At 67.5% G+C, this 461,373-nt stretch carries 434 protein-coding genes, 8 tRNA genes, 6 pseudogenes and 4 riboswitches (2 of these 452 only partly in view); of the genes and pseudogenes, 162 read left to right on the top strand and 286 right to left on the bottom strand.

Features of this window, described 5'->3' with window-relative positions; translation table 11 throughout:
- On the bottom strand, positions 1–437 hold the 5' portion of the coding sequence (locus DR843_RS05655) for a S1C family serine protease (protein WP_109684484.1). It extends 556 nt beyond the left edge of the window; only the first 437 of its 993 coding nucleotides appear in the window; the start codon lies at positions 435–437; its stop codon lies beyond the left edge, outside the window.
- A 55-nt stretch (positions 438–492) separates the two neighbouring features.
- The gene (locus DR843_RS05650; RefSeq protein ID WP_245934010.1) at positions 493–1,134 is read right to left on the bottom strand and encodes an SAM-dependent methyltransferase; all 642 of its coding nucleotides are present in this window, start codon (positions 1,132–1,134) and stop codon (positions 493–495) included.
- A 42-nt stretch (positions 1,135–1,176) separates the two neighbouring features.
- Here DR843_RS05650 and DR843_RS05645 point away from each other — a divergent pair, with 42 nt between their 5' ends.
- Positions 1,177–3,846, top strand: a complete 2,670-nt coding sequence (locus DR843_RS05645; RefSeq protein ID WP_109684482.1) for an excinuclease ABC subunit UvrA — start codon at positions 1,177–1,179, stop codon at positions 3,844–3,846.
- A 20-nt stretch (positions 3,847–3,866) separates the two neighbouring features.
- Here the strand turns inward: DR843_RS05645 and DR843_RS05640 are convergent, their stop codons facing one another.
- From DR843_RS05640 to pdhA, 12 genes are all read right to left on the bottom strand, one after another.
- Positions 3,867–4,199: a Dabb family protein gene (locus DR843_RS05640; protein ID WP_109684481.1), complete on the bottom strand. Its 333-nt coding sequence runs from the start codon at positions 4,197–4,199 to the stop codon at positions 3,867–3,869.
- 11 nt (positions 4,200–4,210) lie between these two features.
- Entirely contained in the window at positions 4,211–4,675 is a 465-nt protein-coding gene (locus DR843_RS05635) for a VOC family protein (RefSeq protein ID WP_109684480.1), read from the bottom strand.
- A complete protein-coding gene (locus DR843_RS05630; RefSeq protein WP_109684479.1) occupies positions 4,672–6,072 on the bottom strand; it encodes an FAD-binding oxidoreductase in 1,401 nt (466 codons plus the stop codon). Before DR843_RS05630 ends, DR843_RS05635 begins: the two co-directional genes overlap by 4 nt.
- The gene (locus DR843_RS05625; RefSeq protein WP_109684478.1) at positions 6,069–6,908 is read right to left on the bottom strand and encodes a fumarylacetoacetate hydrolase family protein; all 840 of its coding nucleotides are present in this window, start codon (positions 6,906–6,908) and stop codon (positions 6,069–6,071) included. The genes DR843_RS05630 and DR843_RS05625 overlap by 4 nt, the downstream gene beginning before the upstream one ends.
- Positions 6,905–7,708, bottom strand: a complete 804-nt coding sequence (locus DR843_RS05620) for an ABC transporter ATP-binding protein (RefSeq protein ID WP_109684477.1) — start codon at positions 7,706–7,708, stop codon at positions 6,905–6,907. The genes DR843_RS05625 and DR843_RS05620 overlap by 4 nt, the downstream gene beginning before the upstream one ends.
- Positions 7,705–8,490: an ABC transporter permease gene (locus DR843_RS05615; protein ID WP_109684476.1), complete on the bottom strand. Its 786-nt coding sequence runs from the start codon at positions 8,488–8,490 to the stop codon at positions 7,705–7,707. The genes DR843_RS05620 and DR843_RS05615 overlap by 4 nt, the downstream gene beginning before the upstream one ends.
- A complete protein-coding gene (locus DR843_RS05610; protein WP_109684475.1) occupies positions 8,490–9,317 on the bottom strand; it encodes an ABC transporter permease in 828 nt (275 codons plus the stop codon). The genes DR843_RS05615 and DR843_RS05610 overlap by 1 nt, the downstream gene beginning before the upstream one ends.
- Positions 9,314–10,309: an ABC transporter substrate-binding protein gene (locus DR843_RS05605; RefSeq protein WP_109684474.1), complete on the bottom strand. Its 996-nt coding sequence runs from the start codon at positions 10,307–10,309 to the stop codon at positions 9,314–9,316. The genes DR843_RS05610 and DR843_RS05605 overlap by 4 nt, the downstream gene beginning before the upstream one ends.
- A 73-nt stretch (positions 10,310–10,382) precedes the next feature.
- Positions 10,383–11,153, bottom strand: coding sequence for a FadR/GntR family transcriptional regulator (locus DR843_RS19995; RefSeq protein WP_170119755.1), 771 nt, complete (start codon positions 11,151–11,153; stop codon positions 10,383–10,385).
- 70 nt (positions 11,154–11,223) lie between these two features.
- On the bottom strand, positions 11,224–12,522 hold the full coding sequence (locus DR843_RS05595; protein WP_170119754.1) for a dihydrolipoamide acetyltransferase family protein: 1,299 nt from the start codon (positions 12,520–12,522) through the stop codon (positions 11,224–11,226).
- Positions 12,519–13,514: an alpha-ketoacid dehydrogenase subunit beta gene (locus DR843_RS05590; protein WP_109684472.1), complete on the bottom strand. Its 996-nt coding sequence runs from the start codon at positions 13,512–13,514 to the stop codon at positions 12,519–12,521. Before DR843_RS05590 ends, DR843_RS05595 begins: the two co-directional genes overlap by 4 nt.
- Entirely contained in the window at positions 13,511–14,608 is a 1,098-nt protein-coding gene (pdhA, locus tag DR843_RS05585; RefSeq protein WP_109684471.1) for a pyruvate dehydrogenase (acetyl-transferring) E1 component subunit alpha, read from the bottom strand. Before pdhA ends, DR843_RS05590 begins: the two co-directional genes overlap by 4 nt.
- Before the next feature lie 131 nt (positions 14,609–14,739).
- Here pdhA and DR843_RS05580 point away from each other — a divergent pair, with 131 nt between their 5' ends.
- A complete protein-coding gene (locus tag DR843_RS05580) occupies positions 14,740–15,198 on the top strand; it encodes an Lrp/AsnC family transcriptional regulator (protein ID WP_109684470.1) in 459 nt (152 codons plus the stop codon).
- Between the two features lie 217 nt (positions 15,199–15,415).
- Complete coding sequence (locus tag DR843_RS05575; protein ID WP_109684469.1) at positions 15,416–15,925, top strand: hypothetical protein; 510 nt, start codon at positions 15,416–15,418, stop codon at positions 15,923–15,925.
- A 48-nt stretch (positions 15,926–15,973) separates the two neighbouring features.
- On the opposite strand, the gene DR843_RS05570 is transcribed toward DR843_RS05575, so the two are convergent.
- On the bottom strand, positions 15,974–18,850 hold the full coding sequence (locus DR843_RS05570; RefSeq protein WP_109684468.1) for an AfsR/SARP family transcriptional regulator: 2,877 nt from the start codon (positions 18,848–18,850) through the stop codon (positions 15,974–15,976).
- A 429-nt stretch (positions 18,851–19,279) separates the two neighbouring features.
- Here DR843_RS05570 and DR843_RS05565 point away from each other — a divergent pair, with 429 nt between their 5' ends.
- Entirely contained in the window at positions 19,280–19,708 is a 429-nt protein-coding gene (locus DR843_RS05565; RefSeq protein WP_211310187.1) for a PNPOx family protein, read from the top strand.
- Here the strand turns inward: DR843_RS05565 and DR843_RS05560 are convergent.
- Positions 19,699–20,013, bottom strand: coding sequence for an EthD family reductase (locus DR843_RS05560; protein ID WP_109684466.1), 315 nt, complete (start codon positions 20,011–20,013; stop codon positions 19,699–19,701). The two genes, DR843_RS05565 and DR843_RS05560, sit on opposite strands and share 10 nt — an antisense overlap.
- 257 nt (positions 20,014–20,270) lie before the next feature.
- On the opposite strand from DR843_RS05560, the gene DR843_RS05555 reads away from it, so the two are divergent.
- Positions 20,271–21,026 carry a class I SAM-dependent methyltransferase gene (locus tag DR843_RS05555; protein ID WP_211310186.1) on the top strand — a complete coding sequence of 252 codons (756 nt, stop codon included), beginning with the start codon at positions 20,271–20,273 and terminating at the stop codon, positions 21,024–21,026.
- Positions 21,027–21,053: 27 nt separating this feature from the next.
- On the opposite strand, the gene DR843_RS05550 is transcribed toward DR843_RS05555, so the two are convergent.
- Entirely contained in the window at positions 21,054–21,569 is a 516-nt protein-coding gene (locus DR843_RS05550; RefSeq protein ID WP_109684465.1) for an ester cyclase, read from the bottom strand.
- Between the two features lie 34 nt (positions 21,570–21,603).
- Between DR843_RS05550 and DR843_RS05545 the strand changes: the two genes are divergently transcribed.
- Positions 21,604–22,230 (top strand): TetR/AcrR family transcriptional regulator, encoded by a 627-nt coding sequence (locus tag DR843_RS05545; RefSeq protein ID WP_170119753.1) that lies wholly within the window; start codon positions 21,604–21,606, stop codon positions 22,228–22,230.
- Positions 22,231–22,772: 542 nt separating this feature from the next.
- Here DR843_RS05545 and DR843_RS05540 read toward each other — a convergent pair.
- Positions 22,773–22,846 (bottom strand) — tRNA-Pro (locus DR843_RS05540).
- 95 nt (positions 22,847–22,941) lie between these two features.
- Between DR843_RS05540 and DR843_RS05535 the strand changes: the two genes are divergently transcribed.
- Positions 22,942–23,952 carry an FUSC family protein gene (locus tag DR843_RS05535; RefSeq protein ID WP_146202492.1) on the top strand — a complete coding sequence of 337 codons (1,011 nt, stop codon included), beginning with the start codon at positions 22,942–22,944 and terminating at the stop codon, positions 23,950–23,952.
- Here DR843_RS05535 and der read toward each other — a convergent pair.
- From der to xerD, 8 genes and pseudogenes are all read right to left on the bottom strand, one after another.
- Positions 23,949–25,405 (bottom strand): annotated as a pseudogene (gene der, locus DR843_RS05530) (ribosome biogenesis GTPase Der). The gene DR843_RS05535 and the pseudogene der overlap by 4 nt on opposite strands.
- Positions 25,406–25,445: 40 nt before the next feature.
- Positions 25,446–26,135 carry a (d)CMP kinase gene (gene cmk / locus DR843_RS05525; RefSeq protein WP_109684462.1) on the bottom strand — a complete coding sequence of 230 codons (690 nt, stop codon included), beginning with the start codon at positions 26,133–26,135 and terminating at the stop codon, positions 25,446–25,448.
- The gene (locus DR843_RS05520) at positions 26,128–27,204 is read right to left on the bottom strand and encodes a prephenate dehydrogenase (RefSeq protein ID WP_109684461.1); all 1,077 of its coding nucleotides are present in this window, start codon (positions 27,202–27,204) and stop codon (positions 26,128–26,130) included. The genes cmk and DR843_RS05520 overlap by 8 nt, the downstream gene beginning before the upstream one ends.
- Positions 27,201–28,070, bottom strand: coding sequence for a pseudouridine synthase (locus tag DR843_RS05515; RefSeq protein ID WP_109684460.1), 870 nt, complete (start codon positions 28,068–28,070; stop codon positions 27,201–27,203). The genes DR843_RS05520 and DR843_RS05515 overlap by 4 nt, the downstream gene beginning before the upstream one ends.
- Positions 28,067–28,669 carry an SMC-Scp complex subunit ScpB gene (scpB, locus tag DR843_RS05510; RefSeq protein WP_245934009.1) on the bottom strand — a complete coding sequence of 201 codons (603 nt, stop codon included), beginning with the start codon at positions 28,667–28,669 and terminating at the stop codon, positions 28,067–28,069. Before scpB ends, DR843_RS05515 begins: the two co-directional genes overlap by 4 nt.
- Positions 28,662–29,561: a segregation and condensation protein A gene (locus tag DR843_RS05505; RefSeq protein ID WP_211310185.1), complete on the bottom strand. Its 900-nt coding sequence runs from the start codon at positions 29,559–29,561 to the stop codon at positions 28,662–28,664. Before DR843_RS05505 ends, scpB begins: the two co-directional genes overlap by 8 nt.
- 11 nt (positions 29,562–29,572) lie before the next feature.
- A complete protein-coding gene (locus DR843_RS05500) occupies positions 29,573–30,466 on the bottom strand; it encodes a ParA family protein (RefSeq protein WP_281268890.1) in 894 nt (297 codons plus the stop codon).
- Between the two features lie 30 nt (positions 30,467–30,496).
- Positions 30,497–31,429, bottom strand: coding sequence for a site-specific tyrosine recombinase XerD (gene xerD, locus DR843_RS05495; RefSeq protein ID WP_109684457.1), 933 nt, complete (start codon positions 31,427–31,429; stop codon positions 30,497–30,499).
- Between the two features lie 78 nt (positions 31,430–31,507).
- Here xerD and DR843_RS05490 point away from each other — a divergent pair, with 78 nt between their 5' ends.
- Positions 31,508–32,131 carry a hypothetical protein gene (locus DR843_RS05490; protein ID WP_109684456.1) on the top strand — a complete coding sequence of 208 codons (624 nt, stop codon included), beginning with the start codon at positions 31,508–31,510 and terminating at the stop codon, positions 32,129–32,131.
- Here DR843_RS05490 and hisS read toward each other — a convergent pair.
- The 3 genes from hisS to DR843_RS05475 form a co-directional block, all read right to left on the bottom strand.
- Positions 32,120–33,463, bottom strand: a complete 1,344-nt coding sequence (gene hisS, locus DR843_RS05485) for a histidine--tRNA ligase (protein ID WP_109684455.1) — start codon at positions 33,461–33,463, stop codon at positions 32,120–32,122. The two genes, DR843_RS05490 and hisS, sit on opposite strands and share 12 nt — an antisense overlap.
- Positions 33,464–33,629: 166 nt before the next feature.
- Positions 33,630–34,187, bottom strand: coding sequence for a GrpB family protein (locus DR843_RS05480; protein ID WP_109684454.1), 558 nt, complete (start codon positions 34,185–34,187; stop codon positions 33,630–33,632).
- A 31-nt stretch (positions 34,188–34,218) separates the two neighbouring features.
- Entirely contained in the window at positions 34,219–34,911 is a 693-nt protein-coding gene (locus tag DR843_RS05475) for an MBL fold metallo-hydrolase (RefSeq protein ID WP_109684453.1), read from the bottom strand.
- Positions 34,912–35,032: 121 nt separating this feature from the next.
- On the opposite strand from DR843_RS05475, the gene DR843_RS05470 reads away from it, so the two are divergent.
- Both DR843_RS05470 and DR843_RS05465 read left to right on the top strand, forming a co-directional pair.
- On the top strand, positions 35,033–36,409 hold the full coding sequence (locus tag DR843_RS05470; RefSeq protein ID WP_245934008.1) for a DUF349 domain-containing protein: 1,377 nt from the start codon (positions 35,033–35,035) through the stop codon (positions 36,407–36,409).
- 2 nt (positions 36,410–36,411) lie between these two features.
- Complete coding sequence (locus DR843_RS05465) at positions 36,412–37,683, top strand: M18 family aminopeptidase (protein ID WP_109684451.1); 1,272 nt, start codon at positions 36,412–36,414, stop codon at positions 37,681–37,683.
- 10 nt (positions 37,684–37,693) lie between these two features.
- Here DR843_RS05465 and DR843_RS05460 read toward each other — a convergent pair whose 3' ends face one another.
- From DR843_RS05460 to nirB, 16 genes are all read right to left on the bottom strand, one after another.
- On the bottom strand, positions 37,694–37,915 hold the full coding sequence (locus tag DR843_RS05460) for a hypothetical protein (protein ID WP_146202490.1): 222 nt from the start codon (positions 37,913–37,915) through the stop codon (positions 37,694–37,696).
- Positions 37,916–37,929: 14 nt separating this feature from the next.
- Entirely contained in the window at positions 37,930–38,175 is a 246-nt protein-coding gene (locus tag DR843_RS05455) for a hypothetical protein (protein WP_146202489.1), read from the bottom strand.
- 80 nt (positions 38,176–38,255) lie between these two features.
- Positions 38,256–38,645 carry a hypothetical protein gene (locus DR843_RS05450; RefSeq protein WP_170119752.1) on the bottom strand — a complete coding sequence of 130 codons (390 nt, stop codon included), beginning with the start codon at positions 38,643–38,645 and terminating at the stop codon, positions 38,256–38,258.
- Positions 38,646–38,668: 23 nt separating this feature from the next.
- Positions 38,669–41,065: a RelA/SpoT family protein gene (locus DR843_RS05445; protein WP_109684447.1), complete on the bottom strand. Its 2,397-nt coding sequence runs from the start codon at positions 41,063–41,065 to the stop codon at positions 38,669–38,671.
- Positions 41,066–41,144: 79 nt separating this feature from the next.
- Positions 41,145–41,663 (bottom strand): adenine phosphoribosyltransferase, encoded by a 519-nt coding sequence (locus tag DR843_RS05440; protein ID WP_109684446.1) that lies wholly within the window; start codon positions 41,661–41,663, stop codon positions 41,145–41,147.
- A gap of 6 nt (positions 41,664–41,669) precedes the next feature.
- A complete protein-coding gene (gene secF, locus DR843_RS05435; RefSeq protein ID WP_109684445.1) occupies positions 41,670–42,821 on the bottom strand; it encodes a protein translocase subunit SecF in 1,152 nt (383 codons plus the stop codon).
- Complete coding sequence (gene secD, locus DR843_RS05430; RefSeq protein WP_245934007.1) at positions 42,821–44,809, bottom strand: protein translocase subunit SecD; 1,989 nt, start codon at positions 44,807–44,809, stop codon at positions 42,821–42,823. The genes secF and secD overlap by 1 nt, the downstream gene beginning before the upstream one ends.
- 3 nt (positions 44,810–44,812) lie before the next feature.
- Positions 44,813–45,268, bottom strand: coding sequence for a preprotein translocase subunit YajC (gene yajC, locus DR843_RS05425; RefSeq protein ID WP_109684444.1), 456 nt, complete (start codon positions 45,266–45,268; stop codon positions 44,813–44,815).
- A 132-nt stretch (positions 45,269–45,400) separates the two neighbouring features.
- Positions 45,401–46,501, bottom strand: a complete 1,101-nt coding sequence (gene ruvB / locus DR843_RS05420; RefSeq protein ID WP_109684443.1) for a Holliday junction branch migration DNA helicase RuvB — start codon at positions 46,499–46,501, stop codon at positions 45,401–45,403.
- Positions 46,502–46,509: 8 nt separating this feature from the next.
- Positions 46,510–47,106 (bottom strand): Holliday junction branch migration protein RuvA, encoded by a 597-nt coding sequence (gene ruvA, locus DR843_RS05415; RefSeq protein WP_109684442.1) that lies wholly within the window; start codon positions 47,104–47,106, stop codon positions 46,510–46,512.
- Positions 47,103–47,624, bottom strand: a complete 522-nt coding sequence (ruvC, locus tag DR843_RS05410; protein WP_109684441.1) for a crossover junction endodeoxyribonuclease RuvC — start codon at positions 47,622–47,624, stop codon at positions 47,103–47,105. Before ruvC ends, ruvA begins: the two co-directional genes overlap by 4 nt.
- A gap of 97 nt (positions 47,625–47,721) precedes the next feature.
- The gene (locus tag DR843_RS05405) at positions 47,722–48,477 is read right to left on the bottom strand and encodes a YebC/PmpR family DNA-binding transcriptional regulator (protein WP_109684440.1); all 756 of its coding nucleotides are present in this window, start codon (positions 48,475–48,477) and stop codon (positions 47,722–47,724) included.
- Positions 48,478–48,573: 96 nt separating this feature from the next.
- A complete protein-coding gene (locus DR843_RS05400; protein ID WP_109684439.1) occupies positions 48,574–52,398 on the bottom strand; it encodes a bifunctional nitrate reductase/sulfite reductase flavoprotein subunit alpha in 3,825 nt (1,274 codons plus the stop codon).
- Positions 52,395–53,516: a uroporphyrinogen-III synthase gene (locus DR843_RS05395; RefSeq protein ID WP_109684438.1), complete on the bottom strand. Its 1,122-nt coding sequence runs from the start codon at positions 53,514–53,516 to the stop codon at positions 52,395–52,397. The genes DR843_RS05400 and DR843_RS05395 overlap by 4 nt, the downstream gene beginning before the upstream one ends.
- Positions 53,513–53,884 (bottom strand): nitrite reductase small subunit NirD, encoded by a 372-nt coding sequence (gene nirD, locus DR843_RS05390; RefSeq protein ID WP_245934006.1) that lies wholly within the window; start codon positions 53,882–53,884, stop codon positions 53,513–53,515. The genes DR843_RS05395 and nirD overlap by 4 nt, the downstream gene beginning before the upstream one ends.
- Positions 53,881–56,535 carry a nitrite reductase large subunit NirB gene (gene nirB / locus DR843_RS05385; protein ID WP_109684437.1) on the bottom strand — a complete coding sequence of 885 codons (2,655 nt, stop codon included), beginning with the start codon at positions 56,533–56,535 and terminating at the stop codon, positions 53,881–53,883. Before nirB ends, nirD begins: the two co-directional genes overlap by 4 nt.
- Before the next feature lie 289 nt (positions 56,536–56,824).
- Here nirB and DR843_RS05380 point away from each other — a divergent pair, with 289 nt between their 5' ends.
- Complete coding sequence (locus DR843_RS05380) at positions 56,825–58,183, top strand: MFS transporter (RefSeq protein ID WP_109688606.1); 1,359 nt, start codon at positions 56,825–56,827, stop codon at positions 58,181–58,183.
- Here DR843_RS05380 and pdxT read toward each other — a convergent pair.
- The 3 genes and pseudogenes from pdxT to DR843_RS05365 form a co-directional block, all read right to left on the bottom strand.
- Positions 58,180–58,779, bottom strand: a complete 600-nt coding sequence (gene pdxT, locus DR843_RS05375; RefSeq protein ID WP_109684436.1) for a pyridoxal 5'-phosphate synthase glutaminase subunit PdxT — start codon at positions 58,777–58,779, stop codon at positions 58,180–58,182. The genes DR843_RS05380 and pdxT overlap by 4 nt on opposite strands.
- A gap of 74 nt (positions 58,780–58,853) precedes the next feature.
- Entirely contained in the window at positions 58,854–60,806 is a 1,953-nt protein-coding gene (locus tag DR843_RS05370; RefSeq protein WP_109684435.1) for a vWA domain-containing protein, read from the bottom strand.
- Positions 60,806–62,211: pseudogene (locus DR843_RS05365) on the bottom strand (sigma 54-interacting transcriptional regulator). The gene DR843_RS05370 and the pseudogene DR843_RS05365 overlap by 1 nt, the downstream one beginning before the upstream one ends.
- 80 nt (positions 62,212–62,291) lie before the next feature.
- Between DR843_RS05365 and DR843_RS05360 the strand changes: the two are divergent.
- On the top strand, positions 62,292–63,065 hold the full coding sequence (locus tag DR843_RS05360; protein ID WP_245934005.1) for a tyrosine-protein phosphatase: 774 nt from the start codon (positions 62,292–62,294) through the stop codon (positions 63,063–63,065).
- Positions 63,066–63,069: 4 nt separating this feature from the next.
- Here the strand turns inward: DR843_RS05360 and pdxS are convergent, their stop codons facing one another.
- The 6 genes from pdxS to DR843_RS05330 all read right to left on the bottom strand — a co-directional run bounded on the left by pdxS (position 63,070) and on the right by DR843_RS05330 (position 67,979).
- Positions 63,070–63,960, bottom strand: coding sequence for a pyridoxal 5'-phosphate synthase lyase subunit PdxS (gene pdxS, locus DR843_RS05355; RefSeq protein ID WP_109684434.1), 891 nt, complete (start codon positions 63,958–63,960; stop codon positions 63,070–63,072).
- A gap of 86 nt (positions 63,961–64,046) precedes the next feature.
- Entirely contained in the window at positions 64,047–64,640 is a 594-nt protein-coding gene (locus DR843_RS05350) for a hypothetical protein (RefSeq protein WP_109684433.1), read from the bottom strand.
- Positions 64,640–65,851, bottom strand: a complete 1,212-nt coding sequence (locus tag DR843_RS05345) for a glycosyltransferase family 4 protein (protein ID WP_109684432.1) — start codon at positions 65,849–65,851, stop codon at positions 64,640–64,642. Before DR843_RS05345 ends, DR843_RS05350 begins: the two co-directional genes overlap by 1 nt.
- On the bottom strand, positions 65,848–66,792 hold the full coding sequence (locus DR843_RS05340; RefSeq protein ID WP_245934004.1) for a phosphatidylinositol mannoside acyltransferase: 945 nt from the start codon (positions 66,790–66,792) through the stop codon (positions 65,848–65,850). The genes DR843_RS05345 and DR843_RS05340 overlap by 4 nt, the downstream gene beginning before the upstream one ends.
- Entirely contained in the window at positions 66,789–67,418 is a 630-nt protein-coding gene (gene pgsA / locus DR843_RS05335) for a phosphatidylinositol phosphate synthase (protein WP_109684431.1), read from the bottom strand. Before pgsA (DR843_RS05335) ends, DR843_RS05340 begins: the two co-directional genes overlap by 4 nt.
- A 21-nt stretch (positions 67,419–67,439) precedes the next feature.
- Positions 67,440–67,979: an HIT family protein gene (locus tag DR843_RS05330; RefSeq protein ID WP_109684430.1), complete on the bottom strand. Its 540-nt coding sequence runs from the start codon at positions 67,977–67,979 to the stop codon at positions 67,440–67,442.
- Between the two features lie 65 nt (positions 67,980–68,044).
- On the opposite strand from DR843_RS05330, the gene DR843_RS05325 reads away from it, so the two are divergent.
- On the top strand, positions 68,045–68,503 hold the full coding sequence (locus DR843_RS05325) for a nitroreductase family deazaflavin-dependent oxidoreductase (protein ID WP_109684429.1): 459 nt from the start codon (positions 68,045–68,047) through the stop codon (positions 68,501–68,503).
- Between the two features lie 22 nt (positions 68,504–68,525).
- Here DR843_RS05325 and DR843_RS05320 read toward each other — a convergent pair whose 3' ends face one another.
- Together DR843_RS05320 and thrS are read right to left on the bottom strand one after the other, a co-directional pair.
- A complete protein-coding gene (locus DR843_RS05320) occupies positions 68,526–68,984 on the bottom strand; it encodes a GNAT family N-acetyltransferase (protein ID WP_170119751.1) in 459 nt (152 codons plus the stop codon).
- A 40-nt stretch (positions 68,985–69,024) separates the two neighbouring features.
- Positions 69,025–71,007, bottom strand: coding sequence for a threonine--tRNA ligase (thrS, locus tag DR843_RS05315; RefSeq protein ID WP_109684427.1), 1,983 nt, complete (start codon positions 71,005–71,007; stop codon positions 69,025–69,027).
- Between the two features lie 235 nt (positions 71,008–71,242).
- Here thrS and DR843_RS05310 point away from each other — a divergent pair, with 235 nt between their 5' ends.
- The 3 genes from DR843_RS05310 (at position 71,243) to DR843_RS05300 (ending at position 73,440) form a co-directional block, all read left to right on the top strand.
- Positions 71,243–72,631, top strand: coding sequence for an esterase-like activity of phytase family protein (locus DR843_RS05310; protein ID WP_109684426.1), 1,389 nt, complete (start codon positions 71,243–71,245; stop codon positions 72,629–72,631).
- Positions 72,632–72,633: 2 nt separating this feature from the next.
- On the top strand, positions 72,634–72,882 hold the full coding sequence (locus tag DR843_RS05305) for a hypothetical protein (RefSeq protein ID WP_109684425.1): 249 nt from the start codon (positions 72,634–72,636) through the stop codon (positions 72,880–72,882).
- A 135-nt stretch (positions 72,883–73,017) separates the two neighbouring features.
- Positions 73,018–73,440: a DoxX family protein gene (locus tag DR843_RS05300; RefSeq protein WP_211310184.1), complete on the top strand. Its 423-nt coding sequence runs from the start codon at positions 73,018–73,020 to the stop codon at positions 73,438–73,440.
- Positions 73,441–73,447: 7 nt separating this feature from the next.
- Here DR843_RS05300 and DR843_RS05295 read toward each other — a convergent pair whose 3' ends face one another.
- Positions 73,448–73,777: a TfoX/Sxy family protein gene (locus tag DR843_RS05295; protein WP_109684424.1), complete on the bottom strand. Its 330-nt coding sequence runs from the start codon at positions 73,775–73,777 to the stop codon at positions 73,448–73,450.
- Between the two features lie 119 nt (positions 73,778–73,896).
- On the opposite strand from DR843_RS05295, the gene DR843_RS05290 reads away from it, so the two are divergent.
- Positions 73,897–73,973 (top strand) — tRNA-Val (locus DR843_RS05290).
- A 133-nt stretch (positions 73,974–74,106) separates the two neighbouring features.
- On the opposite strand, the gene DR843_RS05285 is transcribed toward DR843_RS05290, so the two are convergent.
- The gene (locus DR843_RS05285) at positions 74,107–75,096 is read right to left on the bottom strand and encodes an IS481 family transposase (RefSeq protein WP_109684423.1); all 990 of its coding nucleotides are present in this window, start codon (positions 75,094–75,096) and stop codon (positions 74,107–74,109) included.
- A gap of 411 nt (positions 75,097–75,507) precedes the next feature.
- Between DR843_RS05285 and istA the strand changes: the two genes are divergently transcribed.
- The 5 genes from istA (at position 75,508) to DR843_RS05260 (ending at position 81,498) form a co-directional block, all read left to right on the top strand.
- Positions 75,508–77,211: an IS21 family transposase gene (gene istA, locus DR843_RS05280; RefSeq protein WP_109684422.1), complete on the top strand. Its 1,704-nt coding sequence runs from the start codon at positions 75,508–75,510 to the stop codon at positions 77,209–77,211.
- Entirely contained in the window at positions 77,211–78,020 is an 810-nt protein-coding gene (gene istB, locus DR843_RS05275; RefSeq protein ID WP_109684421.1) for an IS21-like element helper ATPase IstB, read from the top strand. The genes istA and istB overlap by 1 nt, the downstream gene beginning before the upstream one ends.
- 57 nt (positions 78,021–78,077) lie before the next feature.
- On the top strand, positions 78,078–78,710 hold the full coding sequence (locus DR843_RS05270; protein ID WP_109684420.1) for a YdhK family protein: 633 nt from the start codon (positions 78,078–78,080) through the stop codon (positions 78,708–78,710).
- An 82-nt stretch (positions 78,711–78,792) separates the two neighbouring features.
- Entirely contained in the window at positions 78,793–79,944 is a 1,152-nt protein-coding gene (locus DR843_RS05265) for a permease (protein ID WP_109684419.1), read from the top strand.
- Positions 79,945–80,139: 195 nt separating this feature from the next.
- A complete protein-coding gene (locus DR843_RS05260; protein ID WP_109688598.1) occupies positions 80,140–81,498 on the top strand; it encodes an IS256 family transposase in 1,359 nt (452 codons plus the stop codon).
- Here the strand turns inward: DR843_RS05260 and DR843_RS05255 are convergent.
- Genes DR843_RS05255 through DR843_RS05240 form a run of 4 tightly spaced genes read right to left on the bottom strand, consistent with a single transcriptional unit; the run spans position 81,495 to position 84,511 of the window.
- Positions 81,495–82,184 carry a hypothetical protein gene (locus DR843_RS05255; RefSeq protein ID WP_109684418.1) on the bottom strand — a complete coding sequence of 230 codons (690 nt, stop codon included), beginning with the start codon at positions 82,182–82,184 and terminating at the stop codon, positions 81,495–81,497. The genes DR843_RS05260 and DR843_RS05255 overlap by 4 nt on opposite strands.
- The gene (locus DR843_RS05250) at positions 82,162–82,608 is read right to left on the bottom strand and encodes a TIGR02611 family protein (protein WP_109684417.1); all 447 of its coding nucleotides are present in this window, start codon (positions 82,606–82,608) and stop codon (positions 82,162–82,164) included. The genes DR843_RS05255 and DR843_RS05250 overlap by 23 nt, the downstream gene beginning before the upstream one ends.
- Entirely contained in the window at positions 82,605–83,447 is an 843-nt protein-coding gene (locus DR843_RS05245; protein ID WP_172461514.1) for an aminotransferase class IV, read from the bottom strand. Before DR843_RS05245 ends, DR843_RS05250 begins: the two co-directional genes overlap by 4 nt.
- 17 nt (positions 83,448–83,464) lie before the next feature.
- On the bottom strand, positions 83,465–84,511 hold the full coding sequence (locus tag DR843_RS05240) for a chorismate-binding protein (RefSeq protein WP_245934003.1): 1,047 nt from the start codon (positions 84,509–84,511) through the stop codon (positions 83,465–83,467).
- 290 nt (positions 84,512–84,801) lie between these two features.
- Between DR843_RS05240 and DR843_RS05235 the strand changes: the two genes are divergently transcribed.
- Positions 84,802–85,476, top strand: a complete 675-nt coding sequence (locus DR843_RS05235) for a hypothetical protein (RefSeq protein WP_109684414.1) — start codon at positions 84,802–84,804, stop codon at positions 85,474–85,476.
- Positions 85,477–85,555: 79 nt separating this feature from the next.
- On the opposite strand, the gene DR843_RS05230 is transcribed toward DR843_RS05235, so the two are convergent.
- The 3 genes from DR843_RS05230 to DR843_RS05220 are packed head-to-tail and all read right to left on the bottom strand — an operon-like array spanning position 85,556 to position 89,531.
- A complete protein-coding gene (locus DR843_RS05230) occupies positions 85,556–87,034 on the bottom strand; it encodes an APC family permease (RefSeq protein WP_109684413.1) in 1,479 nt (492 codons plus the stop codon).
- Positions 87,031–88,182, bottom strand: a complete 1,152-nt coding sequence (locus tag DR843_RS05225; RefSeq protein WP_109684412.1) for an amidohydrolase family protein — start codon at positions 88,180–88,182, stop codon at positions 87,031–87,033. The genes DR843_RS05230 and DR843_RS05225 overlap by 4 nt, the downstream gene beginning before the upstream one ends.
- Entirely contained in the window at positions 88,179–89,531 is a 1,353-nt protein-coding gene (locus DR843_RS05220) for a type I glutamate--ammonia ligase (RefSeq protein WP_109684411.1), read from the bottom strand. Before DR843_RS05220 ends, DR843_RS05225 begins: the two co-directional genes overlap by 4 nt.
- Before the next feature lie 100 nt (positions 89,532–89,631).
- Between DR843_RS05220 and DR843_RS05215 the strand changes: the two genes are divergently transcribed.
- From DR843_RS05215 to DR843_RS05195, 5 genes are all read left to right on the top strand, one after another.
- A complete protein-coding gene (locus tag DR843_RS05215; protein ID WP_170119750.1) occupies positions 89,632–90,438 on the top strand; it encodes a class II glutamine amidotransferase in 807 nt (268 codons plus the stop codon).
- Positions 90,435–91,280: a MurR/RpiR family transcriptional regulator gene (locus tag DR843_RS05210; protein ID WP_109684410.1), complete on the top strand. Its 846-nt coding sequence runs from the start codon at positions 90,435–90,437 to the stop codon at positions 91,278–91,280. The genes DR843_RS05215 and DR843_RS05210 overlap by 4 nt, the downstream gene beginning before the upstream one ends.
- Before the next feature lie 31 nt (positions 91,281–91,311).
- Positions 91,312–93,372 (top strand): alkaline phosphatase family protein, encoded by a 2,061-nt coding sequence (locus DR843_RS05205; protein WP_170119749.1) that lies wholly within the window; start codon positions 91,312–91,314, stop codon positions 93,370–93,372.
- Positions 93,369–94,139, top strand: a complete 771-nt coding sequence (locus tag DR843_RS05200; protein WP_245934002.1) for an MBL fold metallo-hydrolase — start codon at positions 93,369–93,371, stop codon at positions 94,137–94,139. The genes DR843_RS05205 and DR843_RS05200 overlap by 4 nt, the downstream gene beginning before the upstream one ends.
- 61 nt (positions 94,140–94,200) lie before the next feature.
- Positions 94,201–95,775 carry a fatty acyl-CoA synthetase gene (locus DR843_RS05195; RefSeq protein WP_109684408.1) on the top strand — a complete coding sequence of 525 codons (1,575 nt, stop codon included), beginning with the start codon at positions 94,201–94,203 and terminating at the stop codon, positions 95,773–95,775.
- A 4-nt stretch (positions 95,776–95,779) separates the two neighbouring features.
- Here DR843_RS05195 and DR843_RS05190 read toward each other — a convergent pair whose 3' ends face one another.
- The 7 genes from DR843_RS05190 to DR843_RS05160 all read right to left on the bottom strand — a co-directional run bounded on the left by DR843_RS05190 (position 95,780) and on the right by DR843_RS05160 (position 99,280).
- The gene (locus DR843_RS05190) at positions 95,780–96,499 is read right to left on the bottom strand and encodes an MgtC/SapB family protein (protein ID WP_109684407.1); all 720 of its coding nucleotides are present in this window, start codon (positions 96,497–96,499) and stop codon (positions 95,780–95,782) included.
- A 508-nt stretch (positions 96,500–97,007) separates the two neighbouring features.
- On the bottom strand, positions 97,008–97,493 hold the full coding sequence (locus tag DR843_RS05185; RefSeq protein ID WP_109688592.1) for a nucleoside deaminase: 486 nt from the start codon (positions 97,491–97,493) through the stop codon (positions 97,008–97,010).
- A 212-nt stretch (positions 97,494–97,705) separates the two neighbouring features.
- Positions 97,706–97,780: transfer RNA gene (locus tag DR843_RS05180), tRNA-Val, on the bottom strand.
- A 27-nt stretch (positions 97,781–97,807) separates the two neighbouring features.
- Positions 97,808–97,880, bottom strand: a tRNA-Gly gene (locus tag DR843_RS05175).
- A 79-nt stretch (positions 97,881–97,959) separates the two neighbouring features.
- A tRNA-Cys gene (locus DR843_RS05170) sits at positions 97,960–98,030 on the bottom strand.
- 23 nt (positions 98,031–98,053) lie between these two features.
- Positions 98,054–98,129 (bottom strand) — tRNA-Gly (locus DR843_RS05165).
- 41 nt (positions 98,130–98,170) lie between these two features.
- Entirely contained in the window at positions 98,171–99,280 is a 1,110-nt protein-coding gene (locus tag DR843_RS05160) for a YihY/virulence factor BrkB family protein (protein WP_245934001.1), read from the bottom strand.
- Between the two features lie 83 nt (positions 99,281–99,363).
- On the opposite strand from DR843_RS05160, the gene glgX reads away from it, so the two are divergent.
- Positions 99,364–101,553: a glycogen debranching protein GlgX gene (glgX, locus tag DR843_RS05155; protein ID WP_109684405.1), complete on the top strand. Its 2,190-nt coding sequence runs from the start codon at positions 99,364–99,366 to the stop codon at positions 101,551–101,553.
- On the opposite strand, the gene DR843_RS05150 is transcribed toward glgX, so the two are convergent.
- Positions 101,550–102,443, bottom strand: a complete 894-nt coding sequence (locus tag DR843_RS05150) for a PPK2 family polyphosphate kinase (protein ID WP_109684404.1) — start codon at positions 102,441–102,443, stop codon at positions 101,550–101,552. The genes glgX and DR843_RS05150 overlap by 4 nt on opposite strands.
- Positions 102,444–102,472: 29 nt before the next feature.
- Here DR843_RS05150 and DR843_RS05145 point away from each other — a divergent pair, with 29 nt between their 5' ends.
- Positions 102,473–103,132 (top strand): dihydrofolate reductase family protein, encoded by a 660-nt coding sequence (locus DR843_RS05145; protein ID WP_146202488.1) that lies wholly within the window; start codon positions 102,473–102,475, stop codon positions 103,130–103,132.
- Position 103,133: 1 nt separating this feature from the next.
- Here the strand turns inward: DR843_RS05145 and DR843_RS05140 are convergent, their stop codons facing one another.
- Genes DR843_RS05140 through DR843_RS05130 form a run of 3 tightly spaced genes read right to left on the bottom strand, consistent with a single transcriptional unit; the run spans position 103,134 to position 106,459 of the window.
- Positions 103,134–104,285 (bottom strand): alpha/beta hydrolase family protein, encoded by a 1,152-nt coding sequence (locus tag DR843_RS05140; RefSeq protein WP_109684402.1) that lies wholly within the window; start codon positions 104,283–104,285, stop codon positions 103,134–103,136.
- Positions 104,286–104,289: 4 nt separating this feature from the next.
- Complete coding sequence (locus DR843_RS05135) at positions 104,290–105,369, bottom strand: ATP-dependent DNA ligase (RefSeq protein WP_109684401.1); 1,080 nt, start codon at positions 105,367–105,369, stop codon at positions 104,290–104,292.
- A 4-nt stretch (positions 105,370–105,373) separates the two neighbouring features.
- A complete protein-coding gene (locus DR843_RS05130; RefSeq protein ID WP_109684400.1) occupies positions 105,374–106,459 on the bottom strand; it encodes a DNA polymerase domain-containing protein in 1,086 nt (361 codons plus the stop codon).
- Between the two features lie 179 nt (positions 106,460–106,638).
- Here DR843_RS05130 and DR843_RS05125 point away from each other — a divergent pair, with 179 nt between their 5' ends.
- Both DR843_RS05125 and msrB read left to right on the top strand, forming a co-directional pair.
- Positions 106,639–109,062, top strand: a complete 2,424-nt coding sequence (locus tag DR843_RS05125; protein WP_109684399.1) for a lamin tail domain-containing protein — start codon at positions 106,639–106,641, stop codon at positions 109,060–109,062.
- Between the two features lie 85 nt (positions 109,063–109,147).
- Positions 109,148–109,579 carry a peptide-methionine (R)-S-oxide reductase MsrB gene (gene msrB / locus DR843_RS05120; RefSeq protein WP_109684398.1) on the top strand — a complete coding sequence of 144 codons (432 nt, stop codon included), beginning with the start codon at positions 109,148–109,150 and terminating at the stop codon, positions 109,577–109,579.
- 81 nt (positions 109,580–109,660) lie between these two features.
- Here msrB and hemQ read toward each other — a convergent pair whose 3' ends face one another.
- The 4 genes from hemQ to hemE form a co-directional block, all read right to left on the bottom strand.
- Complete coding sequence (gene hemQ / locus DR843_RS05115; RefSeq protein WP_109684397.1) at positions 109,661–110,356, bottom strand: hydrogen peroxide-dependent heme synthase; 696 nt, start codon at positions 110,354–110,356, stop codon at positions 109,661–109,663.
- A 4-nt stretch (positions 110,357–110,360) separates the two neighbouring features.
- A complete protein-coding gene (gene hemG, locus DR843_RS05110; protein ID WP_109684396.1) occupies positions 110,361–111,746 on the bottom strand; it encodes a protoporphyrinogen oxidase in 1,386 nt (461 codons plus the stop codon).
- Between the two features lie 61 nt (positions 111,747–111,807).
- Positions 111,808–112,416, bottom strand: coding sequence for a C39 family peptidase (locus DR843_RS05105; protein WP_109684395.1), 609 nt, complete (start codon positions 112,414–112,416; stop codon positions 111,808–111,810).
- An 82-nt stretch (positions 112,417–112,498) separates the two neighbouring features.
- Positions 112,499–113,572: a uroporphyrinogen decarboxylase gene (gene hemE, locus DR843_RS05100; protein WP_109684394.1), complete on the bottom strand. Its 1,074-nt coding sequence runs from the start codon at positions 113,570–113,572 to the stop codon at positions 112,499–112,501.
- Between the two features lie 64 nt (positions 113,573–113,636).
- Here hemE and DR843_RS05095 point away from each other — a divergent pair, with 64 nt between their 5' ends.
- The 8 genes from DR843_RS05095 (at position 113,637) to DR843_RS05060 (ending at position 122,803) form a co-directional block, all read left to right on the top strand.
- Positions 113,637–114,227, top strand: a complete 591-nt coding sequence (locus DR843_RS05095) for a DUF3000 domain-containing protein (protein WP_245934000.1) — start codon at positions 113,637–113,639, stop codon at positions 114,225–114,227.
- Positions 114,227–115,498: an HRDC domain-containing protein gene (locus DR843_RS05090; protein WP_109684393.1), complete on the top strand. Its 1,272-nt coding sequence runs from the start codon at positions 114,227–114,229 to the stop codon at positions 115,496–115,498. Before DR843_RS05095 ends, DR843_RS05090 begins: the two co-directional genes overlap by 1 nt.
- A gap of 50 nt (positions 115,499–115,548) precedes the next feature.
- Positions 115,549–116,781 (top strand): thiolase family protein, encoded by a 1,233-nt coding sequence (locus tag DR843_RS05085; RefSeq protein WP_109684392.1) that lies wholly within the window; start codon positions 115,549–115,551, stop codon positions 116,779–116,781.
- Positions 116,781–118,892 (top strand): 3-hydroxyacyl-CoA dehydrogenase NAD-binding domain-containing protein, encoded by a 2,112-nt coding sequence (locus DR843_RS05080; RefSeq protein ID WP_109684391.1) that lies wholly within the window; start codon positions 116,781–116,783, stop codon positions 118,890–118,892. The genes DR843_RS05085 and DR843_RS05080 overlap by 1 nt, the downstream gene beginning before the upstream one ends.
- A 109-nt stretch (positions 118,893–119,001) precedes the next feature.
- Positions 119,002–120,567, top strand: coding sequence for a helix-turn-helix domain-containing protein (locus tag DR843_RS05075; RefSeq protein ID WP_109684390.1), 1,566 nt, complete (start codon positions 119,002–119,004; stop codon positions 120,565–120,567).
- Positions 120,568–120,747: 180 nt separating this feature from the next.
- Positions 120,748–121,098, top strand: a complete 351-nt coding sequence (locus DR843_RS05070) for a hypothetical protein (protein WP_109684389.1) — start codon at positions 120,748–120,750, stop codon at positions 121,096–121,098.
- 92 nt (positions 121,099–121,190) lie between these two features.
- Complete coding sequence (locus DR843_RS05065; protein ID WP_245933999.1) at positions 121,191–121,946, top strand: glycerophosphodiester phosphodiesterase family protein; 756 nt, start codon at positions 121,191–121,193, stop codon at positions 121,944–121,946.
- Positions 121,947–122,224: 278 nt separating this feature from the next.
- Entirely contained in the window at positions 122,225–122,803 is a 579-nt protein-coding gene (locus DR843_RS05060; protein ID WP_211310183.1) for a CPBP family intramembrane glutamic endopeptidase, read from the top strand.
- Here DR843_RS05060 and DR843_RS05055 read toward each other — a convergent pair.
- The 3 genes from DR843_RS05055 to DR843_RS05045 form a co-directional block, all read right to left on the bottom strand.
- On the bottom strand, positions 122,784–123,752 hold the full coding sequence (locus DR843_RS05055; RefSeq protein WP_109684388.1) for a phosphotransferase: 969 nt from the start codon (positions 123,750–123,752) through the stop codon (positions 122,784–122,786). The two genes, DR843_RS05060 and DR843_RS05055, sit on opposite strands and share 20 nt — an antisense overlap.
- A gap of 2 nt (positions 123,753–123,754) precedes the next feature.
- Positions 123,755–125,620, bottom strand: a complete 1,866-nt coding sequence (gene dxs / locus DR843_RS05050) for a 1-deoxy-D-xylulose-5-phosphate synthase (protein ID WP_109684387.1) — start codon at positions 125,618–125,620, stop codon at positions 123,755–123,757.
- Between the two features lie 92 nt (positions 125,621–125,712).
- Complete coding sequence (locus tag DR843_RS05045; RefSeq protein ID WP_109684386.1) at positions 125,713–126,930, bottom strand: oxygenase MpaB family protein; 1,218 nt, start codon at positions 126,928–126,930, stop codon at positions 125,713–125,715.
- Between the two features lie 44 nt (positions 126,931–126,974).
- On the opposite strand from DR843_RS05045, the gene DR843_RS05040 reads away from it, so the two are divergent.
- Positions 126,975–127,586 (top strand): TetR/AcrR family transcriptional regulator, encoded by a 612-nt coding sequence (locus DR843_RS05040; protein WP_109684385.1) that lies wholly within the window; start codon positions 126,975–126,977, stop codon positions 127,584–127,586.
- Between the two features lie 4 nt (positions 127,587–127,590).
- Here the strand turns inward: DR843_RS05040 and DR843_RS05035 are convergent, their stop codons facing one another.
- The 3 genes from DR843_RS05035 to DR843_RS05025 form a co-directional block, all read right to left on the bottom strand.
- Entirely contained in the window at positions 127,591–128,673 is a 1,083-nt protein-coding gene (locus DR843_RS05035; RefSeq protein WP_170119748.1) for a DUF1648 domain-containing protein, read from the bottom strand.
- Between the two features lies 1 nt (position 128,674).
- Entirely contained in the window at positions 128,675–129,067 is a 393-nt protein-coding gene (locus DR843_RS05030) for a GntR family transcriptional regulator (RefSeq protein WP_109684383.1), read from the bottom strand.
- 76 nt (positions 129,068–129,143) lie between these two features.
- Positions 129,144–130,487 carry a C39 family peptidase gene (locus DR843_RS05025; RefSeq protein ID WP_245933998.1) on the bottom strand — a complete coding sequence of 448 codons (1,344 nt, stop codon included), beginning with the start codon at positions 130,485–130,487 and terminating at the stop codon, positions 129,144–129,146.
- A gap of 138 nt (positions 130,488–130,625) precedes the next feature.
- Here DR843_RS05025 and DR843_RS05020 point away from each other — a divergent pair, with 138 nt between their 5' ends.
- Together DR843_RS05020 and DR843_RS05015 are read left to right on the top strand one after the other, a co-directional pair.
- Positions 130,626–131,213, top strand: a complete 588-nt coding sequence (locus DR843_RS05020; protein WP_211310182.1) for a GNAT family N-acetyltransferase — start codon at positions 130,626–130,628, stop codon at positions 131,211–131,213.
- Positions 131,214–131,253: 40 nt separating this feature from the next.
- Positions 131,254–131,454 carry a hypothetical protein gene (locus DR843_RS05015; RefSeq protein ID WP_109684382.1) on the top strand — a complete coding sequence of 67 codons (201 nt, stop codon included), beginning with the start codon at positions 131,254–131,256 and terminating at the stop codon, positions 131,452–131,454.
- A 206-nt stretch (positions 131,455–131,660) separates the two neighbouring features.
- On the opposite strand, the gene acnA is transcribed toward DR843_RS05015, so the two are convergent.
- Positions 131,661–134,324, bottom strand: a complete 2,664-nt coding sequence (gene acnA / locus DR843_RS05010) for an aconitate hydratase AcnA (RefSeq protein WP_146202486.1) — start codon at positions 134,322–134,324, stop codon at positions 131,661–131,663.
- Between the two features lie 167 nt (positions 134,325–134,491).
- Here acnA and DR843_RS05005 point away from each other — a divergent pair, with 167 nt between their 5' ends.
- Positions 134,492–135,310: an SDR family oxidoreductase gene (locus DR843_RS05005; RefSeq protein WP_109684380.1), complete on the top strand. Its 819-nt coding sequence runs from the start codon at positions 134,492–134,494 to the stop codon at positions 135,308–135,310.
- 35 nt (positions 135,311–135,345) lie between these two features.
- Here the strand turns inward: DR843_RS05005 and DR843_RS05000 are convergent, their stop codons facing one another.
- Together DR843_RS05000 and DR843_RS04995 are read right to left on the bottom strand one after the other, a co-directional pair.
- Complete coding sequence (locus DR843_RS05000) at positions 135,346–136,599, bottom strand: class I SAM-dependent RNA methyltransferase (RefSeq protein WP_109684379.1); 1,254 nt, start codon at positions 136,597–136,599, stop codon at positions 135,346–135,348.
- A gap of 1 nt (position 136,600) precedes the next feature.
- A complete protein-coding gene (locus tag DR843_RS04995; protein WP_245933997.1) occupies positions 136,601–138,607 on the bottom strand; it encodes an APC family permease in 2,007 nt (668 codons plus the stop codon).
- Between the two features lie 57 nt (positions 138,608–138,664).
- Here DR843_RS04995 and DR843_RS04990 point away from each other — a divergent pair, with 57 nt between their 5' ends.
- Positions 138,665–139,327, top strand: a complete 663-nt coding sequence (locus DR843_RS04990) for a potassium channel family protein (RefSeq protein WP_109684378.1) — start codon at positions 138,665–138,667, stop codon at positions 139,325–139,327.
- Between the two features lie 14 nt (positions 139,328–139,341).
- The gene (locus DR843_RS04985; RefSeq protein WP_109684377.1) at positions 139,342–140,034 is read left to right on the top strand and encodes a potassium channel family protein; all 693 of its coding nucleotides are present in this window, start codon (positions 139,342–139,344) and stop codon (positions 140,032–140,034) included.
- A gap of 14 nt (positions 140,035–140,048) precedes the next feature.
- On the opposite strand, the gene DR843_RS04980 is transcribed toward DR843_RS04985, so the two are convergent.
- From DR843_RS04980 to DR843_RS04955, 6 genes are all read right to left on the bottom strand, one after another.
- On the bottom strand, positions 140,049–140,420 hold the full coding sequence (locus tag DR843_RS04980; protein ID WP_109684376.1) for an OB-fold nucleic acid binding domain-containing protein: 372 nt from the start codon (positions 140,418–140,420) through the stop codon (positions 140,049–140,051).
- A gap of 1 nt (position 140,421) precedes the next feature.
- Positions 140,422–141,195, bottom strand: coding sequence for a DUF3710 domain-containing protein (locus DR843_RS04975; RefSeq protein WP_170119747.1), 774 nt, complete (start codon positions 141,193–141,195; stop codon positions 140,422–140,424).
- Between the two features lie 55 nt (positions 141,196–141,250).
- Positions 141,251–141,703 carry a dUTP diphosphatase gene (dut, locus tag DR843_RS04970; protein WP_109684374.1) on the bottom strand — a complete coding sequence of 151 codons (453 nt, stop codon included), beginning with the start codon at positions 141,701–141,703 and terminating at the stop codon, positions 141,251–141,253.
- Between the two features lie 10 nt (positions 141,704–141,713).
- Positions 141,714–142,013, bottom strand: coding sequence for a DUF4193 domain-containing protein (locus tag DR843_RS04965; RefSeq protein ID WP_109684373.1), 300 nt, complete (start codon positions 142,011–142,013; stop codon positions 141,714–141,716).
- Positions 142,014–142,287: 274 nt separating this feature from the next.
- Positions 142,288–143,124, bottom strand: coding sequence for an inositol monophosphatase family protein (locus DR843_RS04960; protein WP_109684372.1), 837 nt, complete (start codon positions 143,122–143,124; stop codon positions 142,288–142,290).
- A gap of 5 nt (positions 143,125–143,129) precedes the next feature.
- Positions 143,130–144,248: a ferrochelatase gene (locus DR843_RS04955; RefSeq protein WP_170119746.1), complete on the bottom strand. Its 1,119-nt coding sequence runs from the start codon at positions 144,246–144,248 to the stop codon at positions 143,130–143,132.
- 145 nt (positions 144,249–144,393) lie between these two features.
- Here DR843_RS04955 and sepH point away from each other — a divergent pair, with 145 nt between their 5' ends.
- Complete coding sequence (sepH, locus tag DR843_RS04950) at positions 144,394–145,656, top strand: septation protein SepH (protein ID WP_146202485.1); 1,263 nt, start codon at positions 144,394–144,396, stop codon at positions 145,654–145,656.
- On the opposite strand, the gene DR843_RS04945 is transcribed toward sepH, so the two are convergent.
- The 6 genes from DR843_RS04945 to DR843_RS04920 are packed head-to-tail and all read right to left on the bottom strand — an operon-like array spanning position 145,628 to position 153,716.
- Positions 145,628–147,208 (bottom strand): MFS transporter, encoded by a 1,581-nt coding sequence (locus DR843_RS04945; protein ID WP_245933996.1) that lies wholly within the window; start codon positions 147,206–147,208, stop codon positions 145,628–145,630. The genes sepH and DR843_RS04945 overlap by 29 nt on opposite strands.
- A complete protein-coding gene (locus DR843_RS04940; RefSeq protein ID WP_109684369.1) occupies positions 147,205–147,900 on the bottom strand; it encodes a thymidine kinase in 696 nt (231 codons plus the stop codon). The genes DR843_RS04945 and DR843_RS04940 overlap by 4 nt, the downstream gene beginning before the upstream one ends.
- Before the next feature lie 21 nt (positions 147,901–147,921).
- Entirely contained in the window at positions 147,922–149,067 is a 1,146-nt protein-coding gene (locus DR843_RS04935) for an alkaline phosphatase family protein (RefSeq protein ID WP_245933995.1), read from the bottom strand.
- Positions 149,064–149,669, bottom strand: coding sequence for a DUF5998 family protein (locus DR843_RS04930; protein ID WP_425451545.1), 606 nt, complete (start codon positions 149,667–149,669; stop codon positions 149,064–149,066). The genes DR843_RS04935 and DR843_RS04930 overlap by 4 nt, the downstream gene beginning before the upstream one ends.
- A gap of 40 nt (positions 149,670–149,709) precedes the next feature.
- Positions 149,710–152,364 (bottom strand): bifunctional acetate--CoA ligase family protein/GNAT family N-acetyltransferase, encoded by a 2,655-nt coding sequence (locus tag DR843_RS04925; protein WP_109684368.1) that lies wholly within the window; start codon positions 152,362–152,364, stop codon positions 149,710–149,712.
- Positions 152,361–153,716 carry a sialidase family protein gene (locus DR843_RS04920; RefSeq protein ID WP_109684367.1) on the bottom strand — a complete coding sequence of 452 codons (1,356 nt, stop codon included), beginning with the start codon at positions 153,714–153,716 and terminating at the stop codon, positions 152,361–152,363. The genes DR843_RS04925 and DR843_RS04920 overlap by 4 nt, the downstream gene beginning before the upstream one ends.
- Before the next feature lie 52 nt (positions 153,717–153,768).
- Here DR843_RS04920 and DR843_RS04915 point away from each other — a divergent pair, with 52 nt between their 5' ends.
- Positions 153,769–154,392, top strand: a complete 624-nt coding sequence (locus tag DR843_RS04915) for a nitroreductase family protein (RefSeq protein WP_109684366.1) — start codon at positions 153,769–153,771, stop codon at positions 154,390–154,392.
- Here DR843_RS04915 and DR843_RS04910 read toward each other — a convergent pair.
- Positions 154,373–155,434 carry an alpha-hydroxy acid oxidase gene (locus tag DR843_RS04910; RefSeq protein WP_109684365.1) on the bottom strand — a complete coding sequence of 354 codons (1,062 nt, stop codon included), beginning with the start codon at positions 155,432–155,434 and terminating at the stop codon, positions 154,373–154,375. The two genes, DR843_RS04915 and DR843_RS04910, sit on opposite strands and share 20 nt — an antisense overlap.
- 33 nt (positions 155,435–155,467) lie before the next feature.
- Between DR843_RS04910 and DR843_RS04905 the strand changes: the two genes are divergently transcribed.
- From DR843_RS04905 to DR843_RS04885, 5 genes are all read left to right on the top strand, one after another.
- Positions 155,468–156,250, top strand: a complete 783-nt coding sequence (locus DR843_RS04905; RefSeq protein WP_109684364.1) for an LLM class F420-dependent oxidoreductase — start codon at positions 155,468–155,470, stop codon at positions 156,248–156,250.
- A 116-nt stretch (positions 156,251–156,366) separates the two neighbouring features.
- Positions 156,367–156,594, top strand: a complete 228-nt coding sequence (locus DR843_RS04900; protein ID WP_109688575.1) for a FitA-like ribbon-helix-helix domain-containing protein — start codon at positions 156,367–156,369, stop codon at positions 156,592–156,594.
- Positions 156,591–157,022 carry a type II toxin-antitoxin system VapC family toxin gene (locus DR843_RS04895; RefSeq protein WP_109684363.1) on the top strand — a complete coding sequence of 144 codons (432 nt, stop codon included), beginning with the start codon at positions 156,591–156,593 and terminating at the stop codon, positions 157,020–157,022. The genes DR843_RS04900 and DR843_RS04895 overlap by 4 nt, the downstream gene beginning before the upstream one ends.
- Positions 157,023–157,215: 193 nt before the next feature.
- Positions 157,216–159,687: a DNA gyrase/topoisomerase IV subunit A gene (locus DR843_RS04890; protein WP_109684362.1), complete on the top strand. Its 2,472-nt coding sequence runs from the start codon at positions 157,216–157,218 to the stop codon at positions 159,685–159,687.
- Complete coding sequence (locus DR843_RS04885) at positions 159,684–160,613, top strand: ferredoxin family protein (RefSeq protein WP_170119745.1); 930 nt, start codon at positions 159,684–159,686, stop codon at positions 160,611–160,613. Before DR843_RS04890 ends, DR843_RS04885 begins: the two co-directional genes overlap by 4 nt.
- Here the strand turns inward: DR843_RS04885 and DR843_RS04880 are convergent.
- Entirely contained in the window at positions 160,599–161,129 is a 531-nt protein-coding gene (locus DR843_RS04880) for a DinB family protein (RefSeq protein WP_109684360.1), read from the bottom strand. The two genes, DR843_RS04885 and DR843_RS04880, sit on opposite strands and share 15 nt — an antisense overlap.
- Positions 161,130–161,133: 4 nt before the next feature.
- Positions 161,134–161,757, bottom strand: coding sequence for a polysaccharide deacetylase family protein (locus tag DR843_RS04875; protein WP_211310181.1), 624 nt, complete (start codon positions 161,755–161,757; stop codon positions 161,134–161,136).
- A 271-nt stretch (positions 161,758–162,028) separates the two neighbouring features.
- Here DR843_RS04875 and DR843_RS04870 point away from each other — a divergent pair, with 271 nt between their 5' ends.
- A complete protein-coding gene (locus tag DR843_RS04870) occupies positions 162,029–162,451 on the top strand; it encodes a VOC family protein (RefSeq protein ID WP_109684358.1) in 423 nt (140 codons plus the stop codon).
- A gap of 39 nt (positions 162,452–162,490) precedes the next feature.
- On the opposite strand, the gene DR843_RS04865 is transcribed toward DR843_RS04870, so the two are convergent.
- Together DR843_RS04865 and DR843_RS04860 are read right to left on the bottom strand one after the other, a co-directional pair.
- Positions 162,491–163,270, bottom strand: a complete 780-nt coding sequence (locus DR843_RS04865) for a S1 family peptidase (RefSeq protein ID WP_245933994.1) — start codon at positions 163,268–163,270, stop codon at positions 162,491–162,493.
- Between the two features lie 158 nt (positions 163,271–163,428).
- A complete protein-coding gene (locus tag DR843_RS04860; protein WP_109684357.1) occupies positions 163,429–163,992 on the bottom strand; it encodes an HhH-GPD-type base excision DNA repair protein in 564 nt (187 codons plus the stop codon).
- A 118-nt stretch (positions 163,993–164,110) separates the two neighbouring features.
- Between DR843_RS04860 and DR843_RS04855 the strand changes: the two genes are divergently transcribed.
- The 4 genes from DR843_RS04855 (at position 164,111) to DR843_RS04840 (ending at position 166,078) form a co-directional block, all read left to right on the top strand.
- Positions 164,111–164,335, top strand: a complete 225-nt coding sequence (locus DR843_RS04855; protein WP_211310180.1) for a FitA-like ribbon-helix-helix domain-containing protein — start codon at positions 164,111–164,113, stop codon at positions 164,333–164,335.
- Positions 164,332–164,715, top strand: a complete 384-nt coding sequence (locus tag DR843_RS04850; protein ID WP_109684356.1) for a type II toxin-antitoxin system VapC family toxin — start codon at positions 164,332–164,334, stop codon at positions 164,713–164,715. Before DR843_RS04855 ends, DR843_RS04850 begins: the two co-directional genes overlap by 4 nt.
- 125 nt (positions 164,716–164,840) lie before the next feature.
- Positions 164,841–165,380 (top strand): GNAT family N-acetyltransferase, encoded by a 540-nt coding sequence (locus tag DR843_RS04845; protein ID WP_109684355.1) that lies wholly within the window; start codon positions 164,841–164,843, stop codon positions 165,378–165,380.
- 74 nt (positions 165,381–165,454) lie between these two features.
- Positions 165,455–166,078 carry an alpha/beta fold hydrolase gene (locus DR843_RS04840; protein ID WP_109684354.1) on the top strand — a complete coding sequence of 208 codons (624 nt, stop codon included), beginning with the start codon at positions 165,455–165,457 and terminating at the stop codon, positions 166,076–166,078.
- Positions 166,079–166,115: 37 nt separating this feature from the next.
- Here the strand turns inward: DR843_RS04840 and DR843_RS04835 are convergent, their stop codons facing one another.
- A complete protein-coding gene (locus DR843_RS04835) occupies positions 166,116–166,484 on the bottom strand; it encodes an ATP-binding domain-containing protein (RefSeq protein ID WP_109684353.1) in 369 nt (122 codons plus the stop codon).
- A gap of 39 nt (positions 166,485–166,523) precedes the next feature.
- Between DR843_RS04835 and DR843_RS19990 the strand changes: the two genes are divergently transcribed.
- Positions 166,524–166,673 (top strand): hypothetical protein, encoded by a 150-nt coding sequence (locus DR843_RS19990; protein ID WP_170119744.1) that lies wholly within the window; start codon positions 166,524–166,526, stop codon positions 166,671–166,673.
- Here DR843_RS19990 and DR843_RS04830 read toward each other — a convergent pair.
- Positions 166,662–167,150: a MarR family winged helix-turn-helix transcriptional regulator gene (locus tag DR843_RS04830; RefSeq protein ID WP_109684352.1), complete on the bottom strand. Its 489-nt coding sequence runs from the start codon at positions 167,148–167,150 to the stop codon at positions 166,662–166,664. The genes DR843_RS19990 and DR843_RS04830 overlap by 12 nt on opposite strands.
- A 60-nt stretch (positions 167,151–167,210) precedes the next feature.
- On the opposite strand from DR843_RS04830, the gene DR843_RS04825 reads away from it, so the two are divergent.
- On the top strand, positions 167,211–167,843 hold the full coding sequence (locus DR843_RS04825; protein ID WP_109684351.1) for an NAD(P)-dependent oxidoreductase: 633 nt from the start codon (positions 167,211–167,213) through the stop codon (positions 167,841–167,843).
- Between the two features lie 76 nt (positions 167,844–167,919).
- Here the strand turns inward: DR843_RS04825 and DR843_RS04820 are convergent, their stop codons facing one another.
- Positions 167,920–168,114 (bottom strand): helix-turn-helix domain-containing transcriptional regulator, encoded by a 195-nt coding sequence (locus DR843_RS04820; protein WP_245933993.1) that lies wholly within the window; start codon positions 168,112–168,114, stop codon positions 167,920–167,922.
- 76 nt (positions 168,115–168,190) lie between these two features.
- Between DR843_RS04820 and DR843_RS04815 the strand changes: the two genes are divergently transcribed.
- A complete protein-coding gene (locus DR843_RS04815; protein WP_109684350.1) occupies positions 168,191–169,243 on the top strand; it encodes a zinc-dependent alcohol dehydrogenase family protein in 1,053 nt (350 codons plus the stop codon).
- Positions 169,244–169,264: 21 nt separating this feature from the next.
- On the opposite strand, the gene DR843_RS04810 is transcribed toward DR843_RS04815, so the two are convergent.
- The 4 genes from DR843_RS04810 to DR843_RS04795 form a co-directional block, all read right to left on the bottom strand.
- Entirely contained in the window at positions 169,265–169,942 is a 678-nt protein-coding gene (locus DR843_RS04810) for a DUF899 family protein (RefSeq protein WP_109684349.1), read from the bottom strand.
- A 148-nt stretch (positions 169,943–170,090) separates the two neighbouring features.
- Positions 170,091–171,140 carry a 2,3-butanediol dehydrogenase gene (locus DR843_RS04805; protein ID WP_109684348.1) on the bottom strand — a complete coding sequence of 350 codons (1,050 nt, stop codon included), beginning with the start codon at positions 171,138–171,140 and terminating at the stop codon, positions 170,091–170,093.
- Positions 171,141–171,184: 44 nt separating this feature from the next.
- On the bottom strand, positions 171,185–172,555 hold the full coding sequence (locus tag DR843_RS04800; RefSeq protein WP_109684347.1) for an NAD-dependent succinate-semialdehyde dehydrogenase: 1,371 nt from the start codon (positions 172,553–172,555) through the stop codon (positions 171,185–171,187).
- 81 nt (positions 172,556–172,636) lie between these two features.
- A complete protein-coding gene (locus DR843_RS04795) occupies positions 172,637–174,271 on the bottom strand; it encodes a flavin-containing monooxygenase (RefSeq protein ID WP_109684346.1) in 1,635 nt (544 codons plus the stop codon).
- A 236-nt stretch (positions 174,272–174,507) separates the two neighbouring features.
- On the opposite strand from DR843_RS04795, the gene DR843_RS04790 reads away from it, so the two are divergent.
- Positions 174,508–176,232 carry a sigma-54-dependent Fis family transcriptional regulator gene (locus tag DR843_RS04790; protein ID WP_170119743.1) on the top strand — a complete coding sequence of 575 codons (1,725 nt, stop codon included), beginning with the start codon at positions 174,508–174,510 and terminating at the stop codon, positions 176,230–176,232.
- Positions 176,233–176,241: 9 nt separating this feature from the next.
- Here DR843_RS04790 and DR843_RS04785 read toward each other — a convergent pair whose 3' ends face one another.
- Positions 176,242–177,141 carry a LysR substrate-binding domain-containing protein gene (locus tag DR843_RS04785; protein WP_109684344.1) on the bottom strand — a complete coding sequence of 300 codons (900 nt, stop codon included), beginning with the start codon at positions 177,139–177,141 and terminating at the stop codon, positions 176,242–176,244.
- Positions 177,142–177,229: 88 nt separating this feature from the next.
- Here DR843_RS04785 and DR843_RS04780 point away from each other — a divergent pair, with 88 nt between their 5' ends.
- Genes DR843_RS04780 through DR843_RS20775 form a run of 5 tightly spaced genes read left to right on the top strand, consistent with a single transcriptional unit; the run spans position 177,230 to position 182,046 of the window.
- On the top strand, positions 177,230–178,414 hold the full coding sequence (locus tag DR843_RS04780; RefSeq protein WP_109688567.1) for an acyl-CoA dehydrogenase family protein: 1,185 nt from the start codon (positions 177,230–177,232) through the stop codon (positions 178,412–178,414).
- Positions 178,411–179,628 carry a CaiB/BaiF CoA transferase family protein gene (locus tag DR843_RS04775; protein WP_109684343.1) on the top strand — a complete coding sequence of 406 codons (1,218 nt, stop codon included), beginning with the start codon at positions 178,411–178,413 and terminating at the stop codon, positions 179,626–179,628. Before DR843_RS04780 ends, DR843_RS04775 begins: the two co-directional genes overlap by 4 nt.
- Complete coding sequence (gene fabG, locus DR843_RS04770; protein WP_109684342.1) at positions 179,625–180,368, top strand: 3-oxoacyl-ACP reductase FabG; 744 nt, start codon at positions 179,625–179,627, stop codon at positions 180,366–180,368. Before DR843_RS04775 ends, fabG begins: the two co-directional genes overlap by 4 nt.
- Complete coding sequence (locus DR843_RS04765; protein WP_109684341.1) at positions 180,365–181,585, top strand: acetyl-CoA C-acetyltransferase; 1,221 nt, start codon at positions 180,365–180,367, stop codon at positions 181,583–181,585. The genes fabG and DR843_RS04765 overlap by 4 nt, the downstream gene beginning before the upstream one ends.
- On the top strand, positions 181,582–182,046 hold the full coding sequence (locus tag DR843_RS20775; protein ID WP_109684340.1) for a MaoC family dehydratase: 465 nt from the start codon (positions 181,582–181,584) through the stop codon (positions 182,044–182,046). The genes DR843_RS04765 and DR843_RS20775 overlap by 4 nt, the downstream gene beginning before the upstream one ends.
- 115 nt (positions 182,047–182,161) lie before the next feature.
- Here DR843_RS20775 and DR843_RS04755 read toward each other — a convergent pair whose 3' ends face one another.
- Positions 182,162–183,151 carry an IS481 family transposase gene (locus DR843_RS04755; protein WP_109684339.1) on the bottom strand — a complete coding sequence of 330 codons (990 nt, stop codon included), beginning with the start codon at positions 183,149–183,151 and terminating at the stop codon, positions 182,162–182,164.
- 125 nt (positions 183,152–183,276) lie between these two features.
- Positions 183,277–185,370, bottom strand: coding sequence for a DNA gyrase/topoisomerase IV subunit B (locus DR843_RS04750; RefSeq protein ID WP_109684338.1), 2,094 nt, complete (start codon positions 185,368–185,370; stop codon positions 183,277–183,279).
- A 209-nt stretch (positions 185,371–185,579) separates the two neighbouring features.
- Between DR843_RS04750 and DR843_RS04745 the strand changes: the two genes are divergently transcribed.
- Positions 185,580–185,786, top strand: a complete 207-nt coding sequence (locus DR843_RS04745; RefSeq protein WP_109684337.1) for a DUF7455 domain-containing protein — start codon at positions 185,580–185,582, stop codon at positions 185,784–185,786.
- A 76-nt stretch (positions 185,787–185,862) separates the two neighbouring features.
- Entirely contained in the window at positions 185,863–186,342 is a 480-nt protein-coding gene (locus DR843_RS04740) for a DUF456 domain-containing protein (protein WP_109688565.1), read from the top strand.
- A gap of 3 nt (positions 186,343–186,345) precedes the next feature.
- Here DR843_RS04740 and DR843_RS04735 read toward each other — a convergent pair whose 3' ends face one another.
- The 9 genes from DR843_RS04735 to DR843_RS04695 form a co-directional block, all read right to left on the bottom strand.
- Positions 186,346–187,560 carry a nitrate/nitrite transporter gene (locus DR843_RS04735; protein WP_109684336.1) on the bottom strand — a complete coding sequence of 405 codons (1,215 nt, stop codon included), beginning with the start codon at positions 187,558–187,560 and terminating at the stop codon, positions 186,346–186,348.
- Positions 187,561–187,594: 34 nt separating this feature from the next.
- Positions 187,595–188,344 carry a respiratory nitrate reductase subunit gamma gene (gene narI, locus DR843_RS04730; RefSeq protein ID WP_109684335.1) on the bottom strand — a complete coding sequence of 250 codons (750 nt, stop codon included), beginning with the start codon at positions 188,342–188,344 and terminating at the stop codon, positions 187,595–187,597.
- Positions 188,344–189,009 (bottom strand): nitrate reductase molybdenum cofactor assembly chaperone, encoded by a 666-nt coding sequence (gene narJ / locus DR843_RS04725; protein ID WP_109684334.1) that lies wholly within the window; start codon positions 189,007–189,009, stop codon positions 188,344–188,346. Before narJ ends, narI begins: the two co-directional genes overlap by 1 nt.
- Positions 189,006–190,685, bottom strand: coding sequence for a nitrate reductase subunit beta (gene narH / locus DR843_RS04720; protein WP_109684333.1), 1,680 nt, complete (start codon positions 190,683–190,685; stop codon positions 189,006–189,008). Before narH ends, narJ begins: the two co-directional genes overlap by 4 nt.
- Positions 190,685–194,401 (bottom strand): nitrate reductase subunit alpha, encoded by a 3,717-nt coding sequence (locus DR843_RS04715; protein ID WP_109684332.1) that lies wholly within the window; start codon positions 194,399–194,401, stop codon positions 190,685–190,687. The genes narH and DR843_RS04715 overlap by 1 nt, the downstream gene beginning before the upstream one ends.
- A 126-nt stretch (positions 194,402–194,527) precedes the next feature.
- Positions 194,528–195,316 (bottom strand): siderophore-interacting protein, encoded by a 789-nt coding sequence (locus DR843_RS04710; protein ID WP_245933992.1) that lies wholly within the window; start codon positions 195,314–195,316, stop codon positions 194,528–194,530.
- Between the two features lie 54 nt (positions 195,317–195,370).
- A complete protein-coding gene (locus tag DR843_RS04705; RefSeq protein WP_109684330.1) occupies positions 195,371–195,781 on the bottom strand; it encodes a DUF3040 domain-containing protein in 411 nt (136 codons plus the stop codon).
- A 130-nt stretch (positions 195,782–195,911) separates the two neighbouring features.
- Positions 195,912–196,379: an SAV_6107 family HEPN domain-containing protein gene (locus DR843_RS04700; protein ID WP_109684329.1), complete on the bottom strand. Its 468-nt coding sequence runs from the start codon at positions 196,377–196,379 to the stop codon at positions 195,912–195,914.
- A 121-nt stretch (positions 196,380–196,500) separates the two neighbouring features.
- Positions 196,501–197,424, bottom strand: coding sequence for a methylenetetrahydrofolate reductase (locus DR843_RS04695; RefSeq protein ID WP_109684328.1), 924 nt, complete (start codon positions 197,422–197,424; stop codon positions 196,501–196,503).
- An 82-nt stretch (positions 197,425–197,506) separates the two neighbouring features.
- On the opposite strand from DR843_RS04695, the gene DR843_RS04690 reads away from it, so the two are divergent.
- Positions 197,507–198,589, top strand: coding sequence for a polyprenyl synthetase family protein (locus DR843_RS04690; RefSeq protein WP_245933991.1), 1,083 nt, complete (start codon positions 197,507–197,509; stop codon positions 198,587–198,589).
- A gap of 26 nt (positions 198,590–198,615) precedes the next feature.
- Here DR843_RS04690 and DR843_RS04685 read toward each other — a convergent pair whose 3' ends face one another.
- Positions 198,616–198,975 carry an Rv2175c family DNA-binding protein gene (locus tag DR843_RS04685; RefSeq protein ID WP_109684326.1) on the bottom strand — a complete coding sequence of 120 codons (360 nt, stop codon included), beginning with the start codon at positions 198,973–198,975 and terminating at the stop codon, positions 198,616–198,618.
- A gap of 162 nt (positions 198,976–199,137) precedes the next feature.
- On the opposite strand from DR843_RS04685, the gene pknB reads away from it, so the two are divergent.
- The gene (gene pknB / locus DR843_RS04680; protein ID WP_245933990.1) at positions 199,138–201,027 is read left to right on the top strand and encodes a Stk1 family PASTA domain-containing Ser/Thr kinase; all 1,890 of its coding nucleotides are present in this window, start codon (positions 199,138–199,140) and stop codon (positions 201,025–201,027) included.
- Between the two features lie 3 nt (positions 201,028–201,030).
- On the opposite strand, the gene DR843_RS04675 is transcribed toward pknB, so the two are convergent.
- A complete protein-coding gene (locus tag DR843_RS04675; protein WP_109684325.1) occupies positions 201,031–202,401 on the bottom strand; it encodes a class II 3-deoxy-7-phosphoheptulonate synthase in 1,371 nt (456 codons plus the stop codon).
- Between the two features lie 112 nt (positions 202,402–202,513).
- The gene (locus tag DR843_RS04670; protein ID WP_109684324.1) at positions 202,514–203,383 is read right to left on the bottom strand and encodes a lysophospholipid acyltransferase family protein; all 870 of its coding nucleotides are present in this window, start codon (positions 203,381–203,383) and stop codon (positions 202,514–202,516) included.
- 113 nt (positions 203,384–203,496) lie between these two features.
- Here DR843_RS04670 and DR843_RS04665 point away from each other — a divergent pair, with 113 nt between their 5' ends.
- Positions 203,497–203,943 carry a hypothetical protein gene (locus DR843_RS04665; protein WP_109684323.1) on the top strand — a complete coding sequence of 149 codons (447 nt, stop codon included), beginning with the start codon at positions 203,497–203,499 and terminating at the stop codon, positions 203,941–203,943.
- Positions 203,944–203,949: 6 nt separating this feature from the next.
- On the opposite strand, the gene DR843_RS04660 is transcribed toward DR843_RS04665, so the two are convergent.
- Genes DR843_RS04660 through DR843_RS19985 form a run of 6 tightly spaced genes read right to left on the bottom strand, consistent with a single transcriptional unit; the run spans position 203,950 to position 208,153 of the window.
- Complete coding sequence (locus DR843_RS04660; protein WP_109684322.1) at positions 203,950–204,648, bottom strand: endonuclease/exonuclease/phosphatase family protein; 699 nt, start codon at positions 204,646–204,648, stop codon at positions 203,950–203,952.
- Complete coding sequence (locus tag DR843_RS04655) at positions 204,645–205,607, bottom strand: ROK family glucokinase (protein WP_109684321.1); 963 nt, start codon at positions 205,605–205,607, stop codon at positions 204,645–204,647. Before DR843_RS04655 ends, DR843_RS04660 begins: the two co-directional genes overlap by 4 nt.
- Positions 205,604–206,590 (bottom strand): ROK family glucokinase, encoded by a 987-nt coding sequence (locus DR843_RS04650; RefSeq protein WP_109684320.1) that lies wholly within the window; start codon positions 206,588–206,590, stop codon positions 205,604–205,606. Before DR843_RS04650 ends, DR843_RS04655 begins: the two co-directional genes overlap by 4 nt.
- A 36-nt stretch (positions 206,591–206,626) precedes the next feature.
- On the bottom strand, positions 206,627–207,073 hold the full coding sequence (locus tag DR843_RS04645) for an SRPBCC family protein (RefSeq protein WP_109684319.1): 447 nt from the start codon (positions 207,071–207,073) through the stop codon (positions 206,627–206,629).
- 10 nt (positions 207,074–207,083) lie between these two features.
- Positions 207,084–207,959 (bottom strand): hypothetical protein, encoded by an 876-nt coding sequence (locus tag DR843_RS04640; protein ID WP_109684318.1) that lies wholly within the window; start codon positions 207,957–207,959, stop codon positions 207,084–207,086.
- A gap of 38 nt (positions 207,960–207,997) precedes the next feature.
- Entirely contained in the window at positions 207,998–208,153 is a 156-nt protein-coding gene (locus tag DR843_RS19985) for a hypothetical protein (protein ID WP_170119742.1), read from the bottom strand.
- 190 nt (positions 208,154–208,343) lie between these two features.
- Between DR843_RS19985 and DR843_RS04635 the strand changes: the two genes are divergently transcribed.
- Both DR843_RS04635 and DR843_RS04630 read left to right on the top strand, forming a co-directional pair.
- Positions 208,344–210,044 (top strand): DEDD exonuclease domain-containing protein, encoded by a 1,701-nt coding sequence (locus DR843_RS04635; protein WP_109684317.1) that lies wholly within the window; start codon positions 208,344–208,346, stop codon positions 210,042–210,044.
- A 4-nt stretch (positions 210,045–210,048) separates the two neighbouring features.
- Entirely contained in the window at positions 210,049–210,342 is a 294-nt protein-coding gene (locus DR843_RS04630) for an Lrp/AsnC family transcriptional regulator (RefSeq protein ID WP_109684316.1), read from the top strand.
- An 11-nt stretch (positions 210,343–210,353) separates the two neighbouring features.
- Here the strand turns inward: DR843_RS04630 and trpD are convergent, their stop codons facing one another.
- The gene (gene trpD, locus DR843_RS04625) at positions 210,354–211,430 is read right to left on the bottom strand and encodes an anthranilate phosphoribosyltransferase (RefSeq protein ID WP_109684315.1); all 1,077 of its coding nucleotides are present in this window, start codon (positions 211,428–211,430) and stop codon (positions 210,354–210,356) included.
- Positions 211,427–211,891, bottom strand: a complete 465-nt coding sequence (locus tag DR843_RS04620; RefSeq protein WP_245933989.1) for a response regulator — start codon at positions 211,889–211,891, stop codon at positions 211,427–211,429. The genes trpD and DR843_RS04620 overlap by 4 nt, the downstream gene beginning before the upstream one ends.
- Positions 211,892–211,982: 91 nt before the next feature.
- On the opposite strand from DR843_RS04620, the gene ctaE reads away from it, so the two are divergent.
- From ctaE to DR843_RS04595, 5 genes are all read left to right on the top strand, one after another.
- Positions 211,983–212,633, top strand: coding sequence for an aa3-type cytochrome oxidase subunit III (gene ctaE, locus DR843_RS04615; RefSeq protein ID WP_245933988.1), 651 nt, complete (start codon positions 211,983–211,985; stop codon positions 212,631–212,633).
- A 70-nt stretch (positions 212,634–212,703) separates the two neighbouring features.
- Complete coding sequence (gene qcrC / locus DR843_RS04610) at positions 212,704–213,483, top strand: cytochrome bc1 complex diheme cytochrome c subunit (protein ID WP_109684313.1); 780 nt, start codon at positions 212,704–212,706, stop codon at positions 213,481–213,483.
- Positions 213,483–214,544: a cytochrome bc1 complex Rieske iron-sulfur subunit gene (qcrA, locus tag DR843_RS04605; protein WP_109684312.1), complete on the top strand. Its 1,062-nt coding sequence runs from the start codon at positions 213,483–213,485 to the stop codon at positions 214,542–214,544. The genes qcrC and qcrA overlap by 1 nt, the downstream gene beginning before the upstream one ends.
- Positions 214,541–216,394 carry a cytochrome bc1 complex cytochrome b subunit gene (gene qcrB / locus DR843_RS04600; protein ID WP_109684311.1) on the top strand — a complete coding sequence of 618 codons (1,854 nt, stop codon included), beginning with the start codon at positions 214,541–214,543 and terminating at the stop codon, positions 216,392–216,394. The genes qcrA and qcrB overlap by 4 nt, the downstream gene beginning before the upstream one ends.
- Complete coding sequence (locus tag DR843_RS04595) at positions 216,346–217,227, top strand: 2-phosphosulfolactate phosphatase (RefSeq protein WP_342767195.1); 882 nt, start codon at positions 216,346–216,348, stop codon at positions 217,225–217,227. Before qcrB ends, DR843_RS04595 begins: the two co-directional genes overlap by 49 nt.
- Here the strand turns inward: DR843_RS04595 and DR843_RS04590 are convergent.
- Positions 217,217–217,645, bottom strand: coding sequence for a DUF1810 domain-containing protein (locus DR843_RS04590; RefSeq protein WP_245933987.1), 429 nt, complete (start codon positions 217,643–217,645; stop codon positions 217,217–217,219). The two genes, DR843_RS04595 and DR843_RS04590, sit on opposite strands and share 11 nt — an antisense overlap.
- Positions 217,646–217,691: 46 nt before the next feature.
- Between DR843_RS04590 and DR843_RS04585 the strand changes: the two genes are divergently transcribed.
- A complete protein-coding gene (locus tag DR843_RS04585) occupies positions 217,692–218,087 on the top strand; it encodes a metallopeptidase family protein (protein ID WP_109688439.1) in 396 nt (131 codons plus the stop codon).
- A gap of 70 nt (positions 218,088–218,157) precedes the next feature.
- Here the strand turns inward: DR843_RS04585 and DR843_RS04580 are convergent, their stop codons facing one another.
- From DR843_RS04580 to DR843_RS04540, 9 genes are all read right to left on the bottom strand, one after another.
- Positions 218,158–218,559: a cytochrome c oxidase subunit 4 gene (locus DR843_RS04580; protein ID WP_109684308.1), complete on the bottom strand. Its 402-nt coding sequence runs from the start codon at positions 218,557–218,559 to the stop codon at positions 218,158–218,160.
- On the bottom strand, positions 218,556–220,313 hold the full coding sequence (gene ctaD, locus DR843_RS04575) for an aa3-type cytochrome oxidase subunit I (protein WP_109684307.1): 1,758 nt from the start codon (positions 220,311–220,313) through the stop codon (positions 218,556–218,558). The genes DR843_RS04580 and ctaD overlap by 4 nt, the downstream gene beginning before the upstream one ends.
- Positions 220,310–221,269, bottom strand: coding sequence for an aa3-type cytochrome oxidase subunit II (ctaC, locus tag DR843_RS04570; RefSeq protein WP_342767146.1), 960 nt, complete (start codon positions 221,267–221,269; stop codon positions 220,310–220,312). Before ctaC ends, ctaD begins: the two co-directional genes overlap by 4 nt.
- 57 nt (positions 221,270–221,326) lie before the next feature.
- Positions 221,327–222,046 carry a leucyl/phenylalanyl-tRNA--protein transferase gene (gene aat / locus DR843_RS04565; RefSeq protein ID WP_109684306.1) on the bottom strand — a complete coding sequence of 240 codons (720 nt, stop codon included), beginning with the start codon at positions 222,044–222,046 and terminating at the stop codon, positions 221,327–221,329.
- A gap of 8 nt (positions 222,047–222,054) precedes the next feature.
- On the bottom strand, positions 222,055–223,035 hold the full coding sequence (locus DR843_RS04560) for a carbohydrate kinase family protein (RefSeq protein ID WP_109684305.1): 981 nt from the start codon (positions 223,033–223,035) through the stop codon (positions 222,055–222,057).
- 66 nt (positions 223,036–223,101) lie between these two features.
- The gene (erpA, locus tag DR843_RS04555; RefSeq protein WP_109684304.1) at positions 223,102–223,470 is read right to left on the bottom strand and encodes an iron-sulfur cluster insertion protein ErpA; all 369 of its coding nucleotides are present in this window, start codon (positions 223,468–223,470) and stop codon (positions 223,102–223,104) included.
- 136 nt (positions 223,471–223,606) lie between these two features.
- The gene (locus DR843_RS04550; protein ID WP_170119741.1) at positions 223,607–224,749 is read right to left on the bottom strand and encodes a glycerate kinase; all 1,143 of its coding nucleotides are present in this window, start codon (positions 224,747–224,749) and stop codon (positions 223,607–223,609) included.
- On the bottom strand, positions 224,746–225,792 hold the full coding sequence (locus DR843_RS04545) for a glutathione S-transferase family protein (RefSeq protein WP_109684303.1): 1,047 nt from the start codon (positions 225,790–225,792) through the stop codon (positions 224,746–224,748). The genes DR843_RS04550 and DR843_RS04545 overlap by 4 nt, the downstream gene beginning before the upstream one ends.
- Complete coding sequence (locus tag DR843_RS04540) at positions 225,792–227,105, bottom strand: dipeptidase (RefSeq protein ID WP_245934211.1); 1,314 nt, start codon at positions 227,103–227,105, stop codon at positions 225,792–225,794. Before DR843_RS04540 ends, DR843_RS04545 begins: the two co-directional genes overlap by 1 nt.
- Before the next feature lie 157 nt (positions 227,106–227,262).
- Here DR843_RS04540 and DR843_RS04535 point away from each other — a divergent pair, with 157 nt between their 5' ends.
- Positions 227,263–227,805, top strand: a complete 543-nt coding sequence (locus DR843_RS04535; protein ID WP_245933986.1) for a DUF3043 domain-containing protein — start codon at positions 227,263–227,265, stop codon at positions 227,803–227,805.
- Positions 227,806–227,813: 8 nt separating this feature from the next.
- Here DR843_RS04535 and DR843_RS04530 read toward each other — a convergent pair whose 3' ends face one another.
- The gene (locus DR843_RS04530) at positions 227,814–228,029 is read right to left on the bottom strand and encodes a hypothetical protein (protein WP_109684302.1); all 216 of its coding nucleotides are present in this window, start codon (positions 228,027–228,029) and stop codon (positions 227,814–227,816) included.
- Between the two features lie 147 nt (positions 228,030–228,176).
- Between DR843_RS04530 and DR843_RS04525 the strand changes: the two genes are divergently transcribed.
- Positions 228,177–228,866, top strand: coding sequence for a DUF937 domain-containing protein (locus DR843_RS04525; RefSeq protein WP_109684301.1), 690 nt, complete (start codon positions 228,177–228,179; stop codon positions 228,864–228,866).
- 96 nt (positions 228,867–228,962) lie between these two features.
- Here the strand turns inward: DR843_RS04525 and DR843_RS04520 are convergent, their stop codons facing one another.
- The 4 genes from DR843_RS04520 to DR843_RS04505 all read right to left on the bottom strand — a co-directional run bounded on the left by DR843_RS04520 (position 228,963) and on the right by DR843_RS04505 (position 233,811).
- Complete coding sequence (locus DR843_RS04520; RefSeq protein WP_109684300.1) at positions 228,963–230,132, bottom strand: NAD(P)-dependent malic enzyme; 1,170 nt, start codon at positions 230,130–230,132, stop codon at positions 228,963–228,965.
- A gap of 162 nt (positions 230,133–230,294) precedes the next feature.
- Entirely contained in the window at positions 230,295–231,086 is a 792-nt protein-coding gene (locus tag DR843_RS04515; protein WP_109684299.1) for an ECF transporter S component, read from the bottom strand.
- The gene (locus DR843_RS04510) at positions 231,083–232,699 is read right to left on the bottom strand and encodes an ABC transporter ATP-binding protein (protein ID WP_245933985.1); all 1,617 of its coding nucleotides are present in this window, start codon (positions 232,697–232,699) and stop codon (positions 231,083–231,085) included. Before DR843_RS04510 ends, DR843_RS04515 begins: the two co-directional genes overlap by 4 nt.
- Positions 232,696–233,811 (bottom strand): CbiQ family ECF transporter T component, encoded by a 1,116-nt coding sequence (locus DR843_RS04505; RefSeq protein WP_109684298.1) that lies wholly within the window; start codon positions 233,809–233,811, stop codon positions 232,696–232,698. The genes DR843_RS04510 and DR843_RS04505 overlap by 4 nt, the downstream gene beginning before the upstream one ends.
- 38 nt (positions 233,812–233,849) lie before the next feature.
- Here DR843_RS04505 and DR843_RS04500 point away from each other — a divergent pair, with 38 nt between their 5' ends.
- On the top strand, positions 233,850–234,179 hold the full coding sequence (locus DR843_RS04500) for a hypothetical protein (RefSeq protein ID WP_146202482.1): 330 nt from the start codon (positions 233,850–233,852) through the stop codon (positions 234,177–234,179).
- 6 nt (positions 234,180–234,185) lie between these two features.
- Positions 234,186–234,416, top strand: coding sequence for a hypothetical protein (locus DR843_RS04495; RefSeq protein ID WP_109684296.1), 231 nt, complete (start codon positions 234,186–234,188; stop codon positions 234,414–234,416).
- Positions 234,417–234,804: 388 nt separating this feature from the next.
- Here the strand turns inward: DR843_RS04495 and DR843_RS04490 are convergent, their stop codons facing one another.
- Positions 234,805–236,130, bottom strand: a complete 1,326-nt coding sequence (locus tag DR843_RS04490) for a prenyltransferase/squalene oxidase repeat-containing protein (RefSeq protein WP_109684295.1) — start codon at positions 236,128–236,130, stop codon at positions 234,805–234,807.
- A 78-nt stretch (positions 236,131–236,208) separates the two neighbouring features.
- Positions 236,209–236,346: riboswitch (cobalamin riboswitch) on the bottom strand.
- A gap of 57 nt (positions 236,347–236,403) precedes the next feature.
- Between DR843_RS04490 and DR843_RS04485 the strand changes: the two genes are divergently transcribed.
- Positions 236,404–236,958, top strand: coding sequence for a bifunctional adenosylcobinamide kinase/adenosylcobinamide-phosphate guanylyltransferase (locus DR843_RS04485; RefSeq protein ID WP_170119740.1), 555 nt, complete (start codon positions 236,404–236,406; stop codon positions 236,956–236,958).
- Positions 236,959–236,984: 26 nt separating this feature from the next.
- On the opposite strand, the pseudogene gcvT reads toward DR843_RS04485, so the two are convergent.
- Positions 236,985–238,081 (bottom strand): annotated as a pseudogene (gene gcvT, locus DR843_RS04480) (glycine cleavage system aminomethyltransferase GcvT).
- Between the two features lie 97 nt (positions 238,082–238,178).
- On the opposite strand from gcvT, the gene DR843_RS04475 reads away from it, so the two are divergent.
- Entirely contained in the window at positions 238,179–239,675 is a 1,497-nt protein-coding gene (locus DR843_RS04475; protein WP_109684294.1) for a leucyl aminopeptidase, read from the top strand.
- On the opposite strand, the gene DR843_RS04470 is transcribed toward DR843_RS04475, so the two are convergent.
- Both DR843_RS04470 and DR843_RS20500 read right to left on the bottom strand, forming a co-directional pair.
- The gene (locus tag DR843_RS04470; protein ID WP_109684293.1) at positions 239,603–239,989 is read right to left on the bottom strand and encodes a DUF4031 domain-containing protein; all 387 of its coding nucleotides are present in this window, start codon (positions 239,987–239,989) and stop codon (positions 239,603–239,605) included. The two genes, DR843_RS04475 and DR843_RS04470, sit on opposite strands and share 73 nt — an antisense overlap.
- Positions 239,990–240,001: 12 nt before the next feature.
- Positions 240,002–240,235: a DUF5302 domain-containing protein gene (locus tag DR843_RS20500; protein ID WP_109688425.1), complete on the bottom strand. Its 234-nt coding sequence runs from the start codon at positions 240,233–240,235 to the stop codon at positions 240,002–240,004.
- A gap of 220 nt (positions 240,236–240,455) precedes the next feature.
- Here DR843_RS20500 and sucB point away from each other — a divergent pair, with 220 nt between their 5' ends.
- The 5 genes from sucB to DR843_RS04440 are packed head-to-tail and all read left to right on the top strand — an operon-like array spanning position 240,456 to position 245,748.
- Positions 240,456–242,249: a 2-oxoglutarate dehydrogenase, E2 component, dihydrolipoamide succinyltransferase gene (gene sucB / locus DR843_RS04460; protein ID WP_109684292.1), complete on the top strand. Its 1,794-nt coding sequence runs from the start codon at positions 240,456–240,458 to the stop codon at positions 242,247–242,249.
- Positions 242,250–242,267: 18 nt separating this feature from the next.
- The gene (locus tag DR843_RS04455) at positions 242,268–243,167 is read left to right on the top strand and encodes a TIGR01777 family oxidoreductase (protein WP_109684291.1); all 900 of its coding nucleotides are present in this window, start codon (positions 242,268–242,270) and stop codon (positions 243,165–243,167) included.
- 33 nt (positions 243,168–243,200) lie between these two features.
- Positions 243,201–244,136 carry an ABC transporter ATP-binding protein gene (locus tag DR843_RS04450; protein ID WP_109684290.1) on the top strand — a complete coding sequence of 312 codons (936 nt, stop codon included), beginning with the start codon at positions 243,201–243,203 and terminating at the stop codon, positions 244,134–244,136.
- 2 nt (positions 244,137–244,138) lie between these two features.
- The gene (locus DR843_RS04445) at positions 244,139–244,936 is read left to right on the top strand and encodes an ABC transporter permease (protein ID WP_109684289.1); all 798 of its coding nucleotides are present in this window, start codon (positions 244,139–244,141) and stop codon (positions 244,934–244,936) included.
- The gene (locus tag DR843_RS04440) at positions 244,936–245,748 is read left to right on the top strand and encodes an ABC transporter permease (RefSeq protein WP_109684288.1); all 813 of its coding nucleotides are present in this window, start codon (positions 244,936–244,938) and stop codon (positions 245,746–245,748) included. The genes DR843_RS04445 and DR843_RS04440 overlap by 1 nt, the downstream gene beginning before the upstream one ends.
- 3 nt (positions 245,749–245,751) lie before the next feature.
- Here DR843_RS04440 and DR843_RS04435 read toward each other — a convergent pair whose 3' ends face one another.
- Positions 245,752–247,329, bottom strand: coding sequence for a serine/threonine-protein kinase (locus DR843_RS04435; RefSeq protein ID WP_109684287.1), 1,578 nt, complete (start codon positions 247,327–247,329; stop codon positions 245,752–245,754).
- A gap of 73 nt (positions 247,330–247,402) precedes the next feature.
- Positions 247,403–248,080 (bottom strand): YczE/YyaS/YitT family protein, encoded by a 678-nt coding sequence (locus DR843_RS04430; protein ID WP_109684286.1) that lies wholly within the window; start codon positions 248,078–248,080, stop codon positions 247,403–247,405.
- Between the two features lie 36 nt (positions 248,081–248,116).
- Here DR843_RS04430 and lipB point away from each other — a divergent pair, with 36 nt between their 5' ends.
- The 4 genes from lipB (at position 248,117) to DR843_RS04410 (ending at position 252,791) form a co-directional block, all read left to right on the top strand.
- A complete protein-coding gene (gene lipB / locus DR843_RS04425) occupies positions 248,117–248,740 on the top strand; it encodes a lipoyl(octanoyl) transferase LipB (protein ID WP_109684285.1) in 624 nt (207 codons plus the stop codon).
- Between the two features lie 44 nt (positions 248,741–248,784).
- A complete protein-coding gene (gene lipA / locus DR843_RS04420; protein WP_109684284.1) occupies positions 248,785–249,804 on the top strand; it encodes a lipoyl synthase in 1,020 nt (339 codons plus the stop codon).
- 5 nt (positions 249,805–249,809) lie between these two features.
- Entirely contained in the window at positions 249,810–250,589 is a 780-nt protein-coding gene (locus DR843_RS04415) for a DUF4191 domain-containing protein (RefSeq protein WP_109684283.1), read from the top strand.
- A gap of 126 nt (positions 250,590–250,715) precedes the next feature.
- Positions 250,716–252,791, top strand: coding sequence for a glucose PTS transporter subunit IIA (locus tag DR843_RS04410; RefSeq protein WP_109684282.1), 2,076 nt, complete (start codon positions 250,716–250,718; stop codon positions 252,789–252,791).
- A gap of 36 nt (positions 252,792–252,827) precedes the next feature.
- On the opposite strand, the gene DR843_RS04405 is transcribed toward DR843_RS04410, so the two are convergent.
- On the bottom strand, positions 252,828–253,295 hold the full coding sequence (locus DR843_RS04405; RefSeq protein ID WP_342767145.1) for an RDD family protein: 468 nt from the start codon (positions 253,293–253,295) through the stop codon (positions 252,828–252,830).
- Positions 253,296–253,511: 216 nt separating this feature from the next.
- Between DR843_RS04405 and glnA the strand changes: the two genes are divergently transcribed.
- Both glnA and DR843_RS04395 read left to right on the top strand, forming a co-directional pair.
- Complete coding sequence (gene glnA, locus DR843_RS04400) at positions 253,512–254,936, top strand: type I glutamate--ammonia ligase (RefSeq protein ID WP_109684281.1); 1,425 nt, start codon at positions 253,512–253,514, stop codon at positions 254,934–254,936.
- A gap of 456 nt (positions 254,937–255,392) precedes the next feature.
- Positions 255,393–256,328: an SDR family oxidoreductase gene (locus DR843_RS04395; RefSeq protein WP_109684280.1), complete on the top strand. Its 936-nt coding sequence runs from the start codon at positions 255,393–255,395 to the stop codon at positions 256,326–256,328.
- A gap of 8 nt (positions 256,329–256,336) precedes the next feature.
- On the opposite strand, the gene DR843_RS04390 is transcribed toward DR843_RS04395, so the two are convergent.
- Positions 256,337–258,691 (bottom strand): glycoside hydrolase family 3 C-terminal domain-containing protein, encoded by a 2,355-nt coding sequence (locus DR843_RS04390; protein WP_109684279.1) that lies wholly within the window; start codon positions 258,689–258,691, stop codon positions 256,337–256,339.
- Positions 258,692–258,780: 89 nt separating this feature from the next.
- Between DR843_RS04390 and DR843_RS04385 the strand changes: the two genes are divergently transcribed.
- Complete coding sequence (locus tag DR843_RS04385; RefSeq protein WP_109684278.1) at positions 258,781–259,371, top strand: TetR/AcrR family transcriptional regulator; 591 nt, start codon at positions 258,781–258,783, stop codon at positions 259,369–259,371.
- A gap of 9 nt (positions 259,372–259,380) precedes the next feature.
- Here DR843_RS04385 and DR843_RS04380 read toward each other — a convergent pair whose 3' ends face one another.
- Together DR843_RS04380 and DR843_RS04375 are read right to left on the bottom strand one after the other, a co-directional pair.
- Positions 259,381–260,175 carry a DeoR/GlpR family DNA-binding transcription regulator gene (locus DR843_RS04380; protein ID WP_109684277.1) on the bottom strand — a complete coding sequence of 265 codons (795 nt, stop codon included), beginning with the start codon at positions 260,173–260,175 and terminating at the stop codon, positions 259,381–259,383.
- Between the two features lie 149 nt (positions 260,176–260,324).
- Positions 260,325–261,746 carry an aminotransferase class I/II-fold pyridoxal phosphate-dependent enzyme gene (locus DR843_RS04375; protein WP_109684276.1) on the bottom strand — a complete coding sequence of 474 codons (1,422 nt, stop codon included), beginning with the start codon at positions 261,744–261,746 and terminating at the stop codon, positions 260,325–260,327.
- Positions 261,747–261,812: 66 nt separating this feature from the next.
- On the opposite strand from DR843_RS04375, the gene DR843_RS04370 reads away from it, so the two are divergent.
- Positions 261,813–262,268 carry a globin domain-containing protein gene (locus DR843_RS04370; protein ID WP_109684275.1) on the top strand — a complete coding sequence of 152 codons (456 nt, stop codon included), beginning with the start codon at positions 261,813–261,815 and terminating at the stop codon, positions 262,266–262,268.
- Here DR843_RS04370 and DR843_RS04365 read toward each other — a convergent pair.
- Positions 262,222–262,935 carry a lysoplasmalogenase gene (locus DR843_RS04365; protein WP_109684274.1) on the bottom strand — a complete coding sequence of 238 codons (714 nt, stop codon included), beginning with the start codon at positions 262,933–262,935 and terminating at the stop codon, positions 262,222–262,224. The two genes, DR843_RS04370 and DR843_RS04365, sit on opposite strands and share 47 nt — an antisense overlap.
- 53 nt (positions 262,936–262,988) lie before the next feature.
- Between DR843_RS04365 and DR843_RS04360 the strand changes: the two genes are divergently transcribed.
- From DR843_RS04360 to DR843_RS04350, 3 genes are read left to right on the top strand one after another with little or no spacing between them, the layout of a single operon-like run.
- Entirely contained in the window at positions 262,989–263,459 is a 471-nt protein-coding gene (locus tag DR843_RS04360; RefSeq protein WP_109684273.1) for an SRPBCC family protein, read from the top strand.
- Positions 263,456–263,872: an HIT family protein gene (locus tag DR843_RS04355; protein ID WP_109688421.1), complete on the top strand. Its 417-nt coding sequence runs from the start codon at positions 263,456–263,458 to the stop codon at positions 263,870–263,872. Before DR843_RS04360 ends, DR843_RS04355 begins: the two co-directional genes overlap by 4 nt.
- 9 nt (positions 263,873–263,881) lie before the next feature.
- Positions 263,882–264,220, top strand: a complete 339-nt coding sequence (locus DR843_RS04350; RefSeq protein WP_109684272.1) for a DUF2200 domain-containing protein — start codon at positions 263,882–263,884, stop codon at positions 264,218–264,220.
- A 2-nt stretch (positions 264,221–264,222) separates the two neighbouring features.
- Here DR843_RS04350 and DR843_RS04345 read toward each other — a convergent pair whose 3' ends face one another.
- The 8 genes from DR843_RS04345 to DR843_RS20495 all read right to left on the bottom strand — a co-directional run bounded on the left by DR843_RS04345 (position 264,223) and on the right by DR843_RS20495 (position 275,181).
- Positions 264,223–266,322: a S9 family peptidase gene (locus tag DR843_RS04345; protein WP_109684271.1), complete on the bottom strand. Its 2,100-nt coding sequence runs from the start codon at positions 266,320–266,322 to the stop codon at positions 264,223–264,225.
- 15 nt (positions 266,323–266,337) lie between these two features.
- A complete protein-coding gene (locus DR843_RS04340) occupies positions 266,338–267,192 on the bottom strand; it encodes a carbohydrate ABC transporter permease (protein WP_109684270.1) in 855 nt (284 codons plus the stop codon).
- Positions 267,192–268,157: a carbohydrate ABC transporter permease gene (locus DR843_RS04335; protein ID WP_245933984.1), complete on the bottom strand. Its 966-nt coding sequence runs from the start codon at positions 268,155–268,157 to the stop codon at positions 267,192–267,194. The genes DR843_RS04340 and DR843_RS04335 overlap by 1 nt, the downstream gene beginning before the upstream one ends.
- A 10-nt stretch (positions 268,158–268,167) precedes the next feature.
- The gene (locus DR843_RS04330) at positions 268,168–269,454 is read right to left on the bottom strand and encodes an ABC transporter substrate-binding protein (protein WP_109684269.1); all 1,287 of its coding nucleotides are present in this window, start codon (positions 269,452–269,454) and stop codon (positions 268,168–268,170) included.
- A gap of 161 nt (positions 269,455–269,615) precedes the next feature.
- The gene (gene dnaE, locus DR843_RS04325; RefSeq protein WP_109684268.1) at positions 269,616–273,173 is read right to left on the bottom strand and encodes a DNA polymerase III subunit alpha; all 3,558 of its coding nucleotides are present in this window, start codon (positions 273,171–273,173) and stop codon (positions 269,616–269,618) included.
- Positions 273,174–273,266: 93 nt separating this feature from the next.
- Positions 273,267–274,202: an RluA family pseudouridine synthase gene (locus tag DR843_RS04320; RefSeq protein ID WP_109684267.1), complete on the bottom strand. Its 936-nt coding sequence runs from the start codon at positions 274,200–274,202 to the stop codon at positions 273,267–273,269.
- Positions 274,199–274,759: a signal peptidase II gene (gene lspA / locus DR843_RS04315; RefSeq protein ID WP_109684266.1), complete on the bottom strand. Its 561-nt coding sequence runs from the start codon at positions 274,757–274,759 to the stop codon at positions 274,199–274,201. The genes DR843_RS04320 and lspA overlap by 4 nt, the downstream gene beginning before the upstream one ends.
- Positions 274,732–275,181: a TraR/DksA family transcriptional regulator gene (locus DR843_RS20495; RefSeq protein WP_177647415.1), complete on the bottom strand. Its 450-nt coding sequence runs from the start codon at positions 275,179–275,181 to the stop codon at positions 274,732–274,734. The genes lspA and DR843_RS20495 overlap by 28 nt, the downstream gene beginning before the upstream one ends.
- On the opposite strand from DR843_RS20495, the gene DR843_RS20490 reads away from it, so the two are divergent.
- A complete protein-coding gene (locus tag DR843_RS20490) occupies positions 275,162–275,356 on the top strand; it encodes a hypothetical protein (protein ID WP_177647413.1) in 195 nt (64 codons plus the stop codon). The two genes, DR843_RS20495 and DR843_RS20490, sit on opposite strands and share 20 nt — an antisense overlap.
- A 57-nt stretch (positions 275,357–275,413) precedes the next feature.
- Positions 275,414–275,692 carry a hypothetical protein gene (locus DR843_RS20485; protein WP_177647411.1) on the top strand — a complete coding sequence of 93 codons (279 nt, stop codon included), beginning with the start codon at positions 275,414–275,416 and terminating at the stop codon, positions 275,690–275,692.
- A 63-nt stretch (positions 275,693–275,755) separates the two neighbouring features.
- Here the strand turns inward: DR843_RS20485 and DR843_RS04295 are convergent, their stop codons facing one another.
- The 7 genes from DR843_RS04295 to DR843_RS04265 all read right to left on the bottom strand — a co-directional run bounded on the left by DR843_RS04295 (position 275,756) and on the right by DR843_RS04265 (position 281,308).
- Positions 275,756–276,715, bottom strand: coding sequence for a DivIVA domain-containing protein (locus tag DR843_RS04295; protein WP_109684262.1), 960 nt, complete (start codon positions 276,713–276,715; stop codon positions 275,756–275,758).
- 160 nt (positions 276,716–276,875) lie between these two features.
- Entirely contained in the window at positions 276,876–277,154 is a 279-nt protein-coding gene (locus DR843_RS04290; RefSeq protein WP_109684261.1) for a YggT family protein, read from the bottom strand.
- 48 nt (positions 277,155–277,202) lie between these two features.
- Positions 277,203–277,721 (bottom strand): cell division protein SepF, encoded by a 519-nt coding sequence (locus DR843_RS04285; protein WP_109684260.1) that lies wholly within the window; start codon positions 277,719–277,721, stop codon positions 277,203–277,205.
- A gap of 42 nt (positions 277,722–277,763) precedes the next feature.
- The gene (locus tag DR843_RS04280) at positions 277,764–278,474 is read right to left on the bottom strand and encodes a YggS family pyridoxal phosphate-dependent enzyme (RefSeq protein ID WP_109684259.1); all 711 of its coding nucleotides are present in this window, start codon (positions 278,472–278,474) and stop codon (positions 277,764–277,766) included.
- On the bottom strand, positions 278,471–279,208 hold the full coding sequence (locus DR843_RS04275; RefSeq protein ID WP_245933983.1) for a purine nucleoside phosphorylase YfiH/LACC1 family protein: 738 nt from the start codon (positions 279,206–279,208) through the stop codon (positions 278,471–278,473). Before DR843_RS04275 ends, DR843_RS04280 begins: the two co-directional genes overlap by 4 nt.
- 28 nt (positions 279,209–279,236) lie before the next feature.
- Positions 279,237–280,406 (bottom strand): cell division protein FtsZ, encoded by a 1,170-nt coding sequence (ftsZ, locus tag DR843_RS04270; RefSeq protein ID WP_109684258.1) that lies wholly within the window; start codon positions 280,404–280,406, stop codon positions 279,237–279,239.
- A gap of 266 nt (positions 280,407–280,672) precedes the next feature.
- On the bottom strand, positions 280,673–281,308 hold the full coding sequence (locus DR843_RS04265; protein ID WP_146202480.1) for a helix-turn-helix domain-containing protein: 636 nt from the start codon (positions 281,306–281,308) through the stop codon (positions 280,673–280,675).
- A gap of 50 nt (positions 281,309–281,358) precedes the next feature.
- Here DR843_RS04265 and DR843_RS04260 point away from each other — a divergent pair, with 50 nt between their 5' ends.
- A complete protein-coding gene (locus tag DR843_RS04260; protein WP_109684256.1) occupies positions 281,359–282,039 on the top strand; it encodes a LuxR C-terminal-related transcriptional regulator in 681 nt (226 codons plus the stop codon).
- Positions 282,040–282,046: 7 nt separating this feature from the next.
- Here the strand turns inward: DR843_RS04260 and murC are convergent, their stop codons facing one another.
- The 10 genes from murC to mraZ all read right to left on the bottom strand — a co-directional run bounded on the left by murC (position 282,047) and on the right by mraZ (position 294,143).
- Positions 282,047–283,519, bottom strand: a complete 1,473-nt coding sequence (gene murC / locus DR843_RS04255; protein ID WP_109684255.1) for a UDP-N-acetylmuramate--L-alanine ligase — start codon at positions 283,517–283,519, stop codon at positions 282,047–282,049.
- Positions 283,506–284,618: a UDP-N-acetylglucosamine--N-acetylmuramyl-(pentapeptide) pyrophosphoryl-undecaprenol N-acetylglucosamine transferase gene (locus DR843_RS04250; RefSeq protein ID WP_109684254.1), complete on the bottom strand. Its 1,113-nt coding sequence runs from the start codon at positions 284,616–284,618 to the stop codon at positions 283,506–283,508. Before DR843_RS04250 ends, murC begins: the two co-directional genes overlap by 14 nt.
- Positions 284,615–285,868, bottom strand: a complete 1,254-nt coding sequence (gene ftsW, locus DR843_RS04245) for a putative lipid II flippase FtsW (protein WP_109684253.1) — start codon at positions 285,866–285,868, stop codon at positions 284,615–284,617. Before ftsW ends, DR843_RS04250 begins: the two co-directional genes overlap by 4 nt.
- Positions 285,865–287,385: a UDP-N-acetylmuramoyl-L-alanine--D-glutamate ligase gene (gene murD, locus DR843_RS04240; protein ID WP_109684252.1), complete on the bottom strand. Its 1,521-nt coding sequence runs from the start codon at positions 287,383–287,385 to the stop codon at positions 285,865–285,867. The genes ftsW and murD overlap by 4 nt, the downstream gene beginning before the upstream one ends.
- Positions 287,375–288,460 carry a phospho-N-acetylmuramoyl-pentapeptide-transferase gene (gene mraY, locus DR843_RS04235; protein ID WP_109684251.1) on the bottom strand — a complete coding sequence of 362 codons (1,086 nt, stop codon included), beginning with the start codon at positions 288,458–288,460 and terminating at the stop codon, positions 287,375–287,377. The genes murD and mraY overlap by 11 nt, the downstream gene beginning before the upstream one ends.
- Positions 288,457–289,854, bottom strand: coding sequence for a UDP-N-acetylmuramoyl-tripeptide--D-alanyl-D-alanine ligase (locus DR843_RS04230; RefSeq protein ID WP_109684250.1), 1,398 nt, complete (start codon positions 289,852–289,854; stop codon positions 288,457–288,459). Before DR843_RS04230 ends, mraY begins: the two co-directional genes overlap by 4 nt.
- 14 nt (positions 289,855–289,868) lie before the next feature.
- Positions 289,869–291,815 carry a peptidoglycan D,D-transpeptidase FtsI family protein gene (locus DR843_RS04225; protein ID WP_146202479.1) on the bottom strand — a complete coding sequence of 649 codons (1,947 nt, stop codon included), beginning with the start codon at positions 291,813–291,815 and terminating at the stop codon, positions 289,869–289,871.
- Between the two features lie 48 nt (positions 291,816–291,863).
- Positions 291,864–292,592 (bottom strand): cell division protein FtsL, encoded by a 729-nt coding sequence (ftsL, locus tag DR843_RS19750; protein ID WP_146202478.1) that lies wholly within the window; start codon positions 292,590–292,592, stop codon positions 291,864–291,866.
- Positions 292,589–293,563 (bottom strand): 16S rRNA (cytosine(1402)-N(4))-methyltransferase RsmH, encoded by a 975-nt coding sequence (gene rsmH / locus DR843_RS04215; RefSeq protein ID WP_245933982.1) that lies wholly within the window; start codon positions 293,561–293,563, stop codon positions 292,589–292,591. Before rsmH ends, ftsL begins: the two co-directional genes overlap by 4 nt.
- A 145-nt stretch (positions 293,564–293,708) precedes the next feature.
- The gene (gene mraZ / locus DR843_RS04210) at positions 293,709–294,143 is read right to left on the bottom strand and encodes a division/cell wall cluster transcriptional repressor MraZ (RefSeq protein ID WP_109684248.1); all 435 of its coding nucleotides are present in this window, start codon (positions 294,141–294,143) and stop codon (positions 293,709–293,711) included.
- A 329-nt stretch (positions 294,144–294,472) separates the two neighbouring features.
- Here mraZ and DR843_RS04205 point away from each other — a divergent pair, with 329 nt between their 5' ends.
- From DR843_RS04205 to DR843_RS04185, 6 genes are all read left to right on the top strand, one after another.
- Positions 294,473–295,504: an AAA family ATPase gene (locus DR843_RS04205; RefSeq protein ID WP_172461482.1), complete on the top strand. Its 1,032-nt coding sequence runs from the start codon at positions 294,473–294,475 to the stop codon at positions 295,502–295,504.
- Positions 295,505–295,507: 3 nt separating this feature from the next.
- Positions 295,508–296,746 carry a DUF58 domain-containing protein gene (locus tag DR843_RS04200; protein ID WP_109684247.1) on the top strand — a complete coding sequence of 413 codons (1,239 nt, stop codon included), beginning with the start codon at positions 295,508–295,510 and terminating at the stop codon, positions 296,744–296,746.
- On the top strand, positions 296,743–299,046 hold the full coding sequence (locus DR843_RS04195) for a transglutaminase TgpA family protein (RefSeq protein ID WP_146202477.1): 2,304 nt from the start codon (positions 296,743–296,745) through the stop codon (positions 299,044–299,046). The genes DR843_RS04200 and DR843_RS04195 overlap by 4 nt, the downstream gene beginning before the upstream one ends.
- A 409-nt stretch (positions 299,047–299,455) precedes the next feature.
- Positions 299,456–299,770 carry a hypothetical protein gene (locus DR843_RS04190; RefSeq protein ID WP_109684245.1) on the top strand — a complete coding sequence of 105 codons (315 nt, stop codon included), beginning with the start codon at positions 299,456–299,458 and terminating at the stop codon, positions 299,768–299,770.
- Positions 299,767–299,970 (top strand): hypothetical protein, encoded by a 204-nt coding sequence (locus DR843_RS19745; RefSeq protein WP_146202476.1) that lies wholly within the window; start codon positions 299,767–299,769, stop codon positions 299,968–299,970. Before DR843_RS04190 ends, DR843_RS19745 begins: the two co-directional genes overlap by 4 nt.
- Positions 299,963–300,259 carry a hypothetical protein gene (locus DR843_RS04185; protein ID WP_109684244.1) on the top strand — a complete coding sequence of 99 codons (297 nt, stop codon included), beginning with the start codon at positions 299,963–299,965 and terminating at the stop codon, positions 300,257–300,259. The genes DR843_RS19745 and DR843_RS04185 overlap by 8 nt, the downstream gene beginning before the upstream one ends.
- Positions 300,260–301,020: 761 nt before the next feature.
- Here DR843_RS04185 and DR843_RS04180 read toward each other — a convergent pair.
- The 17 genes from DR843_RS04180 to DR843_RS04095 all read right to left on the bottom strand — a co-directional run bounded on the left by DR843_RS04180 (position 301,021) and on the right by DR843_RS04095 (position 315,070).
- Positions 301,021–301,374, bottom strand: a complete 354-nt coding sequence (locus DR843_RS04180) for a hypothetical protein (RefSeq protein WP_109684243.1) — start codon at positions 301,372–301,374, stop codon at positions 301,021–301,023.
- Between the two features lie 406 nt (positions 301,375–301,780).
- Positions 301,781–302,626 (bottom strand): phage major capsid protein, encoded by an 846-nt coding sequence (locus tag DR843_RS04170; RefSeq protein WP_109684241.1) that lies wholly within the window; start codon positions 302,624–302,626, stop codon positions 301,781–301,783.
- A gap of 179 nt (positions 302,627–302,805) precedes the next feature.
- The gene (locus DR843_RS04165; protein WP_109684240.1) at positions 302,806–303,279 is read right to left on the bottom strand and encodes a hypothetical protein; all 474 of its coding nucleotides are present in this window, start codon (positions 303,277–303,279) and stop codon (positions 302,806–302,808) included.
- On the bottom strand, positions 303,276–303,488 hold the full coding sequence (locus DR843_RS04160) for a hypothetical protein (RefSeq protein ID WP_109684239.1): 213 nt from the start codon (positions 303,486–303,488) through the stop codon (positions 303,276–303,278). The genes DR843_RS04165 and DR843_RS04160 overlap by 4 nt, the downstream gene beginning before the upstream one ends.
- Before the next feature lie 211 nt (positions 303,489–303,699).
- Positions 303,700–303,966: a WhiB family transcriptional regulator gene (locus DR843_RS04155; RefSeq protein ID WP_109684238.1), complete on the bottom strand. Its 267-nt coding sequence runs from the start codon at positions 303,964–303,966 to the stop codon at positions 303,700–303,702.
- Entirely contained in the window at positions 303,963–305,318 is a 1,356-nt protein-coding gene (locus DR843_RS04150; protein ID WP_109684237.1) for a DUF3631 domain-containing protein, read from the bottom strand. Before DR843_RS04150 ends, DR843_RS04155 begins: the two co-directional genes overlap by 4 nt.
- Entirely contained in the window at positions 305,315–305,548 is a 234-nt protein-coding gene (locus DR843_RS04145; RefSeq protein WP_109684236.1) for a hypothetical protein, read from the bottom strand. Before DR843_RS04145 ends, DR843_RS04150 begins: the two co-directional genes overlap by 4 nt.
- The gene (locus DR843_RS04140) at positions 305,545–305,904 is read right to left on the bottom strand and encodes a hypothetical protein (RefSeq protein ID WP_146202475.1); all 360 of its coding nucleotides are present in this window, start codon (positions 305,902–305,904) and stop codon (positions 305,545–305,547) included. Before DR843_RS04140 ends, DR843_RS04145 begins: the two co-directional genes overlap by 4 nt.
- The gene (locus DR843_RS04135; protein WP_170119738.1) at positions 305,901–306,167 is read right to left on the bottom strand and encodes a hypothetical protein; all 267 of its coding nucleotides are present in this window, start codon (positions 306,165–306,167) and stop codon (positions 305,901–305,903) included. Before DR843_RS04135 ends, DR843_RS04140 begins: the two co-directional genes overlap by 4 nt.
- 123 nt (positions 306,168–306,290) lie before the next feature.
- Positions 306,291–306,944 carry a hypothetical protein gene (locus DR843_RS04130; protein WP_146202474.1) on the bottom strand — a complete coding sequence of 218 codons (654 nt, stop codon included), beginning with the start codon at positions 306,942–306,944 and terminating at the stop codon, positions 306,291–306,293.
- Complete coding sequence (locus tag DR843_RS04125) at positions 306,941–307,873, bottom strand: tyrosine-type recombinase/integrase (protein WP_109684232.1); 933 nt, start codon at positions 307,871–307,873, stop codon at positions 306,941–306,943. The genes DR843_RS04130 and DR843_RS04125 overlap by 4 nt, the downstream gene beginning before the upstream one ends.
- Before the next feature lie 106 nt (positions 307,874–307,979).
- Positions 307,980–309,392: an RNA polymerase sigma factor gene (locus tag DR843_RS04120; protein ID WP_109684231.1), complete on the bottom strand. Its 1,413-nt coding sequence runs from the start codon at positions 309,390–309,392 to the stop codon at positions 307,980–307,982.
- A gap of 235 nt (positions 309,393–309,627) precedes the next feature.
- Positions 309,628–310,023: a universal stress protein gene (locus tag DR843_RS04115; RefSeq protein WP_109684230.1), complete on the bottom strand. Its 396-nt coding sequence runs from the start codon at positions 310,021–310,023 to the stop codon at positions 309,628–309,630.
- Positions 310,024–310,073: 50 nt separating this feature from the next.
- Positions 310,074–311,249, bottom strand: a complete 1,176-nt coding sequence (gene metX / locus DR843_RS04110; protein ID WP_109684229.1) for a homoserine O-acetyltransferase MetX — start codon at positions 311,247–311,249, stop codon at positions 310,074–310,076.
- Between the two features lie 32 nt (positions 311,250–311,281).
- A riboswitch (SAM riboswitch) is annotated at positions 311,282–311,390 on the bottom strand.
- 72 nt (positions 311,391–311,462) lie between these two features.
- The gene (locus DR843_RS04105) at positions 311,463–313,205 is read right to left on the bottom strand and encodes an NAD-binding protein (protein ID WP_109684228.1); all 1,743 of its coding nucleotides are present in this window, start codon (positions 313,203–313,205) and stop codon (positions 311,463–311,465) included.
- Between the two features lie 59 nt (positions 313,206–313,264).
- Positions 313,265–314,248 carry a DUF4192 family protein gene (locus DR843_RS04100; protein ID WP_109684227.1) on the bottom strand — a complete coding sequence of 328 codons (984 nt, stop codon included), beginning with the start codon at positions 314,246–314,248 and terminating at the stop codon, positions 313,265–313,267.
- Between the two features lie 108 nt (positions 314,249–314,356).
- A complete protein-coding gene (locus DR843_RS04095; protein ID WP_109684226.1) occupies positions 314,357–315,070 on the bottom strand; it encodes an EcsC family protein in 714 nt (237 codons plus the stop codon).
- 43 nt (positions 315,071–315,113) lie between these two features.
- Between DR843_RS04095 and DR843_RS04090 the strand changes: the two genes are divergently transcribed.
- Positions 315,114–315,560 carry a SufE family protein gene (locus DR843_RS04090; protein WP_109684225.1) on the top strand — a complete coding sequence of 149 codons (447 nt, stop codon included), beginning with the start codon at positions 315,114–315,116 and terminating at the stop codon, positions 315,558–315,560.
- Position 315,561: 1 nt separating this feature from the next.
- Here the strand turns inward: DR843_RS04090 and DR843_RS04085 are convergent, their stop codons facing one another.
- Together DR843_RS04085 and DR843_RS04080 are read right to left on the bottom strand one after the other, a co-directional pair.
- Positions 315,562–316,470 carry a PAC2 family protein gene (locus tag DR843_RS04085; RefSeq protein WP_109684224.1) on the bottom strand — a complete coding sequence of 303 codons (909 nt, stop codon included), beginning with the start codon at positions 316,468–316,470 and terminating at the stop codon, positions 315,562–315,564.
- 92 nt (positions 316,471–316,562) lie between these two features.
- A complete protein-coding gene (locus DR843_RS04080) occupies positions 316,563–316,997 on the bottom strand; it encodes an HIT family protein (RefSeq protein WP_109684223.1) in 435 nt (144 codons plus the stop codon).
- Between the two features lie 83 nt (positions 316,998–317,080).
- Here DR843_RS04080 and DR843_RS04075 point away from each other — a divergent pair, with 83 nt between their 5' ends.
- Positions 317,081–319,342: a DUF2254 domain-containing protein gene (locus DR843_RS04075; protein WP_172461481.1), complete on the top strand. Its 2,262-nt coding sequence runs from the start codon at positions 317,081–317,083 to the stop codon at positions 319,340–319,342.
- Here DR843_RS04075 and hrpA read toward each other — a convergent pair.
- From hrpA to DR843_RS19975, 9 genes are all read right to left on the bottom strand, one after another.
- Positions 319,326–323,156, bottom strand: a complete 3,831-nt coding sequence (hrpA, locus tag DR843_RS04070) for an ATP-dependent RNA helicase HrpA (protein ID WP_425451542.1) — start codon at positions 323,154–323,156, stop codon at positions 319,326–319,328. The genes DR843_RS04075 and hrpA overlap by 17 nt on opposite strands.
- 39 nt (positions 323,157–323,195) lie before the next feature.
- On the bottom strand, positions 323,196–324,515 hold the full coding sequence (locus tag DR843_RS04065) for a D-arabinono-1,4-lactone oxidase (protein ID WP_245933981.1): 1,320 nt from the start codon (positions 324,513–324,515) through the stop codon (positions 323,196–323,198).
- Positions 324,512–325,726, bottom strand: a complete 1,215-nt coding sequence (locus tag DR843_RS04060; protein ID WP_109684220.1) for an alanine racemase — start codon at positions 325,724–325,726, stop codon at positions 324,512–324,514. The genes DR843_RS04065 and DR843_RS04060 overlap by 4 nt, the downstream gene beginning before the upstream one ends.
- Positions 325,723–326,997 (bottom strand): MFS transporter, encoded by a 1,275-nt coding sequence (locus DR843_RS04055; RefSeq protein WP_109684219.1) that lies wholly within the window; start codon positions 326,995–326,997, stop codon positions 325,723–325,725. The genes DR843_RS04060 and DR843_RS04055 overlap by 4 nt, the downstream gene beginning before the upstream one ends.
- Positions 326,994–327,620 carry a TetR/AcrR family transcriptional regulator gene (locus DR843_RS04050; protein ID WP_211310176.1) on the bottom strand — a complete coding sequence of 209 codons (627 nt, stop codon included), beginning with the start codon at positions 327,618–327,620 and terminating at the stop codon, positions 326,994–326,996. Before DR843_RS04050 ends, DR843_RS04055 begins: the two co-directional genes overlap by 4 nt.
- 211 nt (positions 327,621–327,831) lie before the next feature.
- Positions 327,832–328,707, bottom strand: coding sequence for a serine protein kinase RIO (locus tag DR843_RS04045; RefSeq protein ID WP_109688407.1), 876 nt, complete (start codon positions 328,705–328,707; stop codon positions 327,832–327,834).
- A gap of 115 nt (positions 328,708–328,822) precedes the next feature.
- On the bottom strand, positions 328,823–330,142 hold the full coding sequence (locus DR843_RS04040) for a bifunctional o-acetylhomoserine/o-acetylserine sulfhydrylase (protein WP_109684218.1): 1,320 nt from the start codon (positions 330,140–330,142) through the stop codon (positions 328,823–328,825).
- A 53-nt stretch (positions 330,143–330,195) separates the two neighbouring features.
- A riboswitch (SAM riboswitch) is annotated at positions 330,196–330,320 on the bottom strand.
- 71 nt (positions 330,321–330,391) lie between these two features.
- Complete coding sequence (locus DR843_RS04035) at positions 330,392–331,669, bottom strand: DUF445 domain-containing protein (protein ID WP_245933980.1); 1,278 nt, start codon at positions 331,667–331,669, stop codon at positions 330,392–330,394.
- A gap of 7 nt (positions 331,670–331,676) precedes the next feature.
- On the bottom strand, positions 331,677–332,201 hold the full coding sequence (locus DR843_RS19975; RefSeq protein WP_170119737.1) for a hypothetical protein: 525 nt from the start codon (positions 332,199–332,201) through the stop codon (positions 331,677–331,679).
- Between the two features lie 100 nt (positions 332,202–332,301).
- Between DR843_RS19975 and DR843_RS04025 the strand changes: the two genes are divergently transcribed.
- Positions 332,302–333,858, top strand: coding sequence for a cytochrome P450 (locus tag DR843_RS04025; protein WP_245933979.1), 1,557 nt, complete (start codon positions 332,302–332,304; stop codon positions 333,856–333,858).
- Here DR843_RS04025 and serA read toward each other — a convergent pair.
- Positions 333,762–334,958, bottom strand: coding sequence for a phosphoglycerate dehydrogenase (gene serA / locus DR843_RS04020; RefSeq protein WP_109684216.1), 1,197 nt, complete (start codon positions 334,956–334,958; stop codon positions 333,762–333,764). The genes DR843_RS04025 and serA overlap by 97 nt on opposite strands.
- Before the next feature lie 67 nt (positions 334,959–335,025).
- Between serA and DR843_RS04015 the strand changes: the two genes are divergently transcribed.
- On the top strand, positions 335,026–335,784 hold the full coding sequence (locus DR843_RS04015; RefSeq protein WP_109684215.1) for an SDR family oxidoreductase: 759 nt from the start codon (positions 335,026–335,028) through the stop codon (positions 335,782–335,784).
- Between the two features lie 20 nt (positions 335,785–335,804).
- Positions 335,805–336,776, top strand: a complete 972-nt coding sequence (locus DR843_RS04010; protein WP_109684214.1) for an NADPH:quinone oxidoreductase family protein — start codon at positions 335,805–335,807, stop codon at positions 336,774–336,776.
- A gap of 21 nt (positions 336,777–336,797) precedes the next feature.
- On the opposite strand, the gene DR843_RS04005 is transcribed toward DR843_RS04010, so the two are convergent.
- From DR843_RS04005 to DR843_RS03995, 3 genes and pseudogenes are all read right to left on the bottom strand, one after another.
- Positions 336,798–337,121: a DUF3349 domain-containing protein gene (locus tag DR843_RS04005; protein WP_109684213.1), complete on the bottom strand. Its 324-nt coding sequence runs from the start codon at positions 337,119–337,121 to the stop codon at positions 336,798–336,800.
- 38 nt (positions 337,122–337,159) lie between these two features.
- Positions 337,160–337,444 carry a hypothetical protein gene (locus tag DR843_RS04000; protein WP_109684212.1) on the bottom strand — a complete coding sequence of 95 codons (285 nt, stop codon included), beginning with the start codon at positions 337,442–337,444 and terminating at the stop codon, positions 337,160–337,162.
- A 22-nt stretch (positions 337,445–337,466) separates the two neighbouring features.
- Positions 337,467–338,668, bottom strand: a pseudogene (locus DR843_RS03995) (anion permease).
- A gap of 210 nt (positions 338,669–338,878) precedes the next feature.
- On the opposite strand from DR843_RS03995, the gene DR843_RS03990 reads away from it, so the two are divergent.
- Entirely contained in the window at positions 338,879–339,517 is a 639-nt protein-coding gene (locus DR843_RS03990; RefSeq protein WP_109684211.1) for a CPBP family intramembrane glutamic endopeptidase, read from the top strand.
- On the top strand, positions 339,514–340,497 hold the full coding sequence (locus tag DR843_RS03985; RefSeq protein WP_109684210.1) for an NAD(P)H-binding protein: 984 nt from the start codon (positions 339,514–339,516) through the stop codon (positions 340,495–340,497). The genes DR843_RS03990 and DR843_RS03985 overlap by 4 nt, the downstream gene beginning before the upstream one ends.
- A gap of 80 nt (positions 340,498–340,577) precedes the next feature.
- Here DR843_RS03985 and DR843_RS03980 read toward each other — a convergent pair whose 3' ends face one another.
- Positions 340,578–343,505 (bottom strand): vitamin B12-dependent ribonucleotide reductase, encoded by a 2,928-nt coding sequence (locus tag DR843_RS03980; RefSeq protein WP_109684209.1) that lies wholly within the window; start codon positions 343,503–343,505, stop codon positions 340,578–340,580.
- Between the two features lie 71 nt (positions 343,506–343,576).
- Positions 343,577–344,131 (bottom strand): transcriptional regulator NrdR, encoded by a 555-nt coding sequence (nrdR, locus tag DR843_RS03975; RefSeq protein WP_109684208.1) that lies wholly within the window; start codon positions 344,129–344,131, stop codon positions 343,577–343,579.
- A gap of 385 nt (positions 344,132–344,516) precedes the next feature.
- Here nrdR and DR843_RS03970 point away from each other — a divergent pair, with 385 nt between their 5' ends.
- Positions 344,517–346,679 (top strand): malate synthase G, encoded by a 2,163-nt coding sequence (locus tag DR843_RS03970; RefSeq protein ID WP_109684207.1) that lies wholly within the window; start codon positions 344,517–344,519, stop codon positions 346,677–346,679.
- Between the two features lie 17 nt (positions 346,680–346,696).
- Here the strand turns inward: DR843_RS03970 and DR843_RS03965 are convergent, their stop codons facing one another.
- The gene (locus DR843_RS03965) at positions 346,697–347,080 is read right to left on the bottom strand and encodes a peptidoglycan-binding protein (protein WP_109684206.1); all 384 of its coding nucleotides are present in this window, start codon (positions 347,078–347,080) and stop codon (positions 346,697–346,699) included.
- A gap of 320 nt (positions 347,081–347,400) precedes the next feature.
- Between DR843_RS03965 and lexA the strand changes: the two genes are divergently transcribed.
- Complete coding sequence (lexA, locus tag DR843_RS03960; RefSeq protein WP_109684205.1) at positions 347,401–348,141, top strand: transcriptional repressor LexA; 741 nt, start codon at positions 347,401–347,403, stop codon at positions 348,139–348,141.
- 3 nt (positions 348,142–348,144) lie between these two features.
- On the opposite strand, the gene DR843_RS03955 is transcribed toward lexA, so the two are convergent.
- Positions 348,145–348,993: an NAD-dependent protein deacetylase gene (locus tag DR843_RS03955; RefSeq protein ID WP_245933978.1), complete on the bottom strand. Its 849-nt coding sequence runs from the start codon at positions 348,991–348,993 to the stop codon at positions 348,145–348,147.
- A 119-nt stretch (positions 348,994–349,112) separates the two neighbouring features.
- Here DR843_RS03955 and DR843_RS03950 point away from each other — a divergent pair, with 119 nt between their 5' ends.
- The 6 genes from DR843_RS03950 to DR843_RS03925 all read left to right on the top strand — a co-directional run bounded on the left by DR843_RS03950 (position 349,113) and on the right by DR843_RS03925 (position 355,535).
- Entirely contained in the window at positions 349,113–350,042 is a 930-nt protein-coding gene (locus DR843_RS03950) for a LysR family transcriptional regulator (RefSeq protein ID WP_109684203.1), read from the top strand.
- 264 nt (positions 350,043–350,306) lie between these two features.
- Entirely contained in the window at positions 350,307–351,851 is a 1,545-nt protein-coding gene (locus DR843_RS03945; RefSeq protein WP_170119736.1) for an ABC transporter substrate-binding protein, read from the top strand.
- Positions 351,852–351,996: 145 nt separating this feature from the next.
- The gene (locus DR843_RS03940) at positions 351,997–352,983 is read left to right on the top strand and encodes an ABC transporter permease (RefSeq protein WP_245933977.1); all 987 of its coding nucleotides are present in this window, start codon (positions 351,997–351,999) and stop codon (positions 352,981–352,983) included.
- A complete protein-coding gene (locus DR843_RS03935; protein ID WP_109684201.1) occupies positions 352,980–353,909 on the top strand; it encodes an ABC transporter permease in 930 nt (309 codons plus the stop codon). Before DR843_RS03940 ends, DR843_RS03935 begins: the two co-directional genes overlap by 4 nt.
- A complete protein-coding gene (locus DR843_RS03930) occupies positions 353,906–354,730 on the top strand; it encodes an ABC transporter ATP-binding protein (RefSeq protein ID WP_109684200.1) in 825 nt (274 codons plus the stop codon). The genes DR843_RS03935 and DR843_RS03930 overlap by 4 nt, the downstream gene beginning before the upstream one ends.
- A 4-nt stretch (positions 354,731–354,734) precedes the next feature.
- Positions 354,735–355,535 carry an ABC transporter ATP-binding protein gene (locus DR843_RS03925; protein ID WP_245933976.1) on the top strand — a complete coding sequence of 267 codons (801 nt, stop codon included), beginning with the start codon at positions 354,735–354,737 and terminating at the stop codon, positions 355,533–355,535.
- A 12-nt stretch (positions 355,536–355,547) separates the two neighbouring features.
- Here DR843_RS03925 and DR843_RS03920 read toward each other — a convergent pair whose 3' ends face one another.
- The 10 genes from DR843_RS03920 to DR843_RS03875 all read right to left on the bottom strand — a co-directional run bounded on the left by DR843_RS03920 (position 355,548) and on the right by DR843_RS03875 (position 366,636).
- Positions 355,548–357,962, bottom strand: a complete 2,415-nt coding sequence (locus tag DR843_RS03920) for a ComEC/Rec2 family competence protein (RefSeq protein ID WP_109684199.1) — start codon at positions 357,960–357,962, stop codon at positions 355,548–355,550.
- The gene (locus DR843_RS20480) at positions 357,959–358,942 is read right to left on the bottom strand and encodes a ComEA family DNA-binding protein (RefSeq protein ID WP_245933975.1); all 984 of its coding nucleotides are present in this window, start codon (positions 358,940–358,942) and stop codon (positions 357,959–357,961) included. The genes DR843_RS03920 and DR843_RS20480 overlap by 4 nt, the downstream gene beginning before the upstream one ends.
- Before the next feature lie 104 nt (positions 358,943–359,046).
- The gene (gene dhaM, locus DR843_RS03910; RefSeq protein ID WP_109684198.1) at positions 359,047–359,748 is read right to left on the bottom strand and encodes a dihydroxyacetone kinase phosphoryl donor subunit DhaM; all 702 of its coding nucleotides are present in this window, start codon (positions 359,746–359,748) and stop codon (positions 359,047–359,049) included.
- Positions 359,745–360,377 carry a dihydroxyacetone kinase subunit DhaL gene (gene dhaL / locus DR843_RS03905; protein WP_109684197.1) on the bottom strand — a complete coding sequence of 211 codons (633 nt, stop codon included), beginning with the start codon at positions 360,375–360,377 and terminating at the stop codon, positions 359,745–359,747. The genes dhaM and dhaL overlap by 4 nt, the downstream gene beginning before the upstream one ends.
- Before the next feature lie 3 nt (positions 360,378–360,380).
- Positions 360,381–361,379, bottom strand: a complete 999-nt coding sequence (dhaK, locus tag DR843_RS03900) for a dihydroxyacetone kinase subunit DhaK (RefSeq protein WP_109684196.1) — start codon at positions 361,377–361,379, stop codon at positions 360,381–360,383.
- A 126-nt stretch (positions 361,380–361,505) separates the two neighbouring features.
- On the bottom strand, positions 361,506–362,390 hold the full coding sequence (locus DR843_RS03895) for a DegV family protein (RefSeq protein ID WP_109684195.1): 885 nt from the start codon (positions 362,388–362,390) through the stop codon (positions 361,506–361,508).
- A 10-nt stretch (positions 362,391–362,400) separates the two neighbouring features.
- Positions 362,401–365,286, bottom strand: coding sequence for a leucine--tRNA ligase (leuS, locus tag DR843_RS03890; protein WP_109684194.1), 2,886 nt, complete (start codon positions 365,284–365,286; stop codon positions 362,401–362,403).
- Between the two features lie 205 nt (positions 365,287–365,491).
- On the bottom strand, positions 365,492–365,752 hold the full coding sequence (gene rpsT, locus DR843_RS03885; protein WP_109684193.1) for a 30S ribosomal protein S20: 261 nt from the start codon (positions 365,750–365,752) through the stop codon (positions 365,492–365,494).
- A 205-nt stretch (positions 365,753–365,957) separates the two neighbouring features.
- Positions 365,958–366,317: a nuclear transport factor 2 family protein gene (locus DR843_RS03880; RefSeq protein ID WP_109684192.1), complete on the bottom strand. Its 360-nt coding sequence runs from the start codon at positions 366,315–366,317 to the stop codon at positions 365,958–365,960.
- A 28-nt stretch (positions 366,318–366,345) separates the two neighbouring features.
- Positions 366,346–366,636 (bottom strand): carboxymuconolactone decarboxylase family protein, encoded by a 291-nt coding sequence (locus DR843_RS03875; protein WP_342767144.1) that lies wholly within the window; start codon positions 366,634–366,636, stop codon positions 366,346–366,348.
- 293 nt (positions 366,637–366,929) lie between these two features.
- Here DR843_RS03875 and DR843_RS03870 point away from each other — a divergent pair, with 293 nt between their 5' ends.
- The gene (locus DR843_RS03870; RefSeq protein ID WP_109684191.1) at positions 366,930–367,799 is read left to right on the top strand and encodes a LysR family transcriptional regulator; all 870 of its coding nucleotides are present in this window, start codon (positions 366,930–366,932) and stop codon (positions 367,797–367,799) included.
- Here DR843_RS03870 and holA read toward each other — a convergent pair.
- Positions 367,785–368,756 (bottom strand): DNA polymerase III subunit delta, encoded by a 972-nt coding sequence (holA, locus tag DR843_RS03865; protein WP_109684190.1) that lies wholly within the window; start codon positions 368,754–368,756, stop codon positions 367,785–367,787. The genes DR843_RS03870 and holA overlap by 15 nt on opposite strands.
- Before the next feature lie 81 nt (positions 368,757–368,837).
- Here holA and DR843_RS03860 point away from each other — a divergent pair, with 81 nt between their 5' ends.
- Positions 368,838–369,494: a dihydrofolate reductase family protein gene (locus DR843_RS03860; protein ID WP_109684189.1), complete on the top strand. Its 657-nt coding sequence runs from the start codon at positions 368,838–368,840 to the stop codon at positions 369,492–369,494.
- On the opposite strand, the gene DR843_RS03855 is transcribed toward DR843_RS03860, so the two are convergent.
- Positions 369,485–371,425: an ATP-dependent DNA helicase gene (locus DR843_RS03855; protein WP_245933974.1), complete on the bottom strand. Its 1,941-nt coding sequence runs from the start codon at positions 371,423–371,425 to the stop codon at positions 369,485–369,487. The genes DR843_RS03860 and DR843_RS03855 overlap by 10 nt on opposite strands.
- Positions 371,426–371,545: 120 nt before the next feature.
- On the opposite strand from DR843_RS03855, the gene DR843_RS03850 reads away from it, so the two are divergent.
- On the top strand, positions 371,546–372,991 hold the full coding sequence (locus tag DR843_RS03850; RefSeq protein ID WP_109684187.1) for a protein adenylyltransferase SelO: 1,446 nt from the start codon (positions 371,546–371,548) through the stop codon (positions 372,989–372,991).
- Here DR843_RS03850 and hflX read toward each other — a convergent pair whose 3' ends face one another.
- The 4 genes from hflX to miaA are packed head-to-tail and all read right to left on the bottom strand — an operon-like array spanning position 372,992 to position 376,937.
- Complete coding sequence (hflX, locus tag DR843_RS03845) at positions 372,992–374,461, bottom strand: GTPase HflX (protein WP_109688397.1); 1,470 nt, start codon at positions 374,459–374,461, stop codon at positions 372,992–372,994.
- Between the two features lie 43 nt (positions 374,462–374,504).
- On the bottom strand, positions 374,505–375,104 hold the full coding sequence (locus DR843_RS03840; protein ID WP_109684186.1) for a class I SAM-dependent methyltransferase: 600 nt from the start codon (positions 375,102–375,104) through the stop codon (positions 374,505–374,507).
- Positions 375,104–375,967 (bottom strand): diaminopimelate epimerase, encoded by an 864-nt coding sequence (gene dapF / locus DR843_RS03835; protein ID WP_109684185.1) that lies wholly within the window; start codon positions 375,965–375,967, stop codon positions 375,104–375,106. Before dapF ends, DR843_RS03840 begins: the two co-directional genes overlap by 1 nt.
- Positions 375,968–375,971: 4 nt before the next feature.
- Positions 375,972–376,937: a tRNA (adenosine(37)-N6)-dimethylallyltransferase MiaA gene (miaA, locus tag DR843_RS03830; protein ID WP_109684184.1), complete on the bottom strand. Its 966-nt coding sequence runs from the start codon at positions 376,935–376,937 to the stop codon at positions 375,972–375,974.
- Between the two features lie 101 nt (positions 376,938–377,038).
- Between miaA and DR843_RS03825 the strand changes: the two genes are divergently transcribed.
- Genes DR843_RS03825 through DR843_RS20770 form a run of 5 tightly spaced genes read left to right on the top strand, consistent with a single transcriptional unit; the run spans position 377,039 to position 381,727 of the window.
- Complete coding sequence (locus DR843_RS03825) at positions 377,039–378,292, top strand: NAD(P)/FAD-dependent oxidoreductase (protein ID WP_109684183.1); 1,254 nt, start codon at positions 377,039–377,041, stop codon at positions 378,290–378,292.
- Positions 378,286–379,008, top strand: a complete 723-nt coding sequence (locus DR843_RS03820; protein WP_245933973.1) for a DUF1365 domain-containing protein — start codon at positions 378,286–378,288, stop codon at positions 379,006–379,008. Before DR843_RS03825 ends, DR843_RS03820 begins: the two co-directional genes overlap by 7 nt.
- Positions 379,005–380,273 carry an SAM-dependent methyltransferase gene (locus tag DR843_RS03815; RefSeq protein ID WP_109684182.1) on the top strand — a complete coding sequence of 423 codons (1,269 nt, stop codon included), beginning with the start codon at positions 379,005–379,007 and terminating at the stop codon, positions 380,271–380,273. Before DR843_RS03820 ends, DR843_RS03815 begins: the two co-directional genes overlap by 4 nt.
- Complete coding sequence (locus DR843_RS03810) at positions 380,270–381,550, top strand: SAM-dependent methyltransferase (protein WP_109684181.1); 1,281 nt, start codon at positions 380,270–380,272, stop codon at positions 381,548–381,550. Before DR843_RS03815 ends, DR843_RS03810 begins: the two co-directional genes overlap by 4 nt.
- Before the next feature lie 42 nt (positions 381,551–381,592).
- Positions 381,593–381,727: a hypothetical protein gene (locus tag DR843_RS20770; protein ID WP_281268783.1), complete on the top strand. Its 135-nt coding sequence runs from the start codon at positions 381,593–381,595 to the stop codon at positions 381,725–381,727.
- Between the two features lie 27 nt (positions 381,728–381,754).
- Here the strand turns inward: DR843_RS20770 and miaB are convergent, their stop codons facing one another.
- Complete coding sequence (miaB, locus tag DR843_RS03805) at positions 381,755–383,284, bottom strand: tRNA (N6-isopentenyl adenosine(37)-C2)-methylthiotransferase MiaB (protein WP_109684180.1); 1,530 nt, start codon at positions 383,282–383,284, stop codon at positions 381,755–381,757.
- A 65-nt stretch (positions 383,285–383,349) separates the two neighbouring features.
- Here miaB and DR843_RS03800 point away from each other — a divergent pair, with 65 nt between their 5' ends.
- Entirely contained in the window at positions 383,350–384,222 is an 873-nt protein-coding gene (locus DR843_RS03800; protein WP_109684179.1) for a diacylglycerol/lipid kinase family protein, read from the top strand.
- Here the strand turns inward: DR843_RS03800 and DR843_RS03795 are convergent.
- The 7 genes and pseudogenes from DR843_RS03795 to DR843_RS03775 all read right to left on the bottom strand — a co-directional run bounded on the left by DR843_RS03795 (position 384,205) and on the right by DR843_RS03775 (position 388,501).
- On the bottom strand, positions 384,205–384,519 hold the full coding sequence (locus DR843_RS03795; RefSeq protein WP_109684178.1) for an Rdx family protein: 315 nt from the start codon (positions 384,517–384,519) through the stop codon (positions 384,205–384,207). The two genes, DR843_RS03800 and DR843_RS03795, sit on opposite strands and share 18 nt — an antisense overlap.
- On the bottom strand, positions 384,512–385,063 hold the full coding sequence (locus DR843_RS03790; protein ID WP_109684177.1) for a regulatory protein RecX: 552 nt from the start codon (positions 385,061–385,063) through the stop codon (positions 384,512–384,514). Before DR843_RS03790 ends, DR843_RS03795 begins: the two co-directional genes overlap by 8 nt.
- Positions 385,063–386,283: a hypothetical protein gene (locus tag DR843_RS20915; RefSeq protein ID WP_425451577.1), complete on the bottom strand. Its 1,221-nt coding sequence runs from the start codon at positions 386,281–386,283 to the stop codon at positions 385,063–385,065. The genes DR843_RS03790 and DR843_RS20915 overlap by 1 nt, the downstream gene beginning before the upstream one ends.
- A 60-nt stretch (positions 386,284–386,343) precedes the next feature.
- A pseudogene (locus DR843_RS20910) lies at positions 386,344–386,589 on the bottom strand (intein-containing recombinase RecA); the annotation flags it as partial.
- Positions 386,581–387,201 (bottom strand): annotated as a pseudogene (gene recA / locus DR843_RS20755) (recombinase RecA); the annotation flags it as partial. The pseudogenes DR843_RS20910 and recA, both read right to left, overlap by 9 nt.
- Before the next feature lie 265 nt (positions 387,202–387,466).
- Positions 387,467–388,270 carry a transglutaminase-like domain-containing protein gene (locus tag DR843_RS03780; protein WP_109684175.1) on the bottom strand — a complete coding sequence of 268 codons (804 nt, stop codon included), beginning with the start codon at positions 388,268–388,270 and terminating at the stop codon, positions 387,467–387,469.
- Positions 388,271–388,501 (bottom strand): DUF3046 domain-containing protein, encoded by a 231-nt coding sequence (locus tag DR843_RS03775; RefSeq protein WP_109684174.1) that lies wholly within the window; start codon positions 388,499–388,501, stop codon positions 388,271–388,273.
- Between the two features lie 66 nt (positions 388,502–388,567).
- Here DR843_RS03775 and DR843_RS03770 point away from each other — a divergent pair, with 66 nt between their 5' ends.
- From DR843_RS03770 to DR843_RS03755, 4 genes are all read left to right on the top strand, one after another.
- Positions 388,568–389,527 carry a nitrilase-related carbon-nitrogen hydrolase gene (locus tag DR843_RS03770; RefSeq protein WP_109684173.1) on the top strand — a complete coding sequence of 320 codons (960 nt, stop codon included), beginning with the start codon at positions 388,568–388,570 and terminating at the stop codon, positions 389,525–389,527.
- Positions 389,527–390,549: an agmatine deiminase family protein gene (locus tag DR843_RS03765; RefSeq protein WP_281268782.1), complete on the top strand. Its 1,023-nt coding sequence runs from the start codon at positions 389,527–389,529 to the stop codon at positions 390,547–390,549. The genes DR843_RS03770 and DR843_RS03765 overlap by 1 nt, the downstream gene beginning before the upstream one ends.
- Before the next feature lie 69 nt (positions 390,550–390,618).
- A complete protein-coding gene (locus tag DR843_RS03760) occupies positions 390,619–395,289 on the top strand; it encodes an ATP-dependent helicase (protein WP_109684171.1) in 4,671 nt (1,556 codons plus the stop codon).
- Between the two features lie 4 nt (positions 395,290–395,293).
- Entirely contained in the window at positions 395,294–396,142 is an 849-nt protein-coding gene (locus DR843_RS03755; protein WP_109684170.1) for a DNA-formamidopyrimidine glycosylase family protein, read from the top strand.
- Between the two features lie 10 nt (positions 396,143–396,152).
- Here DR843_RS03755 and DR843_RS03750 read toward each other — a convergent pair whose 3' ends face one another.
- The 4 genes from DR843_RS03750 to rimO form a co-directional block, all read right to left on the bottom strand.
- Complete coding sequence (locus DR843_RS03750) at positions 396,153–396,440, bottom strand: helix-turn-helix domain-containing protein (RefSeq protein WP_109684169.1); 288 nt, start codon at positions 396,438–396,440, stop codon at positions 396,153–396,155.
- Positions 396,441–396,568: 128 nt separating this feature from the next.
- Positions 396,569–397,042, bottom strand: coding sequence for a CinA family protein (locus tag DR843_RS03745; RefSeq protein ID WP_109684168.1), 474 nt, complete (start codon positions 397,040–397,042; stop codon positions 396,569–396,571).
- Entirely contained in the window at positions 397,039–397,752 is a 714-nt protein-coding gene (gene pgsA, locus DR843_RS03740) for a CDP-diacylglycerol--glycerol-3-phosphate 3-phosphatidyltransferase (RefSeq protein WP_342767143.1), read from the bottom strand. The genes DR843_RS03745 and pgsA (DR843_RS03740) overlap by 4 nt, the downstream gene beginning before the upstream one ends.
- Positions 397,749–399,230: a 30S ribosomal protein S12 methylthiotransferase RimO gene (gene rimO / locus DR843_RS03735; RefSeq protein ID WP_245933971.1), complete on the bottom strand. Its 1,482-nt coding sequence runs from the start codon at positions 399,228–399,230 to the stop codon at positions 397,749–397,751. The genes pgsA (DR843_RS03740) and rimO overlap by 4 nt, the downstream gene beginning before the upstream one ends.
- Positions 399,231–399,306: 76 nt before the next feature.
- Here rimO and DR843_RS03730 point away from each other — a divergent pair, with 76 nt between their 5' ends.
- The gene (locus DR843_RS03730; protein WP_109684167.1) at positions 399,307–400,458 is read left to right on the top strand and encodes a dipeptidase; all 1,152 of its coding nucleotides are present in this window, start codon (positions 399,307–399,309) and stop codon (positions 400,456–400,458) included.
- Here the strand turns inward: DR843_RS03730 and DR843_RS03725 are convergent.
- From DR843_RS03725 to DR843_RS03715, 3 genes are all read right to left on the bottom strand, one after another.
- The gene (locus DR843_RS03725) at positions 400,446–400,940 is read right to left on the bottom strand and encodes a hypothetical protein (protein ID WP_109684166.1); all 495 of its coding nucleotides are present in this window, start codon (positions 400,938–400,940) and stop codon (positions 400,446–400,448) included. The genes DR843_RS03730 and DR843_RS03725 overlap by 13 nt on opposite strands.
- On the bottom strand, positions 400,937–403,417 hold the full coding sequence (locus DR843_RS03720) for an FtsK/SpoIIIE family DNA translocase (protein WP_109684165.1): 2,481 nt from the start codon (positions 403,415–403,417) through the stop codon (positions 400,937–400,939). The genes DR843_RS03725 and DR843_RS03720 overlap by 4 nt, the downstream gene beginning before the upstream one ends.
- A gap of 272 nt (positions 403,418–403,689) precedes the next feature.
- Positions 403,690–405,522 (bottom strand): NAD(P)/FAD-dependent oxidoreductase, encoded by a 1,833-nt coding sequence (locus DR843_RS03715; RefSeq protein WP_109684164.1) that lies wholly within the window; start codon positions 405,520–405,522, stop codon positions 403,690–403,692.
- Between the two features lie 106 nt (positions 405,523–405,628).
- Between DR843_RS03715 and DR843_RS03710 the strand changes: the two genes are divergently transcribed.
- From DR843_RS03710 to DR843_RS03690, 5 genes are all read left to right on the top strand, one after another.
- Positions 405,629–406,804, top strand: a complete 1,176-nt coding sequence (locus DR843_RS03710) for a GAF domain-containing protein (RefSeq protein ID WP_109684163.1) — start codon at positions 405,629–405,631, stop codon at positions 406,802–406,804.
- A 30-nt stretch (positions 406,805–406,834) separates the two neighbouring features.
- Positions 406,835–406,949: riboswitch (SAM riboswitch) on the top strand.
- A gap of 64 nt (positions 406,950–407,013) precedes the next feature.
- Positions 407,014–408,453, top strand: coding sequence for an aminotransferase class V-fold PLP-dependent enzyme (locus DR843_RS03705; protein ID WP_109684162.1), 1,440 nt, complete (start codon positions 407,014–407,016; stop codon positions 408,451–408,453).
- A gap of 165 nt (positions 408,454–408,618) precedes the next feature.
- The gene (locus tag DR843_RS03700; RefSeq protein ID WP_109684161.1) at positions 408,619–409,449 is read left to right on the top strand and encodes a DUF4097 family beta strand repeat-containing protein; all 831 of its coding nucleotides are present in this window, start codon (positions 408,619–408,621) and stop codon (positions 409,447–409,449) included.
- The gene (locus DR843_RS03695) at positions 409,446–410,069 is read left to right on the top strand and encodes a PadR family transcriptional regulator (RefSeq protein ID WP_109684160.1); all 624 of its coding nucleotides are present in this window, start codon (positions 409,446–409,448) and stop codon (positions 410,067–410,069) included. The genes DR843_RS03700 and DR843_RS03695 overlap by 4 nt, the downstream gene beginning before the upstream one ends.
- A 9-nt stretch (positions 410,070–410,078) precedes the next feature.
- The gene (locus DR843_RS03690) at positions 410,079–411,194 is read left to right on the top strand and encodes a citrate synthase (RefSeq protein ID WP_109684159.1); all 1,116 of its coding nucleotides are present in this window, start codon (positions 410,079–410,081) and stop codon (positions 411,192–411,194) included.
- Here the strand turns inward: DR843_RS03690 and DR843_RS03685 are convergent.
- Positions 411,152–412,312, bottom strand: coding sequence for a citrate/2-methylcitrate synthase (locus DR843_RS03685; protein ID WP_109688389.1), 1,161 nt, complete (start codon positions 412,310–412,312; stop codon positions 411,152–411,154). The two genes, DR843_RS03690 and DR843_RS03685, sit on opposite strands and share 43 nt — an antisense overlap.
- Before the next feature lie 53 nt (positions 412,313–412,365).
- The gene (locus tag DR843_RS03680) at positions 412,366–413,022 is read right to left on the bottom strand and encodes a SatD family protein (protein ID WP_109684158.1); all 657 of its coding nucleotides are present in this window, start codon (positions 413,020–413,022) and stop codon (positions 412,366–412,368) included.
- Positions 413,023–413,080: 58 nt separating this feature from the next.
- On the opposite strand from DR843_RS03680, the gene DR843_RS03675 reads away from it, so the two are divergent.
- Positions 413,081–414,064: an endonuclease/exonuclease/phosphatase family protein gene (locus DR843_RS03675; protein ID WP_109684157.1), complete on the top strand. Its 984-nt coding sequence runs from the start codon at positions 413,081–413,083 to the stop codon at positions 414,062–414,064.
- A complete protein-coding gene (locus DR843_RS03670) occupies positions 414,061–414,807 on the top strand; it encodes a hypothetical protein (protein ID WP_109684156.1) in 747 nt (248 codons plus the stop codon). Before DR843_RS03675 ends, DR843_RS03670 begins: the two co-directional genes overlap by 4 nt.
- 24 nt (positions 414,808–414,831) lie before the next feature.
- Here DR843_RS03670 and DR843_RS03665 read toward each other — a convergent pair whose 3' ends face one another.
- Together DR843_RS03665 and dapA are read right to left on the bottom strand one after the other, a co-directional pair.
- Positions 414,832–416,514 (bottom strand): ribonuclease J, encoded by a 1,683-nt coding sequence (locus DR843_RS03665; protein ID WP_109684155.1) that lies wholly within the window; start codon positions 416,512–416,514, stop codon positions 414,832–414,834.
- Positions 416,515–416,551: 37 nt separating this feature from the next.
- On the bottom strand, positions 416,552–417,439 hold the full coding sequence (gene dapA, locus DR843_RS03660) for a 4-hydroxy-tetrahydrodipicolinate synthase (RefSeq protein WP_109684154.1): 888 nt from the start codon (positions 417,437–417,439) through the stop codon (positions 416,552–416,554).
- 369 nt (positions 417,440–417,808) lie between these two features.
- On the opposite strand from dapA, the gene DR843_RS03655 reads away from it, so the two are divergent.
- The 3 genes from DR843_RS03655 to DR843_RS03645 are packed head-to-tail and all read left to right on the top strand — an operon-like array spanning position 417,809 to position 420,077.
- Positions 417,809–418,621, top strand: coding sequence for a thymidylate synthase (locus tag DR843_RS03655; RefSeq protein WP_109684153.1), 813 nt, complete (start codon positions 417,809–417,811; stop codon positions 418,619–418,621).
- A complete protein-coding gene (locus DR843_RS03650) occupies positions 418,621–419,553 on the top strand; it encodes a dihydrofolate reductase (RefSeq protein ID WP_109684152.1) in 933 nt (310 codons plus the stop codon). The genes DR843_RS03655 and DR843_RS03650 overlap by 1 nt, the downstream gene beginning before the upstream one ends.
- A complete protein-coding gene (locus tag DR843_RS03645; RefSeq protein WP_109684151.1) occupies positions 419,553–420,077 on the top strand; it encodes a GNAT family N-acetyltransferase in 525 nt (174 codons plus the stop codon). Before DR843_RS03650 ends, DR843_RS03645 begins: the two co-directional genes overlap by 1 nt.
- Positions 420,078–420,161: 84 nt before the next feature.
- On the opposite strand, the gene DR843_RS03640 is transcribed toward DR843_RS03645, so the two are convergent.
- Genes DR843_RS03640 through dapB form a run of 3 tightly spaced genes read right to left on the bottom strand, consistent with a single transcriptional unit; the run spans position 420,162 to position 421,996 of the window.
- Entirely contained in the window at positions 420,162–420,842 is a 681-nt protein-coding gene (locus DR843_RS03640) for a type 1 glutamine amidotransferase (RefSeq protein ID WP_109684150.1), read from the bottom strand.
- Positions 420,839–421,249 (bottom strand): MmcQ/YjbR family DNA-binding protein, encoded by a 411-nt coding sequence (locus DR843_RS03635; RefSeq protein ID WP_109684149.1) that lies wholly within the window; start codon positions 421,247–421,249, stop codon positions 420,839–420,841. The genes DR843_RS03640 and DR843_RS03635 overlap by 4 nt, the downstream gene beginning before the upstream one ends.
- Positions 421,250–421,252: 3 nt before the next feature.
- Entirely contained in the window at positions 421,253–421,996 is a 744-nt protein-coding gene (gene dapB / locus DR843_RS03630; protein WP_245933970.1) for a 4-hydroxy-tetrahydrodipicolinate reductase, read from the bottom strand.
- A 140-nt stretch (positions 421,997–422,136) separates the two neighbouring features.
- Here dapB and DR843_RS03625 point away from each other — a divergent pair, with 140 nt between their 5' ends.
- Together DR843_RS03625 and DR843_RS03620 are read left to right on the top strand one after the other, a co-directional pair.
- Complete coding sequence (locus DR843_RS03625) at positions 422,137–423,933, top strand: MFS transporter (protein WP_170119735.1); 1,797 nt, start codon at positions 422,137–422,139, stop codon at positions 423,931–423,933.
- Between the two features lie 11 nt (positions 423,934–423,944).
- The gene (locus DR843_RS03620) at positions 423,945–424,856 is read left to right on the top strand and encodes a cytochrome c oxidase assembly protein (RefSeq protein WP_146202473.1); all 912 of its coding nucleotides are present in this window, start codon (positions 423,945–423,947) and stop codon (positions 424,854–424,856) included.
- On the opposite strand, the gene DR843_RS03615 is transcribed toward DR843_RS03620, so the two are convergent.
- The 3 genes from DR843_RS03615 to DR843_RS03605 are packed head-to-tail and all read right to left on the bottom strand — an operon-like array spanning position 424,843 to position 427,195.
- Positions 424,843–425,574, bottom strand: a complete 732-nt coding sequence (locus DR843_RS03615) for a glutamine amidotransferase (RefSeq protein WP_109684146.1) — start codon at positions 425,572–425,574, stop codon at positions 424,843–424,845. The genes DR843_RS03620 and DR843_RS03615 overlap by 14 nt on opposite strands.
- The gene (locus DR843_RS03610; protein WP_109684145.1) at positions 425,571–426,248 is read right to left on the bottom strand and encodes a sirohydrochlorin chelatase; all 678 of its coding nucleotides are present in this window, start codon (positions 426,246–426,248) and stop codon (positions 425,571–425,573) included. The genes DR843_RS03615 and DR843_RS03610 overlap by 4 nt, the downstream gene beginning before the upstream one ends.
- Entirely contained in the window at positions 426,245–427,195 is a 951-nt protein-coding gene (locus DR843_RS03605) for a methyltransferase domain-containing protein (RefSeq protein WP_146202472.1), read from the bottom strand. Before DR843_RS03605 ends, DR843_RS03610 begins: the two co-directional genes overlap by 4 nt.
- A 36-nt stretch (positions 427,196–427,231) precedes the next feature.
- Between DR843_RS03605 and DR843_RS03600 the strand changes: the two genes are divergently transcribed.
- On the top strand, positions 427,232–428,269 hold the full coding sequence (locus DR843_RS03600; protein ID WP_109684143.1) for a VanZ family protein: 1,038 nt from the start codon (positions 427,232–427,234) through the stop codon (positions 428,267–428,269).
- 70 nt (positions 428,270–428,339) lie between these two features.
- Here the strand turns inward: DR843_RS03600 and DR843_RS03595 are convergent, their stop codons facing one another.
- The 9 genes from DR843_RS03595 to mreB form a co-directional block, all read right to left on the bottom strand.
- Positions 428,340–430,757 (bottom strand): polyribonucleotide nucleotidyltransferase, encoded by a 2,418-nt coding sequence (locus DR843_RS03595; protein WP_109684142.1) that lies wholly within the window; start codon positions 430,755–430,757, stop codon positions 428,340–428,342.
- Between the two features lie 123 nt (positions 430,758–430,880).
- Positions 430,881–431,150 carry a 30S ribosomal protein S15 gene (gene rpsO, locus DR843_RS03590; protein WP_109684141.1) on the bottom strand — a complete coding sequence of 90 codons (270 nt, stop codon included), beginning with the start codon at positions 431,148–431,150 and terminating at the stop codon, positions 430,881–430,883.
- 210 nt (positions 431,151–431,360) lie between these two features.
- Positions 431,361–431,774, bottom strand: a complete 414-nt coding sequence (locus tag DR843_RS03585) for a type II toxin-antitoxin system VapC family toxin (protein WP_170119734.1) — start codon at positions 431,772–431,774, stop codon at positions 431,361–431,363.
- Positions 431,771–432,061: a type II toxin-antitoxin system Phd/YefM family antitoxin gene (locus DR843_RS03580; RefSeq protein ID WP_170119733.1), complete on the bottom strand. Its 291-nt coding sequence runs from the start codon at positions 432,059–432,061 to the stop codon at positions 431,771–431,773. The genes DR843_RS03585 and DR843_RS03580 overlap by 4 nt, the downstream gene beginning before the upstream one ends.
- Before the next feature lie 43 nt (positions 432,062–432,104).
- Complete coding sequence (locus DR843_RS03575; protein ID WP_109684138.1) at positions 432,105–434,468, bottom strand: phosphoketolase family protein; 2,364 nt, start codon at positions 434,466–434,468, stop codon at positions 432,105–432,107.
- A 127-nt stretch (positions 434,469–434,595) separates the two neighbouring features.
- Positions 434,596–436,599 (bottom strand): penicillin-binding transpeptidase domain-containing protein, encoded by a 2,004-nt coding sequence (locus DR843_RS03570; protein ID WP_109684137.1) that lies wholly within the window; start codon positions 436,597–436,599, stop codon positions 434,596–434,598.
- Positions 436,563–437,057, bottom strand: coding sequence for a rod shape-determining protein MreD (mreD, locus tag DR843_RS03565; protein ID WP_109684136.1), 495 nt, complete (start codon positions 437,055–437,057; stop codon positions 436,563–436,565). Before mreD ends, DR843_RS03570 begins: the two co-directional genes overlap by 37 nt.
- Positions 437,054–437,836 (bottom strand): rod shape-determining protein MreC, encoded by a 783-nt coding sequence (gene mreC / locus DR843_RS03560; protein WP_109684135.1) that lies wholly within the window; start codon positions 437,834–437,836, stop codon positions 437,054–437,056. Before mreC ends, mreD begins: the two co-directional genes overlap by 4 nt.
- A 3-nt stretch (positions 437,837–437,839) precedes the next feature.
- Complete coding sequence (mreB, locus tag DR843_RS03555; RefSeq protein WP_109684134.1) at positions 437,840–438,862, bottom strand: rod shape-determining protein; 1,023 nt, start codon at positions 438,860–438,862, stop codon at positions 437,840–437,842.
- A gap of 57 nt (positions 438,863–438,919) precedes the next feature.
- On the opposite strand from mreB, the gene DR843_RS03550 reads away from it, so the two are divergent.
- On the top strand, positions 438,920–439,444 hold the full coding sequence (locus tag DR843_RS03550) for a MarR family winged helix-turn-helix transcriptional regulator (protein WP_109684133.1): 525 nt from the start codon (positions 438,920–438,922) through the stop codon (positions 439,442–439,444).
- Between the two features lie 36 nt (positions 439,445–439,480).
- Here the strand turns inward: DR843_RS03550 and ndk are convergent, their stop codons facing one another.
- The 6 genes from ndk to DR843_RS03520 form a co-directional block, all read right to left on the bottom strand.
- Positions 439,481–439,897: a nucleoside-diphosphate kinase gene (ndk, locus tag DR843_RS03545; RefSeq protein ID WP_109684132.1), complete on the bottom strand. Its 417-nt coding sequence runs from the start codon at positions 439,895–439,897 to the stop codon at positions 439,481–439,483.
- 18 nt (positions 439,898–439,915) lie between these two features.
- Positions 439,916–440,740: an undecaprenyl-diphosphate phosphatase gene (locus DR843_RS03540; RefSeq protein WP_109684131.1), complete on the bottom strand. Its 825-nt coding sequence runs from the start codon at positions 440,738–440,740 to the stop codon at positions 439,916–439,918.
- Between the two features lie 12 nt (positions 440,741–440,752).
- Entirely contained in the window at positions 440,753–441,154 is a 402-nt protein-coding gene (locus tag DR843_RS03535; RefSeq protein WP_245933969.1) for a DUF4233 domain-containing protein, read from the bottom strand.
- 71 nt (positions 441,155–441,225) lie between these two features.
- A complete protein-coding gene (locus DR843_RS03530; protein WP_109684129.1) occupies positions 441,226–442,620 on the bottom strand; it encodes a bifunctional folylpolyglutamate synthase/dihydrofolate synthase in 1,395 nt (464 codons plus the stop codon).
- Complete coding sequence (gene ileS / locus DR843_RS03525; protein WP_109684128.1) at positions 442,620–445,874, bottom strand: isoleucine--tRNA ligase; 3,255 nt, start codon at positions 445,872–445,874, stop codon at positions 442,620–442,622. The genes DR843_RS03530 and ileS overlap by 1 nt, the downstream gene beginning before the upstream one ends.
- 332 nt (positions 445,875–446,206) lie before the next feature.
- Positions 446,207–446,800: a GAD-like domain-containing protein gene (locus DR843_RS03520; protein ID WP_109684127.1), complete on the bottom strand. Its 594-nt coding sequence runs from the start codon at positions 446,798–446,800 to the stop codon at positions 446,207–446,209.
- A gap of 82 nt (positions 446,801–446,882) precedes the next feature.
- On the opposite strand from DR843_RS03520, the gene valS reads away from it, so the two are divergent.
- From valS to DR843_RS03490, 6 genes are read left to right on the top strand one after another with little or no spacing between them, the layout of a single operon-like run.
- On the top strand, positions 446,883–449,591 hold the full coding sequence (gene valS, locus DR843_RS03515) for a valine--tRNA ligase (protein WP_109684126.1): 2,709 nt from the start codon (positions 446,883–446,885) through the stop codon (positions 449,589–449,591).
- An 8-nt stretch (positions 449,592–449,599) separates the two neighbouring features.
- Positions 449,600–451,075: a cobyric acid synthase gene (locus DR843_RS03510; RefSeq protein WP_109684125.1), complete on the top strand. Its 1,476-nt coding sequence runs from the start codon at positions 449,600–449,602 to the stop codon at positions 451,073–451,075.
- Positions 451,076–451,124: 49 nt separating this feature from the next.
- Positions 451,125–451,817, top strand: a complete 693-nt coding sequence (locus tag DR843_RS03505; protein WP_109684124.1) for a DUF4129 domain-containing protein — start codon at positions 451,125–451,127, stop codon at positions 451,815–451,817.
- A complete protein-coding gene (locus tag DR843_RS03500; protein WP_109684123.1) occupies positions 451,814–452,239 on the top strand; it encodes a hypothetical protein in 426 nt (141 codons plus the stop codon). Before DR843_RS03505 ends, DR843_RS03500 begins: the two co-directional genes overlap by 4 nt.
- Complete coding sequence (locus tag DR843_RS03495) at positions 452,236–453,228, top strand: AAA family ATPase (RefSeq protein WP_109684122.1); 993 nt, start codon at positions 452,236–452,238, stop codon at positions 453,226–453,228. Before DR843_RS03500 ends, DR843_RS03495 begins: the two co-directional genes overlap by 4 nt.
- A 4-nt stretch (positions 453,229–453,232) precedes the next feature.
- Complete coding sequence (locus DR843_RS03490) at positions 453,233–454,471, top strand: DUF58 domain-containing protein (protein WP_170119732.1); 1,239 nt, start codon at positions 453,233–453,235, stop codon at positions 454,469–454,471.
- 535 nt (positions 454,472–455,006) lie between these two features.
- On the opposite strand, the gene clpX is transcribed toward DR843_RS03490, so the two are convergent.
- The 5 genes from clpX to DR843_RS03465 form a co-directional block, all read right to left on the bottom strand.
- Entirely contained in the window at positions 455,007–456,284 is a 1,278-nt protein-coding gene (gene clpX, locus DR843_RS03485) for an ATP-dependent Clp protease ATP-binding subunit ClpX (protein WP_109684120.1), read from the bottom strand.
- Positions 456,285–456,433: 149 nt separating this feature from the next.
- Positions 456,434–457,063 (bottom strand): ATP-dependent Clp protease proteolytic subunit, encoded by a 630-nt coding sequence (locus DR843_RS03480; protein WP_109684119.1) that lies wholly within the window; start codon positions 457,061–457,063, stop codon positions 456,434–456,436.
- A 56-nt stretch (positions 457,064–457,119) separates the two neighbouring features.
- A complete protein-coding gene (locus DR843_RS03475) occupies positions 457,120–457,734 on the bottom strand; it encodes an ATP-dependent Clp protease proteolytic subunit (RefSeq protein ID WP_109688385.1) in 615 nt (204 codons plus the stop codon).
- A gap of 218 nt (positions 457,735–457,952) precedes the next feature.
- Positions 457,953–459,371 (bottom strand): trigger factor, encoded by a 1,419-nt coding sequence (gene tig, locus DR843_RS03470; RefSeq protein ID WP_109688383.1) that lies wholly within the window; start codon positions 459,369–459,371, stop codon positions 457,953–457,955.
- 103 nt (positions 459,372–459,474) lie between these two features.
- Positions 459,475–459,549 (bottom strand) — tRNA-Pro (locus DR843_RS03465).
- 114 nt (positions 459,550–459,663) lie between these two features.
- Here DR843_RS03465 and DR843_RS03460 point away from each other — a divergent pair.
- Both DR843_RS03460 and DR843_RS03455 read left to right on the top strand, forming a co-directional pair.
- A tRNA-Gly gene (locus DR843_RS03460) sits at positions 459,664–459,737 on the top strand.
- Between the two features lie 141 nt (positions 459,738–459,878).
- Positions 459,879–460,091 (top strand): antitoxin, encoded by a 213-nt coding sequence (locus DR843_RS03455; protein ID WP_109684118.1) that lies wholly within the window; start codon positions 459,879–459,881, stop codon positions 460,089–460,091.
- Positions 460,092–460,157: 66 nt separating this feature from the next.
- Here the strand turns inward: DR843_RS03455 and DR843_RS03450 are convergent, their stop codons facing one another.
- Together DR843_RS03450 and DR843_RS03445 are read right to left on the bottom strand one after the other, a co-directional pair.
- On the bottom strand, positions 460,158–461,255 hold the full coding sequence (locus DR843_RS03450) for a PP2C family protein-serine/threonine phosphatase (RefSeq protein WP_109684117.1): 1,098 nt from the start codon (positions 461,253–461,255) through the stop codon (positions 460,158–460,160).
- 96 nt (positions 461,256–461,351) lie between these two features.
- A protein-coding gene (locus DR843_RS03445; protein WP_109684116.1) for a ribose-5-phosphate isomerase crosses the window boundary here: on the bottom strand, positions 461,352–461,373 show its 3' portion. 446 nt of this gene lie beyond the right edge of the window; only the last 22 of its 468 coding nucleotides appear in the window; the start codon falls outside the window, past its right edge — the gene reads right to left on this strand; its stop codon occupies positions 461,352–461,354.

Here is a 461,373-nt window from a genome sequence, read left to right as displayed (position 1 = left end):
GCAGCGACCGCGTTCTGATCGGCCAGCTGCGCTTCGACGACGACCACACCAGCGGATTGTTTGCTCGTCGCGGCGGTGGTTTGCCCTTCCGAGAGCGTGTCCTGGGACTGGCCCGGCCACTGCTGGCTGCCGCCGAACTGGCCGCCGAACTGATCATCGCCCCAGCCGTTCTGATCGCTGCTGTCCCCCTGGCTGCTGCCGTCGTCGCCCGGTTGGCTCTGAGCGGAGTCGGACTGGGACTGCTCGGTGGTGCTGTTGGCCTGCAGTTGCTCAGTGATCGCCTGTTGCAACCCGGTGAACCCGCCCCCGGCCGATCCGCGCACCACGGCGCCACCTACGGCACCCACCGCCACCAACAACACCGCGGCGAAGAACGCGACCAGCCACGCGCCGGGTCTGGATCCACGGCGCTGCGGCCGATGGGAAGGAGTTGCCATGCAGGCATCTGATGCTCCTAGACCTGCTGCCCGCTGCCAAGAACCTTTGCGGCCGCTATGAACCGGCGCTCGCTCGCCGTAAGAGAACCACCGAATCGTCGATCGTCGCCGGTTGGCCATCGGGGTCGGTCACGGCCCGCTGCCGCAGGTCGGCCACCTCGACTGACCAGGCCGCCGGGTCGAGGTCGAGCTGCTCGACCTCCTCGTGCGGACCGACGAGATGCGCTGCGTGCTGGTGCATTTCGGGGCTGGCCCACGGCGGTGGGGTCGCGTGCCCGAGGACGAAGAGATGACCACCGGGCTGCACCGCGCCGGCGAACCGGCGAAGTATCTCGATGCGCGGAATCTGCACCGTGGAGTGCAAGAAGCTGGCAGTGACCAGGTCGACGGTTCCGTCGATCGGCGCGTTGGCGAGGTCACCGACCACCGTCGCGATCCGATCGGAGACACCGCGCTCGGCCGCGGCCTGTTCCAGCCGCGAGAGGGCTGTGGTCGATATGTCGTACGCCGTGACCCGCCACCCGCGCTCAGCCAGCCACAGCGCGTCGCCGCCCTCCCCCGCGCCCAGGTCGATCGCCGTACCTGCAGGCAGATGTTCCAGCACGCTCACCAAGGACGCGTTCGGGGCACCGGACCAGATCCGGTCCTGCTGCCCGTAGCGGGCTTCCCAATGCTCGGCCAGTTCGTTCTCGCTCATAGGACTCATTGTCCGTCCCGTGCGCGCACTAGCCTCGACGGCATGCCCGCCGAAGGATCACCCGACCGGTCCGAGCCCGCGTACGTGCAACCGGACGTACGCGTTCGCGGCGCCCGCGAGCACAACCTGAAGGACGTGGACCTGACGGTGCCGCGCGATGCGACGGTGATCTTCACGGGTGTGTCCGGATCCGGAAAATCGTCGCTGGCGTTTGGCACGTTGTACGCCGAGTCGCAGCGTCGCTACCTGGAGTCGGTCGCGCCGTACGCCCGACGGCTGATCGACCAAGCCGGCACACCGGACGTCGATTCGATCACCGGGATGCCACCGGCGGTCGCCCTGCAGCAGCAGCGCGGCGGTCGCAGCACCCGGTCCTCGGTCGGCAGCATCACCACGCTGTCCTCATTGGTGAGGATGCTCTACTCCCGGACCGGCGACTACCCGGCCGACCAGCCGATGCTCTACGCGGAAGACTTCTCGCCCAACACAGTTCAGGGGGCGTGCCCGCAATGTCACGGCATTGGAAGGGTATTCGAGGTCCCGGAGCGCAAGATGGTGCCGGATCCCTCGCTGACCATCCGGGAGCGCGCGATCGCCTCGTGGCCGACGGCCTGGCACGGCCATCAGTTACGTGACGTGCTGGTCGCACTCGGCTACGACGTCGATGTCCCCTGGAAGGACCTGCCGAAGAAGGATCGCAACTGGATCCTCTACACCGAGGAGACGCCGTTCGTCCCGGTGCATTCCCGGCTCAGCCTCGCCGAGGCACGCGCCGCCATCAAGGCCGGTGAGGAGCCCACCTATCAGGGCACCTACGTGGGCGCACGCAAGTACGTGCTCGACACCTTCGCGAACACCAAGAGCGCCTCGATGAAGCACCGCGTGGCCCAGTTCCTCGACGTGGCGACCTGCCCGGCCTGCCATGGCAAACGACTCAACCCCGAACCGTTGACCGTGACCTTCGAAGGTCTCGACATCGCCGAGTTCTCGCAGTTGCCGCTGCGGGAGATGCGGGAATTGCTGGAAGGCGTTGTGGACGGGGCCGCTGACGGTCCCGCTGCACGAAAGTCCGGCACGGGACTGGACGCCGCCGTGCGGCGGGACGCCACCAAGCGCCGAGTGGCTGCCGGCGGGTCCGCGCACACGGCCGCCCCCGACGTACGCCGGACCCCGAACCAGTCGGCGGAAAAACAGGCTGCGGCGGCACGGCTGGCGGCCGAGCTCATCGACCGGTTGCGACCGATCATCGACCTTGGGCTGGGTTACCTGTCCCTCGGTCGGACTACCCCCACGCTGTCCGGAGGTGAGCTTCAGCGACTACGCCTGGCTACCCAACTGACCTCGGAACTGTTCGGTGTCGTCTACGTGCTCGACGAGCCGTCGGCGGGGCTGCACCCGCAGGATGTCACCGCGCTGCTGGGGATTCTCGATGGGCTCAAGCGCCGTGGCAATTCGTTGTTCGTGGTCGAGCACTCGGTTGAGGTGATGCGGCACGCGGACTGGTTGGTCGACATCGGCCCGGGCGCAGGTGAGCACGGCGGCCGCATCCTCTATAGCGGACCCACCGCCGGTCTCGCCCAGGTCGAGGAGTCCGTCACCCGCGGATACCTTTTCGGCGCCTCCGGACTGCCCGCGCACACTCCGCGCGACCCGAGCGGCTGGCTCCAACTCACCGGCGTCACCCGCAACAACCTGCGCGACCTGTCGGTGTCGATCCCGATGGGTGTCTTCACGATCGTGACCGGGGTGTCCGGGTCAGGCAAGTCCAGCCTGGTCAGCCAGGTGCTGCCCGCGCTGCTCAGCGAGCGGCTGGGAAGCACTGCGCCCGTTGACGATTCACCGGAAGACAACGAGGCGCTCCTGGCCGACTCCCCCGACCGACTCGAGGGAGATCTCGAGGGCGACCTGACCGGCGTACGCCGCGTCGTCAGTATCGACCAGAAGCCCATCGGCCGGACCCCGCGGTCGAACGTCGCGACGTACACGGGACTGTTCGATCACGTGCGCAAGCGCTTCGCGCAAACCCCCGAAGCGAAAGCCCGTGGCTATCAGGCCGGCCGGTTCTCCTTCAACGTCAAGGGTGGTCGCTGCCCGACGTGCGAGGGCGAGGGGTCCGTGATGGTCGAACTGTTGTTCCTGCCGTCGGTGTATACCGAATGCCCCGACTGCCACGGCACCCGCTACAAGGACAGCACCCTGCAGATCACCTGGCGCGAGAAGAACATCGCCGAGATCCTCGCGATGAGCGTGGAGGAAGCACACCCGTTCTTCGACGGCGAGCAGGAGGTCCAGCGGTCGCTCTCGGCGCTCATCGATGTCGGACTGGACTACCTGCGTCTGGGGCAGCCGGCCACCGAACTGTCCGGTGGTGAAGCACAGCGCGTGAAACTGGCCAGCGAACTCCAACGGGCCCAGCGCGGCGACACCCTCTACGTGCTCGACGAGCCGACCTCCGGTCTGCACTGCGCTGACGCGGACCGTCTCGTGGCCCACTTGCAGAGTCTCGTCGACGCTGGAAACACCGTCGTAGCAGTCGAACTCGACATGCGCGTCGCCTCCGCCGCCGATTACCTGATCGACCTCGGGCCGGGCGCGGGCGACGCCGGCGGCACGGTCGTCGCATCCGGCACACCACAGCAGGTGGCCGATGCAGAAGTCGGTGCCTCAGCGCCGTACCTGGCGGATGCCCTCCTGGACCAGCACCGCACCTAGTGCGCTACGCGGCACGCCGTTCAACGCTTGGGATGCGTGACGGCGGCGGCAGTCGACTCGAACTGGGCGTTGGCCAACAGCCTCAACCGGTCCCCGGAGTACTGCTCCTGAAACAGCCGATGGGCCGGGTGCTGCAGATACTCCTGGAGGCCGCCTTCATCCAGGACGGCCACCAGCGCGAGTTCGCCACCGGTGGCGGACCGCGCCGGCCCGGTCCACAGCTGGCGAAGCACCTCGATCTGCTGCGGCAACACCTCCGCAGCGGCCACGAACTGAGCCTGTTCCTCGTCCGTCGGAGGCGAGTTCCAGGCGAAGACCGCCAGGTGCATCGTCACCCGCCCCTGCTGTGACACGGCGGATCTCGTCACAGGCGATCACGCTCCAGTGAGGCGACCCAGGGATTGTGCACATCGGCACCCTCGACGTCCCAGTCGTGCGTTTCGTTCGTGTACAGCCGTAACGAGTTGCCATCCGGCTCCCGGGCGACCAGCAGCCAGCCGAGGAACCCCCGCAGAACTCCGGAGTTGTCGATCCCGACGTCAGCCAGGTGCTTGGCCCAACCCTCGAGATCCTCCCTCGTCTCGACGGCGAACACGATCGAGTCGAAGCCGGCGACCAGCGCCGATCCAGGGGCGAGGCGCAGTTCCACCGGCGCATCGACACCTGGCACCAGCAGCATGTAGGCGAACAATCGTCCGTCGGGGAAGGTGTGGTCCCAATGGGGTTGCCGCTGGCCGCCGAAGGCGCGCTCCCACCAGTCGAGACTGACGTCCAGGTCCGACACGGCGAACTTGAGATGGTGGATTCCCGCCAGGGAGGGTCGGTTCACAGCAGGGCCCCTTTCGGTTCGGAGTCGGCAGCCGGTGCACCGTGCACCGCCGCCGGCTCGATGTGGATCGCAGGACGAAAGACGTCCTGCGGGTCGTACGTCGCCTTCACCTCGCGCAACCTGGACAAGGTTTCCTCTCCGAAGACCGCTGCCAGGTCGGGCCGATCGCTTCCGGCGAAGTTCGCGTAGGCACCCGTTCCGCCGGGGACGACGCTCGCGTGCGCCGCCCGGGCCCAGCCGACCAGCTGCTCGTCGTCGGAGCGATCCTCCCAGCCGGCCTGCACGTTGATGGCCATCACGGCATCGCGACCGGGGAAAGCGGTTTGCTCGGTGGGCACGTCACAGATGGCGCCGCCCAACTGCAGGATCTCCAGCTGCGCATCCCCTGGCGGCGCCGACCGGGCTGCCTCGATCAGCGATGCGGCGCTCGCAGGGCCGAAATCGCGCAGATAGCCCGGCTTCATGTAGTAGCGCCGTCCGTGACCGAACCGATGATCCTGTTGGGCCTGGACGCTGGTGAACCGGCGCACCGATACCGTCTCACGGTCGGTCCGCGGCAAGAGGTTCCGCACCTGCTCAGCGGGCGTTCCGTCCCAGAGCCATTCGATCGTCAGCACCATCGGACTGCGGGGATCAGGCTCCACGTCATGCCCCACGAAGCGCTGCAACCGGACCAGGACCTGCAACTCACGCGGCCAGTGCTCCCGGGTGTCCTCCAGGTGGGCCAGGACGGTGGCGGCGTCGCGGAGGTCATGCACCTGCATCCCATAGGTGACCAGGCCAAGGGGTGCCGTGTCGAACTCGAAGCCGGTGACGACACCGAAGTTGCCACCCCCACCGCGCACCGCCCAGAACAGGTCCGGATGATCGGACTCGCTCGCGGTCACGACCTCACCGAGGTGATCAACCATCGTCACCCTCGTCAGCGAGTCACACGTGAGTCCCCTTGAGCGACAGAGCCATCCGATCCCGCCACCGAGGGTCAACCCGGCGACTCCGGTGTGCGAAACCATCCCGGCTGGTACGGCGACCCCGTTGCGCGCACACTCCCGGTCGAGATCGCCAAGCAGCGCCCCTCCCCCGACGACGACTCTGCCCGTCGCCGGGCGGTAACTGCACGTGCGCATCCCGGACAGGTCGATGACCAGAGCGTCGTCCGCAACGGCAGCGCCCGAGATCTGGTGGCCGCCGCCGCGGACCGACAAGGGCACGCCCTGATCGCGGGCCACCCGGATGGCAATCGACACGTCCGTCACAGACGCGCAGCGCACCACGGCCGCGGGATGCTTCTCGAACATGCCGTTCCATACAGCGGCACTCGAGCGGTAGTCCGCATCCTCGGCGGTCACCACGCGACCTTCGAACCTGCTCTGCAGAAGTGTGGCCAGTGCGTTCATGCCGACACCTGCCACAGCCCGGAGCCGATGGTGGTCGTCGCCGGCCGGATCCCGGTCGCCGCGACGGTCACGACGTCACCCGGGGTGAGGTAGCCGAGTCCAGGGCGCCCGACCAGGGAGCCGCCTGGGGTACCCGTCGTCACCACATCGCCCGGAGTCAACGTGACGTACTGGGACAGGAACGCCAGCAGGCGCGGTACCGAGGTGATCATCTCCGCGACGCCAGCCTCCTGACGTCGCTGCCCGTTCACATCGCAGGTAACCACGGTGGTGTCGAGATCGATCTCATCTGCGGTGACGATCTCCTCACTCACCGGGAGGAACCCGTCCGCGCTCTTGCAGAGCATGATCTGCAGCGGTTCCCTGCGCATCACCTCACGGGCACTGACATCGTTCACGACCGTGTAGCCGAAGACGTAGTCCAGCGCCTCGGCGGCGCTGACCCGGTGCATCGTGCGGCCGATCACGACGGCAAGTTCGACCTCGTAGTCCAGTTCCGACTCCGGCCGCGGCGGCTCGAGCACCGAGTCCGGATCCAGCACCGCCGACCACAGCTTGGGGAAGAACACCGGCTCTTGGGGCGCCAGACCGACCTCTGCCAGATGGCTCTGGTAGTTGCCTCCGGTGGAGACGATCTGGCAGCGATCGGCGAGCGGCGCCAGCAGGCGGTCGGCCATGACAGCGGGACCCTCGAGGCTGCGGCGCAGGATTCCCAGCGGGTCAGCGGCGGCGAGCAACTCGCGCAGGTCGCGGTAACCGGTGGGGTGGATGCCACCGGAACCATCTCTGACCGCGACGCCGACGTCGTCTCCGCGACGGAAGCGAACGATTTTCACTGCGACTCTCCCCACTGTGGTTCCACGGTCCGTCGGGCGACAAGACCGTGCACTTCGGTACGCAAGCGCACGAATTCGGGATCCGCGCGAGTGCTCGACTGGTGACGCTCGCGGGCCAGGGGCACCGGAAGGTCGGCGATCAGGGTCGCCGGGCTGCCGCCCAGCACCAGGACCCGATCGCCCAAGTAGACGGCCTCGTCGATGTCGTGGGTGATCACCACGATGGTCTGGCCGGTATGCGAGCGCACCCGCAGCGTGAGGTCCTCCAGCTCGGCCCGCGTCTGCGCATCCACCGAGGCGAATGGTTCGTCCATGAGCAGTACGGCGGGTTGGGAGACCAGCGCGCGGGCGATGGCCGCACGCTGCTGCATACCCCCGGACAACTGCCATGGTCGCTGCGACTCGTGACCGGACAGACCGACCTCGGCCAAACCCGCTTCGGCACGCTCGTGGCGTACCTGTTTGGAGGTCTTACCGCGCAACGGCAGGGCGACGTTCTCCAGGATGCTCGCCCATGGCATCAACGACTGCGCATAGTCCTGGAAGACGACCGCTGCACCCTGGGCCGCGGCGTCGTGCGGGATGGCCACCGCACCCGCCGAGGGGGTCTGCAATCCGGCCAAACACCTCAGCAGCGAGGACTTCCCGACTCCGGACGGTCCGACGATGCAGATGATCTCGCCGCGGTGGGTCTGGAAGCTGACGTCCCTGAGGATCGTGCGCGGCGAACCGTCGCTGAGATAGGTGACGCCCAGATCGATGACGTCCAGGGTCAGGTCGGTTGTGGTTTGCGTGGTCATGATCGGCCCTTCTGTCCGGCGTGGCCGGGGTGGCTGATGGGATGGAACCTCAGGAGCCTTCGCTCGACGAGGGAGAAGACAGCGTTCAGCAGGTAGCCGAGCAGACCGAGCAGCAGCATGGCCGACCACATCTGGGTGATGGCGAAGTTGCGCTGCGCCAGGAGCAGATAACTACCGACTCCGTGGGTGGCACCCTGCATTTCACTCACGACGATGAGGACCACTGCGATCGCGAGACTGACCCTGGCTCCGGCCACGATGCGCGGCAGCGCACCCGGCAGGCGCACGCAGAGCAGGCGGACTCGCGACGGCACCCGGAAGACCCGCTCGATGTCCGACAGCTGCGCCTCGGTCTCCGCCACGCCCGCGATCGTGCTCAGCAGAACGGGCCACACCGCGCCGGCGGCGATGATCGCGATGCGCATGACATCGGTGAGACCAAGCACGATCACCGCCGCCGGCAGCAGCGCGACCGCCGGGATGGCCCGGGCAAACTCCAGCTCGGGCATGATCGCTTGCTGCACGCGCGGCACACTGCCGATGGCCAGGCCGGCGGTGACCCCGATCAGCACCGCCAACAGGTAGCCGATGAGCAGGTTCTGCAGACTGGGCAAGAGGTCCTGCGTGAAGCCTTCACCCAGCCACCACTGGCGGAACTGCTCGAGGATCTCGCGCAGGGGTGGGAAGAACAGCGAGGACGAGTTCAGGCTCAGCTGCCACCAGAGCGTGACCAGCGCTACCGGGAGCCAGAGCTGGAGGAGTACGCGGCGCGCGATTCGCATCACGCCTCCCCCCGGGACCGGATGCCAATCACCGATGTGGTGAGGCGATGGGTCGCGAGGTTCAGAGCCACACCGATCAGCGCGGCCGTCACGATGTAGGCGTAACTGAGTGGGAGGTCGTTCGCGACCTGGGCCTGCACCAGGGCGTTGCCCACCCCTGGCGCTCCACCGACCACCTCGCACGCCACCGAGATGAGCAACGCGACGGTGACGACGATGCGCAGGCCCAGCGCGCAGCCCGGCAGGATGCTGGGTAGGTAGATGTGCAACCAACGCACCCGTCGCGGTACGTCGAACACCGTGGCCACATCGCGATGTGACTGGCGGATGTCCCGCACGCTGTAACAGGCGTGTAGAACCATCGGCCACACGGCGCCGAGCACAATGACCAACACCTTCATGGCCAACGAGGGGCCATAGAGCAGCAAACCCAGCGGGATGACCGCGACCGGCGGGATGGTGCGCATGAACTCCACCAGCAGTCCGGTGCTGCCCCGCACGTAGGCGTTCGCACCGATGAGGATGCCCAACGGGACCCCGATCGCGACACAGACCAGAACACCCAGGGCCGTGGACACCAGTGTCTGCACGACCGCCGCCCAGAACTGCGACGTGCCGACCAGACCGCCCAGTTCCCGGGCGACGGTGAGCGGTGCCGGCACCGTGTCACTTCCGACGACTGCGCTGGCGGCTGCCCACAGCAGCACCGCGGCAATGGCGGCGACCAGCTTGTCGACCCCAGCGGTCGAGGCCGCGCCGTGTGCGCCGGGGCGACTCCTCGCACCGAGCGGTTTGCGGGCTCGCCGTTCCGGGGTGGCGATGGTCATGATCCGACGGGGGCGAGGATCTGGCTCAGGTCGGGATCCTGTTTCAGCAGGCCGTATTTGACCATCAGCGGCCCAATGCCCTTGATCGGCTCCAGGTCGCCGGCGTCCTGGGGGTAGGTGGGCAGCCGCGTCTTCTCCACCTTCGCCAACGGCTGTTTCGTCCACGCGGCCGCAGCGGCGTAGGCGCCGGTCTTGTTGCTCGTCAGGAATCCGGAGGCGTCGTTCAGCGCCGCGACGAAGTCGGTCAGTTCACTCTTCTTGGCTGCGACTTCCTGGGCGGAGGCGACGAAGAGATTGGAGGCGAGACCCGGGATGCCGGCGGCCTGCGGGCGCAGCACTGTCGTCAGGCCCGCGGCCTGACCGGCAGCCACGAAGGGCTCCACCAGCACGGCGGCATCCACTCGGTCGGCCTGGACGGCCTGAACCATCTGTGGGAAGGCGAGTTCGACGACCTTGACCTTCGATGAGTCACCGCCCGCCTTGTCGATCGCGGCCTTGGCGAAGAGTTCAGCCGAGCCACCCGCCTGGTTCACCGCGATGGTCCTGCCACTCAGGTCCGCCGCCGTCGTGATGCCGGGCTTGGCCATGATGGCTGAGAAGTCCTTGGCGGGATCTGACGGAGCCACTGTCGCGACCGCGAAAGCTCGCAGCGCGACGCCGTTGCTCGCGGCGTTGAACGTCCCGACCGTGTCGCCCAGGGATACGTCCAAGTCGCCCTTCAGCAGTTGCGGGATGGCTTCGGCGCCGGACTGCACGGTCTTCAGTTGCACGTTCAAGCCGTGCTTCTTGAACATCCCCTGCTGTTGCGCGACGCCAACCGACAGCGCCGCAGTGGACGGGGAGACTCCGACGACGAGAGTGCGCAATTGCCCCGAATCGGAGCCGGCTCCCTGGGCCGTCGGCGAGCCTGCGGCTCCGCCGCCGCACGCGGCGAGCATCGAACTGAGACCGACGATGGTGGCGGCGATGGCGCCTCGCTGAACTGTGGTCATGCGTCCTCCTTAGTGACGCAGACCACACTAAAGCAAAGTCACCAAGTGTCAAGGTGACTTTCTGTCGGACCGCCTATTTGACCTTCGTTCGTGCGGACAGCAGGTCCGATTCATCGGCCAGCATTCGGCCCGCCTCGCGGTGATAGGCCCGCACGGCCGCGCCGGCGCGGCCCGGATCGTGCGCCCGGACAGCACTGACGATCTCCGCCCGGTGGGCCGCGAGCGCGCCCGTCCACTCCTGCCAGAAGGCGCTGTCCACCGGGAACGTGCGCTCCTCCAGATCCGCCAGGGTGTCGACGAGGAAGGTGCTGATGATCTGGATGAGGGGCCGATGCGCAGCCCGGGCAAGGGCGCGGTGGAAGTCGGTGACCGAGGTCAGGATGGAACTGGGCTGCTCAGCGTTGACGATCCCGGCAGAAGCGGCGGCGAGCGCATCGACTTCCTGCTCGGTGGCTGCCTCGCAGGCGGCTTCCGCGGCATGCACATTCAGGACAGCCAACAGGTCGATGATCTCCGAGACGGTGACGTCGGACATGTGCGCGGCGATGGTCAACGCCGAGCTGACGAACACCTCCGGGTCGGCAGTCACGTAGGTGCCGCTGCCGTGGCGTGCCTCGACCAGTCCCATCGCCGACAGGGCCCGGATAGCCTCCCGTGCGGTGGGCCCGCTCACGCCGTAGTGTCGGGCGAACTCACGCTCGCTCGGCAACCGTTGGCCGCGCGCCAGGGTGCCGTCGGCGATGGCCGCGACGACCTGTTCGATGATGTTTTCTGCGGTGCCCTGCCGACCGGCCCCACCCTGGACGGGCGGAAGTTCAACGGTGGGCAAACGAGTGGAAGTCACCCAGTGACTTTAGAAGGTCGTCAGTAGGCCGCCAACGGGAAACCGCGGATCAACCCCCGACGAGCGGCGCTCAGAGTCCCGCGATCGCTGCCAGGGGATCCTCGATCGCATCGGCCACGCAGCGCATGAACCCGGCCGCCGTCCCCCCGTCGCACACCCGGTGGTCGAAGGCGAACGACAACTGGGTGATGCGCCGCGGCACGATGCTGCCGTCGACCACCCAGGGCCGTTCCAGGATCCTGCCGAAGCCGAGGATCGCCACCTGTGGGTGGTTGATGATCGCGGCGCTGCCGTCCACGCGGAAGCTGCCGTAGTTATTCAGGGTGAAGGTGCCGGCCGTCAGGACCTCGTGACTACAACGCCCCACGCGAGCGTCCGCGGTGACCGAGCGGATCTGTTCGTCCAGTTGTGTCGTGGTGAGGCCGTCCGCTCCCAGTACCGCGGGCACGACCAGACCTCGCTCACCCTGGACGGCGATGCCCAGGTTGATCCGGTCCAGTTGCACGATCTCCTCGCGGACGGTGTCGACACGCGCGTTCAACACCGGATACTGCTTCAGTGCCGCGACCGTGAATCGCGCCAGATAGGCCAACAGCCCGGGAGAGTCGGGATTGGCCTGCTTGGTCGATTCCCGCAACTGCCACAACGCGGTGGCGTCGACATCCACCCACACGGTCGCCTCGGGGATCTCCGATCGGCTGCGCGTCAGTGCTTCGGACACAGCTTTCCTGAAGCCGGACAACGGGATTCGGGTTGCTCCCGGGTCTGCAGACAATGCCGGCTGCGCAGCCGGGGCGGACTCTGCCGTCTCGAGGAAGCGCACGATGTCGGCTTTGGTGATCAGTCCGCGTGGACCGCTGCCGGGCACCGCGGTCAGGTCCACGTCGTTCTCCGCGGCCAATCGACGTACTAACGGGGAGACCACCCGCGGCGCGGCGCGCGATTCCGCCGCGACCTCGATGCCGCTGTCGTCCTTGGCGGGCGGCCGGGCCCGGCGCCGGCGGCCGGTTGTCGCATGACCCGAAGTCCCGTACCCGATCAGAACGTTGCCCGAGCCCGCCTGCTCCTCCTCGCGGTACGCCTGCGCGGCAGGTGGTTCGGCCGGCTCACCCCCGCCACGGGCCACACTCAGCAGCGGACTGCCGACCTGGACGGTCTCGCCCTCGCGTCCGTGCCGGGTCCGGATCCGCCCGGCGTACGGCGACGGCACCTCGACGATCGACTTCGCGGTCTCGACCTCGGCGATCGGCTGATCGACGACGATGTCGTCACCCTCCTGCACCAGCCAGCGCACGATCTCGGCCTCGGTCAAACCCTCGCCGAGGTCCGGAAGCAGGAAGGTTTGTTCGGTGTCATCCATCGTTGTCATTGCTCCTCCCACTGGAGTTGATCGACCGCGTCGAGGATCCGGTCGACGTCCGGGAGCTGGAAATGCTCGAGTTTGGGTGGTGGGAACGGGATGTCGAACCCGACGACCCGCCGGATCGGCGCCGCGAGGTGATGGAAGCAGCGCTCAGTCACCCGCGCGACGATCTCGGAGGAGACGCTGGCGAACCCAGCCGCCTCGGCGACCACGACGGCTCGCCCGGTCCGCCGTACAGCGGCGCACACCGTCTCGTCATCGAACGGGACGATGGAGCGGACGTCGACCACCTGCAGGCTTCTGCCTTCCCCGGCGGCAACCTCGGCCGCTTGCAGCGCCGTCGTCACAGACGGTCCGTACGCGATCAGGGTGGCGTCCGTGCCGTCACGGACCACCCGGGCAGTCCCGATGCCCGGCCGCGGCTGCCCGAGATCGACCTCCGCCTTGCTCCAATAGAGCTTCTTCGGCTCCAGGAACACCACCGGGTCGGGCGAGGAGATCGCCTCCCGCAGAAGGAAATAGGCGTCGGCGACATCCGCCGGTGCCACCACCTGCAGCCCGGGGGTGTGCGCGTAGTAGGACTCCGAGGAATCACAGTGATGTTCGACGCCACCGATGCCCCCGCCGTACGGGATCCGGATCACCATGGGCACACTCAGGGCGCCGCGGGTCCGGTTGCGCAGCTTGGCGACGTGACTGACAACCTGCTCGAACGCCGGGTAGGCGAACGCATCGAACTGCATCTCGACCACGGGTCGCATCCCGTTCATGGCCAGGCCGATCGCGAACCCCATGATCCCGGACTCGGCGAGCGGGGTGTCGAAGCACCGTTGCTCACCGAACTCGGCGGTCAACCCGTCGGTGATCCGGAAGACCCCGCCCAGCGGGCCGGTGTCCTCGCCGAAGACCAGGACCGAGTCGTCCTGCGCCATAGCGTCCCGCAGCGCCCGGTTGAGCGCTCCCGCCATGGTCAGCTGCTCCAGGGCGGTGGCGGTCATCGGGCGACCTCGACAGTCCGGGCGAGTTCGTCGGCCACCACGGACTCCTGTTCGGCCAACTGCGGCGTACGGCGCGCGTAGACGTGGTCGAAGAGGTCCCGATGATCGGGCTGGACGTCCGCGTTGAGCCCCTCCCTGATCCGGGTGGCCAGGTCCTCGGCGTCCCCCGCGATCTCGGCCGCCAGGGATTCGTCCAGCAGCCGGTGATCTTGCAGATACGTCTGCACGCGACGCAGCGGGTCACGCTCGACCCATCCGGCCACCTCATCGTCCTGCCGGTAACGAGTGGCGTCGTCGGCGTTGGTGTGTGCCTGCATCCGGTAGGTGTGGGCTTCGATCAACTGCGGCCCCTGCCCCGACCGGGCCTGGGCGACCGCACGGCGAAGAACGCTCAGCAGGGCGGCGAGATCGTTGCCGTCAACGCGCTCCCCCGGCACGCCGTACCCAATCCCCTTGTGCGCCAGGGAGGGAGCAGCAGTCTGACGGGCCAGCGGCACAGAGATCGCGTACTCGTTGTTCTGGACGAAGAACACCACGGGCACGTGGAAGACCGCAGCGAAGTTCAGCGCTTCGTGGAAGTCGCCCTCGCTGGTGGCGCCGTCTCCGCACAGTGCCATGGCCACGGTCGGCTCGCCGCGCAGGCGGGCGGCGTGGGCGACGCCGACGGCGTGCAGCAGTTGGGTGGCCAGCGGCGTGGTCTGGGGAGCCACACGGTGCGCGCGCGGGTCGTAGCCGCAGTGCCAGTCACCCTTGAGCAGGGTGAACACCTCGACGGGGTCGACGCCGCGAGCCACCACGGCAGCGGTGTCGCGGTACGTCGGAAACAGCCAGTCCCCGTCGTCGAGAGCCATCGCCGCGGCGACCTGGCACGCTTCCTGCCCATGCGAGGAGGGGTAGACCGCCAAACGCCCCTGCCGCACCAGCGCGTACGCCTGATCGTTCAACCGGCGCGCGGCGACCAGAGCGGCGTACCCCGCCTGCATCACCTCATCGTCCGGCACCTCGCGTTTGCCGAGCTCGGTGAGCCGGCCGGCGGCGTCGAGATACTGCACCGGGTCCACTGAGGGAAGGAGCTCTTCATCGGCATATGGCATGCGATGAGTGTTTCCCGGTGGCCAATTGATTGCTACACCCCGGAACAATCCGAGAATTAGTTCGACATACCCGGCGGTAGTGTGTCCACTTGTCCATACTTCCGCGAACAAACCAGCGATGGAGGAGATGAATGGCCCACGCTCTGGATGAGACGGATCTGCGGATCCTGCGGCTGCTGTTCGACGACGGACGAATGTCGATGCGCTCGCTGGCGGAAACGCTGCACATCTCGCGGGCGAACGCCTACGCCCGCACGGAGCGGTTACGGCAGGAGGGAGTGATCCGAGCGTTCCGCGCCGACATCGATCCCGTCGCGGCCAGCCTGGGCACGTCGGCGTACGTGACGCTGAACCTCAACCAGCCGGACTGGCGCCGCGTGCGACCGCGGTTGGAGCGACTGCCGGGTGTCGTGCACGTGGCACTCGTTGGCGGCGAGTTCGACGCCGTCCTGCTGGTGCGCGCCAAGGACAATGCGAGCCTGAGTCACCTCGTGCTGAACGAGATTCAGAGCATCCCCGGGGTCGTCAGCACCCGGACGTTGCTGATCTTCGACGAACTCGACGCCGGCGGGGCGTTGCCTGTCGAGTGAGGCAACCCCGTCGTAGACCGTGATGGGACCAGCGGACAGGCTCACCACGTGCTTACGCCTTGAGGCAGCCGCGGGTGGGCGTCAGCAAGGGGTGGGGATTCTGGTCCGAGGGCGCCGACACCGAGTGGTCGCGGGCGGTTTGTAAGCGATCTGTAAGCCGGCATAGACACGCTGATCCTGCAGCCATCAACCCGCCGTTCCCGAAAGGACCGATGCTATGAACCTCTCCACCCAGACGTCCCAGACCGCCGTACCTGCCCTGTGGCGCCGAACGCAAGCGCGGTTGCTCACCCTGCTCCTTGCGGTGCTCGTCGCCCTTGCCACAGTCATCTCAGGAGCGGCCCCCGCCGACGCCGCCGTCGTCGGCGGCCGGCTGGCCTGCGACGCGCAATCGGACACCGTGACCACCACAACGACCCTGTTTGCCAACGTCAGGAACGCAGGCAACGGGCAGTACGTGTCCATTCGAACCACCGCCATCGATATCTACCGCGGACGGATGGTGTACGGCCCGTGGAGTTCCACAAGCTGGGTTCCGGCTGCCGGCTACGGCACGGCCGCAACTTTCGTGCAATCGGTCCGCGGCGGATCTGACTGGAACAAGACCCTCGTCCAGACCCAGATCGCCTGGTGGGTATGGACCAGTTCGGGCTGGAAGTACACGATCACCACCCAGGACGCGATGTACGGGTCGGTATGCAACCTCGGCGGCTACGTCATCGGCTGAGCTACTCCGACGAAGAGCTGGGGAACCGCCAACCGAGGGTTCCCCAGCTCACATAGTTCCCAGTAGTCGGCGAACGGTCGCCTCGGGGTCAGTAGCGCCCAGGGCGCCGTACGTCGCATGCGAGCTTGCGAGGCGCTCCGCGCAGGAGGCCAGTTCGGCCCGCAGCGGCGCGGCGACCCGTTCCGGGCTCACATCGTTCTCGGCGTACCAGGTGGTAGCGGCAGCGGACGCTCGCGCAGCGCGCTGATCGTCACCGCGCATCGCCAAACAAGCCGCCAGGATGGTCAGGCCATCGGCGAGGGCGACCGGATCCCGGTTGGGATCGTCGATGCCAGCCAGCATCGCCAGGCAGGTGCCCTCAGCGGCGGCAGTGTCTCGCAGCAGCGCCTGCGCTTGGCCACGACCCAGCAGGCCTGCCGTTGCGAGCCGCGTCGCACCGGGTGGCATCACGACGAGAGCTTCATCGGCGAACGCCAGTCCCTCCGCGGGGCGGCCAAGCTGAGCAAGATCGTCCGCGGCGTTTACCAGAACCGCCGCCAGATCGTAGGCGGTCCCGCTTGTACGCAACTCCGCCAGACACTCCAGGCGCAGGTCAAGGGCAACCTGCGTGTCGCCGGACTTGCCACGAACGAACGCAGCCAAGTCCCTGGCCAGCGAGATCAGTTCCGGCGAACCGCTGAGCGCGGCCAACTCCCGCGCCTGATCGGCGGCACACAGCGCAGTCTCGATGGCCTCACTTTCAGCTGCCAGCGCGCTGTAAGTGCACCACGCATTGACGTGCACGCGGTCAGGTGGCAGTCGGAGATCCTGCGCGGTCTGCAGCGCACCGGCGAGTAACTCGAACGCCTCTGGCTGGTGGCGGTAGCCGGCAAATGTCCCCTGTAGCAACTGAAACCACGCCGACTTCGCACCGCTGGTCAGCTCGACACAGCGGGCCAGGGCACGTGAGGCCGGCACCAGCCGTCCGGTCATCAACCAGTACCGGTGCAATGAAGTGGTCAACCGAGTAACCGTCTTGGTGTCACCCAGCTCGAATGCGCGCTGCATCGCCACATCGAGGGCGGCGGAGTCGCCTTCCAGCCGTTCGATAGCGAGCCCGGCCGAGCTCGACTGCAATTGGTCGACAAGACTTTCTGCCAGCTGGGCGGTCGCCTCGGCGAGTGCCGAATCTGCGTCGTGGGAATGTCCAAGACCCCGTGCGAACTCGGCGACAGGACCGCTGAGTCGGAGCCTGCCGTCATCATCGTGCTGGCAGAGTCCGCGGTCCAGGAGCGTGCTCAACGACTCCTCCAACAGCAGGTCGCGACCCTCGGCGAGTCGTTCAAGAAGGTCGAGGGACAGGCCGCCGCTGCAGCTCGCGAGCAATTGGAGGACGACCTCACCGTGGGTCCCGAGGACAGGGGCGATCGCGTCCTCGACAACCCTTTTCAGATCCGCCGTGCCCGCCGCGGACACCCCGCCGCGACGCGCTCCGAGCACCGATGCCTCCCCCCGACGCAAGCGCTCAGCGAACTGGGTGGGTGACATCACGCGGGTGCGTGCACCGGCCAGTTCAATGCCCAGCGGGATTCCGTCGAGGCGGGCACAGATCTCTGCAATGGCGGCCCCGTCCCGGGCGGGGTCGAGCTCAGCACCGCGGCGCTGAGCTGAAGCGATGAACAGTTGCGCACTATCTTCAACCCGGCGCAACGGCTCAACCCTGATGGCGTACTCGGCCGGTATGGCGAGCGCCTCGCGGCTGGTTACCAGTAGCCGCAGATGCCCGGGCTGCCCGAGTGCGGCGCCGATCAGCGCCGCAATAATCGGGCCGGCCCGCACGCCGTCGAGAATGACCAGTCCGTCGAAGCTCGCCAGCGTAAGCGCCGGGTCGTTGTTCGCTGGGAGCCCAGCGCTCTGGCAAGCAACGAACAGCGCTGATCGGTCGTCGATCTCACTGGGGATCGTGCCGTACGCGACTCTGATGCCTTGCTCCGCCAGGCGACGGCCAACCGCGGCCGCCACGACACTCTTGCCCATCCCGCCCATCCCCACCAGCGTCACCAGCCGGGCACCGTCAGCGATGGTCCGCGCGACCCGCTCCACAAGAGCCTCCCGCCCCACGAACGGGTTAGGAAGTTCGGGCAGGGCGGCGCCCGCTTCGGAAGGACTCGATTGGTCCATCGGCTCCGGAAGGACCGGAGGCAACGAGTGGTTCAGGATGTCCTGCTCCAGACTGCGGATGGCGCGTCCCGGGTCGATTCCAAGTTCCTCAGACAGGATCCGGCGCAGGCGCCGGCAGCCCTCGAGTGCCTCAACCTGCCGTCCCTGGTGGTAGAGGGCCTGCAGATGGACCGACCACGCGGTTTCGTCATACGGGCGCTCCTGCAGGACAGCCGCAGCGCTCGCAGCGGCAGCTTCCGGTGACCCGTTGGCCAACTCGGCACTCGCCGAGCCCAACAGGGCGTCGACACGCCGTGCATCGAACTCGGCCACTGCAGCCGGCAGGAACGCGAAATGATCCTCCAGACCCGAGCACAACGCGCCACGGCACAGTTCGGTGGCCTCCCGGTACGCCGCTGCCGCCCGACCGGGCCGGCCGGCCTGGAATTCCGCTCGGCCACGCTCCAGCAGGGTGCGCACCCGAGCGGTGTCGATGACCACCTGGCCTCTGAGCGCATAGCCACCCGCGATGGTTTCGATCTCCAAACCGGTTGGCGCCAGCGACTTACGAAGCCCGTTGATCCGCACCTGGATCGCGTTGCGGGCGCTGCGCGGTGGCGAGCTCCCCCACAATCCGTCGATCAGCTGGCTCACGGTCAGGGCACGCGGGCTCGCGAGCGCGAGCATGGCGAGCAAACCCTGTTGCTGCGCACCGCCCAACGGCAGCTGCGACGGGGATCCCGGGCTGGTCAGGCGCACACCACCGAGCAGATAGAGCTCGTCCACAGGGGCAGTATGGCGACCAGCGAATGACTATCAGGCACGAATGGCAGCAAATGGTCCACCGGCCGGTCAGGCGGCGGCGCACCGTCCGGACCGACTGTTGACCGGTATTGCAAACCAAACCGGTGTGCCATGCGGCGGACTAGGTCCCCGGATACTCAGGTTGGTTGCGCATGACGATCGCTACCCGATCCCCCGGGGCCAGTTCCCACTGCTGATGCATTGCCGCAGACACCCCACCGACACGGGCAGCGACCTGCTCCCCGATGATGACACCTGCGAGCCGACCGCTGTCGCCGGACGATCTTTGAATCGCAGGCCATTGCGCCGGACCCAGCTGGGGAGGTCATACCGTCGATTTCCCGCCGTCGGATCGGCCGATCCAGACGCTGGCCGAGCCGTTGAGGAAAGCGTGATGATGACAGGGTGCGGATGGATGCAGACCAGGCCCGTCAACGGCTGGCGGCACACCGGCACGGCGTGCTCGCCACGATGCACGCCGTACGCGGGCCTGATCCCCAACCGGTGGTGTACGCGGTCGCGGGCGGAGTACTCGGCGTACCTGTTGATGCGGTGAAACCAAAGTCCACGACCCGTCTCGCGCGGGAGGCCAACCTGGCGGCGGACCCGCGTGCAGCGTTACTCGTGGAGCACTGGGACCCCGACGATTGGTCACGCTTGTGGTGGGTAAGGGCTCACCTTGTGCACGTTCTCAAGCCGACCACGGGCGCGGTGGAGGAACTTGCGGATCGACTCGCCCACACCTTCCCGCAGTACGCCGACCGACCGTTCCATCGCATCATCGTCCTTCGCGTGACGGACGTAACCGGTTGGGCCGCAACAGATTCCGTCTACGAGTAGACCGTGGTGGGTCCAGTCATCAACGCCACGCCCGCCCCGGCGAAGTTCGCGAGGTCGTCCACCGCCGCCTGACCCTCCGGCCCGGACAGCGCGGCGCTGAGCGCTGCGTCGTCGTCGAAGGTCAGCGCTGCGATGAAGTAGTACGCCGGCGGCGCACCGTCCGGACCCGCCGCCGGTTTGGTGCCCGTGAAGGCCCGCAGGCCGGGCAACGCCAGCCCCAGCTTGGAGTGCACCTGCTCGTAGTGGCGGTCGAACGCCTGCTCGTCCTCGGGCTGGCTGTAGCAGGCGTAGAGAGTGCTGGTCATCATCGAACCTTTCGCAGATGTCACATGGGAAGACCGGGTCAATCGACCACCGCATCCGCGCGGCGGCGCAGACAAGGCCGCCTGTGATGCGTATCACAGATCACCCTCTGGCTGCTAGGAACTCGCCCACGACGCATTTCCAACTGACGCCCCGTCGTTCGCTCACCGCCCGGCGACTCGGCGACCATGTGGCCGTTGATCCACACGTGTAGCTGCAGACCCACCCGCCGCTGCTGAATCCCGGTAGCTTCGCTGGAGTGAGTGCCTTCACTGGATCCGAGCAGATCTGGAGCTCCCGGTTGGGCAGTCTGCGCAATGTGGTGCGGCAGCACGTGATCGCTGAGCAACTCGCCGGGCACGTGCACGGTGTCGCCACCGTCCTGGACATCGGCTGTGGTCAGGGCACCCAAGCGATCCGGCTGGCGCAGCGGGGCTTGACCGTGACTGGCATTGACCCGGCGACGGATCTGCTCGACCAACTGCACGAAGCAGCAGCTACCGCGGGCGTGCGGGTACGGAGTCTCATGGGCGACCTCCACTCCCTGGCTGACACCCTGCGCGGCGAGTCCTTCGATCTGGTCTGCGCGCACGGTCTGCTGATGTACCTCCCCGACCCCGCCGCAGCGCTCAACGATCTCGTTGCTCGCGCCCAATCCGGAGGTCTGCTTTCTTTCACCGTCCGCAACGGCGACGCACTCGCCTATCGCCCAGGCATCCGAGGCGACTACTCCGGAGCACTGGCATCGTTCGACAACCTGGCGTACCGCAACGAACTTGGAGCGGACGCCCGTGCGCACACGCTCGAGCAGGTGGTCGGCTGGTGCGCCGACCTCGGCCTGAGCATCGAATCCTGGTACGGCGTTCGGGTACTGACCGACGGACTACCCGCCTCGGTCAGCCCGGAAGACGTCGACCTTGAGTCTTGCCTGGCCGCCGAGGTCGAAGCCGGTCGCCGCGACCCTTACCGCCGGTTCGGTTCGATGCTGCACTTCATCGCCCGAGCAACCGGCTGACAGCGCTCAGGAGTTATCCACGACGATCTAGGCGTACCGCCGCCGCGCACGGCTCGTCGCCCGCGAGCACTTCAACAGGTAGGCGGGGCTCGGCGGCACCCAGCCGAGTTGCAGCTGCATTCCCACGTCGTCGCGATTGGCCCAGTGCTCGATCATCTGGTTGTCCTGGAAACGCATCCAGTGGGTGTGGGTGACGGTGAAGGTGCGTCCCGTCGGCGCGAACGCCCGGGCCACCGACCCGTCGCGGGCGAACGTGACGAAGTCACCGGTGTGCCGACCCGACATGGTTCCGTGCCAGACCGCGGTATCCGCCTCTCGAACCACCAGATCCTGGACGAACACCAAGTCGCTGTACGCCGAGCGGAGCCATTGCGCCGACGCCCAGAAGGCTTCGGGCCCGTGGGTTCGGGCGGCCGGCGGCTCATCGACGGCCTCCCGGTTGGTCGCCTTGGGATGGATCAGCAGATCGAATTCCTCCCGCTGACCGTCCGCCATCACGGCTACTGCCCGGCTGACCAGCTCACGGTCGACTTCGACGATCATGACTGCCCCTTTCGTTACAGTTCGCTGTACTCAAATGAATACAGTAGGCTGCACCGACGTGGTGGTCAAGCGAGCCGATAGCGCGCGGCGTACCGAACTGGCGGTCATCGACGCGGCGCGGGCCCTGTTCCTGGACACCGGGTACGGCTCGACCACGATCAAACAGATCGCCCAGCGCGCGGGAGTCTCCCAGGAGACGGTGTACAAGCGGTTCGGAAGCAAGGCCGCCGTGCTGAAATGCGTCTACGACGTGACGCTCGCCGGCGACCTGGAGGACAAGCCGATGGCTGACCGGGGGTTGCGCGGTCTGGCTGAGGAGCCGGATGCCGCTGCCATGCTCGCGGGCTATGTGCGCTTCGCCCTCGACTTCCACGAGCGGGTGGGGCCGCTGGTCAGTCTCGCCAGGCAGGCTCAGGGAACCGAACCTGACCTCAAGGACTTTGTGCGCACCATCGACGGGGAGCGTCGCACCGGCGCTGGCTTCTTCGTACGGGCCTGTGCCAGCAAGGGATTCGTGTCGATCGATCCCGACCGCGCCGCCGATGAGGTGTGGCTGCTGACGTCATTCGCGCTGCTCGGCGACGCTCGCTCGCGGGGCTGGTCCGATGACGAGATCGTCGACTGGATCGTTGCGTCGCTGCGTGCCGAGGCATTCGCGTAGGGCCGTCTCAAGCGCCCATGTCGCACTCGTGGCGATCTCGTCACATATCGAGGTGCTTCGGCGCGGGGACGCAGCGATTCGTGGCGGTTTCGTCGATTGTTTAGGTTCACCACGCCGCAATGCCAACAGCGCAGGCTGTTCCCATCGCGCGAACGCGGCCAACAGGTCCAGCCGGTGCCTGATGGGCGTCGTCGCGGACCGATCGTCCGCTAGCGCAGCCCGTTCGCCGGCCTCGCACAGTTCTTCCATACGGGCCAGGCGGGCCGCCTCTCGTTCATCATCACGTCCGATGCGAACCACATCGGTACGACCCTGGCCCTGGAACGGCCTCGGACGGTGGCCCCTGGTGCCGGTGGTCGTGCGCTCGGCCCCGGGGTACTACCCACTTTCGTCATCGTTTCTGCGTTTTGGTCTCGATAAGCGTCGTACCCGAATGAGGGCGACGGTTTCAGCACTCACCTTGGGAAACCCCCTTGAGTTCATCTGCGAGACTTTGCGCCACAAGGGTCCGTTGTCGTCGATGTCCTGAGACATCACATTTGTCGGGCTGACAGGATTTGAACCTGCGACCCCCTGACCCCCAGTCAGGTGCGCTACCAAACTGCGCTACAGCCCGTTGCGCCGGTATCCCGGCACGAGCAGACACTCTACCTGCCCGCGGGCAGTGCTCCGGACACGGCCCGGTCAGTGGGCGCCGTACGATGGATCAACGTGACCCAACCCGGCCGTTTGCTGCGCGACGCAGCCCAGATCGCGCCCTCGGACGGAACCTGGCGCGCGGTCATCCGAGTCGCGGTGTCGGTGGGCGTGCCGCTGTTGGTGTGCTGGGCCACCGGGCACATCGAGCTGGGGCTCTACGCCACCTTCGGCGCCTTCACCTCGCTCTACGGCCGGTTCGAGGGGTACGTCGAGCGCATCGTCATGCAGATCCAGGCGGCGGTCACGCTGGTGGCAGCGATGCTCGCCGGTACGACGCTCAGCGTGCTGGGTGCCCCGATCTGGGTGCGCGTCGTGGCCATCGCCGTCATGGCGACCATCGGCGCCGCGCTGGCCGGGCGCCTGGGCTGGCACCCACCGGGCGCCTTGTTCGTGGTCTTCGCCGGTGGAGCCACCGCCAGCATTCCTTCGGGCGCAAGTGCCTACGCGCACCTGGCAATCGCCGGTGGCGGCGCGGCCCTGTTCAGCCTGCTGGTCACCACTGTTCTGGCTGCGCTGCGGGGCGGTCTGCGGGAGCGGTACCAACCAGCCGACCCGATGTCCGCCAAACGCGCCATCAACCAGGCGTGGCTCTCCGGTGCGACCGCTCTGGCCGGTGGCAGCCTGACCGCAGCGCTCGGCCACGGCCGCTGGTACTGGGGCGCCGTCGCGGGTGTCGCGGTCGCGGGCGGTTCACACGTCGAAATCCGACTGCGGCGGGGGCTGCAACGATTCGTCGGCACCCTCGGTGGCGTCGTCGTCGCGGCGTTCCTGCTCTGGCTGCATCCGTCGCCGCTGGTGGCGATCCTCATCGCGATCGCCTGCCAGGTCGGCGCTGAGCTCTTCGTGGCGCGCAACTACGCGATCGCGATGCTCTTCGTGACCCCGCTGGCGTTGCTGATGGTGGAGCTGGCCGCACCGACCGATCCGAGATCGTTGTTGACCGAGCGCGCCCTCGACACCGCGCTCGGCGTGCTCGCGGCGGCGGTGGTCGTCGTGATCTACGACCGCCGGCAACAGGCTTAGCGGCGACGCTTCTCGCGGACGCGCACCGACACCTCGATCGGGGTGCCCTCGAAGCCGAACTCCTCACGCAACCGGCGCTCCAGGAACCGCCGGTAGCCCGCCTCGATGAAACCGGAGGCAAACAGCACGAACCGCGGCGGCCGGGTCGAGGCCTGCGTCGCGAACAGGATCCGCGGCTGCTTCCCGCTGCGGACCGGATGTGGTTGCGCGGCAACGATTTCGCCGAGGAACGCATTGAGCCGACCGGTCGGCACCCGGGTGTCCCAAGAGTCCAGGGCCACTTCCAGCGCCGGGACCAGACGGTCGACGTGACGACCGGTCTTGGCCGACAGATTCACCCGCGGCGCCCAGGACAACTGCACCAGCTCGCGCTCGATCTCCCGCTCCAGGTAGTAGCGGCGCTCCTCGTCCATCAGGTCCCACTTGTTGTACCCGATGACCAGGGCTCGCCCCGCGTCGACGACCTGCTGCAGAACCCGGATGTCCTGCTCGGTGATCCGCTCCTCGACGTCGATCAGAACGACCGCCACCTCAGCCTTTTCGATGGCAGCCTGGGTGCGTAGCGAGGCGTAGAAGTCCGCACCACGGGTCTGATGGACCCGGCGGCGGATACCCGCGGTGTCGACGAATCGCCACTGTTTGCCGCCCAACTCGATCAACTCGTCAACCGGGTCACGCGTCGTACCGGCAACGTTGTCGACGACCACGCGGTCCTCCCCGCCAGCTTGTTCAGCAGGGAGGACTTGCCGACGTTGGGGCGCCCGACCAGGGCGACCCGCCGTGGGCCACCGCGCGGGTAGGCGTCGCTCACCGCGGACTTGTCCGGGAGTACGTCGAGCAGCGCGTCCAGCGCGTCGTTCATCCCGCGCCCGTGAATGGCCGAGATCGGGTAGGGCTGGCCCAGGCCGAGCGACCACAGCATCGCCGCGTCGGCTTCAGTGCGCTGGTCGTCGACCTTGTTGGCGAGCAGGATGACCGGCTTCTTGGCCCGACGCAGCAGCTTCACGACCGCTTCGTCGGTATCGGTCGCACCGACCGTGGCGTCGACCGCGAAGAGCACCGCGTCGGCGAGTTCGATCGCGACCTCGGCCTGCTCGGCGACCCGCAGGTGGATGCCCGAGGCGTCGACCTCCCAGCCGCCGGTGTCGACCAGGGTGAAGTCACGCCCGGACCAGTCCGCGTCGTACGCCACCCGGTCACGGGTGACGCCTGGCACGTCCTCGACCACTGCTTCGCGCCGGCCCAGGATCCGGTTGACGAGGGTGGACTTGCCGACGTTGGGGCGACCGATCACGGCCACCACAGGACGGGCGTAGCCGCCATCGTCGGAGGCGGGCGCCGCGCCGTCGGCATTGAGCAGCGCACGGTCCTCATCGGACAACTCGAAGTCGTCCAGGCCCACGCGCAGAGCGTTGCCAATGGCGTCTTCGTCGATCGGCGGCTGATCAGTCATACCGCCCATCCTCCCAGGCCCGGGGCAGGCCCCGAAATCGTCAGTGTCCGGCGATCGCCGAGGTACTCGCCTCGATAGCGCCGAGCACCGCGGCCACGGACTCCTCGAAGTCCAGGTCGCTGGTGTCGATGGTGATGACTCCGTCTGCCGCCGTGAGGAATTGGGCGACCGTCGAGTCTTTCGCGTCACGTTCGACGATCTGCGCCCGGGTGGCTTCGGCGTCGACGGCCAGTTCCTTGGACCGCCGGCCCATCCGGACCTCCTCGCTGGCCGTCATCAGGATCCGGGCGTCGGCGAACGGCGCCACGACGGTGGTGATGTCGCGCCCCTCGGCGACCACTCCCCCGGTCGCCTCGGCGATCTGGTTGATGAGTTGCCGCTGACGCTTCTTCATCGTGGAGCGCACCGCGAGGTTGGTGGCGACCGCCGAGACGACCTCGGAGATCTCGCTGGTGCGGATCTGCTGGTCGATCGGAATGTCGTCGACACTCACCCGCGGGTCGTCGGGATTGGTGCCCATGACCAACGGGATGGTCTCGGCGGCGTGCGCGACAGCGACCTGGTCGGTCAGGTCGATGCCCTGGTGCTGAGCCCACCACGCGACCGCGCGATACATCGCGCCCGTGTCCAGATAGCCGACGCCGAGCCGCCGCGCGACCTCTTTGGAAACGCTGGATTTGCCGGTGCCCGAAGGCCCGTCGATGGCAACAATCAGCCGGCCCTCAGTCATGGACCCGCCACCCCTTCTCTTCCAGTACGCCGCGGAGCCGGTCGGCAACCGTCGGCAGGACCATGACTTCCGCGAGCCCGATCTTGGCGCCCACGCCGTGCTCCAGGCGCAGGTCCTCCAGGTTGATGCCGGCGTCACCCATGTCGTTGAACAGCCTTGCGAGACTGCCGGGTTCGTCCGGAACGATGACCGTCAAGGCGGCGTACGCCGTAGGCGCGCTTCCGTGCTTGCCGGGAATCCGCGCCTGACCCAGTTGCCCGTCGGCGATGGCCCGGGCCAGTACGCCGCGCGCCCCAGTCCCGTCGTCATCGGCAAGGAGAGCGCGCAGCGCCTCCGCGACGCGGGACAGGTCGTCAGCCAGGTCGTCGATCACCGGCGCGATCGCTGCCGCGTTGCCCGACAGGATCTGGGTCCACAACAGCGGATCACTGGCCGCGATGCGGGTGACATCACGAATTCCCTGACCGGACAGGGCAATTGCACCGTCCGGCAGTTCTCGCAGGCGCGCCGCGACCAGGCTCGCGGCAAGTTGCGGCACGTGCGACACGGCAGCCACCGCGGCGTCGTGCTCTCCGGCCGGCATCTGCACGACCGCAGCACCCGTGGCCGCAGCCAGACGTGCGACGAGGTCGACCGCCGACGGCGCGGACTGCGTCGCCGGGCAGACCACCCAGGTACGCCCTTCGAAGAGGTCGGCCTGGGCCGCGACAGCGCCGGAGCGCTCCTTGCCAGCCATGGGGTGGGAGCCGACGTACCGCGAAAGGTCGGCCTCGCCGTACGCCACCAGGTCGGCCAGGATCGCGCCCTTGACCGACGCCACGTCGGTGACCACGGCGAGCGGCCAGGTGACCAGGGCGAGTTCGACGACCTTGGCCGTGACGTCCGGCGGCGCCGCCACCACGACCACGTCGGGATGTTCGGGACGGGCGACCGACCCGGCGCCCAGGTCCGCAGCCAGCGCGGCGGCCGTCGGCGAGGGGTCCTCGAGGGTCACTTCGTCGCCGACCCGGGTCAGGGCCAACGCGATGGAGGTGCCGATCAGACCGGTCCCGATGACGTGGACCTTCACAGACCCGCCGCCCGGTAGAGCGAGGCCACCTCGGCCTTCGTCAGCGGTCGCAGTTTGCCGGGGCGCAGTTCGCCGAGGCGGACTTCGCCGACCTGGGTGCGCACCAGCGATTCGACCGGGAAGCCGACCGACTCCAGCATCCGGCGCACGATGTGTTTGCGGCCTTCGTGCAGGATCACCTCGACCATGCTCCAGCCCGGCGTGGAGTCCACGACCCGGAAGGAGTCGACCTTCACCACACCGTCTTCGAGCTCGACCCCTTCGCGCAGCCGTTTACCCATGTCCCGGGGGGCCTGCCCGCGGAACGTCGCGACGTAGACCTTCGGCACGCCGTACGACGGGTGTTGCAGTCGGTTGGCCAGCTCACCGTCGTTGGTGAGCAGCAGCAGCCCCTCGGTGTCGGCGTCGAGCCGGCCCACGTGGAAGAGGCGCTCCTTGCGCTGGTCGACGAACTGGCCCACCGAGTCGCGACCCATGTCGTCGCTCATCGTGGAGACCACGCCGAGCGGTTTGTTGAAGGCCAGGTAGACCCGGGAGGCATCCAGTTGGACCCGGTCGCCGTCGACGTGCACGACCTGCTTGTCGGGGTCGACGCGCACGCCGAGCTCGGTGACGACCTGGTCATCGACCATGACCCGGCCGGCCACGATCAACTCCTCGCAGGCGCGCCGGCTACCGACACCAGCGGCGGCGAGCAGCTTCTGCAGCCGCACGCCGTCGGGGTCGTGCACATCCTTGGCGGGCTGCTTCGGTTTGGCGGGCTGCTGCGCCTTCTTCGCGGTGGGCTTGCCGCCGCGCTTGGGAGCAGACGACCGCCCGGCCGGTTTGCCCCGGCCGCTGGTTGCTTTCTTCTTCGGGGGCGTCATCCGTGTCCTTGTTCGATCAGTTCGTCGATCACATGGGCTGGCGGCAGGTAAGGCGCCAGCGGCGGGAGTTCGTCCAGCGAGGACAACCCCATGCGTTGCAGGAAGAAGGTGGTCGTGCCGTACAGCGTCGCGCCGCCCTCACCGTCCTCACCGACCTCGGTGATCAGGCCGCGGGTGAGCAGGGTGCGCACGACGCCGTCCACGTTGACGCCGCGGACCGCGCTGATCCGGGCCCGGGAGACCGGTTGCCGGTAGGCGATGACGGCAAGCGTCTCGAGCGAGGCCTGGGTGAGCTTGGCCTGCTGACCATCCAGCAGGAACTTCTCCACGACCGGCGCCAGGTCCCCGCGGCTGTAGATCCGCCAGCCGCCGTTGATGCTGCGCAACGCAAAACCGCGGTCCGCCTCGGCGTACTCGCTAGCGAGCGCTTCGAGATCCGCGGTCACGTCCGCGGGATCCAGCTCAAGGGCTTCGGCGAGTTCGGCGGCACTGATCGGCTGGTCGATGACCATGAGGACCGCTTCCAGTGCAGCGCGGCGGCCACCCGGCAGGGACGTCAGGTCCAGGACCGGGGTCTCCTCCTGCTCCACCTCACTCATGGCTGCCATTGTCCTGCGCCGGAGCCGGATCTGCCGAATCGTCGGTCTCGTCGAATTCCGCACTCACGGTGACCGCACCCTCGTGCCCGGTCCATCGCACGGTCAGCTCCCCCAGCGATTCCTCCTGGTCGAAGGCGATCGCGGCCTCCTTGAACAACTCCAGCAGCGCCAGGAACCGCGCCACGATGACCAGCGTGCTGTCCGCGTCACGCACCAGATCCCGGAAGGACGCCGTCCCCGCCGCGCGCAACCGGTCCACGACGATCGCGGCCTGCTCGCGCACGGACACCTGCGATGCGTGCAGGTGCTCCAACCCCACGACTGGCACCGGTTTGGGCGTGAGGGCGCGGGCGGCGATCTTGGCCAACTGCTCGGGGGTGATGGTGATGACCAGTTCCGGCAGCAAGGAGGCGAACTGCTCCTCCAAACCGGCCTGCCGGGCGGTCATCCGGCCGTGCACCAGCGAGCGTTCGTCCAGGAAGCTAGCGACCTCCTTGAACGCGCGGTATTGCAGCAGCCGCGCGAAGAGCAGGTCGCGCGCCTCGATCAGCGCCAGATCCTCATCGTCGAGGTCGCCGCTGGCGGGCAGCAACGACGCCGCCTTGATGTCCAGCAGCGTCGCGGCGATCAACAGGAACTCCGAGGCCTGGTCCAGGTCCCAGGCCGAGTCCTGCCGGCCGGCCCGGATGTGCGCGATGAACTCGTCGGTGACCTTGGAGATCGCGACTTCGGTGACGTCGAGTTTGTGTTTGGAGATCAGACCGAGCAGCAACTCGAACGGGCCGGAGAAGACGTCCAGGTGCACCTCGAACGGGGCCGCGCCGCGCCGGGTGATGACCCCGCCGGGTGTTTCCGCCGGGGCCGACTCCGACGTCACGTCGGTCTCGGCCACGCCGGTCTCGGTCACGCCGCCGCGCCGCGCGCGATCAGCTCGCGGGCCAACTGCCGGTAGGCCTCCGCTGAACCGTGCGAGGAGGCGTACGCGGTGATCGGCTGCGCGGCCAACGTGGCGTCGGGGAATTTCACCGTGCGCCCGATCACAGTGTGAAAGACCTTGTCCCCGAAGTGATCCACCACGGAGGCGAGCACGTCACGGCTGTGCAGGGTGCGCCCGTCGTACATCGTGGCCAGGATGCCGTCGATCTCCAGACGCGGGTTGAGACGGTCGGTGACCTTGTCGATGGTGTCGATCAGCAGCGCCACCCCGCGCATCGCGAAGAACTCGCACTCCAACGGGATCAGTACGCCATGCGCGGCGGTGAGGGCGTTGACCGTCAACAGACCGAGGGAGGGCTGGCAGTCGATCAGGATCACGTCGTACTCGTCGGCGACCGGTCGCAGCACCCGGGCCAGCACCATCTCCCGGGCGACCTCGTTGACCAGTTGCACCTCGGCCGCGGACAGGTCGATATTGGCCGGCAGCACGTCCAGGCCGGGGGTGTTCGTGGGCTGGATGACGTCGTGGATGTCGTGCCCACGCTCGACCAGCAGGTTGTAGACGGTGGTGTCCAGCTCGTGGGTCGGCACTCCGAGCCCGACCGACAGCGCACCCTGGGGGTCGAAGTCCACGAGCAGCACCTTGCGGCCGTATTCGGCCAGTGCGGCACCCAGGTTGATGGTGCTGGTGGTCTTGCCGACGCCGCCCTTCTGGTTGCACATCGCGATGATCCGCGCCGGACCGTGCTGCGCCAGCGGCCGCGGAATCGGGAAGGACGGTAGGGGGCGGCCGGTCGGGCCGAGCTTCTCCTTCTTGGACACCAACACTCCCGGGTCGTGATCGTTCGGCGTCGCGCCGATCGCCCCAACCCTAATGCAGGACTCGCCGGATCACCGGGCCCGGGGATGGGCCGCCGCGAACACTTCGCGCAGGTGGGTGGCACTGACCATCGTGTAGATCTGGGTGGTCGTGACCGAGGCGTGACCCAGGAGTTCCTGCACGACCCGCACGTCCGCGCCACCGTCGAGCAAGTGGGTCGCGAAGGAGTGCCGCAACGTGTGCGGGCTCAGGTGGGCGTCCAGATCGGCGCGCTGCCCGCAGGCCTGGATGATGTTCCACACCGACTGCCGCGACAACCGGCCGCCGCGTTGGTTCACAAACAACGCCGGCGTGCCCTTACCGCCCGCGACCAGGACCGGTCGCGCCCGCACCAGGTAGGCGATCAGCGCCTCTTTGGCATACTGCCCCAACGGAATGAGGCGTTCCTTGCCGCCCTTGCCGAAGACCCGCACCAGATCCTGCTCCAGGTCCACGTCGTCGACGTCCAGTCCGGTCGCCTCGCTGACCCGAGCGCCGACGCCGTAGAGCAACTCCAGCAACGCCCGGTCACGTAATGCGGCCGGGGTGTCACCGGTGCTGGCTACCGACAGCAACCGCTCGACCTCGTCGATGCTGATCGCCTTGGGCAACCGCGCCGGCGGACGAGGGGGCTGTACGGCGGCCGCGACGTTCTGCTGAGTGTCGCCTTCCAGCGCCAGGAATTTGTGGAAACCGCGGACCGCGACCAGGGTGCGGGCGGCGCTGCTGGCCGCCAGGGGCGGGTGGTCGGCGTCCCCTTCGCGCAGCGCCGCCAGGAAATCGCTGATGTCGCGTTCGGCGACGGCCGCGGGGTCGCTCACCCCACGACTGGTGAGGTACTCGGCGTACCGGCCCAGGTCGCGGCGGTAGGCCCGCAGGGTGTGGACCGACACGCCGCGCTCCACGCGCAGATGGTCCAACCAGCCGCCCGCTGCGCGTTCCAGAAGGGTCACCACGGTGCCCATTGTCCGCCGCGGGTACTGCGCTAGGTTCGCAGCACAACCGGTCCGGCGTGTCCGGTCCCTGTCCTCCCGGAGGTTGCCGTGACGCTGTACTCCAACACCCCCACCCGGCGCACGATCCAAATCGTCATCGACGTCCTGCTATTGGTGTGGAGCGTCGTGTTGTGCTGGCTGGCCTGGACCGTCGGGGCGCGCATGCGTGACCTCGCGGACGCGGGGCGGCAGATGCGGGACGGCGGGTCGACGTTCGATGAGCAGATGCGCACGTTGGCCCAGAAAGCGAGCGACATCCCGCTGGTGGGGTCCAGCCTGCAGGAGCCGTTCCAGTCCGCTGCCGGCGCAGGCATCAGCGTCCGGGACGCCGGGCAGACCTTCGCCGTCAACATCGACCGGCTCGGCTGGTTGCTGGCCGCGACGATCGCGCTCAGCTCGATCTTCGTGGCCGTGATGCTGTGGCTGGGGCTGCGGTTGCCGTGGGTGCGCCGCGCGTCGGTGGCGAAGCGGCGGATGCAGATGCCCGGCGGCGACACTCTCCTGGCGTGGGACGCCCTGGAGAGTTCCAAGCCGGCCTCGTTGCTCGCGGTGCATCCGGACCCCGTGGGCGCCTGGCAGCATGCCGACCCCACTGCCGTGCGCGGCCTGGCCGACCTCCGACTGGCGCAGTTGGGCTTACGCCGCGCGGTGCCAGGGGTGTCAGCCGACTGAGTCCGGGCTGACCAGCGTCGGTCGCAGGTCCTGCTGATCAGGCGACCAGGACCCCGGGTCGGCGTCGACCTGCTCACCGCTGCGGATGTCCTTGACCTGGTCCTGACCGGCCTCGCCCGCGCCCGGGAACCACACGAACGGGATCCCGCGCCGGTCGGCGAACTGGATCTGCTTACCGAACTTCGCGGCCTTCGGCGCCACCAAGGTGTTGATACCGCGGGTCCGCAACGCCGTGGCGATCCGCATCGAATCCGTCCGCTGCGCTTCGTCGTTCACCGCCACCAGCACCGCGACCGGGGTCTCCCGGGAAGCGGTCAGACCCTCCTCGCCGATCAGCAGACCCAGCAGCCGCGAGACCCCGATCGAGATCCCGACCCCCGGATAGGTGCGTTTGCCGTCCGAGGCCAGGGCGTCGTACCGGCCCCCGGAACAGATCGAGCCGTACTCCGGTTGGCGCAACAGCAACGTCTCGTAGACCGTGCCGGTGTAGTAGTCCAGACCACGGGCGATCTTCAGCTCCGCGCGCAGGACGCCGGGTGCCAGCTCACCGGCGACGGCCATGATCGCGGTGAGCTGCTCCAGTCCTTCGTCCAGCAGCGGGTGACTGACCCCGAGCGCGCGGACCTCGTCGGCGAAGGAGGTGTCGGTGCTGGAGATCTGCGCCAACGCCAGGCACTGCCGGATCTGCTCGGCGCTCAGCCCCTGCTCGCCCAGCACCTTGGTCACGCCGTCGGCGCCGATCTTGTCCAGCTTGTCGATGGTGCGCAGCGTCTGCACGACATCCTCGATGCCCAGGCCCCGGTAGAAGCCCTCGCAGATCTTGCGGTTGTTGACCAGGATCACGTACTCCCCGACCGGCAACCGGCTGAAGACGTCGGCGATGACCAGCGGCAGTTCGACCTCGTAGTGGAAGGGCAACTCGCCGGTGTCGACGATGTCGACGTCGGCCTGGATGAACTCGCGGTAGCGGCCGCGCTGCGGGCGCTCACCGCGCCAGGCGGGCTGGATCTGATAGCGGCGGAACGGGAAGGTCAGCTTCCCGGCGTTCTCCACGACGTACCGGCTGAACGGCACGGTCAGGTCGAAGTGCAGGCCCAGTTCGGTGGGCTCACCCGCTTCGGCGGCCAATCGACGTACGCCGTAGATCTCTTTGTCGGCGTCCTCGCCCTGGCCGGCGAGCCGGTCGACGGGCTCCACCGCACGGGTGTTGATCGAGGCGAAGCCGTGCAGTTCGAAAACCTCGCGGATGGTGTCGAGCACGTACTGCTCGGCGATGCGCTGGGCCGGCAACCATTCCTGGAAGCCGCTGATTGGCGTGACCTTGCTGGCCATGATGCGTCGGTGTCCTCATCCGTTGGTTCTGTGCTCGTGCTCCATGCTCGCCGCTGCGGGCCACGAAGAGCAAAACGGTCGGCCGCCGTAGCCGTCAGATACTCGGCAATCGGCACTAACTCGGAAATCACCGCCGCAAACGTCCGAGTAAGTGCAGATAACCGAACTACTGCAAGCGGCCCTCGCGCGCCCGCTGCTTGATCGCCGCGATGACCTCGGTCTTGGCATCGGCGTAGGCGTTCATGTCCTCCCAACTCCGAGCCAACAGGTCCCGTTTGACGCGCTCGTACAGCAGACGGTCGGCCTCATCGGTGCGAAGGTGGTCCCGCAGCAGCAGATAGTCGGCTGCAGCGGGGTCACCCACCTGCAAGATGTGCACGTGCGTGTCCAGGCTCGGCGTTCGCACTAACCGGTGCCCCGGCTCGCGGACGCGGACGACATATCCCGCGTTGACCAGTGGCGGCAGATAGTCCTCCTCCGCCGTGATGTCATGGACCAGCACGAGGATGTCGATGATCGGCTTGGCCGCGAGTCCCGGGACCGCCGTCGAGCCGATGTGCTCAACCGACACGGCTGTACTGCCCAGCGCAGTTCGGATGCGGTATTCGTGGATCTGGAAAATCCGCGGCCAGTCCGGATCCGGGTCGGCAAGGACAAGCTCTCGCTTCTCGATGCCACCGATCAGTTCCACGGTGGCAATGTCCGAACGGCGGGGAGGCGGCACCGCCCGAGCCTACTGGGGCTTTTCCAGGGGGCTACAGACCCTGTAGGTAGGGGTTGGTGGCGCGTTCGTTCGCCATGGTTGTTGCGCTGCCATGACCGGGCAGGACGAGTGTCGCGTCCGCCAGGGGAAGGACAACCGTGCGCAGCGACTCGAGCATCGCGGGGTGCGAGCCGCCCGGTAGGTCGGTGCGGCCGATGGATCCCGCGAACAGGACGTCTCCGGACAGGGCGGTGCGGGCCAGACCGGAGTCAGCGACCTGGTCGGGGACGACCCCCAGACCGAAGATCACGCTGCCTTCGGTGTGACCCGGCGCATGTCGTACGTCGAACGTGAGGCCCGCCAGTTCGAGAGTTTGCCCGTCACCGATTTCCCGTACGTCGTCTGGCTGCGCCCACGTGGCCCGCTGACCGAACTGCTGCTCCAGACCCATCAACAGCTGCGGACCGACTTCGGCCAGCGGATCGACCAACCGGTAGCGATCCTCAGAATGGATGTAGGCACCGATCGTGCCGCCGCACACCGGCGTCACGCTGTAGGTGTGGTCCAGGTGGCCGTGCGTCAGCAGGACGGCAGTCGGCTTGAGTTTCTGCTCGCGCAGCAGCTCCATCAGCGGCTCGTAGACCCCGATCCCGGGATCCACGACCACGCACTCCTGCCCGACACCGGTACCCAGCACGTAGCAGTTGGTCCCGAACACGGGAGCCGGGATGGCATAGAGCAGCACGATGATCGAGCGTAGCCGTACGCCCAACCCACGTGAGCGGGGCCACGCCCGGCCTAGACTGGCTGGCGGCGGGGAACTGACAACCCCGCAGGCGCTCTTTCACCGACACAAAGGTCATCTGATGTCTTCCGACGCTCCGAAGCCCACGCCACCTGCTCCTCGGCCCTCCCCGGCGAGTATCGCCCCGGTTGCCGCGGCAGGCCCGACCGTGACGGCCACGGCGGCGCCCACCAGCGATGCGGCATCGTTCGGCCGGGTGACCGACGAGGGTGTGGTGATGGTCCGCACCCCGGACGGTGAGCGTGAGGTCGGCACCTATCCGGATGCGACCCCGCAAGAGGCCATCGCGTTCTTCGCGCGCAAGTACGACGAGCTGGCCGGTTCGGCGCGATTGCTGCTGCAGCGGGTCACCCAGACCGACCTGTCGACCGCCAGCGGCCAGCAGCAACTCGCCGCCCTGCGCACACAGGTGGCCGAAGCGCACGTCGTGGGTGACCTGGCGGCCCTCGACGGCCTCGTGGAGCAGATTGCGACCGCGTTAGCCGTTAAAGGTCAGGTCGAGGGTGAGGCTCGTGCCGCGGCCAAGGCCCAGGCCGCCGAAGACCGCGAGAAGCTGGTCGTCGAGGCGGAAGCGCTCGCCGCCACCGCGCCCGAGCGGATGCAGTGGAAGTCCGCGACCAGCCGGATGCGCGAGCTGCTCGATGAGTGGAAGACCGCGCAGCGCAGCGGCGCCCGCCTGGACAAGGACGTGGAGAGCGCGCTGTGGACTCGGTTCAGCCACGCCCGCAACGGCTTCGACAAGACCCGGCGCAACTTCTTCGCCAAACTCGACCAGGAGCACGGTGAGGCCAAGGCGACCAAGACCAAACTGGTCGCTGAAGCTCAGCAACTGTCCACCTCGACGGACTGGAACGCCACCGCCGGCGCCTTCAAGCGGTTGATGGGTGAGTGGAAGAAGGCCGGTCGGGCTTCCCGCTCCGAGGATGACGCGTTGTGGGCGCAGTTCAAGGCCGCCCAGGACGCGTTCTTCAACGCCAAGGACGCCGTGGTCGCCGCCGAGAACGAGGAGTTCGAAGCGAACCTGAAGGTCAAGGAGGACCTGCTGGCCAAGGCACAGAAGATCGTGCCCGCAGACGGCAAGGTCAAGGACGTCGACGCCGCCAAGGCGGCCTTGCGACCGATCCAGGACGCCTGGGATGCCGCGGGCAAGGTGCCGCGCAAGGACATGGACCGTATCGAGCGCGGGATGCGCCGCATCGAGCAAGCCGTCCGGGACGCCGAGCAGAACAAGTGGAAGCGCACCGACCCGGAGATCACCGCCCGCGCCCGGTCGATGGTGGAGCAGTTGGAGAAGGGCCTGGCCGACGTGCAGAAGCAGTTGGACAAAGCGGTTGCCGCAGGCAACGACAAGAAGGTGAAGGAACTGCAGGAAGCCCTCGCAGCCCGCAGCGCCTGGTTGGAGCAGGTCCGGGCCAGCGCCGGCGACCTGGACGCCTGAGGATGTCGACGGACGGCCTGCTGGAGTACCTGCGGGAGTCACCCTCACCGTTCCACGCGGCGCGTTCCAGCGCCCGGTTGCTCGAAGCCGCCGGGTTCCAGGAACTCATGGAGATCGCCCCGTGGGAGCATCAGCGTGGGCGGTACTTCATCCGCCGCGGCGGCTCGTTGATCGCCTGGTCCACCGAGCAGGCGCAGTTACCCTCGGACGGCTTCCTGATCGTCGGGGCGCACACCGACTCCCCCAACCTGCGGATCAAGCCGCGCCCGGACTTCGCGCGCGCCGGTCACCAACTGCTGGGAGTCGAGGTCTACGGCGGCCCGATCATCAACAGCTGGTTGGATCGCGACCTGGGCCTGTCCGGGCGCGTCGTGGTCAACGACGGTTACCTCCAACGGCAGGAGCGGTTGTTCCAGGTCGACGACCCGATCCTGCGGGTGTCCCGTCTGGCGATCCACCTGGACCGCAGTGTCCGCGAGGGTGAGCAGTTCAACGCCCAGCAGCACCTGGCCGCGCACTGGGGGTTGGGTAGCGCGCCCGGTGACTTCGCGGCGTACCTCGCCTCATTGGTCGGCGTGGAGCCGGGCGATGTCCTGGCCTGGGACGCGATGACCCACGACGCCCAACCACCAGCCCTGATCGGGCGCAACCAGGAACTGTTGGCCAGTGGCCGGTTGGACAATCTGGCCACGTCGTACGCCGCGACCGAGGCGTTGATCGCGGCCGTCGACCAGCCGATCGGTCACCCGGGCACCCGCCTCATCGCGTTGTTCGATCACGAGGAGATCGGCTCGATGTCCGAGCGCGGCGCGTTCTCCAACCTGCTGATGACCGTGCTGGAGCGGATCGTGCTGACCCTCGGCGGCAACCGCGAGGATCTGCATGTGGCCCTGGCCGGTTCGATCGTCGCCTCGGGCGATATGGCGCACGCGACGCACCCGAACTACGCCGACCGGCACGAGCCGCAGCACCAGATCGCGATCGACGGTGGCCCGGTGCTGAAGATCAACACCAACCTGAGGTACGCCACCGACGCGGTGGGTGCCGCCGCGTTCAAGGACGCGTGCGCACGGGCGGGGGTCCCGTGCCAGGAGTTCGTGGTGCGTTCGGACCTGCCCTGCGGGTCGACCGTGGGCCCGATGACCGCTGCGCTGACCGGCGTGACCACCGTCGATTTCGGGGCCGCGATGTTATCGATGCACTCGGCGCGCGAGGTGACCGGAGTCGCCGACCAGAAGATGTACGCCGCCGCTCTTACGGCGTTCCTGAGTTGACCGCTGCGCGCTACGCGACCAGCGTGGTGGACGCGTCCGAGGTGAAATTGCTCCACGTTGTGTCGCCACCGTTGGTCAGCAACATGCTGCTGGAGCTGTCGATCGGTCCAGCCTCAGACCCGACAAAGTTCACCGACAAGCCGCCACCCTGCGCGCTGGGGCACTTGCGATAGGTGAACGTCGTGCTCGGCCCGTTGCCGTCCGGCGACACCTTGACCCAGTCGGCAGTCACCAGCATTTCCTGGGTCACCAGTTGGGTGACGAGATGGTCACCTCAAGGCAGGCGCCATCCGGCGGAGGCACGTACGGATCGGCCTGGTAACTGATCTGCGTGGAATAGTTGAAACGCAGATCCCCAGCGGCCGGTTCGAGGCGGGTGTAGGTGTCCTGCGACTCGGCGTCCCAGAAGTAGTTTGCGCTGGAGTTCGGTGCGGGCCCGGAGGACGCCGACGCTACCGGCGTTACGACTCCGACAAACAATACCGGTGCCACCCAGGCGGTATTGACTGCCAGAGTGCGGCGGCTGACAGGCACCGGCTCACGCCTCCTGGTCGTTGCTGGGTCATCGCACGCTAACAGACCAGCAGTCGACGGACGGCGGAGCGGGCGACCATCAACACCAGGATCAACCCGGTCACCGCGAAGAAGCCGCCGAGCTTCACGTGGCCGGCGAAGACCCATCCGATGATTTCGAGTACGACGAATTTGCTGCCAAACAGCAACGCCCACAGCGCAACTGCGGCAACGGTCTTGCCCGCAGGCGTCGTTGCCGCTTTGGATCTGGCCTTCACCCGATCCTTGAGGAAGACCACCCCTTCGAGGACCACCTTGAGCAGGACCGCCGTAAGCAACGACATCGTGAAGGACTCTGACACGACGCGCGGGAAGTACTCGATGGCGAGGTTGAGGACAACGACGTAGACGAAGACATCGACGACGTCGGCCGCGCTGACCCGCCCCAAGAGCCGTCGCGCGGTGTTGGCGATCAGCGGTCCACCGGTTCGCCGGCGACGGTCGGCTGCGTCGTCCCGTCGGCCGGCTGACCCGTCACGGCATCGACCGCGTCCTCGGTGGCGGGGCGTTGGGTACCACCGGTGATGCGATAGACGTCGAAGACGCCGTCGATCTTGCGCACAGCCTTGATCACATGGTCGAGGTGGCTGGGGTCACCCATCTCAAACGTGAAGCGGGACATGGCAACTCGGTTGCGGCTGGTCGCGACACTCGCCGACAGGATATTGACGTGTTGGTCCGACAGCACCCGCGTGACATCGGACAGGAGCCGGTTGCGGTCCAACGCCTCGACCTGCAGCTGGACCAGGAAGACACTCGCCGACGACGGGGCCCACTCCACCGGGATGATCCGGTCCGGCTGCTTGAGCAACTGCTGGGCGTTGACGCAGTCCCGGCGGTGCACCGACACGCCGTTACCGGTCGTGACGAAACCGATGATGTCGTCACCGGGCACCGGCGTGCAGCAGCGAGCCAGCTTCACCCACACATCGTCCGCGCCCACGACGGTGACCCCCGGGTCGGCGGAGCGAGTGCGCACCGAGCGCGAGGTGGTCGGGGTCGTCGCTTCGGCCAGGTCCTCGGTGGTCGCATCCTCTCCCCCGAGCGCTGCGACGAGTTGGCTGACCACGTGCTCGGCCGAGACGTGCCCGTCACCGACGGCGGCGTACAAGCCATCAATGTCGGCGTAGTGCAGTTGATCGGCGACCAAACGCATCGACTCCGGTGACATGAGCCGTTGGATGCCCAGACCCTGATTGCGCAGCGTCTTGGCCAGCGCGTCCTTGCCGCGCTCGATGGCTTCTTCGCGGCGCTCCTTGGAGAACCACTGCCGGATCTTGTTGCGGGCACGGGGACTGCGGACGAAGGACAACCAGTCCCTGCTGGGGCCGGCGTTGTCAGCTTTGGAGGTGAGGATCTCGACCGAGTCACCGATCTCCAGCGGCGACTCCAGCGGGACCAGTCGACCGTTGACGCGCGCCCCGATTGTGTGGTGCCCGACTTCGGTGTGCACGGCGTACGCGAAATCGACGGGAGTCGACCCGGCGGGCAAGCCGATGATCGCGCCCTTCGGCGTGAAGACGTAGACCTCGCGTGACCCCACGTCGAAGCGCAGCGAATCCAGGAACTCCCCCGGGTCAGCGGTCTCCCGTTGCCACTCCATCAGTTGCCGCAGCCAGGCCATCTCGTTCAGCGACCCGGACTTGCCGTCGCTGCCGTCGATACCGGCGGCCGCGTTGCGCGCATCGTCCTTGTACTTCCAGTGCGCGGCCACGCCGTACTCCGCGCGGCGGTGCATCTGATAGGTGCGGATCTGGATTTCGACCGGTTTGCCCTCAGGCCCCACAACCGTCGTGTGCAACGACTGGTACATGTTGAATTTCGGCATCGCGATGTAGTCCTTGAACCGCCCGGGCAGCGGACTCCACCGGGTGTGCAAGGTGCCCAGCACCGCGTAGCAATCGCGCACCGACTCCACCAGCACCCGCACCGCGACGAGGTCGTAGATCTCCTCGAAGTCACGGCCGCGCACGATCATCTTCTGGTACACGGAGTAGTAGTGCTTCGGTCGACCGGTCACCGTCGCTTTGATCTTCGCGGCCCGCAGATCCGCCGTCACCTGCTCCCGGACGCTGCTGAGGTACTCCTCGCGGGCGGGTGCCCGCTCAGCGACCAAGCGGGCGATCTCGTCGTACACCTTTGGGTAGAGCGTGGCGAAGGACAGGTCCTCCAACTCCCACTTGATGGTGTTCATACCCAGGCGGTGGGCTAGCGGGGCGTAGATCTCCAGGGTCTCGGTGGCCTTGCGCTGGGCGGAGGCCTGCGACACGTAACGCCAGGTGCGTGCGTTGTGCAGCCGGTCGGCCAGTTTGATGACCAGGACCCGGATGTCCTTGGCCATCGCGATGACCATCTTGCGGACCGTCTCGGCCTGCGCCGCGTCACCGTAGGTGACCTTGTCCAGCTTCGTGACGCCGTCGACCATCCCGGCGATCTCGTCGCCGAAGTCAGCGCGCAGGCGTTCGAGGGAGTACTCGGTGTCTTCGACCGTGTCGTGCAACAGCGCCGCCGCCAGGGTCGGCGGGGTCATGCCCAGTTCGGCCAGAATCGTGCAGACGGCCAGCGGATGGGTGATGTACGGATCGCCGCTCTTGCGCATCTGTCCGCGGTGCGCCCGCTCGGCGACCTCGTAGGCCCGCTCGATGACCGACAGGTCCTCTTTGGGGTGCGTCGCGCGCACCGTGCGCAGCAGCGGTTCGAGAACCCGGTTGGTGCTGGTGCGGGGCTGCCCCAGGCGCACCAGGCGGTTGCGCACCCGGGCGGCGGTCGGCGTGCCTTGCCCTCGATCGCCGCGTCCCGCATCCGTCATGACAGAAGTCTAGTTGCCCTCTCAACCAGCCCGTCGCCGAACAGCTGGCTAGTGCACTGTGCGCCACATCGTGTCGCGCTTAGACCAACACCAGGCAGTTCACGTCGTACTCGGCCAACTTGGCCCGGCCGTCGAGGAAGCCGAGCTCCATCAGCATCTCGATCGCGGCGACCTTCGCGCCGGTGCGCTGGATCAGGCTTGCCGCCGCAGCAGCCGTTCCGCCGGTCGCCAGGACGTCGTCCAGGAGCAGAACGCGTTGGCCGGCCCGCAACGAATCCGAGTGCACCTCGATCGTGGCGGTGCCGTACTCCAGCGAATACTCCTGGCGCAGGGTGGGTCCGGGCAGCTTGCCGGCCTTACGGACCGGCACGAACGGCAGGTCCATCGCCATTGCCACCGGAGCGGCCAGGATGAACCCACGCGCCTCGATGCCCACGACGACATCGACCGTGCCGCGGTAGCGCGAGCCGATGTCGCTCACGACCGAGCGGAACGCCTCCGGCGCCGCGAACAGCGGCGTGAGGTCCTTGAACTGCACCCCGGGCTCCGGAAAGTCCGCGACGTCCCGGGTGTGCTCCAGGATGAGTTCCTTGACCATCGCCGCCTAGTCCTCCCGCTTGGCCCGGGGGTGGATGTCTCGACGGGTGCGCGCCCGCGAGTGTGCGCTTGCCACCGCTTTCTCCTGCTCCGGCTCGATGACACCGGAGATGGATTCCGCGCTGCGGTGCTCCCCGCCCACCTCGTCCAGGGCCTTGGCCTGGGCGGCCTGGTAAGCCAGCGCCCGGCGGTCCTGCTCCTTGATCGCCGGCTCCCGGCTGCGCAAGGAGGCCAGCACCGGCGTCGCCACGAAGATCGATGAGTAGGTGCCGACCGCGATACCGATGAACAACGCCAACGACAGGTCCAACAGAGTGCCCGGGCCGATGAAGAAGTAGCCGATGATCAGCAACGCCGCGATGGGCAGCAGCGCCACCACAGAGGTGTTGATCGAGCGCACCAGCGTCTGGTTCACCGCGTAGTTGGCCGCCTGGGCGTAGGTGCGGCGCCCGGTCCGGGCGGCGTCCTGGGTGTTCTCGCGCACCTTGTCGAACACAACGACGGTGTCGTACATCGAGTAGCCCAGGATGGTCAGGAACCCGATCATCGTGGCCGGCGAGACCTCCAAGCCGGTCAGGGCGTAGATACCAACGGTGATGATCAGGTCGTGCAGCAGCGCGATGACGGCCGCTGCGGCCATCGTCCAGGTGCGGAAGTAAATCGCCAGCACCACCGACACCAACACCAGGAAGACGATCAACGCGATGATCGCCTTGCGGGTCACGGTCTCCCCCCACGAGGGGCCGATGAACTGTGTGGTCACCGCACTCTCGGGGACCTGGAACTGCTTGGCCAGCGCCACGCGCACCTGCTCGGTGGCTGCGGCGGAACCGTTGCCAAGCTTCTCGGACTGCACGCGCACGGTGTCGTCGCCGAGTTTGGTGATGATCAGGTTGTCATCGGAGCCGGTGGCCTGGCGCACGGTGTCCCGGGCGCGCTGGTCGTAGTCGGCCATCTGCGCCGAACTGACCGAGGCCACGCGGACTTCGGAACCCCCGGTGAACTCCAGCGAGAAGTTCAGCCCACGGCCGAAGATGCCGATCAGCGCCAGGACGATCAGCACCAGGCTGACCAGATACCAGCGGCGGCGTTTGCCGATGAAGTCGATCTGCCGGCGACCGGTGAACAGGTCGTTACCGAATTTGGCGAAGCTGGCCATCAGGCGTTCCCTCCTGCCGGAGCGACCGCATCCGCATCGCTGTCACTGCCCTTACGCTCGGCGGCCTTGCGGTCCGCGATAGTCACCCGGCCCCGACCGGCGTAGGTCACCGTGCGCGCACCCAGTCGCTCGGGGTCGAAGCCGCTCCACTTGTGCCCACCGCCGAAGAACTGCGTGCGGGATAGCAGCGTCAGCACCGGATGCGTGAACATCGTGACGACGATCAGGTCGATGATCGTGGTCAGCCCGAGAGTGAAGGCGAAGGCCTTCACGTTGCTCTCGGAAAGGATGTAAAGGACCGCTGCTGCCAGGAAGTTCACCGCGTCAGAAATGATGATCGTACGGCGCGCGCGGGCCCACCCGGTTTGCACCGCCGCCCGCAGGGGCCGGCCGATCCGCACTTCATCGCGGACTCGCTCGAAGTAGACGATGAAACTGTCCGCGGTGATACCGATCGCCACGATCAGACCCGTCACACCGGCCATCGTGAGGCGGAAGTTGTTCGCCCACCCCAGGAAGGTCACCGCGCCGTACGACAACAGGGCGGCAACACCGAGGGAGGCCACAGTGACCAGACCCAGCGCGCGGTACTGGAAGAGGGAGTAGATCACCACGAGCGCAAGACCAATGAGACCGGCGATCAAACCCCACTTGAGCTGATCCGAACCCAGCTGCGGACTGATCTGCTCGGAGGAGACCTGGTTGAAGGAGAACGGCAACGCGCCGAACTTCAACTGGTCGGCCAACGTCTTGGCGCTGTCCTCGGTGAACGAACCCGAGATCTGCGCCTGACCGTTGGTGATCGCGCTCTGCGACTGGGGCGCGGAGATCACGCCGCCGTCCACGACGATCGCGAACTGGTTCTGCGGGCTCTGCAGGCTCAGCAGTCGAGTGGAAACCTCGCCAAAGGCCTTGGCGCCCGCGCTGTTGAAGGACAGGTTGACGACGATCTCGCCGGTGGCCACACCGGCGGAGTTGGTCTTCTGTCCGTAGCTGGCGTCGGTGATCTGCGATCCGTTGACCTCGGAAGGGCCCATGAGGTACTTGTTCGCGGCGTCACAGCCCACGCTCGGCTGGTTCAGCGGCGCCGAAGCGGCCGCTTCCCGCCACTGGGTGGCCGTCGGGCCGACCGCCGGGTTGTTGTTGGTGCAGGAGAACGCCGTGTAGAGGTCGTTGTAGGTCTGACCCTTGGTGACATAGCCGGTGTCGATCCAGTACTGCGCGACCGGCTGACTCTGCCATGCGGTGTCACTGGCGTTCTTGGGCTTGGTGTCAGCAGCTGCGCCGGACGTCGCCGTACCCGATGCCGTGGGCGTCGCGGACGCGGTGGCTGCGGTGGTGCTCGCGGCGGCCGAGGTCGACGTCGGAGTCGGAGTGGGCGTCGCGGTGGTCGTCGCCGCCGGGAACGCTTGCGGCAGCGGCGCATTGGCCGCGGTGGGTGAGGCGCTCGCAGCGGATGTTGGGGTCGCCGAGGCAGTCGGGCTGGCCGAGGAGGTGGCCGATCCCGAGGCTGTCGAGGTGCTCGTCGGCGTGGGAGTGTACGGCGTGGGCAGGGTCGGGGTGATCTGCTCGTTGCTGATCTGCGTCGAGGCAATCACCGCCCGGAATGCCAACTGGGAGGACTGCGCCAACGAGTTGAGGATGTCCTCGGAGGGGTCACCCGGGATCGAGACGACGATGCTGTCCGACCCCAGAGTGGTCACTTCGGCTTCGGCGACGCCGGTGGCGTCGACCCGCTTGCGGATGATGTCAACCGCCTGCTGCATCTGCCCGGAGTTGACCGACTCCCCCTTGCCGACCTGCGGCTGCAGGATGATCTGCCGGCCACCTTCGAGGTCCAGGCCGAGCTTGGGGGTCCATTGACCTTGCGGGTTACCCCAGGCGACAGTGGCGCCAATCCCGAGGAAGAGTGCTGCCGCGATGGCGAGCAGGCTCAACAGAGCCCGTTTGGGGTGTCCCTGCAGTGAGCGCCGGGCGTTGTTTGCCACCGATCAGTCCTTGTCCTGCGACTGTCCCGGCTGCTCGGTCTGGTCGACCGCCTGACCGTACGTCGTGCCCTGCTCGGGCGTCTGCACCGGCGCCGTGGTCGCACCAGCCGGCAACTCGCCGTACCGGCCGGCCGGGATCGGCGGCACAACGCCAGCCCGGGTGCGCCCGCCCAGGGCAGCACGGGGCAGGATCGCGCGGCGATCGACGTTGAGGGTGAGCCCTGGTGCCACCTCCAGCGAGATGACCGGGTCCTGGACGGCGGTCACCGTGCCGTAGATGCCCGAGGTCGTGACGGCTTCGCTGCCGACGGTGATCTCAGCCTGCTGCTCCTGGGTGGCCCGTTGACGCTTGCGCTGGGTCCAGAAGAGGTAGCCCAGGAGCACCAGAGGGAGCAGCAGGATCAGGTAGCTGCCGTATCCGCCCCCTGAGGAGGATCCGGCGGTTGCCAAGAAAGGCATGAAGTCCAAGTCCTTACGTCGTGGTCGTGCCGGGCGCGACACCTTCGCCAACCGGGACGGCTGGTGCAGGGGCACCGACGCCCGAGTCTAGGTGAGCAACGTGACCCACCCAACTTCGGTTCCCGGACAGGGTCAGCCGAAGCGGCCCTCGTCGCTTCCGAACGGCAGAGTGGGGGTGCCCGCGGAGGTGGGAGCGGTGGGTTCGGGAGGGGCCAGACCCAGGTGCTCCCACGCCTTGTCGGATGCGGCCCGGCCACGCGGCGTACGGATCAAGTAGCCCTCGCGCACCAGGTAGGGCTCGACAACGGTCTCGACGGTGTCCGGCTCCTCACCGACCGCGATGGCCAGCGTGGTCAGCCCGACGGGACCACCGGCGAACCGCTTGCACAGCGCCTCCAGGACGCCGCGGTCCAGGCGGTCCAGCCCGCTGACGTCGACGTCGAACAGCGCCAGCGCCGTGCGGGCAGCGTCCAGGTCCACCACGCCGGTGCCGTGCACCTGCGCATAATCACGCACCCGGCGCAGCAGGCGGTTGGCGATCCGCGGCGTGCCGCGGGAGCGCGACGCGATCTCGCTGATGCCGTCCGGGGTCGACTCGACATCCAGCAGCGCGGCATTGCGGTGCAGGATCGTGGCCAGGTCCGCGCCCGAGTAGTAGTCCAGGTGCCCGGTGAAGCCGAACCGGTCGCGCAACGGTGCCGGCAGCAACCCGGCCCGGGTCGTCGCACCGACGACCGTGAACGGCGGCAGTTGCAACGGGATCGCAGTGGCGCCCGGTCCCTTGCCGACGATGATGTCGACCCGGAAGTCCTCCATGGCCAGATACAGCATTTCCTCGGCCGGGCGGGCCATCCGGTGGATCTCGTCGAGGAAGAGGACCTCACCCTCGGCGAGCGAGGACAGGATCGCCGCGAGATCACCGGCGTGCTGGATGGCCGGTCCGCTGGTGATCCGGATGGGTTGCTCCAATTCGGCCGCGATGATCATCGCCAGACTGGTCTTCCCCAGACCCGGCGGCCCGGAGAGCAGCACGTGGTCCGGCGGTGCGCCGCGACGGCGCGCGGCCTCCAGCACCAGCGCCAACTGGGAGCTCACCCGCGGTTGGCCGGGGAAATCGGCGAGCCGCTTGGGCCGCAGCGCGGCCTCGAAGCGGCGCTCGTCGTCGGTACCGCCGGGGTCCACCACGCGCGCGGTGGCGTCGATCGAGGAGTCCTCGTATGCGTCGTCGGTCATCGATCGCCCTACCGGCCCAGGCGGCGCAACGCCGCCCGCAAGGTCTCGGCCACATCCAGTCCGTCGACTTCGGCGGTGACCGCCAGCACGGCGTCACCGGCCTGCTTGGCGTTCCACCCCAGACCGACCAGCGCCTCGACCACCTGATCCTGATCCGTCGACAGCGACGGGGTGATGGACGGTACGGCGCCCGGCGCGCCCGCGGGGGCGCCGACTTTGTCTTTGAGTTCCAGGACGATCCGCTCAGCACCCTTCTTGCCGATACCCGGGACCTTCGTGAGTGCCGCCACGTCGCTGCCGGCGATCGCCGCGCGCAACGGGTCCGGCGCGTGCACAGCCAGCATGGCCAACGCCAAACGCGGCCCGACCCCTGACACGGTCTGCACCAGTTCGAACAGATCCCGCTCGGCCGCGGTGTCGAAGCCGAACAGGGTCAGGGAGTCTTCGCGGACCACCAGCGAGGTAGCCAACCGGCTGGCCGTGCCGGGACGAGTCGCGGATGCTGTCGCGGGCGTGGTGTGCACCAGCAGGCCGACTCCCCCGACCTCGATCACCAGGTGATCCAGCCCGACGGCGGCCACGGTGCCGGCCAGCGAGGCGATCATCGCGCGGCCCGCTGCAGGGCGACGGCTTGGGCAATGCGGTCCTGGGCGGCGCCGCGCCACAAGTGACAGATCGCCAGAGCGATGGCATCGGCCGCGTCCGCCGGTTTCGGCGCGACCTGCAGTCGCAGGATCCGGGTGACCATGGCCGTGACCTGGTTCTTGTCGGCCCGGCCGTTGCCCGTCACGGCCGCTTTGACCTCCGAGGGGGTGTGCATCGCCAACGGCAGACCGCGCCGGGCGGCGGCCAGCATCGGGACCGCCGAGGCCTGGGCGGTGCCCATGATCCCCTTGATGTTGGCTTTGGCGAAGACCCGTTCGACGGCGACCGCATCGGGGCGAAGCCGCTCCAACCAGTCGTCGATCTCGGTCTGCAGCGTGAGCAGCCGCAAGGCTGGCTCCTGGTCGATCGGCGTACGGACCACACCCACCTCGACCAACCGCAGCGGCGTCCCGAGCCCGCCCTCGACCACGCCCAGACCGCACCGGGTCAGACCCGGGTCGACCCCGAGAACTCGCACGCGCCACTCCCATCGATACGAACAGGTGTTCGCTTCACGCTACCCGCCGGTCACGGCCTCGACGGTGAGCGACGCGCCGCTCAGTCCTCCCGGCTCGTCAGTCCTCGTCGAGCTCGGCGAGCACCTCATCGGACACATCGCCGTTGGCGTAGACGTTCTGCACGTCGTCGCTGTCCTCCAGCGCCTCGATGATGCGGAACATCTTCTTGGCGCCGTCGGCATCCAGCTCGATCTCCATCGTCGGCAGCCAGGACGCCTCTGCGGAGTCGTAGTCCACGTCGGCGGCCTGCAACGCCTCGCGGACACCCACGAAATCGGTGGCCTCCGAGACGATCTCGAAAGACTCCCCCAAGTCGTTGACCTCCTCGGCACCGGCATCGAGGACGATCTCCAGGATGTCGTCCTCGCTCTTGCCCGCCTTGGGCACGATCACGACACCCTTGCGGTGGAAGAGGTAGGCGACCGAACCGCTGTCGGCCATCGAGCCGCCGTTCTTCTGCAGGGCGGTGCGCACCTCGGCCACGGCGCGGTTCTTGTTGTCGGTCAGGCACTCGATCAGCAACGCGACACCGCCGGGGGCGTAGCCCTCGTAGGTCAGCGCCAGGTACTCCGCGCCACCGGCCTCGGCGCCCGAGCCACGCTTGACCGCGCGGTCGATGTTGTCGTTGGGGACCGAAGACTTCTTGGCCTTCTGGATGGCGTCGTAGAGCGTGGGGTTACCCGCCGGGTCGCCACCGCCGGAGCGGGCCGCGACCTCGATGTTCTTGATCAGCTTGGCGAACAACTTGCCGCGCTTGGCGTCGATTGCCGCCTTCTTGTGCTTGGTTGTCGCCCACTTGGAGTGACCACTCATGTCCCTGTTACCGCTTCCTCGTGATCGCGCGCCGGCCGATCCGCGCCGGAGCGTGGATCAGTCTAAAGGGAGCGGCGACGGGGCCCGAGCCAGCACTCAGTAGACGTCGCGCGCGTACCGGCGCTGCGCGGACAGCTCGCGCAACCAGTCGTGTGCCTGTGCTTCGCCCATCCGACCGTGCGTGACCGCCACCGAGCGCAGCGCCGCCTCGACGTCCGGAGCCATCCGGGATTTGTCGCCGCAGATGTAGACGTGCGCGCCCTGCTCCAGCCATTGCCACATCGTTTCGCCGTGCTGACGGATCCGGTCCTGCACGTAGACCTTGCGATCGGTGTCGCGTGAGAACGCTGTGTCCAACCGGCTCAGCGTGCCGTCCGCGAGTAACTCGCGCCACTCGTCGCGGTAGTAGAAGTCGGTCGTTTCGTGCTGCTCCCCGAAGAGCAACCAGTTGCGCCCGTCATGGCCCGCGGCGCGACGTTCGCGCAGGAAACCGCGGAACGGTGCCACGCCGGTGCCCGGGCCGATCATGATCGCGGGCGCGGACCGATCGGACGGTGGTCGGAAGTGTCGTTGTCGCTGCACGAAGATGCTCACCGCCTCGCTGGCTCGATCCGCAAGGAACGTTGAGCAGACGCCGCCGCGTCGCGACCTGGCCGCCTGGAAGCGCACCACCGAGCAGGTGATCTCCACCCGCCGCGGATCCTCCTGGGCGCTGGAGGAGATCGAGTACTGCCGCGCGGTCAGTGCGTCGAGTACCGCCAGCCACTCCGCTCCGGTGGCGCGCACCGGATGTTCGTGCAAGAGGTCGACCAGTTGCCGACCCCATCGCCACCGCGTGAACGCGGCGCTGTCCAGCCGGCTCACGGCGGCCAGGTCCTCGTCGCCGCGCCGCTCGGCGACGAAGGCAACCACCTGCGGTGTGATCGAACAGATCTCCAGCCGCGAGGCCAGCGCGTCGCCCAGCAACAGTCCGGTGCCGCCGATCGTCACGTGCTCATCGCCGCTCAGACCGCAAACGGTCAGGAACTCCTCGACGTACGCCGGATCGTTGCGCGGCAGCACCGCCAGGGCGTCACCCGCCTCGTAGCTCAAGGTGCCGGCGGGCAGCTCGAAGGCCACCCGCCGTACCTCCTTGGCTGAACCCTCCTGTCCCAGAGTGTGATTGGCCAGCAGCGTGGTCGCCAGTGGGTTCTTTCTCCCGTACGCCGGCCGGCTGGCTCCCGCTTCGCTTGCCAGCTCGCGGGTGCTCACCGGCGCCCGGTGCGGCACGCGCCCGGTTGCTCGCAGCGCCGCCACGACCTCGCCCACCCAGGCCGCGGCGGTCGCGTCGAAGTCCGGCGGACACTCCCCTCGCACCCTCAACCGCGTCCCGCCGACCTCAGCCAGCCGGTCGTCGAGGGCGCGTCCGAAGCCGCAGAACGACCGGTAGGCAGGATCGCCGAAGGCCAACACGGCGTACTGCAAGGTCCCCAGCGCGTGCCGGTCGGCACCACGTAGGAACTCCACGAATTCCTTTGCGTCGTCGGGAGGTTCGCCATCACCGGTCGTACTGGTGACGAACAGCACGGTGCCGGCGAGGTGAGCGGTCGTCAACGCAGCCATGTTGACCGGCACTGCCCGGACCCCGCAATCGGCCAACTGCTGCACCAGGTCGGGCACATACTCCTCGACAGTGCCGGTCTGGGAGGCCCATGCGATCTGGACCGCGCCCTTGTCCACCGGTGCCGCGACTGCCGCCGGCGTCGCAGTGGCGATGGCACATGGGACCAGGGACGGTTCGAGCCGCACACTGCACACCTTGAACTCCGGCTGGAGCGACATCGGGTCCGTGGCGTCGTTGGTCAGTGCGTTCACGGCGAGCAACGGACCATATTCGTCGGCCCAATGCATCGGGACGAAGCAAGACCCTTCCCGGACCCGGTCGCTGCTCAACGCCGGGAGCACCGCCTCCCCACGCCGGGTCGTGAGGCGGACCGGTGATCCGTCGGCCAGCTGCAGCCGGGCGGCATCGCTGGGGTGGATCTCCACGAACGGCGCCGGGTTCAGCCGGTTGAGGGTCGAGACCCGGCCCGTCTTGGTCATCGTGTGCCATTGGTGGGCCAGGCGACCGGTGTTGAGCACCATCGGGAACTCGTCGTCGGGCAGTTCCGCCGGCGGCAGATGCGGGCGCGCCAGGAAGGCCGCCCGTCCGTCGGGACGCGGAAAGGCGATCGCTAAGACCGAGCCGTCCGCGCGACGCAGCACGCGCTGGCTGCGACCGTCGTTCAGGTAGCGGATCGGGTGCCGCGGCTCGGTGTCTTCGGGCGGGTTGGGCCACTGGACCGGTTGCTCGCGCAGGCGGTCGTAGGTGATACCTCGGATGTCGTATCCCGTTGCGGGATTGTGGAATTGCCGCAGTTCGTCAAATATCTCCTCAGCGCTGGAGAAGTCGAAACCGGGGTAGCCCATCCGCTGCGCCACCTGGGCGATCAGCCACCAGTCGGGGCGCGCGTCACCGGGAGCAACCGCGAACGGTTGGGCCAGATTGAGGGTGCGTTCGGAGTTGACCAGCACTCCCTCGGACTCAGCCCACAGCGACGCCGGCAGGGTGAGGTCGGCGTACGAAATCGTCTCGTTGCGCTCGTAGGCGTCTTGCACGATCACCAGCTCGCAGCGCTCCAACGCTTCGATCACCGTCGTGCGATTGGCGACCGAGTGGACCGGGTTCGTGCAGATCACCCAGGCCGCTTTGATCCTGCCGTCGGCCATGTCCCGGAACATCTCGATGGTGCCGCGACCGACGTCGCTGCGGAGGGCACCCGGCGCCAGTCCCCATTGCTGCTCGCAGTACTCCCGATCGGCCGCGTCCAGCACCGTGCGTTGCCCGGGCAAGCCTGGACCCATGTAGCCCATCTCCCGGCCGCCCATGGCGTTCGGCTGCCCGGTCAGGGAGAACGGCCCGCTACCGCGCCGCAGGATCGCCCCGGTCGCCAGATGCAGGTTGCAGATCAGGTTGGTGCTCCACGTGCCGTGCGTCGATTGGTTCAGGCCCATCGTCCAGCAGGTCATCCAGTCGGCGGATTCGGCGATCCAGCGGGCCGCGGTGCGCAGATCATCGGCCGCCAGACCGGTGAGTTCCGCGACCCTGTCGACCGAGAAGTCGCCCAGTAGGTCCAGCACTTCTGACCAACCGGTCGTGTGCTCGTCGATGAACCTCTGATCGATCGCGTCTGCATCCACCAGTAGGCGCAGCAGCCCGTTGAGCAGGGCCAGGTCGGTGCCCGGCTCGATCTGCAGGTGCAGGGTGGCTGCCTCAGCGGTGCGGGTACGTCGCGGGTCGACAACGATCAGCCGCGCACCCGCGGCGACGCGTTGCATCATCCGTAGGAAGAGGATCGGGTGGGCGTCGGCCATGTTGGAGCCGATGACCAGGAACAGATCGGCGTGGTCGAAGTCGTCGTAGGAACCAGGCGGGCCATCGGCGCCCAGCGACTGTTTGTAACCGGTGCCGGCGCTGGCCATGCACAACCGGGAGTTCGACTCCAGGTTGGTGGTCCGCATGAAGCCCTTGGCCAATTTCGTTGCAAGGTATTGGGATTCGAGAGACATCTGACCGGAGACATAGATTGCGACGGCGTCGGGGCCGTGCGCCTCGATCGCTGCTCGCAGACCCGTGGCGGCCGCGTCCAAGGCCTGCTCAAGGCCGACAGATTCTCGGTCAACGTCCCGCGTCAGCCGCTGCGTCGCCGTGGCCATCCGGCCGCCGCTGCTGAGCAGGTCCAGTGTCGTGGTGCCTTTGGTGCACAGACGTCCGGCGTTGGCGGGGTGATCGGGTCGGCCGGCCAAGGACCGCTTGCCGTCCTTCTGGCTCACGGTGAGTCCGCAGCCGACGCCGCAATAGCCGCAGACGCTGGGTATCGCGGTCCGGTCCGGCACGCTCATCCCGACTCCTGCACCACATCAAGGCGGTACCCACGCTTGACCACGGTTTTCACGACCCGCAAGTTGCCAAGGCTCTCCCGTAGCCGCGCGACGGCTACTTCAGCGGCGTGCGGATCGGCCGAGTCACCGGGCAACACCTCCAGCAGGTCTTCGCGGGCGACCACCGCGCCGGGCCGGGCGGCCAGCAGCCGCAGTACCTCCAACCCGCTGGGAGAGATGGGCAGGACGACGTGGTCGAGCGTGGCCGCCGACGCTCGCACGCGCAACTGACCATCGACCACCTCGGTGGCGTGGTCCTCATCGCTGTAGAAGAGGACCACAGCGCGGATCAGCGCCCCGAGGCGACCTCGATCCGGCACCAGCGGAGCGAGTTTCGCCGTCACCAACGGTGCCGCCGTGATCGGGCCGACCGTCGCGACCAGCAATCGGTCGGCCGCCACGAGGGCTTGGATGTCGTCCAGGACGTTGTTGGCCCGTGCTTCGGCGATCCACGCCGCCGCCGCCGGAGCCGAGGTGAAGGTAACGCAATCGAACTGTCCTGCAGCGGTTTCCAGGATCGAGCGACGCAGACCCTCCGGGTCCGGCGACGGACCCCAGCGGTAGATGACCAGGGTGGTCACCGTTGCGCCTGCTTCGGTGAGAGCAGCCGTGAGGCCGTCGTCGCCGGCGCCGTGCTGCTGGATGAAGATGCGTTGCTCATCGACACCCTCAGCGACCAGGAACTCCCCCAACTCCGCCGAGGTCTCGGATTCGGCTACCCAGTCCGGGGTCAGACCGGCAGCCTGGATAGCCCCTCGCGCCTTAGGACCGCGAGCCACGATCCGTGCCTTTCGTAACGACGCCTCAAGCCCCGGCAGCAGGCCCGCCGCCTCCGCCGTCTCCAACCAACTGGTGAAGCCCACGCCGGTGGTGACCACCACGATGTCCGCGGGGTTCTTGATCAATGTCCGGCTGCGCGCGATGAGAGAGGGCTCGTCGATGTGCGACTCGACTCCCAGCGCGGGCGCGACCTCGACCCGGGCACCCCGACGTTGTAACGCGCTGGCCAAGTCGGCTGAACGCCGTTGGGCCGTCACGAGAATCCGGGTGCCGGCGAGGACTGGCGGGTGGGCGTTCATCCGGCGCTGGAGGTGGCCAGCACCCAGACACGACCGTCCCGGATCTGCACCGGCCACACCCGAAGTGAGTTCGACGGATCGTCGAGGCATTCACCGGTGCGTAGATCGAATGTCTGTTTGTGCAGCGGGGAAGCCACGGTGGGTACCCCGCCCCTGCTGCCGACCAAACCGCGGGCCATCACGTTGGCCCCGGTGAACGGATCCCGGTGCCCGACCGCGTAGATTTCGCCGTCGCTACATCGGAACAACGCGATCTGCTGCGTCCCGACCAGTGCAGCCGATCCTCGGTCGATCCACAGATCGTCGACGGAGCACACCTGGGTCCAGATCGCGGTGTTGGATGCTGTCGGGGTTTCCAGTGCGGTCACGATCGCTCCTCCCGGTCACGTGCGAGAGTCGCGCCGTTGCGACGTGCTGATGTTGAGTCATTCTGCCCGGATTCGCGGCTCGGTGGGTCGCCCACGAACGGTTCGGATCGGCGTACCGGGATCGTCGGGTTCGCGATCAGCACCGGCTCCGCGGGGCGTCGCTGCCCCCGCTCGGGCACGTACGCCAGATCCGGGTCGGGCGTCTGAGGTGCATTGACGAACGAGGTGAAGCGGCTCAGCTTGGCCGGATCGGCCAGCGCCTGCGCCCATTCGTCGCGGTACGCAGCGACGTGGGTCGCCATGGCCGCGTCCAGATCCGCACCGATCCCCAAGGAGTCCCGTAGCACCACGTCCTGCACGTGCGCCAGTCCACCTTCGATGGATTCAATCCAGGGCGCGGTGCGCTGGAGGCGGTCCGCCGTGCGCACGTAGTACAACAGGAACCGGTCGATGGCTTGGATCAACTGGTCGTCGTCCAGGTCCTCGGCGAACAGTTGGGCGTGTCGTGGGGTGAAGCCGCCGTTGCCGCCGACGTAGAGGTTCCAGCCCTTCTCGGTGGCAATGACGCCGACATCCTTGCCCCGCGCCTCGGCGCATTCGCGAGCACAACCGGAGACGCCGAGCTTGATCTTGTGCGGCGAGCGCAGACCCCGGTAACGCAGTTCCAGCAGGATCGCCATGCTGACCGAGTCCTGGACGCCGTACCGGCACCACGACTGTCCCACACAGGATTTCACCGTTCGCAGACTTTTGCCGTAGGCGTGTCCGGACTCGAATCCGGCGTCGATCAGCCGCTGCCAGATCACCGGCAACTGCTCGATCCGGGCCCCGAAGAGATCGATCCGCTGGCCGCCGGTGATCTTGGTATAGAGGTCGAAGTCCTTGGCGATCTGGCCGATGACGATCAAACCCTCCGGGGTGATCTCTCCGCCCGGGATCCGTGGCACCACCGAATACGTGCCGTCCTTCTGCAGATTCGCCATCACGTGATCGTTGGTGTCCTGCAGCGCGGAGGTGGCCTCATCCAGGACGTGCGCACCGGGCCGACCGGCCAGGATCGAGGCCGCGACGGGTCGGCAGATGTCGCAGCCATTTCCTCGGCCGTGTCGGGCGAGCAACTCGCTGAACGTCGAGATACCACTGAGTTGGACGATCTCGAAGAGCTCGGCACGACTGACGTCGAAGTGCTCGCACAGGGCGTTACTGACCTGGACGCCGGCAGCGGTCAACTCGGCGTCCACCAGCTTCTTCACCAGCGGCACGCACGAGCCACAGCTGGTGCCTGCCTTGGTGCATCCCTTGACTGCGCCGAGGTCCGTGCAGCCACCCTCGGACACGGCGCACCGGATGGTCCCCGCCGACACGTTGTTGCACGAGCAGACGATCGCCTCGTCCGGCAGGGTGGCCGAGGGGGCCGGCGCGGCACCTTCGGGTAGCAGCCACGTCGAGGGGTCCGCGCCCAGTTCGGCGCCGACCATCGGGCGCAACGAGGTGTACGCCGTGGCGTCGCCGACCAGGATGCCGCCGAGCAGGGTGCGGGCGTCATCGCTCATGACCAATTTCTTGTAGACCCCGGCCACCGGATCGGCGTACGCCACCTCCAGGCTGCCACCGGTTGCGCCGAACGCGTCTCCGAAACTGGCGACGTCCACGCCCATCAGCTTCAACTTGGTCGACAGGTCCGCCCCGGTGAAGGTGGCGTGGCCGCCCAGGATGCGATCCGTGGTCACCTCGGCCATCGTGTAGCCGGGGCCGACCAGGCCCCACACGCGGTCGGCGATGCATGCGACCTCACCGATGGCGTAGATGTTCTCGTCACTGGTGCGACAGGCCTCGTCGGCCATGACGCCACCGCGGGGGTGCACTTCCAGGCCGCTCTCGCGGGCCAGTTCGTCTCGTGGTCGTACGCCGGTCGCGAAGACCACCACGTCGACTCCCAGCCGCTCGCCGTCGGCGAAGGTGACGCCGGAGACCTGGCCGTGCCGGTTCGCGGTGATCGCGCTCGACGCCGTGCCGGTGCGGACCTCGACACCGAGTTGCTCGATGAGCCGTCGCAGAGCAGCGCCGCCGGCCGCGTCGACCTGCAGCGGCATCAGCCGATCGGCGAACTCCACGACGGTGCATTCGGCGCCCAGTTCCCGCAGCGCCCCGGCGGCCTCCAGGCCCAGCAACCCGCCGCCCACGACCAACCCGCGTACGTCGCGGCGCAGCGACGTACCGCGTTCGCGGACGAACGCGCGCAACTCGGCAACGTCGTCCACGGTGCGGTAGACGAAGCAACCGGTCAGGTCGTTACCCGGGATGGGCGGTTTAGTGGCGTAGGAGCCGGTCGCCAGCACTAACGTGTCGTACGGGTGACGAACCCCGTTGGCCGTCACACACTTCCCTACCCGGTCGATCTGCGTGACCTGCAGATTGCGGCGCAGTCGCACGCCGGGCTGGGACCACAGGTCCTGGTCGCCCAGCAGCAGCGCGTCGGGGTCGTAGTGCGTGAAGAACGACGTCAGCGCTACGCGGTCATACGGCGGGCGGGACTCCTCACCGAAGACCTCGATGTCGAACTCATCGGTGGCGCCGCGTTCGACCAGTGCTTCCACGGCCCGGCGAGCAACCATCCCGGCGCCGACGACGATCAGCTTCTTGCGTTCCATGCCATCAACGGTGTCGTCGTCGTGTTTCGCCCTGATGCGCCTGCACGTAACGGTGATGAGAAGTTCGCCTCACAGCGCTGCCGGACCGGGTGTGAGGTTTCACAACGCCCGCTGAGCATCGGTGAGCAGAACGTTGCGCGCCGGTTACTGCGCGGGTCGGCCGGCGAAACCAGCGGCTTCTAGTTTCACCGTCATCAGCTTCCGAGCAACGTCGCCGGATCTTTGTATCACCCTGCGCTGCAACTACTTTCACCCCTTGCCCGCGCAGCCCATCTCAGGGAGGACCATGATGACCACCACATCGCCACCTGTGCAGGACACATCGGAAGACCCAGACCTCGCCGGACTGACCCTTCGTCCCGGTCGCTGGATCGACGGCTGGGACCCGGAGAACACCGCTCAATGGGAGTCGGTCGGCCGAGGCATCGCTCGCCGCAATCTGATCGGCTCGGTGTTCGCCGAGTTCCTCGGCTTTGTCACCCTCGGCATCTGGAGCATCGTCGTGCCCAAACTCGGTGCGGCTGGCTTCGACCTGACCAACAACCAGCTCTACTGGCTCATCGCGCTACCCGGTCTGCTGGGTGCTGCCCTGCGGATTCTCTACACCTTCATGCCGCCGATCTTCGGTGGCCGGAACTGGACCGTCATTTCCGCGTTGCTGCTCTTGATCCCGCTGAGCGCGCTGACCTGGGTCGTGCAGCACCCGGACACCCCCTATGGCGTCCTGCTCACGGTGGCCAGTCTGGCCGGACTGGGTGGCGGCAACTTCGCCTCCTCAATGGTCAACATCTCCTTCTTCTACCCACAACGCGAACGTGGTCGGGCGTTGGGCATCAACGCGGCGGGCGGCAACATCGGCTCGGGGATCGTGGTGCTCGTGGTGCCCTTTGTGATCGGTGCGGGCAGCGCCGCCACGGCCGGCATCGCCCTGTACCGGGCCGGATTGATCTGGATCCCGTTGGTCATCGTGGCAGCCGTCTTGGCCTACCTGACCATGAACAACCTCGCCAGCGCGCACGCGGACCTGGTCACCTTCGCGATGGCCGCCCGTTATCGGCACAACTGGATTCTGTCGTTGATCTACCTGGGCACCTTCGGCTCCTTCCTCGGACTGTCCTTCACCTTCCCCAAACTGACCTCCGACCTGTACCCGCACATCCCGTTGCAGATCGTCTTCATCGGTGCCGTGGTCGGCGCACTGGTCCGGCCCGTCGGCGGCATGCTCGCGGATCGCTTCGGTGGCCGCTGGATCACCATCGGCGCGTTCGCGGTGATGGCCGCGGGTTCGATCGCGCTTGTCGCCAGCCTGGGCAAGGTGCCCTTCGCGGTGTTCCTGCTGCTCTTCCTCGTGCTGTTCGCAGCGTCGGGGATCGGCAACGGCAGCGTCTACCGGATGATCCCGGCGGTCTATCACGTCGGCGAGCACGACGACGCCAGCCGGGATCGCGCCAGGCGCACGGCTGCAGGCACCATCGGCATCGCCGGAGCCGTGGGTGCGCTGGGGTCGTTCCTGATCCCCCGCAACTTCGCGATCTTCGGGGTGCACCAGGGTCTGATCAACCTGACCGTCGTCTATCTGCTTCTCATGGCGCTCACCTGGGTGGTCTACGCCCGGCGTGGGTCGGTCATGGCGCCCGAGCGGATCTAACCGGCCGCGCGCACCATCTCGGCGAACAACGCGTGCACCCGGTGGTCACCGGTGACCTCCGGGTGGAACGAGGTCGCCAGTGCGTTGCCTTGACGTACGGCGACCGGATGAGTCCCGCCGTCCGGTCCGGTCACGCTGGCCAGGACCTCGACGCCGTCGCCAACGGACTCCACCCACGGCGCTCGAATGAAGACGGCCCGAATCGGGTCACCATCGACCCCGGCCACCGCCAGGTCGGCTTCGAAGGAGTCGACCTGGCGGCCGAAGGCGTTGCGCCGGACCGTCATGTCGATCGCGGCCAGCGGTTCCTGGTCGGGGCGACCGTCCAGGATGGTGCTCGCCAGCAGGATCATCCCGGCACACGAGCCGTACACCGGCATCCCGTCGGCAAGTCTCTGCCGCAACGGTTCTCGCAGTTCGAAGGTTGTGATGAGTTTGTCGATGGTCGTCGACTCACCCCCGGGGATGACCAACCCGTCGAGAACCGCCAACTCCGCCGGTCGACGTACCGCAGGGGCTTGGGCGCCGGCGCCCTCGAGGGCACTCTGGTGCTCTCGCACGTCGCCCTGCAACGCGAGCACCCCGATGACGGTCATGCGCCGACAATAGGCCGGACGCGGCCCACGAAGCCTGCGGGTCCCGGCAAACGAGAAGCGATCCGACCGGACCGTCAGCGCCGTGCCCGGTTCGACAGGTAGCCGTCGACGACCGCGACACCCAGGTCGTCCAGTTCGGGCGCGACCACCGTGCCACCGACCCGGTCCGCGAGTTGGTTCAGGAAGCGCTCGAGGGACGGGTCCTCGCCGAGGCGGTAGATCGTCGTACGCGCACCAAGGCGGGTCACCGCGTCCAACTCCCGCACGCTGTAGGCGACGGTCAACGGGTGCGGCGGGTAGGCGAAGGCGACCTCACCATCGGGTTCGATGTGGGCGGTGGGCTCGCCGTCGGTGACGATCAGCAGGACCGGTTGGGCGGCCGGGTGCTTGCGGAAGAACTCCTGCGCCAGCAGCAGGGCGTGATGCAGATTGGTGCCCTTATCCCATTCCGGCGCAAGGGAAGTCAGGGTTTCGATCGGCATCCGCTCGGCCCGCCGGGCGAACGCGATCAGGTCCAGTTGATCACCGCGGAAGCGGGTCTGGATCAGGTGGTGCAGCGCGACCGCGGTGCGCTTCATCGGCAGCCAACGCCCATCCATCGCCATCGAGAACGACGTGTCGACCAGGAGCGCGACCGCTGCGTGGGTGCGTTCCTGGGTCTCCTGCACCTCGACGTCGTCCATCACCAGCACCGGGCCACCGTCCACGGCCCGCCGCAGCGCCGCATTGGTCATCGTGCGGGATACGTCCCAGGGCTCGGTGTCGCCGAAGGCCCACTGCTTGCTCGCCCCGGTCGCTTCTCCGGCCAGACCGGCGCGCATCGCCTGCCGCGACCCGTCCCGACCGGACAGAGATCGCGTGATGTCGCGCAGCAGCGTCTTACCCAGTTCGCGCATCGCGCGCGGGGACAATCGAAGGTCCCCGTCGGCGTCCTTGTGCAGCATGTCCCGCTGGCGCATCCCGGCGTCCAGGTCTTGCAGGTGCCGTGCGGCGTCGGCCGCTTCCGGCCCGAGCAACCGGGTCAACGCATCCAGGTCCAGGTCGGCCATCTGCGACCCGGCGTAGGACTGGGAGAGTTGCTCGGCCAGTTGGTCGAGCGCAGCGACTTCCTGCAGCACCCCCGTGCCGTCCCCCAGGCCCAGGCCCTGCTCGCCGTCCATCGCCTCCGAACCACCCCAGCCGGCGTCCGGACGAAGCTCCTGCAACAGCGAATCGAGTTGCGACAGTTGTGACATCAGCTGCGGCGAGCCGAACGCCGAGGCCGCCAACTCATCGAGTTCGGCGCGTTGCTCCGGGGTCAGCGAGTTGCGCAGCCGTTGGGCGGCCGCGGCGCGCTGGGCCAGCGAATCGAGCAGTTCCTCGATGTTGCGCGGCGCTTCGGGGAAGTGCTGGCCGTGTTTGGCCATGAATTCATCGAAGTCCGCCGGAGTGTCCGCACCGCGGGCGTGCTTATCGAGCAGGTCGTTGAGGTCGGAGAGCATCTCACTGACCTCTTGGCGGTCCTCATCGGTGGCATTCTGCAGGGCTTGCTTCATCCCGGCGAAGCGCTGGTCGAGCATCTCCCGGCCCAGCAGGTCCTTGATCTGCTCGAACTTCTCCCGCGCATCCGAACTGCGCCACTGGTAGTCGCCGAGTTCGGTCACGGCGGCCGCCGGTGACGGCGGAAGGTTCTCGATCCGCATCTCGGCGAACCGGGCGTCATCGTCAAGATCGCGCGCAAGTTGTTGCCGCTCGGCCAGCACCGCCTCATCCAGGAGCTGGCGGATCTGATCGAAGGTGCCCCCGAGGTTGCTGCGTTCCAGCAGGTCCTGGCGCCTGCGCATCGCCTGCGCCGCCAGATCGTCCAGGCCCCGGCGCCCCTGCGGACCCTGGCGCAGGAACTCGCGCAACGCCCGGTCCGCCGAGTACCCGGCCATGACGCTTTCGCTGACGGCATCGAGGGCCTCGGCCAGATCCACCGGCGGCGCCAACGGGTCCGGACCGCCGGAGTAGCGGTGGTAGCGGCTGTCGCCGCGAGAACTGCTCATCATCCGTACGTCGTGTGGCCGGTTTCGTCGGCGTCCTTGCCGATCCGTCGCGCCAGATAGAGGCCCTCGAGTGCGAACTCCATCGCATTGGCCCGCTCCCCCGGCGATGTCGCCTCGAAGCGCTGCTCGATCTGGTCGTAGAGATCCGACTCGCCGATCGCGGGTAGTTGGGCCAGCACCTCCTGCGCCGGTGTGCGCGGGCCGGTCTCGATCTGGGCGCCATCCTCGATCGCCGCGACCAGCATCGCGAGGTCCACTCCGGCCAGCGTGCCCCGGACGGTGTCCGCGATGCTGGTGCGCAGCAGGTGCTCCAGCACCGGTCGCTCCCGGCCTTCGTGACCGGATTCGAACTCGACCTTGCCGGTGAGCACATCCAGCACATCCGGTAGATCCACGACGCGCGCGACCGCCGCTGCCTCGCCACTGACCGTGGCTCGGTGCAACGCGCCGGCGGCCACCGTTTCGGCGGCGGCGATCGCGAATCGGGCTGAGACACCGGAGCGTTGATCGATGGCGGAGGATTCCCGCAAGGCCCGGGTGAAGCGGGCGATGACTTCGAGCACCGATGCGGGGACCTCGGCCACGACCGCACTTTCTTGCTCGATCACCGCGGCCTCACCGGCCAGGTCCAGTGGGTAATGGGTTCGCACCTGCGCCCCGAAGCGGTCCTTCAGCGGGGTGATGATGCGCCCACGGTTGGTGTAGTCCTCCGGGTTGGCGCTCGCGACGACGAGCACGTCCAACGGCAACCGGACCAGATAGCCGCGGATCTGGATGTCCTTCTCTTCCATCACGTTCAGCATCGCGACCTGGATCCGTTCCGCCAGATCCGGTAGCTCGTTGATCGCGACGATCCCGCGGTGCGCCCGTGGGATCAGGCCGAAGTGGATGGTTTCGGGGTCACCCAGGCTGCGGCCCTGGGCGACCTTCATCGGATCGACGTCACCCACCAGGTCGGCCACGGAGGTGTCAGGGGTAGCCAGCTTCTCCGCGTACCTCTCGGATCGGTGCCGCCACGCCACGGGTAGGTCGTCGCCGAGTTCGGCTGCGCGGCGCCGCGATTCGGTGGTGATGGGGTCGTAGGGGTGCTCCCCAGTTCGGCACCGTCGATCACCGGGGTCCACTCGTCCAGCAACAACGGCAGCGTCCGAAGGAGCCGGGTCTTTCCTTGCCCCCGCTCGCCGAGGAGGACGACGTCGTGGCCGGCGAGCAACGCGCGTTCGAGCTGCGGCAGCACGGTGTCGTCGAACCCCTGGATCCCGGGCCACGGGTCCTGGCCGGAGGCGAGTGCCGCCAGCAGATTCGCGCGCAGTTCCTCCCGCACCGTGCGGTGAACGTGGCCGCTGGCCCGCAACTGTCCGACCGTGGTGATGGCTGGCGGGTCGGTGCGCTCAGTGCTTGTCACGCGAGGAACGCTACGCCGTGCGGGGCTGTCGTGAACCACCCTTACCGGAAGCACCCTCCGCACGTGCCTACGATTCACAGGTGACACGACGATGGATCGATCTCGACGGCCTGGTCAACATGCGCGACGTCGGCGGGCTGCCGACGGCGAACGGCGGTCGCACCCAGTTCGGCCGGTTGATCCGGTCGGACAACCTGCAGGACCTCACCGCGCAAGACGTGCGACGCCTGGTCGACGACCTCGGCGTCACCGACATCGTGGACCTGCGCGCCGACCGCGAGCTGCACCTCGAGGGGCCCGGTCCGATGCGCGAGGTCAGCACGGTGACCCATCATCACCACTCGTTGCTGCGGGAGAAGGGCGACGAATCGACCGAGGACGTGGCGCAGCGAGCCCTGGGCACGACGCCGCGCCGGGTCCGCGACGCCGACTTCTGGGCACGCAACTACCTGGGTTATCTCGAACATCGACCGGACTCGGTCTCCGGGGCCCTGTCGGCCATTGCTGACGCCTCGGGAGCCACCGTGGTGCACTGTGCAGCCGGCAAGGACCGCACCGGCACCGTCGTGGCGATGGCGCTGGATGTTGCGGGAGTGCCGCACACCGAGATCGCCGCCGACTACGCTCTCACCCAGGAGCGGCTCGCCGCGATCGTGGCCCGGTTGTCCCAGCGCCCGTCGTACGGCGAGGCCCTCGCGACCCAGACCTTGGCCGACCAGACGCCGCACGCGGATTCGGCGTTGGCGATCCTCACCGCCCTGGCCGACGGTTGGGGTGGCGCGGCCGGTTGGTTACGCGACCAGGGTTGGTCCCAGGACGAGGTCGACCGGCTGCGCGACCGGCTCACCCGGTAACGCGTTACCAGCCGCGCTCGGCCAGGCGGTGCGGTTGCGGGATCTCCTCCACGTTGATGCCGACCATCGCCTCACCCAGGCCGCGGGAGACCTTGGCGATCACATCGGGGTCGTCGTAGAACGTCGTGGCCTTCACAATCGCCTCGGCGCGCTCGGCGGGGTTGCCGCTCTTGAAGATGCCGGACCCGACGAAGACACCCTCGGCGCCCAACTGCATCATCATCGCCGCGTCCGCGGGGGTCGCGATGCCGCCGGCGGTGAAGAGCACAACCGGAAGCGTCCCGAGGGATGCCACTTCCTTGACCAGTTCGTACGGCGCCTGCAGCTCCTTGGCGGCCACGAATAGCTCATCCTCGGGCAGCGAGGTCAACCGCCGGATCTCCTGACGGATCTGCCGCATGTGGGTGGTCGCGTTCGACACGTCCCCGGTGCCGGCCTCACCCTTGGAGCGGATCATCGCCGCACCCTCGGTGATCCGGCGCAGCGCCTCACCGAGATTGGTCGCACCGCACACGAAGGGGACGGTGAACTCCCACTTGTCGATGTGGTTGCTGTAGTCGGCCGGGGTCAGCACCTCGGACTCGTCGATGTAGTCGACCCCGAGGCTCTGCAAGACCTGTGCCTCGACGAAGTGACCGATGCGGGCCTTGGCCATTACCGGGATGGACACGGCGGAGATGATGCCGTCGATCATGTCCGGGTCGCTCATCCGTGAGACGCCGCCCTGGGCGCGGATGTCGGCGGGGACCCGCTCGAGCGCCATCACCGCGACAGCACCGGCGTCCTCGGCGATCTTCGCCTGGTCGGGCGTGACGACGTCCATGATGACGCCGCCCTTCAACATCTCGGCCATCCCGCGCTTGACCCGCGCGGTTCCCGTCGTCTCGTTCGTCATGCCATCAGGCTAGAGGCCGCTGCAGGCAGCTACGTGCCACCGACCAGCATTTGGCATGAAACGGACAGGAGGACCTCCTGCCGCGCTCAGGCCTCCGGCACCGGGATCGCGACCTGAGGGACGGTGTCGTCGAAGTCGAGCACCTGCGGCAGGTCGGTGTGCCCGGCCAGGCGGAACACCCGCACCAACGGCTGGGCGCGCATGTTCTGCACATCGGCGACGGCATCGTTGTAGAACCGGCGCGCCAACTGCACCCGCTGACAGGCCGCCTGGACCCGGTCGATCTGCTCCACCGCGTAGCCGTCCCGCGCCCGCATCGACTCCACCACCTCCGCACTGAGGACCGCGCCCAGGGTCTTGGTCAGGTTGGTCTCGACCTGGGCACGATGGGCATCGACGCCTTGCTCGGAGACTTCCGCACGCACCGCGGCCGCATCGGAGATGTCCAGGGACTCACTGGCCGCTTCGGCGAGTAACAGGGCACTGGCCGGATCGATCAAACCGGAGTTGGCCAGTTCGACCGATACCTCGGCGCGCCGCACCAGTTGGGCGTCCAGCGCCGACACCGATCCTTCGACCTTGGCGTGCAGCCGGTCGAGCCGGGCTGCGTTGTAGGACAAATACCAGGCGATCACGGCCATGATCGCGATCGCGAGTGCGATCCACCCCAGCGTCTGCATCAGTCGCCTCCTGTCAGTCTGCGCAGTTGCCGGACAGCCGACAACCGCATCCCCCGCCGCGTGGTACTCGGTGCGGCCTCTTCCATCATGGCCGGGCGAGGCTCTGCGGCGATGACGGTTTCGTACACATTGATGATCTCAGTGGCCACCCGCGACCAGTCGAACTCCCTCGCCCGCTGCAGACCAGCGGAGCGCAGCCGGGCGCGCAGGTCGCCGTCGCGCAGTACGCGCTCGATCTGGCCGGCCAGGGACGACGGGTCCTCGTTGGCGAACAGGGCGCCGCACAGCCCACCGCGCAGGACCGCATCGAAGGCTTCGATGTCGCTGGCGATGACCGGGGCGCCCGCGCTCATCGCCTCAATCAGGATGATGCCGAAACTCTCCCCGCCGGTGTTCGGCGCGATGTAGGCGTCCACCGAGTGCAGCATCGAAGCTTTCTGCTCATCGGTGACCGGACCGAGGAACTCACACGCCTGCTTGACCTGCTCCGGTTGCCCGGACATCACCTCCCGCGGATCACCCGGCCCGGCGATCAGCACCCGCAGGCCGGGATAGCTCAGCAGCACCTGCGGGAGGGCTTCGAGCAGCACCGCGATGCCCTTGCGAGGCTCCTCGATCCGTCCGAGGAAGGCGATGGTCGGCCGCTGCGGTGTCCCCCGCCAACCCGGGGTGACGTGTGCGCGGGCGAAGTCATCGACGTAGACGCCGTTGGGGATGACGGTGCAGTCCATGTCGACATGCGACAGCAGGAACCGGCGGGCGGCCTCGGACACGGCGATCCGGCCACGGATCTTTTCCAGGCCCGACTGCATCAACGGTTGCAACGTGCTCAAGGTTCGCGAGCGCGCGTTGCTGGTGTGGAACGTCGCCACTAGCGGCCCCTCACACGCCCACATCGCCAGCATGGACAGACTGGGGCTGATCGGTTCGTGCACGTGGACCACGTCGAATTCGCCGCGCTCGACCCATCGCGAGACCCGCGCCGCGGTGACCGGGCCGAACAGCAACCGAGCGACCGACCCGTTGTAGGGCACCGGCACCGCCTTGCCGGCGCTCTCGACGTACGGCGGCAGCGGAGTGTCCTCATCTGCGGGCGCCAGCACGCTGACGTGATGTCCTGCCGCCAGCAGGTATTCGGCCAGGTCGCGCACGTGGAACTGCACGCCACCGGGCACGTCCATCGCGTACGGGCAGACGATCCCGACCCTCACCGCGCGTCCCTCGTGCGCGCCGGATCCAGGTCGTCGAGGAAGACCCGTTGCATCATGTGCCAGTCCGCGGTGTGCAACCTGATCTGCTCACCCAGTACGTCGATACAGGCCTGGGTCATCAACCGCACCTTCTCGGTGTCGTCGACTCCGTCCGGCACCGGGACCCGGGGGCCGATGTGGGCGGTGATGCCCTGCATCGCGCGGCCGGGCAACGGTCGGTAGCGGATGGCGATGGTGTGCAGCGCGGCGCCGGTCTCCAGGGCGAGTCGGGCCGGTCCGGCGGCCACCTTGGCCCGATGCCCGCACAGCTGCACCTCGACCCCGTGCGAGGTCAGGTCACGATCAGCGAGCAACGGCACGAAGCCACCCTCGTTCAGCGCGTCGCGCATGGCAGCGTACGGCGCGCTGCCACCGGTGAGCGGGACGATCGTCATGCCCAGACTCTCCCGGAACTCCAGGAACTCCTCGAACAACTCCTCGGGCTTGAGCCGCTCGGCGATCGTCGTCACCTTCGCGAAGTGGTAGGTCGCCCACGCACCGGTCAGATCCCAGTTGCCCATGTGGCCGAGGAAGCCGACCAACGGTTTGCCGGCTCCCACCTGGGCCCGGATGTCGTCACCGTGATCCTCCAGTTCGACGATGCCGTCGAGGGATTCGCGGTTCTGCAACTGCAACCGGAACGCGTCGCAGAAGTACCGCAGATAGGAGCGCATCCCCTCCTTGACCAACGCCTCGAGCGCCGGCTCATCCAGTTCCGGACGGACCCGGGCGTAATTGGACCGCAGCCGTTGGACGCTCTTGCCGCCCCGCGCGTAGGCGCGGTCAGCGATCACCTGGAACGCGGCGTACGCCGATCGCTCGGGCAACCGCCGTACCAACCCCCACCCGGCGCGATAGCCCGCGACGGTCGCTGCCCCGGTCAGCTCGCTGCGGCGGCTCACGCCCCGGTCTCCGCCGCGAGCGCCTGCTGACGCACGGTGAGCATCCGTTGGATCACGGTGATCAGGCTGGCCACGGCCAACAGCGCGAGCACCACGCCGAGGACTGCGGTGGGCAGATGCAGGAACGGGATCCCGACCAGCCCGGTGGTCACCAGCACCGCGACGAGCCGGTCAGCGCGCTCGGCGATCCCGACGTTGGCGGTCATGCCCAGACCCTCGGCCCGGGCCTTGGCGTAGGACACGACGCTGCCCAGCACCAGGCAGGCCAGCGCGAGGGCGGTCATGACCATGTTGTCGCCCTTGCCGGCGTAGTACAGGATCAGGCCGCTGAAGATCGCGGCGTCACCGACCCGGTCCAGGGTGGAGTCCAGGTAGGCGCCCCACACGCTGGAGCGCCCGGACTGGCGGGCCATGTTGCCGTCGATCATGTCGGAGAACACGAAGCAGGTGATGAAGATCGTGCCCCAGAAGAACGAGCCGCGCGGGTAGAACGCGAGGGCGCCGACGCACACCCCGAGCGTCCCGACGATGGTGACGGCATCGGGACTGATGCCCAGCTTCAGAAGGAACCGGGCGATGGGGGCGAACAACGTCGTGAACAGGGCCCGGGCGAATCGGTTGAGCATGGTGCTGCTGAGCCTACGGGTTCAGGCCTGCGCTTCCGGCCAAGCGGCCATCAGGCGCTCGCGAGTGTCTTCCAACAGGACCGGCAACGCCTTGGTCTGGGCGACGATCGGCAGGAAGTTCGCGTCGCCGCCCCAGCGAGGGACGACGTGCTGATGCAGGTGCGCGGCGACCCCGGCCCCGGCGACGGCACCCTGGTTCATCCCCAGGTTGAACCCGTCGGGCGCCGAGGCTGTCGTGAGCGCTGCGATGGCGGCCTTGGTGAGGGCGGTGAACTCAGCCGTCTCCTCGTCGGTCAGGTCGACGTAGAGCGGAACGTGCCGGTAGGGGCAGATCAGCAGATGGCCGGGGTTGTACGGGAAAAGGTTGAGCACCACGAAGCACAGGTCGCCGCGGTGCACGATCAGCCCGTCGGCGTCACTGCGAGTCGGTGCGACACAGAACGGGCACGCGTCGGAGTCGTCGTTCTCCGGCTTCGGGGTGTCGATGTAGACCATCCGGTGCGGGGTCCACAGCCGCTCGAACCCATCGGGCACCCGGGCGAAGTCGTCGTCGCGCTCCATAGCTGGATCCTAGGCAGTGCGGGCCGGCGCGGAATGATCGCCGGGCGCACATGGTTGGCGGGAATATGACCTTCAAGAGTGCGTTGCCGGGCGAAATCGCCGAAGAGAAGACCGAGTGGGTCCGTGGCCAGCTGGAGACCATCGACAAGACCGGTACCACCGAGTCGGTCCAGGTGATGGACCGGCCGATCGTGGTCTACACCATCCGTGGGCGTAAATCCGGTCTGCTGCGCCGGGTGCCGCTGATGCGCGTAGAGCACGACGGCTCGTACGGCGTGGTGGCCTCCAAGGGCGGCGCGCCGGAGCACCCCGCGTGGTACCACAACCTGCAGGCTAACCCTGAGGTCGAGGTCCAGGACGGCACCACCCAACTGATCGGGATCGCCCGTGAGCTGTCCGGCCCGGAGCGCGAGCAGTGGTGGGATCGCGCCGTGGCTGCGTACCCGGAGTACGCGAACTACCAGACGAAGACCGACCGGCAGATCCCGGTGTTCGTGGTGGAGCCGGTCCGCACGGTCGGCTGATCCTGCAGCCCTCTCGGTTGAATCAGGGGCGCCACTCCATCAGCCGGTCCGCGGCCGGGGTGAAGCCGGCCCGCTCGTAGACGCTGCGGGCCTGCTGCCGGGCGTTGAGCTGGATGCGGTCGACCTGATGGCGACGAGCCCAGTCCTGCACGTCCGTCAGCATCCGCCCGGCGAGACCGTGCCCGCGGTGAGCGCGGACCACGAAGACCTGGCCAACGTGCAGCCAACTGACGACCGGCCTGCGCAACGACGGCAGCTTCGTGATGAGGGCCGCCTGCACCAGGCCGACCGCCTCACCCTCGGGACCGAAAGCCAGCCACGTCGGTCGGCGGGCGTAGTCGGCCAGCCAGGCATCGGCGTACTCGGTGATGAAACCGGGACGCGGCGTGGCGGCGTCGTCCTCCAGGTCCATCTGGAGGGCGAGCGCCGCCACGATCAGGCCCTCATCGCGAGTGGCGGGGATGATGCGGACGTCGCTCATGCCTCGCATCGAAGCACACCCGACCGGCGAACGGACCGCCTCAGACCTGGGCGCGGCGTTCGATCGCTGAGGTGATCTCGGCTACCGCGTCAGCCAGCGGTACGGCGTTCTTCTGCGAACCGTCGCGGTAGCGGAAGGACACAGCACCGGCCGATCGGTCCTCCTCCCCCGCGATCAGCACGAACGGCACCTTGGATTTGGATGCGTTGCGGATCTTCTTGGGGAACCGGTCGTCGGAGTCGTCGAGTTCGACCCGGACCCCTTGCGCTGCCAGCGTGTCCAGCACCCCGCCGAGGTAGTCGGCGAATTCCTCGGCGACCGGCACGCCGAGCACCTGCACCGGGGACAGCCACGGCGGGAAGGCGCCGGCGTAATGCTCGACGAGCACCCCGAAGAAGCGCTCCAGGGAGCCGAACTTGGCCGAGTGAATCATCACCGGCCGTTGCCGCGAACCGTCAGCCGCTTGGTACTCCAATTCGAAACCGCGCGGCTGGTTGAAGTCGTACTGGATCGTCGACATCTGCCACGAACGCCCGATCGCATCCCGTGCCTGTACCGAGATCTTCGGACCGTAGAACGCCGCGCCGCCCGGATCGGGCACCAGTTCCAGCCCGGACTCCTTCGCTACGTCCTCCAGGACCTTGGTCGCGATCTCCCACTCCTCATCGGAGCCGATGAACTTGTCCTTCTTGTCGCCCTCGGTGTCCCGCGTGGACAACTCGAGATAGAAGTCGTCCAAGCCGAAGTCACGCAGCACCGACAGCACGAAGTCCAGCAGATGCTTGACCTCGGCCGGCGCCTGTTCGGGGGTGCAGTAGGAGTGCGAATCGTCCTGCGTCAGACCCCGCACCCGCGTCAGACCGTGCACCACACCGGACTTTTCGTAGCGGTAGACCGAACCGAACTCGAAGTACCGGATCGGCAACTCGCGGTAGGACCGCCCGCGCGACCGATAGATCAGGTTGTGCATCGGGCAGTTCATGGCCTTGAGGTAGTACTTCGCGCCCTCGAGCTCCATCGGCGGGAACATCGTGTCGGCGTAGTACGGCAGGTGGCCGGAGGTGTGGAAGAGGCCCTCTTTGGTGATGTGCGGGCTGCCGACGTAGGAGAAGCCCTCCTCGATGTGCCGGCGCCGCACGAAGTCCTCCATCTCCCGCTTGATCACCCCACCCTTGGGATGGAAGACCGGCAGCCCGGAGCCCAGCTCGTCGGGGAAGGAGAACAGGTCCAACTCCGCGCCCAGCTTGCGGTGGTCGCGCTTCTCGGCCTCGGCGAGGCGGTCCAGGTAGGCCTTGAGTTCGTCCTTGCTGGGCCACGCCGTGCCGTAGACCCGCTGCAACTGCGGGTTCTTCTCGCTTCCGCGCCAGTACGCCGCGGCGGAGCGGGTCAGCTTGAACGCGTTGCCGATCAGCTTGGTCGAGGGCAGGTGCGGCCCGCGACACAGATCACCCCACGCCCGCGACCCGTCGCGACGCAGGTTGTCGTAGATCGTCAGCTCGCCTCCGCCGACCTCCGCGTCCGCCCCCTCGGCGGCCTCACCCGCGTTGCCCTTGAGCCCGATCAGCTCGAGCTTGTACGGCTCGTCGGCCAGTTCGGCGCGCGCTTCCTCATCGGAGACGACGCGCCGGGAGAACGTCTGCCCCTCGTTGATGATCTTCTGCATCGCCTTCTCGAGGGCCTTGAGGTCCTCAGGGACGAACGGCGTCGCGACATCGAAGTCGTAGTAGAAGCCGTCCGTGATCGGCGGTCCGATCCCCAGTTTGGCGTCCGGGTTGATCTGCTGCACGGCCTGGGCCAGCACGTGGGCGGCGGAGTGCCGCAGGATGTTCAGGCCGTCCGGCTCGTCGATGCGCACCGGCTCGACCTTCGCATCGGCGGGCAGCTCGCGGAAAAGGTCCTGCAACTGGCCGTTGACGCGCATCGCGACGATCGCTTTGTCGTCGCCGAAGAGCTCCGTGCCGGTAGTGCCCTGCAGCGCCGCTCGCTCGCTTCCGGCGATGGGGGCAGGGACCTGGGCAGACACGGGCGTTCTCCTCGCGTTCTCGGGTGACGCGCCACGGGCGCGGCGCTCGACCCAGGTTATCGGCCAACCGGCGCCAGGCTTGCATCGATTAATCCGCCACCGGCTGTTCACGCCGCGGCCACGGCGCCGACGTGTGCCCGTCACCGGCCGGCAGTTGCCTGACCTGCGGCGGCCCGGGTGATACGGGCCGCCACCACCATCTGGTTTCCCGTCACCCCCAAGGAGCGCGTACGCCGTGTCCCACCGTCGCCTGTTTGCCACCGCCACCGCTGCGCTCACCGCCTGCGCCTTTCTGACCAGTGTCCCCGCGCAAGCCCATCGGGCACCGTCGGCCAGAGACGCGGTCGAGGTCTACTCCCAGCACCTGCCCCCGTTGGCCACGATCGGCGGGGTGCGGATCGACGGCTCCGGCTGGGGGTCGTCGTGGGTTGCCAAGCCCGGCTCCGACGTCCTCTTCTACGGGCTGACCGACCGGGGACCGAACGTGGACGGACCGGACGGCAGCAAGATCGAGCCGTTGCCGAAGTTCACCCCGAGTATCGGTGAGTTCCTCCTGATCCACGGTCGGGCAATCCTGTTGCGCACCATCCCGTTACGAGCGGCGAACGGCACGCCGTACAACGGTCAGGTCAACTCGCAGGCCAGCACAGGAGAGACGATCACCGACCTCGACGGCAACGTCCTGCCCGCGAGTCCTTACGGCTACGACCCGGAGGGCCTGGTGGCGCTGCGGGACGGAACCTTCTGGGTCAGTGACGAATACGGCCCGTTCATCACTCATTTCGATCGGTGGGGTCGACAGATCGAGCGGCTCTCCCCCTACGACGGGACGCTGCCGGCGGAGTTGAAGAATCGTGAACCCAACCGCGGCATGGAGGGTCTGACCGTCACGCCCGACGGACGCACCCTGGTCGGCATCATGCAGTCCGGCCTGAACACCCCCGATGGCCCAAAAGCCAAGAAGGCCAGCGCTCTTCGGATCGTGACCGTAGATCTGCGCACCCGCGCAACCAAGGAGTTCGTCTACCTGCTGCACCACGGCAGTGAGGACGTCACGACCGCGGCCAGCGAGATCTCTGCGATCAGCAACACCCAGTTCCTGGTCGACGAGCGGGACGGCAACCTGGAGCCGGGCGCTAACAAGAAGCTGTTCAAGATCGACCTCACGGGCGCCACGGACGTGGGACCGAGCAGCAGGGTTGCCGGCTCGACGTACGTCGCAGGAGCTGGTGGCCTGCTCGTGAACGGTCAAACAGTGGAAGCGATCGCCGGCAAGAAGTCGACGGTCAACGCGTCAACTGCGTTGGAGCAGAACGGAATTACCCCGGTCACCAGTTCTCTGTTCCTCGACGTGGCCGGCCTGGTGACGGCCATCGACCCGACCGGCAAGTTCTACGGGCACGACAAAGTCGAGGGCGTGGCGGTGTTGCACGGCGGCCGCGAGGTCGTGATCGCCAACGACAGTGACTTCGGAATCGACGGCGTGACCAACGCTGCGGCGCCGTTCCAGCTGCACACCAAGACGCTGCCGGACGGGACCCAGGACACTTTGCAACTGCTCAAAGTCGACCTCGCCAAGGTGCCAGCGGCCTACCGCGGCTCGCCGCGATCGGCCTGGCGCTGATCTTGGGTATCGGCCTGCGGATCGCCGCAATTGCCAACGTCGCGCTGATGGCGATGATGTGGATGGCCGAATGGCCGCTGGACAAGGTCACCTCCACCGGTGACCCCAGCGGGTCGACCAACCCGATCGTCGACTACCACGTGGTCTACGCGTTGGCCGGGATCGTCTGTGCGGCATTCCTCGCTGGGCGAACCCTCGGGTTCGGATTGCTCTGGGAGAAAATCGTCGGCAAAGCCCGCTGGCTGGTCTGAGACCACCGATCGCGCCACGATGACCGCTCCTCGGGGGCGGTCATCGTGTTTCCAGAGCCGACCAGAAGGGTGAGGTGGCGGGTGGGTGCGACACACTGGGCTCGTCAATTCCGTTCCCCCACCTGGAGGTTGCCCGTGTCGCGTTCGCTCGGTTCGAAAGCCCGTATTGCCGGACAAGCAGCTCTCGGTGGCTTTCTCGCCTTCGCCGGGGTCGGCCACCTCACCTTCGCACGGCAGGAGTTCCAGGCGCAGGTGCCGGATTGGTTCCCCGCGAACACCGACTTCGTCGTACTGGCCTCCGGCGTCGTTGAGATCGCTTTGGGTACAGCGCTTCTGACCACCTGGAAGCAGCCAGCTCGAGCGTACGTGGGCGCCACCGCAGGCGCGTTCTTCGTGGCAGTGTTCCCCGGCAACATCGCCCAATTCACCGAGCACAAGGACGGATTCGGCCTCGACACTGACACCAAGCGGGCGATCCGGCTGGTCTTCCAACCGTTGCTGGTGGCTGGGGCGCTCGCCGCGACGGACGCCGTCCGGGTGCTGTGGAAGGATCGCTGAGCGGGTACTAGTGGCTCGCGTCCGGCGACCGCAACGCCAGATCGATCCACCACTGCAAGTCCACGTCCTCTTCGACCGCTGCGTCAGCGAGGAACACGTAGTTGCGCATGGTTCGGGCCTTCATGACGGCCGGTGAGGCTCCCTGCTTGGCCAACGCCGCGTCGTACTCGCTCGGGTCAACGCGGACCATCATCAGCCGATCGTCCTTCTGCCCCACCGCGAGCCGCAGCGTGCCGTTGACCATGAAGGCGATGCTGCCGAACATCCGCTTCTCCTGCACGTCACCGGCCGTCAGGAGACGCTCGCGGACTCGCGACAGCAGCTCGATCTGGTCCATACCTCGAGGCTGCCAGAAGTCGACGGCGACAAGGAAGGCCCAGGTGACCGGCCAATTTCGGATCTGGACGGTGGCTTAGTAGTCTTTCCCTTCGGCGCGGCTGGTTCCGCGACCGACCTGGACGTATAGCTCAGTTGGTTAGAGCGTTCGCTTCACACGCGAGAGGTCAGGGGTTCGAGTCCCTTTACGTCCACCATGTGATGAGTCGAGACACCGTTCATAGGTGAGTCGGGTCATCGTTCATAGTTTGGGCTTAGCGCTCGGCCATCGGCCGGGCGCTTTGTCGTTGTTGCGCCAGTAGGTGCGGGTGGGGTCGATGGTGTTGGTGGCTAGTTGTAGTGCCCCGCCAGGTTGGGTACGCGGTCTGCGGGTGAGCCACCTTTGAGCGCGGTGTGTGCGCGGTGGTGATTGTAGATGTGCAGGAAGTCCTCGTACGCGGCGGCGCGTTCGGTCTCGCTGGTGTAGGGGCGGGCGTAGGCCCACTCCTCGGTCAGGGTCCGGTTGAACCGCTCGACTTTCCCGTTGGTTTTCGGGGTGTAGGGGCGGGTGCGTTTATGGGTGATCCCATGGTCCTGCAGCATGTTCCGGAATAGGTGGGAGCGGTAACAGGACCCGTTGTCGGTCATCACCCGGTCCGTGGTGATCCCGACCTGCGCGAAGTGCGCCACCGCCCGTTGCATGAACGCGGTCGCGGTCTCCTTCTTCTCATCGGCCAGGATCTCTGAGTAGGCGTACCGGGAGTGGTCATCGACCGCGTGGTGCAGGTAGGCATACCCCCGCCCACTGCTGGAGGTAGCACGGGAGTTAGCTTTCCCCGCAGCGCGGCCATGGACCCGGTGTCCACCCCCATCGGGGATGCGGCCCAGCTTCTTGATGTCCACGTGGACCAAATCACCCGGGGCGTCGCGTTCGTAGCGCACCACCTTTCGACGACCGGCCCGTACCGGGGCACCAGTGGCCGGGTCCGTCCAGGACAACCGAAGACACCGGTACCGGGTCAGGATGCGGTGCACCGTGGCCGGATTCATCCCCAGGTGGTAGGCGATCCGGGCCGGCCCCCACCGCCGCGAAACCCGTAACCCCAGGACTCGCCGTTCCCGGCGCCTACTGGTGCGGTGCGGACATGACTGGGGCCGGCTGGGACGATCGCACATCCCCGCCGCACCATGCTGGCGGTACCGGGCCGCCCAGCGGTGCGCGGTGGTGACCGAGACCCCGAACCGGTCTGCGGCCCGCCGCAACGGCCACCCATCGTCCACCACGCACCGCGCCAGGCGCAGGCGACCAGTCGCAGAAAGCGGGGCATTAGCGTGGACCATGAGGACCTCCGGGTTTGGGGATGTGTTTGCTTCGTCGCTTCACACCTCACCCGGAGGTCTTCCTCAAGTCACGCCGACAGGCCGAGAACCGTTCCTAACGTCCCGGGGCAGTACAGCTAGTACGTGGCCGGTGCCTTGGTGGATGACGGTGACGGTGGTTTCGGTGACGATGATGACGACTGGTTTGCCGTGGTGTTCGGTGCCGATGCCGAGGTGGTGCATTTTGCCGGCGCGGCGTAGGGAGATTTTGCCGTTGGTGCCGACGTGGTGGTTGTGACAGGTTGGTTTGGCCCCACTGTGACGGTCTGATCTGGCCCCACTTGCGACTTGCCGGGGGCGGTTATGACGGTTTGATCTGGCCCCACCTGAGCCTTGGCTTCATCTACTGGTTCGACGGGATGGGGTTTGGGGATGGAGTCACGGGTGGAGTTGTTCGCGGCGATCCGCCGGGACGCACGGGTCGAGGAGCTCTCGATCCGGGAACTAGCGAAGCGGCATGGGGTGCATCGGCGCACGGTGCGGCAAGCGTTGGCGTCGGCGATGCCACCGGCACGGAAGACGCCGACGAGGTCCTCGCCAAGGTTGGACCCGTTCAAGGACGCGATCGACGACATGCTCCGTGCCGATCTGGATGCGCCCAGGAAGCAGCGGCATACCGCGACCAGGATCCTGGCCCGGTTGATCGACGAGCACGCCGCAACTGGCCTGTCGTACTCGACCGTGCGGGACTACGTGCGGGTCCGCCGGGCACAAATAGACCTCGAAGGCGGTCGCCGGGTCGAAGAGGCCGCCTTCGTCCCACAGATACACGAGCCGGGTGAGGAGGCGGAGGTCGATTTCGGCGAAGTCTGGGTCGTCATCAACGGCGTGAAGACCAAGTGCCAGATGTTCATCTACCGGCTCTCATACTCGGGGAAAGCAATCCACCGGGTGTACCCGACGTGCGCGCAGGAAGCGTTCCTGGAAGGCCACATCGACGCCTTCGAAACCCTCGGAGGCATCCCGACCCGGCATATCCGGTACGACAACCTGACCTCCGCAGTGCTGGCCGTGCTGCACGGCGGCGACCGCCGCCGGAAAGAGAACGACCGGTGGGTGCTGTTCAAATCGCATTACGGTTTCGACTCCTTCTACTGCCAGCCCGGCATCGCCGGCGCGCACGAAAAGGGCGGCGTCGAAGGTGAGGTCGGCTGGTTCCGCCGCAACCACCTGACCCCGATGCCCGAAGTCGAGTCGCTGGAGGAGCTGAACGAGAAGATCCGTGCCTGGGAGGCCGCCGACGACAGCCGGCGGATCACCGGGAAACTGAACACCATCGGCACCGACTACCAGGCGGAACAAAATATGTTGTCCCCGTTGCCGGTCGACAGGTTCGACCCCGGGCTGGTGCTGCACCCACGAGTGGACCGGTCAGCGATGATCACCGTGCGGATGATGAAGTACTCCGTCCCCGCGCACCTGATCGGCCGCACAGTCCGGGTCTCGTTGCGGGCCTCGCACCTGATCGTGTTCGAAGGCCACACCACCGTGGCCACCCACCCGCGGGTCGCCTCCCGCGGCGGCCACGTCGTCAACCTCGACCACTACCTCGAGGTGTTGAAACACAAGCCGGGCGCGCTACCCGGGTCGACCGCACTGGCAGCCGCCCGGGCCGCGGGAACGTTCACGGCGGCGCATGACGCGTTCTGGGCCGCCTCCCGGAAAGTCAACGGCGATGCCGAGGGCACCCGGGAACTCATCGACGTCCTGCTACTGCACCGGTCGTTGCCGGCCGAGGCGGTGGCCGCCGGGATCACCGCTGCACTTACGGTCGGCGCGGTCACCGCCGAGGTGGTCGCGGTCGAAGCACGCCGACACGCCGCAACCCTCGACTCCGCCGCTGCTGGCGAAGGTGGGGCCAGTTCTGACCGTCACCCCGCTGCTCAAGGTGACGTGGGTGAGCACCGTGTTGTCAGTCTCACCCAACGACGCCTGACCGACCCGGCCGCGGTCATCGCGGGCCTGCCGGCGGACACCCGGCCCTTGCCGTCCGTGGCCGCCTACGACGAACTCCTACCCCGCCGCGCCGCGGCAGCGACCTCGACAGCCGATCTGACGAAGGCGAGTACCAGCTGATGCCCAATGCACCCGCGAGCACGATCACCCCGACCCTGCGCCGACGGCGTGGTCTGACTGAGGAAGCAGCCCTGGCCGCGGTCGATCAGGCCTGCCGCCGGCTACGACTGCCGACGATCCGCGGCGTGCTCGATGAAGCGATCGGGGTGGCCAAGAAGGAGCAGCTGTCCTACCCGGGGTTCCTGGCCGAGCTGCTGCTGGCCGAAGTTGACGACCGCGACCGCCGCTCCTCAGTCCGCCGGGTCAAGGCCGCCCAGTTTCCACGGGCCAAATGGTTGGGCGACTTCGACTTCGAGGCCAACCCAGCGATCGAGGCCGCGACCATCCACCAGCTGTCCAAGGGCGACTGGATCCGCAAAGGCGAACCGCTGTGCCTGATCGGCGACTCCGGCACCGGCAAGAGCCACCTGCTCATCGGCCTCGGGACAGCGGCTGCCGAGCAAGGCTTCCGGGTCCGGTACACCCTGGCCACCCGGTTGGTGAACGAGCTGGTCGAAGCCGCCGACGACAAGCTCCTGGCCAAGACGATCGCCCGCTACGGCCGCGTCGACCTGCTCATCATTGATGAGCTGGGCTACATGGAACTAGACCGCCGCGGCGCGGAACTGCTCTTCCAGGTCCTCACCGAACGCGAAGAGAAGAACTCGATCGCGATCGCCAGCAACCAGAGCTTCTCCGGGTGGACCGACACCTTCACCGACCCTCGTCTGTGCGCCGCGATTGTGGACCGCCTCACTTACCACGGCACCATTATCGAAACCGGCACCACCAGCTACCGGCTCGCGCACGCGCGGCAATCGACCAGCTGAACGTCGACCGACAACCCCCACTCAACGTCCATACCCCCTAGGGGTATCATTCGGTGAATGATCACACCTTCGATCTCGAAACTGCCCCGACGAACCCTGCTCACTGTGGCCGCCAGCGCTACTGCTCTGGTGCTGGCCGCGTGCTCGGGTGGCTCCGGCAGCCAGGGCGCGACCACCGGTTCCAGTCAGGCCATGGACCACACGGCGATGAACTCGTCGATGAGTTCTTCGATGCCCTCCATGGCGTCATCGATGCCGATGCACCACGGCGACAGCGGTCCGGTACCGGCCGGGATGAAGCCGGCCGGCCATCCGAAGTACCCGGTCGGTAGCACGGTGATCTTGACCGCGAACCACATGCCCGGGATGGACGGTGCCCGGGCGACGGTCGTGGGCGCGTACTCGACCTTCACCTACGCAGTGAACTACACCCCGACCACCGGCGGGGCGATGGTCAAAGACCATAAGTGGGTCGTCCAACAGGAAATCAAGGATGCCGGCACCCGCCGGCTACCCGACGGCAAGAAGGTGACTCTGACCGCGGACCACATGCCCGGGATGAAGGGTGCGACCGCCACGATCACCAGTTCGACCGACCAAACCGTCTACGTCGTGGACTACACCGCCGGTGGCATGACCATGAAGAACCACAAGTGGGTCGTCCAGGACGAGATGAAGGCAGCCAAGTAGTAGCCGATCGCCCTAGCCGCTGCCCGTGCGTCACCTGACCCGCCCGGCGCGTACTGTCCGGCGCTGGAGGAGATGACCCGAAATGTTGAACTGGGTGCTCGATGCGTTACGGATGGCCGGGATGATGGCCTGGCAGATCTGCTGGTCGCTGATCCTGGGCTTCCTGCTCGCCTCCCTCGTGCAAGCGGTGGTGCGCCGCGAGCAGGTCTCCCGGCTGCTGGGTGACGACCGCCCGGCCACCCTGGCCAAGGCCACCGGGCTCGGCGTCGCCTCCTCGTCGTGCTCGTACGCCGCGGTCGCCTTGGCCCGGTCGCTGTTTCGCAAGGGTGCCAGCTTCACCGCGGCGATGGTCTTCGAGATCGCCTCCACCAACCTGGTCGTCGAGCTCGGCATCATCCTGGCGCTGCTGCTGGGCTGGCAGTTCACCCTGGCCGAGTTCGTCGGCGGCCCCATCATCATCATCCTGGTCGCCCTGGTGTTCCGGATCGTGCTGCGGGACAAACTGATCCGCGACGCCCGCACCCAAGCCGACAAAGGGATCGCCGGGTCCATGGAAGGCCACGCCGCGATGGACATGTCCATCACCGGCGAGGGTTCGCTCTGGTCCCGGCTCGCCTCTCCGCGCGGGATCACCGCCGTGAGTCACATTTTCGTGATGGAGTGGGCCGCAGTCATCCGCGACATCGTCATCGGGCTGCTGATCGCCGGCGCAGTCGCCGCCTGGGTACCGCAGAGCTTCTGGCAGCACCTGTTCCTGAACGGTCACCCGGTCTGGTCGGCGATCTGGGGGCCGATCATCGGCCCCGTCATCGCGATCGCCAGCTTCGTCTGCTCCATCGGCAACGTTCCGCTAGCGGCGGTCTTGTGGAACGGCGGCATCAGCTTCGGCGGCGTCGTGTCGTTCCTATTCGCCGACCTGCTGATCCTGCCCATCCTGGCCATCTACCGCAAGTACTACGGGTGGACCATGACCCTACGCATCACCGGCGTCTTCTACATCTGCATGGTGGCAGCCGGGTACGCCGTCGAGATCCTCTTCCAACTCGCCCACCTCGTCCCAGCCTCCGGGCACGCCTTCACCGGAGACGCCGGAATCAGCTGGAACTACACCGCCTGGCTCAACATCGCCTTCCTGACCCTCGCAGCCCTGCTGTGCGCGCGGTTCGTCCGCAGCGGCGGAACCAGCATGCTGCACACGATGGGCGGCGACCCCGACACACCCCCGCACCACTGAGGCCGCGCGGATCGCCACCATCGACGATCACGCGTCTCAACGCGCCCACAACTACCCGCCAAAAGCGGGGCCCAGTCAGGCCGTCATCCCGGGGCCAAATCCACTTGGGGACTATCGCAGTTTCGGTGTTTCTGGTCCGTGACACGCCCACGGCTGTGGGCGGGATCGGAGTAGGCACGCATGACACTGCAGGGCATGAATCAGGAGCAGATCGAGCCGGCCCGGGACGACACGGCTGGTCGCAAGCGGCCGCGGGATCGTCGACCGAAGCGCTCGGAGGCCGAACGGGCTGAGCAGGAGGCGATCGCTGCGTTGGTGCGTCAGGCCCGTGCCAACGGTGACCCGATCGCCGGGCCGCAAGGGTTGTTGAAGAAGCTGACCAAGATGGTGCTGGAGACCTCCCTGGAGGAGGAGATGACCGAGCACCTGGGTCATCCCAAGCACCACCCGTCGACCGATGAGGCGGGTGCGACCGTGCCGGTGGACCAGCAGCGCAATGTGCGCAATGGTTCGCGCACCAAGACGGTGATGACCGATTCGGCCGGCAAGGTCGAGATCACCGTCCCGCGGGATCGGGCGGGCACATTCGAGCCGGTGATCGTGCCCAAACATCACCGCAAGCTCGCCAGCCTGGACACCCTGGTGCTGTCGCTGACCGCCAAGGGGCTGACGACCGGGGAGATCAGTGCCCACTTGGAAGAGATCTACGGTGCGTCGGTGTCCAAGGACACCATCGCCCGGATCACCGAGCGGGTCAGCGAGGAGATGACCGAATGGTTAGCTCGCCCACTGGACGCGGTGTACGCGGCGATCTTCATCGACGCGATCGTGGTCAAGGTCCGCGACGGGCAAGTCGCCAACCGCCCGTTCTACGCGGCGATCGGGGTCAGCGTGGATGGGTGCAAGGACGTGCTGGGGTTGTGGGCCGGCACCCCCGGCGACGGCGAAGGCGCCAAGTACTGGCTGGCGGTGCTGACCGAGCTGAAGAACCGCGGCATCACTGACACGATGTTCGTGGTCTGTGACGGGCTCAAAGGGTTACCCGAGGTCGTGGAGTCCACCTGGCCCGACGCCATCGTGCAGACATGTGTCATCCATTTGCTGCGCAACAGCTTCCGGCTGACCTCGCGTAAGTACTGGGACCAGATCGCCCGGGAACTCAAACTGGTCTACACCGCCCCGACCGCGGCAGCGGCCCGGGACGAGTTCGAGAAGTTCGCCGCGGTATGGGGTGCGCGCTACCCCGGGCTGATCCGGTTGTGGGAGAACGCCTGGGAACAGTTCACCCCGTTCCTGGCGTATGAGGTCGAGATCCGCCGGATTCTGTTCAGCACCAACGCGATCGAGTCGCTGAACGCACGATACCGGCGGGCCGTGCGAGCCCGGGGACACTTCCCCAACGAGCACGCCGCACTGAAGTGCCTGTACCTGGTGACCCGGTCACTGGACCCCACCGGTAAGGGGCAGGCACGATGGACCATGCGATGGAAGCCAGCGCTGAACGTCTTCGCGACCGTCTTCGAAGGCCGCTGGCCCACCGCAGAGAAGTACTAACCATGAGGACCAGAAACACCGAATTTCGGATAGTCCCGGGTGCGGCCAACGGCTTCCCGCGGCGGCAACTTGCGGGGCGGGCGCTGCAGGATCCGGGCGGGTACGGCGACGAACGCGACGATCAACAGACCGAGCGTGCCCAGCAGCACCGCTTCGAAGACCCACCGCTTCCCGAACCGGGGCAGGACCAGCGCGGCGAAGGACAGCAGCACTCCACCCAGCAGACCGGCGATCAGGACCGGCCAGATCCGCCGCTGCGTGGCCTGGATGGCGGGTCGGATCGTGGGCGGGACGGCGTCGATCGCGAAGGCGAAGACCGTGTTGCACCAGAAGGAGGCCATCGTCGCGGCGATGATCAGCAGGCTTCCTGCGAGCAGCCAGCCTGGTGACAACGTGCGTAACTCGGCTCCGTGCAGCGCGTAGCGGCTCACCTCGTACATCCCCAGCCAGATGAGCATCGCCGGAACGAGCTGGATCAACGTCAAGCGCCAGTTGGTCAGGATCAGGGTGATCCCGCGCAGCATGAGGACCACGGATCCGGCCGCCCACGCCAGTGGGGCCAGGAAGAAGCGCCGTGAACCCATCTCGCGCATGATCCGGTCCACGGTGTCCGGATCCGTGTCAGCGACGGCAAGGACCAGCGCGCGGAATCGCTGGGCCCGCTCAGTGAAGGCCCGGGAGGCCACGAAGCCAATTCTCAATCGGGTCAGGCAAATACACCGGCACACCACTGATCGCGAACAGCGCGTAGAACAGCACAACGATCAGGATGAACAAACCCAGACCGAGCAGTGCGCGCACCCACAGCGACTGCTGCTTCTGCCACTCGTTCCACTTCTTGACCTGCTTGATCGCGTACGACCGCAGCTTGGCCGCCGGCTCGAACTCCGAGGCCAGCACGCCCAATCCCAGGAAGATCACCAGCCAACCCGGCCCGGGGAACGGCAACAGAATCACCCCGAGCACCACGATCGCCAGCCCGACGACGATCACGACGGTGCGGTAGATGATCAGCGTGGTCCAGTTGGACTTCAGCGCCCGTCGCCAGGCCCAGGGGTCCTCGTCAGCATCGACCCACCACTTGCTGTCCTTCGGTTTGCGCTGGCTCATACCGGCGCGAAGCGAGTGACGCCCATCTCGCGGGAGACCTCGGCGAAGGCCGCCTGCAGTTGCGTAGTGACCGGTCCGGGTGCTGCGATACGCCGCTCGCCCACCGCGTGCACCGGCTGGATGTCGCGGGTGGTGGAGGTGAGGAAGACCTCTTCACAGGTGTCGAGTACGTCGATCGGCAGGTCCCGCTCGGCGGTCGGGATCCCCGCGGCGGCCGCGGCCTCCAACGTCAGAGCCCGGGTGATCCCAGCCAGCGCCCCGGAGGTCAGCGGCGGGGTGACGGCGACCCCGTCGATGACCACGAAGATGTTGCTCCCGGTGCCTTCACACAGTTCGCCCCGGGTGTTGGCGAAGATCGCCTCGCTGCCGCCTTCGGCCTTGGCCCGGGCGAGCGCAAGCACGTTCTCGCCGTACGACGTGGACTTCACGCCCGCCAGAGCGCCCCGTTCGTTGCGGGTCCAGGGCACGACCACGACTTTGGCGGTCGGCGCGAACGGTTTTGCCTCGGCGGCGGCGACAACGTAGCTGAGTGGCGCGTCACCGCGATCCGAGCCCATCGGGCCGACGCCGGCAGTGACGGTGTAGCGCAACCGCCCGAACGTGATGGGCTCTTCCAGTACGGCGCCGATCGCCTCATCGAGAATCCCCCGGTCGGCGGCGGGCAGCCCCATCGCCGCCAACGAGCGGTCCAGCCGTTCGTGGTGGCGCTGCAACGCGAACACCCCCGAGTCGACGACCTTGCAGGTCTCGAACACCCCGTCGCCCACGGTGACCCCGTGGTCGAGCGCGTTCAAACTAGGTTCGTCGCCAACGATGCGCCCGTTGACCCACACCCGCATGCTCACTGTGTCTCCTCCTACGCCCGACTCGGGCTGTCTGCGATGACCGCGTCGGCCAGATCGACCAACCACCTGGCTTTCAGGTCAGTCTCCCACCACTCCCCCTGCGGGTCGGAGGCCCAGGTGATGCCGGCGCCGACCCCGAACCGCAGGGTGTGCCCTACCCGCCAGAACGTCCTGATCGCCACAGCGAGTTCCGCACAGGGCCGCAACGGATCTCGGTTGTCGACGTACCCCACTGCGCCGCAATAGATCTCGCGCTCCTGTGGCTCGATCGACGCGATCACCTGGAGAGCCGAATGCTTCGGCGCACCCGACACCGATCCCGGTGGGAAGGACGCGTGCAGGATCTGCTCCCATGGCGTGTCCGCCGCGAGTGTCCCGCCCACATGGGACACCAGGTGGACACTGCCGGGGTATTCCTCCGGTGTGCACAGCCCGTCGACGCGCACTGTCCCCGGGCGACACACCCGCTGCAGATCGTTGCGCACCAGATCCGTGATCATGACGTTCTCGGTGTAGTCCTTCTCCAGCATCGCCTCCAACGTGACCGCAGTCCCCTTGATCGGACCCGACGTCAGCTGCTCGCCGACCCGGCGCAGGTACAACTCCGGCGAGGCACACACGATGTCCAGGTCGGCGCCCGGCACGAAGACCCGCGTGCCGTACCGGCCCGAACTGCGCTGGCAGACAGCCGCATCCAGGGTGTCCAGGTCGAAAGCGACCGGCACCTCGCGCTCCAGGACCCGGCAGACGTTGACCTGGTAGACCGTCCCGTCGGCGATGGCGTCACGCACCGTCACCACCCCCTCGACGTACGCCGATCGGTCCAGCGAGGTGCGCCACGCACCAGGTCCGGGCCTGGCCAGCGGCGCGGTTGGTGCGGATACCTCGCGCGGTGTGGCCCGGCGTACGTCATCGAAGCGCACTGCGGTCAGGTGACCTTCGAAGCTGATGGCCACGACCCAGAAGCCCGGTTGGTCCAGCACGCGCGGATCGTGCTCGATGTGCACCGGCCCGTGGGCGGTCCACTCCCGGAATCGCGCGTGCGGTTCGACCTCCACCCCGGTCATTGTGCCGTCCCCGACGCGCCGACCCGGCAGACACCCAGGAACTGCAGCGGCCACCTCGTCCACGGTCGGTGATCCGCGACGGCAGGCGCATTTTGCATTGCTGACCAAATCTTTACGGAGTTTGCATCATCGCTGGTCAGGCCGTGGTTGGCTGCTGCCCGGACCCTACTGATCGGTAGCTTCAAGTTGAGAATGTGACGCCAGCCACCTAGCGTCGGACGACGTACCCATCAGCAGGCCCGGCGCCACCGCGCCGATCGCCCCGCCGCGAAGGAGTCGTCATGTTCCGCCCGATCCACCTGTCGTCAACCACTGCCCGTCGCAGCGCCCTGGTCGGTGCGGGCCTCACCGCCGTCGGCGTCGCCGCAGCGGTCGCGACGGCTCCCAGCGCGTCGGCCGCCGATCTTGCGCCGTGGGTGCTGCACCACAAGGGCACGATCACCACTCACCTGAAGACGCTGAACACCAATGTCACGTTTGCCGCCGCAGACACGACCACCGTGCCGTTGGGCAAGCTTCCGATTCCCGTGTCTTCTGCGATCACGACGCAGACCGGCCACGCGAGTCTGACCACCGGACCGAAGCTGGGCAATCTCAAGCTGGCGGCGTTCGAGGTTCGGATCCTTCCCCAGGGACCCGCGACGGGCACCTTCGACCCGACGAAGAACGATCTGGAGTTGACGCAGAACCTGCGTCTGCAGATCACCAAGGCCACCGCCCTCGGCCTGCCGATCAACCTGATCAGCGGCAGCTGCACGACGAGCACGACGACGCTGAAGCTGTCCGGAAACCTGTCGCGCCTGGACACCGGGCAGGTCAACCTGTTCGGCGCCATCAGCGCGAAGGGTCAGCTGACCATCCCCAAGTTCAGCAACTGCGGCATTCTCACCCCGCTGCTCAACACCATCGCGACCGGATCTGGCAACGCGGTCACCGTCGACCTGCAGCCGAACTGAGTCAGCGAGCTCATCGAAAGGCCGCGAGCACTGTTGCTCGCGGCCTTTCTCATGCGGCGGGGCGGCTGCCGCCCGGAGGTCACTGCGGTCTGGCAGCGGTCAAACCTTCTGAGGCAGTGAGCTTCTGGCCCGCCTCTTCGGTGGCCGATCGGCGTACGACGACCAACGCGAGCACCGCCAGCAGCCAGGCGATGGCCGGGGCCGGCCCCCACCAGCCGGCCCCCGAGGGGAACGGGTAGACGTTGCGGAACAAGGTGTAGGCCAGCACCAGGATGGCCAGGACCGGGATGACCAACTCCCAGCGGCGCACCTGCAGATCGCCGACACCCGGCCCCGATGTCGTGAAGCACAACTTGTAGGCGCCGACGGTCGCCAAGATGTACACGACGATCAGAATGAGCGTGCCGATCGTGCCGGAGTAGAGGAACACGTCAAATGACTGTGCTCGCAGGACAATCCAGGCCAGCAGCACGATCAGCGCGGCCGCACCGGCGACTACTCCCACGGCGCGGACAGGTACGCCGTGGCGCTCATCGACCGCACTGAGCGAGCGGATCCCGGCCCCGTCCCGGGACAACGCGAAAATCAGCCGCGACGCGCCGACCACGCACGCCAGAGCGCATCCGATGGCGCTGACTGTCGCACCGATCGTGATGACGTGACCGACCCAGCCCGCCAGGTAGTCCCCGGACAGGTCCGCGAGCAGCGACTCCGATGAAGTGAACGCAGCGACGCCCTTGTCGTCAGCACCGAAGCCCATCATCTCGATGGCCGTGATCACCACGAAGAACACGCCGCCGAAGATCGCGGTGCCCAGGATGGCGCGCGGAATGTCCTGGCGAGGGTTCTTGGCTTCCTCACCCAGCGTCGCCGAAGACTCGAACCCGGCGAACGAGAGCAGACCGAAGACGACACCGAGAAAGACGGTCGAGGCGCCCAGCCCCGGCGGTAGGGAGAAGACGGCCAGATCGAACTTCTGACCGCTCGGCCCGCCACCGCCGAGTAGTTTGCCCAGAACGACAACCGACACCAGGACGATGAGTGTCACCGTGACCGCCTCGATCGTCAGCAGGAGACGAGTGGAGTTGCGGGCTTCGCGGGTCGCGAGCAACACCACGATGGCCAACGCCAGGAGGGTGAAGATGAAGGAACTCCAGTCCGGGGCGTTCTTCCACACACCCCACGCGGACAGTTCCTCACTGATGAAACGTCCTGCGGCGGTTGACGTTACGACGGCGTAGAACAGGTAGGTCCCCACCAATGACCAGCCGGCGAAGATGCCAGCGCGAGGGCCGAGAGTCGCACCGACGAAGCCGTAGACCGAGCCGGCGTGGTGGAAGCGTTGGGTCAGACGCACGAACGTCCAGGAGATCAGCAGCACGCTGACCGTCGCCAGTGCGAACGCCAGCGGCACCGCGCGACCGACGCTACTGCTGATGCCCTGTGGGTTGATGTTGACGGCCATCGAGGGCGCCATGAGCGCGACGGAGACGCCGATCGCCTCCCACACCGACAGCGTGCGGCGCAGTCCGCGCGGGGTGGTTTCGTTGCTGGTCATACGGATTGCTCCTTGAGGCTCAGAGCTGGATAGGCCCGGCGAGCATTGCCGGAACCGATGAGGTGGGCGATGCGGACGGCGTCGTCCACGGACCATTCGTCGCTGGCGACGAATTGCGACAGTGCCTTGGTCAGGCCGCTGCGCCACAAACGGGCGCCGAGGTAATGCAACTCCGAAGGACCGTAGGCGTCGGAGGAGTAGAGGATCTTGCTGAACGGGGCCAGTTCCAGCGATCGGGCGATGACTGCCGCTGAGCGTGCCCCGAGATAGTTCACCGCCAGACCCACGTCGAGATAGACGTTGGAGAAGGCTTGGGCCAGATAGCCCGCTGCCCGCTCGTAGGGATAGCAGTGCAACAACAGCACGCTGGCCTGCTGCACCTGCGGATCCCGGAGGAAGTCGGTGAGAAGCAGCGGATCGGCGGCCCGCAGATCCAGATCGCGGTCGCCAAACCCCACGTGGATTTGCAGCGGCAATCCGGTGCGGGTGGCTTCGTGCATGCCGAAGGCGATGAGGAACGGGTCAGTCAGCCGTGAATCTCCTTGCTGCCACTGGCGATACGCGCTGGACACTGCCGCGTCGCTCGGTCGGCTCAAGTCGACGTCGAAGCCACATCGGTAGGCCAGGATCGTCTTGGTACCCACCGCGTCACGGGTGCGCGCGCTGAGTAGGTTCCGAAACGCGTCGGGGTAGTCGGCCGGCAGGGTTCCAGCGGCGTGCAATTCCTCGGCGAGGACTTCCAACCGGACGATCTCATCGGCGGGCTGGCCGGAGGCTTCGTGCATCTGCTCGGGGCTCAGAATCGTGTCGGTTGCGAATCCGGTGTCGACCACCCACCGTTGCACCCCGGCAGCGGCGAGGAACCGGCGGTTCACCTCCTGCTCGCCCAGCGTCGTACGCCGCTGCCAGTAGGTCTGCGGATCGACATGCCGAGGTAGCTCAAGGACAGGAGCACACCATGCGCGTACGGCGAACCCGAGTTGCGAGTCCAGCGGATCCAATTGCGGCGGGAAGGGTTGCGTATCGGCTTCGATGAAGCTGTTGGCCCACTCTTCGTGCGACGGCGTGTCGCGCAGCGCGCCGTGGACGTGGTGGTCGATCAGCGGCAACTGCTCGACGGTGTCTCGGAGGACCGCGTTGATACTCACACTGTCCACGCCAATCGCAGAGTCTCGCTGCGCGTGCTCGCCTCAACTTCGCCGTAGACGTCGTTCTCGTGTCGACGCACGGCCAGAAGGGCGGCGACGGATTGTGGTCCGAGGATTTCGCGCATCAGTTCCGATCCTTCGAAAGCGTCCAGAACCGTGCGGTGGTCGCTCGGCAACACCAGCAGGCCGGCAGCCGCGCGTTCTTCGTCGCTGAACCCACTGGGGTCCTCGGTGATCTCCGGCGGCAGCGTCGCACTGCTGGCAACGCCGCGGACCGCCAGGCCGAGGATGGCAGCGGATGCCAGGTAGGGGTTGGCCGACGGATCGATGATCTTGACTTCGACGTTCGCACCGTGCGGGTTGGCCGAACCCCCTTGCAGGAAACGGACACTCGCCTCCCTGTTCTCCGTACCCCAGCACGCCGTCGCGCCCGACCAGAAGCCTGGGGCCAACCGCGTTCCCGACAGCACCGACCCCGCGAAGACGGCTTGCGCTTCGGGCAACGCATGAAGAACCCCGGCGATCGCACTCTCCCCCTGCGGCGTCATCCCTCGCGCGCCGCTCCCGCCGGCGAAGATCGACTGATCCCCGCGAGAGAGCGAGAAGTGCTGATGGGCTCCGTTGCCGACGCCACCATCGATCGGCACGGGAGAGAAGCTGGGCAACATTCCGTGTTTGCGCGCCACCCGACCGATGACGGTCTTGGCCACCACGACGGTGTCCGCAGCAACGACCGGCTCCGCGGGCGGCAACGACACCTCGATCTGCATCGCGCCGTACTCGGCGTGAACCTGCTCGAAACTGACTCCGGCGACCGCGCCCTGGCTGATCAGGTCATCGACGAACCCCTGCAGTCCGATCACCGGACCGAGGCCGTACGGCGTCCACGACGGGACCTCGATCAGTGAGCCGTCCGGGTTGACCAGAGTGAACTCCAACTCATGCCCGATCAGTGGGGTGAACCCGGCGACGATCGCCTCGGCCACGACTCGTTCCAGGATGTTGCGCGGCGCGCACGGGTCGGCTGCGCCGTCCTGGTCCACTGCCCGCGTTGCCCCGATCGCGAGACCGTCCCCGAGAAGGCGCACCGTCTCGGGGACCAGACGCAACCGGAGGTCTCCGACCGCCCCGTAATAGGGAGTGAACTGAATACTCGCGTCCAGGCTGTACCCGTTGTAGACCGGGCTCATCCCGGCACCGGAGGTGACGAAGTCGGCAAAGCGCTCCAGCGGCATGGTCTTGGCGTGCACCAAGTTCGAGGCGTTGGTCGCCCAACCGGCAACGAATCGCACCCCGGCCGCGGCCAGTTCGGCTCGCTGGGCGGACAGAGCGCTTGAGTCACTCACCATGCGCTCATCCTGCCGCGAGAGAGTGTCACAATTCGTACAAACGCATGAATCAATTCCTGTGTGTAGTTTTTGTTACACCGCCTTAACAACCGGAGGCCCTGTGTGCCGACTCCTCGCCCACGCCACGCCGACCGCGCTCACGACCCGTCGGGTGCTCGGCGCACAGCTGGCCCGACGCTTCGAGCGGATGTCCCTGCTGCATGACGACGGGTGGGGATCTGCATGGGTCGACGCACCTGGCGGCTCGGTGCACCGGGTCCGGGATGCCTCTCCGGCGCACACGCAGGACCGATTGCGGCGTGTCCTGGAGTCCGATCCAGCGGCTGCGCGAATAGTCCACCTACGCCTGGCCACTGACTCGATGGCGGTCACTGCGATGAACGCCCACCCGTTCTCTGACGGGACTCTGGCGCTGGCCCACAACGGATCCATCGTGCCCACCGACTCGCTGCAACGACTACTGACCGATGACGAGCGTGCTGGCCTCACCGGTACGACGGACAGCGAGATGTACTTCACGTTGTTACGACGTCACCTGTCGGAGTCCGGCGACCTGAGGGACGCGGCGGCGCGGACCGTGCGAGCCCTTCGATCGGCGTACCCCGAAGCTAGTTTGAACGCCGTTGCCCTCACAGCAGATTCGCTGTGCGTCATCCACTCGAGCAGTCTGGCGCGGGTGCCGTGGGAGGACTTCATGGCAAGTGGCCTCAGCACCGAGGACATGCCGCTGGACCATTCCGAGGTGTACTTCCGGATGAGCTACCGAGCCGTCCCTGGCGGGGGCTGGGTATTCACCTCGACCGGGCTGGGCAGCGACTCCTGGACTGCCCTTCCGGAAGACTCCATCAGCACGGTGGACCTGGCCTCTCTGCAGTTGTCGATTGACTCCCAGGAGCTGGCTGCATGATCAACGACACGATCCGGGAGCACATGGGCGACCTGAGCCCCGCCGAACGCAAGGTCGGGCGGGCCCTGCTGTCCGATTACCCGCGCGCCGGCCTGGGGAGCACGGCGGCGTTGGCCAAGACGGCCGGGGTGAGCTCCCCCACCGTTGTCCGTTTCGCAACGTCCCTGGGCTACAACGGTTTCGCCGACCTTCAGTTGAGACTTCGCGACGAGATCGCCGCCGATGTCCTGGCCCGCACCCCCCGCGTGGAACGCAAGATCGACCGTGGCAACAGTCCGATCGCCGCAGCGGCCGAGGCACTCGCAGACTCGGTGATCGACACCGCGCGCGCCCAACACCCCTCGGAATGGGAGGCGGCGCTGACCGCGCTGTGCGATCTCAGCCGCGAAGTCCTCTGTGTCGGAGGCCGATTCACCGGGACGATTGCCGAACTCTTCGCTGCCGCGCTCAACACCGTCCGCCCGGGAGCGCACTTCCTTCGCGACCCGCTCGGTACTGACGCAAGCCTGCTGGTCGACCTCGACGCACGGTCAGTGCTGATGGCCTTCGACGTGGCGACCTACCAAACCTCGACCATCGACGTCGTGAGCTACGCGCGAACGCGCAAAGCGACCGTCATCCTGGTCACCGATCACAGCCTCTCCCCCGCGGCGACGGACGCCAGCGTCGTCCTCACGGTCCCTGATTGGTCGGCCTCCCCCTTTGGTGGGATCACCTCGACCGCGGTCATCGTGGAATTGCTCCTGCGAGACGCGGTGTCCCGCCTGGCGTACTCCGGCCGAGACCGGCTGCGACGGTTGGACCAACTGCGCGGCCAGGAAATGGTGACGCCCACGTCCTGACTGATGGCCGATGCCTTGGCAGGATGAGGGCGTGACGCCACTGCCACGCTCGGGTTGGGCCGACCAAGAAGCTGGCCGTTCGCGATCCCCTGCCCTGCCCCTCCTGCGGGACGTGGCCAGTGCGCTCTGGTCGGTGCTGGTGGCAGGTGTCGCCTTCAGCGCTGGGCTGGCGGTCGCCGGTATCGAGTCCGTGCGCAGCTTCCCGCTGCTCCTCCTGGCGCTGGCCGTGGGCTTCGCGCTGATGGAACTGGTCCTCAGCCCCATCCTGCGTCGCATCGCTGCGCGCGGCAGCGCCATCCTGGCCATGGTGCTCGGCCTGGGCGCGCAACTGGCTCTCTTCGGCGTCGTGGTGCTCGTCGCGGTCGGTGGCTCCGGGGTCGGCTGGTGGCAGGTGGGGCAGGCCCTGATCGTGGCGGCCGCGATTCTGGCGTTGGGCCGGTGGCTGGTGGGCTCGACCGACAGCGGCTACATCGTGGGGGCGGCGACCAGACGACGCACCACAGCGCGTACCGGGGGACGTGGTCTGTTGGTCGTGCAACTCGACGGTGTCTCCCCGCAGGTCCTGGACCGCGCCATCGAGGCAGGCCAGGCACCGAATCTGGCTCGTTGGTTGGGCAGCACGCATCGGATGGACACCTGGTGGAAGACCATCCCGTCGACCACTCCGGCGACCATGGCCGGCGTCCTCCACGGCGACGATGCTCAGGTGCCTGCATTCCGTTGGTGGGACAGGGAATCGGGACGCCTCCTGGCCGTGAGCCGCCCGTCGGATGCCCGGCTGATCGAGAACCGGTTCGTACCCGGGCGGGGTCTGCTGCGCGACGGCGGCACGGCCATCAGTACGACGTTCGGCGGCGAAGCGTCCCAGGCCTATCTGACCATCAGCCACGCAACGGGTAGTCGCGGCTTGGGGTCGGGCGCGACGTACGTCAACTTCTTCTCCCGCCCGTTCCTGCTGCCGGGTGCGCTCGTGCTCACCGTCGGCGAGATGATCAAGGAGCTCTACCAGGCGCGCCGCCAGAAGGTCCGCGGCGTGGAACCTCGGATTTCCCGCTCGGGCAGCTACGTCGCGCTGCGCGGACTCACCAACGTGCTACTGCGCAAACTGAATCTGTCCCTGATCGCCCAGGAGATGGCAGCGGGGCGGCCGATCATCTTCGTCGACTTCGTGGACTACGACGAGATCGCCCACCATGCCGGTCCGGAACGGCCTGAGTCGATGCGTGCTCTCGAAGGACTCGACGGTGCGCTCGCGTTGTTGCAACAGGTGGCGCACTCCAGCAATCGCGAATACGAGTTGGTGGTGATTTCCGATCACGGGCAGAGCCTGGGCGACACGTTCGCGCAACTGACCGGGACCGCTCTACCCGACCACGTGGCGTCGTTGATGACCGCGCAGTCCGATCACGTTTCGGTGCTTGCCCACACTGCTGGTGAAGAGTGGGGGCCGATCAACGCGCTGATCAATTCCCTGGTGTCCAAGGGCGACCGGATGCCTGACGGCCCGGTTCTTGGTCCCGACCGGGACAAGGACGACGCGCCCTCGGAGCTGCCCGAGGTCGCGGTGACCGGCGGGGGCAACCTGGGGATGGTCTGGTTTCCCAGACTTCCCCACCGACCGACGCTGGGCGAGGTCACCCAGCACTGGCCCCGGCTGATCCCCGGTCTGGTCGCGACGCCCGGTGTCGGCCTGGTGATGGTGACCAACGAAGACCACGAGCCGATCGTCTTCGGCCCCACCGGTGCTCGAGCACTCGTGACCGGTGCGGTCGACGGTGACGACCCCTTGGTGGGTTATCCCTCGCGTACGGCGCCCGACCTGATCCGCTTGCACGGCGTGTCCCGCTCGGGTGACCTCGTCATCATTTCCACCGTGGATGAGCGCGGCCGGATCCACGCCTTCGAGAATCAGGTCGGCTCGCACGGCGGAATCGGTGGGCCGCAGAACCATGCTTTGTTGGTGCACCCGGCGGCCTGGCCGCTCCACGCTGACCTGCTCACCGAGGTCGACGGGGCAGCCATCGCCGTTGGACCGGTGGCGCTGCACCAACAGTTCGATCGCTGGCGCGCTGCGCTGAACGGCGATACATGATCCGCATCCGGTGGCTCGGACACTCGACGGTCGTCATCGACCTCGACGGGGCGCGGTTGCTCACCGATCCGTTACTGCGCAACCACGTCGGCCTGTTGCGACGAGTCACTCCCCCGCCAGGGCGGGCGGACTGGGCCGACACCGACGCAATCTTGCTGTCCCATCTGCACCTGGATCATGCCGACGTCGCCTCGTTGCGCCAGTTGCCAACCACGCCCATCTTCGCGTCGGCTGCTGTGGCGGGGTGGCTATCGGAGCGCGGCCTGCGCACAACCGCTACGTCTGCGCAGTGGCAGTCGGTGTCCGACTCAACCTCGGCGCAGATCCGACTGGTCCCGGCCGAGCATCACGCGCGACCATTGCCAGGGCGCCCCTGCGATGCGAATGGCTTCCTGCTGCGCGCCGCGTCGGGCAGGGTGTGGTTTGCCGGGGACACCGCGGCCTACCCGGAGATGGCGGACCTGCCGGACTGGGCCGGCGGCCGGATCGACGTCGCATTGCTCCCCATTCACGGCTGGGGGCCACGGCTGTCCGCGGGGCATCTCGACGCGGCTGGCGCGGCAGAGGTGTGCGCGGTGGTGCGGCCACGGTTCGTGGTGCCGATCCACTACGGCACCTTGCACCCGTTCGGGCTGAACCTTCGCCGACTGGACTGGATGCACTCTCCCGCAGAGACGTTCGCACAGACCCTGGCGATGATCGCCCCGGACACGACACTCATCGAACTGGCTGCGATGGGGCCGACATGGCAGATGCCGACGGCGTGAGGTCTGTGCGTGCTCGACGGCAGAAGGTACGTTCGGAGACACCGAGGTCAAAGGAGATACCGTGCCCGATCAGCAGACTCCCGAGATTGCCCTGGCCCGCAGGCACAGCCTGGGCGACTTGCCGCGTCGCAGCGCTCAACGATTCCCCGACAAGCCGGCGATCATCGACGGGGACACCACACTCACGTTCGCCCAGTTCGAGGCGACCGTGGATCGCACCGCCGCCGCGATCGTGGCCGCTGGATTGGCCAAGGGCGAACGATTAGCGCTGTTGTCGCACAACTGCTGGCAGTACGCCGTGCTGGACTTCGCGGCGGCCCGGGCTGGCGTTGTCCTCGTGCCGATCAACTTCATGCTCACGGCCAGCGAGATCGCCTTCATCCTGCAGCATTCCGGCGCAGCGGGATTCGTGGTTGAGGATGCGCTGGTCCCGACCGCTGAGAAAGCCATCGCAGAGGCCGGACCCGTGGGGGTGCGGATGGCTATCGGCACCGCGCCGGACGGGTGGTCGGCACTGAGCCAGTGGACGTCGCACGACGGGGTGTGCCCGCAGATCGAGGTGGCCGACGACGATCCGGTGCGCATGATGTTCACTTCGGGTACCGAATCACGGCCGAAAGGTGCTCTGCTGTCGAGCCGTTCACTGATGTGGCACTACGTGTCGTGCGTCGTCGGTGGCGAGATGAGCGCCGACGACATCGAGCTGCACACGCTGCCGCTGTATCACTGCGCCCAGTTGGATTGCTTCCTCGGCGTGGATGTGTACCTGGGTGCGACGTCGATCATCCTGCCGGCACCCGAGCCGGCCGCGGTGTTGGCGGCGATCGAGAAGTACGGGGTGACCAAGTACTTCGCTCCCCCAACCGTGTGGATCGGGCTGCTGCGGTCACCGGCGTTCAACTCCGCTGACCTGTCGACCCTGGCGAAGGGCTACTACGGCGCGTCCCCGATGCCCGTGGCCATCCTGCAGGAAATGCAAGAACGCTTGCCGACGACCCGACTGTGGAATTTCTACGGACAGACCGAAATCGCTCCGTTGGGAACGCTTCTCGGCCCAGAAGACCAGGTGTCTCGAGCCGGGTCCGCGGGTCGCCCCGCCTTGAACGTCGAGACCCGGATCCTGGACGACGACAACAACGAGGTCCCGTCAGGAGAGATCGGCGAGATCTGCCATCGCACACCGCACGCGACACTCGGTTACTACAACCAGCCTGAGAAGACAGCGGCTGCGTTCAGCGGCGGCTGGTTCCACTCCGGCGACCTGGGGTATGTGGACGCCGATGGTTATCTCTACGTCGTCGACCGCAAGAAGGACATGATCAAGACCGGCGGCGAGAACGTCGCCACCCGCGAGGTCGAGGAGGCCATCTACACCCACCCGGCGGTCGCCGAGGTCGCGGTGTTCGCCGTACCGCACCCGCGCTGGGTGGAGGCCGTGACGGCGGTCGTCGTGCTCAAGGACGGCCAGCAGGCCACGCAGGATGATCTGATCGCGCACGCCCGTGGCCTGTTGGCCGGTTACAAGACGCCGAAGTACGTGGTCATCACCGACGCATTACCCAAGAATCCGTCGGGGAAGATCCTCAAGCGGCAACTGCGCCAGGAGCTTTCCACGCTGGCCGACTCCTCTGCGTGACGGCTCAGTCGACAGGCTCCAAGTCGTCGGCGGTCCACCGCACGCCCAGCACCTCGGGCGCGCGGATGACATCGGCGATCGCGTGCTCGAGCTGTTTGTCGTCACGTTGCTGACTGATGACGACCGCGGTGATGACCACGAGGTCTTCGGGCAGGTCCGAGGCGCCGATCGATTGCACGGTGAATTCCGGCCGCTGCACCGCCTCGAAAACGACTGCGCGGATGGGGATCTCGTTCTCCTGGGCACAGCGAACCTCGAAGGTGTACTCGACCTCGCTGTTGTTCTCCCGACCCCGTGAGCCGACGCGATCATCCAGGGCTCGGCCCACGGGTCTCAACAGGACGTTGGCGGCGATCACGACCGCTGTTCCGACGACAGCGACCCAAACCAAGCCGCCGCCCGCCAGCGCACCGACGGCTGCAGAAGCCCACAGCGTTGCGGCGGTGTTCAGTCCGGAGATCGAGGCACCCTGCTTCATGATCACGCCCGCGCCGAGGAAGCCGATGCCGGAGACGATCTGCGCGGCAACCCGGGTCGGGTCGGCGTCCGGGCCGTGGAAGCTGTATGCGCCCATGATCACGAAGAGTGTTGCGCCGAGACTGACCAGTGCGTTGGTCCGCACCCCGGCAGTGCGAGCGCGCCACTGCCGCTCGAACCCGATCAGCGCGCCGCAGCCGACGCCGGCGAAGATCCGGGTCAGAATCTCTGCCCAGTCGAGCACCATGGCGCCTCCAAACGGTCAGGGGAACGGGAACATGCAACGCGACGTACGCCGAGTGTGGACCATGGAGGTGAGCGAGAGGTGCTCACCCCCATGGATTGGGGGTTTACACCCAGACTTCGTACCGACGGATGAAGACTTTCTTCACCAGTTGGGTCAGTCCGCAGTACGCGGCCAGGGTGAGGATCACGTCGGTCAGAAGCGAATTCCCCCCCCGCCCCAAGCTCCCCGCGGAACGGCCGCGGGGATAGCAACCGCTCGACGTCATCCGGCTAGCGCAATCAGACGTCGAGGTCGTCCGTCGTTCCGCTCGCTCTCAGGATCCGCAGCTGCTCGTCGCTCTGCGCGGCGATCCTCTTGCCATTGCGAAGGAGCCACGCGACCCCAGCAACCATGGCCAGGACCGCGATCAGGGCTGGGACAGCCAGCCACCATGGCCACGGCCCGCTGTGGTGAGGGAGTGGTAGTACTCAGCCAAGGTCGTCACCCGCCCCAGTATCCCGTCGCCTGATCAACGCCAGAAGCCGGCGTGCGGAACGGCCGCCACATCCTCCAGGAACGGGCCTTCGACAACTGTGTTTCGCTGTCCCGCAGCGAAAACCGTCCGGCTGGGCAACGCCAGGGTGGGATTCTCCGGGTGCGCGCCGGTGACCTCGTAGAGAGTGGTCTCTGCCATAGCGAACACGACACGCCCGATCCCGCCCCAGTAGGCCGCGGCCGAGCACATAGCGCACGGTTCGCAACTGGTGAAGAGCGTCAACCGGGCAGCGTCGTTGTCGAGCAGACCCGATCGCGACGCGGCCCGGACCAGGTTGGTCTCGGCGTGACCGGTAACGTCGCGATCGGTGTTGACCGTGTTCTCTGCGGTCAACAGCACGTTTCCGGCACTGTCAGCGAGCAGTGCGCCGAACGGGTGGTTGCCGTGCCGCACCGCTGATGCAGACAGTTCGATCGCTTGGCGGAGCAAGTTCTCATCGATGGCCGTCAACGCGCTCATGGGCACCATCATCCGCCTCGAGTGACGTCGCAGGTGTTCCGTGATTGCTCCCACTCGGCGCAACTGGCACGCGTTTGCGTGACTTCGCCGAAATCCCAGCGATCGCGTGCCACTCGTCGCGGCCAACGGCAATCGTGTGCCACGTATGGGGCACGGCGGGCAACGGAAAAGCCCCTGACCTTGCATCGCTGCTGGTCAGGGGCCTAGAGAAGTGGTGGGCGATACTGGGATCGAACCAGTGACCTCTTCCGTGTCAGGGAAGCGCGCTACCGCTGCGCCAATCGCCCAAAGACGGCCGAATCAACGACCATCAGAGCGGACAACCGGGCTCGAACCGGCGACCTCAACCTTGGCAAGGTTGCGCTCTACCAACTGAGCTATGTCCGCCTGCTGTCCGCACCGTTACCGGCTGGACAACGTCGTGAACTCTATCCGAGTGCACTCCCCCGCACCAAAACGGGGTCCGAGGTGGAGACGGGATTTGAACCCGTGTAGACGGCTTTGCAGGCCGTTGCCTCGCCTCTCGGCCACTCCACCAGGCGCGGCCGACAAGCGACCACTGGAGCGGACAACCGGGCTCGAACCGGCGACCTCAACCTTGGCAAGGTTGCGCTCTACCAACTGAGCTATGTCCGCACTGCAACCCGCGCCGTTTCAGCGCTTCGTGCCGCCTGAGACTAACCGATCGCCCGAGGCGAATCCAAACGCGACACGTCCCCGTCGTCGGCTTCCGGGGGCTCCTCGGCCCGTCCCCGCGAGCGTGGCAACCGGACGGCCGCTCGACGCAACAGCACCGGCTCCGTGGGAGCCGTCGGATCGGCGAGCGCCCGCCGGCGCGCCACGGAGGTTTCGATGCGCTGCTGGACCCAGATGTGCACCGGATCACGAGTGTCCACGGGCCACTTCTGCATGGTGGCCGCATTGAACGCGGCCCCGATGAGCACCGCGATCCCCAGGAAGTACAGCCAGATGAGCACAACGATCGATGCGGCGAGCGGCCCATAGATCGACGTACTGGCTCCGGCGACCGAGTTGGCCAGCGTGTAGCGCAAGGCGACCGACGCGAGCAGCCAGATGATCAGGGTGAGTACGGCGCCCGGCACGTCCCGCTTCCAGGGCGTCCGGTGCGGGGTCGAGAGGTAGAACAACGTCGCGAACCCGGCCACCGTCAACCCGGCCACCAGCGGCCAGTAGAAGACCATCAGCCAGCGCAGCTCCCCCGGCAGCCAGTCCGAGAGCAGACCGGGGCCGATCACGATCAGCGGCACCACGATGGCCCCGATCAGGATGGCCATGAAGTACAGCGACAGCGACAGGATCCGGGTCCGGACGATCCCACGGCGCCCGCCCTGCCCGTACATGATCGACACGGTGTCCAGCAGGACGTTGAGGGCACGAGACCCGGACCACAGGGACACCAGGAAACCGACAGAAATGATGTCCGGTCTCGGCGTGTCGAGAGCCTTGGTCAGTGTGGGCATCAGCACATCACGCAGGCTCTGCTCGGTCAGGAAGCGTTCGGCGTACTCCCGGATGCTCTCCAGCACCAGGTTCATGGTGTTGTCACCCAGCCAGCCGCTCAGGTAACCGACTCCACCGAGCAGTCCGAACAGCAGCGGCGGCAGCGACAAGAGCGCGAAAAACCCTGCTTCTGCGGCCAATCCGGTGACCCGGTTGTCCATGCAGACTTTGATCGTCCGCAGCACGAGCTCCAGAACGGTCCGGCCGCCAGGGATGCGCCCGACCACTGCGAGCACACCCGCCCGCAGCCGCGTCGTCACCGACACCCGATCTCCTGTCCTCTTGTACCCGGCACCCCTTCCTACGGTAGCCGTGCGAGGCATCGATTCCCGTGCACCACAATGGGGCCATGCAGATTTGGCCAGGGCACCCCTATCCGCTCGGTGCTACCTACGACGGCAGTGGCGTCAACTTCGCGCTGTTCTCCGAAGTAGCCGAGCGCGTCGAGTTGTGCCTTATCGACGACCAAGGCGCCGAAGAGCGCCTTGACCTCACCGAGGTCGACGCGCACGTCTGGCACGGCTACATGTTGGGGCTGCAGCCGGGTCAGCGTTACGGCTTCCGGGTCCACGGACCCTACGACCCGGCCCAAGGGCTGCGCTGCAACCCCAGCAAGTTGCTGCTGGACCCCTACGCCAAGGCGATCGAGGGGCAGATCGACGGCGACGAGTCGCTCTTCAGCTACAAGTTCGATGACCCCGAGGCGTTCAACGACGCCGATTCGCTGGGCCACACGATGCTGTCGGTCGTGGTCAACCCGTTCTTCGACTGGGGTCACGACCGCCCGCCGAAGCACGAGTACCACGAGAGCGTGCTCTACGAAGCCCACGTCAAGGGGCTGAGCATGACCCACCCGGACGTGCCGGAGGAGATCCGTGGCACCTACGCGGGGATCGCGCACCCGGCGATCATCGAGCACCTCACCTCGCTCGGGGTCACCGCGATCGAGTTGCTGCCCGTGCACCAGTTCGTCCAGGACACGACCCTGATCGACAAGGGCCTGAGCAACTACTGGGGCTACAACACCATCGGTTTCCTCGCGCCGCACAACGCCTATTCGGCCGCCGGCCAGGACGGTCAGCAGGTCGCCGAGTTCAAGACCATGGTCAAGGCGCTGCACGAGGCGAACATCGAGGTCATCCTCGACGTGGTCTACAACCACACCGCAGAAGGCAACGAACTGGGCCCGACCATCGCCTTCCGCGGTATCGACAACCAGGCTTATTACCGGCTCGTTGACGGCGACCAGGGCCACTACTACGACACCACCGGCACGGGCAACAGCCTGCTGATGCGACACCCGCACGTCCTGCAACTGATCATGGACTCGTTGCGGTACTGGGTGACCGATATGCACGTGGACGGCTTCCGCTTCGACCTGGCCGCCACGTTGGCCCGCCAGTTCCACGAGGTCGACCGGCTGTCGGCGTTCTTCGACATCATCCAGCAGGACCCGGTGATCTCCCAGGTCAAGCTGATTGCCGAGCCGTGGGACCTCGGTGACGGCGGCTACCAGGTCGGCAACTTCCCGCCGTTGTGGTCGGAGTGGAACGGCCGCTACCGGGACACCGTGCGCAACTTCTGGCGGGGCGAACCCTCCACTCTGGGTGAATTCGCCTCTCGCATCACCGGATCCAGCGATCTGTATGCACACTCAGGCAGGCGGCCGATCGCGTCGGTCAACTTTGTCGTCGCCCACGACGGCTTCACGTTGCGTGACTTGGTCTCCTACAACGAGAAGCACAACGAAGCCAACGGTGAGGACAACAAGGACGGCTCAGATGACAACGAGTCGTGGAACTGTGGTGTCGAGGGACCGAGCGACGATCAGGAGATCAACGCGCTGCGCAACCGTCAGCAACGCAACTTCCTGGCCACGTTGATGCTGAGTCAGGGTGTGCCGATGCTGGCGCACGGTGACGAACTCGGCCGCACCCAGAACGGCAACAACAACGGGTATTGCCAAGACAACGACATCACCTGGATCGACTGGGACCTGACCGAGGAGAACGAGGATCTCCTGGACTTCACCAGCGCCCTTATTGCGCTGCGCCGCACCCACCCGACGTTCCACCGGCGCCGGTTCTTCCGCGGCGACGCACACGGTGGCGACACGGGCGACATCGCGTGGCTGAACCCAGCCGGCAACGTCATGACCGACGACGACTGGAACACCGGATTCGCCCGCAGCCTAGGGGTCTTCCTGAATGGTGACGCCATCGACGGCCCCGACCCGCGAGGACGTCGCGTCGTCGATGACAACTTCCTGCTGCTGTTCAACGCAGCGGACGAGGACGTCGAATTCATCCTGCCCAAGGGGGTCACCGAGGAGACGTGGAGCATCGCGCTGCACACCCACGACGACAACCCCACCGACGTGGCCGAAGACCTACCGGAGGGTTCGCGGCTCACGCTGCAGGCTCGCTCGATCGTGGTCCTGCAGTCACCGGTGCCGCAGGACCGTGAGCGCCTACCCGCCAATCCCGAGAAGGCCAAGGAGCGCCCTGCTACGGCTGCGGTCACACCGCCGAAGAACTAACCCTCCGCGAGACTGGCCGCGATCCGCTTCTTTTCGACCTTGGGGTCGAAATCGGCTGGCGGCCAGTCCAATTGGAGGGTGCGCAACTCCCGCAACAAGAGGTGATGTACGGCGAACCGGGCGTACCACTTGTTGTCCGCCGGCACGACGTACCAGGGTGCGACGTCGGTCGAGCATTTGGTCAGTGCCACCTGATACGCCTCTTGGTACGCCGGCCACAGGGCCCGTTCGTCGACGTCGCCGGGGTTGTACTTCCAGTACTTGTCGGGTCGGCTCACCCGCTCGGTCAGGCGCCTGGCCTGCTCGTCCGGGGAGATGTGCAGCATGACCTTGATGATGTGGATGCCGCGATCGGTGGTGGCCTGTTCGAAGGCGTTGATCTGGCTGTACCGACGTTTCCAGGTCGTCGGCGGGACCAGGTTGCGGACCCGTGCGATGAGGACGTCCTCATAGTGCGAGCGATCGAAAACGCCGATCATCCCGGACGCCGGCAGCGCGTTGCGGATCCGCCACAGGAACGGGTGCGACAGCTCCTCCTTCGTCGGCGCCTTGAAGGACGTCAGATGGATGCCCTGGGGATCGACCTGGCCCACAACATGGCGCATGATGCCACCCTTGCCGGAGGTGTCCATCCCCTGCACCACCAGCAGGATCGCCGGGCCAGTCCCCTTGTTGGCGTACATCCGTTCCTGCAGATCGGCTACCTCGTCGGAGGACTTCTCCTGCAGCTTGACGGCGTCCTTCTCCTTGCCGTCCAGTTGCGGGGTCGATGCCGGATCGACCTGACTCAGATCAAAACCTTCTGCCACGACCAGCGCCTCGGCGATCCGGTCGCACAACTCCCCTGGCTGCTTCTTCTTCTTGGACTTCTTCGATTTCCCTTTGGCCATGACCCATCGTGGCACGGTTCAATCGGAATGTGCGTGATCTTCTGAACGGGACCCCGGCCAGTGACCTATCCGATGAGGACTTGATCAGCCGATACGCCGATCTGCCAGCTGACCGCCCCTGGTTGCGTCTGAACATGGTTGCCACCGTGGATGGTTCGGCTGTTGGCGCCGATGGCTTGTCGGGGTCCATCAACACCGGTGCCGACCACCGGGTGTTCGCGCTGCTGCGCGCCTGGGCCGATGTGATCCTGGTCGGGGCGGGCACGGTCGCTGCCGAGGGCTACGGTGCTGCGCAGACCGAACCCCGGTGGTCGCGCCTGCGCACCGGCAGGCCCGCGCATCCCGCGATGGCCGTTGTCACCAGTCGTGGACTACCCGAGGGGTTAGCAACCAGCGACGGCGGCGAGGTGTTCGCCACGCCGGTTGGTGAAGATGGACTGCCTGACGTGATCGCGGGTCTGCACCGACGTGGCTATCGGCACATCCTGGCCGAAGGTGGCCCCACCCTGGCCGGCGAACTGCTCAGCCAGCGCCTGATCGACGAATTGTGCCTGACCACAAGCCCATTGGCGGTTGCCGGTGACGGCGGGCGGGTTCTTCATGGCGATGCGACAACGGTCCCGTTGCATCTCGCGGGACTGCTCGAGGAGGACGGCACACTCCTCGCGCGGTGGCGCCGCGAAAGCTGAGTCAGCTCGCGAACTCGCGCACGACGCTCTCCCACCGATCCGGCTCGGTGTTCCATTCCCGGCAGTGCAGCGCCACCCGCCAAGGCTCCAACCGCACCAGATCGGGGCGCGCCGTGGCCAACGCCGCCGACGGACCGTAGGGCACGAAGTCGTCGTCTTCCGAGTGGATGATCAGGGTTGGCGTGCGCAGCTCAGCGGCGCGACGGACCCAGTTGGTCGCCGGAAGGTCCAGCGGCTCAGACAATCCCGCGAAATGACCGTGCACGGCGGGACTGGCGACGGCCCGTTGGGCGAGGCGGTTCAGCGGCATCGGCACCCGGTTGAGGCGCGCGTGGAAATCGATCGTCTCCAGCCAATCCACCACGGGCGCGTCGAGCACCACCCGACTTATCCCCTCGGCGTACGTCGACAGGTCCAGCAGTTGCAGGCACACCGCCCCACCCATGGACCAGCCGGTCAGCATGACCTCGCTGGCGCCCTGCGCGTACGCGTAGGCGACCGCAGCTTCGACATCGCGCCACTCGGTCAGCCCCAACCCGTATCGTCCAGCCGGGTCGGCCGGTGCGTCCTGGTCGTTGCGGTAGCTGGGGCACAGACAGGTCCAGCCGACGTCGGTCAGCGGCCGCACCGCGCGCAGCGTCTCGGCGCGCGCAGCTGCCCGGCCGTGCACAAGCACCGCCCATCGGTTGGCGCCGCTCTGCGGCGCCCGCACGATCCACGCCGGGTACTCCCCCAGCGGGCCGTCGATCGACACGTCCTCGATCGGCAGCGGTAGCGTCGTGGCCGGCGGCCCTGCGTAGAAATAGCCGGTGAACCTGCCTGGGCCTTCGTGTAACTCACCGAAATCGACGCCGAGCAGTTCCCGTACGACGTGTCCACCCGCCCGCTCGAGAACCTCACCGAGCCGAGCGTGCGAGTCCCGCCCGTCCCAATACAGGCTGTACCGGCCCGGAGCCTCACTGGCCATCGTCCGGGTCAACGTCACGGTGCGATCGTCGTACCCCACGATCTCCACATCCGGCAACGGCGGCTTCGGTGAGAGCACCTGCCGGGCGAAATACGAGGCGATGCTGAGCCCGGCGGCCGTGCCCAGCACCCCGGTGCCCGCGACACTGGCGGCAACCGATCCGGCGATGACGCGGCGACGACTCATACTGCTATTGTCCCCGACCGTCCTGCAGGATGTCGGCCAGGCTGAAATCGACCGGCTGCTCGAGCTGTTCGTAGGTGCACGAGCGCGGATCACGGTCCGGACGCCACCGGCGGAACCGGGCCGTGTGCCGGAACCGGCTGCCCTGCATGTGCTCGTAGGCGACTTCGACGACCAGTTCTGGCCGTACCGGCACGAACGACAGGTCCTTGCCCTGGCTCCACCGGCTCTGGGTGCCCGGCACCCGGTCGGGGTTGGCGATCACCCACTCCTTCCACTCCAGCCACGGGTGGTCCTCGACGTCATGCGTTAGCGGCTCGAGCTCGTCGATGAGTTCGGCGCGCCGAGCGGCGGTGAAAGAGGCGGCAACCCCCACGTGCTGCAACCGGTCGCCGTCATAGAGCCCGAGCAGGAGCGAGCCGAGCAGTGGCTTGTCAGGGGTCGACGTCTTGTGCAGCCGGTAGCCCGCCACGACGCAGTCTGCGGTGCGTTCGTGCTTGATCTTGAACATCGTGCGTTTGTCGGGTTGATAGGTGCCGTCCAGGGGCTTTGCCACGACGCCGTCCAGGCCCGCGCCCTCGAACCGGGTGAACCAATTTTGCGCAACCGCAAGGTCGTTGGTCCTCGGTGTGAGGAAGATTGGGTCCGTAGCATCGGCTAGGGCCGTCTCCAGCAGGGCGCGACGCCGTTCGAACGCAGCCTCCATCAGGTCGTCGTCCCCCAGGGCGAGAAGGTCGAACGCGATGAATGACGCCGGCGTCTCCTGGGCGAGTTTGGCGATCCGGCTGGCCGCCGGATGGATCCGCTGCTGCAGCACCTCGAACTCGAGGCGGTCGCCGGCGATGACGACGATCTCGCCGTCGACGACACACCGCGGGGGCAGATTCGCCTTGAGCGCCTCGACCAACTCGGGGAAGTAGCGCGTCATCGGCTTCTCGTTACGACTGCCCAGTTCCACCTCGTCGCCGTCGCGGAAGACGATCGTACGGAAGCCGTCCCACTTCGGCTCGACGTGCCCGACGTCCGGGATCTCCTTGACCGACTTGGCCAGCATCGGCGAAACCGGCGGCATGACAGGCAGATCCATCGCCTCAGTCCTCGATCCGGTTGCCGTCGGCATCCCAGTGGTCCGCGCGTTTCTTCGACGGCTGCACTCGCGGTGGCTCGCCCGGCATCTTGGGATAGTCCGGCGGGAAGTTCAGCTCGCCACCGGGCAGCGTCTCCCACAACTCCAGCAACGGCTCCAGGGAGAAGGCTTCGTCGTCCATGGCTGACCACGCATCGCCGTGCTCGGCCACGAACGCCGGCACCGTGGTCAGATTGAAGTCCCGCGGATCCGTGACCGCCGCCAACTGCTCCCAGGTCATCGGCGTCGAGACGGGCGCACCGGGCCGGGCCCGCAGCGACCAAGCCGAGGCGATCGTGCGGTCCCGGTTGTTCTGGTTGAAGTCGATGAAGATCCGCTCGCCGCGCTCCTCCTTCCACCACGCCGTGGTCACGCCGTCGTCGCGCTGCGACAACAACCGGCCGAAACCGATCGCGGCATGACGCAGATCCTCGAAACTCCACCGCGGCTGGATCCGCACGTAGATGTGGATCCCGCGGTTCCCGCTGGTCTTACAAAAACCGCGAATACCCAGTTCCTCGAGGACCTTTCGCGCGAGGTCAGCGACCCGCTGCGCGTCTGCGAAGTCGGTGCCCGGTTGCGGATCCAGATCGAGGCGCAACTCGTCGGGGTGATCGACGTCGGGTCGTCGTACGGGCCAGGGGTGGAAGGTCAGCGCGCCCATCTGCGCGGCCCACACCAGCGCCGCGGGTTCGGTCGGACACAACTCATCGGCGGTGCGGCCGCTGGGGAAGCGGACCTGGACCGTCTCGACGTACGCCGGCGCCCCCTTGGGCAGCCGCTTCTGATAGAACCCGTCACCCTCACGATCCTGCGGGCCGGTTGCTAGTCGCATCCCCTCGCGCCACCCGTCCGGCCAACGCTCCATCGCGGTCGGACGCTGACCCAGCGCGGTCATCAGCTCGGCACCCACCGACGAGAAGTACTCACACACTTGGAGTTTCGTGATCGCAGGGGTGCGTGACGTGGCCTCGTAGACGACCCGGTCAGGTGAGGTGACCCGCACCTCGCGGTCGTCGACGGTGACGGTGGCGGCCGGTTTCGAAGCCATGCCCAGCAGCCTAATGCGGTGCATCAGAAATCGATCGGTGCGAGAGCCAGCCACCAACTGTTTACCGAACGCTCACCGACGCAAGACCCGATCGGGCGGTTCGACTACCTAGCGTTGCCGAGGGCCGGTCGAACGACTGCCCATCAGCACCTATTCCCACACCCCTGGAAGGTCCGCCCATGCCGCGCCGTCGCGCTCTCGCTCTGCTGTGCTCCATACCGATCGCCGGCCTGCCGGCGCTGGCTCTCGCCCCACACGCCCAAGCCGCCTCCTCCAGTGTCGTCATCGCGCAGGCGTTCGGCGGCGGCGGTAACTCCGGAGCGCCGTACGCCGCTGACTTCGTCGAGCTCTACAACCGCTCCGGTGCGACCGTTGACCTCACCGGCTGGAAGTTGCAGTACTGGTCGGCCACCGGCACGAGCGCCACGAGCACGGCGCTGTCCGGAAGCATCGACGCCGGACACCACTTCCTGATCAAGGAGGCCGACGGCTCCAACACCGCGGCCGCCGCGTTGCCGACCCCGGATGCGACCGGCGCCATCGCCATGTCGGCGACCGCCGGACGGGTCGCGATCGTCGACGCCAGCGGGACGACGGTCGACCTGCTGGGGTACGGCAGCACCGCGTCCGTCTCGGAGACCTCACCGGCGCCCGCACCGAGCAACACCCTCGCCGACATCCGCACCAGCGGCTGCGCCGACACCGACAACAACGCGACCGATTTCGTCACCGCCGCACCAGCCCCGAACAACTCGACCAGCGCCATCGGCCAGTGCGGCACGACCGGTGGTGGCGGCGGGACGACACCGCCACCGCCGCCCACCGGTCAGGACGCGACCATCGAGCAAGTCCAGGGTGCCGCCCACCGCTCTCCGTTGGAGGGCAAGGCGGTCAAGAACGTCGCCGGTGTGGTCACTGCCACCAGCACGACCGGCTACTGGATCCAGTCAACGACCCCGGACGATGATCCCGCGACCAGTGAGGGCTTGTTCGTCTTCACCAAGAGCGCCCCGAGCGCCAAGGTCGGCGACGCGGTGACCGCGGCCGGCACGGTCAGCGAATACCGCCCCGGCGGCAGCAGCGGCACCGCCAACCTGACGACCACTGAACTGACCAACCCGACCACGGCCATCGTCAGCAGTGGCGACCCGCTTCCGGCGCCGGTCGTGATCGGCAAGGACCGGATCGCGCCGCAGCAGACCGTGAAGGACGGCGACCCGGGTGACGTCGAGACCGCGGGCACGTTCGACCCCACCAAGAGCGCGATCGACTTCGATGAGTCCCTCGAGGGAATGCGGGTCGAACTGGACGACGCCGTCGCGGTGGGACCGACCAATCCCTCCTACGGCGAGACACCCGTCGTCCCCGGTCAGAACGTGACCGCCACCCGGTCCGCCCGTCGCGCGGTCGTGTACGGCGGGTACGACCAGCCGAACGCGATGCGGCTGATCCTGGACGACAGTCTGCTGCCAGCCGGGTCGGTGCCGACCGCCAACGTCGGTGACGTCTACGAGGGGTCGACGATCGGCGTACTCGACTACAGCTTCGGCAACTTCCACCTGCTGGCCACCAGCGCGGGAACTCTGAAATCCGCAGGGCTGCAACGGGAGACGACCGCTGCGGCCAGCAAGGGTCAGGTCGCTGTGGCGACCTTCAACGTCGAGAATCTCGCCCCGAGCGACCCGCAGACCAAGTTCGACCGGCTCGCGGGACAGATCGTCGGCAACCTCAAGGCTCCCGACATCGTCGCGCTGGAGGAGATCCAGGACAACAGCGGCGCCAAGGATGACGGCACGGTCGACTCGACCGACACCATCACCAAGCTGATCGCCGCGATCAAGGCGGCCGGTGGCCCGTCGTACCAGGCCCGGTGGATCAACCCGACCAACGACACCGACGGCGGTCAGCCGGGTGGCAACATCCGGCAGGTGTTCATCTTCCGCACCGATCGCGGTGTCAGCTTCACCGACATTCCTGGCGGGGACGCAACGACGTCGACCAGTGTCGTCGGTTCGTGGCTGGGCACGAGACTGTCCGCCTCGCCCGGTCGCATAGACCCGACCAACGGGGCGTGGACCGCATCACGCAAGCCGCTGGTCGGACAGTTCAGCTACAAGGGCCAGAAGCTGTTCGTCATCGCCAACCACTTCAACTCCAAGGGCGGCGACGACCCGTTGTTCGGCCGGTTCCAGCAGCCGCTGCGGTCCTCCGAGACCCAGCGCCACAACCAGGCGACGGCGGTGCGTGGTTTCGTCGACTCGTTGCTGAAGGCTGACCCGCTGGCCAAGGTGATCGTGCTGGGCGACCTGAACGACTTCGAGTTCAGCCAGACCGCGGACATCCTGGTCGGTAGCGGCCGAACGGCCCTGACCGACCTGCCGCGGACCCTGCCGGCCAACGAGCGCTACACCTACGACTACGAGGGCAACTCCCAGGTGCTCGATCACATTCTGATCAGCAAGGGTTTGCAGATCCCGTTGCCCTTCTCCGGCCCGGCGTACCGCTATGACGTGGTGCACACCAACGCCGAGTTCTCCGAACAGGATTCCGACCACGACCCGCAGGTGGTGCGCCTGCAGTTGTGGCCCTCCTGGCTGAGCTGACGCCGACCTCACCCGTAGGGAACGAACGCCCCGGTCACACTGTTGATCAGAGCGGACGTTCCCTACGAGTGAGAAGGAGTACGTCGTGAACGACCAGTTCCCGGCCACCACCAACTACCGCGTGCACAAGTCGGACAAGGAGTGGCGCGAGGAGTTGTCCCCCGCTGAGTACGCCGTGTTGCGGCAGGCGGGCACCGAGCGCGCCTTCACCGGTGAGTACACCGACACCGAGACCGAAGGCATCTACTCGTGTCGCGCCTGCGGCGTCGAGTTGTTCCGCAACACCCAGAAGTTCCACAGCCACTGCGGCTGGCCGTCGTTCTACGAGCCCAGCGAAGCCGACAACGTCGAGCTGATCGAGGACCGCTCGCACGGCATGGTCCGCACGGAGGTGCGCTGCAAGAACTGCGGTTCGCACCTGGGTCACGTGTTCGAGGGTGAGGGCTACCCCACCCCGACCGACCAGCGCTACTGCATCAACTCGATCAGCCTGCGCCTGACGCCGACCGAGGCCTGATTCCCCGGCACTTCCGTAGCGCAACTCACGCGACCCCGTGCGGTCGGCGTGAATTGCGCTTCAAAAGTCGGGAAGGGGGCGCTACCGCAGGCGGGCGGCGAACTCCGCGACGCTGGTCTGCGGGCCGGTGTAGAACGGGATCTCCTCGCGCACGTGCAACCGGGCCTGCGTGTTGCGCAGTTCGCGCATCAGGTCGACGATCCGGTGCAGTTCCTCGGCCTCGAAAGCCAGCAGCCACTCGTAGTCACCCAGGGCGAAGGACGCCACCGTGTTGGCCCGCACGTCCGCGTAATCCCTTGCCGCCAAACCGTGCTCGCGCAGCATCTGCTTGCGCTCCTCCTCCGGCAGGACGTACCAGTCGTAGGAGCGGACGAACGGGTAGACGCACAGATACTTCAACGCGGGCTCCCCCGCGAGGAACGCCGGCACGTGCGAGCGGTTGAACTCCGCCGGGCGGTGCAGACCCACATTGCTCCAGACCGGGTCCAGCGTCCGACCCAACGGGGTCGCCAGGAACCCGCGGTAGGCCGCCTGCAGTGCCTCGACGTCGTCGGCGTGCCACCAGATCATCAGGTCAGCATCCGCGCGCAGCCCGCCCACGTCGTACAGGCCACGGACCACGACGTCCTCGGTCGCCAACTTGTCGAAGAACGCACTGGTGTCCGCCACCAGCGCCTCCCGGTCGGTCGGCAGCTCGCGGCCTGCCTTGAAGACGGAGTACATGCAGTAGCGGATCGAGGCGTTGATGGTCTCGACGTCCGGGGTCTGATCAGACATATCTCTATTCTTCGCTTTCTTGCGTGGTCCCGGCGATCCGGGCGAGGAGTTCGTCGCTGGCGCGCTGGGCGGAGGCGATACAGGCGGGGATCCCGACACCGTCGTAGGCGCCGCCGGCAACCACCAGGCCATGGGGCAGGCCAGCGCGCACCGCAGCAACCCGCTCGAGGTGCCCCACGGCGTACTGCGGCAAGCCGCCGCCCCAACGTTGCACGCGGCTGTCGACCGGTGCGGGCAGGGAACGTCCAAGGGCCTGCGCCAGGTCAGCGAGGCCAGCGGCGGCCAGGTCTTCGTCGGTGCGTTGCAGCGTGCGCACCTCACCGGCGCGACCGAAGGAGACCCGCACCACGTCGTACGCCGGCAGCGCCTTACGCAGCCACGGCCACTTGGCGCTGGAGAAGGTGGAAGCCTTGATGTCTCGGCCCTCGACGGGCGGCACCAGGAAGCCGGACGTGTCATCGGGGATCGTGCCGCGCTCGAACGCGTAGCTGACCAGCACCATGGAGGCGTAGTCAATCTGGGCCAACGCTTGCGACGACGCGGGCGCAAGTTGCCCCAGCAATCGGGCGGTCGGCGCTGCTGGCGCGGCGAGCACCAGGGCGCGGGCCCGCACCGTGCGAGGTGACCGGGCCGATCCGACTGTCAGCTCGAAACCATCTGGTACGCAGCGCAGTTCGCGAACCATGGCGTCCGTCTCGATGGTGATGCCCTTCGCCGCCAGATGCTCGGCCACGGCGATCGGCAGGCCGCCGATGCCGCCGACGAGGCTGGCGAAGACCGGTGCGTCCGAGCGGGGCTCAGCGGCTGCGCGAGCCGCCAAGGCCGTCAGCGTCCCACCCGAAGCAACCGCGTCGTACGCCGCGGGCAGACACGCCTGCGCCGACAACTCCCGCGCGTCCCCGGCATATACCCCGCCGAGCAGCGGCTCGATCAACCGGTCGACGACCGCCGGGCCGAGGGCCTGCTCTACGAGGGAGCCAAGACTGAGGTCGCCGTCGATCTGCACCGGCTGCTCCACCCCGGCGCGGGCGACCTCCTGTGCGTCGAGCACCTCCGAGAGGCTGGCGGCATCCGCAGGGATGCCCATCAACGTGTCGTGCGGCATCGGTCGCAGCGCGCCGCGACTCCAGAGGCTCGCGCCCACCGCTGCTGGCGACTCACGGGTCAGACCCAGTGCATCGATCAAGCCGACCGCCTCTGGGCGACGGGCCAGCACGGCTTCTGCGCCGAGGTCGATCTGCTGCCCCGCGAGGTCACCAACATGGAGTTTGCCGCCGACGCGCGGGGATCCTTCCAGCACCAGGATGTCCGCGCCGGGCTCCTGCTGCAGAAGCCGCTCGGCCGCGGCCAGACCGGTGATCCCGGCTCCGACGACCACGATGTCCGCCATGCCTCTACCGTCTCACCGCCGGCGGTGGACGCGCATGGCAGGGTCGCCTATCCGACGTTGCTCAGGCGCTGTACCCCTTCGGCGGGATCAGCGAGGCCAACTGCTCGAAGCTGAGCCAGTAGTGGTTGTTGCCCGAGAAGTTCGCCGGGTCGGCGATGTACGCCTGCTTCAGATCGGGGTTGTACCCGATGATCGTGAAGTAGTGGTAAATCGTCTGGTCGGACGGGTAACCGGGCGGCTGATTGCCCGGTGGCGCAACGATATTCGCGACCAACGGGTATCCCCGGTCGATGTTGAAGGTGATGTCCTGCCACAGCAGATCCTTCTGCGCCTGCGTGGGCGGATCGTTGGGCATCTGCTTGGTCTCGAACCAGCCGACGTAGCTGCCCAGGACTGCGGTGACCTGGGTGATCGAGTCAGTGCCGTTGACGGTGGTGCCCAGTTGCGAGGCCAACGTGCTCTGAGCGACATAGATCCCGCGACAGGTGAGGGCGATGCGGGTAGCGGCCGGCCCGCACCAGTAACCGGCCTGCTGGGCCTGGTACTCGTGGTTGAGCACCTTCCAGTTGGCGGCCAGCGCCTCGGGGGCGGCAAGGCCGCCGAGCGCGGTCGCACCAGCGACTCCTGCGATACCGGTGATCAGCGTGCGACGAGTCAGTTGGGTCTGCATGAGCAACCTCCGCGAACGGAAAAGGAGTGACGGTCTGCTCAGTGTTACGGAAGTTCTTTACCCAAAGCGATGGACAGCGACACTAATTTACGGAGTTCTGACCGTTCGCTGAGCTGGCGTGTACTTCTTCGACCACCCGGGTCAAAACCTCCGGATCGGTGTCCGGCAGCACGCCGTGGCCGAGGTTGAAGATGTGCCCGGGGGCGGACTTGCCTCGCGTCAGGATGTCGGCGATCACCGGTTGCAGTGCCTCCCACGGCGCGAAGAGCAGCGCGGGGTCGAGGTTGCCCTGCACCGCGTAGGCATCACCGAGTCGCTCAGCGGCGACGTCGAGCGGCACCCGGAAGTCGACTCCGACGACGTCGGCGCCGGCCTGGCCCATCGCGGCCAGCAACTCCCCCGTGCCCACTCCGAAGTGGATCCGCGGGATGTCCAGGTCGGCGACCGCGGCCAGTGCGGCGGCGCTATGTGGCTGCACGTGTCGCAGATAGTCGGGCAACGACAGCGCACCGACCCAGGAGTCGAAGAGTTGCACCGCCGACGCACCCGCCGACGCCTGCACCCGCAGGAACGTCCCGGAGATGTCAGCAAGCTTGGCGCACAACGCGTTCCAGACTTCTGGTGCGCCGGCCATCAGCGCCTTGGTGTGCTCGTGATTCTTCGACGGTCCGCCCTCGATCAGGTAGCTGGCCAGGGTGAACGGCGCACCCGCGAACCCGATGAGCGGCACCCCGCCGAGCTCTGCCGTGATCTGCCGCACCGACGTCGCGATGTCCTCGACCGCATCGGGCTGCAACGACGGCAACGCGGCCACGTCAGCCGCGGTGCGAATCGGATTCGCCACGACCGGGCCGACGCCGGGCACGATCTGCACGTCGACACCTGCGGCCTGCAACGGCACCACGATGTCGCTGAAGAAGATCGCCGCATCCACGCCGTGCCGGCGCACCGGTTGCAGCGTGATCTCGGTGACCAGGTCCGGCGTCCGGCACGCCTGCAGCATCGAGGTGCCCTCTCGAATCGCGCGGTACTCCGGCAGCGAGCGGCCCGCCTGACGCATGAACCACACGGGCGTCCGGCGCACCGGCAGCCCGCGTGCGGCCCGGACCAGATCACTGTCTCGGGGATCACCGGTGGTCGGAAGTTCGAGGCTCACCCGGCGATCGTCGCACGGCGCGCCGTTGCCGCGTCCTACGGGCCGCGCGACCTACGCTGATCTGGTGCCGAGCAGAGACATCAGTTCGACTCCCGAGTCGACGTTCGACCAGGTCGTCCGCGACCTGGCGGGAGTGACCGTTCGCCCTGAAGTAGTGCTGACCGAGGTCCCGGCACCCAGTCGGGTCGCGCCGTACGCCATGGCCCTGACCGCCGACGTGCTGGCCACTGACAACCCTGACGACGAGCACGAGCTCGCCTCCGGCCGGTTCGTCGTCCTGCATGACCCAGCAGCGCCCGAGCCCTGGCAAGGCGCTTGGCGCGTCGTCACTTTCGCCCGGGCGAGCCTGGAACCCGAACTCGGCGAAGACCCACTCCTCAACGACGTCGGGTGGAGTTGGCTACAGGAAGCGCTCGGCGCGCATGACGCTGACTTCCACGCCCCCTCCGGCACCGTCACGCACGTGGTGTCCACTGGGTACGGCGGGCTGAGCGACAGCGGGACCAGCACCGAGATCGAGGTGCGCGCCTCGTGGTCGCCGAGTGGGCTCGACCTGCAGACACACCTGCACGCCTGGGTTGGCCTGCTGTGCACCCTCGCCGGACTGCCGCCGCTGCCGGAAGGCGTCATCGCGCTACCCCGGCCGCGTCGCTGATGGTGCCGCAGGACGCCGAGACCTACCCCGTCCTGGAAGCACCCCGCGACGGCCTGCCCCCGGTCACCGCGACCGAGCGGGACCTGTTGGTCGCTGCCGACGCGATCGCTGCCGGCACCGGTCCGATCGCGATCGACGCCGAGCGCGCCTCCGGCTACCGCTACGGCAACCGTGCCTACCTGGTGCAGTTACGCCGCACCGGCGCGGGCACTTTCCTGTTCGACCCCGCCGCGATCCCGGACCTGTCGCCGGTCCAGGACTCCATCGACGGCGCCGAGTGGGTCCTGCACGCGGCCACCCAGGACCTGGTCTGTCTGGCCGAGGTCGGGCTGCGACCGGCGAGCCTGTTCGACACCGAGGTCGGCGCGCGTCTGGCGGGATTGCCCCGGGTCGGCCTCGCAGCGGTCATCGAGCACTATCTGGGCGTGAGTCTGGCCAAGGAGCACTCCGCCGTCGACTGGTCGACCCGTCCGCTGCCCGAGCCCTGGTTGCGCTACGCCGCCCTGGACGTGGAGTTGCTGGTCGACGTCCGGGATGCGATGTACGCCGACCTGCAGTCCCAGGGCAAGCTCGACTGGGCGCTGCAGGACTTCGCGGCCCTTACCCACTTCAGCGGGCCACCGGTGCGCGAAGAACCCTGGCGCCGCACCTCCGGCCTGCACACCGTGCGCGATCGGCGCGTGATGGGCCGGGTGCGGGAGTTGTGGCAGACCCGTGACCGGATCGCCCAGGATCGTGACACCGCACCAGGACGTGTCGTCCCGGATGCCGTGTTGATCGAGATCGCCAAGCAAGGTCCGAAAACTGCCGCCGACCTGGCCGCGATCCGCACCGACGCCACCTCCCGGCGTGGCAAGGCCCGACCGGCCCACACCGGAGTGCCGCGCTACCAGCGGGACTGGCTGGACGCCGTACGCCGAGCCGATGCCCTGCCCGCCGCCGAACTACCCGGTCCGCCACCGCGCACCGATGCGCCCCCGCCGGCGCGGGCGTGGCCCGACCGGGACCCGGCCGCAGCCGCGCGGCTGGCGTCCGCGCGGGAGCAACTGGCCGTGATCAGCGAGGAGCGCACCGTCCCGGTCGAGAACATCCTGCAGCCGGACACGCTGCGCCGGATCCTGTGGCAGTTGCCGGATCCGCTGGACGACAATGCAATTCGCGGTTTCTTGACCGATCGCGGTGCCCGACCCTGGCAGGTGGACCTCACCCTGCCGGTGATCAAGGAAGCCGCCACCGCCACGCCTGCCCCGGACCCTGTTACTGACGAGTAACAAAAGCGTTAGAGTAGAGACGTTCCCGTCGTCTCACCGTTGGAGGCACCGTGCCCCGCACGCTCTCGGAAGTCGTCTTCGTCGATGGGGTTCGCACCCCGTTCGGCAAGGCCGGGGAGAAGGGCATCTTCGCCCAGACCCGCGCCGACGACCTCGTCATCAAATGCATTCGTGACCTGCTGCGCCGCAACCCGCAGCTGCCGGCCGAGAAGGTCGAAGAGGTCGCCATCGCCGCGACCACCCAGATCGGCGACCAGGGTCTGACCCTGGGCCGCACCGCCGCGTTGTTGTCCGGTCTGCCCAAGTCCACCCCCGGCTACTCGGTGGACCGGATGTGCGCCGGCGCCATGACCGCGGTCACTAACACCGCATCGTCGATCGCGTTCGGCGCCTACGACGTGGCCATCGCCGGTGGCGTCGAGCACATGGGCCGCCACCCGATGGGCGAGGGCGTCGACCCCAACCCGCGGATCGTGGCCGAGAAACTGGTCGACCCCTCCGCTCTGGTCATGGGCTCGACCGCTGAGAACCTGCACGACCGCTTCCCGGCCATTACCAAGGAACGCTGCGACGCGTTCGCCGTCGGCAGCCAGGAGAAGCTGGCCAAGGCCTACGCCAACGGCCAGATCCAGTCCGACCTGGTACCCGTGGCCACCCAGCACCAGGAGAAGGGCTGGGGCCTTGCGGTCCAGGACGAGCCCCCGCGTCCGGGTACGACGATGGAGTCCCTGGCCAGTCTGAAGACCCCCTTCCGCCCGCACGGCAACGTGACCGCAGGTAACGCCGCCGGCCTGAACGACGGTGCGACGGCGTGCGTCCTGGCCTCCGAAGAGGCCGCCACCGAGTTGGGCCTGCCGATCGGGATGCGACTGGTGTCGTACGCCTTCGTCGGTGTCGAACCCGAGGTCATGGGTGTCGGACCGGTTCCGGCAACCGAGAAGGCGCTGGAGAAGGCCGGTCTGCGCATCGAAGACATCGGTCTGTTCGAACTCAACGAGGCGTTCGCCGTGCAGGTGTTGGCGTTCCTTGACCACTTCGGCATCGACCAGGACGACGAGCGCGTGAACCCCTGGGGTGGCGCCATTGCGACCGGTCACCCGCTGGCCTCCTCCGGGGTGCGGCTGATGACCCAGTTGTCCCGCGAATTCGCCGAGCACCCGGAGGTCCGCTACGGCGTGACCGCGATGTGTATCGGTCTGGGCATGGGCGGCAGCGTCATCTGGGAGAACCCACACCACAAGGACTACGCCAGCAGCGTTGCGAAGAAGGAAGAGGTCGCCTGATGACTGCCACTACGACTCTGCCCACCGTCGACGAGGTCGTCACCCACGCGCACGTGCAGGACATCACCCTGCCCGGCGGTGAGGGCACCTTCGTGCTGATCACCCTCGACAACGGGTTCGATCACACCAAGCCCAACTCCATTGGCGCGCAGGGCCTCTCGGAGCTGTCCGCTGCCCTGGACACCATCGGTGAGCGCGCTGCGGCCAAGGAGATCGTCGGCGTCGGCGTCACCGGCAAGCCGTTCATCTTCGCCGTCGGCGCCGACCTGACCGCGGTTCCCGCCATCTCCGCCAAGGAGCAGGCACTGGAGATCGCCCGGATGGGTCACGAGACCTTCAGCAAGCTCGCGGACCTGCCGGTGCCGACCTTCGGCTTCATCAACGGCGCGTCGATGGGCGGCGGTGTCGAGTTGCCGCTCTACGCCGACTACCGCACCATCTCCTCCGGCGTCCCGGCCTACGCGACCCCGGAGTGCTTCCTGGGTCTGGTGCCCGGCTGGGGCGGGACCTACCTGCTGCCCCGGCTGATCGGCGTACAGAACGCGTTGACGCTGATCGTGTCCAACCCGCTGTCGAACAACCGCATGCTGAACGGCCCCTCGGCCTTCAAACTCGGGGTCGCGGACAAGATCTTCGAGCCGGTCACCTTCCTGGAGGACTCGCTGAAGTTCGCTGCCGACGTCATCGCCGGCCGCGAGCAGGTGCAGCGCCCGGAGGTCGACTTCAGCGAAGCGACCTGGGATGGCACGCTCGCCGAGGCGCGGGGGCAAGTTGACGCCCGCGTGGGCGGTGCCGCACCGGCGCCCTACCGCGCGTTGGACCTGGTGGCGCTGGCCCGTACGGCGACCCGCGAGGAAGCGTTCGAGGCCGAGAATCAGGCGCTGGGCGACCTGATCATGTCCGATGAGTTGCGCGCCGGCCTGTACTCCTTCGATCTGGTGCAGAAGCGCGCCAAGCGGCCCGCCGGCGCGCCCGACAAGGCGCTGGCGCGCAAGGTCACCAAGGTGGGCATCGTCGGGGCGGGCCTGATGGCCAGCCAGATGGCGCTGCTGTTCGCCCGGCGCTTGGGCGTTCCGGTCGTGCTGACCGACCTCGACCAGGATCGCGTCGACAAGGGTGTGGCCTACGTGCACGCCGAGGTCGACAAGTTGGCCGAGAAGGGCCGAGTCAACCCGGACAAGGCCAACTTCCTCAAGGGCATCGTGACCGGCTCGACGTCCAAGGCGGCGTTCGCCGACGCGGACTTCGTCATCGAGGCGGTCTTCGAGGAGATGTCGGTCAAGAAGACCGTCTTCGCCCAGTGCGAGGAAGTCATCTCCCCCGAGTGCATCCTGGCGACGAACACCTCCTCGCTGGACATCACCGAGATGGCGGCCGATCTGAAGCACCCGGAGCGGGTCGTCGGCTTCCACTTCTTCAACCCAGTGGCCGTGATGCCGCTGGTGGAGATCATCAAGAGCGAGCACACCGACGACGCCACTTTGGCGACGGCGTTCGCGACCGGCAAGGGTTTGGGCAAGACCTGCATCCTGGTCAAGAACTCCCCCTCGTTCGTCGTCAACCGCCTGCTGGGCCGGTTCATGGGCGAGGTCGGCAAGATCGTCGACGAGGGCACCCCGATCGAGGACGCGGACGCAGCGTTTGCCGGGATCGCCCCGATGCCGCCGTTCGTGTTGATCGGTCTGGTCGGTCCGGCGATCGCGTTGCACAACAACGAGACGCTGCACGCCGCCTTCCCGGACCGCTTCTACACCTCCCCGAACCTGGCGAAGGTGGTCGAAGCCAAGAAGCCGGGCTTCTACGGTCCGGATGGCAAGGTCGACCCGTCGGTGCTCGAACTGTTCGACGCGCCGGCAAACCCGGTCGTGCTGACCAGCGACCAGGTGCGCGAGCGCACGCTGGACGTTCTTGCCGAAGAGGTCGGCCTGATGCTCAAGGAAGGTGTCGTCGCGGCTCCCCAGGACATCGACCTGGCCATGATCACCGGCGCCGGCTTCCCGTTCTGGAACGGTGGCGTGACGCCGCTGCTGGACCGGCTCGGGGTCTCCGAGAAGGTCAACGGTCAGCGGTTCCTGCCGCCGGGCGTCGCCTCACTCCCGGCTGGCTCGTGATCTTCGTCATACCACCTGGGGCATATGACCCACTCTGAAGAGGCCGATCGCTCGACACACGCGTGTCGGGCGATCGGCTTTATCTCATATATGAGTTACATTGGTCCGCATGACCGACACCTTGACGACTACTGCATCCGAGACGACGGCGCAGACGCTGTCGCGCATCGGGGGTCTCGTCCGTGACGCGCGGATGCACAAGAAGCTGACGCAGGCGGAGCTGGCTGAGGCGCTGCAGACCTCCCAGAGCGCGATCGCGCGCATCGAGCAGGGTAAGCAGAACGTCAGCCTGGAGATGCTGACCCGGATCAGCGAGGCATTGGATACCGACGTGGTCGGTCTGCCCGATCCGAACCGGCCGATCAATCTGCGGATCACCGGTGGTCGTCAGCTGTCCGGCACGATCAATGTCCGCTCCAGCAAGAACGCCGGTGTCGCCTGCCTGTGCGCCGCGTTGCTGAACAAGGGCAAGACGACGCTGCGCAGCCTGGCCCGGATCGAAGAGGTCAACCGGATCACCGAGGTCCTCAACTCCATCGGAGTGAAGACCCGCTGGCTGCCGGATTCTTCCGATCTGGAGATCACTCCCCCGGCCCGGCTGGATCTGGACGCGATGGATGAAGCCGCGGCTCGGCGTACGCGCACCATCTTGATGTTCCTCGGCCCGCTGCTGCACGAGTTCGACGAGTTCAAGCTGCCGATGCAGGGCGGCTGCGACCTGGGTGAGCGCACCGTGGAGCCGCACCTGCACGCGTTGCGTTCGTTCGGTCTGAACGTGCACGCCACGTCCGGTTACTACAACGCGGAAGTGGACCGCGCGGTGCACCCGACCAAGCCGATCATCCTGATCGAGCGTGGTGACACGGTCACCGAGAACGCCCTGTTCGCCGCGGCGCGCTACCCGGGCACCACCATCATCCGCAACGCCAGCCCGAACTACATGGTCCAGGACCTGTGCTACTTCCTGCGTGAACTCGGCGTCGAGGTGGACGGCATCGGATCCACGACGCTGACCGTGCGCGGGGTCGAAGAGATCGACGTGGACATCGAATACAGCCCCTCGGAGGACCCGATCGAGGCGATGTCCCTGCTGACCGCCGCGATCGTCACCGACTCGGTGATCACCATCCGTCGGGTGCCGATCGAGTTCATGGAGATCGAGCTGACGATCCTGGCGGACATGGGTCTGAAGTACCAGATCAGCGAGGAGTACACCTCGGCCAACGGCGCGACGCGGCTGGTGGACCTGACCACAGTGCCCTCCACGCTGACCGCGCCGAAGGACAAGATCCACCCGATGCCGTTCCCGGGCGTCAACATCGACAACCTGCCGTTCTTCGCGGTGATCGCTGCGATGGCCGAGGGCGAGACGTTGATCCACGACTGGGTCTACGAGAACCGCGCGATCTACCTGACGGAGCTGAACACCCTGGGCGCCAGCGTGCGGTTGATGGACCCGCACAAGGTGCTGATCAACGGCCCGACACCGAAGTGGCGCTCCGCGGAGATCATGTGCCCGCCGGCGTTGCGTCCCGGTGTCGTGATCCTGCTGGCGATGCTGGCTGCGCCGGGTGAGTCGGTGCTGCGCAACATCTACGTGATCAACCGCGGTTACGAGGAGTTGTTCTCGCGGCTGAACGAGTTGGGTGCGGACATCCAGGCCTTCCGCGACTAAGGAAGAGCGAGCGCGGAGGTGTCGACGGAGCGAAGCGGAGTAGGCGCCGGAGCAGCGAGGTCGACGAGTCGCGGCATAAGCTCAGCGATTAGTCACGGTCTTCACCTCCGCTAAAAAGCGGAGGAATTTAAATCCGTTCGTACGACGTGACGTAGGTCACGTTTGCGGCACGCTGGTCCCATGGCAACCCTTCTGCGATCCGCCGAACTGACGGGGACGCTACAACTGCTTGACCTGACCGCGCCCGCCGCGGCCCGGTTGCTGGAGATCGACCTGCCGCGCCTTCACCGGATCCTGTCCGGTGACGAGCGCCTCCCCGACGACCTACACGAAGTCATCGAAGCCATCGGCCGATTCACCGACGCCGTGGTGGCCGGCATGGCCACACAGAAGCGGGTGCGGGTCTACACCGACGACCGCGCCTTCATCCGTGCGCTGCCGCGGTACGCGGGCTACACCGCGTCCTGGCACCGCACGGCAGCCGCGCGAGCCGCCGTGCGCAATCCGGACCTGGAGGTCACGTTCGGCTGAGCGGTCAGCACGCGTGTCGGGGCTGGTCGTGACCATTTCCCGATCATTGAGTGACACGCGTCGAGCGTATCCGGGCGCGACATAATCCCTGGGTGAGCGGTTTCCTGGACTGGCCCGCCCCGATCGCGATGGCGCATCGTGGCTTCTCCCGCGAGGGTTTGGAGAACTCCCGGGTCGCCTTCGCGGCGGCCGTGGAACTGGGCTACCGGTACGTCGAGACCGACGTGCACGCGACCGCCGACGGCGTTCTGGTCGCGTTCCATGACACCACTCTCGACCGGGTCAGCGACGGGTCAGGTGCGATCAACGCGTTGCCGTGGAGCGTCGTACGCCAAGCCCGGATCGGGGGAACCCAGCCGGTCCCCACGCTGGATGAGTTGTTCGAAACCTGGCCCGACGTGCGGGTGAACATCGACTGCAAGGCGAGTACGGCGATCGGCCCGTTGGCAGCGACCATCGAGAAGCACCGGGCGCACGACCGCGTCTGTGTCGCAGCCTTCTCCGACAGCCGGCGTCGCGCCGTGCTTGCCCGGCTGTCCCGACCGGTGGTGACGTCGGCCGGACAGTCCGTCATCGCGGGCGCGAAGTTGCTTCGCTGGACACCGTTGCGGCGCAGGCCATTCGGCGATGTGAACATCTTGCAGATCCCCGAGCAGCACGGTCGCCTGCGCATCCTGACGCCGTCACTGTTGGCCCGAGCACACGCCGCTGGCGTCAAGGTGCATGTGTGGACCGTCAACGATGCCGACGCGATGCACCGGCTGCTCGACGAGGGTGTCGACGGCATCCTGACCGATCGCGCGGACCTGTTGAAGCAGGTCCTGCAGGATCGAGGCCAATGGGCGTAGTCCTGACGGATGCGCCTTAGGGTTGGCAGCCGGGGACCACCCGCAACCTGGCGTCTTACGCTCTCCGCCATGACCGCCAGCGATCAGGTGCAAGCTCACCGCCGTCGGTTGTCGTACGTCGGTTTCGCGGCCATCGTGATCGGCTATCTGGCCGTGATCAAAGGTAGCGGCTTCGTGGTCAGCCGGATCTGGGATGTCCACACGACGTACGCGACCCGTGACGTGATCCTGGGCTGTGGCTCCCGCTGGGCGCCGCGCTGGTCTACACCTACGCCTGGGTGGCCTGGCTCGGCTGGCGACGCCCGGTCCTGCACGACGCTCACCCGACGCAGCGCTGGGTGTGGGCGGTCCCGGCCATCTTCCTGGTCTGCATCGCCCTGGCCATCGACTACCCCGCACTGTCCAAGACCTCGGTCAGTTATGTCCTCGCCCTCCTCGTAGCAACGCAGATCGTCGGCTGGGGCGAGGAGGGGATGTTCCGCGGCATCGGCGTAGTCACGTTGCGCGACCATCAACTCTCCGAAGGCAAAGTCGCGCTGTGGTCAAGCGTGGTGTTCGGTGCGGTCCACATCAGCAATGCGCTCACCGGCAATCTCAGCCAAGCCCTTCCGCAGGCCATCGTGGTCAGCTTCGCCGGATACTTCTTCTACCTGATCCGCCGGGTCAGCCGAGGCAATGTCCTCAACTCGGTCATCCACGGCCTGTTCGACTTCTCGGTGATCTCCGGCACGGGTGTGCTCGCCAACCAGCACGCCTATGTGGGTTCGGGCGCGGCCATCCTGGCCTACCTGGTGGTCGGAATCCTGCTCATCGTCCGCCGCCATCACATCGAACCGGCTAGTGTCCGCCGGGCGTAGCCGCGGCGATGTGCGCCCGGTCGATGGCCATCTGCAACCACCGACCAGGACGCTGGGCCCATTCGGTCTCGGCCGGATCCAGATCAACCAGAGCGCGTTCCCAGGAGAGCGCCCGCGACACGGGCACGACCAGTAGCGCATCGTTGACCAGGGTTCGCAAGGTCGCGTCATCGGCGTAGGCACGCCAGGGCAGCAGGTACGCCGTGAGCAGTTCCTCGTGTTCGGGGCCCACCGGCCAGGCGAGGTCATCGTCGAACTGGTCCAACCCCACCTGCGTCGAGGCGAACGGATGCCCGAAGTGGCTATCACCCCAGTCGTAGAACCGAGCCCCATCAACCGCTTCCGCGGTGTCCGCGGCCAGGAACACATTCCACGGGTGCAGATCGTCATGCTGGATCGACAGCGGTACCGGACCCGACGCGAGGCGGGCTGCCGCAGCGCGCACCACGTCGCGTGCGACGAGATCGTCTGTGCGCGAGTCGAATTCGTCGGCAACCAGCAACGGTGGGTAGGTGGGGGCCGGCAGGACGATACCTGTCTGCGCGACCGAGACTTGCAACTCGGCGTACCTGGTGAGCACGGCCGCCCACCGACGGCGGAGGTTCTGTGCGGCGACCACCTCCCCCAGCACCGGCCCGTAGTCGGGGCTGATGAACTCCCCCGCGTCGTTGGCCGCCCAGTGCGGCGCGACGCGATCATCGTCGTGCTCGGCCAGCGCACTGATCAGGTCGGCCTCAAACCGGTTGGGTGTCACGTTGGCTTTGTACCAACCAACGCCGTTGGATCGGCCGGAGTAGCAGAACCGCAGATTTGCCGACCACGGTTGCACCCGAATGGTTTCCAGCGGACCTGTCCGACGCAATCCGCGCGCCGCGAGCGTCTCATCGACGAACGCGGTCGCCTGGGCGTGCCAGGGCTCGGAGCGCCACAACGCGCTTCCGGCCGGCATGCTCAGAGCAGGTCGGCGATCAGCTTCGTGGCGATCACATCAGGGGTCAACCCGATGGCGTCGAGCACCTGACCGCGGGAGGCGTGCTGGAGGAATTCCTGTGGCACTCCGAAGGTGCGCAACGGCGTGCGCACGGTGGACTCACGAAGGGCGAAACTCAGCGCCTGCCCCACGCCATTGGTGACCAGACCGTCTTCGATCACCACGACCTGACCGGCGGTTCGTGCCTCATCGACCAGCGCAGAAGAGATGGGCAGCACCCACCGTGGATCCACAACGCGGGACGTAATGCCCTGTGCCGCAAGCTTTTCTGCCACACCCAGGGCCGTCGCACACATCGCGCCGACGCCCACCAACAGCACGTCCGGCGCGTCCGGGGTGTCGCGCAGGATGTCCAGACCGCCACGCTGTGCGACCGCGGTCAATGGCTCGGCGACGTCACCCTTGGGGAACCGCACCACCGTCGGCGCGTCGTCGACGTCCAGCGCCTCACGCACCTGGCGCACGACCTGCTCACCGTCACGGGGAGCGGCCAGGCGTAACCCCGGCACGATGGAGGCGATCGCCATATCCCACATGCCGTTGTGGGAGGGACCGTCCGAGCCGGTGATCCCGGCGCGGTCCAACACCAAGGTGATGCCCTGCTTGTGCAGCGCAGCCTCCATCAGCAACTGGTCGAACGCCCGGTTGAGGAAGGTCGAATAGATCGCGACGATCGGATGCATCCCGCCGAAGGACAGACCGGCGGCCATGGTGATCGCGTGCTGCTCGGCGATGCCGACATCGAAGACCCGCTCGGGGTAGGCGGCAGCAAACTTGTCCAACCCGACCGGGATCAGCATCGCGGCGGTGATCGCCACGACATCGGGGCGCTCCTTGCCGATCCGCACCATCTCGTCGGCGAATTCGTCGGTCCAGATGCGGCCCGATACCTCGAAGGGCAGGCCCGTCTCCGGGTTGATCTTGCCGATGCCGTGCATGTGATCGGCCAGGTCCTCCAGCGCTGGCTGGTAGCCGCGACCCTTCTGGGTGATGACGTGCACGAGCACCGGCCCACCAAAATCCCGCGCCCGGGTCAACGCCTGTTCGACGGCAGGGATGTCGTGTCCATCCACCGGCCCGACGTACTTCAGACCCAGATCCTCGAACATCCCCTGCGGGGCGACAATATCCTTCAGGCCTTTCTTGACCCCGTGCAGCGTCTCGAACATCGCCTGCCCGACCACGGGTGTGTGCTGCAAAGTGTCCTTGCCCCAGTCCAACATCCGCTCATACGTGCGCGTCGTCCGCAGCGCCGCCAGATGGTCGGCCAGTCCGCCGATGGTGGGAGCGTAGGAGCGTTCGTTGTCGTTGACGACGATGACCAACGGGAGGTCTTTGTCGACCGCGATGTTGTTCAGGGCCTCCCAGGCCATCCCCCCGGTGAGCGCGCCGTCGCCGATCACAGCGACCGTGTGCCGGTCACCCTGCCCCGACAACACCCGCGCCTTGGCGATGCCTTCCGCCCAGGACAGCGAGGTGGACGCGTGCGAGCTCTCGACGACATCGTGCACCGACTCCGCGCGACTGGGGTAGCCCGACAGACCGCCCTGCTTCTTGAGCTTGGAGAAGTCGCGGCGTCCGGTGAGCAGTTTATGGACGTAGGACTGGTGGCCGGTGTCCAACACGATCGCGTCCCGCGGGCTGTCGAACACCCGGTGCAGCGCGATGGTGAGTTCCACGACGCCGAGGTTGGGTCCGAGGTGCCCACCGGTGCGTGACACCGAGTCCACCAGGAACGCCCGGATCTCAGCAGCGAGATCGTCCAATCGCTCCGCCGGGATCGCCTTGACGTCGGCCGGGCCGTCGATGCCCTCCAGAAGTCCCACGGTCAGCGCACACCTTTCGTCGTGAGTCTCCTGAGTCTACGACGAGAGCCAGCCTGGACCGGTCAGCTGCCGATCGACGTACGCCGAGTGGTTCAGTTCGCGGGCAACGGGGCCACGCCGGCGGGCTCGGGGCCGTTGTAACGGCGCAGCACACGGCGCCGGTAGTCATTACCCCAGCGCTCCAGGCGGTCCTTGCCCGCCGCGCCGCGCCCCCGCACCCGGTACCGCCAGGTGTTGCCCGCCACCGCCATCGCGAACGCCCAGGGCACCCGCACGGGTAGACCCAGATCGCGCATGCTGGCCGGGCCCAGGAAGAGCGTCATCATGCTGAGCAACCGGCGCGGCGCATAGACGCGTTGCCAGGCGGGCCACCTCTCGAAGTCCAGGTCCGGCTGGATCGCCACGATGCTCTGGCTGAGTTGCCGCCCGGCGTCGGTCTGCCCGTTCTGGGCGAGCAACAGGTGATAGCTGAACGCGTACTGCTCCCGTTCGTCGGCGAACAGCCACTGCTCGTCCACGCCCATCAGCCACCCGACGTACCGCCACAAGTGCATGACCGCTGCGGCTTCGGCGTCGCTGAGTGGAACACCCAGGGCACGTACGCCGATCAGCACCGTCCCGCTGAACAGGCACAGGGTGGACGCCTGGTCGGACTGGTTGATCGGCTCGCCCCAGCGGGCCCTGTTCCACGCCGGATCATCGGCGAACCGGCGGTTGACCATCGCGTGCATCAGGCGCACATGCAGCGTCGAGCACCAGCCGGGCGCGCCCGGCCGCAGGGCGTCGTGCTCGGTGACCAGCATCGTCCAGTGCTGGGTCTCTGCCAGCCGGCGCCGGGTCATATCCCCCACCAGGCCGCCGGTCGCCACCAGCAGGTCCGTGGGTCCGCCGAAGCGATAACCGCCGATCAGCGACAGTTGCAGCAGCACGTCACCGGCGTTGCGACCCAGCCGCCGGTAGATCCGGGCTCCCTCGTTGACCGTGTCCCAGTCGAGCCAAGCCGGGGCAGGCGTGACCGCGGCCAGGAACTCCCGAATCGGCTCGGGCGTGTCGTCCTGCACACCGTCGCGCAGCACCGCCTCGAACTGCGCGTGCGTGATCCGCTCCGGGCCCCGCGTGGTCATCGCAGCGGCCAGCTGCGCACCGACCTGATCGATCCGGGTGAAGCCGGTGCCGATCTCGCGCATCAGGTCCTCGTCGACCTCCTGGACGGTCGCCAGGCGGGCCAGCACTTTGCCCAACCTGCGCCCGCGTTGCTCCTGCGCGCGATACCGGCGCGGGGCCAGGGTCGGCGTTGTGACGTCGGTCATACTGAGAACCGTGACACGAGCAATTACTCGCATACAAGTCGCGCATGGCGACCGCAGCTGACCGGATGCGGCGCCAGCCGCAGCAACCGCGCTCGCGGGCGATGGTCGACCGGATCGTCGAAGCGGCTCGCGATCTGCTCGTAGCCGACGGACTGGCCCGGCTGACCACCAACCGCATCGCCGAGCGCGCCGGGATCAGCCCCGGTTCGCTCTACCAGTACTTCCCGGACAAGGCGGCGATCGTCTCCGCGGTCGTCGACCGCTACTCCGCGCAGATCGGTGACGAGGTCGCCGCCGCCTACCTCGAGGCCATGCACCTACCGGTGCCCGAACTACTGCACGCGGCGTTCACCGCGTTGTTGGAAGTTCTGACGCGACACCGTGAGTACGTGCGGGTCGTCCGCCTCGAGTTGCCACAGTCGCAGGTCGCCGGACACGTGCAACTGGTCGAGCGCCGGATCGAAGACCTGGTCGCCGTCTACTTGACCGCGACCGGCGGCACGTCGGCCCGGCTGCCCGCGGCCAGCAGTGCGTGGCTGTTGGTGCGATTGGTGGAGCACCTCTGCGTGCAGTGGGTGCTCGAGCAACCCGCGATCGACCAGCAGACCTTCGTCGCGGAACTGACACTACTCACGCAGGCCCATCTCGACCGGTAACCCCTCAGCCGCCGCTCGCAACGATGGTGCCGACTGTGATCAGCAGGATGACGACCACGAAGGCGATAGAGATCGTCTTGCCCGCGGGACTGCCGAAGTTCACCGTGAACCCCACACCCGTGCGCTTGGGGACGAACGCCGCCGGGTCATCGCGGTTGACGTAGACCAGGCCGCCCTTCCAGTGCGCATCATCGTCCGGTGCGTCCGGCCCGCTGCCCGGCGCTGCGGGCTGCCGGCGCAATTTCTGCATTGCGACGATCACGCTGATCAGGACACCGAGCAGGACGACGGCGACCATCGCGAGGGTGACGGCGGCGACGGCCGCCGACGAACCGCCCAGATAGATCGTCACGCTGATGGCCGCAACCACGACAGCCACCAACACCGCGCTGACATTGAGCACCCATTGCGTGAGGTGGGTCAGCATCCGCGCCCGGTCGGCTCCCGCATCGGAAGTGCCGTCGGCGTATTGGCGAGTGCCGTGTCGAAGCGTAATCCACTGCAGGACAGCGAGTCCCGCTATCACGATGACCATGATGATCAGCGGACCGAAGACGCTCCACACGGTCTTGTCGGCATAGGAGTCAGCGTGTCCGTCGCCGCCGAAGTGGGTGGGGTACGGCGAGGGCAGCCGGTCCCAGCGCGTAGCGCCAATGACAGCGGTTACCGCCAGCACGACCCCGGCCACGGCATACCCCCACCACAGCTGCCGCACTTTCTGGGGTGTCGCTGGGGCCACCATGGCGACGGAAACGTCGTCGTACCAGCGCTGTTCCGCCTTCGCCCGCATGATCGATCGGCGGCATGCGGCCCAGGCCACCGCCGCGACCAGGAGCAGGAGCAGTGGCAGCAGCGATGCGATCACCACTGCGTGCGTGGAGAGGATCAGCGCGAGGGCCACGGCGACCGCGGTGGCGACGAGCACCATCGCTTCGAAGCGCCGCACGGCCCTGCGAACGACGGGATCGTCGCGGCGACCGCTGGGGACGTTCACGCCCAGCGGGACATCGGGCCGCGAGAGTCGGGGCACCAGCGCGATGCTGATACCGATGACGGCTGCGACGAGCGCATTGACCAACGACAACATCTCAGTTCCTCTCCAGGTCAGCCAGGACCTCGGCAACGATCCGACGGATCCGGTCGGCCGGCATCCCTCGCGCATAGGCACGGGCGATGACCGTCTCGAGGTCGGCACGCCAGCGCAGCTCGATCGCCGGATCGTCAATGTCCGCAGGGGTTTCCGGGTCCACGGCAATCACCGAGCCGGACTTTGCTGCAGTCCGCAGGTAGCCGTCGGCGCGCAGGTCGTCGTACGCCTTGACAACGGTCGCCGGACTGATCCCGAAACTGGCACTCAGTTGGCGCACCGACGCGAGCGCTTCGCCGGCGCGTAATCTGCGCCGAGCGATGGCCACGATGATCTGATCCCGGATCTGCACGTACATCGGGACGTCGCTCGTGGGGTCCAGAGTGATCAGCACGCACAAACCTCCTGTATCTGTACCTGTAATACTAGTACAGATACAGGAGGTTGTATAGGTCCAACCTATACAGATGTCACCGTCGCGGGCGCAGCCACGTCGGGTGAATGACGTACGCCGTTCCACCGCTGGCGGCGAGCCAGACCTTCTCGTACTGGTCGCGACGGTAGGTCGTGCGCACGGCGTCGTCGGACTTGATCAGATGGCTGGCCGGGTCGTTGACCACCACGTCGCCCGTGTCGGTGAATCCGGCCAGCACGATCAGGTGCCCGTCGGTGCTGTAACCGGCACCGTCCAACTCCCCCGGCTCGAACGCGACCGAGGTGATCAACGGAATGCCTGCCCGGATGAAGGGTTCGGCTTCGCGTAGGTTGCGCAGCCGGGTGACGTACCCCTCCAAGCCGTACCGGCCGGCGTACGCCGTGTTGAAGGGCCAGTTGCCGCATCCTTCGTACGCCGCGTCGTAGGTGTTGCGCGCGGCGTACGCCACCTGGGGGTCCACTTTGGGCTCCACCCAGGCAAGATCCTTAGCGCTCGGGCCCTTATGCCAATAAGCAACCACCATGGACGTCGAGGTCGGGGAACACCACGCCTCTCCCCCGTTGTCCCACTGCGGATACTGACCCTCGTGCAGCTCCTGGGAATAGGTCGGCACCGGCAGGGCAACGCCCCTACGCAGGCCGAACGAACTGGTGGCCGGTACGTCGTCCGGCAGGTTCGAGGCCACGGCGCCGAAGAAGCGGACGGTGGGGGTCAGGTGCGTTCCAGCCCTGCGCATCAACAGGATTCGCAACTGCACCTTGCCGAAGGTGTGGTCGTCGTACAGGTGCAGGGTGTCGGTCCACACGGTCGCGATGTCGGTGCCCTGCCCGTCAACGGACGTGCGGCTGATCGCACCACCATCGGCCAGGTCGTTGCTGCACCAGCGGCCGAGCACGAACCAATCGGACGTCGCGCCGGTCTCGTCGACGCCACGCACCTGCGACTCGATCCAGGTGCCGTTCGGGGTCTCGGCGTTCCACGAACTGATCAACTCGGTGAGCCCGAATCCCTGGCTGAGCCACGGCGAGGTCCAGGAACCGTAGTCGTAGGTGACAGTTTTGCTGCCTGCCGCCAGGTCGGCGTACTTGCGTTGCTTGGTGGGGTGCAACAGACGCAACCCGGCGGCCGAGGGCAGTACACCGTCGCGGCTGCCCCGCAGGAAGTCGAAGGGCGCCCGGAAGTGGTGGTTGGCAATCTTCTGATCCCTGCCGGTGACGGCCCGGGTCGTGGCGGATGCGGCGCTGGACGGCCCGGCGAGCAGCAGGCCGCCGGCAGCCATGGCACCACCGCCGATCACCAGCTGCCGGCGGCTGAGACGCGGAAGAGCTACCGGAGCAACGCTGCTGCGGACGGACTGACGGGACGATGAAGCAGGCACGATGGGACCTCCGGTCAGGAAATTGTTTCCAGTTATCTATGAGACACCGAAAGTTCTTACGATGGGGTCTTTCGGACCGAAAATTTCTGCCCCTTAACCAGTCGACACCTACCTGGTCCGGCCGTGATGATGAGCGCCATGTCGCAACCCTGGCCCAAGGACGTCGCTGGACTGACCTTGCGTTACCCCAGTGCAGCGGAAATCGAGGATCTGCTCGCGTTCCGCAACCTGGAGCCGGTGAACGAGTGGATGCTTCGCACTCACGTCGAGCCAACGGCCTTCCGCGGCGAATGGAGCGCAGTGGCCACCAGCGACACCGACTTCTCCTGTGCTGCAATCCTCGACGGCGAGGTGGTCGGGATGGGATTCCTCGAGTTGACCAATGGGATGGGCCAGCCCGGGTGGCCTCAAGCGACCGAGGCCAGCATCGGCTACATCGTGCGACCCGAGCGTGCGGGCCGGGGTGTCGCAACCGCGATCGCGCGCGGGCTGCTGGACGCCGCCTTCGTCGACCTGGGTCTGCGCCGGGTCACTGCCGGGTGTTTCGCCGACAACCTCGCATCTGTACGGGTCTTGGAAAAGGCCGGGATGCGTCGCGAGCAGCACGGCGTCCAGGATTCGTGGCACCACGCACTGGGTTGGATCGACGGATACACCTACGCTGCGCTGGCCACCGACCGCCCTGACTGGCGCGTCGCGCCCTCGCCGACGTCGGGTAGGCCATAGTTGAGCTCGCCGCAGTCCATCACGTATCAGGAGAGAAGCGATGACTCAACCGACTGACTCCCCGCAGCAACTTCAGACCGCCAACCGCGCCGGGGTGATCCTCAGCATCGTCGCCGGCATCGTCTGGGTCGTCTACGCCATGACCGGCGCGCACTCCGTGGTGCTCGTCGTCGCGATCGTGCTGTCGATTCTCGTCGGCGCCTACTGGGCGTTCGGCCGAGACTTCATCGCCAAGAGGTAGCCAGTAGCACGGAATTGCGGTCAGGCGTCGCGACTGGCACAGGATCGTGGTCATGTGCTGCTTCACCCCGCAATCGCATGCCCATCGTGCGAGCACATCGCAATCGCGTGCCAAACGGCCTGGGGAGCTCACTCGGGTACGACGAAGGGGAGCCCCCAACGGGACTCCCCTTCGCGCCGTACTGGCGAATGTCCTTCTAACGCAAGTCAGTTCACCAGCGAACGCAGCACGTACTGCAGGATGCCGTCGTTGCGGTAGTAGTCGGCCTCACCGGGGGTGTCGATCCGGACCACCGCGTCGAACTCGACCTTCGAGCCGTCGGTCTTGGTGGCGGTGACGTGCACGGTCTTGGGCGTCGTCCCTTCGTTCAGCGCGGTCACGCCGGTGATGTCGAAGGTCTCGGTGCCGTCCAGGCCGAGCGAGTCGGCGTTCTGACCGGCCGGGAACTGCAGCGGCAGCACACCCATCCCGATCAGGTTGGAGCGGTGGATGCGCTCGAACGACTCGGTGATGACCGCCTTCACACCCAGCAGCCGGGTGCCCTTGGCGGCCCAGTCACGCGAAGACCCGGAGCCGTACTCCTTGCCACCCAGCACGACCAGCGGGGTGCCGGCCTTGGCGTAGTTCTCCGCGGCGTCGTAGATGAACGCCTGCGGCGCGCCCTCGACGGTGAAGTCGCGGGTGTAGCCGCCCTCGACGTCGTCCAGCAGCTGGTTGCGCAGCCGGATGTTGGCGAAGGTGCCGCGCACCATGACCTCGTGGTTACCGCGCCGCGAGCCGTAGGAGTTGAAGTCCTTGCGCTCGACGCCGTGCTCGGTGAGGTACTTGCCGGCCGGGCTGTCGGCCTTGATCGAACCGGCCGGGCTGATGTGGTCGGTGGTCACCGAGTCACCCAGCTTGGCCAGCACGCGGGCACCCGAGATGTCGCTGACCGGGCTCGGCGTGTGCGCCATACCCTCGAAGTACGGGGGCTTACGCACGTACGTCGAGTCCTCAGCCCACTCGAAGGTGTTGCCTTCGGGGGTGGGCAGCGACTGCCAGCGCTCGTCACCGGCGAAGACGTCGGCGTAGTCCTTGATGAACATGTCGCGGTCCATGGACGCGGCGATGGTGGACTCGACCTGCGCCGGGTCCGGCCAGATGTCCTTCAGGAAGATGTCGTTGCCTGCGGCGTCCTGACCCAGCGGGTCGGTGTCGAAGTCGAAGTCCATCGTGCCCGCGAGCGCGTAGGCGATGACCAGCGGCGGCGAGGCCAGATAGTTCATCTTCACGTCGGGGTTGATGCGGCCCTCGAAGTTACGGTTACCGGACAGCACCGAGGTGACGGTCAGGTCGTTCTCGTTGATGGCCGCCGAGATCTCCTCGTTCAGCGGACCGGAGTTGCCGATACACGTCGTACAGCCATAACCGACCAGGTAGAAGCCGAGCTTCTCCAGGTAGGGCCACAGACCGGCCTTCTCGTAGTAACCGGTGACGACCTGCGAACCCGGCGCCATGGAGGTCTTCACCCACGGCTTGGAGGTCAGGCCCTTGTCGACGGCGTTCTTAGCCAGCAGCGCAGCGGCCATCATCACCGACGGGTTGGAGGTGTTGGTGCAGGAGGTGATCGAGGCGATCACGACCGCACCGTCCTTGAGCCCGAAGGAGTTTCCGCTGGCGTCGGTGACCGGCACCTCGCGGTAGTTGCCCTCGACCCCGTAGTTCTTCACGTCGAGCGCGAACTGCTGCTTGGACTCGGCCAGCACGATCCGGTCCTGCGGGCGCTTCGGGCCGGCGATCGACGGCACGACCGTCGACAGGTCCAGTTCCAGGTACTCAGAGAAGCGCGGCTCGTGCGACGGGTCGTGCCACAGGCCCTGTTCCTTGGTGTAGGCCTCAACGAGGGCGACCTGCTCCTCGGAGCGACCGGTCAGGCGCAGGTAGTCCAGCGTGACCTCGTCGATCGGGAAAATCGCACAGGTGGAACCGAATTCGGGGCTCATGTTGCCGATGGTGGCGCGGTTGGCCAGCGGCACCGAGGCGACGCCTTCGCCGTAGAACTCCACGAACTTGCCGACCACACCGTGCTGCCGCAGCATCTGGGTGATGGTGAGCACGACGTCGGTCGCGGTCACACCGGCGGGGATCTTGCCGCTCAGCTTGAAGCCGACCACGCGCGGGATGAGCATCGAGACCGGCTGGCCGAGCATCGCGGCCTCGGCCTCGATACCGCCGACGCCCCAGCCGAGGACGCCGATGCCGTTGACCATGGTGGTGTGGCTGTCGGTGCCGACGCAGGAGTCGGGGTAGGCCTTGCCGTCACGGGTCATGACCGTGCGGGCAAGGTGCTCGATGTTGACCTGGTGCACGATACCGGTGCCCGGGGGGACGACCTTGAAGTCGTCGAACGCGGTCTGGCCCCAGCGCAGGAACTGGTAGCGCTCGCGGTTGCGGCCGTACTCGATCTCGACGTTCTTCTCGAAGGCATCCGGGCGGCCGAACACATCGATGATGACGGAGTGGTCGATGACCATCTCGGCGGGAGCCAGCGGGTTGATCTTGGTGGCGTCACCGCCCAGGTCGACGACGGCCTCGCGCATGGTGGCCAGGTCCACGACACACGGCACACCGGTGAAGTCCTGCATGATCACGCGGGCCGGGGTGAACTGGATCTCGGTGTCGGGCTGGGCGTTCTCATCCCAGCTACCCAGGGCGCTGATCTGCTCCTTGGTGACGTTGGCGCCGTCCTCGGTCCGCAGCAGGTTCTCCAACAGCACCTTGAGGCTGAACGGCAGCGTCGCACTCCCCTCGACGGTGTTGATCCGGTAGATCTCGTAGGAGCTGTCCCCTACCTCGAGCGTGCCCTTGGCACCAAAGCTGTCGCTGCTCACGACGACTCCTTCGTCCGATCGATTTATCTTGACGTCAAGATAATGTTCTCACATCCGCCCGCGCCGTTTCAGCGAAGGCAGACCTAACCTGACGTTCGGTGTGGCCCGCTCCCGATCCTCCCACCGCTGGCGCCGTGGTGGCAGCCCTTCGGTCCTACGATCGACGGATGCGGGTGCTGATCGTCGGTGGGACCGGTCTGCTGGGTCAGGAGTTGCTCCTGCAGGCGATGGGGCAAGGCCATGAGGTCGTTGGCACCTTCGCCCGATGGCCCGGCGAATCCTGGGCCACCTGGCGGCATCTGGACCTGCGGTCGCAGCAGGACCTCACCGAGGTACTGGCTGACGTGCGGCCCGAGATCATCATCAACGCGGCGTACGCCGGGGCGGACTGGCAGGTCACCGCGCTGGGCGCGGCGCGGCTCGCCAGCCACTCTCACGCTGCGGGCGCCCGCCTGGTGCAGGTCAGCTCGGATGCGCTGTTCGCCGGGCGCCCCGCCCCCTACGTCGAGACCGACGATCCGTCTCCCATTACCCCGTACGGCGCGGCGAAGGCAGCCGCCGAAGTCGCCGTCGCGTCGATCGACCCCGGCGCGATCATCGCCCGCTCATCGTTGATCATCAGCTCCGACGGTTCATCGCAGCCGGAGCAGTTCGTGCACGAGCTGGCTTCTGGCAGCGCAGGATTCCTGTTCACCGACGAATTCCGCTGCCCGGTGCACGTGGCCGATCTGGCGTCCGCGTTGGTGGAACTGGCGGTCAGCGATCGCCGCGGCATCCATCACGTCGGTGGTGCTGATGCGGTGTCCCGGCTGGAACTGGGTCAGCTCATTGCGACTCGTGACGGGCTGGATCCCGCAGGTCTGCCGTCGCGGACCCAGGGCATGGAGCAGTGGCGACCACGCGACGTACGTCTGGACAGCACCGCCACCCAAGCGGTGCTCACCACCCGACTGCGGGGAGCGCGTGAGTTCCTGCGAACTCGCTAACCCGGGTAGATCCGCCGCCAAAAAGGGCGGAGGGGTCAGGCGGGTTCCAGGATCGCGATGCACTCCACGTGGTGGGTCATCGGGAACGCGTCGAACGCCCGCAGCGACGCCAACCGGTAGCCGTGTTCGGCCGCGTAGGCCAGGTCGCGGGCCAAAGCGGCCGGATCACACGCGACGTACGCCGCGCGCCGGGGTCGGCGGGCCAGCGCCGCTTGCATGACCGCCCGGCCCGCACCCGATCGCGGCGGATCCAACACCAGCAGGTCCACTGCCCCCAGCGTGCTTTCCACCTGCCCCGACTCGAAGAAGGCTTCGACGTCCGAGGCCACGACCGAGGCGTTCGCCGGGATGTTGTCCTGCGCGTCCTGCACCGCCCGCTGATCACCCTCGACACCGAGCACCTGCCCGGACGCACCGACAGCGGCCGCGAAGAAGGCGGTGAAAAGCCCTACGCCGCAGTACAAGTCGAGCACGTGGTCACCCGGCTGCGGCTCCAGCGCCTCCAGCACCACCGAGGTGAAGGTCGCGGCCGCACCCGGGTGCACCTGCCAGAAGCCGCGGGCCGAAACCTCGAAGGACCGGTCCAACACCTCTTGCCGCAGTGAGGGCACCGGGTCGTGGTTGGGCAGTTCAACGACCACCGTCTCGTCGGTGCCGACCGCGACATCGGCCCCACTGATGCCCTCGTCGAAGACCTCCGTGAAGATCCCGGTCGCAGCGACGTCCGGCACCGCGATCAAGCAGTCCTCGACCGGCAGCACCTCGTGCGAGCGGTTCTTGCGGATCCCGAGGCGAAGCCCTGCTCGCCCGGGCGCTGCCGCGGCCAGCTCCACCCGGGTGCGCCAACGCAACCCGTCCTGATCCCCCGGCACCGGTTCCACGGTGACCGGCACGTCCAGCTTCGCCAACCGGCGCAACTGCTCGGCCACGACCTGCGCCTTCAGGACCCGTCCGTGCGCCGCCGACGTGTGCTGCCAGTCGCATCCCCCGCACAGTCCCGGACCGGCGTACGGGCAAGGCGCAGAACGACGTTCGGGTGAGGCGACCACGATCTGGGTCGCGTCCGCCCGCAGGAAACGCGACTCGGTGTCCCCCTCGGTCACCGTCGCGACGACCTGCTCCCCCGGCAACGTGTGCCGGACGAAGACCACCCGGCCGTCCGCGCGGGCGACACAGAACCCGCCGTGCGCGACGTTGCCGACCTCGAGGGTCAGTTGGGTGCCGACCAGGGACGTGCCACGGGTCTGCCGCGAGCGCGGGCGGCGATGAGAGGAGCGGCGGCCGGGCACGTCAGCGACCCTGTCGTACGGCGCCCGGTGCCGGACCGTCGTACACCCGCTCCTCGTGCCCCTGGGCGGAGTCCAGCTGCCACGGCACACTGGCCACCATCACACCGGGGGTGAACAGCAACCGCGCTTTGAGTCGCAGCGCGGATTGGTTGTGCAGCAACTGTTCCCACCACTTACCCAGCACGTATTCCGGCAAGTAGACCATGACCACATCGCGCGGGCTGTCGCGCCGAATCGACTTGACGTACTGGATCACCGGGCGGCTGATCTCCCGGTACGGCGAGGCGACGATCTTCAGACGCACCGGAATCTGCCGCTTCTCCCATTCCGCCTGCAGGGCCTCGGTCTCGGCGTGATCGACGTTGACGGTGACGGCCTCCAGCACCGAGGGCCGGGTCGCCCGGGCATAGGCCAACGCTCGCATCGTCGGCTTGTGCAGCTTGGACACCAGCACGATCGCGTGCACGCGCGAGGGCAGCAGCTGCTCGTTGTCGTCCTCGGCCAGGGTCAACTCACGGCCCACCCGCTCGTAATGCCGGTTGATCGCGCTCATCAGGAAGAACAGCACCACCATCGCCGCCACGGCGTAGCCGGCGCCGTGTAGGAACTTGGTGAGCAGTACGACGATCAGCACCAGACCTGACATGACCGCGCCCACGCCGTTGATGACCCGCGAGCGCATCATCTGCCGACGTCGCACCGGGTCGGTCTCGGTGCGCAGGTGCCGATTCCAGTGCCGGATCATGCCGGACTGGCTGAGCGTGAAGGAAACGAAGACGCCGACGATGTACAGCTGGATCAGCCGGGTGGTCTCGGCGTCGTAGAGGACGATCAGCACGATGGCCATCCCGGCGAGGGCGATGATGCCGTTGGAGAAGGCCAACCGGTCGCCGCGGGTGTGCAACTGGCGCGGTAGCCAGCCATCCCGGGCCAGGATCGAGCCGAGCACCGGGAAGCCGTTGAAGGCGGTGTTGGCGGCGAGCATCAGGATGACGCCGGTGATGATCGCGATAAAGACCAAACCCGGGGTGAAACCGCTGAACACCGACTTGGCCAACTGCGCCAGGACGGTGTCCTCGTGGTAGTTCTCCACCGGTTTGCCGTTCAGGAGCAGGTTTCCGGGGTGATCCGGGTCCTGCATCTGGACGCCGGTCCAGTTGGCCAGGGTCACGATCGAGGCCAGCATGAAGATCGCGATGCCGCCCATCATCAGCAGCGTGGTCGCGGCGTTCTTGCTCTTGGGTTTGCGGAAGGCCGGCACACCGTTGGAGATCGCCTCGACACCGGTCAGGGCCGCACAGCCGGACGAGAACGCCCGTAAGAGCAAGAAGAGCATGGCGATCTGGCCAAGGGTGTCCATGCCTTGCTGTGGACCCAGGGTGAACTGGGCGCTTTCGGCCTGGGGCAGGTTGTCGCTGATCTTGCGGACGAAGCCGACGACGGCCAGCGTGAAGACCCCGAGCATGAACAGGTAGACCGGCACCGCGAAGATGGCGCCGGACTCACGGACGCCGCGCAGATTCATCGCCGTCAGGAGCACCACGACCAGGACCGCGAAAATCACTTCCTTGCCCCGCACGAAGGGCAATGCAGCCGAGGCGTTCTGGATACCGGAGGACACCGACACCGCCACCGTGAGGACGTAGTCGACCAGCAGTGCGGACGCCACGCCCAGACCGGCGCGCCGTCCCAGGTTGACGGTGGCGACCTCGTAGTCCCCACCCCCGGAGGGGTAGGCGTGCACGTTCTGCCGGTAGGACGCCACGACCACCGCCATGACGAAGATCACGCCGAGGGTAATCTGCCATGAGTGGGTGAAGGCGAAGGCGCCGCCGGCGCTACCCAACACGATGAGGACTTCGTCGGGTGCGTACGCGACCGATGACAGGGCATCGCTGGCGAAGATCGGCAGCGCTAACCGCTTGGGCAACAGCGTGTCCCCGAGCCGGTCGCTGCGCATGGCGCGGCCCACCACGACACGCTTGAGCGCCCGACTGGTTCCTGACACAAGGCGAGAGTATGCCGCCTGGCTAGGGCGTGCAGCGACTCCGGTACCGTTCCAGGCGTGTACTTCGTCATCATGGGATGTGGGCGGGTCGGCTCCACCCTCGCGCTCGCGTTGGAGCAGCGCGGTGAACAGGTCGCCGTCATCGACCAGGACGAGTCCGCGTTCCGCCGTCTTGGCCCGACGTTCGAGGGTCGGCGCGTCACCGGGGTGGGCTTCGACCGCGAGACGCTGGTCCGCGCCGGCATCCGGGACGCCTACGCGTTCGCTGCCGTGTCCTCGGGTGACAACTCCAACATTCTGGCCGCCCGCGTCGCCCGCGAAACCTTCGACGTGGACCACGTCGTGGCCCGGATCTACGACCCGGCCCGCGCCGAGATCTACCAGCGCCTGGGGATCCCGACCGTGGCAACCGTCAAATGGACCGCCGATCAGGTGCTGCGCCGCTTGGTGCCCCAGGGCGCCGTACAACTGCACACCGACCCCAGCGGCAGCATCACGCTCGCGGAGGTGCCACCGGACCGGTCGTGGATCGGGTCCCCGCTGCGCCTCATCGAGCGCGAGACCAGTGCCCGCGTCGCGTACCTCACCCGTCTCGGCGAGGCGATGCTGCCTGCCGCGGACACCGTCCTGCAAGAAGGCGACTTGCTGCAGTTGCTGGTCGAAACTGATCGTCTCGCCGAGGTGGAAGCTCAGTTGGCTGCCACCAAACCCGCTGACTGAGTAAGGGATTCGTGATGCGAGTCGTCATCGTCGGAGCCGGAAGCGTCGGACGCTCCATTGCCCGCGAATTGCTGCACAACGGCCACGAGGTGCTGCTAATAGACAAGTACGCCGATGAGCGGCGCACGCGGCAGGTCCCGGACGCGTCGTGGTTGCTGGGCGACGCCTGTGAGATCGCGACCCTCGTCGAGGCGTCAGCAGAAGACTCCGATGTGATGGTCTGCGCGACCGGTGACGACAAAGCGAACTTGGTCGTCTCCCTGCTCGCCAAGACCGAGTTCGGGGTTGGCCGCACCGTGGCGCGGGTGAACAACCCCAAGAACGAGTGGATGTTCGACGACGCGTGGGGTGTCGACGTGGCCGTGTCCACCCCACGGTTGATGACCGCTCTGGTCGAGGAAGCCGTCACCATCGGCGACCTGGTGCGGTTGTTCCAGTTCCAGCAGGGGCGCGCCACCATGGTGGAGATCACCGTCCCGGAGGACAGCCCGACGATCGGGCGCGCGGTCCGGGAGCTGAAACTCCCGGCCGACTCAGTCCTGGTCGGGATCATCCGCGACGAGCAACCGCTCGCGCCCAGTGACGACGACACCGTCGAGGCGCTGGATGAACTGCTCTTCCTGACCACCTCTGATGCCGAGTCAGAGCTGGGTGCGGTGCTGACCGGGCGCAGTCCGGAAACGATCCGGACGATCGAGTCGTTCTGACCGCCGCCGCGCGGTCAGCCCTTCTGCGCGATCGGCTTGATCTGGTAGGCCGGGTTGTACATGGTCGGGACGCCCTTCTTGAACAGCACCCGCCCCTTCACCTTCAAGAAGACACCGGGTTCGATCCCGGCGATGGTGCGCCGACCCAGCCACACCAGATTCATCGTGCGGTGCCCGTCGTCCAGGTCCACGACCAGCGCCGGCACGTCGTTCTGCCGGGGGCGCAGACTGATGGACCGGACGGTGCCGCAACATTCGGTGACGCACTTGTCCTCGACCTGATCGATCGGGGTACCGCCCAATTCATCGAGGGTTTCGCGTAGTTCGTCCTGCTCATGGGCCTCGGCGCTGCGGGCCAGCCGTTTGATGGTGTGCGACAGGCCCATCTCAACGCACCTCGGTGATCTCGGGGCCGCGTTCGAAGGGGTTCAGCGCCGTAGCCGCAGCAGCCGCTTCCTCTGGTGCCTGCGTGAGGGCCTCAGGCAACGTCAACTCCAGGAGTTCCCGCGGCGCGCGCGGCTCACTGCCCCGCACCACGACCACCGACCGGGCGAATGCCAGCAGCGGCTCGGCGGCCGCGTCGTCGACGGCGGCGTTGCCGGACAGGACGATGCGCAGGAACCAGCGCGGACCGTCCACCCCCACGAAACGTGCCGGCGCCAGCACGGTGCGGCCATCCGGGCCCTGGCTGGGCAACTTGGCGTGCAGCTCCGGCCCGAACGGGCCGTCCACGATGTCGGTGCTGCCGCCGCCGGCGATCAGGTTGTCGGCGATCTCCCCTCGGATCTCGCGCCACACCCCGCGGCTCTTGGGCGCCGCGAACGCCTGGATCTGACACGCGGATCCATCGACGATGGCCGTCACCCCGGTGTACTGCTGGGTGGTCTCGTCAGCATCCACCTGCAACTGCAGCTCCGGTGAGACCGCAAAACGCAACGAGCCGAAGTCCACCCGCTCGAGGTCGTCGTCGACCTCCGTGACATCGAACGGGCCTGCGGACCGGTCGACGACGGCGACGGTCTCCTCGACCTCCTCCGGCGAGTCGTCGCCAGCGACGTCCACCTCGGTTTGCTCGGATCCCTCCGGCGGGACCTCGATAACCTCATCCGGTTGGTCGCCGGTCGCGGCACCGTCCTTGGCCCGCTTCTTGAAGATGCCCACTGCCGTCCTTCGAATCGTCGATCGGCCGGTCCCTGCCAGCCGCCCTCTTCTGAGGTTACTTCTGCGAGAACCCTCCGGTCGAACCGTGCCCGTCGGCGCCGCGCACGCTGTCGGGCAGAACCTCCACCGGATCCCACTGCACGACCGTCACGGCCTGCACCACCAGTTGCGCGATGCGATCGCCGCGGGTGATCGTGAACGACTCCCGCGGGTCCAGATTGATCAGGTTCACGTGGATCTCACCGCGGTAGCCCGAGTCCACGGTGCCTGGAGAGTTGAGTGTCGTGATCCCGTGCCGGGCGGCCAGGCCCGAGCGCGGGTGGATGAACCCGGCGTACCCCTGCGGCAGCGCGATGGCGATTCCGGTGGGGATCAGCGCCCGGTGCCCCGGCGCCAAGGTAACGCCCACCCGGGCCAACAGGTCCATCCCTGCGTCGCCCGGGCGGGCGTAGGTCGGCAGCGGCAGATCGGGGTCGATCCGGCTGACCGGAAGGCGCAACGCGCTCACGGGTGGCGGCTCAGGCCGCGCACTCGCTGCAGACCGGCAGTCCGCCGACCTCCTTGGCCAGCTGGCTGCGGTGGTGCAACAGGAAACACCGCGAGCAGGTGAATTCGTCGGCCTGACGCGGGATCACCGTGACGGTGAACTCCTCACCGGACAGGTCAGCACCGGGCAGTTCGAAACCTTCCGCCTGCTCGGACTCATCGACGTCGACGCTGGCTGCGTTCTTGTCGACCCGTCGCGACTTCAACTCCTCGATCGAGTCGTGCTCGATGTCGTCGTCGGTCTTGCGCGGGGCGTCGTAATCAGTTGCCATCTCGAGGGTTACTCGCTTCTCTCGTTCTCTGGTTCGAAGATCTGTGCGGCGCGGTCACGCGATGTGCCGCGCCTTGTGCGCCGTTCAACGCTCGTCGTACGTGATATGTGCCCGTCCCGGCCCGGAATTCTGCCCTACCTCCAAGACAGTGCCCGCACCGGGCCCTCTGGTGGATCGTTCCCGCCGTCAGATCCAGGAGGCGGCAGCATACGTGCTCACATGGCCAAGGAACACCCTTACCGCCGAGTACATTCCATCGGGCGGACCACCCGGTTTACTGCGCCGCCGATCGCAGTACGTCGTGCAGCGCCTCCACCAGTACCGCCGGCCCGGCGAGGGTCAGGTCGCGCGACGGCTGTGGGCCGGCGCCGCGCACGACACCGCCCGCTTCGGTGACGATCAACTGTCCGGCCGCGCGATCCCAGGCGTTCAGCCCGGATTCGTAGTAGACGTCCAACCGGCCGGCCGCCACGGCGCACAGATCCAGCGCCGCACTGCCGGCCCGGCGGATGTCGCGCACCTGGGGTAGCACGTGGGTCAGGATCTGCGCCTGCTGCGCGCGTTTGTCCGCGTCGTACCCGAAGCCGGTCCCGGTCAACGCCTGACCCAGCTCCCGCTCACCACTGACGAACAACGCCGTTACCGAGGACTCGGCGCCGGTCGTCCGCAAGAACGCGCCACCGCCGCGGCGGGCGTGGAACAACTCACCGGTCACCGGGTTGAACACCGCACCGGCGACGCTTTCCCACTCCCCTGCGGGGTCACCGGTGCACGCAGCGACGGACACGGCGTACGCCGGGATGTCGTAGAGGTAGTTCACGGTCCCGTCGATGGGGTCCACGATCCAGGTGATGCCGCTGGCGGACTCGACCGATGCGCCCTCCTCGCCCAGGATCCCGTCCTGCGGGCGGCGCTGCCGCAGGTGCTCCTGCAACAGTTGTTCGCTGCGCCGGTCCATGACTGTGACCACGTCTGTCGCGCTGGATTTGGTGTCGGCGACGCCCAGGTGCGCCGGACGCTCGCGCACGATGAGTTCCCCGGCCAACACGGCCAGTTCCCGGCAGATCGTCTCGAGCGTTCCCAGCGCCGCCAGGCTCAGGTCCTCAGGCATGCCCCTCAGTCCATTCCGCAGGCGGCTGGGCGTGCCTCGCGCAGATTCGGGCAGCACCCGGGTCGGCACACCGGCGGCATCGCCTCGCCTGGCCAGGCGACCATCTCCACCGGCACGTTGCGCGCTTGTGCAGCGCGCTCGGTCATCAGATCGACCAGGCCGATCACGAACTCCGGGTCAACACCGACGGTAGGAACCCGCACCATGTTCAGACCCAGTTCGTCGGCGGTTTCGCGCGCCTCGACGTCCAGGTCGAATTTGACCTCCATGTGATCGGAGATGAAGCCGATCGGGGCGACGACGACATCGGTGATGCCGTCGGCGGCCAGCGAGCGCAGGTGGTCGTTGACGTCCGGCTCCAGCCACGGCTGGGTCGGCGGCCCGGAGCGCGAGCAGTAGACCAGTGCGCCGGTCAGTTCCCGGTCCAGGGTGAAGCCGGCTTCGTCGAGGATGACGTGCGCGATCTCATCGTGCTGGTGCTCATACAGATTGCCCTCACCGTCACCCGGTCCCGAGGTGTCATCCATCGCTTCCGGGATGGAGTGCGTGACGAAGACGATCCGGAGCTTGTCGTCGTCCGGTTGACCGATCTGCCGGACGGCGTCGGTGACCAGTCGGGCGTTGACCCGGGCGAAGCTGGGGTGGGTGGCGTACTGGCGGACCTTGTCGACGGTCAGTTCGCGGCCTTCGTCCTGCAGGGTCTGCAACGCGTCGGCGATGTTCTCGCGGTACTGCCGACAGGAGCTGTAGCAGGAGTAGGCACTGGTGGTGACGGCCAACACCCGGCGCGCGCCGGCGTCGTACGCATCCCGCAGGGTGTCGGTCAGGAACGGTTCGCTGTTGCGGTTGCCCCACAGCACGGGCACGTCGATGCCGCGCCGCCGCAGGTCCGCCTCCAGCGCCGCGCGCAACTCCCGGCACTGGTCGTTGATCGGGCTCTTGCCGCCGAAGCGGTCGTAGTGGTGGGCGACCTCCGCCAACCGCTCATCGGGGATGCCGCGCCCACCGGTGACCCGGCGCAGGAACGGCATGACCTCCTCCGGCCCCTCGGGTCCGCCGAACGAGACCAGGACGACTGCGTCGTAGGGTGCGACCGAGGCCGCCGCAGGCTGAGAAGTAGGCACATTCAAACCCTACGAGCACGAGCCGCCCGGCGTGCCACCGGCATTCCTTCTGGTGCGGCGTGGCATCGTTGGGCGGTGGGTCGGTGCAGCACCGACCCACACCGATCTGACACATCCGACGGGACATCCGACATGGGGCGGGACGATGAGTGAACTGCACTTCACGCGCGTGAGTGACGACGGCGGGCAGTTGGTGCTCTCCGACGCCGACGGGTCCGAGTACACCCTCGCACTCACCGATGAACTGCGTGCGACGTTGCGGCGCACCCCGCGCCCGGCCGCGCAACTGCCGGAGTTGGCTGCGCCGGCCACCGCCAAGGACGTGCAGTCGATGCTGCGAGCCGGCGGAACAGTGCACGAGGTCGCCGAACGCACCGGATGGGAGGCCCGGCGGGTCGAGCGCTACGAACCGCCGATCCGCGCCGAACGGCAGTACGTGTCCTCCCTGGTGCAGGGGTTGCCCACTCCGGAGGGCACCTTCGCTGAGCAGGTCGCCGAACGGCTCGCCGGCCGCGGAGTCGATGCCGAAGAGTTGGAGTGGGACGCCTTCCGCGACGTGACCACCAACGCGTGGACCGTGGTCTGTGCGTTCGAGGCGGGTGGGCGGGCCCGCCGCGCGGAGTGGGCGTTCGACCCGTCCGATCGCCGGGCCGTCCCGGTCGACGATGAGTCGCGCTGGCTCAGCGAGGACGACTCCCCCACCGGCTTGATTCCCGCTGCCCGGGTCACCGCGCCGTACGACGTGATCGCCGACGGCGGTCTCGAGCACGCGACGACGACCCCGCGACCGCGCCGGCAGAGCCGACCCGCCGGGCCGTTCTCCCGTACCGGCGAAGCCGTTCCCGAAGCCGCGGCCGCAGCACCGGAACCGACCGTTGTCCAGGATGAGGACACCGCCCCGCTGGCGGCGACTCCCGACCCCGAGCAGGGCGGCGCACCGGTTGACCTGGTGTCGGCGATCCGCCGCCGCGGCGCCAACCGGCGGGGCAAGCAGAGCCGTTCGCGGGCCGCTGCACCCAGCGAACCGCCGGCGCAGGAAGAGCCGCCCACCGATCAGGACGTCACGCAGGCTCCGGGCGACGAAGTGGATCCGGTGACCGGCACCGTGGACCTGTTCACCCAGGTCGACGACCCGACCCCGCCGGAGCAGGTCCTGACCGAGGCCCTCGCCCAGGACGACTTCGCCGATGCCGAGTTGTACGACGACGACACGCACGATGACGGCGACGCCGTGATCGACGAGGACGTGGACGTTGACCTGCAGCAGGCGCCCACGGTGTCCGGCGAGGTCATCGATCAGGACGACGAGGCACCGGTGGTCCCCGACCGACCGGCAGCAGCGCGGTCCGGGCGGCCCAGCGTCCCCAGCTGGGACGACATCATGTTCGGTCGTCGCGCCCGGGACTGACCGGCTGCTCCCCGCCAGCCCGCCGACGCGCCCGCCGAGGCACCGGCAGTCGGTGGCCGGTGTGCCAGGTGATCACGGCGGCGGTCCAGCCGACCACCAGCACCGCCGCGACGACCGTGCCGATCCGGGCGTTGAGCGGCACGAGTACGGCGACCAGGCCGCCCAACACCCAGGACAGCTGCAGCAGCGCCTCTGAACGACCGAAGACACTGGTGCGGCGCTTCTCCGGAACGGTGTCCTGGATCAGCGAATCCAGGGCGAGCTTGCCCAGTTGCTGCCCGATGCCGGCGACCAGACCGACCAGCACGGCCGTCACGATGCTGAATCGGGCCGCTGCGACCAGGATCACGACGGCATCCGCGAGCAGGGTGCCCAGGACGATCATCCGCGGGCTGGCGATCTTCAGCAGCGCCCCCATGACGGTGCCGAGCGCGTTGCCCACACCGGCCGCACCCAGCACCAACGCGAACAGCAGGGTCTGACGGTCCTCCCAGCCGGGGAACGGATGGGCGCGCACCAGGAACGCCAGGAAGATCGTCAGGAAGCCGGACAACCAGCGCAACCCGGCGTTCGCCCGCAGGGCCGTGACCACGTCCGGCCCGATCCCCAGTGCCGACATGCCCTGACCCCGCGCCAGATCGACCAGATCGGTGGGTTCCTCACCTTCGCTGGAATCGACCCGGGCCGGGAGCAGGATGGCCAGCACCGTGCCGATGACGAAGAGCAGGAACGCCACGCGCAGCGACCACGCGGGGCCGACCTTGGCGGCGACCCCGGCCAGCACACCGCCGACACCTGCACCGACGACACCGGCCAGTGACAGCCGGCCGTTGGCTTTGACCAGGGTCAGTTGCGCGGGCAACAACCGGGGAGCCGCGGCGGACCGGGTCACCAGGTACGCCTTGGAGAGTACGAGAACGCCTAGCGCACAAGGAAACAGCCAGTTCGAGTGGTCCTCGATGGTCTGCGCGGTGACCCAGCACAAGAACGCCCGCCCGGCCAACGTCGCGCCGATCGCCCAGCGCCGACCGCGTCGGAACCGGTCAAGCAGCGGTCCGACCAGGGGCGCGATGATCGCGAACGGCAGCATGGTCAGCAGCAGGAAGAGCAGCACCTGGCTGCGGGCCTGCCCGTTGGGCACCGCGAAGAACACGGTTCCGGCCAGGCCGACCGCCAAGGCAGCATCGCCGGCCGAACTGAGCGCGTGCACCTCGATCAGTCGGGACAGACCGCTTTCCCCCGCGCCCTGCGCCTCCGTGGCCCGCCGGGTGGCGTGCAGGAGGCGGCCGGGTGCCGCCTTCGTGGCCCGTACGACGCGCCGCCCTTTGCGAACGGTCGGTTGCGTCACCGGGTCGTCGTCCGGGGTTTCCTCGCTGGCAGTGGTGGGTGCCGGTCGGGTCGCCTCCACCTGGGGCAATGCAGCGGTGACCGCTCGCCGCTGTACGTGCAGCGGCGGCCACGTCGGTGCCTCGTCGGGGCGCATCGGCGACCCATCGGCGTACCGGAAGGGCGTCTGATCGCTCTGCGGGTCCGGCCCGCGCTCATCGGTCACGGACGCGCTTCGTCGAACGGCAGCACCTGCGGCGCGGCCTGGCGGGCCCGCGCGGAGGTCATCCGGCGCATGTGGTGCCGCCGGCACAGCACCTCGTATTCCACGTTCCCACTGTCGGTCGCGGCCGGGGCTGCATCGGGGACCGACGCGCGGGCGGCGGCGTCGTCGACATCGCCCACGATCACCTGTTCGCCCTCGGTCACCATCTGACCGTCCACCAGTCGCGCGTTGTGGGTGGCCCGCCGACCGCACCAGCACAGTGCTTCGACCTGCAACACCTGGACCCGGTCGGCCAGTTCGACGAGTCGCTTGGAGCCGGGAAATAACTCGGTGCGGAAGTCGGCGGTGATCCCGAACGCGTAGACGTCGATGTCCATCTCATCGACGATCCGTGCCAGCTGCTCGATCTGGGCGGAGGTGTAGAACTGGGCCTCGTCACAGATGAGGTACTGCACGACCGTGCCCCCGACGGCCAGATCGACCAGGTAGGCCCAGAAGTCCATGTCGTCGCCGACTTCGACCGCTGGTCGCCGCAGACCCAATCGCGAGGACACCATCTGCTCGCCCGCGCGGTCGAACTTGCAGAAGAGCACACCCCGGTGGCCGCGAGCGCGTCGGTTGTGGTCCATCTGCAGCGCCAGCGTGGACTTGCCGCAGTCCATCGTCCCGGCGAAGAACACCAGATCGGCCATGAGAGCAAGTATCCCGTTCGCTCAGCTGGCCGGCGCGTGCAGCACCGGCACGAGAAGTTCGGCATCGGTCAACGAGCCGTGCTGGCCGACCAACTCCAGCAGCACCGGCTTGATGGTGCGCGAGTCGTAGACGCACGCGGTCGAGCGCATCGCCACCAGGACGTCGCCGATCCGCTCATCGACTCCCGCCGCGGTGGCCCCGAAGAGACCCGCAGCAATCGCCTCGTCGCGGGTCAGCACCCACGCATCGTCGGCGAACCGCTCCCGCCAGGTCGCCGCGACGTCGTCGGCGGCCCCGGGCACCGTGTAGAGCTGCAGGGCACGGGGTTCGCCACCGGTGAGGTGAATGCCCGCAACCAGGTCCGCGTCGGCGGCCAGGTCGATGCGATCCGCAAAGGGCACATCGACCATGCCGTGGTCGGCGGTGACGGTCAACGAGACCCCCGCGGGCAACGCGCGCGCGAGGCGGGACAACTCGGCATCGACCCGCTCGAGTTCCTCGACCCACTGCAGCGACCCGCACCCGCTGGTGTGCCCGATCCGGTCGATGTCACCCCAGTAGAGGTAGATCAGCTGCCGTCCCTTGCCCCGCAACGCTGCCAGGGCAAGGTCCACCCGATCGGCCAGGCGGTAGGCACTGAGGACTCGTGCTCCACGCAGCGCGGCCCGGGTCAGACCGGAGCCGTCGAAGTAGTCGGCGCCGACCATCGTGACGTCGACTCCGTCCCGCCCAGCAATTTCGAAGGCTGTCGGATTCGGTTGCCACGTCAGCGAATTCGGGCCGTCGATCCAATCCAGCTCGTTGAAGAGGACATCGCGGGCGGGGTCGCGCACCACATAGCCGACCAGTCCGTGCCGACCAGGCGGCAGCCCGGTGCCGAACGTGCCCATGCTGGTGGCGGTCGTGGACGGGAAGCCGGCGGTGCCTCGTTGAGCTGGGCTGCTGGCGAGCAGACTGCGCAGGTACGGCGCGTGACCGCTGCGAGCGCGCAACAACTCCAGCCCGAGACCGTCGACCAGGACGACCACGGCGGAACGTGCCGGTTCCAGGGCAGGCAACATCTCGGCGTACGGCGAGTGGCGGACCCCCAGCGAAGCGACGACGCGGGGTAGGACCCCGGCCAGGTCGTTGCCGTCGTAGCCGGGGACGGGCGGAACGGCGCTCAACCGGCGAGGGCGGCCGACAGGGCCGCGGCGAAGCGGACTGCTTGCTGCAGGACGGCGTCGCCATCGGCGTCGGCGCTGATCCGCAGCGCTACGTCGTCACCGGTGATGGTGCCGTCATACCCGTGATCGGCCTCGCAGTCGGGATCAGCGCAACTGGCGGGCATCAGGTCGATCCGGGAGACCGTGCCCCAGCCGATCGTGACGGTGAGTTCGCGGCCCAGCGAACCCGGATCGTAGTTCTCCGGGTCGGCGATGACGTGGGCCAGCATCACCCCGCGCACGGCGCTCAGCGGGACCGTCTCGGTAGTGGCGGTCGCGAACGAACCGGCTCCCTCGGTCTCGGTCGGGCCGTGGTCGTCGGTGTGCGCGAGCACCAGCCGGGTGGGCGTCAGGATCAGCACGGTGATGTGCCGTCGGACCGTCGAGGCATCAAAAGTCGTCTCGCAGTGCACCAGGTGGGACACCACCTGGTCCCCGCCGAGCGCGGCGGCCACGACATCGCAGACCAACGCCGGGTAGTACCCGGCGTTGCTGATGTCGTCGACCAGTGCCTTGGGCAGAGATGCAGAGGTGACCTGACGTGTGACCGACATGGTGGCCATCTTCGCACTTCGCGGCGGCCGCGTCGGGTGCGCGTGCCGATCAGCCGGCAGACAGCGCGCGTCGACCGGTGTCTTGACGTGATTGCGGCGGCGCGACCGCGCAGTGCGCATCCAGGACGTCGACGCCGCCGGGGTGGGTGTTGACCGGGCTGAGCCGCAGCGAAGCGACCTGCGGCAACTGGTCGGCCAGCACCGCCACCCGTGCGATCAGGTCCTCCAGCGCAGCGCGGTCAATGGCGCCGCCCCCGCCGACGTTGTGCAGTAGGGGTGCCGCGCGCACCGAGTCGATCAGGTCGCGCACGTCGCCACCGGTGAGCGGCGGGATGCGGTAGCCCACATCGCCCATCTCCTCGGGTGCCCCGCTGATCGCGAACCGCAGGACGGGTCCGAAGAGCGGATCCTCGCCGGACTCGACCACGCAGGCCACCCCGGGGGTCGCCATGTGCTGGACCACCAGTTGGGCATCGCCGGTCGGTGAGAGGGCTTCGTGCAGGGCGCTCCACGCATCGCGCACAGCGACCTTGTGCCGAAGGTCAGCGCGCACGGCAGTGATCGTCTGGCTGCGCACCCGCGGCGAGACCGACTTGACCACGACCGGGTAGCCGATGTCCTTGGCCGCAACCTCCGCTTGGGCAGCGGAGTCAACCGGTTGCGCCGGCCACACCGTGATGCCGTAAGCCGCCAACAGCTCGTGCACCTCATCGGTGCTGAGATCACGACCCTGCGGGCTCTCCTCCAGCACGCGGTCGATGAGGGCGTGGGCAGCATCGGTGTCGATGCCCTCCGGCAGGACCAACTCACCGCGGTCGGCAGCAGTCCAATCGCTGCGTCGTGCCGCTAAGGCCAGGGCACGGACCGCGTCCTCGGGCAGCGGGTAGGCAGGCACCACGCGGCGACTGCCGTCCTCCAGCGTGCCGGCCGCCAACGACTCAGAAACTCCCTGGACACCAAGAATCGTTGTCACACAGGGTTTTTCGCTGATCGAACTGACTTCTGCGAGCATCGCAGCGACGGCTTGACCGTCGCCCTGCTGTTGACGCATGAAGTTGGTGACGACCGCATCCACCGAGACATCGGCGAAGGCGTCGCGCAGCGCCTCGCGCATGTCCTCCAGGGCCGCCTCCGCCGGCAGGTTCACCGGTCCGCGCGTGACTTCCAGGCCGTGGCTGACTGCGGTGTCGGCGGCGATCGCACCCAGGGCATCGGAGTTCCCGACGATCGCCACCCGTTGCCCTCGCGGCGCCGGTTGGTGCAGCAGCAGCTGGGCCACATCGAACATCCGGTGCAGGTCATCGACCCGGATGACGCCTGCCTGGTCCAGCATCGCCTGGAACGCCTTCGGGTCGGCCTGAGTGCCACGGACCCGGTGACCTGCGGGCACGCCGTACGCCGAGGTGCCCGGCTTGATCACGATCACCGGCTTGCGCTCGGACAGCCGCCGCGCAATGCGGGAGAACTTGCGCGGGTTGCCGACCGATTCCAGATACAGACCGACCAGGGTGGTCTCGTCGTGCTCGATCCAGTACTGCATGACGTCGTTACCGGAGACGTCGACCCGGTTGCCGGCGTTGACGAACTGGCTGATGCTCAGGCCGCGCAACTGCGCGAAATCGAGGACGGCGACGCCCAGTGCACCGGATTGGGAGAACAGCCCGAGCCCGCCGGGGTCCGGCAACCGGTCCGCGAGTGAGGCATTCAACCGGATCGGTGTCTCAGCGTTGATCAGCCCGAACGAGTTGGGGCCGAGCACCCGCATGCCACCATTGCGAGCTCGCCGCAGCAGCTCTCGCTGCAACTTCACGCCGGCCGCGCCCGCTTCGGCGAACCCCTCGGAGAGCACCGTCACCGAGCGCACCCCGAGCTTGGCGCAGTCATCGATGACCGCCAGGGTCGCGGCCGCGGGCACAGCGATCACCACCAGATCGACCGGATGCGGCAGATCGGTCACGCGTTGATAAATCGTCACCCCCGAAATTGCCTCGTGCACAGAGGAGTTCACGGCAAAGAGCTCACCGGTGTAACCGCCGTCGGCGACCTGCTGCCACACCCGACGGCCCAGCCGGTCGGGCTTCTCGCTGACTCCGACCACGGCTACCGAGGCAGGGCTGAGCAGCGCTCGCAGACTCGTCGCCTCCGCCCGTTGCTCCCGGGCGACGACGACCTGCCGAGAAGCCGACGTCGGCTCGATCGGGAAGGACAAGGCGACGACGCCGTCCTCGAACGCCCGATTGACCGCATACCCCGCCTCGGTGAACACCGACAGCATCTTGGTGTTCTGCGGCAGGACGTCGGCGACGAATTCCTCCACGCCGAGTTCCAGACCGATGGCGGCCAGGTGCTCCAGCAGCACGGACCCGACTCCGCGACCCTGGAAGGAATCGGAGACGTTGAACGCCACCTCGGCCTTGCGGCCGTCGTCGAAACGGTCGAACCGTCCCACGCCCACCAGCCGCTCGCCGCTGCGCAGCACCAGCGCGACACGATTGATGTAGTCGACGTGGGTGAAGCGGTGCACGTCCTTGTCGGACAGATGCTTCATCGGCGCGAAGAAGCGTAGGTAGGTGGACTCCGGCGACTGGGCGTCGTGGAACGCGCGCAGCGCGTCATCGTCGGACGGCTTGATCGGCCGCACCTGGGCGACCGAGCCGTCCCGCAGGACAACATCGGCCTCCCAGTGCTGGGGGTAGTCAGTCATCGTTCCTCCACCGCCGGGTCGACATAGCGCCAGGTGGTCCCGTCATCGTCACTGGTCCAGTATCCCGAGGCAGTACGCGGGATGGCGTAGAGCGTCGAGTTGCCGGCGCTGATCACATCATCGAAGCCGGTCGCGGACGTGGGCGGCGTCTTGGGTGCGGCGAACCCCCGCCCACCGTTGTCCGAACGCACGAGAGCCGCGTAGCCCTTGGGCACGAAACCCACGTCACCGCGCGGACCGCCGCTCGCGGCGACCAACACCAACGGATCGGGCGCGGCGAGGCTGACCTGGCCGATGGCGGGCAGCACCAGCGCACCGACCGAAGCCACCGACCACGACGCACCACCGTCGGTGGAGTGGATCACGGTGTACGACGTGCGGTCACCGACCGCCGTCGGCGCGCACACGGCGTACATCCCCTTGCTGCCGGTGACACCGGTCAAGGCGCCGATCCCGGTCCCCCGGCACGCGGTCGGACCCTTCATCGGCGCAAAGGAACTGCCCTTGATCGAATAGGCGTCGAAGGGCCCGGTCGGGCTGCCGCCGAGTTGGACGAACACCTGACCCTCGGACAGCACCAACGAACCCGCGCTCACCGCGATGGTCGGCACCAGGCTCGCGGTCACGCCGGAGACCGCGTTGTCGGACGGTTTGATCAGACTCAGGTAGATCGGTCCGGTGCAGGTGCCCTGGACGCAACCGTCGGACGACAGCACGGCCACCCTGCCCCTGGCTGCGTCCACCGCGACGTCCAGGATCGTCTGACCCACGTGTGGCATCCGGGTGAAGGTCTGCCCGCGGTCGCGGGTCAGCCACAGGTCGCCACCGAAGACATAGCCGCGTTGCGGATCCAGGAACCGGGTCTGGGTGATCGACCGGTCGGGCTGCACGGAAGGCACGAAATCGCCTCGGGCACTAGAGGTATCGGCATCTGCGAAGGTCTGCACCGCGTTCCAGGAGGTCCCGTCGTCCGAGGAACGCAACAGCACCGGGCAGACGTCGTCGGAGCAGTCGGCAGCGCCCAACGCGAACAATGACCCCGAACCGGCATTGGCCAACGACCACGTGCGCAGACCCGGCGGCACGGGTTGTGGCGGTTGTGGGCGAGGCGCCTCGACCGGGGCGCTGGTCACGTCGGTCCCGTAGACGACCTGGCCGGGGTTCACGGCGTCGCCGCGTCGGACCTCACCACCCAGCGGATGCAGGGTGACTGCGTACACGGCGAACGCCAGGACCATCAGTCCGAACGCGACGCCCAGGCCCACAGATATGCCGTGCCACGGAATGCGGGTCGAGGTGGGTGCCTCGACGGCAGGATCGACGACCGGCTGATCGACGACGGGCTCCGGCACGTGTCCCAGGGTAATCCGCACGCCCGAGAACCCGCGTGATACCAGTAGGCACATGGAACTGAAGGACGCGATCCGCAAACGGCGGATGATCCGAAAGTACGATCCCGACCGCCAGGTGCCACCGGAGGTGCTTTCTGAGATCGCCAGACTGTCGCTGCGAGCACCGAGTGCGGGATTCAGCCAGGGCTGGGACTTCCTGGCCCTGCAGGGCAGCGAGCGGGATCCGTTCTGGGCGGCGATGGCCAGTGAGAACTGGCCCGGGTCCTGGCTGGCCGGCGTCCGCAGCGCACCCACGTTGATCGTCTGCCTCTCGGACAAGTCGACCTACCTGAAGCGTTACCAGGAGAAGGACAAACCGTTCCAGGACGGCGAGGAGAAGCACTGGCCGGTCTTCTACTGGGATGTCGACACCGGGATGGCGGCCATGCTGATGCTGCTGCTGGCGGTCGACGCCGACCTGGGCGCGCTGTTCTTCGGCGTACAGGTGGAGGATCTGCCCGCCGTACGTTCGGCACTCGGCATTCCGCAGGATCGCAACATCGTCGGCGTGGTGGCCCTGGGCTACTCGGCGGAGGAGAAGTCGACCGGCAGTCCGCGCAAGCGGGCGCGGCGTGGGGTGGATGAGGTGTTCCACTCCGGACGGTTCGGCTCGCCGTTCAGCCCGCAGAAACCCTGAGCACCAGACTGGGATCCAGTCCGGCCAGATCGACGGCGCCAGCCAGGCCCATCGCGTGCCGCAGCTGGTCGGTTACTGCGGCCACGACGCGCTCGGCGCCCGCCTGGCCGTCGGTGGCCAGGCCCCAGATGACCGGTCGGCCGAGGAACACCGCACTCGCGCCGAGGGCCAGAGCAGCCAATGCATCTGCGCCGCAACGGATTCCACCGTCGACGATAACCGGCACCTGCCCGGCGATGGCGTTTACGACGTCCGGCAAGGCTTGCGCGGTCGGTAGCGCGCGGTCCAGCTGGCGACCGCCGTGGTTGCTCACCCACACGCCGCTGGCTCCTGCTTCCACGCAGCGGACCGCCTCGTCGCCGCGCAGGATCCCTTTGACGATCACCGGCAGCCCCGACTCGTTTGCCAGCCAGCCGATCGTGTCCGTGGTGATACCCGCGTCCTGGTCGATCAACTCCCAGATGTCGTCGACACCTGCCGCCGGTAGGTGCTCGGCCACGTTGGCCAGCGCGAGTTCGTCGGTGAGCGGGAGCGGGCGGGCCGTGCCCGTCGGTGGGACATATCCGACGTACGGCGTGTCACCCGTGAGCACCAGAGCGCTGGCTCCCGCGTCGCGCGCTCGCCGTACCGTGGCAGCAGTGATGCTCGGCTCCCGCATGACGTAGACCTGGAACCACCACGGCCCGTTGATGACGGCAGCGACCTCCTCCAGACGCGTCGTGGTTCGGCTCGAGAGGACCATGGGTGCACCGCACGCGAGCGCCGCTGCGGCAGTAGCGAGTTCACCATCGGGGGTGTAGAGGCGGTGGAATGCGCTGGGGGCGATACCGATCGGCGTACGCCAATGACCGAAGAGGTCGAGATCAGTTTCGACCCGGCGTACGTCGCGCAGGACACGGGGGCGGAAGCGGTACCGCCGCCAGGCAGCGGTCGCTTCGTCGACGGAGACGTCGCCTCCGGCCCCTCGGTTGACGTAGTGCCAGACGTCAGGGTCAAGCGCGGCCTTCGCGCTGGCCTCCAGACTCCCCTCCACTAGTGGCATCCCTTCGCAGACTTGGTCCTTACTATCGAGCCTATGACGACACGACCCGTTCGCATTGGTGTCCAACTGCAACCGCAACACGCGGAGTACGCACAGATCCGGGACGCGGTCGCTCGCGCTGAGGATCTCGGCGTCGACATCGCCTATAACTGGGATCACTTCTACCCGCTCTATGGCGAGCCGGAGGGTAAGCACTTCGAGTGCTGGACCATGCTCGCGGCGTGGGCCGAGCAGACCAGCCGCGTCGAGATCGGCGCGTTGGTGACGTGCAACAGCTACCGCAACCCCGAGTTGCTGGCCGACATGGCGCGCACGGTCGACCACATCAGTGACGGCCGGTTGATCCTGGGTATCGGGTCGGGCTGGTTCGAGAAGGACTACGACGAGTACGGCTACACCTTCGGTACGGCGGGTGGCCGACTCGACAAGTTGCGCGATGACCTGCCGCGGATCGAGTCCCGGCTAGGCAAGCTGAACCCGGCGCCGACGCGCAAGATCCCGGTGCTGACCGGTGGCGGTGGCGAGAAGAAGACACTGCGTCTGGTCGCCCAGCACGCCGACGTGTGGCACACCTTCGTGACCGGCGAGACCCTGGACCACAAGATCTCCGTGTTGAAGGGGCACTGTGACGCGGTCGGGCGCAACTTCGAGGATATCGAGATCTCGCTGGGCGTGCCGGATGACGCGGGTTCGGCGGCCGAGATCGGGCCGAAGCTGTTGGAGCAGGGCGTCACGCAGTTCACCGTGGGGACCGGTGGCCCGGACTACGACCTGACGCGGGTGCAGGAGTTCGTGGCCTGGCGCGACAGCTTGTAGGGCCGGTCAGCCAAGGTTTGGTAGCAGATTGACGGCCGCGGCGACGGAGGTCGTCAATCTGCTACCAAACCTTGCCCGGGCCTGAGTGATATCATCGCACGATATCGGAGGTGATCATGGCCGAGCAGATCTTGATCCGGAATCTTCCCGAGGGCACCAAGTCCGCACTCCGGGCACGCGCACAGCAACACGGACGCTCCCTCGAGGCGGAAGCGCGCCTGATTCTCGCCGCGGCCGTCGAGGCCAGTAACGCGACGATGGTCGACCTCCTTGGCACCAGCGATGCGGACATCACGTTCGATCCGCAGCGGCTCGGATTGACCGCACGCAGCACTGAGTTGTGACCGCTTCGACGCAGTATTTGCTCGATACCAACGTGGTGTCCGCGCTACGGGTCCTGGGTCGCAACCCGGCGGTCGAGAAGTGGGCTGCGTCGGTCCCGGTCTCCGACCAGTTCGTGACGGCCATGACGATTGCTGAGATCGGACGCGGTGTGGCGGCGAAAGAGCGCACCGACCCCGCAGCGGGCGCAGTTCTTCGGCACTGGTTCGAAGAGCGAGTGCTGCCGGCGTTCGCGGGACGCGTGCTCAGCTTCGACCTTCCCGCCGCCGTGGTCCTGGCGAGCTATCGGGTGCCTGAGCACGCCCCACTCGACGACGCGCTCATCGCGGCGGTTGCTCAGTCCGCGGACCTGGTCGTGGTGACCCGCAACGTGCGGCACTTCGCACCATTGCCCGTTCGCTGCCTCGACCCCTGGGAGACCGCACCGTAGACGGTCACTGGTGTCGAGATCGGCGAGGTTTGGTAGCGGATGGACCGCTCAAGCGACGGAAACCGTCAATCCGCTACCAAACCGCCCGCGCCTGCCCAGCCCAAGGGCCAGCGCGTGTCCCGCGGCAGGTGACCACTCGGCGTACGGGAAGATGGGCGGGACTCATCGCACGCGCAAGGAGAACCCGGCCCGGATGGCGACCAAGAAGAACAACGACGACGGCTTCGTCCCCGACGACCAGCAGCACATCATCGACATCGACGTCGAGGACGAGATGCAGACGGCGTTCCTGGAGTACGCCTACAGCGTCATCTACGCCCGGGCGCTGCCGGATGCACGCGACGGCCTGAAGCCGGTGCAGCGGCGAATCCTCTACGCGATGACCGAGCTGGGGCTGCGCCCGGACCGTCCGCACGTCAAGTGCAGCCGGGTCATCGGCGAGGTGATGGGTAAGTACCACCCGCACGGCGACACGGCGATCTACGACACGATGGTCCGGATGGCGCAGCCGTTCACGATGCGGCTGCCGCTGATCGACGGGCACGGCAACTTCGGCTCGCTGGACGACGGCCCGGCCGCGAGCCGGTACACCGAGGCCCGCCTGGCTCCGGCCGCCCTGCTGATGACGCAGAGCCTGGACGAGAACACCGTCGACTTCGTCCCGAACTACGACGAGCAGTTCATGCAGCCGGCGGTGCTTCCCGCGGCCTACCCCAACCTGCTGGTCAACGGCGCGGCCGGGATCGCGGTCGGCATGGCCACCAACATGCCGCCGCACAACCTGGTCGAGGTCATCGGCGCTGCCCGGCACCTGATCAAGCACCCGGATTGCTCCCTGGATGACCTGATGCGGTTCGTCCCCGGTCCGGACCTGCCGATGGGCGGGCAGATCGTCGGACTGGAGGGCATCCGCGATGCGTATCTGACCGGTCGCGGCACGTTCCGCACCCGCGCGACCGCCCGGATCGAGGACATCACCCCGCGCCGCAAGGGCATCGTGGTCACCGAGTTGCCCTACCTGGTCGGCCCGGAGAAGGTCATCGAAAAGATCAAAGACCTGCACAGTTCCAAGAAGCTGCAAGGCATTTCGGACGTCAAGGACCTCTCGGACCGCAACAACGGCTTGCGCCTGGTGATCGAGGTCAAGAACGGTTTCAACCCTGACGCCGTGCTCGCCAGTCTCTACAAACTGACCCCGATGGAAGAGTCCTTCGGTATCAACAACGTCGCGCTGGTCGACGGTCAGCCGCAGACGCTGGGCCTGAAGGACCTGCTCAAGGTCTACGTCGACTTCCGGATCGACGTGGTGCGCCGGCGCACCCAGTTCCGGTTGGACAAGCGCAAGGACCGCCTGCACCTGGTCGACGGTCTGTTGCTCGCCCTGGTCGACATCGACGAAGTCATCCAGGTGATCCGGACCAGCGACGATGTGGGTACGGCGCGCGCCCGGCTCATCGACGTCTTCGACCTGACCGAGGTGCAGGCCAACTACATCCTCGACCTGCAACTGCGCCGCCTCACCAAGTTCTCCCGCATCGAGTTGGAGAAGGAGGCCGAGGAACTGCGCCGCGAGATCGAGGAGCTCGAGGCTATCCTGGGTGACGAAAACCGTTTGAAGGCACTGGTTTCCAGCGAACTCGCGGACGTCGCCAAAGCGCACGGCACGCCGCGTCGCACCATCCTGCTGGAGTCGGCGGGCACCCCGGCGACGATCGACACACCGCTCGAAGTCGCTGACGACCCGTGCTTCGTGCTGCTGTCCTCGACCGGGCTGCTCGCGCGGACGACCAACGTGGATCCCCTTGCGACAGAGGGAAGTCGGCGCAAACACGACGTGATCGTCGGCGCTGTGCGTACGACGGTCCGCGGCGAATTCGGTGCCGTCACCTCCGCGGGGCGCGTGGTGCGGCTGTCTGCCCTGGAGCTGCCGACCCTGGTCCCGACCAACGATCCGCCTGCCCTCGCCGGAGGAGCACCGATCGGAGCGTACGTCGACCTGCCGGCCGGCGAACGGATCCTCACCCTGTGCTCGGTGCAGGCAGACTCCCCCGGGCTCGCGCTCGGCACTCGCGAAGGCGTGGTGAAACGGGTCAACCCGGACTACCCGGCGAAGGATTCCTTCGAGGTCATCACACTCAAGGATGGCGACGAGGTCGTCGGCGCGGTCGAACTCGTCTCGGGCACAGAGGAACTCGTCTTCGTCAGCACTGACGCGTCGCTGCTGCACTTCTCGGCTTCTGCCGTGCGACCCCAGGGTCGCGCCGGCGGTGGCATGGCCGGTATCAAACTGGCGGCCGGTCAGCGCGTCGTCTTCTTCGGTGCGGTATCCGGCGAGGCGGCCGTGGTGACGATCGCCGGCTCGTCCGGTGCCCTGCCGGGCACCGAGACCGGCTCGGTCAAGATCACCCCGTTCGAGGAGTACCCCGGTAAGGGTCGGGCGACCGGCGGCGTGCGGGCGCACCGGTTCCTGCGCGGGGAGGACGAACTCATCCTCGCCTACGTCGGTGCGCCGCCGGTGCGGGCCGCTGCATCCTCCGGCACCCAGGTCGCGCTACCCACGGAGCCGGGCAGGCGGGACGGAAGTGGCACCCCGGCGGCCGCGCCGATCGCCGCGTTGGCCTCCAGCGTCCTGACCGGTGTGTCCGCGTCGCCGCAAGAGTCGTGAGCGCCACCGCGGACTCCTGCTCGGGGCAATGGGACGACGCCGGCCTGCCCGCCCTGGGCACTGCGTCGCAGGCGGCGTTCTGGGTCGCGCTCGAGCAGGACGGCCCGTGGGGTCGCGAGGCGATCACCGAGTCGCACCTTGATCCCGCGGTGGGATCCGCTCTGGCACAGGCGTGTTCGGATCATGGGGGTCGCCTGCTACTGATCCGCCGGCCGGGTAGGCACGTCGACGTGGGCACCGCCTCGCCGACCGTTCTTATCGCCGGCGGCCTGGCCACCGACCCGTGGCTGCTGGTGGGAAGCGTCGATGACCCCAGGGAGTTGCTGCGGACGCCGTGGCCGCTGTTGGCCGGGGAAGACCCTGACGCCGTGACGGCGACTCTGGACACGTTCGACGAGACCCGTGACCCGGCGCTGTTGATCTGCACCAACAGCAAGCGCGACGTGTGCTGCGCCGTGCGGGGACGACCTCTCGCGTTGGCGCTCCAGGAGCAGTTCCCGGGACGGGTGTGGGAGTGCTCGCACACCGGCGGCCACCGCTTCGCGCCCACCGGGATCGCGTTGCCGTCCGGCCAGACCTACGCCCGCGTGACTGCAGAGACCGCGGCCGCAATCATCCCGGCCGAACGTCGAGGTGAGATTCCGGCAGAACTCAACCACTCGGCGTACGACCGGGGCCGCTCCGTCCTCACTCCCCCAGCGCAAGCGGCGGAATCCGTTGTCCGCGAATCAATTTCGGAGCTGTCCCTCCGCACCTTGAGCACCGAACTACATCCGGACGGCGACGGCTGGACCGGACGCGTCACCCACCGCGACGGGCGGACCTGGCCGGTCGACGTACGCCGAGTGGCTGGCCCGGAGCTCAAAGACTCCTGCGTGAAGGTGGCTAAGTCGTCGTCGTTCTTCGAGGTGTCATTCTCCGGTTGAGCCGTCGATCGACTCACGAATCAGATCGGCGTGCCCGTTGTGTCGGGCGTACTCCTCGATCAGATGCAACAGGATCCAGCGCAGGCTGAACAACTCGCCGGTGTGGCGGGATGGCCGCGCGGATAGGGCGTTCAACCCACCAGCCAACAGCGCCTCGCTGATCCCGACATCGGAGCGCTCCTGCGCCTGTTCCAGCAGCGCGAACAGAGTCAGCGGATCGTCGTCCCGGGCGCTGTGCCAATCCCAGTCGCGATCGTCCTCCCAGTCCACCGAAGCCCACGGCTCTGGCTCGGGGCGACCCAGAAGGACCTCCTGGATCCAGTTATCTTCCACCAGCGCAAGGTGTTTCAGCATTCCACCCAAGGTCATCGGCGAGGGCGACAGCGCGGTGTCGAGCTGCCGCGCGTTGAGGCCAGACGCCTTGAGCAGAAGCGTGTCGCGGTGGTACTGCAAGAAGGCCAGCAACATCGTCGGCTCGTCGGCCTGCAGTGGTGGGTCGGTCCGCGCAGAGGTCATCTGGTCATTGTGCCGTCACATCGAAGACATCGGCGAGGGTGACCGGTCGCAGGTTGCGCTCCCGGATGATGTCGACCAACTGCCCGTAGACGTGGGTCACGGCGGGATGGTTGGCGTGCCCGATCACTAGGTGCTGCGGCAGGAACCACTGCTTGGCGTGAAACACCACTCGCTCGGGCGCGATGACGCTGGCGTCGGACAGGCTGCCCAGCCACATGGTGATCGCGGGATAGCCGAGGTCGGACAACTGCCGGGCCAGGGCTGCGTTGTAGTACCCGAACGGTGGTCGCAGGAATGGTCGGCCTGACACGCCGTACGTTGATCGCAGGAACTTCTCGTTCCGGGTCACCTGATCACTGACCTGCACCGACGTCAGAGCGCGCAGGTCCGGGTGCGACCAGGTGTGATTGGCCAGGAACACCTGCCCGGACTCCACCATCGGCGCCAAGACGGGCCGGCTGTCGGTCCAGCCCCGGTTCACCCCGTTGACGAAGCAGGTGATCCGCATGCCGGTGTCCGCGCAGAACTTCGCGTACGCCGCGACCACCGCCGCGTCCGCACCGTCGTCAACCGTGAGGGCGAGGTTTCGCCCTTTGCCGGGCAGCGCGTAGACCGTGCCGTGCGGCACCGCAGCTTTGACGACCCCTGTGGGAGCAGCGAATCGGCGGTTCTGAGGCGTTGCTGCGGTGGGCTCCGATGACGACGTGCCCGTCCGTGCCGAGTTGGGCGATGCGCAGCCGGCAAGGCCCAAAACGGTCAGCGCGGTCGTGATCAGAAACCCTCGCCTGTGCACAGGCCGGGACGCTAGTCCGAAAGGCTGAATACCGGCTGGACCAACCCCCACCCCCCGTGCCCAGCGCTACGCTCGATCGACCCGCCTGTGACCCCAAGGAGACACCATGACGACGCGCCTCAATCCCTATCTGAGCTTCCGTGGCAACGCGCGCGAGGCGATGACGGCGTACCACACGATCTTCGGTGGTGACCTCGACCTGACCACTTTCTCGATGTTCGACATGCCGGTCGATGACGCTGAGAAGGAGTGGGTCATGCACGGCCTGCTCAAGACCGCCGGTGGTCACGCCTTGATGGGTGCGGACATCCCGGGCTCGATGGAGCTGCCGCCGAACGGCGTCGTTGCTCTCACCGGCGATGAGCCGGCGGTCGTCCAAGGCTGGTGGGATGCCCTGGCCGAGGACGCCACGATCGAGGTGCCTCTGAAGCAGGCACCGTGGGGTGACTACTACGGCGAATTGACCGACCGGTTCGGGATCCGTTGGATGGTCGACTTCGGCGAGCCGTCCTCGCCCAACAACACCTGAATCGGCCGACACCGTTGCGGTGTCAGCCGATTCGGGCGCTCAGACTCCCGAAGTCGACTTGATCCAGGACCGGCTTGCGGTCAGGTTCGCGTAGTTCGACGTCGCGTTGATGTTCGAGCCGGGGTCGGCTTGGTCGCCGGTCGAGCACACGCCGACGATCTTGCCGCCCACGATCAGCGGCCCACCGGAGTCACCGTGATTGCTAGCGCCGTTGACGCCCTGCACGTGAACGGCCTTGCCGTTGTAGGCATCCGTGCTCGCACCGAGCACGTTGACCGTCGCCTTGTAGAGGCCGGTGCTCTGCTGCTGGTTGGCTCGTAGGCCGTAGCCGTAGATCGTCCCTGCGTCCCCCGCCTTCGCGGTGTACGACGTGGCGAGAGACCCGTAGGTCGAAACCGACTTGGCCGTGGACAGGTGCACCAGGGCCACATCGCCGTACGACGACCCATAGACCTCGTCGGCCGCCACCGGAGTGCCGGGGTTGCTCGTGCTGTTGCTGTAGTAGACGTCCATCCAGTCGGTGCCGTCGATGCAGTGCTGCGCAGTAAGAACCCAGTTCGCCGAAATCGCCTCTCCCGTGCAGCCGTACGTGCCGCCGGACTGCCCGAAGACCAACTGCACGATGTACGGCGAGGTCGTGCTTGTGCCACCGATGATCTTCGGCGTCACCTTGGCAGCAGTGCTCTTGCTCGCGGCCTGGTGGATCTGTAGGACGCGGCCGCCGGGCGAGGTGGTCTGGGTCGGTGCAGCGTGGGCCGATGCCATGACTCCGGTCGAGAGGGCCGCTGCCGCTGCCAGAGTCAGGGCTGTCTTCGGCATGGTCTTCATCTGATGTCGCTCCGTATCGCGTTGCGTAACAAGGGGGTAGACCCTTGCTATCCGCCACGCGCATCGTGAAGCAATGTTCTTGACCGAAGGCTGACGAGGAGTTGTGCAGCCGTTGGCGACCTGTAGACGTTGGGGCTCTTGGGTAAGGGTCAGCCCTTGGCCGCTGCTTTCGCAGCCTTCTTGAACTCGCGAACCTTTTGCAGCGAACCCTCGTCGACGACATCGGCGACCGAGCGGAAGCTGCCGGGCTCGGCGTACGGGCCGATGGTTTCGCGCCAACCGGCCGGTTGCACGCCCAGCTGTTTGCCGAGCAGCGCGGCGAAGATCCGGGCCTTCTGATCGCCGAAGCCCGGGAGTGCCTTCAGCCGCTTCAGCAACTCGGTCGTCGAGGAGGCGGTGGTCCAGATCGAGGCCGCGTCGCCGCCGTACTCATCGCGCACCACAACGGCGAGTTGTTGCACGCGCCCAGCCATCGAACGCCCGTACCGGTGAATTGCGGGCGGGGTCGCACACAGGTCAGCAAATGCCTCGGGATCGGCGGCAGCGATCTTCTCCGGCGACAACGTGCCGAAGCGCTCCTTGATTTTCAGCGGTCCGCCGAACGCACGCTCCATCGGGAACTGCTGGTCCAGCAACATGCCGACCAGAAGTCCGAACGCATCGTTCGAGAGCACTTCGTCCGCGGCCGGGTCCTGGGCGATCTGCAAAGCCATGGCTCTCAGCCTAGAACCCAGCGTCTTCTCAGAGCCACGAGTCGACCGACGACGACGCGGTATAGGCACCCGGAATCGAGCCAGTGCATGCACTATGCATGGAACGTATGCTGGATGCATGACAACGATCCAGGTTCGCAACGTCTCCGATGAGACCAGTCGCGCGCTCAAGGCGAAGGCCGCGTTGGAAGGTCGTTCCTTGAGCGACTACCTGTTGCGCGAACTCGACCGCATCGCGACGCGCCCGAGTCGTGCCGAGCTGCTGGAACAGATCGCAAGCCGCGGAGTCGTCGAACTCACCTCTGCGGCAGAGGTGCTCGCGGATCAGCGCGCAGCCCGATGACACTCGTCGTCGATGCATCCGCCGTATCCGAGATCCTGCTCGGAACCGCGGCCGGTCAGCGTGCGGCAGCCGCGCTTGACGGTCACGAGCTTCTGGCTCCGCAGCACCTCACGGCCGAATTCGCTTCCGTCGTCCGCGGATGGTCGCTCAGTCGGCAGATCTCTGATGAGAGCGCTCTCCGGGCGTTTCGCGAGTTCATCGCTCTCGACATCGAGCAGGTGTCGATGGACCAGATGCTCCCGGCCGTCTACGCCCTACGCCACAATGTCAGCGCCTACGACGCCATGTACGTCGTGCTTGCTCGGGCGGCGCAATGCCGCCTACTGACCCTTGACGCACGCCTCGCTGCTGCCGCCGCGGACTGCGCGCTGCTGCCCTAAGTGCCCGGATCTCGGGAACACTTTGTCCGCGGCCGGGTGCTCGGCGATCTGCAGAGCCATGACCATCACCAGAGAACTCAGTGTCTTGCAACGGCACGCGTAAGCCGGTGCGACCAGTTGGACGGATGGCCACGGTGCGCCGCCTGCCGCGTCGTACATTGCTGGCCATGGAGGGTGACCTGCCGACCGACGTTGTCATCCGCAGCGCGACCGACGACGACATCGGCGCCATCCGTGGCGTCGGGGCCGCGACGTGGCCGACCACCTATGGCTTCGCGGGTTCGGAGTATGTCGAGCACGGCCTGGCCACATGGTGGAGCCGGGAGGCGGTCGCCACCAGTCTGGAGGTGACGAACACCTATGTGGCGCAGGACGGGGACGTCATCGTCGGCATGGGCAACATCGACCTACGCCAGGAACTCCCAACGATCTGGAAGCTGTACGTGCTGCCTGGCCACCAAGGACGTCGGATCGGACACCAGCTTCTGACGCGTCTGATCCAGGACACACCACCCGATGCCGACGGCGTCGTACTCAGTTACATCGATGGCAACGAAGCGGCAGCCCGGTTCTACCGTCGGCACGGATTCCGCGAGTTACGCCGGGAGGTTAGCCAGAGCCCCGGTTGGCCGGCAGAAGTGTGGATGATCCGACCCCGGCGATAGGGCCACTGGTCTTCCCAGGAAGTGCGGCGGGGACCGCCGCGTCACGGTGGGCCGTCTAGGGTCGCCGAGTGAGCATGGACGAGTCGCTCGGCGTCGTGTTGCTGCACGGGCTGGGCACCGGACCCGACAACTGGGCAGCGACGCGCAGTCACTTGGGTCCAGCCACCACGATCGAAGCCCCACGCATCTGCGCTGTCGACGGCTCCCTCGACTTCAGCCTCGCCGGGGCCGTAGAGATCACCCGCGAGGCGCTCGGGCGAGTGGACGCCGCTCAATGTGTTCTCGTGGGGCATTCCCTCGGCGCTGTCGTTGCGCTCGCGACTGCTCTGACCGACGTGCGCCTCGACCATCTGGTCCTGGTGAGCGGGTTCGCGAAAGCCCCACGCAAATTGCTCTCAACCCAGGCCGCCGCGTTCCGGTTCGTGCCCCAGGCCCTACTTGGTCGCGACGTGGATCGGCGAGCGCTGATCAAACCCATGAAGCAGTTACGGACGGTGGACTTACGCGCCCGCGCTGCCGCCCTCGATCTGCCCACCACCGTCGTATGTGGGACCCGAGACTGGCCCAACCGTCGCCAGGCCGCCGTACTTGCCCGGCTCATCCCCTGCGCAGACCTGCGAATGCTGCACGGCGTCGGACATATGGTCCCGACTCAGGCGCCCGACAAACTCGCCGAGATCGTCACGGGTAGTAGGTGATTCGCGCGTGTCCCGGTCGTGGACACCAGAGCGGAGGCTAGGCGTTGGTTAGGTGGATCTGGCCGAGCTCCTGAGTGCATCGGGTGAGCGCTACGTACAGGCCGTTCCAGCCACGGGGCTCCTGGGTGATGCCGGTTGGGTCCACGACGAGCGCGGCGTCCCATTCCAGGCCTTTGGCTTCGGTCGCGCTCACCACGGTGGCATCCGGTAGGCGGTCACGTAGCAGGGCGAGTCTGCGCTGCGGGGCGATGATCCCGATGCTTCCTCCTGTCCACCGATCGGCCATGTGTGCCGCCAACCTAGTCACGGTGTCGGACAAGTCGTTGTGGGTCGTCGCCACTTCCCACGGCTCATAGCCGGAACTGCGCAACGCGCGCGGAGGGTGGTTGTTGCTTCCCGCGTTCATCAACACAGATCCGCCACTCTCGACGGAACAAACGTCCGGGTGGTTGCCTCCACCACCGACGAGATCCGCAGCGCGCTGAGCGCGGCCGGCCTGGACGCGACCCTGACTGTCGTTCCTGCCACTCTCGAGGAGCGCATGTTGCTGCTGGACCGCTCCCCCGCCGACGATCCCGCGAGCTCAGGGCTTTGACCGTTGGCGCCCCGCGACCGAGGGATGCACGGCAGCATCGAGACCAAGGTGGTCAGCCAGGCCCCGGAGTGTGTCGATCAAGGCGTGGCGTTGCTTCACGCTCAGCTGTCCGGCGATCTCAGCATCCAGAGCCGGCACCAGGGCGTTGATCTGCGCGACGGCCGCCATCCCCTCCGCCGTCGGGTGGATCTCAAACGCCCTGCGGTCGACCTGGTCGCGGACCCGCTCCACCAGATCTGCACCCTCCATGGCGTCGACCAGATCGACCATGTTGTTGCGGTGGATGCCAAGCAAGTCTGCCAACTGCTGCTGCGACTTAGGACCACCAACAGCCAAGTGGCTCAGCAGCGCGAACTGCCGAGGCGTCACCCCCGTCGGCGCGATCTGTTGCGCGAACATCGCCGCCGACTGGGCACCAAGCTGAGACAACAGAAACGCCAACGAATCCCCGTACCGCGTCGAGTCACTTTTACTCACACTCCTAGCATAACCACACGGTGACTGTCATACTTGGTGACTATCATGTAGTGTGCTTATATGCGGATCGCGATCATCGGAGCAAACGGCCGGACCGGGCACCTTGCCACCGAGCAGGCACTAGACCGCGGCCACGACGTCGTCGCGGTCGCCCGCCAACCACACAACGTGACCACCCAACACGAACGACTGACCGTACGACCCGCCGACGTGATGGACGAGCAGGCGTTACGAGCCGCGCTGGCTGGGACTGATGTCGTGATCTCCACGCTTGGGATCGGTACCTCCCGTAAACCCACAACCGTGTACTCCGTCGGCGTCAGGAAAATCCTTAACGCCATGCACAGCAGGACCATTCAACGGCTCGCGGTCATCTCGGCTGCCCCCGTCGGGCCCCGATCAGATCATCCCGGCCTCGAACACAAGATCGTGCTGCCGATCCTCGAAGCACTATTCGGGGAAACGTATGAAGACATGCGCGAGATGAAACGCATCCTGCAGGCAAGCACCGCCGACTGGGTCGCCCTGCGCCCGCCCCGGCTGCTTGCCAAACCAGCGCTTGGCAGCTACCGCATCGGCCCCACGCCACCACCCGGCGGACGCTCCCTGCGCTACGGAGACCTCGCCACAGCGCTCCTGGACGCCATCGAGGACCCAAGACTGTCGAAGACGGCGCAATACGTGAGCAACTAGCCGTGCCAGGACATGACGTTGGAGATGACGTGGTGACCCACACCCGGCACCACGGGCCGGATCTGCCGCGCGCAGTTCAGGCTACGAAGTGGAGTTCGAAACGCAGTCCGAGCGCGTGGGTGACTTTCAGGATGGTGGACCAGGTGGGATTGCCATCCTCGGAAAGGGCCTTGTAGAGCCCATCCCGGCTCATGCCGACCTTGCGGCGAGTTCGCTCATCGGCCGCCACCGAGCCGACCGACACGTAGACGCGACACAGCACGACCGACACCGCGGGTCATCGATGCATCCGGCAGGGATGCGGCGTCGCTCTGACACACTGACTCCGGCGAGAACGGAAGGTACCAATGCGCGCGCTGGTGATGGACGAATTCGGCGGTCCGTTAGAGATCAGGGACCTCCCGACACCGGACGTCCCAGAGGGAGCGGTGCTCATCGACGTAGCGGCCACCGGCCTGTGTCGCAGCGACTGGCACGCCTGGTCCGGCCACGACGACGATGTGGCTCTCCCCCACGTGCCGGGGCACGAATTCGCTGGTGTTGTAACGGAACTCGGCGAAGGCGTCGAAAACTGGCAGGTCGGCGACCGCGTCACCTCACCCTTCGTCGAGGGGTGCGGACAGTGCGAATGGTGTCGATCCGGCAACGCACAGGTGTGCCCGCACCAGCAGCAGCCGGGATTCACCCATGCCGGTTCGTTCGCCGAGCAGGTGGTCATCCACGCCGCCGACACCAACCTGGTCGCTATCCCCGAGGGTGTCGGCTTCGAGGCCGCCGCGCTCCTTGGCTGCAGGTTCGCAACCGCCTACCGAGCCCTCACCGCACGGGCCCGCCTCCAGCCGCAGGAGTGGGTCACCGTCGTCGGCGCCGGCGGTGTCGGCCTGTCGAGCGTGATGATCGCCAAGGCGCTCGGGGGCCGCGTTGTGGTGCTCGACCGCTCCCCCGTTCCACTCGCGGCGGCGATGAGACTCGGCGCCGACGAGGTCATCCAGACCGAACCCGCCGACGCGCCGGCACAGGTTGCCGCCCGGATCCACGAACTCACCGGCGGTGGTAGCCACGTCTCCATCGACGCGGTGGGGTCACCGACCACGGCAGCGAGCGCCGTACTCTCCCTGCGTCGACGTGGGCGCCACGTGCAGGTGGGGTTACTGCCCAGCGCCGATGGCACCAGCCCCGTGCCCATGGCGCGGGTCATCGCCTGGGAACTCGATGTCCTGGGCAGCCACGGAATGGCCGCCGCCGACTATCCGCCGATGCTGGAGCTGGTCGCCGCCGGCACGCTCGATCCCGCCGCGCTCCTGGCAGGCACGATCGGCCTCGCCGAAGCCGCGACAGCCCTGCCCGCCATGGCCACTTCCGCGGGAGCAGGCACCACGATCATCGACCCGCGCCGCTGAGCCGGGGACCGCACGCCCCGATCAGCCGTACGTCGGGTACTGCGGCCAGCCGTCCGGGCTGTCCTCCCAGTCCTGCTGGCGGCCGTACGCCGTACGATCCATGATTTGTGCGACCGGCAGGATCGCCTCGGTGCCCCGGGCACGGGTGGAGTAGGTGAGGTACGGCGTGCCGTCCTTGAGCAGGTAGTACGAGTAACCGGGCACCGGCCCGGTGCTGCCGTCCGGGTAGGTCGAGTTCCACGCCCAGTCGTCGTGATAGGTCGTGCCGTAGGACGACACCCAGGTGTAGGGCCAGCCGCGCTCCGCACGCCATGCCTGCAACTTCTCGACCGGCGCGTGCGAGATCATCGCGAAGGCAATCGCCTCGTCAGCCAGCCGGTCCATATTGAACGGCAGGTTGTCGGCCGCGAAAGTGCAACTGGGACAGCCCTTTTCCCAGTCCGGCGCGAACATGAAGTTCTGCACCAGAAGCTGATAGGTGTCACCGAACAACTCACTCAGCCGGACCGGGCCGTCCGGCCCCTCGAACTCGTAGTCCGCCACCTGCACCATCGGTAACCGTCGACGGCTAGCGGACACCTCGTCGTTCAGCCGCGTGACCTGCTTCTCCTTGACGACCTGCGCGTCTAGGGCGGCATCGAAGGCGGCGCGGTCGACCACGGGTGGTGCGGCAGCTGGTTGCTGGGACTTGTCGGACACGATCGACCCCCTCGTCGGAGACCACCGACACTAAAGGACCGCGACGCCGAGCGACCGCCCTTCCGGAGGGGTCACCCAGTCTCAAGACTGGGGCCTTTACTCCCACCAGACGACCGGAGCCGTCCAGTCCAGAGGACGTAGTGACCTCCTAGGCCGTCGGGTCGACCAGGACCTTCATCTTCTGTCCGGCGCGGAGCTGGGCGAAGCCTTGGTCGAGCAGCCCGGAGATCGGGATCGTCTCGACCCAGCCGGTGGTGTCGTAGTGGCCGGCCTCCATCAGATCGAGAACGGCGCGGTAGTCGTCTGCGGTGTAGCAGATGGTCCCTTGGATGCGCCGCTCCTTCAGGACGAGGCTGAGCAACGGGGTCTCGATGGGCTTGTCGTAGATGGCGACGCTGACCAGCGTTCGACGTTCGCCGAGGCAGTCGAGCGCCGACGACACAGCCGGCGCGACACCCGCTGCGTCGTACGCGGCATCGACGCCGGCCCCGTTGGTCTGGTCGGCGATGTAGGCAGCGACGTCGATTGCCGACGGGTCGAGCGTTCGCGCACCAAGCGTCTCGATGGCCGCGCGTCGGGTCGGTGTGGGCTCGACGACTTCGATCTCGGTCAGCCCCATGCCGCGCAGGGCGAACCACAGACCGATGCCGATGGGGCCGGCCCCATAGATGAGTGCACGACTCTCCTGGGTCACGCCCCCGAGCGCGGCTGCGTGGTAGGCGACCGACATCGGCTCGGCGAGGGCACCCAGCTCGGTCGAGACGTTCTGTGGCAGGTGGTGGATCATGATTCGCGGGACGACCGTGTACTCGGCCATGCCGCCGTCAGCCATCAGCCCGTGAAACCCGACGACGTTGCATACGTTGTACTGGCCTGCCTGGCAGGCTCGGCACTCGCCGCAGCGGTAGACCGGCTCGATGGTGACCCGGTCACCTTCGGCAACGTCCGTGACGCCCTTGCCGACGGCCACGACGGTGCCCGAGAACTCGTGGCCAAGCACCACGGGCATCGCCATGCCCGTCAGGGGGTGAGGGTCCGACGGGGAGATGAAGATGGGCCCGTCGTAGTACTCGTGAAGGTCGGTTCCACAGATGCCGTTGAAGGCAACCTTGACCTTCACGTGACCGTCAGTGACATCCGGCTCCGGGACGTCTTCGATTTCGACTTTGCTGTTGCCGTAGTAGACCGCTGCGCGCATGACTTCTCCTTGGTGGTTTCCGAGTGTTGGAGGGCGAGGGACGTTCAGGGGATGCGGATGAGCTTCTTGTTGGCGAACTCGTCGAGCCCGAACTTGCCGAGCTCCCGCCCGATACCGGAGCGCTTCACACCCCCGAAGGGCAGATCGGGAGCGCTCTTCACGGTGGCGTTGATGCCGACCATGCCGACATCGAGGCGCTCTGCAACGTCCAGGGCGGTGGCTTCGTCCGCGGTGAAGATGGCGCTTCCGAGGCCGAAGGGCGAGTCGTTGGCGACCTCGATGGCCTCATCGACCGAATGGACCCGGTGCAGTAGGGCGACCGGTCCGAAGAGCTCTTCTCGGTGGGCTCGCATGTCCGGGGTGAGGTCGGAGATCACGGTCGCCGGGTAGTACGAGGCGGACGATTCGGGGACGGCTCCGCCGAGGTGCAGGGTGGCTCCCTTGACGAGGGCGTCGTTGACCTGTGCCGCCAGGTCGTCACGTGCAGCGAAGGACGCCATCGGGCCGACCTTGGTGTCGGGGTCGGTCGGATCGCCGATCTGCCAGGCATCGGCGGCATCGAGGAAGCCGGTGAGGAACTCGTCCCACACGGAGTCCTCCACGATGATGCGCTTGGAGGAGGTGCAGGTCTGGCCGGCGTTGTGGAAACGTCCCGCCGCGGCAGCGGTGATGGCCGCCGGTAGGTCGGCGTCGGCGAGGACGATGAGTGCGTCCGAGCCGCCGAGCTCCAGGACGGACTTCTTCATGTGGCGTCCGGCGAGTTCACCAACGGCTGTGCCGGCCCGTTCGCTACCGGTCAGCGAAACGCCCTGCAGGATGGGATTCGCGATCATGGTTGCGACCTGGTCGTTGGTGGCGAAGATGTTCGTGTAAACGCCTGCGGGTGCGCCGGCCTCGGCCAGGATGTCGTGGATGCGGAGCGCCTGCTGGGGACAGTTGGCGGCGTGCTTGAGCAGGATGGTGTTGCCGAGCAGCAGGTTGGGCGCGACGAACCTGGCGACCTGGTAGTACGGGAAGTTCCACGGCATAACGCCGAGGAGCGGACCGATGGCGGCGGTGCGGACGATCGCCCGGCCGGTGCCAGCGATGGTCAGTTCCTCGTCGGCGATGAGGTTGGGGCCTTCTTCGGCGTAGTACTCGAAGATCGCGGCGGCGAGCTCAACCTCGCCGCGGGCCTGGCTGATGGGCTTGCCCATTTCCAGGGTCGAGAGCTCGGCGAGCTCGGTGGCGTGCTGACGGTGGAGGTCGGCTACCCGGCTTAGCACCTTGGTCCGCTCGGCGGGCTCAACCCGACGCCACGACAGGTAGGCCTGCTGTGCCTGGTCGAGCACGGTCTGGACCTGGGTGTCGTCGAGTACGGGGTACTCGGCGACGACCTCTCCGGTCATCGGGTTGGTGCTGCGGTACTTCGACATGGGTCGCTTGCTCCTGCGGTGAGTCGGAGAGCCGGGGCGGCGCGCCGTTGCCGGCGCGCCGCCCTGGCCGGTCGGGGTTTGTCAGACGAGCGCGGGCTCGGAGACGTGGGACACGAAGCCGGGGTAGCCCTCGGCGGCTTCGCTGTCGAGGATCTCCCGGTATGCGGCGATGCCGCCCAGGTAGAACATGACGGTGCGTTTCTTGCCGGGGATGTTGGCCCCGAAGATCCAGGAGGCGGCCTTCGGGAACAGGGTCTGATCGGCGATGTCGGCGCAGATGTCGGTCCACTCGGACTCGGTTTCGGGCCGCACCTCGAGCCAGGCACCGCTCTTGGGAGCCAGGTAGCCGATGGCGCCGGCGATCCACTCGACCTGGGTCTCGATGGACGGCGGCAGGTTCGTGAATGGGCCGTTCGGGCCGAGGATCATGAACATGTTCGGGAAACCGCTCGTGGCCATCCCGAGGTAGCTGGTCGGCCCGTCGACCCAGTGGTCGCGCAGCAGTTCGTTGTTGCGGCCGCGGATGTCGATGCGCTTGTAGTTGCCGTCGACCGCGTCGAACCCGGTGGCGCAGATGAGGACGTCGAGCTCGTGGATGACTCCGTCGGCGGTCTTCACGCCGGCTTCGGTCAGCTCGACGATCGGGTTCTCCTTGATGCTGACCAGGGACACGTTCGGCTGATTGAATGTCTCGTACAGGCCGGAGTCGCACAGCGGCCGGCGGGCGTACAGGTCAGTCGGCGTGAGCTTGCGGGCAGTCTCGGGGTCGTGGACGATCTCGCCGATCTTGCGGCGGATGAACTTGGCCGCCTCCTCGTTCGCCTCCGGGTTGGTGGCGATGTCGCAGAACGTCTCGAACATGAACCGGAAGCCGCCGCCGTTCTGCCAGGCCGCCTCGAAGATCCGCTCGCGCTCCTCGGCGCTGACGCTGAACATCTCCACCTCACTCTCGACGAAGCCCATGGCCACGCTGGAGGTCTTGACCTGGTTCCAGTTCTCCTCGAAGTTGTCCTTCTGTGCCTGCAACTCCTCAGCCGTCCAGGCACGGTTCCCGGCGGGGACGCTGTACTGCGGGGTCCGCTGGAAGCTGGTGAGGTGGCCGGCGACCTTAGCGACGGCGGTGATGACCTGGCCGCCGGTGGATCCGTTGCCGATGACGCCGACGCGCTTGCCGGTCAGGTCGAGGTCGGTGGGCCACGCGCCGGTGTGGACGATCTCGCCCTTGAAGTCGTCGGCGCCCGGGAAGTCGGGCTTGTTGATGGCCGACAGGAGGCCGAGACCGGTGATAAGAAAGCGACAGATGATGGTGTCGCCCTTGTCGGTTGCGACGGTCCAGGTGCCGGCGCGGTCGTCGAAGGTGGCGCTGGTCATGCTGGTCTCGAGGCGGATGTCCTTGCGCAGGTCGTACCGGTCCACGACACCATTGAGGTAGGCGAGGATCTCGGGCTGCGTGACGAACTTGGTCCCCCAGTTGGTGTCGTTGTACAGGTCACGGTCGAACGAGTACTGGTACACGTGGCTCTCGGAGTCCGACAGGGCGCCCGGGTACTGGTTCCAGAACCAGGTGCCCCCGACGCCGGCGGCACGGTCGATGGTCTGGACGTTCAGGCCGAGCTCGTTGCGCAGCTTGTATAGCGAGTAGATTCCGCCGAACCCTGCACCGACGATGAGAGCGTCCAGCTCGTAGGTGTTGGCCTCGTGACCAGTTGTGTTCATGAGTTGTTGCTCCTTCGGTGAGGTCAGCCCGTGTGGGGCCACGTCGTTGTGATGCGACGATCGTGACCCGCGCCACAGTTGGGCTGGTGTTCCGCTTTGGAACACCTCTGGGAGGCGCGAAATCCCGCCCCCTGATACCCATGAGGTATCAATATGTGTCCGATTATGTTCTTGGAAGGTACCTGTGGTGCATGCCACAGTGGAAATCTCAAAGGTTCATCGAGAAGGAGACTCGGGTGGTTGCGTCAGACCCGGTGCGTGAGGCACGCGAAGCTCTACAGCGCGCGGGTCTGCTTGAGCGCCAGGACGCTCCGAGCATCGTTCCCGAGGTCATCGAGCGCAGTTGGCGCCGATCGATCAGCCACGCGGTGGGCAGCGACCGTGTCAGCGAGGACCACCGCGACGTCGACCCGGAGAGCACTCTCTACCGGGCGGCCGCGCCCGTACTGGACCGGTGGCAGGAGCAACTGTCCGAGACACCTATGACGCTGTTCCTCAGTGACAGGGTGGGCCGCATCGTTGCCCGACGTCTCGGAGCACGCGACCAGGCGTCGAGGCTCGACGAGGTTCACGCCGCCGAAGGATTCGTCTTCTCCGAGGAGACAATGGGTACCAACGGGCTGGGAACCGCCCTGGCCGAGAATCAGGCCGTCCTCATTTCAGGCAGTCAGCATTTCAATGATCTCCTCGCCCCCATCACCTGTGCGGCCGTCCCTGTCGCGGCACCTGGCGGGTCAGTCCTCGGGTCGGTGTCGCTCGGCGGCCCGGTGGCTGAGGGAAGCCAGCTGATGCTGTCTCTGACGGCAGAGATCGGCCGCCAGATCGAGACCCGGCTGCGCGCAGAAAGCCGGCCGGAAGACCTCGCGTTGGCGATGTCGTTCATGCGATACAAGAACTCGCGTCGCCCCACCGTGGTCGTCGACCAGCACTCGCTGCTAGCCAACACCCCCGCACTGCCGTTCGTCAGCGTCGACAGCCACGTCTTGTTGTGGGAGTTGATGAAGGGACACGACTGGCGCCGGAGCCCGACTGCCGAGATCGTGCTTCCGGATGGCATCAGGGTTGTCGGACGTCGCCTGGACAGCTCCACAGAGCCACAATTCGTTGCGCACTTCTTCGACGTGAACCTGACCGAGACCCTCGCCCAAGAACGAGCGGTGATGCCTGCGATCGAGCCGGCACGAGTGCGGGCCCCACGTTCGGACGCTGTGATGGTCGAAGGGCCGGCTGGTTCTGGTCGCTTCAAGCTGGCGCTGGAGATCGTGTCGTCGGAAACCATGGATGAGCCGGTGACGGCCGTGGCGGCCGATGACGCGGACTGGGCCGAGGTGGCCGAGGCCGCACTCACCCACGGCCGCGATGTGGTGCTGCGACGGGTGGAGAACCTCGGCGCTGGCGACGCCGAGGCGCTGACCACCTTGGTGCGCACTCATCAGCGTTCGGTAGGCCGAGGTCAACGAACCTCCCGCCTCGTGCTGACGCTGGCGCCTGACGACGCACCCGCCGCGATCCGGGAGCTGGCGAAGTCGCTCGGGCTATCGACGACCCGCATCGCACCGCTGCGGGCATCGCCTGACCGGATACCGGGACTGGTTCGTTCGGTGCTGGGCGATGTCGACCCTTCGGGCCGGTTCACGGTCACGGCGTCTGCGCTTCAGTCGTTCATGCAGTACGACTGGCCGGGCGAGTTGCGTGAACTCCGGCGCCTGCTTCAGGACCTGGTCGCGAACGCGCCTTCAGCGGTGATCGACAGCCGCCAGCTTCCCGAGCATCTGCGACGGGGGAATAAGACTCGGCAGATGACGCTGATCGAGACGGCCGAGCGCGACGCGATCGTGCGCGCCCTCGACTTGGCGGGCGGGAACAAGTCCACGGCGGCCGAGCTCCTCGGAATCGGGCGAACTACGTTGTATCGCCGGTTGCGTCAGCTGCACATCGAGGGCGACGAAGCGTCGCTGTGAGGCACGGGCTTATCGGCTCCTGGGGCTGAGCAACTCCGTTGCGAGCGAGAGGACGGCAGCCAGCGCCGGGTTGACGTCGTCGGAGCGCCACGCGAGCTGGAGGTTCACCTCGAGAGTCTCGTCCGTGATCGGGATGAACTCGACGTGAGTCTGGTTCGCGTGCTCCGCGACCGATGCCAGCGTCAGGTGGCAGCCGACTTCGGCGCTGACCAGCGCGAGAGCCGAGAGCGTGTCAGGTGCGACCTGCACGACATTCGCGGAGAACCCGGCATCGTGGGCGAGCCTTCGCAGCCGATCCGGCAGGACAGCGCCCTCGTAGGGCGGCAGCGAGATGAAGCTTTCGTGGCGGAGGTCTGCGATGGAGACGCTGCTAGCCTGTGCCATCGGGTGGGTGTCGGGCAGGGCCATCACCAAGGAGTCGGCGGACGCGATGCGTGAGGAGATGCCGCCCGGGATGATGTCCCAACGGCCCAGGGCCACGTCGACTTCATCGTTGATGAGCTTGCGCATCGCCGGAAGGGCGAAGTTCTGGCTGTACAGCTCGAGGCGGATGCCGGGTCGGTGCTGGCGTACGACGCGCGCCCACTCGGCAACGAGCTGATAGGAGGAGATTCCTGCGAACCCGATTCGGATGAAGCCGACTTCCCCACTGCCAGCCGATTGCACGGCGGCCTCGGCTCGACGCAGCGACTCCATGACCTGGTGCGCTGGCGCGAGAAGCGCCTGGCCAGCTGCGGTCAGTCGCACTGAGCGGGTGCTGCGGTCGAACAGTTTGGAGCCGAGTTCGCGCTCCAGTTGCTGGATGGTTCGGCTCAGCGGGGGCTGCGCAACATGGAGACGCTCTGCTGCCCGGCCGAAGTGCAGCTCCTCCGCCACGGCGATGAATGCCCGAAGATGCGCAATGTCCATGCCCGGATCCTTTCATACCTCAAACGCATAACACAGCGCACAATCTTATATTGGACTGGAGGTAATCAGTCGGGTGATGCTGGATGGCATGACCACCACTCTCGCCGCACCGTCCGTCGATGCAGACGTCTTCGACGCCGTTCTCAGCCAAGTCCGGGACTTCGTTCGCAACCGGGTCGTCCCTCGGGAGATCGAGATCATGGACGGTAACGCCATCCCGGAAGACCTGCGCAAGCAGGCAGCCGCGATGGGGCTGTTTGGGTACGCCATCCCCGAAGAGTGGGGTGGTATCGGGCTGAACCTGGTCCAGGACGTCGAGCTCGCCATGGAGCTGGGCTACACGTCCTTGGCGCTGCGGTCGATGTTCGGCACGAACAACGGCATCGCCGGTCAGGTCCTTGTCGGTTTCGGCACCGACGCGCAGAAGGAGCGGTGGCTGCCGGCCATCGCGTCAGGGGACGTCGTCGCCTCCTTCGCCCTCACCGAGCCGGGCGCCGGGTCGAACCCTGCCGGACTTCGGACCACCGCACGCGCCGACGGCGATGGGTGGGTCATCGAGGGCGGTAAGCAGTTCATCACCAACGCCCCGATCGCCGGGGTGTTCGTCGTCTTCGCCAAGGTCGAGCCTGCACCCGAGAAGGGCAACGGCATCGCCGTTTTCCTGGTGCCGGCGGACGCCGAGGGGGTCGAGGTCGGACCGAAGGACGCAAAGATGGGGCAGGAAGGCGCCTGGACCGCAGACGTCATTTTCAACGATGTGAGGGTGGGCGCGGACGCGCTCGTCGGCGGAGAGCCCGAGGTCGGCTACCGCGCCGCGATGACCTCGTTGGCCCGCGGACGCGTGCACATCGCCGCGCTGTCGGTCGGATCCGCGCAGCGGGCTCTCGACGAGTCGGTCGCCTACGCGGCGTCGGCCAAGCAGGGCGACAGCATCATCGGAGACTTCCAGCTCGTGCAGGCGATGATCGCCGACCAGCAGGCTGGCGTCATGGCCGGTCGCGCCCTGGTGCGAGAGGCCGCCCAGAAGTACGTGTCCGGCGAGGACCGACGTATCGCCCCGTCGGTGGCGAAGCTGTTCTGCACCGAGATGGTCGGGAAGGTCGCCGACCTGGCCGTCCAGGTCCACGGAGGCGGCGGCTACATGCGCCACGTCGCCGTCGAACGCATCTACCGCGACGTGCGCCTGCTGCGGCTCTACGAGGGCACCAGCGAGATCCAGCGCCTCATCATCGGTGGCGGCCTCATCAACCAGGCCAAGCGGAACGCGTCATGACTCTCCCCCTCGAGGGTTACACGGTCATCGCAGTCGAGCAGGCTGTCGCCGCCCCCTTGGCGAGCCGGCAGCTGGCCGATCTGGGCGCCCGCGTCATCAAGGTCGAACGCCCCGGCGACGGGGACCTAGCCCGTGGTTACGACCACCTGGTCCACGGCACCGGGTCGCACTTCGTGTGGCTCAACCGCGGCAAGGAGTCGCTCGCCGTCGACCTGAAGGATCCGGCCGGCCGCGACGTCGTCGGGCGACTCATCGCCGAAGCTGACGTGTTCCTCCAGAACCTCGCCCCAGGCGCAGCGGCTCGCCTTGGCCTGGATGCAGACACGCTGCGCGCGACCAAGCCGGAGCTCGTGGTCGTGAACCTGTCCGGTTACGGCGCTGGCGGCGACATGGAGACCCGCAAGGCCTACGACATGCTCGTTCAGGCCGAAGCGGGCCTCGTCTCCATCACCGGAACTCCCGCGGAAGCGGTGAAGACCGGCATCCCCACCGCCGACATCGCCTCGGGCATGTACTGCACCCAGGCGGTCCTCGCCGCGCTCCTGCGCCGCGAACGGACCGGCGAAGGAGCAACCATCGAGGTCACCATGTTCGAGGCGACAGCCGAGTGGATGGGCCACCCGATGTACGTCCAGCTCTACGCCGACCGGCAGATCCCCCGCATGGGTTTGAGCCACGCCGCCATCGCCCCGTACGACGCGTACCCGACCATCGACGGCCAGGTCCTCATCGGCATCCAAAGCGACAGCGGCTGGCGCACCCTGGCAACGAGCGTGTTCGGGAACGACGCGCTCGCCTCCGATTCGCGGTTCACCACTAATGTCTTGCGCGTCGAGAACCGGGCCGCCTGCGACGCAGCCGTAGCCGAACACACGAGCAGATGGACGACGGCCGACCTGAGTGCCCGGCTCGCTGAAACTGGCGTACCGGCCGCACAGGTCAGCAGCGTCCGAGACCTTGTCGAACACCCGCAACTGCAGGCCAGACGCCGTTGGCGCACGGTCGACACCGAAGGCGGACAGGTCCAGGCCCTCCTCCCCCCGGTGACGTTTCAGGACGTCGAGGCCGCGATGGGCGACGTCCCTGCCCTCGGCCAGCACACGCTGAACCTCCTTGCCGAAGCCGGCATCAGCTCGGCTGATGCCCACTCACTCGTGCAGCGCGGCGCAGCAACGCAGCACTCCAACCGTCAACCACAGGAAGCTCTCTCATGACCAACCTCCTCACTGACAAGGTCGCAGTCATCACCGGCGGCGCCCAGGGCATCGGCGAGGCCATCGCCCGACGGTTCGCAGACCAGGGTGCCTTCGTCGTCCTCGGCGACCGGGACGGTGCTGCTGCCGAGCTGACCGCGAAGGCGATCGGCGAAGACTTCGCCCGGGGCTTCGGCTGCGACGTCACTAACGGCGAGCAGGTCGAAGCTCTGCTCCAGTTCGCGGTGGAGAGCTTCGGAGGCGTGGACGTGATGGTGAACAACGCAGGCATCACCCGCGACGCGACCATGAAGAAGATGACCGAGGACGAGTTTGACCAGGTCGTCGCTGTTCACCTGCGGGGCGCCTGGCTCGGCACCAAGCACGCTGCAGCAGTCCTGCGAGAGCAAGGACGTGGGGGCTCCATCGTGAACATGTCGTCCATCAGCGCCAAGGTCGGCTTCTTCGGTCAGACGAACTACTCCGCAGCAAAGGCCGGCGTCGTCGGGCTCACGAAGGCCGCTGCGAAGGAGCTGGCCCGCGACAACGTTCGCGTCAACGCCATCCAGCCTGGGCTGATCTCCACCGAGATGACCCGGGCGATGCCCGAGCACATTTGGGAGTCGAAGATGGCTGAGATTCCGCTGCAGCGAGCCGGCACCGTCGAGGAGATCGCGGACGTCGCCCTCTTCCTCGCTAGTGACATGTCGTCGTACATGACCGGAACAGTCCTCGAAGTCACCGGCGGGAGACTGATGTGAACGCCTCCCCTGACGACATCGTCATCTGCGAACCGATCCGCACCCCGATCGGCCGATACGGCGGCGCCCTGAAGCCGCTCGGAGCGGACGAGCTGGGGGCACAGCTCCTGCGTGAGCTCGTCGTACGGACCGGGTTGACCGGCGAGCACATCGGCGACGTCATCCTCGGCCACAGCTACCCCACCAGCGAGGCCCCCGCCATCGGCCGCGTCGTCGCCCTCGACGCTGGACTGCCCGTCACCGTTCCCGGCATGCAGCTCGACCGCCGCTGCGGCTCCGGCCTGCAGGCCGTCCTGACCGCTGCGAGCCTGGTGAAGTCCGGCGACATCGACCTGGCCGTGGCAGGCGGAGTCGAGTCGATGAGCAACGTACCTCACTACTCATTCGACGTCCGCTGGGGCACCACCGCCAGCAGCACCCTCCACGACGGCCTTGGCCGAGGACGGGTGACCGCTGGGGGCAAGAACTACCCGGTGCCCGGCGGAATGCTGCAAACCGCCGAGAACCTGCGCCGGGAGTTCGGCATCAGCCGCATCGCCCAGGACGAGCTCGCCGTCGAGTCCCACAAGCGAGCCATCCAGGCCCAGGCTGACGGCGTCTTCACCGAAGAGATCGTCCCGATCACGGTCCCCAGCCGTCGCGGCGACGTGGTCGTCGAAACCGACGAGCACCCGCGCCTCGGAGTGACCGTCGAATCGCTCAGCACCCTGCGACCGGTCCTGGGCCGCGACGACCCCGAGGCGACTGTGACCGCTGGCAACGCAAGCGGCCAGAACGACGCCGCAGCCATGTGCGTCGTCACCACCCGCGCCCGCGCCGACGAACTCGGCCTCCAACCGCTCGTCAGCCTCGTCTCCTGGGGGCTGGCAGGGCTCGGCCCCGCCACGATGGGCCTCGGACCCGTCCCAGCCACCGAGGTCGCCCTGGAGCGCGCCGGGCTGAAACTCGCCGAGGTCGACCTGATCGAGCTGAACGAGGCCTTTGCCGCCCAGGTCCTCGCCGTCACGACGAGCTGGGGGCTGGGAGCCGACGACTTCGACCGCGTCAACGTCCACGGGTCCGGCATCTCCCTCGGCCACCCGGTCGGCGCCACTGGCGCGCGGATCTTGGCGACCCTGAGCCGCGAGATGGTCCGCCGCGAAGCCCGCTACGGCCTAGAGACCATGTGCATCGGTGGCGGGCAGGGCCTAGCAGCAGTGTTCGAGCGAGCCGTATGACCGTCCCGCCCACAGTGCTGAACCTCAACGATCTTCGCGACCAGGTCGGCCTCACATTGGGGCCTGGCCCGTGGCACACGGTTGAGCAGGACCGGGTCAACCTGTTCGCGGAAGCAACCGGGGACCACCAGTGGATTCACGTCGACCCGGAACGCGCAGCCGAGAGCTCGTTCGGCGGCACGATCGCCCACGGGTATCTCACGTTATCGATGTTGCCCGCCATGCAGGCTGAGCTGCGAACCTTTGATGGCATTTCGATGGCGGTGAACTATGGCCTGGATAAGGTGCGCTTTCCGAGGCCTGTCCCGGTCGGCTCGAAAGTTCGCCTCACTTTGACGGTCGTAGCTGTCGACGATCGTGCTGACGGTGAGAAGGTCCTTCATACAGACGCGGCTATCGAGCTGGACAGCTCCAAGCATCCGGGGTGCGTTGCTCGCACGCTGACGTTGCTTCGCCCGTAGCGACGGCGATTCTCGACTCGTTGTCAGGTTCCCAACCCACCCGCAGCGTCCGTCAACGCGTCGACCACCATTGTCACGAGGGAGACAAGCAGTCCGAGGGGGTCAAGTAACGTCCCTAGATGTAGTGCCCCGCCAGGTTGGGTACGCGGTCTGCGGGTGAGCCACCTTTGAGCGCGGTGTGTGCGCGGTGGTGATTGTAGATGTGCAGGAAGTCCTCGTACGCGGCGGCGCGTTCGGTCTCGCTGGTGTAGGGGCGGGCGTAGGCCCACTCCTCGGTCAGGGTCCGGTTGAACCGCTCGACTTTCCCGTTGGTTTTCGGGGTGTAGGGGCGGGTGCGTTTATGGGTGATCCCATGGTCCTGCAGCATGTTCCGGAATAGGTGGGAGCGGTAACAGGACCCGTTGTCGGTCATCACCCGGTCCGTGGTGATCCCGACCTGCGCGAAGTGCGCCACCGCCCGTTGCATGAACGCGGTCGCGGTCTCCTTCTTCTCATCGGCCAGGATCTCTGAGTAGGCGTACCGGGAGTGGTCATCGACCGCGTGGTGCAGGTAGGCATACCCCCGCCCACTGCTGGAGGTAGCACGGGAGTTAGCTTTCCCCGCAGCGCGGCCATGGACCCGGTGTCCACCCCCATCGGGGATGCGGCCCAGCTTCTTGATGTCCACGTGGACCAAATCACCCGGGGCGTCGCGTTCGTAGCGCACCACCTTTCGACGACCGGCCCGTACCGGGGCACCAGTGGCCGGGTCCGTCCAGGACAACCGAAGACACCGGTACCGGGTCAGGATGCGGTGCACCGTGGCCGGATTCATCCCCAGGTGGTAGGCGATCCGGGCCGGCCCCCACCGCCGCGAAACCCGTAACCCCAGGACTCGCCGTTCCCGGCGCCTACTGGTGCGGTGCGGACATGACTGGGGCCGGCTGGGACGATCGCACATCCCCGCCGCACCATGCTGGCGGTACCGGGCCGCCCAGCGGTGCGCGGTGGTGACCGAGACCCCGAACCGGTCTGCGGCCCGCCGCAACGGCCACCCATCGTCCACCACGCACCGCGCCAGGCGCAGGCGACCAGTCGCAGAAAGCGGGGCATTAGCGTGGACCATGAGGACCTCCGGGTTTGGGGATGTGTTTGCTTCGTCGCTTCACACCTCACCCGGAGGTCTTCCTCAAGTCACGCCGACAGGCCGAGAACCGTTCCTAACGTCCCGGGGCAGTACACCTAGACCGCTCAGGCGTCGATGCGCTCCCGCTCCAACGAGTCCGCCGACTCCACCAGGAAGTCCCGGCGCGGCTCGACCTTGGAACCCATCAGCAGATCGAAGATCTCCTCCGCGCGGGCAGCGTCCTTCAACGACACCCGCCGCAACGTGCGCTGCCGCGGATCCATCGTGGTGTCGGCCAGTTGGTGGGCGTCCATCTCCCCCAGGCCCTTGTACCGCTGCGGCGTCTTGACCGAGCGACCCTTGCGCTCCAGGTCGCGGATCGTGGTGCGCATCTGTTGCTCGGTGTAGGTGTAGATCACCTCACCCTTGGCGCGGCCCTGCGCAACGGTCTCGATCCGGTGCAGCGGCGGCATCGCGGCGTACACCCGGCCCTGCTCGACCATCGGGCGCATGTAGCGGAAGAACAGCGTCAGCAGCAGCGTGCGGATGTGCGCCCCGTCGACGTCGGCGTCGCTCATCAGGATGACCTTGCCGTACCGCGCCATCTCCGGGTCGAACGTCCGCCCCGAGCCGGCGCCGATCACCTGGATGATCGAGGCGCACTCGGCGTTCTTGAGCATGTCCGCGATCGATGCCTTCTGCACGTTCAGGATCTTGCCCCGGATCGGCAGCAGCGCTTGATACTCGGAGTTGCGCGCCGCCAGACCGGTGCCCAGCGCGCTGTCGCCCTCCACGATGAACAGCTCGGTGCGCGACACATCCGTGGACCGGCAGTCCTTGAGTTTCGGTGGCAGAGAAGAGGATTCGAGCGCCGTCTTCCTGCGCTGGGTCTCCTTGTGCATCCGGGCGCTGATCCGCGCCTTCATCTCCGAGACGACCTTCTCCAGCACCAGCGACGACTGCGCCTTGTCGTCCCGCTTGGTCGAGGTCAGGCGGGCGGTGAGTTCACGCTCGACGACACGGGAGACGATCGCCCGCACGGCCGGCGTACCCAGCACTTCCTTGGTCTGCCCCTCGAACTGCGGCTCGGCGAGGCGCACGGTCACCACAGCGGTGACTCCGGCCAGGATGTCGTCCTTCTCCACCTTGTCGCTGCCGACCTTGAGCCGGCGCGAATTCACCTCGAGTTGTTTGCGGAACACCTTCAGCACGGCCTGCTCGAAGCCGGTCTGGTGCGTGCCGCCCTTGGGCGTGGCGATGATGTTCACGAACGACCGCATGGTGGTCTCGTAACCGGTCCCCCACCGCAACGCGATCGAGACACCGCACTCGCGCTCCACCTCCTGGGACACCATGTGCCCCTTGCCGTCCAGCACCGGCACGGTCTCGGTGAACGTCTCCGAACCGTCCAGCCGCCACACGTCCGTGACCGCCGGATCCGGGGCCAGGAAGTCGGTGAACTCGCTGATCCCGCCATCGTGCTGGAACCGCTCTTCGACCGGCTCCTCGCCGCGCTCGTCGCGCACCGTGATGGTCAGCCCCGGGATCAGGAACGACGTCTGCCGCGCCCGCCCGAGCAACCCCTCCCAGTCGTAGGTGGCGTTCTTGACGAAGATCTGCGGGTCGGCCCAGTACCGGATCCGGGTCCCCGACGTGCCCCGCTTGGCCTTGCCCACCACCCGGAGTTCGCTGTTATTGACGTACGGCGTGAACGGGGCCCCCGGCGACGGCTCGCCCTGATCGTCGTACACCCCCGGCTCGCCGCGACGGAAACTCATCGCGTAGGTCTTGCCCGCCCGGTCCACCTCGACGTCCAGACGGGCCGCGAGCGCGTTGACCACGGAGGCACCCACGCCGTGCAGGCCCCCGGAGGCGGAGTACGCACCCCCGCCGAACTTCCCGCCGGCGTGCAGTTTGGTGAAGATCACTTCCACCCCGGACAGACCCGTGCGCGGTTCGATGTCGACCGGCAGACCACGGGCGTTGTCCCGCACCTCGACGCTGCCGTCGTGATGCAGCACGACCCGGATGTCGTCACCGAAACCGCCGAGGGCCTCGTCCACGGAGTTGTCGATGATCTCCCAGACGCAGTGCATCAAACCGCGTTCGTCGGTGGAGCCGATGTACATCCCGGGCCGTTTGCGGACTGCCTCCAGCCCCTCCAGCACCTGCAGATGCCGGGCGGTGTAGTCCTGAGCCGAAGATGCGGTGGTGGTCACGACCGCAGGGTAAACCCTCCTCCGGGGCGGTCCTGTGCACGCCACACGACGCGGCCGACCCGGATGTGTTGGGATGGGGGTGTGCAGCAGGTGACCTACGACACATTCTCCGGACCCACTGTCCCAACGTGCGATCCGGGAAGGGTTTGGCGTGATTCACTGTTGGCACCAGCAGGAGATATTGGGCTTTCGAGGAGAGGAAGACCGTCATGACGACTGCACTCGCCCCTACTTTGTCTGTCGCGGACCGTTGCGACCGCTGCGGAGCACAGGCATTCATCCGCGCCCGACTTGCTGGCGACACCGAACTTCTGTTCTGCGCCCACCACGGGCGTGAGCACCTGCCGAAGCTGCAGGCCGTGGCCGAAGAGGTCATCGACGAGACGGACCGTCTGGTGGAGCCCAAAGAGGGCTGACCAGCATCAGGTGTGACACAGCGGGACGGACCTTCGGGTCCGTCCCGCTTTGTCGTCGGTGTGCTTGGCTGAGCCGGTGCAGCCCGTCACCCTCCTGTCCGGACTCCTGATCGCGGTCGGCATCGTGGGTCTGATCGTGCCCGTGCTGCCCGGCCTGGCCCTCAGCCTGCTCGGGGTGCTGCTGTGGGCGTGGTCGACCGGCGGCACCGCCTGGTGGTTCTTCGCTGCTGCCTGCGTCGTGGCAGCGATCGGTTGGATCGTGCAGTACACCGTGCCCGGCAAACGAATGGCCGCGGCCGGCGTGCCCGGCCGGGTGATCCTGATCGGAGCGGTCGGCGCGATCATCGGCTTCTTCGTGATCCCGGTCGTCGGCCTGTTCCTCGGTTTCGTGGTCGGCGTGCTGATCGCCGAGCTCGGCCGCACCCGGACCGTCGCCGACGCCTGGACCTCCACCAAGCATGCGGTGAAGGCCGTGGTCACCAGCATCGCCATCGAATTGACCGCCGCGGTGATCGTGGCGCTCATCTGGGTGGCCGGGCTGCTGGCCACCCGGTGAGGATCAGGCTGCCGGCCCGCGGTCCTTGATCCCGGTGTAGGTGAACACCAGCGCGATCAGCGCGACGATCACCAGCAACATCAACCCGAAGCCGTAGCCGGAGAACACCATCCCGAAGGTGGCGCCCATGATCAGCGGTGGGAAGTAGCCGCCCAACCCGCCCGCAGCGCCGACCAGACCGGTGACCGTGCCCACCTCGGCGGCGGGAGCCTGCTTGCCGACGAAGGCGAACACGCCACCGGTGCCCAGGCCCAGGAAGAACGCCAACAGCACGAAGGCGATCCCGGCCGGCCACTCCAACGGCGGTTGGAAGGCGACGACCGCGGCGAAGATAGCCGTGCCCAGCATCGAGATGCCCACCACCTGGCGCGGCCCGATGCGGTCCGACAGCACACCGCCGACCGGGCGGGCGATCACCGCCGCGATCGCGAAGCCGGCGGTGCGGGTGCCGGCATTCGTCAGGTCGAAGTCGTAGATGTCCTTCAAGTACGTCGGCAGGTAGGTGGAGAACGCCACGAACCCGCCGAACGCGACGGCGTACAGGAAGGACATCTGCCAGGTCACTGGCAGCTTCAACGCAGCCTTGAGCTTGGGGCCGACCGGCGCGTTGTTCGGCTTCCACAGCGGCGAATCGCGCATTGTCAGCCAGCACAGGATCGCGGTCAGGACCAGGGCCACTGCGAAGATCACGTGGGTGGGCACGTATCCGAAGGACTTCACCATGCGCGGGGTGAAGAAGGCCGACAGCGCCGTGCCGCCCATCCCCGCCCCGAAGATGCCGGTGGCGAAACCGCGACGGTCCTTGGCGTACCACTGGTTGACGAACGGGATGCCGATCGCGAACGTCGTACCGGCAATGCCAAGGAAGAAGCCGACGATGAGCATCATCGTGAAAGACTTGGCCTGACCAGCGACCGCCACGAGCAGCACGAACGGCACCACCAGCAAGGTGACGATCGGGAACATCAGCCGGCCGCCGTACCGGTCGGTCAAGGCCCCCACGGGGATCCGCCCGACCGAGCCGACCAGGACAGGCGTCGCCACCAGGAGCGCCTTCTGGGTGCCCGACAGATGCATCTCCTGCGTGTACCGCACCCCCAACGGGCCGATGATGTTCCACGCCCAGAAGGTGACGGCGAAGGCGAACGTGGCCAGGGCCAGGTTCTTGCCCTGCCCGGAAAGATCGGCCGCGGCCGGTTCCTCAGCGCTGCTGCTCATCACGCACTCTCCTTTGACGGTGGTAGTTCGAAGATCAGCGGGACCGGTCGCGGTCCGAGGTACCGACCGGGCTCCAGCCCGGCCGCGCCGAACGCGCACCGGTGACGTCCTGGTCCCGTGAGCGGTAGACGATGTACGGCCGGAACAGATAGTGCAGCGGTGCCGTGAACGCGTGCACGAGGCGGGTGAACGGCCAGACCGCGAAGAGCAGCATCCCCACCAGCGCGTGGATGTGGAACTGGATCGGCGCAGCGGCCATCGACGCCACGTCCGGGTGCAGATAGAGCACCGAGCGGAACCACGGCGAGACCGTCTCCCGGTAGTTGTGCGCGTGACTACCCGCGCCGACACTGACCAGAGTCGTCCACAGCCCCAGCACGATGGCCGCGACCAGCAGGACGTACATCAGCTTGTCGTTGCGGGTCGTGGCCATGAAGACCGGTCCGGTGGTGCGTCGGCGGTAGATCAGGATCCCGATCCCGACCAGCGTGCAGACCCCGGCGATCATGCCGAAGAACAACGCGTTGAAGTGGTACATGCCCTCGCTGACTCCGAGCGCCTCGGTCCACGACTCCGGGATCAGCAAGCCGCCCACGTGACCGAAGAAGACCAGCAGGATGCCGAAGTGGAACAGTGGCGAGCCGATCCGCAGCAACCGGGACTCGTACAACTGGCTGGATCTGGTGGTCCAGCCGAACTTGTCGTAGCGGTAGCGCCAGATGGTGCCGCCCACCAAGCTGACGATGCACAGATAGGGCAGCACACCCCACAGCAGCACGTCCATCAGCGGCTCCCTCCGCTCACCGCGGTCAACGGGAGTTCGGTGCGCCCGTACGGCGCCAACCCGACCGACTCGACCCCGGGCGGGCCATCCAGACCGGCCATCGCCATGACCTCCGCGCGGGTCTGCGGCGAACGCCCCGGCAGCGTCGCGCACACGGCCACCACGGCATCGGCGTACGGCGAATGGTGCTCGACCAGCGCGATCCGCAACAGTTCCAGGCTGGCCCGGTAGGTGCTCAGCAGTTCGCGGCCGGTGACCGGGTCGGCGATCGCCGCGAACTCCAACACCATGGGCAGGTAGTCAGGCAGCTCACCGTGGGTGTCGACCAAGAAACCGCTCTCGCGGTAGACCTTCTTGAACTGACCGAGCACCTCACCCCGGCGTCGTGTGTCGCCGTCAGTCCAGTAGGACAGATACAGCGCGTGTTTGCGCGACAGATCGAAAGTGTCGACATAGGTCTGCCGCAACACCTCCAAATCCCCGCCGGCCAGATAGTCCAGTACGCCGAGTAGCGGCTCCGTGGGGCCGCTCGGCTGTTCGCCTAGAGCCGACCGCAACTGTGGAACCGATTGCAGCAGTTCAGGATTCGGGTATTCCAGCACGCGGCCGGCGACAAGGTGGAGGATGCGGTCATCGCGCTGCCCTTTGCCCCGCAGGAGTCTCATCGCGTCCCCGCCTCCTTGCGCGGGAACACGCCATCCGGTGGTGTGCCGTTGCCGTCCCAGTTGAGCAGATTCACGCGACCGGTCAGCTGGCCCGAGGAGTCGGTGCGGGCAGCGGAGTCGGCGGTCTGGCGCTCCTTGAGGGCGTTGAACGTCTCGACCGCTACCGGGGCGGGTCGTCCGCTGGCCTCACCGAACGGCCCCGACTCGTACATTCCCGGGCCCTCGTCGTAGTCCAGCGAACAGCCCAGTTCCTCCAACTCGTGGGCTCGTTCGACGTGGGCGGTCGGCACGACGTACCGCTCCTCGTATTTGGCCACGGCCATCAGCCGGTACATCTCGTACAGGGCTTCCTCGCTCATCCCGACCGCCGCCGGAATGCTCGGGTCACCGTCGCGGCCCATGCTCACGTCGCGCATGTAGGAGCGCATGGCGGCCAGTTTGCTGAGCACGTGGGTGATGATGTCGGTGCGACCGGCGGTGAATAGTTCGGCCAGGTACGCCGCGGGGATCCGCAACGCGTCGATCGCGCCGAAGAGCACGTCCTTGCTCTCCGCGTCGTGACCCTGCTCGGCGAGCAGGTCCACCACCGGCGACAGCGGCGGGACGTACCAGACCATCGGCATGGTGCGGTATTCCGGGTGTAGCGGCAACGCCACCTGGTATTTCTTGGCCAGGGCGTAGACCGGGGAGCGACGCGCGGCGTCCATCCAGTCATCGGGGATGCCGTCGCGTCGGGCCGCGGCGATCACCTCCGGGTCCTCCGGATCGAGCAGCAGGTCCAGTTGCGCCTGGTACAGGTCGCCCTCGTCGGGGGTGGTCGCTGCGTCGGTGACCTTGTCCACGTCGTACAGGAAAAGCCCGAGATAGCGCAGCCGACCCACGCAGGTCTCCGAGCAGACCGTCGGCAGCCCGACCTCGACGCGGGGGTAACAGAAGGTGCACTTCTCGGCTTTGCCGCTCTTGTGGTTGAAGTAGATCTTCTTGTACGGGCAGCCGGTGATGCACTGCCGCCACCCGCGGCACCGGTCCTGGTCGACCAGGACGATGCCGTCCTCTTCCCGCTTGTAGATCGCGCCGGAGGGGCAGGAGGCCATACACGAGGGGTTCAGGCAGTGCTCGCAGATCCGCGGGAGATAGAACATGAAGGTCTTCTCCAACTCGAACTGCACCGCCTGCTCGGACTCCTGGCGCAACTTCTCCACGACCGGGTCCAGATGCCCGTAGCGAGTGCTCCCGCCGAGGTTGTCGTCCCAGTTGGCCGACCAGCTGATCTTGGTGTTCTGCCCGGTGATCAGGGACTTGGGTCGAGCGACCGGGAAGTCGTCGCCGAGCGGGGCTTTGATCAGCGTGTCGTAGTCGTAGGTCCACGGCTCGTAGTAGTCCGCCAGTTGTGGCTGCACCGGGCTGGCGAAGATGCTCAGCAGCTTCTGCACCCGACCACCGGCTTTGAGTTTCAGGCTGCCCCGGCTGCTCAGCGTCCACCCGCCGCGCCAGGTCTCCTGATCCTCGTATCTGCGCGGATACCCTTGTCCTGGACGGGTTTCCACGTTGTTGAACCACACGTACTCGGTGCCGGCCCGGTTGGTCCAGGCCTGTTTGCAGGTCACCGAGCAGGTGTGGCAACCGATGCACTTGTCGAGGTTCATCACCATGCCCATCTGGGCCATGACCCGCATTAGTAGCTCACCTCCTGCGAGCGTTTGCGGACGGTGGCGACGATGTCGCGTTGGTTGCCGGTGGGGCCGAGATAGTTGAACGTGTAGGACAACTGGGCATAACCGCCGATCAAGTGGGTGGGTTTGACCAGCAACCGGGTCACCGAGTTGTGCATCCCGCCGCGGCGTCCGGTCGCCTCCGATTTGGGTACGTCGATCGTGCGCTCCTGCGCGTGGTGCACGTAGACGACGTGCTCGGGCATCCGGTGGCTGACCACGGCCCGCGCCACCAACACACCATTGGCGTTGAGGACCTCGACCCAGTCGTTGTCCTGCACGTCGATGCGCTCGGCGTCCGCCGGGCTCATCCACACCGTCGGCCCACCGCGCGACAGCGACAACATCAGCAGGTTGTCCTGGTACTCACTGTGAATCGACCACTTCGAGTGCGGGGTCAGGTAGCGCACCGTCACCTGCGCGGCACCGTCCTCGCCGACCCGCGGTTCGCCGAAGAGCCGGTGCATGTCCAGCGGTGGCCGGTAGATCGGCAGCGACTCCCCCACGTCGTGCATCCAGTCGTGGTCGAGGAAGAAGTGCATCCGCCCCGTCAGGGTGTGGAACGGCTTGAGACGCTCGATGTTGACCGTGAACGGCGCATACCGCCGGCCGCCGGTCTCCGAGCCGGACCACTCCGGTGAGGTGATGACCGGCACCGGCTGGGCTTGGGTGTCGGCGAACGTGATCCGCTTCTCCTCCGAACCCTCCGCCAGGTCGTGCAGCGTCTTGCCGACACGTTTCTCCAGCGTCCGGAAGCCTTGGACCGCCAACTGGCCGTTCGTCGTACCTGAATACATCAGGATCGCCTCGGCGAGGTGGGAGTCGGTGTCGATCGCGGGTCGGCCGGCACCCGCTCCGCTGGGCATCACCCCGTTGATACCGGCCAGCTTCTTGGTCTGCTCGGACACATCGAAGGTGACGTTCTTGACCGTGAACCCCAGCGAATCCGCAAGCGGCCCAACGGTGGCCAGCTTGTCGGCGATCGCGGTGTAGTCCCGCTCGACCACTTGGAACACCGGCATTCCCTTGCCGGGAGTGCCCGGCGCGTCCGAGTCGCGCCAGTCCACCACGCGTCCGCCGGGTTGGGACACCTCGCCGGGGGTGTCATGTTGCACCGGCACGCTGACCAGGTCCTTGACCACCCCGAGATGGGTCTCGGCGAGCTGGGAGAACCGTTGCGCCAGGAGGTGGAAGAGCTCGAAGTCGGACTTGGCCTCCCACGGCGGGTCGATGGCCGGGGTGAAGGCGTGCACGAACGGATGCATATCGGTCGAGGACAGGTCGTGCTTCTCGTACCAGGTCGCGGCCGGCAGCACGATGTCCGACAGCAACGTCGTGGAGGTCATCCGGAAGTCGGCCGACATCAACAGGTCCAATTTTCCGATCGGCGCTTCCTCGTGCCAGCGAACATCTCTGGGCCGCGGCGCCTTCGGGTTCTCCGAGCCGAGCACGTTGTGGTGCGTGCCCAGCAGATGCTTCAAGAAGTACTCGTTGCCCTTGGCCGAGGACCCCATCAGGTTCGAGCGCCACAGGGTCAGCGTGCGTGGCCAGTTGCGTGGGTCGTCGACGTCCTCGATCGAGGGCTGCAGGCGACCATCGCGCAACGCACCGGCGACGTACTCCCCCGGGGTCGCGGCACTACCGTCGTCGACGGCACCTTGGGCATCTTGTGCGACCTGGATCGGGTTGGTGGAGAACTGCGGGTAGAACGGCATCCAACCCAGCCGGGCCGACTGGGCCAGCGCGTCCGCTGTGTGCATCCCGCCCAAATGTCCTTTGGCCAGTGGGGAATTCAGCGAGTCAGCGGAGTAGCCGTCGTTGCGCCACTGGTCGGTGTGCATATACCAGAATCCGGTGCCGATCATCGTGCGCGGCGGGCGGCTCCAGTCCAGTGCATTCGCCAGCGAGATCCACCCGGTGATCGGGCGGCACTTCTCCTGGCCGACGTAATGCGCCCAGCCGCCGCCGTTGCGCCCCATGCAGCCGGTCAGGATCAGCAACGACAGGATGGACCGGTAGATGGTGTCACCGTGGAACCACTGGCAGATGCCCGCACCCATGATGATCATCGAACGGCCTTGGGACTGTTCGGAGTTCGTCGCGAACTCCCGCGCGATCCGGATGCACTGCTCCGCGGGGACGCCGGTGATCTCCGCCTGCCAGGCGGGTGTGTAGGGCGAGGCGACGTCGTCGTAACCGCTCGGCCACTGACCGGGCAGCCCGTCGCGGGGCACACCGTACTGCGCGAGCATCAGGTCGAACACGGTGGTCACCCGGTGACCACCGACCATCCGGGTGGGCACTCCGCGGCGCAGCACGGACCCGGCACCGTCCGGATCGACGAAGGCCGGCAACAGCAGCTCGACCGGTTCGCTGGACTCGCCCTGCATCGACAGAGCGGGCGTGACTCCCTCCAGGTCCAGATTCCACCGACCTACTCCGGACTCGGCGTACCGGAAGCCCATCGAACCGTTCGGCACCACCGGCTCACCGGTGGCATCGTCCACAAGCACTGTCTTCCAAGCGTCTTCGGGGTCAGCGGCACCCAGGTCCGCTGCCGTGAGGAACTTGCCCGCGACGTACGACCCGGCGTACTCCCCCTCGCCGTCGTCAACCCGGACCAGGAAGGGCAGGTCGGTGTACGTGCGCACGTAATCAGTGAAGAAGTCCACGGTGCGGTCGACGAAGAACTCCTTCAGCAGCACGTGTCCCATCGCCATCGCCAGCGCAGCATCCGTGCCCGCCTGGGCCGGCATCCACTCGTCGGCGAACTTGGTGTTGTCGGCGTAGTCCGGGCTGACCGTGACGATCTTGGTGCCGCGATATCGCACCTCGGCCATCCAGTGCGCATCCGGGGTGCGGGTGACCGGGACGTTGGAACCCCACATCATCAGGTACGTCGCGTCCCACCAGTCGCCGGATTCCGGCACATCCGTCTGGTCGCCGAAGACCTGCGGACTGGCCACCGGCAGATCGGCGTACCAGTCGTAGAAGCTGGTCATCACCCCGCCGAGGAGTTGGTAGAAGCGGGTGCCGACACAGTGCGACACGATCGATTGCGCGGGAATCGGCGAGAATGCTGCAACTCGGTCCGGGCCGTACTCCTTGATCGTGTGCACGTGCGCGGCGGCGGCGATCTCGATGGCCTCGGCCCAACTGCTGCGCACCAATCCGCCCTTGCCGCGGGCTGATTGGTAGCGGCGGCGCTTGTCCGGGTCGGTGGTGATCTCGTGCCACGCCGCGACGGGGTCACCCAGGCGTTTGTTGGCCTCGCGGAACATCTCCAGCAACACACCGCGCACGTACGGGTAGCGGACCCGCGTGGGCGAGTAGGTGTACCAGGAAAAGGCCGCGCCACGCGGGCAACCCCGCGGTTCGTACTCCGGACGGTCCGGACCCACCGAGGGATAGTCGGTCTGCTGGGTCTCCCAGGTGATGATCCCGTCCTTGACGTAGACCTTCCATGAGCACGACCCGGTGCAGTTCACGCCGTGGGTGGAGCGCACCACCTTGTCGTGGCTCCACCGATCCCGGTAGAAGACGTCACCGGCGCGGCCGCCTTCGCGGAAAACGACTCTCTCGTCGTCGGTTTCGTCCCACTTCGTGAAGAATCGGCCAGCTTTGAGCAGGGCGTCCGTTGCCGGACCGTCAACCTTGCCGTAACCGTCGTGAACTGACATCGAGCACCCCGTCCGCACCGAAGGTTGGAACTGCGCCTGTGTTTGTCATCGTGGCACAGTAGGTGGACGTTCAGGGTTCTTACAGGGACCTTTTCGGACGGGGTCGCACCGTGCGGGCGGAAGCGGTCACTCGACGCGTTCGGCGGCGGCCAACTCCTGCTTCCAGACCCGGAACGCGTCCTCGCTGCGACCCTGGCGCCAGTAGCCGGAGATCGACGCATCCGAACGAGGCACGCCGCGCTCCTTGAGTAGGTAGGGCCGCACGCCGTGCATGATGGCCTGCGCTTCACCGTGCGCGAACACCTGCACCCGACCGGCAAGCCACGGCAGTTCCCGCACGGCCGCCACCAGCGCCGAGGCGTCATTGACGTACCGCACCTGTTGGTCAGGCCCCAGCGACAGAGCGAGTTCGTGGTCCGGGCCGGGCACCGCGAGCAGCAACCGCACGGTGGGCTCGGGCCCGAGTTCAGCCAGCGCGGCAGTAATCGCGGGTACCGCGGATTCGTCACCGATCAACAGGTGCCAGTCCGCGCTCGGATCGGGCCGGTAGCCACCGCCCGGGCCATTGGCGTGCAAAACCTGTCCCGGTACGGCGCGCGCTGCCCAGGGGCCGGCGACCCCTTCGTCGCCGTGGATCACGAAGTCGATCGCTACCGTCCCGGCCCCGACGTCCGGGAAGAGTGCGGTGTAGGTGCGCACGTCGGGCAACTGCTCGGCCGGCACGCCGTCCCGCCGCATCGCACGCACGTCCACCGAGTCTGGGAGCGGCTGACCGTCCCGAGCAAAGATCAGCTTCACGTAGCGATCGGTGTGGCTACTTCCATCGAAGGCCGACAGGTCGTCACTGTGGAACCAGACCCGTCGCAGTCCTGGCGTGATGTCTTCAGTCCGGGTCACCATCAATCGTGTCGTCACGAAGGTAACCCTAAGTCGTCGGGCTGTGAGCGATCGAACGACCCGGTACTCGAACTACCAGGTGTCTTCGTGCCGTCGCTTGTCCCAGCGCTCTTCGAGCCGCTGCATGAACCCTTCAGACCCGGGATTCTTCGTCCGACCGAAGCGTCGTTTCGTGGATCCGGTCGTCCGCTGCGCCGTGCCGTCCACCGCTTCGAGACTCTGGCGGGTCGGGGTCAGCGCGTAGGCACCGCCCGCGACCATCACCACAAAACCGATGGCACCCAGCCACACCAGTTGTGAGGCCACACCGAGCACCACCAGACCGACTCCGACCAGCAGCACCAGAGCACCTAGCAACAAGCGTCGACGCTGGCGCAGCCGATGCGGAACGGCCGCCATGCTGGAAACGAACTTCGGGTCCTCGGCGTAGAGCGCACGCTCCATCTGGTCGAGCAACCGTTGCTCGTGATCGGAGAGCGGCACCGTGACCTCCCATGAATTAACTTCGCCCGGCGGAACGGGCGATGACGCAGTTACTTCTAACTACTGAAAAGGATATGTCGCGCACCTTGAATCCGGTAGCCATACCGACCTACTTGTGTGCCAACCTCGCTCAGCACACCACCGGCCGCAGCAGTGGCGGCGTCGAAGTCACCGGGGGCAGACCGAGGCGGGCGGTCACATCGTCGAGGAACAACCCGACCTGACGCACCAGGTCATCGGCCTCCCGCGCACTGACCTGCGCCGAGCCGCGCTCGACCGCCGCGCGGCGACGAGCGGTCGCGGCAAAGAACTGGCACCACTCAGCCAACTCCGGAGCCACCAGCGGGACGATGTCCCACACGCTGCGCAGCCGGGTACGCCGCGCCGGCAAAGGCCGGGCGGCGAGAATGGCGGCCGCGGCACGCAGCGCCGCCAGATGTGCCGTGGCGAAGCGGTCGGCGGCGCTGGTGGCGTTCCCGGCGGCCAGCAGACCGATCCGGCAGCGATCCAACAAGTCCCCGACCTGCGGATCGGTCACCGGCGCTGGCACCGGGCGCGGGGCGGTCGTGCGGGTGGGACGCGAAACGGTTGCGGTCATCACGGCTCCTGACGGCGGACGTTCCCGAACGTTTGTTCGAGATGCCAGCCACGGTAGCCGTGGGGTCCGACAGCCTCCGGTCTACCGGCGAACGCCCAGGTCAGCGGCCTGATGAGCGCCGTCAGGACGCGGCAGAGATCTCCGCAGGCTGGCCCAGGTTGCTCACGACTTCGAGACTGGCCGTCGAGCGGTTCATCGTGATGAAGTGCACACCGGGTGCGCCTTCGGCGAGCAACCGCTGCGCGTGTTCGGTGCACACCGCGATCCCCTCCGCGCGCACCGCGTCCGGATCGTCCCGGACCGCTTCGAGCCGGTCAAGAACCGCCTGGGCCAGCGGCTGACCGTTCAGTTTCGTCATGCGCTGCAGCTGTCCGTACGCCGTGACTGGCAACAGCCCCGGCACGATCTGGAAGTCCGGTCGTCGGGCCGCGACGTCATCTCGCAACCGCAGGTACGTGTCGACGTCGGTGACCATCTGGGTGATCGCGAAGTCAGCTCCGGCGTCCGCCTTGCGCACAAGCACCTCCACGTCCGCGGCCAACGATGCCGACTCCGGGTGCCGGTCGGGGAAGGCTCCGACGCCAACGGTGAAGTCGCCCAGGCCACGCACGAGTTCCACCAACTGGTCAGCGTGGTCCAGGCCACCGGGGTGCGGCGTCCAGGGTGTGCCCAGACCCCCGGCCGGATCCCCACGGACGGCCAGCACGTTGCGGATCCCGGCGTCGGCGTACGCCCCGATCACTGAACGCAGGTCGGCGACGCTTGTCCCGACGCAGGTCAGGTGAGCCATCGTCGTCAGCGTCGTACGGGATTCGATCTGTCCGGTGATGCGCACGGTGCGGTCACGGGTGCTACCACCCGCGCCGTACGTCACGGACACGAAAGAAGCCACCGGCTCGACCCGGCGGATGGATTCCCACAGCACCGCTTCGGCACCGTCGTCCTTCGGCGGGAAGAACTCGAAGCTGAAGGACGGCTCGGCGCGACGAAGCAGGTGCGGTATCAGCGGTCGCGCCGAGGTCGCGGCGGATCGATCGGCGGGCATGGCGGAAGTCTACGGATCGTTGTGGTGTCCACGGTTCCACCCGCGATTGGTGAGACGCTGCCCGGCTTGCGAGAATGGCTGCGTGGCCGACGCACTGGAAGCCCGCGACCTTCGCGCTCGCGTGCAAAACACCCTGGATTCCTTTCGGATCCAGGAGCAGGACGTGCTGGCCCCTCTCGGGGAACCCGCCACGGCCCTGCTCGACGCGGTTTTCTCGCTGCTGCAGGGCGGCAAGCGGTTGCGTGCCGCCTTCTGCTTCTGGGGGTACTTGGGGTCGGGCGGCGCGGACGGCGACCCGGTGGTGCGCGCAGCCAGCGCGATGGAGGTCTTCCAGGCCGCAGCACTGCTGCACGACGACGTGATGGACGCCAGTGACATCCGCCGCGGACAGCCGACAGCGCACGTCGCCCTCGCGGCCCAGCACCGCCGCGCCGGTTGGTACGGCGACCCGGACCGGTTCGGCGAGGCGGGCGCGATCCTGGCCGGCGACCTGTGCCTGAACTGGACCGATCAGTTGTTCGCGACCTGCGGAATGACCGCGCAGGAGGTGGCGCGGGGCCGGGTCTACCTTGACCAGATGCGCACCCAGTTGATGGGTGGGCAGTTCCTGGACATCGTCGAATCAGCGCGTTCGTGGCGCGCCTTGAGCACCCAGGAGCGGGTTGAGTCGGCCCGCACCGTGATCCGGTTCAAGAGCGCGGGCTACACCATCGCCCAGCCGCTGATGATCGGTGCCGCAAGCGCCGGCGCGGCTGAGAGCAGCATTGCGGCGCTGTCCGATTACGGGTACGCCCTGGGCGAGGCGTTCCAGCTACGTGACGACCTGCTCGGCGTCTTCGGTGACCCCGCCACCACCGGTAAACCGGCCGGCGACGACATCCGCGAGGGCAAGCGCACAGTGCTGGTCGCCTACCTACTGGACGCCGCGAGCCCCAGCGAACTCGAGCGGTTCGACGCGTGTCTCGGCTCCCCCGACCTCACCGAGGACGATGTGCACTGGGTGCGCAAACTGGCGATCAGCACCGGCGCGGTCGACCGGGTGGAGGACCTCATCGACCAGCAGGCCGCCGCGTCGGCCGTCGCGCTGGAACGAGCCGAACTGACCGACGAGGCCCGCTCGCGCCTGATCGAGCTGATCACGGTGTGTACGGCGCGCACGGCCTGACCGGACGGCGCGTTCGGCGCAGCCCGCTAGAGAGCCAGCTCCATGGCGCGCTTGCGAACCTCGGCCTTCCTGCCGGCCGACAGCATGCCCATGGGACCACCCTCGATGGGCAGCGTCGGGTCCGGGGTGAACAACCACTCCAGCGCCTCATCGTCGGGTAGGCCGGAGTCGCGCAGCACCGTGATCGTGCCGGTCAGCCCCGGAAGCAACTGACCATCACGCACGAACGCGGCCGGCACCGCCAACGCCTGGTTGGGACCGACCCGCGCGGACAGCACCACTTGCTCGTCCACCAGCTTGCGACCCTGCCGCTGCGGGACCCCGAGCGCATCAGCGAACTCCGGGATCGACAACCAGTCGGTGATCAGGGTCTCGAGATCGGCCACCTGGCCAAGCCTAGTGCGCTGCGCTCCCCATGGTTTAACGCCTGGGGTGCGTGAAGCTGCTGCTGCGGGCCGGAGCGCCGGGACCAGGACTTCCCTCGCGGCCCATCAGACGCGCGATTGCGCCTGACGGCTACAGGGCGCCGGAGTTCGTACACTCATCAAGTGACCACTGCGCCGCCCAACGCTGCCTTCTCCCTGGTGGGCCGCGTCGTGGACGGTCGGTACCGCGTGATCGCGCACCTGGCCGACGGCGGAATGGGCAGCGTCTTCGTAGCGGTCGACGAGCGGCTAGACCGCGAAGTGGCGCTGAAGATCATGCGCGCCGACCTGGCCCGTGACGAGGCGTTCGTGGCGCGATTCCGCCGTGAGGCCCGCAATGCCGCCCGGTTGTCCCATCCTGGCGTCGTCGCCGTCACCGACCAGGGTCAGGACGGTCCGTACGTCTTCATCGCCATGGAACTGGTGCGCGGCCGGACCCTGCGCGATGTCCTGCGCGCGGATGCCCCCCTGCAGGTCGATCGCGCCCTCGGCATCCTCGAACCCGTGCTCGCGGCGCTGGCGGCCGCGCACGACGCCGGGATCGTGCACCGCGACGTCAAACCGGAGAACGTGCTCATCGCCGCCGACGGCACCGTCAAGGTCGCCGACTTCGGTCTGGCCCGTGCGGTCAGCACCCAGACGCTCACCGCGGACAGCGACATGTTGCTCGGCACGGCGGCCTACCTCGCGCCGGAGCAGGTCGAGTTCGGGACCGCGAGCGAACAAACCGACGTCTACGCGGCCGGCCTTCTGCTGTTCGAAATGCTCACGGGCCGTAAGGCGTTCCCGGGCGAGGTGCCCATCCAGGTCGCCTACCAGCACGTGCACGGACAACTGCCGCTGCCCAGCGAACTGGCCGACGGGGTGCCTGCCGCGTTGGACGACATCGTCGAATGGGCCAGCGCGAAGGATCCCACCGAGCGACCCGCGGACGCCGCCGAACTCCTGCGGACCGTGCGTGACGTACGTCGAGCCCTCCCCGCCGACCAACTCGCCGCCACCCCCGTGGCGCACGAACCCCTGCCCCGATCTGCAGCCCCACGCCCGGACGGTGCGACCGACCGACTGCAGGCCGCGTCCACCAAGGCGATCGGCCGACGACCACCCGCGTCCGCGGTGCGCACCCGTCGCGGCCGCGCGCGGCGCTGGTGGATCGCAGCGTTGCTCATTCTGGCGCTCCTCGGGGGCGCAGCAGCCTGGACCTTCACCGCAGGCCCCATGGGCACGGTGGCGGTCCCCACCGTCGCCGGTGACACCTTGGGGGCGGCGGTCACCAAGATCGTGGACGCGGGTTTCACCACGTCGGTGCGTCAGGAGTTCAGCGAGACGGTGCCGGCGGGTGCTGTGGTGTCCACCGATCCGTCTGGCTCCACCCGGCGCGGTAGCGCCGTCACCCTCACCGTCTCCAAGGGCAAGGAGCGGTTCAGCGTGCCGACGCTGGCCGGCCTGACCCAGGACAAAGCCCGTGCCGCGCTGAGCGCGCAGCACCTGAAGATCGGCACGATCACCCAGCAGTACGACGACGCGACGCCCACCGGGCAGGTGATCAGTAGTTCCCCCGGCGCCGGTGCCTCGGTGAAACGCGACAGCATCGTCGACCTGGTGGTCAGCCAGGGCCCCCAGCCGGTCGGCGTACCCAATGTCACCGGGCAGACGCAGAGTGCCGCGGAGAAGTCATTGGCGGACGCCGGCCTGAAGGTGGCCTACGGAACGGCGCAGAACAGCGACACGGTCGCCAGCGGCAGCGTGATCAGTCAGGATCCGCCGGACGGGCAGCAAGCCCACCACGGCGACACGGTCACGCTCGTGCTGTCCAAGGGCCCGAATGTGGTGACGATGCCGGACGTCACCGGCAAGGACACGGCCACGGCCACCTCGATGTTGCAGAACCTCGGGCTCAAGGTCACCGTCGATCGCTACTTCGGCGGCATCTTCGACACCGTTCGCAGCCAGAGCGAGGACGCCGGCAGCAAGGTCAAGGTCGGCACCACCATCCGGCTGGCGGTCGTCTGAAGCTCAGGCCTGGCGGCGCTTCTTGCGGTCGCTGAGCATCTCGGCGACCAGGTAGGCCATCTCCAGCGACTGCTGATGGTTCAGCCGCGGATCGCAGGCGGTTTCGTAGCGCTTCTCCAGGTCGGCGTCGAGGATCTTCTCCGAGCCGCCCACGCACTCGGTGACGTCGTTGCCGGTCAGCTCGACGTGCAGTCCGCCGGGGATGGTGCCGAGCGCCTCGTGCACTTCGAAGAAGCCGCGAACCTCATCGATGATCTGGTCGAACTCACGGGTCTTGTAGCCCGTGGAGCTTTCGTAGGTGTTGCCGTGCATCGGGTCGCACACCCACACCACGGGCGCACCGCTGGCAGCCACCTTCTCCACGATCCGGGGCAGCTTGTCGCGGATCTGGCCGGCGCCCATCCGGGTGATGAAGGTCAGGCGGCCCGGCTCGCGCTCGGGGTCGAGGCGATCGATCATGGACAGGATCTCGTCGGTGTCCGCTGCCGGTCCGACCTTGACCCCGATCGGGTTGTGGATCCGGGCCGCGAAGTCGATGTGCGCACCGTCCAGTTGGCGGGTGCGCTCCCCGACCCACAGGAAGTGGCCGGACACGTCGTACCGGTTGCCGGTGCGGGAGTCGATCCGGGTCAGGGGCTGCTCGTAGTCCAGCAGCAGCGCCTCGTGCGCGGCGAAGAACTCGACCGTGCGCAACTCATCGAAGTCCACGCCGCAGGCCGCCATGAACTTCATCGCCCGGTCGATCTCGGCCGCGGTGGTTTCGTAACGGGCGTAGGCGGAGTTGGCGATGAAGCCGCGGTTCCACTCGTGCACCCGACGCAGGTCGGCGAAGCCGCCGGTCGTGAAGGCGCGCACGAGGTTCAGCGTGGCTGACGAGGTGTGGTAGGCGCGCAACAACCGGTTGGGGTCGGGCCGACGCGCCTCGTCGGTGAACGCGAAGTCGTTCACGATGTCGCCGCGGAACGCCGGCAAGGTGACGTCACCGCGGGTCTCGAGGTCCTTGCTGCGCGGTTTGGCGAACTGCCCGGCCATCCGGCCCATCTTGATGACCGGTGTCGAGCCGCCGTACGTCAGCACGGCGCTCATCTGCAGGATCGTCTTGATCCGGTCCCGGATGTTGTCTGCGGTGGCCTCGGCGAATCGCTCCGCGCAGTCGCCACCCTGCAGCACGAATGCTTCGCCGGCAGCGGCGCGCGCCAACTGGGTGCGCAGGTCGTCGCACTCCCCGGCGAACACCAGCGGCGGCATGGTCGCCAACTCCGCACGGACCTGCTGCAGGGCACCTTCGTCGGGCCAGGTGGGCTGCTGGGCAGCCGGCAGCGACGGCCAGTCGAGGTGGCCACCGACGGACGCATCCGTCACCTGTTCAAACATGTAAGCCTCATCGCCGCGTACATCCAGGGCACTTCTCACAACCAGCAGGGTACGGCGACCCGCGGTGGGCAGCGAATCTCACCGACCCGCCGCCCAGCAGGTGGACTGTCGCTCAGCCTTCGCGGACCGTCTCGACGGCCACAGCCGCCGGGTGCCCCTCGAGGTTCGGCTCGCCTTCGGCAACCTCGAGATCGTCGCCGGTCCGCGCGGCGTGGATCTTGTCGTTGAGGTTGGTCGCTACTGCCGCTGCGCCTTCACCGATGTTCGTCGCGACGGTCGCCGCACCTTCACCGATGTTGCGAGCCACCTGCGCAAGCTTGCTCTTGGCCTTGGCTGCGTAGATGTCGACGTACTCCTGGCCGGACAACAGCATCAACTGGTACATGATCTCGTCGGTGATCGAGCGCAGGACGAAGCGATCGTCCTCCATCCCGTAGTACCGCGAGAAGTCGATCGCCTTGCCGAAGCGGACCTGGGGGTGCACGAAGCGGCCGAACACCTTGCCCGGAGGCGCGATCTCGTCGGTGCCGATGACCGCGACCGGGATCACCGGGACCTGCGCGGCCAGGGCCATCCGGGCGACACCGGTCTTGCCCTTGTACAACCGACCATCGTGCGACCGGGTGCCTTCGGGGAAGATCCCGAACAACTCACCCCGCGCCAGGATCTGCAGACCGGTGTTCAGCGCTCCGGCGGCAGCATCGCCGCTGGAGCGGTCAATCGGAACCTGCCCCGTGTTGGAGAAGAACCACTTCTGGAACTCACCCTTGATGCCGCCACCGACGAAGTAGTCGGCCTTGGCCACGAACGTCACCCGCCGCGAGATGACCAGGGGCATGAACAGCCAGTCGGTGTAGGACAGGTGGTTGCTCGCCAGGATTGCCGGGCCTTCGGCGGGAACGTTCTCCACGCCTTCCACTTCGGGCTTGAAGATCCACCTCAACCATGGACCAAGCAGCACATGCTTGAGCAACCAGTACATCGGACCTCCTTGGACGACGACTCGAACAATACCCAGCCGACGCTACGTCGCGCGCGTGGTCGGTGACACAATGACGGCATGTCGCGAGCCGGTGCGTCGAAGGCAGCACGCCGATGAGTCCCGAACCGCGCGACGACGAGCAGGCGGAGTTGGCCGCCCAGGCCGATTACGACCTCAAATTCGCCCAGATCGTTGCCGCGATGAACGCCGACCACGACGTCGCAACGGACGACGACATCGTGGGACCCGCGACGCCCGCTCTGCAGCTGCCGACCGGCTGGCGGGTCCCCGACTCCGGCTCGCACTCACTGTTGGACGATCAGTTCGAACCGCCGGACCTGGACGACCTGCCCGAGGAAGACATGCAGTTGTGGGCGATCGTGGGTGCCCTGGTCGGTGCCCCGCTGTGGATCGCCTACTTGCTGTTCTTCGACCCGTACGCCGGGTGGCTGTGGTGGACCCTCGCGTGCCTGTTGTTCGGTGCTGGCTTGGTGATGTTGGTGATGCGCCAGCCGTGGTCCCGCGATCCGGACGACCACGACGACGGAGCGGTCCTGTAACAGAGCTCAGCGCAGTCCCGGCAGGTGCACGTCGATCACGATCGGTAGGTGGTCGCTGGCGCGGACCCGATCACTCGGCGTACCGCACGTAGCAGGATCAACCGCCTGGACCTGCAGATCCGGGCTGGACCAGAACGCATCGATCTGGCGGTCCGGTACCGCCGCCGGGAAGGTGTTGCTCGCGCCCGGCACAGCCCGCAGGATCGCGCCCAACTGGTGCCACACGGGGCCGCCGGCACGCTCATTGACGTCGCCGCCGACCACCAACGGACCGCGGATCCGGCGCAGCCGCGCCACCAGCGCCGCGCTCTGGGCGGCGCGGTCGGCGGCGGGCAGGCCGAAGTGGGTACCCACCGCGGTCAACGGCTGGAAGCCGGGCAGTGCGACCTGCACCACGGCGTACCCGCGTGGCTCGCTGAAGCGGGGGGTGGGCAGCGACGCTCGCCACGCTGCCTGTTCATCGACGCGCAGACTGGTCATCACGGCGGTGCTGGTGCCGCCCCGGGATCCGCCCGACCAGGTCAGTCCGAAGTCCGCCGCCAACGCCGCGATTCGGTGCGAGGACAGCGGATGGCGTGGAACCTCTTGCAGCAATAGCACATCCGGTGCGATGGCCTGGACCACCCGGTGAAGCGCTGCGCGGTCGTTCTTGAGGGCGTGGATGTTGTAACTCGCCACCCGGACCACGCCGGCACCGCGGGTCATTGCACGCTCCGCCGTGCGAGGTCGGCGGCGCCTACCAGGCCCGCTTCGTTGCTCAGAGCCGCCGCCACCAACCGGGCTTCGGGTCGGTAGCCGCGTCCGGTCAGGTGTCTGCGAAAGGACTTCCGGGCGGGCTCGAGCAACAACTCCCCCGCCGCGCTCACGCCGCCGCCGATCACGAAGAGCGCGGGGTCAAACGCATTCGCGAGTCCGGCGATCCCGACCCCGAGCCACTCACCCACCTCAGCCAGCAACTCCGCGGCCGTGGGGTCGCCGTCCTGCGCGGCCTGCGTGATCATCGGTCCGGTCAGCAACGCCGGGTCATCGCCGCAGCGCGCGGCCAGATCCGCAGCGATAGGCGCTTTGGCCTCGACCAGCGAACGCGCTTCTCGCACCAGCGCGTTGCCGCTGGCGTACTGCTCCCAGCAACCGCGGTTGCCACACTCACAACGATGACCGCCCGGGACGACCTGCATGTGTCCGAACTCCCCCGCGATACCGAACTCACCGCGACGCAACGTGCCGTCGATGAGCACCGCACCGCCAATGCCCGTGCCCAGGTTGACCATGACGACGTTGCGCTCGCCGGCGGCCGCACCGAAGCGGTGCTCGGCCCAGCAGGCCGTGTTGGCGTCGTTGTCGACGAAAACCGGGACCGGCAACCGCGCAGCCAGCCGCTCGCCCAGCGGCTCGTCGCGCCACGACAGGTGCGGTGCAAAGACCACCCGACCGGTCATCGACGACACGAATCCCGCCGCGCCGATGCCGACCGCGGTCACCTGCGCCGTGAGCAACTCCTCGACGACATCGACGATGACGTCCTCGACCACCTCCGGTCGGGTGGATCGATGCGGGGTGTCCCGGCGTGCCCGCGCGGTCACGACGCCGTCATCGGTGACAAGACCGGCGGCAACCTTGGTGCCGCCGATGTCGACACCGATCGCCGGCGCCCCGGCGGTCACCCCCGGGCCGCCTCTACCGTGCTGTCGGGTACCGGCAACTCTGCCGCCAACGCGGCCGCTCCGATCACGCCCGCGTCGTTACCCAGCTCGGCTTTGACGAAACGCGCCTCCGGCCGATACCCGCGCCCGGTGAGTTGGGCGGCGAAACCGGTCTGGATCGGCTCCAGCAACAGGTCCCCGGCGTCCGCGACGCCGCCGCCGATGACGAACAGCTCGGGATCGAAAAGAGCCGCCAGCGATGCACACGCCTCGCCGATCCACCGGCCGACCTCGGCCAGCAACTCCTGGCTGGCGGGGTCGCCCTCGTGCGCAGCCTGGGTGACCTGCGCACCGATCAGGGTGCTCGGATCACCAGCGCACAGTTCCGCGAGCCGCGCGGCGTAGGCGCTGCCGGAAATCACCATCTCCCGGGCCTCGCGCACCAGAGCGGTGCCGCTGCCGTACGCCTCCAGGCAACCGCGGTTGCCACACCCGCACCGGGTCCCGCCCGGCACGACCCGCATGTGCCCGATCTCCCCGGCCAGACCGAACGCGCCGCGCAGCGGCCGGCCACCGATGACGATCCCACCACCGACGCCGGTTCCGACGGTCACCATGATCATGTCGTCGATGTCCCGGCCCGCTCCGTGTCGGAATTCGCCGAAGGCCGCTGCGTTGGCGTCGTTCTCGATGAGGACCGGCAGATCGGTGTAGGCGGCCAACCGGGCCTTCAACGGCTCGTCCCGCCACGCCAGGTTCGGCGCGAACAGGACGGTCGACCCGATCTTGTCGATGTACCCCGCCGACGCGACGCCGGCACCGGTCAGTGGTTGCGGGCTGCGCGCCGCGAGACGTTGGATGAGATCCCCGACGGCCACCACGATGTGATGCGGATCCGTTGCGGGCGTGGCCACCCGTTCCTGCTGCACGATCTGGCCACTCTCATCGACCAAGCCGCCGGCAATCTTCGTGCCACCGATGTCGATGCCGATACTCCAAGCCACGCTATTTCCTTCTGGGTGGGGTCGCTCGCCAGGGACTCAGTTGGACTCGACGCGCTGCTTCAGACCGCTCAACGCGGTGTCGATGATCATCCGCTCGGCCTTGCGGCGCAACATGCTCACGACCGGGATGGTCACCGCGACCGAGAGCTCATAGACGACGTCGGTGCCCTCGGGCGTGGACCGGATGGTGTAGGAACCGTCCATCGACTTCAGCAGGCTGGAGCGCTCCAGGGTCCACCGCACGACACCCTCACCGGCCTCATCGACCTGCCAGTCGTAGTTCAGGACGTAGGTGTCCTTGATGACCCCAGCATCGAGCACGAACTCGACCTGAATCGGCCATCCGCCCTCGTCCTCTTCCAGGACGGTGGCGCGCTTCACCTGTTCGGCCCAGGCGGGGTACTCCTCGAAGTCGGCAATCACGTCCAGGACGGTTGCGCTGGGTGCCTCGATAACCACGCTGGCTCGTGTGCTGTCGCTCATGGGCCAGACCCTACGCGCTTGGCCCCGCTGTGCCGAAGGTCGTCCGCTGGAACTGTTCGTAGGCACCCGCAAGCTGTGTGACGGTCGCACCGTAGTGCGCTTGGAAAATGCTCCCGAGTTGGTCTGCTGGTTCGTCGGTGGCAGCCAGGACGAAGGCGGTGAAGGTCTGGCTCGTCGCTCGCTGGGCCAGGAAGCTGCACCAGGTGAAGGCGCTCTGGTACGCCGCTGGCAACGGGCCGTTGGTGAACTCAGCGTCCGAGGGCGGTCCAGCGGCAACCCGCCCGGCCCGGACCGCCGTCGCCATCGCAGGAGCGATGACCGGCAGTGCCAACGACGTGCCGTGATAGGCGGTCCACTCCGGCGGTCCCTCGACCAACCACCGGGCCGAAGTGCTGCTCTGACTGTGGAGGGCGACGTGGGTCAGCTCGTGCGCAATCACCACGATCCGCCCCTGCCGGGTCGTGCCGGTCCACGCGTCCGGGGCCAGGACGACCGTCCCGTCCGGGCGGGTGGTGGCGGCGACACCGGAGGCCGTGCCGCCACCCAGCGCAACGAACTGCTCGAGGGTGGCTGTCACCTGGACGCTGCGCGGCGTCGTCAAGGATCGACCGGTGGCCGCGAGCGGCGCCGCCCACACCGAGCGCACCCGGTCCAGCGCAGTGTCAACGAGATCGGGAACCTCATCACGGATCTGCGCGGTGACCGCCGGTTGATACTCGATCCGGACACCCGATGGCGACACCGCGCTCGTGGAACCGTCTACGGCGCGACTGGGAGCCTCAGTCGCATCATGGCCGCCGGAGCCAGTGCATCCGGCCAGCGAGGTCGCCACAGCGGCCGCGGGAAGCGCGACGATGGCATGCAGCACCGATCGCCGGGTGACCATGCGCTGATCCAACCACCCACCGGCGTGGGCTCGGTCGATCAGCCGACGCCGCGGCGTACCCGCTCATCGTGGACGTGAGCCTCAGCGGCGCCGGCCACGCTCACCAAGCCGTGTCCGACCAGCAGATCCACGGCCCGCCGCTCCCGGTCGTCCAAGCGTTGCGGGACCGGCAGCTGCCACAGGGCAGTCACCATGCAGTCCGCGCAATGTGTCTGCCGGACAGGGCAATTGCGACACTCGACGAGCACTTCGTCGGGGTAGCTCCTCGGGGACATCTCGATCCTCCCTTCGTTTGATACCCCGACGTTAGGTGCGGGCACCGACAACCTCCCGTCATGCGTGTCGCGGCGGCAGGCTGTCAGAGGTGCCTCTTACGTTGACGGCATGACCATCACCGCTGGCCGCGATTTCGTGCAGGGCACGTTCGAGGATCTCGGGCGAGCCCTGTCGGATGTCACCTTCGTGGTGGTCGACCTCGAGACGACCGGGGGCCGTGCCTCGACCGACGGCATCACCGAGATCGGTGCGGTGCGAGTGCGCGGCGGGCAGGTGCTCGGGGAGTTCCAGACGCTGGTCAACCCCGGCCAGAGCATCCCGGCTTTCATCTCGGTGCTGACGGGGATCACCGATTCGATGGTTGCTGGTTCGCCGCGCATCGACCAAGCGCTGCCCGCCTTCCTCGAATTCGCCCACGACAGCGTCCTGGTCGCGCACAACGCACCGTTCGATGTGACGTTCCTGAAGACCGCGGCGGCAGGACTCGGGCTGACCTGGCCCGGCTTCCCGGTGATCGACACCGTGCACCTGGCCCGCCAGTTGGTGAGCAACGACGAGGCCCCGAACCGCAAACTCAGCTCTCTGGCGGTCCTTTTCGGTGCCACCCAGACGCCTGACCACCGGGCGTTGCACGACGCCAGAGCCACGGTCGACGTGCTGCACGCCTTGATCGCACGGGTCGGCAACCTCGGTGTCCAGACCCTGGAGGAATTGCAGTCCTACACCAGTCGGGTGACCCCCGCGCAGCGGCGCAAACGGGTGCTGGCCGCGGGTCTGCCGAACAAACCCGGCGTTTACGTGTTCAAGGACGCCACGGGTCGACCGCTGTACGTCGGCACCTCGGTCGACATCCGACGCCGCGTCAGCAGCTACTTCACCGCCAGTGAGCAACGCACCCGGATGGCCGAGATGGTGGCCATCGCCGCCGAGGTCACCCCGATCGTCTGCGGCAGCGGTCTGGAGGCGAGCGTCCGTGAGCTACGCCTGATCGCCGAGCACAAACCGCCCTACAACCGGCGTTCCAAACGCCCCGAGAAGGCGGTGTGGATCAAGCTGACCGTGGAACGGTTCCCCCGGTTGTCGATCGTGCGGACGGTACGCGACGACGGCGCGAGCTACGCCGGACCGTTCGGCAGCCGCGCACAAGCGGAGGCCGCGCTCGAGGCGCTGCACGACGTACTCCCCCTGCGTCGGTGCACCGGCACCTTGGTGCCCGGCCGCCGAACTGCTTGCGTCCTGGCCGAATTGGGCAAGTGCGGCGCACCATGCACCGGCCAGCAGAGCCACCAGGAGTACGCCGAGATCGCCGCCCGCGCGCAGCACGCCTTGAGTGCCGATGCGGCCACGATCATCCAGGCGCTCCAGGAGCGGATGGCCGGGCTGAGCGCACAGGAACGCTTCGAGGACGCGGGGCTGGTGCGCGACCGGATGCTGAGTCTGGTGCGTGCCTTGGCCCGCACTCAGCGGATTGCGCCCCTGGCGGCGATCGCCGAGTTGGTCGCTGCCCGGCGCAGCGCGAGCGGCGGTTGGGAGGTCGTGTGTGTGCGGCACGGCCGTCTGGCCGGCACCACGGTGACGCCCGCGCGGGCCGATCCCACGCCGTACATCCAGGCCATGGTCGCTGCGGCGGAGGTCGTCAGCCCGCCGATTCCCCCGATGCCCGCAGCACATCCGGCCGAGACCGAGCAGGTGCTCGACTGGCTCGAGCAACCGGGGGTGCGACTGGTGGACATCGTCGGGTCGTGGACCTGCCCGAGGGGTGGTGCAGGGCGGCAACGCGAATTGCTCGCGGCCCGGGCGATACCCTGAGCGGGTGCTTTCCGCGATTGTGATGATCAAGGCCGACGTCCAGCGCATCCCCGAAGTGGGTCAGGCGATCGCCAACCTGGTCGGGGTCTCCGAGGTGTATTCCGTGACCGGTGACGTCGATCTGATCGCCGTCGTCAAGGTCGCCTCGCACGACGAGATCGCCGAAATCGTCTCCGACAAGCTGAACAAGGTGCCCGGCGTGCTCGACTCAGAGACGCACATCGCCTTCCGCGCCTACTCCAACCAGGACCTGGACGCCGCTTTCGCCCTCGGCCTGGACGAAGACGCGACCTCCTGAGCCGGCCCGGTTCAGGAGGCGTTCGCTGACGCGGCCACCCAGCGATCCAGCGCCGCCACCGCGGCACCCGAGTCGATCGACCGGGCCGCACGGTCTATTCCGGCGGCCAGCGCGCCCTCGAACGTCCCGGCAGCACCGAAGCGCCCGCTCTGGTCAGCATCGAGTACCGCCAGCGCGATCCCCGCGTTCAACAACACCGCATCACGTACGGCGTCCTGCCGGGTCCCGTTGAACACCTCGCGGGCGATGCCCGCGTTGGTCGCAGCGTCCCCGCCGCGCAGGGCGTCCACGGGTGCCAGGTCGATTCCGAGCGCCGTGGGATCTACCTGGTGCTGCGACACCTCCCCGTCGCGCACCCACCACAGCGTCGAGGTTCCGGTCACGGTGAGTTCGTCGAGGCCGTCGTCCCCGCGGAACACCGCCGCCTGCGTGCCACGGTCGGCGAAGACCTGCGCCATCAGCGCGGCCACCCGGGGGTCCGCGGCGCCTACGGCGGCGTGGGTCGCCCGCGCCGGATTCGTCAACGGACCCAGGACGTTGAACGTGGTCGGTACGCCCAGCCCGCTGCGGGTCGTGGCTGCGTAGCGCATCGCGGGATGGAACGTCTGGGCAAAGCAGAAGGTGATCCCGGCCTGCTCGACCACCGCTTGCACTGCCGGGGCAGGCAGGTCGAGACGTACGCCGAGGGCTTCCAGGACATCCGCGGATCCGGATCGACTGGAGGCGGCGCGGTTGCCGTGCTTGACGATGCGCGCTCCGGCCCCCGCCGCGACCACAGCGGACATGGTCGAGATGTTCACGGTGTGCGCCTGGTCGCCGCCGGTGCCGACGATGTCCAAGGTCGGCCCGGCGACCGTGATCGGTACCGCGTGATCAATCATGCTGGCCGCGAGACCACCCAGCTCGGCGGGTGTCTCCCCCTTGGCGCGCAGCGCCACCAGGAAACCGGCGATCTGCACCTCGGTGGCTGTGCCGGACATGATCTGGTCCATCGCCCAGGCCGTGTCGTCGTGCGTCAGGTCCTCGCCGCTGAGCAGGGCTCGCAACAGCACCGGCCACGTGCGACCGGTCACCGCGGCGGAGGTCACGCGATGTGCGTGCGGACGACCTCGGCGATCGTCGCGCACAACTGCAGCGGATCCAGCGGGTGGGGCACGGCCGCCTCCGCCTGCGACCAGGAGGCCAACCAGCCGTCAGCGGGCCGCCCGGTGAGGACGATCACCGGTGGGCAGTCGAAGATCTCGTTCTTCAGTTGCTTGGTCAGGCCGAGGCCACCGGCCGGTGCCGCCTCGCCGTCCAGGATGAGCAGGTCGTGGCCGCCGGCGTCGGCTTGCTCGATCACGGCGGCGGGTGTCGCGCACTCATGCCAGGCGACGATCTCCACGTCTTTGGCCGGACGTCGGCCCACGCCGACGCGCACCGCATCGCGGGTCGCCACGTCGTCGCTGTAGAGCAGCACCCGGACCGGAGTCACGGCCGGTGCCGTCGCAGCGGCGTCGTCGGTGGGAACGGAAGAGGGACTAGCCAACTCGGGCGATGAGGCGGACATATCCCGATGCTATCGGTGCTCTGATCACAATTCGGGGGCAACCTCGGGGGTCGGAACCACACAGCAACCTGTGGGGGTCCATAATGCTTCCGTGGCGACAGCAACGAGTGCGAGTGCACCCTCCGCGATTCCGACCGGGCACGGACCGGTGACCCGGCCGAACATGACCGCCGTCGGCACCATGGTCTGGCTGGCCAGCGAGCTGATGTTCTTCGCTGGTCTGTTCGCGATGTACTTCACCATCCGTTCGACCGCACCGGACCTCTGGCACGAGCGCACCTCCCACCTGAACGTGCCCTACGCCGCGGCGAACACGCTGATCCTGGTGATCTCCTCGGTCTGGTGCCAGTGGGGCGTCTTCAAGGCCGAGCAGGGTCAGCCGGCCCGTACCGGCTCGCTGCTGGACTTCCGCAAGTGGGGCATGCGCGAGTGGTACATCCTCACCTACATCTTCGGCGCGATCTTCGTGGCCGGTCAGGTGATGGAGTACTCCGAGATGTTCGGTGAGGGCATCTCGATCAACTCCGACGCGTACGGCTCGATGTTCTACATCACCACCGGCTTCCACGGATTGCACGTGACCGGCGGCCTCATCGCGTTCCTGCTGATCATCGGGCGCACCTTCACCAGCCGCCGGTACACCCACCACCAGGCCACCGGCGCGATCGTGACCTCGTACTACTGGCACTTTGTGGACGTGGTCTGGATCGCCCTGTTCTTCACCATCTACCTGCTCAAGTAGGCAGGTCCGCTGATTTGTCGGTTTTCCGGCGCACAATTGCATTGTTCGACCACGACGACAGGATTGACTTGTGAGCTTCCTCGCCGCACGACGACGGCACCCCGCCGCGTTGCTGCTCGTGTTGCTCCTTGCATTGGTGATCACCGGCGGTCTCTACGCCGTGCTGGCACCCAAGGATGCCGACGCTGCTGCTAGTACCGCCGATGACGTGGCGGCCGGTAAGGCGTTGTTCTTGTCCAACTGCGCCACCTGCCACGGCCTCAGCGGGACGGGCACCCAGGAGGGTCCGTCGTTGGTCGGTGTCGGCGCGGCCGCCACCGACTTCCAGGTCGGCACCGGCCGGATGCCGCTGGCCCAGCCAGGCACCCAGGCCCAGCGCGGTGAGGTTCAGTTCTCCGATGAGGAGATCGCGCAGCTCGCGGCGTACGTCGCGTCGCTGGGCCCCGGCCCAGCGATCCCGGACAGCAAATACACGACCGGAGACGGCGACATCGCCCGTGGTGGCGAGCTGTTCCGAGTCAACTGCGCGATGTGTCACAACTTCGCCGGATCCGGTGGCGCGCTGACCCGGGGCAAGTATGCCCCGTCGCTGATGGACGTCTCGGGCAAGCACATGTACGAGGCGATGCTGACCGGGCCGCAGTCGATGCCGGTGTTCAACGACGAGAACCTGTCCCCGCAGGACAAGGCCGACATCATCAGCTACCTGAAGAACGTCAAAGACGAACCCAGCCAGGGCGGGCACACCCTGGGCAACCTGGGCCCGGTCCCTGAGGGCCTGTTCGTCTGGACGTTGGGTATCGGCATGTTGATCGCGGCAGCGGTCTGGCTGGGAAAGAAGGCCGCCTGATGAGTAGCGACGTCACGCATTCGCCAAGTAGTGAGCACGGCACCGAACTGGAGCAGACGACCGCCGCGGACGTCTTCCCCAACCCCGGCCTACCGCCGCACGTGCACCGCTTCGGCGACGACGACGCGAAGGCGGCCCGTCGTTCCGAGCGCCAGGTGGCTAGCCTGTTCGTGCTGTCGATGATCGCCACCGTACTTTTCGTCGTCTTCTACTTCGCGGTCGGAGACGACGACGTCATCACGCTGCCGCTGATCGGCCCGATGAAGGCGATGCACTTCGCACTCGGTGTCAGCCTCGCAGTCTCCCTGCTGGGTATCGGGTTCGGTGCTGTGCACTGGGCCAAGACGATCATGTCCGATGAGGAGGTCGTCGAGGAGCGGCACGAGTTGCGCTCCAGCGACGAGGCTCGTGCGGGCGCGGTCGAGGTCCTCAGCGAAGGCGCCGAGGTCTCCCAGATCAACCGCCGACCGTTGATCAAGTACACCCTCGGCGGTGCGCTCGGATTGTTCGCGATCCCGCTCGGCGTGCAGTTGGTCGGCGGCCTCGGTCCCCTCCCGGGCAACGACCTGTCGACGACGCTGTGGGACACCAAACTGCCCAACGGCAAGCCGCGCCGACTGATGCGGGACCCTGAAGGCACCGCCATCCGGCTCAGCGACGTCTCGATGGGTTCGGCGTTCCACGTGCTGCCCGAAGGTATCGAGGACACCGAGCACCCGTTGAACCAGAAGGTGAAGGCCTCGGTCCTGCTGGTGAAGCTGGAAGAGTCCGAGATCCGCAGCGAGCGGCAGAAGGAGTGGGGCATCGGCGGGGTGGTCGCCTACTCCAAGATCTGCACGCACGTCGGGTGCCCCGTCGGACTTTACGAGCAGCAGACCCATCACTTGCTCTGCCCTTGCCACCAGTCGACCTTCGACATGACCAACGACTGCGAGGTCATCTTCGGACCCGCTAAAAGGCCGTTGCCGCAGTTGAAGATCGCGGTTGATGATGAGGGATACCTGATCGCCGCCCAAGGCTTCCAGCAGCCGGTCGGCCCGTCGTTCTGGGAGCGCGCATGAGCACCGAATCCACCGTGCGGCCGGACCAGTTGGGTCCGGACTCGCTTCGTGCTGACGACGCCAAAGACGAGCGCGCCGCGGCCGCGGAAGGCGGCGGCGCAGTCGGCAAGGTCGCCAACTGGTTCGACGAGCGCACCGGAGCCGCCGGTGGCGTGAAGTTCCTGATGAAGAAGGTCTTCCCCGACCACTGGTCCTTCATGCTCGGTGAGATCGCGATGTACTCGCTGATCATCCTGTTGCTGACCGGTACCTTCCTCACCTTCTGGTTCGTTCCCAGCGCCGGACATGTGGTCTACAACGGTGACTACATCCCGCTGCGCGGCATCCAGATGAGCGAGGCCTACAAGTCCACGGTCGACATCTCGTTGTCGGTGCGCGGTGGGCTGCTGATCCGCCAGATCCACCACTGGGCGGCGCTGCTGTTCATCGTGGCGATCATGTTGCACATGTTCCGGGTGTTCTTCACCGGAGCATTCCGTAAGCCGCGCGAGATCAACTGGATCATCGGCCTCATCCTGTTCATGCTGGCCCTGGTCGAAGGATTCGCCGGGTACTCGCTGCCGGACGACCTGCTGTCCGGCACCGGTATCCGGGCCGCGCAGGGCTTCATGCTGTCGATCCCGATCGTGGGGTCCTACATCGCGTACTTTGTGTTCGGCGGTGGATTCCCCGGCGAGGCGATCATTCCGCGCCTGTTCACGGTGCACGTGCTGCTGTTGCCGGCGATCCTGGTCGGTCTCTTCACCGCGCACATCATCCTGGTCATGGTGCACAAGCACACCCAGTACCCCGGCCCGGGCCGCACCAACAAGAACGTCGTCGGGTTCCGCCTGATGCCGGTCTACACCGCCAAGGCCGGTGGGTTCTTCTTCATCGTCTTCGGGTTCACCGCGCTGATCGCGGCGCTGGTCACCATCAACCCGATCTGGATGTACGGCCCCTACGAACCCACGCAGGTCACCGCCGGCTCCCAGCCGGACTGGTACATGGGCTTCGCGGACGGCGCGCTGCGATTACTGCCCGGCTTCCTGGAGTTCACGCTGCTTGGCCATACGTGGTCGTTCAACGTGATGATCGGCGCCATCCTGCTGATCCCGGCGATGTGGACCGTTGCCGGTGTGTATCCGTTCCTTGAATCCTGGGTGACCGGCGACAAGCGCGAACACCACATCCTGGACCGGCCGCGCAACGCGCCGACCCGTACCGGTTTGGGGATGGCGATGCTGACGTTCTACGGCGTGCTGTTCTTCGCCGCGGGCAACGACATCATGGCGATCAAGCTGCACCTGTCGATCAACGACATCACCAACGTGTTCCGCGCCATGGTCTTCATCGGCCCGCCGATCGCCTACTGGGTGACCAAGCGGCTGTGCCTGAGCCTGCAGCGCAAGGACCGCGAGACCGTGCTGCACGGCCGCGAGACCGGTCGGGTCGTGCGGACCGCCGAGGGCCGCTTCTTCGAAGCACACGAGCCGCTCAACGAGTACGACCGCTGGCGTCTGGTGTCCTACGAATCTCCGGAACCGCAGGAGTACCTCGCGCCGGTCGACGCGAACGGTGTACGCCGCAAGGGTGCCGGTGCCGCGAAACTGCGGACCCGGCTGTCGAACCTGTACTTCAAGGACCGGGTCCCCGCGGTCACGCCCGCCGAACTCGAGGCGGCCCATCACGGCCACCACGATCCCGACCACGCCCTGGAAGAAGCCGTCATCGCGCAGAGTCACTCCCCGCAGTTCGGTGGCCACCTGCACGGCGGCGCCGAAGAGGTCGATGACGAGAGCGTCGCCATGGTCTCCTCCGGATCCGGGTCGGGCGACAACGTGCCGTACGACGCGGAGACGGACAAGTAGCCGCGTCCGGTTCCACCGGTAGTTCCCTGGCCGACACGTTCGGCCAGGGAACTTTCCGTATCCGTTGTGAGTGGGGCCTGGCGGGCGCCGAGCGCCTGCTGCACACCTCGCTGGCGTCGGACACCGTCGTCGTGGTCGTCGACGTCCTCCGCTTCAGCACCAGCACCTCGATCGCGGTCAGCCGGGGTGCCGTGGTCTACCCCTACCGTTGGCACGCCCGTGATCGCGCGCTGAGGGACTTCGCCCATCAGCAGGACGCGGTACCCGCGGTCGGGCGACTCGAAGCCGACCGACCCGACGCGCCGCCCGGCACCGTGTCACTCTCCCCCGCGCGGCTGGCCCAGTTGCCCGGCCTGCCCGCACGGATCGTGCTGCCCTCCCCCAACGGCGCGACGATCAGTGCGTGGTGCGCCGAGCACACGACGCAGGTGTACGCCGGCTGCCTGCGTAACGCCGGCGCGCTGGGTTCGCTGTTGGGCCGGCGCCTGTACGACGAGCCCGGTCTCACCGTCGCAGTCATCGCCGCTGGCGAACAGTGGCCAGGCGGCGCCTTGCGGCCGGCGGTGGAGGATCTGTGGGGCGCCGGTGCGGTGATCGCCGCCACCGGTCTGCCCCGGGCGGACCTGTCCTACGAGGCACGAGCAGCCGCCGATGCGTTCCTGAACGTGCGCGATGATCTGCCGGACTCGTTGCCGGCGTGCGGCAGCGGGATCGAGTTGACGCAGCGGGGGTTCGAAGACGACGTGCGGTACGCCGCGCAACTCGACGCCGACAGGGTCGCGCCGCGGCTGATCGACGGAGCCTTCCGCGCCGAGCGGTTGCTCAGCCGGTGATCAGGCTGATGGTGCGGAGATCGGGCTGGCCATCGTAGAAGCGGTCGAGGACCTGCTGGAACACCGGCTCAGCAGGGTCGGTCGCGGCGAACAGGGTCATGGACGACCGGACTTTGACCGCGTCGATGTCGCCCAGGATCGCCACCGGATCGTCGCCTGGCGCCGCTAGCAGGGCGGTCGTGGCGTCCCGTAGCCGCTGGCCCAGGACAGGATGCGCCAGGTACGCCCCTGCCTCGTCGACGTCGGCCAGGGCATACTCCCGCGAGGTGGGGCTCTGCCCGAGACCGGCGATCTGCGGGAAAACCCACCAGATCCAGTGGGATGTCTTGCGGCCGCGGCGTAGCTCCCGCACCGCCTGCTGGTAGCTGCCGCCGGTGTCCTGGGCGCTGACGAACCGTTCGAGGTCGAAGTCCACCACCTGACCAAGTATCCGCGGATGAGAGAGTGTGACCATGCACTCCGGGATGTCGCGTCAGCAGTTCGAGCAGGTCGTCTCCGATGCCATGGACGACATTCCGAAGGACCTGCTGGACCGGATCGACAACGTGGCCATCGTGGTCGAGGACGAGCCGCCGGCGGACTGGCAGGCCCGCGGTTGGGACGGCCACGAGCACAGTGCGGCGGACGGCCACAGTGAGCTGCTCGGGCTCTACACCGGCATCCCGTTGACCCAGCGGGGCGACTTCTACGGCTTCGGCGGGGCCACGCCGGACACCATCCAGATCTTTGCCGGGCCGCTGACCCGGATCAGTCGGGATCAAGCCGACCTCAAGCACCAGATCCACACGACGGTGATCCACGAGGTCGGCCACTACTTCGGCATCGACGACGCACGGCTGCACGAGCTCGGCTGGGGCTGAGCCCAAGACCATGACGAAGGGGCGGCGCCGGGTTTCCCGGCGCCGCCCCTTCGTGGTGCTCAGACGAGGATCAGACCGCGTCGTCACCCTTGGAGTACTCGAAGACCCAACCGCACAACGCGACAGCGCCGAACGGGATGGCGATGATGACCAGCCACCACCCGACGGCTGCGCCCAGGAAGATCAGCGCGGCGGCCAGGCCGAGGAACAGCGGCCACCACGAATACGGTGCGAAGAAACCGAAGTCGCCTTCGACCTGATCGATTTCGCCGTACGGGTCGTCATCCGGTCGCGGGTCGAGCTTGGCGCCCGTCCGCCACAGGTAGAACGCGATCATCGCGCACAGCCCGCCGGTCAGGAACAGCGCGACCGGACCGACCGGCTCTTCCCAGTGTGTGAAGTGCCCGTAGATGGCACCCATCACCACGGCGAAGACGCCGATGATCGTGAAGAGTTTGTATTCGACCTTCATCGGCTCTCCCCCGCATCTTCGCCACCGAACGTCTGGCCACCGCGGTCGGCTGGACCAACGATCTGCGACACCAGATCGGGTGCGGGCACAACCGAACTGGCCGCCGCCTCCGGGTGGTGCAGATCGAACGCCGGCCGCTCCGAACGGATCCGCGGGATGCGGTCGAAGTTATGCCGCGGCGGCGGGCAGGAGGTCGCCCACTCCAGCGACGCGCCGTACCCCCACGGGTCGTCGACGGTCACCAGCGGTGCGGTCCGCCACGTCTTCCACACGTTGTACAGGAACGGCAGCATCGACAGGCTGAGGATCAACGCGCCCGCACTCGAGACGTCGTTCATCCACTGGAAGCCGTCCTCGGGCAGGTAGTCCGCGTACCGCCGCGGCATACCGGCGACACCCAGCCAGTGCTGGATGAGGAACGTCATGTGGAAGCCGATGAACAGCATCCAGAAGTGGATCTTGCCCAACTTCTCATCGAGCATCCGACCGGTCAGCTTGGGCCACCAGAAGTACCACCCGGCGAACATCGCGAAGACCACGGTGCCGAACACCACGTAGTGGAAGTGGGCGACCACGAAGTAGGTGTCGGACAGGTGGAAGTCCAGCGCCGGGCTGGACAGGATCACACCGGTCAGACCACCGAACAGGAAGGTGACCAGGAAGCCGATCGCCCACAGCATCGGCGTCTCGAAGGTCAGCGAACCGCCCCACATGGTGCCGATCCAGTTGAAGAACTTCACACCGGTCGGCACGGCGATGAGCATGGTCATGATGGCGAAGAACGGCAGCAGGACCTGGCCGGTGGCGTACATATGGTGCGCCCACACACTCACCGACAGCGCCGCGATGGCGATGGTGGCGAAGACCAGCGTCTTGTAGCCGAAGATCGGTTTGCGGCTGAACACCGGCAGAACTTCGGAAATGATGCCGAAGAACGGCAACGCGATGATGTAGACCTCCGGGTGCCCGAAGAACCAGAACATGTGTTGCCACAGCAACGCACCACCGGTCTGTGGATCAAAGACGTGGGCCCCCATCACCCGGTCAAGGCCCAGACCGAACATGGCCGCTGCCAGGACCGGGAAGACGATGATCGCCAGCAGCGAGGTGATCAGAATCGTCCAGGTGAAGATCGGCATCCGGAACATGGTCATGCCCGGGGCGCGCAGACAGATGATCGTGGTGATGAAGTTGACCGAACCGAGGATCGTGCCGAAACCACCCAGCGCCAGACCGAAGACCCACAGGTTGCCGCCGAGGCCGGGGCTGAAGGTCGTGTCGGACAGCGGCGCGTAGGCGAACCACCCGAACGCGGCGGCGCCCTGCGGGGTGAGGAAGCCGGCCGATGCGATCAGGCCACCGAAGAGGTAGAGCCAGTAGGCGAACATGTTCAGCCGCGGGAAGGCGACGTCCGGAGAACCGATCTGCAACGGAACCAAAGCGTTGGCAAAGCCGGCGAACAGCGGGGTCGCAAACAGCAGCAACATGATCGTGCCGTGCATGGTGAACAGCTGGTTGAACTGCTCGGGGTTGTCCACGACCTGCAGGCCGGGCTCGATCAGCTCGGCGCGGATCAGCAGGGCCAGCAGGCCACCGATCAGGAAGAACGTGAACGAGGTGATGAAGTACAGGTTGCCGATGACCTTGTGGTCGGTGGTGGTGATGTACTTCACGAAGGTGCGACCGACGCGGTCCTCGCGCGGAATCCGCGGAGCCGGGATGGTCCCGGTGGCGGGATCCAGGGTGCTCGTCATGACTGCGCGTCCTCCTTGATGTCGGACTCCTTGACGCCTTCGGGTAGGTACTGCTGCTGACCCGGCTCCAGCGAGGAGCGGTTCAGCGCATTGGACAAGAAGCCGACCTGGCCGCGGTCACGCAGCGACTGCAGGTGGGCCTCGTAGTCCGCCTTGGAGACGACCTTGACGTTGAAGAGCATGTCTGAGTGGTAGGCACCGCACAGCTCGGCGCACTTGCCACGGAACGTACCGATCTGGGTCGGGGTGACCTGGAACTTGTTGACCTTGCCCGGGATCATGTCCATCTTCTGCAGGAACTGCACAACCCAGAAAGAGTGGATGACGTCGCGGGTGGTGAGCACGAACTCAACGCGCTCGTTCACCGGCAGGTACATCGTGGGCAGGTTCGCCTCCTGGCCCGGCTGACCGCTCTGCAGGTCGGCCTGGATGCCCGTGTCGTAGACGTCGGCGCCGACGTAGTTGAAGTCCCACGCCCACTGTTTGCCGACGACGTTGATCGTGACGTCCGGCTTCGGTGAGGTGTCGAGCATCTTGTTCTCGAGTTCCACCGTCTTTCCGAAGAGCACGGCGACCATGAACACCGGCACAACGGTGTAGAGAATCTCGATCGGCACGTTGTAGGCCAGCTGCGGCGGAAGACCGGTGTCGGACTTCTTGCGGCGGTAACGGACAACGCAGTACAAGGTCAGGCCCCACACGAGGACTCCGACGGCCAGCCCCCACAGCCAGGTGGCCTTCCAGAAGTCGGTGAGCTCCGGGCTGATCGAGGTCACACCCTTGGGGAGGAAGCCCCGGTCGACGGTCGCATTGCAACCCGTCAGCACCACCGTCGCGACCGCGAGGAGCGCTGCGAAGGTGATGCGCGAATAGCGGCGTCTGGCGGGCGTTTTCTGCTCGTCGCTGCGCAAGCCCAGGGCTGGCTCGTCAGCCTCGCGATGATCGGTTCCGTGCACGGGGAAACCCTATCCCAGTCCCATTCGTTCCTGGCGGGAGGTCGGCATAGTCACCGATCACGAGTCGGCATCGATCTCGCGGCTCCCGCTACCCCGCAAGAGCGCGGGCACTGGAGCTGCCAGCGCCGCGGCGAGCAGCTCCAGGTAGCGCTGCCGGGACACCTCCCGCACCCCTTGGGTGCTCAGGTGGTCGGTCTGCCACTGAACGTCGATCAGACCGGCCGGATGGGCCAGCACCGCCTGCGCCAATGCCCACAACGCGACTTTGCCGGCATCGGTGCGCCGATGGAACATCGACTCCCCCGCGAAGAACCCACCGATCGACACCCCGTACAGGCCACCGGCGAGTTCTGCGCCGTCCCACACCTCGACGGAGTGGGCCCAACCCAACTCGTGCAGAGTCCGGTACGCCTGCGCGATGGCCGGTGTGATCCAGCGGCCATCGCGAGAGGGGTCAGCGCACACAGCGACCACGTCGTCGAATGCGGTGTCGACAGCGACCCGGAACCGGCGCGCCGAGCGGCGCAACGACCGCTGCACGTGATGATCTCCGGGAGTCAGGACGCCGCGCTGCAGCGGCGACCACCACCCCAGCGGCTCGGCCCCGTGCGGTCCGATACCCATCGGGAACAAGCCCAACCGGTAGGCCGACAGCACGGTCCCCGGCGCCAGATCCGCTCCGCTGGCCAGCAGATCCTGCGCCAGATCAGGAGCATCCTGCAGCCGCCAGTGGCTGGGCGGCGGTTCGATCGGCGGGTAGGGCGGGCGCGCCGGCATGACCTTCGTCAGCGCACGTGCAGGTGCGGTCGCACGGCCGCGGCCGTCGCCTCGCCGTACGCCGCCTCCAGGCGTCGCAGGAAGTCCGGGCCGGTCAGTCGGTACTCCTGGGTTCCCACCGTCTCGATGACGTACGTCGCGAGCATGGACCCGATCTGGGCGCACACGGTGGGTTCGAGACCCCAGGACAGGCCGCACAGGTACCCGGCACGGAAGGCGTCGCCGACCCCGGTCGGGTCCGCGCGGCGTACCTCACCGGCCACCGGCACGTGGATCTCTGGTTCGCCCGCGCGCTGGATGACCGCGCCCTTGCTGCCCTGGGTGACCACGCGGGTGCCGACCCGATCGAGAATCTCCTCGGCACTCCACCCGGTCTTCTGCTCGGTCAGGTGCGCTTCGTACTCGTTGGTGAACAAGTAGGCCGCGCCGTCGATGAGTTCCCGGATGAACGGGCCGTCGGCGAAGGCCAACTGCTGGGACGGGTCCGCGACGAAGGGAATCCCCCGGGTGCGGCACTCGCTGGTGTGCCGGTGCATCCCCTCGGGGTCGTTGGCGCCGATCAGGACCAGATCCAGGCCGCCGACCCGGGCGGCGACCGGGGCCAGTTCGATGTCGCGGGCCTCGCTCATCGCCCCGGCGTAGAACGTGGCGATCTGGGCCATGTCGTCATCGGTGGTGCAGACGAACCGCGCAGTGTGTTGGGTCTCGGAGACGTGCACCGACTCGCAATCGACGCCGTGTCGCTCCAGCCACGACCGATAGTCCTCGAAGTCCTCGCCGACCGCTCCGACCAGGATCGGGCGCTGCCCGAGACGGGCCATCCCGAAACTGATGTTCGCTGCGACTCCGCCGCGCCGGATCTGCAGGTCCTGGGCCAGGAAGGACAGCGAGACCTTGTCCAGCTGCTCAACGACCAGCGAGTCGGCGAAACGGCCGCTGAAGGTCATCAGATGATCGGTCGCAATCGACCCGGTGATGGCAATCCGCATATCGGAAACCTACGGCAACGACCCCCGCCGTTCGCACGGTCGGGGGTCGTTGGCGATGCTCAGCGATCAGCTGAAGGAGTCACCGCAGGCGCAGGAGCTGCCGGCGTTGGGGTTGTCGATGGTGAATCCCTGCTTCTCGATGGTGTCGGCGAAGTCGATGGTGGCGCCGTCCAGGTAGGGCGCGCTCATCCGGTCGACCACGACCTCGACACCGTCGAAGTCACGCACCAGGTCCCCGTCGAGCGTGCGCTCATCGAAGTAGAGCTGGTAGATCAGGCCGGAGCAGCCACCCGGCTGCACACCGACGCGCAGGCGCAGGTCATCGCGACCTTCCTGCTCCAGCAGGCTCTTGACCTTCGCGGCAGCCACGTCGGTCAACAGGACAGCGTGGGTCTCGGACTGGGTCGGGGTCCCGGTGTCGGTCGATGAGGTCATGGGTGAATCCTTCGTCCGTCTAGTGGATATGCGTCTGGATCTGCTCGTGCCGTGCTCGGCGTCAACGGGGTCAACACCCAGCATCCGCCGATTCTTCCCGCCCCATCACGATAACCCTTCGGCATGCCGCGCCACGTCATCCATCGGACCGACGGTGGGTGGGTGTCCAGGTCCCGGCCACCCGATGGGCCAGGTGCTGCGCTGCCGCAACGACCTGCGCCGCTCCACAGGGAAGTGGGGTGCGCGGGGACTGCACGACGCCGTACCCGCCGGAGAAGCCGAGACTCATCAGCTCCCGGCGCCCGACGTCGACCCGGCCGGCCAGGACCAACGCGGGTCGGGCACCCGACTGGGCCACCGACCCGACCTGCATCACCACACTGTCGGTCAGTTGCTGCCAGTCGAAGACCAGGGTCGCGGTCACGACCAGATCAGCGGCCAGGACCGCCGCGCCCAGTCCGGTCGCCTCGGCCACCACCTCGCACGCCGGACGCAGCTCGGCCCCCAGCACCGCGAGAGCGAAGCCGGCTCCCCCGCCGGCGCCGGCTCCTGGCGTCCGGTCGTAGCGGTGCGTGGCGCCGGTCAACAAGTCCGGGCGACCCGGCAGCGCCGTCTGCAGCTGCTGGGCCCATGCACTCATCCGGGCCTCGGCCGCCTGCGCGACATACGGGTCGAGCCCGAGGCTGCCCTGGGCGGTCGCGGCCGCTCCGGTCAGACCGAGCAGCGGGATGGCGGTGTCGTAGGCGGCGATCAGGCGTACGCCGTGATCACGCACCACCCGCCGGGCCGCACCGGCTACGTCGGCGGCCAGGTGTTGGTGGTCAGCCTGCGAGGGGCGGTCGGCCAGTGCCGCGATCAGCCCCGACCCGCCGTCCAGCGTGCCGCTGTCGGCCAGCCCGATCACGATCCGCCGGGCGCCCGCCCAGATCAGTTCGCGGATCGCCTGCCCGGTCCCGTAGGAATCGCCGACCGCACCGTCCGGGCGGAGACCCTGGGCCATGGGCAGGTACGCCGTGCGGTAACCCTGATCCTCGACGTGAACGTAAGGGGTGGGAACCTCCGTTCCGGCTGGTCCTCGCGTCGGCAGCACCCCCACCGTGGCGTCGGGTCGCGCTGCGGCAAGCACGCCGACGAGATCGGCGCCGCCGTTCGATTGCGGACAGCTGACCACGTCGGTCGCGGGATTGCGCTCCCGCCACCCGCGCGCCATCGCCTCCGCGATCTGCGGCGCGTCGACCTCGCCCCAGCGCTCCGGCGCGATGACAACCCGAGCGGTCACGATCCGGCGGGACGCACCAGCAGACCGTCCGGACCCGCGAAGGGGTTGTCGGCCGGGTCTATCCGCTCCCCGGCAGCGATCGGTCCCGGCGGTGTACCGCCGCCGAAGGGGCTGCCGCCGAGGGCCTGACGGTCGTGCGGATCGGCCCAGTTGGCCAGGTCCGGGCCGTCGGGGACGACCCCGGTCGGATTGATGTCGCGATGTACGCGGTAATAGTGCTGCTTGATCTGCGGAAAATTCACGGTGTCCCCGAAGCCGGGGGTCCAGAACAGGTCGCGGGCGTAGGCCCACAGCACGTCCATCTCGGACAACTTGCTCCGGTTGGCCTTGAAGTGGCCGTGGTAGACGGGGTCAAAACGAACCAGGGTCGTGAACAGCCGGATGTCGGCGACGGTGATGTGCTCCCCCATCAGGTAGCGCCGACTGCTCAGGTGATCGCTCAGCCAGTCAAGGGCCGTGAACAGCCGGTCGTAGGCGTCGTCGTACGCCTCCTGGGTACCGGCGAACCCGCACCGGTAGACGCCGTTGTTGACCTCGGTGTAGATCCGCCGCATCAGCGGATCCATCTCCTCGCGCAGCGCCTGCGGATACAGATCCGGTGCCCCGGGCCGTTGGAATCCGCCCCATTGGGTGATCAGATCCAACTCCATCGGCGCAAAGTCGTTGGTCACGACTTTGCCGCTGGCGACCTCGACGATCGCAGGCACCGTGATGCCGCGCGGGTAGCCGGGCTCGCGCTTGTCGTAGGCGTCCTTGATCCGCGGGATCTTCAGCACCGGATCGAGCCCACCGGGATCCAGGTCGAAGGTCCAACTGTCCGCGTCGTGGGTGGGTCCGCAGATCCCCATCGAGATCGCGTCCTCCAACCCCAACAATCGCCGGGTGATCACCAGCCGGCTGGCCCACGGACAGGCCCGGCTCACCACCAACCGGTAACGGCCCGGCTCCACCGGCCACTGACCCGAGCCGCCCGCAGTGATGCGGTCGTTGATGTAGCGCGTGTCGCGCTCGTAGGACTTCTCGACGTAACTGCCCTGCACCATCAGCTGTCCGCCTTCGCCTGCGCACCCAACTGCTCCAACAGCAACGCCTCAGCCAGACAGACTCGCTCGAACTCGCCCAGGTGCAAGCTCTCGTTGGCGCCGTGTGCGCGGGTGTCCGGATCTTCCACGCCGGTGACCAGGATGGCGGCCTGCGGGAAGCGTTCGGCGAAGGCCGCGACGAACGGGATCGACCCGCCGACCCCGATGTCGACCGGGTCGGTGCCGTCCCATGCCTGGGTGAACGCGGCCCGGGTCGCGTCGTACACCGGCCCCTGGGTGTGTGCGCTGAAGCCGGGCCCGATGTCGTCAAGGTCGATCTCGACCTGAGCGCCCCACACGTCCTGTGCGAGCACGAAGTCCCGCAGCGCCGCCCAGGCCACCTGCGGATCCTGGCTCGGCGCGATCCGCATCGACAGTTTGGCCCGGGCCGACGCGACCAGGGTGTTGGATGCGGTCGCGACACTCGGTGCGTCGATCCCGATGACGGTCATCGTGGGTTTGCCCCACAACCGCTGCAGGATCGAGCCGGTCCCGATCAGCCGGGTGCCCGGCAGGGCGCCGGATTCGGCGCGTAGCCGCTGCTCGTCGTACGCCAATTCGGTCACGTCGTCGGTGACCAGACCGGGTACGGCGACATCCCCGTTGTCGTCGTGCAGTCGGGTCAGCAACTGGGCGAGCGCGGTCAAGGCGTCGGGCAACGGTCCCCCGAACATCCCGGAGTGCACGCTGTGCGACAGCGTGCGGACGGTGACCACGGCGCGCACCAGGCCGCGCAACGTGGTGGTCAGCGCCGGAGTGCCGATCTCCCAGTTCTGCGAATCGGCCAGCACGATCGCGTCGGCGGCCAAGGCGTCCCCGTGCTTCTCCAGGATGGTGGGCAGCGATTCCGAGCCGGCCTCTTCCTCACCCTCGACGAAGATGTTCACACCGACCGGCAACCGGTCCCCGTGCGCTCGCAACGCGGCGATGTGCGCCATCACCCCTGCCTTGTCGTCGGCAGCGCCGCGGCCATAGAGCCGCCCGTCGCGCTCAACGGGTTCGAACGGCTTACTGTCCCAGTCTGATTCGTCGCCGGGTGGTTGTACGTCGTGGTGCGCGTAGAGCGTGATGGTCGGCGCGCCTGCGGGGCCGGGTTTGTGTGCGAGTACGGCGGGTGCTCCGCCCTCGCGCACGATCTGGACCTCGAGTCCCTCCGCGCGCAACAGAGCAGCCACCGCCTCGGCGCTGTGGTCGACGTGCGCCTGGTCGAAGGACCCGAGGGACACGCTGGGGATGCGGGTCAGCGCCTCCAGGTCCCGTCTGACCTCCGGCATCAGGTCGTGGATCCGGTGCGCCAGTTCAGACCGGCGCTGCTCGCTGAGAAGGCTGCTACGAGACGTCACCTTCTTTACCCTACGGGTGTGGGAAAATGACCCCGTGTTCGGTCGTAGCAAAGACAGCGCTGTAGCAACCCCAGAGCCCACCCCGCAGGTGAGCGAGGTCTTGGGGACCGGTGAGACGGCCAAGAAGGGCCGCCCCACTCCGAAGCGGAAAGAGTCCGAGGCGGCGCTGCGTCGACCCCTGGTGCCTGAGGATCGCAAGTCGGCCAAGAAGGAAGCCCGCAGTCAGGCCCGCGAGGAGCGTGCCCGGGTGCGTGCGGCTCAGTTGGCCGGGGACGAAAGCGCGTTGCCGCCCAAGGACCGTGGACCGATCAAGAGCTACATCCGCGACATCGTGGACTCCCGACTCAACGTCGGTGAGCTGATCCTGCCGTTGATGCTGGTCGTGCTGGTGCTGACCTTCCTGCCCGTGCGCGCCCTGCAGTTCGGCGGCCTGCTGGTGGTCTGGCTGATTCTGGTCGCGGGGGTCATCGACTCCGCGCTGTTGTGGCGCCGGGTGAAGCGCAAAGTCGTCGCCAAGTTCGGCACCCCGCCGCCCAAGGGCAGCGCTTTCTACACGATCATGCGTTCGTTCCAGATGCGGATGTCGCGCATCCCGCGTCCTCAGGTCAAGCGCGGCGCCGCGATCGACTGAAGGCTCCGTCAGGTGCCGTCGGTCAGGCCCATCGGGCCGTATACCGGTGTTCCGTCGACGTAGAGGGTCACACTGCTGACCCCTTGCGCCCGCAGTTCCCGCCAGGTGTCGCCCAGCCACGACTCAGCGTCGCTCTGGGTGGGGTAGCTGGTGTGCGGCAGGCTCGCATCCGCCACCACGGCGCCGGAGGCATCTTCGTAGGTCCAGGTCCACGATTCACTCACGGGACCAACCTAACCGGGGCAAACACATGAACCTGAACTTTTGCTGGTCCTGCCCTGTTTCCCACGGGTAAGTTCACTTCTAAGGGGGTACCCGCCCGGGTGACTTCACGGCAGAACCGCACGGTTCCTGAATGACAAGGACGTCTTATGAGCGACCTCGATTCCATTTTGTCCCAGCTACCCATCGACCAGATCGCCGGAGCCCTCGGCGTCAGCCCCGACGAGGTCCAGGACGCCGCCAGCAAGGCTGTGCCCGCACTCGTGGGCGGAATGGCGGCCAACGCCGCCGACGGTGGGGAACAGTCGCTGGCCGATGCGTTGCAGCAGCACGCCGGCAACAACCCGCAGAGCCTGGACGACATCGACGTCGAGGACGGCAGCAAGATCGTCAGCAACGTCTTCGGCGACAACTCCGACCAGGTCGTCCAGCACCTTGGCGCGACGACCCCCGGCGGAGGTGACCTGCTGAAGAAGTTGCTGCCGATGCTCGCCCCGATGGTGATGGCGTTCCTGGCCGGCAAGGTCTTCACGGGCCACAAGGACGCGGCCGGTGCCACCACGGCAGCGGCCGCCCCCGCCGGCGACGGCTCCGGTCCGGTGTCCCTGCCCGGCAACCTGGGCGACGCGGCGGCTGCGTCCGGTCAGGCGGGCGCTTCCGGCGGCGGCCTCAGCGACATCCTGGGCAGCGTCCTGGGCGGTGGCGCCGGAGGCTCTGGCTCCGGCGGCGGCATCGGCGACATCCTGGGCGGCCTGCTCGGCGGCGGCGCCGGAGGTTCCGGTGGTGGCGGCGGCATCGGCGACATCCTGGGCGGCCTGCTCGGCGGCGGCAAGAAGTAACACCGAATCACCACGTACGACGAGGGGCTGGGTTCCGATCGGAACCCAGCCCCTCGTCGTACGTGCTAGCGATGTCGTACGTGCTAGCGATTGAGCTCAGGCGTGCGCCGCCACGGCCGCGGCGACGGCGGGTGCCACGCGCTCGTCGAACGGCGACGGCACGATCTTGTCCGCGGTGGGATTCTCGACCAGGCCCGCAATCGCTTGCGCCGCAGCGATTTTCATCCACTCGGTGATCGCCGGGGCGCCGGAGTCGAGAGCGCCACGGAAAATCCCGGGGAACGCCAGCACGTTGTTGATCTGGTTCGGGAAGTCCGAGCGACCCGTGGCCACGACACTGGCGTACTTGTGCGCGATGTCGGGATGCACCTCGGGGTCGGGGTTGGCCAGCGCGAAGATGATCGGCCCGGGCGCCATGGTCGCGATGAATTCCTCCGGCACGGTGCCGCCGGATACGCCGATGTAGACGTTGGCGTCACGCAGCGCGTCGCCGAGGGTGCCGCGCACACCGCGTGGGTTGGTCGACATCGCCAGTCGCGGTTTGTGGTCCTTCAGGTCGGTCCGGTAGGGCTCCACCACCCCGCGGGTGTCACACACGACGACGTCCGGGATGCCCGAGCGACGCAGGATGTCGGTGATCGCAACGCCCGCTGCACCGGCACCGCCGACGACCACCCGTAGCTTCTTCAACTCCTGCCCGGTCACCTTGGCCGCGTTGATCAGCGCAGCGTAGGCGACGACGGCCGTGCCGTGCTGGTCGTCGTGGAACACCGGGATGTTGAGCCGCTCCTGCAGTTTGCGTTCGATCTCGAAGCACCGCGGCGCGGAGATGTCCTCCAGGTTGATGCCGCCGTACGTCGGGGCGATCCGGGCGATCGCATCGACCAGTTCCTCGACCGTGCCGCTGTTCATGCAGACCGGGACGGCATCGACGTCGGCGAAGTGCTTGAACAGCACCGCCTTGCCCTCCATGACCGGCATCGCTGCTTCCGGCCCGATGTTGCCAAGGCCGAGCACTGCGGTGCCGTCGCTCACCACGGCCACCGTGTTGCTGCGGCTGGTGTAGCGCATGGACAGCGTGGCATCCGCGGCGATCGCCCGGCACACCTGCGCGACGCCCGGGGTGTAGATGACCGACAGGTCGGAGCTGTCGCGCAGCGGAGTGCGTGCGACAACCCCGAGTTTGCCGCCCTCGTGGGCTACGAAGACCGGGTCTGCCGGATCGAAGTCATACGTGGATGCGGGGTCAGCAGGCGCCGAAGCCATGACAAAGGGGACCTTCCAAAGGGAGAACTAACGCACGTGCATCGAGCGTAGGGCCGGATTGGATCAACGTGGGCCGCTACGGAAAGACAGAGGTGCGGGTGGCCTCTGGGAGCCATACTCAACCACAGCCGGCACCGGCAGGCACGCGCGGGCCCTGATCGGTCACGACTCGAAGCTCACCGAGGGCCGGAAGTTGGCCTTGCGAGCGGCCCGGCGCAGTGCCGCCAGGACGGGTACACCGGTCAGCAGGATGAGGGTGACCGTGGTGATGGCGCGGCCCAGATCCCAACCGAACGAGGTCGCCAGGTTGAACGCGACGAACCGGGTGAGGTTCTCCCCCAGCGGAGCGCCCGCGACAAAACTGATCGAGGTGTCACCGCCGGTGGCGAACGGCCAGAACCACATGTTCAGGACCCATCCGTAAAACAGACTGGCCACCGCGCCGTACGCCGCCAGGAGCGCCAGTTCGGCCCAGCCCTTGCAGCGCGGCAGCAACGCGGCTCCCAGTCCGACCCAGCCGGCGCCGAGCATCTGGAACGGCAACCAGGGTCCTACCCCGGCGGTCAGCAGCGCGGAGGCGAACATGCTGGTGGCCCCCAGCACGAAGCCGAAACCCGCTCCGAACACCCGACCGGCAAGGACCAGCAGGAAGAACATCACCTCGATCCCTGCCGTGCCGGCACCCAGCGGCCGGATGGCCGCGTCCAGAGCACTGAGCACACCGAGCATCGCGATCGCCTTGGCGTCGATCCCGCCCTCGGACACCTCCGCCAGCAGCACCACGAGCAGCAGCGGCAGGAGCAGTCCGAACAGCAGCGGCGCGTCCCGGGCGTGTTGCGCCAGCACCGATCCGGGGGCCACGAACAGCGGCCACAGGAAGCCGAAGGCGCCGACGGCACTGACCAGGGCGATCGCGGCCAGCGACCGTGGTTTGAGACTGATCGCGGCCGTCATCGCGACGCCACCACCAGCGGCTCGACCTGTTCGAGGGTGAGGACCGGAACGGGTGCCATGATCTTGGCGATCTGCGGTGCGTAGGCCGCCGAGGCCAACACGACGTCCGGGGTGGAACCGTCGGCGATCACCTCGCCCTGGGCCATCAGCACGACGCGATCGGTGGCGGCGGCAACGAACTCCACGTCGTGGCTGGCGATCAGCACCGCCGCACCCTCATCGGCAAGCCGGCGGACGGTCCGGCGCAGGGCTGCCTTGGCGTCGTAGTCGAGCCCGCGCGTGGGTTCATCCAGAAGTACGACGTGCGGCCGGGCGGCGAGTTGGATCGCCAGGACCAGCGAAAGCCGTTGCCCCTCAGACAGATCCCGCGGATGCCGGTCGTCAGGCACGCCCGGGGCGAACTGATCCAGCAGCGCGCGCGCAGTGCCCTGCGCCGCGCCGGCGGCACTGTCCGCCGCCCGCAACTCCGCACCCACGCTGGCCAGGTAGAGCAGATCGGCGGCGGTTTGCGGGACCAGGCCGACCAGTTCGCGGCGCGCTCCCGCCGACAACGAGCGCGGGTCCTGCCCGTCGACCCGCACGCTGCCGTGATCCATCGCACCGCTGCCCTGCAGCGCCCACAGCAGCGAGGACTTGCCGGACCCGTTGCGGCCCATGAGGGCGGTGACCTGCCCGGGGAAGAACTCCAGATCCACCCCACGGACGGCGGGGACCCGCCCGTAGGTGACCCCGATGCTCCTGGCCGTCAGAATCGGGGCGCTGCTCGCGGGTTTCGGCAGGGGTGCAGCGATGTCCGCGGCGGCTGCACGCATCCGGCCGGCCTGCCGCCGAGCATCGCGCACCGACAACGGCAGCGGCGTCCACCCTGCCAGTCGACCGAGTTCGACCAGGGGCGGTGCCACATCCGAAACAGCCATGATGGCGGCCGGTTCGCCGATCCGCACCCGACCGTCGGTGCCCACGTGGATGACGCGATCGGCGTACGGGATGACGCGTTCGATCCGGTGCTCGGCCACGATGACGGTCACGGCCAGGTCGTGCACGAGTCGGGTGATGGTCGCCAGGACGTCTTCGGCCGCGTTGGGGTCCAGCGCGGAGGTCGGTTCGTCCAACAACAGCACCTGCGGTTGCATGGTCAGGGCCGCCCCGATCGCCACGCGTTGTTGCTGCCCGCCGGACAGGTCGCTCAGGGGCCGGTTGCGCAACTCGGCGATGCCGAGGACGTCGAGGGTCTCCTCGACCCGTTTGCGCATCACCTCGGGGGCCAGCCCGCGCTGCTCCATCCCGTAGGCGAGTTCCTCCTCGACCGTGTCGGTGATGAAGCTGGCCGCCGGATCCTGCCCGACATAGCCGATGACGTCCGCGAGGTCTCGGGGCCGGTGCTCGGCGGTGCTCCGCCCGGCCACCGTGATGGTGCCGGTGACCGTGCCGCCGGTGAAGTGCGGCATCAGTCCGTTGATCGCGGTGAGGAACGTCGATTTACCCGAACCGGTGCGTCCGACGATCAGGACCAGTTCGGCCATCTCCACACTCAGATCCACCTCGATGAGCGTCGGCGTGTGCGTACCCTCATAGGCCAGGCTGACCCGGTCGAACCGCACGATCTCGTTCATGTGCCCACCACCTCGCGTCCGGCGCTCATCGGATCCGGGGTGAAGACCCCGGGCAACGCGGCGACCAGGAATCCAGCCAGGGCCAACAACGGCACACCAGGTACGCCGAGTGGTGAGGTTGGCATCGCCGCCGCCTCCGGGTGCGCGTCGAGGGCGGCGTACACCAGGCCTACGGTCCACAATCCGCACTCCAGGGTCAATGCCTCGGGTATGCCCCACGGGTCGGGTCGATAGATCGTCACCGGGCTCCGGCGGCCGGCCAGCGCGACACCCGCCACGCCCAGCCCCAGTCCCCCGATCAACAAACCGAGGCTGAGTTTCACCGGGATATCACCCTGGTCCAGTAGCCCGAACAAGCCCACGCACACACCAATCAAACCGAGGAAGGTCACCGCGCCGGTGATCAGCCGGCTGGTCCGGGACTGCTCACGCAACGCACCGTAGCCGCGCGAATCCATCGCTGCCGCAAGGGCCAACGATCGCTCGAGGGTTTCCTCCATCAATGGCAGCCCGACCCGGCGGATGCGGTGGATCCCGCCGCGTAGGTCGCCGCGCAATTGCTGGGCCCGGGTGACGCGGCCGACCCCGAGCACCAAGGACGGCACCACACTGACCGCGACCACGACCGCCGTGCCCACGTCGCGCAACGCTGAGGGCAGCAGCCGCAGCAGTCGGCGCGGGTTCGCAAGGGCGTTCGCTGCACCGAAGCACACGAACATCGCTGCGAGCCGCAGACCCTCGCAGGCCGCCACGACCAGACCGTCGAGGCTGATGGGGCCGAGCAGCTGGATGCCGGCCGCCCAGCTGGGCATGGTGATGGTCGGCAACCTCACCAGTACCACGTCGCCGGTCTTCGCGCCCACCAGGATGTAGAGGATCACCCGGGTGAGGATGACGAAGAGCCCGAGGTAGATGTACCACCGGAAGGCACGTGCCCAGGGGGCGTCGGTCCGGCGCGACATGACCACGAACACCACTGCGGCCATGGCGATCGCCAGCAGCAGCGGGTTGGTGATCTGACTGACCGCCGCCGCGACACAGATCGCCCACACCCACCAGGCTCCTGGATGCAGGGAGCGGGCCAGTGATGCCGCGTGCAGAGACCGTGCCACCGATCAACGCTCAGCCGCGACGGCGACGGGCAGCCACGATGCCGGCCCCGCCAAGCCCGGCGACCGCAAGGACGCCGGCACCGACCGCGATCGGCGTGCCGCTGCCCGAGGCGGATGATGTGCTCGCCGGAGAGCCGGCAGCAGCTGCACCACCTGCAGTGCTGCTGGATTGCGTGCTCGACGGGCCGTCGCTGGTGTGCGCCGCGGAACTGCTCGACGACACCGTGCTCGACGAGGTCGTCGACGCCGTGGCGGACTCATCGGTGGCCCCGCCCGAACTCGAGGTACTCCTCGAGCCTGCACTCGACGTACGTGCGGATGACGAACTGGCCTGTGCTCCTTGGCTGTTCGGGCCGCTGTGCGGTTGATCCGCGGTGCTGCTGGAGCTCGGCGTCCGGGTGGGAACGGCTGCTGAGGGCCGCGTCGACGACGGCCGCGGACTCGAGGTGGGTTTGGGCGCAGGGCTGGATGTCGCCGTCGGCTTGGGAGTCGGTGTGGTCGTCGGCTGCGAACTCCCGCCCGAGCTGACCACGGGCGGCTTGATGCCCGGCTGGGCCCCGGCGCCGAAGCTGAATCCGACCGCGGTCCCTGGCGCCGGAACGTAGCTGGCGACCCCGAGTGAGCTGTACCGCCAGGAGCCGCCCGCCGGTCCGACCCACAACGCCCAGTAGGCCGATGCGGGCGGGGTGCGCACACACGGGTCCTTGGCCGGCGAGCCGTTGATCCGGCAGAGGAAACCCGGCTGCTGCTGCACCCCGGCCGCGCTGAATCCAGCCGACTGCAGAGCAGACCAGGCCGACGACGGGCTGCCTGGGGCGCATCGGACCGTGACCCCGCTCTTGCCGTCCACACCGTTCCAGGACACGACCACCGTCACGCCGCTGGTGGTCGTGGCGCAGGCCGCCGCCCGGCTCGCGGGAGCCTGCCAGACAAGCATCGCCAGTGCCACCACCACGGCGGCAAACACCGCGAGGGACGTCCGCAGAGCGCCCCTCATCGGGTGTGACGGCCACGGCCGCGGCGCGCCACCGACAGGCCACCGGCGCCGACGGCGACAGCGCCCAGCAGCACGATGGCCACACCCTCTGCCCCCGGAGCACCGGTCTCAGGACCGTCGGTGACGACCGGCGGTCCGGTCACTGCGGAGGACGAACTGACCGCTGACGTCGACGACGCTGCCGAGGATGACGGCGGCGGGGTCACCGACGTCGCAGGCGGCGTCGCAGCGCACTCGTCCGCGGGAATCGCGCCCACGGCCAGGTTCGCGTCCAACGTGATGTAGTTCGCACCCGCCATCGCGACCAGCGCTTGCCCGGTGGCGACGTCATCGGACTGGTCCGGCTTGGCCTTGGCACCTTCGGCGATCTTGCTGGCCCGGATCTGCGCGTTGGCGGCGATGGCACCACGCAGTTTCGGCGGGGTACTGCAGGGGTACTGCAGGCTGAACAGGTAGCTGCGGGCCTTGCTCCACCGGGCGGTGTCCCCGGCGACTGAGAAGGCCATTGCCGCGAGCGCCGTCGAGTTCGCCACTCCGGTCTGACCGTTTCCGACCGCACCGCTCGACTTCTGCGCGGCGGCCAGGTAGTTGGTGGCCCGAGTGACCGCGGCGCGATCACTGCCGGCCGCCACCAACGCCTGCACCGCGTATCCGGTGGTGTCCGGGTCGCTGGTGCAGCCCTTCGGATCGTCCAGGGTGAGGTCGAAACCGCCATCGCTGCATTGCTGCTTGAGCAGGTAGGCGACCGTCGTCGGTGCCTTGATACCGACCTTGGACAGCGCCAGGATCCCCAGGGACTGGGTGATGCCGTTGGAGTAGTCGCCGTCGGGATAACTGGACTGGTCGCTGAAGCGGCCGCTCTCGGTCTGCAGGCTCTGCAGCCGGGCGACCAGATCGACGCCACCGAAGTTGCGCACGGAAGGAGTGGGGTCGACCCGGCTGGTGGAGCTGTCGACGGCCAGCAGGAGTTTCGCCGTCGCACCGGCGTACAACTCGGTGCCGCTGCCGATGTAGTTGGCGACGTTCTTCTGCAGGTAGTCCCTGGCCTGTTTGACCGCGATCATGCTCGTGCCGTTGGCGATCATGCCCATCATCGCGTCCGCGGTTCCGCCGAGGTTGTCGTACTGCTGGCCCTGGTAGGGGTCATACAACAGTCGCCCGCCCCCGTCGGCGATGCGCAGCGCCAGGTAGCGAGAGGCCGGGTGGCCCGGTTCGGTACTGTCCGCGGCCGATGCGGGAGGTCCGAACGCCAGCGTGACGGCGAGAACGCCGGCGGGGATCGCGAACATGCCGGCGCGGCGCGCGGCGGTGGTGGGATGCATGAGGCCTTCCTGAAGGTCCTCTGCCTGACCTGATTCTGGGCGGAAAGCCTGGAACTCGGCCCGCAGATCTCGACGGGTGTGAGTTGCTGCGCGATGGCTGGTATCCCGGCTCGTGGTCGTGAGACCACCTACGGTTGCGGACCAGCGCCGGATTCTGACCGGCTTCCCCATCCACCGTGCCTGCTCGGATCACGGACCTGAGCAGGTGGCCAGGGTATCGCAACCGTGCGGGCGATCCTGGCGGCGTCCAATCCGCGCGCTACGCTCGTCCCCGTGACCACGACTCTCGTCCTCGCCGGGGTGCACACCCCTGTGAGCCGGTACGCCGAGTCGCTGCTTCCAGGCGACGGCACCCGAGTGCTCCGCCCGGTCGCCGACGGTGCGGACCCGGCCCTTTCCCCCACGATCAGCACCGTCACGGCACCCGCCCTGGACTCGACTCCGCAGGGCTGGGTGGCCGAGGACTCCACCGACCTGGTGCGCTCGATCCTCTACTCCCGCAACGCCGTCGCGGTCGACAACCTGCCAGCGTGGGTCACCGGCAAGATCACCGCAGCCGGTGCTTGGGAAGCGCCCGAGAAGGCGGCGGCGGTGGTCACCGACGCCAGTCTCGAACTCGCGGCCCTGCTGTCGGCCCTGCCCTACGACGCGGTGGTGATCAGCCGCGAACTCGGCCTGATGGTGGCCGCCGACACACCGATCGATCGCGCGCTGCAGGACGCTCTGGGCCAGGCGAACACCGTGCTGTCCAACCACCTGAGCCGGGCCGTCCTCCTCCTGGGTGGCCGGGCCGTGGATCTGTCGGCCTTTCCCGCGCTGCCGTACTGACGGACGACTGACGGACGCCGAGCGCGTCAGCTCACGTGCGGCGTCACGAACGGCGGCTTGACCACGGTTGCCGGGAGCGCCCGGCCCCGGACGTCGATCGTCACCTCGTCGCCCTCAGCGACGCCGCGATCGAGCAGCGCCAGGGCAATGCCCTGCTTCAGAGTCGGCGACATGGTGCCGGAGGTGACTTCGCCGATCACCTGCCCGTCCGCGCCAAGGACGGCGCAGTGCGCTCGCGGGATCCCGCGGCCGGTGGCCAGCAGTCCCCACGTCAGGCGGTAGTCCTTGCGCGCTTTCTGGGCCTCCAACGCTTCCTTGCCCCAGAAGGTGTCCTTCTTCCAACCGACCGCCCAACCGGCCCGCGCCATGTTGGGGGTGATCTGCATCGACAGGTCGTTGCCGTGCAGCGGATAGCCCATCTCGGTGCGCAGGGTGTCGCGCGCGCCCAGACCAGCCGGCAGGCCGTCGTACGGCGCCATGGCCTCGATCAGGGCATCCCACAGCTTCGGCGCGTCGTCCCACCGGGGCACCAGCTCGTAGCCCTTCTCGCCCGTGTAGCCCGAGCGCAGCACGATGACTTCGCGGCCCTGCCAGTCGGCCCGTTCGAAGGACATGTAATCCAACTCGGTCGGCAGCCCCAGAGCCGCGACCACCTCGGTGCTCCTCGGGCCCTGGACGGCGATCACGCCGTAGTCGGTGTGCAGGTTGGTGATCGAAACACCTTCCGGCGCAGCGGCTTCCAGCAGTCGGACGACCTCGCTCGTATTCGCGGCGTTCGGGACGAGGAAGACGTCGTCCTCGGCCTCGAAGTACTGGATCAGGTCATCGACCACACCGCCGGTGGCCTCATCAAGGCACATCGTGTACTGCGCCTTCGGCGGTGCGACCTTACGCAGATCGTTGGTGAAGGCTGCGTTGACGAACTCGGCAGCCCCCGGTCCGGCGACGCGCGCCTTGCCCAGGTGACTCACGTCGAAGATGCCGACCCGCTCCCGCACCGCTTGGTGCTCACGCAACACTCCCCACCGGGATATTCGATCGGCATCTCCCAGCCACCGAAGTCGGCCATCTTGGCGCCCAGGGCAACGTGGCGGTCATGCAGCGGAGAATGCGCGAGAGTCATGCCCGAACGGTATCGAAGACCGCGGCGTATCTTTACCGGGAGTGCCGCAGACCTGCGCGGTGAACCGATCACCCGACCACGCGAAGGAATCCGCTTCATGACCTCGATCAGTCTGTCCGACCGCATCCCCACCCGACCGGCCGTCGCGACCCTGGTGGCCTTGTCCTACCAGCAGGACAAGGCAGCGGGTGTCGTTCCCGTCGAGTGGCTCTCCCCGGAGGCGCTGAGCTATCTGGACGCGCACCTGACCGCAGTCGGTGCATCGGGTGCCGCCGACGAGATCATCAAGGTGACCGGGGTGCCCGGCACGCAGGCGCTCGTTCTGGTGGTCGGCAGTGGTCTGAGCGCCGTCCCCGGAGACGACGACGCGGAATCCGTCCGTCGCGCGGCGGGCTCGGCTGCGCGGGCACTGGCCGGTACCTCGCACGCGGCGCTGCTCTTCCCCAGCGCTACGCCGGCGTTGCTGGCTGCCACCACCGAAGGCGCGCTCTTCGGCGCGTACTCCTTCACGACGTACAAGAGCAAGGACGCCAAAGCCCCCGTGGGGCGGCTCACGGTCGTCACCGCGGACGCCAAGGGCGCGGCCGCGCGCAAGGTGCTCGCACGAGCGATTGCCGTCGCCGATCAGGTCAGCTGGGCGCGCGACCTGGTCAACACTCCGCCCCTGGACCTCTACCCGGCTTCCTTCGCTGCGGAGGCGCGCAAACACTTCACCGGCAGCAAGGTCGCCGTACGGGTGGCCGATGAGAAGTCGTTGGAGCGCCAGCAGTGCGGCGGTCTGATCGGTGTGGGTCGTGGCTCGGCCCGTCCCCCGCGCCTGGTGACCCTGACCTACAAGCCGGCCCGCGCCAAGGCGCACATCGCGTTGATCGGCAAGGGCATCACCTTCGACTCCGGCGGGCTCTGCCTGAAGCCGGCCGACGGGATGCTCACGATGAAGAGCGACATGGCGGGAGCCGCAGCAGTGGCGGCTGCCACGGGTGCCATCGCTGCCCTCGGCCTGCCGATCGCCGTGACGACCTACCTGTGCCTGGCGGAGAACATGACCGGCGCCGACGCCCAGCGCCCGAGCGACGTGGTCACCATGCCGAACGGCAAGACGGTCGAGATCATCAACACCGACGCCGAGGGCCGCCTGGTGATGGCCGATGGCTTGGCGATCGGCTCGAGCGTCAAGCCCGACCTGATGCTGGATGTCGCCACCCTGACCGGCGCCGCGATGGTGGCGCTCGGTGGTCGCACCACCGCGGTGATCGGCAACACCGACCAGATCGTCGATCAGGTGATCGGCGCCGCCAAGGCGACCGGCGAGGACATGTGGCCGATGCCCCTGCTGCAGGAGCTTCGTCCGTCGTTGGACTCACAGATCGCCGATGTGAAGCACACCGGTGAGCGGTGGGGTGGTGCGATCACGGCCGCGTTGTTCCTGCAGGAGTTCGTCGGCGAGGTCGGCGGAACGCAGATCCCGTGGGCCCACCTGGACATCGCCGGTCCGTCGTTCAACGACAAGGCACCCTACGGCTACACCCCCGCCGGTGGCACCGGCCACGGCGTGCGCACGGTGGTCGCGTTGGCCGAGTCGCTGGCCGACTGATCCAGGGCGCGCAGGCCGGCGAGATCGAAGGTCTCGCCGGCTCGGTGCGCTCGCACCAACGCGACACTCTCGCGCCAGGAGATCTCAACGGCGCCGGCGCCCACGACGCTTTCGCGACGTGGCTCCGGAATGTCGAAGTGTTCGCCGGGTTCGCCGCGGCGCTGCAGCCACCGCTCGTCCAGGCCCAGGCGTGCAGCGAACTGCAACAGCTCAGCGGTGCTGTCCGCGACCAGATGGCACCATCGCGAGCGGAAGCGTCGGTCCGCGCCGCCCACCGTCGCGTCGATGAAGGCGTCGTCGATGTAGACGCTCACGACACCGCTCGGTCAGCCGCCGGACTTACGGCGGAACATCTGCTGCGCCCCGCTGGTCTCGGCGCGATGCGAACCGTGCACCTTGCTGTCCGATCCTCCGGCGCTGACGTCACGCCCACCGTGGGCGTGCTTGCGGTCGAGCGCCTCACGGAACTTGCGTTTGGCTTCGTCGGCCGGCGTGCTCGACGTCTGCTCCGCGTCCTGCGGGTCCTGATCTTCATCGCGTGCCTGAGGGGTCTTGGCCACCTCGATCACCTCCCGGTGGATGGATTCCTTCTGGCCACTCTTGCATGCCCGCCGCTGGGCGGACCAGCCATTTGCGCGCTGCCAGTGACACAATCGCGGTAAGCGGACAGCGACGCGACGAGGCGTGCGGCCCTGCCGGTTGTGACCGTCCTCGTCGTGAGTTGACCACGTCACGGACCCCGCGTGCGCGGGCTGGGAGAGATCGGAGAGACTGGGAAGCATGGCTGAACGCGTGACAATGCCCGCATTGGGAGAGTCGGTCACCGAGGGCACGGTGACCCGTTGGTTGAAGCAGGTGGGCGATCACGTGGCGGTGGACGAGCCGCTGCTGGAAGTCTCCACCGACAAGGTCGACACCGAGATCCCGTCTCCGGTTGAAGGGACCTTGCAACAGATCCTCGTCGAGGAGGACGAGACGGTACCCGTCGGTGCCGACCTCGCGGTCGTCGGCGACGGTGACGCCGCCCCCGCAGATGATGCACCTGCCGAATCTGCCTCGCAGTCAACGGAGTCCGCGCAGGAGCCAGCCGCGGAACCGCAGGCCGAGGCCGAGCCGGTGGCCCCCTCCACGGAGCAGGCCGCACCGGCGCAGGGATCAGAAGGTGGCGAGGTCTCAGGTGGCGAGACCGTCACCATGCCGGCACTGGGTGAGTCCGTGACCGAAGGCACCATCACCCGCTGGTTGAAGGCCGAGGGTGATGACGTGGCGGTGGACGAGCCGCTGCTGGAGGTGTCCACCGACAAGGTCGACACCGAGATCCCCTCTCCGGTGGCGGGCAAGCTGACCAAGATCTTGGTCGGCGAGGACGAGACGGTGCCGGTGGGTGCCGACCTGGCCATCGTCGGCGGCAGCGCTGCGGCGCCCGCCGAGAAGGCACCGACGCAAGCGGCTCCCGCCGAGGCGGCGCCAGCGCAAGAGGCACCCGAACCAGAAGCGGCCAAGGAGCCCGAGGCCGAGCCGGTCAAGGCACCGGAGCCGAAGAAGCCGGAGCCCGCCGCACCGGCCGAGCCGGCGAAGGAACCCGAACCGGTGGGTACGGCGGCCGGGGCCGAACCGCAGAAGGCGGCGACTGACGACGCGGCCAGCTACGTGACGCCGTTGGTGCGCAAGCTGGCTGCCGAGAACGATGTCGACCTGTCGACGATCACCGGCTCAGGTGTCGGTGGCCGGATCCGCAAGCAGGATGTCCTCGCCGCGGCGGAAGCCGCGAAGCAGGCTGCTGCAGCGCCCGCAGAACCCGAGCCGGCTCCCGCAGCGGCACCCGCCGCTGCTCCGGCCGCGTCGGGCACGGTTGCTGCGGTGTCGGCCAAGCGCGGCACCACCGAGAAGATGAGCCGGATGCGCAAGCTCATCGCGACGCGCATGGTGGAGTCCCTGCAGACATCGGCGCAGCTGACCACGGTGGTCGAGGTCGACGTGACCAAGATCGCCCGGCTTCGCGCACGCAGCAAGGCCGAGTTCGAGCGCCGCGAGGGGATCAAGCTCAGCTTCCTGCCGTTCTTCGCGCTGGCGACGGTGGAGGCGCTGAAGGCCTACCCGGTCGTGAACGCCAGCGTCGAGGACGACTCGATCGTCTACCACGGCAGCGAGAACCTGGGGATCGCGGTCGACACCCCCAAGGGCTTGTTCGTGCCGGTCATCCAGAACGCCGGGGACCTCAACATCGCCGGCCTGGCTCGCCGGATCGCCGACCTCGCCAGCCGCACCCGGGACAACAAGGTGACCCCCGATGAATTGGGTGGTGGCACCTTCACGCTGACCAACACCGGCAGCCGGGGCGCATTGTTCGACACGCCGATCATCAACCAGCCGCAGGTCGCCATCCTGGGCACCGGCGCCGTGGTCAAGCGTCCGGTCGTGGAGAGCGACGCCGACGGTGGCGAGACCATCGCCATCCGGTCGATGGTCTACCTGGCCCTGTCGTACGACCACCGGATCGTGGACGGAGCGGACGCTGCCCGCTTCCTGACCACCATCAAGGCCCGCCTCGAGGAGGGTGCCTTCGAGGTCTGAGCCGCTTAGGTTGAACGCATGCCACAGCGCGTTGCCGTCACCGGATCCTCCGGACTGATCGGCAGCGCGCTGTGTCATGCGTTGCGCGACCGGGGCGATGAGGTCATCCGGCTGGTACGTCGACCGGGCCGGGAAGCCGACGAAGTCACCTGGGACCCCGGTGCCGGTGAGATCGATCTGCAAGCGCTGCAGGGTGTTTCAGCCGTCGTAAACCTCGCGGGAGCCGGGATCGGTGATCAGCGGTGGACCCCCGAGTACAAGCAGCTCATCCGCTCTTCTCGGGTCGATGCCACGACCACGATCGCGACGGCCGTCGCCGCACTCGACGGGCACGTGCGCTTTCTGTCCGGATCGGCGAGTGGCTTCTACGGTGACCGTGGCGAGCAGCGACTGACCGAGCGCAGTGACTCCGGCGAAGGGTTCCTGGCTGGTGTGGTCCGCGACTGGGAACACGCAGCGGATCCCGCGGTGCAGGCCGGTGCTCCCACCGCGTATCTGCGGACCGGAATCGTGCTGGCGCCGGACGGAGGTGCGGCCAGTCGGATGCTGCCGCTGGCCAAATGGGGGCTGGGCGGTCCGTTGGGCTCAGGACGCCAGTGGTTCCCGTGGATCGCCCTCCCCGATCACGTGTCCGCAATGCTGTTCCTGCTGGACAACCCGCAGATCACCGGGCCGGTCAATCTGGTCGGGCCCACACCGGCCCGGCAGAAAGAACTGGCCAAAGCCCTCGGCGCCGCGTACCACCGTCCAGCCGTCCTGCCGGCGCCATCGTTCGCCCTGCACGCCGTGCTCGGCGAGTTCGCCAGCGACGTCCTCACCAGCGCCAAGATCGCTCCCGAAGTGCTGCAGGACAACGGGTTCCAGTGGGTGTCGGACACAGTTGATACGGTCGCCGAATGGTTGGCCCGTACCGCGTGACCTCGCACCCCGCCGTACTGCTAGATTGCTAGCATGTCGGCGTTGCCTGAGGTGATGATCCGCGCCCGCGGACTGCACAAATCGTTCGGCGGCTTCGAGGCCGTGCGCGGTATCGACGTGGCGGTCGACCGCGGAGAGTCCTTCGGTTTCCTCGGGCCGAACGGCGCGGGCAAGTCCTCCACGATGCGGATGATCGCCGCCGTCTCTCCCGTGACCAGCGGCGAGCTGCGGATTCTGGGCATGGATCCGGCTACCCACGGTTCGCAGATCCGAGCCCGGATCGGCGTCTGTCCGCAGGACGACACCCTGGACAACGAACTCACCGTCCGGGAGAACCTCATCGTGTACGGCCGCTACTTCGGGATCGGACGCAAACAGGTTCGCGCCAAGGCCGACGAACTCCTGGACTTCGCGCAGTTGACCGAGAAGGCCGACGCCAAAGTCGACGACCTGTCCGGCGGGATGAAGCGCCGACTGACGATTGCCCGGTCGCTGGTCAACGACCCCGAACTCCTGCTCCTGGACGAACCCACCACCGGTCTGGACCCGCAGGCCCGACATGTCCTGTGGGACAAGCTGTTCCGCCTGAAGCAGCAGGGAGTGACCCTGGTCATCACCACGCACTACATGGACGAGGCCGAGCAGTTGTGCGACCGCCTCGTGGTCATGGACCAGGGCCGCATCGCGGCCGAGGGTACGCCGGCGGCTCTGATCGCGCAGTACGCCAGCCGGGAGGTCGCCGAGGTGCGGTTCGGGGTTGTCGACCACGCGGCGTACGCCGATCAGATCGACGGCCTGGCCGACCGGATCGAGGTGCTGCCCGACCGGCTCCTGCTCTACACCGACAACGGCGAGCAGGTGCTGGCCGCAGTCGGTGAGCGCGGCCTGCACCCGACGGCGACCCTGGTGCGCCGTGCCTCGCTGGAGGACGTCTTCTTGCGGTTGACCGGCCGCAGCCTGGTGGATTGAGCATGTCCACCGTCCCGGCCGCCTCCCCCTGGGCCCTGACCGCCCGGCTGACCGACTACTGGCTCACGGTCCTTCGGCGCACCTGGCGCGGCAGCATCGTCACCTCGTTCCTGAACCCGCTTCTCTACGTCGCGGCGATGGGCGTCTTCCTTGGCGGTTTCATCAAGAGCGATCCTGCGACGCTGGACGGCGCGAGCAGCTACCTCGATTTCGTCGTGCCCGGGTTGCTGGCCGCCCAGTCGATGCAACTGGCGATCGGTGAGGCGACCTATCCGGTGATGGGCGCGATCAAGTGGGACAAGACCTACTTCTCGATGCTCGCCTCCCCCATCGGCGTCGGTGAGATCGTCGCGGCCCACTTCAGTTTCATCATGCTGCGGATCGCGATCAGCTCGGCGGTGTTCGTGTTGGTGATGGCACCGTTCGGGGTGATCTCAAGCGTCGCAGGGGGTTTCGCGGCCTTCGCGGTGCAGTTGCTGATCAGTTGGGCGTTCGTCGCCCCGATGTACGCCGTGTCCTGCCTGCTCAAGAACGAGAGCGGGTTCTCGCTGATCTTCCGGCTGGTCGTGATGCCGCTGGTGCTCTTCTCCGGCGCCTTCTTCCCGATCCACAACCTGCCCACCGCACTGGAGCACCTGGCCAAGATCTCGCCGCTGTGGCAGGGCGTGGAACTGACCCGGATGGCGACCCTGGACACCTGGCGCCCGAGTGCCTGGTGGCATCTGCTCTACCTGCTGGTGGTGGCCGTCGCGTTCACGGTGCTGTCCGTGCGCTTCCTGCGCCGACGGTTGGTGCGCTGATGTCCGTGATCGCGCCCACCGCAACCCGCGTCACCGGCCGCAAACTGTCCGCACTCGAAGCGACCGGCACCATCGTCTACCGCAACCTGCTGGTCTACCGGCGCAGTTGGCTGGTCTTCGTCAGCGGATTCCTGGAGCCGGTGCTCTACCTGTTCTCGATCGGCATCGGCGTCGGCAAACTCATCCCCGGCTTCGAAGTCGACGGGCATCTGATCCGCTACGCGGCGTTCGTCGCGCCGGGCATGCTGGCTGCCTCCGCGATGAACGGCGCCCTCTTCGATGCGACGTTCAACGTGTTCTTCCGGCTGCGCTACGCCAAGCTCTACGACCAGATCCTGGCGACGCCGCGGACACCGTCCGACATCGCACGTGGCGAGATCAGTTGGGCGCTGCTGCGCGGCGGGATCTACTCCGCGGCGTTCCTGCTGGTGATGGCCGCGATGGGGTTGATCGACTCGTGGTTGGCCATCCTCGCGCTACCGGCTGCTCTCTTGATCGGCTTCGCGTTCGCGGCGATCGCGATGGGTCTGACCACCTGGATGCGGTCCTGGCAGGACTTCGAATACATCACGCTCGCCACGTTGCCGATGTTCCTGTTCTCAGCGACGTTCTTCCCGCTGTCCGCCTTCCCAGCCTGGCTGCAATGGATCGTGCAGTGCACTCCGCTGTATCGCGGCGTGGTGCTGTGCCGGGAGCTGACCACCGGACACGTCACGTGGGCGTCGGCGGTTTCCGTGGTCTACCTGATCGCCCTGGGTCTGCTGGGTACGGCGATCGTGCGGCGACGGTTGGCGGCGCTGCTCCTCACCTGATCGTCAGGAACTGCGCCAATCGTTGATCCGCCAGCCCGCGGCCGTGCGCACCAGCTCGAAATCCACCGTGCTGATCTGCTCGGGCACCACGCGGCGGGTGCCGCCCACCGTCACGGTCGCGGCCGTACGTACGACCTGCGCCCGCACACTCGCCCGATCCGCCGCGCGCGAGGTCACCTGTGCTTCTCGCACCCGGAAGGCAAGCCCGCTGTAGTGTGCCGACCGGTTGACCACCGTCTTGATGTCGCCGCTATCGCGTTGCCAGGCAGTCGAATTCGCGGCAAAGGCACCACCCAGGGCGCTGGTGTCACCGTGGTTCCAGGCAACTGCTCGTGCGCTCAGCAGGCGTTGCAGGGCTGCGACCGGATCCGGCAGCGGGTTGCCCGTCGCGGTCGACAGGGATCGCGCACCCGCCGACGGCGAGGACGCTGTGGTGACCGTAGCGGACGTCGTTGGCACCGCCCGGACGGCAGGAGGGGTGGGCGCCGACTGAGCGGGTCCCAGCAGCGCGATCGCACCCGTTGGCGTGCAGGCCGCCAGCCCGGCTGCTGCCCAGATCCGGCGGTCCAGCCACCAACCACGCCGTCGGGTTGGCCGACCGGCGACCGCGCGCGCCTGGCGACGGCTTCCCGGGACGGCCGGCTGGATCGGCACTACCGGGGTCGACTCAACCGGCCGTCGGCGCCACCGACGGCTGGTGCGCTCGTTGGGCTCGGTGAGCACTGCCGTACGGGCCTGGGATCGCAGCCGGCGGGTGAGTTCGTCACCCGGGTCGCGCACGGGCATCGCCGTACGGGCACCGGGTGAGAGCGCGACCGGCGCCGGCTCGGCGGACGCGCAGGACCAGATGAGATCGGCGAATTCTGCCGGCGACGGTCGGGCAGCCGCCGTGTGCGACAGACACGCGGTGATCACGTCACAGACCCCCTGCGGCAGGTGGGTGGCTTCGTCAGCCAGCAGCGGACGCAGTGCGGCCGGCGGCGCAGGTGATCCGGTGGCACACGCCCAGGCGATCGCGCCGAGCCCGTAGGCGTCACTGGCCGCGTCGGCCGGCTGGCCCTGCAGCACCTCCGGTGCTGACCACCGATCGGTAGCCCACACCTCGCTGTCGGCCACGTCCACCGGAAGCCGAGCCGCGCCCAGATCCGCGAGCAGCGGACGACCGTCAGCCGTCAGCAGCACGTTGGCCGGTTTGAGGTCGCCGTGCACCAACCCGACCGAGTGGAGGTGATGCAACGCCTGGGCGAGAGGCACCAGGACCGTCACGATCTCCCCCACCGTCAAATGCCCTCGGACATCCAGGACGTCCTGCAACGAGCCACCCTCGGCCAGCGGCATCACCAGACACGTCACGTCGCGGTCGTCCCACCGGCCGATCACCGTGTCCCAGACCGGCAGCAGGTGCTCGTGCTCTACTTCTGCCGACCATGCCGATTCCGGCCGCCGCTGGTCCTCGCGCAGCACCTTGACCGCCAGGCGCACCCCGTCCGGGCGACGCACGGCCCACACCGTCGAGCTGCCGCCCGCACCGATCTGACGGACGATCTCATAGCCGGGGATGGTCGGTTCGTCGGAAGTCACCCGCCCAGCGTGCCGGTCGGCACCCCGTGCCCGCAGAAGTTATCCACAGTGCTGAAGAGCAGGGGAACCGGGCTCAGAAATGATTGCGCGCCGTCACCGGGTGGCGGGCAGCGTGTGCCGCATCGGCCGCCTGGGCCTTACGCATCAGCGGCTCGGTCACCGTCCGGGTGAAGTACTGGATCAACGGGCCGGTGAAGAACGCCGTGACCACGGTGCCGGGTCCGATCTGACCGTGGAAGACCACGGCGACCAGCAGGAAGAACACGTCCTGCGACCCACGGACCGCCCGGTAGGGCGCCGTCGAGTGATCGACGATCATCGGGGCCAGCGCGTCGTACGGCGCGGTGCCCAATCCGGCCTGCATGTACAGGGCCGCCCCCAGACAGAAGACGGCGATGCCGACCGCGAACAGCACGGTGATCAGCCAGGGCGCCGGTCGGTCCGGGATCACCGGATCCAGCAGCGCCGTGAACCATTGCACGAAGAAGCCGGTGAGGACCATGTTCAGGATCGACCCGAGGCCGATGTACTTGCGCCCCCAGATGAGCATCGGGAGGAACAGCACGACGTTGCTGATCAGTTGGTAGGCGCCCAGGTCCAGGCCGAGCTTGTGGCTGATGCCGATGTTGGCCGCGGTGTACGGATCGACACCGACACCCGCGACGCGCAACGTCGCGGAGCCGAGGCCGATCAGCGCGATGCCGACCAGCACCCAGAAGATGCGGCTGATGAGCGCCCGGTCAAAGGTCATGACCCATCGAACCAGAGGTCGGCGTACGCTGGCGCGATGCACTTCGAGCACTTGCCCGGACTGGTCCCCTACGAGCAGGGGTGGGCCTTGCAACGCGAGGTCCATGAGCAGGTCGCCGACGGCGACCGTGAGGACACGGTGCTCCTGCTCCAGCACGAAGCGGTGTACACCGCAGGCAAGCGCACGGAGCCGCACGAGCGCCCCTTCGACGGAACCCCGGTCGTCGATGTCGACCGCGGCGGCAAGATCACCTGGCACGGTCCCGGACAGCTGGTCGGCTACCCGATCCTGCGGCTCGCCGAGCCCCTGGATGTGGTGAGTTACGTCCGGCAGGTCGAGGAGGTGCTGATCAGCAGCTGCCGCGACGTCGGACTGGACGTCGCACGGGTCGCGGGCCGCAGCGGCGTGTGGTTACCGGCCGAAAACGGCAAACCGGCCCGCAAACTGGGGCAGATCGGGATCCGGGTCTCGCGCGGGGTCACCATGCACGGGTTCGCCCTCAACTGTGACTGCGACCTGTCCTGGTCCCAGGTGATCGTGCCGTGCGGGATCGCCGATGCCGGGGTGACCTCGATCAGCCAGGAACTCGGCCGTGACGTCACCGTCGAGGAGATCCTCCCGTACGTCGAGAAGCACCTGACCGAAGTACTCGCCTCCTGATCGGGGCCGACCGGCGGCCGGTTGACCCGGCGTACAGTAGCGGGGTGACCATCGCCCCCGAAGGACGCAAACTGCTGCGTGTCGAGGCCCGCAACGCGCAGAGTCCGATCGAACGTAAGCCCGAGTGGATCCGCACCACCGCGAAAATGGGTCCGGAGTACACCTCGCTGCATTCCCTGGTGAAGCGCGAGGGACTGCACACGGTGTGCCAGGAGGCGGGCTGCCCCAACATCTTCGAGTGCTGGGAAGACCGCGAAGCCACCTTCCTGATCGGTGGCGAGCAATGCACCCGCCGCTGCGACTTCTGTCAGATCGACACCGGCAAGCCGGCGGATCTGGACCGCGACGAGCCCCGCCGGGTCGCCGAGTCCGTGCAGCAGATGGGGTTGCGCTACGCCACGATCACCGGCGTCGCGCGCGATGACCTCGAGGACGGCGGTGCCTGGCTGTACGCCGAGACGATCCGGCAGGTGCACGCCCTCAACCCCGGCACCGGGGTCGAGATCCTGATCCCGGACTTCAACGCGATCCCCGAACAGGTCGGCGCGGTCATCGACGCCGCACCCGAGGTGTTCGCCCACAACGTGGAGACCGTGCCACGGATCTTCAAGCGGATCCGCCCCGCCTTCCGCTACGAACGGTCGCTGGCCGTCATCACGATGGGCCGCGACGCCGGCTTGGTCACCAAGTCCAACCTGATCCTGGGGATGGGCGAGGAGGACCACGAGATCGAGCAGGCGTTGCGTGACCTGCATGACGCCGGCACCGACCTGATCACCATCACCCAGTACCTGCGGCCCTCGCTGCGCCACCACCCGGTCGATCGGTGGGTCAAGCCGGAGGAGTTCGTGCACTGGATGGAGGTCGCGAACGATCTCGGCTTCAAGGGCGTGATGAGTGGTCCACTGGTGCGATCGTCGTACCGCGCTGGTCGTCTCTACGCCCAGGCGATGGAGGCCTCCGGTCGCGAGCTTCCCCCGCAGTTGGCCCACCTGGCGGCAGCCGCCGCCTCCCCCGCCCGCCAGGAAGCGGCGTCCGTCGTGGCGCGCAGCCGCGTATCCTGAACCTCATGCCGTCACCGTCGTCGCAGGCCGCCTCGGCCACTGAGAAGAAGTCGCGCTTCTCGCGCAAGAAGAACACCTCCGGGGAACCGGGGCGCGTCGCCCAGATGAAGCAGCTGTTCACCATGTCGCGGGCGCAGAACCCGTCGATCCCGTGGTGGATGGCGCTGGCCTTCGTGCTCGGCTTCGGCATCCTGCTGATCATCGGTCTGCTGCTCCACCACCCGATCGTCTTCGGTTTCTTCGGTGTGCTGATCGGCATCCTGCTGGCCATGATCGTCTTCGGTCGGTTGGCCGAAAAGGCCGCCTACGGGCAACTCGAGGGCCAGCCTGGCGCATCCGCAGCTGCCCTGTCAGCGTTGCGGCGGGGCTGGTACTTCGACAAGGAACCCGTTGCAGCAGAAGCGAACCGGGCACGATCGGTCAACGACCTCACGTCCGCGGCGATGGTGTTCCGCGCCGTCGGCCGCCCCGGTGTGGTGTTGGTCGGCGAAGGCCCCGCGACCTCGACCCGCAAGCTGCTGGAGTCGGAGAAGAAGCGCGTCGCACGGGTCGCCGGTCCGGAAGTGCCGGTGTATCTGCTGCGGGTCGGTCAGGGCACCGACACCGTGCCGGTTGCTGACCTGACCAAGCGGCTGAACAAGATGGACAAGAAACTGACCGATGCCGAGGTGGCCGCGGTCAACAAGCGCCTGCGCGCGCTGGGTGCGGCGAAGCCGCCGATTCCCAAGGGCATGGACCCGCGCAACGCGCCGCGGATGGACCGTCGCGCGGCCCGCGGTCGCTGAAACACCTCCTTCGCCTCTCGCCCACGAAGGTCCCGGCGGAGGATAATCACAGGTGCACAACGCACCGGTGCGCCGTGCCCGCGGCGGCGGTGGCCGTCATAGATCGACAGCCAACTGGGGGCTTCGATGACCAGTTCAGCCCAACAAATCGTGGACGGGGTCGGTGGCCCGGCCAACATCGAGAGTTTCACGCACTGCGCTACCCGACTGAGATTCCAGTTGCGCGATGCCAGCAAGGTCAATGCGACTGCGGTAGAAGCGGTTCCCGAGGTGATGGGTGTCGTCCCGCAGACCGGCGACCGGTACCAAGTCGTCATCGGGGGTGCGGTCCAGACCGTCTACCAGGAGATCCAGGACCTGCCCGCGATGCAGAACGCCGGGTCGCTGTCCGACGCTGATGTGAAGGCGGCCGAGCGGGCCAAGGGTCCCCGCGGCCGGTTCGACTGGCTCGACACGTTGTTCGAGTTCCTGTCCGACTCGTTCCGCCCGGTGCTGGGTGCGCTGCTGGGTGCCTCGCTGTTCATCACGTTCATGGCGCTGATGGCGTCCCTGAAAGTCATCCCGGCATGGAACGACCCCAACGTGACGCTGCCTGCCGGTTGGCAGTTCATCAACCTGATGTGGCAGTGCATCTTCGTGTTCCTGCCGCTGATGGTGGCCTACAACGCATCCAAGAAGGTCGGCGCGGACCCCTGGGTCGGTTTCGGCATCATGGCGGTGCTGATGCTGCCGGCGTTCGCGGCGCTGGGAGACAAGGCCAACGGTGGCACCACCACAACCCTGTTCGGCACCTCGGGTATCCCGGTCGCGCACATCTTCGGCATCCCGCTGTTGATCCGCGACTACGGCTCCCAGGTGTTCCCGCCGCTGCTGATGGCCGTGGTCCTGGGCGCGCTGTGGAAGGGCCTGAAGAAAATCATTCCCGACAACGTGCAGCTGATCTTCCTGCCGTTCCTGTCGATGCTGATCATGATCCCGTTGACCGCGTTCCTGATCGGCCCGATCGGCATCTTCGCCGGCGCGGGTCTGGGCAGTGTGCTCAAGAGCATCAACGATTTCTCGCCGTTCATCTTCGCGATCGTGATCCCGCTGGCCTACCCGTTCATGGTGCCGCTCGGTCTGCACTGGCCGATCAACGCGATCATGCTGGCGAACATCAGCACGCTGGGTTACGACTTCATCCAGGGGCCCATGGGTGCCTGGAACTTCGCGTGTTTCGGCGCCACCGCCGGTGTGCTCTTCCTGTCCTGGCGGGAGGGCGACAAGCAGATGAAACAGACCGCGACCGGTGCCCTGGCCGCGGGTCTGCTCGGCGGTATCTCCGAACCATCGCTGTACGGAATCCACTTGCGGTTCAAGCGGATCTATCCGCGAATGCTCGTCGGCTGTCTGGTGGGCGGTGTGATCATCGGTATCGGTGGTGGCGTCAAAACCAGCGCCTTCGCGTTCACGTCCCTGCTGACCATCCCGGTGTTCAGCCCGACCCTGCTCTACGCGGTCGCTGTGTTGGCGGCGTTCTTCACCGCGATGAGCCTGGTGATCGTGTCCGGCTACAAGAACCCGGAGCCGGCAGGGGTCCCGGAAGCCGCCGTCGACACTCCCGCCGACGCGGCCGCGGCTGCGGTCACGGGGTCGGCTGCCTACATCGATGAGGCTCCGTCGGTCGAGAAGGGCGCATCGGTCGAGGCGGGTGCCCCTGCCCCCATCGCGGCGGTATCGCCCACGTCGGCGGCCATCGAGTTGGCATCACCGCTGGATGGTGACGTCGTTGCGCTGTCGGCGGTGCCCGATCCCGTCTTCTCGGCGGGAACGATGGGCCCGGGTGTGGGGATCATCCCCAGTGGCAACACGGTCTACTCCCCCGGAGCCGGCACGGTGGTCATGGCCCAGGACACCGGCCACGCGCTCGGGCTGAAGTTGGACAGTGGTGTCGAAGTACTGATCCATATCGGTCTGGACACGGTCAACCTCGGCGGTGAAGGGTTCGAGGTCCATGTGGCCCGCGGTGACGTGGTGCAGGAGGGCACGCCGTTGGTCACCTTCGACCGCGGGGTCATCGAACGTGCCGGCTACAACCGGATCACGCCGATGATCGTCACCAACGCCAAGAAGTTCGGGGCGATCGACCCGCTGGTCACCGGGCGGATCCGGGTCGGGACACCGGTGATCGCCGTGCAAGAGAAGGAGCCCGTTCCCGCGTAGTGGCTCGCGAGGTGCGCACGGCCAGCCGTGCGCACCTCAGCGGCTGCGAACGATGACCGTTGCGGCGGCTTTGTCGTGCATGCCCCTGCCGTCGCTGTCCCAGATGACCGCCGGAATCACCAGAGCCAGCAGCAGGCTGCGGATGGTGCCGCCCGCCAGTCCGGGGACGGAGCCGTCCACCCGCTGCACGTGCAGCCCGAGCAGACGGTGCCCGATCGTCGTACCCACCAGGCTCACCAGCAGCACGTTCTCCACGACGAAGACCAATAACGGAGTGAAGGACCCGGAATGGCCACCCCAGCGGTAGCCGAAGAACGCGGCGGCCACCAGGGAACACAACACCCAGTCGATGAAGAGGGCGGCGATCCGCCGCCCAAGGGGTGCCATGGAACCGGCTCCGGTCTGCGGCAGGCCCAGGCGCTGGCCGGGCCAGTCGGGGCGCTCGGCGCCGGGAACGGTGCCACCTAGCCACGATCCGAGATCTTTGCGGTCGACCACGCACATGAGGGTACGTCGTGGGGGCAGGATGGGCGCGGACGTTCCACTCGTCGTACGCCCCTGGTGTGCCTGTGACCTGCCGATTCGCCGGATCGGCCAGCCGCCCAGCAGGACGTAACACGGGTGAAACGTGCGAGTGATTGTCGAGTAATCGCCCTTGCGTAAGGTCAGGGCAAGGTGCGGATGGACTTGTTCGCGCCACATCCAGCCAATGGAGGTTCCATGTTCAAATCAGGCGATGAGGTCCTGAAGTACCTGAAGGACGAAGATGTCGAGTTCGTCGACATCCGCTTCTGTGACCTGCCTGGTCAGATGCAGCACTTCAACGTGCCGGCTGCAGCGTTCACCGAGGACGCCTTCACCGTCGGCAACATGTTCGACGGCTCGTCGGTGCGCGGCTTCCAGGCCATCAACGAATCCGACATGAAGCTGCTGCCGGACCCCGCGACGGCGTTCATCGACCCGTTCCGCGACCGCAAGACGCTGGTCATGAACTTCTCGGTGGTCGACCCGTTCACCGACGAGCCCTACAGCCGTGACCCGCGCAACGTTGCGGCGAAGGCCGAGGCGTACCTGGCCTCGACCGGTATCGCGGACACGGCCTTCTTCGCTCCCGAGGCGGAGTTCTACATCTTCGACGACGTGCGGTTCGAGACCAACCAGCGGTCCGGCTACTACTACATCGACTCGGTCGAGGGCGCGTGGAACACCGGTCGCGTCGAAGAGGGCGGTAACCGCGGTTACAAGACCCGGTACAAGGGGGGCTACTTCCCGGTGCCGCCGTCCGACCACTTCGTGGATCTGCGCGATGAGATGGTCGCGGTCCTTGGCCAGGTCGGCCTCGAGGTCGAGCGCGCTCACCACGAGGTGGGTACCGCTGGCCAGCAGGAGATCAACTACAAGTTCACGACGCTGCAGCACTCCGGCGACGACATCCAGAAGTTCAAGTACATCATCAAGAACGTCGCCTGGGCCGCCGGTAAGACCGTGACCTTCATGCCGAAGCCGATCTTCGGTGACAACGGTTCCGGCATGCACACCCACCAGTCGCTGTGGAACGGCGACCAGCCGCTGTTCTACGACGAGAAGGGCTACGGCGGTCTGTCCGACATCGCCCGCTGGTACATCGGTGGTCTCCTCAAGCACGCTCCGTCGTTGCTGGCGTTCACCAACCCGACGGTGAACTCTTACCACCGCCTGGTCCCGGGCTACGAGGCACCGGTCAACCTGGTCTACTCGGCTCGTAACCGTTCGGCCTGTGTGCGTATCCCGATTGCGGGCACCTCCCCCAAGGCCAAGCGCATCGAGTTCCGTATCCCGGACCCGTCGGCGAACCCGTACCTGTGCTTCGCGGCGCAGCTGATGGCCGGTATCGACGGCATCAAGAACCGCATCGAGCCCCCGGAGCCGGTGGACAAGGACCTGTACGAGCTGCCCCCGGAGGAGCACGCGAACATCGCGCAGGTCCCCGGTTCGCTGCCCGCGGTGTTGGACGCCTTGGAGGCCGACCACGAGTTCCTCACCGAGGGCGACGTGTTCACCCCCGACCTGATCGACACGTGGATCGACTTGAAGCGCACCACTGAGGTCGACCCGATCCGGTTCCGTCCGCACCCGCACGAATTCGAGATGTACTACGACTGCTGACTAAGGGTGAGACCCGGAGTTGTCGACGGAGCGAAGCGGAGTCGGCGGCGAAGGTCGAGCACGAGGAAGTAGTCGCGTTGAATACGACTGCTGAGGAGTGAGGCGGAGGTTGTCGGTGAGGCGCTAGCCGAGCCGGCGGCCGAAGCCGAGCCCCGCAAAGCAGTTGTCAATAGGTACGACTGCTGACGAAGGGTGAGACCGGAGTTGTCGACGGAGCGAAGCGGAGTCGGCGGCGAAGGTCGAGCACGAGGAAGTAGTCGCGTTGAATACGACTGCTGAGGAGTGAGGCGGAGGTTGTCGGTGAGGCGCTAGCCGAGCCGTCGGCCGACGCCCCCGCAGTCAGAACGGTCCGCACGCTGAGCGTGCGGACCGTTCTGCGCATTGGGTGTGAACCCATACGCGGGTTCGAGGGGGCACCCACCCCTGGATAACCGATGTGAACGTCAGACTTGAGGTGTGTCGAAGGCGTATGAAGTGGACCTGCGTGATCTCACCGGCACTCGTGCACTACTCACGGGTGGAAGTGGCGGTATCGGGTTGCAGATCGCCATCCGTCTTGCCGCTGCTGGCGCCGAGCTGGTGCTGCCAGTACGCAACGAGCAGAAGGCAAGCACCGCTATAGCCCAAATCGAAGCGGCCGTTCCGGACGCCCGGGTGTCGACCCGGGCCGTCGACCTCTCCTCTTTGGACTCTGTCGCTGAGTGTGCGGCTGGGTTGCTGCAGGAGGCAGTTCCGATCGGAATCCTGATCAACAACGCCGGCGTGATGACCCCGCCCGAGCGGCAGATCACCACCGACGGGTTCGAACTGCAGTTCGGCACCAACCACCTGGCCCATTTCGCGCTGACCGCCCGACTGCTTCCGCTGCTGGAAGCAGGGCGGGCGCATGTCGTGAGCCAAACCAGCGTCGCCGCTGCGCGAGGCGGCATCAACTGGAATGACCTTCAATGGGAACGCAGGTATCGTAGCGGCGCTGCGTACAGTCAGTCGAAGATCGCCGTCGGCCTCTTCGGACTCGAGCTCAACCGTCGCGCAGGCGCTGCCGGGTGGACCCTGACGAGCAACGTTTCCCACCCGGGCGTGGCGCTGACCGGTCTGCTCACCGCCCGACCGGAGATCGGCCGCACCCGTGACACCGCGGGAGGACGGGTCGTGCGGGTGTTGTCCCGATTGGGGGTCCTGGTTGGCACACCCGAATCTGCCGCTCTGCCAGCGGTTCTGGCAGCTGCGGGGACGAATTCGGTAGGTGGGGTGATGTATGGACCGACCGGGATGGGTCGGCTCGGGGGTCCCCCTGGCGAACAGAAGCTCTTCACCCCGTTGACAAGACACGACGACGCGACGAGCCTCTGGTCGGTATCCGAGGAGCTCACCGGCTGCTCCTTCGGATAGCGACACTCTCAGCGACGACGAATCGTGTTGAGTACGCCGATCAGCCGGTCGAGCGCAGCCAGGCTCAGTTTGCCGCCAGATGCGGCCGCGATCCCGCGTAGCGGCAACTCCTTGATCATCGCGGCCATCATCCCCGAGTTGGCATCATCGTCAGGCGCCATCCGTTTGGTCACCTGCCCGACCAAGGCGCCATGCACCTTCTGACCGAGCCAGGTCTGCTGCAGGTCGCTGACGGTCGAGTCCTCGTCGAACGGGAGCAGGGCTTTTGGCACCGGCACTGCTCGCCCGAGCATGGCGGCGAACTCCTGGTCGTCGGCGACCGGCTGACGGGTCACCGTCGCTGGGTGCACGATGTCCGCGCCGTGGATGTCGACACTGGCCGAACTGCGGATGTCCCTGGAGGACAAACCGATTCGGATCTCGTACGTCCCTGATGCGACGACCCATGCTTCGTCGGTGGCGTCGTATGTCGCGAAGGAACGGGCGTCCAGCGACAGGCTCACCTCGCGTGTCTCGCCCGCTGCCAACTGCACTTTGGCGTAACCCTTCAGCTCCTGCTCGGGCGTGGCCGGACCCGTGGCGCCGGCGTGCACGTACAGCTGCAGAACGCAGGCCCCCGCCCGGTCGCCGACGTTGGTCACCTGGACGCTGACCTGTCGATCCGTGGCGTGCTCGTCCCCCGCCACACTCAGTGGCGACACCTCGAAACGGGTGTAGGACAACCCGTGCCCGAAACAGAATCGCGGTGCGACCTGCCAGGTGTCGTGGAACCGGTAGCCGACGTTCAGCCCCTCGCGATACGCGACCTGGGTCGGGTGGCTGGCGAAGTCGGCGTTCGCCGGCAGCTCGAGCATCGACACCGGGAAGGATTCGGCCAGTCGACCGTCGGGTTCGACGACGCCGGTGAGCACGTCCGCCAGCGCCGAGCCACCCGCCTGCCCGCCCAGATAGGCCTCCAGGATCGCCGCCGGTCGATCCGACCACGGCATCTCGACCGGTGCACCCCCCATGAGAACTACTGCGGTGCGTGGGTTTTCGTCAACTACGGCCTCAACCAAGGCGTCGTGCGACGGGGGCAGTCGAAGGTCGGTGCGGTCGAAGCCTTCCGACTCGTAGCTGGCCGGCAGGCCGATGAGGAGTACGACGACCTCAGCTTCGCGGGCGGCTCGCCGAGCCGCCGCGATGTCTTCCGCCGTCGCATCCCCGGTGGCCGCGTCGTACCCGGGGACGTACGTCAGCCGGTCGCCGTACTGCGCCCGCAGCGCGTCGAGGGCGTTGTCGAGGCGGGTCGGATGCACCAATGAACTGCCCGCACCCTGGTAGCGCGGGGTCTGGGCGAAGGCACCGATCAGGGCGACCCGTGCGTCGGCGGCCAGCGGCAGAAGACCGTCGTTGGTCAGCAGCACGCTGGCTTCGGCGGCTGCCCGTCGGGCGAGTGCGTGGTGGGCCTCGAAGTCGACTGGCGCCGCCGTCGGCCGGGCTGCCACCTTCTGGGCCAGGGTGACCAGACGGGTCACCGCCGCGTCCAGGTCGGCCTCGGATAGCGTGCCGGCATCGAGGGCTTGCGCCACCCGGGAATCCCACAATCCGTTGCTCCCGGGCATTTCCAGGTCCGAGCCGGCCTGCACACCGTGCGGCCGGTTCGCCGTCGCCAGCCAGTCGCTCATGACGACTCCGTCGAAGCCCCAGGTGTGACGCAGGATCTCGGTGAGCAACCGGTAGGACTCTCCGGTGTGCTCGCCGTTGAGCTTGTTGTAGGAGTGCATGACGGTCCAGGGCGCGGACTCCTTCACCGCGATCTCGAAACCGGTCAGGTAGATCTCGTGCAACGTCCGCTCGTCGACGATGGAGTCCACCCGCATGCGGTTGGACTCCTGGTTGTTCGCCGCGAAGTGCTTCAGACACGCACCGACGCCCACCGACTGGATACCGCGAACCATCGCTGCGGCAGCCTTACCGGACAGGAAGGGGTCCTCGGAGAAGTACTCGAAATTGCGACCGCCCGCGGGGTGGCGCTTGATGTTCAGCCCTGGTCCGAGCAGCACCCCGACGTCCTGCGCCGCAGCTTCACGTCCGAGAGCCACGCCGATGTCGTGCAACAGGTCGACGTTCCAGGTGGCGCCGAGTCCGGCTGCCGGCGGGAAACAGGTCGCCGGGACCGAATCGGCCAATCCGACGTGATCAGCCGACCCGATCTGTTTACGCAGTCCGTGCGGCCCGTCAGTCAGCATGAATCCGGTTGCACCGTCAACAGATTCGGTGTTCCAGAAGTCCTTGCCCGACAGCAGCCTGATCTTGTCGGTCCGGCTGAGGCGACCGGTGATCTCCTCGGCGGGCAGCAGGTCCTGGGGCTGGAACGGCATGAGCAACCTTTCGGAACGTCGACTGGTTATCAGCGACTGTACCCAGCGCACGCCGTGACCACTGAGACCACATTTCGTATGGTGGCCGGGTGACTCCGACCACCGTGGGGCGTCCACCGGACGAGGAACTGACTGCCCGCATCCTGCGTGCCACGGTCGAGATCGTCTTCGAGGTGGGCTACGACCAGTTGCGCATCGAGCACGTGGCCAAACGGGTCGGGTGCGGAAAAACGGCCATCTACCGCCGCTTTCCGGACAAAGGGGACCTTGTCGCCGCAGCAGCGATGTCGATCATGCACCTGGGCGAGGTCCCGGACACCGGCGACATCGTCGAGGATCTCCTGCAGCACACGCTGATCAACGTGGAGAACCAGAACCTCACCCGGCTGCGCGAGGGCAGCACCAATGCCATCGCAGCCGCGCTGGATCCCGCCGTCTTCCCGGTGCTGTGGGATCGGTTCTTCAGCCGTCGCCGGGACAACGGGATCCGGCTCATCGAACGAGCCATCGAACGTGGTCAGATCGCTGCAGACACCAACGCTGACCTGCTGCTGGACACGCTCGCGTCGCTCAGCTTCTACCGGTCGACGGTGCGCGGTGTCGGCGTCACCACCGAGCAGTACCGATGGCTCGTGCAGACCCTCGTGGCCAACCCACCACGGGAGCCGCAGGATTCCTGACGGCCCGGGTCACAGCGCCACGGCGGGCATCTGGATGACTGCCGGGGAATTCACCGTGTAGACCCGCACGGAACGTCGGCCCAGCTCGCGTCGTGCTCCCTCGGACAGCACCGCGTCGGTCACCAACACGTCAACCCGGCTCAGGTCACTGACCGTCGTGAGCAGTGCGGTCCCCCAGGCGGCGCGGTCGGCGACGACCACCACGCGCCGGGCTGCGTGAATCATCGCCCGCTCCACCTGCGCCTCCTGCAGGTTCGACGTCGTGACACCGGCTTCGATGTCGACGGCAGCTGCCGAGATGATCGCCACATCCACGTGTGTCCGCGCGAGCGTATCGATCGCGACCGGCCCGGCCAGGCCGCCATTGGCGGTCCGGGCCCCGCCGGTGAGCACCACCGTCCGGTCGTCCCGGGACGGATCGTGCAGGGCTTCCTCAACCGACGGCGAGTTGGTCACCACACTCAGGCCGGCTGTGGTGCGCAACTCGGTGGCCACCGCGTACGCCGCCGCCCCCGCCGACAGGGCGATCGTGGCGCCGTCGTCGACCAGACTCGCTGCGGCGCGTCCCAGCACCGGATAGGAGTTCGTCGTCGGCCCCGTGCCGCCGTCGCCCGCTGAGCTACCGCGGGTGGCGATCGCGCCACCGTGCACCTTGGTCACCAGCCCCTTGGCGACCAGCACATCGATGTCCCTGCGAACCGTCATGTCGCTGACCCCGAGTTCACCGACGATGCGAGAGACGCGAACTCCACCGTTCTGGGCAACCTGGCGCAGGATGAATTCTTGTCGCTGCTGAGCCAACATCTGTCTGCCTTTCAGTCCTCGTCGTGTATCAGTCCTCGCGGTGTCGCGGACATCGCGAGCGAGCCACCTGACCCTATTAACGATACGGATCGTTCCGTTAGCAATATGAGCAAGTTACCAGGATTGCGTGCGTCCTCGTTCGCTTTTGCTCACGCCCGCACGACCCTGAGCGTTCGCAGACTCGGATCGGCGGCGTAGGCAATACGCACCCCCGCGCGGGCCGCGGCCTCCAGGGTCGACAGACTCCGTCGCGTGATGCGTTCCCCCGGCGCCAGCACCGGGATGCCCGGCGGGTACGGCGCAACCAACTCCGCGCTCACCTCACCTACCGCATCGTGCAGCGGAACGGCCTGCGCAGCGGCGAAATACGCTCGGCGTGGAGTTGTCACCATCTCCGGCTCCACCTGGTAGATCCCCGCATCCACCACGTCCCGCGCCGGTCCGCGATGGTGCTCGATCGCCGCGATGAGCGCTTGGGTGTACGCCGCAATGCTGGTCTCGGTGTCCGCCAGCGAGACCACCGCGATGATGACGTCGCGATCAGCGGACTCGACCGGCAAGCCGCGCTCGATCAACTCCCGCTCGACGGCGATACCGTCCGCCCCGGTCCCCGGCAGCACGACGGTGAGTTTGAGCGGATCGACGTGGGCGCCCTCGAGAACCACCAATCCCGCAACGTCGCGAAGCTGCCGCCGCGCCTGCCGGGCAGCCAGGATCGCCGGCCCGAGCAGCGCCACGCCGTCTCGCGCCAGCAGCGCTCGCGCGGCATCGGTGCTGGCCAGGATCGCCCCCGCCGGGCTGGTCGTCGCCGTCGCATCGACGGCGGCGTCCAACCGGCGCAGATCGACCCGGCCGCCCCTCGCCAGGATCAACGCCGCCTGGCTCCACGCCGGCAGCGTCTTGTGGGCGCTGGTCACCACCACGTCGGCGCCCAGCGCGAGCGCATGCTCGGGTAGATCGGGGTGGAACCCGAAGTGTGCAGCCCACGCTGCATCCACCACGAGCGGTACGTCGTAGTCGTGTGCGGCCGCAGCCAAGCCGCGCATGTCCCCTACCGTGCCGACGTAGGACGGATCCCCCACGAAAACGGCTCGCACGTCAGGGTTTTCGGCGACCACACGGCGTACATCATCGGGTCGCACCCCCAACGGCAACCCGGTGGCCCGGTCAACCTCAGGACGCACCCACACCGGCTCCAGGCCGGCGAGCACCAGACCCAGCAACATCGAGCGATGCAACGATCGGCTCACCACGACGCGGCCCCCGTCGCCCCCGAACGCCAACGCGACCGACTGGTTCGCGTGCGTCGCACCGTCGGTGGAGAAACGGCAGAAGTCTGCACCCCACAGCCGCGCAGCACGTGCCTCGGCCTCCCCGAGAACCCCCGTTGCCAGTTTCATCGTGTCCAGACCGGCGTACAGCGGCACGTCCCCGGCAACCACATCACCCACGAGATCCCTGCGTTGTTTGTGACCGGGGATCGTGAACGGCGTCGGCGATCGCTCCTGGAATCGCAGCCACGCATCGAGCAACGGAGCCTCGCCGCGCAACCCGGCCGGATCAGTACCCATCGCACCCTCGTGAGCGCACGCCGTTCGCCATTCAGCCAGCCTAGACAGGGGGTAGACACTTGATCCGTGATCACGCTGTACGGCGCCCTCGGCGGCTCGGCGACCGTCCACGCGTTGGCTGACGCCTGGCACCGTCGGGTCCTGGCCGATCCCGTTGTCAGCCATGCGTTCCGCCGGTTCGAGCCCGATCACACGCAGCGGTTGGCCGCCTACTGGACGCAGGCGTGGGGCGGTCCGGCGGACTACACCGCTACCTACGGCAGCGAGTCAGATCTGGTGCGAATGCACTCGGGCAACGGCGAGCACGAGGAGATGAACCGGCGGGCAATCGCGTGCTTCGACGCAGCGCTGTCCGATGCAGGCGTCCCCGAGGGCGAACTGCGGGACGCACTGCACGACTACTTCGCCTTCATGACCACCGGGCCGATGTACGCCTATCACGAGTCCGCGGCTGATGTGCCGGACGATCTGACGGTTACCCGGTGGGGCCTGGCCGGTCGCCTGGAGTCTCAAGAGCCCTGATCAGCAGCGCCTGGGCGGCCGCGTAGGTGCCCAGGACGAAGGCCTCGGTGGCCGCGCGCGCCATCGTGGCGCTCAACACTTTCTCCCGGATCAGGATCATCGAATCCGAAGCCAGGAAGAGCACTCCCCCGGTCTGCATCGCTGTCGACGGCGACGACCAGGCCATGATCGCCATGCCACCGAGCAGAACGCCGTACGCCGTGATGATCGCGTCCGGCGCCGAGCCCGCACCCGTGACGGTGTCCAGGACCGACAGTCCGCCCAACCACGGGAGAACGGCGACTACCCGGCGTGGCCGCGGCCGGACACCGGCCCGAGCCATCAACGTCACGTAGCCAATCTGCTGAAGACCGAACGCTATTGCCCCGCAGCGCAGTTGGCGCCGCTCGGCATCGGCTGGCTGGGTGTGCGGCCGCGGCAGCAGGATCACGTCACCCAGCCATCCCGCGCTGGTTGCTCCGAACAGGATTGGGTCGCGGCTGCCCCGCAGCCAGGCACCGGCCTGGAGAGTCGGCACCAACGCAGACTTCGCCACCACCAGCAGGGGGCGCCGACCCAGCGCGCCCGCTGCGGCCGTGGCTACAGCCAGGGGCACATACACGACGAGTTCAGGACGTTGCCGCACCCGGGCGACGACGGCTGATCGGAGACGGGGCCACGACGACATGGAGCCAGTATGTAATCTGGGTCACTACACCTGTAAATCGAGTTGGAGGATTCATGGCCGACAAGACCGCTCCGAACAACCTGCAGGCCGAGATCGAGGTCGATGCCCCGCCGGCCAAGGTCTGGGCGTTGGTCTCCGACCTGCCGGCCATGGCGCGCTGGAGCCCCCAGACCTTCCGCACCTTCCTGCGTGGCTCGGGCAAGGGCGCGAAGATGATCAACATCAACAAGGCCGGCTGGCGGATCTGGCCAACGACCTCGATGATCAAAGACTTCGAGCCGGACAAGCGACTGATGTTCAAGGTCCGCGAGAACAAGGCCAAGTGGAGCTACGACCTCGAACCGCTCGACGGTGGCAGCCGCACCAAGATCATCGAGACCCGGGACGTGTCCGGTGGCACCTCGGGTATCTCGCACTTCCTGGTCGACAAGTTCTTCGGCGGCAACAGCAACTTCGAATCTGTGCTGCAAGCGGATATGAACAAGACCCTGCAGCGGATCAAGACCGAGGTCGAAGGCTCCTGAGCGGCTGCGTCTTCTGTTCCATCGTCGCCGGTGAGACACCGGCGTTCGTCGTCGCGGATGACGACCAGACGATCTCCTTCTTGGACGTCCGGCCGGTGTTCAAGGGACACGTACTCGTCGTACCCCGCCAACACATCGTTACGTTGGGTGATCTGCCGAGCGATCTGCTGGCGCCGTACTTCGCTGCGGTGCAACGGATCTGCGTTGCCCTGCCGGTCGCCCTCGGCGCCCAGGGCAGCTGGGTGGCCGAGAACAACATCGTCAGTCAGTCGGTGCCGCATCTGCACACGCACGTGGTGCCCCGCACCAAGGGCGACGGCCTGCGCGGGTTCTTCTGGCCACGCACCACATACGCACAGGGCGAGGCGCAGGAGTACGCCGACCGCATCCGTGCCGCCCTCGAGTCGCCGTAGGCTGGGCGCATGAGCCGCATCTTCGACTCACCCGTTGCCTCGGTCTACCCGCTTTACGTCGCCAAAGCCGAGCGCAAGGGCCGCACCCAGGACGAGGTCGACCAGATCATCGAGTGGCTGACCGGCTTCGACACGGCGGCGTTGCAGCGACACCTGGATGCGGGGACCACCTTCACCGAGTTCTTCGCCGCGGCCCAGCTGAACCCCCGCGTCGATCTGATCACCGGCTCGGTCTGCGGGGTGAAGGTCCAGGACGTCCAGGATCCGCTGATGCAGCGAATCCGCTACTTGGACAAGCTGATCGACGAACTAGCCAAGGGCAAGCCGATGGACCGCATCCTGCGCTGACCTCAGCCGGTGATCCCGAGTTGGTCCAGCAGGAAGGCCAGTTCGAAGGCCACATCGCGCAGCGCGTCGTAGCGTCCCGACTGTCCGCCGTGACCGGCTGCGGTTTCGGTTTTCAGCAGCACCGGCCGGGTCTGCGGGTCGCTGGTGACCGTAGCCCGCAACTGCTGCACCCACTTGGCTGGTTCGGTGAAGAAGACCCGCGTGTCGTGCAGGCTGGTCGTGGCCAGGATGGACGGATACGTCGTGGCCGCGATGTTCTCGTACGGCGTGTAGGACTTCATGTACGCGTAGACCTCCGGGTCGGCCAGCGGGTTGCCCCACTCCTCCCACTCCCCCGTGGTCAGCGGCAGGCTGGGGTCCAGGATCGTCGTCAACGCATCGACGAAGGGCACCGCGGCGATGACCGCCCGGAACAGCGTGGGGTCCTCGTTGACGGCGGCGCCGATCAGCAGACCACCCGCTGAACCCCCCTCCGCGACAAGCCGATCGGGAGCCACCCAGCCTTGATCGATGAGTGCGTGCCCGACGTCGACGAAGTCGGTGAAGCTGTTCCTCTTGGCCAGCAACCGGCCACCCTCATACCAGGCACGGCCCAGCTCACCACCGCCGCGGATGTGCGCGACCGCGACGACGACCCGGCGTTCGAGAAGCGGCAGCCAGGACACGCGCACCGCCGGATCCGTCGGGTGCTCGTACGCGCCGTACCCGTAGACGTAGCCCGGGTTGGTGCCGTCCGGACGCAGGTCGCGGTGGTGCAGGATCGAGACCGGCACCGATGCGCCGTCGCGGGCGGTCACCCACAGGCGCTGCTCGACGTACTGCGAGGAGTCGAAATTGGGCACCGGTCGTTGCCGCAGGATCTGCACTGCGCCCGTGGCCGGATCGAAGTCGCTGATCGTGCGGGGCTGCAGGAAGGAGGTGCTGCTGACCTGCAGGACGGGACTGTCGTACATCGGGTTGGACCCGATGGTGACACTGGTGAGCTCACTGTCGACGGGCAGATCGATCGGCGCGCCGAAACCGTCACCCACCTTGGGCAGCACCCGGACCGCTGGCAGACCCTCCCGGCGCATCGCGACGGCCACGAACGACGCGAAGGCGTGCGCCGCTGCGATCCGCTCGGTTCCCAGTCCTCGCAGGACCGGGTCCCAGTTCGGCCGGCCCGGATCGGCCAGTGGAGCGCAGGCGAGGTCGAAGTCCGGACGGTCCAGGTTGTGCACGATCAACAACCGGTCGCCGTCGACCTCCGGGACGTATTCCACGCCCTGGGCGCGGGCCTCGATCAGGACGGGTTCCGCCAGGGGCGTGTTCAGATCGAGCAACCGGAACTCGGTCGTGGTCTTGGAGCCTGCGCCGATCAGCAGCCACTGCTCGTCGCGACTGGTCTCGATCCCCAGATCGAACTTCGGGTCATCCTCCTGCAACACCAATTCGTCTGTCTCAGCGGACTTTCCGATCTCATGCCGCCACACCTGGTGGGTGCGCCAGGCGTCGTCGCACCGGGTGTAGAACAGATAGCGGCCATCGCGTGACCACGCCAGCCCGTAGACCGCTCCGCGCACGACATCGTCCAGCACTGCACCGTCACTGATCCGGCGCACCTGCAGGTCGTAACGCTCATCGCCCGCGGTGTCGGCCAGGATCGCCAACAGGCTCTCGTCCGCGCTGATCTCCAAGCCACCGACCTCGTAGAAGTCGTGGGCCGCAGCTTCGGCATTCACGTCGAGCAGCACCTGCTCGCCGGGCACCTCACCTTCGGGGTCGGGCCGACCCAGCCCCTCGACGTACGGCGATCGGCAGTGGATCTCGTACTGCTCACCTTCGCGGGTGCGTGAGTAGTACCAGTAGTTGTCGGCACGGACCGGGACGCTGACGTCGGTCTCCCGGATGTGCGACTTCAATTCTTCGAACATGGTCTGCTGCGCCGAAGACAGGTGCGCGGTGCGAGCCGCGGTGTAGGCGTTCTCGGCGTCGATGTGAGCCAACACCTCGGGGTCGTCGCGGTGGTCGAACCACGCCCACGGGTCGACGAACCGGTCACCGTGGTGCTCGCGAAGGCGATCACGGCGAGGGGCAACGGGCGGGACAGCGGGAGAACTCACCTGAGCAATCTACGGTCACTCGTTGATGCCGGTCTGCTCCACCCCTGCGACGATCCACCGCTGCAGGAAGAGGAACATCAGCAGCAACGGGAGCATCGAGATCAGCGCGGCCATGAACATGCCGTGCAGATTCACGCTCTGCGCGGTCACGTAGGTCGACAGCGACAACTGCACAGTCCAGGAGTTCTGGTCCTGGCCGATCACCAGCGGCCACAAGAACGCGTTCCAACTGCCGATGAAGGTGATCGTGCCGACCGCCGCGAGCATCCCCCCAGAGGTGGGCATCACGATCCGCCAGAAGGTCCGCCACGGTCCGGCCCCGTCGATCATCGCGGCCTCCTCCAACTCGCGGGGGAAGCCAAGAAAATGCTGCCGGAACAGGAACGTGGCCAGCGCCTGGAAGAGGCCCGGCACGATGAGGCCGCGCAGCGTGGAGACCCAGCCGAGGGTGGACACCATCACGAAGGTCGGGACGAAGGTGACCGCGGCAGGAATCAGCAGGGTGGCCAGAACCACGTAGAACACGGCGTTGGCGTAGCTGACCTTCGCCCGAGCCAAGCCGTACCCGGCCATCGCCGAGATGATCAGGACCACGACCGTCTGGGTGACGGCGATGATCGCGGAGTTCAGCAGGCTGTGCGCCAGCGGGACCGCGGAATCGGAGAAGACCTCGGTGATGTTCGACCACTGCGGGTTGCTGGGGAACCAGGTCCAGCCCTCGGGGTTGGTGATCTGCGCATCCGTCGACAGGGCGTTGCGCACCATCAGGTAGAACGGCACCAGGAAGACCAGCGCGAGCGCCACCAGGACGAAGTAGCGGACGGTGATACCGACCCGCGACGAACTGCGATCAACCCCCACCGCTGCCATCAGTCCGACCTCCGTCCCAGGCCGGTGAGCCGGCCCTGTAGGAGCGCGAAGATCGCAATGATCAACGTCAGGATGACTGCGCCCGCACTGCCGTTGCCGAAGTCCTGCACGCTGCCCAGAGCAATGTTGTAGAGGTAGACCAACGGTGGCCGGGCGTACGGCGGGTAGGTCCCGGAGCTGTTGACCATGAGGTTGTAGAACTCATCGAACGCCTGGAACGCATTGACCAGCAACAGCATCAGCACTGCGGTCGAGGTGGCCCGCAGTTGCGGGAACGTGATGTACCGGAACGCTTTCCAGCCGACGGCTCCATCGAGGGCAGCCGCTTCGTACTGGCCGCGCGGGATCCGTTGGAGTGCCGCGAGGAACAACACCATGTAGAAACCGACCTGCAACCAGAGTCGGACGGTCGTGATGACCAACCAGTACCACGGCGGTTGCACGACCGACAGCCAGGCGACCGGGTCCTTGCCGAAGAGGCCGAGCACGCTGTTGACCAACCCGGAGCTGACCCCGGAGAACAACGAGTTGCGCCAGATCAGGGCGGCCGCGACGTACGAACAGGCGATCGGCAGGAAGAACACCGACCGGAAGAACGCCTGTGCGGCCCGCACGCTGTTGACCAGCACCGCCAACCCGAGCGACAGCGCGAACGTCGTCGGCACGATGAACGCGGCGAACACCACGAAGGTGAGCAGGCTGGAGCGGAACGCCGGGTCGGACAACATCCGGGTGTAGTTCTCCAGACCCACGAAGTGGGTGGGCGTCACCGTGTTACGCGCCTCGAAGAACGACAGGTAGATCGACCAGATGATCGGGAAGATGGTGAAGATCAACAACCCGGCGAAGAACGGGCCGGTGAAGATCCAGAACCACAGGTGCGGGTTGCTGCGCCAACCACGACGAGCGGGTACGGCGGGTAGCGGCCCCGTCGTACCCGCTGCGTCCGCGGGCGTGCTACTCATCGGCGCAGGATCAAGCGAACCGCTTCAACTCGGTGTTGACGGTGCTTTCGACGCCGGCGAGAGTGCTGGCCGGATTGGCTCCCGAGCGGATGATCTTGTCGATCGCATCGCTGAACGCCGCAGCGCTGGTCGGCGTCCACAGCAGCGGAGTCTGGACGTGACCGTAATCGGTGGCGTAGCGCACCGCGTCGGCCGCGGGTCCGGTCTTGAGCTTGTCCGCCTTGGCCTGCAGGCTGATTCGCGCCGGGATGTGGAAGCCGTAGGACTGAGCCCACTCCAGTTGCTTGTCGGTCTGGTCGACCCAGAGCCACTTGACGAAGTCCTTCGCCGCGCTGGTGTGCGCCGACTTGGCGTTGACCGCCGACGCATACGCGCCGACCGGCACCGACTGCTTGCCGGAGGCTCCGATGGCCGGGAACGGAAGCACCCCGAAGTCGTCGCCGAGCGCCTTGGTCAGGGCCGGGAGCGTCCACAGGCCGGTCCACTGCATCGCGGTCAGACCCTGGGCGATCGCGTTGGGTTCGGACCAGTCCGAGGGCGCGCCGAGCAGCAGGTGACCGGAGGTGAACAGGGTGTGGAAGGTACTCAGCGCAGACTGGACATCGGCATTGTTGAAGTCCGGTTGGTTGTCCCGGCCCAGGTAGTCGTGACCGGTCGACCACAGGATGGGACCGCCGACGACACCCGCCCCACCGTCGTTGCCCAGGAACAAGCCCTTGACCTTGCCGGTGGTGAGTTTGCCTGCGGCAGCGACCAATTCCTCCAACGTCTTCGGCGGCTCGACCCCCGCCTTGGACAGCATCGATTTGCGGTAGACGAACAACTGCATGTCGATGTCCTGCGGGATGCCGTACAGCTTGTCCTTGTAGGTCATCCGGTCCAGCAGCCAGGGTGCGTAGTCCGAGCGGGCGTCACCGAGCAGTCCGCTGAGGTCGACCACCTGGTTTCCCAGGATCATGTCGATACTCGGACCGTTGCCCGCTTCGAAGACGTCCGGCCCGGCGTTGGTCAGCAGCGAGGCGGCGACCTTCTTGTCGTAGTCGCCCGGCACCCAGGTCACGTTGACGGTGGCATTCGGGTACGCCGCGGCGAACCGTTTCGCCGCCGCTTCGGTGCCGTCCTCGCCGTACTGGTGGTACCACTGCGCCAGGGTCGGTTTACCGCCGGCGGATGAGCCGCTGTCAGCCGGTCGACCGGTGTTGCCCCCGCACGCAGCCAGCGCCAGACCGGCCAGGCCGGCTCCCGCCGCACCCAACACACTGCGCCGGGTTGCCCCGCTCGCTGCAGATCCCGTCATTTGCTGTCGTCCTTTCCGACCCCCGCGCATCCATAACGCGAACTGATGCAGACCATAACGCAGCGTAGTCAGTCCGCGGTCTGCGGTAATCCAGCCTCCCACTACCGGCAGGTGGCGTCACGGCTGACGCGCACAAGCGGGCCGACAAAGACGGCGCGGACTCAACCCGCCACACAGCTGGGGCCGAGCAGGGCCTTCAGATCGCCGTACAACGCCGGCGACGTGGTGACCCGCCACTCGTCGTCCAGCTTCATCGTGACGGTGCGTCCGGGTTGGACCAGACGCAGATGCACCTCGGTGGCACCGGGGTGTCCGCCGAGCACCGAACGCAACCGCTGCACCGTGCCCTCGTTGGCCAGGGACAACGGCATCACCAGGGTGACCGGGCCGCGGGCATCGGTGCGCAACTCCGGCAGCTTCAGATCCTGGGCGTGGATCGACACCTCCTCGTCGCGGAACCGCAGCCGACCCTTGATGACGCAGACGGTGTCGGGAGTCAGCATGGTCTGGACGGTCATGTACGACTTGGCGAAGAACATCACATCGATCGAGCCCTCGAGGTCCTCGACCGTCGCGATCGCCCAGGTCTCACCCTGCTTGTTGCGTTTGAGTTGCACCGCGGTGATCAGCCCGGCGATCGTCACCATCGAGCCGTCGTCCGGCGCTTCGTCGCCGTGCAGCTTGGCGATGGAGACATCCGCGTGGCTGGCCAGGATCCGTTCGATCCCGAACAGCGGGTGATCGGAGACGTAGAGGCCGAGCATGTCCCGCTCGAAGGCGAGCAGCGTCTGCTTGTCCCACTCGATCTCCGGCACCGGCGGCAGTGCGGCCAACTGGACACCCTCGTCATCGCCGAACCCACCGAAGAGGGAATCCTGCCCCACGGCTTCGTGCCGTTTCTCCTCGACCAGGGAGTCGACGTACGTCTCATGGACGTGCACCAAACCCTGTCGTAGGTGCCCCAGATCGTCGAATGCGCCTGCCTTGATGAGGGATTCGACGGTGCGCTTGTTGCAGACCTGGGCCGGGACCTTGCGCAGGAAGTCCTCGAAGGAGGTGAACTTGCCCTTCTCCTCGCGCGCGGCGACGATCCCCTCGACCACGCTGGCACCGACGTTGCGCACGGCGGCCAAGCCGAAGCGGATGTCCGCACCGACGGCGGCGAAGTCGGCCATCGACTCGTTGACGTCCGGCGGCAGCACCTTGATCCCGAGCTGCCGGGTGTCGGCCAGGTAGGTGGCCATCTTGGTCTTGTCGTCCTGCACCGAGGTGAGCAGCGCCGCGGCGTACTCGGCCGGGTAGTTGGCCTTCAGGTACGCCGTCCAGCAGGACACCAGCGCGTAGCCGGCCGCGTGTGATTTGTTGAACGCGTACCCGGCGAACGGCAGCATGACGTCCCACAGAGCCTGGGTCGCCTTGGGCGAATAGCCGTTGGCGGCCATACCTGCGGAGAAGTTGTCGAACTCCTTGGCCAGGATCTCCGGCTTCTTCTTACCCATCGCCCGGCGCAGCAGGTCCGCACCACCGAGGGTGTAGCCCGCGAGCTCGCGGGCGATCGCCATGATCTGCTCCTGGTAGATCAGCAGGTGGTAGGTCTCACCGAGGATCGGATCCAGCGCCTCTTTGAGCTCGGGGTGGATCGGCTGGATCGGCTTGCGGCCGTTCTTGCGGTCGGCGTAGTCCGTGTGCGCGTTGGCCGCCATCGGACCGGGCCGGTAGAGCGCGAGCACAGCGGTGATATCGGCGAAGCCGGTGGGCGCCATCTGTTTGAGCAGCGTGCGCATCCCGCCGCCGTCCAGCTGGAAGACCCCGAGAGTGTCACCGCGACCGAGCAGCTGGTAGGTGGTCGGATCATCCAACGGCATGCTTTCGGTGGTCAGCTGCTCACCGCGGTTGGCCTCGATGTTCTTCAGCGCCTGGTCGATGATGCCCAGGTTTCGCAGGCCCAGGAAGTCCATCTTGACCAGGCCCATCTCCTCGCACTGCGGGTAGGAGAAGCCGGTGATGATGGTGCCGTCCTTGTCCCGGCGGTGCAGTGGGATCAGGTCGAGCAGAGGTTCGCTGGACAAGATGACCGCCGCGGCGTGGACACCGGTCCCCCGGGTCAGCCCTTCCAACCCCATCGCGGTGTCGACGACCTTCTTGACCTCGGGTTCCGCGGCGTACAGCGCCCGGAAGTCAGCACCCTCGGCGTAGCGCGCGTGCTCAGCGTTGAAGAGTTCCTTCAGGGGCACGCCCTTGCCCTGCACGTCCGGCGGCATCGCCTTGGTGATCTTGTCGCCGAGCGCGAACGGGAAGCCCAGGATCCGGTTGGCGTCCTTGACGGCCGCCTTGGCCTTGATCGTGCTGAACGTGTTGACCTGCGCGGTGTATTCGGCGCCGTACTTCTCGGTGACGTAGCGCACCATCTTGTCGCGCTGGCGGTCGTCGAAGTCCAGGTCGACGTCCGGCGGGGAGATCCGCTCGGGATTCAGGAACCGCTCGAAGAGCAAGCCGTGCTCGAGCGGGTTCAGCTCGATGATGCGGGTCAGGAACGCCACCAGGGAACCGGCGGCCGAGCCACGGCCCGGGCCGAGCGGCACCCCGTTGTCGCGGGCGTACTTGCAGATGTCGGCCACGACCAGGAAGTAGGAACTGAAGCCCATCGGCTCGATGACGGCCATCTCGGTCTCGATCCGGTCCCAGACCTCCTGGGGCGCATCGTCGCCGAACCGGTCCTTGACGCCGAGCGCGATCTGCTCACGCAGGAAGGCGGCCTGGGTCTGCCCCTCGGGCACGTCCGGGAACTGCGGCATCCGGTCGACGTAGGTGAAGACCTCGTCGTAGTCGCCGATCATCTCCGCGACCCGCAACGTGTTGTCGCAGGCCTCCGGCAACTCCCGGAAGACCTCCCGCATCTCGGCGGCGGTCTTGATGTAGTAGCCGTCGCCGTTGAATTTGAAGCGGCGCGGGTCGTCCTTGTTGCGACCAACGCCGACGCACAGCAGGTCGTCGTGGCTGTCGGCCTGGTCCTTGGTGATGTAGTGGCTGTCGTTCGTCGCCAGCAGCGGCAGGTCCAACCGCCCCGCGATGTCCAACAGGCCCGACCGCACCGATCGTTCGATGTCCAGGCCGTGGTCCATCAACTCGAGGAAGAAGTTCTCCTTGCCGAAGATGTCCTGGTAGTCGGCGGCGGCCCGCAACGCTTCGTCGAACTGGCCCAGGCGCAACCGGGTCTGGACCTCACCGGACGGGCAGCCGGTGGTGGCGATGATGCCCTGGCCGAACTGGGACAGCAGCTCGCGGTCCATCCGGGGCTTCATGTAGTAGCCCTCGTAACTGGCGAGGGAACTGAGCCGGAACAGGTTGCGCAGGCCCTGGCTGTCCTTGGCCCACATCGTCATGTGGGTGTAGCGGCCGCCACCGGAGACGTCCTTGCCGCCCTCCGCGCTGGCGTCGTCGCCGCGGGCGCCGTCGCGGGCCCAGAACTCCTGCTTGCGCGAGTGCCGGGTGCTGGGTGCCACATAGGCCTCGATGCCCAGGATGGGTTTGACCGGGCCGCCCTTGGCCGCGGTGTAGAGGTCGTAGGCGCCGAACATGTTGCCGTGATCGGACATCGCGATCGCCGGCATTCCGAGCTTTTCTGCTTCTGCCAGAAGGGGTTTCACCTTCGCGGCGCCATCGAGCATGGAGTACTCGGTGTGGACGTGAAGGTGGACGAAACCCGGATCTGAAGACATCGGGACGATTCTAGATCCGGGTGCCGACAGTCCGTGCCGCGGCCAGCGATCGACGTACGTCCTCGCAGGTCGGGGCCTTCTGCGGAGTGTCGCTCAGTCGCTGGCGCGCAGCACGTCGAGCGCGTGCTGCAGGTCGGCGGGGTAGGGACTGGTGAAGGTCATCCACTCCCCCGAGCCGGGATGGGTCAGGCCGAGCTCGACGGCGTGCAACCATTGCCGCTCCAGTCCCAGCTTCTTGGCCAGCCCCGGATCGGCGCCGTAGAGCGGATCGCCCACCAACGGCCGGTGCAGCGCGCTGAAGTGCACCCGGATCTGGTGGGTGCGCCCGGTCTCCAGGTGCACCGTCAGCAGCGACGTCGCCGGAAACGCCTCGAGCAGTTCGTAATGCGTGGTGCTGGGCCGCCCGGAGTTCATCACCGCGAACTTGTAGTCGTGGTTCGGATGACGACCGATGGGTGCCTCGATGGTGCCCTCCACCGGGTCCGGTAGACCCTGCACGAGCGCGTGGTAGGTCTTGTCGACGGTGCGGTCCCGGAAGGCCTGCTTGAGCACCGTGTAGGCCCGCTCGCTCTTGGCCACGACCATCAGCCCGCTGGTGCCCACATCGAGCCGCTGGACGATCCCCTGACGCTCGGGCGCACCCGAGGTGGAGATCCGGTAACCGGCCGCGGCCAGGCCGCTCACGACATCGGGACCGTCCCAGCCCACGCTGGGGTGCGCCGCAACGCCCACCGGCTTGTCCACCACGACGATCTCACTGTCGTCGTAGACGATGCCCAGGTTCTCGATGAGTTGCGGGCGGACCGTCGCCTTGCGCGGACCGAAGTCCGCCGGCATGCTCACCTCGAGCCACTGGCCCGCGCTCACTCGGTCCGACTTACCAACCGGGCGCTGGTCGAGGGTGACCGCGCCACCGGCGGCCAGGTCCGCGGCGCGGGTCCGGGAGAAGCCGAGCAACCGGGCGATGGCGGCATCGACGCGCTCACCTTCCAGACCCTCCGGGATGGGCAGCGCTTTGACCTCACTCACGACGCATCATCGGGTACGTCGTGTTGCCGCTGACCGTCGATGCCGACGCCGCGGAAGGCCAACAGGGCGATCAGGCACGCGGCGGTGACCACACACATGTCCGCCACGTTGAAGACCGGCCAGTGCGGCAACCGCAAGAAGTCGATCACGTGCCCCTGACCGCCGCCGGGCGGCCGCACGAAGCGGTCGGTGAGATTGCCCAACGCCCCGGCCAACAGCAACCCCAGGGCCAGCGCCCACGGCCAGCTGCGTAGCCGGCGGGCGATGAAGCAGACCACGCCGATCACGACGATTGCGATGACGGTCAGCACCCAGGTCGCGTTGGTCGCGAACGAGAACGCCGCACCGGGGTTGCGGACCAGTTCCAGCTGCAGCAGCTCACCGATGACCGGTTTGGGTACGCCGGGTTGCAGCGACCGCACCGCCCACGCCTTGGTCAGCTGGTCCAGGGTGTAGCCGAGCACGGCCACACCGACCAACAGGGCGATCGTGCGCCGCCGGGGACGGGTGGATTCGGTCTGGTGTGCGCCTATCGGCGTTCCTGCTTCTGTTTGCATGCCATGCATAGGGTCGCACGGGGGAAGGCCTGTAGTCGAAGTTTGCCCACCGCCTTGCCGCAACTCTCGCAGATTCCGTAGCTACCGTCGGCGATCCGCTCCAAAGCGTGCTGGGACTGCTCCAGCATCGCCCGGGAGTTGTCGGCCAGGGACAATTCGTGGTCTCGTTCGACGTTCATCGTGCCCACGTCGGCCTGATCGTCGCCGGCGCCGTCGCCGCCGCCTTTGATCAGATCGGTGAAGTCATGCTCGAAGTGCGCCACCTCTCCCCTGAGGCGGTCGACATCGGCCCGCAGCTCCGCGGCGACCTGCGCCAACTCACTCGGCGTCCAGGGCGACTCGTCCTGCGCGACGAGCAGCGAGGCGGCTGCTTGGCGAGCGGCTTGGTTGGCGGTGGCCTTCTTGGTGCTCGCCGCTTTCACGGGTGCCGACTTCTTCGCGGGCGCCTTCTTCGCGGGCGCCTTCTTCGCGGGCGCCTTCTTTGTGGCGGGCGCTTTGTTCGCCACCTTTTTCACCGGTGGTTTGGCTGCGGGTGACTTCGCGGCCGCTAGCTTGCGGGCCGGAGCCTTTTTCGCGACCGTTTTCGCCGTCTTCTGAGCAGCGCTGGCACTTCTGGTGGCGGCCTTGGCGGGAGCGGTTCGGGTCGGAGCGGTTTTGCTGACGGCACTCGCCTTGGTCGTTTTCGTGGCTGCGGCCTTCTTCGCCCCGGTGCTCTTGGCCGTCGTGGACTTCGTAGCGGTAGCGGACTTCTTGGCGGTAGCGGTCTTCTTTGCGGCCGCCGAGGGACTGCGGGTGGCGGAGCGTCCAGCGGTGCTCGCCGTCGTCGCCGATGCTGGTCTCTTCACTGCCGGGATCCTCGTCTCGCAGTACGCGCCGCAGATCGGGCGCGCGATTGGCACAGAGAGTAATGCAGAGCCAACCCAATCCCCGTGACAAACGCGCATAACTGACGCCGACCACCCCGAAGGGTGATCGGCGTCAGACGAACAATGAGATTCAGGAAGCGGGCTGTTGCTCGACTCCGGTGCTGTCCAACTGCTGGAGTTGGCCGCTGATGTAGTCCTTGAGCTGCTTGCGGTAATTGCTCTCGAAGGACTTCAACTCATCGATATTGCCGGTCAGTCGGGCCTTCTCTTTCTCCAGTTCGGCGAGAATGGCTGACTTCTTCTGCTCGGCGTCCTGCACCAGACCATCCGACTTCTCGGTGGCCTCGCGGATCAACCGGTCGCGGGTGGCTTCGCCCTCGCTGACCAGTTCATCACGCTTCTGCGTGCCCTCGGCGAGCAACGCGGCGTGCTTGTCCTCGCCCTCCTTGAACAGCTGGTCGCGCGCCGTCTGACCCTCGGCCACGTGCTGGTCGTGCAGCTTCTGGGCCAGGGCGATCACGGTCGCAGCGCCCGCTTCGGGGGCAACGGCGGACGACTCGACCGCCTGCTTGGCGCTCTGCGCCTCCTGCTCGGTGGCGGCACGCTTGGCGCGCTCGACCTCCTGCTGGGCGGCCTGCAGGTCCTGCTGGGCCTTCGCGAGCTGCTCGTCGAGTTCCTGCTTGCGGGCCTGCGCCTGCTCCAGCTGGCCCTGGGTCTGCGTCAACTGCTCCTTGCCAGCGGCCAGCTCGTCCTGCAGTTGCTTGAGCTGCTGTTCGTACTCGTTGGCCTTCTTGGCGATTGCGGGATCGACATCCGTCGACGCAGCCGCAGCGGCCGTCGGCACCTCGGTGGTGACGTCGGCGTCCGAGGCCGGCGCGTCCTTGGTGGCCGGTGCGACGTAACCCTTACTGCGACGGCAGTCCTCGAGCTGGGTGCTCAACTGCTCGTTCTCGCTGTTCAGCCGGCGCAGCTCGACGACGATCTCGTCGAGGAAGTCGTCGACCTGGATCTCGTCGTACCCCTTGCCACCGCCGAATCCACGTGGCTTGGTGAACTCCTTCTTGACCACGTCTTCAGGCGTCAGCGCCATGTGTTCACCTCAGTGCTGTCGGGTTGTCCTCGTCACGACCGGTGGGCCGGCACGCGGACAACAGTTTGAAACTAGTCCACTGCACACCATAGAAGATCTGGCTGGGTACACACACTCGGGTGCTCGATCGAGGTGCCCCGCAGCACCCACGGGGCGGGTTCTAACGCAGCACCGACAGCAGCAGGGAAACGGCGAGGACGAGCACCAGGAAGGCCAGGTCCAGACGCACGTTTCCCAACCGCAGCGGCGGGATCAACCGGCGCAGGAACTTCAACGGCGGGTCAGTGATCGTGTAAATACCTTCGGCCACGACCAGGACCGGGCCGCGCGGTCGCCAGTCCCGGGCGAACACCTGAACCCAGTCCAGGACGAGGCGGCCGAGCAGCACGATGAAGAACAGGTACAGCAGGAGGGCGATCACCGAGATGACGGTCGTCATGGCAGTCATTGTGCGCCATCGGATGCCAGGTCACGGCATCGGAGGGACTCAGCTCTGGTTGAACAGACCCCGGCCCGCCGCAGCGGCGTCGGCCTGGGAGGAACTGACCTCGACGCCGGCCGGCGACAGCAGGAACACCTTGGCGGTCACCCGCTCGATCGTGCCGTGCAGACCAAACACCAGACCGGCGGCGAAGTCGACCAGGCGCTTGGCGTCGGTGTCGTCCATGTCGGACAGGTTCATGATCACCGGCACACCGGCACGGAACGACTCGCCGATGTCCTTGGCTTCGTTGTAGGTACGCGGGTGGATCGTGTTGATGCGGCTCATTGCGCTGGCCTCGAACCTGGCTTGAGTGGCGACGGCGGTGTTCTTGGTGATCGGCGTGACGGCGGCCGGTTGGGGCGCAGCCTGCTCGTCGGCGTAACCGGTGTCACTGTAATCGTCGTAGGTCCCATACCCACCGTCGGCGTACGAATCGCCGCCGACTTCGTGGCCCTGGTCGTAGCGGGTATCGGCCTCGGCCAACCCCAGATAGACCATCGTCTTGTGCAATGCCCCGCTCACTGACTGCTCCCTCGTTCGACCCGGCCGTTCTCGGGTAGGACGCTACCGGGGTGCGGGTCGATCCCCGAGGATTGCGCTTCCGACACGCAGGTGTGTCGCTCCAGCGGCGACCGCTTGCTCCAGGTCACCACTCATCCCCGCCGAGATCAGGGTGGCGCCCGGGTGGTCCGCGCGAAGCTGCTGCGAGAGGCTGGCCAACCGCTCGAAGGCGGCGGCTGGATCGGCGTGCAGCGGCGCGACGGCCATCAGGCCAACGAGTTCGAGACCCTCGGTCGTCGCGGCTGCCTCGGCCAGCGCCGGCAACTTCGCTGGAAGAACGCCGCCGCGACCCTGGTCGTCACCGGCCAGATCGACCTGCAGGAAGATCGGCAGCACCCGCCCCCGCTCCAGCGCGCCGCGTGCGAGTGGTGCCAGCACCTTGGCCCGATCAACGGACTGCACCCGATCGGCGTACGCCGCGATGTGCCGCGCTTTGTTGGACTGGATCTGCCCGATGAAGTGCACCCGGAGCCGCTCGCGCACCGACGCAGGCAGCTCGGCGAGTTTCGCGGCGGCTTCCTGATCGCGACTTTCGCCGATGTCGATGACGCCGAGGTCGGCCAACCGGTGCAGATCGGTGGCCGGGAAGTATTTGGTGATCACGACAAGCCGCACGTCGTCAACGGGTCGGTGTGCCGCCGCGCACGCCGCTGCGATCCGTTGATGGACGGCCGTCAGCCGGTCGGCAAGCTGCGTGGTTCGCGCATCCGTCATGCGGCGGCCTCCCGCATGACGATCACGCCGGCGCCGCGCCCGCCGGGTCGGTCGCGACGGTGGGAGAACAGCGTGGGGTCCTCCCGGGTGCAGCCCGGGAGCCACCGGACCGCCACATCCTCCTGCGCCAGTTGCCAGACAACCCCGGCAGGTACGTCGATCGCCGCAGTTCCCGACCACGTCACGGACCGAGTGACCGGCCAGCGTGACGCGACGGACTCCTGCAGGTCGGCGGGGACTTCGTAGCACCGGCCGCAGATGGCTGGACCGACGATCGCGTGGATCTGCTGGGCGCCCTCCCGGCGCAGGACCTGGACCGCCTCGGCGACGATCCCGTCCGCCATGCCGACCCGGCCGGCATGGACTGCCGCGACCACGCCGACTGTGGCGTCATAGAGCAGGATCGGCACGCAGTCGGCGGCCAGGGCGACCAGCGCCGAACCCGGCGTGGCAGTCACCATGCCGTCGGCGATCACCTCTGGCGAGCGGTCGGTGACCGGTACGACGGTCGTGCTGTGCCGGCTGCTCATCAGCAACAGACGCGAACGCTCGATGCCCATCGCGGATGCCAGCCGACCGCGATTGACCTCGACGTTGCCGGGATCGTCGCCAACCGCACCACTGAGGTTGAGTGAACCCACGTCACCGCCACTGACCCCGCCCTCGCGGTCAGTGAAGTAGCAGTCGATGACTGCACCACGCGGGCCGGTCACCCGCTCGGACCAGAAGAACACCGGTTGTCAGCCGACCAGCGGGACGACGTCACTTCAGGAAGTCGGGAACGTCCAGTTCGGGTCGGTCATCGAAGGTGACCTCGTTCGGCGGCACCACACCCGGCGCCGGAGCGCTCTGCGGCTGGCCGCCGTCCGGACCGGTGGGCTCGGCGGGGACGGCCGGGGCGGCGGGCGCGGGCGCCGCCTGCTCCTGCGGGCGTGAGGCGCTCTGGATCTGGCCAAGGGCCCGGTCGTCAGCGCGTCGTTGCGGTGCACCGCCGTCGAAACCGGCCGCGATCACCGTGACCCGCACCTCGTCACCGAGGGCGTCGTCGATGACCGCACCGAAGATGATGTTGGCCTCGGGGTGCGCGGCTTCCTGCACGAGGCGGGCCGCTTCGTTGATCTCGAACAGGCCCAGGTCGCTGCCACCCTGCACGGACAGCAGCACACCCTGCGCACCGTCGATGCTCGCCTCGAGCAGCGGCGAGGAGATCGCGAGTTCGGCCGCCTTGATCGCCCGGTCGTCGCCGCGCGCCGATCCGATACCCATCAGCGCCGAACCGGCGCCCTGCATAACGGACTTGACGTCGGCGAAGTCCAGGTTGATCAGGCCCGGCGTGGTGATCAGGTCGGTGATGCCCTGCACACCGGACAACAGCACCTGGTCGGCGCTGTGGAAGGCATCGAGCATCGAGATGTTGCGGTCGCTGATCGACAGCAGTCGGTCATTGGGGATGACGATGAGGGTGTCGACCTCTTCGCGCAGCGCACTGATGCCGGTGTCGGCCTGGTTGGCGCGGCGGCGGCCCTCAAAGGTGAACGGGCGGGTGACGACACCGATGGTGAGCGCGCCCAGACCGCGGGCGATCCGTGCGACCACGGGGGCGCCACCGGTTCCCGTGCCACCGCCCTCACCGGCGGTCACGAAGACCATGTCAGCGCCCTTGAGCACGTCCTCGATGTCTTCTGCGTGATCCTCGGCGGCCTTCTTGCCCACCTCGGGGTCCGCGCCAGCGCCCAGGCCACGGGTCAGTTCGCGGCCGACTTCGAGCTTCACATCGGCGTCACACATCAGCAGCGCCTGGGCGTCGGTGTTGATCGCGATGAACTCCACGCCCTTGAGTCCGACTTCGATCATCCGGTTGATGGCGTTGACGCCGCCGCCGCCGATGCCAACGACCTTGATGACGGCGAGGTAGTTCTGCGGATTGGCCACGGCCGGGGTGCCTTTCGGTGGGGCGTCAAAGGAGGCGACACGTGCAGTCGCGCGCGTGGTGCAGGTTTATCACGCATGACTACGGGTCTGAGCATCCGGTCGAACCTCAGACTTCGGGCAACCGCATGCCGTGACCATCATGCGAGGTCGAGGGTGACCTGGCCGTGGCGACACACCGATGCCGGAAATCCTTGGAAATTCCGGGTGGTGCGCACGATCCTACGAGGGCGCGGGCCGCGACCGCGACAGTAAGCCTCGAGTGGAGGTCAAGGTAATGGCTCTCCTGGTAGGTCCCCGTCACGCGACTCGAGCCACCCTCGGGCTACGACAGCCCGTCGCAGACTGATGCGCGAGCCGCAGGGTTCCTCCAGGCGTCGCCGGACGTTGGCCAGGTGTGCCTTCAGCGTCGCCTCACTGATCTGCAGTCGCTGCGCCACCGCCAGGCGGCTGTCGCTCGGATAGTCCAGCAGATAGGCGCGCAGCACCCGGGCCTCGCCGCCGGTCAGACTCTCAGCGGTTCCCGGCTCGAGCGCAGGTAGCCAGCTCATACCTCCGCCGGCCGTCCGGACCGCGTCCACGAGCTGGTCGCGCGACCCGATCACCGAGACGTAGGCCTGAACTCCGCGCCGCACGAGCTCTTGCACGTTGGTCGGGTGAAGGTAGCCGCCCCACACCACGACCGGTAGCTGCCGGTCGACGGCGCTGTCCAGATAGTCCTCGAACGCCTGGGTGACTCGATCGATCAGGACGACATGTCCCTTGGCCCGGGCCATGGTCCCGGGTTGCACGACCCGGGTCGGGAACGGTTGCACCGCGATGCGGAGAGCATCGCGGTGCAGCGGAAGCTGGCTGGCGATCGCCACCCGCACGGACTGGCCGTCGGTGCCGGGTTGCTCACCCATCGCCATGATCACCATCCCATCACACAGCTGGGCTACTACCGTGTGCCGATGTGAGCGAGCAGGCCAAGGTTGCAGCGGCCCCGGTCGGCCGTCGCAGACTGATCGTGCTGCACAGCAGCCCCGTCGTGGCCGACGCCCTGCGCGAGGGCCTGGACGGCGCCGATCACGTCGTCGCGGTCGACGCCTTCTACTCCTGGGCAGACTTCGCCAGGCGGTGGGATTTCGCCCCGGCCTGGGCGATCGTCGATGCCTACCTTGACGATCACGTACCCCTCGCCTTGAAGGTGCGCAGTCTGGTGCGCGAACGCTCGGGGGTCATCGTGCTGGGCACGCGATACTCCCCGGCGCTGCGCGAGCGTGCCTTCGCCGAGGGTGCGGTGGCGTGGTTGGAGCCGTCCCGCGCGTTGGACAGCATCGTGACGACGATCTGTGCGATGACCGCCGAACGTCCTCATCGCCGCCCGGACCGAGCCGCGACCGGGACCACGTTGACCGACCGCGAATTGCAGCTGGCCAGTCTGCACGCCTCCCGACGCGGCCTGACGCCGGCAGCGATCGGCCGCTCCCTGGGGTTGGCCCCAGCCACGGTGAAGACCCACATCGCCGCTACTCGGCGCAAGTACCGCCAGAACGGCGTCCCGGTGCGTAGCCGCGAAGAACTGGCAGCTGCCCTGATCGCGGACGGATACCTCATCGGCGACGACGACTGGCAGCGACAGGCCCGCTGGTAGCGCCGGTTCAGACCGGCTCGAGGTGTCCGCTCTCCAGGGAGGCGACGATCCGCGGAACGATCGTGGTGACGTATCCGGATCCGGCCAGCAGCACCAGGTCCCCCGGCGCAGCGTGCTCGAGGATCGCCTCAATGGTTGCGTCGTCGGTCGGCGTATAGAGGGCAGTCGTGCCGACGATGCGGTCGGCGATCACCGCACCCGTCACGCCGGGGATCGGATCCTCCCGGGATGGCGCGACGTCCATCACGATCGCGACATCGGCCGGCGCCATGGCGTCGGCGAACTCCTGGGCGAAGCGTTGTGTGCGGGTGAACAGGTGCGGCTGGAAAACCGCGATCACCTTGCCGTCGCCCTTAGTGGCAACACCGGTCTGGACGAGGGCGGCGACCTTGTCGGCGTTGTGCGCGTAGTCGTCGATGACCCGAATGCCCCGCGGTGTGCCGCGCAGCTCGAAACGCCTTTTGACACTGGTGAATTCGCCGACAGCCCAGACCGCACGGTCGCGTGCGACCCCCAGCCCCTCGCTCAGGGCAAGCACCACGGATGCGGCGTTCATCAGGTTGACAGCGCCGGGGATCTGCACGCTCATGCGGTGCTCCTCCCCCGTGTCGGCGAACCGTACGGTGGCTGCCCACTCCTTCGGGCCCAGCAACTCCTGGGTCAGTTGCAGATCGGCTTCGGCCCCATGACCGTAGGTCGCGGTCCGGATCCCCCGGTCCCGTGCCACCTGCGCCAAACGGGCCGAACCGACCTCATCGGCACACGCGGCGAGAAGACCGCCCGCCTGGATGGTCTCGGCGAACGAGACGTAGCCGTCGAACATCGTGTCCAGGTCGCCCCAGAAGTCGAGGTGGTCCTCGCGGATACTCGTGACGATGGCGACCTTCGGGTGGTAGACCACAAAGGATCCGTCGGACTCATCCACCTCAGCTACGTAGTAATCGCCTTGCCCCGCACCGGAACTCGCGCCGATGCCGCCGATGGCAGCCCCGGTGATGAAGGACGGATCAAGACCGCACGCGCGCATCGCGACGGTGGCCATCGAACTGGTCGTCGTCTTGCCGTTGGTGCCGGTGACGGCAATCGCGGCACGCCCGTCCATCGCCACGACGATCGCCTGGCTCCGGTGCAGGATCAGCAGTCCGCGCTCCCGGGCCACCTGCAACTCCGGGTTGTCCTCCCGGATCGCGGTCGACACCACGACCCACGCTCCATCGGGCAGGTCGCGCGCGGTCTGCGCGCTCTGGCCGATGGTGACCGTTGCCCCGTGCTCACGGACGTCGGAAACCCGTTCGGATTCGGCGCGATCCGACCCGGTGACGGTGATCGCCGAGCCGTCCGGGCGGCGGTACCCCAGGAACAGTTTGGCGATGCCGACCATCCCCGAACCACCGATTGCGATGAAGTGCACGTGCGTGGCATCGGCCAGGTGCGGCAACGGAACCGAGAAATCGAACCGGTCGTTCCTACCGAACACCATGGGCGCGCTCCCCTATCGCTTCGTCGATGATGGCCACCAGTGCGGCCGCTGCGTGTTGATGGCCTTGTCCGGACGCAGCCTCCGACATCGCCGCGAGACGCTCGGTGTCACGAACCAGGCCGGGCAGGTTGGCGGCGATCCAACCGGCGGTGAACTCATCATCGGGCACCAGCACCGCGGCCCCGGCATCGACGGCGTCGCCAGCGTTCAGCCGTTGCTCGCCGTTGCCGTGCGGCAAGGGGACGAAAACCGCTGGCAATCCGAGCGATCCGACCTCGCAGACCATGTTGCCGCCCGCCCGGGTGACCACCAGGTCAGCCACGGCGTACGCGAGTTCCATGCGATCGGCGTACGGGACGACGACGTACACCGGATCACCCGCCGCTCCCGGGCCGGGGTCGAATTCCTTGCCGCGACCGCTGATGTGGAGCACCTGGATCCCGGCCGCACGCAGGTCGCGCACCGCCCCGGCGAAGGCGTCGTTGATCGATTGAGCACCAAGGGATCCACCCGTGACCAGCACGGTCGGCCGGTCATCGGCCAGTCCGTAGGTAGCCAGCGCCTCCGGTCGCAGGGCGGCCCGATCCACCGACGTGATCTGTTGCCGCAACGGCATTCCCGTGCGGATGGCGTGCGGCAGATCGGTGGCCCGGAACGTCGTGGCGACGTGATCGGTCAACCGCGCACCGAGTTTGGTGGCCATCCCCGGCATGGCGTTGCCCTCGTGTACGACGATCGGCACGCGGGAGCGACGAGCCGCCAGGAACGCCGGCGGGCTGACGAACCCGCCGAACCCCACGACCGCATCCGCGTCCACTTCACGCAGCAGGTCCCGCGTGGTGCGTACGGCGCTGCGCAGGCGGGCGGGAAACCTCACCGCGTCCAGATCGGGGCGTCGGGGGAAGGCTGCCTTGGGGATCAGCCGCAGGTCGACACCGGCGGCGGGCACGATGCGCTCTTCCAGCCCGCCGTAACTACCCAGCGCCGTGATCCGGGCGTCGGGATGGGCGATCAGCAGCGCCTCAGCGGTGGCGAGTAACGGCGAGATGTGACCGGCCGTCCCGCCGCCGGCGAGGACGACCGAGGGCGCGTCGCTCACGAACGCTTCCCCCGCGCCGGGAGTACGGCCATCGCGCTGCGCACCACACTCGGGCGGGACCCGAGCATGCGTTTGCACTGTGGCTCGTTGCGCGCGAACGACAAGAGCATGCCGAGCGCGACCAGGGTCGTGATCAACGCCGAACCTCCGGAGGACAGCAACGGCAACGGGATCCCGATGATCGGCAGCAGGCCGGTCACCGAGCCGATGTTGATAGCCGCTTGGCCGATGATCCACACCATCGTCGCCGCGGTGGTGATCCGCACGAAGTTGTCCCGGGACAGCACGATCAACCGGTAACAGCCGAAGGCGAGGGCGACGTACAGGGCAAGAAGGGCCAGTGTGCCGGGAAGGCCGAGTTCCTCGCCCACGATCGCGAAGATGAAGTCGTTGTGCGCCTCTGGAAGCCAGGACCACTTCTCCCGCGATGCGCCGAGGCCGACCCCCCACCAGCCGCCGTCTGCCATCGCGTAGAGCCCGTGCACCTTCTGCCAGCAGCCTTCGGCGTGCACGTCACTGCAGCTACCGACCCAGGCGTTGATGCGGCTCATCCGACTGCCCCGGGTGATGACTCCGACGACGGCCAGCACGGCGACCAGAGCAGCGAAGACGCCGAAGATCCGCAGCCGCATCCCGGCGACGAACAGTGCGGTTCCCACGATCAAGCCGAGCACCAAGGTCGTGCCGAGGTCCTGCCCGGCCATGACCAGCCCGATCGCGATCAGCGCCAGGGGCAGGACGTACGGAATGAGGGCGTGGCGGGCCTGGCCGATCAGCGGTCGCTTGCGGGTCAGCACCGCGCCACCGACCAGGACGAGGGCGAGTTTGGCCAATTCGGAGGGCTGCAGGGTGATCCCACCGAAACTCAGCCAGTTCTTGTTCCCGCCGATCGTGACGCCGAACTGCATGACCGCTGCCAACAGCACCACGGCCAGCGCATAGATCGGGAACGCCAGACGCTTCCACCAGACCACCGGCAGCTGGCTGGCGACGAGGGCACCCACTGCGCCGACCGTCGCGAAAACCGCCTGGTTGATGAACGCCGAGTACGGCGACTTGTTGCTGGTGAGCAGTTCGACGCTGGAGGCGGACAGCACCATCACCAAACCGAAGACGGTGAGCAACACCGTCGAGCCCAGGATCAGGTAGTAGGGCGCAACCGGCGATTCCAGACGCTCCCAGGCGGCGTGGACGGCGCGACGAAATCCGCCGGCCGGTGCGGCGCGGTCAGCACCGGTCGAAGCGGTCACGCGTCTTCGTCCAGGTGCAGAGCCCGACGAACCGCGGCGGCGAACGCATCACCGCGGGCACCGTAGTTCTCGAACATGTCCAGCGACGCGGCCGCCGGGGACAGCAGCACGGTGTCGCCCGGTCGGGCGGCTTCGATCGCCATCGCCACCGCCTGATCCATGGCACCAGTGTCGGTGTCATCGATGACCAGCCGTGGGACATCGGGTGCGTGTCGCTGCAACGCGGCCACGATCAACTCCCGGTCCACGCCGAGCACGATCGCGGTGCGCAATCGGGACGCCGACTCGCGCACCAGGTCATCGATCTCGGCGCCCTTCAACTGACCGCCGGCGATCCAGACGATCGGGTCGTAGGCCGCGAGCGCGGCGCCGGCCGCTTGGGGATTGGTGGCCTTGGAGTCGTCGATGTAGCGGACGCCTTCGTGGGTGACCACGTGGGTCGTGCGGTGCGGTTGCGGGCGGTAGTCGCGCAGCCCGTCGCGCACGGCGACGGGGGCTACGCCGTACGCCCGCGCCAGCCCGGCCGCAGCCAGGGCGTTGGCGACGTAGTGCGGTGCGGGATCCTCGCCGGCCACGGAAAGGTCTGCGAACCGGGCCAACTCGGCCGCGTTGTGCCGACGGTCCTCGACGAACGCACGGTCGGCGAGCGCATCGTCGACGACACCGAGCATGGAGACCGCGGGGATGCCGAGGGTGAAACCGATCGCGCGGGCACCCTCGACCACCTCCGCCTGCTCGACCAGTTCGCGGGTGAGGGTGTCCTGTTCGTTGTAGAGGCAGGCCACCTGGGTCCGCTCGTAGACACGCCCCTTGCAGCGGGCGTACTCCTCGAAGGAACCGTGCCAATCGATGTGATCGGGGGCCACGTTGAGGCATACCGACGCGACCGGTGAGATGGAGCGCGACCAGTACAACTGGAAGCTGGACAATTCGACCGCGATCACGTCGTAGGGCTCGGGGTGCAGGACAGCTTCCAGGATCGGCAGGCCGACGTTTCCAGCAGCAACCGCCCGCAGACCAGACGCGCGCAGGATCGACTCCAGCATGGTCACCGTGGTGGTCTTGCCGTTGGTGCCGGTCACGGTCAGCCAGGGCGCCGCGCCCTCCCGCGCCCGCATCCGCCAGGCGAGTTCGACCTCGCCCCAGATCGGGATACCCGCCGCGTCGGCGGCGACCATGAGGGGATGGGTCGGGGGCACCACCGGTGAGGTGACCACCAGATTGGTGCCAGCGGGCGGGGCCTGCTGGTGCTGCGCGCCGAAGAGCACGCTCGCCCCGAGCACCTCGAGGATCTGCGCGCGTTCGGCCTCGCGCTCGGTGCGGGAACTGGACAGCACGGTGACGGTGGCACCGCGTTCGAGCAGCGCGTCGGCCGCGGCGAAACCGCTGACGCCCAGTCCCATCACGGCAACGGACAGCCCGGACCAGTCGGCGTCCCGGTGGGTCAGTTCGAGGGCACCGCGCAGGGGTTCGTACGCCGGGTCCACCGGCCACAACTCACCGGATTCAGGAGGCACCGACAACCCACTCTGCGTAGAAGAGGCCCAAGCCGACTGACACGCACAGCCCGGCGATGATCCAGAACCGCACCGTGACGGTGATCTCCGCCCAGCCGAGTAACTCGAAATGGTGATGGATCGGGGCCATGCGGAAGACCCGTTTACCGCCGCGTAGCTTGAACGAGCCGACCTGCAGGATCACCGAGACGGCCTCCATGACGAAGAGCCCGGCGATGATCACCAGCAGGAGTTCGGTGCGGGTGGTGATCGCCAGACCAGCGAGGGCACCACCCAGCGCCAGCGAGCCGGTATCGCCCATGAAGATCTTGGCGGGCGCGGCGTTCCACCACAGGAAGCCGAAACACGCGGCGGTGATACAACCGGCGATCACGGCAAGGTCGTAGGGGTCGCGCACGTTGTAACACTTGGTCGTCTCGACGTACTCGCAGTTCTGGTTGAACTGCCAGATGCAGATCAACAGGTAGGCGCCGAAGACCATCACACAGGCACCGGTCGCCAGGCCGTCGAGACCGTCGGTGAGATTGACGCCGTTGGAGGTACCCGCGACCAGCAGGTTGGCCCAGATGATGAACAGGATCAGGCCCACCGCAGTGCCGGCGAAGGCCAGGTTGACCCAGGTGTCCCGCACGAAGGAGATGTGCCAGCTGGCCGGCGTCCGCCCGCCCTTGTCGGGGAAGTTCACGGCGAGGATGGCGAAGATGGTTGCCATCACCACCTGACAGGCCAGCTTCTGGTAGGTGTTCAGTCCCAGGGACCGGTGCCGGCTGATCTTGGTCCAGTCATCGGCGAACCCGACCGCACCCAGACCGACCATCAGCCCGAGGACGAGCAGCCCGGACACGCTCGGGGCGCTGAGCGTGGCCAGGTGAGCCACGGCGTACCCGACCAGGGTTGCCCCGATGATCACCGCCCCGCCCATGGTGGGGGTGCCGCGCTTGGTGTGGTGACTGGTTGGTCCGTCGTCCCGGATGAACTGGCCGTAGCCTTTCTTCACCAGGAAGCCGATGAAGGCCCGGGTACCGAACAGACCGATCAGCAGTGCGGTCAGTGAACCGATGAGGACGGCCTTCACTGCGGCACCACTCCTCCGGCTTCGGTGATGATGCGATCCCCCAGGTAACGCAAGCCGGAATCCCTACTCGATTTGAACAAAACGACGTCGCCATCTTCCATCATGCCGCGCAACTGCTCGTGCGCGGCATCGACATCCGCTACGAACCGTACCGAAACCCCGTCCGCCTGCGCTTCGGTTCCGATCGGTTCGGCTCCGGGCCCCACCGCTACCAGTACGTCGATGCCCAGCTGGCCGGCCAACCGCCCGACCTGCTCGTGGGCGGCCAGCGAAATGTCGCCGAGTTCGAGCATCTGACCGAGCACGGCAATCGTCCGCCGACCGGACCCCATCGCGGCCAGCGCCCGCAGCGCCGCGGCCATCGAATCGGGGTTGGCGTTGTACGCGTCATTGACAACCCGGACCCCGTTGGGCAGGTCGAAGATCTCCATCCGCCAGCGGCTCACCGGACCGGCGGCCTGGACCGCGGCGAGCGCCTGCTCGTCGGGGACGCGCAGTTCGCGAGCCGCCGCCAGCACGGCCAGGGCGTTACCGACGTGATGCGCACCGGCCAGTCGCAACGCGACAGCTACCGGCTCGGCGGCCCAGCCGTGCACCACAAATTGCGCGCGTCCGGCGTCGTCGAGACGTACGTCGCTGGCGCGAAGATCGGCGTCGGCACTGGTGCCGACCAACAGGACCCGGGCATCGGTCACGGCCCGCATGGCCCGCACCCGGTCGTCGTCGGCGTTCAGGATGGCCAACCCCTCGGCTGGCAGCGCGGCGACCAGCTCCGATTTGGTCGACGCGATCGCCTCGACGCTGCCGAAACCGGCCAGGTGTGCGGTACCGACGTTGAGCACGATGCCGATCCGCGGCGGTGCGATGGTGGTCAGGTAGGCGATGTGGCCCACGCCGTCCGCGCCCATCTCCGCCACGAGATACCGCGTATCGGGCGCCACCCGGCACACGGTGAGGGGTACGCCGACCTCGGAGTTGAACGACCCGACCGGGGCAACCGTCGGGCCCTGGGTGGTCAGCACCTGGGCCAGCAGATCCTTCGTCGAGGTCTTGCCGGAGCTACCGGTGATCCCCACGATCTGCAGACCGGGACTCTGGTCGACGACGAACCGGGCCAACCGCGCGAAGGCGTCCTGGACGTCAGGTACGACGAGCGTCGGGACGTCCTCGATCGGCCGCAGCCCGAGCACGGCCACCGCACCGTTCGCGACAGCGGCCGGAGCGAACTGGTGACCGTCGGCGTGTTCACCGATCCGGGCGACGTACAGCGAGCCCGGGCCGGCCAGCCGGGAGTCGATCACCACGGGACCGTCGACCACGAGGTCCGCGGCGTCTGCAGCGACCAGCTCGGCGTCGACGGCGCGAGCGATCTGGGATAGGGAGAGCGGAATCATCGGACTGGGTGTTGTCAGTCGTCCGACTCGGTCTTGTGATCCCAGGTGGTGGGGAACAGCGTGGGCTTGGTGGTGTCCAGCGGGGCGCCGCCGCGGTGCAGCGCGTACCCCATGATCTGGGAGAAGACCGGTGCCGCGATGTCGCCGCCGAAGATCGAGCCGGACTTGGGGTTGTCGACCATCACCGCGACGATGTACTGCGGATTATCGACCGGGGCGAAGCCGACGAAGGAGGCCACGTGACCGCGGTAACCGTGCGCGATCACGCTGTAGCGGTCAGCCGTACCGGTCTTCCCGGCCACGTTGTAACCGGCCACCTTGGCGCTGGGCGCCGTGCCGTTCTTGTCATCGACCACGCCCTCCATCATGGTGGTCATCTCCTGCGCGACTTGTTCGGAGACCACGCGGGTGGGTGTGCGCGAGTCCTGCGGCGCAGTCCAGGTCTGACCGTCGGTGCTGGTCCCCGCGATCAACGACAGCGGAGTGCGCACTCCCTTGTTGGCGATGGTCTGGGCCACCGAGGCCTGCTGCAGCAGCGTCGTGGACAGGCCCTGTCCGTAGAGCACGGTGTAGCGCTGGGCAGCATCCCACTTGCTGTAGTTCGCCAGCAGGCCACCGCTCTCGCCCGGGAACCCGACCCCTGTGCTCGCGCCGTACCCGAATTTCTTCATGTAGGAGTACATGGTCGCTGGATCCATTTGCTCACCGGCGAGCACGGTGCCGATGTTCGAGGACTCGGCCACGATGCCGGCCGAGGTCAGCGACAGGGTGGCGTGGTTGTGTGAATCCTGCAGCGTCTTGGTGCCCCGCTGCAGCCGGTTGGGGACCGTGAACTGGCTGGTCGGGGTCGTCGTCCCCTCCTGCAACAACGCGGAGAAGGTCACCAGCTTGCTGGTCGAGCCGGGTTCGTACGCCTGGGTGAAGGGCAGCGAGTTGAGGTTGCCCGTGGCCGCGCCGATGTTGTTGTTGTCGAAGCTGGGGTAGGACGCCGCCGCCTTGATGTGTCCGTTCAGATCGAGGACGACGACCGACCCATCGTCGGCGTTGTACTTCTTGACCTCGGCCGCGATCGCGTTGGAGGCGTACCACTGCAAGTCGTTGTCGATGGTGAGTTTGACCGACTCACCGGGGGTTGCCGGGGTGTCCTTGGACTCACCGGTCGCGATCGGCTGCCCGTAGGCGTCCCGTTCGAAGACGTGCACGCCGGGTGTGCCGTTCAGCAGTTTGTTCTCCATCGCCTCGACGCCGCCGGAGCCGACACCGGCGGCGTTCACCCACCCGACCAGCGGCGCGACACTGGTGCCCTGCGGGTACTCACGCTTCATAACCGTCTCGGAGTAGATCCCCGGGATCCCCAGCGCGTTGATCTGCTTCCACTGCGCCGGTGAGATGTCTTTGACCAAGTAGACGAACTGGGAATTGGCCGCGTTGGCCTTGACGAGGGTCGCGTAGAGCGCGTTCGGGTCGGCCTGGACGATCGGGGCGATCTTCTCCGCGGCGTTGCGCAGCGCGGCGTCGGTGCGCACACCGTTGTTGTTGCCGTACTGCGCGGTCGCCGTGGCGTCCGCCGTGACGTTGCGTCGCTCGACGGTCACCGCCAAAGCGGTGCCGTCATCGCTGACGATGCTGCCGCGGGCGGCCGGCGTGGTCACCTTGGCCACTCGCGACTCGTACGCCTGCTGCGCGACGGTGGCCGCATCGATGCCCTGGATCCGGAACATCTGCGCCGCCAACAGACTGAAGATGAACAGCACCGCGACCATCAGGAAGCGAGCCCGCCGACGCGGGTGTCCCATGCCCAGCCGCACGGGCTTGGTGCGCCGGGGTTGCCGAGGCGGAGTGGCTGCCGCACGTGCCGGTGCCCGGTTCGCCTTGGGGCCGCCGGAGGCCACGCGCGCTGGCTTCGTGCCCGCGCCCGCGGGTCGGGTCTTGCTGCGCGGGGGTTGGGACGACGGAGTCACGGATCACCTTCTGCTGGGAAGCATGTTGCGTGGCCTGCCCACGCTCGCTTACTTGGTGGGTGCGGCCGTGGCTTTGGCGGACGCCTTCGCAGCGGGTGTGGCGGAGGCGCTCGGCGTGGACTTGGCGGTGGGTTGGGTGGCTTTCGGGGTGGCAGTGGCGGACGGCGTGCTCGGCAGAGCCGGCGGCACCGTGGCCAGTGTGGTCGCGGGTGGCGCTGCCGGGAGTTGCACTCCTGCGCTGGCGGCGTTGGCCGCAAGGGCAGCGACCTTCGACGCCGGGGTGCTCGGGAGCGTTCCCACCGTAAAGGGGCTCGTGGAGGCCCTTCCCTTCGCCACGCCGACGGTCTTGCCATTGCTGTCCACGAAGCGGATCGAGGTGGCCGGGACCATCCCCTGGACCTGGGCCTGCAACGCCAATTGCTGCGGTGCGGACACCGCGTCCAGTTGGCTGTCCAGCGATTCCTGGGTCGCTGCCAGGGACGCGGACTGGGACTGCAGCCGGTCAAGGGCGAAGGACTGCTGCGCACGCTGGGTGTTCAGCAGCAGGAGCGCGACCAGTCCGCCGACCATCGCCAGCAGGCAGATCGCGACGAACCCGATGCCGACACCGCGGGTCTGCGGCGGGGCGACGACCGCCGTGGTGCGACGACCGCCCTTGCTGGCGGCCGCGGAGCCGGGACGAGCGGCCTTGCCGGTACGCCGAGGGGCCGGCAGCGCCGTACGTGCTGGGGCTCCTGCCCGGCGGACAGGGGTTGGTGCGAGGCTCAACTGGCTCATGCGGACGTCCTTTCGGTGGTGCGGATACGCGCTGCGGCGCGCAACCGGGCCGAGGCGGCCCGCGGGTTGTGTGCGATTTCGGTGTCGGTGGGGGTTTCGGCGCCCCGGGTGAGCAAGCGCAGGTAGGGCGCTTGCTCGGGCAACTCGACCGGGATGCCGGGGGGTGCGGTGCTCTTGGCGCCAGCGGCGAGCGTCTGCTTGGTGATGCGGTCCTCGAGGGAGTGGTAGGACAAGACGGCGATCCGGCCATCGAGCCGAAGGTGGTCGATGGCGCTCGGCAGGGCAGCGCGCCAGACGTCCAGTTCGGAGTTGACCTCGATGCGCAGGGCTTGGAAGGTCCGCTTGCCCGGGTGGCCGCCGGTGCGCTGCGAGGCCGCCGGGATGGCCGACCGAAGCACCGCCACGAGCCGGGCGGAGGTCGTGAACGGAGCCTGCTCGCGCTCGCGGATGATCGCGACGGCGACCCGGCGAGCAAACCGCTCCTCGCCGTACTCGCGCAGGACGCGCTCCAACTCGGCGCTGCTGTAGGTGTTCAGGACGTCGGCGGCGGTGACGCCCGTGGTCTGGTCCATCCGCATGTCCAGCGGCGCGTCCTGGGCGTAGGCGAAACCCCGATCTGCCTCGTCGAGTTGCAGGGATGAGACCCCGAGGTCGAACAGCACCCCGTCCACCTCGTCGACCCCGAGGTCGGCGAGCGCCGTGAACGCCTGGTCGTAGACCGCGTGTACGCCGATGAAGCGCTTTCCGAAGGAGGCCAGTCGGGCGCCGGCCAGGTCCAGGGCCTGCGGGTCCCGGTCCACGCCGTACGCCGTCACGTGCGGCAGGCGCTGCAGGATCGCCTCGGTGTGCCCGCCCATGCCCAGCGTGCCGTCCACGAACACCGACCCCGGTCGGTCCAGGGCGGGAGCGAGCAGGTCGACGATGCGGTCACGCATGACCGGCAGATGCCGGTCGGCGGTGTCCTTGCTCATCGGGCTGCTCCTTTCGGGGGGGGTCGGAATGGGCGGTGCTTCGCGCTGGTCGCTGGTCCCCAGCCGCCGGGTCCGTCGCTCCGGCATCGGGGAAGTGATGTCGGAACGTTCCGGACGGCTGGAGGCCACCGGTCAGCGCGATCGATCAGAAGAGGCCTCCGGGGATCACCTCCTCGGAGCGAGCGGCGAAGTCTTCCTCGGCTCCCGCGACGAACTGCTCCCACCGCTGGGTGTCCCACAGTTCGACCCGGTCGCCGACACCGATCACCGTGCAGTCGCGGTCCAGGCCGGCGTACTGCCGCAGCAGCGCAGGCACGGTGACCCGGCCCTGTTTGTCGGGGATGTCGTCGGTGGCACCGGAGAGCATCACCCGCTGGAACGAACGGGCTTCGGCGTTGGTGATCGGGCTGGACTGCAAGCCGGCGGTGAAGTCCACGAACTTGTCCGTCGTGAAGATGTAAATGCACCGCTCCTGACCGCGGGTCATGACCAGGCCACCGGCGAGTTTGTCGCGGAACTTGGCGGGCAGGAACAGCCGGCCCTTCTCGTCCAGGCGCGGGTGGTGGGTGCCGAGAAACATCGTCGGTCCACCTCCTGGTCTTCGCCTGGGCAGACCCTTTTCGGATCCACCGCCCACCAACTCACTCCCGCATGCTCCACTTTACTCCACTCTGCTCCTCTGTGTCGCCCACCTAGCCCGACAAATCGCCCTTTTTTGGAATGTTTTCGCAGGTCAAAGCCTGTTCGACGGTGGTGGAGGGAATCTGGTCTCCCCCTTCGCTCGGACCCGTAGGAACCGGCCACTTCCGGTCCTCCGGAGCGGTTCGATCCGCACGGCAGCCACCCCCGATGCGGTGGTGGAGCGCGGTGGAGGGCACGGACGGCGGAGGAAAATGGCAGGATTTGGGTATGTCAGCCAGCCCCACCCAGCACGGCTCGATCAGCGCCGGCCCCCACCCGGGACCGGATTCCTACCCCTCGGCGATGTCGCTGTCGGAGGTGCAGGACCTCAGTTCCGCGCTGCACGGTGCGATCAGCCAGGTCATCGAAGGCAAACCCGAAGCGATCCGCACGGCGTTGATCGTTCTCCTGGCCCGCGGCCACCTGTTGGTGGAAGACGTGCCCGGGGTGGGCAAGACGATGCTGGCCAAATCGCTGGCCAAAGCGATCGACTGCCCGATGCGCCGGATCCAGTTCACGCCGGATCTGCTGCCGAGCGACGTCACCGGCGTCAGCGTCTTCAACCAGGACACTCACGAGTTCGAGTTCCGGCCCGGTGCGATCTTCGCCAACGTGGTCGTCGGCGATGAGATCAACCGCGCCTCCCCCAAGACGCAGTCGGCGCTGTTGGAGTGCATGGAGGAGGAGCAGGTCACCGTCGATGGCCGCACCTACCACCTGCAGCGGCCGTTCATGGTGCTCGCGACCCAGAACCCGATCGAGATGGAGGGCACCTTTCCGCTGCCGGAAGCGCAGCGGGACCGATTCATGGCCCGGATCTCGATGGGTTATCCCACGGCGGCGGCCGAGGCCACGATGCTCGACCTGCACGGCGAGCACGACCCGTTGGGCGATCTGCAACCGGTCACCGACGGCGCGACGGTCGCTCGCGCGATCGACCGCGTCGCCCAGGTGCACGCGAGTGCGGCGCTGCGGCAGTACATCGTTGACCTGGTCACGGCGACGCGCAGCACACCCGCCCTGCGGTTGGGTGCCTCACCGCGCGGTTCCCTGCATCTGCTGCGCGCGGCCCGGGCCGGTGCCGCCCTCGATGGTCGGGACTACGTCATTCCCGAGGACGTCCAGGCCTTGTTCGTGCCGGTCCTGGCCCATCGCGTGATGCTGTCCAGCGACAACCAGCATCTGCACCGCGGCACCTCCGACGTCCTGCACGAGATCAGCCGGCGCGTCGCCGTGCCGGCCGGCGATCTGCACGGCTGAGTCGTGCTCACTGCCCGCGCCTGGACCCTGCTGGGTGTCGGCATCGCCTTGAGCGCCTCCGGGATCCTGCTTGGCTACACCGACATCACGCGGCTGGGGCTGCTTCTCCTGCTGCTCCTAGGGGTCACTGCGGTGATCGCCCGGCGCGCGTCCGGCGAGTTGCGGATCACCCGCACCGTGCAGCCGACCTTCATCGGCCGGGGCCAGCGCGCCACCGTCACCGTGACGGCAGCCAACCCCTCCGACCGGCGCAACGGCGTGTCCCGGGTCCGGGAGCAGGTGGACCCCCGGCTGGGTGAGTCCCAGGAGTTCGTGCTGCCCGCGATCGGCCCGCACGACGCGGAGCAATTGCAGTACGTCGTCCAGGGCAACGTGCGCGGCGCCCACCGGTTGGGGCCCAGCTCACGGGTCATCGAGGATCCGTTCGGTCTGACCCGACGCCGCAGCACCGACCAACACATCGACGAGTTGATCGTCCTACCCACGGTCACCGCCCTGGGCACGGCGCAGCCGCCCGGCGCAGGGATCGGCAGCGAGGGCGAGACCCCGCAGATGGTGGCGCTGCACGGCAACGAAGACGTCAGCATCCGGGCCTATCACCAAGGCGACGACCTGCGCAAAGTGCACTGGAAGACCACCGCCCACCGCGGGGAGCTCATGGTGCGCCAGGAAGACCGGCCGAGCCGGCGGTCCGCCCTGGTCCTGCTCGACGCACGCAGTGCCGGCCACCGTGGGACTGCTCCGCAGGATTCCTTCGAATGGGCGGTCAGCTGCGCTGCCTCCGTGGTGGTCCGCCTCGCGGAGTTGCACTATTCCGTGCACCTGGCCACGCCCGAGACCCTGGCCGACCTCAGCGTCGACACACCCGGCGAACCAGATGACCAACTGCGCCGACTGGCGACCGCCGAAACCTGCGACGGGGAGACGTTCCGCCGGTTGCGGCTGCGCGCGAGGGAGGCCGTGCGCACCGGTGCCATCGTCGTGGCGATCCTCACCGACGTCGAGGACCGGGTCGATGACATTGCGGCGATGCGGCAACCCGGCGCTTCAGGTCTTGCCTTCATCCTCGACACGGCGACCTTCGTGGATCCGGACGCCGCGCCCAGTGCCGGAGCGGCCATGCTGCGAGCCGCATTGGCGGGCGCCGGGTGGCGCGTGTGCGTGGTCCGCTCGCACACCACTGTGCTGGACGCGTGGCAGGAAGTCAGTCGTCGATCGCTGATCCGGGTGGGTGCCCTATGAGGCGTACGGCGAGTGCGCAGGCGATGCTGGCAGCGGTGGCCACGCTGATCGCGGCGTGGCCGCTGACGTCCTTGATCGAGGTCGGTCCGTGGATCTGGCCGATCGTGGCCCTGGTCGTCGGCGTTGCCGCGCTCGGTATTGCGTTGCGCGCACTACGCACGCCGGCGGCCCTGATCCCGCTGCTGCAGTTGCTGCTTGCGGTCGTGGCGATCATGCTGATCTATCTACCGCACACGCTGTCGCCGACCGTTCTGGTCGACGCGGCCCGCGCCCTGATCGAGGACGGGATCCACACCGTCCAGGTCGCTGCTCCCCCGGCCCCGGCCACCGTCGGGCTGCGGTTCCTGATCGCGTTCGCGGTGACCGGATTCGCGCTCATCACCGACATCTGCGCGGCGACCCTGCGCGCGCCGGTGCTGGCGGGCGTGCCGTTGCTGGGCGCCTTCCTTATTTCGGCGGCGAATACCGCCATCGGCCTGAACCCGGTCTATTTCGTGGCCCTGGCCGCGCTGTGGTTGACCATGGTGGCGACCCAGCACGCCCAGGACCTGCAACGAGACGTGACGGTCCGCACGCGTGCCCTGCGGCCGCGCACCCTGGAGTCGCCCCTGTCGGGACATGGCCACGCAGCCCGGCTGATCGCCGTACCCGTGATCATCGCTGCAGCCCTGCTACCGACCGTGATCCCCCATGCATCGGCGCACTTCTTCGCCCAGGGTCTGGCCCGGGGCACCGGAGACGGGCCGGTCACCATCGGGTTCGCGACCGATCTGGATCTGAGCGCCGACCTGAACAGCACCAATCCCTCCCCGGTGCTGACCTACTCGACCTCGTCGCTGGTGACCCCACCGCTACGAGTGACCGTCACCTCCACCTACCGCGACGGGCATTGGGTCCCGGACGAGGCTGTGACTTCGGCGGTCGTCAGCGACAACAACACGGTGCTGCCCGTTCCCGGGGTCACCGACGCTGATTCGCGGTTCACCACCGCCTCACTGAAAGTCACCGGCAGCGCGCTGGCCTCCGGATTCCTCGCCGCGCCGTACCCGCTGCGCACGGCCAACCTCAACCGGGACGTCTGGCTGTTCGACGAACGCACGGGAAGCGTCCAGCCCTCCGGCACGGTGAAGGACTACAGCCTCACCTACCGGGTTCTGAAGGACAACCAGGAGCCCAGCGACGGCGAGCGCCTGGACCCGGAGATCTCCGAGCCCGCCCTCGCGGTCGACCAGGCGTCGCAGGCGGCGGTGCGCCGCACGTTGGCGCCGCTACGGGCGAGCACGCAGTGGGAGACGGCCAAGAACATCCAGAACTACCTGCGTAGCAGCGGCGGCTTCACCTACTCGCTGCAACTGGCGCAGACCCGCCGCGACAGCGACGGACAGCCGCTGGATCCGCTGAGCAACTTCCTGGCGACCAAACAGGGGTATTGCACCCAGTTCGCCAGCGCAATGGTGATGATGGCCCGCGCCGACGGCATCCCGGCCCGGTTGGCCGTGGGGTTCCTGCCCGGCGATCCCACGGGGACCGCAAACCAGTACTCCGTCGTGCAGTCCGACGCCCACGCGTGGCCGGAGTTGTGGTTCAGCGGAATCGGCTGGACCCGCTTCGAACCCACGCCGGGGATCCGAGCGACCAACGCGCCCGGGTACACCGCGGATCAGCAGACCGGGGTCAGCCGCAACGCCCAGCCGAGCGAGGACGACAGCGACTCCTCGTCCGCGGGCGCCACCAGCGGCGCCGCATCGTCCTCCTCCGCCCCGGTGACGCCGGCCGGCTCATCCACCGCCAACCGGGCGCCGGCCTGGCTGGGCTGGGCGGGCTGGTTGTTTGCCGTGATCGCGATCGGCGGGGCGGGCGCCGTGGTTCTGCCGATTCTCGCGCGGCGGCGCCGCGAGAGCGTTGCGGTTGACCGGCCGGCACCGCAGCGGGTGGAGGCCCAATGGCAACAACTGGTGTGGGATCTGTCTGATCTGGGCGCGTCCGCGCCACCGCCGGGCTCCCCGCGTGCCCTCGAACGGCACTACCGCAATGAGTTGCACCTCAGCGGCGACGGTCAGCGCGCCTTGCGGCAAGCCGTGCAAACGTTGGAGCAGGCGCGGTACGCCGGTAGCGCCGACGACCGCCTCGACCTTCGGCAGGACGCCCAAGAACTCGTCCACGACGTACGTCGATCGGCGTCGGCGACGATGCGCCTGCGGGCCGCGCTGTGGCCGCGCAGTGCGTTCTTCGCGCTACGCGACGCCGGCGTCCGGGTCATGCGAACGCCGGCCCGCTGGTGGGCGGACCGGCGTCGCTGAGGTCTGGGTACTTCGTCAGTCCAGTCCCATCGGACCGACTACCTCGACCTCGGCTCCGGCCGCGTGCTCGCTAGCGCTCGCCCACAACCTCCGCCTCGCTCAGCGTCGTCAGTCCAGATAGTCGCGCACTAGGGACGGCTGAGCGCTGTGCTCACTTCCCAGTAATCCCGCGGAATCTGAGGTCATCCCGAAGCACTGTGGTGCGAAATATCCCCGACTAGGGGCGACCCCCGCGAGACAGCAATCTCCGGGGGTCTGACGACAGACTGGAGGGTCTGATCGTGGGCACGATCTTATCCGCGTGGTGTGACATCGCCGCGCATCTTCAAGGGGCCGGCATCGTCGCGGCTATGTTCGGTGCCGTGGGCTGCGGTCTGCGGTTGCACTGGCTGACTCGAGGTGGTTCCCGATGAGCCGGGCATTCCCTGAGGGCCGGTTCCTGGCCTGGGAGACCAGCGAGGGCACCGCAAGGTCGTGGCGGCTGGGAGGCTCACGAGTCACCCGCACCGACGTCGTGGTCTATGACCAGGACGCGACCAGCGACCGTAACCGGCTCGGGGCCGAGGTTGACCGGTTCCCCAGCCTGGGGAACTTCTTCGGCGCGATCGAAGCGAACGGCTGGTCTATCGCTGACCGGGACTCGGTGGACGTGTACCGGGGGTACGCGTTCTGCGTCGTCGAGCCGACCAACGTGCAGCGCAACGCTGGTGGTGGTTCCCGATGAACGCGAAGGTGAGGCCGACGACGGGCAGGCTCGACGGGCCACGCTGGCACGCCAGCTGCTCAACATGTGGTTGGCAGACCACCGGCCACGACGTTGCGACGGTTGCCCGGATCGGCGCCATTCACGTCGATCAGGTCTGCACGGACGCATCGCTGACCGTGCAACCCGTGGCGTACGTCGGGGCTGGTCGCCGTGGCTGAACAGGTGGTCACCTGGACCGAACAGGCCCCGACCGTCACCCCGGTGGAGAAGCCGCGCAAGAAGCGCCGCAAGGTCGAGCACCTCTTCAACACCGACGCCCTGGAGTTCGCCACCATCCACCAGTTGCCGTGCCGTTCGTTCTGCGGCGTCTGGGTATCGCACAACCCTCGCCAGCCAAAGGTTGTGACCGTGTTCCAGAGCGGTGGGCTGCAGAAGGACGACTGCGCTCGTTGCGTCGCGGTCTACCACCGGATCTTGGGTGGCATCCGCGAAGGCAAGCAGCCGTGATCGCCAGCAGGACCGGAGTGTCCAACTTGGACACTCCGACGATCACCAGCAACGGCAAGGCGAAGGTCACGGCCGTGGCATCCGACGTCGAGACTGCAAGCGGTGCATTGCGTCCTACAACCGGCGGTTGCGGGAGTTCCGCGCGAAGTGGGGCCGCGACCCCGGCCGGTGAAGCCTCCCGGCGCCGGGCACCTTCTCGGTGACGGCACCGAAAAGACTTCTGCGTGGCGCCACGAAAAAGGGGTCTCAGCAATCCTGATACCCCCACGGGGTACCCGGCGAACGGGTAACCCTCGACCGCAGGGGGTACGCACTCAGCGAGTACCCCGCTCAACCATTTTCCCGGCTCCGGGAAATTCACGACCAACCGTGAAAAGCATCTAAGGAGCGTTTAGACCCTTACATCGACCGTTCGGCCAACTTTGCCGAACGGTCACGCTGCGCCAGACAGGCCACCAGCAGCGACACCAACACGGACGGCCCCGGTAACAGGACCCAGCCCGCCGAACCGGCGACGGGCGCCCACCAGCAGCAGTGCACGGCTGCTCGTGGGTAGACGATCGAGCTCGACCACAACAAGTGGCCGGGCCATTGGTCGTGGCCGGGTGAGGACAAGGCTGGTCCGGCTTTGGGAGGGGGTCCTACACCTATGCCCGCCGTCAGGTGGGCCGCTCGTCTGTGCTGGTCGGGAAGGGTCCAGCCCACGGGTGCGCGGTCAGACGGTGGAAAGTTGCCACCGTCTCCCAAGCGGCCGCTATCCGTTACTTCTCACTGAACTGTGACGGATCGCCCACTGCCTCCCGGGCCCGCTGCAACCGCTCGATGATCCGTCCCAGTTCGTGATAGCTGCGACACGACAGCACCTCGCGGTTCCGTGGCAGCCGGTCATCCTCGGCCAGGGGGGATGACCCCCCACCCCGGGCGGGCAAGCAACCTCCCGGATAGGGCTGTTCCCCCTCCGAGGTTTTTTCCAACGCTTCCAGCTGAGCCAGGAACTCGGCACGCATTCGGCCTAGAACGGCGTAGTTCTGATCCGAGCACGACTCGGACAGCATTCGCTCCTCGGCGCCCGCAATCATCGCCCGCAGATGGTCAGCACGGCTCGCATCAACCATCGCAGCACCTCCTGAGCGGGTAGGGGGGTGACCCGGGGGGATATGAGGCCCTATCCGGGAGGTTGCCACCGGTCGCGGGGGTGGGGAGTACCTCCCCTGGGGGTCAGGACAGCCGGGCGCAGGTGCGTCTGTGGGCTCGGGCATCGTGCCCGAAAGGATCGCCCTCGACACCTTGCCCGCCTGCAAGTGGTGGCGGGTTTGACGCCCGGCCGTTCGGGTCAGTGGCCGGTGATGAATGCCGCGGCGGCGCGGCAGTCGGGGCAGTTGACCCCGGTTGCAGGTCCGCCTTCGGGGACAGGCCGGCCGCACACGGTGGTCGTTGCCTCCGGTGAGGTAACCCAGCAGGTCCGCGGGATCTGTCGCCCGATCGCCGCGGTCCGCCAGATCAACCGGGTGATGGTGGGCATCAGCTCGGGGCGGTCACGGTGAACTTGGCGACGCGTGCCGGCTTGACCACGGTTGCACCGAACCGGAAGGTGCACCGCACGGCCACGGAGTCGGAGGCGAAGAACACTTCTTCGCTGGTCGCGATCATCACGTCACCGACAGCCGACACGACCGCGGCACGGTCGATCACCAGCCCGTTGCTGCCGGTCAGCGCGGACGTAACCACCACGGGCACCCCGAGCAGTTGCCGCTGCGCGGGCTCGACCCCGGCACCGATCAGCGATTGCGCCGAACTGGTCCCGGTCTTGAACTTGCACAGCGAGGCCCACGCGGTCGGCGACAGCAGCACCTGCGACGGGGTGCCGCCGGCGGTCTCGATCCCGGCAACGATATCGACCAGCTTGTCGAGTGACCCGGCGACGGCGCCGCCACTGGTGATCCCGGTGACGTTGGTGATGCCGGCCGGCGGGGTGACCGCCGGGGCGGTCGGTGCCGCCTGCGACAGGAACGCCTGATTGGCCCGGGTGGTCACGGCGCGGCGCACCGAGTCCGACAGCTTCCCCGCGGCCTGCCCGTTGACGTACTGCTCCCGGGACAGTCGCACCAGTTGCGCGACCTTCCCTGTGGCGACGGTGACCTCAGACAGGCTCGGGTCAGCTTCGGGGATGACGGCTCCCTCAGCGACGAAATCGGCTGCAGCGTCGTCGATGTAGGCGACCCGCAGCAACGGCTCGTCTCCCTCGATCTTGCCCAGCACGGTGGAGCACTGCAGCACCAGCGCGTCGGGGATGATGTCGCCCGCGGCGTACCCGGTGACATCGGGGGACCAGGCATCGGTACTTGTCAGGGTTGTTTCAGTAGCCATTGTTGGCTCTCCTTCGATGAATGCGGCCAGGGACCAGCCGCGAAAGTGTGTTGTCACTTCACGCGGTGCGGCCCGGCCGTTCACCGCTGCCCAACCTGGGGCAGTCGTTGCCGCGGGGCAGACCACCGGCCCGGCATCCTGCGACTATGCAAAGGATACCGGGCCGGTCGGTGTTTCGCTCAGCGCCCGCTATGCCGGAACGCGTCGGAGAAGGAAGGGCCGGGGTCGGCCCGGGTTGGCTGCCCTTCCTTGGGGACGTAGTTGCCCAGGGGCCGCGACAGCCCGAGCCGGTCGGCGGCCTCGCGCGCCGCGGTCCGCACCTTCTCCTCGTCCACCACCCCGGCACCGTCGAGCAGGTCGGCCAGGTCCACCCCGGCAACCCACAACGCCTCGGGCTTGGCCAAGTGCGCCGCTGCAACCCGCTCGACGGCCGCGCGCTGCAGACCGGCCACCTGCTGGGCCAGCGCATCGCGCTGCGCTTCGGTGTCCCGCAACGCCCGCCGGTACTTCGCGGCCTCCCGGCCAGCCTTCCCAGCCTCGTCGCCGTCCTGCTCCTGTACCGCCTCCTCCTGTACCACCTCCTCCTGTACCGCCTCCTCCTGCTCGACGGCCTGCTCGACGGTCGGGCCCTGCTCAACTTCGTTGGTGCTCATTCGATTACCTCCGGGTTATCTAGTTCGTCCTGCGTCCAGCCCAGCGCGGCCGGGGTGACCGCAAGGGTTGCTTCTCGTGTTTCGACGCTGACCCCGGCCGGGGTGCCGTCGCAGTCCTCCACCAACTCGGTGTTGGTGATGGTGACCGATTGCCCGGCGCCGGCTAGCAGCGCATGCGCAACGTGTTTCGGTGGTCGGTTACTGCTCATTGCTTGGTGCCTCCTTGGTTCTCCCAGCGGCGCGCCGGGTCCGATGGGGTGTGCGCCAACGCCTGCAGGTGATCGCACCCCGGGCCGGGGAAAGTGCCGCACGCCCGGCAGATCCAATCCGCGGACCCATCCGGACGGCGACGGACACGCACTTGCACACCGTCAGCCCGGGCAAGGACCCCAAGATCTGACCAGCCGATGACGCGAACTCTCATGCCGCCTCCTTCCCCGGTCGCATCGTCCGGTCGAGGCCGCCCCAGACCCCGTGCTTCTCGAACTGGCCTGCAGCAGCGCACGGCTCGATCAGCGGACAGGACTGGCACCAGACCTTGACACCCTCACGGTCCTCAGCGTCGTCGCTGATCCACAACTGCGGCGCATCGGAACACACCGGTCGCTCGCCGTAAGTAGCCATCGTGAGCAGTGCTCTCGCCAACGTCGCCCGGGCCTCGGCGCCGGCGGTCGCGCGGGAGGTCATCGGGCCACCTTCCCGCCGGTCGCACGGAACGTGGCCAGGTGTTGAGCGCAACGGACCCGACCGGCCGCGACGTCGGTTGAGTCGCAGTCTGCACACTTTCTACCGGGGGGTGCGTCAGGATGCGTCAGAACCGTCAGATCCCTTGTGCCCGTTGGGGAGTCGGCCTGACGGTTTGGTGTGGCCTGACGGTTCGATGTGTCAGACGCACCGGAAGTGTCAGACGGAATGGCCCGGGATTCCGCAGGTTCTGACGCTTCTGACGGTTTCGGACGCAGGTAGCGGATAAACGCGTCGGTCAGATCGTCGATCCGATAGCCGCGGGCATTACCAGCCGGGTTGCGGACGGGTTTGACGTTGAAGTGCTTCAACCGTCGCGCGAGCCGATGCGCGTTGAGATCCCACTCACCCCAGGGTGCGTCCTCGACCAACTGCAGATTGGCGATGAGATCCGCTGCCGACAAGAACGTGACCCCGGGTCCGAACGCTGCCCGCACGTCGGACAGTAGCCGGGTGTTCAGCGATGCTTCCTCGTCGTCGGCGTCGGCCTCGCTGGTCAGCTTCACGCACGCGGCCCGGGCGCGAGCCGCCCACTGGTCGCCGGCTAGGTCCGCGATCGCCACCAATGGCTCCCAGGTGTCCGCGGCGCGGTCCTCGACCGGCATGACCGGCTCAGCGACCGTCAGGGCCTCGATCATCCCCGGCGCCCAGACCTGCAGTTGCCGGCGAAGATCATCCAGCACGGGACCATCGCGGCGGGTCCGGAACGTGGAGACCGACTCATCGGCACGTCGCCGGCGCATCGTGAGGTTGATCGCCCGGTCGGTGATCGTGTCCGGCAGGTCACCGATCCCGGCCAGCGCGCACATCGCGAACGTGGCGAACTCCGTCGGGGTCTGCTGCGGCCCGACACACCGAAGGGCAGGACGGCCACGCTGGTGGCCAGCATTGACCAGTGCCCGCAAATCCTCGTTCTGCTCGGCCGCGCGCTTAGTGCCCCACAACGTGTCAGCCTCATCGATCAACAAGGTCGGGGGTGCGTCCTGCCCGATGGCCCGGAAGATCGCTGGGACCGTCGCATTCACGCTCAGCAGCGGCCGATGAGACAACCCAGCGATCACATCCAGCAACCGGGACTTGCCGCACCGCTTCTCTGGTGACTTGATCGCCAACCGCGGCGCGTGCTGGAACGCCGCCAGCGCGTGCGTCGCTGCGATCCACAACACCACCGCATCGGTGGCCTGCGGTGAGGGCAACACCACATACCGGGTCAACACCGCGTGCACCTGGTCCAGCAACTCGCTGGTGGTCGGGTCATCCGGTGCTGGCACCGGCCCGTCATAGGCCTCGATCATCGAGCACCACCACCGATCGCAGCACGGCGCCGTTCGTGGTCGGCCCGGAATGCCTCGATGCCGGCCGTGATCGTGGCGCGGGTCTGCTCGGTCAACTCATCCGAGCGCCGCTGGAACGCGACCCCGGCCTTCCAACCATCGGCGTAACCGTGGCCGTACGCGGCCCGGTAACTGACCCGCTCATCGGGTGAAAGGTCCAGCAGAGCAACGGGATTGGTCGTGGCGCTCATCGGATCTCACCGCCGAACAACTCAGCCTCAGTGCTGGCTACCGACACCAAGCGCACCAGCGCCACCGACGCATGTAGGCCACGGGATCGGGTGCGGTGCACCTTCCGCTCAGCTGCCAGCAGGTTCGTGTAGATCTGGGAGCAGATCACACCATCGGCCCGCTCGGCCAGGACCAGCAGCGCATAGTCGTGGCGTTTCGCGCGGGTCCGCAGGTCCGGCTCTTGCTTGCCGATCAGGTTGACGTACTGAGTGCGTGACGTGCGAATCCTGTTGCTGCTCGGTACGATTGCCTCAGATCCCGCGCCCACGTGATCGCCTGCCGCCCGGTCCGCCGGGCGGCTATCTTTTGCCCTCACGCCGCGTCACCGCCGGTCAGCTGGTCTAACTCGGCCTCGGCCGCCTGTGCGGCTGCAGTAGCCTCACGGGCGCGGCGACGCGACTGCGCGGACTTCAGCGCGAGTCGTTGGAAGTGCGCCTTACGCAGGTGCTCAGCGCGGGCCGGATCTCCCCCGGCCTCGGCTAGGAACTTCTCATCGAGCGCACGACGTGCGGGAGCCGTTCTCGCGGAACGGTTCTCGGTGTTCGCCCACGAAGTATGGGCAGCGATTGAAGCGACCAAACGCGCTTCGCTAGTAGCTCTCGGCACAGCAAACCCCTTGAAAGGAGTCCCGACGTGGGACCTGCTGTGTTCGCTACTTCACAGCAACGGGTTTGCCGGCTCCCGGCGCGCGTTGTGCTCGAATCATACACACAACGCATGCAACGACCGGTAGAGCGACAGTCGCTGCGCCACCCCCTCGGGCGGCCATTGGTAACTGAAGGTGGCAACACTCCACGAACTCCGCTGGCCGACAACGGTTTTCGGGGCATGCCGCCCGGACCGGTCAATTCCGACTAGAGCCCTACCAACGTGGTTCACTGTTCGACACTTGGGGCAGCCTGCGTCCATGTTCGCCAGTTCTCCGGGCTGGTGCCCATCGGACGCAGCTTCTGCCTCGATCTCATCCCATCGCTGGGCGAGCCCTGTGATCCGCCTCGCGCGCTGCGGAACTCGCAGGCGCTCGACCTGCCCGGCCAGGGCATCGGTTTCGACGTCCAGCAGGGCCAACACTGTCGATAGGACTTCACGGTCAAAGCCCTCATCGAGTGTTTTTCCTTCTTGGTAACGCTCGACCACCCGCTCAGAATCGTCGAGCGCCGCCTGTTTGATCACCTCAGCCGAACCCACCCTGGTGTGGCGGTATCCAGAGAGCCACGCGGATAGACCGTCGTGATCAGCATGAACAATGGCAATCACGCCCCCACAGCTGCACACAACACGCGATCGCTCCTGCTCGCGAAGGGGCCTGGGGGCATCGGCGGAGACCGAACCTAACAACTGGTCGTAGAGGCTCAAAGCTCCCCCAGGTTCAAGCCGCGTGCTTCCTCCGCTGCGCGCTCAGCGGCCTGCGCCTTGGTGTAGCGCATCAGCATGTCGGGCCGGGTCCAGCCAGCCACCGCCATCAAACCGGTCTCACTGCCGCCGGCCTTCAGCCACCGGTGCGCGGCGGTGTGGCGCATCCGGTGCGGGTGGAAGCCTTCGATGCCAGCAGCGTCGGCCCGTAGGCGCAGCGTTTTGTGCAGCGCGTCATAGGTGAAGCTCTTGCCGCGGTCCCCCAGCCAGAGATCCGGTGACGTGGCCGCCAGGCGGTGTGCCCGGCGCAGCCTCAGGTAGCGGTCGATCGCCCTGGCGGTGTGCGGGCCGAATGGCACCATCCGGCCCTTGCCGCCCTTACCGCGGCGCACGATCGCCGTACCGGCCTGCAGGTCGATGTCTGCGGCCTGCAGCGCGACGACCTCCCCAGCCCGAGCGCCGGTCTCCAGCATGAACCGCACGATGGCTTCATCGCGCCGGTGGCGAAGCTCAGCGGCCCTGTCGGCGCCCTTGGGCGGCTGGCATGCCTTCAATAGCGCCTGAAGCTGCTGCTCACTCAGCGGCTCGATCACCTTGCTGTCGAGCTTGGGCGCCTTCACGCCGAGGAACGGGTCTGCTGGGATCTCGCGTTCCTCGGTCAGCCACGCAGTGAACCTGCGGACCGCCAGTTGCCGGGATCGCGCCGTCGCCGGCTCCCGGCCGTCGTCCAACAGTTGGGTGACGAACGCCCGCAGGCTGTCCCGGTCGAGCGGGGCCAGCGTGCGGGCGTCGCACAGCTCCAGGTACTGGGCCACCCCATCGGTGTAGCTCTTGACCGTCGCGGGTGACTTGCGATCCGAGCGCAGCGAGAGCACCCAGGAATCGACCAGTGGTCGCAGATCCCCGGTCGACGACACGTCCGACACGCTCACGGGTCAACGATATCTGTACTAACAGCGCTGTGCACTGCTACCGTGACGCGTGTCAGGCACCAAAGTGCTGGAATGACGCAGTTTCCGGGGTTTGCGAGACGCTGGCTTAGTCCAGATAGTCGCGCAGGACTTGCGAGCGCGACGGGTGGCGCAACTTGCTCATCGTCTTGGACTCGATCTGGCGGATCCGCTCGCGCGTGACGCCGTAGACCTTACCGATCTCGTCCAGCGTCTTGGGCTGGCCGTCGGTGAGCCCGAAGCGCATCGACACGACGCCAGCTTCCCGCTCGGACAGGGTGTCCAGGACCGAGTGCAACTGCTCCTGCAGCAACGTGAAGCTGACCGCATCGGCAGGTACGACGGCCTCGGAGTCCTCGATCAGGTCGCCGAACTCGCTGTCGCCGTCCTCACCCAGCGGGGTGTGCAAGGAGATCGGCTCGCGGCCGTACTTCTGGACCTCGACCACCTTCTCCGGGGTCATGTCGAGTTCTTTGGCCAGTTCCTCCGGCGTGGGCTCACGACCCAGGTCCTGCAACATCTGCCGCTGGACGCGGGCCAGCTTATTGATGACCTCGACCATGTGCACGGGGATGCGGATGGTGCGGGCCTGGTCGGCCATCGCCCGGGTGATCGCCTGACGGATCCACCACGTGGCGTACGTCGAGAACTTGTAACCCTTGGTGTAGTCGAACTTCTCGACCGCCCGGATCAGACCGAGGTTGCCCTCCTGGATCAGGTCGAGGAAGAGCATGCCGCGACCGGTGTAACGCTTGGCCAGGGAGACCACCAGGCGCAGGTTGGCCTCCAGCAGGTGGTTCTTGGCCTTCTTGCCGTCCTGGGCGATCCACCACAGCTCACGCTTGAGCTTCATCTCGATCTTGTCGCCGGAGTTCAGCTTCTCCTCGGCGAACAGGCCGGCCTCGATGCGCTTGGCGAGTTCGACCTCCTGCTCGGCGTTCAGCAGGGCGACCTTGCCGATCTGCTTCAGGTAGTCCTTGACCGGGTCGGCGGTGGCACCGGCGGTCACGACCTGCTGGGCGGGGGCGTCGTCCTCGTCGTCCTGGCGGATGACGAACGCAGCCGACTCGCTCTCCTCGGCGGCGGCCGGCTTGGCCGCTTCCTCGCCGTCGGCGGTGTCCTCCGCGTCGGTGCTGTCGGTGGCGCCCTCGACGGCAGCGGTCTCCTCGACGAGGACCTCTTCGGTGAGCTCGATCTCCTCGTCCGGGTCGATGTCCTCCGCAGTGTCCTCGCCGTCACCGGCCGCGTCAGCCTTCTCGCTGGTCTTCTTCGCCGCGGCCTTGGCCGTCGTCGCCTTCTTGGCCGCAGCCTTCTTGGCCGGAGCTGCTGCTGCGCCGGCCACCTTCGCCGTTGTCTTCGCGGCGGCCCGCTTGGCCGGTGCCTTCTTGGCGGTCGTCTTCCGGGCAGTCGCCTTCGCGGGAGCCTTCCCGTCGGCCTTCGCCGTGCTGGCGTTCTCGACGGCGTCAGCCGGCGCTGTCTGGGTCTTCGACACTGAGGTCACTCGCTACCTTCCAGGACATGCAGAAGCCGTTCCGACGACCGCGGTGGGGTCCACGGCACGACGAACGCGGTCGTTCACATCGATCGCGACGACTTCTGGGTCAGTGTTGGGGAGCATCTCCGGGGCGGGGAAGTCCCCCTTGCGGAATGCGCTGGTCACCATTATAAAACCCATTTGCGCCCAGATCATTCCGCAGGCCTCCAGGAACTCGCTCCGAGCCCGGCAACATCGCTGGTCAGAGCCCTGTTTGCGGTTCTTCGTCCGAGCGCAACCCGGGCCGCACGGCAAGCACCGGGCAGGCGGCATCCAGCAGCAGTCGTTGCGCTGCCGATCCGAGAATGAGCTTGCCGACCGGCGTGCGGTGCCGCAGACCGATCACCAGCAGGGCGGCCTGTCGCTGAGCGACCACCCGCAGAACTTCCTCGACCGTGTCCGCTACCTCGTCGGGGTGCACCACGTCCACCGAATGGCCTTGTGCAGCAAGGCGGGTGGTGACGTCACTGATCGGCTGCGGGGCACCGCCGAGATCAACGACGACCAGCGGCAGCCGCCGTCGGCCGCATTCGTCCGCCGCGGCGTACAACGCGGCGGTGCTTTCGGCAGAGTCTGCGTAGGTGACGACGACCGTCATCCGGACCTTCCTTCCCCCCGGAAGGCACCCCGGGACCCGCTGCCCCGACGTTACCCGACGGCGCCACCCAGGGGACGGGTGTCGGCCACGACGTCGGCGGTGATCGTCGCGATCTGGTCGTGCTCGATCAGGAACCCGTCGTGGCCATGATCGGAGGCGATCGTGAGCAGCGGCTCCCGCCCGTACGCAGCAACCATCGCCTCGGACAGAGCCGGCGGGAACAGCCGATCACTGTCGACGGCCACCACGCGCAACAACCCGTCGTACCCGCCGAGTACGTCGGCCAGGTCGCCACGGTCGCGGGTCACATCGTGGGTGGCCATCGCCCGGGTGAGGTTGAGGTAGGACCCGGCGTCGAACCGCCGAACCAGCTTGGCCGCCTGGTGATCCAGATAGCTCTGCACCGCGAACTGTCCACCGTCAAGCGGGCGGTGCGACGTCTGCGGGGTCAGCCCGAAACGGTCGTCGAGTTCGGCGGCCGACCGGTAGGTGTTGTGGGCGATCCGCCGGGCCAGGCCCAGACCGGTATCGGGAGTGTGACCGGTTGCGTAGTAGTCGCCGCCGTGCCAGGCCGGATCGCTTTCGATCGCGACGGACTGCATGTGTCCCCACGCGATCTGATCGGCGGTAGCCCACGGTGTGCTGGCGATGACCAGTGCCGCGCCGGTGCGCTCGGGGAAGCTGCCGACCCATTCGATCGCGCGCATCCCGCCCATCGATCCGCCGAGGACCAGTTGCCACCGGTCGATGCCCAGGTAGTCGGCGACGATCGCCTCGGCGCTGACCTGGTCACGGATGGTGGTGCGGGGGAACCGCGAGCCCCACGCCCGACCGTCCGGGGCGAGGGTGTGCGGGCCGGTGGTCCCCCGGCAGCCGCCGACCGCGTTGACCGCGACGACGAAGCTGGTGTCGGTGTCCAGCGGTGCGCCGGGGCCGATGATGCCCGGCCACCAGCCGGGAGTGGGCTGGTCGGGTCCGGTCGGTCCGACGACGTGCGCGTCCCCGGTGAGGGCGTGCTCGATGAGGATGGCGTTGTCGGCAGCCGGGGACAGCGTGCCCCAGGTCTGGAAGGTGATGACCAGATCGGGGATACGTTCGCCGGTCTCGGTGACGAATGCGGGTACGCCGATCGCGTGCGCCCGGGGGTTGGCACCGGGCGGGGTGGGCACCCGCCGGGCCTGCGGACGCGCTGGTGCCTGAGCGATACGGGATTCAACGACGGTCATCCTGGCCTCTCCGGACGGGAGGGGCCACCTGGGCCCCGCGGTTGCCGGACACCTGATCCGGCCTTGTCTTCACCCGGGGCACCCCACCGCGAGGAGGGTTGCCGTCCAACGAGCCGGGGCTTGTCGCTGGAACTCTTGACCCGCCCAAGATAACGCACCGGCGGCCGCTTCGTCTCCTCGCGCACCGCAGGCGCCGCCCTCCTGACCAGCCCCTCAGGCGCCGCCGACGGTCCGGCCACGTCGCAGCACGGCCAGTAACTCGGCGTACGGGCCGACGAGATAGGCCAGGTCCCCGGCGGCGAAGCTGGCCTCGCGACGCGGCGAGTGCTCGAGGGATCCGTTGGTCCGGCGGATGGCGATCACGCGGGTGCGGGCCGACAGTTCGTCCATCGTCACGGCGTCCAGCCCGTCACCCACCTCGAAGCGACCCACCATGAAGGATTCGCCCTGGACCGAGAAGGTGCCCAGCACGTGCAGGCCGAGGGCGGCGCCGACGAACCACGGCACCGCCAGCTCGACCGTCGGACGAACGTTCTGAAAGCCGAACCGGTTGACCACGGCGCCCGCCAGGTCACGATCGAAGATCCGCAGGACCACCGGAACTCCGTCATCGGTCGGTGTCCCCCAGCGGGGCCCGAGGAGGGTGCGAACCGCGATGGCCACTTCGATGTTGGTCAGGTCGCTGCTGGTGACCACGGCAACAGCACGGGCGCGGCCCAGCCCGGCGGAGGACATCGTGTCCGGCAACGCAGCGTCCCCGTAGATCACGGGCACGTCGAGACCGGCGGCCGTCTCGCTGAACCGGGTGTGCTCGGCACGCTCGACAAGGACCACCTGCTCCCCGCGCTGGCGAAGGGCACTCGTCACCGACATTCCGAACGCACCAAGCCCCACGACGATCGTGTGCCCGCTCATCCGGCGGGCTCGCGTGCGGGCGGCGCCGTGCGACAAGCGGCGCGAGATGAGGACATCGGCAAGGAACGCCATGACGATGGCCGTGGTGGTCACGCCAGCGAACATCAGCAGAATCGACCACAGCCGCAACCACGGCGGCTGGGTGGCGAAGTTGAAGTCGCCGTAGCCGACGGTCGCGATCGTCTCGCTGCTGAAATAGAGAGCGTCCAGCGCGCTCATCCCGGGTTTGCGGTAGCCCAGCCACAACACGATCGTGGAGATGCACAGCAAAGTGGCGAGTACGGCCGCCATCCGGAACAGGTTCGGGTTCGCGTCCCGGGCGAACGTCTCCGCCGAGTGCAACAGCCGGTGCGGCAGCGGCCGCCGGGCGACGTCGCGTGCGGGTCGGGCCGGCTGCGGCAGGGCCAGCCGCTGCCGGGCGAAATCCTCGGCCGTTCCGATCATCACCGCGCGTTCGCCGGAGCGCACGATGTGGTCCCGCCCGGGGCAGGCGGACACCTCGCCGCCGGCGCCGATGACCGCCACGGGTGCCAGGTCACCGAATCTGGCTCGCAGGCTGGCGTCCGCGCTGACCGGGAACGTCGCGACGACGAAGGTCGTACCCGCGACGTCGATGTCGTGGACGGTCTGGCCCAAACAGGCCTCCACCACCGACGGCGTCGCCAATGTCGCCACGTCAAGGACGACGTGACGACCCGAACCATCCGCCATCGCCGTACCCACGGTGGCGTTCGACAACTGCGTCACGATGCGAGCGGAGGGCGCGAGTTGCTCTGCGAGGAGGGCGATCTCGAGATTCCAGCGTTCATCATCGGAGACACACACCACGGCCTGCGCCCTGGCTGTCTCGCACTCGGCGAGCGCACTGGTCACCCCGAACTGCGCGGTGACCACCCGCACACCCCACCGACTCTGCGCTGCAGCTACGCCTGCGTCGAGGGCGGGGACGAGCAGCACCACCTGCTCCCCCGAGTCCAGCAACTGTTCGAGCAGACGCAGTGCGAATCCGGAGAAGCCGCAGACCACGACGTGCCCAGGCATGCCCCGAAGGTAGCGAGTGGCACCCGGTCCGGTGGGTACTTAACCCGATGGTTACACGCTCATGCGGTCATCGCCTCCGGTGGCCGCGCGGGGACCGCTTGGGTCACCGCCTCAGCGATCAGTTGCGCCATCGTGTAGGCAGGCTCCAGATTCAACGCCCGTTCACAGGCCAAGGTGGCCTCGGCTCCGCCGCCGTGCCCCCACGAGTTCGCGGCGATCAGCGTGAGTACTGGCGCCTGATGCTGGGCTGGTATCACCGGCAGGGTGTTGATCATCGTCCACTGCATCTGCCGATGCCCCGGAAGCGGTCCGTGCCGTAGTTGGCGGTCGATCTGCGCGAAGTGTGGTCGGCAGTCGAAATGCTCGTTCGACGCCTCGTGTCGGGGAAACGCCTCTGGCGCAAGCAGACCCATCACGACGTCTCGCCAACTCTTGTCGCGCATCGCTCGCACGGCGATCACCAACTGGTCGTGTGCGCCGTCGCCGCGCAACCACGCCACCACAGCCGCGGCTACAGTCCCGAGCGCCCGCGGGATCTGCTGCTCCCACTGCGGGGTCGGCGGCCCGCTGCGCTGCAGTAGCTCCCGCAGGGTGTCGCGGCCGGGCAGGGGTGCGGCGCCCTCGAGGATGTCCTGGGTGATCGCCGGCACGTCTTCGGGGCGCGGCAACGGCGTCCAGTCCCGCGGACAGCGGCCGCATGAGCACTTCACCGCACGCCATCGACCAGCGTCGCTGACCGTCTGATGGGAGATCGGGATACCGCACCGGCGGACCACGGTGAGCACCTGGGAGAGCGCGGGCGGCTGCGGTGAGGGCCCGTGGATCGCCAGGATCACCGAGTCCGGTGCAACGCTGCGCAGACCACGTTCCAGGGCCGGCATCGACGATCTCAAGGTCTCGTCGTCCGCACCGTCGACGTGCGCCTGGAACGACACGGCCCCGGCCCGCCAGGCCGCGAGGATGACCGCATCCCGCGGTTGGAAGCCGAGTTGGTAGGGCAGGTGAGCCAGGTACTGGTCGATCCCCCGAAGATGTCGTCGCATGACGGCAACTGTGCTCGCTGCGCCGGCGCGGTGGGCGAACCGGTTGTTCCGGTGTGGATAACCAGCACTACTCCGGCGGTTATCAACAGGGTCCGTGATGGCAGCCGGTCAGGAACGCCTGCGACCCAATAGTTTTCGTTTGTGGGACGCTTCGATGGCGGGGCGGTCCAGCGGCGGGAACTCCGAGACCGCGTTCTTGGCGATCTGGTTCAACAGGTAGACATCCATCGCACCGCCGAAGGCGCCGCCGGCCAACGGCACCGCCCGACCCAACTGGGTGAATGCGCGGCCGCCGAGTTGACCAAGCAACCGGAAGCCGATCGCCTTGTTGATCACCATGACCGCCGGACCGGGCAATCGTTCGGTGGCCACGCTGCTCAGCGGCGTACGGCGCACCCCGGCTTTGGCCAGGATGTCGTCCGCGTCGACACCGACCAACGTCAGCAGGACGGCAGTCTGCACCTCGTCGCGTTGGTTGTCGTAGCCGTTCAGCGCGGCGATGGATGCGCTCATGTGCGCCGCGACCAGGTAGAAGCCGGCGATGTTCGCCGGGACGGCGACAGCGAGCGTGAAGAACCCGCCCACTCCGGTTGCGAAGCCCTCGGCGGCCGCCAGTTTGCGGTGGGCGGTGACGATGGACTTGATCGCGGCGTCCTTGTTGCCGTTCGCCTTGGCCAGGGCACGGGCGGCCGTTTCGTGAGCGGAGGGCAACGGACCGACCCCCGCGACGCCGAGGTGCAGCAGTTTGTTCGCCGCGGCGACGGCCTGTGCACCGCCGACGCCATCGTCGATCGAGCGGGTCTTCGCGGACTTCTTGGCCATGTCGCCATCCTGCCAGTGCTGGGGGCCCACCTAAGGTGGGCCAATGCCGTTGCCTACCGATGCGCCCGAGCCGGTGCGCGCCGTACTGGCCGAATTTGCGGCGTTGCCGCCGACCGACCGCGTGACCCTCCTGATCGAGTACGGCGATGAGTTGCCGTCGCTGCCCGAGCGGTACGCCGATCCGGCAGCGAGCATGGAACGCGTCACCGAGTGCCAGTCACCGGTCTATCTGGCCGTCACGGCCTCGGCCGACCGGCCCGGTGGGGTCGACCTGTTCGTCAGCGCTCCTGCGCAAGCCCCGGTGACCCGCGGCTTCGCCGGACTGTTGCACGAGTTGACCGGTCAGTTGGACGCTACGCAGGTCGCGGCGCTGCCGCTGGACCTGCCTGACCACCTGGGTCTGGATGCTGCCATCTCACCGTTGCGCTTGCGCGCGATGAGCGGGCTGCTGGCTCGGGTGACCCGGGCCACGGCGGCCGCTCACCGTTGAGTCAGTCGCCGGTCTCCTCGCGCAGGAACTCCTCGAGCTCCGCACCGATCTCCTCGGCGCTGGGCAGATCCTCCAACTGGGTGGCCAGCAGGTTCTGCCGCCGGACGCCCTCGGTGAAGGCGTCGTACTGCTGCTCCAGCCCGGAGACCAACTCCCCGACTTCCTCGTTGTCGCGGACCTGACGCTCGATCTCGGCTCGGTTCAGACCGGCCGTCGCGCGCAACGCAGCGTCCGGCAGGACCAGGCCGGTGCTGGAGGAAATCGCCTCCAACGCGGCAACCGCCGCGTCAGCGAAGTCGGTCTGCACCAGGTAGTGCGGCACGTGCAACGCGAAACCCATGGTGTCGTGGCCCTTTTCGGCCAGGCGCAGATGCAGGAGCCCTTCAACGCTGCCCGGGATCTGGATCAGGCCGAACAGCGGGTTGTTCTCACCGAGCAAGCGACTGTCGGAGGCGTAGCGGGTGATCCCGACGGGCCGAGTGTGCGGCACGCCCATCGGCACGCCATGCGCTCCGACGACCAACCGGATCCCGAATCGGTCGACCACGGTCTCGACGGCGGCCGTGAATCGCTCCCACTGGTAGTCCGGCTCGGGACCGGACATCAACAGAAAGGGGGTGCCGGTGGCGTCAACCAGCCGGTACAACACCAATCGTGGCGCCTGGTAGCTCTCGTAGTGGTCGCGATCGAAGGTCATCACCGGTCGACGGCCGCGGTAGTCGTAGAGCTGGTCCAGGTCGAACGAGGCGATGACGCTGTGCTCGAACTCCCCCAACAGGTGCTGGGTCAACAGGTTCTGCACGTTGCCGGCGTCGATCAGGTTGCCCAGCGCCAGGACGAGCACGTCGGCCCCGATGGCGTCAGCGGGCAGGTCGACGTGGACGTCGTACAACTCGCGTGGGTCTTGCATGCTTCTCACTCCTCACCCGGGCAGGCCGGGTCAGCGGACGGTCTTGACTGGTCCAACGTCCAGGGCGCCCGACCGATTCCCGCCGTGCCGGGTCAGGCGGGTTCGGCTGGTACCGCCTCGCCGGCACCCTGGTCGCGCAGGGCCGCCCGCAGCCGCGCGGCGTTGGCGGCGAGGATCTTCTGGTCCTGGCCATGGGTCACGTCGTGCGGGTCGAAATCCTCGACGGAGTTGGCCGGCCACACGTGCAGATGTAGGTGCGGCACGAGGAACCCTTCGACGAGCAGCCCGACCCGGGCGCTGGACCAAGCGGCCTGCTGGGCCTTGCCGATCTGGTGGGCGACCAGGGTCAGGTGCGTGACCAGGTCGGCGTCGGCGTCCAGCCAACTGTCCACCTCCCGGCGGGGTACGACGATCGTGTGCCCGTCGGTCATGGGATCGATCACCAGGAACGCCACACAGGTCTCGTCCTGCCAGACGAAGTGGGCGGGAATCTCACCGTCGATGATGCGGCTGAACAACGTCGTCATGGCTCTGGATCCTACTGGGGCGCCCATCGACGTCTCGGGCACGATGAGGGTTGCCGAAGTTGTGCTGTCGGAGGTGGGGCTGGGTGGGTGACTGGTTCCAGCACGTGATCGTCGACAACGGACGCCTGCCGCTCTTTTGTCTCCTGGTTGCGTTCGTGCTCACCTTCCTGTTCATCCGGTTCAGTGTGCGGATGATCCGCGCCCAGGTGTCCTGGTGGCCGGGCAATGTGACCCCGGGCGGGGTCCATGTCCATCACGCGTTCTTCGGCATGCTGCTGATGGCGGCTTCTGGCCTGGGGTTCGTGGCTGTGGCCGGACGCCACACCCCCATCGCCGACGTGCTGCTGGCCTGCGTCTTCGGGATCGGAGCAGCTCTGGTCCTCGATGAGTTCGCGCTGATCCTGCACCTGGAGGACGTCTACTGGAGCGAACAGGGTCGTACGTCGATCGATGCGGTTTTCGTGGCCATCGCCGTGATCGGACTCTTCCTGCTGGGACTGCGCCCCCTGGACTTCACCAACGACGTGGTGGAGTACCGCAGCGGTGACCTCGCCGAACGGATCGCGCTGACCGTCTATCTGGTACTTGTCTTGATCCTGGCCGTCGTGACGGTGCTGAAGGGCAAGATCTGGACCGGCCTGATCGGGTTGTTCATCGTGCTGTTCCTGATCGTCGGAGCGATCCGGGTGGCCCGCCCCGCCTCGCCGTGGGCACGGTGGCGCTACACCAATCATCCCCGGAAGCGGGACAAGGCGATGCGTCGCGAAGTCCGGCTACGACAGCCCCTCATCCGGGGAAAGGTCATGGTCCAGGAAGCCTTGGCCGGTCGGTTCGGCGTGCCGGAGTCGGCCGCGCCGGCGCTGCCGCGGCCGGCGCAGAGCACGCAGCAACTACGGGCTCCGAACGCCACCCTCACCCGGCTGCGTTGGTGGCGCACCAAGCGACGCCTGGCCCAGCGACCGGTGTGGCGGGTCCCGGTGCTGCTGATCGCGCTGGCGGTCATCGCGGCACCGCTGGTGAACCTCGCCGACGAAGTGGCCGGCGGCGCGGTGCTCGACCTGGGTGGCACAGCCACGTTGCTGGGGGTGATCGCCGGTGCGATGGCGACGCTCACCGGTCTGGTCTTCACCGCGGTCACGCTGGCGATGCAATTCGGTGCGTCACAGATCTCCGTGCGGGTCGTGCCGATGCTCCAGCAGGACCGGTTGATGCGTTGGTCGTTCGGCGTCTTCCTTGCGACCTTCGTCTTCAGCGCGATGACCGCGCTCGACATGGCCGACGAGGATGCGGGCTCCAAGGGTCTGCAACTGTCAACGGAGATCGCCGTGCTCTTGACGGTCATCAGCGCCATTCTCTTCATCGCCCTGGTCGCTCGGGTCGGCACGATCTTGAACTCGTCCCGGCTGCTGCGGTGGGTCAGCCATCAGGGTCGCGAAGCCGTCGTGCGGCTCTACCCCACGCCGGCGCAGGAGCAGTCCGGTCCCTCTGCCGAGTTGGACGACGCGCTGGGTGTGCTGGTGCGCGCCTGGTATGACGACACACCGGTTGCGGCCCCCGTCGAGGACACGAGCACGCAGGTCATCCGATTGCGGGAGACTCCGCAGCGGGGCCGGGTGCTGCTGGCCATCAATCTGCCGGGCATCCAGCGGTTGGCGATCAACTGGGGAGTCCGCATCGACCTGATGGTCGGCGTCGGCGACCATGTGCCGCACAACGCTCCCCTGTTCACCGTGCACGGTGCGACCGACCGCATGCGGGTCTACAAACTGCTCGGCACCCTGATCTTCGGCGACACCCACCGGCCGTCGGTCAGTCCGGCGGCGGCGCTGCAGTCGATCTCCGACATCGCCCTCAAGGCCCTCTCCCCCGCGATCAACGACCCGGGCCGCGCCGTGCAGGCGCTCGACCACGTCGAGGACCTCCTGCTGATGCTGGCGCCGCGCGTTCGCGAGGAGGAGTCGACCGACGACGCCGGGCTGGTCAGTGGGTACCGCCGCACCTGGGCGGACTATGTGGCCGTCGGCACCGACGAGATCCGGCACTACTCGGCCGGCGCCGCCCAGGTCCAGCGCCGGATGCGCGCACTGCTGGAGAATCTCGCCGCCCAATGCCCGATCAGCCAGCATCCGCCGCTGGCGGAGCGGCTGCTCGCGCTCGACGAGCAGGTCGCCCGCGACTGGCGCTCGAGCCTTGACCGCCGGTTGGCCTCCGCTGCCGACCGCCAGGGGTACGGGTCCGAAGCGGGGATGGTCAGCCAGCACACCGCGCTGCGGTTCAGCAACCAACCAGCGCACGCGATCGACAAGGCGGCCCCGGGCGACGACGCACTCAACGACTCGGCGTGACCGCCTCCACTTTGTCCATCGCCTTGTAGATCCGTTGCGGGGACACCGGGTAGGCCGTGCCCAACCGGTTGGCGAAGAGACTGACCCGCAACTCCCTGATCATCGCGTCGATCGCGCGGACGTCAGCTCCCGTACGCCGATCGGCGGGCAACCGGGAGACCATCAGGTCCCGCTCGGTGAGGACCTGGGCGATCGTCGCCGCACGGTCCGCATCGCGCCGCAGGTCGCTGGGTCCCTTCTCCAGCCGCTCCTTCATGGCCAGCAGGTAGCGGCGGACCTGCGCGAGATCGGGTAGGCCGATCCGGCTGATGAAGCCGGGGGCGATCAGGGCGGCGTGATCGGCGCGCACATCGGCAACGAGTTCCTGGACCGCCGGTGCGTTCATCCGATCCAGCAGAAGCGTGACCTCTCCGGAGGCCTGCAGGATGGGCACGAGCAGGGCAACGATCTCCAGCACGGTCGGCACGATGTGCTGGCGCACCAACAGCAGCGCCTGCTCGAACTGTGCTTCGTCACGCACTGTGCCCTCCGGCATCCGGGTGGCGACGATCGTGTCGATCGCTGCGGCGACGACGTCGGTCAGCAGGGCGTCCAGATCGGCGTACGGGCCGGTGGCCAGGGTCAGGCGTTGGGTGTTGCTCAACGCGCCCAGGATCTGCTTCCACGGCACGGTGGTGTTCAACAGGAGCAACCGGCGCAACCCCAGTGCGGTTGCGTGGTCGCGCTCGCCGGCGCTGGGTAGCACCCGCAACGAGACGGTTGATCCGTCGTCCACGAGGGCCGGGAACCCTTGCACGGCACGGCCGTTCACGGTCTGTTCGAACTCTTCGGGCAGCTCACCGAAGCTCCAGCCGGTCAATCCGGTCTGCTCGATCGACGCACCGGCTTTGGCGACGACCGCGCGCACCGACCCGGCCAGCGTGGCCTTCAGCGCGTCGAGGTCGTTGCCCTCGGCGACCTTCTCGGTGCGGGGTCTGCCCCGTCGTCGAGGTACCGATCGCTCGACGCGGAAGGTCATCCGTAGATGCGGTGGCACCGCACCGAGGTCGAAGTCGGCGGCCCGGACGTCGACGCCGGTCAGGTCGTGCAGCGCGTCGGCCAGTGCCTCGGCGAACGGGTAGGGCCCGGGCTCGACGCGGGCGATGGCGCGCTTGGCGAAGTCCGGGGCGGGAACGAAATTGCGCCGCAATGGCTTTGGCAGCGACCGCAGCAGCGCCACTGCCAGGTCCTCACGAAGACCCGGCACCAACCAGTCGAAGCCTTCCGGCTGCACCTGGTTGAGCTGCTCGAGGCGAATGTGCACGGTGACCCCGTCGGCGTCCGAGCCGGGCGAGAACTGATAGGTCAGCGGCAGCTCCAGCTCACCCTGCCGCCAGGTGGTCGGATAGTCGGTGACGTCGACCGGGCCGGCCTCGTCGCGGACCAGGAAGTCCTCGGTGAAGGTCAACAGGTCGGGGTTGCGCTTGCGCTCGAACTTCCACCAGGTGTCGAAATCGGTTCCGGACACAACAGTTTCGGGGACGCGCAGGTCGTAGAAGGCGAACAGTTCGTCCTCGCCGACCAACAGGTCCCGGCGCCGGGTGCGGTCCTCCAGGGCGGCGACCTGCTCCACCAACCGGTGGTTGTCGCGCAGGAACTGGTGCGGACTGTCCCAGTCCCCTTCGACCAGGCCGTGCCGCAGGAACAGTTCGCGGGAGACGACCGGGTCGATCGCGGCGTATCCCACCCGGCGACCGGCCACCAACGGGATACCGTAGAGGGTGACGCGCTCGTCGGCTACGGCGCTACCCCGTTTGCGGTCCCAGCGCGGTTCGGAGTAGCTGCGTTTGACCAGGTGTTGTGCGGCGGCTTCCACCCACGCCGGATCGGTCGGCGCGTTCACCCGGGCCCACAACCGGGTGGTCTCGACCAGTTCGGCCGACATCACCCAGTCCGGTTGTTTGCGGTAGAGCGTGGAGCCGGGCTGGATCGAGAACCGCGCGCCGCGCGCGCCGAGGTATTCGCGGGTGGCGCGCTCGCGAAGCCCGACGTGGGACAGCAACCCGGGCAGCAGCGACTGATGGATCTGCAGCGGGCTGGCTGGGTGCCCGCGATGCGTGCGCAGGCCCTGCTGCCGGCACGCGTCGCGGACCTGGGTGTGCAGATCCTGCCACTCGCGGATCCGCAGGTAGTGCAGGAACTCGCGGCCACACATGCGGCGGAAAGCACTGTGCGACAGAGCTTTCTGCTGGTCCTTGAGATAGTTCCACAGGTTCAGATAGCCGATGAAGTCGGACTGGTCGTCCTTGAACCGGGCGTGCGATTGGTCGGCCTGCGCCTGGGCTCCCTGAGGCCGCTCGCGGGGGTCCTGGATCGACAGGGCCGACACGATGACCAACGCCTCGCGCAGGGCGCCCTGCTGATCGGCCGCGATCAGCATCCGGGCCAGGCGCGGATCCACCGGGAGCCGCGCAATCGTCCGGCCGGTCTTGGTCAACCGGCCGTCGGTGGAGATCGCCTCCAACTCCTGCAGCAGTCGGCGGCCGTCGGCGATCTGCCGCGAATCGGGAGCCTGGACGAACGGGAACTTCTCGATGTCGCCCAGGCGCAGCGCGGCCATCTGGAGAATGACCGAGGCCAGGTTGGTGCGCAGGATCTCTGGCTCGGTGAACTCCGGTCGGGCCAGGAAGTCCTCCTCGTCGTACAGCCGGATGCAGATACCGTCGGCCAACCGCCCGCAGCGCCCGGCGCGTTGACCCGCGGAGGCTTGTGAGATCGGCTCGATGGGTAGCCGCTGCACCTTGGTGCGCTGGCTGTACCGGGAGATACGCGCGGTGCCGGTGTCCACGACGTACCTGATGCCGGGGACGGTCAGTGAGGTCTCGGCAACGTTGGTCGCGACGACGATCCGCCGGCCTCCGGTCGGCGCGAAGATCCGTTGCTGCTCGGCCACGGACAGCCGCCCGAAGAGCGGCAGCACGCTGGTGTCCGGAAGCCGCAGACCCTCCAAAGCCTCACGGGCGTCACGGATTTCGCGCTCGCCGGAGCAGAAGACCAGGATGTCCTGTGGTCCACCGTCACCGGCGGATTCGGTCCACAACTCCTCCACTGCTTCGACGATCCCGCTCACCTGGTCGATGCCGACCAGGACGGGCGGAGCGTCCGCCCCGCGCCCGGGCACCTCGCGTACGAGGGGGCGGTAGCGCACTTCCACTGGGTAGGTGCGGCCGGAGACCTCGATGATCGGCACCGGGCGACCGGGCGCCGCGAAATGGTCGGCGAACCGCTGGGGGTCGATGGTCGCCGAAGTGATGATCACCTTCAGGTCGGGCCGGCGCGGCAGCAACTGTTTGAGGTAGCCGAGCAGGAAGTCGATCGTCAGGGACCGCTCGTGGGCTTCGTCGATGATGATCGTGTCGTAGGCGCGCAGGTCCCGATCGCCTTGCAGGGCGGCGAGCAGGATGCCGTCGGTCATCACCTTCACCAGCGTCTGCGGGCTGGTGTGGTCGGTGAAGCGCACCTGCCAGCCGACCTCGTCACCCAGTTCGACCCCGATCTCCTCGGCCAGTCGGGCGGCCACCGACCGGGCAGCGATCCGCCGGGGTTGGGTGTGGCCGATCATGCCGACCCGACCGCGGCCGAGTTCGAGGCACATCTTGGGGATCTGGGTGGTTTTGCCCGACCCCGTCTCCCCCGCGATCACGACCACCTGGTGGTCCCGGATCGCGGTGAGCAGTTCGGGACGAGCAGCCGAGACCGGCAGGTCCGGTGGGTAGCGCAGCGGCGGGAGTTCTACTGCCGCCCGGGCGGCGGCCCGATCACCTGCGTTCGCCACGCAGGCCATCTTCGCAAATCGCCCGCGGGATCCCTACTTCTATTCGCCCAGCACCCGCGTCAGGTAGTCGTTGGCGAAGACCCGGTCGGGGTCGAACTGGTCGCGCAGCGCAAGGAATTCACCGAACCGTGGGTACACCCTCGCGAAGTAGGCGGCGTCACGGGTGTGCAACTTGCCCCAGTGCGGTCGGCCTTCGTGCGCAACCATGATCGCCTCGACATCGTCGAAATAGCTGTCCGGCCGGTCGCCGACGTAGCGGTGCACGGCGATGTACCCGCTGGCTCGGCCGGACGCGGTGGACACCATCAGGTCGTCGGCCGCGGCGGCGCGCACCTCGATCGGGAAACTGACCCGGTGGCCCCGCTGCTCGATCATCGCGCGGATCTCGCGCAACGTCTCCGGCACCGCCTCGAGTGCGACGGCGTACTCCATCTCCCGGAACCGCACGTTGCGCGAGGAGATCAACACCTCGTGGGCGGGTGCGACGTACTGCCGGGCCGACAACGCGCGGGCGGACACCTGGTTCAGGGCCGGGGTGACCGAGGGCACCCGGGACTGCAGGGCGCACACGGCACCGAAGAGTTTGTTGGCCAGCAGCTCATCGTCGACCCATCGACGTACGGCGGACGGTCCGGTGTCCGGTTCATCGAGGCTCAGCCGGGTGTTGAACTTGGTCAGGGTGACATCGGTGTGCGGGAACCAGTAGAACTCGTGATGATCCGTCGCGTCGACGTTGTCGGCGAAGCGCGACACCGACTCCTCGAAGGTGCTCGGCTCCTCGACCGCACGCATCTTGAACGCGGGCACACAGCGCAGGGTGATCTCGGTCAGCACGCCGAGCGCTCCCAGCCCGAGCGCAGCGCCCGCCAACCGCGGGTCGCCCGCGGTGATGTGCACGTCGTTGCCGGTTCCGTCGATGAAGCGCACACCGGTGATCTGGGTGGCGATGCCACCGAATTCCCTTCCCGTGCCGTGGGTTCCAGTCGACGTCGCCCCCGCGATGGTCTGCCGGTCGACGTCGCCGAGATTGGTCATGGCCAGCCCGTACGGCGCGAGCAGGTCGGGGATCTCGAACAGGTGGGTACCGGCACGCAGGGTCACTTCACCGGTCAAGGCATCGGCCGACACCAGTCCCCTCAGCTGTTCCAGGCTGACCTGGATATCCGGCGCGACAGCGATCCCGGTGAAACTGTGACCGGCACCAACCGGCTTGACCCGACGCCGTTCTGCGCGTGCCTGTGACACGACCTGCGCGAGGTCGTCGATACTCCCCGGACTGACAACCTCGGTGGGCCGCACCTGCTCGGTCCGCGCCCAGTTCTGCCAGAGACCCTGCCGCTCCATCGTTTTCGTGCTCATAGGAAGCACTTCCCCTCTCCCCGATAGGTCGGGATCTCGTCCACGACGGCATCGCCGTCAACGACCAAGACAGTGTTTGCATGCTCCGCGATCTCGCCAGACTTGGTGTGCCGGAACCAGACGCGGTCGCCGAGGTCCAAACCGTCTGCGGCAGCGCCGAGCAACGGCGTCTGCACTTCACCGGCCGCCTCACGTGGTGCGTAGTGCAGGCCGGCCGGCCAGACCGGCAGCGGCAACCGGTCAGCAGCCGGTGGCCCCGAAGCGATCCATCCGCCACCGTGGCAGGTCACTACTCCCGGGCCCGGTCGGCGTACGACCTGGAGACCGAAACCGATGGCCGGGCGGGGTTGGAAGTGCGCGTAGCCATCAAAGAGATGGCCGCCGAAAAAGCCACTGCCAGCGGCAATGTCAGTGACCGAAGGGTCCTGTGCGGTCACTTCGATGGACCCGGTGCCACCGCCGTTGACGAACTCCAGATCAGCCACCTCTCGGATTGCGGCGATCGCTGCCGACCGGCGGGGGACCAACTCGGCCATTGAGTGCTTCTGCATGGTGGCGACCGCGGCGTTCTTGAGCCGCGCCGTCACTCCACCGTCGGGCAGTTCGTTGCCGACGCCCGCGACCTGCGCCTCGTAGGACATGACACCGACCAATTGAAGGCCGGGTCGTGTGTCGATCTCCCGGGCGAGGGCCACCGCCGCATCGGCGGTGTGCACCGGGGATCGCAGGACGCCGAGACGACCCAGCACCGGGACGTCGAAGGAAGCATCCAGATCGATCGCGACACGGACCGTGACGTCACGCGGCAGGACCCGGTCCAGGAAGTCCAGCTGCGCCACCGAGTCGACCAGCACGGTGACCCGGTCCCTGGCTACCTCGTCCGCGGCGAGCGCTCGAAGGGCTGGAACGTCGGCAGTGGGGTACCCCATCAGGACGTCCTCGACCCCGGATTCGATTGCCAGCCAATGGGCTTCGGCCAAGTCATAGGCGAGGACGCCGGCGATGCCGTCCATCGCGAGGACCTCATGGATACAGGACCGAACCCGTAGCGACTTGGAGGCGACGCGGATCGGGGTGCCCGCCGCTCGGCGTACCAGATCCGCGGCGTTGGCCAGGAAGGCCGCACGGTCGAGGGCGACGACCGCACCCCCGTCGCCGTGTGCGCGCACCGCGGCGTCGATCCGTGCCCAGTCCCCTGTCGGCCGACTCATCGCACACCTCGCACCCGCAGCACGCTCAGTCCGCCGAGGATCCCGAACACCGCGGACGCGACGTAGAGCGCGGTGAACCCGCCGAACCACGCGACGACGAAGGCACCGATCAACGGTCCGAGGGCCTGCGGGACGGCCATCGCAATGTTCATGATTCCGAGGTCCTTCCCGGTCGTCGCGGCGTCCGGCAGCACCTGGGTGGCCAGCGCTTGGTCGACACCCAGGAAGCAGCCGAAGCCGGCACCCAGCAGTCCGGCCGCGATCGCCGTACTGGTCAGAGTGGGTTGGATGGCGATCACGATCGCCGCAAACCCTTGCAGCACACCGGCGCCCAGCACGAAGGGCTTGCGCACGCGCAGGCGGTCGCTCAGTCGGCCACTGACCAGGGCCGCGATCACGACACACACCGTGTAGACCAGGGTCAGCGTCAGCACTTTGTCGGCGGGATCGGCGACGTGCAGCCCGAACTGCAGCAGGAAGAACAGCAACGAGGTGCCCAGGGCGTTACCGATGTTGACCAGGATCCGGCCGAGCAGCGTCCAGCCGAAGTCACGCTCGCGTAGCGGAGAGATCCACAGTTCGTTCCAGACCGAGCGCAGGTTGAACGAGGGCAAGCCGTGGTCGCCGACCGGTGGGTCCTGCAGATAGAACGCGAAGGGCAGGGTGCACACGACCAGGAGTACGGCGACCAGCAGGTAGGCGGGAATCGGCGACAACCCGAGCAGCGAGACAACAGCGACGCCGATCACGACACCGATCGCCTGCGGTGCGGAGACCCAGCTCGACACGACGCCGCGCTGATAGACGGGAACCTGGTCGCTGATCAGTGCCGTGAGCGCGGAGGAAGCGACGCTGAACCCGGTGATGACCAGCGACCAGCAGATCGCCAGTCCGACCCAGGTGTGTTGAAAGCCCATGAGCACCAGGGCAATTGCGAATAGCGCGACGCCGCTGAAGATCCACGGCCGACGCCGACCGAGGCGGCCCGTTGTCCGGTCCGATAGCGATCCGGCAACCGGGAAGGCGATCAGGGCGAAGATCGCCGAGACCCCCGAGACGATGCCGAAGCCGATCACACTGCGGTGCCACTGACTCTCCGCCAGGTTGTTGCCGTCGAGTCCGAGCAGATCGTTGACCTGTTCCGGCAGCGTCAGTTGGAAGGGGGTGAGCTGGGCCAGCCAGATACCCAGCCAGGAGATCGCGAAGAGGCTGATCCAGCGGTTGCTGACCTGATGGGTCGCAACCTGCGGCTGCTCCGAGGTGGTGCTCAACCCAGCACCTCGTCGACAGGCACCGCCGCATGCAGCATCAACGTCTGGGCGGCGGAGCGCGCGATCAGCTCGGCGATCCCGCGATCCCGAGTACTCAAGTAGGCCATGGTGATTCCGTCGGTCGCGGCGATCACGATCGGCGCAAGGTCCATGACCTCGGTGCGCCACGGAACCCCCGTGAGGTCCGCGGCCGCCTGCAGCGCATTCGCTGCGAGTTCGTAGTACTTGCGGTAGGTCTGCTCGGCAATCGGGTGCAACTCGGGCACGCTTCGCGCGTAACCCATCAACGCGAGAACCGCCTGCTCGCGATCCGGGTCGGCGATGACCGACTCGACGTACGCGGCAAGGCAGGCGTGCACCAATGCCGGCAGATCGGTCTCCTCCGGAAGAAGGCCGATCAGCGCATCCGCCGTTCGCTCGACGTCGTCGTCCAGCGCGTACTGCACGGCAGCGGCCAGTAAGGCGTCGCGACTGCGGAAGGCGTAGTGGAAGCTGGCCTGTGCCATCCCGGCCTCCCGGCAGATCGCCCGGGTGGTGGCGGCCTGCACGCCGTCAGCGGCAATGATCCGCAATGTTGCCTGGATGAGCAGTTCGCGGCGTTCGGCCACGGTGTATCTGGTCACGGTCACCCCTCGTCTTGGTCATTCGACCAACTTTACGGAGATTAGGTGATCCAGGGCACTCTTGCCAAGACCTCAGCAGGCGGCCTTCGAATCCGCGCGGGTTATCGACAGTTGCGCGGGTTGTAACCCGCGCAACTGTCGATAAGTCGCGCATCTGGTGGGTCGGCCCAGCTGAGCCGGACGACTGAGGCATGCAGGCGATCGGACCCCATCACCACGCGTGCGCGGCGACCTCCCCGAAGAGTTCGTCGCCGTCGACCGGCAGACCCTTGCCGGCGAACCAGGTGGCGACGTTGCGGCAGTCCCGGTGCAGGAAGTCCATCCCGTGTGGGTTACCGATCAGATCGACGGTTTGGGGTACGTCGATGATCACCAGCCGCTCCCCCGCGACCAGCAGGTTGTACGCCGAGAGGTCGCCGTGCGCGACACCCAGGCCCGCCAAAGTGATCAGCGCCGTTCGGGTCTGATCGAACAGATCCGCAAGCTGCTCGCGGGACGCTGCCCGTAACGCGGCCAACCGAGGTGCCGGCGATCCGTCCGGATGGGTGATCAACTCCATCAGGATCTCGGTGCCATCGATCTGCGCGGGATAGGGCACCGGCAGTCCGGCCTCGAACAGCCGCACCAGCGATTCCCACTCGGCCATCGCCCACCGGCCGGCCGCCAGTTGCTTACCGAAGGAAGTCTTCTTGGCCAACGCTCGCCGCTCCCGGTGCCCCTTGCGAGCGATCCCCCGGCCCTCGGTGTAATCAGCGGTCCGGGTGAAGGAAGTGTGCTCCAGGTCGCGATATCGCTTGGCCGCCAACCGGGTGGTCCGTGGCGGACCCGTCACGCTCGCCCGCTCAAGCAGGAAGACGTCGGCTTCCTTACCGGTCTTGAGGATGCCCAACTCGGTCTCGACCGATTCGTCGTCGGCCACCAGCCAGTCCGGCCACGGTGCCGGCCCACGAGACAGGGCCGGGATCTGTCGCCAGGTCGACCAGCGCTGGCCGGGCTCGAGTTCGTGGACCTTGAAATGAGAGGGAAAGGGCAGGATCGACGCCTCAGTGGCGCCGGAAGTGTTCTCGTTCAACGGTTTTCCGATCATGCAGAGGAAGGTTGCGGGCACGCGTGAATACAGCCATGGCACGACCTCCTTCGTCTCGATCGGATACGACAACACCCACCGTGCCAGAGGCGCGGTGGGTGTTGCCAATGGTTTTTCAGACCTTCGCGGCGCGGAACCCCTGATCCAGGTCGGCGATGATGTCGTCGATGTGCTCCAAGCCCACCGCCAACCGCACCAAGCCCGGGGTCACACCCGCGGCCAGACGGTCCTCATCACTGCCCTGGCTGTGCGTCGTGGACGCCGGGTGGATCGCCAGCGACCGCACGTCGCCGATGTTGGCGACCAACGAGAACAACTCCAGGGAGTCCACGAACTTCTTGCCCGCGTCAACGCCGCCCTCGATCTCGAAGGACAACACGGCACCCGAGCCGAGCGGCGTGTACTTCTGCGCCAGGTCGTAGTACGGGCTGCCCGGCAGCGAGGCCCACAGGACCTCCTTGACCTGCTCCTGCGTCTGCAGCCACTCGGCCACCTTGCGGGCGTTCTCCAGGTGGCGCTCGATGCGCAGGCTGAGGGTCTCGATGCCCTGCGCGATCAGGAACGCGTTGAACGGCGACAGCGGCGCACCCAGATCGCGCTGCAACTGCACCCGCGCCTTGAGGATGAAGGCCAGGTTGGCACCCAGCGGACTACCGACGCCGAGGTCACGGGCGTAGACCAGACCGTGGTAGCTCTCCTCCGGCGTGTTGTAGTTCGGGAACTTCTCCGGGTCCTTGGCGAAGTCGAAGTTGCCGCTGTCCACGATCACGCCGGCGATCGAAGTGCCGTGTCCGCCAAGGTATTTGGTGGCCGAGTGCACGACGATGTCCGCGCCGTGCTCGATCGGGCGCAGCACGTACGGCGTGGCGACCGTGTTGTCGACGACCAGCGGAACTCCCGCCTCGTGCGCGACCGCTGCAACACCCTCGATGTCGAGGATCTCCTGCTTGGGGTTGGCGATCGTCTCGCCGTAGAACAGCTTGGTGTTCGGCCGGATGGCTGCGCGCCACTGCTCCAGATCCGTGGCGTCCTCGACAAAGGTCGTCTCGATGCCCAGCTTCTTGAGCGTGTACTTCAACAGGTTGAAGGTGCCGCCGTAGAGCGCCGGACTGGAGACGATGTGGTCCCCGGCCTCGGCGATGTTCAGGATGGCCAGCGTTTCGGCGGCCTGTCCGGACGCGGTCAGCAGCGCGCCGACGCCGCCCTCCAGGCTGGCGATCCGCTGCTCGACGACGTCGTTGGTCGGGTTCATCAACCGGGTGTAGATGTTGCCGAACTCGCTGAGGCCGAACAGGTTTGCGGCCTGAGTGGTGTCGTTGAAGACGTAGGAGGTGGTCTGGTAGATCGGCAGGGCGCGGGCCTGGGTCGTCGGGTCGACGCTCTGGCCGGCGTGGATCTGCCGGGTCTCGAAGGACCAGTTGGGGGTGTCGCTCATGACGAACCTTTCGGGGTGTCAACTGCACTGGATGGTGCGGACGCTCACGGGGTCGTCCGCGCTTGCCCTGCCACGCGGCGTACGTCGAGTGGCTGGGCCAGGTCCTCACCCGGGGCACCCCACCGCGGAGGAGGGTTGCCGGCCAGCGAGCCGGGGCTTGACGCTGGCACTCATGACCTGCGGTGAAACTACACCCGGACCCTTGGAAATGTATAACCGTCTCTTATATCGAACCGGGGAGGAAACCGATCACAAGAACTGCGACACCGTGTAGATCAGCAGACCCACCAGACCACCGACCACCGTGCCGTTGATGCGGATGAACTGCAGATCGCGCCCCACGTGCAACTCGATGCGCTCGGAGGCCTCCTTGCCGTCCCAGCGCTGGATGGTCTGGGAGATGACACTGGACAGCTCTCGCCCGTACGTCGACACCAGGTGACCGGCCATCTCACTGATCCGCCGGTCGACGGTGGCCTGCAACTCCGGATCCGTGACCAGCCGCTGCCCGGTGTCGCTGATCAGCCGGGCCAACCGTGCACGTAGTTCGCCGTCGGGGTCGTTCAGCGCATCGACCAGCACGCTCTGACCGGATCGCCACAGGGACACCAGTGACGTCGAAACGTTCGGATGCGACAGCAACCGCACCTTCAGCGCTTCGGTCTGCTGCATGGTGTCGGGGTCGTTCTGCAGCCGGTCGGCCAGTTGCCGCAACACGTTGTCGATCGCGCCACGGACCGGGTGGTTGGGGTTGTCACGGATGTCCTCCAACCACTTGACCGCCTCGGTGTGCAGCCGCGCCGACACCGTGTCGTCCAACCACCGGGGCGTCCACGACGGGGCGCGTTCGGAGATGATCGTGGTCACGCTGCTGGGGTTGTCGCGCACCCAGGCGTGCAGCTCCCGCGCGGTCAGATCGACCAGACCGTGGTGTGATCCATCGTCGACGATGCCCTCCAGCAGCGTCCCGAGCAATCCGGAGACGGGTTCGCGCGCGATCCGGGGCAACAGCACCCGGTCGAGCAGGCCCTTGACGTCGTCGTCCTTGATGTTGCCAACTGCGCGGGCGAGAGCCGGCGCAGACTGATCGACCACGCGCCGCGCGTTGCCGGGGTCGGCGAGCCACTCCCCGATCCGACGCGCAACCTGCGCTCCGGCCAGTCGCTCCTGGACGTTGTCAGCGGTCAGGAAGTTCTCGGTGACGAATTCCTCGAGGTTCTCCCCGATGGAGTCCTTGCGCTCGGGAATGATCGCGGTGTGCGGGATCGGCAGCCCGAGCGGATGCCGGAAGAGCGCAGTGACGGCGAACCAGTCGGCCACCGCACCGACCATCGCCGCCTCGGAGGCCGCGTTCACATAGCCCCAGACACCACCGTGCCCGTGGGTCACCACGAACACGATCGCGGCGAGGACCAGCAGCCCGGTCGCGACGAAACGCATCCGGCGCAGGGCCGATCGCCGCCGCGCGTCACCGGCGGAATCCAGCATGGGACCAGTGGCCGTGGCGTGTGTCTCAGTCGTCGTCATGGCCGTCTCAACCCTTGACCGCCCAGACCTCGCGGTCCAGCACTGCCTCATCCTTGACGAATTCTCGGGCCCCTTCTGCCACCGGAATTCCTTGATGCGCAGCGGTATTCGTGATCGCCGTGGCCAGGCGGTCCCAGACCTGACCACCCTGCGGGAAGCCCATCTCCCAGTTGAAGGATTCGACCCCCACCACCGTGCGATCGGGCAGCAGGTGTGCCCGCACCACCGGGTACGACCCGTCGATCTGGATGACCAGGGCTTTGGATTCGGGACGTACGTCGGTCACGCGGGCGTCCGCCATCGCCGTACTCGCGATCAGGTTGCCCGTGCGCTCCGGCTCGGCAGCCAACGTGAGAGTCCGGCCCATCATGGCCAGGTGTTTGGTGGCCGGCCCAGCAGTCATGGCCCGGCCGAAACCACCCTCCAGCGCCCGGTCGCGCACCTGCTCGTGGGTCCGCGTGACCTTGCCTTTCATGAAGTACCAACCGAAACCGACGATCAGCACCAGGGCCAGGAACAGGATCACCTTCACGCGCTAAGTATGCGGCACTGCCGATGCCGGGGCCGCACGCGATGTGACTGTGGTTACACTCCACTACACCTGTCGTAAACCAGCCTCCGGGAGCCAGCACGTGAGCAAACGACCGATGAACTTCGCGCAGGTCGACTTTCCGCATCCACCCCGTCGCCGGCCGGTGATCGGCGACTTCGGCACGATGATGCGGCGGCACCGCGGCCGCCCGGTGCAGCGCGCCGTGGAGGTCCTCGCCGACTTCACCGAGCCCGTCGTCGAGGTCAAACTCTTCAACGCCAAGCTGGTGCTGGTCCGCAGCGGTCTGGTCGGTGCGGAGTTGTGCGACGAGACCCGCTTCGAGAAGCGCCTCGCCCCCGGCCTGATCACCCTGCGCCAGTTGGCCGGCGACGGCCTGTTCACCGCGTTCAACGACGAACCCAACTGGCAGCTGGCGCACGACCTGCTGCGTCCGGCGTTCACCCGGCCCGCCATGCAGACCTACCACGGCACGATGCTGCAGGTCTGCCGCGAACTCACCGACACCTGGGACACGATCGAGGGGCCGGTCGACGTCTCCCCCTGGCTGACCAAGATGACCCTGGAAACCATTGGTCGTACGTCGTTCAGCACCGACTTCGGGTCGTTCACCAGTGAGCAGGTGCACCCGTTCGTGACCTCGATGGTGGACGCGCTGGCCGCGGCGCAACGGCGCGGTTTCCTCACCAGCGCTCCGCTGGCCAAGCTCTTCCTGCGCCGCAACCAGGCCACCCTTGACCGCAACCGCGAATACCTGGACACCGTGCTGGACGAGATCATCGCCGCCCGCGTGGCCTCCGGGGACCGTTCGGAGAGGGACCTGCTCGGTCTGATGCTGAACGCCGAGCACGAGGCGAGCGGGGAGAAACTGGATCTGCGCAACGTGCGCCACCAGATCCTCACCTTCCTGATCGCCGGTCACGAAACCACCTCTGGCGCACTGTCTTTCGCGCTCTATTACCTGGCGACCAACCCGCAGGTGCGCGCCCGGGCGCAGGCCGAGACCGATGAGATCCTGGGCGTCGATCCCGACGCCGAGCCGACCTTCGAGCAGATCGCCAAGTTCCGCTACATCCGCCGCGTGCTGGACGAAGCGCTGCGGTTGTGGCCGACGGCGCCGGGGTTCGTGCGCGGTGCGCGACAGGACACCATGCTGGCCGGTCAGTGGCCGATGACCACCAAGGACCAGTGCATGGTGCTGGCCGCCGCGATCCACCGGGATCCTGAGATCTGGCCGGAGCCGTCGCGGTTCGACCCCGAGCGCTTCACCCCAGCCGCGGTGAAGGCCCGTCCGGCCCACACCTACTTCCCGTTCGGGACCGGCGAACGCGCCTGTATCGGAAGGCAGTTCGCGCTGCACGAAGCCGTGCTGGTGCTCGCACGGCTGCTGCACCGCTATGAGTTCAGCGCCGACCCGCGCTACCGCTTGAAGGTGTCGGAGCGGCTCACCCTGATGCCGGAGGACTTCCGCCTAGCCCTCACGCGACGTACGCCGAGTGGCGGCTCCCAGCCCGCCGCAGACGGGGAGCCGGACCAGACTGCTCAGCCGTCGATGATGGCCAAGCGGATGGTCTCCGGCATCGCCAGCAACTCGGTCACGGCTGCTCGCGGCAACTCGGCGACATCGGTGACGCCGTAACCGATCTCGCCGGCGGTGTTCAGCGCCTGCCCCTCGATGTTGACCTCGTGCTTGGCCAGCAGGCTGTTCACCTTGCCCAGCACGCCGGGGACGTTCTGGTGCAGGTGCAGGATCCGCTTGCCACCGAAGCGCGGCGGTAGGGACAAGCCCGGCAGATTCACGTTCAACGTGGTCGTGCCGCGCTGCATGTAGTCGCGCAGCTTGCCCGCCACGAACCGGCCGATGTCCTCCTGCGCCTCCTCGGTCGAGCCACCCACGTGCGGGGTCAGCACGACGTTCGGGATGCCCTGCAGCGGGGACACGAAGGCGTCGCCGCGCTTCTTGGGCTCCTGCGGGAAGACGTCGACAGCGGCGCCGGCGATGTGCCCGGACAGCAGTGACTCACGCAACGCGTCGTAGTCGACGACGAAGCCACGCGAGAGATTCAGGAACAGCGAACGCGGCCGCATCTTGGCGAACTGCTCGGCACCGAAGAACCCGGCGTTGCCCTTGCGGTCGTCCACGTGCAGGGTCACCACCTCGGCGACCTCGAGCAACTCATCCAGGCTGCCGCACCGGGTGGCGTTGCCCAGCGCGAGCTTGTCGTCACTGTCGTAGAAGTAGACCTTCAGACCCAGCATCTCGGCGACGACGGACAACTGGCTGCCGATGTTGCCGTAGCCGACGATGCCCAGGGCGCGGCCGCGGATCTCGTGCGCCCCGGTGGCGTCCTTGTTCCAGACACCGTCATGCAGCGCCTTGTCCTTCTCGGTCAGGCGGCGGGCCATCACGATGATCTCGGCGATCGCCAACTCCACGACGCTGCGCGTGTTGGAGAACGGTGCGTTGAAGACGACCACTCCCCGTCCGGCAGCGTGCTTCTTGGCGATCTGGGTGGTGCCGATGCAGAAGGCGCCGATCGCATAGAGGTCGGGTGCGTTGTCCAACACCCGCTCGGTCACCTCGGTCTTGGATCGGATGCCGAGCAACTGGACGCCCTGCAGCGCCTCGATCAACTCGTCCTCATCGAGGGCACCGCCGCGGGTCTCCACCTCGAATCCGGCTTCCTTGAGGATGTGCTCGGCCAGCGGGTGCACGTTCTCCAACAGCAGCGCTTTCACATCCGCGATTGTCCCGCATGGTCGGCCCGGGCTGAGCCGGGGTCCGCTATCTGACTACGGTGCAGCTATGCCAACCCGCACGATCATCACCGGAGCAAGCTCCGGGCTCGGCGCCGAGATGGCCCGCCAGTTCGCCGCCAAGGGCCACGACCTGGCCCTCACCGCCCGCCGAACCGATCGCTTGGATCAGCTGCGTGAGGAGATCCTGGCCGCGCACCCGGGCCGCACAATCCTGGTGCGCGCGCTGGACGTCACGGACAACGACGACGTCTTCACGGCCACGACCGAGCTGACCGAAGAGCTGGGCGGTCTCGACCGATTCATCGTCAACGCCGGCCTGGGCAAGGGCGCACCGATCGGCACCGGCCGGTTTGACGCCAACCGGGAGACCGCGATGACCAACTTCGTTGCGGCGCTTGCGCAGATGGAAGCGGCGATGCAGGTCTTCCGGGAGCAGAAGACCGGACACCTGGTCGTGATCTCCTCGGTGTCCGCGTTGCGCGGGATGCGCCGGACCATGACGACGTACGCGGCGACGAAGGCGGGCGTCGCGGCGCTCGCCGAGGGGATCCGCTTAGAGGTCCTGGGCCGCCCCGAACTGGCCATCGACGTCTCGACCATCTACCCGGGTTACATCCGCTCGGAGATGAACGACAAGGTCGAGCAGGAGCAGAAGATGATGGTCGACACCCAGACCGGCGTGCGAGCGATGGTCGCCGCCATCGAGGCCCGCAAGGCCAAAGCGCTCGTACCGCCCTGGCCGTGGGTGCCGATCGGTGAAGTGATCAAACACGCGCCGCTGTCCGTGGTGCGCCGCCTGACCTGAGAACGACCGAGGAGAAGACCATGCGCGCCGTACACGTGACCCGTCTCGATGGCCCGGAGGCCGTGGAGATCGTCGACCTCCCGCAGCCCACCGCTGCCGAGGGGCAGGTCCTGATCAAGGTGGAGCGGGCCGGCGTCAGCTTCCCCGACCTGCTGTTGACCCGGGGCGAATATCAGATTCGACCCGACCTACCCTTCGTCCCCGGGGCGGAGGTCAGTGGCACCGTGGTGTCGGCCCCTGCGGACTCAGGGCTCACGACCGGGGATCGGGTCGCTGCGTTTCCCGGATTCGGTGGCTTCGCCGAGTTCGTCACGGCACCAACGGATTTCGTCTTCCCATTGCCAGGCAGCATGTCGTTCGACGTCGCTGCGGCGTTGCCGATGAATTACCTGACCTGTTTGTTCGCCCTGCTGGAGCGCGGCGGGCTGCAGCCCGGCGAGACGGTGCTGGTGCATGGCGCGGCCGGTGGTATCGGCACCGCGGCAATCCAGGTCGCCAAGGCCAGTGGCGCGAAGGTCATCGCGGTGACCTCGACGCCGCAGAAGGGTGAGGTCGCACGTGCCGCCGGTGCCGACGACGTGGTTCTGGCCGACGGGTTCCTCGCGGCCGTCAAGGACCTCACCGGCGGTCGCGGCGTCGACGTCGTCGTCGACCCGGTCGGTGGCGACCGCTTCACCGACTCGTTGCGGTCCCTGGCGACGCTCGGCCGGTTGCTGGTGATCGGCTTCACCGAGGGTGCGATCCCGCAGGTGAAGGTCAACCGGTTGCTGCTGAACAACATCTCAGTGGTGGGGGTCGGCTGGGGCGCGTACTGGGCCAGCCAGCCACACGTCGTACGTTCCCAATGGGACCAACTGATGCAGCTGGCTGGAACCGGGGCGATCGATCCCCCGATCGATCAAGTGGTGCCGTTGTCCGACGCGGGGACGGCCATCGGCCGGCTGGCCGCGCGCACCGTGACCGGCAAGCTGCTGCTCGACCCGGCGCGCTGACCGCCAGCGTCAGCGTCAACGTCAGCGGATCGGGCTCTTCTCATCGAAGGGCCAGCCGTGCTCGAGCAATCGCAGCTGCACCCGCTTGACGTCCTCGTCGGAGGGCAGTTCCTCGGTGTAGTGCGTGATCGCCACCTTGGTGTCGATCACGCTGATCGGCTCGTCGACGTCCGCGAGCGCGTTCTGTTGGATCAGCCGGGAGACGATCTGGTCGATCTCCTCATCGGTCAGCGACTCGTTGCGCAACAGCGCCAGGATCGGCGAGTAGTCCATCGGCGGGACCCCTTCGGGGTATCCCTGGCGCAGCCAGTGCAGGACCCGGGCCAACAGGGCGGGGCGTTCCATGTACGGTCCTCGTCTTCTGTAGGTCGAGTGGCGTGCGGTCAGTGGGCGCCGAAGATGTCGATGCCCAGGTAGTGATGCAGGCTCTTCTGGGTGATCCACAAGATGCCGACCGCCACGGCCGCGATGACGATTGCGAACGCGATCCAGGCGCCGACCTTGGCGACCGGATTGGGTCGGGCGACGGTGCCATCAGGCCGGATGTCACCTTCACCGGCCGATTGCAACCGGATGCCGACCGCGAAGATGGCCGGCAGGCCGGCACCGAAGATCAGTCCGGCAAGCAGCACCTTGAGGGCCGATTGTGCCATTTCTGCGAAGTCCATGACCGCTCCTTCCGGGTCTAATTCAGGCCGCGACGTGGGTCTCGGTGGCTGCTTCGTCGGGCAGCCCTTCCCAGTCGTCGTTGACGTTGGATGCGTCCACCTTCTGCTGCTGGCTGCGGCGGTAGATGTACCCCGCGGCCGCGATCAGAATGACGAAGACGGTGATCGCACCGGCGACGCCGCCGATCAGGTGGGCAATGAAGTAGGTGATCGCGCCGACGACAGCGGCGGCGGGGATGGTGGTCAGCCACGCGGCGACCATGCGGCCGGCGACACCCCAACGGACGGTGGCGCCGGCTTTCCCACACCGCTACCGAGGATCGACCCCGTCGCGACCTGGGTGGTCGACAGCGCCATGCCGAAGTGGCTGGAGGTGAGGATGATCGCGGCCGACGAAGCCTCGGCCGCCATACCCTGCGGGGATTCGATCTCGACCAGACCCTTGCCCAGCGTGCGGATGATCCGCCAACCACCCAGGTAGGTGCCGATCGCGATAGCCAGCCCGCAGGCGAAGATGATCCAGACCGGCAGCCCGTTGTCCTCGATCGACTGGGTCGTCAGGCTGCCGTGGGCGATCAGCGCCAGGGCGATGACACCCATCGTCTTCTGTGCGTCGCCGGTGCCGTGCGCCAGCGACACCAACGAGGCGCTACCGATCTGCCCGTAGCGGAAACCCTTGTCCTTGCGGTCTGTTCGCACGCAGTTGGTGATCCGGTAGATGATCCAGGTGCCGATCGCGGCAACCGCTCCGGCGATGAACGGCGACAGGAACGCCGGGATGATGACCTTGGCCACCAGACCGTTCCAGTTGATCCCGGCGGTGCCGATCGCGGCCAAGCCGGACCCGATGAGACCACCGAACAGCGCGTGCGAGGAACTGGAGGGCAGACCCAGCAGCCAGGTCGTCAGATTCCACAGGATTCCGCCGACCAGCCCGGCGAAGATGATGATCATCGCCTTCTCTGCGCTGAGCCCTTCGATCAGAGCCCCGCTCTTGGTCTGGATTTTCAGCACGTCCTTGGTGATCGTGGCGGCCACTTCGACCGACAGAAACGCACCGACGAGGTTCAACACCGCCGAAATCGCCACGGCCACCTTGGGTTTGAGCGCCCCGGTCGCGATGGAGGTCGCCATCGCGTTGCCGGTGTCGTGGAAGCCGTTGGTGAAGTCGAACGCCAGTGCCGTCACAACGACCAGCAGGAGAATGAAGAATTCTGCGCTCACGCGACTAAGTGTGCGGTGTCGTGAGTGATTACGTCCACCTGAACTGCGCGATTCATAGGCCTCTGACCAGCGCAAATACCGGTCCCCCGGAATGTTCACCGATTGTTCACCGGGCGCGCGCCACGCCGGGTTGTGGCGTGGGTCTCATCCGTCGGAGCGTGCCGCCCGTCGGTCGATGTCACCTAGTCTCCGCACAGGAGGTTCTTCCTGTTGTCGCATCCCTTGCACACGCGTGCCGCTGCGGTGTGTCTGGCCGCCCTGGTTCTCGGCACCGTGCTGCTGCATGAGTCGTTGACCAGCGAGCCGGGCCGTGGCGGCTTCTACCCGGCGTCTGTCGCGTTGGCCGTCACGTGGGCCGGCGGCGCGTTCCTGGCCGGTGGCATGCCCCGTGACCTATCGACGTACGCCGATCGCCCGGCCTGGGTGCCCGGCCTCGCCCTGGGCGCGGGACTGGTCGCGATCTTCACCCTCGGCGGTTTCGTCGTCGGACTCGTCCCGGCCATCAACGCCGCGATCCGGGACGTGCTGGCGTACTCCGCTCGCGGATCGTTCCTCGCCGTGCTGGTCATTGCGATCGGCACCGGCGCCTGCGAGGAGTTGTTCTTCCGCGGAGCACTCTTCTCCCTGCTGGAAGGGCGGCAGCCCGTCGTCGCCACGACGGCGATCTACACCCTGGTCACGTGCGCCACCGGGAACGTGATGTTGGTCTTCGCGGCCGCACTGCTCGGGGGCCTGACCGCCCGCCAACGCCAGATCACCGGCACGGTGCTGGCGCCCATCCTGACCCACGGCCTGTGGTCGCTGGGAATGGTCCTGATCCTGCCCCACGTACTGGAGATGACGTCATGAGCACAGAACCACTGAACGTCCTGGTCACGGGAGTGACCGGCTACCTCGGTTCGCGACTGGTGGTGCCGCTGCTCGAGGCGGGCCATCGGGTGCGCGTCCTGACCCGCGACGGCAGCAAACTCGACGGTCTGCCGTGGGCCGGGCAGGTCGAGGTGAGCGAAGGCGACGCGAACGATCCCGACACCTGCCGGGCGGCATTGGCGGACATCGATGTGGCGTACTACCTGCTGCACTCGATGGACGGTGGCGGCGACCTGTCGCAGCGCGACCACGAGATGGCACAGACTTTCGCCGATGCGGCCGCGGATCAGGAGGTCGGGCGGATCGTCTACCTCGGCGGGTTGCACCCCGACGACGAGGAACTGTCCGAGCACCTGGCCTCGCGGGTGGATGTCGGCAAGGTCTTCCTGGACTCCCCCGTACCGGCCGCCGTGCTGCAGGCGGCGATCCTGATCGGTGCCGCGTCGGCGTCGTTCGAGATGATGCGGCACCTGACCGATCGGCTGCCGGCGATGATCACGCCACGCTGGGTCAACAGCCGCATCCAGCCCATCGGCATCGACGACGCGTTGTACTACCTGGTGGGTGCGGCAACCCTGCCGCCGGAGGTCAACCGGACCTTCGACATCGGCGGCCCGGACGTGTTGACCTACCTGCAGATGATGCAGGGCTACGCGAAGGTCTCCGGCCATCATCAGCGGCTGATCTTCGTGATGCCGTTCCTGACCCCGGGGTTGGCCAGTCACTGGATCGGTCTGGTCACGCCGGTGCCGACGGGCGTCGCCAAACCGCTGATCGGTAGCCTCGTCCACGACGTCGTCTGTCAGGAGACCGACCTGCTCGAGCGGCTCGGGGCACCCCCCGGTGGACCCATCCCGTATCGCGAAGCGGTACGGCGGGCCATCACTCCCGCTCCCCCGGACCAGTCGCCGCCACCGGCCGCGAGCCTGTGGCCCAGCGATCCGGACTGGGCGGGCTGACCCGCGCTCCCGGATCACGAAGAACGGGCCCCGCAGCGACGATTCGCCACGAGGCCCGCCCTTGTTCGGGTGGTGCAGCCTCAGCTGCAGCCGGAGGTGCTGCCGCAGCCTTCGCAGACGTAGCAGGAACCGGCGGGACGCATCTTGGTCCCGCAGGTCATGCAGATCGGTGCGTCAGCAGCCTTGCCCTGGAACTTCTCCATCAACTCCGCGGAGGAATGCACCTCGACGTCGGCGGGTCGCACATCCGCCGCGCCGGAACCGGAGGTGATCTGCACGGCCCCCACCGTTTCGCTGGCGGCTGACGTGTCCTCAGCCTTCTCCTCGGTCTTCTCCTCGGCCTTGGCCGGGACCTGCGCCGGGGACTGAGAGTAGGACTCCAACTCCTCGGCCACGTCGTCGTCCTGCTCGGTGTAGGAACCGGTCTCCAACTGCCGGGCCCGCTCGGCCGCGGTGTGGATGCCCATGAAGGAGCGGGTGTCGAAGTCCAGGTGATCAAGGGCCAGGCGCCGGAAGACGTAGTCCATGATCGACTGCGCCATCCGCACGTCCGGGTCGTCGGTCATTCCGGCCGGCTCGAAGCGCAGGTTGGTGAACTTCTCCACGTAGGTCTCCAGCGGCACGCCGTACTGCAAACCGATCGACACCGCGATCGAGAAGGCGTCCATCACGCCGGCCAGGGTCGAACCCTGCTTGCCGAACTTCAGGAAGATCTCCCCGAGCTGGCCGTCGTCGTACGCGCTGGCGGTGAGGTAGCCCTCGGCGCCACCGACCGCGAACGAGGTGGTCTGCGAGGGGCGACGCTTGGGCAGACGCCGCCGCACCGGCCGGTACTCGATGACCTTCTCCACGACCGGCTCAGCAGCAGCTGCCGCGTCCTTGGCCGCGTCCTTCGCGGTCGACCCGCCATCCGACAGCGGCTGGCCGACCTTGCAGTTGTCGCGGTAGACCGCCAGCGCCTTCAACCCGAGCTTCCAACCCTGCAGGTGCACGTCGGCGATGTCCTCGACCGTCGCCGTCTCCGGCAGGTTCACCGTCTTGGAGATCGCACCGGACAGGAACGGCTGGCAGGCCGCCATCATCCGCACGTGACCCAGCGGGCTGATCGAGCGGGCACCCATGGCGGTGTCGAAGATCTCGTAGTGCTCCGGCTTGAGGCCGGGCGCGTCGATGACGTGACCCTTCTCGGCGATGTGGGCGACGATCGCTTCGATCTGCTCGTCCTGGTAGCCCAGCTTCTTCAGCGCCCGCGGGATCGTCTGGTTGACGATCTGCATCGAGCCGCCGCCGACCAGCTTCTTGAACTTCACCAGGGAGAAGTCCGGCTCGATGCCGGTGGTGTCGCAGTCCATCATGAAGCCGATGGTCCCGGTCGGTGCGAGTACGGAGGCCTGCGCGTTGCGGTAGCCGTTCTTGGCTCCGACCTCCACGACGTCCTTCCACGCCTTGGTGGCGTAGCGGTGGATCTCGGTGTCCATCGTGTCGAGGGTGCGCACCTCGTCGTTGGCGGCCTGGTGCTTGCGCATCACCCGCTGGTGGGCCTCGGCGTTGCGGGCGTAGCCGTTGTACGGCCCGACGATGCCGGCCAGCTCCGCGGAGCGCTTGTAGGCGGCACCGGTCAGCAGCGAGGTGATCGCCGCGGCCAGCGCCCGGCCGCCGTCGGAGTCGTAGCCGTGGCCGGTGGCCATCAGCAGCGCGCCCAGGTTGGCGTAGCCGATTCCCAGCTGACGGTAGTCACGGGTCGTCTGGCCGATCGCCTCGGTCGGGAAGTCGGCGAAGCAGATCGAGATGTCCATCGCGGTGATGACCAACTCGGCGACCTTCTGGAAGGCGGCAACGTCGAAGGTGTCGTCATCGCGCAGGAACTTCAGCAGGTTCAGCGACGCCAGGTTGCACGAGGAGTTGTCCAGCGACATGTACTCCGAGCACGGGTTGGATGCGGTGATCCGGCCGCTTTCGGGGTTGGTGTGCCAGGCGTTGATGGTGTCGTCGTACTGGACGCCCGGGTCGGCGCACTCCCACGCCGCCTTGTTGATCTTGTCGAACAACTCACGGGCGTCGACCTCTTCGATGATCTCGCCGGTGCCGCGGGCGCGCAGGCCGAACGGCTTGCCCTCCTCGACGGCGCGCATGAACTCATCGCTGACCCGGACGCTGTTGTTGGCGTTCTGGTATTGGACAGAAGTGATGTCTTTGCCACCGAGGTCCATGTCGAACCCGGCGTCCCGCAACGCACGGATCTTGTCCTCTTCGCGCGCCTTGGTCTCGATGAACTCCTCGATGTCGGGGTGGTCCACATCGAGCACGACCATCTTGGCCGCGCGGCGGGTGGCGCCACCGGACTTGATCGTGCCTGCGGACGCGTCGGCGCCGCGCATGAAGGAGACCGGACCACTGGCCGTACCGCCGCTGGACAACAACTCCTTGGAGGAGCGGATCCGCGAGAGGTTCAGGCCGGCCCCGGAGCCGCCCTTGAAGATGAAACCTTCCTCGCGGTACCAGTTCAGGATCGAGTCCATCGAGTCGTCCACCGACAGGATGAAGCACGCCGAAACCTGCTGCGGCGCTTTGGTTCCCACGTTGAACCACACCGGCGAGTTGAAGCTGAACACCTGGTGCAACAGGGTCCAGGTCAATTCGTGCTCGAAGATCTCCGCGTCCTCGTCGGTCGCGAAGTAGCCGTTGTCCTTGCCCGCCTTGGCGTAGGTCAGCACCACGCGGTCGATGAGCTGCTTGAGGCTGGACTCGCGCTCCGCAGTGCCAAGGGCGCCGCGGAAGTACTTGGTCGTGACGATGGTCGACGCGTTGACCGACCAGAAGTCCGGGAACTCCACCCCGCGCTGCTCGAAGATCGTCTCCCCGCTCTTCCAGTTGGTCTGGACGACATCGCGCCGCTCCCAGGTCACCTCGTCATAGGGGTGCACACCGGGGGTGGTGTAGATGCGCTCGATGGTCAGACCGGCGTTCTTGCGGCGCTGACCCGAGCGGGCGTTGGTGGTCTGTGACATGGACCTTGTCCTCCGTGGGGTGACTGAACTGGACAGAACGGGTGGTGCGGGGTGGTGCGGATGTCTGGTGTCTATCGGGGTGATGGAGCGCGCGGTGAGGGTGCGGGGTCGTTGCCAGCGTCTCGCGCGGCACCGACAACCTCATCGGGCCCGGGTTCACCGACTGGTTGATCGGTCTGCTCCCGCTCGGCGCGCAGCAGCACGATCGCGTCCTCGAAGTCCTGCAGATCCTCGAACGCCTGGTAGACCGAGGCGAACCGCAGGTAGGCGACCTCGTCCAGCGAGCGCAGCGGCGCGAGAATCTCCAGACCCACGTCGTGAGCATCGATCTCGGCCAAACCCTGCGAGCGGATACCTTCTTCGACCTGCTGGGCCAACAGCGCCAACTGGTCCTCGGTCACCGGGCGTCCCTGACAGGCTTTTCGGACCCCGGAGGTCACCTTGTCGCGGCTGAACGGCTCGCTCGCGCCGGATCGTTTGATCACCGTGAGGCTGGCGGTCTCCACGGTGCTGAAGCGTCGGCCGCAATCCGGGCACTGGCGACGACGGCGGATAGAGGTGCCGTCGTCACTGGTGCGGCTGTCCACGACGCGGGAGTCCTCGTGCCGACAGAACGGGCAATACATGGCTGCTCAGCGGCTCCTTTCCCGGTCCTGGTCACACGTTGTTCAACACCGCACGGCGCCCCCGCATGCCCGCCGCTGTGGAAAACCTTGTGGATCTGCGGTGGGTAACCGGTGGACTACCGACGGTCGGGTGTGAACTACATGTGGATGAATGACATCGGTGTAACTACTAGATGTAGGGATCGTACGACGCTGAGGCCGAGCGCGCAATACCTCGCCGGCCTGCCGCGCAGCTGCCGCGAGGACCCGTCGCTGAGCAGCGCAGATACCTCCTGCCGGCGGGCGCCGGCACCGGCGCAGGAGCAGGATCGGTGGGCCCCGGACCAGTCGGTAACCTAGGGACAGCACGGGGCCAGCCACTAACGCATCACACGAGGTGAAATTCATGTCCGACCGAGTGAACGTCGACGGTCTGCAGATCGAGACGGTGCTCTACGACTTCATCAACGACGAGGCGCTGCCTGGAACCGGGATCGCGCCGGATGCTTTCTGGTCGGGCGCCGCGAAGGTCATCAGCGACCTCGCGCCGCGCAACCGCGAACTGCTCGCCATCCGCGACACCTTGCAGCAGCAGATCGACGAATATCACCGCCAGCACCCCACGTTGGACGCCGCTGACTACCAGGAGTTCCTGACCCGCATCGGCTACCTGGTGCCGACGCCGGAGGACTTCCAGGTCACCACGACCGGCGTCGACTCCGAGATCGCCGACACCGCGGGTCCGCAACTGGTGGTGCCCGTGCTCAACGCCCGCTTCGCCATCAACGCTGCCAACGCCCGGTGGGGCTCGCTGTACGACGCCCTGTACGGCACCGACGCCATCCCCGAGACCGACGGGGCGCAGAAAGGGTCCTCCTACAACACGGTCCGCGGCGCGAAGGTCATCGCCTTCGCCAAGGACTTCTTGGACCGCGCTGTCCCGCTGAAGGATGCCTCGTACACCGACGTCACCGCATTCGCCGTCGTCGATGGCGCATTGCAGGTCACGACCACCTCGGGCACGACCGGACTGGCTGACCCCTCGGAGTTCGCCGGGTACACCGGCGACGCGGCCGCGCCGACCTCGATTCTGTTGCGGCACAACGGCCTTCACCTGGACATCGAGATCGACCCGACATCGCCGATCGGTGCCACGGACCCGGCCGGAATCAAGGACGTCGTCGTGGAGTCCGCGATCACCACGATCATGGACTTCGAGGACTCCGTGGCTGCGGTCGACGCCGAGGACAAGGTGCTGGGCTACCGCAACTGGCTTGGCCTGAACAAGGGCGACCTCGCTGAGCGGATCGAGAAGAACGGCAAGACCTTCACCCGCGTCCTGAATCCCAACCGCGAGTACACCGCGCCCGACGGCTCCACCTTCGATCTGCACGGCCGGTCGCTGCTCTTCGTGCGCAACGTCGGGCACCTGATGACCAATGACGCGGTGCTGGACGCCGACGGCAACGAAGTGCCCGAGGGCATCCTGGACGCGCTGTTCACCTCGTTGATCGGCATCCACGGACTGTCGGCCGATGGCCTGCAGAACTCCCGGACCGGCTCGATCTACATCGTCAAGCCCAAGATGCACGGTCCGGACGAGGTCGCCTTCGCGGTTGAGTTGTTCGAGCGGGTCGAGCAGGTGCTCGGCCTCCCACCGCGGACGCTGAAGGTTGGCATCATGGATGAGGAGCGCCGTACCACGGTCAACCTCAAGGCGTGTATCAATGCCGCCGCAGACCGGGTGGTCTTCATCAACACCGGCTTCCTGGACCGGACCGGCGATGAGATCCACACCTCGATGCTCGCCGGACCGATGGTGCGCAAGGGCGAGATGAAGAGTCAGACCTGGATCACGGCGTACGAGGACTTCAACGTCGACACCGGCCTGGCAGCGGGCCTGCCGCACAAGGCGCAGATCGGCAAGGGTATGTGGGCGATGCCGGATCTGATGCACGACATGCTCCAGCAGAAGATCGCCCATCCCAAGTCCGGTGCCACGACCGCCTGGGTGCCCTCCCCCACCGCGGCGACCCTGCACGCGCTGCACTACCACCAGGTCGACGTGTTCGCCGTCCAGGAGGATCTGGCCGGGCAGACGCGGGCTACCGTCGAGGAGATTCTCACCGTTCCATTGGCGAGCGATCCCACCTGGAGCCAGCAGGAGCGGCAGGAGGAGATCGACAACAACTGCCAGTCGATCCTGGGCTACGTGGTCCGCTGGATCGACCACGGCGTCGGCTGCTCCAAGGTCCCCGACATCCACGACGTCGCACTCATGGAGGACCGTGCGACGCTGCGGATTTCTAGCCAGTTGCTGGCGAACTGGCTGCAGCACGGCGTGATCAGCGAGGACCAGGTCATCGACTCGCTCAAGCGGATGGCCGTCGTGGTGGACCAGCAGAACGCCGCGGATCGCGACTATCGGCCGATGGCGCCGGATTTCGAGACCAACATCGCGTGGTTGGCCGCTCGCGACTTGATCCTGCTCGGCGCCCAGCAGCCCTCGGGGTACACCGAACCGCTGCTGCACGCCCGGCGACGCGAGTTCAAGGCGGCGAACGCCTGACCGGACCGACTCGCAGGTCAGCGCGGGATCAGCAACGTCTGACCCGCGCTGACCTGGAGCGAGTTGAGGTCGTTGGCCAGCTGGACGCGCACGACCGCCTCCTGCACCGGCAACTGCGGCAGCGCGTGGTGCGCAACCTCAGACAGTGTCTGACCCGACTGCACGACCACCGAGCTGGGCCCCGTGGGGGCGGGGGCAACGGCGTGCGCGATGAGCATGCCGCAGGCAACGGTCACGGCCACGACAATCACGCCGATGGCCAGGTAGCCGCGCCGGGTCAGCCGCAGGTGAGCGGCGGGCCGCGCGACGCCGGTCGGCGACGCCGGCAGATCCGGAACCAGTCGAAGGTCGGGACGGCGCGCGGGACGGGCGACGGGGACGAGAACGGGGACTGCGCTCATGGCTTCCTCCTGACACGGTGCGGTTCGACCTGCGGGTGAACCAGTGACACCTGTGGAAATCGAACAGGCGTTCGATTTCACTTCGATACGATGTATAGCACGCTTGTTCGAAGACAGGCAAGGTTCGATCGTGGGTTCGTTGACCATTTCGGCACCACTGTCCCGGCGACACGCGTCGTACACATGTTTGGAACTCGTGTGCGAACGCCCTAGCCTGAATCCCACGGCCGTTGTCTTCATGGACACAGCACACCAGCGACCACCGACAACATCGCTCGCCGCGTCATTCGGCGGGTTTCGCAGATAGGGAGACGGACCTGATGGGCAAGATCCACGAGATGCCGGAGCGACGCGACGGCCGCGGGCTGACGACGCGGCAGCGCAAGGTGCTTGAAGTGATCCGCAGTTCGGTCCAGCGGCGCGGGTATCCGCCGAGTCTGCGGGAGATCGGTGAGGCGGTCGGCTTGACCAGCCCTAGTTCAGTGGCCCACCAGTTGTCCATGCTCGAGCGACTCGGCTACATCCGCCGGGACCCGAATCTGCCCCGCGCCATCGAGGTTCTTCCGCTCGATGACGCCCCGGGCAAACGGCGGCGCAAGGCGGCGGCGGACGGCGCACGGACCGCCTCAGACGACACAACAGACGGCACTGCGTACGACGAGACGGGAGTCGGCGACGAACGCCCCGCCGCGTCGTACGTCCCCGTGGTGGGCCGGATCGCTGCTGGTGGCCCGATCCTCGCCGAGCAGCTTGTCGAAGACGTCTTCCCGCTGCCCAAGCAGTTGGTCGGCGAAGGGGACTTGTTCCTGCTGAAGGTCGTCGGCGACTCCATGGTCGACGCCGCGATCTGCGACGGGGACTGGGTCGTGGTCCGTCAACAGCAGACCGCCGACAACGGTGACATCGTGGCAGCGATGCTGGACAGCGAAGCCACGGTCAAGACGTTCAAGCGCACCGCCGACAAGGTGTGGTTGCTGCCACACAACGAGCAGTACTCGCCGATCGACGGCACGGACGCGACGATCCTGGGCAAGGTGACGGCGGTCCTGCGGCGGATCTGACGCTCAGGCGTTGATCGGGTCGCCAACGGCCTTCACCAACTCGACCAGCGAAGGGCCCAACGGTGCGTCGAGTTTGGCGGTGAGTTCGGCGTCGCCGCGGGTCCAACCATGCGTGATCGCCAGCACCGGGATACCCAGGGCGGCGGCCCGCCGGACGAAGCGGTACCCGGACATCACGGCAAGTGAGGAGCCAAGAACCAGGAGGGAACGGGAGTTTTCGACGGCCTCGAAGCAGTCCTGCACCAGCGGGCGCGGCACCGACTCGCCGAACATCACCACGTCGGGTTTGAGCAGGTCCGAACCACACGCAGCGCAATGCGCGACCTTGAAGGCGCGCACCTCCTCGTCATCCAGTGCCACATCACCGTCGGGTCGCAAGGCGGCGTCGGCGGATCGGTCGAAACCCGGGTTCAGGACCTCGAAACAGGCGTCGATGAGTTCCCGCGGGAAGCGCTGACCGCAGGCCATACACACGACCCGGTCGAGGTTTCCGTGCAACTCGACGACATCGCGGGCGCCTGCTCGTTGGTGCAGGCCATCGACATTCTGGGTGATGACCGTGCCGACCAGGCCCGCGCGTTGCAGTTGGGTGACCGCTTCATGTCCGACGTTCGGTCGCGCTGCGGCGAAGCGTGGCCACCCCACGTAGGAGCGGGCCCAATACCGTTGCCGCGCCTGCGGAGTCGCCAACAACTCAGCCGCTGTCATCGGCTGGATGCGTCGTTCCCCCGCTGCCGTGCGGTAGTCCGGGATTCCGGACTCGGTCGACAGGCCCGCACCCGACAGGACGGTCACCCCGCCGGCCGCTACCGCGCTCGCAATCGCTTCCCTGGCGACGGATGGATCGGTCACCTCTCCAGTGTCACACCTCTCCCGCAGCCGTTCGCCACCACCGGAGCCGGTCATTACCGAAATCGCGAACCATCGCGATCGACATAACCAAGACTTATGAGTTGCGTTATCATGGAGCCATGATCGATGCCGCCGGCCTGCGGGTGATCCGCGCCATCTCCGAAGAAGGCAGTTTCACCGCTGCCGCCGCGTCCCTGGGCTACTCCCAGCCCGCCATCTCGCAGATGGTGCGCCGCCTCGAGGAGCGCACCGGGACGGTGCTGGTGGAGCGGCTGGGTCGCAATGTCCGATTGACCGAGGCCGGCGCCGTTCTGGCCCGGCACGCCGGTCCCGTGCTGGCTGCCCTCGAGGCGGCCGAGTCGGAGGTCGCAGCGATCGCCGGACTGCGGGCGGGGCGGGTGCGCCTGATGGCGTTCCCCTCGGCGTCCTCCACGATGGTCCCCCGCGCACTTGCCCTGGTGAAGCAGCGCTTCCCGGACATCCAGGTGACCTTTGCCGAGGCCGAGCCACCGGAATCCTTGGCCGCCCTACGGGCCGGTGAGTGCGACGTCGCCGTGGCGTTCGCCTACGAAGGCACCGATCTGGGCCGCGGTGAGGACGATATGGAGCCGTTCGAGGTCATCAAGCTCCTGGATGAGCAGGTGAAAATCGCGCTGCCCCGAGATCACCGGTTCGCCTCCGCAGCCGAAGTCAACCTGGCCGACCTGGCGGACGAACCGTGGATCGCCGGTTGCCCACGATGTCGTGGTCACCTCCTGGCGCTGGCCGCCACCGCAGGATTCAGCCCGGACGTCGCCTTCCAGACCGAGGACAACGTCGCGGTGTCCGGTCTGATCGCCGAAGGTCTGGGCGTCGCCCTGATGCCGGACCTGATCTCCCACTCCATCAGCAACCCCGGGATCGTCACCGTTCCGATCGCGCAGTCCTCCCGTCGCGCGGTCTATGCCGTCACCACCCCCGATCTGCAGCGGGTGCCCGCCGTGGCCGCCACGCTCAATGCGCTGACGGAGGCCGCCCAGTCCGTCGCCCTCGTTCCCCAGGCGGGCTGAGCACTCACCGGCTGGTGCGCACGACGCGCGGGCAGAGCAACCAAACCCGTCGTGGCGCAGGGGTATTCGCGCTACAACGGCGCACCTCAGTACTCGCCGTCGGCCACGCCCAGAGAATGTTTACACAAACTACACATGTGGATCCGTACGCGATCCAAGCCCACCCCTAAGCTCGTCTCCACTGGCAACTGCGGCGACGACGACGGGTCGCGCCCGCCGTGATGGAGAGGGTCAACCATGGGAACTCCCAGGGCAATCGGGGTTGTGGCAACCGTTGTTTTCGGGCTCACGCTCGCGGCGTGCAGCGACGGCACCGCCGGAGGCGGAAGCACGGGCGACAGCAACAACAGCGCCAGCACCCTGGTGGTTGACAACTCCTTCGACCTGAAGACCTCCGACCCGGCGCGGGCCTTCGAGCTGACCGGCAGCCTGGTCGATCACCAGATCTACCAGACCGCAATCGGATTCGACGGTGCGAGCGTCAAGAAGATCGTGCCGGTGTTGTGCACCTACAGCGTGTCTGACGACAACAAAGTCCTCACCCTGAAGATGAACGGCAAGCACGTGTTCTCCAACGGGGATCCGGTCACCGCGGACGACATCGTCTACTCCTACCAGCGGGTCCAGGGCATCGAAGGCAACCCGTCCTTCCTGCTGGACGGGGTCACCGTGAAGAAGGTTGACGACAACACCATCACGCTGACGTCGGCGAGCCCGAACCCGCAACTGCCCTACATCCTGCCCAACCCGTCCTTGGGCATCGTGGACAGCAAGATCGTCAAGCAAAACGGCGGCACGACCGACACCAATGACAAGGCCGAGGCCTACCTGAACAAGACCTCCGCAGGCTCAGGCCCGTACATGCTCTCCAGTTACGACGTGACCTCGAAGGTGGTGCTTACCGCTAACCCGCATTACACAGGCACCAAGCCGCACTACTCCCGGGTCGTCATCGAGAACGTGCAGCCCGCGACAGCGAAGGCGAACCTGCAAGCCGGTGCGGCACAGATCGCCACGTCGCTCGATCCGACCCAGGCGTCGGGGATGGACTCGGGAAAGACGAAGGTGCAGCAGGGGGAATCGACGATCACGATCTTCTCCTGGTTCAACATGAACCCGTCGGTGGGCGGCCCGGTCAGCAACGTGAAGTTCATTCAGGCGGTCCGGCACGCCATTGACTACGACGCGGTGCTCAAGGTCGCCGGCTCGGGCGCGGTACAGCCGGGCAGCTTGGTTCCGAACAGTTTCCTGGGTGCTCTCAAGTCCGACAGTGCGAATTCGTTCGACCTCAACCAGGCAAAGACCTTGCTCAAGGACTCCGGGTACTCCGGCCAGCAGATCAACATGTTGTACCCCTCGGATGTTGGCTACAACCTGGCCAACGTCGCGCAGGTGGTGCAGTCCAACCTCCAAGCAGCCGGCATCAACGTGAAGCTCAATCCCCAGCCGAGCGCAACGGCATTAACCGCTTTCCGCTCCGGTAAGCAACAGGCCGGCATCGCCTACTGGGGCGCGGACTACCCCGATCCCGCGGACTACCTGGTCTTCACCCCTGGCCAGAGTCTGGCCAAGCGTGCCCAGTGGACCTCAGCCCAAGCACCTGACGACGCGAAGTTGGCCACGGCAGCGGAATCAGCCGTCGGTGACTCGGCCCGGGATGCGGCCTACCAGGCGCTGTGGAAGCAGATGAATATCGACGGTCCGTTCGTCCCGCTGTTCCTGCCGCCCAACCTGTTGGTGGTGTCCTCCAGCCTGAAGAACGTGGCCGACAACCCGGTCACCGGGATCGACCTTGCCGGAATCTCCTGAGCCTCTCACCGCACTGAGAGACGACGAACTCTCACCGCAGGGGCCGGACCCGCTGCCCGATCAGGCCGCGCAGCGGGTCCGAGTCTCCGGCTGGCGAGCGTTTCTCGGGCGGCACCCTCTCGGCAGATACATCGCCCTCCGTCTCGTGATCAGTGCGGTACTGATCCTCGGGGTGACCCTCGTGACGTTCGTGCTGACCAATCTGGTGCCTGCCGACCCAGCCGCTGCCGCACTTGGTGAGATGGCGGCATCCGACCCGAAAGTGGTTGCCGAGTTCAAACACACCTACGGCCTGGACCAGCCGCTGCCCAAGCAGTACCTGATGTACCTGCAACGGCTGGCCCACTTCAACTTCGGCGTCTCTTCCCAGACCCACAACGCGGTGGCCACCGACTTGGGTAATGCGATCCCCGCGACGGTCGAACTGGCGATGTCGGCGCTCGTCGTCTCGACGATTCTCGCGCTGATCGTCGCGCTGTACGCCGCGATGCGCCACCGAGGATTCTTCGACCAGGTCGCCCGCACCCTGTCCCTCGTAGGAATCTCCATCCCCACCTTCTGGCTGGCCCTGGTGATGTATTACTTGTTCTTCGTCAAACTGGACTGGCTGCCGGGTTCTGGACGGCTGGACAATCAGTACAACCCGCCGCCGCACGTCACCGGGCTCTACACGGTCGACGCAACGCTCGCCGGGCAGTGGGCGGTCCTGGGCTCGGCCCTCGCGCATCTCATCATGCCCGCCACCGTCCTGATCCTTTACTGCATGGGGTTGTTGACCCGCTTCTGCCGGACGGCCATTCTGGACGTGTTGGGCAATGACTACATCACCGCCGCCCGGGCCAAAGGACTTCCCTCCCGTACGGTCACGCGACGTTACGTGCTGCGCGCTGCATTGCTGCCCATTCTCACGATGGTGGGTCTCACCTTCGGTTCTCTGCTGTCCGGTTCGGTCCTGACCGAGACGGTGTTCGCATGGAACGGCCTCGGGCAGTACGCCTACAAATCGGCCACCACTCTCGATCTGAACGCGGTGATGGGAGTAGGGGTCGTCGTCGGCGTCTTCTACGTACTCATCAACCTGGTGGTGGACCTTCTGTACGGTTTCATCGATCCGCGGGTGAGGACGCAATGACCGTCTCCGCGAACCCCAGCCCGGCGCAGGGCAGCGCGGGCAACGAGTCACCCGACGACGTCGCACGGCGGGCTGTCCGGCGTCGGCCGCGGGTGCCCCGAACCCTGCGCCAACCATTGACTATCGTCGGGGCGGCGATCGTCCTCTTCTGGCTCGTCGTGGTCATCTTCGGTCCGTGGCTGGAACCTTTCGACCCGCTGGCGCCCAGCGCCGACGTACTGCAGGCACCGTCGGCCGAGCACTGGATGGGTACCGACGCCCTTGGCCGTGACGTCCTCTCGCGGCTGATTGCAGGCGCGCGCGTGACCCTGCCCCTGTCCGTGCTGCTGGTCCTGCTGTCCATGGTGCTGGGTGGGACGCTCGGTGCCATCGCCGGCTACTTCGGAAAGGTGGTCGACGAGGTCATCATGCGGATCGCCGACCTGGTGTTCGCGTTTCCGACGATCATCCTGGCAATGGTGGTCACTGCCGCGCTCGGACCGGGGTTGCGTAACGCCGTCCTCGCCGTGCTGGTGGTGAGCTGGCCGATGTACGCCCGCATCACCCGATCAATGGTGCTCGGAGCCAAGAACAACGAGTACGTCGTCGCTAGTCGACTCCTTGGGACCAGTTCCCTTCGATCGCTGACGCGGGACATCCTGCCGAACATCGTCGCGCCGATCGGTGTCCTGGCGACGATGGACTTCGGCACAGCCGTCCTGCTCCTGTCCGGTTTGTCCTTCCTCGGTCTCGGCAGCGTCCCGCCGACGCCCGAGTGGGGCGCGATGGTCAGCGACGGCGTCCAGAACTTCCAGCAGTGGTGGTTGGCCACCTTCCCGGGCCTCGCGATCTTCTCGATCGTGATCGCCTTCAACTTCCTCGGCGACGCGTTGCGGGATGCTCTGGACCCGCGCACCCGGCGCAACGTTGGGGGGCGGGCGGTGTGACCGACAGTTCTGAGGGTCTGCAGATCGAAGCGCTGAGCCTGTCGATCGACGGCGTACCGATCTTGAAGAACGTCGACCTGATCGCACCACCTGCAACCGTCACCGGCCTTGCCGGCGAATCCGGGTCGGGCAAGACGATGACAGGGATGACCGTTCTCGGTCTGCAACCCTCGCGGGCCTCGACCTCGGGCTCGATCCGTTTCGAGGGCCAGCAGTTGCTCGGACTCCGCTCGAAAGACCTCAACCGGCTGCGTGGTCACCGGATCAGCATGATTTTCCAGGACCCGACCGCATCGCTGCATCCCATGCTGTCGATCGGACAGCAGCTGACGGACCATCAGCGCTACCACCTAGGCGTAAGTAAACGAGAGGCGTTGTCGCGCGCCGGCGACCTCCTGCAGCGGGTGCAGGTTCCGGATCCCGAAGCAGCACTGGACAAGTACGTCCACCAGTTCTCCGGCGGTCAACTCCAGCGGATCTGCATCGCTAGCGCCCTGGCCTGCGACCCCCGGATGCTCATCGCCGACGAACCCACGACGGCGCTCGACGTCACGGTTCAAGCGGGAATTCTGCGTCTCCTGCGCCAGGTTTGCGACGACCTCAAGATCGGGATCGTCCTGATCACCCACGACCTGGGAGTCATGTCAGCCCTGGCCGACACCATCACGGTCATGCGTAATGGTTCGGTGGTGGAGCACGGCACCCGTCAACAGGTGATCACCGATCCGCAGGATGACTACACCCGGTCCCTGATCGATGCCCTGCCGGACCGGATCGAAGCGGCGAACCAGGATACCGCCGGGGAGGGTCAGAATGGTTGACGGCGTGGCACAACGGCCAACCCTGCATGCGCGAGACGTCTCGGTGACCTACAAGCTCGGCATGGGCAAACGACTGACCGCCGTCGACGGGGTCTCCTTCGATGTCGAGCCAGGCGCAGTCGTGGGCCTGGTGGGCGAGTCCGGGTGCGGCAAGTCCACCCTCGCCCGGGCGATCTGCGGTCTGGAGCCGCTGAGCGGCGGAGCCATCGACTTCGGCGGCGAACCGGTCACTCGTCTTGGATTCGCGCGACGCCCGCGGCCGCTACTTCGGATCCAGATGGTCTTCCAGAACCCGTACGCCTCGCTCAATCCGCGCCGGACGGTTCGTGCGCAACTGGAGGACAGTCGTCGTATCCACCCCGGCTCCGCCCCGACGGTCGCCCAGTTGCTGGACCAAGTCGATCTGCCGGCGTCCGCTGCCGATCGGTATCCGCATGAATTCTCCGGCGGCCAACGTCAGCGGGTGGCGATCGCCCGGGCCGTCGCCACCGGTCCCGACCTGCTCATCGGTGATGAACCCATCGCCTCTCTTGACGCTTCACTGCAAGCCAGGATCGCGACCCTCATGCAGACGGTCGCCCGCGAGACCGGCTCGTCTCTGCTCTTCATCAGCCATGACCTGGCTGTCGTTCGCCTCATCGCGGACCGGGTTCTGGTGATGTACCAGGGCAAGGTCGTCGAATCTGGACCTACCGAGCAGGTGTGGAACCATCCCGCGCAGCCCTATACCCGCCGACTGCTGGCCGCGATCCCGGTCGCCGACGGGCTGGGCCGACTGCCCGAGGTCCTACCCCTCGACGGCTGACCTCGTGAGCACTCACCGGCTGGTGCGCACCTGCACCGCACCCGACGTACCCGACACGATCACATCACCGCCCAGGTCCGTGCGGAACACCGCCGAGCCGACCGACCGAAGCAGATCCAGCGTCGCCGGCGCTGGGTGCCCGTAATCGTTGCCCGCTCCGACACTGATGACCGAGACGCTGGGGCGCACCGCATCGACCAGGGCTGGCAACTGATTCCTCGAACCGTGATGGGCCACTTTGAGTACGTCGAACTGGGGCTGACCTTCTGCGCTCAACTCCCCGAGAACCGCTGTGTCCGCTTCTCGTTCAAGGTCTCCGGTCATCAGCAGCCGCAGCCCGTGAGCGCGCAGATCCAACGTCACGCTCGCGTTGTTCTGAACCGATCCAGCATCGATCGTGCGCGCCGGCCACAGCACGCTGGCGACCACATCTGGCGCCCACGTCAGGACGTCTCCGGTACGCACCGTGCGGATCGCAACCCCGGCCGCAGCAGCCACTGAGCGCACCTGTGGCTCCCGACTAGGCTCCTCCTCCGTGCCCGCCCCGCCAGCCGTATCGACGGGAGTCGTGACGATCTCGCGGACCGCTCGGCCGCGGAGCACACCGGCGAGTCCGTCCACGTGGTCGGCATGGAAGTGGGTCAACACCACGGTCTCGACCCTGCTCACTGCCAACCGTCGTAGGCAGCCGTCAATCGCGTCCGGATCAGGTCCGGTATCGATCACCACGGCCCGCCCGTCCCCGAGGTTGATGACACCGCCATCTCCTTGACCGACATCACAGGCCACGTAAACCCATTGCGGTGGAACGTCATTCGATCCGGGGACCGGCACCAGCAGCGCGAGGACGACAACGACCGCCGCAGCGGGGGCGCCCGGATGACGGCGACATCTCTCGATGACCCACGGCCCGCTGAGCAGTGCGGCCAGCGTCAGCGCCGCCAGCAGAAGGGCGCCCGGTGCGCCGGCCGGCCACGGTAGTGAACCGCCGGGGACCCGAGCGAACGTGTGCGCGATCCACGCGATCGCCTCAGCCGGAATTGCCGCCGCGTGCGCGGGTAGCCATGCCGCGACCGACCCGAAGGGAGCACACACCACCGTCGCAACCCCAGCCAGGGTGGTCGGCGCGACCAACGGCGCGGCCAGGAGGTTTGCCGGTACGCCGACGATGCTCACCGAGGACTGCAGCAGGACGATCACCGGGCCGCACACCGCTTGTGCCGCCAGCGGGATCGCGACGGCGTCGGCCACTGGATGCAGCCGCGCCGGCAGTCGGTCCGCCAGGGCGGCACCCCACGGCCGGGCGAAGAAGATCAACCCCGCAGTAGCCAGGACGGACAGCGCGAAACCGAACGAGCCGGCCAGCCAGGGATCGAAGACCAGCAGTACGACGACTGCGGCCCCCAGCGCCGCCGGGCCCGCGCGCCGACCACTCCAGGTCATTGCCAGCCCGGCGATCGCTCCCATGACGCCTGCTCGCAGCACACTCGGCTCCGGACGACACAGCAGGACGAACAGTCCCAGTCCGAGCAGTACACAAGGCATCCGGCACCGGGCGCGGACCCGCAGCCATCCCGCAACCCAGGTGATGGCCATCATCACGAACACCACGTTCGACCCGGACACAGCATTGAGATGGGTCATCCCGGTCGCGCGCATGTCGGCCGACAGCTGCGGACTGATCCTGCTGGTGTCTCCGATGACCATCGCAGGGACCAGCCCGGCAGCATCACCCGGTAACCGGGCGGTCACCTCGCGAAGATCGGACCGCAGCTGCTCCACAGCCTGCGTCAGCGGACCCGGCCGGGCCAGAACCTGCGGGGCACCGCTGGCGGAGCCGAGTGCGACCACATCGTCGGCGGTACTGTCAGGTGGCTTCAGCCGCATGCGAAATCGCAGCGTCTCGTGCCAGGTGACGCCACTCCACCTGTCATCGGCGAAGACGAGCACCGGTGACCTCACCTCGCTGCGTCGCCCATCGAGAGTCACCTGCGTGCACTCGACGCGCACCAGCAGCAGGGTGCGACCGGCGGCCCCGGCGATGGGTCGCGGATCGCTTTGCACGACACCGTCCACGCTGACCACCCGATGTGACTGGGCGGCAGCGGGAATCGGGCCCGCACTCCTGGTGATCCGTTGGCATCCGGTGACGAACACGAGGCACGTGACCACGGACCCGACCAGCATCAGCGCCTGCCACCGGCGGACCACCGAGGCGCGTGACTCTCTGGTCATGACCTCCTCACGTCCGCCGCACCTGACCCGCCACGCGCCGATCGCCACCGCAAGCACTCCCCCGCCGGCCAGGGCGACGACCCCGAGGGACGGCAACCGCAGCGCGACGAGAACGCTGACCCACCCGACCCCAGCCGCCAGCAGCAGCCGTAGGTCGTGTGACGTCTGCCGGTGCTCGGCCTGCCTGCTCACACGTGGACCAGCGGCCGCAGCTGCTCCATCAACTTGGCGCCGATGCCGCTGACCTCATCCAATTGGTCGACACTACGGAACGGACCATTGGCCTCGCGGTACGCCACGATCCGGGCCGCGAGCACCGGACCCACCCCGGGCAGGGTGTCCAGCGCCGTTGCGTCCGCGGCGTTCAGATCCACCGGACTGGCCGACGCCGAAGCACCGGTGGCCGTCGAGGCAGCGGGCCCGGGAGCCGTCGTCACCTCCTGCCCCGGGCGGGGAACCACGATCTGCTCGCCGTCCTGCACGTGCCGCGCGAGATTGACCCGGGTCAGGTCGGCGCTGGCCAGCAAGCCGCCGGCGGCGCGCACCACGTCCTGCACTCGAGCACCTGCAGACACCGTGACCACGCCCGGCCTGCCGACCTGGCCGAGCACATGCACCTCGATCCGGGCAGCGACACTGCTGGTCGCCAGACCACCTCCCGATGACGTTGCCCGCGAGGAGGTTTCACCGGTCACCATCGGCTGGGCGGAACGACCTGACGTCGCCACCGGCGCGCTGAAGGTCTGCGGCTGGCTGTGGGCCCGCGCCAGCAATGCGCGCGTCGCGAACAACGACATCGCCACCAACGCCACTACGACAACACCCAACACTGCCCACCGACCGGGGCCGACCCGCGCCTGCCGAAACGCAACCGGGATTCTGATCAGCGGTGGAGACTCGGCCGAGGCCGCCGCCCGGCGCGCGGCGCGGCTGACGGGCAGCGTCGAGCGAGTGAGGGGTGGTGAGGGCTCGGGGGCGGCTGGATCGGCGTACCGCCATTGGTCCGGAGGTGGTAGGTCAGGACGCGGTCCGCGGCGCCGGGCGCTCCGAACCGCCCGGCGGGCAGGCTCGCGCTCGGGTGGCTCCGGTAGCCAGCCGGGCACTCGCCGGACCGCCTCCAACTCCGCCAACGCAGCCGCCAGCCGGTCGGGTTCGGGGTCGCGCGCAGACATAGCTGCGACGCTACGGTCGAGCTACCCGCCGGGTCAGCCGTCGGACGAGCCGGTGTGGACAACCTGCCGGGTGCGACCTGAAAACCGGTGACCCTGTGGAGAACTCAGTCCTCGCCGAAACCGGATTCGACGAGCTCCGCCAGAGCGTCGACGCCTTCGCGGGCCTGCGGTCCGGTACCCGTCAACTGCAACTCGGTGCCCTTCCGAGCGCCGAGACTCATGACCTCCAACAGGCTGCTGGCGTCGGCCCCGTTGACGGTGAGTTCGGCATCGAACTGCCCCGCCGTCTGCACGAACAGTGCAGCAGGTCGAGCATGCAGGCCAACCTCGTTGACCACGGTGACCGACCGCGAGACCTCGCCGCCAGACGAATCAGGAGCAGCCGAGGGATCAGGATCGGCCGAGGCATCGGGTGCGGCTGAGGGCGAAGACGCAGCCGCCGCCTCTTCGGCGGCAGCGCGAACGGCGTGAAGGTCACTGCCGCCCTGGGCACGCACGGCGGCCGCGATGGTGCCTTCGACCAGGGGCGCGTCGGCAATCGCGACCGCCGACGGGTCGTCGACGAATTCCACGGCAGTCTCTGCGGTCATGACCGCAGAGCCCAGATCACACAGCACCAGAACGCCATCGCCGCTCTCGGCTTCGGTCAGACCCTGCTGGACCTTCTCGAAGCTGGTGCCGATGCCACCGTCGTCGGTGCCACCCGCGGCGACGATGCGGACGTCGGCAGCCATCTGGGCGGCCAGGTCGACCACGCCCTGCGCGATCTTGGCGCTGTGCGACACCACGACCAGACCGACAGTCACGCAGACACCTCCGCGGCGGCCATCAACAGCAGCGCCGAGGACACCGAACCCGGGTCACGGTGCCCGATCGCCCGTTCTCCCAGATAGGACGCCCGGCCCTTCCGGGCGATGAGCGGATCGGTCTTCTCCGAACCCGCTTTCGCAGCGTCAGCGGCGGCCGCGAGCACCTGCTGCTCGGTGGCTTCCTGCGCCAGTGCGTCCTCTGCGGCCTGGACCGCCGGGCTCCACGCGTCGACCATGGTCTTGTCACCGACCTCGGCCTTGCCGCGAGAGACGATCCCGTCGCGCGCTGCTCGAAGCATGTCGACGACCGCCGCGCTGTCGAGCTCGGCATGATCCTTCACCGCTTGCGACGCCTTCAGGAACGCGGTTCCGTACAGCGGCCCGGACGCACCTCCGACAGTCGAGATGAGTGTGGTCGCAACGGTTTTCAGCACATCGGACGGCGACGCGTCAGCAGGCAGCTCGCCGACTTTCGCAGAGACCGCCTTGAAGCCGCGGTCCATGTTCTCGCCGTGGTCGCCGTCCCCGATCTCGCGATCGAGCCGGATCAACTCCGTGCGGTTGTCCGAGATGTGCTGGGCGCTACGTGCCACCCAGTCACGGACCCACTGGGAACTCAGAGCCACTGCTCATCGCCCCCAGCGGAGGGCGGCGGTCTGCACCGGCGCATCCCATAGTTGGGTCAGTTCGTCGTCCAATCGCAATACGCTCACCGAAAACCCCTGCATCTCAAGGCTGGTCGTGTAGTTACCGACCAGACTACGGGTGACCGTGATCCCGCGCTCGGCCAGGAACGCGTGGGCCCGCCGGAACGCGATGTAGAGCTCGACCAGTGGAGTGCCGCCCATCCCGTTGACCAGCAGCAACACGTTGTCACCCGATTCGAAGGGCAGGTCCTCCACTACCGCAGTCATCATGCGGTCCACGATGGCGTCAGCCGGTTCCATCGCCCGCTTCTCCCGGCCGGGCTCCCCGTGGATGCCGATGCCGAGTTCGTACTCGTCCTCGGCCAGTTCGAAACTCGGCTCACCCGCGTGCGGCACGGTGCAGGGCGTGAGCGCCATACCCATCGTGCGCACCTGGGCGTTGACCTTCTCCGCGATCCCGGCGACCGTGTCCAGGTCATCGCCGCGCTGCGCCGACGCGCCGGCGATCTTCTCCACCAACACAGTGCCCGCGACACCACGACGCCCAGCGGTGTAGAGCGAATCCTTCACAGCCACGTCGTCATTCGTGACGACCGCTCGCACCTCGATACCGTCGGCGAGCGCGAGATCGGCGGCAGTCTCGAAGTTCAGGACGTCGCCGGTGTAGTTCTTCACGATGTGCAGGACGCCGGCTCCACCGTCAACCGCCTTGGTGGCATCGACGATCGGGTCGGGGGTGGGCGAGGTGAACACCGGCCCGGGTACAGCGGCATCGAGCATGCCGTAGCCCACGAACCCCCCGTGCAGCGGCTCGTGACCGGAGCCGCCTCCCGAGACCAGCGCTACCTTGCCTTTGACCGGGGCATCCGCACGCCGGATGTAATCGGGGTCGGTCGCAACGGTGAGTTCGGGATGCGACAACGCCATTCCCTGGAGGGCCTCGGCGACGACTTCGGACGGGTCGTTGATGATCTTCTTCACTGCTGGCTCCTTCGGGACCCACCGCGCACCGCCTCCGGCGGTGTGGATCCTCCTTGATCCACCGGGCCTCCTGTCCTGAATCTAGCCGAGCCGCTGGGCTGGCGGGAGGGCTATCGGTGAGCCCGTTCAGTCCGTGGAAGGCACACCGGGGTATCCCGCCAGCCGAGGTGACGCAGCGACCGCGATCATGCCCGGGCCGACATGCGCGCCAACGACCGCACCCACCTCCACCACGATGATCCGGGCGATGTCCGGACCGTTCTCAGCCAACCGCTGGGCAACGTCTTCGGCGCGGTCCTGGGCAGCCAGATGCATCACCGCGACGTCGACGCCGGCCGAGTAATCCATCCCCGAAATGCCCTGGTGGGTTAGCTCTTCCAGCCGCGCAATCGCCTTGGTGGAGGTTCGTACTCGGGCCAGTGGTTCGACCTGGCCATCGCGCACTTCTAGCAGCGGTTTGATGGCGAGGGCGGATCCGAAGTACTGCGACGCCCGACCGATCCGGCCGCCGCGGCGCAGGTACTCAAGGGTGTCGACGTAGAAGTACGTGCACGCGGACCTCGCCCGATCCAGTGCCACCTTGCTCACCACGTCCGGCGATTCGTCCGCCTGCGCGGCCTGCGCGGCCGAGGCAACGGCATAGCCCATGGCCATGCCGAGCGTCTCGCTGTCCACGGTGTGTACGGGGATCGGGGCCGATCGCGCCGCGATGTCGGCCGAGGACACGGTGGCCGAGACCGCCGACGACAGGTGGATGGAGACGATCTGGTCGTACCCCTCCTGGGCGATCTGCTCGTACGCCTGCAGGAAGACTCCCGGCGACGGCCGGGACGTCGTGACGCGCTTGCCGGCGAGCAGATCGGCCGTCAGATCGGCGGGCAGGTAGTCAGCGCCCTCGTCGTACGACACACCATCGACGATGACGTGCACCGGCACGGTGAAGATCCGCAGCGCGGACTGCAGATCCGGCGGCAGGTACGCCGTGCTGTCGGTGACGACCGCTACACGCATGAGCGCGTGGTCAGTTCGCGACGATGTTGACCAGTTTCGGTGCGCGCACAATCACCTTGCGCACCGTCTTACCGTCAATCGCTGCCTGCACCTTCGCGCTGGACAACGCCAGAGCCTGCAGGTCCGCCTCACTCACATCCGGCGCCACCTCCAACCGGTCGCGGACCTTCCCGGCGATCTGCACGACGCAGGTGACGGTGTCCTCGACCAGCAGGGCAGGGTCGGCCTGCGGGAACGCGGCATGCGCCAGCGAATCCCCGTGACCAAGCCGCTGCCACAGTTCCTCGGCGACGTGCGGCGCCACGGGGGCCGTCATCAGCACCAGCGCTTCAACCACCTCTCTGGACGGCGAATCCTCTTTGGTGACAGCGTTGTTCAGCTCGATCAGCTTCGCGATGGCGGTGTTGAAGTGCAGGTTGCCGTAGTCGGCGCGCACCCCGTCGATGGTCTTGTGCAGCAACCGCTCGAGGTCGGCCGAGGGCGCCTGGTCGACGACGCGGACCTGGCCGCTGTGCTCATCGACCGCGTTGCGCCACAGCCGCTGCAGGAAACGCTGCGCGCCGACGACCGCCCGGGTCTCCCACGGCCGGGACATCTCCAGCGGTCCCATCGACATCTCATAGACGCGGAACGTGTCCGCGCCGTACTGCTCGCACATCTCATCGGGCGTGACGACGTTCTTCAGCGACTTGCCCATCTTCCCGTACTCGCGGGTCACCGGCTGGTCGTTCCAGGTGTAGCTGCCGTCGGCCTGCTCCACCACCTCGGCTGCGGGCACGACCTGACCGCGGGCGTCGCGGTAGTGATACGCCTGCACGTAACCCTGGTTGATCAACCGGCGGAACGGCTCGCTGGCGCTGACCTCCCCCAGGTCGAAAAGGACCTTCTGCCAGAACCGGGAGTACAGCAGGTGCAGTACGGCGTGCTCGACCCCACCGACGTACAGGTCCACGCCGCCGGGGTCACCTGCGACGCCCAGACCGGTGCCCCGGCCCGGGCCCATCCAGTACTCCTCGCAGCCCCGGTCGACGAACCGGTCGTGGTTGGCCGGATCGGTGTATCGGATCTCGTACCAACAGGATCCGGCCCAGTTGGGCATCGTGTTGGTCTCGCGGCGGTACTTCTTCACACCATCGCCCAGATCCAGCTCGACCTCGACCCAGTCCGTGGCGCGCGACAGCGGCGACTCCGGCTCGGAGTCGGCGTCCAGCGGGTCGTAGGTCTTCGGCGAGTAGTCCGCGACCTCCGGCAGTTCCACCGGCAGCATCGACTCCGGCAACGCGTGCGCGACACCGTCCTCGTCGTAGACGATCGGGAACGGCTCGCCCCAGTAGCGCTGCCGGCTGAACAGCCAGTCACGCAGCTTGTAGGTGACAGTCCCCTCGCCGATCCCCTCCGCCTGCAGGTAGTCGATGATCGCGGCCTTGGCCTGAGCAATTCCCATGCCGTTCAACGAGATTCGCTCGTTGGCGGAATTGATCGCCGGCCCCTCACCGGTGAACGCCTGGTCCTCCGGGTGACCGTCGGTGGGCTGCACCGTGCGGATGATCGGCAGGTCGTAGGCGGTGGCGTAGTCCCAGTCACGGGCGTCCTGCGCGGGGACGGCCATGATCGCGCCGGTGCCGTACCCCATCAGCACGTAGTCGGCGATGAAGACCGGAACCATCGCGCCCGAGACCGGGTTGGTCGCGAAGGCGCCGGTGAAGACACCGGTCTTGGCCTTGTCGTCGATCTGCCGTTCCAGATCCGACTTGCGAGAGGCCGCCAGACGGTACGCCGACACCGCCTCCGCGGGCGAACTCGCCTGTCCCGTCCACGCGGGTAGCGATCCTTGCGGCCAGGCGTCGGGCACGATCTCATCCACCAACGGATGCTCCGGCGCCAGCACCATGAAGGTGGCCCCGAAGATGGTGTCCGGACGCGTCGTGAACACCTCGATCGGCGTCTGCGAACCGGTCACCGGGAACCGGATCGAAGCGCCCGTGGAACGGCCGATCCAGTTGCGCTGCATCGCTTTGACCGGTTCGGGCCAGTCCAGGTGGTCCAGGTCGTCGATCAGCCGGTCGGCGTACGCGGTGATCCGCATCATCCACTGCGGCAGGTTGCGCTTGAAGACCGGGAAGTCCCCGCGCTCGGTCAGACCCTCGTTGGTGACCTCCTCGTTGGAGACCACCGTGCCCAGACCCGGCGCCCAGTTCACCGGCGAGGAGGACTTGTAGGCCAGCCGCCGGTCGTCGATGATCGCCCGCTGCTGCTCATCGCTCAACGAGCCCCAGGCCGCACCGGTCGGCGTGGGGATGGATCCGTCGGCCAACCCGGCCACCAGGTCCTCGATCGGTCGCGCCTTGCCCAGGCGCTCGTCGTACCACGCGTTGTAGATGCGCAGGAAGATCCACTGCGTCCAGCGGTAGTAGTCCGGGTCGATCGTGGCGAACGCGCGGCGCTTGTCGTGCGACAGGCCCAACTGCCGCAGTTGCCGGTTGTAGGTGCCGATGTTGTCCTCGGTCGTCTTGCGGGGGTGCTGACCGGTCTGGACGGCGTACTGCTCGGCGGGCAGGCCGAACGCGTCGAAGCCCATCATGTAGAGCACGTTGTGCCCGGTCATCCGCTGGTAGCGCGCATAGACGTCGGTGGCGATGAACCCCAGCGGGTGCCCGACGTGCAGCCCGGCCCCGGAGGGGTAGGGGAACATGTCCTGCAGCATGAACTTGGGCCGGTCGCGGAGCGCAGCGGGGTCCGCCCAGGGGCCAGTCGGGTTGGGCGCCTCGAAGGTGCCGTGCTCGTCCCAGAAGTCCTGCCAGGTGCGTTCGATCTGCCCGGCCAGGGCCGCGGTGTACCGGTGCGGCGGCTGGTCGCCGGTCTCGCTTGCGACGGTCGGGCTGGTTACCTCAGTCATCTGCTGCTCTCTTGAAGGTGGTTCCGTGCCGGTGCATCAAAAAACCCCTCGGGCATCGAGGGGTTCGCCGCGGGGTCTGCTCACTCAGCGTGACCGCCGCGGCGTGCTAAGGCCAAGCACGCGCTGCATGCACCCAGGTTATCGCACGAGGGCAACGCAAAAGCCGCCGTCCCGAAGCAGGAGCGGCGGCTTTGCGGATGCGCGATCAGAGCGCGTTGACCTGCTTGGCCAGCGCGGACTTCTTGTTCGCGGCCTGGTTCTTGTGGATCACGCCCTTGGAGACGGCCTTGTCCAGCTTCTTGGACGCGAGGGCCAGCGACTGCTGCGCCTCGTCCTTGTTGCCGGCCTCGACCGCTTCGCGGGTCTTGCGGATCCAGGTGCGCAACTCGGACTTGTAGGCCTTGTTGCGCTCCGTGCGGACCTGGTTGGTCTTGATCCGCTTGAGCTGGGACTTGATGTTTGCCACTACGTATTCCTTGGTCTGTCGGTCTGGTGCCACGGCCGCAGGGCCTTGGCGGTTGTCGTTGAGGGCGACACCCGGGACTCACGGATGGGGCGTGGGGACACCCGGCGAATGAGCCTCGGTTTTACTGCTACGTGCGCACACGACCAGAGTCCGCACGCCAAGAGCCAAAGTTACCAGCGCCCCGGGATTCCACCCAAATCAGGCGTCATGCTCCGGCGTTGAGTGGCGTGGGATCGAAGGTCACCCGGATCCGGCTGATCTTCCCGTCCTCGACGTGACTCCAATTCGCCGTGGGCAGTTCGGCGTCGTCGGTGACCAAGTGGAACCAGGTGACCGCGTCGGCACCCTCGACGACCCGGGCCTTCAGCACCAGGCCTTTCATCACGTGTTCGGCCATTCCCGTCAGACCGGCGATGGCCTCATCGACGCCGCGGGTTGTGCCCATGACGCCAACGAAGTCGACGTCGTCAGCCAGCGTGGTCCGCAGCGTGTCCCAGTCGTGGTCCCGCCACGACTCGAAGTAGGTGGTGACCAATTGGCGGGTGGTCTCGGTGTCGGTAGTCATAGCAATCTCCTTGGTGATTTGTGAGCGGTTACGGTTCGACCGGCCAGGCGCGGGTCGACGCCCCGACCGCGTTCCAGGCGTTGATCGTGACCGCGAGAGCGATGACGGCGCTCAACTCGCTGGCGGTGAGGACGACCGCGGCCTCGCGCCACGCTTCGTCGGGAACGTGGGTCTGTGCGACGGTGGTGATCGACTCGGTGAGCGACAAGGCGGCGCGTTCAGTGGCGGTGAACAACCCCGACTCCCGCCACACCGCGGTGGCCGCAATCCGCGTTGTACTCTCGCCGGCCGCGTCGGCAGCTCTCGTGTGCTGATCCACGCAGTAGCGCAACCGTTGATCTGCGATGCCCGCAACCGGATCAGTTCCCGCAGGCCCGTGGGAATTCCCGCTGCATCGGCTTCGCGGCCCGCTGCCTTATCGAGGCCGCTCAAGGCCCGCGAGAACTGCGGCGCCATGGAATCGATGTCGAGCCGGATTGGTACGTCGACTGTCTTGACGCCGACGGTGTTACTGGAGGTTGTCATCTCGTTCTCCTTTCGCGTCTCCACTCTGCGGGCGCGAGCACTCCGAAGTCCAACATCTATATCTGATCCGATCTAGCATTTGCAGTTATGGAACTTCACCAGCTGCGGTACGCCGTCGCGGTCGCTGACACCGGCTCCTTCACCGCTGCAGCTGAGCACCTGCTCGTGGCGCAGTCGGGCGTGAGTGCCCAGGTCCGCAAGCTAGAGCGCGAACTGGGCCTGACGCTGTTCGAGCGCAGTACCCGTCACGTCCGCCTGACACCAGTCGGAGAACGGATCCTCACCAGAGCGCGCGAGGCCCTGTCCGCGGTGGACGCGGTCGGAGAAACGGCGGCCGCCGCGCGTGGCCTGGTGATCGGCGAATTGCGGGTCGGCACCGTCACGGGCCTGGGATGGGATCCCCTCTTCGACGCAGTCGCCGCCATCCATCAGGCTCACCCCGGAGTTGACCTGCGGTTGGTGGAAGGCACCTCCCAAGACCTGTTTGCTCAGCTACGCGACGGGGGTCTCGACCTCATCGTCGCCGCCTGGGCGGGCCGCACACCGGAGGACGTGTCGATCCGCATGGTCGTCGAGGATCCCCTCGTCGTGGTCGTGGCGCCCGGCCACCCCTGGGCGCGGCGGGCTCGGGTCCAGCCGCGGGAACTGCGACGGACGTCGCTGATCTGCCTGCCGCCCGGCACCGGTGCTCGCAGCGCCCTCGACTCCGTCGCTGCCCGGGACGCTGTGGAGTTCGACGTTCGGTGGGAAGTCTCGACACCGTCGTTCGTGCGCCGGTTGGCCGCGCGCGGAGTTGGCGTGGGCGTCGTGAGTGCAACGACAGCGACCGGGTGGAGCGAGGTTGCGATAGTTCCGTTAGCGGATCCTGCGGCGCGATCCAGCCTGGGGGTGGCGTGGCGCGGCACGAGCCCAAGCCCGGCGGTACGGGCGCTGCTCGCCCAACTACCCGACTCCTAAGGCAGCCCGCCCGTTTCGCTCGGCGGCGATCACCCGGACCGCCCGCTCCACCGCGAAGACCGGGTCACGACCTCCGCCCTTGACGTCGAAGTCCGCGGCGGCGACCGCCTGGATCGCCCGCCCGAGCCGGACCCCGTCCCAGCCGGCCGCCGCCTTGCGCGCGCGATCGATCTGCCACGGTGCCATGCCCAATTTCCCGGCGAGCGCTTGGGAGTTGCCGCCACCGGCCGTGGCGACCCGTGCCACTTGGCGCAATTGACTGGCGAGTACGGCGACGATCGGCACCGGGTCGACCCCGGCGGCGACCGCGTGGCGCAGCAGCGTCAGTGCGGCCCCGGCATCCCCCGCGATCGCGGCGTCGGCGACCCGGAACCCGGTCGCCTCGACGCGACCGCCGTGGTAGGTCTCCACGACGTCGGCGTCGATCAGTCCGCTGGTGTCATCGACCAGTTGCTGACAGGCCGCCGCTAGTTCGCGCACGTCCTTGCCGACCGCCTCGACCAGCGCCCGCACCGCATCGGGCGTCGCCTTGCGGCCGGCGACCCGGAACTCGTTGGTGACGAAGTCCGACTTCGCCCGGTCGGTCTTGATCTCGGGTGCCTCGATGACCCGGGCCTTGGCCGCCTTCAACGCATCCAGCGCCCGTTTGCCGCGGTTGCCGCTCTTGTGCAGCACGATCACGGTGAGGTCGTCGACGCCTTCCTTGACCAGCGAGGTCAGGTCGTCGATCAGGTCGTCACCGCCCTCGTCCAGGTCGTGGACCACCAGGACCTTGTGGCCGCCGAAGAGACTGGGCGAGGCGTGGATCTGCAGGTCGCCCCGCTGATACGTCTCGGCGGTGAGCCGGATGACCTCGGTATCCACTCGGCGTACGTCCTCGAGCGTGGCACTCAGCGCGCGGTCGGCGAGCACCTGCTCGGGCCCCTTGATCAGAACGTACGGCGTCACGCGGCTCAGCCTGCCACGCCGCTACGACATCGGTGTCGGTGCCGCCGACTAGCGTGAACGCATCAGTCATCGCCCGACGAAGGAGTAGTCGTGACCGCCCGCGCCCGTGTCCACAACCTGATCGTCTCGTTGGACGGTTTCTCTGCCGGCGAATACGTGACGCTCGAGCAGCCGATCGGTGACGCGCAGCGGCTGTTCAGCTTCTTCGACGGACGGGTGATCCACGGGGTCGACAAAGCGGAGGTCCCGATCACGGTGGACCGATCACTGTTCGCGTTGTGGGGACAGGGCATCGGCGCCGAGATCATGGGCCGCAAGAAGTTCGGCCCGCAGACCGGGCAATGGCCCGACGACGGCTGGCAGGGCTGGTGGGGTGACGAACCGCCTTTTGCGACACCGGTGTTCGTGCTGACGCATTACCCCCGGCCGCCGTTGGAATTCGCCAACGGCACCACCTTCCACTTCATCGACGCCACTCCGCAGGAGGCGCTGCGGCAGGCGAAGGAGGCGGCCGGTGGGTTGGACGTGCGCCTGGGTGGCGGACCCTCCAGCGTGCGGCAGTTCCTGCAGGCGGGTCTGGTCGACTTCCTGCACCTGGTGGTCGTGCCGATCACCCTCGGACGGGGTGTGCGGTTGCTGGAGGGCTGCGAGGGAATCTCCGACGGTTACGACATCGAGACGGTGACCTCAGCCACCGGGCTGACCCACCAGTTGTGGAACCGCCGCGCTCAGTCCGCTCAGTCCTGAGGTAACACCGGCCCGGCCACCGCAGCCAAGCGTTTCAGCCCGGCCAGCACCATCGCCTTGTCCGTCGTCGGGAAGAACGGCGGCAGCGAGCGCTGCAGGAAGCCGGCGTAGCGCGCGGTCATCATCCGTGAGTCCAGGAAGGCCACGACCCCTCGGTCGTCGCCGCGCCGGATCAACCGGCCGGCACCCTGCGCCAGACGCAGCGCTGCATGCGTGGCTGACACCGCCATGAACCCGTTGCCGCCATGCGCCGCAACGTCTTCCGAGCGCGCGGAGGCCAGCGGGTCGTCCGGTCGCGGGAACGGGATCCGGTCGATGATCACCAACTGGCAGGCCGGGCCGGGTACGTCGACGCCCTGCCACAGGGTGAGAGTGCCGAACAGGCAGGTTTCCGCGGAGCCGGCGAACTGGCGCACCAGCGTCCCGATCTGATCATCGCCCTGGCACAACACGTCGAAGTCGAGGCGCTCACGCATCGCTTCAGCCGCCTGCTTGGCGGCCCGCATCGAGGAGAACAGCCCCAGCGTCCGGCCACCCGCGGCGGTGACCAGGGCCTCGATCTCATCCAGCGTGGCCGGCGCCAGACCGTCCCGGCCGGGGGCGGGCAGGTGCGCCGCGACGTACGCGATGCCCTGTTTGCTGTAGTCGAACGGCGAGCCGACATCCAGACCGGACCACCGTGGCGCGCCGTCCCCGAGTAGCCCCATCCGCCCGGCGACCGGGTCAAACCCGCCGCCGAGCTCGAGGGTCGCGGAGGTGACGATGACCGTGCGGTCGCTGAAGACGGTGTCGCGCAAGGTCATCGCGACATCCATCGGCGCCACCCGTAGCACTCCCCCGCGGCGGGTGTCCTGGTCGATCCACGGCACATCCCCGGGCCGGTCCTCCAGCACCCGGGCGCAGGTGTCGAAGACATCGTCGACGGCTGCCCGTGCGACCTGGCAGGAGGGATCGGGCTCGTCGCTGCGCAACGCGGTCAGGACCGAGCGGGAGGTGTCCCTGACTCGCTCCAGAGCCAGCGCCAACTGATCGGGTACGCCGCGAAGCCGTCCCGTGGGCGCGGCATCGAGGATCTGGGTCAGGTAATCGCCTGCGTCCGAAAGCGCTTCGGTATCAGCCAGTTTCGCTGATCGCTTCGCCGTAGCGATCACCATCGAACCGGTGATCTCACGGGTGTTGCCGGAGGTCACGCGGTCGACGAGTTCATGGCCCTCGTCGACGATCAGCACGTCGTGCTCGGGCAGCATCTGGCGGCCCTCGGCGGCGTCGATCGCCATGAACGAGTGGTTGGTGACCACGACGTCCACCTCGCGGGCGCGAGCCCGGGACCGCTCCACGAAGCAGTCGGAGAATTGCGGACACTTGCCGCCCAGGCACTCGTCAGCCGACACCGACACCTGACGCCAGGCACGCTCGCTGACGCCCGGCACCAGGTCGTCCCGGTCACCGGTCTGCGTTTCGTCGGCCCACTCACGCAGCCGCTTGACCTCTGCGCCGAGTCGGCCGACGTTGGCGTCGACCTGACCCACCTCCAGCAGGGAGCCCTCGTCGTCGTCGGGATAGCCGCCCTCGAGTTTGTGCACGCACACGTAGTTGCGCCGACCTTTGACCAGCTCGAACGTGGGTTCGCGGGGCAGTTCGCCCTCCAACGCCGTGGCCAGACGCGGCAGGTCCCGGTGCACGATCTGGTGCTGCAGCGCGATGGTTGCCGTGGCGACGACGGCCGGTTTACCGACAGCGAGGGCGTGCTGCACGGCTGGAACCAGATAGGCAAGTGACTTGCCGGTGCCGGTCCCCGCCTGGACGAGCAGGTGCTCGTCGTTCTCGATCGCCTCGGCGACCGCGTGCGCCATCTGACGTTGACCCGGACGATCGCTGCCGCCGACCCCTGCGACTGCGGCGTCGAGCAGGTCATCAAGATCGCCGGGCACCGAGCCAGCCTAGTTGCCGCGGCCTTCACCTCCGATTTCTGCAGCGCTACTCACCTGCCGCCGGCCACTTCGGGTGAGTAGCGCTGCAAAAGTGGGCGGGAAGCCGCCTACCGTGGAGCAGTGACCGTGACCGCACCCGCGCTGCTCGAGCACCGCTTCGCCGACACCCTGCCGGAGTTGTCCCTGGATTGGCAGGCGGCGACGGTGTCCGCGCCCACGGCGCTCGCGCTGGACGAGGACCTCGCAGCCGAACTGGGGCTCGATCCGGACTGGCTGCGCTCCCCCGCCGGGTTGCGCTTCCTGGTGGGCAACGAACTGCCCGACGGCGCGAGGCCGGTCGCGCAGGGGTACGCCGGGCATCAGTTCGGCGGCTACTCACCCCGGCTGGGCGACGGTCGGGCGCTGCTGCTGGGCGAGATCGCCGCGCCGGACGGCACGCTGCGCGATGTGCACCTGAAGGGGTCAGGTCGGACCCCGTTCTCCCGCGGTGGCGACGGCTGGGCGACGGCCGGGCCGATGCTGCGCGAACACCTCATGGCCACAGCCATGTTCGCCCTCGGGGTGCCGACGACCCGATCGCTCGCGGTGACCGGCACCGGACAGCAGGTGGCCCGCGAGAGCCTCCTGGCGGGCGCGGTGCTCACCCGGATGGCCAGCAGTCACCTGCGCATCGGGACCTTCCAGTACGCCGCGGCCCTGGTCGCCGGGGAGCACGCCCCTGCCGACCTGCTGGGCCGACTGACCCGGCACGCGATCGACCGGCACTACCCGCAATTGGCGGAGGCGGACCGTCCTGCGCTCGCCCTCCTGCAGGCCGTCTGCGACGCGCAGGCCCGGTTGGTGGCGCAGTGGATGAGCCTTGGCTTCGTGCACGGAGTGCTCAACACCGACAACGTGCTGATCAGCGGGGAGACCATCGACTACGGACCGTGCGCCTTCACCGACACCTTCGACCCGTCGTCGGTCTTCTCCTCCATCGATGAGGGTGGCCGCTACGCGTTCGGCCACCAGCCGGGGATCACCCAGTGGAACCTGGCCCGGTTCGCCGAAGCCCTGCTGCCGTCGGTCGATGAAAATATCGACACCGCAGTGGAATTGGCCAGTGAGGTCATCAACACCTTCCCCGCGACCTACGACGATGCGTACGCAGGCCACCTGGCCAGGAAGCTGGGCCTGGACGCGGTGGACCGACCGTTGGTCAAGGACCTGATCGAGCTGATGCAGGCAGAAACGGCCGACATCACGCTGCTGTTCGGCGACCTCACCCGGGTGGCAGGGGGCGAGGTGGGCAGGTTCGCCGACCGACCGGCGTACACGCAGTGGCTGGGTAGGTGGCTCGCGCACCACCCGGACCCCTGCGTCATGGCCGCCGCGAACCCGGTCTACATCCCACGCAACCACCTGGTGCAGGAAGCCCTGGACGCGGCGATCACGGGCGACCTCGAACCGTTCAACCGAATGCTGCAGGTTGTCCGCGAACCCTTCACGGCGCGTGTCGGATTCGAGGACTACACGAAACCAGCGCCGCAGGACTTCGGCGACTACGTCACCTTCTGCGGGACCTGATCACACGGCGTACGCCGCGAGCTCACCTTCCAGCGTCGGGGTCACCTTGGCCTGGACCCGGGTGCCGTCGGCCGTGTGCTCGCTGGCCAGCACCTCACCCTCGGAGTGGACGCGGGACACCAGGTCTCCGCGGTCGTAGGGCAGCAGCACGTCGACCCGGATGTCCGGCTTGGGCAACTCGTCAGCGATCAGGTCGAGCAGTTCCTCGAATCCCGCTCCCGTGCGGGCGGATACGACGACCGAGTGCTTCTCGGCGCGGGTCAACCGGTCGATGACCTCGGGATCGGCGACGTCGGCCTTGTTGATCACGATGACCTCTTTGACGTCGGTCGCTCCGACGTCCGAGAGCACGCCGCGCACGGCGGTGATCTGCGACTCGGGGTCGGGGTGCGAGCCGTCGACCACGTGCAGCAGCAGATCGGACTCGCCGACCTCTTCCAGCGTGGAGCGGAACGCCTCGACCAACTGGTGCGGCAGTTCGCGCACGAATCCGACGGTGTCCGTCAGGGTGTAGGGCCGGCCGTCCGGGGTCTGCGATCGGCGGACCGTGGGATCCAGGGTCGCGAACAACTGGTTCTCGACCAGCACGCCCGCGCCGGTCAGCCGGTTCAGGATCGAGGACTTGCCAGCGTTGGTGTAACCCGCGATCGCCACGGACGGGACGTGACCCGCCTTCCGGGAGTGCCGCTTGGTGTCACGCACGGTCTTCATCCCGGACAGTTCCCGCTTCAGCTTCGAGATGCGGGAGTTGATCCGGCGGCGGTCCAACTCGATCTTGGTCTCACCGGGTCCGCGCGAGCCCATGCCCTGACCACCAGCGGCCTGACCACCGGCCTGCCGGGACATCGACTCACCCCAACCACGCAGTCGCGGCAGCAGGTACTGCAACTGGGCCAACTCGACCTGCGCCTTGCCCTCCTTGGACTTGGCGTGCTGGGCGAAGATGTCCAGGATCAGCGCGGTCCGGTCGATGACCTTGACCTTGACGACGTCCTCCAGCGCACGGCGCTGGCTGGGCGCGAGCTCGCCGTCGGCGATCACGGTGTCGGCGCCTTCGGCGACCACGATGTCGCGCAGTTCCTTGGCCTTACCGGAGCCGAGCCAGGTCCCCGGGTCGGGTTTGGTGCGCCGCTGCAGGACCCCCGCGAGCACCTCGGATCCGGCCGTCTCGGCCAGCGCAGCCAGCTCGCGCAGGTTCGCCTCGGCGTCCTCGACGGTGCCCTCGGTCCAGACGCCGACCAGTACGACGTGCTCCAGGCGCAGCTGTCGGTATTCGACCTCGGTGACGTCTTCGAGCTCGGTGGACAGGCCGCCGACCCGGCGCAGCGCGGATCGGGCCTCCCGGTCGAACTGGTCACCGTCGGTGCCCTCGTCCTCGATCAGGAAGCCGTACTCGTCGTAGCGTTCGTCCTCGCCGGAGTCCGCGAGGGCCTCGGCGCGACGGTTCAGAATGGTGTGTTCAGCAGTCATGTTGTTCATATGGTTGCAAGCGGGAACGCCTGACGCGACCCCTTTATGCCTGCACCTGCAGAATCCGGAAGCCCCGGACGCTGGTCAGCCGGGTGACAGCGAGGGTGGGGAACTGCTCGACCAGCCAGCGTTGCAGGGAGTCCGAGCCGAGGTTCTTGGCCACCACCAGGTACGCCGATCCGCCGGGTTCCAGCCGCGGCAGCCAGGTGTGCAGCATCTGGTGCAGGACGCCCTTGCCGACCCGGATCGGCGGGTTGGACCAGATCACGTCGAACCGCACATCGGCCGGCACGTCCTCGGGCGCTGCCACCTGGATGCCGGTGAGCCCGTGAGCGGCCGCGTTGCCAGCAGTCAGATCCCGCGCGCGGGCGTTGACGTCCACCGCCCAGACCGTCGCCGCCGGCCGCAGCAACCCGAGGGTCAGCGCGATCGGCCCCCAGCCGCAGCCCAGATCCAGGAACGTTCCGTCCTGGGGTGGCGGCGGCACGTGGTTGAGCAGGACCGTCGTGCCCTGGTCCAGTCGGTCCGGGGAGAACACCCCGCCGGCGACCTGCACCGCCCGCGTCTGACCGGCCAGCGGTACCCGGATCTCCCGGCGCTCTTCCGCGCTCGCCGGTTCGGCAGTGAAGTAGTGCTCGCTCATCAGTCCGGCAGGCTGACCTGACCTGCTGCGACGATCTGCGCCGGACCGGCCAATCCCACACTGCCACCGTCGATGTCGACCATGAGGGTGCCACCGCGCACGTCCACCCGCCACGTCAACTCATCACTCGGCGTACCTGCCCACCACCAGGTCGCCAAGGCGGCGGCGGCGGCTCCGGTGCCGCAGGACAACGTCTCACCGACGCCCCGCTCGTGCACTCGCATCGAGATGTGGCGGGCGCCGATCGCGCGAACGAATTCGACGTTGCTGCCGTGCGGCGGCTCGGGGTCCACCCGGGGCGCCACGGACAGGTCCAGGTGCTCCAGCGAGATCGACGGCGGCAACGCCACGACCGTGTGCGGGTTGCCCAGGTCCAGGCTGAGAGCCGGCAGCGGGTCCGGTGCGCCGACCACCTGCACCACGCTGTCCATGCCCCGACCCCGCGCCTCGTCGGCCCGCGACAGCAGCCACGGCCCCAGATCGGTGCGGAAACCGTGCTCGACCCGGCTGATCACCTTGCGACCGGCGCGCGTCGCGATCGGGAAGACGACCGCGTCCACCAGCGCACGGTCGGCCAGGAACTGGGCGAAGACCCGGGTGCCGTTGCCGCACATCTCCGCCTCGGAGCCGTCGGCGTTGCGGTAGTCCATGAACCACTGCGCGTCGGGGGCCGCCTCGCGGACATCGGCGGGCGCGGCGGACAACGGTGCGACCCGAATGACGCCGTCACCGCCGATCCCGGCGTGTCGATCGGCCAGGAAACGCACGTCGGTCTCCGACAGGTCCAGCGAACCGTCCAGGTCCGGGACCAGCACGAAGTCGTTCAGCGTGCCGTGTCCCTTGGCGAAGTCGATGGTGCGCACGCGGTCAGTCTGCCGCAGGCACGCTCGCCGCGCGTACGACGTCCATCGCCCGATCGAGCAGGTCAGGGTCGTCGTGTTCCAGCCAGTGAACGCGCGGATCGGGTGCGAACCAGGAACCCTGCCGCCGAGCCAGTCGCCGGGTGGCGGTGATCGTCGCCTCGATCGCTTCCTGTTGTGACAGTCGGCCGTCGATCTGCTGGAGCGCCTGGGCGTACCCGATGGCCCGGGACGCCGTACGCCCCTCCCGCAGACCGTCGCCCAGGAGCAACTGCACTTCCTCCAGCAGCCCGTCGCGCCACATCTGCTCGGTGCGCTGGGCGATCCGCTGGTCCAGCACGGGTCGCTCGGCGCGCAGCCCGATCAGCACCGCCGGTTCGTGGAACTCCCGGCGTGGCAGGGTCGCGCTGAACAACCGCCCGGTGAGTTCGATCACTTCCAGGGCACGCACGATGCGCCGGCCGTTGGTCGGCAGGATCTGGGCAGCGGCCACCGGATCCGACGCGGCCAACTCCAGATGCAGGCGCGCCGGGCCTTCGCTGGCCAGCCGCGCGTCGTACCTGCCGCGCACCTGCGGATCGGTGGGCGGGATCTCGAAACGGTCAAGCACCGCCCGCACGTACAGCCCCGATCCGCCGGCCAGGACCGGCAGGTTCCCGCGGGTCCGGATGCGCGCCATGTCCAGCCGCGCGGCCCGTTGATAGGCCGCCACCGAGGCTTCGTCCCGCACGCTCAGCACGTCGATCTGGTGATGGCGGACGTCTCGCCGCTGCTCCGGCGGCACCTTGGCCGTACCGATGTCCATGCCCGCGTACAACTGGGAGGCGTCGGCATTGACGACCTCGCCACCCAAGCGGGTCGACAGCGCGATGGCGAGGCTGGATTTGCCGGTAGCGGTGGCACCGACGATGGCCACGACGGGGTCCGGACGGGCGGACTGCGCGGCACTCGTTTCGTTATCGTGATCCTGCATCAGCCCTATCGTCCCAAGAAGCGCAACAGCAGGAGCACCGAGTGCCACCATCCGGAAGTACGACGGCGCCGAACCACGAGCGTGCGACTTCTGGAGCAGCCGTGAGCCGCCGGACCGCCGTCATCGGATCGGGGGTCTCGGGCCTGATCGCGGCACACGTGCTGAGCCGTTCCACGCACGTCACGCTGTATGAGGCCGATGATCGCGCCGGCGGACACGCCCACACCCACGACGTCGCCCTGGCCGACGGCACAGTGGTCCGCGTCGACTCCGGATTCATCGTGCACAACGACCGCACCTACCCCACCCTTGGCCGCCTGTTCGCCGAGCTGGGCGTGGCGACGCAGCCGACGGACATGAGCATGTCCGTCTTCTCCCCGACCGATCAATGGCAGTACGCCGGGGGCCAGGGTCTGCGGGGTATCTTCGCCGATCCGCGGACCAGCAGCCGCCCCGCCTTCCTGCGGATGCTGCTGGAGGTGCGCCGGTTCCATCAACAGGCTCGCAGCTTCCTGGCTGGCGCCGATCCCGAGCTCCCGCTGCGCGATTGGCTGGGGGCGCGGTCCTTCAGCGACAGCTTCCACCGGTACTTCATGACGCCGTTGGTCGCCGCCGTCTGGTCGTGCGACGACGACGATGCCTTGGACTACCCGGCACGGTCCCTGTTCACCTTTCTGGAACACCACGGGATGCTCAGCGTCAAGGGCTCCCCGGCGTGGCGCACGGTTGTCGGTGGTTCCCGCGCCTACGTCGACCAGGTGGTCGCCGGCCTGGCCGATGTCCGGTTGGCGACCCCGGTCATCGACGTCGCCCGACGGGCTGCAGGCGGTGTGCGGGTCAGCGATGCCTCCGGCGGGACCGACGACTTCGACGCCGTCGTGATCGCCAGCCATCCGCAGCAGGCGCTGGCGATGCTGCGCGAGCCCACCGACACACAGCGGCAAGTGCTCGGTGCAATCGAATACAGCGTCAACCAGGCTGTGCTGCATCGAGATCCGTCCGTGCTCCCGACCGCCCCAGCGGCACGGGCAGCCTGGAACTACCGGTTGGACGGAGAGGCCGGTGTGCTCGTGACCTACGACCTGACCCGGCTGATGCGCCTGCCGGCGCCGGCGGGTGAGCGCATCCTGGTCACGCTGAACGGCTCCGACCGCATCGACAAGGCGACGGTGATCGCGGAGATGACCTACGAGCACCCGCTCTACGACTCCTCGGCAGTGGCCGCGCAGTCGTCGCTGGCGGCCTGCAGCGATGACACCATCGCGTTCGCCGGCGCCTACCACGGCTGGGGCTTCCACGAGGACGGCGCGCTGTCCGGGCTGCGGGCGGCCGAGCGGATCGGCGGGGCATGGTGAGTGCCCGGCCCTACCTCACCTCCGTTCGTCACATCCGAACCGGCCGCGTCGCCAACGACTTTCGGTACGCCGGCGTTGCGTGGCTGGTCGATCTGGACGGCACCGATCCGCTCCCACGATGGCTGTCTGCGTTCGTCGGCTTCCGGGCCGGGGACCACCTGGGTGATCCCCGTGCGACGTGGCGGGACAATCTCATCACGTTCGCCGCGAGCCAGGGAGTCACGATCGGCGACGGCCCGATCCAGGCGATGAGCGGTGCCCGCACGCTGGGCTATGCCTTCGACCCGATCACGCTCTATTGGTGTCACGACGCCAGTGGCTCGCTCACCTGCGTCATCGCCGAGGTGCGCAACACCTACCGCGACCGGCACGTCTATCTCGTCCGGCCGGACGAGCGATCTGCCGCGCGCACCGATAAAGCGATGTACGTGTCCCCCTTCAACGACGTCAGCGGTTACTACCAACTGCACGTGCCGCCGCCGGCACCGGAACTCGACGTGCGGATCGTGCTGCACCGTTCCGGACACCCACCGTTCGTCACGACCTGGGCCGGGACACCGGCGCGTTCGATGTGCCAACTGGCGCTCGCGATGGTGCGAGCACCGCTGTCCGCTCAACTCGTCACTGCCCGCATCCACTGGCAGGGCGTGAAACTCTGGCTGCGCCGACTACCCGTCGTCGTTCGGCCGCGACACCACCCACAGGAGGCGGTATGACGACCCTCGCAAACACGTCGGTGACAATCGATCCGATCCGCTGGCCGGACGTGGCCTACATCCCTGGCAGCGTGAAAGCCGTTGCCGCGCAACGGGTTGCTCAGTCGTTGTTCTTTCGTGCCGTCCAGCGACTGCCGATCAGGGTGCATCTTCCCGCCGGCAGGGTGATCGGCGGCGCGGCGCACGATCCGCACGCGCCGGAGATGACCGTGCACCAACTGCGTCCGTTCGTACGCCGCATCGGCGATAGCGGCCTGATCGGCTTCGGAGAGTCCTATCTCGCCGGCGAATGGGACAGCAGCCGACTGGCGGACCTCATCGCCGCCTTCGCTCAGGGCGTCGACGATCTGGTGCCGGCACCGCTCAAACGGTTGCGATCGGCGTACCTCCGTCGCCAGCCGACCGCGACCCGGCCGAGCACCGAGAACTCGCGTAGCAATGTCGAGAAGCACTACGACCTGTCCAACGACATGTTCGCGACGTTCCTGGACGAGTCGATGACGTATTCCTCGGCGCTGTTCGATTCTCCGGATGAGGGTCCGGCTGACCCCGCCGAACTGGTCGCGGCGCAGCACGCCAAGATCGACCGGATGCTCGATGAGGGTCGGGTCGGACCGGACACGCGGGTCCTCGAAATCGGCACGGGTTGGGGCGAACTCGCGTTGCGGGCGGCCCAGCGCGGCGCCCGCGTGCACAGCATCACGCTGTCGCGCGAACAGCTGGCGTGGGCGCGGGCCAAGGCGCAGGCGGCCGGTGTCGGCGACCGGGTGGACATCGAGTTGGCCGACTACCGCACAGTTCGCGGCACCTACGACGCCGTGTTGTCCGTGGAGATGATCGAAGCAGTGGGGTTGGAGTTCCTGCCGACCTACTTCAGCACGCTGCGGTCCGCATTGCGGCCCGGTGGTCGCGCCGTCGTGCAGGCGATCACGATGCCGCACCACCGGATGTTGGAGACCCGCAACACCTACACGTGGATCCACAAGTACATCTTCCCCGGGGGCGCTCTGCCGAGCTTGGAGATCTTGGAATCCACCGCTGTCGCAAGCGGATTGCGCACTGGTAGCACCTTGTCGATGGGTCAGAGCTACGCACGCACGCTGGACGCCTGGGCGGAGCGCTTTGCGGCGGCCACCGACCGGCTCGAGTCGCTCGGTTTCGATGAGGTGTTCCGACGGATGTGGGTGTTCTACTTGCGCTACTCCGAGGGCGGCTTCCGATCGGGGTATCTGGATGTGCACCAACTGACCTACGACGCGCCGTGACCGACGGCATCGCCGGGCGGATCGCCCGCACCCTTTCTCCCGTTGTGGGCGGTGAGCTGCCGGTGCACCTCACCGCGTGGGACGGCAGCCAGGCCGGCCCCTCCGACGCCCCTCACATCCGACTGAACTCTCCTAACGTCCTACGTCGATTGCTCTGGGCGCCAGGCGAACTGGGTGCTGCGCAGGCATACGTGACCGGCGAGTTGGACGTCGAGGGCGACCTGGTGACCGCGCTGCGGCACGCGTGGTCGGTCGTGACAGAACGCGAGCTGTCCGGGGTGCGCATCACGCCACGGCTGTTGGCCTCGGTCGCGGCACTGGCCAAGGACGCCGGCGTCATCGGTCCGCGCCCGCCGGTGCCGGACAGCCAGGTCGTGGTGCGCGGCCGTTTGCACTCCAAGGCGCGCGACGAGCAGGTCATCGCCCACCACTACGACATCACCAGTGCGTTCTACGAGGCGGTGCTGGATGAGCACATGGCCTACTCCTGCGCGTACGTCACCGGCGCCGACGTCAACGGCGAAGAGACGCAGACCTACCGGTTGGAGGACGCGCAGCGCGACAAGCTGGACCTGGTCTGTCGCAAGCTTGGCCTGGACCAGCGCCCCGGGCAAACCTTGCTGGATGTGGGCTGCGGCTGGGGGTCGTTGTCGTTGTACGCCGCGCGCACCTACGGCGTCCGGGTGACCGGCGTGACGATCGCCGCGGAGCAGAAGGCGTTCATCGACCGTCGTGTCGCCCTGGAGGGGCTGGAGCGCCTGGTCACCATCCGGTTGCAGGATTACCGGGACGTCGATTCCGGCCCGTACGACGCGGTGGCCTCCCTCGAAATGGGTGAACACGCCGGGGACAAGGGCTATCCCGACTTCGTCGAGACGTTGCGCCGCAACGTGTCTGCGCACGGGCGGGTTCTCGTCCAGCAGATGAGCCGACAGGGCAAACACCCCGGCGGGGGTCCGTTCATCGAGTCATTCATCACCCCGGACATGACCATGCGGCCGGTGGGCGACACCGTCGCGCTGCTGGAGCGCGGCGGCCTCGAGGTCCGTGACGTGCAAGCGCTGCGCGAGCACTACGCCTGGACTGCTCGGGCTTGGACGACCCGGTTCGAGGCGCAGAAGGACAAACTGCGCGAACTCGTCGGCGATGAGCAGGTGCGGGTCTGGGAGCTGTATCTGGCTGGTGGTCAGTTGGCCTTCGAGCAGGGCCGGATGGGCGTGGACCAGATCCTCGCCGTACGCCGCGGTGCGACGACTCCCACGCGCACCCCACGTTGATGCTGCGCCCCGTTCGGCGGGCCGATGCGGGACAATCGGGCCATGAACATCTCGATGAGCGATGGGTACGACCCGCAGACCGACGACGCCGAGACGATCCAAGAGGAGCAGGTCGCGACGGAGGAAGGCATGCCGCTGTCGCCCGCTGAGGAAGACAGCGAAGAGACCGACGCCTAGAAAGCGACGATTAGCAGGACGTGGTGATCAGCAGGCCGAGCACGCCGGGGCCACCGGCTCTTCGGGGCGGCCGACGGTCGGCAGGCCGAGCGACACCGCGGGTTTGCGAACACCGCCGTCGGTGTTCTGCTGCAGCGCTGCCCACGCGTCGCCACCGCGGGTGCGACGCACCTCGAATCGGCCCCCGGCGGCACCTGAGTCGGCCACCAGATGGTGCGGCGCGGCGTACGTCACGGCAACGCTGACCAGATCACCCGGACGCGGACGCTCCTGGTCCTCGGGCACGGTGAAGTGCACCAATCGGTTGTCGCGCGCTCGGCCCGACATCCGGTGAGTGGCCTCGTCCTTGCGGCCGCCGGCGGCCACCAGGACCTCGATCTCCCGACCGAGGAGAGCCTTGTTCTCGGCCCAGGACACGGCTTCCTGCAGCGCCAGTAGCCGATCGAACCGCTCCTGGACAACTTCCTTGGCCAACTGCCCCTCGAGGGTGGCAGCCGGGGTGCCCGGCCGTGGCGAGTACTGGAAAGTGAACGCCGAGGAGAACCGGGCGGCCTCGACCACGCGCAACGTGTCCTCGAAGTCTGCGTCGGTCTCACCCGGGAAGCCCACGATGATGTCTGTGGTGATCGCCGCATCGGGGATCGAGGCGCGCACGTCGTCCAGGATCCGCAGGAACTTCTCCGAGCGGTAGGAGCGCCGCATCGCCTTGAGTACTCGATCGGAGCCGGACTGCAACGGCATGTGCAGGGAGGGCATGACGTTCGGGGTCTGCGCCATGGCGTCGATGACGTCCTGGGTGAACGCCGCTGGGTGCGGGGAGGTGAATCGCACCCGCTCCAAACCCTCGATCTGACCGCAGGCCCGCAGCAACTTGCCGAACGCATGACGGTCGCCGAACTCCACCCCGTAGGTGTTCACGTTCTGGCCGAGCAGCGTCACCTCGACGACGCCCTGGTCCACGAGGGCCTTGATCTCGGCCAGGATCTCGCCCGGCCGGCGGTCGCGTTCCTTGCCACGCAACGCGGGAACGATGCAGAAGGTGCAGGTGTTGTTGCATCCCACCGAGATGGACACCCAGCCGCTGTACGCCGAGTCCCGGCGGGTCGGCAGCGTCGAGGGGAACGTCTCCAGCGACTCCAGGATCTCGACCTGGGCCTCACGGTTGTGCCGCGCCCGCTCCAACAACACCGGTAGCGCGCCGACGTTGTGGGTGCCGAACACCACGTCCACCCATGGGGCCCGATCCACGATCGTGGCGCGGTCCTTCTGCGCCAGACAGCCGCCGACGGCGATCTGCAGATCAGGGTTGGCGTCCTTGGCCGGACGCAGATGCCCCAGTTGGCCGTACAGCTTGCCGGCGGCGTTCTCCCGGACCGCGCAGGTGTTGAAGACCACGACGTCGGCGGTCTCCGGCCGGGCGTGCGCGGGGAGGGCGGCGATGTCTACGTATCCCGCGGTCTCCAACAACCCGGCGATCCGCTCGGAATCGTGGACGTTCATCTGGCAGCCGTGCGTGCGCACGTCATAGGTACGGCGGGTGTCCTGCGATGTCGACATAACCCGTCAATGGTAGCCGCGCGGAACCAGAGGCCTCGCCGCGCGCGTGGCCCTACGATCAGGCGATGCTCCGGTTGCACGTCATCTGCAACCCGGCGGCGCGAGGTGTCGACGATGCCCTCGTCCAGCGGGTGGCAACGACGCTGCGCTCCGACGGACACGTCGTACGCGTGTCACGCTGTCGTGCGGTGGCTGCTGCCGAGGATCTCATCGCCGACACCGCCGCTCGCCAGGAGCGGGCCGTCCTGGTCGGCGGCGACGGCTTCCTGCACACCATGGTCGGGCCACTGATCAGGCATTCGGTCGACTTTGCCCTCCTCCCCGCGGGCCGGGGCAACGACTTCGCCCGGGAACTGGCGATACCCACCCCGCTGCAGGCAGCGATCCACCTGGCCTCGACCGGTGCGGTCCGGCCGGTCGACGCCTTAGGAGTGCAGGCGGGCGCCGGGGAGTACTTCGCGGCGACGAGCGTCTACGCCGGAATCGACTCCCAGGTCTCGCAGGTGGTGAACGGGTACCGCCGCGTGCCCGCCGCGGTCCACTATCCGCTGGCCGCCGTCACATCGATCCTGACCTTCCCGCCACGCGACTACCGGGTCGAGGTCGACGGGGTCGTGCACGAGTACGCCGGGGTGTCGGCCATCGTCGCCAACGGTGGCTTCTACGGCAACGGGATGCACATCGCACCCGACGCCGTCCCCGACGACGGCTGGCTGGATGTGGTTCTCCTGGGCGCACCCAACCGAGCGAGGTTTTTGCGCCTGCTGCCAACCGTCTATCGGGGCACCCACGTCAGCCAGCCGGAGGTCACCGTCCTGCGCGGCCGACGGGTGCGGATCGACAGCAACGGCGTCAGCGCGTACGGCGATGGCGAGTTCATCGCGGAACTGCCGGTCACCGTCGAGATCCTCCCCGGTGCGCTACGTGTCGTCCGTTGACGACTCTGCAGGCGTCGCATCGGGCCGGTGCCGGTCGGCATGACCGAGCGATCGCTCCGGCCAGGCAACATCGCGGACCCGCCGTTTGAGTTCGGCCGCGTCCGGGAAGCCGCCGTCCGCGCGACGATCCCAGATCACCTGGTCATCGACGGTGACGATGAAGACTCCGCCGACGCCCGGAACCAGCGTTACCGAGGTCAGATCGGTGCCGAAGCTGGACAACACTTCACCGGCCAACCAGGTGGCGCGTAACAACCAGTTGCACTGGGTGCAGTACTCGATCCGGATCTCAGTCATCGGTCTGCACCTGATCCTCCTGCAACACCTCGCGGACCACCGACATCACCAGCGACGGTGAATAGCCTTTGCGGGCAAGCATGCCCGCCAGTCGGCGCTGTTGAACGACGTACTCTAGACCCTGCAGGGTGCGCATCTTCTTGCGAGCGAGTTCCATCGCCCGGTCACGCTCGGCCTCGTCGTCGATGCCGTCCAACTGCTCCCGGATCAGCTCATCGTCGACGCCCTTGCGGCGCAACTCCTGGGCGATGCCCCGTCGGCCGAGGCCCCGGGTCGCCTGCTGGGAACGGACGACCATCCCGGCGAAGGCCTGGTCGTCGATGAGACCCACCTCGCTCATCCGGTCCAACACCGTCTCGGCAACCTCGTCCGCGCAACCCTTGGCGCGCAGCTTGTCCTCGAGCTGCTTGCGGCTGCGGGGCGCCATCGTCAACTGACGCAACACGATGGTCCTGGCCACGTCGTACGGGTCGGGCTCCCGGTCGGCAGCACGCTCGGGTGTCGCCGACCGGGACCTGCGCCCCGCAGATCCGGGGTCGCCCATCAGAACTCGACCGGGATGTCTTCCTCAGCGGGAGCGTCCATGCGCGGTCCGACGCCGAGCTTCTCCTTGATCTTCTTCTCCAACTCATCGGCCAGGTCGGGGTTGTCGCGCAGGAAGTTGCGCGCGTTCTCCTTGCCCTGCCCGAGCTGGTCGCCTTCGTAGGTGTACCAAGCGCCCGACTTGCGCACGAAGCCGTGCTCGACACCCATGTCGATCAGGCCGCCCTCGCGGGAGATGCCCTGCCCGTAGAGGATGTCGAACTCGGCCTGCTTGAACGGCGGCGACACCTTGTTCTTGACCACTTTGACGCGGGTGCGGTTACCGACTGCGTCGGTGCCATCCTTCAAGGTCTCGATCCGGCGCACGTCCAACCGCACGGAGGCGTAGAACTTCAGCGCCTTACCACCAGTAGTGGTTTCAGGGCTGTTGTGCACCATCACGCCGTCGACGAAGTAGTTGTGGGTGCCAGCCACTTCGATGTCGAACCGGTTCATCGACCGAGTCTGCGGTTTGACGTGCACGTCGAGGACCCGGGCCGGGACCAGCACTTCCTGCGGGTCGCTGAACTGCGGTGTGATGTCGAACCGACCCTGCAGCGACGGCAGCAACTTGTAGGCCATCGACGGATGGATGTACGGCGCAACCATCTGCAGGAACGTGTCCGTGCCGGCGCGAGTCATCGTGAGTACCGCCTTCTGGCGCGTGCCGCGCAGCGTCACACGGCACTCCACCCCGTGGGTGTCGCGAAGGTATTGCGCCAGTCGGACCCGCGAACCCTCGCTCAGGGCCTCGACACAGAACTCGACGCGGCCACTGCCGCCAGCGGTCCGCTGCTGCAGACCCGTGGACCGCACCGCCAGCGAGCCGTCGTCCATGTACCAGACTGCCAGCGCCAGCGGCGTCAGCGCTTTGAGGTACTCCTCGCTCAAATGCTTCTTGCCGTCGCCCCAGTAAACGACTTCGCGCAACTCCGACAATTCCGGAAGCGGTGATAGATCAACGTGCACCGCGCCGTTCGGACGCTCGGAACGTGTCTGGCCGATGTTGCCGAGCAGTTCGGACTTCCAGTCGAGATACTCGACCTGTGCAGCGCCGTGACCCATCCGGTAGCGGACGCCGCGGCGGCCCCGGGTGTTCGGTGCCAAGTGCCCGTCGCCCATCAGGCCACCGAGGATGGTCTGCCATTGCTGATCGCTGAGGCGAGCGGTCTCCCCCACCATGACTCGGTCACCGGCAATGATCTCGCCCGCTTCACGCCACCCACCGGGCGTGCGGATCAGGTGATTCTCGGTCGCCGCGAACTGGGCCTTCCCATTGCCGCCGGACTTCTCGACGGTGAACTGCAGGAAGCGCTCGGCCGGTCCGTTGTTGAACCAGTTCGTAATTGGCCGGTTCACAATGCTGTTCGTGGCCGGGTCGTAGGTGCGCACCTCGACGGCCATCTTCTGATTGACGATCTTGCCGATCTTCTCCTGCGTCCCGTCGGCGAGGGTGACCCGCGTCCCATAGGAGAAGCAACCAAACATCACACCGATCTTCTCGCGCAACTGGTTGATGAAGATCGCGGTGGTGCCGGAGTTGTTCAGCGCACCGGTGATCTTGCGCAGCGCCTGGCTCATCAACCGGGCCTGCAGACCCACGTGGCTGTCACCCATCTCGCCCTCGATCTCAGCGCGGGGCACCAGCGCGGCGACCGAGTCGATCACGATGATGTCCAGCGATCCGGAGCGAATCAGCATGTCGGCGATCTCCAGCGCCTGCTCACCGGTGTCGGGCTGGCTGACCAGCAACGCGTCGGTGTCCACCCCGAGCGCCTTGGCGTACTCCGGGTCGAGCGCGTGCTCAGCGTCGATAAAGGCCGCGATCCCGCCGTTGCGCTGCGCGCTGGCAACGGCGTGCAGGGCGACGGTGGTCTTACCGCTGGACTCCGGCCCGTAGATCTCGATGACCCGGCCACGCGGCAGGCCGCCGATACCGAGCGCCACGTCCAGGGCGATCGAACCGGTCGGGATGACTTCGATGGGCGGACGGATGTCGTCACCCAGGCGCATGACCGCGCCCTTGCCATGCGATTTCTCGATCTGCGCCATGACGGCGTCGAGGGATTTCAATTTGTTGTCACGCGGGTCCGCGGGCATCGGCCTTCTCCTTGGCTGGTTCATCGGGACGCGTCCACCGGCGACCCTGCGGCATCGGCACGCTCCGCCCCCTTCGAGCTGACCAGCAACCCGGAGTACGACGTCGACGACGCGATAGGTCAGACGCTAGATGCGACCACCGACAACCACGCGAACAAGATCCTGCGTGTGTGGACAACGGGCCGTGGTGGAGCACCTGTCCACAACTTAACCGACGGTTCGGACATCCGTACGAACCGACACCCCTCCTGCGTGTCGCGCGCCGTCAGCGACCGAGTTGGACCATCCCGGTGTGGTTGTCCAGCGGCAGCGCGGGCTGCATCGTCGCGGTCACCTCGATACCGCCGAGGGTGACTTGCCCGCCGTACACCGACATGAACGACGTGTCCGCCGCGTCCCGTCCGGTGGCGATACGCAACAGCGATTGCCGGGGCGCCAGACCGGTAGCGTCCAGGCACCACCACTGCTCGTCGACGTACGCCTCGGCCACCGCGTGGAAGTCCATCGGCGACAGGCCGGGGGCGTATACCGCCACCAGGCGGGCCGGCACATCGCGGGAGCGCAGCGCAGCAACGGTCAGGTGAGCGAAGTCGCGGCAGACGCCGGTGCGCTGCAGGAAGGTGTTGATCGCGCCGTCGGTGGGCCGCGACGACCCGCTGATGTACGCCGTACGTCCCCGCACCCAGTCGGCCACCCCGATGACCAGGTCGGACCCGCTGCGTCCGTCGAACAACTCGGCGGCGGTGCCGAACAGCGCGTCGGACTCGGCGTACCGGGAAGGCACCAGATGGTTCAGCTGCTCGGCGACCCCCTCGTCGTCGTACTCCTCGACGCCCTCGACCGTTGCGTCGTAGTGGATCGTGACGTCGCCCGCGGGCAGGTCGACCACGTGACGTACGCCGTGGTGAGCCGTGGCGACCTCCTGCGCCTGCAGCGTCTGGTCGCCCGCCGAGATCTGCAGGTGCTCGTTGATCTCCAGCCCGGGGCATCGGGCTACGGCGACCGCCAGCACGAGACGGGCGGGGGCCGTGGCCTGCAGGGACAGGTCAGCAGTGACAGTGCGTTGCATCTAGACGTCTCTTTCACGAAGGGGAAGGTCGCGCCCGAATCGGCGCTCCGGCGGGATCTCCAGGTCGTCACACAGCGCCGACCACACATCCTTGGGGCGGACGCCGTCGTCCAGGGCAGTCATCACGGTGCGGTCGCCCAGCGCGTGCAGGTGGTGCCCGGACGCAAGGGTCCGGGCGTAGGTGTCGCCGAACTCGTCGTTCATCAATCGCCAGAACTCGCTGGTACGCACCGGGACATTGTCTCAGCAGGAGCCAACTGCTCCCCCCGACGGGGCGGGCGCCGTACATTGCTGCTCATGCAGTTGATCGTGGCGGACGGCCCCCTCCCCTCCTTGTCCCGCGTGCACGAACCCCGCCGGCCCACGGTGCGGGTCGGACTGGTCCAGCACGCGTGGGATTCCGATCCCCAACGGCTCAAGGCGACCCTGCGCGAAGGGATCGAGCAAGCGGCAGGGGCGGGCGCGACGTACGTCTTCCTGCCCGAACTCACGCTGTCGCGCTACCCGGCCGACACGCTGCCCACCGGCGTGCCCAGCGCCACCGCCGAGTCCCTCACCGACGGCCCGACAATCACCTTCGCCCGCGAAGCCGCTACGGAACTGGGCATCTTCGTGCATGCCTCGCTCTACGAGAAAGCCGACGCAGACGACGGGCTGGGCCTGAACACTGCGATCCTCGTCGGCCCGGACGGCAGTCTGCTGGCTCGCACCCGCAAGACGCACATTCCGGTGACGGCCGGCTACTACGAGGACAAATACTTCCGACCTGGCCCGGCCGATGACGCCTACCCGGTGGTCGCGCTTCCCGACTCGGCCATGAACCTGGGGTTGCCGACCTGCTGGGACGAATGGTTCCCGGAAGTGGCGCGCAGTTACGCGCTGGGCGGCGCTGATGTCCTGGTCTACCCGACCGCGATCGGTTCCGAGCCGGACCACCCCGAGTTCGACACCGAGCCACTGTGGCAGGCCACGATCGTCGGGCACGCCATCGCCAACGGGCTGTTCGTGATCGTCCCGAACCGCACCGGCACCGAGGGGTTGATCAGCTTCTACGGCAGTTCGTTCATCGCCGATCCCTACGGGCGGATCCTGGTGCAGGCGCCGCGCGATGAGCAGGCGGTCCTGGTTGCCGACCTGGACCTGGCCCAGCGCGCGGACTGGCTGGATCTGTTCCCGTTCCTGTCGACCCGGCGACCCGACACGTACGCCGAGCTGGCGGCTCCGGTGCGCCCCGAGCACCAACGGACGGACTCCTGATGTCGTGGTTCATGCCTCCGGAGACGGCGCCCCACCGCCGGACGTGGATGGCTTTCCCCTCCACCGGTTACACGTTGGGCGACTCGCAGGAGGACGCCGACATCGCCCGGGCGACCTGGGCGGCGGTGGCCAATGCGGTGTCGGTCTTCGAACCGGTGACGATGCTGGTCACGCACGACGACGCCGAGATGGCGCGGGAACTGCTCGATGCCGGTATCGACCTGATCGAAACCGAGCTCGACGACGCCTGGATGCGCGATATCGGTCCGACGTTCGTGCTGGGTGCGGGCGGCCAGCTCGGGGCGGTCGACTGGGTGTTCAACGGTTGGGGTGGGCAGTCCTGGGCGTCGTGGGGCAACGACGCAGAGGTCGCCGGCACCGTCGCGGCCCAGGCCTTCGCGCAGCGGATCGAGTCGCGAATCGTCAACGAGGGCGGCGGGTTCCACGTCGATGGGGAAGGCACCGTGTTGCTCACCGAGACGGTCCAACTGGATCCGGGTCGTAACCCGTCGCTGACCAAAGCAGATGTCGAAGCGGAGTTCACCCGGGTGCTCGGGGTCGACACCTTCATCTGGCTACCGCGCGGACTGACCCGTGATTACGGCGAATTCGGCACCCGCGGGCACGTGGACATCGTGGCGACCTTCCCCTCCCCGGGCGTTGTGCTCGTGCACGACCAGGAGGATCCTGCTCATCCGGATCACGCGGTCACCCAAGAGGTCATCGAAACCCTCTCGGCCGCAACGGATTCGCGAGGTCGGTCGCTGAAGATCGTCAGGATCCCAGCGCCGGCCAACGGGTACGACGAGGACGGCCCCAACGACTGGTCCTACGTCAACCACCTGGTGGTCAACGGCGGGGTCGTCGCGTGCATCTTCGACGACGAGAACGACGACCGGGCACTGGACATCCTGGAAGAGGTCTACCCCGGCCGCGAGGTCATGGGCGTCGACGCGCGCGAATTGTTCGCCCGCGGTGGCGGCATCCACTGCATCACCCAGCAGGAACCCGCCGCTCACTGAGCGGTGCCGCCCACGAGCGACCGCCCATCGGGAAGTCCCTGTCGGTGGGCCGTGACACCCTGAGCAGTGATGGCCGATGTCCTTGACCGCTTCTCCCCCGCGACCCGCGCATGGTTCGAGGGCACCTTCAGCGCGCCCACCCCCGCCCAGGCCGGTTCGTGGGAGGCGATCAGCAGCGGCCAGCACACCCTGGTGGTGGCTCCGACCGGGTCGGGCAAGACGTTGTCGGCGTTCCTGTGGTCGCTGGACCGGCTTGCCGCAGAGGGTGTCCCGGAAGATCCGCAGCAGCGCTGCCGGATCCTCTACATCTCCCCGATGAAGGCCCTCGCCGTCGACGTGGAGCGCAACCTGCGCTCGCCCCTGGTCGGGATCACCCACGCCGCCACCCGCCTCGGTGAGCCGGAGCCGGACATCACGGTCGCCGTCCGTTCTGGTGACACCACCGCACAGGATCGGCGGGTCTTCGCCAAGGCCCCCGCCGACGTGCTCATCACCACCCCCGAGTCGCTCTTCCTGCTGCTGACGTCGGCGGCCCGGGAGTCGTTGCGCGGGGTCCAGACCGTGATCATCGACGAGATCCACGCCGTCGCCGGTACCAAGCGCGGCGCCCACCTGGCCTTGTCCCTGGAGCGACTCGACGAGCTCCTGCAAACCCCCGCGCAGCGGGTCGGCCTGTCGGCGACGGTCCGACCCGTGGAGGAGGTGGCGCGCTACCTCGCCGGCGGCCGACCGGTCAGCATCGTGCAACCACCGATCGAGAAGTCCTGGGACCTGGAGGTCGTCGTCCCCGTCCCCGACATGTCCGAGTTGGGCCAGGTCACCGGCGACCTGTCCGGTGCTGCCGCCGGGCCCGTCGAGCGTACGTCGATCTGGCCGCACGTCGAGGAACGCATCGTCGATCTGGTGGCCGAGCATCGCAGCACCTTGATCTTCGCCAACTCCCGGCGACTGGCCGAGCGGTTGACGGCGCGGCTCAACGAGATCTGGAGCGAACGACTCGATCCCGTTGCGACGCAGGAGATTTCGGCCCCTCCTGCGCAGGTCATGGCCCAGGCGGGCGCGACCAAAGGTGCACCGCCGGTGCTTGCGCGCGCCCACCACGGATCGGTCAGCAAGGAGCAGCGCGGCGAGATCGAGGACGCGCTCAAACGCGGCGATCTGCCCGCCGTGGTCGCCACGAGTTCGCTCGAACTCGGTATCGACATGGGCGCGGTCGACCTGGTCATCCAGGTCGAGTCGCCACCGAGCGTGGCCAGCGGTCTGCAACGGGTGGGCCGGGCCGGTCACCAGGTCGGTGCCACCTCGCACGGCGTGCTCTTCCCCAAGTTCCGCGGCGACCTGCTGCAGACCACCGTGGTGGCCCAGCGCATGCGCACCGGGCAGATCGAGGCACTGCACGTCCCAGCCAATCCACTGGATGTCCTAGCCCAGCAGATCGTGGCGATGTGCGCGATGGACGACTGGCTCGTCGATGACCTCGAGCGAGTGGTCCGCCGCACTGCGTCGTTCGCGACACTGGCCCGACCGTTGCTGGAGTCGGTGCTGGACATGTTGTCCGGGCGGTACCCCAGCGACGAATTCGCCGAGCTACGAGCGCGATTGGTGTGGGACCGCATCTCCGGCACGCTCACCGGCCGTCGCGGTGCGCAACGGTTGGCGGTCACCAGTGGTGGCACCATCCCCGACCGCGGCCTGTACGGCGTGTTCCTGGCCTCCGGCACCGGCCCGGGACGCCGGGTGGGTGAGCTGGACGAGGAAATGGTCTACGAGTCGCGGGTCGGCGACGTCTTCACCCTGGGGACCAGTAGCTGGCGCATCGAGGACATCACGCACGACCAGGTGCTGGTCTCCCCTGCACCAGGGCAGCCGGGCAAGCTGCCGTTCTGGAAAGGTGACACCCTCGGCCGACCCGCCGAACTCGGCCGCGCCGTCGGCGAGTTCGTCCGATCGGTCGGTGCCCAGGAGGATGCCACCGCCCGGGAGGAGTTGCGGGTCGCAGGTCTGGATGACTGGGCTTCGGACAACCTGCTGGGTTATCTGCGCGAGCAACAGGACGCCACCGGTCAGTTGCCGACCGACCGGCAGATCGTCGTCGAACGCTTCCGCGACGAACTGGGCGATTGGCGCATCGTCATTCACTCGCCGTACGGTGCCCAGATCCACGCGCCGTGGGCGCTGGCCATCTCCGCCCGATTGCGCGAGCAGTTCGGCCTGGAGGTCCAGGCGATGCACGGCGACGACGGAATCGTCCTGCGAATGCTGGACTTCGAGATCGAGGACGGCGATCAACCCGTCGGGCAGCGGCTGCTGGACGCGATCATCCTCGACCCCGACGAGGTCGCCGAACTGGTCACCCGGGAGATCGGCGGCTCGGCCCTGTTCGCCTCCCGCTTCCGCGAGTGCGCGGCGCGGGCGCTGCTGATCCCCCGCCGCCAGCCGGGGCGGCGCCAGGCGCTGTGGCAGCAGCGACAGCGGTCGGCACAACTGCTGGAGGTCGCTGCCCGCTACCCGTCCTTCCCGATCATTCTGGAGGCGGTGCGCGAGTGCGTGCAGGACGTCTTCGACGTGCCCGCCCTGACCGGGTTGATGCGCGACATCGGGTCGCGAACGGTGCGCGTGGTCCAGGTCGACACCCCCAGCGCGTCACCGTTCGCGCGCAGTCTGCTCTTCGGGTACGTCGCGCAGTTCCTCTACGAGGGCGACTCACCGCTGGCGGAGCGCAGGGCCGCGGCGTTGGCCATGGACCCGTCCCTGTTGGCCGATCTGCTCGGCCACGGTGAAGGTGCCGCGCTGCGGGACCTGCTCGACCCGCAGGTCGTGGACGCCACCGAGCAGGAGTTGCAGCGTCTCACCCCCGAGCGCGCGGCGCGCGACGCCGAAGATGTGGTGGACCTGCTACGTGCGCTGGGACCGCTACCAGCCGATCAGATTGCCGTGCGGACGGTCATCGACGCCCGTGACCAGGTTCCGCAGTGGCTGGCGCACCTGGAGCAGACGCGGCAGGTCTTCCAAGCCCGGTGGGGCGGCGTCGACCACTTCGCCGCGATCGAGGACGCCGGCCGGCTACGCGATGCGCTCGGGGTCGGTCTACCACCCGGGATCGCGACCGCCTTCACCGACAGCGTCCCGGACCCGTTGGGTGACCTCCTGGCCCGCTACGCGCGCACCCACGGGCCGTTCGGGATCGACGACATCGCCCAGCACTTCGGGTTGGGTCGCGCGGTAGCCGCCACCGGGTGCCGACGGTTGGTCACCGACGGACGTCTCGTCGAAGGCGAGTTGCGACCCGACGGGGCCACGGGCGGCCTCGACCTGTGCGACCCGCAGGTGCTGCGGCTGCTGCGCCGCAGATCGCTGGCCAGCCTGCGCGCCGAGGTCGAACCGGTGCCGGCCCAGGACTTTGCTCGTTTCCTGCCCGCCTGGCAGGCCGTCGGCTCCGGGCAGCGCGGGATGGACGGTTTGTTCCGGGCGGTCGAGCAGCTGGCTGGTGCACGACTTCCGGCCAGCGCCCTGGAAACCCTGGTGTTGCCGGCGCGGGTCGCCGGATACACCCCGGCACTGCTGGATGAGGCCATGTCCAGCGGCGAGGTGCTCTGGCAGGGGCACGCAGCGCTGCCCGGGGACGACGGATGGGTCTCGTTACATCTCGCCGATGCAGCGCCGCTGACCTTGCTCGTCGGCGAGGGCGCGGCCGACAGCCCACTGCACGAGGCCGTCCGCGGTGCACTGACCGGTGGCGGTGCGTTCTTCTTCCGGCCCTTACTGGACGCGGTACGCCGAGCGGGCCAGGAGAAGGTCAGCGAGAAGGAGCTGGTTGCCGCGCTGTGGGATCTGGTGTGGGCCGGTGAGGTCAGCGGTGACACGATCGCCGCGCTGCGGGCCCGGCTGGGCGGCGGTCGACCTGCGCACCGCTCGCGCAGTCGAGGACCGCGGCGGGCGCGGTACGGCCGACCGGGCGGGATCTCACTGGGCTCCGGGCTGTCCGGCGGCGGCGCCACGCCGGCGGACGCTGCGGGACGGTGGACCCTTCTGCCCCAGCCCGATTCGAATGTCACGGCCCGGGCGCTGGCGAGGGCCGAGGTCTTGCTGGACAGGTACGGCGTGGTGACGCGGGGTTCGGTGACGGCCGAAGGGGTCGACGGCGGATTCGCCGGCGTCTATCGGGTCCTGGCTGCGGCCGAGGAGGCCGGACGGGTCCGACGCGGCTATTTCATCGAAGGTCTCGGAGCCGCCCAGTTCGCCTCCGGCGGTGCGGTCGATCGACTCCGCGCCTCCAGCAAACCCATCGGCACCTCCCGCAATCCGTGGGACGGACCGGCACCGGTCGACCAGGGGCGCACGCTGGTGCTCGCGGCCGCCGATCCGGCCAACCCGTATGGCGCGGCGCTGCCCTGGCCGGACCGGGAGCTCGACCCGGCAGTCGGCGATCTGGGCAAGACGCCCCGGTCCGGCCACAAACCGGGACGCAAGGCCGGCGCGTTGGTGGTGCTGGTGGATGGTGCCCTCGTGCTGTACGTCGAGCGGGGTGGCCGCACGCTGCTGTCCTATTCGGCCGATCCGGTCGATCTGCGAGCGGCCGCCGACGCGCTGGCGCTCGCCGTGCGAGAGGGTGCCCTCGGGGCACTGACCGTGCGGTCAGCGGACGGTGACCCGGTACTCGGCTCGGACCAGCCATTGGCGGCGGCGCTGGCGGAGGCGGGCTTTCATGTGACACCCCGCGGTCTTCGGATCCGGACCTGATCGCGTGCCCGAGGGAGATGTCGTCCACAAAACCGCGGCACGCCTGCACGCTGCGTTAGCCGGCCGACCGTTGGTCGGGGTGGAGCTGCGTTGGCCGAACCTGCCCGAGGTGGAGCTGCGCGGCCGGGACACCCTGGAGGTGGTCGCGCGCGGCAAGCACCTGTTGCATCGGATCGCCGGAGGGATCACGCTGCACACGCATCTGCGGATGGAGGGCTCCTGGCGCATCCGACCCACCGGCGAGGTCACGCCGGTAGTGGCCCGGCGCGCAGACATCCGGGCCATCGTCGCGGGCGAACAGTGGGCGGCGATCGGCTACCGGCTGGGCATGCTCGAGTTGCTGCCCACGGCCAACGAGACTCGGGTCGTCGGTCACCTGGGGCCGGACATCCTGTCCGAGGATTTTGACGCGGGCCGGGCCGTCGCCAACCTGCAGTCCGCGGGCGATCGCACGATCGGTTCAGCTCTGTTGGATCAACGCAATGTCGCCGGGATCGGCACGATGTTCGCCGCGGAGGCGCTCTTCGCCACGCGCACGCCGCCCTGGCAACCCGCGGCCGACAGCGACGTCGAAGCCATCGTGGCCAGCGCCCGGGCGATGATGCAGCGCTCGATGCAGCAGCCGATCCGCGACGTCATGGAACGGGTGTCAACGCTGGAGGAGTCCGCGGTCCACGCGCGCAGCGGGCGAGCGTGTGTGCGGTGCGCAGGGACGGTGCGAGTGGCCATGATCGGCGAGCCACCTCAGGACCGCACGATGTTCTACTGCCCGACCTGCCAAGGCGGTCTTGGACCGACCGACGACGGCAAACGGCAGAACCCGTTGAACTCGGGTCCGCGCAACACTCGGTAGGAGTACGCCGTCAGGCGGCAGAGACGACCGGCGCCGCAGCCGGCACCGGCAGGCGCACCAGCGACTCCAGGCTGGCAACCCGGTCCGAGACCAGCAACAGCGCCTCGGACATCGGCACATCCAGCGCGTCGCAGATCATGGCCAGCACCTCGGAGGAGGCTTCCTTCTCGCCACGCTCGATCTCGCTGAGGTAGCCCAGCGAGACACTGGCCGCCGCGGACACGTCACGCAGGGTGCGGCCCTGGCTCTGGCGCAGGCGACGCAACACATCACCCAACTCACGCCGAAGCACGATCATGGCGTCACCTCCTGCCCGTGGTACGCGGCCCCGTCACCGGAGCCGACCGAGGTGGTCACCCCGGCTGACCGGGCCACCTGGCCCGATGGGATCAACTGTAGCCGCCGCCCCGGACATTCCCGAGGGGGTTACGCCGTGCCGCGCGCCGCGTCCATCAACAGGTTCAGTGCCGCCTCGACGGTGGCCGACCGGATCTCGTCACGGGATCCGGTCAGGGACAGGATCCGCACGTCGTCACCGGACTCCCAGGCGACGGCGATGAACACCCGCCCGACCGGGGCGCTGCCCTGCGGATCCGGTCCAGCCGCTCCGGTCGTCGCGATACCCAGATCCGCGCCGAGCACGCGTCGGACACCGTGCGCCATCTGCCGGGCCACCTCGGCCTGCACCGGACCACCGGCCCGCAGCAGGAAATCGTCCACTCCCAGCACCGTGTGTTTGGTGTCGGTGGCGTAGCTGACGACACCTCCGCGAACGACGGCTGAGGCCCCCGGGACGCTGGTCAGCGCGGCGCTCACCAGCCCGCCGGTCAACGATTCTGCGACGGCCACCGACCGGCCGGCTGCCGTCAACTCCTTGATGGCCCGCGCAGCGGTGCTCACGCCGCTGCCTTGCCGTGGTCGGCGGAGGATCCACCGGACGTCGAGGACGGTCGGTCCGCCGATCGCAATGCCAGCGCCCGGAATACGTAGTCGATCCCGGTCACCACGGTCACGATGAGAGCGGCGATCATGATCACCCAGGCCGCGTAGTGCAGGAATCCGTTGAGCGGCAGCACGAACAAGCCGATGGCCAGCCCCTGCAGCAGGGTCTTGAGCTTGCCACCGCGACTGGCGGGCAGGACGCCGTGTTTGAGGACCACCAGTCGCAGAACGGTGATGCCGACCTCCCGGATCAGGATCACGATGGTCAACCACCACGGCAGGGCACCGATGATGCTCAACCCGACCAGCGCCGTACCCATCAGGGCTTTGTCCGCGATCGGATCGGCCATCTTGCCGAAGTCGGTGACCAGGTTGCGCGAGCGCGCCAGGTGGCCGTCGACCTGGTCGGTGGCCGACGCGACGGCGAAGACAATGAACGCCGCCACCCGCCACCAGGTCTGGTGTCCGCCGTCGTGCAACAACAGCCACCCGAACAGCGGCACGAGCAGGATCCGCAGGACGGTCAGTCCGTTGGCCATGTTCCACACGCTCACGTCGTTCGGCGGCACCGAGGCCGGGTCCGGCTGAAGGGCCGGCGCGTGGGCCTCGATCCGCTGACGCATCTGATCAGTGGTGAGCGGATCGCGACGCGACCGATGCTCGTTCACGCCCGGCGCTCCGCAACCAGGTCGATCCCGACCGTGTCGATCACGGTGGCCTGCACGATGTCGCCGACGGCCAGGTCCGCGACGGCTCCGGTGAGGATGGTCTCGCCGTCGACGTCGGGTCCCTGCTGACCGGCACGGCCCCGGATCTCGTGGTCCTCCGGGTCGTCCGGGTCCCCCAGGGACTCCACGAGTACGTCGATCTGCTGGCCCACCCGGTCAGCGGCCCGTTGGGCGGTGAGTTCGTCGGCCAACGCCTGGAAATGCGCCACCCGGGCCGCGATCTCGTGCTCGGGCAGTTTGCCCTCGTAGCCTTCGGCCTCGGTGCCGTCCTCGTCGGAGTAACCAAAGACGCCGATGACGTCCAGGTCGGCGTGGGTGAGGAACTGCTCGAGTTCGTGCAGATCGGCGTCGCTCTCACCCGGGAAGCCGACGATGACGTTGGAGCGGATGCCCGCTTCCGGGCTGCGCCGCCGCACGTCGGCCAGGAGCGACAGGAACGCCTCGCGGGAACCGAACCGGCGCATCCGCCGCAATAAGGGCTCGGATGCGTGCTGAAAGGAGATGTCGAAGTAGGGCACGACACCCGGGGTGGAGGTCATCACGTCCAGCAGGTCCGGCCGGATCTCCGCGGGTTGCAAGTACGAGACGCGAACTCGCGAAATGCCTTCCACCGCAGTCAGTTCCGGCAACATCGTGTCAAGCAGTCGCAGGTCGCCGAGGTCCTTGCCGTAGGACGTGGAGTTCTCGCTGACCAGGAAGATCTCCCGCACGTCGTGCTGCCCGAGCCAGCGCGCTTCGGCCAGGACGTCCGCCGGACGGCGCGACACGAACGCACCGCGGAACGACGGGATCGCACAGAACGCACACCGCCGGTCGCAGCCAGAGGCGATCTTCAGGGGTGCCCACGGGCGGCCGTCGAGTCGGGCACGGATCACCCGGGGCGCCGCGACCGGTGACTCGATGGCCACGTCGGCCGCGGGGACCCGGACGTCGCCGTGACCAGGCAGCGCCACGCCGCTGTCCTGGCGTGCGGCTGGCGAGATGGGAAGCAGTTTCCGGCGGTCGCCGGGGGTGTGCGCTGCCGGCGCGTGCCCGGCGAGGATCGCCTGCAGATGCGCCGACATGTCCTGGTAGCTGTCGAAGCCCAGGACGGCGTCGGCTTCAGGCAACTGCTCGGCGAGGTTCTTGCCGTAGCGCTCGGCCAGACAGCCGACGGCCACGACGGCTTGGGTGCGTCCGGTTTCCTTGAGATCCCCGGCCTCCAGCAGCGCGTCGATGGAGTCCTTCTTGGCCTGCTCGACGAAACCGCAGGTGTTGATCACCGCGACGTCGGCCTGGGCGGCGTCCTCGACCAATTGCCAGCCCTCGGCACTGAGGCGTCCGGCCAGTTCCTCGGAGTCGACCTCGTTGCGTGCACACCCCAGGGTCACCAGCGCCACGCTGCGACCCACTACTTCGTCGACGCCTCCGGAAACCACGCCCGCCAGTCTATGGCGCCGATGCACAGGTTCCGAACCGCCGAACCACCCGCCCGCACTGTGATCGAATGGCAGCGTGTCTGACGCTTCCTCGCTGCTGATCATCGACGGCCACAACGACCTGCTCTGGGAGGCCCGCGATCAGGTGGGCTACGACTTCGAACGCCTCGATGTGGGTGGCGACACCACGGGGCGCACGCACACCGACATCCCCCGGTTGCGCGCCGGCGGCGTGGGCGGACAGTTCTGGTCGGTCTACGTGCCCTCCAACCTGCCCGGCGCCACCGCCGTCACGGCGACCCTCGAGCAGATCGATGCGGCCCATCAACTGATCGCACGGTACGACGACCTGCAGTTGGCGCTCAGCGCCGAGCAGGTGCGGACTGCGATGGCAGACGGTCGCATCGCCAGTCTCCTCGGCGCCGAGGGCGGTCAGTCGATCGACTCCTCGCTGGCCGCGCTGCGGATGCTCTATGTCCTCGGCGTGCGCTACATGACCCTGACGCACAACGACAACACGCCGTGGGCCGGGTCGGCGACCGACGTCGAACTGCCCGGTGGCCTGACCTCGTTCGGCGTCGAAGTGGTCCGTGAGATGAATCGCATCGGCATGCTGGTCGATCTGTCGCACGTCGCCCCGAACACCATGCACGCCGCTCTGGACGCCACCCGCGCGCCGGTGATCTTCTCCCACTCCAGCGCACGGACCGTCTGCGATCACGTGCGCAACGTGCCGGACGACGTACTGCAACGGGTCCCAGGCAACGGCGGCGTCGTCATGGCGACGTTCGTCCCCGCGTTCATCTCACCTGCGGTCATGGCCTACCGGCAGGCGCGCCAGGACGCGGCCGCGGCGGCCGGCATCGATTCGCACGACGCGGCGGCGGTGGCGGCGTTCCAGGCCGAGTGGGACCAGACCCGGTCTGCACCGCACGCCACGATCGACGACGTGGTCGCCCATCTGCAGCACCTACGGGAGGTTGCGGGAGTCGATCACGTCGGGGTCGGCGGGGATTACGACGGTGTCGACCACCTGCCCGATGGTCTCGAGGACGTCAGCGGGTACCCCCGTCTGCTGGCCGCGCTGCGGGAGAAGAGTTGGTCGGAAGCGGACCTGGCCAAACTGGCCAACGGCAACCTCCTGCGGGTCCTGGGCGACGCCGAGACGGTCGCGACCGAGCTGCAGGGCAACGAACCGCCGAGCCTGCTGCGCTATCAGTCCACCTGACGCAGTCGCCCGGCATGGACGCCGGCCGCGATCAGCGCCGGGATCCAGCCGACCAGCAACGCCCAACCGGCCCCGGCCTGCAATCCGGAAGGCAGCACGTCGAAGCCCGAACTACCCGGCGAAGCGGCGGCCGCGATACCGACGGCCGCGGCCCCCGCAAGCGCACCAGCGACCAGAACAGCACCCCACGTAGCCCACATCATCGTGTAACCACCACGGCCAGCGGCGGTCTCCCGGGCCGCGGGAGCCACCAGGATCACCGGGACCACCAGGACGATGGCCAGGGCCACCAGGAAATTGGGCAGCGGGTGGCCGTCGTCCGACCACGGCCAGATCACCAGGGTCGCCATCCGCACCAACCCCGACCAGCCCAGGCTGTTGGGCTGCAGCAACGAGCCGAGCAGGCTGGATGCGGCCAGGCACAAGGCGCCCGACAGGCCGGCGCTGAGCCCGACGCCGATCGCGCCGGTCCAGCGGCTCACCGGCCGTGTTCGGTCAGACTCCATGCGTCCTCGGACCCCTCGTCGGAGGATGCCTCGGCGTCGTACACGTCATCGGCGGCCGGCACATCCTCACCCCGCAACAGTGCCAGAGTCGTCGGCAGGTCGTCCGGCTTGACCAGGACATCTCGTGCCTTCGAACCCTCCGAGGGGCCCACCACCCCGCGTGATTCGAGCAGGTCCATCAGCCGGCCGGCCTTGGCGAACCCGACGCGCAGCTTGCGTTGCAACATCGAGGTGGAGCCGAACTGCGTGGTGACGATCAGCTCAGCCGCCTGCAGCATCAGGTCGAGGTCGTCGCCGACCTCTTCGTCGATCTGCTTCTTCGGGGCCACGACGGTGACGTCGTCGCGGTAGTGCACCTGCAACTGGCTCTTGACGTGGGCCACGACCTCGTGGACCTCGGTCTCGGTGACCCAGGCACCCTGCACACGGATCGGTTTGGAAGCACCCATCGGCAAGAACAGCGCATCGCCCTGGCCGATCAGTTTCTCCGCGCCCGGCTGGTCCAGCACCACCCGTGAGTCGGCCAACGACGAGGTCGCGAACGCCATCCGCGAGGGCACATTGGCCTTGATCAGGCCGGTGACGACGTCCACCGACGGACGCTGGGTCGCCAACACCAGATGGATTCCGGCGGCGCGCGCCAACTGGGTGATCCGGACGATCGACTCCTCGACATCCCGCGGGGCCACCATCATCAGGTCGGCGAGTTCGTCCACGACCACCAGCAGATACGGGTACGGCTGCAGGTTGCGTTTGCTGTCCGGCGGCAGCGTGACCTTGCCGGCACGGACCGCCTTGTTGAAGTCGTCGACGTGTTTGAAACCGAACGCGGCCAGGTCGTCGTAGCGGGTGTCCATCTCCCGCACCACCCACTGCAGCGCCTCCGCAGCCTTCTTCGGGTTGGTGATGATCGGCGTGATCAGGTGCGGAATGCCTTCGTAGGCCGTCAATTCCACCCGTTTGGGGTCGACCAGCACCATGCGGACCTCTTCAGGGGTCGAGCGCATCATGATCGAGACGATCATCGAGTTGACGAAGCTGGACTTACCGGCGCCGGTGGCTCCCGCGACGAGCAGGTGCGGCATCTTGGCCAGGTTCGCCACGACGTACCCACCCTCGACGTCCTTGCCGACCCCCATCACCATCGGGTGCTCGTTGCTGCGCGCCGCCTGGCTGCGCAGCACGTCGCCCAGGCTGACCTTCTCGCGGTCGGTGTTCGGGATCTCGATCCCGATCGCGGACTTGCCCGGGATCGGCGACAGGATCCGCACGTCGGCGGACGCCACGGCGTACGCGATGTTCTTGGACAAGGCGGTGACGCGCTCGACCTTGGTGCCCGAGCCGAGCTCGACCTCGTAGCGGGTGACGGTCGGGCCCCGGGTGAATCCGGTGACCTGGGCGTCCACGTCGAACGATTCCAGCGTCGCGCGAAGGGCCTCCACGACCCGGTCATTGGCCGCCGACCGCGACTTGGGCGGGGTTCCCGGCAGCAGGATCTGGTTGGCCGGCAGGGTGTAGGTGACGTCGCCGCCGAGGGCGAGTTGCTCGACCCGCTGCGGGATCGGTGCCACCGGCGGTGCTTCCAGGGGCGGAGTCGCATCGACCGGAGCGGGTGCGGCCTTCTCCCCCGGTCGCAGCGGCCGACCGTCGGGCGTCGTCCGCTCCGGCGCCGGGCCGCCCTTGGCCGGAACGTGATGCACCTGGGCGGCCTGCTCGAAGGGTTCGTCCCCGTCCAGTGCCGGGTCAACGGGTGCGGTACGTCGACGACCCCGTTTGCGGGGCCGGTCCCCGTCGATCTGGTCGCCATGCAGATCCTGGGCTACTGCATCGACGGGACCATCCGCCTCATCCACCATGCCGTGCTGGCCCATCAACCAGCGATAGGTGTGCTGAAGGCGGGCGGGAACCTCCCGCAGCGGGGTCGCGGTCATCACCAGCACCCCGAAGACGGTGACCACCAGCAGCGCCACCCCGGTGCCCCAGGAGCCGATGGCGGCGGCGATGGGACTGGAGGCCAGGAATCCGACCATGCCACCGGCGGTGCGGATGTCGTCGGTCATCGCGGGCGCCGGAATGCCCTTGACCGTGCTGATCAGGCCGCACACTCCGGCCAGGAAGAGCGCCAGACCGATCAGGACGCGGTGCGTGGCCTGGTGGCCCCTGGGCGAGCGCAGCAGATGGCCGCCGAGCAGCAACAAGATGATGGGCAGGGCCAGGGCGACCATGCCGAAGGTGCCGGCGACGACGGCGTAAATGGCGTCACCGAAGGTGCCGGACATGCCCCACCATTCGCGCAACGCGACGACCACCGCGAGCGCGATGAGCAGGAAGCCCAGCCCGTCGCGGCGCTGCTCCGGGGTGACCTCACGGCCGGACATGGCGACGCTGCGGGCGGTTCCACCCGCCGCGTGCGACACGCCCATCCAGGCGGACCGGACGGCGCGCACCGGCATTGGCATCCCGCCGCTGCGCGCTTTGGTGCGGCTGGCCGGCGCGGACGCCCGCGGCGTCTTGGCCGCCGGGCGCGAACGGGCGCTCGGCGATTTGGTACTCGGCGATTTGGCACTCGAGCTGCGAGCCCGGCCCTTGGTCGAGGAGGAGGTCCCGCGGCTCGCGGGCTGACGGGTAGCCACCGAAACAGGCTAGAGGACAGTCACATCTTTCACTTGCGTCACACGCCGCCGCGGTCGGCCCGAATCGGGACCGACCGCGGCGATGAGCGGACTCAGGCGGTGTGATGCACCGGTTGCAACGCGAAGACCGGCGTCTCCAACCCCTCGTAGCGGGCTTTCAACTGCAATGCCAGGTAGAGCGAGTAGTGCCGGGACTGGTGCAGGTTGCCGCCGTGCATCCACAGGTTCGGGACGTTGGTCGGCTTCCACATGTTGCGTTGTTCGCCCTCCCACGGACCCGGGTCCTTGGTCGTGTCCGATCCCAGGCCCCAGCATTTGCCCAGCTGGTCGGCGGTCTGCTGGTCGATCAGGTCGGCGACCCAGCCGTTCATCGAGTTGTACCCGGTGGCGAAGACGACCAGATCCGCGGGCAGTTCGGTGCCATCCTCGAGCACCACGGCGTCCTTGCTGAGGTGGTCGATCTGCCCGTGCACCAACTTCACGTCGCCGTTCGCCACCAGGTCGGCGGAGCCAACGTCGATGTAGTAACCGGAGCCGCGGCGCAGGTACTTCATGAACAACCCTGAGCCGTCATCGCCCCAGTCGTGCCAGAAGCCGGCGCTCTCCAACCGGTCGTAGAAGTCCTTGTCGACCTCAGCCATCTTCTCGTAGGCCGGGATCTGGAACTGGTGCATGATCCGGTACGGCAGCGAGGCGAAGATCAAGTCCGCCTTCTCCGTGGTGACGCCGGCCTCGACCGCCCGCTCGGAATACAGATCGCCCAGGCCGTACTCCATCAGGGACTCGCTCTTGACGATGTGCGTCGAGGAGCGCTGCACCATCGTGACGTCGGCACCGTTCTCCCACAACGCACCACAGATGTCGAAGGCGGAGTTGTTGGAGCCGATGACCACGGCCCGCTTGCCGGCGTAGGCGTCCGGACCGGGGTGCGCACTGGAGTGGTGCACATCGCCCTCGAAGACATCCATCCCCTCGATCTGCGGCATCCGCGGCTTGCCGGACATCCCGGTGGCGAACACCAACTGGCTGGGCCGCAGCGTCACCGGCTGTCCGTCGCGCTCGACCTCGACGGTCCACTCCTCCCGCTCCGCCGACCAGGTCGCCTTCTTGGCCTCGGTGTTGCTCCAGTACGGCACCTCCATCACCTTGACGTAGGACTCCAGCCAGTCGGCGATCTTGTCCTTGGGCGCGAAGACCGGCCAGTTGTCCGGGAACTTCAGGTAGGGCAGGTGGTCGTACCAGACCGGGTCGTGCAGACACAGCGACTTGTAGCGGCCGCGCCACTGGTCGCCCGGGCGGGGATGCCTGTCGATCACCAGCGCCGGGACGGACAACTGCCGCAACCGCGCACCCAGGGCGATGCCGCCCTGGCCGCCCCCGATGATCAGCACGTACGGCTGGGTGGTGGAGCCGAGCGACTCGGCCTCCTCCTGCCGCCGCTCGGCCCAGGTCGTCCGATCGCGGGTGGCGCCGTGCTCGGCACCCTTGGGGCGACGTACGCCGCGTGGTTCCTCATATCCCTTCAACTCGCGCAGGGCGGTGAGCAGCGTCCAGGCCTTGTCCTGACCGTCCTCCTCGGTCAACCGGACCAGTCCCTGCCCACGGCCGACGCCGGTCTCGAACGTGAACCACGCAGTCACCACCCCGTCGTCGTCGGTGGGCGGCTCGCTCGTCGCGAACGACGCGGGATCGGTGCGCTCGAGCGTCTCGGCGAGCAGATCTCCGACACCCTCGCGTCCCTCCACCGTGGCCAGGTTCCAGGTGAACGACACCAGGTCGCGCCAGTAGCTGTCGGTGGCAAAGAGAGCCGTCGCCGCCGGGATGTCCCGGTTGCGCAGTGCGGTCTCGAAGGCGGCCAACCAGGCGTCGGCGCGTGACTGTGCGTCAATCGCCGTTTCAGTCGGATGCTCGGCAGTCTGGGTCATGGGCTCTCAACTCCTTCATGTCGTACGGTGTGATCTACAGCACACTGCCCCGCACCCCCGGGGCGGAACCGTTGCAGCACGTTGCATGCGACGAAAGTGAGTTCTGATGACGTCAGCGGCAGCCGTCGCGCCCGGTGTGGACCTGGGCCTGCACGCACGGCAGTTGGTGCGTTTGCACGATGCCGTCATGTCCGGGTCCAAACCATCAGAACGCCCCCGTCCGGTCGTCGCCCGCTCGTGGGCCCGAATGATGTCCCTCGGCCTGGATCCCGATCGCCCGTTGCACCGCGACATCCTGCCGATCGACCAGGTGCACGCCCGGCGCTCGGACAGTGCGCTGGCGTTGGTTGCCGACCGGATCCGAACCGTGCTGACCAGCGTCGCCGACGCCTCGCTCTTCATCGTGGTCATCACCGACCGGGATGGTGTCATCCTGTGGCGGGAAGGTTCGCCGGCCATTCTGCGACAGGCGGATTCGCTGGGCTTCGCGCTCGGGGCGCACTGGTCGGAGACCTACGTAGGCACCAACGCGATCGGCACCGCACTGGCCGAGCAGGCTCCTGTGCAACTGTTCTCCGCCGAACACTTCGAGCAGCGCCAGCACCCCTGGTACTGCACCGCTGCTCCGGTTCATGACCCGAGGGACGGCTCGCTGTTGGGGATCGTCGACGTCAGCGGCCCGGCCATGACCTTGCACCCGGCGCTGGTGGCGCTGGTGGACAGCGCTGTGCAACTGGCGCAGGGTGCGCTGTGGCAACACCATGAGCAGCAGTTGCGTCGGCTTCGTGAGCGGACCAGTCACCTGATCGCGACCGCCGGCAGTCCGCTGTTGCTTGTCGACGACCACGGTTGGGTGGCCCACCGGGAGGGCGTCAGCGTCCGCGATCGCATCGCCGCGCCGCGGGCCGATCGACTGCTGGCCGTGCCCGGTCTGGGCATGTGTTTTCCCGAGCGCGTCGGGGACGGCTGGTTGGTGCGCCCCGCGCCGAGTCCGCGGCGGCTGTCCGCGCGACTGGGCCGCGACGACACGCTGCACCTGTCTGGTGACGATGACCAGCCGTGGACGGTGCCGCTCAGTCGCCGCCACGCGCAGATCCTGCGCCTGCTGGTCGGCACGCCCCTGGGTCTGACCGCCGCTGCGTTGAGCACCCGGTTGTACGGGGACAGAGGTCACGAGGTGGCGGTCCGGGCTGAGATCAGCCGGTTGCGGCGGGCCGCTGGCGCCCTCATCGTGGCAGCGCCGTACCGCATTGCGGACGGCATCGACGTGGTGTGCGACTGATCGCGCCGCACGCTGCTACAGTTTTTTCCAGGTCAAGAGTCTCAGTCCTAAGCCCCGGCTGACTGAGCGGCAACCCTCCTCCGCGGTGGGGTGCTCCGGGTGACGACCCGGCCGGATCGCAGCAGCGTGACGGCAAGCGCGGACCAGTTCTCCGCTCGCCCCCTTTTCGGCGCGCTCGCTGGTCCCTAGGACCGACGAGGAGCATCGCTATGAGCACAGTCACGAGCATCACACGTACGCCGAGCAGCGGCTTCACCGATCACGCCCCGGGCGTGCTCCCCAGCCCCGAGCACCCCAGTTCGCGGCGGTTGAGCATCGTCACGGATCTGCCCCGCCGCAGTGGCGGGCCGCTGACCGCGACCGGTCTGCCCCGCACGGTCGCCCACGAGATCGGCGTACCCACGGTGCACCGCACGGTCGTGGACATCGCCAACTTCGACCACGGCGCGACGACCCCGGCCCTGGTCGCCGTCAAGGAGGCAGTCGACAAGGTCAGCCCGACCTACGGCTCGGTGCACCGCGGCGCCGGCTTCGCCAGCCGCATCACCACGGCTTGGTTCGAAGAGGCCCGCGCCGAGGTCGGCCGGTTCGTCGGGGCCCGCCCGGGCGATGAGGTGATCTTCACCCGCAACACCACCGACGCGCTGCGGCTGCTCGCCCACGCATTGCCCCAGGACGCACAGGTTTTCGCCTGGCAGTCCGCCCACCACGCCGCGCTCCTGCCGTGGCCGGCGGAGCACACGACGGCGCTGCGGGTGCCGGGCAGTGTGCAGGAGGCCGCCGACCTGCTGCGCACGGCGTTGACCGCCGCCGACCCGCAGGCGCCCAAACTGGTAGTGCTGACCGGCGCGTGCAACGTCACTGGCGAAGTGTGGCCGGTACGCGAACTAGCTTTCATTGCAGCGCAGTTCGGCGCCAGAGTGGTCGTCGACGGTGCGCAGCTGGTGCCGCACCGGGCCGTGGACCTTGACGACCTCGGCGCGGATTGGATCGCGTTCTCCGGTCACAAGATGTATGCGCCGTACGGTGCGGGCGCCCTCGTGGGCCGCGCCGACTGGCTGGACGCCGCCGAGCCGTACCTTCCGGCAGGCGGCGCCACGCACACTGTGTCCGGCGACGGGATCCAGTGGCACACCGGGCCGGCGCGGCACGAGGGCGGGACCCCGAATGCGTTGGGCGCCATCGCCATTGCGGCCGCCTGCGTGACACTCGCCCGGCACCGCGAGACCGTCGACCGGCACGAGGAGGCGTTGGCGACCCGACTGCGCGACGGCCTCGGCCAGATCCCCGGCGTCCGCATCGTTGCAGCGCTCGGCGCCGACCGCCCGAACGTGGGCGTGGTGACCTTCACGGTGGACGGATGGGACAGTTCGCTTGTCTCGCAGGTGCTTTCGGACGAGGACGGCATCGCGGTCCGTGACGGACGATTCTGCGCGCACCTGCTGTGTGACACCGTCGTGGGGCAGAGCGCTGCTGCCGTGCGGGCCAGCCTCGGACTGGCGACGACCCCTGATCACGTGGAGCGGTTGATCGCCGGCGTACGCCGATTGGTCACCTCCGGCTCCGCGTTGCCCTACCGGCACGTGCCCGGCCAGGGCTGGGAAGCCATCGGCGACCCGCGGGACCTGAGCCAGCCGCGGCCCTGGTAGCGGCCCACCCGCGCTCCTCCCCCACTTTTGCAGCGCAACTCACCTGTTTCGGCAACGCCACGGTGAGTTGCGCTGCAGAAGTCGGGGGAAACCGTGCTTGCCGCGCATCCCACTCGCGATATAACGTGTTCCCGACAACGCGATATATCGTGACAGGAGAGGTAGATGCAGGCCTGGGAGATTCGCGAACCGCAAACGCTGAAGATCGGCGAGGACCAGCCGGCCACCGTTCGCACCGTCTCGGTGTCGATCGTCGGCGGCCAGGTCGACGTGGTCACGCACGGCGATGCGGCCGGAGCAACTCTCGAAATACATGAGTTGCGCGGCCGTCCGCTGCAGGTGACCTGGGATGGCAACACCCTCAAGGTCACTCACCTCAAAGCCGAGGGCGAGAACATCTGGGAGACGCTCAAGCGGCTCGGATCCTCCGCAGCGCAGGACCGTGCTCGCCTCTCCATCGCCGTGCCCGAAGGGGTCACGGCCAAGATCAACACGGTCTCGGCGCAGGTGTTGGCCAGCGGCCTGACCCGGCCAGCCAAGATCAACACGGTCAGCGGCGGCGTCACCCTGGACCACATCACCGACTCGGTCGACGTCAACACCGTGTCGGGCACCGTCGAGTTGCACGGTTTGGTCGGTGCGCTCAAGGCCAATGGCGTCTCCGGCAACATCACGGTGCACCGCAGTCGGGTCGACCCGGTCAAACTCAACACGGTGTCCGGCGACATCACGCTGGACCTGCTGAGCGCGAAGACTTCGATCTCTTCGACCGCGGTCTCCGGTGACGTCTTGGTGCGGGTGCCCGACTCCGACGGGTTCGACGTGCAGCTGAGCAGTCTCAGCGGTGCCGCCATCGTCGACGGACAACGGATCGGCAACCCCGGCACCCGCGGTGGCGGCCGGTTGTCCGAGGGCAATCCCACGCTGAAGATCAAGGCGAGTTCAGTGTCCGGCGACGTGGTCGTGATGCGCGCAACGCAAGCGGTCGAGCAATGACACCGGTCTTCCAGCACGGCCAACTGCGCCTGTATCTGTTGGCCCTGCTGGATCAGGGTCCGCGGCACGGCTACGACATCATCCGCGATCTGGAGGAACGCTTCGGCGGGCTCTACACCCCCAGCGCGGGCACGGTCTACCCGCGCCTGGCCAAGCTCGAGGAGGACGGTCTGGTCTCGCGGACCGATGACGGCCGCAAAGCCACCTACGTCATCACCGACGCGGGCCGTCAGGAGGTCCGCGATCGCAAGGAGGACCTGGGTGAGCTCCAGGCCGATCTGGACCGGTCCGCACGGGAACTCGCCGATGAAGTTCGGGCCAGGGTGCACGGCAGTGCCACAGACCTGCGGGCCGAACTGAAGGCAGCGGCGCGCGAGGCACGGCGGACCGCGACCACGGTCCCCGGTGCGTCCGGGCCGGGATCGACCAGCTGGCAGGCCTTTTCGGAGGTGGGCCCAGAGGTCGCGGCCATCGAGCGCAGCCTGCGGGATCTGAGCAAGGCCGTGCGCAAAGCCGCGACCGGCAAGCACAGCACCCCCCAGCTGCGGCACACGCTGCTGGGCGCGCTGGAGGAGGCGCAACGGCAGGTTCGGGACGCCGCACGTCAGGCCGGGTCCTAATCTGGGGCGATGACCGACACCGTTGACACCCAGCAGGCTGCCGACCTGCTGGGTGTTCAAGTGTCGACGATCTACGCCTATGTCAGCCGGGGCATCCTGTCACCGCTACCGGGTGCGGCTCGTTCCCGCGGATCACGATTCGACCGCTCCGCGGTGCTCGCGTTGGTGCAGCGCCGGAAGCGGACCCGTGCGGGCACATTCGAGGTTTCGATCCAGACCTCAATCACCCGGATCGATCCGGCCGGCCGGTTGTTCTACCGGGGGCACGACGCCGAGCAGCTGGCGGCAACTTCGCACTTCGAAGACGTTGCCGAACTGCTCTGGGGCACCGACGGTTGCTCAGTCTGGCCCGACGCGCCGGATGCTGTGGATCCACGCACGATGCTCCCCGGCGATCGGATCCGAGCGGCGATCCTTGCTTCGGGCGTCGGCCGCAATGACGACTTCCCCACGGCGGCAAGGCGTTCCATCTGCGCTGCCGTGGCGTCGCTCCCGACGGTCGGCGCCGACAGCACAGGTTCGATCGCGCAGCGGTTGTGGCCGAAACTGACTGCGCAGCAAGCAGATCGGGAGCGCCTGCAGGCGCTCGAAGCGGCGCTGGTCCTGCTGGCCGATCACGAGCTGGCCACCTCCACCGTGGTTGCCCGCGCGACCGCCGGAACCCGGGCCGACCCGTACCACGTGCTACTGGCCGGCGCCGCCGCCCTCGCAGGACCCGCGCATGGTGCAGCGTCCGGCGCGGCGTACGACGCCTTGACCGGATCAGCTGAATTACACCAGGTGCCAGCCGGGTTCGGTCACCTCGTGTATCGCGACACCGATCCCCGGTTCGATGCGCTGATCGCTCGGATCGAGCCCTGGGCACCGCAGGTGGTGCGGCGGGTCGACGACCTGACCATCGCCGTACGCCGAGCACACGGCGCGGCGCCGAACGTAGACCTGGCGCTGGCAGCACTGAGCGTCGCTGCGGATGCGCAGCGCTGGGCCGGAGAGGTGATCTTCCTGATCGCTCGCATGGCGGGACTTGCCGCCCACGGAATGGAGGAACTGGGTCAGCCGCTGCGCTTCCGGCCCCAGGCGGACTACGTCGGCGGCACCGGCACGGGCGCAGCCGGACCCACGTAGCGCGATGCGGGCCGGATGATCTTGGTGTCGGCGGCCTGTTCGAGGATGTGGGCCGTCCATCCGACGACCCGGCTGACGGCGAACGTCGGGGTGAACAGAACCCTGTCCAAGCCGCAGGCGTCCATCACGACGCCCGCGTAGTACTCGACGTTGGCCCGCAGCATCCGGCCCGGCTTGGCCTCATCCAGGACTGCGACGACCTCCTGCTCGGCAGCGATCGCGAGTTGCGCTGTGTCGCCGCCCAATTCGGCCGCTGTCTCTCGCAGGAGCTCCGAGCGGGGATCCAGCCCTCGGTAGATCGCGTGACCGAACCCCATCACCCGGTCCCCCGCTGCCAGCTGCGCCCTCGCCCAGTCCCCGGCCCGGTCGATCGTGCCGATCGCATCCAAGGCGTCGAGCGCTCGGCTGGGCGCGCCACCGTGCAGTGGGCCGGACAGCGACCCAAGCGCGGCAACGACACAGGCCGTCAAGTCAGCACCGGTGGAGGCGACGGTGCGTGCAGTGAACGTCGAATTGTTGAACCCGTGGTCGATGGTCAGGATCAGGTAGCGACTCAGTGCACGCACCTGGTCGGGCCTCGGGTCCTGTCCGGTGACCAGCCACAGATAGTTGCCGACGTACCCCAACTCCGGTCGCGGATCGCGAGGTTGCTCCCCGCGGGCGATGGCGTGACACGCAGCCACCAGCCAGGGCACGCTGGCCGCGACGTGCAGTGCGGCCGCCTCCCGCTGCGCTGCAGCCAGATCCCACAACGGGCGATCGTGGGTCAGCGCACCCAACGCAGACAACGCCGTGCGCAGGTCAGCCAGTGGCGCGCCGGAGGAGCTGGCCTGCATCGTCGCCAGGAGCGAATCACGCACGGCTGCAGGGATATGCGCTGCTGCACGAATCGTGTCGTGCCACTGGTCGACCTCGTGTTGCGTCTCCGGCAGGCTGCCGCGCAGGACCAGATGCCAGGCGTCCTCGAAGGTGCGGTGCCGCGCAACCTGGGTGGCGTCGTACTGGCGATAGTGGAAGAAGCCCTCCTGCCCGCGGACGTCACCGATTGCGGTGTCGGCGACGATCAGGCCGGCCAGTCCTCGAGGCGCCCGCGGCGCCGTGTGCGTGTCGATGCTCATGTCGATCAGCCTCCGCGCCGACATCAGCACCGCCAATGTTGACGGCGTCAACCTCAGATCCGGCGCAACAACAGCGCGTCGCGCACGATCGCGTCGAGGCCGTCCCGGTACGCGCGCTGGCTGACGGCGGAGGCGGAAATCCCCTCCGCTTCAGCGATGTCCCGCTTGCTCTCCTGTCGCAGCAATCGGTGCAGGATGCGGACGGAACGGTTGTCGAGCCGGGCCAACAGGTGATCGCGGGTCGTCAGCGCGGCGTTGACGGCATCCTGCAACTGCTCCCGATCAGCACCGAGGCGGGCGATGGTGCGGACGCTGCGCGTCGAAGGTGCGTCGGCCAACTGTTCGGCCTCTTCGATCGCATCCCGGGCCGACCACCAGCCGGGGCCGTCCTGGACGCCGGTACGCCGATCGAGCACCTGGACGCTGCCCCACCCGATCCCGCAGCGCAGGTCCGCCTCCGGCTGCCCGATCAGCAACTGCGTGCGGATGAGCAACGAGGCGTGCAGAGCGGCACCGATGGTGCCGAAACCGCCCTGGAACTCATCGCCGACGGTGATGTGCAGTGGCGCCGTCGCCACCAGATCCTGGCTAAGCGCGTCGGCGCCGGACGCGAGCGCACTGATGAGACGATCGTGCAGACCGCGACGGTCGGTGACACCGCGGGACGCCACGAGATCGCCGATCAGGGTCGCTACCAATGCTTCGGCCATGGATGAAGGATATGTCTTCACTTTTGATAAATGAAGCTTTTTGCTTCACTTTCGCCGAATGAAGCTCGTCGCTCGGCTGGTCGGGGTACTCGGGTGGCTGGTCCTCGCGCTCACTGCCGCGGCATTGGCCACCCGCTGGGTCGATGTCGCCACGTGGCGGGTCCCTGTCGTCCAGGCTGCTTTCCCGATCGTGGGATGCGTTGCCGTGGCGTTGCTGGTCCTGGCTCTCGCGGTGGCGGCCATGACCGGGCGCCGGCGGTTCGCGGCCGCCGCTGCCATCGTGGCGGCGCTCCCCCTCGCCCTTGCCTTCGGGGCCGTCCGATCGACGACGGCACCCGCAGCGGATTCCGACGAGATCGTCATGGTCTCCAACCTGCGAGCCGGCGGCGCAGATCCAGCCACCCTGGTCGGTCTGATCAAGCAGCACCACGTCGACACCCTGGTCCTGACCGAAGTGACCGCGGATGGCTTGGCCGGGCTGGACCGGGCAGGCCTGGCCCAGCTCCTACCGCACCGCGAGGGCCGCACCGCCTACCCCTACGCGGGCACGATGGTGCTCAGCCGCCACCCCCTGATCCTGCGCGGGCTCGGCGCTGACGGCGGCGGCTTTTACCAACCGATCGTGATGGTCCAGGCGACCCACCGGTACCTGCTGCACGCCGTCCACACGTACGCGCCGATCGGTAGGAACGCCTCCCTGTGGCGAGAGCAGTTGCGGGCACTGCAAGACTGGCGCGAGGCGCAGCCAACGACCGAAACCGTCGTGATGGCAGGTGATTTCAACGCCTCCAGCGCGATGCCGGGATTCCGCGACATCGCCGAGACCATGACCGACAGTCTGCGTGCCACCGGTGCCGGCTGGGTTCGCACCTGGCCCAACGAGTCCCGGATCCCGCCGTTCGTCCAGCTGGACCACATCCTCGCGCGGGTACCCGGCCGCCCCGACCCGGTCGTCGCATCCGGGATCGACAAGGTTGCGAACACCGATCACTTCGCGGTGTGGGCGAGGTTGTCGGTGCTACCTGCCACGATCAGTTCGTGACCAGTTTCGCCATCACCCTGATTGCGATCGGCATTGCGGATCTGACCCGCGGCGCCGGTCCGATGCGGGGTGCGCGACTCCTGGTCGGCCCGGTGGTGGTCCTGGTCCTGGGTGTTCTGACCGCCGCGCACGGCGCCTCGATCCCGTTGCTGATCGTGGGCGGGTTGACCTGCGTGGCGTGGCAGGTGCTGTCCAGTCCCGGGGATTCGGGTACGCCGCACCCCGCCTTCGCGTTCACCGCGCTTGCGTTCGGGTTGGCAGTGCTCCTGTTGTGCTGGAACGCCGGCCCGCCGGTCGGCGGCCTGCTGTCGCACTGGGCGCAACACGCCGCGATTCCTGGGTTGGACCGGGTCGGCGTCGACGGTGCGGCCCTGATTCTGGGCTTGTTCCTCATGCAACTGGGCACCGGCAACGTCATCGTGCGCCTCATTCTCCGGGCGACCGGTGCGATCCGACCGTCCGGGCAGCCCCAGCCATCGGACACGCTGCGCGGCGGGCGGTTGCTCGGACCGTTGGAGCGCGTCTTCATCCTCGGGCTGGCATTGGCCGGTCAGGTGACGGCGGCCGGGATCGTCATCGCCGCCAAGGGTCTGCTGCGCTTCCCCGAGTTGACGGTTCGCCGGGATCGCACCGAGACCCAAGGCGTCGGCATCGATGCGGTGACCGAGTATTTCCTGGTCGGCAGCTTCGTCAGCTGGCTGGTCGCGCTCAGCTGCGTGGCCGCTGCCCACCTGCTGGTGTAGCGGCTGCCTATGTAGGGGTCGGACTTACGCGTCGATGACGATCGGGATGATCATCGGCCGGCGGCGCAGTTTGCCCCCGACGAAGCCACCCACCGTGCGCCGGATGATCTGCTGCAACTGGTAGGTGTCCGAGATGCCCTTGGCCCGGGCTTCCTCCAGCGCCTGCTCGACCTTGGGTCGCACTTTGTCGAAGACCGCCTCGTCCTCGGCGAACCCGCGGGTCTGGATCTCCGGACCGGCCGCGATCTTGCCCGAGGCCGCGTCGCGCACCACGATGATCGTCACGAAACCCTCATCGCGCAGGATCCGGCGATCCTTCAGCAAGGTCTCGTCCGTCGTACCCACCAGGGAGCCGTCGACATAGACGTAGCCGCACGGCACGGCGCCGGTGATGGCCGCCTTGCCGCGGACCAGGTCCACCACGACGCCGTTCTCGGCGAGCAGAACCTGCTCGCGCGGGACCCCGGTCGCCACGGCCAACTCGCCGTTGGCCTCCAGGTGTCGCCACTCGCCGTGGATCGGCAGGACGTTCTTGGGTTTGACGATGTTGTAGCAGTAGAGCAACTCCCCCGCCGAGGCGTGTCCAGAGACGTGCACCAGCGCGTTGCCCTTGTGCACGACCTTGGCACCCAGGCGCATCAGGCCGTTGATCACCCGGTAGACGGCGTTCTCGTTGCCGGGGATGAGGGAGGACGCCATCAGCACCGTGTCCCCGGGGCCGACGTCGATGTTGTGATCCCGGTTGGCCATCCGCGACAGCGCCGCCATCGGCTCCCCCTGGGAACCGGTGCAGATCAGCACGATCTTGTCGTCCTCGAGCTTGTCCAGCTTCTTGGCGTCGACGAGCACCCCGTCCGGCACGTGCAGATAGCCCAGATCCGCGGCGATACCCATGTTGCGCACCATCGACCGGCCGACCATGGCGACCTTGCGGCCGTGCTTCTGCGCCGCGTCCAGCACCTGCTGCACGCGGTGCACGTGGGAGGAGAAGCAGGCCACGATGATGCGGCGTTCAGCCTGCTGGAAAACCTGCTCGATCGCCGGGGTGATGCTCTTCTCCGGCGTGGTGAATCCCGGCACCTCGGCGTTGGTGGAGTCGGTCAGGAAGAGGTCAACGCCTTCCTCGCCCATCCGCGCGAACGCGCGCAGGTCGGTGATCCGACCGTCCAGCGGCAACTGGTCCATCTTGAAGTCGCCCGTGCACAGCAGTGTCCCGCCAGGCGTGCGGATGAACACCGCGAGCGCGTCGGGGATCGAGTGGTTGACGGCGACGAACTCGCAGTCGAAGTTGCCCAGCTTCTCGCGTTGCCCCTCGCGCACGCCCATGGTGTACGGCGTGATCCGGTGTTCCTTGAGCTTGGCCTCCACGAGGGCGAGGGTGAGCGTCGATCCGATCAACGGGATGTCCGGTTTGAGCCGCAGCAGATAGGGCACCGCACCGATGTGGTCCTCATGCCCGTGGGTGAGGACGATCGCCTCGATGTCGTCCAGGCGCCCTTCGATGTATTCGAAGTCCGGCAGGATCAGGTCGACGCCCGGGTGGTCCTCGGGGAACAGCACGCCACAGTCGACGATCAGCAGCCGACCGTCGTACTCGACGACGGTCATGTTGCGTCCCACTTCGCCCAGGCCACCGAGGGCAACCACCCGCACGCCGTCGCGGGGAAGTGGGGGTGGCAGGGTCAGTTCGGGGTGCGGATGACTCACCGCTCTATCGTGCCCTATCCCGCGCCGGGCCCGACGGTCAGGACAGACCGGAGGCCGCGAGCGCCGCACGCAACAGGTCGTGCTGCTCGTCGGTGGCCGGCAGCAGCGGCAGCCGGCAGAAGTCGGAGTTGATCACGCCGAGCTGCTTCAGCGCAGCCTTGGCCATGATCGCGCCCTGGGTCACGGTCATGATCGCGTTCATCGCAGGGATCAGGGCGGTGTGGATGGCGCGCGCACTGGCCAGATCGCCGCGGTCGACCGCCTCGATCATCGCGCGGAACTGGTTGCCGGCGACGTGTCCGGTCACGGCCACATGTCCGACGGCACCGATCGCCAGCCACGGCAGCGCCAGCACGTCGTCGCCGGAGTACCACAGCAGGTCGGTCTCCGTCATCAACTGGCTGGCGGCGTAGAGGTCGGCTTTGGCGTCCTTGAGGGCTTTGACCTGCGGGATCTGCGCGAGCGCTTTGATCGTGTCGCTGGCCAGGGGGATGCCGGTGCGGCCGGGGATGTCGTAGAGCATGACGGGCACATCCGCGGCCTGCGCGATGGCGCGGACGTGCTCCACGATGCCGGCCTGCGGCGGTTTGTTGTAGTACGGCGTCACGACCAGGGCGTTGTGCGCGCCGGCGGCGACGAGGGCCTTGGCAGCGGCCACGGAGTGCCGGGTGTCGTTGGTGCCGACGCCGGCGGTGACGCGGACGCGGTCGCCGACGGCCTCCACGACCGCCCGGACGGTTTCCACGTTTTCTTCGTCCGTGGTGGTCGCCGACTCCCCCGTCGTGCCGTTCACCACCAGGCCGTCATGCCCGTTGTCGGCCAGGTAGCTGGCCAGCTTCTGCACTCCGTCGAGATCGAGGTCGCCATCATCGGTCATGGGCGTGACCATCGCGGTGATCATGCGCCCGAACGGAGTGTCAGTCATGACGTCAGATTAATCCTCGGGCGGGACTGCTCCGAGCGGCCGCAATCCGCGCCATCCCGCCGTTCTGGGGGTTTGCCGCAAGACGTGCGGAGTGGGTGCGCCCCGGGCAGGATCCTGCCGTGAGGGCGGCCTGAATTAGGAGAAAATCGATCACCGGCAGGTCGGATCCACCGGGAAGATGAAATCGCGTTGTCACCCGCTCGGGGGTCCGGGTGACAACGCGATCAACAGGTACATCGCTCGAGGGTCACTGAGTGTTACTCAAAGTTTCAAACAATTTGTTGCTCAGGGCCCGGATGCTGCCAGACACGTTCGGCCGCAGCCGCCCAGGCCGGTGATCTTGTCGGGCCGCGCCGCTAGGGTTGGGCCGTGCGGCAATACCTGGATCTGCTCAATCACGTGCTCGAACATGGCCAGGCCAAGGAGGACCGGACCGGCACCGGGACGCTGTCCACCTTCGGCTACCAGATGCGCTTCGACCTGGCGGAGGGGTTTCCGGCGCTGACGACCAAGAAGCTGCACCTGCGCTCGATCATCGGCGAGTTGTTGTGGTTCCTGCGCGGCGACACCAACGTGGCGTGGCTGCACGAGCGTGGCATCAGCATCTGGGATGAGTGGGCCGATGAGAACGGCGACCTGGGCCCGGTCTACGGCCACCAGTGGCGCTCCTGGCCGACCCCGTCGGGCGAAACGGTCGATCAGATTGCCAACGTCATCGACGCGATCCGCACCAACCCCGACTCCCGGCGGCTGATCGTCTCTGCCTGGAACGTCGCCGAGGTCGATGAGATGGCTCTGCCGCCGTGCCACACGATGTTCCAGTTCTACGTGTCCCCCGCCGATGCCCTCGGGCAGCGGCGGTTGTCCTGCCAGCTCTACCAACGCTCGGCGGACGTCTTCCTCGGCGTGCCGTTCAACATCGCCTCCTACGCCCTGCTGACGCACATGGTCGCCCAGGTGACCGGCCTGGTCCCCGGCGAATTCGTGCACACGCTGGGCGACGCGCATCTTTACAGCAACCACATCGAGCAGGCCCGGTTGCAGCTGACCCGCGACCCCGGGCCGCTGCCCACACTGCGACTCAATCCGGCCCGTCAGGCCATCGACGAGTTCGACCTGGCAGACATCACCTTGGAGGACTACGTCGCGGCCCCCACGATCAAGGCGCCGATCGCAGTCTGATGACGATCTCGTTGATTGCCGCCGTTGCTCGCAACGGCATCATCGGCCGCGCCGGTGGGATGCCCTGGAAGGTGCCCGGCGAGATGGCCCACTTCAAGAAGACCACCATGGGTTACCCGTTGGTGATGGGTCGCACCACCTTCGAGTCGGTGGGCGTCCTGCCCGGGCGGAAGATAGTGGTGCTGACCTCCGACCCGAAGTGGTCCGCACGGGGCGTCACCGTCGCCCACGGCATCGACGATGTCCTGCTGCTGAGCCAGGAGAAGGACCTCTTCATCGCCGGGGGCTCGAAGGTCTACGAGCAATTCCTCCCGTACGCCGATCGGCTGGTCCTGACCGACATCCCCTTCGACGCCGAGGGCGACACCTCCTTTCCCGGCTGGCCGATCGCCAAAGACCCGGTGTGGCAGCAGCTTTCGGAAGAGGAGCATCCGGGCTTCACCGTCCGGATCTACGAACGCACCCGTCCGCGCACCCAGGTGATCCGCTCGCCATGGGCCGCTTCCGGTGCGCAGAAGAAGGTCGGCGCCAGTTGCGCCATCATGCGCGACGGACGACTCCTGCTCACCCGCCGAGAAGACAACGGCCTGTGGTGCCTGCCCGGCGGTGGCGTCGAGGCCGGTGAGACGTGGGCACAAGCCGCGGCCCGGGAGGCTGCGGAGGAGACCGGTTTGCAGGTGCGGATCGATTCGGTGCTGGCGGTCTATGCCGACCCGGACGCGGTCATCGTCTACGCCGACGGTCGGCGCAACCAGGTCTTCGGGGTCTGCTTCCGGGCCAGCACGCAGGACGAGGCCGGATTGTCCGACGAAGTCACCCAGGTCGGCTGGTTCACCCGCTCGGAGACGTTGCGGCTGCCGATCGTGGTGACCCATCGTCCGTTGGTCGATGCTGCCTTCGAACCCGTCGACACCCCAACGGTGTTCACCTGATGGCTGACGCATCCGTCCGGCTGGCGGGATCCCAGGACGCCGACGCGATCGGTGCGGCTCAGGCGGATCTATTCCGATCGGCGTACGGCGAGGTGTTGGCTCCCGAGGTGCTGGCGGCGATGACACCCGAGGCGTTCGCCGACGGCTGGCGAGCCTCCCTGGTGAGTCCACCGAGTAACGAACACTTCCTGCTGCTGGCCTCTGACGAGCAGGCCCAGGTGGTCGGGCTGGCTGCGGTGGTACCCAGCAGTGAGCACGGCGTCGCCGAGCTGAGCCTCTTCGGGGTGCGACCGGCATCCCGTGAACAGGGCCACGGCTCAAGGCTGTTGAACGCCGTGGCCGATCTGTTGAAGGAAGGTCATGCCACCGCGGTGCAGGTGTGGATCCCGGCGACGGACGAGCAGTTGCGCGCGTTCCTGACCGCGGCGGGGCTGGCTCCGGATGGCGCGTGGCGCGATCGTGAGGTCGACGCCGACGGGCGCACGATGCGCGAGGTGCGTCTTACCGCGACCCTCGGCGACTGACGGATTCCCCCGGACTTTTGCAGCGCAACTCACCCTCGCGCAGCGGTTCCAGGTGAGTTGCGCTGCAAAAATGGTGGGGCGGGGTCACGAGCGCAGGGCCGCGAACCGGGCAAACCACGCAGACCACGTCTGCTCGAGTTCGGTTGCTGCACTAGCAGCTTCGGCGCGCACGCGTTCCGGGTCGAAGCCACGCGCCCGGATCGACTCATCCGACCAGGTCTGCACCCGCCCACCTGAAGCCTCGGGGTGGAACTGCACACCCCACGCCGCTGGGCCGACGCGGAAGCCCTGGTGCGGCACCCGCTGCGAGGACATCAGCCACACCGCATCCGGCGGCAGCGCCGTGATCTGGTCCTGGTGACTCTCCACGGCCCGCACCTGCCCCGGCAGTCCGGCGAAGACCGGGTCGCTGGCGGCTGCGGGACTGACCCGAAGCTGCGTGACCCCCTTCTCCGGCAGCCCGTACGCCGACCTGACCTCGCCGCCGCAGGTGTGCGCCAGCAGCTGCGCGCCCAGGCAGATCCCGAGCAACGGCGTCTGCGAGTCCACCGCATCGGCGATCAACGCCCGTTCGGCCGGTAGCCACGGCGCCTGCTCGTCGGCATCCGGCATGAACCCGCCGCCAAGCAGCACGAAACCGTCGAAATCCGTTGCAGCCGGGAGGTTTTCGCCGGCGTGCGCCCGCACGACCGTGGCCGTGGGCAGCCAGTCGGTGAGCCGACCAGGTCCGCTATCCGGGTCGTTCTCGATCAGCGCCAGTCTCACGCGTCGAACCCGTGCTCGCTCAGCCACGCCGTGGAGACCTTCTTCGGCACCCGCAGGATCCACCCGTCGAGCAACACTTCCTCCAGCCGCTCGGGGGCAATCCGGTCCAGCACGAGCAGGACCGAGGGCCAGGACCGGAAGTGCGGGATCGTGAAGAAGACCTCCGGGTCCTCGTCGATCAGTGCGGCCCGCTCGTCCAGAGAGGCGACCCGTGCGGCGATCACCGTGCCGTCGGGCCACACCTGTCCGAGTTCGGCCAACTGGTCCAGGTCGGACTGGTTGGCCTCGCGCACCCAGGCGATCTGTCCCGCCTTGGTCCGCCAGCACAGAGCGCCCCAGCCGTTCTCGATTTCGGTGACGCCGGGCAGGTCAGCCAGCACGCGGCGTACGTCATCGAGGGTGGCCATGACTCAGATGTCCAGGTACTGCTCGAGTCCGACGGTCAGACCCGGATGGTCGGCGACGGCGCGGACGCCGGCCAGGATCCCGGGCATGAACGACTCGCGATCGAAGGAGTCGTGCCGGATGGTCAACGCCTCCCCCGGCCCGCCGAAGAGGATCTCCTCGTGGGCGACCCGGCCCCGCAGTCGTACGGCGTGCACCGGGATGCCGTCGACGCGGGCACCTCGGGCGCCCAGTGGGTCCGAGGTCGTGGCATCGGGTACGTCGCCCAACCCGGCCTCCGCGCGAGCCGCCGCCAGCACGCGGGCGGTGCGGACCGCCGTACCCGATGGTGCGTCCACCTTGTCCGGGTGGTGCTGCTCGATGACCTCGACCGACTCGTAGTACGGGGCCGCCTTGCGCGCGAACTCCAGCGCGAGCAGCGCACCGATCGCGAAGTTGGGGGCGATCAACACACCGACCGACGGGTGCTGCTCCAACTGGGCTTGCACGGCGGCCAGGCGCTCGTCGGTCCACCCGGTGGTCCCGACCACACAGTGCACGCCCCGCTCGATGCAGTGCGCGACGTTATCGGGCGCCGCATCCGGCACCGAAAGGATCACGGCCACCTGCGCTCCGCCGAGGTCACCCAGGTTGTCGTCCTTGTCGAGGGCACCAGCCAGTTCCAGATCACCGGCCGAGCCCACCGCCCCGACGGCCTGGGTACCCATCCGGCCCTGTGCGCCGATCACGGCAACTTTGGTCTTCGTCACAGGCGCCAGCCTACGGGGGGCGGGTTGCCCCGTGCGGACCATAGGTTCTATATTGATTACCTAAGCTAACTTTCTCGCGGAGGGACACCGGCGTCCCGCGCACGACACGTAACCGACGAATCAAACGACAAGAGACATCTGTGAGCGCCGTTCCCCCTGAATCCGTCACCGAGCCCGGCGAGACCGCCACCGACGCGCAGCAGCGCGTCCGTCGGCGCCGCTACGAGGCCGGCCACCCGCGGTACAAGTGGATCGCCCTGTCAAACACGACCCTGGGCATCCTGATGGCCACGATCAACTCCTCGATCGTGATCATCTCGCTGCCGGCGATCTTCCGCGGCATCAACCTCAACCCCCTCGACCAGGGCAACGTCAGCTATCTGCTGTGGATGCTGATGGGCTTCCTGGTCGTCTCCGCAGTCCTGGTGGTCACCCTCGGACGCCTCGGCGACATGTACGGCCGGGTGAAGATCTACAACCTCGGCTTCGTCGTCTTCACCGTCGCGTCCCTGGCGCTGTTCCTGTGTCCCTTCGACGGCAGCGCCGGAGCGCTGTGGCTGATCTTCGGGCGCATCATCCAGGGCATCGGCGGCGCCATGCTGATGGCCAACTCCGCAGCGATCCTGACCGACGCCTTCCCCGCCCACCAGCGCGGCATGGCTCTCGGCATCAACCAGGTCTCGGCGATCGCCGGATCCTTCCTCGGCCTGATCATCGGCGGTGTCCTGTCCGAATGGCACTGGCGCGCCATCTTCCTGGTCAGCGTGCCGATCGGCATCATCGGCACCATCTGGGCCTACACCTCGCTGCACGAGTTGGGCACCACCCGCCGCGGCAAGCTGGACATCCCCGGCAACCTGACCTTCGGTATCGGCCTGACCGCGATCCTGGTCGCGATCACCTACGGCATCCAGCCCTACGGCGGGCACCTCATGGGCTGGACCAACCCGTGGGTGCTGACCGGGCTGATCGGCGGCGCGCTGCTGCTGGTGGCGTTCTGCATCATCGAGTCCAAGAGCAGCGACCCGATGTTCTCGATGTCGCTGTTCAAGATCAAGGCGTTCAGCGCCGGCAACCTCGCCGGTCTGCTGGCCTCCATCGGCCGCGGCGGCATGCAGTTCATGTTGATCATCTGGCTGCAGGGCATCTGGCTGCCGCTGCATGGCTACGACTACGAGTCGACGCCGCTGTGGGCCGGAATCTACCTGCTGCCATTGACCGTTGGCTTCCTGATCGCCGGTCCGGCCTCGGGCTTCCTGTCCGACCGGTTCGGCGCCCGGGCGTTCGCCAGCGGCGGTCTGCTGCTGAACGCGGTGACCTTCATCGGCCTGATCCTGATCCCGGTGAACTTCTCCTACCCGGTGTTCGCGCTGCTGCTGTTCCTCAACGGCATCGGCTCGGGGATGTTCTCCGCGCCCAACACGACCGCGATCATGAACAGCGTCCCGGCCAACCAGCGCGGTGTGGCCTCCGGGATGCGGGCCACGTTCTTCAACGCCGGCACGTCCCTGTCGATCGGCATCTTCTTCTCGCTGATGATCGTCGGCCTGTCCGGTTCGCTGCCCGATGCGATGCACTCCGGCCTGACCGGTCAGGGAGTGCCTGAAGCGATCGCCGCCGGCATCGCTGCCCTGCCCCCGGTGGCGATGCTGTTCGCCGCCTTCCTCGGCTACAACCCGATCGAGTCGCTGCTCGGCCCCACCGGCGTGCTGCACCAGTTGCCCGCTGGAAACGTCGACACCCTCACCGGCAAGGAGTTCTTCCCCCACCTGATGTCCGAGCCGTTCCACGACGGGCTGGTGGTCGTGTTCGTCGCGGCCGCGATCATGATGCTGGTCGCCGCCGGCGCCAGTCTGATGCGCGGCAAGAAGTACGTCCACGACGACTCGGCGCCGCAGGTGCCCTCGGCTGAGAAGGAATCCCAGCTGGCTGGGTGATAATCACCGCCGTGAACGCACCGGCCCCCTCCGCTTGGCTGACCTCCTGGTCGTTCGATGCGGTGGGGGCCGTCGGCGTCCTGCTGGCCATGCTCCTGACCATCACGTACGCCGCGGGCCTGGTGGGTGCCCACCGCGCCGGGACACCGTGGCCGGCCTGGCGCTCGGTCGCCTTTCTATTGCTCGGGGTCGGCAGTCTGCTCTACGCCACGTGTGGTCCGATCGGGGCGCTGCGACCCGAGTACCTGTGGATCTTTGCGTTGCACGTCGCGGTGCTGGGGACCCTCACCCCGGTTGCTCTGGCCCTCGGCGATCCGGTGCGGTTGCTCGACGTACAGCACCTTCTCACCGGGCGGTTCGCGCGGATCGTCACCTTCCCGCTGCTGGCGGTGATCGTCGATGCCGCAGGCATTCTCGCGGTCTTCCTGACCGGTTACGGACAGGCCGCCCTGGACTCCGGTGCGATCGGCATCGTGCTGGTGTTGCACATGCTGATCGTGGGGTTGGTCTTCTCGCTGCCGCTGCTCGAGGAGGGTGTGCTGCCCGGCTGGGCGACACCTCCGGTGCGCACGCTGATCGCGCTGGGCGACGGGCTGGTCGATGCCATCCCCGGCATCGTGGTGATGACGACGACCACGTTGTTGATGCCGCGCTTCCCCGGTTTCGCGCGAGCCGGCGCTGATCCGCATCTGCAGCAGAAGTGGGCCGGTGGAGCGTTGCTGGTGACCGCCGAATCGATCGGCTTGCCCATGATCGCAGTGCTATTCGCGCAGTGGATGCGCCACGACGAGCGGCAGGCGGCCCGGGTTGACCTGGTGCTCGATGCGACGCGGCCGGTCAGCGACGACCCGGATGAGCCCGAGACCGACCGGCCCTGGTGGTTGGACGACCCACGCTTCGCGCACCGCTTCAAGCGGGATTGAACCCTTCGGCGAAGGCGACGAAAGCCCGCAACGACTCCGGCGGATGCGTCACATCGGTCGCGCGGGCCAGCGCCATGATCGCGTCCGCCTCCTGCGGGTCGAAATAGCCGGCGTCCCGGTAGGTGGTCATCCGGATCAGCAGCCCATCGGCATCCAGTTCCGGGTGGAACTGTGTCGCGTAGGCCGCCGGGCCGATCCGCAGCGCCTGCACCGGCGCACCCGGTGAGGTGGCGAGGACAACCGCGTCCGCGGGCGGTGTGGACACGGCCTCCTTGTGTCCGACGATGGCGCTGAACACCTGCGGCAGGCCACCGAAGACGGGATCGGTCCGCCCGGCCGCGGTGAGGGTCACCGGCACGGCAGCTATCTGCTCGCCGTACTCATGGTCCACGATTCCGCCCTTGTGTCGAGCGATCAGACCCAGCCCATAGCAGGCGCCGAGCAGCGGAATGCGTTCTGCCAGAGCAACATCCACGACCCGGTTCAGGTCCTCCTCCGCACGCTGCTGCTGAGACGACTTGGCGGTGTCAGTCACGTTGAACGGGCTGCCGCCGATGATGATCCCGGCGTAATCGCGGGGATCCCCGGTGAAGGGTTCACGGTCGACGGCGTGCCGCTGCAGATCGGTCCCGAGACCGGTGAAGCGGGCGAAGGCGGCGTACTCGTCGTCCGCAGCGACCGGTTCGGGGCGTACGCCGAGTAACAGGAAGGGCTTCACCGGGACTCCTCGAACCGCCGGACGATCAACTCCGCCAACCGCGGGTCCGCGCCGAGCGGGGCCGTCACCACATCGGCGCCCGCTTGGTGCAGTTGGTCATGGAAGTACCCGGGAGCAAGCAGGTACGCCGCGATGACGACCCGCGGGTGGCCCTGACGGACGGCTTCGACCGCTTCGGGAACGGTCGGCCGGGCGGAGGCGCCGAAGCCGACCGTCACCTCTCGACCCAACCGCTCGGCCAACTCGCGGGCCGCCTGTTCGGGCGCATATCGCGCATCGGGTCGGCTCGAACCGGCTGCGGCGACCACCACCGCGTCATCGGGCTTCAGACCACCTGCGTCGATGCGCTCCGCGAGTATCTCCGACAACACCGGGTCGGGGCCCAGTGGCGCTGCGCTGCGGGCATTTTCGAATGGTACGACTGCGTCGGCGATGTCGACCTGGACGTGATAGCCCGTCGCGAGCAAGACCGGCACGACGACAACCTCGGGCGCAACGGGTGCCCACTCTGCCACCACGTCAACGACCGAAGGGCGCTGCACGTCGACGTACGCCAGCTCGACCTGCAGGTCCGGGCGGGCATCGCGCACCAGCACATGCAGCGTCGAAACGACCTGCTGGCCTTGCGGATTCGCGGTCCCGTGCGCGCACAGGATCAGCACCGGCCGGCTCATCGCCGCGGCTTCCGACTGCGGCGCAGCACATAGGCGGTCGGCGTGACGTTGTTGTAGCGCACGACTCGCTGCGTGACGACCTTCAGCCCGCGGGCCCGTTGCACCGCTTGCTCGAAGAACCGTTTGTCATCCGTGAGCAGCACGACCCGGCCGTCCACGCTGAGGACCCGTTCGACCTCGCGCAGGATCGCGGGATACAACACGCGGTTCTCCTGGTTCGAGCCGACCTTCTTCCCGAACGGCAGGTCGGAAATCACCCGGTCCACCGACAGATCAGGCAACTCGAGCGCGGTGGCGTCCCCTCGGCGTACGTCGATCCGGTCGGTCAGGTCACGGTCGGCGACGTTGGCGGTGGCGTCGGTGACTGCGGCGTTGTCCGAATCAATCGACCAGGCGTGCCCATCGGGCCGTTCGATGGCATCGACGATCGGGATGGTGGCCACTCCCCCACACGGATCCAGCAGCGTCATACCGGGCTTCAGTTTGGCCAGTCGTACCAACCCGGCCGCGACCGCCGGCGGTGTCGTCGCCGGGAGGCGGCGCATCCGACCGAAGCGCGCCGCCCAGGCCAGTGGGCCGATCTCGACCAGCTCGCGTTCTGGATCGAGGTTGACCTGCCAGTCACCCGGCCGGTTGACCCAGCCGGTCGCCGCCACAACCGTTTTGACCAATTCCTCGCGCAGCACCGGATCGCCGGCCTGCACCCGGAAGCCGAGGACATCTGGCACCAGGGGTGTGACCAGCGCCCGTAGGTCGGCGGGGTTACCGTCCCACGGCAGCGCGACCGTGTCGATCATCGTGTTCAGCACAGGCGGTAGTTGTTCGGCGGACACCTGGCCCGGACCCACCTGACGGGACCGCACGGCGTACTGCTCCATCAGGTCGCCGCGCACCAGATCCTCGAACCCCACCGCGCACGACAGCAGCACACGGGTGGCATCAGGCACCCGCCCAGCCTAAGCCCCCGCCGTAGACTCCCCGGCGTGCACGATCAAGCCGCGCTGGCCGCCATCGCCATCGCCCTGGGGGTCGTGGTCGCCGTGGGGCTGTTCGTGCCGTTCGTCTGGATCAGTTACCGCCGCGCCGGCACGCTGTCGGCAGGGACGCTGCTGACCTACATCGGGGTCCTGGTCTACTTCTTCGCGATCTGGGTCTTCACCCTGCTGCCGTTGCCGGATCCGGACACCCTGCAATGCGCCGGCCGCAATCTGCGGTTGACCCAGTTCGTTGAGGACATCCGCGGCGCGGTCGCCCTCGGGCACCCGCTGACCGATCCCGCTGTCCTGCAACTGGTCTTCAACGTCGCGTTGTTCGTTCCGCTCGGGTTCTTCGTGCGCTTCGTTGCCCGCCGCGGCGTGGTGGTCGCCTTCCTGGTGGGCCTGGGCACCTCGGTCTTCATCGAGTTCACCCAACGGACCGGGGTGTGGGGACTCTACCCGTGTGCGTACCGGGTGTTCGACGTCGACGACATGCTGACCAATACCACTGGGGCCCTGGTGGGTTCATTACTCGCGCTGCCGTGGCATCGTCGTCGTGTCGACCCTGCCGTGCTGCACGCGCCGCGACCCGTGACGCGTGGCCGCCGGTTCGTGGGCATGCTGTGCGATCTGCTCACGGTGACCGTGGTGAGCATCCTGCTGTCGGTGGGCACCCAGTTGGTGTTGCGCTACGTCCTGCATGATGAGCCGGCCGTCCGCTCCGGCGCTCTGGCCAAACAGGTCGGTGTCTGGGGGACGCTCGGGCTCACCGCGTTACTGGTCCTGGTCACCGGTCGCACCATGGGCGACTACGCCGTGGAAGTCAGATTCGGTCGCTCCGGTATCGGGCAACGGCTGATCCGCTTCCTCGGTGGCATCGGCGGATACCTTCTGCTGCAACTGCTTCCGGGCGGGCAGCTCGTGTCTGCCGTCTTCGCGGCGCTGGCTGCGGTGTGGGTGTGGCGCGCGGACCACAGCGGCCTACCCGGGATCGGCGGCCACCGCGTCCGCGACGCGCGACCCGTGCAACAAGACCCGCATTGAGCGGGGTTGTGTAGCGCAACGGCCCGGCTCCCCTCGCAGGGAACCGGGCCGATCGGCGTACGTCGATGTATTACTCGGCGTCGGTGCTCACCGGCTCGGCGCCGGACTGCTCGCCCGCGTCGCGGTTGCGGTTGCCACCGCCACGACGACGACGGTTGCGCGGGCGACGCTCGCCACGCTCATCCGAAGAGTCCGAAGCGTCTTCTGCCGCAACGTCATCCACCTCAGAGGACTCGGCTGCAGGAGCCTCGACCGCAGCGGACTCAGCCGGCGCAGCCGCGGCGGAGTCGGCCGGAGCGTTCTCCTCCACGACACCCAGCGACAGCTTGCCGCGCGGGTCGATCTCCTTCAGCTCGACCTGGACCTTCTGGCCGACCTTGAGGACGTCCTCGACCGCGTCGATCCGCTTGCCACCGACGAGCTTGCGCACCTCGGAGATGTGCAACAGGCCGTCCTTGCCCGGCAGCAACGACACGAACGCACCGAACGTCGTGGTCTTGACCACGGTGCCCAGGAAGCGCTCCCCGATCTCGGGCATCTGCGGGTTGGCGATCGCGTTGATCGCGGCCCGCGCCGCCTCGGCCGAGGGGCCGTCGGTCGCACCGATGTAGATGGTGCCGTCGTCCTCGATGGAGATGTCGGCGCCGGTGTCGTCCTGGATCTGGTTGATCATCTTGCCCTTCGGGCCGATGACCTCACCGATCTTGTCGACCGGCACGGTGACGCTGATGACGCGCGGGGCGTACGGCGACATCTCATCCGGTGCGTCGATGGCCTCGTTCATCACGTCCAGGATGTGCAGACGCGCAGTGCGCGCCTGGGTCAGGGCACCGGCCAGCACGTCGGCGGGGATGCCGTCGAGCTTGGTGTCCAGCTGGATCGCGGTGACGAACTCACGGGTACCGGCCACCTTGAAGTCCATGTCACCGAAGGCGTCTTCGGCGCCGAGGATGTCGGTCAGCGCGGCGTACTGCGTCTGACCATCAAGCTGCGCCGAGACCAGACCCATCGCGATACCAGCGACCGGGGCGCGCAGCGGCACACCGGCGTTCAGCAACGACAGAGTGGACGCGCAGACCGAACCCATCGAGGTGGACCCGTTGGAGCTGAGCGCCTCGGAGACCTGACGGATCGCGTAGGGGAACTCCTCACGCGTCGGCAGCACCGGCATCAGAGCGCGCTCGGCGAGCGCACCGTGGCCGATCTCGCGGCGCTTGGGCGAACCCACGCGACCGGTCTCACCGGTGGAGTACGGCGGGAAGTTGTAGTTGTGCATGTAGCGCTTGCGCGTCACCGGCGACAACGTGTCCAACTGCTGCTCCATGCGCAGCATGTTCAGCGTGGTGACACCCAGGATCTGGGTCTCGCCGCGCTCGAAGATCGCCGAACCGTGCACCCGCGGGAGCACCTCGACCTCGGCCGACAGCGCACGGATGTCCGCCAGCCCACGGCCGTCGATGCGGACCTTGTCACGCAGGATGCGCTCGCGCACGAGCTTCTTCTGCAGCGAGCGGTACGCCGCGGAGACTTCCTTCTCACGACCAGCGAATTCCTTGCCCTCGCCGGCCAATTCGGCCTTCAGGGCATCCTTCAGCTCATCGAGCTTCTCTTCGCGCTCCTGCTTGCCGGCGATGGTGAGCGCTGCGGCGACCTGGTCGTTGCCGACCCGCTCCACCGCGGCGTACACGTCGTCCTGGTAGTCCAGGAACAGCGGGAACTCCTGCACCGGCTTGGCCGCCTGCGCAGCCAACTGCTGCTGCGCCTCGCACAGCACGCGAATGAACTTCTTGGCCGCTTCCAGACCCTGGGCGACGATCTCTTCGGTCGGCGCCTGCTTGCCCTGGTTCTTGACCAGGTCCCAGGTGGACTCGGTCGACTCGGCCTCGACCATCATGATCGCGACGTCGTCACCGACGATGCGACCGGCAACGACCATGTCGAAGGTCGAGCGCTCGATGTCGGAGAAGTTCGGGAAGGCGACCCACTGGCCGTCGATGAGCGACACGCGGGTCGCACCGATCGGACCGGAGAACGGCAGACCCGAGATCTGCGTGGACGCCGAGGCGCCGTTGATGGCCAGCACGTCGTACTGGTGGTCTGGGTTCAGACTCAGGACCGTGATGACGACCTGGACCTCGTTGCGCAGACCCTTCACGAAGGCCGGGCGCAGCGGCCGGTCGATCAACCGGCAGGTCAGGATCGCGTCCGTGGACGGGCGACCCTCGCGGCGGAAGAAGCTGCCCGGGATCTTGCCCGCGGCGTACATCCGCTCCTCGACGTCAACGGTCAGGGGGAAGAAGTCGAACTGGTCCTTGGGCTGCTTGCCCGCGGCCGTCGTCGACAGCAAGGACGTCTCGTCGTCCAAGTAGCACAGCACCGCACCAGCGGCCTGCTTGGCCAGACGGCCGGTCTCGAACCGGACCGTGCGGGTACCGAAGTCGCCGTTGTCGATGACGGCTTCAGCGAATGTGATTTCTGGACCCTCCATGGGCCCTCCTCTTCTTGTTTCTCATGTCAGACCGCACATCATCGTTGTGTGCGGGCTTCCCTACATACGCCGAAGAGACGGCCACCCCGTGGGTGACCGCCTCTCGGTCGTAACTCTGTGCACTCAGCGACGCAGACCCAGTCGCTTGATCAGCGAACGGTAACGCTCGACGTCCACGTCCTCCAGGTAACGCAGCAGACGCTTGCGCTGACCGACCAGGAGCAGCAGGCCCCGGCGGCTGTGGTGGTCGTGCGGGTGCTGACGGGAGTGCTCGGTCAGGTCGGTGATGCGCTGCGTGAGCATCGCGATCTGCACCTCGGGCGAACCGGTGTCGCCCTCTTTGGTCCCGTATTCGGAAATGATCTTGGCCTTGGTGGCGGTGTCCAACGGCATGGTCGGGCGACTCCTTCTCGTCTAGGTTGCGCGGTGCACCTGGGCATATCCACCAGGGCGCTCTTGATCCGCGGCCGGTTGTACGGCGATCCCAGGCTACCAGCGGGCGGCCCACCTGCCGAATCGGCGCGAGTCCCACGTTCGCGCGGGTTATCGACGTTTGCGCGGCTTATAACCCGCGCGTCTGTCGACAACCCGCGCAAACCCCGCTCAGGCCGGCAAGTCATCGGGGTAGAGGACCTCGATCTCCTCGATCGTCTTCGGAAAGTCCTTGCGATTGTTGGTCAGGAAGGCATCTGCACCAGCCGCGACCGCCGTCGCCAGGTGCGTGGCATCCGTCACGCGCAGACGGAACTCGATCGCGTAGCTGAGTGCAAGACGACTCGTCGCACGGTCGACGTCCTTCAGGTCCACTTCGCCGAGGAGCGTTTTCAGCGTGCGGGACTCCTCAGAGTCCGGGGACTGCCGGATCGGTTTCGCGAGTACTTCGGTGAGCAACAGGACCGACCCCACCGCACGAAGGCTCGGATCGGCGAGGGCCGCTTTGACCCGGACGCCCAACGGATGGTCGAGGTAAGCGGCATAGATCAGAACGTCTGCATCGAACGCGACGATGCGAGTCACTCGGCGCGGCCCGCATATACCTCGCGGACTAGTTCTTCCGCTCGTTCAGCACCTAGCAGGCCCACTTCGTCAAGCGGTCGGTTCCGGGCCTCCTCGAGTTGTCGGCCGATCTCATCGGCACGCTCCCAGACCTTTGAGGTACGCCGGATACGCACCTGATCGGGGCTGACCAGGACCGCCACGACCTTGCCATGGCGGGTGATCTCGACCTGCTCCCCTGCTTCGACACGATCCAACTGCGCCGGCAAGGTCTGTCGAGCAACGGTGGCGCTCACGGACGTTGTCATGTACACAACCGTACAATGATGTACGAAACGATGGTAGGCAGACTCAGCCCGGCCAGGACCAGCCGCTGATCTCCGGATCGTCCTCGCCGTTCTCCCGGGTGTAGGCGCGAGCAGCCAACCGGGCATCGGACATCTCCTGGCGCAGCACCGCCTGGGTCGAGCCCAGGCCGGGCACCCGGTCGATCACATCGATGACCAGGTGGAAGCGGTCCAGGTCGTTGAGCATCACCATGTCGAACGGTGTGGTGGTGGTGCCTTCCTCCTTGTACCCGCGCACGTGGATGTTGCCGTGGTTGGTCCGCCGGTAGGTCAGCCGGTGCACCAGCCAGGGGTACCCGTGGTAGGCGAAGATCACCGGCTTGTCACGCGTGAACAACGTGTCGAAGTCGCGGTCGGACAGCCCGTGCGGGTGCTCGCGCTCATCCTGCAGCCGCATCATATCCACGACGTTGACGAAGCGGACCTTCAGATCCGGCAGCTTCTGGCGCAGGATGTCGGTGGCCGCGAGCGCCTCCAGGGTCGGGATGTCCCCGGCGCTGGCGATCACGACGTCCGGCTCACCGCGGGTGTTCGAGGCCCACTCCCAGATACCAAGACCACGGGTGCAGTGCGCGACCGCTTCGTCCATCGTCAAGTAGGTCAACGCCGGCTGCTTGCCCGCGACGACAACGTTGACGTACTGACGAGACCGCAAGCAGTGGTCGGCCACGGACAGCAACGTGTTGGTGTCCGGCGGCAGGTAGACCCGCACGACCTCGGCCTTCTTGTTGACCACGTGGTCGATGAAACCGGGGTCCTGGTGGCTGAACCCGTTGTGGTCCTGGCGCCACACGTGCGAGGAGAGCAGGTAGTTCAACGACGAGATCGGGCGGCGCCACGGGATGTCATTGGTGGTCTTCAACCACTTCGCGTGCTGGTTGAACATCGCGTCGATGATGTGGATGAACGCTTCGTAGCAATTGAACAGGCCGTGCCGCCCGGTGAGCAGGTACCCCTCGAGCCAGCCCTGGCACAGGTGCTCGGACAGCACCTCCATGACGCGTCCGTTCGGTGCGAGGTGCTCGTCGGTGTCCAGCCGCGATCCCTCCCACGCCCGGTCCGTGGCTTCGAAGACTGCCTGCAACCGGTTGGAGGCAGTCTCATCCGGACCCATCAACCGGAAGTTGTCCGGGTTGAGCCGGATGACATCACGCAACCAGGTGCCCAGCACCTTCGTGGCTTCGCTGACCGTGACGCCGGGGCGCTCGATCTCCACGCCGTAATCCCGGAAGTCCGGCAGCACCAGATCCCGCAGCAATGCCCCGCCGTTGGCGTGCGGGTTGGCGCCCATCCGCCGCTCACCCTCCGGCGCCAACTCGGCCAACGAGGAGATCAGCGCACCCTCTTCGGTGAATAGTTCCTCGGGTTTGTAGGACCGCATCCACTCCTCGAGTTGGGCACGGTGCTCGGCGTTGGTGCGCGTCTCCGCCAGCGGGACCTGGTGGGCGCGCCACGTGCCCTCGACGGGCAGCCCGTCGACGACCTTGGGACCGGTCCAGCCCTTCGGCGTGCGCAGGACGATGGCCGGCCAGGCCGGACGCTCCCCCTCGTGGCCCTCGCGCGCGTGCTTCTGAATGGCGTGGATCTGGTCCACCGACTTCTCCATGGCCGCAGCCAATTGCTGGTGCACGGACGCCGGGTCGTCACCGGTGACGAAGATCGGCTCGTAGCCGTAGCCCGCCAGCAGCTCGGCCAGTTCGGCCTGCGGGATGCGCGCCAGCACCGTCGGGTTGGCGATCTTGTAGCCGTTCAGATGCAGGATCGGCAGCACCGCGCCGTCCTGCGCGGGGTCCAGGAACTTGTTCGAATGCCAACTGGCCGCCAGCGGACCGGTCTCGGCCTCCCCGTCGCCGATCACGCACAGCGCGATCAGGTCGGGATTGTCGAACGCCGCGCCGTAGGCGTGCACCAGCGAGTAGCCCAACTCACCGCCCTCATGGATCGAGCCGGGGGTTTCTGGTGCGACGTGGCTGGGGATGCCACCAGGAAAGCTGAACTGCCGGAACAGTTTCCGGATGCCGTCCTCGGTCTGCCCGATCGCCGAGTAGATCTCGGAGTAGGTGCCCTCGAGGTAGGTGTTGGCCACGAGGCCCGGTCCGCCGTGGCCCGGGCCGGCCAGGTAGATGACGTTGAGGTCGCGCTCCTTGATCAGCCTGTTCATGTGCGCGTAGATCAGGTTCAGGCCCGGGGTCGTGCCCCAGTGCCCCAGCAGCCGCGGCTTGACGTGTTCGGGTTTCAGCGGCTCGCGCAACAACGGATTGTCCAGCAGGTAGATCTGCCCTACCGACAGATAGTTGGCGGCCCGCCAGTAGGCGTCGATCAGCGAAAGCTGCTCCTCGCTCAACGGTGCGGTGCTGGTGTCGGTCATCTGCGCCTCCCGGCTCTCGTGCAAGAAACCCGTCGATGGAACTGATCCCAACGTAGCCCGACCGGACCGCCGGGGTGCGCCTTCCAAAGAGGGCTTGACGTACGCCGGGTGAACAGTTGGTGAGGAATCAACCCAGGGTGCGCAGCAGGTCCCAGATCTGTCGCGCCACCGGTGCTGCCGCATCGGCCCCGGTCCCTGCCTGTTCGAGCATGACCGCTACGACGTATTGGTGCCCACCGGCGGTCTTCGGCCCGTACGAAACGAACCACGACGTCGGCTGCTTGCCGAAAACCTCTGCGGTGCCGGTTTTCCCACACACCCGGTAGGTGGACAGGTCGAATCCCCGGAAGGCCGCGAACGCCGTACCCCGGCTCCCTGCGGTCACCTCGCACAGCCCGGTTTCCAGCGTCGTCCGCGCGGCGGCGCTCAAGGTGACCGAACCGGTCCTCACCGCTGCCACCGGCTGGGTCTTGCCGGCTGCCGAGATGGTGGCGGCGGCCACATGCGGCTGCCACAACGTGCCGCCGTTCGCGATCGCGCCGTAGGCGACGGCCAGTTGCAGCGGCGTCACGGACACCGAGCCCTGTCCGATCACGAAGTTCACCGCGTCCCCCGGCTGCCATTGATACCCGGACGCGCAGTTCTCCTTGGCCACGGCCGTCAGGTAGGCCGCGCGGGCCTTGTCGGTGATCTCCGGGTAGCCCTTCGCGGCCCGCGCGCAGATCTGCGTCTTCGTCTGCTGCCATTGGTCCAGCTTCCAGGCCCGGTCCGGGATGAGACCGGCGGCCTCCGCCGGAAGGTCGACACCGGTGCGTTGCCCGAGGTGGAAGTCGCGGGCCGACACCGCGAACGGGCTTGTGGTGGAAGGGGATGCAGCCAGACCGCCCTCCTTCTGCCACTGCTGATAGGCCCACCGGTAGAACACCGTGTCGCAGGACACCTCCAGCGCAGTCGTCATCGAGATCGAGCCATACGACTCCGACTCGAAGTTGGTGAACTCGCGATTACCGATCCGCACCGATGACGGACACGAGTAACTGCCGGAGGGGCTGGCGCCTGCGGCGATCGCCCCCGGCAGCGTGACCGCCTTGAACGTCGACCCCGGCGGCTGGACCTCCGAGACCGCCCGGTTGGAGAGGGCATTGCTGATCTTGGTGTACTCGGCCTGCGAGATACCCCCGGTCCACACGGCCGGGTCGTACGTCGGCTGGCTGGTCATCGCGACGACGCCGCCGTCGCTGGCATCGAGGACGACGACAGCACCGGCGGGGGCCTTGGCCTTGGTCAGCCCAGCGGCGAGCGCGGCTTCCGACCGGTGCTGCAGCGCCGTGATCAGGTGGGTGCGCACGGTGTCGCCCTGCACCGCGGGAGTCTGCGCCGCAACGGAGATCGGCAGGCCCCGGTCGTCGACCGCGTACGTGACCGTGCCCGGCGTACCTTGCAACGCGGCGTTGTAGGTGAGCTCCAGCCCTGCGCGACCGACGACGTCCTGTGCCGTCAACGCGGGATCGGCGGTCAGTTCCGCCTGGTTGACCGAACCCAGGTAGCCCAGGACCTGGGCCAGGTTGATCCCGCCCGGGTGGTCCTGGGGATAACTGCGCTCGGGAATCTGCTGCAACGCCAGACCGGGAAAGTCCGCCGGTCGCTCGAGCATTCCCAGGACCTGGGTCATCGGTGGGTTGTCCATGATCGGGATCGGTGCGACCGGGCTGCCGCTGAAGCACAGCGGCACCACCGCGGCCCCCTTGGTGCCGCACACTTTGCTGCGCCCGATGAGATCCTCGGCGGGTACTGCCAGCTCGCGCGCCACCCGGGTGAGCAGTTGCCGACCGCCGTCCGCCTGGTCGGCCAGAACGGTCGGGCTGATCGTCAACACGGGGTGCAGCGAGTTGCCGACCAGGACCGTGCCGTCGGCCGCCTGGATCTGCCCCCGTGGCGCCGTCACGGAGATCGACCGGGTCGCGTTCTGGCCCAGCAGCGCTGAGCCCGGTGTCGCGTCGGTCAGTTGCACCTGGCCCAGCCGCAGGATCAACCCCGCGCACACCACGACGGTGACGGCGAGTACGACGACCAAGCGCGCCGCGGAGCGGGTGTTCACGCCCACCGCCGGGTGGCCAGGCGCCGTTGCCACACCACCAACGGTGGCAGCAACAACGCACCCAGCAGGGCAGTCAACGCAACGATGCCGGCGGCCGCACCGACCGGCAGCGCGGCCCCGAGCGCGGCGCGCCCGAGGAGCCGGATGACCTGCACCACTGCTGCCGCCGCGGCCGCGATGAGTGCCGGCGCCAGCGCCGAGGTCCGCCACCAGCGTGCGGTGACCCCGCCGAGCAGACCCACCAGCAGATAGCTGATCGCGCCCGCCCCCAGCGGTTGACCGCCCGGCGGGACCAGGTCCAGCAACCAGCCGACCGCCAAGCCCGCCGCGGCGCCGGCCACCGGTCCAGCACTCAGCCCGACGGATACGACCAGCACCGCCAAGAGGTCCGGGGCGAGCGGGAACCGCGGCAGCAGCGTGCCCGCCAGCAGTACGCCGAGCAGCGCGAACGCCACGCGCCACACCCCCAGTCCGGGCGGCCACAGCGTCATGAGGTGAGCACCCCGACGACATCGAGACGGCTCAGATCGATAGCGGGCCGTACCGTCGCCGACGCGGGCCGCGTGTCACTGTGCGGATCGACGTTGACGACGGTGCCGATCACCAGACCGGGCGGATAAGGCGTCCCACCAAGACTGCCCAGCGTGCTCACCCGGTCCCCGCGCGCGAGCCCGCCCCCCGCGACCACGACGACACTGACGTCGCCGGGAGCGTGCGCAGCGACCCCCGTGGGCGACTTCCCGGTGACTGTCCCCAGTACGCCGCTTCCCACCCGGGCGGCCACCACACTTGACGGGTCGGTCACCACCGTGACTTCGCAGCTGGTCTTGGCGACGGCGGAGACCCGACCGACCAGACCATCGGCACTGATCACGGCCCGGTCACTGTGGATACCGTCATCACTACCGACGTCCAGCGTGATCCGTTGCACCACAGCCGTTTTCGGATTGGTTTCGAAGGCGATCACCTGAGCCGCCCGCAGCGTGTGTCCGGCGGCGGCCGACGATCCCAGCAGCTTCTCCACGGCGGCCCGGTCACTCTGGAGCTGCTGCGCGTCTGCCAGCCGACGATCCGCCGCATCCCGCTCGGCGGTCAGAGTTCGCACCCGCTCGTCGGTGGAGCCGACCGCTCGTTGCAGCGGCGACCACACGTCGGCCGCAACCTCGCGCACCGGCGCCAGCAGGTGCGGGCTGGCCTGGTCCACCACGGCGACGGCCAGTGTCGCCGCGGCGGCCACGCCCACCCACGCCTTTGCCGATGGTCGTCGCACTGCTCAGCGCACGCTTTCGGTGAGCATGGATCGCATCCCGCGGAAGTCCTCGACACAGCGGCCGACGCCGAGCGCCGTACTCCACCGGGGGTTCTCGGCCACCCGCACGGGCACGTGCAGCGCCTCGGACAGATACTCCGGCAGGCCGTGCAGGAGGGCGCCACCACCGGTCAGCGTCAAGCCGTCGTTCACCAGATCGCCGACCAGTTCCGGGGGTGCCTGGCCGATCAGGGCGACCAGGGCATCGCGCAGTTGGCTGACAACGGGCCCGAGGGCGGTGCGCACGTCCTCCGGGCTGACGACCACGGTGCGGGGTAGGCCGGAGTCGATGTCCCGGCCCCGCACCCGCATCGAGCCGGCCGGCCCTCGGGCACCTGCCGAGCCGATCCGGACCTTGATGTCCTCGGCCGTGCGGGTGCCCAGCAACAGTCGGTGCTGGCGGGTCATCCAGTCCACGATCGCGCTGTCCATGGTGTCGCCACCGACGGGCAGGGTGCGCGCCACCACCGCCCCACCCAGACTGATCAACGCCAGATCCGTCTTACCGGCGCCCAGGTCGGCGATGAGGCACGCGGCGGGCCCACTGACGTGTTGCTCGGCGCCGATGGCCGCAGCCAACGTGCCGTCCACGGTGAAAACCGAGCGTGCTCCACTGCGCAACACCGCATCCTCGACGGCGGCCCGTTCCAACGGGCTGACGTGACCGGGCAGGGCAACGGCCATCCGCGGTCGCACGATCCGTGAGGGGCGCAGCGAGGTGACCAGATGACGCACCATGCGTTCGGTGCCCAGCGGATCCCGAATGACGCCGCCGACCAACGGACGCACCAGTTGCACCTGGCCGGGGGCTCGGCCGAGCATCTCGTACCCGTCCTGGCCAACGGCCAACAAGGCACCGGTGCGCGGGTCGGTCGCGATCAACGACGGTTCGTCGAGCATCACTCCCGCGCCGCGTTGGTAGATGACGGTGGTTGCGGTGCCGAGGTCGATGGCCAGATCCGCACCGAATCCCCACCGCGTCGCCACTGCTGAATGCTAACCGCCCGGCGTGACCTCGTGAGCGGACTGGCAAGATGGTGCGCCATGAGCCCGCGCAGACCGAGGCGCACCAGCGCCACCGCGGTGTACGAAGCCGAGGTCGCCGCCTATATCGCCGCCGGCGGCAACGAGCAGACCCAACGCGTCATCACGGCTGTGCACGGACTCACCCGCCGGTTGTCGCAGTTCTACAACGCCCAACTGGTCGACCTCGACGTCTCCGCCGGCGAGTGGGGCGTCATCTCCCGGCTGGCCACCACACCGAAGGACGCCATCAGCACACCGTCGTCGCTGGCCGCGGCGCTGGCGATCGCACCGTCGTCCATGACCCACCGCCTGGACAAGATGTCCGAACGGGGTCTGATCCTGCGCACCCCGGACACCACCAACCGGACCCGGATGATCGTGACGCTGACCTCGGCCGGCTGGGAGATGTTCCGCAAGGCCATCCAGGCCAGCGACGTCGTCGAGTCCGACGTACTGGCTCAGCTCAGCGAGGGCGAACGGGAGACGTTGGCCGACCTGTTGGAGCGGGCGATCGCCGGGTTGGACGACGCGCTCGACAGCTGACGCCGCCGCGCAGAACGCCCAGAACCCTCAGAACGTTTAGAACCAGATCGCGATTTCGCGTTCGGCCGACTCCGGCGCGTCGGAGCCGTGCACGATGTTGGCCTGCACCTTCTCGCCCCAGTCGCGTCCGAGGTCACCCCGGATGGTGCCGGGCAGAGCGGCCGTCGGATCGGTCGCCCCCGCAAGGGCACGGAATCCCTCGATGCAGCGGTGTCCTTCGACGATCGCGAAGGTCGCCGGGCCGGAGGACATGAAGTCCAGCAGCGGCTCGTAGAAGGGTTTGCCCTCGTGCTCGGCGTAGTGCTGGGCGAGGCGCGCGCGGTCCGGGGTCTGCACGGCCAGCGCGGCCAGGGTGTAGCCCTTGGCTTCGATCCGGCGCAGCACCTCTCCGGTGAGGCCACGGCGGTAGCCGTCGGGTTTGACGATGACCAGGGTGCGTTCCAGCGATGTCACACCCGAAACCCTAACCGGCTAGCCGGCCACCAGCACACCGGTGCCCAGCAGCACGAAGAGCAGGACCGCGAGCAGGATCCGGTAGTACACGAACGGCCGGAAGTCGTGGGTGGAGATCCAGCGCAGGAACCAGGCGATCACGGCGTACCCGATGACGAACGAGATCACGGTGGACACGATGATCGGCCCCCAACCGCCGTCGTCCCCGGCGTGCGCGCCCTTGAGTTCGAACAGTCCGCTGGTCAGCACCGCCGGGATGGCCAGCAGGAAGGAATAGCGGGCCGCCGATGGCCGGTCGTAACCCATGAACAGACCACCGGAGATGGTGCCGCCGGAGCGGGAAACACCCGGGATCAGGGACAACGCCTGCCACAGACCGAAGAACAGACCGTCCTTGACGTTCAGGTCGTCCAGCGTCTTGGTCTGCCGCGCGGTGCTGTCGGCGACCGCAATCACCAGCGCGAAGAACAGCAGCATGCTCGCGGTCAGCCACAGGTTGCGGGCCGGTCCTTCGATCGCGTCCTTGAAGACCAATCCGAGGATGCCGATCGGGATGGTGCCCAGGATGACGTACCACCCCTCGCGGGCCTTGGGATCATCGCGGGGCAGTTTGCCGGTGAGCGAGAAGAACCAGTGTTTGAGGATCGTGCCGATATCCCGAGCGAAGTAGACGATGACCGCCGCTTCGGTGCCCAACTGGGTGACCGCGGTGAACGCAGCGCCGCCGCCGTCATTGCCGAAGAACAGCCGGGAGACGATCAGCTGGTGGGCTGAGGAGGAGATCGGCAGGAATTCGGTCAGACCCTGCACGATCCCCAGGACGATCGCTTGCAACCAGCTCACGCGGGAGGGCTCCTATTCGGTGGGGTGGGCGGCCGCCCAATCGGCACTCAGCCGATCCATCGTGCGGCCCTGCACCAGCGCTGTCATCCACAACGCCAGAAAGATCACCCCGACCACGAGCATCATCGGCACGATCAGGGCCGAGGCGAGCGTAGCCAGTTGCAGCACCCAGCCCAGCGTGACACCCCAGGGCCGACGCAAACTTCCTGCCGCGAGGAGGCAGGCAGCCATCAGGACCAGACCAACGATCAGGTACGCCGAGTGGCTGGCTTCTCCGTTGGTGCGCCCCAGTTGGAAGGCGACGAGGGTCCCGAAGAACACCACCAACGACTGACAACCGATCACGACCCCCGCCAGGCGTCGGGTCATCTTCTCCCCGACGCCGTAGACCAGCATCGAGCCGAGGTACCTCACGTTGCTCTCTGTGGCGCCTCTTGCCTCGCCTCCGGGCCTCGCTGCGCTCGTGTCCTCGGCTCGGTCGGCGCTCACGTTTCGTCCGACTTGCCGAGGAGCGCCCGCACGTCGGCCGCCGTCATGATCGACCCGGTCGCGACGACTCCGGCGCCGACGCCGGCAGCGTCGGCCAGGGCGGCCGCGCGGTCCAGGGCGTCGACGAGCACCGGCTCGATGTGCACCCGGTCCTCCCCGAAGATCTCGGTGGCCAACTCCCCCAGCGAATGCGCCGACAACGACCGCGGCGAGGAGTTGCGGGTCACGACGACCTCATCCAGCACCGGCTCGAGGGTCTGCAGCATCGACTCGGCGTCCTTGTCGGCCAGCACCGCGAGGACGCCGACCAGATGGGTGAACGCGAAGGAGTCGGTCAGCGCCTCGGCGAGGGCGATCGCACCGCCGGCGTTGTGCGCGGCATCGACCAGCACGGTGGGGCTGCGTCGCACGATCTCCAACCGGCCGGGCGAGGTAACTGCGGCGAGGGCCGACTGCAGGAGCTCTAAGTCCAGCGGCTGCTCTCCTCCGCCGATGAACGCCTCGACGGCAGCGATGGCGGTCGCGACGTTGTGCGCTTGATACTCACCGAAGAGCGGGACGAACAGGTCGGGATAGACCGCGGCCAGGCCCTGCACGGTGAGCTGCTGACCACCGACGGCCTGGTCCCGCTCGGTCACCAGGAACGCCTCGTCCTCGCGCAGCATCGTGGCCTCGACTTCCACCACGTGCTCGCGGATCACCTCATCGACCTCGGGCAGTTGCCGGCCGATGACCGCCAACGCGCCGGGTTTGATGATGGCCCGCTTCTCGGTGGCGATCTCCTCCACGGTGTCGCCGAGCAGCCGGGTGTGATCCAGCGAGATCGGGGTGATCACCGCGACTTTGCCGTCGGCGACGTTGGTGGCGTCCCACAGGCCGCCCAGGCCGACCTCGACGATGGCGACGTCGACGGGGGCGTCGGCGAACGCGGCGTAGGCGATGATCACCAGCAGCTCGAAATAGGTGGTGCGCGGGCCACCCTCGGCCACCGACCGCTCGTCGACGATCTGCACGTACGGCAACACCTCGTCGTACGTCGCCACGAACTTCTCGGGGTCGATCGGCTGGCCGTTGAAGGCGATCCGCTCCCGCAGGTCGTGCAGGTGCGGGGAGGTCATCCGCCCGGTGTTGAGCCCGATCTCGCGCAGGATCCGCTCGATCACCCGCGTCGTCGTGGTCTTGCCGTTGGTCCCGGTCAGGTGGATCACCGGGAACGCGTCCTGCGGGTCACCCAGCAACTCCATGACCTGCCGGACCCGCTCCAAAGACGGCTCCGGCATGTTCTCCGGCGCCCGGGAGTTCAGGTCCCGCTCGATCTCATCGAGCCGCTTGCGCAACTCCAGCTTGCGCTCGGCTTCGCGCCGCGCGGCGTCCGGAGCTCCACTGACCATTAGTTCGACACCTTCTGCACCACGATCTGCGCCTTCTTCCCATCCGCGAGGTCCACCGGTTCGGCATCCACCGGTGTGCCGGTCGGGGCCGCACCGACACTGACAGCCAGCGTCTCACCCATCACCAGCGCCTGATGCGCCGCAAGGGCGGCCAGCACGTCGGTGTCTCCCACGACCGTCAACGAGATCCGGTCGCCGACGTCCAGTCCGGCGTCACGCCGGGCTTGCTGTACGGCGCGCACCAGGTCCCGCGCGAGGCCCTCGCCACGCAGCTCGTCGGTGATCTGGGTGTCGAGCACCACGAAGCCGCCCCCGGGCAACATCGCGGGAGCGCCGGACCCGGAATCCTGCGAAACCACTGTCTCCAGGGTGAATTCACCCTCTTGAAGCGTCAGACCGCCACTGGTCACGTTGCCGTTGGCCGCGACGTACCAGTCACCGGACTTGCTGCCCTTGATGGCGAGCTGGACGTCTTTGCCCAGCCGCGGACCCGCGGCCCGGGCGTTGACCGTGAGCCGCTGCGCCACGCCGTACTCCTGGGCGCCGGCACTGGCCAGGTCGACGAAGGTGACCTTCTTGACGTTGACCTCATCGGCGATGAGAGCCGAGAACGGCTGCAGCGCAGTGGGATCTGCGGTGACCACGGTGAGTTCGTTCAGCGGCAGACGCACCCGCAAGCCACGCGCTTTGCGCAGCGCGGAGGTGGTTGAGCACACCTGACGCACCTGGTCCATCGCGGCAACCAGCTCCGGGTCGGCAGGAAGGTCGCTCGCGACCGGCCAGTCGGCCAGGTGGACCGAGCGGCCGCCGGTCAGCCCGCGCCACACCTGCTCGGTGGTGAACGGAAGCAGCGGTGCCGCAACGCGGTTCACGACCTCGAGCACGGTGTAGAGCGTGTCGAAGGCGGCGGTGTCGGCCGCGGCACCGGTGGCCCAGAAGCGGTCCCGGGACCGGCGGATGTACCAGTTGGTCAACACGTCGACGAAGCCGGTGACCGCCTCGCAGGCACCGGCGATGTCGTACTCGTCCATCCGGGTGGTCAGCTCCACCACCAGGTCGTGGGTCTTGGCCAGCAGGTAGCGATCGAGCAGGTCCGTGCTGTCGGTCCGCCAGGTCGCCTCATAACCCTTCTCCCCAAAGGAGTTTGCGTAGAGGGAGAAGAAGTACCAGCTGCTCCACAGCGGGATCATCACCTGCCGGACACCGTCGCGGATGCCCTGCTCGGTCACCGACAGGTTGCCGCCGCGCAGGATCGGGCTGGCCATCAGGAACCAGCGCATGGCGTCGGCGCCGTCGCGCTCGAAGACCTCGTTGACGTCGGGGTAGTTGCGCAGCGACTTGGACATCTTCTGCCCGTCGCTGCCCAGCACGATGCCGTGGCAGATGACGTTCTCGAAGGCCGGCTTGTCGAACAGCGCCGAGGCCAGGATGTGCAGCGTGTAAAACCAGCCACGGGTCTGCCCGATGTATTCGACGATGAAGTCGGCCGGGTAGTGGTGCTCGAACCAGTCGGCGTTCTCAAACGGGTAGTGCACCTGGCCGTAGGGCATCGAACCGGAGTCGAACCACACGTCGAGCACATCAGGCACCCGTCGCATCACCGACTGACCGGTCGGGTCATCGGGGTTGCGGCGGGTCAACTCGTCGATGTAGGGCCGGTGCAGGTCGGTGACCTCGACGCCGAAGTCACGTTGCAACTCCGCGAGGGACCCGTAGACGTCGATCCGCGGGTACGCCGGGTCATCCGAGCGCCACACCGGAACAGGACTGCCCCAGAAGCGATTCCGGGTGATCGACCAGTCGCGGGCGTTCTCCAGCCACTTGCCGAACTGACCGTCGCGCACGTTGCCCGGCACCCAGTTGATCTGCTGGTTGTTGGCCAGCATCTTGTCCTTGAACTTGGTGACCTCCACGAACCACGAGCTGACCGCCATGTAGATCAACGGGTTCCGGCAGCGCCAGCAGTGCGGGTAGGAGTGGTCGTAGGTCTCCCGCCGCAGCAGCACGGTGCCCTCGGTGGTGCGACCACCGCCCAGTCCCTTGGTACGGGATTTCAGGTCGTCGATGATGTGCGGATTGGCGTCGAAAACCTGCATCCCGGCGTACTCCTGGACCGGGAAGGTGAACTTGCCGTCGGCGCCGACGGGTACCACGGACTCGATGCCGTGCGCGTCGGCCAGCACCTTGTCCTCCTCACCGAACGCCGGTGCGAGGTGGACGATGCCGGTGCCGTCCTCGACGGTGACGTAGTCGGCGGCCAGCACCACGTGGCTGTTCGGGTGGCCGACGTAGTAGTCGAAGGGCGGGGTGTAGCGACGCCCGACCAGTTCAGAGCCTTTGAGCCGCTGCACGATTCGCTCGGCAACGTCGTCGCCGAGTTCCCGGGTGTACGCCGCGAGCCGGGCTTCGGCGAGTACGTAGCGTTCCGTCGTGCCGGTGAAGTCGGATTCGACCACCACGTAGTCGATGTCGGGGTGCACGGCCATCGCCAGGTTGCTCGGCAGCGTCCAGGGCGTGGTGGTCCAGATCAACGCCAGCTCGCCGGTCTCCAACCGGTAGCCGACGGTCACGGCCGGGTCCTGGCGCATCTGGTAGACGTCCTCGTCCATCCGCAACTCGTGGTTGGACAGCGGCGTCTCGTCGTTCCAGCAGTAGGGCAGCACCCGGAAGCCCTCGTAGATCAGACCCTTGTCGTACAGGCTCTTGAAGACCCACAGCACGGACTCCATGAAGGTCAGGTTCAGCGTCTTGTAGTCGTTCTCGAAGTCGACCCACCGGCCCATCCGGTGGACGTACTCCTCCCACTCCCCCGTGTAGCGCAGCACCGAAGCGCGGGCGGCGTCGTTGAACTTGTCGACGCCCATCTCGAGGATCTCGTCCTTGGTCTTCAAACCCAGTTGGCGCATCGCCTCCAACTCAGCGGGCAGGCCATGGGTGTCCCAGCCGAAGCGGCGCTCGACCCGCTTGCCGCGCATCGTCTGGTAGCGGGGCACGAGGTCCTTGACGTAACCGGTCAGCAGGTGGCCGTAGTGCGGTAGCCCGTTGGCGAACGGCGGGCCGTCGTAGAAGACGAACTCGTTGTCGCCGTCCGTGCCCGGGTCGCGCGCCTCGACTGACGCGCGGAACGTGTCGTCGCGCTGCCAGTAGTCCAGGACGGCCGCCTCGATGGCCGGGAACTTCGGCGTGGCCGCAACAGCGCGGGCAGTGTCGTCGGAAGCAGTCAGATCGACCTTGGGATACACATGGGCGGACATTGCGGTGGCACCTTCGCTAGCTCGTCGCTCTCATCTGGTGCGAGGACGAAGGATTCACCCTCCGCGGTACCACCCCGCTTGCCGACGCTGACGCGACGGCCACTTGCTCCTGAGCTGTCACGGGCTCGTCCCGTCCGGGTCTAGTAGGCGGTCACCCGCTGTTCTTCCGGAAGCTCGCCGCTGATGACGGCTCGAACGCTGTTGCCGATCAGTGTACGGCGCGCTGCCGGGCCCCCGCGAATGCGTTCCTGCGGATATGCGCGGGTTATCGACAGCTGCGCGGATTACAACCCGCGCATCTGTTGACAACCCGCGCGTTTGGAACGGCCACCTCAGCTGTGCAGGCGAACCGCCGAATCGTGGATGGCGATCAGCTGGGCCACCCCGTCTCCCTTGTCCAGTGAATCCGGGGACACCTGGCCACCATCGACCAGGGCCGGGGTGAAGTAGTAGGTCTCCCCCTCGGCCAGCGGACCCAGTTTCGCGCGCGCACCATCCCGCGGGGCGGCGAGATCGGCCAGGTGCGATGAGGGCCCGGGGAGGTGGTCGTTGAAGAACGTCGCCACGTCATCGGCCACAACCGCGTTGACCTGGAAGTGCGGGTCGAGGCACTCCACGACCCCGTCCGGCGTCACGTGGTAGAGGTGCCCGAAGCTACTGACCGCGATCGGCACACTGGCAACACCCGTGCCGAACCACGCCTGCAACGCCGGCAGCCACTGCCCGGGATCGACCAGTGCGATCCGCTGCTGTCCGTAGAAACCCAACCCGTGGGTCCGCCACAACTGGACGATCTCGGACGGCACTCGCCCCTCGGCGTACGTCAGGAAGGCCTCATCGGGCACCTGGACGTCGGGGTCCGGCGGCAGGGCGGTTACGAACGGTTCGAGCGCGATCGGCTCAGCGGGCAGATCAAACTGGGTCACGACGTCAATCTAGCCGGGGGTCCGCCGCAACGCCGGGAATCCGATTCGCCCGCGTCGCGGTGCGGATGGGACGATACGAGGCATGACTGATCCCACCAACGCCGCACCGCAGGGCATCCCCGACAAGCCGACCGTCGACGGCCTCGAGGAGCGCTGGGGCGCGGTATGGCAGGAGCAGAACACCTACGTCTTCGACCGGGCGCGCGCCCTGGCCGGACCCCGCGACGGGCTGTTCGTGATCGACACGCCCCCGCCCACCGCGAGCGGAAGTCTGCACGTGGGACACGTCTTCTCCTACACGCACACCGACTGCATGGCCCGCTACCAGCGGATGCGCGGCAAGGAGGTGTTCTACCCGATCGGTTGGGACGACAACGGTCTGCCCACCGAGCGCCGGGTGCAGAACTACTACGGCGTGCGCGGCGACTCCACCAAGGACTACATCCCCGACTACACCCCGCCGCTGCAGGGCGCGCAGGGCAAGTCGGTCAAGGCCGCCGACCAGCAGCCGATCAGCCGGGCCAACTTCATCGAGCTGTGCGATGAGTTGACGGTCAAGGACGAGGAGACCTTCGAGTCGCTGTTCCGCCGCCTGGGCATCTCCTTCGACTGGAGTCAGAGCTACCGCACCATCGATGAGCGCTCGCGGGCTGTGGCCCAGCAGGCGTTCCTGCACAACGTGCAGCGCGGTGAGGCCTACCAGGCCGAGGCACCGGGGCTGTGGGATGTCACCTTCCAGACCGCCGTGGCCCAGGCCGAGTTGGAGGCGCGGGACTACCCGGGCGCCTACCACCGGGTGGCGTTCCACGCCCAGAGCGCCGACCGAGCTGAGGAAACGAGCGAAGCGAGGCCCGGAGGCGAGGCCAGAGGCGCGACAGACAAGCCCGAGGCTGGCCCGATCTACATCGAGACCACTCGTCCGGAGCTGATCCCGTCCGTGGTCGCCCTGATCGCTCACCCCGACGATGAGCGGTACGCCGATCTGTTCGGTACGACTGTGACCTCACCCCTGTTCGGGGTGCAGGTGCCGATCCTCGCCCACAGTGCCGCTGAGCCGGACAAGGGTGCCGGCATCGCGATGTGCTGCACGTTCGGTGACCTCACCGACGTGCTGTGGTGGCGCGAGTTGCAGTTGCCGACGCGGTCGCTGATCACCCGCACCGGTCGTCTGCAGGCCGAGACCCCGGAGTGGCTCGCCGGCGGCCCCGGCGAGGCGCTCTACGCCGAGCAGATCGCCGGCAAGACGGTCTTCTCCGCCCGCGAGGCCGTGGTGAACGCACTGCGCGACTCCGGTGACCTCGACGGCGAGCCGAAGGCGACCCAGCGCAAGGCCAACTTCTTCGAGAAGGGCGACAAGCCGCTGGAGATCGTGACCAGCCGGCAGTGGTACATCCGCAACGGCGGTCGGGAGGCCGACCTGCGCGACGCCCTGATCAAGCGCGGCGAACAGATCGACTTCCACCCCGCGTTCATGCGCAGCCGCTACGCCAACTGGGTGTCCGGGCTGAACGGTGACTGGCTGATCAGCCGGCAGCGGTTCTTCGGGGTGCCGTTCCCGGTCTGGTACCCCGTGGATGCCGATGGTGAGACCGACTACGAGCACCCGATCCTGGCCGCGGAGGACACCTTGCCGGTGGACCCGGCGACCGACGTACCACCGGGCTTCACCGCCGAACAGCGCGGTGCCGCAGGCGGATTCATCGGCGACCCGGACATCATGGACACCTGGGCGACATCTTCCCTGACCCCGCAGATCGCGCTCGGCTGGCCGGTCGGCAGCAACGCCGGCGGTCGCAACGACGCGGAGTTCTTCGCCACCGCGTTCCCGGCCGACATGCGCCCGCAGGGCCACGACATCATCCGGACCTGGTTGTTCTCGACGATCGTGCGCAGCCACTTCGAGCACGACAGCGTGCCGTGGACCAACGCCGCGATCAGCGGTTGGATCCTGGACCCGGACCGCAAGAAGATGTCCAAGTCCAAGGGCAACGCCGAGACCCCCGAGGATGTCGTGCAGCAGCACGGCGCGGACGCGGTGCGCTACTGGGCCGCCTCCGGACGGTTGGGCACCGACGCGGCGTACGACACGGGTCAGATGAAGGTCGGGCGGCGCCTGGCGATGAAGCTGCTGAACGCCAGCAAGTTCGCCCTCACGATGGGCCTTCCGGAGGGTGACCTGGCCGCTCAGGTGACCCACCCGCTGGACCTGGGGATGCTGGCGAACCTGCGCACCGTGGTGCAGGACGCGACGCGTGGCTTCGAGTCGTGGGACTACACGCGCTCGCTGGAGCTGACCGAGCAGTTCTTCTGGACGTTCTGCGATGACTACATCGAGTTGGTCAAGGACCGCGCCTACGGTGCGCAGGGCCCGCAGGCGGCCGCGAGCGCCCAAGCCGCGCTCCGGATCGCGCTCGATGTGCAGTTGCGCCTGTTCGCGCCGTTCCTGCCCTACGCCACCGAAGAGGTGTGGTCCTGGTGGAAGCCGGGCTCGGTGCACCGCGCGCCGTGGCCGCTGGCCGATGAGTGTGGTCAGGGTGGCGACCCGGCGGCTCTGGAAGCGGTCGGCGCTGCACTGGCCGGGATCCGCAAGGCCAAGTCGGACGCCAAGTTGGGGATGCGCGCCCAGGTGACCGCCATGACTCTGGCCGCGCCCGCCGCGGTGCAGGACCTGGTGCGGGCCGCCGAGGCGGACCTTCGCGCCGCCGGCAAGGTGACCGATCTGACGTACGCCGATGGGCAGGTCCTCGAGGTCCGTGACGTCGAGCTGGTGCCACCGCCGCCGCGTAACTGAGCGATCCGGTGGCAGGGCTGCTGATCGCCGGGACCACCTCGGATGCCGGTAAGAGCACGGTCACAGCGGGGCTGTGCCGCGCGTTCGCCCGTCGTGGGGTGCGTGTGGCGCCGTTCAAGGCGCAGAACATGTCGAACAACTCGATGGTCGTGCGCGCTGCGGATGGCACGCTCGGGGAGATCGGTCGGGCCCAGTGGATCCAGGCCCGCGCTGCCCGGGCCATCCCCGAGCCGGCGATGAATCCCGTTCTGCTGAAACCAGGTTCGGATATCGGCACTCACGCAGTGGTGATGGGCCAGCCCGCGGGGACGGTGTCATCGGCGAACTGGCGAGCTGACCGGGCACCGTGGGCAGCCATCGCGCACGAAGCCTTCGACGACCTCAGCGGTCGGTATGACGTGGTCATCGCCGAAGGTGCGGGCAGTCCGACCGAGATCAACCTGCGGGACAGCGACTACGTGAACATGGGTCTGGCCCAGCACGCATCGCTACCCACAGTCGTCGTCGGCGACATCGACCGCGGCGGGGTGTTCGCTGCGCTCTACGGCACGCTGGCTCTGTTGGACGCCGCCGACCAGGCCCTGGTCACTGGCTTCATCATCAACAAGTTCCGCGGCGACGCATCGCTGCTCGCGCCGGGTCTGGACTCTCTGGAGCAACTCACCCGGCGGCGGGTCTACGGGGTCCTGCCCTGGCATCCGCAGGTGTGGCTGGACTCCGAGGACACCCTCGACGTACCCGCAGCCAGCGCCGACGCCGAGACCGCCACGCGGCGCGTCGCCGTGATCCGCCTGCCCCGGATCAGCAACTTCACCGACGTCGACGCACTGCGGTTGGAGCCCGGCCTCGACGTGCACTTCGCGTCTTCACCCGCGGGGTTGGCCGATGCTGACCTGGTCGTGATTCCCGGGTCCCGGGCCACCGTCGCCGACCTGGCGTGGCTGCGCCAGCGCGGGCTCGACCGGGCCATCGTCAGGCACGCCGACGACGGTGGAGCCGTGCTCGGGATCTGTGGCGGCTACCAGATGCTCGGCGCGCTGATCAGCGATCCCGCAGGCGTCGAAAGCCCGACGCAGCAGGTGGCCGGACTCGGATTGCTCGACGTACGAACGCAGTTCGGCGCCGACAAGACGCTCAGTCTGTGCCACGGCACCGCGCTGGATGCACCCGTCGAGGGGTACGAGATCCACCACGGCCGAGTCGATGTCAGTGACGGCGAACCCTTCCCGGGCGGCGTCCGACAGGGCCGGGTCATCGGCACGTTGTGGCACGGCCTCTTCGAGAGCGACGCCTTCCGGGCCGCCTTCCTTCGGGATGTCCTCGGGGCGAGGCCGTCCGACGTGTCGTTCGCCGATGCGCGTGAACGCAGACTCGACCTTCTGGCCGATCTGGTCGAGAAGTACCTACCGGTCGACGACCTGCTGCAACTCGCCCGCGACGGGGCGCCCGACGGCCTTCGCGCCGTTCCTCCCGCACGCTCCTAGGGCGCTGCGCGCCCAGGTTTTTTGAGGCTTGCGCTACTACGCTCATCCTGTGCCGCGCAACCTCCCCCGACCCGACGGTCGCGGCGTGGTCCTCGGCGCGGGGGTGGCGCTCGGCCTGATCACGATCGCGGCCGTTGTCGTGGGGTCGCCGGCGATGATTCACTCGCCCAGCAAAGACCGCGATTTCGCGCTCTTCCACTATCCGCAACCCAGCTACTCCATCCCCACCGTCACCGTCTCGGCCAAGCCACAGCCGGGCAGTGAGCTGGTGTCCCAGGCCGTCTCGGGTGTGATCATCGTGATCGCGCTGATCCTGCTGTTCGGGATGATCTTCGGACTGGGCTGGGTATTCCTGGCCTGGTGGGACCGCCGCCCCCGTCGCCCCGACGTGCGCACCCGGGTCGCCGAGCCCGTCCCCGAACTGCTCGCTGGCGTCGACGAAGCCCAGCGACGGCTCCTGGGCGGGCCCCCGGCCAACGCCATCGTCAGGTGTTGGATGGCCGTGGAAGAGGCCGCTGCCCGCAGTGGTGTGCCGCCGCTGGCCAGCGACACCTCCGCCGAGTTCACTCTGCGCCTCCTGGATTCGCTCGAGGTGGATTCTGAAGCGCTGCAGCAGCTTTCGCTGCTCTACCGGCGTGCCCGGTTCGGTTCCGATCCGATCGGCGAGGACCAGCGCGCGTTGGCTGCCGGGTACCTGCAGCGGATTCGCAGCGACCTGGACACCCAGGTGCCCGTCAGATGAGCACCGTGACCCGACGTTGGGTACGCCGCGGGCTGATTGCCGTTGTCGTCGGCACCGCGGCGTGGCTGGTCCTGTCGTACTTCTACCTCGGCCCGTGGCTACCGGGGATCCTTGCCCTCGCGCTCGCGGCGATGGCGATTATCGCCATGACCCGTGACGCCGGCACCGCCTGGATCGCGGACCGCTGGCCGCTGGACGGCGATGAGCAATCAGCCGCTGCCGCAACGCTTCCGACCGATGCCCGCACCCGGCGGCTGAGGCGGCTATGCGCCCAGGTGACGGCCGGCGCAGCCACCGACGCCGAGGCCGCGGAACTCGCGGCGGCGTTGGCGGCCTTGGCCCCCGGGCGCCCGATACCCGACGTACGGCGGATCGACGCCGCCTCGCTAGCCCGAATAGTCACGTTGATCGAGGAGACATGAGCGCACCCATCGCACCCGACGTACCCACCACGGCGGCCCTCGCGGGCCGGGTGCTGGACCAGGTCGAACAGGTCGTCGTCGGCAAGAGGGCCGCGCTGGAGTTGGTCCTGGCCACGATCCTGGCCGGCGGGCACGTTCTCATCGAGGACAACCCCGGGCTGGGCAAGACGCTGGCTGCACGCAGCCTGGCCCAGTCGCTCGGTCTGGAGTTCACCAGAGCCCAGTTCACCCCTGATCTGCTACCCGCGGACCTGACCGGATCGTTCCTGTTCAACCAGCGCACCGGTGAGTTCGAGTTCCGCCGTGGACCGATCTTCACCGGCCTCCTGCTGGCCGACGAGATCAACCGGACGCCGCCGAAGACCCAGGCGGCGCTGCTGGAAGCGATGCAGGAGGGCCAGGTCACCATCGAAGGTGAGACGTTCCCGTTGGCCCGCCCCTTCCATGTCATCGCGACCGCGAATCCCGTTGAGTACGAAGGCACCTACCCGCTCCCGGAAGCCCAGCTCGACCGGTTCCTGACCCGGGTCAGCTTCGGCTACCCCACCCCGGCCGAGGAGTTCGACGTCCTCGCGCGCCGGGTCGCCCGTCGCGCCGAGCAGGTGACCCTGGACCCGATCATCGACGCCGGTGGCCTGCTGTCGATGCAGCAGGTCGTTGAGGGCGTGCAGGTGGAGCGCACCGTCATCACCTACTGTGTCGACCTCGTCGGGGCCACCCGCAGCGACGAGCGCCTGGCCATCGGATCCTCGCCACGCGGTTCCCTCGGGTTGCTCCTGCTCGCCCGAGCGCTGGCGGTCCTGCGTGGACGCAACTACGTCACGCCCGAGGACGTCAAACATGTCGCCATCCCGGTCCTCGCTCACCGGGTCACGGTCCGCCCGGAGTTGTGGATGACCCAGGTGGACGGCAAGAGCGTTGTCCGGGAACTCATCGCCAAAGTCCCGACCCCGCCCACGCATGGGGCCGAACCCGGACCCGAGGCCTGATCGCGTGCGCAAAGACTGGCAACCCACGTCGTGGCTGATCGGCGCGGTCGTCGTGGCCGCCACCGCGCTGGCGCTCGCGGTCCTGCTGCGTCGGGCCGATCTGCTCATCTTGTCCTTCGCTCCTGCCGGTGTGGTGCTGTGGTCCCTTGCCTCCCGTCCGCAGGTCAGCCCCGACATCGATCCGGCCGGGGTCTCCCCCACCACCTCCGCCGACCAGCAGAGCGTCTGGGCACTACACGGACGCCACGTCGACGGCGCTGAGCAGTGGTGGGCCCAGTGTGCCCCTGCCGACGGAATCCGTTGGGAGCAGGACCTTCTCGGCGGTTACCTGCACACCTCAGCCTCGCGATTGGAGGCTCGGTGGACCGCGGATCGGATCGGCACCGCCACAGTTGGCGCAGCGCTCACCGAACTCATCTCGCCCTGGGCCGCCTACCGGTTCGGGCCGCTTCGGATCCCGGCGACCGAGGTCCGGGTGCGACCCCGACCCTCGCCCAACGGTCGTCAGCTGCAGTTACCGCATCCGATCGGACTGGTCGGAGCCAATCGCAGTACGTCGCGGGGCTCCGGCTCCGAGTTCGCCGACGTGCGCACGTATCGCCCGGGCGATCGCTTGCGCGCCATTCACTGGCCCCGGACCGCTCGCACCGGCCAACTCCACGTCCGCGACAACTACGCCGAGCAGGACGCCGCCGTGCTGGTGGTCGTCGACGGCTCCGGCGGCGGAGCCAGTTGGCAGCGTGGGCTGCAGGCAGCAGCCACGGTCGCCGAGTTCTTCATCCGGCACGCAGATCGCGTCGCGCTGGTGGTCCTCGGGGCTGGCCGACCGGCGTACCTGCCCTACGGCGCCGGTCAGCGTCACTATCACCGCATCGCCGATGTACTCAGCGGCGCTCGGGAACCGGCAGCGACTGAGCCGCCGCGGCGGGTGCGGCTACCGGTCCAGGCCGGTTGCACCGTGCTGATGGTGTCCTCGATCCTGACTGACGTCGCACCCACGGTTGCGGTCGGCCTGGCCCAGCGCGGGCTGCCGGTGATCGTGCTGGACACCGCCCCCGACGTCGGTGAGCTGGCCGACCCGCTGGACCAACTAGCGATGCGGTTGAGGCTGCTCGAGCGACGCCCGGTGGTCGAGCGGCTCACCCAGGCCGGCGCACAAGTCACAGCCTGGGACGGCGCGGGCAGCCTGGAGTTGCCGATGCGGCGATTGACGCGCCGGCCACCGATCCGGGTGCACTCATGACGTGGTGGCCACGTCTGGCGGTGCTGGACCGCACGCGGCTCTTCGCCTACCTGGCGGCCGTCGTCGCGGCGTTGGGCATCGCCGGCTGCGCTGGTGCGGCAGGGCAGTTCGTGCTCTGGGCAGCCGTTCTGGTCGTCATCGGCTGGCTCGGGGCGCTGGTCGATGGGTCGGCCGCTGGTCTCGCGCTGTTCGTGGGGGCAATCGTCCTGGACTGGATCGTCAGCGCGCCGGCACCGACGACGTGGTGGGTGCTGCCGGCCGTGGCGCTCCTGACCGTCGTCTGGTCGCTGTGTGTCCTGGCGGGAGCAGGCCCGCACGCCGCTGCGCTACCCGCAGCGCTGGTGCGTGTGTGGTTGATTCGCACCGTCCTACTCGCCGCCGGCGGTTGTCTACTGGGCGGGCTGGTGCTGGCTCTGACCGGCCGGGTCAGCGTGGGATCCCCGGTGCTGGTCGCGCTCGCGCTCCTGGCGATCGCGGCTGCGACAGTGTGGTTTCGGTGCGGGGCGCCGACTGAGCACCTGAGCGCCGGGACCGGTCAGGCGGATTCCTTACGTGGCGCGCGCTTGCGAATCTGCGGCTGCTTGCGCACGATCGTCGGGTTCACGTTGTCCAGGACGACCTCGCGGGTCACGACCACGCGGGCGATGTCGTCGTCGCTGGGCACATCGAACATGACCGGCAGGAGGACTTCCTCCATGATTGCGCGTACGCCGCGTGCCCCAGTCCCGCGCAACATCGCCTGGTCAGCGATCGCGTCGACCGCGTCGTCGGTGAACTCCAACTCCACGCCGTCGATCTCGAACATCCGCTGGTACTGCTTGACCAGGGCGTTGCGCGGCTCGGTGAGGATGGAAACCAGTGCCTCGCGGTCCAACGGCTCGACGGTGGTGATCATCGGCAACCGGCCGATGAATTCGGGGATCAGGCCGAACTTCACCAGATCCTCGGGCAGGACATCGGTGAAGCTCTCCAACTCGTTCTTCTTGCTGCGCAACTGCGCCCCGAAGCCCAGACCCTGGCGACCGATCCGGTCCTTGATGATGGTCTCGAGTCCGGCGAACGCACCGCCCACGATGAACAGCACGTTCGTCGTGTCGATCTGGATGAACTCCTGGTGCGGGTGCTTGCGGCCACCCTGCGGCGGCACCGAGGCGGAGGTGCCTTCCAGGATCTTCAGCAACGCCTGCTGCACTCCCTCACCGGACACGTCGCGGGTGATCGAGGGGTTCTCACTCTTGCGCGCGACCTTGTCGATCTCGTCGATGTAGATGATGCCGGTCTCGGCCTTCTTCACATCGAAGTCCGCGGCCTGGATCAGCTTCAGCAGGATGTTCTCGACGTCCTCACCGACGTAGCCGGCCTCCGTCAGCGCCGTGGCGTCGGCGATCGCGAACGGCACGTTCAGCATCCGCGCGAGCGTCTGCGCCAAGTAGGTCTTACCGCAGCCGGTCGGTCCGATCAGCAGGATGTTGGACTTGGCCACCTCGACGGCGTCGCCGTGTTTGCCGATCTCCTCGGCGACCCGGATCCGCTTGTAGTGGTTGTAGACCGCGACCGCCAACGCCCGCTTGGCGGTCTCCTGCCCCACGACGTACTGCTCGAGGAAGTCGAAGATCTCCTTGGGTTTGGGCAGGTACTCCAGGCCCAACTCGGAGGTCTCGGACAACTCCTCCTCGATGATCTCGTTGCACAACTCGATGCACTCGTCGCAGATGTAGACCCCCGGGCCCGCGATGAGCTTCTTGACCTGCTTCTGGCTCTTGCCGCAGAAGTTGCACTTCAGCAGGTCGCCACCTTCACCTATGCGTGCCACGGGCGGGCTCCTTCCCCTGCTGTCATTGTCGTGCTGCGGTCGTTTGTCCTATTGAACTATCCCCACCCCATTGTGACCGGGTGGCCGGCCAGCGCGTCGAGCGTGTTTGCTCAGGGCGCAACCGGCCGACCATCCGGGTGGAGGCAGGATCAGGGTTGCAACGACGCCTTGCGGCTGGACAACACCTGGTCGATCAGGCCGTACTCCACGGCCTGCTCGGCGGTCAGGATCTTGTCGCGCTCGATGTCGTTGCGGACGTCCTCTTCGCTGCGACCGGTGTGATGGGCCAGGGTCTTCTCCAGCCACTCACGCATCCGGAAGATCTCGTTGGCGGTGATCTCCAGGTCCGTGGCGGTACCGCCGGTGCCTTCCATGGCCGGCTGGTGGATCAGGATCCGGGCGTTGGGCAGCGCGAACCGCTTGCCCTTGGCGCCGGCGCCCAACAGGATCGCGGCGGCGGACGCGGCCTGACCGATCACGAAGGTCTGCACATCGGGCTGGATGTACTGCATCGTGTCGTAGATCGCGGTCAACGCGGTGAACGAGCCACCCGGGGAGTTGATGTACATCAGGATGTCCCGGTCGGGATCCTGGCTCTCCAGCACGATCAACTGGGCGATGATGTCGTCCGCGGACGCGTCGTCGACCTGCACCCCGAGGAAGATGATGCGGTCCTCGAAGAGCTTGTTGTAGGGGTCGGACCGCTTCATCCCGTAGGACGTGCGCTCCTCGAACTGGGGCAGGATGTACCGCGAGGTCGGGGTGTTGAGGTTGTTCATAGGGGCTACTCCAGACAGGTGGGCGGCAGAACCGTAAGCGTCAGGCAACCGGCCGGTCATTCCGCCACCCCGCCCGCGTTGCCGTCCGGTGCATCGGTGGAGCGTTCGAAGACATGGTCCACGAAGCCGTACTCCTTGGCCTCCTCGGCGGAGAACCAGCGGTCCCGCTCGGAGTCGGAGGTGATCTGCTCGACGCTCTGGCCCGTGTGCTCGGCGATGAGCTCGGCCATCTGGCGCTTGATGAACACCAACTGCTCAGCCTGGATCTTGATGTCCGAGGCGGTACCGCCGATGCCACCGGACGGCTGGTGCATCATGACCCGCGCGTGCGGCGTCGCGTACCGCTTGCCGGGCGTGCCCGCGGACAGCAGGAACTGGCCCATGCTGGCGGCCATACCCATGGCGACGGTTGCGACGTCGTTCGGGATCCAGTTCATCGTGTCGAAGATGGCCATCCCGGCGGAGATCGAACCACCCGGGGAGTTGATGTACAGCCAAATGTCCTTGTCCGGGTCTTCCGCGGCCAGCAGCAGCAGCTGCGCGCAGATCGCGTTCGCGTTGTCGTCGCGGACGTCGGAGCCCAGAAAAATGATTCGTTCCTTCAGCAACCGGTTGTAGATCTGGTCATCCAGACCTCCGGCGCGCTCGGTGGCCGCAGTGGGCTGCGGCAGGTGTGCCTGGTTCACGGCGTTGCTCACGTCATCCCTCTTCGATCAAGGCACCTTCTCGGGTGCTCTAGGTGCACTTTCATTGGACCCTAACGCCCGCCACCGACGCGTTCGTCCCGGTTGCGGGTGGTGTTCGCCAGCAGCGCAAGAGCACCCCCCCGGCAACACCCGAGCCCGCCGCCTGACGGGCAGGCGGCGGGCTCGGCGGGTACGGCGGGTGCTCAGGCAGTCGGCGTCGACTCGTCCTCGTCATCGGCCCCGGCGACGACTTCTTCGGCGACAACTTCTTCAGCGACGATGTCGCCCGCGTCGTCCAGCTCTGCCTCGTCCAGGTCGAGATCCTCGACCGCACCGTCCACCTCGTCCTCGAACTCGGTGTCCAGCGCGTTCAGGTCGACGACCGCACCGGTGGTGTCCTTGATGGTGACCTTCTCCAGGACCGCGGCCAGCGCCTTGCGGCGGCCGACCTCACCCATGATCGCCGGGATCTGGCCCTGCTGGTCCAGCATTTGCGCGAACTGGTTGGGGTCAAGGCCGTACTGGCCGGCGCTGGCGATGATGAACTCGATCAGATCCTGCTGCCCGACCTCGACCTTCTCGTCCCGGGCGATCCGGTCCAGGACGAACTGGGTCTGCAACTGCTTGCGGGTGGATTCGGTGACCTCGGCACGGTGTTCGTCATCCTCGAGTCGCTCCTCACCCTCCAGGTGGGAGTGCACCTCGGACTCGACCAGCGCCTCCGGCACCGGCAGATCCAGGGTCTCCAACAGCTGGTCGAGGACCTTGTCGCGAGCCTGGATGCCCTGCTCCATCTTCTTGCCGCGCTCGACCTGCTCGCTGATCGCGGAGCGCAACTCGGCCAGGTTCTCGTAGTCACCGGAGACGGTGGTCGCGAAGTCATCGTCCAGCTCAGGCAGGGTGCGCTCGGAGACGGAGTTGACGGTCACGGTGATGTCCGCGTCCTCACCCTCGTGCTCGCCGCCGATGAGCGGGGAGGTGAAGTTCTTGGTGTCGCCGGCCGAGAGCCCGATGACGGCCTCGTCCAGACCCTCGAGCATGTTGCCGGCGCCGATCAGGTAGTCGACCGCGGCGACGTCGTCGATCTCCTCGCCGTTGATCTCAGCGCGCAGACCGATGTTGACCGTGTCGCCGTCCTGGGCGGCGCGATCCACGGCGGCAACGGTGCCGAAGCGCTCACGCAAGGCGTCCAACTCGGTGTCGACGTCCTCGTCGCTGATGGAGACCGGGTCGACCTCGACCGTGACGTCTTCGAAGGCGGGCAGTTCGAAGTCGGGAACAACGTCGACCTCGACGGTGAAGCTCAGGTCATCACCGTCGGCTGCCGGCACCGCGGTGACGTCGACCTCGGGCTGACCGATCGGCTGCAACTCCTGCTGGTCGACCGCGTCACTGTAGAACTGCGGCAGCGCCTCGTTGACTGCTTCCTGCACGACCGCACCACGGCCGACGCGCTGATCGATGATGCGCGCGGGAACCTTGCCCTGCCGGAAGCCGGGCACCTGCACCTGGCTGGCGATCGTCGCGTACGCCGCGTCGAGGCTGGGCTTCAGTTCCTCGAACGGAACGTCGACGGTGAGCTTGACCCGGGTCGGGCCGACATGTTCTACGGCACTCTTCACTGCTGCGATCTCCAAAGTGAGTTCGAGATGACATCAGAGGTTGTTCTGACGTCGTTCCGGGCGACCGAGGATTGGTCGCCACATCGAATGACCATGCTAACGGTCGGGGTAGCCGGATTCGAACCGGCGGCCTTCCGCTCCCAAAGCGGACGCGCTACCAAGCTGCGCCATACCCGCGGCTGGTCACCCGTTTTGGGCGGTGCGACCTGCGGGCAGTAGGCTAACCGCTCGGCGGATCCAGCCAGTGACCGGCCTCCGGTCATGGCCTCCAAGGGCACGGTCGGACCGCCACGCGGGTGTAGCTCAATGGTAGAGCCCCAGTCTTCCAAACTGGCTACGCGAGTTCGATTCTCGTCACCCGCTCCAGCAGGGTCGCAGAGCGTAATTCGACGCCACAATTTGGGCAATACCCTTCCGTAGACGCACGTCCTGGGGTTGACTGGTGCCAACTCCAGAAGGAGGCATCAGGACCGCCGTTTCGGGGCGGGAGCGACGAAGGAGAACATCATGGGATTGCTTGACGACGCCAAGGAAAAGCTCGAAGAGGCCAAGGACAAGGTCGAAGAGTTCATCCACGAGCACAAGGACGACGCCGAGGGCGCCGTTGACAAGGCGGGGGACTTCGTCGACGACAAGACCGGCGGCAAGTACGCCGACAAGGTCGACCAGGCGCAGTCGTTCGCCAAGGAGCAGGTGGACAAGCTCGACGGCCCGAACTGAGCCGCTGACCAACGCAAAGGAGGGCCGGGACAACCCGGCCCTCCTTTCGCGTTACCCGCAGTCCGCTCAGGTCCGCCAGAGCAGCACGATTGCGCGGTCGTCGGTCTCCCCCGATCGGGCCGCGGCGCACAATCGTCCCGCGGCACCACTGAAACCAGTGGCGGCCGCGCGGTCAGCCTGGCCGAGCAACCGGTCCAGGCCCTGTAACAAGTCGAAACCGGGGGCTTCGATGACGCCGTCGGTGAACAGCAACAACGCGTCACCGCGCTCCATCACACCGTGCGCGCGCGGGTAGTCCGCTGGACCTTGGCGATCCAGGACACCCAGCAGTACGCCGCTCGCGCCGGACACCGGCTGCCACCGACCACGACCGGCCTGGAAGTGCACGGCCGCCGGGTGACCGGCCGACCCCACACTGAACCGACCGGTGTCCAGATCGATCGCGGCGTGGATCGCGGTCGCGAAGCCCTCCGACCAGCCCTGTCGCACCAGGTGCTGATTGGCCGAAGGCAGGAACCGATCCGGCTCGACCGCGCCGAGCAGCCCGGACAGCGCACCACCCAGCAGCAGCGAGCGGCTGCCCGCGGTGCAACCCTTGCCGGACACATCCACGACAGCGATCTCCAAAGTGCCCGCCGTCGGACAGTCCGCGACCACGAAGTCACCCGAAAAGCTGTCGCCGTGCGCCGGCGCGATACACGAGTCCAGGTTCCATCCGGCAGGCAACACCGGCAGGCGACCCTGAGCGCGCAGTCGTTCGCGCAGGTCGACCAGCATCGAGGTACCCACGGCGGCCGGGATCCCGACCTCAGTGCGGCGCCGATCCGCGACCAGCAAGACACCCATCGTGCCCGCCAGGACCACCAGGAAGCTGCCCATCGTGTGCTTGGGCGTCTGCGGCAGCAGACTGCTGGAAACGCCCGCCACACCGAGGGCCACGTAGCTGGCCAACAACTGCGTGCCGTGCAGCACTGCTGCGGCCGCCACCGCGACGAAGACGAACGCCGCGTAGGACACCGAATGCGGGAAACGCAGCACGAGCGCAGTGATCGATGCCGTGAGGACCACGATGATTGCCACCATCGCCCAGTCCCGCGTCGGGCGTGGCGTGGTGGTGTCCCGGCCGAGCAGGCGGCGTGGCGCGAGCGCCGCGTCGATAACCATGATCGGAAACTACGTTGCGCGAGGCTGGTGGAAATAGTTTCTTTACTGTGTTCTTAACTTCGAGAGACACAATCTGGAACTGACCAGGTCAAGCATTCACCCTTGCGGAGGCAGCGCG

Origin of the sequence: Branchiibius hedensis (assembly GCF_900108585.1) — a bacterium.
Classification (GTDB): domain Bacteria; phylum Actinomycetota; class Actinomycetes; order Actinomycetales; family Dermatophilaceae; genus Branchiibius; species Branchiibius hedensis.
The sequence above is the reverse complement of the archived record's forward strand: the minus strand, read 5'-3'. Positions and strand labels throughout refer to the sequence as shown.

Coding starts and splice junctions, on each gene's coding strand:
- DR843_RS05650 (WP_245934010.1), bottom strand. CDS start 1,134: ATGAGCGAGAACGAACTGGCCGAGCATTGGGAAGCCCGCTACGGGCAG.
- DR843_RS05645 (WP_109684482.1), top strand. CDS start 1,177: ATGCCCGCCGAAGGATCACCCGACCGGTCCGAGCCCGCGTACGTGCAA.
- DR843_RS05630 (WP_109684479.1), bottom strand. CDS start 6,072: ATGAACGCACTGGCCACACTTCTGCAGAGCAGGTTCGAAGGTCGCGTG.
- DR843_RS05620 (WP_109684477.1), bottom strand. CDS start 7,708: ATGACCACGCAAACCACAACCGACCTGACCCTGGACGTCATCGATCTG.
- DR843_RS05615 (WP_109684476.1), bottom strand. CDS start 8,490: ATGCGAATCGCGCGCCGCGTACTCCTCCAGCTCTGGCTCCCGGTAGCG.
- DR843_RS05610 (WP_109684475.1), bottom strand. CDS start 9,317: ATGACCATCGCCACCCCGGAACGGCGAGCCCGCAAACCGCTCGGTGCG.
- DR843_RS05605 (WP_109684474.1), bottom strand. CDS start 10,309: ATGACCACAGTTCAGCGAGGCGCCATCGCCGCCACCATCGTCGGTCTC.
- DR843_RS05595 (WP_170119754.1), bottom strand. CDS start 12,522: ATGACAACGATGGATGACACCGAACAAACCTTCCTGCTTCCGGACCTC.
- DR843_RS05590 (WP_109684472.1), bottom strand. CDS start 13,514: ATGACCGCCACCGCCCTGGAGCAGCTGACCATGGCGGGAGCGCTCAAC.
- pdhA (WP_109684471.1), bottom strand. CDS start 14,608: ATGCCATATGCCGATGAAGAGCTCCTTCCCTCAGTGGACCCGGTGCAG.
- DR843_RS05580 (WP_109684470.1), top strand. CDS start 14,740: ATGGCCCACGCTCTGGATGAGACGGATCTGCGGATCCTGCGGCTGCTG.
- DR843_RS05575 (WP_109684469.1), top strand. CDS start 15,416: ATGAACCTCTCCACCCAGACGTCCCAGACCGCCGTACCTGCCCTGTGG.
- DR843_RS05565 (WP_211310187.1), top strand. CDS start 19,280: ATGGATGCAGACCAGGCCCGTCAACGGCTGGCGGCACACCGGCACGGC.
- DR843_RS05560 (WP_109684466.1), bottom strand. CDS start 20,013: ATGACCAGCACTCTCTACGCCTGCTACAGCCAGCCCGAGGACGAGCAG.
- DR843_RS05550 (WP_109684465.1), bottom strand. CDS start 21,569: ATGATCGTCGAAGTCGACCGTGAGCTGGTCAGCCGGGCAGTAGCCGTG.
- DR843_RS05545 (WP_170119753.1), top strand. CDS start 21,604: ATGAATACAGTAGGCTGCACCGACGTGGTGGTCAAGCGAGCCGATAGC.
- cmk (WP_109684462.1), bottom strand. CDS start 26,135: ATGACTGAGGGCCGGCTGATTGTTGCCATCGACGGGCCTTCGGGCACC.
- DR843_RS05515 (WP_109684460.1), bottom strand. CDS start 28,070: ATGACGCCCCCGAAGAAGAAAGCAACCAGCGGCCGGGGCAAACCGGCC.
- scpB (WP_245934009.1), bottom strand. CDS start 28,669: ATGAGTGAGGTGGAGCAGGAGGAGACCCCGGTCCTGGACCTGACGTCC.
- xerD (WP_109684457.1), bottom strand. CDS start 31,429: ATGGGCACCGTGGTGACCCTTCTGGAACGCGCAGCGGGCGGCTGGTTG.
- hisS (WP_109684455.1), bottom strand. CDS start 33,463: ATGGCCAGCAAGGTCACGCCAATCAGCGGCTTCCAGGAATGGTTGCCG.
- DR843_RS05470 (WP_245934008.1), top strand. CDS start 35,033: ATGTCTTCCGACGCTCCGAAGCCCACGCCACCTGCTCCTCGGCCCTCC.
- DR843_RS05465 (WP_109684451.1), top strand. CDS start 36,412: ATGTCGACGGACGGCCTGCTGGAGTACCTGCGGGAGTCACCCTCACCG.
- DR843_RS05445 (WP_109684447.1), bottom strand. CDS start 41,065: ATGACGGATGCGGGACGCGGCGATCGAGGGCAAGGCACGCCGACCGCC.
- DR843_RS05440 (WP_109684446.1), bottom strand. CDS start 41,663: ATGGTCAAGGAACTCATCCTGGAGCACACCCGGGACGTCGCGGACTTT.
- secF (WP_109684445.1), bottom strand. CDS start 42,821: ATGGCCAGCTTCGCCAAATTCGGTAACGACCTGTTCACCGGTCGCCGG.
- yajC (WP_109684444.1), bottom strand. CDS start 45,268: ATGCCTTTCTTGGCAACCGCCGGATCCTCCTCAGGGGGCGGATACGGC.
- ruvB (WP_109684443.1), bottom strand. CDS start 46,501: ATGACCGACGACGCATACGAGGACTCCTCGATCGACGCCACCGCGCGC.
- ruvA (WP_109684442.1), bottom strand. CDS start 47,106: ATGATCGCCTCGCTGGCCGGCACCGTGGCCGCCGTCGGGCTGGATCAC.
- DR843_RS05405 (WP_109684440.1), bottom strand. CDS start 48,477: ATGAGTGGTCACTCCAAGTGGGCGACAACCAAGCACAAGAAGGCGGCA.
- DR843_RS05400 (WP_109684439.1), bottom strand. CDS start 52,398: ATGAGCGTGCCGGACCGGACCGCGATACCCAGCGTCTGCGGCTATTGC.
- DR843_RS05395 (WP_109684438.1), bottom strand. CDS start 53,516: ATGAACGCCCACCCGCCAGTCCTCGCCGGCACCCGGATTCTCGTGACG.
- nirB (WP_109684437.1), bottom strand. CDS start 56,535: ATGGAACGCAAGAAGCTGATCGTCGTCGGCGCCGGGATGGTTGCTCGC.
- DR843_RS05380 (WP_109688606.1), top strand. CDS start 56,825: ATGACCACCACATCGCCACCTGTGCAGGACACATCGGAAGACCCAGAC.
- pdxT (WP_109684436.1), bottom strand. CDS start 58,779: ATGACCGTCATCGGGGTGCTCGCGTTGCAGGGCGACGTGCGAGAGCAC.
- DR843_RS05370 (WP_109684435.1), bottom strand. CDS start 60,806: ATGAGCAGTTCTCGCGGCGACAGCCGCTACCACCGCTACTCCGGCGGT.
- pdxS (WP_109684434.1), bottom strand. CDS start 63,960: ATGACGAACGAGACGACGGGAACCGCGCGGGTCAAGCGCGGGATGGCC.
- DR843_RS05350 (WP_109684433.1), bottom strand. CDS start 64,640: ATGCAGACGCTGGGGTGGATCGCACTCGCGATCGCGATCATGGCCGTG.
- pgsA (WP_109684431.1), bottom strand. CDS start 67,418: ATGCTCAACCGATTCGCCCGGGCCCTGTTCACGACGTTGTTCGCCCCC.
- DR843_RS05330 (WP_109684430.1), bottom strand. CDS start 67,979: ATGGAGCGCGACGACGACTTCGCCCGGGTGCCCGATGGGTTCGAGCGG.
- DR843_RS05325 (WP_109684429.1), top strand. CDS start 68,045: ATGACCTTCAAGAGTGCGTTGCCGGGCGAAATCGCCGAAGAGAAGACC.
- DR843_RS05320 (WP_170119751.1), bottom strand. CDS start 68,984: ATGAGCGACGTCCGCATCATCCCCGCCACTCGCGATGAGGGCCTGATC.
- DR843_RS05295 (WP_109684424.1), bottom strand. CDS start 73,777: ATGGACCAGATCGAGCTGCTGTCGCGAGTCCGCGAGCGTCTCCTGACG.
- DR843_RS05285 (WP_109684423.1), bottom strand. CDS start 75,096: ATGGTCCACGCTAATGCCCCGCTTTCTGCGACTGGTCGCCTGCGCCTG.
- istA (WP_109684422.1), top strand. CDS start 75,508: ATGGAGTCACGGGTGGAGTTGTTCGCGGCGATCCGCCGGGACGCACGG.
- istB (WP_109684421.1), top strand. CDS start 77,211: ATGCCCAATGCACCCGCGAGCACGATCACCCCGACCCTGCGCCGACGG.
- DR843_RS05270 (WP_109684420.1), top strand. CDS start 78,078: ATGATCACACCTTCGATCTCGAAACTGCCCCGACGAACCCTGCTCACT.
- DR843_RS05265 (WP_109684419.1), top strand. CDS start 78,793: ATGTTGAACTGGGTGCTCGATGCGTTACGGATGGCCGGGATGATGGCC.
- DR843_RS05260 (WP_109688598.1), top strand. CDS start 80,140: ATGAATCAGGAGCAGATCGAGCCGGCCCGGGACGACACGGCTGGTCGC.
- DR843_RS05250 (WP_109684417.1), bottom strand. CDS start 82,608: ATGAGCCAGCGCAAACCGAAGGACAGCAAGTGGTGGGTCGATGCTGAC.
- DR843_RS05245 (WP_172461514.1), bottom strand. CDS start 83,447: ATGCGGGTGTGGGTCAACGGGCGCATCGTTGGCGACGAACCTAGTTTG.
- DR843_RS05235 (WP_109684414.1), top strand. CDS start 84,802: ATGTTCCGCCCGATCCACCTGTCGTCAACCACTGCCCGTCGCAGCGCC.
- DR843_RS05230 (WP_109684413.1), bottom strand. CDS start 87,034: ATGACCAGCAACGAAACCACCCCGCGCGGACTGCGCCGCACGCTGTCG.
- DR843_RS05220 (WP_109684411.1), bottom strand. CDS start 89,531: ATGGTGAGTGACTCAAGCGCTCTGTCCGCCCAGCGAGCCGAACTGGCC.
- DR843_RS05210 (WP_109684410.1), top strand. CDS start 90,435: ATGATCAACGACACGATCCGGGAGCACATGGGCGACCTGAGCCCCGCC.
- DR843_RS05200 (WP_245934002.1), top strand. CDS start 93,369: ATGATCCGCATCCGGTGGCTCGGACACTCGACGGTCGTCATCGACCTC.
- DR843_RS05190 (WP_109684407.1), bottom strand. CDS start 96,499: ATGGTGCTCGACTGGGCAGAGATTCTGACCCGGATCTTCGCCGGCGTC.
- DR843_RS05185 (WP_109688592.1), bottom strand. CDS start 97,493: ATGAGCGCGTTGACGGCCATCGATGAGAACTTGCTCCGCCAAGCGATC.
- glgX (WP_109684405.1), top strand. CDS start 99,364: ATGCAGATTTGGCCAGGGCACCCCTATCCGCTCGGTGCTACCTACGAC.
- DR843_RS05150 (WP_109684404.1), bottom strand. CDS start 102,443: ATGGCCAAAGGGAAATCGAAGAAGTCCAAGAAGAAGAAGCAGCCAGGG.
- DR843_RS05140 (WP_109684402.1), bottom strand. CDS start 104,285: ATGAGTCGTCGCCGCGTCATCGCCGGATCGGTTGCCGCCAGTGTCGCG.
- DR843_RS05135 (WP_109684401.1), bottom strand. CDS start 105,369: ATGGATCTGCCTGTCATGCCGCCGGTTTCGCCGATGCTGGCCAAGTCG.
- DR843_RS05130 (WP_109684400.1), bottom strand. CDS start 106,459: ATGGCTTCGAAACCGGCCGCCACCGTCACCGTCGACGACCGCGAGGTG.
- DR843_RS05125 (WP_109684399.1), top strand. CDS start 106,639: ATGCCGCGCCGTCGCGCTCTCGCTCTGCTGTGCTCCATACCGATCGCC.
- hemQ (WP_109684397.1), bottom strand. CDS start 110,356: ATGTCTGATCAGACCCCGGACGTCGAGACCATCAACGCCTCGATCCGC.
- hemG (WP_109684396.1), bottom strand. CDS start 111,746: ATGGCGGACATCGTGGTCGTCGGAGCCGGGATCACCGGTCTGGCCGCG.
- DR843_RS05105 (WP_109684395.1), bottom strand. CDS start 112,416: ATGCAGACCCAACTGACTCGTCGCACGCTGATCACCGGTATCGCAGGA.
- DR843_RS05090 (WP_109684393.1), top strand. CDS start 114,227: ATGGTGCCGCAGGACGCCGAGACCTACCCCGTCCTGGAAGCACCCCGC.
- DR843_RS05080 (WP_109684391.1), top strand. CDS start 116,781: ATGACTGCCACTACGACTCTGCCCACCGTCGACGAGGTCGTCACCCAC.
- DR843_RS05075 (WP_109684390.1), top strand. CDS start 119,002: ATGACCGACACCTTGACGACTACTGCATCCGAGACGACGGCGCAGACG.
- DR843_RS05070 (WP_109684389.1), top strand. CDS start 120,748: ATGGCAACCCTTCTGCGATCCGCCGAACTGACGGGGACGCTACAACTG.
- DR843_RS05055 (WP_109684388.1), bottom strand. CDS start 123,752: ATGCCGGCCGGAAGCGCGTTGTGGCGCTCCGAGCCCTGGCACGCCCAG.
- DR843_RS05045 (WP_109684386.1), bottom strand. CDS start 126,930: ATGACCGACGTCACAACGCCGACCCTGGCCCCGCGCCGGTATCGCGCG.
- DR843_RS05040 (WP_109684385.1), top strand. CDS start 126,975: ATGGCGACCGCAGCTGACCGGATGCGGCGCCAGCCGCAGCAACCGCGC.
- DR843_RS05035 (WP_170119748.1), bottom strand. CDS start 128,673: ATGTTGTCGTTGGTCAATGCGCTCGTCGCAGCCGTCATCGGTATCAGC.
- DR843_RS05020 (WP_211310182.1), top strand. CDS start 130,626: ATGTCGCAACCCTGGCCCAAGGACGTCGCTGGACTGACCTTGCGTTAC.
- DR843_RS05015 (WP_109684382.1), top strand. CDS start 131,254: ATGACTCAACCGACTGACTCCCCGCAGCAACTTCAGACCGCCAACCGC.
- DR843_RS05005 (WP_109684380.1), top strand. CDS start 134,492: ATGCGGGTGCTGATCGTCGGTGGGACCGGTCTGCTGGGTCAGGAGTTG.
- DR843_RS04985 (WP_109684377.1), top strand. CDS start 139,342: ATGCGAGTCGTCATCGTCGGAGCCGGAAGCGTCGGACGCTCCATTGCC.
- DR843_RS04980 (WP_109684376.1), bottom strand. CDS start 140,420: ATGGGCCTGTCGCACACCATCAAACGGCTGGCCCGCAGCGCCGAGGCC.
- DR843_RS04965 (WP_109684373.1), bottom strand. CDS start 142,013: ATGGCAACTGATTACGACGCCCCGCGCAAGACCGACGACGACATCGAG.
- DR843_RS04960 (WP_109684372.1), bottom strand. CDS start 143,124: ATGCCTGAGGACCTGAGCCTGGCGGCGCTGGGAACGCTCGAGACGATC.
- sepH (WP_146202485.1), top strand. CDS start 144,394: ATGAGTGAACTGCACTTCACGCGCGTGAGTGACGACGGCGGGCAGTTG.
- DR843_RS04940 (WP_109684369.1), bottom strand. CDS start 147,900: ATGGCCGATCTGGTGTTCTTCGCCGGGACGATGGACTGCGGCAAGTCC.
- DR843_RS04930 (WP_425451545.1), bottom strand. CDS start 149,669: ATGGCCACCATGTCGGTCACACGTCAGGTCACCTCTGCATCTCTGCCC.
- DR843_RS04925 (WP_109684368.1), bottom strand. CDS start 152,364: ATGACTGACTACCCCCAGCACTGGGAGGCCGATGTTGTCCTGCGGGAC.
- DR843_RS04915 (WP_109684366.1), top strand. CDS start 153,769: ATGGAACTGAAGGACGCGATCCGCAAACGGCGGATGATCCGAAAGTAC.
- DR843_RS04910 (WP_109684365.1), bottom strand. CDS start 155,434: ATGCCACTAGTGGAGGGGAGTCTGGAGGCCAGCGCGAAGGCCGCGCTT.
- DR843_RS04905 (WP_109684364.1), top strand. CDS start 155,468: ATGACGACACGACCCGTTCGCATTGGTGTCCAACTGCAACCGCAACAC.
- DR843_RS04900 (WP_109688575.1), top strand. CDS start 156,367: ATGGCCGAGCAGATCTTGATCCGGAATCTTCCCGAGGGCACCAAGTCC.
- DR843_RS04890 (WP_109684362.1), top strand. CDS start 157,216: ATGGCGACCAAGAAGAACAACGACGACGGCTTCGTCCCCGACGACCAG.
- DR843_RS04880 (WP_109684360.1), bottom strand. CDS start 161,129: ATGACCTCTGCGCGGACCGACCCACCACTGCAGGCCGACGAGCCGACG.
- DR843_RS04870 (WP_109684358.1), top strand. CDS start 162,029: ATGACGACGCGCCTCAATCCCTATCTGAGCTTCCGTGGCAACGCGCGC.
- DR843_RS04865 (WP_245933994.1), bottom strand. CDS start 163,270: ATGCCGAAGACAGCCCTGACTCTGGCAGCGGCAGCGGCCCTCTCGACC.
- DR843_RS04860 (WP_109684357.1), bottom strand. CDS start 163,992: ATGGCTTTGCAGATCGCCCAGGACCCGGCCGCGGACGAAGTGCTCTCG.
- DR843_RS04855 (WP_211310180.1), top strand. CDS start 164,111: ATGACAACGATCCAGGTTCGCAACGTCTCCGATGAGACCAGTCGCGCG.
- DR843_RS04850 (WP_109684356.1), top strand. CDS start 164,332: ATGACACTCGTCGTCGATGCATCCGCCGTATCCGAGATCCTGCTCGGA.
- DR843_RS04845 (WP_109684355.1), top strand. CDS start 164,841: ATGGCCACGGTGCGCCGCCTGCCGCGTCGTACATTGCTGGCCATGGAG.
- DR843_RS04840 (WP_109684354.1), top strand. CDS start 165,455: ATGGACGAGTCGCTCGGCGTCGTGTTGCTGCACGGGCTGGGCACCGGA.
- DR843_RS04835 (WP_109684353.1), bottom strand. CDS start 166,484: ATGAACGCGGGAAGCAACAACCACCCTCCGCGCGCGTTGCGCAGTTCC.
- DR843_RS04825 (WP_109684351.1), top strand. CDS start 167,211: ATGCGGATCGCGATCATCGGAGCAAACGGCCGGACCGGGCACCTTGCC.
- DR843_RS04815 (WP_109684350.1), top strand. CDS start 168,191: ATGCGCGCGCTGGTGATGGACGAATTCGGCGGTCCGTTAGAGATCAGG.
- DR843_RS04805 (WP_109684348.1), bottom strand. CDS start 171,140: ATGCGCGCAGCGGTCTACTACGGCAACAGCAAAGTCGAAATCGAAGAC.
- DR843_RS04800 (WP_109684347.1), bottom strand. CDS start 172,555: ATGTCGAAGTACCGCAGCACCAACCCGATGACCGGAGAGGTCGTCGCC.
- DR843_RS04795 (WP_109684346.1), bottom strand. CDS start 174,271: ATGAACACAACTGGTCACGAGGCCAACACCTACGAGCTGGACGCTCTC.
- DR843_RS04785 (WP_109684344.1), bottom strand. CDS start 177,141: ATGGACATTGCGCATCTTCGGGCATTCATCGCCGTGGCGGAGGAGCTG.
- DR843_RS04780 (WP_109688567.1), top strand. CDS start 177,230: ATGACCACCACTCTCGCCGCACCGTCCGTCGATGCAGACGTCTTCGAC.
- DR843_RS04775 (WP_109684343.1), top strand. CDS start 178,411: ATGACTCTCCCCCTCGAGGGTTACACGGTCATCGCAGTCGAGCAGGCT.
- fabG (WP_109684342.1), top strand. CDS start 179,625: ATGACCAACCTCCTCACTGACAAGGTCGCAGTCATCACCGGCGGCGCC.
- DR843_RS20775 (WP_109684340.1), top strand. CDS start 181,582: ATGACCGTCCCGCCCACAGTGCTGAACCTCAACGATCTTCGCGACCAG.
- DR843_RS04755 (WP_109684339.1), bottom strand. CDS start 183,151: ATGGTCCACGCTAATGCCCCGCTTTCTGCGACTGGTCGCCTGCGCCTG.
- DR843_RS04745 (WP_109684337.1), top strand. CDS start 185,580: ATGACGACTGCACTCGCCCCTACTTTGTCTGTCGCGGACCGTTGCGAC.
- DR843_RS04735 (WP_109684336.1), bottom strand. CDS start 187,560: ATGAGCAGCAGCGCTGAGGAACCGGCCGCGGCCGATCTTTCCGGGCAG.
- narI (WP_109684335.1), bottom strand. CDS start 188,344: ATGGACGTGCTGCTGTGGGGTGTGCTGCCCTATCTGTGCATCGTCAGC.
- narJ (WP_109684334.1), bottom strand. CDS start 189,009: ATGAGACTCCTGCGGGGCAAAGGGCAGCGCGATGACCGCATCCTCCAC.
- narH (WP_109684333.1), bottom strand. CDS start 190,685: ATGCGGGTCATGGCCCAGATGGGCATGGTGATGAACCTCGACAAGTGC.
- DR843_RS04715 (WP_109684332.1), bottom strand. CDS start 194,401: ATGTCAGTTCACGACGGTTACGGCAAGGTTGACGGTCCGGCAACGGAC.
- DR843_RS04700 (WP_109684329.1), bottom strand. CDS start 196,379: ATGACCGCAACCGTTTCGCGTCCCACCCGCACGACCGCCCCGCGCCCG.
- DR843_RS04695 (WP_109684328.1), bottom strand. CDS start 197,424: ATGCCCGCCGATCGATCCGCCGCGACCTCGGCGCGACCGCTGATACCG.
- DR843_RS04675 (WP_109684325.1), bottom strand. CDS start 202,401: ATGTTTGAACAGGTGACGGATGCGTCCGTCGGTGGCCACCTCGACTGG.
- DR843_RS04670 (WP_109684324.1), bottom strand. CDS start 203,383: ATGTACTGGTTGCTCAAGCATGTGCTGCTTGGTCCATGGTTGAGGTGG.
- DR843_RS04665 (WP_109684323.1), top strand. CDS start 203,497: ATGAGTCCCGAACCGCGCGACGACGAGCAGGCGGAGTTGGCCGCCCAG.
- DR843_RS04660 (WP_109684322.1), bottom strand. CDS start 204,648: ATGACCCGCGGTGCCGGCGTGGTCCGGGTGGCGAGTTACAACATCCAC.
- DR843_RS04645 (WP_109684319.1), bottom strand. CDS start 207,073: ATGAGCGACAGCACACGAGCCAGCGTGGTTATCGAGGCACCCAGCGCA.
- DR843_RS04640 (WP_109684318.1), bottom strand. CDS start 207,959: ATGGTCACCCGGCGATCGGTGCTGCATGCCATCGTCGCGCTTCCCGCG.
- DR843_RS19985 (WP_170119742.1), bottom strand. CDS start 208,153: ATGGTGACTGCCCTGTGGCAGCTGCCGGTCCCGCAACGCTTGGACGAC.
- DR843_RS04635 (WP_109684317.1), top strand. CDS start 208,344: ATGACCATCACCGCTGGCCGCGATTTCGTGCAGGGCACGTTCGAGGAT.
- DR843_RS04620 (WP_245933989.1), bottom strand. CDS start 211,891: ATGTCCGCCTCATCGCCCGAGTTGGCTAGTCCCTCTTCCGTTCCCACC.
- qcrA (WP_109684312.1), top strand. CDS start 213,483: ATGAGTAGCGACGTCACGCATTCGCCAAGTAGTGAGCACGGCACCGAA.
- qcrB (WP_109684311.1), top strand. CDS start 214,541: ATGAGCACCGAATCCACCGTGCGGCCGGACCAGTTGGGTCCGGACTCG.
- DR843_RS04585 (WP_109688439.1), top strand. CDS start 217,692: ATGTCGCGTCAGCAGTTCGAGCAGGTCGTCTCCGATGCCATGGACGAC.
- DR843_RS04580 (WP_109684308.1), bottom strand. CDS start 218,559: ATGAAGGTCGAATACAAACTCTTCACGATCATCGGCGTCTTCGCCGTG.
- ctaD (WP_109684307.1), bottom strand. CDS start 220,313: ATGACGAGCACCCTGGATCCCGCCACCGGGACCATCCCGGCTCCGCGG.
- aat (WP_109684306.1), bottom strand. CDS start 222,046: ATGCCGGCGCGCCCGCCCTACCCGCCGATCGAACCGCCGCCCAGCCAC.
- DR843_RS04560 (WP_109684305.1), bottom strand. CDS start 223,035: ATGCGGATTGCCATCACCGGGTCGATTGCGACCGATCATCTGATGACC.
- erpA (WP_109684304.1), bottom strand. CDS start 223,470: ATGACCTCATCGACCGACACCGGGACCCCGACCCAGTCCGAGACCCAC.
- DR843_RS04545 (WP_109684303.1), bottom strand. CDS start 225,792: ATGGTGCAGGGCAGTTACGTCGAGAAGTCCTACGAGCGCGACACGCGC.
- DR843_RS04540 (WP_245934211.1), bottom strand. CDS start 227,105: ATGCCGGAGGTCAGACGGGACCTGGAGGCGCTGACCCGCATCCCCAGC.
- DR843_RS04525 (WP_109684301.1), top strand. CDS start 228,177: ATGAGCGACCTCGATTCCATTTTGTCCCAGCTACCCATCGACCAGATC.
- DR843_RS04520 (WP_109684300.1), bottom strand. CDS start 230,132: ATGGCTTCGGCGCCTGCTGACCCCGCATCCACGTATGACTTCGATCCG.
- DR843_RS04515 (WP_109684299.1), bottom strand. CDS start 231,086: ATGACGGCCGCGATCAGTCTCAAACCACGGTCGCTGGCCGCGATCGCC.
- DR843_RS04510 (WP_245933985.1), bottom strand. CDS start 232,699: ATGAACGAGATCGTGCGGTTCGACCGGGTCAGCCTGGCCTATGAGGGT.
- DR843_RS04500 (WP_146202482.1), top strand. CDS start 233,850: ATGCCGGCCCCGCCAAGCCCGGCGACCGCAAGGACGCCGGCACCGACC.
- DR843_RS04490 (WP_109684295.1), bottom strand. CDS start 236,130: ATGCATCCCACCACCGCCGCGCGCCGCGCCGGCATGTTCGCGATCCCC.
- DR843_RS04475 (WP_109684294.1), top strand. CDS start 238,179: ATGACCTCGATCAGTCTGTCCGACCGCATCCCCACCCGACCGGCCGTC.
- sucB (WP_109684292.1), top strand. CDS start 240,456: ATGGCTGAACGCGTGACAATGCCCGCATTGGGAGAGTCGGTCACCGAG.
- DR843_RS04455 (WP_109684291.1), top strand. CDS start 242,268: ATGCCACAGCGCGTTGCCGTCACCGGATCCTCCGGACTGATCGGCAGC.
- DR843_RS04450 (WP_109684290.1), top strand. CDS start 243,201: ATGTCGGCGTTGCCTGAGGTGATGATCCGCGCCCGCGGACTGCACAAA.
- DR843_RS04445 (WP_109684289.1), top strand. CDS start 244,139: ATGTCCACCGTCCCGGCCGCCTCCCCCTGGGCCCTGACCGCCCGGCTG.
- DR843_RS04440 (WP_109684288.1), top strand. CDS start 244,936: ATGTCCGTGATCGCGCCCACCGCAACCCGCGTCACCGGCCGCAAACTG.
- DR843_RS04430 (WP_109684286.1), bottom strand. CDS start 248,080: ATGACCTTTGACCGGGCGCTCATCAGCCGCATCTTCTGGGTGCTGGTC.
- lipB (WP_109684285.1), top strand. CDS start 248,117: ATGCACTTCGAGCACTTGCCCGGACTGGTCCCCTACGAGCAGGGGTGG.
- DR843_RS04415 (WP_109684283.1), top strand. CDS start 249,810: ATGCCGTCACCGTCGTCGCAGGCCGCCTCGGCCACTGAGAAGAAGTCG.
- DR843_RS04410 (WP_109684282.1), top strand. CDS start 250,716: ATGACCAGTTCAGCCCAACAAATCGTGGACGGGGTCGGTGGCCCGGCC.
- DR843_RS04405 (WP_342767145.1), bottom strand. CDS start 253,295: ATGTGCGTGGTCGACCGCAAAGATCTCGGATCGTGGCTAGGTGGCACC.
- glnA (WP_109684281.1), top strand. CDS start 253,512: ATGTTCAAATCAGGCGATGAGGTCCTGAAGTACCTGAAGGACGAAGAT.
- DR843_RS04390 (WP_109684279.1), bottom strand. CDS start 258,691: ATGCCGTTCCAGCCCCAGGACCTGCTGCCCGCCGAGGAGATCACCGGT.
- DR843_RS04380 (WP_109684277.1), bottom strand. CDS start 260,175: ATGTTGGCTCAGCAGCGACAAGAATTCATCCTGCGCCAGGTTGCCCAG.
- DR843_RS04375 (WP_109684276.1), bottom strand. CDS start 261,746: ATGGGTACTGATCCGGCCGGGTTGCGCGGCGAGGCTCCGTTGCTCGAT.
- DR843_RS04365 (WP_109684274.1), bottom strand. CDS start 262,935: ATGTCGTCGTGGCCCCGTCTCCGATCAGCCGTCGTCGCCCGGGTGCGG.
- DR843_RS04360 (WP_109684273.1), top strand. CDS start 262,989: ATGGCCGACAAGACCGCTCCGAACAACCTGCAGGCCGAGATCGAGGTC.
- DR843_RS04350 (WP_109684272.1), top strand. CDS start 263,882: ATGAGCCGCATCTTCGACTCACCCGTTGCCTCGGTCTACCCGCTTTAC.
- DR843_RS04340 (WP_109684270.1), bottom strand. CDS start 267,192: ATGGCAGCGGTGGGGGTTGATCGCAGTTCGTCGCGGGTCGGTATCACC.
- DR843_RS04335 (WP_245933984.1), bottom strand. CDS start 268,157: ATGAGTAGCACGCCCGCGGACGCAGCGGGTACGACGGGGCCGCTACCC.
- DR843_RS04330 (WP_109684269.1), bottom strand. CDS start 269,454: ATGACGGGATCTGCAGCGAGCGGGGCAACCCGGCGCAGTGTGTTGGGT.
- dnaE (WP_109684268.1), bottom strand. CDS start 273,173: ATGTCTTCAGATCCGGGTTTCGTCCACCTTCACGTCCACACCGAGTAC.
- lspA (WP_109684266.1), bottom strand. CDS start 274,759: ATGCAAACAGAAGCAGGAACGCCGATAGGCGCACACCAGACCGAATCC.
- DR843_RS04295 (WP_109684262.1), bottom strand. CDS start 276,715: ATGGCGCTGACGCCTGAAGACGTGGTCAAGAAGGAGTTCACCAAGCCA.
- DR843_RS04290 (WP_109684261.1), bottom strand. CDS start 277,154: ATGACGACCGTCATCTCGGTGATCGCCCTCCTGCTGTACCTGTTCTTC.
- DR843_RS04280 (WP_109684259.1), bottom strand. CDS start 278,474: ATGACGGATGCGCGAACCACGCAGCTTGCCGACCGGCTGACGGCCGTC.
- DR843_RS04265 (WP_146202480.1), bottom strand. CDS start 281,308: ATGGGTGAGCAACCCGGCACCGACGGCCAGTCCGTGCGGGTGGCGATC.
- murC (WP_109684255.1), bottom strand. CDS start 283,519: ATGGTGTTCGGTAGGAACGACCGGTTCGATTTCTCGGTTCCGTTGCCG.
- DR843_RS04230 (WP_109684250.1), bottom strand. CDS start 289,854: ATGATTCCGCTCTCCCTATCCCAGATCGCTCGCGCCGTCGACGCCGAG.
- ftsL (WP_146202478.1), bottom strand. CDS start 292,592: ATGAGCCAGTTGAGCCTCGCACCAACCCCTGTCCGCCGGGCAGGAGCC.
- rsmH (WP_245933982.1), bottom strand. CDS start 293,563: ATGAGCAAGGACACCGCCGACCGGCATCTGCCGGTCATGCGTGACCGC.
- mraZ (WP_109684248.1), bottom strand. CDS start 294,143: ATGTTTCTCGGCACCCACCACCCGCGCCTGGACGAGAAGGGCCGGCTG.
- DR843_RS04205 (WP_172461482.1), top strand. CDS start 294,473: ATGTCAGCCAGCCCCACCCAGCACGGCTCGATCAGCGCCGGCCCCCAC.
- DR843_RS04195 (WP_146202477.1), top strand. CDS start 296,743: ATGAGGCGTACGGCGAGTGCGCAGGCGATGCTGGCAGCGGTGGCCACG.
- DR843_RS04190 (WP_109684245.1), top strand. CDS start 299,456: ATGAGCCGGGCATTCCCTGAGGGCCGGTTCCTGGCCTGGGAGACCAGC.
- DR843_RS19745 (WP_146202476.1), top strand. CDS start 299,767: ATGAACGCGAAGGTGAGGCCGACGACGGGCAGGCTCGACGGGCCACGC.
- DR843_RS04180 (WP_109684243.1), bottom strand. CDS start 301,374: ATGGTTGATGCGAGCCGTGCTGACCATCTGCGGGCGATGATTGCGGGC.
- DR843_RS04170 (WP_109684241.1), bottom strand. CDS start 302,626: ATGGCTACTGAAACAACCCTGACAAGTACCGATGCCTGGTCCCCCGAT.
- DR843_RS04165 (WP_109684240.1), bottom strand. CDS start 303,279: ATGAGCACCAACGAAGTTGAGCAGGGCCCGACCGTCGAGCAGGCCGTC.
- DR843_RS04160 (WP_109684239.1), bottom strand. CDS start 303,488: ATGAGCAGTAACCGACCACCGAAACACGTTGCGCATGCGCTGCTAGCC.
- DR843_RS04155 (WP_109684238.1), bottom strand. CDS start 303,966: ATGACCTCCCGCGCGACCGCCGGCGCCGAGGCCCGGGCGACGTTGGCG.
- DR843_RS04150 (WP_109684237.1), bottom strand. CDS start 305,318: ATGATCGAGGCCTATGACGGGCCGGTGCCAGCACCGGATGACCCGACC.
- DR843_RS04145 (WP_109684236.1), bottom strand. CDS start 305,548: ATGAGCGCCACGACCAATCCCGTTGCTCTGCTGGACCTTTCACCCGAT.
- DR843_RS04115 (WP_109684230.1), bottom strand. CDS start 310,023: ATGACGGTCGTCGTCACCTACGCAGACTCTGCCGAAAGCACCGCCGCG.
- metX (WP_109684229.1), bottom strand. CDS start 311,249: ATGACCGTCGTTGAATCCCGTATCGCTCAGGCACCAGCGCGTCCGCAG.
- DR843_RS04105 (WP_109684228.1), bottom strand. CDS start 313,205: ATGCCTGGGCACGTCGTGGTCTGCGGCTTCTCCGGATTCGCACTGCGT.
- DR843_RS04100 (WP_109684227.1), bottom strand. CDS start 314,248: ATGCGACGACATCTTCGGGGGATCGACCAGTACCTGGCTCACCTGCCC.
- DR843_RS04095 (WP_109684226.1), bottom strand. CDS start 315,070: ATGGCCAAGAAGTCCGCGAAGACCCGCTCGATCGACGATGGCGTCGGC.
- DR843_RS04090 (WP_109684225.1), top strand. CDS start 315,114: ATGCCGTTGCCTACCGATGCGCCCGAGCCGGTGCGCGCCGTACTGGCC.
- DR843_RS04085 (WP_109684224.1), bottom strand. CDS start 316,470: ATGCAAGACCCACGCGAGTTGTACGACGTCCACGTCGACCTGCCCGCT.
- DR843_RS04080 (WP_109684223.1), bottom strand. CDS start 316,997: ATGACGACGTTGTTCAGCCGCATCATCGACGGTGAGATTCCCGCCCAC.
- DR843_RS04065 (WP_245933981.1), bottom strand. CDS start 324,515: ATGAGCACGAAAACGATGGAGCGGCAGGGTCTCTGGCAGAACTGGGCG.
- DR843_RS04060 (WP_109684220.1), bottom strand. CDS start 325,726: ATGAGTCGGCCGACAGGGGACTGGGCACGGATCGACGCCGCGGTGCGC.
- DR843_RS04045 (WP_109688407.1), bottom strand. CDS start 328,707: ATGATCGGAAAACCGTTGAACGAGAACACTTCCGGCGCCACTGAGGCG.
- DR843_RS04040 (WP_109684218.1), bottom strand. CDS start 330,142: ATGAGCGACACCCCCAACTGGTCCTTCGAGACCCGGCAGATCCACGCC.
- DR843_RS04035 (WP_245933980.1), bottom strand. CDS start 331,669: ATGACGACGACTGAGACACACGCCACGGCCACTGGTCCCATGCTGGAT.
- DR843_RS04015 (WP_109684215.1), top strand. CDS start 335,026: ATGCCAACCCGCACGATCATCACCGGAGCAAGCTCCGGGCTCGGCGCC.
- DR843_RS04010 (WP_109684214.1), top strand. CDS start 335,805: ATGCGCGCCGTACACGTGACCCGTCTCGATGGCCCGGAGGCCGTGGAG.
- DR843_RS04005 (WP_109684213.1), bottom strand. CDS start 337,121: ATGGAACGCCCCGCCCTGTTGGCCCGGGTCCTGCACTGGCTGCGCCAG.
- DR843_RS04000 (WP_109684212.1), bottom strand. CDS start 337,444: ATGGACTTCGCAGAAATGGCACAATCGGCCCTCAAGGTGCTGCTTGCC.
- DR843_RS03985 (WP_109684210.1), top strand. CDS start 339,514: ATGAGCACAGAACCACTGAACGTCCTGGTCACGGGAGTGACCGGCTAC.
- DR843_RS03980 (WP_109684209.1), bottom strand. CDS start 343,505: ATGTCACAGACCACCAACGCCCGCTCGGGTCAGCGCCGCAAGAACGCC.
- nrdR (WP_109684208.1), bottom strand. CDS start 344,131: ATGTATTGCCCGTTCTGTCGGCACGAGGACTCCCGCGTCGTGGACAGC.
- DR843_RS03970 (WP_109684207.1), top strand. CDS start 344,517: ATGTCCGACCGAGTGAACGTCGACGGTCTGCAGATCGAGACGGTGCTC.
- DR843_RS03965 (WP_109684206.1), bottom strand. CDS start 347,080: ATGAGCGCAGTCCCCGTTCTCGTCCCCGTCGCCCGTCCCGCGCGCCGT.
- lexA (WP_109684205.1), top strand. CDS start 347,401: ATGGGCAAGATCCACGAGATGCCGGAGCGACGCGACGGCCGCGGGCTG.
- DR843_RS03950 (WP_109684203.1), top strand. CDS start 349,113: ATGATCGATGCCGCCGGCCTGCGGGTGATCCGCGCCATCTCCGAAGAA.
- DR843_RS03935 (WP_109684201.1), top strand. CDS start 352,980: ATGACCGTCTCCGCGAACCCCAGCCCGGCGCAGGGCAGCGCGGGCAAC.
- DR843_RS20480 (WP_245933975.1), bottom strand. CDS start 358,942: ATGTCTGCGCGCGACCCCGAACCCGACCGGCTGGCGGCTGCGTTGGCG.
- DR843_RS03895 (WP_109684195.1), bottom strand. CDS start 362,390: ATGCGTGTAGCGGTCGTCACCGACAGCACGGCGTACCTGCCGCCGGAT.
- leuS (WP_109684194.1), bottom strand. CDS start 365,286: ATGACTGAGGTAACCAGCCCGACCGTCGCAAGCGAGACCGGCGACCAG.
- DR843_RS03880 (WP_109684192.1), bottom strand. CDS start 366,317: ATGACTACCGACACCGAGACCACCCGCCAATTGGTCACCACCTACTTC.
- DR843_RS03870 (WP_109684191.1), top strand. CDS start 366,930: ATGGAACTTCACCAGCTGCGGTACGCCGTCGCGGTCGCTGACACCGGC.
- hflX (WP_109688397.1), bottom strand. CDS start 374,461: ATGACTGCTGAACACACCATTCTGAACCGTCGCGCCGAGGCCCTCGCG.
- DR843_RS03840 (WP_109684186.1), bottom strand. CDS start 375,104: ATGAGCGAGCACTACTTCACTGCCGAACCGGCGAGCGCGGAAGAGCGC.
- miaA (WP_109684184.1), bottom strand. CDS start 376,937: ATGCAGGATCACGATAACGAAACGAGTGCCGCGCAGTCCGCCCGTCCG.
- DR843_RS03820 (WP_245933973.1), top strand. CDS start 378,286: ATGGTGAGTGCCCGGCCCTACCTCACCTCCGTTCGTCACATCCGAACC.
- DR843_RS03815 (WP_109684182.1), top strand. CDS start 379,005: ATGACGACCCTCGCAAACACGTCGGTGACAATCGATCCGATCCGCTGG.
- DR843_RS20770 (WP_281268783.1), top strand. CDS start 381,593: ATGAACATCTCGATGAGCGATGGGTACGACCCGCAGACCGACGACGCC.
- miaB (WP_109684180.1), bottom strand. CDS start 383,284: ATGTCGACATCGCAGGACACCCGCCGTACCTATGACGTGCGCACGCAC.
- DR843_RS03800 (WP_109684179.1), top strand. CDS start 383,350: ATGCTCCGGTTGCACGTCATCTGCAACCCGGCGGCGCGAGGTGTCGAC.
- DR843_RS03795 (WP_109684178.1), bottom strand. CDS start 384,519: ATGACTGAGATCCGGATCGAGTACTGCACCCAGTGCAACTGGTTGTTA.
- DR843_RS03790 (WP_109684177.1), bottom strand. CDS start 385,063: ATGGGCGACCCCGGATCTGCGGGGCGCAGGTCCCGGTCGGCGACACCC.
- DR843_RS20915 (WP_425451577.1), bottom strand. CDS start 386,283: ATGGTGGGGGAGACCGCTCGCCTCAGCGATCAGCAATGGCAGACCATC.
- DR843_RS03780 (WP_109684175.1), bottom strand. CDS start 388,270: ATGCAACGCACTGTCACTGCTGACCTGTCCCTGCAGGCCACGGCCCCC.
- DR843_RS03770 (WP_109684173.1), top strand. CDS start 388,568: ATGCAGTTGATCGTGGCGGACGGCCCCCTCCCCTCCTTGTCCCGCGTG.
- DR843_RS03765 (WP_281268782.1), top strand. CDS start 389,527: ATGTCGTGGTTCATGCCTCCGGAGACGGCGCCCCACCGCCGGACGTGG.
- DR843_RS03760 (WP_109684171.1), top strand. CDS start 390,619: ATGGCCGATGTCCTTGACCGCTTCTCCCCCGCGACCCGCGCATGGTTC.
- DR843_RS03750 (WP_109684169.1), bottom strand. CDS start 396,440: ATGATCGTGCTTCGGCGTGAGTTGGGTGATGTGTTGCGTCGCCTGCGC.
- DR843_RS03720 (WP_109684165.1), bottom strand. CDS start 403,417: ATGCCGGTGCGCGCCGTCCGGTCCGCCTGGATGGGCGTGTCGCACGCG.
- DR843_RS03715 (WP_109684164.1), bottom strand. CDS start 405,522: ATGACCCAGACTGCCGAGCATCCGACTGAAACGGCGATTGACGCACAG.
- DR843_RS03710 (WP_109684163.1), top strand. CDS start 405,629: ATGACGTCAGCGGCAGCCGTCGCGCCCGGTGTGGACCTGGGCCTGCAC.
- DR843_RS03705 (WP_109684162.1), top strand. CDS start 407,014: ATGAGCACAGTCACGAGCATCACACGTACGCCGAGCAGCGGCTTCACC.
- DR843_RS03700 (WP_109684161.1), top strand. CDS start 408,619: ATGCAGGCCTGGGAGATTCGCGAACCGCAAACGCTGAAGATCGGCGAG.
- DR843_RS03695 (WP_109684160.1), top strand. CDS start 409,446: ATGACACCGGTCTTCCAGCACGGCCAACTGCGCCTGTATCTGTTGGCC.
- DR843_RS03690 (WP_109684159.1), top strand. CDS start 410,079: ATGACCGACACCGTTGACACCCAGCAGGCTGCCGACCTGCTGGGTGTT.
- DR843_RS03685 (WP_109688389.1), bottom strand. CDS start 412,312: ATGAGCATCGACACGCACACGGCGCCGCGGGCGCCTCGAGGACTGGCC.
- DR843_RS03680 (WP_109684158.1), bottom strand. CDS start 413,022: ATGGCCGAAGCATTGGTAGCGACCCTGATCGGCGATCTCGTGGCGTCC.
- DR843_RS03675 (WP_109684157.1), top strand. CDS start 413,081: ATGAAGCTCGTCGCTCGGCTGGTCGGGGTACTCGGGTGGCTGGTCCTC.
- dapA (WP_109684154.1), bottom strand. CDS start 417,439: ATGACTGACACTCCGTTCGGGCGCATGATCACCGCGATGGTCACGCCC.
- DR843_RS03650 (WP_109684152.1), top strand. CDS start 418,621: ATGACGATCTCGTTGATTGCCGCCGTTGCTCGCAACGGCATCATCGGC.
- DR843_RS03645 (WP_109684151.1), top strand. CDS start 419,553: ATGGCTGACGCATCCGTCCGGCTGGCGGGATCCCAGGACGCCGACGCG.
- DR843_RS03635 (WP_109684149.1), bottom strand. CDS start 421,249: ATGGCCACCCTCGATGACGTACGCCGCGTGCTGGCTGACCTGCCCGGC.
- DR843_RS03610 (WP_109684145.1), bottom strand. CDS start 426,248: ATGAGCCGGCCGGTGCTGATCCTGTGCGCGCACGGGACCGCGAATCCG.
- DR843_RS03595 (WP_109684142.1), bottom strand. CDS start 430,757: ATGGAGGGTCCAGAAATCACATTCGCTGAAGCCGTCATCGACAACGGC.
- rpsO (WP_109684141.1), bottom strand. CDS start 431,150: ATGCCGTTGGACACCGCCACCAAGGCCAAGATCATTTCCGAATACGGG.
- DR843_RS03580 (WP_170119733.1), bottom strand. CDS start 432,061: ATGACAACGTCCGTGAGCGCCACCGTTGCTCGACAGACCTTGCCGGCG.
- DR843_RS03575 (WP_109684138.1), bottom strand. CDS start 434,468: ATGACCGACACCAGCACCGCACCGTTGAGCGAGGAGCAGCTTTCGCTG.
- mreD (WP_109684136.1), bottom strand. CDS start 437,057: ATGACGCTGTGGCCGCCCGGACTGGGGGTGTGGCGCGTGGCGTTCGCG.
- DR843_RS03550 (WP_109684133.1), top strand. CDS start 438,920: ATGAGCCCGCGCAGACCGAGGCGCACCAGCGCCACCGCGGTGTACGAA.
- DR843_RS03530 (WP_109684129.1), bottom strand. CDS start 442,620: ATGGTCAGTGGAGCTCCGGACGCCGCGCGGCGCGAAGCCGAGCGCAAG.
- ileS (WP_109684128.1), bottom strand. CDS start 445,874: ATGTCCGCCCATGTGTATCCCAAGGTCGATCTGACTGCTTCCGACGAC.
- valS (WP_109684126.1), top strand. CDS start 446,883: ATGACTGATCCCACCAACGCCGCACCGCAGGGCATCCCCGACAAGCCG.
- DR843_RS03500 (WP_109684123.1), top strand. CDS start 451,814: ATGAGCACCGTGACCCGACGTTGGGTACGCCGCGGGCTGATTGCCGTT.
- DR843_RS03495 (WP_109684122.1), top strand. CDS start 452,236: ATGAGCGCACCCATCGCACCCGACGTACCCACCACGGCGGCCCTCGCG.
- DR843_RS03480 (WP_109684119.1), bottom strand. CDS start 457,063: ATGAACAACCTCAACACCCCGACCTCGCGGTACATCCTGCCCCAGTTC.
- DR843_RS03455 (WP_109684118.1), top strand. CDS start 459,879: ATGGGATTGCTTGACGACGCCAAGGAAAAGCTCGAAGAGGCCAAGGAC.
- DR843_RS03450 (WP_109684117.1), bottom strand. CDS start 461,255: ATGGTTATCGACGCGGCGCTCGCGCCACGCCGCCTGCTCGGCCGGGAC.